Here is a 346,455-nt window from a genome sequence, read left to right as displayed (position 1 = left end):
TACTTTTAGCGTCAATTAAAAATGGGTGTATTACCCTACCATGCGCGTTTTATCGGCAGACAGCAAACGCGACAATTGTATTAACACTAAATCACCGTCGAGGTGGCCATAGTGGTCGTTGTAGGCCTTAAAATGGTCTATGTCCAGCAAGCCCAATGATAATTGTTGCCCTTCGGTGAGCTGAGTAAGCTTTTGCTGCAAGCGCTGCTCAAAGCTGCGACGGTTTAATAAACCGGTTAACTGGTCAGTTTCGGCTTTTTGTTGCTCCAGCCGTACTGCTTTAAATTGGCTGCGCAGTAAGGTGTCAAACTGTCTCTGCCAGGTCATGCACAACAATATGCTGATGCATAAGTAGAATATTACCCAACCGGTGTTGGTGTCAGTACAAAGTTTAATAAACAACAGACTGCTTAACAGCAGCAGCCACAGCAACAATTTTTGCTGCAAGTTAAAAATCGGTATCGCCGCTATAGCAAAGGCCACTACCATAGGGCCGCCTTCGCCCAGCCGGCCGTTGTATTGGCCAGAGCTATAAAAGCTAATGCTAAGCAGCGTAATTACTATGGCACAAAGCGCCAACCAGCCCTGTAGCCAGTGTTCGGCATTCAGTTTTAATGATAAGACGATATACGCCACTATACACACGACAGCGGTATAGCGGGCCAGGTTGGTGAGGCTACGCCAACTGTCGCCCAGTAGCACGTCGGTAACAGAAAACAGTAGCATTAATACAATGCAAACTACGGCAAAACGTTTGGTGCTGTTATGCGTGCGGTGGACCAAATAACGGCAAAATTCAGCTTCACTGCTGCGGTCCAGATAGCTGAATGCCGGAAAGTAACGGGTAAAAAGCTGCATAGTGGCCGCAAGTTATTACACTTAGGTTATAGCATAGCAGCTTAACGTCTTGTTACATCAACCCTTTTAAAAAGGCTACCACACTGCGGCCCAGCGCACTGAGTGCGTAGCCACCTTCCAATACGGCAACGATGCGCCCCTGGCAATGCGTATCGGCCAGTTGCTTCAGCTGCTGTGCTATCCAGTGGTAATCATTCTCTGTCAGCAGAAACTGCGCCATATCATCTTCGCGATGGCCGTCAAAACCGGCTGATACCAAAATAAGCTGCGGTTTAAAGGCGTTAATGTGCGGTAGCCAATGCTGAGTAATTTGCTCACGCCAGACAGCAGGTTTGCATAACGCAGGTAAGGGCAGGTTTTCAATATTATCGCCCGAGGGTACGTCGCCGGTATTAGGGTACAGCGGATATTGAAACGAAGAGCAAAACAGCACCCGCTCGTCACCGGCAAAAATATCCTCGGTGCCGTTACCGTGATGTACATCAAAATCGACAATGGCTATGCGCTCAAGGCCGTATTGCTTTAAAGCATGGCCGGCAGCGACGGCAATATTGTTAAAAATGCAAAAGCCCATAGCCTGGTCGCGGGTGGCATGATGGCCGGGCGGGCGTATATTGCAAAACGCCTGTTGGTTAATATCACTCATTACCAGGTCTACTGCATTAATGGCTGCACCGGCGGCATGCAACGCTGCGTTCAGACTGTGCGGCATCATCTGCGTATCGGGGTCCAGCCAGATATGGCCGTCTTTAGGGGCTTTGGCATAAATCTCATCGACATACAGTTTGCTGTGCACGGCGTATAGATCGGTTGCTGCGGCCGCGCCGGCGTCACGTTGCTGCACAACAAATTCCAGCCCGGAGCGGATCAGCTGGTCATTAACGGCGCTTAACCGGGCCGGTTGCTCGGGGTGTTCATCGCCGGCCAAATGTAAATAACAGCTGGGGTGACTGAATAACGTAATAGCCATTAACTGGTCTCTCCGCTGTGTGCTGAACGCGGCAGGTGTAGCTGCAGATAGACTTCGGCGGGGTCGTCGCCAGGCAAGCGGCTAAAGCCGGCTTTTTGGAATACCGCCAGCATGGCTTTATTCTCCGCGCGCACATAAGCCACCATACTGCTGAGACCGCGTAATTCGGCTATGTTAATTAACTCTTGCAGCAGGCGCTTGGCCATACCTTTACCCTGATATTTTTCCCGCGTTACAAAGGCCACTTCGCAGCCCTGATTGTCATTAAGTAAATAGTAGCGCCCCACGGCCTGAATTTGCACCGCAGAGCCTTTTTGTTTCACGATGCATAATGCCAAATCGCGTGATTGATCTACGCCAACCAGGGTACAGGACTTCTCGCGGCTCATTTGGGTGGGTACAGCGCTGTAACGCAGTTGCAGGGTTTCCTTGGTGTGGGAGTAAAAAAATTCCTGCAAGCGGCGCTCGTCGGACGGGTTTAGCGGGCGTAAATCAAATTCTTCACCGTCGATATGCAGCTCTTTAAAGCCAACGCTGCCCAGCTCCGGCACTTCAGTAGGGGTATGCAGCTGATAATGCGGTACCCAAAATTGCTGGCGGATTTGCTCCAGCAACTGTTGGCGAAATTTCGGGTGTGCTACGCGTATAAGCTCCAGCGCACGCTCGCGAATACTTTTACCGCGCAACGACGCCACACCAAATTCGGTTACCACATAATGCACATGGCCACGCGAGGTTACCACGCCGGCACCCTGGCTTAAATGGGCAACAATACGCGATATACTGCCGTTTTTTGCGGTGCTGGGCAGGGCAATAATCGGCTTACCGCCGTTGCTCATGGAGGCACCGCGGCTGAAGTCAACCTGGCCGCCAATACCGCTGTAAAACAGATGGCCGATAGAGTCAGACACAATCTGGCCGGTTAAATCGACTTCAATAGCGCTGTTTATCGATACCATATTGTCATTACGGGCAATATTGGCCGGCGAGTTTACGTATTCGCTGGGGTAAAAGCCCATATGCGGATTACAGTGCACAAAATCGTACAGCGCTTTGCTGCCCACGCAGAAACTGGCGACAGTTTTGCCGGGATGAAAGGTTTTTTTACGGTTGGTTACCACGCCTTTTTTCATCAGCTCCATCATCGAGTCGGTGATCATTTCACTGTGAATGCCCAGGTCTTTATGGTTGCCCAGATAGCGCAGCACCGCATCACACATTTTGCCAACACCTATCTGGATAGTGGCGCCGTCTTCTACCAGCAGTGATACATACTGGCCAACCCGCTCAGTGACCGGATCCGGTTTTAGTTGTGGCATTTGTGCTATCGGCTGGTCGGCATAGAAAAAGGCACTGATTTGGTCTTTGTGGATAAATGCCTGGCCGTAGGTGATGGGCATTGACGGGTTAACCTGAGCAATAACCTTTTTTGCCGCTTTGGCCGCGGCTGAGACAATATCTACCGACACACCCAGCGAGTGATAACCGTGCTCGTCGGCAGGGCTGACCATAATCAGCGCCGCGTCCAGCGGTAAAATGCCGTCACTGAATAACGACGGGATATCGGACATAAAACACGGCGTGTAATCGGCGCGGCCTTCAGCCACCGCACGGCGTACCTGGTCGCCACCGATAAAGAGCGCATTTACTTTAAACAGTTGCTGATGTTCCGGCTCTGCCCATTTATTGTCTGACAGCGAGTACACCTGCACAATCTCGATATCATGCAGTTGTTTGGCATTGGTAATCAGATCGTCGATTAACAATGTCGGCGTGGCGGCATGTGAGCCGATAAAAATACGGTCGCCCGATTTTAACAGTTGCTGCCAGTTCAGTTTGTCGCTGCTTTTGCTCATATGCTGCCGCGCTCATGGTGTTATATATGCAGTGTAAAACAAAAAGGCGACCGGTATGCAGTCGCCTTTAGTCTTAGCCTTGTCGAAACGTTGGCTTATAAGGTCCAGCGCAGGCCAATCATTGCCACATAGGGATCAATGTTCACATTTACACTTTGAACGGTGTTGCCGTTAACCTGCACACGGCCGCGGGTATCAATATCCATTTTGCTTAGCATAGCGTGAACACCCAAGCTGTCCGTCAGCTTAATATTTACCCCCGCCTGCAGCGCCAGGCCATAGGAGCTTTTCAGCTTCAGGCTTACTTTGTCAGCAGCAGCGGTGACATTTAATGCATCCAGCGCGCCTTCAAGCTGACCGTCAATTTTCTCGTCAAAAAACACGGTGTAGTTCAAACCCACGCCGAAAAAGGGGTCGAAAGTTTGATGTTGCGGCATAAAATGATACTGCGCCAGTAAAGTAGGTGGCAAATGCTTGGTTTTGCCTACTTTTAAGCCATCAATAGCCGAGCCTTTTACTTTTATATCATGGCTGAATGGTGTGGCAGCAATTAATTGTACCGCCCAGTTGGGGTTAATACGGTAGTCAAAAGTCAGGCCCAATTGGGTGTTAGTGTTTACACCAACCGCGGTGGAACCTGCCGGTAGCCCGGCGACTTGTTCTATCACATTCAGGTTAGAGCTGCTGTCGTCCGGGGCAACAGTAATGGCGCCAACGTTAATGGCAAAGTCGGCACTGGCCGGGGCTGCAGCCAGTAAAGCAGCCAGAGTAATTAAAGACAAAGTGGTTTTCATATTAAACTCCGCAGATAAGGTCTGCGGTAATTGTCCGCTTTAGCCGGTAAAAAATATTGGCCTGGATCAATAAAAAACGGGGCGGAATTAAATCCGGCCCCGTAGTTTGTTTTGTATCAATAAAGTGTTGTGTTGTTTAGTCGATTTGTCTGGGGCGCTCAGAGCGTTGCACCGTGGTAGTCCGTGCCGCTGGTTGGCGATATTCACGTGCCGGCTGAGCCTGCTGACGTTGTTGCACCGGCGTTGTCTGGCGTTGTTGTACCTGAGCCCGTTGCGGCTCTGGCTGACGGCGCTGTTGCACGGCAGGTTGTTGGTATTGCTTTGGCTGCGCTTCGCCTATGGTGTGGCGCTGGCGCAGTTGTTCGGTACTGGTTACCCGCTGCCGTTGCTGCACCACCGTATCACCTTGATGTTGCACAGCCGGCTGCTTAAGTTGCTGCTGCAACTGCTGGCGGCGCTCGTCACGGTTTACTTCAGTGCTGCGCAGCCGTTGCTCAGGCGCAATACTGCGTTGCTGGCGCAGCGCTTCGTTGTGCTGGCGCGGAGTTTTATCACTGAGTGGCCGCTCCCGGTTTGGCAGCCTGACTTGTTCAGCAGTTTTGCGTTGATACAGTTGTTTGCTCTCGCGCACTGATACATTACTGTCTACCCGGGTATGGCGCACCTGCTTACCCTGAGTCTCGCGGGTAGGCTGGCGGTAACCGTAGCCGGCATTGTAATCGCGGTTTAAGCGGTTATGCCGGTAATGTACGCCACGACGATGCGTTGTATCGTGCTGCCAGCGCCGCGCATCTGCGTAATGTTTATGGCGTTTCGGGTAGTAGCGTGGCGGCTTGTGATAGTAATGATGATGCACAATAACATGATGACGCTGCCAGTCAAAAATGCCAAAATAGAACCAGGGCCGCACATTGACACTTACTCCCCAATGGAAAGGGCTGTTACGGTAATATACCCCGGCAGTGTGCCAGTACACCGGCGGATGTGACGGCCACCACCAATCACCGTACACTACGCGGGTATTGTATACAGGTACATACACCACCTCGCGCCGCGCCGGCTCGATAACAATCACTTCGCGTTCACGTTCTACCACCACATGTTTATTGTCGTTTAACGAACCGTTGGCATAGGCTTTTTGCCGCAGGGTTTGAATACTGGCCAATACCTGCGTTTCGTCGGCTAAAAAGGCTTCGCCCAGCTGTTGCGTCCAATCCAGGTCAGTGCTCAGGCGCTGCAGTAATTGCGGAAAGGCCACCAGCGCTTTAACACTGGGGTCCCAGCCTTCATTCTCTGCGGCACGGACGGCATCCTCACCACTCAGCTTGGGATTATCTTCTACCCAGCGTGCAGCCTGTACTACCTCTAATGGATAGGTGGCCGCAATCAGTACGTGAGTAAGTACAGTATCCGGATACAGCGCGATCGGCGCCAGCATTTGGTCCAGCTCGGCTTCAGACCAGCTATCATCTTCTGCCTGCGCCGTCTGGCAAACCAACAGCACGCAGACGGCCAAGGCACGGCTTAGTTGCAGCATCAGGTTTTTCATTTTGCTATCCTCAGTTTAAGCCGCTGACATTACAACACAGACGACTTTTTATACAGTGTATAGCTTATAGGTGGATTAGGCTGAATTGAAACTGAACTTTACGGAACCTTTACACAGTGAAAACCGGCAAGCAAAGCTGCCGGTTTGTTGTAGCAGGGTAGCGTCAGGCGGCGTCTATATAGCGCGCTTTTTTGTTGGCTTTTAACATAGTCATATCCACCAGCACCAGGCCATCAACACAATTGGCGAAAGCCGGATCGGTGCCAAAGGCGAGAAACTTTGCCCCGCCCGGCTCACACAATTCGCTGTACTGCTTGTATAGCGTTGGTACGCATACGCCCATATTAGCCAGCAGGTGTTTTAGTTGGGTAAAATCACTCAGGTAGTCGTTGCCGTTAAAGTGCTGCTGCAATTCAGACAAGATAGCCTGTGGCAGCTGATAGGGTTGTTTTGATACTGCGGCGCAGGCACTGTCGCCAAAGTACAGGCTGTAAAAATACACCATCAGATCGCGTGCTGCCTGCGGGTAGCTGTTAGATAAGCTTACCCCGCCGAACAGATAGCGGATATCCGGATTGCGGCGTAAATAAGCGCCGATACCGTACCACAAGTATTCCAGGCTGCGCTTGCCCCAATATTTTGGCTGCACAAAGCTACGCCCCAGCTCCAACCCGGCATCGAGATATGGTTGCATCTTGGCATCAAACTGAAACAATGACGCCGTGTAAAGCCCCGCCTCGCCATGTTGTGCCAGGATATTACGGGTATTGGCAAAGCGGTAAGCGCCGACAATTTCCAGGTCGTCCTTGTCCCACAGGATCAGGTGCTCGTAGTGGCTGTCATAGCGGTCGATATCGCGGCGCTGGCCACTGCCTTCCCCCACAGCACGAAAGGCGAATTCACGTAGCCGGCCAATTTCGCGCAGTACCGGCGAGCTCTGCTGATGGCAATATAAGTAAATTTGTTTGCCATCGCTGGTTTGTCCCAACAGTTCGCAGCTTTCTACCGCCTTTTTCAGCGTAATACGGTCTTCAGGATGGGCAATGGCACTTTGGGTAATAAACAGTGGTGGCTTATTTTTTGCCAGCCGGTACAGGTGCTTTTTAAACAGTTTTACTTTGGCTGGTGTTTCCAATGCTAAGTTAGCAAAGGCTTCATAAGGTATTTGCTCGCCTATGCGCATTTCCAGCTTTTTACGTTGTTGGTTAAACATCTCCTGCACCAGCAGCATGGTGGCCAGGGGTTTGTACAGCATAGAGGCGCCGTAAAACAGCGCTGAATTGCGACCATCAATATAAATCGGCAATATCGGCGCTTTGGCATTGCCGGCAAAACGTAAGAAACCGCTGTGCCATTTGCCGTCACGAATACCTTCCGGCCGCAGGCGCGATACTTCGCCGGACGGAAACAGGATCAAAGCACCTTCAGCGGCTAAATGCTGCTGAATATTATCCAGTGCCCGGCGCTCGGTGCCGCCGCTCATATTGTTTACCGGCAGTAATAAGTTGTGCAGTGGCTGCAGTGCCATCAGCAGCTGATTAGCAACCACTTTTACGTCGGGGCGGATATCACTGACCAGCTTTAACAGCGCCAGGCCATCCAGCGAGCCGATAGGGTGGTTGGCAATAATGACTACGCGGCCACTGGCGGGAATGCGTTCCACTTCATTGTCGCGCACTGAGTAGCGGAAATTGAAATAATCCAGCACTTGTTCAACAAATTCAAGGCCCTGCAAGTGCGGGTAGCGTTCGGCAAAGTCGATAAAGTCTTGTTCATGCAACAGGCGGCGCAGTGCACCTTTTACCGGCCGGTACAGCCAGGGCTTGTTGGTTAACTGCGGAAGATTTTGGCTAAGTACCTGGTCGACACTGATCATATTAAGCTCCGGTAGCACTGCAGTAGGCTGGGCTCAGGCTAAAGTGCTTGTATGACAGTTCAGTGGCAGATTTATGGCAGTTTGCTGAAATTTCAGGCTGCCTTTTTGCCGCTGGCGCTAAGGGGCAGAGCGGCAATTTTTTCTGCCTGCTCTGTCCAGTGATACAGCGCCAGGCTGCCATCAAGTTGCTCTACCAGTGCGGTGCAACTGTCTATCCAATCGCCGTCATTGCAGTAAATAATGCCTTGTTCCAGCCGTATTTCCGGATGATGAATATGGCCGCATACCACGCCGTCAAAGCCACCGCGCTTTGCTTTGGCAATGGCGGCAGCACGATAACGTGCAATAGCTTTTTGCGCGCCGGGTACCTTACTTTTTATGTAAGCTGCCAGGCTGAAATAACTGCCGCCGGTAAGACGGCGCAGGCGGTTGTACCAACGGTTTAAAAACAGCAGCAAGTCGTACAGGTTGTCACCCAACCAGGCGTGGGTGCGGCCAAAGTTAACCTCTTTGTCAAATTCGTCGCCGTGCAATAACAGCAGTTTTTTACCCTGTGCCGTAGTGTGGCAGCCGCGCAGCGCAATGCGGATATTACCGAAGCTTTTACCGGCGTACAGCCGCATGGCTTCGTCGTGGTTGCCGGGAATGTACACCACTTCCACGCCTTGTTCGGCTTTATCCAGCAGGCAGCGTACTACCTTGTTTTGGTTCAGGTGCCAGTGCACTTGTTTGCGCATAGCCCATAAATCAATAATATCGCCCAGCAGATAAATAGTATCTGCCTGACTTTGTTGCAAAAAGCTCAGCAAATAATCGGCGCGGCAATCCTTGCAGCCAAGGTGAACGTCAGATAAAAAGATAGTGCGGCAGTGTAGCATCAGTCGGTACCATGTTATCTTTATGCGCTGCCAGCATTGACGCCGGCTGTGTCAGCGATATGACGAATTTTTGAAGCTTTGGTGACCTATGAGCATTGCCCTGATCATTCCTGATCGAAAACTTGATGATTTACAACAGCGGCTGGCGTTGGCATTAGCTGACACCCCGATAGAAATCTGGCCGGATATCCGTAAGCCGGATGAGGTCGAATTTGCTGTAGTGTGGAAGCAACCGCACGGTAGCCTGGCAGCGTTGCCAAACTTAAAGGCTGTGCAGTGCTTTGGTGCCGGTGTCGATGCGATTCTCAGCGACCCCACACTGCCGGCGCTGCCAATAGCGCGTATTGTAGATCCCGGCCTGACGCAAACCATGGTGCGCTATTTAGATGGTGTGGTAAGCCATTACCGGTTGCGGCTGGATTTATTCAGCAGCTGGCAGCAACAGGCATTGTGGCAGCCGAAAAGCCCGCGCCGTATCGCGCATATTTGCGTGTTGGGGTTGGGAGAATTAGGCGCTGCGGCGGCGGCGCATTTTGCCGGGCTGGGTTATAAGGTAACCGGCTGGGCCAGAACGGCGAAGCAGTTTGACAATATGCAATGCTACAGCGGTGCTGCAGGCTTAGTGGCAGCGGTAGCGCAGGCCGATATAGTGATTTGTTTATTGCCGTTAACCCCGGCAACAGAGTCGTTGCTGGACAGCGCGTTCTTTGGGCAGCTTAAGGCCGGCGCTATTTTTATCAATGTCGCCCGTGGCGCTATAGTTGATGACACGGCATTGCTGGCGGCTCTGGCCAGCGGCCAACTGCAGGCGGCGTGCCTTGATGTTTTCCGTCAGGAGCCCTTGCCGCCGGAGCACCCGTTTTGGCAGCATCCGGCGATATTAGTTACACCGCATGTATCGGCGGTGACCAATGTAGAAACGGTTGTTGAGCAAATTGCCGATAATTACCGCCGTAGTCAACGCGGTGCGCCGCTATGTAATCCGGTTGATTTGAGTCGGGGATATTAGCATGTTAAACACTGTTAACACTGAAGTGACTACCTGGTTTTTGCAGTTTGATGCGTTGCCGCCAACCCATATTGACTGGCCGCAGGGCGTGCAGTTAGTCGAGGCCGAAATTGCCAGCCCGGAGCTTAGTCAGTTTATGTTCAGAACCGTTGGCGGGCCATGGCGCTGGTTCAGCCGTTTAAGTTGGGATTATCAGCAGTGGCTGGATTATCTGACACAGCAGCAGGTTCGCAGCTGGTTACTTTGGGTAAAAGGAACGCCGGCCGGTTATATTGAGCTGCTGAAGCATGCTGATCAAAGCGTGGAAATTAAATTTTTTGGTTTAATGCCACAATTTATCGGTCAGGGCTTAGGTTTAAAACTGGCGCAGGCTGCCGTAATGCAGGCTGCAAGCTGGCAAGCCGGTAAAATTTGGTTACATACCTGCAGTGCCGATCATCCGTCGGCGTTGAAAAATTACCAACATGCCGGTTTTAGCATTACCCACACTGAAACTACGACAGAAGCTTTACCGCAGCTGAATGACAGCCGGTTATTAGCGGCAGATTTCGTTTATTCTGCCCTGGCGTATCACCGCAAAAATGCTGGTTAAATACACAGTTATTGTAACTTTGTTACAACTTAACTACACTCAGTGTCGGTTTGGGGAAACTTAGGCCAACTTGCTAAATAAAATAATAAAAAGCGTTACTGAGGTTAGTTATGCGTAAAGCGTCCAGTCGTGGTTTTGGCTTTACCGCAATCGCCGTTGTGGTGTGTTTAATGGCGTTATCGGCATTTTTGACCAAAGCCGAAGCTGTCTGCCTGTTGTGTGGTGGATAGCAGGAATCGAACAGAGTCAAACGGATTGACTAACCCTAACCCCCGGCTTGCCGGGGGTTAGTTATTTCTGCGCGCCACGTTTGCTGTGCAGCTCACGGTTTTCGCGCTTTTGTTCCGCATTTTTTTGCAGCAGGACATAAGTTGCTGAATAACCGCCATGTTGCTTCTGGGCTGTATTACACGCCAGCACAACAGGTATTTGCGGCAGCCACTTAAACACATAACTGCGCAGTATCGCCGGGTGCGGTTTGCTGTTACGGCCCATACCGTGGTTAATAAGCAGAGTACGAATGCCGCGTTTATGGCAGTCTTCAATAAAATAAAACAGTTCACGTCTGGCGTCGCTAAGGCTTTTACCCAGCAGGTTAAGCGTGGCATCCAGCTGATATTTACCTAAACGCAGGTTACGATAGACACCGTCTTGTACGCCATCTTTTTTATAAGTGAAAGGCTCTTCAGGTTTAACCAAATCAACATATTCCATGCTGAGGTAGTTCGGATCATATTCCATTTCCTGCTCTGCCGCTTTGCGCCGGGCTTGCTGCGCCAGGGTAGGATTAAAATCACCTTGCTCCGGTAATACAGCATCCTGCGACAGCGGCTTAACGCCGGACATCTCCTGCAGAAACAGTTCAGCTTCGTCGTTTTGCATTGCGGGTACTCCTGTGTTTCGGCCGGCAATTATAGCTCGCCGGCCGTTCAGACAAAAGTATTGCGGGGATTACTCTGCTTGTGCAGTCAGGCTTGCCGGTGCGGTTTGCCGGGCAGCTTGCTCCGCTTTACGCGCTTTGGCAAAGCGAATTAAATAATAAGCATTAATTAATAATACTAATAAGTTTGAGATAACGCCTTGTGGAATGGCAATGTGGCTGTAGTAAACAAACAGCAGGCTGCAGCCTATCAGGGTTGTCAGGCGTAACCAGAACACATCTTTAATAAAAAAGGCACCAATACAAATCGTTAGCCCAACCCAGCTGATTACGTCGAACACGATATTTTCCATGGCGCTTTCCTGCATACTACAGCGGTTAAAATTTGTGCGCATTATGCTGGCGGTAACTGTTTTACTCAACTGAGGAATTTTGCTGTTTTCAGATTAGTTAAATTGATGGATTGTGGTTGATTTTCGGGCGTGGCAAAAAACTTGTTCTACACTTATTGCAGGCTGAAGAAGCAGGAGCCTGCTATGGTACCGGATAAAATATATGAAGTTTTGCCTTATGTTTATGTTGTTACCGGCAGTGCAGTAATGCTGGCGACGAATGCTTGGTTAATTGCTATTTGTGGTTTTTTACTGGTGTTTGCCGGTGCAGTGATCTGGGTATTACGCTCGGATAACCGCCGTTCTGATATCAAAGGCGCGCGTAATAAATATGGTGGTGCGTTGCCGTTTTGGTGTTATGAATTGCTGCCGTTCAGTTATTTTATGCTGGCGTTGTTATTGTTTGCTCTGAGTAACAATATCTATATTTATCCGTCAGCGATGATACTGCTGGTCATAGGTATGCAGTTGTGGCTGTTGCGCGGTAGTTACCGCAAGCATCAACGGCCTATGCATGCCAGGCCGTTGCGCTCGCGCGTATAAATTGTTGAATATTAAAATCAGCGGCGTAAATCTACTTTGCTGTTTGCCACTTCGCGGGTGGTGATCAACCAGGCCTCAACATTTTGTCTCATGGCGGCAGGGTCTATTTTGTCCATGGTATCGTTTGGCGTGTGATGATAATCAAAGTAGTCTGTACCATCTTGTTGCAGGCTGACTACCGGCACTCCCTGTGCTTTTAACACTGAGACATCCGGGCCACCTGAGGCGGTATTGTCACCCGGCTCTACACCCAGCGGAGCCAGCTTCTGTTGTAAGGTGTTGCCAAAAGCCAATGCCTTTTCACCAAAGCCGGTGTCCAGTCGCCAGATACGGCCGGCGCCAAAGTCTGATTCAGAGGCAAATACATGGTTTTCCAGATTCGTGGCATGTTTAGCCGCATAGGCGCGGGCACCGACTAAGCCGCCTTCTTCATTGCCAAACAGTACCACCCGTACTGTGCGCTCAGGCCGGCCCTGTTGTTTCAGTAAAGCACCGGTAGCCATGACAATGCCGACACCTGCGCCGTCATCTAAGGCGCCGGTACCCTCATCCCATGAGTCGATATGCGCACTTATCAGCACTATTTCATCCGGTCGCTGGCTGCCGCTGATCTCTGCTATCACATTATGGCTTACTACTTCACCCGGTAATTTATTCTGCATTTGCAAATGCAGGCTCAGCTCCGGCTGACGGCTTAGCATTTTATCCAGCTGTATTGCATCCGGTACTGAAATGGCCGCAGCAGGAATGCGCGGAACATCTTCGCTGTAGCGCATAATGCCGGTGTGGGCAAAACGGTTAATGCTGGTGCCGACTGAGCGGATAATAATAGCTTTGGCGCCCAGTTTTGCCGCTTCAACAGCACCCTGAGCACGCGCGCCTACCACTGAGCCGTAAAAGGTGCCCAGTTTGTCTTTGCCCATGCTTTTATTAATAAATACGATTTTATCTTTTACTTGCGCCTGGGTTGCTTGTTTTAAGTCTTCCAGGCTTTCAAACATCACTACCTGTGCATTAATGCCGTCAAATGGTGTACCTATCGAACCGCCAAGCGCTGTTACCACTAAATTCTGATGAAAAGGCGCACTAACGGCCAGGCTGGCGCTGCCACGTTGCCAGTACTGCATAGTAAAAGGCTCGGTCCAGACTTTGTCGTAGCCCAGTTGTTTAAATTTCTGCTCTGCCCAGGTCACGGCTCTGGCGTCGGCTTCGCTACCGGCCAGACGTTGCCCCACCTCTACCGTTAGAGACTCAGTAAGCTGATAAGCCAGGTTGGTATCCAGGGTAAGTTCATTTGCTGCTGCATTCAGGCTTAATGCTGCTGTTATTGTTGTTAGCCACAATTTCATCTTTTCATTTTGTCCCGCTATTGTTAAAGTACTGCCGACTCTAACACCTTTTTGCTGCGCTCCACAGAGGGTGGGGATAAAAACGGCAGTTTGTCCGATGGAATGACAGCAAGTAGTAAGGATGCAAGGAATGCCTCAATCGCTTAGTGCGCTTATCGTAGATGATGTGGCTGCTGTACGCAGTTATATCAGTCAAATTTTGCAGCAGTTGGGCATTACGTCGGTTATCGAAGCCGCAGATGGCAACACTGCCACGCAGTTGTTCAGCCAACATCAGCCACAATTGGTTTTTCTGGATATTCAGCTACCGGATATTGATGGCCAGCAACTATTAAAATTGTTTAAACAACAGGATCAACATACCGTTGTTTTTATGGTGTCAGCATTTTCCAGCGTAGAAAACCTGAAGCAGGCCATAGAAAATGGTGCCAAAGCCTTTGTAGTCAAGCCGTTTACCGCCAGCAGAATTAACAGCCTGGTGCGGCCTCTGCTGCACTGAGTTACCCGCTGAGATATATTATTTTCAATAATCGTGATTCTTTGTTAAATAAGAATGATTAGATTGTCGCTCTATCCTTAAATCGGTAATATTAGTCCATCCGGACAGACAGACAGAGTGTAAGTGTAATGAATTTACAGGATATGTTGAAAAATTCCGCCAAAGCCGTGAAGCTGCTAAAAGCTGTATCGAATGAACGGCGGTTACTGATCCTTTGCCACTTGCTGGAAGGGGAATTGTCGGTCGGGGAGATGAACCAAAAGCTGGAGTTAAGCCAGTCTGCTTTGTCACAGCATTTGGCGTTGTTACGCCGGCATAAGTTGGTAAAAACACGCAAAGAAGCTCAAACCGTATTTTACAGCCTGAACAGTAAAGAGGCTGAGGCGATAATTGCGCTAATGCACAAATTGTATTGCTCTGATGATGCCTGATAAAGGCAGAGTAACAGCAACAAAAAAGCCGGCGTAAGCCGGCTTTTTTGTTGGAACTGTGTCTTAAGCGGCGCTTAATGCTTTTACATGTGCATTTAAACGAGCTTTATGACGTGCTGCTTTGTTCTTGTGGATCAGACCTTTAGCGGCCATACGATCAAGAACAGGCACCATTTTCTTGAATGCTTCAGTTGAAGCAGTTACGTCAGCAGTTAATACTGCCGCGTAGGTTTTCTTTATGAAAGTACGCATCATAGAACGTTGTGAAGCATTTTGCTGACGACGTTTTTCTGATTGAATTGCGCGCTTCTTAGCAGACTTAATGTTAGCCAAGGTAACACTCCTAAAAAACTAAACCGGACCCATCAAAGGCCGCATAATATGCCTATTTAATGGCCCGTTGTCAAATGCTTTAACGGTAAAGTCACAGATTTTAATCCTGTGGCCTACTGGTAATCCGCTACGGTAAAGGGGCAAAATAGCCGTTGACTAAAAGAAGGAAGCGTAAGTGTCGGCAAAGTTATTAAAATCAGGCCTTATTGTCAGCTTTATGACATTGATTTCCCGTGTGCTTGGGTTGGTGCGCGACGTGGTAGTGGCAAATTTCATCGGTGCCGGTGCGGCGGCAGATGTGTTCTTTTTTGCTAACCGTATTCCGAATTTTTTGCGGCGTTTATTTGCCGAAGGGGCTTTTTCGCAAGCCTTTGTGCCGGTACTGGCTGAGGTAAAAGCCAAACATGGCGATGATGCCGTGCGCGAATTACTGGCTAAGGTTACCGGTAGTTTAGGTGTAGTCGTTACGCTGGTAACTTTATTTGGCGTTATTGCTTCGCCGTTAGTCGCCATGTTGTTCGGTATGGGCTGGTTTGTTGAGTGGCTAAATGATGGCCCTGAAGCGCATAAGTTTGAGCTGGCCAGCCTGATGCTGAAAATTACCTTTCCGTATTTATGGTTTATCAGCCTGGTGGCCTTATCCGGTGCGGTGCTAAACACCTATAACCGTTTTGCTGTAGCGGCCTTTACGCCGGTCTTTTTAAATATCGCTATCATTGCCTGCGCGGTCTATATGGCTCCCGCTCTGGATGAGCCGGCGCTGGCTCTGGCTTGGGGCGTTTTTATCGGCGGTGTGGTGCAGTTGGTGTTTCAACTGCCGTTTTTGGCGAAAGCTGGTTTGTTGGTGTGGCCTAAATGGGGCTGGCGCGATGAAAACGTAACAAAAATTCGCAAACTGATGCTGCCTGCGCTGTTTGGTGTGTCAGTAAGCCAGATAAATTTACTGCTTGATACGGTAATAGCCTCTTTCTTACTTACCGGTGCGGTAAGTTGGTTGTATTACTCAGACCGGTTAATTGAATTTCCGCTGGGGTTATTTGGTATTGCTATTGCGACGGTCATTCTGCCAAATCTATCCCGCCATCATGCCGGCGCCAATACCGAACGTTTTAGCCAAACGCTGGATTGGTCATTGCGTTTTGTCGCCTTGTTCGGCATTCCTGCTATGGCAGGTTTAATGGTGTTATCACAACCGATTATCGCTTTGCTGTTTATGCGTGGCGAGTTCAGCCAAAACGATGTACTGATGGTGTCGTACAGCTTAATTGCCTACAGCACCGGTTTACTCAGTTATATGTTCATTAAAGTACTGGCGCCCGGGTTTTATGCGCGGCAGGACATTAAAACGCCGGTACGCATCGGTATTATTGCCATGGTAGCGAATATGGCGTTTAACCTGATGCTGGCACCGTTTTTAAGTTATGTTGGCCTGGCACTGGCTACGGCAATGTCAGCCAGTTTAAATGCTTTTTTACTGTACCGTGGTTTAAAACTGGCCGGGGTATACCAACTAAGTAAAAGCAGTATGCTGTTTTTACTGAAACTGGTAGTCGCCAGCCTGGTGATGGCCGCGTTGCTGTATTGGCAAACGCCAACTCTGGCAGCTTGGGTACAACTTAGCTTTAGTGCGCAGGTATGGCGCTTAAGCACATTGTGTGTGCTGGCTGTCGTGGGGTATTTTGCCCTGTTATGGTTGCTGGGTGTACGTTTGCGGCATTTTAAAGCCAATTCTGTTGCTGAAAGTAATTGATTAAGTGGTTATAATGCGCGGTTTATAATCAGTACTCAGAAACGGCAGGCATGGAGTTAATTCGCGGCTTACATAATATTCAGCCCCGGCATCGCGGTTGTGTGCTTACTATCGGTAACTTCGATGGCGTGCATTTGGGGCATCAAGCGGTGCTGCATAAAGTGGTGGCTATTGCGAAACAAATGCAACTGCCGTCCTGCGTGATGCTGTTTGAACCACAGCCGTTGGAGTTGTTCGCCGGCACTGCAGCACCGGCACGCTTAACGCGGTTCCGCGAGAAATACAACGCGCTGGCGCAACTGGGTATTGACCGTTTGCTCTGTGTTAATTTTACGCCCGCTTTTGCCGCGCAGGCGCCGCAGCAGTTTATTCAGCAGTTATTGCTAAAGCAGCTTGGCGTGGAGCATTTAATTGTCGGTGATGATTTTCGCTTTGGCAGCAACCGCAGTGGTAATTTTGAGTTATTGGCATTAGCGTCTGAGCAATATCAATTCAGCTTGTGCAGTACCTCAAGTTTAGTGTTGGGGCAGCAACGGATCAGCAGTACCTTGATCCGTCAGGCACTGGCTGACGACAATCTGACGTTGGCGGCAGATATGCTGGGCCGGCCTTTTGCGCTAACCGGCCGCGTGCGGCATGGGCGAAAATTAGGCCGCGACCTGGGTTTTCCTACCGCCAATGTGTTTTTATACCGGCGTAAGCTGCCGGTAGCCGGTGTTTACGCCATTACAGCGAATACGGTATTTGGCAGCTATTACGGCGTAGCAAATATTGGTAACCGGCCTACTGTGCAAGGCCAGCGGCAACAGCTTGAAGCACATTTATTTGATTTTAAAGGCGATTTATACGGCAGCCAAATAGAGGTGTTATTGCAGCATAAGTTGCGTAACGAGCAACGCTTCGATGGTTTAGCTGCACTACAACACCAAATTGCTGCTGATGTAACAGCAGCAAAAGCATTTTTTCAGCGTGCCGCTTTAACCCAAGCGCATGCCACTACTGATAAGACGGAACATAACGGATGAGCGACTACAAGCATACCCTGAATTTGCCGGAAACGGCTTTTGCGATGCGCGCCAATCTGGCGCAACGTGAGCCGCAAATGCTGGCGAAATGGACCGACGCCGATTTATACGGCAAAATTCGTGCGGCTAAAAAAGGCAAAAAAACCTTTATTCTGCATGACGGCCCTCCTTACGCTAACGGCAATATCCACATTGGGCATGCTGTAAACAAAATCCTGAAAGACATTATCGTTAAAGCTAAAACGCTGGACGATTTTGACGCGCCTTATGTACCGGGTTGGGACTGTCATGGCCTGCCGATTGAGCTGGTAGTAGAAAAGAAATACGGCAAGCCGGGGGTTAAATTGAACGCGGCCGAATTTCGCCAGAAATGCCGTGAGTATGCTGCTACACAAATTGATGCTCAGCGCACCGACTTTATCCGCTTGGGCGTGTTGGGAGACTGGCAAAACCCGTACCGCACCATGGACTACGGCTTTGAAGCTAATATTATCCGTTCACTGAGCAGAATAATCGCTAACGGCCATTTACAGCAGGGCTTTAAGCCGGTGCACTGGTGTACTGACTGTGGCTCGGCGCTGGCCGAAGCGGAAGTGGAATATCAGGATAAGATATCGCCGGCGATTGATGTACGTTTTGCCGTAACCGATGAAGCGGTGGTAGACCGTTTTGATCATCCTGACGGTAAGCGCGGCAGCGGCAAGGTGTCGGTGGTTATTTGGACCACTACGCCCTGGACCATCCCGGCCAACCGTGCTGTGGCATTAAATGCCAAACTGGATTACAGCCTGGTGCAGGTTGAGCAGGGCCCGCAGGGTGCTGAGCGCTTAATTATGGCGACTGACCTGGTAAAAGAGGTGATGGCCCGCGCCGGTATCGAACATTACCACGCACTGGGTTTTGCCAAAGGTGCTGCGCTGGAATTGGTGCCATTACAGCATCCGTTGTACGACTTTAGCGTGCCACTGATTATGGGTGAGCACGTTACTACCGACTCTGGTACCGGTTGTGTGCATACCGCGCCCGGCCATGGCCAGGAAGACTTTGTTGTCGGCAAGCAATATAACCTTGAAGTGGCCAACCCCGTGGGCGCCAATGGCGTTTACCTGCCTGATACGCCACTGTTTGCCGGCCAGCATGTGTTTAAGGCCAATGACAGCGTAGTTGAGGCACTCAAAGAAGCCGGCGCACTGTTGGTGCACAAAGCTTATAAGCACAGCTACCCGCATTGCTGGCGCCATAAAACGCCGATAATTTTCCGTGCCACACCGCAGTGGTTTATCAGCATGGAACAACAGGGCCTGCGTGCTACCTCACTTGCGCAAATAGAGCAAACGCGTTGGATCCCTGATTGGGGCCAGCAGCGGATTGAGAAAATGGTGGAAGGCCGGCCGGACTGGTGTATTTCACGCCAGCGTACCTGGGGTGTGCCTATCGCACTGTTTGTTGATAAAGATACCGGCGCATTGCACCCGAACACTCAGGCGTTAATGGAGCAGGTAGCAAAGCTGGTAGAGCAGGACGGCATTCAGGCCTGGTTTGATTTAAGCGCTGAAAGCCTGCTGGGCGAAGATGCACAGCAATACGTTAAGGTAACAGATACGCTGGACGTGTGGTTCGACTCCGGTGTTACCCATGCTTGCGTGGTGGAAGCAAGGCCGGAGTTTGGCGGCGCTGACCAGGCCGATTTATATCTGGAAGGTTCGGATCAGCACCGTGGCTGGTTTATGTCGTCATTGATGACCGGCGTTAGCATTAAACATAAAGCACCGTATAAGCAGGTGCTGACACACGGCTTTACCGTCGACGGTGATGGCCGCAAGATGTCAAAGTCGTTGGGCAATGTGGTCTCACCGCAGGACGTGATGAACAAACTGGGTGCTGACATTCTGCGCTTATGGGTAGCCACTACCGATTACACCTCAGAAATGACAGTGTCGGATGAAATACTAAACCGCGCTGCCGATAAATACCGCCGTATTCGTAACACTGCGCGTTTTTTACTGGCCAACTTAAACGGCTTTAACCCGGCGACCGATTTAGTACCGTTTGAGCAAATGGTTGAGCTTGACCTGTGGGTAGTGAACCGCGCCGCTAAACTGCAGCAAGAGATTGTTGATGCTTACGACAATTATCAGTTCCACCAGGTTAGTCAGAAATTGATGAACTTCTGTACCGTAGAGCTGGGCAGCTTCTATCTGGATGTAATTAAAGATCGCCAGTACACCGCACACAGTGATGGCCTGGCACGGCGTTCTTGTCAAACCGCGCTGTATCATATTGCCCAGGCGATGGTGCGCTGGATGGCGCCGGTAATGAGCTTTACCGCCCAGGAAATCTGGCAGGAACTGCCGGGCCAGCAGCAAGAGTTTGTGTTTACCGATGTCTGGTATACCGGTTTTAGCGGTGTAACCGGCGGTAAGTTTGACGATGCTTTCTGGCAGCAACTGCTGCAGGTGCGTGACGAAGTAAACAAAGTATTGGAAGCGGCACGGCGCGAAGAAAAAATCGGCGCTTCGCTGCAGGCGGAAGTTACTTTATATGCCTCAGCGGCACTGGCCGCCGATTTAGCCAAGCTGGGTGACGAGCTGCGTTTTGTGCTAATCACCTCTACGGCACAGGTAAGCACCGAAGCCGCACCGGCTGATGCGGTGCAAACCGAATTAGCCGGCTTAAGCGTGCAGGTAGTGGCATCAACAGCAGCAAAATGCGGCCGCTGCTGGCATCACCGCCATGATGTTGGTGCTGATGCTGCCCATGCTGAATTGTGTCTGCGTTGTGTTAGCAACGTAGAGGGTGAAGGCGAACAGCGGGCATTTGCATAATGGCATTATTTAAAGATACCGGCTGGCGCCTGTGGTGGTTAATGCTGCTGGTGCTGGTAGCCGATCAGGTTAGCAAGCAGGTGGTTATTGCCAATATGCAGCTGTTTGATTCTATTGAACTGCTGCCGTTTTTTAATTTTACCTATGTGCGTAACTATGGTGCGGCGTTCTCATTTTTAAGTGACGCCGGAGGCTGGCAGCGTTGGTTTTTTACCTTTATTGCTGTGGCCATCAGCTGTGTGTTAGCAGTATGGCTGGCGCGCAATAATAATACGCAGCTTAAGCTGAACCTGGCGTTGAGTTTAGTGCTGGCCGGGGCTGTCGGTAATCTGATTGATCGCAGTATCTATGGCTACGTAATAGACTTCTTCCATCTGTACTATCAGAACTGGCATTACCCGGCGTTTAATATTGCTGATTCCGCCATCTGTATTGGCGCCGCTTTATTAATTTGGGATAGCTTTAGCAATAACGGGGTGAAAAAGTGACAGACGCAGTAATAGGTGGCAGTAGCACAGTAATTTTTCACTTTGATATTAAGCTGTCCGACGGTAGTGCCGCCGAAAGCACCCGTGTGCATAATAAACCGGCAAAACTGCAGATGGGTGATGGCAGCATATCACCGGCATTTGAAGAGCAGCTTAGCGGCCTGAGTGCGGGGGACAAGAAAACCTTTACGCTGGCACCGGAAGATGCTTACGGCATGCCGAACCCGGATAATATTTACTATGTTGACCGCAGCAAGTTTTCTGCCGACGCGCCCGCTAAAGCCGGTATGATTATCGGTTTTACCATGCCGGACGGCTCTGAAATGCCGGGTTTGGTGCGTGACGTGGTGGGTGAGTCAGTTACCATAGATTTTAACCATCCGCTGGCAGGGCAGACGCTGACCTTCAGCGTTGAAATAATACAGGTAAGCTGAGTTATGGACATTTTATTAGCTAATCCACGTGGCTTTTGTGCCGGCGTAGACCGTGCCATCAGTATTGTCGAGCGGGCACTGGAGCTTTACGAGCCACCGATTTATGTGCGCCATGAAGTGGTGCACAATAAGTTTGTCGTAGACGGCTTGCGCCGTCGTGGTGCAGTGTTTGTCGATGAGCTGAATGAAGTGCCGGACGGCAATATTGTTATTTTCAGCGCTCACGGTGTCTCTCAAGCTGTGCGGGAAAATGCCAAACAGCGTGGCTTAAAAGTGTTTGATGCTACCTGTCCGTTGGTTACCAAGGTGCATATGGAAGTCACCCGCGCCAGCCGTAAAGGCATAGAGTGTATTCTGATTGGTCACGCCGGCCATCCGGAAGTTGAAGGCACCATGGGCCAGTATGATAACCCTGAAGGTGGCATTTATTTGGTCGAATCGGCCGAAGACGTGGCGACGCTTGCGGTGAAAAATCCGGCGCAGCTGTGTTTCAGTAGTCAAACGACTTTGTCTGTGGATGACACCGCTGATGTTATTGATGCCTTGCGTGCGCGTTTCCCGGATATTGAAGGCCCGCGCAAAGATGACATTTGCTATGCCACGCAGAACCGCCAAGATGCCGTGCGCGATTTAGCCGCTAAAGCCGATTTATTACTGGTGGTAGGTGCCAAAAACAGCAGTAATTCTAACCGCTTACGCGAACTGGCTGACAAAATGGGCTGTACCGCTTATTTAATTGATACCGCCAACGATATTCAGCAAGCCTGGCTGGACGGCATAAAAGCGGTAGGCGTAACCGCCGGTGCTTCAGCGCCGGAAGTACTGGTGCAGCAGGTAGTTAAGCAGCTGCAGCAATGGGGTGGTAAAACGGTAAGTGAAAACCCGGGCCGCGAAGAAAACGTGGTGTTTGCTATCCCGGCAGAGCTGCGATAAAGCTTATCAGGCTCGCTACATAGCAGGCCGCACTTAACTTTTCTGTAGCACTCAGTGTACTATGCCGGTTCATAAAACGGTTTGGATGCACTGATGCACTTGCAATGGGCTTTACCCGCCTTACAACTGCCTTACTTATGTAATACCCGCTTCTTGTTGCGCTGCGCGGTGTTGGCGCAGGCTGTTGCTGTAGTGTTGGCGTTTTCTCCCGGTATACACAACGAACCCTGGTTGCGGCTGGGGTTGATAAGCTTATTTGTGCATTGGGTGGCGCTGTTAACCACCGTAGTATTTTGTTTGCTGCGCCGCTATTTGAACCGTTTGGCTCCGCTTTACATCTTACTGTGCTGCAGCGGCATTCTGTTGCTGCTGACAACACTGGTCAGCTATTTGGCTTATGCCGCCCTTGCCCCGGGGCAAGGTGTATTTAATCAGTCATTGCCATCTTTTTTAGCAGGCAACCTGATGGTGGCGCTTATAGTAGCGGTTATTGCTATGCAATTTTTTATTATGCACAGCGAGCGCAATATCCAGCTCGAAGCGCAGATCAAAGCTGAACTTAATGCGTTGCAAGCCCGCATACAACCCCATTTTCTATTTAACAGCCTCAACACCGCAGCGGAATTAATTCATGTTGAACCTGATGCGGCCGAGCAGGCACTGTTGGATTTATCCGCCTTATTTCGTGCTGCGCTGCACGCCGGCGGTTCGGTATGGTTGGCGGATGAACTCACGCTGGCAAAGCAGTATTTATCTCTGGAACAATGGCGCTTGGGTAAGCGAATGCATGTACAGTGGTTGGTGCCGGAAAATTTGGTGCAACTTCAGATACCGGCATTAACCATTCAGCCTTTGTTGGAAAATGCAGTGCGTCATGGTATTGAAAGCTGCGTCGATACAGCAATGTTGCAATTAGAAGTTATCCAGAGCAATCAATCGGTCAGTATTGTTATTGTTAATCCGTTTCAACTTCGGTCGGGAAGCCGGCCCGGCAATGGTATTGCTTTAGATAATATTCGTCAGCGCCTGCAACTGTATTACGGTAGTAAAGCGCAATTATCACACAGCGCTGTTGATGGTCAGTTCCGGGTTAAGCTGGTTATTCCCAGGAATGGGAGTGGCACCTGATGCGGATCCTGATAGTCGATGATGAGCCGTTGGCAAGGTCAAGATTGCAGCGTTTGCTAGCGCAGCTGCCAGCTTATCAGTGTATTGCTGAAGCCGGAAACGCAGCGCAGGCACAACAACTTATTCAGGAACTACAGCCGGATTTAGTGTTGTTAGATATTGGCATGCCCGGACAAGATGGCATAAGTCTCGGCAGTGATATTTTAAGCCTGCCAATACCTCCGGCGGTGATCTTTATTACCGCGCATCCGCAGCATGCTCTCGACGCCTATCGGGCCAGTCCGGTGGACTATCTGCTAAAACCGGTGTCGCTTGACAGGTTACATCAAGCGTTACAAAAGGCAGGTTTGTCTACCAGGGCACATGCAGAACGCCAAGCCACAGATGCCACAATATGTTATCTGCAGGCTGGCATTAAACGGCAGCTTAGTCTGAAACAAATCTACTATTTTATCGCCGAAGATAAGTATGTGCGTATGGTGTTTGCGCAAGGCGAAGCGTTAATCGAGCAAAGCCTGGTGCAATTAGAGCAACAATTCCCGGAGCAACTGGTGCGGGTGCATCGCAGTACTCTGATCAATAAAGATTATCTTGGTCGTTATTATACTTCTCACGGCAAGCATTGGATTGAGCTGACGGTAAACGCTATAAAGTTAGAAGTAAGTCGCAGAGCTATTGCGGCGATTAAACATTGTTTGCTGCAATAGTTAATCTTTTACCTTTTATCAGGCGATTCTGCCGCTGGTCGGATCAAACTTGCATCAAGCTACCCGCTTTGTTTATCTTACCTTAGGAACATTTTTTAGCGACGTTGTTACCGGGGTCGTGAGCAAGTTAAGCGGTTTAATGTTACTGCAAGTCACGGAATAATTATGAGAACTAAAAATATACAGGGCTTTACGGTGCTGGAGCTAATGGTGTCAACCATAGTTCTGTTGATTGTACTGATGATTGCAGTGCCGGCTTTTACCGGGCTGGTACAGAATAACCGTCTGACAGGGCAAGTAAATCACCTGGTTGCAGGCTTGAATCTGGCGAAAGCTGAAGCAGTTAAACGCAATCAGGCAGTACTGTTTTGTCATAGTGCAGATGCTACTACATGTTCGGCACCCTCTGCTGATGGTTGGCAAGGTTGGTTGGTTGGTCAGGCGCAACCCAGACCTAATACCGGTATTGTTGCCGGTAGCGTCGTGACATCCGGAGTTCTGGAGTCTGAGCAGATTACGATATTGGCAGGTGCCGCCATCAATTTAGCAGCCGGTGAAATCAGGTTTTTACCTCAAGGTTTGATCCGCAACAACAATAATGCACCGTTAACATCGGCTATCAGGGTGTGCATGGCTAACGCTGAAGGTGATAACGTGCGGGATATAGGTATTAGTTCCGGTGGTCAGATAGACGTAACTTCGCGTGAGCTGAATGGTTGTCAGGTTCCTTAGGAGCATGTATGAGAATAATAAAGCACTTTAAAAATCAGCAGGGCGTTACCTTGCTTGAGGTAATGATCTCCGTACTGGTATTGGCCATCGGTATTCTCGGCGTGGCTGGCCTGCAATCGGTTAGTTTAAGAAGTACAAACACTGCGCATGAGCGTGCTATGGCGGTAGTGTTAACTGAGACCTTATTTGAGGTTATGCGGGTTAATGCCGATGCTGCGCGTGACGGATTGTTTGATATGACCTGTGAAAATCCTCTTGAGGGCACAGAAGACTGGTTTGATGATGTTAAACAAGCGACAGATGGAGAAACCTGTGCTGTGGTTGAGTGGAACAACGGTGTTTACACTGTCACTATAGATTGGTCGGATCAACGCTTGGATGCTAATTCCGTAGTGGTAATGGAGATACGGCCGTGAATATAAGATTCCGCAATGCCGGCTTTTCATTAACCGAAGTTATGATCGCAATGGCACTTGCCTTAGTGCTGTTGGGCGGCGTGATAGGGGTATTCATTTCTAACCAAAACACGGCCAGAACAACGACCGACCTGTCTAATCTGCAAAATAGTGTCAGGTTGACATTTCAGTTGATGTCTCAGGATATTCGCAGCGCCGGTTTTATCGGTTGTAACAACGCACCACGAGTAGTCAGTGTTATTGAAGTTGCAGGTGCAACCCCGGTGTGGGCAAATTGGCGCGGTGGTGTTGAGGGCTTTGCTGCTGATGCTGATGGTAATGAGTCTATCAGGCTAATGTATGGTACAGGTGTAAGTAGCACTGTTTCGGCGCATGCACCACCGGTATTTAATCTTAACAGTGCTCCGGGAGTTAATGCCGGAGATATCGCATTAATATGTGACGACACGCTAAGTGCAATATTTCAGGTTTCTGCTATCGGGGCTGCAACGTTAAATCATGCGGCTGCCGCAGCCGGAGTGTTAAATTGCTCCGCCGATTTAGGGCTGGGCTCACCTTTTGTTTGCAGCGATGTCAGACCCAAGGTGTTTCAGGCAGATTCTATGGTGATGCGTTTTGAGTCTGTACGTTGGTTTGTGGCACCGAGCTTACGAAACAATACTATGGATGCGTTGTTTCGGGAGTCGTTAGTAGGTGGTCAGGTTGTGGCTGAAGAAGTACTTGCCGGCGTGCAATCACTCAATTTTGCTTATCAGGAAGGTGATCGCCCCTTTGCACCGGTGGCATTCGGTGCCGGCGTTAACATGCTTAATGTAGTTGCCGTGAATGTGAGTATAGTGTTAGACCCGGCAGCGTTTCCAAATATTCAGCTGGGCCAACAACAACGCACTATAGAATTCCTGGCGTCAGTGCGCAACAGGTTGAGGTAGTTAGATGAAGATGAATAGTCAAAAGGGAGTGGCGCTGATAGTAAGCCTGTTATTGTTACTCGCTATTACGCTTTTAACCATATCCAGTATGCAAAGGTCGACGTTACAAGAGCGTATGACAGCGAACCTGTACGAGCGGCAGTTAGCTGTGCAACAAATTGAAGCTGCGCTGCGTGCCGCAGAGCAGGTGCTTACCGGGTTACTGCCCAACCCGGCTACTTCTGCCGGTACTATTACCGGTTTTTATGGTTTGCCGGTAGCCGGTAATGTCGATCGCTGGGCCAATGCGGCTACAGTCTGGGCAGATGCACCGGTTATTAACCAGGATATGGCAGCACCTGCACAATATATTATTGAATATATGGGTGATTGGCCCTCTCCGGCATCACCTGATTGTGCCAATTTCACTACTATAGAACCCGATTGTTTGTCACCGACGTTTCGTATTACTGCACGGGCTGTACCGGCGAATGACCGGCCTCAGGTTGTCATGCAATCTATTTGGCGTTTGTAAGCGCTCTGGAGTCACAACATGTTAAATGTTAAACGTAAGTTTTCCAGGTTGCTGGTAGCCTTGTCTGCTGTCAGTTTTGGTGTTGCGTCAGGTATGGCATCGGCAGATTTAACGATACCCCAGGTGCCGCTGCAAACCGGCAATGACGTGCCGTCCAACATCATGTTTTTAATCGATGACTCCGGCTCAATGAATTTTGAATTTATGCCGGATGCACTGCATTATGCATATGAGGCACCTGAAGTAAGGGACTGTGTACGTTTCAGGGCAAACGGAGAGTGCCGTGATTGGGGGGATTATTACCGCTCCGGTGAGCATGTTACCAATCGCTGGTACTACTCTTCTCATGTCAATAAGGCCTACTTTAACCCGTCAACGAAGTATGATCCGCCTTCTGTAGGTAACGGCACCAGTGATACTCTGGTTGCCCCGACATATATATCAGCATGGCAGGATGGTTTCAGCCAAACCAATGCGCGGAATTTATCGAACAACTTTCGGGTCGGTTATCATCGGCTGAACAATACATTTAGTTCAATCGTCGAAAGCGGCACTTTGTCATTTGACCGTGGTGCATTCTATTATAATTACCAGCCGTCAGAAGCAGATAAAGACTCCTGCGCTGCAGATGACAAGCAAAATAAGTGTTATGTTTATGTTTCTGTGAATAATCAAACAGCTGCAGAGAAACAAAGGTTTGCGAATTGGTATTCTTTTTATCGCAGTCGCTTATTGCTTTCCCGCTCGGGCATCGGAACTGCTTTTAACACCCTTGAAGATGATGTCCGTGTCGGATACGGCGCGTTAAATACCACAAATAAAATTGTTCGTGGCGTGCGCGGGTTTAGTGGTACCGACAGAAGTAATTTTTTTAACTGGTTGTACGGTAAAACGGCTTCCGGCGGAACACCGCTGCGTTTAACCTTAAAAGCAGCCGGTGATTATTTTAAAACAGACGAGCCTTATCGTATTAACCCGGCAATCGACGGTAACGAATTGGTCAGTTGCCGGCAAAATTTCTCTATTTTGATGACAGATGGTGCCTGGAACGGTGGTACACCTTCTGTAGGAGATTCAGATGGTGATGGTACTTCTGACACTTTGGCAGATGTTGCTCACTATTACTGGAAAACAGACTTACATCCCCTGAAAAATGACGTGCCCAAGCCTAAAGAGGGGCAACCGGATTGGCAACATATGGTCACTTTTGGTGTCGGGCTTGGCGTCGACGGTAAGTTAACGCCGGAACAGGTGAAAGGGTGGAAAATTAATGATATTCGCTGGGTGGACCCAACTGTAGACCCTGATTCTACCTTAAAGAAAATTGATGATTTAATGCATGCCAGTATTAATAGTGACGGTGGCTTTTTCAGTGCCAAAGATCCGACAACTTTTAGTAATCAACTTATTGAAGCACTAAACGCTATTATGGGCCGCGCAGCCTCGGCATCTAACCTGGCAGCGACTACCACTTCTTTGCTGGAAGATAACAGCGTGTTTCAGGCATCCTTTAACAGCGGCACCTGGAGTGGCGAATTGGTTAGCCGTGATGTTGCCACCTTGGCTGTACAATGGTCGGCTAACTTTCCTGCGTGGGGGGACCGGAATATATATACCAGCCGTGATAACGAAGCATTCGCATTTAATTGGAATAATTTAAATGCGAGTGAACAGACAGCACTGAAAAGCGAAGATATAGTGAATTATTTAAAAGGGGATAGCAGCAAAGAGAAGACGTTGGATCGCCCTGCCGGTGTATTCAGAGAAAGAAAAACCTTGTTGGGTGATATTGCGCACTCTTCGCCGGTCTATGTCGGCGCACCGCAAAATCGTAATTATCAACGCCATAGCTGGAGCGGTGCAAGCAGTTATGCTGCGTATATCAGTGCGGGTAGTAGCAGAGCACCAACGGTTTATGTCGGCGCCAACGATGGCATGTTGCATGGCTTTAATGCTGACGCCACAAGCGTAACAAAAGGACAGGAAACCTTCGCTTATATCCCGCAGCAATTGTTAACTGGTGATGCTAAATTGGCCAGTTTGTCTGACCTGAATTATCAACATAAGTTTTTTGTTGATGGTTCTCCTACAGTGCAGGACGTATATATTAACGGCTCCTGGCGATCGGTATTAGTCAGTACTTTAGGCCGGGGCGGTAACAGTGTATTTGCACTGGACGTCACTGATCCTGAAGATGTAAAACTGCTGTGGGATCTGACTATTCCTCAAGTGGGTGTAATGCTGGCAAAACCGGTTATTACCCGTTTGAATAACGACACTTGGTCTGCTGTATTACCTTATGGCTATAACAATGGTACCGGAAAAAACGGTATCTTGATTATTGATATCGAAAATGGCGCTACAGTTGCGCCGATAACCCTGGAAACGCCCGACACATCGGCGGGCATGGGGCAACTGGAAGGGTATGACCGAAACGGTAATGGCAACACTGATTGGATGTTTGCCGGTGATTTAAACGGTAATATCTGGAAGTTTGATCTTTCCGCCGGTAGTGCCGATTTTTGGGCCGTCGCCAATGGTGGCGAGCCGTTGTTTACCGCTAAAGACAAAGCCGGTAAGGCTCAACCTGTTACCGGTGGGGTAACATTGACGACTCATCCTGAAACCGGTCAGTTATGGGTGTTTTTTGGTACAGGTAAGTTTTTGGAAAGCGGTGACAGTGTTAATTCCGATACACAAAGCTGGTACGGCTTAATGGATGGCAGTCAGATCGGTTCCAGAGCGCAACTGGTAGAGCGGGTGATGAGCAATGTGGACTATACCAATCCGGATTCAGCCGAAGTACGGGAAGGTCGCAGTGTTCCGGTAGCCGCAGTAAATGATTTAGCCGGCAAACGCGGCTGGGTGATGGACTTGATTGACACTCGCGAGCGAATTACATCCAAGCCTCGTTTGGTGGGAACAAACCTGGTAATGAATACCATAATTCCGGATTCAGACTTATGTAATCCACAGGGGGATGGTTGGATTATGGCTGTCGACCCTTTTGCCGGTAGCCGGCTTAACTACAACTTTTTTGATTTATCACGTGATAGAAAATTCCAGGAAAAAGACGAATTGCCGGGTGGTATTGCAGCCAGTGGTGTGAAATTCCAGGGTATGCCGGGCGAGCCGCTGTTTGTTGGCGACGAAATGTTGTCAGGTAGTTCAAATGTGGGGCTAAATAAGGATCCTGCGAACTTGCAAATACGACGTGGACGTTTGTCCTGGCGCGAGGTAATAAATCAATGATATCTAATTTGAAGAAACAGGCAGGTTTCACTTTGGTTGAGTTAGTGATTGCAATAGCCATAATCGGCATTTTGTTATCCGTTGCTGTACCCGGCTATCGCGATTATGTGCATCAGTCAAACCGCGCTGCAGCAACCGGTTGTTTGCTGGAGTTATCACAGTTTATGGAGCGTAACTATACGCAGAACATGCGCTATAATCCGGATGGCTTTGCTCTGCCGCAGTTACAATGTGCTAATGAACTGGCGGCACGGTACCAGTTCAGCTCTGTTAATGCAGCTTTAGGCCAGCGCACCTATACTTTACAAGCCGTTCCTACCACGATTCAGCAAGACGGCTGCGGCACACTAACGCTGGATCAAGCTGGTCGTAAAGGTGCAAACGGCGGTGTTGCTATAGCTGATGTGCGGCGTTGTTGGTAATTAATATGAAATAAATTTGATCTTTTTTATTCATGATGTAACTTTAAGGTTAACTTCAACCTGCCGGGCATATGGATATGCGGTTACAATATGGCTTTAGTTTAGTAGAAGTTCTTGTTACTTTATTAGTGCTCAAAGTGGGCCTGTTGGGGGTGTTGGCGGCACAAACTCTTGCCTTGCGTCAGGTTAACGATGCCACGCAGCGTACTCATGCTGTCGCGTTTAGCCATGCGTTGTTAAGTCATGTACAGGCTAATTCTGCTCTTGCAGAGTTGGTTTCCGGTCAAATAACCTCTGCAACTGAAATCGCACCGGTGCCACCGTGTGGGCCAGAGCACCTTTGCTCTGCACAGCAATTGGCGCAGGGGCAATTAAACCAGTGGTGGCAAACCAAAAGTGGTTTATCAAAGCCGGTATTGTGCACTGAAGCGGAGGGGGCAGCATTGTTATTAGAGATAAGTTGGCAGCAGCGCTCTGCAGCAGATCCGGGCTTTGCCGAATGTTCTCCGGGTGTCGGCCGCAGTGGTTTCACGTTGCAAAGCCGCTGGAGATAACAATGACCAGGCTGCGCGGCTTTACTTTAAGTGAGCTACTGATCGCAATGTTGTTAACGTTGTTTTTAATGACAATAGCGCTTACGGCGTTTTCCGGTTTAAGCCGCTCTGTACGCCAAACTCAGCAGTTATCTGAGTTACAGCAAAACGCCCAATTTCTGATGAGTTTGATGCAAAATGAATTAGGTAATACGGCATTTTGGGGCGGTTTAACGTCTTTTGAGCAGCTGGCGACGGCAATCAGCCCGGCTGCGCCTGAGCCGGATTGTCTCCATGACAGCATTGATAGCGGCAGTTTTCCTCAACCCGGCATTGAGTTCATCAGCTTGTACGCACAAAAAATCACTGCCGGCAGACAATTAAACTGCATTCCGACAGCAATAGCAGATTCTGAATTGTTGCAACTGAAGCGGCTGATTGGCCGGCAGACGTCGGTGGCAGAGTTAAGACAAAATCGCTTTTACCTGGAAACGAGCTGGCAACACGGCCGCTTCGTTGACGTTGCCAGTGCAGGTTTAAGTGATGATCACTACTATTTTCCCTATCAGCATGTGGTTTTTTATCTGCAAAGTCAGCGAACAGATAACAGCAGCTTACCGGTACTGATGCGAAAACGTCTGACACGCAATGCCGCGGGGCGCGCAACAATCAGTACCGATGCTGTGCTGGATGGTGTTGAGCGGATGCATTTTGAATTCGGTTTTGACTCTGACCTTGATGGTCGTCTCGATTATCAACTGGCTACTGCGCGAGTTCCGTTGGCTTTATGGCAAGACAAAGGCAGCCGTATCGTCAGCTTGACCTATCACGTTTTACTGCGTAGTCGCTTAGCAGATCCTGAATATCAAAACGACAATGAATATCAGCTTGGAGACGAGCGTTTTGTTGCGCCGGGCGATCATTATCGGCGCATGTTAATAAGCAGCACTTTGTTTTTTCACAATGCGACGTTATAGGAGGCGGTGATGAGCAGGCAGCGCGGTATGGTAATGATTATCTCTTTGGTTTTTTTGCTGGTGATGAGTCTGTTAGTCGCCGCGATGCTATTGGTGACTCAGCTGAGTCACAAGACATCTGTGGCTGGGCAGCAACAGCTGGTATTGGGTCAGGCTGCATTACAACAGCATATGACAATGCTGCAAGCTGCCGCGGATACAGCAAATTTAAATGGGCAAGTTATGTCGGTTTGCCCTGCGCAATATGCGGCCTGGTCAGACGGAACACTTCAGTGTGAGTTGTTACAGCTTGATAGCGAGAGTTATTCTGCTAACCGGCATTTTTATGCTGCTTACAGCAGTTTATTGTTGAAACAGCAACTGCTGCCGGAATGAGGGACTTATGCTGTTAAGAATATTGCTAATCGCGTTGCTGGGTGTATGTAGCAGACTTGGCTTGGCTTGCGATCTAAACCACCCTTCACCGGTTAGCGGCTTGTTGCCGGGTATTGCAGAGGCACCGCCACGGCAGATACTGTTAATTAATAATGCTGCACTTGCACAGCCGCAGGCGGAGGGGGTATTGCAACTACACCGCGCTGATAATCAGGCTTTGTTGGCTGAGTTGAACGCCTGGCCTACAGCAAGCAGCCGTATCAGCCCGGTGCTGGCGCAACCTGTTTTTTTGGACAGCAATTATGACGGTATTGCTGATGCTGTGTATGTGGTTGATATAGCCGGTTTGGTTTGGTATGTACCTTTGACCGCTGCAGGGTTTGCGACACCACAGTTATTGGCTGACCTTAGCAGTATGCAAGGCGAGTTTCGCCAACCACTGCAAGTGGTGCAAACCATGTCTGTTTCCGGCGCTGGTCGCAGTTTGCACAGGGCTTTATTGTTGATTATCAGCCATCCCGGCGGTGGCGACAGCTTAATTATGTTGAAGCATAGATTGCAAAATACCTCAGTACTGCAGCCTGCAGAGCTATATCAGCGCACGGATTTAAGTATTGATGAACTGAATAACGGTATCAGCCAAGCGCTGTGGCAGCAAATGCAGTCAGGCCCAGGCTGGTATATTCGTTTAAGCGGGCAAATTACCGTTTTGCCTAAGGTGTACGGTGGAGTGGTATATATTACTGCAGCCGATACCGTTGCTGCGGATTGCACTGTACCGGCGGATGCCGAATTATCACTTTATGCTCTGCATTTACACCATGGTGGTGCCGTGTATACATGGCGGCGACAGTCTTTGCGTCCGTTACAGGGGCAACAGGTGTTGATACAGGCCACTGAAAACGGATTAGAGCTGGTTATACAGTCAGAGCAGGAGCAGCACACGCTGCTTAGTGAGTTAGTGCAGGTTGCCGAAGACTGCGGCAGTTGCATTAAGCCTCTTGACGCAGCTGAATTTCCGAAGCTTAAACGACTGGCAACCTATAGCGTTGAGCAGGAGGCACATTAAATGCGTACTGCATCACGCGGATTCAGTTTAATTGAGCTATTAGTTTCCATTGCAATAATCGGAATTTTGGCTGCGCTGTGTTATCCGTCATATCATCAGTATGTGCTGCGTAGTTATCGGGTTGAAGCCACGCAATCCTTGTTACAACTGGCGAATGCTCAAGAGCAATATTTGGCCGATTACGGCAGCTACAGCGCAGATTTAACAGTGCTTGGTCTGAATGAGTTTACAACGACACAACGCTACCGGTTGCAAGTGGAGCTTAGCGATGGCGCTCAGGCGTATACCGCAAAAGCCCGGGCACAACAGTTGCAGTTGGCTGATAATGATTGCCGGCTTTTTTCATTAAACCACTTGGGCCAACGAAATATTGACGAGCCGCAAAGCTTGATGTGTTGGCAGTAGTCAAACCGGACAAGGCTGGTCTATTTGCAATAAACGACCACGGCCAGCCTGATTAAGTGTCATGCGGTAGTGCCAGTGGTATCTGGCCTGAGGACAATAATAAAAAGTACCGTTTTCAAAGCCATTTAAACTGCCGTCACGCCGGAAGGTAACTGCGCTGCGGTTGTAGCTTAAGCTGTGTGCGGCGTAAACCGGCGCTATTTCGCGTAGTAACTTCTTTTCGCCGGGAGTCGGATAAAGTAAATTCAGTTGTAGCGGTAAACGCTGCCAGTCTGTTGTACATTCTCCTTCTTCATATGGACACAGCTGTACCGGCAAATTGCTGCTGGTAGCTGCAACACGGGCATAGGCCAGATGCTGGCTAAACTGACGCAGGTAAGCGCTGGCGCGTTGCCGGTCAATAAATTCTGCCAGCGCCGGCATAGCGGTGCTGATAAGTATAGTGAGTACAGCCAGGGTGACCAGCAATTCAATCAGGCTAAAGCCTTGCCGCGGTGGTTGTGGCATAACCGTCTCTTAGCAAAATAAGCAATGCTAAAAGTATAGTTATTGATGAAAAAATGTAAAATTAATGCGACATTAAATGCTTAATGCCGCATCCGTGTTAGTCGTAAATAGTAGGGATAGGCTGGCGTTTATGTTGGGTTTTTTGATAAATGGCAATTAATTTATCGCTGACATCTGTAGTAACTGTTTTACCTTCGAGGAAATCATCTATTTGCTCATAGGTTAGCCCCAGCGCTGCTTCATCTGCTTTTTGCGGTGCCATACATTCCAGATCTGCCGTAGGAGTTTTACCCACCAGTAAATCAGGTGCGCCCAGCGTTTTGCCGACTAACCGCACCTGGCGTTTGCTTAAGCCAAACAGCGGAGCTAAATCACAGGCGCCATCGCCCCATTTGGTGTAAAAACCGGTGATATTTTCGGCGGAATGATCTGTGCCCAACACTAAACCACCCAGCAAGGCCGCAATATGATACTGAATAACCATCCGTGTACGGGCTTTTACATTGCCTTTGGCGAAATCTGCCTGCACATCGGTGGCGCTGGCCAGCTCTTGTGCTGCCATCGCGCTCCAGGTGGCCTGATGAATGGCATCGGCACCGGGTTGTACATTGACAGATAAAGCCTTAGTTGGCTGAATAAAATCTACCGCCATTTGGGCTTCGGCTTCATCTTTTTGCGTGGCATAAGGTAGCCGTACCGCAATAAACTGATAACCACTGCCGCTTTGGTTAAGCTCGTCTACCGCCAGTTGGGCCAGGCGTCCGCAGGTGGTGGAGTCGATGCCGCCACTGATACCCAGCACCAGGGTTTTCATACCGGATGCGCTCAGGCGCTGCTTAATAAAGTCGACCCGGCGGCGGATCTCAAATTCCGCGTCTATTTGCGGGAGTACCCGCATTTCTTTGATTATTCCGGCTGCATTCATAGTAGGGTGGCCTCTGCTGAAAATATCATACTATCTTACCGCGCTTTACCCTTGGCAGATCAAGTGATTCTTATCGATTAACTGCTGAACAGCATACTGGCTTGTATTATACTGCCGGTAACACTGCTGCTTAACAGACGGAAACTACAATGAAAAAAATTGAAGCCATTATTAAACCTTTTAAGTTAGATGATGTACGTGAAGCGTTAGCGGATATCAGTATTACCGGCATGACCGTCACAGAAGTAAAAGGTTTTGGCCGGCAAAAGGGCCACACTGAGCTGTATCGTGGTGCCGAGTATATGGTGGATTTTTTACCTAAAGTTAAATTGGAAATTGTCGTACCGGATGAGCAGGTAGAGCGCTGTGTTGAGGCCATTATGAAAACGGCACAAACCGGCCGTATCGGTGATGGTAAGATTTTTGTGTTTGAAGTAGAGCGGGTGATCCGTATCCGTACCGGCGAAGAAGATGAGGAGGCAATTTAATCTTCCGATTTTGCTGTTTGTGTTGTCTTGTCTGCATTACAGTGCAATATCTAAAGCAGATGTCTTGAGCGATATTCAGCAGTTAAGTACGGCACAGATGCAAGGCCGTAAAACCGGTAGCGTCGGCGCAGAGCTGGCGAGGCAGTTTATTGCTGCACGTTTTGCTCAATTGCAATTAGCCGGCTTTGACTACGATACACGCAACATATATCAACAAGAGTTTACTTATTCCCGCTGGCCGGAAAAAACCGGTATCAATGTCCTGGGCTGGCGTCGGGGTTGCACGTATCCGGCGCAGTATATCGTGATAACGGCGCACTATGATCACCTGGGAAAACAGGGCCGGACAATATTCCATGGCGCGGATGATAACGCTTCCGGTGTCGCCGCCATGCTTGAACTGGCTGCCGGGTTAAACGTAGCCTGTCCTGCGTACTCCTATATTTTCCTGGCGACTGATGCTGAGGAAGACGGCTTGCACGGCAGCAAAGCTTTTATTGCTGCACCGCCGGTGCCACTGGAAAGCATCGTGCTGAATCTTAATTTAGATATGATTAGTCGCGCCGATCGGCGTGGACGCTTATACCTGACCGGTGCCAGACGCTATCCGGCGCTGATAGCGAAGTTAGAGGCAAACTTCAGCAAATTGCAGTTTTTACATCATCGCGGCCCCGGCCGTATGGCGCGTAACAACCCGCGCTATGAGTGGCCTAATGCCAGCGATCACGGTCCGTTTTATCGCGCCGGTATTCCGTATTTGTTTTTCGGTGGTCAGGAACATCCGCATTATCACACCCCGGATGACACCTGGCAGCGTATCGAACCGCAGTTTCTTGCTATGGCAATGCAGGCAATCCGGCAAACACTGCAGTGGCTGGAGCAGCAGCCACCACAAAATCTTCAGCCGGTTAAGCCCTGATCACCAGTTAAAGCTCAGCTGGTCACGATGTATAACTGCCTTTGCTGCCACCGGACGTTTACGGCTGGCATGGTGCACAAATACCGCTTGTTTCTGCAGCTGCCAGTGCAGTTTATCATGTTGTTTTAACCACAGGCTCAGCTTTGCTCTGGCCTGTTGTTGCGCCTGCTGCAAATCGACTATCGGCGCCGGATAATCGCGCTCCAGTATGCAACCGTAACGTTGTTGCAGCGCTGCCGGCATCAACCAGGGCGTATGCAGCCAGCTGTCGGGCACCTGGCGCAGCTCTGGCAACCATTGCCTGATAAACCGGCCGTCTGCATCTTTTTGCTGACTTTGCTTTACCGGGTTATACATGCGGTTGGGGTTTATGCCGGTGGTACCGGCTTGCATCTGAATTTGTGGATAGTGAATGCCGGGCTCATAGTCGACAAAACACTGTGCCAAATGCAACGCCAACGGCCGCCAATGCAGCCACAGATGGTAGCTGGCAAAGGCGATTAACATAGCGCGGGCGCGAAAATGCAGCCAGCCGGTGGCGAGTAAACTGCGCATAGCGGCGTCAATCAGCGGATAACCGGTATGGCCGCGTTGCCATGCCTGAAACAGCGCAGGGTTAAAATCATATTCGCGTAAGCCATCAAAACCGCGGTGCATATTAAAAAATTCGACTGCCGGCTCATCCTCCAGTTTTTGCATAAAGTGACAATGCCAGCGTAAGCGACTGAAAAATGCCTGTAAGCCCTGCTGTTTGTATGCCGGGGTGCTTTGCTTTTGCGCCAGAAATGTCTGTTGTTGCAACCGGCGCAGGCTAAGCTGCCCATAGCTGATATAAGGGCTGAGTCGCGAGCAACTGTGAACCGCTTTTGCCGGCAGTGAAATATGCCGGCGATAGTCAGTGCAGCGAACCTGCAAAAAGCTGTCGAAGGTTTGTTTAGCTTCGCAGGGGCTTTGCATTGTAGTACATAGCGGTAAGTCTGTTTTACGCTGTGGTGCAAGTTCAGATAACTGCCACCGGGCGGCGGCAATAAAAGGCAGCCGCGTAACAGGGGGCGCCGGGGCAGATTTCAGCCAGTTATCCGCCAGGTTAAACCAATTATCACGGTCGGCTAATTTGCGGAATATGGCAAACTGACGGTATTGCTGCCATGGGATATTCAGCTCATGCAGCAAGCGCTTAACGGCCAAATCGCGCTGATAGGTCCACAGGTTGCCGGTTTCCTCGTGGCTGTATACGGCGCAGATGGAAAATTGCCGGCACAGTTGGCGCAGCACCGCCGTGGCCGGGCCTTTTATCACCAGTAGCGGCTGGCCCAAAGCGGTGAGCTGCTGATTTAACTGCTCAAGGGCAGGAGCAATAAACTGCCAGTGGCGCAGTGATACATCGCTTTGCTGCCAGTAATCCGGCTCAATAATGTATAGCGGCAGCACGGCACCTGTTTTGGCAGCCTGCAGCAGCGGCATATGGTCGTCAATGCGCAAGTCGCGTTTAAACCACACTAATGCTGTCACGGCTGCGCAGCCTGCAGCATTCTTCGGCTAAAGGCACCGTCCGGGTCATAGTGTTGCGCCTGCTTTTGTACGTTAAACTGTCGCTCGCCACTGTTGCCGGTGCCGGCAATATAGGCCCAGTTTCCCCAGTTGCTGGCGCAGTCATAGTCCAGCAGGCGCTGTTCAAAATAAGCGGCACCTAAACGCCAATCTATGCCGAGATCATGGATTAAATAACTGGCGGCATTTTGCCGGCCGCGATTGCTCATTAAGCCGCTTTGGTTCAGCAAACGCATATTGGCATCAATAAACGCCACGCCGGTGTCGCCATGGCACCAGCGCTTAAAAGCAGCGTGCTGCGTGCAGTTCAAACGGGGCGCAGTAAAATCAACATCACCTTTAACAGCACCTTTGCTAAACCAGCGGGCGCCATGTTTTCGAAACTGCCAGCGGAAAAACTCCCGCCACAGTAATTCAAACTTAAGCCAGTAAGTAGACTCATTAGCAGCGACCTGAGTTTCAAAAGCGGCAATTTGCTGCCACAACCAACGCACCGATATGCTGCCTTTTGCAAGGTAAGCAGAGAAAAAGCTGGCATAGTCAGAGCCAAGCAGCTGATTGCGGGTGTCTTTGTAATGCAAAATATGCCGGCCCTGCCAGATAAAATACTCAAGCCTGGCCAATGCTGCCGACTCCCCGACCGGGGCGCTTTGTGGCAGCGGTTGATATTGCTGCAACAGAGCAGCAAATACCCTGTTGCAGGGTTCTGTCGCAGCGGGACTGAGCCAGTCAGCCGCGTTTAGTAAACTGGTTAGCGGTTCACTTACCGCCAGCAGCGGTTCGCGTTGTTTACGAAATGGCGTAAAGCTGTGCGGTAAGTCGTGCAGGTCCGGCCGCAATCTGTCGCCCAGCAATGAGTTGCAGTCAAGCTGTATAACCTTAAGTTGCCCGGCCAGTTGCTGTATGGCACGGCATTCATCGGCCGCTACCGGCTCCGCACAATATAATGCTGTTGCCTGTAGCTGCACGGTTAGTTGGCTGATGCAATCCACGGTGTTACCAAACAAGGTTATCAGGCCAATTTGTTGTGATGCCAATGCGGCTTTCAGCTCGTTGATCAGTGCCAGCTGTTGCTGTAATCGCTGCAGGTTTGCGCGTGCCAAACCATATTGGCGGCCGAAAAAAGCCGCTTTATTTAATATAACTACAGCAGCTTTGCGGCCGCTGGCGGCATGAAGTAACGGATTGTCATGCAGCCTCAGGGTATCATTTAACAAAATTAAACTGACACTCATAGCTGCTCCAGTTGCTGTAGTGTGTCGGCAGCTTTTGCCAATATAGCGGCTTTATCACTGTCGCTGCGCTTATACCAGTTAGCAAACGGCAATGCTAACCTGGGATTGGCCGCCAGTTGTTGTTGGTTACGGTTAAGGAAATCCCAATACAGTGCATTGAACGGGCAGGCATCCGCTTCGGTGGTATGTTTAACATTGTAAGCGCAGTTTTTGCAGTAGTTACTCATACGGTTAATATAAGCACCGCTGGCGGCGTAGGGTTTAGAGGCCAATACGCCGCCATCGGCAAACAGCGCCATGCCAAGGGTGTTAGGCAGCTCTACCCATTCATAGGCATCAGCATAAACCGCCAGATACCAATCTGTGACCTGCTCAACCGATAAACCGGCTAACAGCGCGAAATTGCCGGTGATCATTAAACGTTGAATATGATGCGAGTAAGCATGTTCTATGGTGTGTTGCACAGCTTGCTGCATGCAGCGCATTTGTGTTTTCCCGTGCCAGTAAAACCCCGGCAGCGCCCGTTTTGCCTGCAAGCTATTGCGTTGCTTGTAGTCCGGCATTAATAACCAATACAGGCCGCGGACATATTCGCGCCAACCGATAAGCTGACGGATAAAACCTTCAGCCGCGTTAAGCGGCACCAACCCCTGCTGATAAGCCTGCTGTACTTTGTTACACATCCAGCGCACGTCTAACAAGCCACAGTTTAAATACATGGAACATAAGCTGTGAAATAAAAACGGTTGGTTCAGCAGCATAGCGTCCTGATAGTCACCAAACACCGGCAACTGCTGTTGCACAAAGTGCAAAAAAGCCCGCCGCGCATCTTTGCCTGTTACCGCATAGCAAAAGTTATCGCCACTGCCCATGTTGTCAGGGAAATACTGTTCAACCAGGGTGATAACTTCAGCTGTTATGGCATCAGGCGCAAACTGCAGTGGCGGAATTTGCGCTAAATCAGCCGGGCAGGCTTTACGGTTCTCCGCGTCATAATTCCATTTGCCGCCTTCAGGTGTATCGCCTTGCATCAGTAAGCCGGTATAGCGGCGCATATCGCGGTAGAAGTACTCCATGCGCAACTGCTTTTTATCTTTCGCCCAGGCCGCAAAACGCGGCGTATCGCAAATAAACCGATCATCGTCCAAAATACTCAGCGGCAGAGAAAACTGTTGTTGCCAGCTGTTTATTTCTTGCTGCAAGCGGAATTCACCACAGTGGGTAACGGTAATGCCATCAAGTGTCGGATATTGCTGCAGTGCATAACTCACAGCATCTGTCATGGTCTCTATGCCAGAGTGTTCAGTAAAACGCAGGTAGCACACTTGCAAGCCCTGTTGCTGCAGTACTGCCGAAAAATGACGCATAGCACTGAAAATAAGTATAATTTTGTGTTTATGATGTGCTACATAGCTTGCCTCACGGCCAACCTCTGCCAGCAGGATCACATCGTCGGTGCTTGCCTGACGTAAGGCGGCAAGGGCAGGGCTGAGTTGATCGCCCAAAATAACAATAAGCTTAGCCATAGAAATCGTGATTTTTTCATAATATTGGCTTTACGCTGAGCAGTGCTGCGGCGATCAGACCGTAGCAGACAGAAACTGCTTTGTGTTATGTTGTCACATAAATAACAGGATGAAGGACTTTACACTATGAAGTTATCTTTATTGGCCTGCATGCTGATCGCTGCCGGCTTAAACACTGCTGTGGTGACAGCACAACAGGCAGAGCATGCGCAGGCGGCAGTTGAGCAGAAACATCAGCATGACCATGACCATGACCATCAGGATGAACATGATCACGACGATGATGATATGCCGGCGTTGGGTGCCCATGTGCACGGCCATGCGGTGTTAACTCTGGTGCTGGAAGGCAACGAAATGCAATTGGCGTTTCAATCAGCCGCACAAAGTATCGTCGGTTTTGAACACAAGCCCCGTACGCCGGAACAAAAGCAGGAGGTGGCGGCGGCAATAGAGGTGTTTAATCAGGCGCAGTGGTTTAGTTTTAACACCGACGCCAACTGTGAGTTGGTGATGGCAGAAGCCAGTACCGATCTCACTGAGCCGCAGGCCAATAAAGGTCATGCCGATTTTTATGCCAATTACCAACTGTTATGTCAACGACCGGCACGGTTGGATGAACTGCAGCTAAGTATCTTCAGCTTGGTGCCGGCACTTGAACACATGGATATTCAGTGGATTATAAATGGCCGGCAAGGTGCGTCCCAAGCGGCATTAAGCAGCAGTACCGTACGTTTTTAAACGGCTTGAAACGAACACGGCAGCCAGAGCTGCCGTGTAACTAATAGGTATATTCTTCGATTTTATCTACTTTCAGGCTGTATGCCGCCTGGCCTAAATCATGTGTCATCACATCGGTAGTTAAAGTGCCGCTGATCCAAAACGGTGAGTAAATCATATCGGCTTTCAGGCCTTTGGCACCGTTAACGAAGATCATTTGGTTAGGCGGCGGCGGCGGTACGTGAATACAAGCGCCGAAATAAGGTACTAAAAAGAAGCTGGTGACATTTTGCTCACTATCAAACTCCAGCGGTACAACAAAGCCCGGCACCCGCACCTTGGTATTATTATATTTTTCTACCACTTTGGCAGAGTTCATAATTTGCTGCCATTGCTGAGCTGCCGGATCATCGCCTTTATAGTCATCATCAAACGGCGATGGTTGGCTGTAATCGTGCTGCACCTCAGGCATCTGCTCAAGCAGTTTTAAATCTTCTTCCGGCATTAAGTCAGTCCATTCAATGGTCTTAACTTCACTTGCACTAAGCCCGGCAGCAAAACATGCGACCAGTGTCAGGTATAACGCAACAGATAACGTCCGTAGCATTGGAGCTCGCCTCCCTAAGTTGGCATAATGGCAAAAAACGCCGATATCATAACATGACACTGAGGGCGCCTGTGACAGACAAGCCGAAAATTCCTGCTATTGAGCTCAAACAGCTGCAATTTTTTTATCAACGCGGTGGCTGGCAATTAAACCTGCCTGAACTGACATTGCACTGTGGTCAGCATTTATTTGTCCGTGGTGCTTCAGGCAGCGGTAAAACGACGTTATTAAATTTACTTTGCGGTATCACCCGGCCGGTAAGTGGCGAGTTGTACATTAATGGTCAGCCGCTGCATAAGTTAAGCAGCAGCGCGCGCGATAGTTTGCGGGCAAAGCATATTGGTGTTGTGTTTCAACAGCTTAACCTTATTCCCTATTTGTCGGTATTGGACAACACCCTGCTTAGCAGCCATTTTGCCGGTCAAAATAAAGCTGCTGCGCTAAACCGCGCGAAAACTCTGCTACAGCGGCTGGGGCTAAATGCAGAGCTGTGGCATAAAGCCGCCAACCAGCTTAGCGTAGGGCAACAACAGCGGGTGGCGATTGCGCGTGCTTTGTTGCCTAAACCTGTTTTACTGATTGCCGATGAGCCAACCTCAGCGCTGGACAGTGACAACCGTGATGCTTTTATGCGGGTGATGTTGGCTGAGGCTGATGCTAATGGCTGCAGCGTTATTTTTGTCAGCCACGACCAAAGCCTGACACAGTATTTTCATACTCAGCTGGATATGCAGCAGTTAGCCAAAGGAGTACAGCCATGCTGATGAAACTGGCGCGATTAAGTTTATGGAACCGCCGCGGTACAGTGCTGATGACCTGGCTATCCTTAACCATTAGTATTGCGTTATTACTTGGCATAGATCACTTGCGTACTGAAGCCAAAAGCAGCTTTACCAGTACGGTGTCGGGTACCGATTTAATTGTCGGTGCCCGCTCAGGGCAATTGAACTTGCTGCTGTACTCAGTGTTTCGCATCGGTAATGCTACCGCTAATATCAGTTGGCCGACGTATCAACGCATTATTAAACATCCGCAAATAGACTGGGCTATTCCGATATCGCTGGGCGACTCGCACCGTGGTTATCGGGTAATGGGCACCAACAGTGACTATTTTAAGCACTACCGTTATGCCAATAGCCAACCCCTGGTGCTGGCACAAGGCGAACCATTTGCACAGGTATTTGATACGGTGTTAGGTGCTGAAGTTGCGCTTAAGCTGGGTTATAAATTGGGAGAGCAAATTGAGTTATCCCACGGTGTCGGCGCCGTCAGTTTTAGTCAGCACAAAGACAAACCTTTCACCGTGGTGGGTATTTTGGCCGCGACCGGTACGCCGGTAGATCAAACAGTTCATGTCAGTTTGGAAGCCATAGAAGCTATTCATCTCGATTGGCAGCAGGGGGCACCGATGCCCGGCCGGCAGCTTAGCAGCGAACAGGTACTGGCAATGGATTTAACGCCTAAATCCATTACGGCCTTTATGCTGGGGCTGAAATCCCGGATGGCAACCTTTACCCTGCAGCGACAAATTAACGAGTTTAAGAACGAACCGTTGTCGGCTATTTTACCCGGTGTGGCGTTGGCGGAGCTGTGGCAAATGCTCAGCATGGTCGAAAACCTGCTGTTACTGATTAGCTTACTGGTATTGCTGGCAGCATTGGTGGGCATGATCACGACGCTGCTGGCGTCGATGAAAGAACGGCAGCGTGAGATGGCCATTTTACGTGCCGCCGGGGCACATCCCTGGTACCTGTTTGTGTTAATTCAAGTTGAAGTCTTGTTGGTAACACTGTTGTCGATGTTATCGGCCGCTGCGTTATTACTGCTGAGTTTGTATTTGCTGCAAGACAGGTTGGCGGCAGATTTTGGTTTGTTTATCAGTCTGAACATTATTAAATTGAATACCTTATACTGGGCCGGCGGCATTCTATTATTATCGGCGTTGCTGGCTACACTACCGGGTATACTGGCGTATCGCAAAGCCCTGGCCGATGGTTTAACGGTCAGGTTGTAGTATCAATTGCCAGCGGGCAGTTTAAGGTGACAATGCAGCCTGTGTCAGTGTTACGCAGGCTAACTTCACCTTGCAGCAGGTGTGATACCAGATTAAACACCAGTGTTAACCCAAGGCCTTTGGCGCCCAGGTTACGCTGAGTGGTAAAGAACGGTTCGAAGGCACGGCTCAGTTCATCTTCCGTCATGCCTCTGCCGTTGTCAGCGACTTCTAACTGCCAGCTGTAAGCGTTCTTACTGGCGCGGATCTGTATCTGGCGCTTGCTCTGTGTATTAAAGGCATGCAAACAGGCATTCTCAATCAACCGTGTCAGGATAGTTGCCAACGGACTGGCGAAGCTGTGTATGGTAAATTTCGGTGGTAGTTGCAGTTGAACTTCAACCTGATGTTGTTTTAATAAGGATTCAACACTGGACAGCACCTTAGGCACAAACCGGTCAAGCTGCAGTGGCTCCGGGTGCTGGCCGGCGCCAGCTGCGGCGGTTTGTTTAAAGCTGTTTACCAGGTCAACAGCGCGCTGCAGGTTGGTGTTTACCATGGCAATGCTGCTTTTTATCGTCGCGCCGCTTTGGCTGAATTGTTGCCGGGTAAGCTGGCCGGCCTGAAACAGCTTTTCCAGGGCTAATAACGTGGTTTCAGCATGGCTGTTTGCCGTTACTGCGACACCCAGCGGGGTATTTATTTCATGCGCAATACCCGCCACCAAGCGCCCGAGGCTGGCCATTTTCTCTACTTCAATTAAGCGCCGTTGTGTGTGTTGCAGCTGTTCCAGCGATTGTGTCAGCTCCTGAGTACGCTGACTGATAATTTGTTCCAGACCGCTGTTCAGCTGCTCCAGTTCAGACTGATAACGCATACGCTCTGAAGCGCTGAGTGCGCGGCCATAAATGTCGGCAAGAAAGCCGGCAAATACTATCTCGTCGGTTTGCCATTGCTTTGGCTGGCGGTGCTCAATGCAGATAATACCCACCATCACACCATGATGACGGATAGGGGTATCGAGCATTGAACAGATTTTCAATGGGGTAAGATAAGGCGCAGAAAACTCGCTGGTTTGAGGGTGGGTGTGAGCATCGTGCGCGACGATATTACGCTGCTGATCCAACGCCGTGAAATAGTGCGGGAAATCTTGCCGTGACAAGCTGATATCCGGCTGTGCAAAATGTGTGTCGCAGTCGAGTAAATAAGCGCAATGCATATGTTGTTTGTCAGACGACATTAACCAAACACTGGCACGGTCAGTGTTAAGCCCACTGGTAATGCCTTGTAAAATAAGGCGGTTGCTGGCGGCCAGGTCGCCTTTGTCGATATCAGGGTTCAGACTGATTTGAGACAAAATATGCTGTAGTTTGGTATGCATAAGGGCAAACAACGCTCCGTATTAGCTCAGATTCAGTACAGATTCTCCTGGTGGCGTAACTGCAATGTATAGCATCTTTAGCGCTTATACGCTAAATTTAACGCAGCTTAATCATTAACTTGTGGTTAAAAATTGCAGATCTGCACTGCGCTGCCATTCAGGTAACGTGTCGGTAGTGGATAAATAATGTACTGAAAATAATGGCGCTGACATGACGATATCACCAGCAGACCTGCAACAACAGCTTGACACTTTGCGTCTGGCTTATCTTGAACGATTGCAGCAGGACTTACCGTTGTTGCTGCAACTGGCACAAGCATTGCCGGATACCCCCGCTGACAGCTGGCAGCACCAGGCTACCGAACTGGCGACCAAGCTACACACCCTGGCCGGTTCGGCCGGCACCTTTGGGTTTGCCCGGTTGGGCGAGAACGCCAAACTGGCAGAGCAGCAGCTTAAGCAGTGGCTGGATACTGATGCTAAGCCCGATGCCGACAGCTACAGTAGTTTTATTGCAACCATAACCCGGTTAACCCGTTTAGATGAAACCGATACAGCGGCTGCAGTGTCTGATGCCGCTATTGCGCCGGAACCGGCTGCGGCAATTATTTACTTATGTTGTGCCGACAAAGCGCTGCAAGAACAAATCAGTGTGATGTTGGATATTTTCGGTTATGCAAACCGCCAGTTTGCTGATTTTAATGCGCTGCGGGCAGCGATAGTTTTACAACGTCCGGCAGTTGTTATTGCCGACGCCGACCAGCCAGATGCGTTAGCGCAGCTGAAGATAATACAGAGCGAACAAGCGACTATTTTGCCTTTGTTGTTAGTTGGCGCCAACACTGATTTTAACAGTTACCTCAATGCAGTACGAATTGGCGCTATTGGTTACTACAGCCGGCCGCTAAATACCACTGAATTGGAAGCCGGGGTGCGTAAACAACTTTCAGTGGCAGAGCGTGAGCCTTTTCGTGTCATGCTGGTAGATGATGATCAGATGTTGGCGCAGCACTACGCGCTGGTGTTGCAGCAGGGCGGGTTGATGGTCGAGATTTTGCCGCAACCTGCGCATATTTTTGATGCATTAAACCGCTTCCACCCGGACGTGATCTTGCTGGACGTCAATATGCCGTTTTGTACCGGCCCTGAATTAGCACAACTGGTGCGCTTGCAACAAAGTTGGCTTGGTGTGCCGATAATTTATCTATCGTCTGAAACCGACAGCGAGCAACAACTGGCGGCACTGATTAAAGCCGGCGATGATTTTATTACCAAGCCCATTTCTGATACAGCGTTGTTAGTGGCAGTGTTTGCCAGAGCGCAACGTGCCAGGCAATTAGCCGAAATTATGACGCGGGACAGCCTGACCGGGTTATTACAGCACGCGCACATTAAAGAGCGGCTGGTACTGGAGATGCTGCGTGCCGGTCGGTCAGCGCAGCCTGTCAGTGTGGTTATGCTGGATATCGATCATTTTAAAAAGGTTAATGACAACTATGGCCACCTTGTAGGCGACCAGGTTATTGCCAGCTTAGCCAATCTGCTAAAACAACAACTGCGTAAAACCGATCTGGTCGGGCGCTATGGCGGTGAAGAGTTTTTACTGGTGCTACCGGACTGTACTTTGCAGCGGGCTTTTGAGGTAATTGAGCAAATACGTGAATTATTCGCCGGCTTGCCGTTTATTGCCAACGAGCAGCGTTTCTTTTGCAGCTTCAGTGCGGGCATCAGTGCAATAACCGGTTGTAACAACGCCGATGTAGTAATAGAAAAAGCCGATCAGGCGCTCTACAAGGCTAAAACCAGTGGCCGTAACCGCGTTACTTTAGCTCCGTCGGCGCTTTAGCCAACGGCAGTCTGATATAAAAACGGCAACCCCCGGCGACGTTTTCATAGTCTATATCGCCGCGCATTGCCTGCATCAGCTCTTTACATATTGCCAGCCCCAGCCCGGTGCCGCCTTTTGAGCGGGAGTCGGCTGCATCTGCCTGTGAGAATTTTTGAAATATTTTACCTTTAAAACTGTCGGCAATACCCGGCCCCTGGTCCAGTACCGCAATTTCGACAAGCTGCCGCTGTTGGCTGACACTGATCTCAACTCGGGAATTAGCCGGAGAAAACTTGGCGGCATTAGACAATAAATTAGTGAGTACCTGCTCCAGCCGGCGCTCATCTGCTGAGAGCCAGAGATCCGGCCCCGGCAACAACACCAATTGGCACAGATGTTTGTCGGCAAACGGCTGGTTTTGCTGCCGGCATTTTTCCAGCAACGTATGCACATGCAGCGCACTGGTGTTGAGCTGAATTTTGCCTGCCATCAGCTTTTCTATATCCAGCAGATCATTAATCAGATGAGTTAGGCGTTCGCAGTTATCACTGGCAATTTGCAGCATCTGCTTAGCGGTATCGGGCAAGTTACCAGCCACACCGCCAAGTACCAGGCCAAGTGAGCCGCTGATAGAGGTCAGCGGCGTGCGCAGTTCATGGCTTACGGTAGATACAAACTGGTTTTTCAGCTGCTCTACGGTTTTTTGTTCAGTAATATCCCAGATAAAGCCATCGAGGTATTGCAGTTGGCCGTCGGCGGTAAAAATACCGCGCCCCAGTTCCTGCAGCCATTTTACTTCGCCATTGCGGCTGGTGATACGGTATTGCACATCGTACCCTTGCTGTTTGGCCAGCGCTTGTTGCACGGTGTGGTATAAGCGCGGAATATCATCTTCAAACGTAAGTTGGGTAAAGGTTACTGAGCGATCGCTGACAAAGTTTTCTGCGCTAAAACCGGTAAGCTCTGCCACTTCATCACTGATAAACAACATATTCCAGTCGGTGTCGTTTTGGCAGCGATACACAATGCCCGGCAGATTTTCCAGCATAGAACGGTATCGCTGCTCACTTTGCAGCAACAGGGCGCTTTTCTGTTGGTTATCTAACGTCAGTTTACGGGCTTCGAGCAATTTACTGGCCTGGCGAGCCAGCAGTTGCAGGGCAGTAACCTGGGCACTGGTCAACGTTTTACATACCGTATCCACCACACACAGGGTGCCAAGCGCCAGACCTTTATCCAACACCAGCGGTACCCCGGCATAAAAACGTATGCCGCCCGGGGCCAATACCTGTGGATTATCAGCAAAACGGTAATCTTTAGTAGCATCAGGTACTTGCAATATCTGCTCTGGTTGTAAAATGGTATGAGCACAAAAAGCAATATCGCGGCTTGTCTGCACGTCGTCGATGCCTTGTCTGGATTTAAACCACTGGCGGTCTTTATCTATCAGTGAAATAACAGAGATGGGCACGCCACAGATCATGGCAGCCAGCTGTGTCAGGGCGTCAAAAGCGTCTTCCTGCGCGGTATCGAGGATCTCTAACTGGTATAAGTTATGCAGTCGTTGCTGTTCGTTATCCGGTAGCGCCGCTTTCATCGTGGTAATTCCATCAGGCCGACGTTGTTGAAATAGTGTTTTATTCAGCTAGCTTAGCAGCTTAACCTAACTGTTGCTGGAGGCAAAACACAGTTGTCGTTATACTGCGCCCTTTAACCAGGGAAGAAGAAAACCATGCAATTATTTTTAGTTTATATCGGCGGCACAGCGCCCGGCGCCAATATAGAGCTGCACGATGTGCGCTTTGTCGCCGCTGCGCGTATTGAAGACACCTATACGCAATTGTGTCAGCAATGGTTTGGTACGGTAAAAGGCTTGCATATCGACAGCTATATGGTGGTAAATAATATAGACGGTTATAAAGTTAGTCTGCAAAGTGAACCACAAGATGCTGATATTAAATTATATTTTGTTAATTTTGGTGGTTATTACGCCGATAAAATCGCCGAGCAACATGATTTTATGTTGTGTGTGGCCTGTTCGGCCGCTGAAGCCAAGGCTAAGGCGAAGCAGCGTTTATTAACCGATGCCGACAGTCCGCACAAAGATGATTTACTCGAACTGGACGACTGTATTGCGCTGGAACAGCTGCAAGGACACTATATCCACCTTACTGCTTCCGGCCAAAGCCAGGCTATGCGGCCGGACTGGTCCGGCTACAATATTATCGGCTGAGCTATCTATATACAGCGGCTTAATGACTGAGTTGCACTACCGTATAAGGCGACGGCAGCGGTGTGCCCCACATGCGCTGCCACAGCCAGGGTAAGGCAACAGCGCTGTCCCGGCGCATCGGCAGCTGAGTTACCGCAGTGCGGTTTAGCGGATCGACGACAAATTGAAAGGCATAACTGCCTTGTTGCCCCATTCGCAGGTCGGTAAGCAGCAGTTTATCTTCCTGCCTCTCCAGTGCGTAAAAGCCGCGGCTGAACCATTGCAGTTGTTGCACCGGTTTAAGTGTGGCGTACTGCTGCTTTAATGTGTTGTCTTGTTGTATCAAGCTGAAACTGATCTGCTGTGTTTCATCCAGCAAAGAGTAAAAGCCCTCGGCATAGCCTTGTTCTGTCATTATTACAATGCGCCAAAGCAGAGTATTTAATGGCGCCGGGGTTACCAGTATTCGCTGATAGTCGCCTAATTGCTGTTGTGCATTTTGCGCAGCAATATTACTGACATGCTGTTGTGCCAATACGCTCCACAGCATATAAGCAGACGATAACAGCAAGCCGGCTATATTTGCCCGGTAACCGCGGTTTAACCGGGATAACAAGAACCAGCTGACGCCGATAAGCAATGGTAGTGTATACAGCGGGTCGATAATAAAGATACTGCCCACTGCAAAAGGGGTATTGGTAAAGGGCAAGCCGAACTGCGTGCCATAAACGGTCATGGCATCAATACCGGTGTGGGTCAGCAGAATAAGCCAACTGGCCAGTAACCAGCGCAGGTAATATTGCTGCTGTTTGCAGCACAGCGCCGCCAGCCAGGCCAGCAGTGGCGACAACAGTGTTTGATAAAACAGGGCATGGCTTTCAGTGCGGTGCAGCACCATATTACTGACCACGTCACCGTAATCAATAATCACATCTAAATCAGGCAAAGTGCCCAGTACTGCGCCGGTTAATGCCACTCTGACTTTGCTGCCGGGCTGTTTACCCAGTGCGACAACGGCGACAGCGGCGCCCAGGGTGAGTTGTGTCAATGAATCCATATACGTCTTGGTAACCTTATTGATGGTAAGCTGAAATGCCGGTTCATGTCGTCGTTACCGCCTCAATAAACTGATCCCCCATCAAGCCGGCACCCAGATGCCCGACTTTAACGTAAATTAATGCGCCTTGCTCAAGGGTAAACGGAGTATGGGTGCTGTAACGCGGGCTACGTAGCCAGCTGTTTGCAGCATAACGGCCGTGCTCATCACAAAACAGACCCTCAAGCACCAGTATCTCTTCACCGCCAACATGAATATGACGGTTAAATAAGGTATCAGGTGCCCAACGCACCAGTGCAGTGCTGACACCGTTATGCTCGTGCAGCGGTAACACGGATAACCCGGGCACTAACCCCGGCTGCCACTGCGCTTTATTTGTATCAAGCACCAGTTGCTGATCATCATCAGCGGCAAACTGCCACAGTTTGACCAATAAGGTGCAACCATCGCGGGAAAAAGGCTGATGTGAGCTACCCGGTGGGTTACGCAAATAAGTGCCGGCCGGATAGTCGCCGTGTTCATCACTGAACACGCCATCCAACACCAGTATTTCTTCGCCACCGCCATGCGTATGGCTGCTATAGCCACTGCCGGCGGCATAACGCACTATGCTGGTGGCGCGGGCTACCTCTGCGCCTGCCCGGTCCAGCATCATTCTGCTGACACCGGCTAAAGGCGAATCAATAAAGTGGTATTGTTCCGGCAATACCACTACGCGACGGGAAAAATCGCTGTTTACCTGCATAGTGTGCTAAAACCTAACCAAAGTGACAAAAGCATAGTTTATTGCCATCAGCATCTTTGACATAGGCGCCGTAAAAGGTGTTTCCAATCCGCTGCCCCGGTGCACCATCGCAGCTGGCGCCTAAAGCGATGGCTTTTTGGTACAGCGCATCTACTTTTTCTTTTGAACCTGGTTGGAATGACACCATATTACCGTTGCCAGGGTTAGCGGCTTGCTTATTAAAAGGCTCACATACCGCCAGCATTGGCTGCGCCATGCTTTTACCAAAGAAAGCGATGCGGCCCATATCTAACAGGTTTTTACCGCCTAAATCGCCCAATAGTGCGCCGTAAAAAGCCTTGGCTGCGGTTAAATCGTTCACGCCCAGAGTGACATAGCTAATCATGGTTTTGCTCCATCAAATATAAGGAAATTTTAATATGGCAGCATTATACGATTACCGTGGCGTTTTAGAGCAGTGACGTATAGAAAAAATCTGGCAAAGCGAGAATTGGTTTGAGTGCGATGCCTTCAGCGGCTTAAGTATTAATAACCTTCTGCGCCTTCTTCGTAACAAATGCGCAGACCATTTTCTATGCCGCAGCGTACTTTGGGCTTGGGTTTAGCCGGTAAAATGGCGTTTTTAATCAGCTTTACGATAGCGATGTCAGCCTCCAGACCCTCGCTGGCAAAAGAAGGTTCCACTTTTGCTGGTACATGGCTGCCGGGCGGTACTATAGGGTTATCGTTTTTATCATCCACTTTATTATCAACAATGATACCCAGTACGGTGCAGCCATTTAATATCAACAAGGCACTGATCACCAGTGCAGCAGTTAAATGTTTCATCATGCCTCAAGGCTAAGCCGGAAATTAAAACAAGCTGTAAATATGGAGCAAAGATGTTACACAGAACCGGTTTTATGTTAAAGCGCTATTTGCCTGCTGAAAAGCAGAATAACCGGACAGCGTAAGCTGCCCGGTATGATGAGGTTAAGTCGCGGTGATGCTATGCCAGTGAATATGGCAAGCCGTCTTTGCAGGTAAACTGCTTATTGCCTTTGTGGGCGCAAGCTACCTGGCGGCCGGTTACCATGCTAAACCAAACGCAATCCGGCTCAGAGGTTTGCAGCTGAATATCGTCAATGCTGGCTTTATCCCGGCAACCGTTAATGCCGCTGCGGTTTAAGATAAGCTCGACATGGCGGCCATTATTGTTCAGTACAATAGAGCAGGGCGCTTCGCGATGGCCGCTTAAAGCCACAAACTGTGCCGGGTTTTGCAGGCCGCTGGTGCTGCCGTCGGCAAAAAACGCCAGCAGTTGCTGGTAGTACACCACATAGCTGCATACGTCTTTGTGCGAGCCTTGCTGCAGCGGAAAGGTTTTGTCTAAAAAGCCTTTTGAGTAATCCATTACCTGTTTGACATGGCGCTGGTTCAGCTCGTTAATCACGCTAAGCTCGGTCGCCATCCAGGCGGTATGGCTCTGTGATGGAGTGCTGTGTTGTTGGGCCAGTGTTGTCATGATGTCATCCTCGTCTTTTGTGATCTCTTGTTGCCGGTAATTGTGTATAGCTTTGGTCCGCAATTCCTGCTGTGCTCGCCACAGCAACTCGCTGCCGCTTACGCGTTCGCTCAGACACTCTGTGGCTGCGCTATCAGGATTCCGGACCGTCGCCTCTGCCGCGTCTGTCAGAACGCAGACCAGTTGCTATCGGTTAAAAACTAGTCTAGGCTAAAAATCAGAATAATTTCACAATAAAAATTTTACAGTGTGAATTTTACAAAATGAAAATAAACAAAAGCCTGCTCAGAAAGTCGCATTTTCTCGGAACCAAGATAAGAAACCTGAGAAAACGTAATAACTTAACCATGGAAGACCTATCCACCCGCTGCATTCGGGTTAACCCGGAGCAGGCGCCGTCGGTGTCATATTTGTCGATGATTGAGCGCGGTAAGCGTGTGCCCGGCATTGAAATGCTGGAGGTGATTGCCGAAGTATTTCAAAAAGACATCGACTGGTTTCTCGATGGTGAAGATGCCGGCGAAGACTTAACACCGCAAAAAGGCAGTAAAGGCGGCATCAGCGGTATGGCGCTGGAGCCGGGCTTTTTGTTTTCTAATGACATTTTACAAATCGCTATTCCGGAAATGTTGTCGCAAACCGGCACCAGCGGTAAGCAGTTTGCTCAGTTATTAATTCGTGCACATCAGGAGCACAACCAAAATCATTTTCCTGAACTGGAGCGGGCAGCGGAGGATGTCGGGCAAAAACGCATGCCGCTGAGTGTCGAAGACTTACTGGCAATTATTAAACAGCTGGGTTTAAGCATTAAGTGGTTTACCGAAGCACCAAAGGAGCTGCTGGACGAGCTGGGGGTTTTATCAAAAAACGTTTCTACCTCGTTTTTCACCCCGCCCAATACGTTGCATTTAAACAGCTTACTGCAGCAGTTCCCTACGCGGTTAAAGTATGAACTGGCGGTACATATCGGCCATGCTGTGCTGCACAATAAAGACGGTGTAAAAAGCAGTATGATGGTGGGTGGTGCGCGTGATGATGACTTGTCGGATTCCACTGCCGTGCAACCGCAGGATATTTTGCATGCCTGGCGTGATTTTGAATCGAGCTTTTTTGCCGGTGCGCTGCTGTGCCCTAAGCTGCCGTTTCGCCAGTTACTGGACCGTCACGGCTATGAGATCAGCACGCATCAGCAGGCCGGGGTGTCGGCATCGGTGGCGATGCGGCGCATGACGGCGGTATCGCCTTATACTCACTGGCATTATTTTGATGCTTATACGCCTGGTAAACTTAAAGCGGTGTATCGCGGTAATGGCATTCCGCTGCCGTGGGGCAATATGCGTCAGGTTGAAGACCCTTGTCAGCATTGGGCGGTGTTTCGGATGTTTGATGTTGAAGGTGTCAGCAGTTCGGCACAGTTATCATTGCTGGATGTGAACGGTGCGCCGCGTATTTACTGTTGCGAGTCGACTAAAGTCAGTGATCTGGCCGGCAATACCCATGTATTGTGCGCCGGTATCGACTTAAATCCGGCGCTGCTGGCACAGGGAGTTGATGCTGATACGATGGCGGCGCAGTTAAAACAGCTGTGTGTGGGTAGCAGTGGCGGTGCTAAAGTGCCGAAAACTATTCAAACGGCGCTGACCAGTGTGGCGAATATTTTGAATATTAACTGGGTGGCACGCAGCTTACAAAAACCGGTGCAGCTTATTTGCGCCCGCGGTAACAGTTGCCCGCGTAGTCCGGGCTGTTATCAGTGTGAACGTGCCGACGAATAATTTTAGTGAGAATCGGTTTGCCCTAAGCCAACCGTTGAAGCCCCGGACGGGCTGAGACGAGCCCCCAGGGATGGGTTTACGGCGTGTTGGCGTGGACAAACCGGTTCGACCTGCGCAGAGATAAGGGTTCAGCGGTTATTCTTTCCCAGTAACTGCAAATTTTCATCCAGCAAGCTTACCAGCAATGCTTTGCCTCCGGCATCTACCCGGAACTGACCATACGGTGCCTGTTCATATAGCGCGCCTGTGCCTTCAGCAAAAAAGAACGCATTAGGGCCAACGCTGAACATGCCGTCGCGCCGGCGCAGTAAAACTGCGACCAACTGCGGATCCTGCGGCAGGTTGTTACTCACGCTGTGTAAAGCGGCCCGTTGCTCAGCATCGACACTTAGCCAGGCATATTTATATTGCGCGGCATCTTCGGGCAATTCGCGGTCAATGGCATAGGCCAATGCCATATAATCGCCCTGCATAATTGAGCGCGGGTCCAGCGGTGCCAGCGCGATATTAACTATGCGGCCGGTTGTCAGCGTGTGCTCAAACTGCGCAATGGCGATACCGGACACGGCTAAAACAAGCAACACGGCGGCAGCAATGGCCGGTCTGTACAGCTTTAATATCATGCTAACCTCCGCTGGTAACGTTGCAATAACAGCCAGGTTGCCAGTATCAGCACGCCCGACAGTGCCAGCAAGCCGGATTTGTAGAGCAAACTAAGCTGTAAACTGTAATAAAACTGGCTGATGGCAATCAGCATGCTAAGTAAAGCCAGCGCACACCAGCGCCGGCTGCAGCCGTAAAAGCACGCCAGCATTAATGCACCGCTCACCAATAAACCCGAAGCCGGATACAGTAAAATACACAGCAAAGTGGTAGCAGTCAGCAAAGCCAGCCGGCTGGGTGCCGTTGCAAGGCGACTGAGCCAAAACACGGTGGCAATTAGCAGCACACTGCCAAGTGCACTGCACAAGGCACGGGCCAGCAGCAGCTGGCCGTCCAGCCAGTGGTTGCTGTCAACAACCAACAGGCATTGGCCGAATAAGCTCAGGCCAAATCCGGCCAGGGTGGCAACTTCCAGCAGGCTTTTTAGCCGGCCGGCAAAAGCTAAACCGCTCCACTGCTGCCGGCTGCACCACATCACAACTGCCAGCGCTGCCAGCAATGAGCTGATAACGGCTATTGCCGGCGCAGAGTCAATTAACGACAACAGACACAGCAAGGCGATGCTTAAGCTGGCACGCTGGTGCAGCCGGTTTAGCGGGCTGAACAGCAGTAATCCGCTGATTAGAGCGCAGGCATAGCGTGGTACATCGATAGAATGCGCAAACAGCTCATAGCTGCTGTACACCAGCAAGCCTTGACCTGCTAAAGCTACAGCGACCGACATATGTTGCAAAAACTCTTGCGGGCGCCGGGCTAACCAGATAGCACCGGCTAAAAGCAGCAGGCCGGCAATTGCATACACCACATTGTTACCGGCCAGCACCAGCAGCGGGCCAACAAAGGCACTGATAATAAATACCGACGCTATCCATGCCGCGATGCCCTGCATAATCTGCAGCCACCAGGGGCTGTCAGTTATAATTAGCTGTGCTGCGGTAGCCTGGTCAATAATGCCGGCCTGCTGTAATTGCGCGCTAAGTTCTGTATTCGGGTTCATGCTATGGTCTCTGTGGGAGCTTGCAGCAGTTTCTTCAGCCAGATCACTGCACCGGCGCTACTGCCGATAACAAACAGTGCTAACAAATTCAAGGCAACAAACTCATCAGCGTTCTCTAACACGCTTGCCAGCATTGAGGTTGCCACGGTAATGGCACTGAATACCAATAAGGCTAAAATCAGCACATCACGGCGTTGGCGCCAGTACCGGAATAGCAGCAGCGCTGTCAGCAGCAGATAGGCCAGTAAGTTTGGCCGGTAGTCGCTGTCCCAGGTGCCAATGGCGGCGCCATAAGTTAACGGGGCAATTAGCAGCAATGCCGCAAGCCAAACCAGCGCCTGGTTGGCTTTAACCCGAAGCCCGGGCAGAGCGAATTCGGCAAACAGCAGTATCAGCAGGTTTGCCAGGGCCAGATTCAGCATCATAGGTGGGCTTGCCAGCAACCAGAAAAACTCTGACTGAGTACTCAGATAGCGGCTTAGCGCCAGCTGCAACAGTAAGAACCACAGTAAATAGCAGGCACGACTGGCGGACAGCAACACCAGCGGCGTAATTAATAGCGCCCAGCTTGCGAACAGCTGCCAGATGTCAGCACCGGTTTGGTAGGTTTGGCCTATCAGCGCCAATAAGGCGCCGCTCATTAGTGCCGCAGCAAGCAGGGCAGCACGTTGTATCAGGCTTTGTACCTTACTGAAAAAGGCTATAGTACCAGCTGTCAGTAACGCAGCGCCTGCCAGAGCAAACTTGGCAAAGTAGTGCATTAACGGCCAGTTATGGGCGATGAAAAAAATCAGTGCACTGCTTAGCAGCACCACAGCGGCAAACAACAGCACGCGGTTGGCCAGTATAAGCCAGAGGTCTGTTGCCGGCTGCAGCGCATAGCGGCCGGCGGCCTGTTGCAGCTGATTACTATCGAGTTGCTGTTGCTCTGTCCACTGCAACAATTGATCGGCGCGGCGCAGTTGGTCCATATTATTCAGGCTTGTTGGTGTTAAGTAAGCAGCATCATAGCGTTTTTATAACTTGTTACAACTTTGTATTGTCAGCCGTTTGGCATCAGTGCTGCAACAGCGTAGTATTGAGCTGCGTAACATATGTAACCTAACCAGGATAATAACAATGAAAAAACTTACCTTAGCTGCCGCTTCTGTGGCGTTGGCACTTGGCCTTACGGCGTGTAACAAACAGGATCCTGCTCAAACACAAACTGCGGCTGCCGCTGAAGTTAAAGCGCCGTTGGTGTCTGGTATAGACCAGCAATACTTTGACCCGGCAGTAAAATTCAGTGAAGACTTCTTCCTGGCAGTAAACGGTAAATGGTTGGCCGAAACGCCAATTCCTGCCGATAAAGCCTCTTACGGCTCGTTCCACATTCTGAATGACAATTCACAGCAGGCCGTAAAAGCTATTATTGACGAAGTATCGGCCCGTAGCGATTTAAAAGCCGGCTCTGATGAACAGAAGCTGGGCAGCTTCTACAACAGCTTTATGGATGAAGCCACTATTGAAAAATTGGGCTTAAGCCCGCTGGCACCGCAGTTGGATGCTATTAAAGCCGTTACCGACAAAGCGCAACTGGCGCCGTTATTTGCCAGCCTGCAGCGCGATGGTGTGGCCATTCCGTTTGGCTGGTTTGTCAATAACGACGCAAAAAACTCATCTGAGTATGCCGTATATCTGGGCCAGGGCGGCTTAGGTTTGCCAGACCGTGATTACTACTTTAAAGACGATGAAGCCTCATTAAAGCTAATTGCCGATTACAAAGCCTATTTAGCTGACATGTTTAGCCTGGCCGGTAACACCGATGCCGCAGCTGCAGCAGAACGTGTTTATGCGCTGGAGAAAGCGCTGGCAGAGCACCACTGGACACGGGTAGAAAGCCGTAACGCCGACAAAACCTATAACAAAATTGCTGCGACAGAGCTCGATAGCCAAATGGGTAGCTTTGATTGGGCTGCTTTTGCCAATGGCGCAAAAATTGCCGGTGTAACTGACATTATTGTGCGTCAGCCGAGCTACTTCGAAGGTTTTGCCAAGGTGCTGGACAGCACGGACTTGCAAAGCTGGCAGGATTATTTAACCAGCAAAACCATTAACAGCTACGCCGATAAACTCAGCAGCAATTTTGCCGGGCGTCGTTTTGCTTTTTACGGCACCACCTTAAGCGGTATTGAGCAACAACAACCACGCTGGAAACGGGCGGTTGATGCCTCAGATCAAGTGCTGGGCGAGCTGACCGGTAAGTTGTATGTAGAGCGCCACTTTAAACCGGAAGCCAAAGCGCGTATGGAAGAGTTGGTTGCCAACCTGATTAAAGCCTACGAAATCTCGATTAAAGAGCTGGAGTGGATGACCGAAGAAACCAAAGTGGCGGCGCTGGAAAAACTCAGTACCTTTACGCCAAAAATTGGTTATCCGGACAAATGGAAAGATTACTCAGCACTGGAAATTAAAGCGGATGACTTAGTCGGTAACTTTGTCCGTGCCAGCCACTGGGCGTATGACGACATGATCAACAAGCTGGGTAAGCCAATCGACAAGAGCGAATGGTTTATGACGCCACAAACGGTAAATGCCTACTACAACCCGGTAAATAACGAAATTGTATTCCCGGCAGCTATTTTGCAACCACCATTCTTTAATATGGCAGCAGATGATGCGGTAAACTACGGTGGTATCGGTGGTGTTATCGGCCATGAAATCGGCCACGGTTTTGACGACCAGGGTGCCAAGTACGACGGCAACGGTAATCTGCGCAACTGGTGGACCGAGCAGGATAAAATGCAGTTCCAGGCACGCGGCGCCAAGCTGATAGGCCAGTACAATAAGTTTGAACCTCTGCCTGGCCTGAGCATCAACGGCGCCCTGGCGCTGGGAGAAAACATCGGCGACCTGGGCGGTATGACAGTTGCGCTGAAAGCCTATAATTTGTCACTGGAAGGCAAAGAAGCGCCGGTAATGGATGGCTTTACCGGCGAACAACGTTTCTTTTTAAGTTGGGCTCAAGTGTGGCGCTCGCAGTATCGTGAAGAAGCGTTAAAGCGTCAGTTAAGCACCGGACCACACTCACCGGCGCATTACCGCGTTATCGGTGTGCTGCCGAATATTCCGCAGTTTTACACTGCCTTTGATATTAAAGAAGGCGATGCGATGTATATTGCACCGGAGCAGCGCGTTAAGATCTGGTAATTACCCGTCGTCTAATATTTTTCTGCTACACTGCACAGGCTGAGTAGGTGACTACTCAGCCTTTTGTTTTTTATGATGTAGTGTTTGGCTTTAGCCCGCCGGTTGCAATTCCCGCTCCGGCTCGCCACAGCAACTCGCCCTACTGCCTGCGGCAGGGCTCAGACACTCTGTGGCGCCCGGCTCGGGATTCCAACCTCAGTCATAGATAGCGAGGTCAGACCACTATAACAAAGAATATATAACATCCGGTTTTATATTCACCGTATTTATACCCACTATAAGTAGGGTGGTTAACGGCCTGATGTCAATCTGGCCCGAATTTTCATATAATTACGCCCATTCATTCTAAGAATGACGCCGCAGTAGCAAGACTGCCGGCAACGACCAAGAGGATCATACTGTGCTACAACAATATCGCGAACATGTGGCCGAGCGCGCAGCGCAAGGTATACCGCCAAAACCGCTCAATGCAGAGCAGGTAGCCGCCTTAGTTGAACTGTTAAAAAATCCGCCAAAAGGCGAAGAAGACACCTTAGTAGATTTACTGGTAAACCGTGTACCACCTGGCGTGGACGAAGCGGCTTACGTTAAAGCCGGCTTTTTAGCCGCGCTGGCCAACGGCGAAGTGTCAAGCAGCCTGATCAGTGCCGAATATGCCACTGAGCTGTTGGGCACCATGATGGGTGGCTACAATATTCAGCCGTTAATCAGCCTGCTGGATAACGACAAGCTGGCACCTATTGCCGCCAAAGCGCTGTCGCACACCTTGCTGATTTTCGATGCCTTCCATGATGTGACCGAAAAAGCTGACGCCGGTAATAAGTATGCCAAACAGGTAGTACAAAGCTGGGCTGATGCCGAGTGGTTTGAAGCCAAGCCGGCCTTAGCAGAAAAAATTACTGTTACCGTATTCAAAGTGTCAGGCGAAACCAACACTGATGACTTATCACCGGCACCGGATGCCTGGTCACGACCTGATATTCCGCTACATGCCTTAGCCATGCTGAAAAATGCCCGTGAAGGCATTAACCCGGATCAGCCGGGTACTGTAGGCCCGATTAAGCAATTAGATGAGCTGAACAAAAAAGGCTTCCCGCTGGCTTATGTTGGTGACGTAGTCGGTACCGGTTCATCACGTAAATCAGCGACTAACTCCGTGCTGTGGTTTATGGGTGACGATATTCCTTACGTACCAAACAAGCGCGGCGGTGGCTTTGTACTGGGCGGCAAAATTGCACCTATCTTCTTCAATACTATGGAAGACTCTGGTGCACTGCCAATTGAAGTAGACGTGTCCAAGCTGGAAATGGGTGACGTGATCGACATTCTGCCGTTCGAAGGCAAAGTGGTTCGTCACGGTAGTGGTGAAGTGCTGGCAGATTTCAGTCTGGCAACTGACGTATTAATTGACGAAGTGCGTGCCGGTGGCCGTATTCCGCTGATTATCGGCCGTGGCTTAACGGACCGTGCGCGTGAATTTTTAGGCCTGGATCATTCAGATAAATTCCGTCGTCCGCAAGCTAAAGCTGATTCTGGCAAAGGCTTTACGCTGGCGCAGAAAATGGTGGGTAAAGCTTGCGGCGTAAAAGGTGTACGTCCGGGCACTTACTGTGAGCCACGTATGACGACAGTGGGCTCGCAGGATACTACCGGCCCGATGACGCGTGATGAGTTAAAAGACTTAGCCTGTTTGGGCTTCTCGGCCGATTTAACCATGCAGTCATTCTGTCACACTGCCGCTTATCCGAAGCCGGTTGACGTTGATACCCACCATACGCTGCCGGATTTCATTATGAACCGTGGCGGTGTATCACTGCGTCCTGGCGATGGTATTATCCACAGCTGGTTAAACCGTATGTTACTGCCGGATACCGTAGGTACCGGTGGCGACTCGCACACCCGTTTCCCGATTGGTATTTCCTTCCCGGCCGGTTCTGGTTTAGTGGCTTTTGCTGCCGCTACCGGTGTTATGCCACTGGATATGCCGGAATCAGTACTGGTGCGCTTTAAAGGCGAAATGCAACCTGGTATTACTCTGCGCGACTTAGTGCATGCTATTCCGTACGTTGCTATCCAAAAAGGTTTGTTAACCGTTGATAAGAAAGGCAAGAAGAACATCTTCTCCGGCCGTATTCTGGAAATCGAAGGTTTACCAAACTTAACAGTAGAGCAGGCGTTTGAGTTATCAGATGCCTCTGCTGAGCGCTCTGCTGCCGGTTGTACTATTAAGCTGTCAGATGCCTCTATTGCTGAATACTTAGAATCAAACATTGTTATGTTGAAATGGATGATTTCTGAAGGTTACGGCGATGTGCGCACTATTGAGCGTCGTATTAACGCGATGCAGGCTTGGCTGAAAGATCCGCAGCTGATGTCTGCTGATGCCGATGCTGAGTACAGTGAAATTATCGAAATTGACCTGGCTGATATTAAAGAGCCGGTACTGTGTGCACCGAACGATCCGGACGATGCGCGCTTACTGTCTGACGTAGCCGGCGACAAGATCGACGAAGTGTTTATCGGGTCTTGTATGACCAACATCGGCCACTTCCGCGCGGCCGGTAAGTTGCTGGATAAATACAAAGGCCAGTTGCCAACCCGTCTGTGGATTGCCCCACCAACTAAGATGGACCAGGCGCAGTTAACTGAAGAAGGCTACTACAGCATTTTCGGTAAAGTAGGTGCCCGCACTGAAATGCCGGGCTGTTCACTGTGTATGGGTAACCAGGCACGTGTAGCAGAAAACTCAACAGTAGTGTCTACCTCTACGCGTAACTTCCCCAACCGTTTAGGCCAGGGTGCTAACGTGTACTTAGCCTCAGCTGAGTTGGCGGCGGTAGCTTCTATCATCGGTAAGTTACCAACGGTAGCCGAGTATCTGGAATATGCGAAGCAAATCGATGCTACCGCAGCCGATACTTACCGTTACCTGAACTTCCACCGCATGGAGCAGTACACCAAAAAAGCGGATAACGTGATTATCCAGCAAGCGGTGTAATTACAGCTATGTTGCTAAAGGCCTGCATTTGCAGGCCTTTTTTCTGCTCGCTAATATACCGCTACCAGCTACAATTTTAGCAGCGACCGGCTGAAAGATTATTTGCGCGGGCGGAATTGCAACGCCCACCGGGCTCGACACAGTAACTCGCGCCCGCTGTGCGTTCGCTCAGACACCCTGTGTCGCCCCATTGGGGATGCAAACCCGCCAGGGAGAAGCTGCGCAAATAACCATCAGCCTATTTCTTCGTATGGATAACATGTATGGAATACGACTTTATTTATGACCGTAATACCTTGCAGTTCAGCATTCGCTTAGCGGCTGAGCATGAGGTACTCGGCCGGTTTTTGCTGGATGAGTTTGGCCAACACGCTGAAGCCTATGTGCCGCTGCTACAGCAGCTAAGTGCGCTAAAACCGCGCCAAAGCATGCAGTATCAGGGCAAGGAGTTTTTGCTGGAGGTAGAAAACGGTGAAGTGACCTTAAGCCACAACACGCTGTTTTATACCGGCACAGAACATTTGCCACAGCGGCAGCAAGATAAGCTGGCTGACGATGATTTACAGCTGGACGAGCAGGGTATGCAAACCCAATGCGGGCTGGAAGATTTACTGAAACTGCTGCGTGAATGGCAGCAGTTTTTGGCAGACTAACCGCTATAACCAGCGGTCCTGACGTTTGGCACCTGGCTTAAACACCGACGAAAATGCTTGCATGCGGGCTTTTAGCAAGTTGTCTCTGCCGCTATCACTGCGACAATAAATAAGGTCACCCGGGCCTACATATTTGCTCCAACAGCGATAAAAAATAGCGGCTTGCTCTTTGGTAACCGCCAACCGTTGTGGTACGGCATGATAGTCGTCACGCGCCATGCCCCAAAAACTGCCGGCCCGGATCACCAGGTATCTGGGGTTATCGATTGGCGCAAGAATTTCGTGCAAGCAATCAGCAAACAAGGAAGATTCATAAAAAGTACTGCCTTGCAGGGCAAGAAAGACATTGCCACATTCTAACTCAACAGTGCTTACCTTTAACCGTCTAAAGGGAGTACTGATATGGCCGGTTTGACATAGTGCCTCGGTCAACGCCATACCAATTTGCTTTAAGCTACCATCTATCGGTAAATGCCGCAGCAATATTTTAACGGTGCGCACCGTAGTAGGCAGCAAATACAGCATACCGCCGACAACGCAGAGCATAAAAGCGGCCAGCATAATTGACAGCCCAGCCCGCGCCATATGCAGAGATAACGCCGACCCCATAACAACCAATAGCATTAGTTGGGCCAGCAGATACTTAAAGGTTTTTGCGGTATGGAACCAGCGGATGGCTGGTATTTTTTCGCTACTTACGCCGGGGGCAACCTGGGCCTGATGATCCAAGGTTAGTGCCTGCTGCCAGCGCTGTTGCAGCTGAGAAAACTGTTGTAGCCTGCTGCGCATAGTTTGATTACTGGTACGGATCAGTTCTACCTGCCGCTTGCTGTCTGGCAGTTTCTCCAGCTCAGTGGCTTTGAGTCGGGCAAAACCGCTTTCTATGCTACTTTTACGCTCGGATAAGCCGACAAAGGTGTCAAAGCGGCGTGCCAGATCTTGCAAGTCCTGTAAGCCATAAAACGAGCGGGTATCGACAGCCAGCAGATGCCAGATACTACTGGCCTTGTCGGGCACATTGTTGTCCAGCCGGATCGCCCGGCCGCGCATTTGGTTTGTCAGCATAAAAGAGCCGACAGAGGTCGCCAGGATCAGTGAATTGACTACCGGTGCGTCCCAGCCCTCACCTAACAAAGCCCGGGTACCGACCAACAGCTGAATTTGGCCACGGTTTAACAACAGAGTAAATAAACTGGTCTGCTGGTTTAACGGCCCGCTGAGCTTGCTGTACTGCGCAGCGGCGGGAAAGGCGCTGGCAGTCAGTTTCAGCTGTTGAAGTTCAGCGGCGAGCTTTGTTACTAAAGCCGTGGGTAACAGGCTAAGCCGGCCTGTTAGTAACGCCATCGCTGGTACTGTTTCGGTTGCTTGAGACAGTGCCTGAAATACCGGCCAGGCGCCAAGCGAAGGTTCGCCGCTATCGGTACCGGTAGCTAGCTGCTCGTCCCGGATATAATCGGTTAAAATTACCTGACGCAAGCTAGACTGGCGCAGGCGATACTCCAGTTGGTGGATTTTTACGCAAGCGGTTATCTTGGCCGGGTTAAGTGCCAACGCCCGCTGCAATTGTGGGTTCGTCTGCAACAACAGCTCGCGCTTATACAGCAGTTGACTGGCACTAAGTTGGCGTCTTAACCCGGCTATATACTCTTGCTGTTGTTTGTCAGCGGCAAAATCAGCAGAAAACAGCACCGCTTGCAGCAGTATTTGCCAGTTTCGTCTGTCCAGTTTCAGGATGTCACGTGGTTGAAAATCCAGTATTTGCAGCAAACCCAGTGGCAGATGCTGCTGGCGGGCGGCTAAAAATGCCAGCAGGGCCGCCGCCAGCTCTGGTGCGGGTAAAATATCACGGGCGCTGATAGTGCTGTTCAGCCATTTGTGCTGCGCCAGTAAGCGGTTAAATTCAGCTTGCACAAACAGGCTGTCACACAGGGCGACAACCTTATCGTCATGCGCAGCAAACTGCTGTTGCTGGCTTTCGCTGATGGCTTCGGTCCAAACATAATCCTGATGAGGGCACAAGGTGCCGGCTTTAACCAGCTCAGGCACTGAAATCTCTTCGTCAACCGGGCCGCACAATTGCTCATAACGTTGCCAATTATGGCTTTGTGCATCATAAGGTGGTGTGGCGGTAAGTGACACTAACACCAACTCTGGCATCTCAGAGGATAACGCATCTAATACACGCCACCACTCATTCGTTAGGTGGTGTGCCTCATCCAGAATAAGCACGCCAATATGATGTTGTTGCAGTGCTGAGATCAAGCATTCAACTTCAGTGTTATCTAATGCTTGGGGTTCAGTTTCAGCTGCTTCAGTCTCGGAATCGGATTCGGATTCGGATTCGCTGCTGTCCTTTGATGCAGTGCCAGCCAGTTGCCAGTGCAGTGCCTGATAGGTCACAGATGTTAGTACGCCGGGAGCTCGTATATCAGTACTGACCCAGCAAGGCGGAAACTGGCTATTTTGCCCGGAAAAGTCTGACAGACGCAGTAGCCATTGATCCCGGATCACCCGGGTAGGAGACATCACCAGCGTGTTTTTCTGCAGCAGGCGGAATACCTCAAGCCCCAGGCTGGTTTTGCCGGCGCCTGGCGCCGCAACTATATGCAAACGCTTATCGGCTAAGTGGCTGTGTACGGCGTCCAGCACGCGTTGCTGGTAAGGCCGCCATGAGTAGCGAAATAACAGTTGGCTAAAAGGCAAAGTTGAGCATCCTGCAGAATTTCCGGCTGCAGATAGTACATAGTGTGGTTACGAAATTGCAACCTTGAGCCAGTGCTACAACTGCACTTGCACGGGGAAAAAACGCACCATTAAGGTGCGTTTTTTTTCGTCAATACCACGCGGTTTTATTTAAGTTGTTGATATTTATTGTTAAGTTAAAAGTGGCACAAGGTTTTCTTGTCTATTGTGCAATCGCACAAGAAAAGTAAAAGGAAAACGCTATGAAGCTTGTATGTGCCATCATCAAGCCGTTTAAACTGGACGATGTACGCGAAGCCATTGCTGACATTGGGGTAGAAGGTTTAACGGTAACAGAAGTAAAAGGTTTCGGCCGTCAGAAAGGACACACCGAGTTATATCGTGGTGCTGAGTATCAGGTTGATTTTCTGCCAAAGGTAAAACTGGAAATTGCCACGCTGGATGATCAGGTAGACCGCTTAATTGAGGCTATTCAGAAAGCGGCCCATACCGGTCGTATCGGCGACGGTAAAATTTTCGTTTATGACCTGGAACAAGCTGTGCGGATCCGCACCGGCGAATCTGACGCTGAAGCCATATAAGGAGCTGTTATCATGCAAGAGCAAATTTATCACTTACAATATGCCATGGACACCTTTTACTTCCTGATTTGCGGAGTATTAGTGATGTGGATGGCTGCCGGTTTTTCTATGTTGGAAGCTGGCCTGGTGCGGGCAAAAAATACCACCGAAATCTTAACTAAAAACGTCGCCCTGTATTCCATTGCTTGCATTATGTATTTGGTTTGCGGTTACGCTTTTATGTACGGTGGCGAGTTCTTCTTAAGTGGTATCAATGCGGTTGATGTTGATGCCACGCTAACCAGTTTCGCTGAGCGTGAAGACGGCTTCACCGGCGGTGCGGTGTATTCAACAGCCTCTGATTTCTTCTTCCAGGTAGTGTTTGTCGCTACGGCTATGTCGATTGTTTCCGGCGCGGTGGCAGAGCGCATGAAGCTGTGGGCGTTTTTAGCTTTTGCCGTAGTAATGACCGGCTTTATCTATCCGGTACATGGCTCATGGACCTGGGGCGCCAGTGGTATGTTTGGTATTAACCTGGATGATCAGTTTGGTTTCTCTGATTTTGCCGGCTCAGGCATAGTGCATATGGCCGGAGCTGCTGCGGCGCTTGCCGGGGTATTACTGCTGGGTGCGCGCAAAGGTAAGTACAGCAAAGAAGGTAAAGTGAATGCCATCCCGGGTGCCAATATGCCGCTTGCCACCATAGGCACACTGATTTTATGGATGGGTTGGTTTGGTTTTAACGGTGGCTCGGTATTAAAGCTGGGTGATATCAGCAACGCCAATGCTGTTGCAGTAGTATTTTTAAACACTAACGCTGCCGCAGCTGGTGGTGCTATCGCAGCGCTGGCGTTGTCTGTTGTTTTGTTCCGTAAAGCAGATTTAACCATGGCATTAAACGGTGCTTTGGCCGGCTTGGTAGCGATTACCGCTGAACCCTCTACACCGTCAGCACTACAGGCAACCTTATTCGGTGCTATTGGCGGCGTGTTAGTTGTAGCGTCTATTATTGGCCTGGACAAACTGAAAATTGACGATCCGGTGGGCGCTATTTCTGTGCACGGTGTCGTGGGCTTATTGGGTTTGTTATTGGTGCCGCTGACTAAAGAGGGTACCACCTTTGTGGGCCAACTGATTGGTGCCGCTGCTATTTTTGCCTGGGTTTTTATTACCAGCCTGGTGGTATGGTATGTGTTGAAACTGGTTATGGGCATTCGTGTTAGCGAAGAAGCCGAGTATGAAGGCGTGGATGCGTCAGAGTGTGGTATTGAAGCCTACCCTGAATTCGTCGCGTCGGTAAAGTAAGCAGCCCGGAAAGAGTTGGTGGAACTTTTCGGGAGCGGGCGAGCGAGGGTTTAGCAGCTGAAACTGCTACTTCCCCCGCAAGCTGAACGTCACCACCAAACTACGTCTATCCTTGTCCTTTGTCTTTTTATCTGACACCCCGTGCCGTTTGGCGCGGGGTTTTTTTATGCTTTTTACAGATTTTTGGAAATCGCTTTCTAATTAAAAATTCTTTTAAATCAATTTATTGCTTTTGCTTCCTTGTGTTTAAAGGAAAATAGTTTAGTAAACGTTTACCTTGTATGTTATAAATTCTGTCGCCATAAATGGTCAGGCACTTTCAGGTGATAAGTATTAAGCATGTCCGGGTGAGTCATGTTTAAACCTAAACTATCCCTGCAGCTGCCGGCAACCGGCGACAGATAAAACAATAACAAGTGATATCGACAGGGGTAGGAAATGACAACAAACTTCAAATTAACCGTTATGGCGCTGGCCATAGCGCAGTGCTTTGCTATACAAAATGTGCAGGCGCAAACTACAGCACAGCCTCAGGTAACTGAGCCTGCAGACGCTGCGGACCAGGTAGAAACTATCGTGGTAAGGGGCTTTGGCGCCACGTTAAGCAAGTCTTTACAGCAAAAGAAATTCGCGGAATCCAGCGTTGAAATTATCTCTACCGATGATCTTGGTCAATTGCCGGATGTAACCATCGCGGATGCGCTGGCGCGTTTACCCGGCGTGGCTGCGGAACGTGACCGCGGTAATGCCAGCAGTTTATCTATCCGTGGCCTTGGCCCCCGGTTGAATATCGCTACCATGAACGGGCGCGAAATTGTCAGCGCCGAACCCAGCCGTGATGTGCGCTACGAGCAGTTCCCGGCCGAGTTAATCAACTCGGTTGAAGTGTATAAAAGCCCGATGGCTAACAATGTTGAAGGTGGTATTGCCGGCCTGGTTAATATGAATTTTATCAGCCCGTTGTCGCGCGATACAAGGTTGATTAGCCTTAGCGGCAACCTGATGCAGTATGATTTGGGCGATGATTTAAGCGGTGCTGACAGCAACGGTAAAAAGGCGGCTTTTGCCTATGTGGATAAGTTAAGCGACAACTTTGGCGTAGTGTTTGGCGTGTCTTACCAGGATCAGCCGTCAGTACAGCGCGGTACCGAATTTTACTCGTACAATAACAACCCGGCCGAGCAGGGCGATATCAATGAAGATGGTATTACTGAAGCCGCGCCCTGGGGCGGTAAAAGCGGCACCAAAGTAGGCAATATTGAACGTCTTGGTATGCTGACCATTCTGGAATGGGAACCCACCGACCGGTTAAATCTGAAATATGATTTGTTCTACTCGCAGTTTGATATTGAAGAGCGCGAAGATCAGTTTTGGTTTGACGGCTGGGGTAACTGGCAGGGCTCAAACAACTGGGGCTATCAGAATTCAGCTTCGGCACCGACCATTATCAGTAAAGATGATGGTTCGCAGCAGCTCACCGGCGGCGGCATTTTATGGGGCGCGCATTCTGTTAATAATGCTACCTGGTTTCAGGAAAATGAGCTTATCAGCACCGGCTTAAAGAGTATATGGACCGGTGATGTTTGGACTGTTTCGGCCGATGTTGGTTACTCTGAAGCCAGCATTAAATCGCGTTGGGTAAATATTACTTCAGACTATACCGGCCCGACGCCGCTGGATGTTCGTTGGAATAACACCGGTGAGCAACTGCAAATTTGGGTGGACGACCATATCAGCCAGCCGGAAAACTATGTAATTTCCGGTATGAATGTTGACACTGACCGTGACCTCACTGATGAAATGGTCAGTTTAAAGCTGGATTTTGAGCGCAGCGTCGATTGGGGCGTGTTTGAAACCTTAGTGTTGGGCGGACGTGTTACCGATCGGGATAAAAACAACGATGTTATCAGTTGGTGGCAGCAACCTGTTGCTGATCACGGCCTGAGCAATTACGGCTACAGCTATGCCATTGGAGGCGATTTTGTCTCGCCTGACTTATACGGCTTTAACAACTGGAGTCAGGTTGCACAGCAGGGCTTTGGCGGTATTGATGATCGTAGTCAGTACGAAAAAGGGCCGCTGGATTTAGCCGGTAGCTGGCGGGTAGAAGAAACCAACAGTGCCGCTTATGCCATGCTGAAAATGGTTGGCGAAATAGGCAGCATTCCATACACCGGTAATGTTGGCCTGCGCTATGTGCATACCTCATCTACCTCTTCCGGTTATCAGTTAATGAATAGCACCGATTACTCGCCGGTAATTGATGAGCACAGCTACAGCGAAATTCTGCCGTCGCTGAATATGGTGTTCTCGTTGACAGAGGAAGCACAGCTGCGTCTGGGCTTGTCGCGCGCCATGTCACGTCCGCCGTTAATTGAGATGCGCTCAGGCTTTGAGCTCAATACGCAGCAAGATGGCGTAAATACAGGCTCTGGCGGTAATGCTAAGTTAAATCCTTTTGTCGCAGATCAGCTGGATTTAGGTCTGGAATACTACTGGAACGAAGATACTGCAGCTGCGGTATCGGTGTTCTTTAAAGATTTAAGCAGCCACATTGGTGTTAGCGTAGAAAAAGTTACCGTAGATGGCACTGAATACGACTTTACCCGGCCGGTAAATGGCGATGGTGGCCAGATCCGCGGTTTTGAACTGATGTACCAGCAGGCCTTTAAAATGCTGCCAGGCTGGCTGGATGGTTTAGGTGTCTATGCCAACTACTCGTTTACTGACACTAATATTACCGAGTTTACTCCGGTAGCCAACCCGTTCCCGCTGGGTGGTTTATCGCGCCATGTTGGCAGCGCTACGCTTTGGTATTACCGCGCAGGTTTCGATGCCAAAGTGTCGTACAACTACCGCAGCGCCAATACCTCAGTTGGCAGTTGGGGTACCACCGAAATGACGCGCACCCGCGCTGAAAACACCGTGGATGCCAGTATTTCTTACGAGTTTACCGAAAACTTTAAAGTGATGCTGCAGGGCCAGAACCTGACCAACGAGTTGTCGCTCAGTTACTTTGACAACGATCCAAGCCGCCCGGCGCATTACCGCGAATGGGGCCGTCGTTACCTGTTGGGCTTCCAGCTAACCATGTAAAACCACCGGCCCGCTGTGTCGTTGCAATGGGCCGTCTTCAGCGGATATTAGCATTATGGCTCAGCATATTTTAATTACCGGTGCCTCGTCCGGCATTGGCCGCGCTTTGGCCGTTAAGCTGGCAGCTGCGGGTTACCGGCTTAGCTTATGTGGCCGTAGCAGCGACAAACTGGCACAAACACAGGCTTTACTGGCACTGGATGCACCGGTATTTGCCCGTGCATTTTGCTTAAACAGCACGGACGCAGGCGCGCAGATAGCAGCCTTTTGTGCTGAGGCAGAGGCTGAACACGGCGCTGTGGATATGCTGATTAACTGTGCCGGAGCTAATACCGCACGCCATAGTGCTGAGCAACCGCACTGGCAGGAATTACAGCAGATGATGCAGTTAAATTTTTATGCACCGGTTAATTTTATCGCACAGTTGGTGCCGCAAATGCGCCTACGCGGCAGTGGTGTGGTGCTGAACGTGCTGTCAACGGTGTGCCTGTTTGCTAATGCCAACCTGGCGTCGTACAGCGCCAGCAAAGCCGCGCTGGACAGCTATAGCAAGGTGTTGCGCAAAGAGCTGCATAACAGCGGTGTTAAGGTGCTTTCGCTGTATCCGGGTGGGGTGAATACCGCGTTTCGCGCCAACGTTAACCCGGATTATTTATCGGCTGATGACGTGGCAGATGCTGCTATCAGTATGTTGCTGGCGCCGCCTCAGGTGCATTTACATGAGTTGGTGATTCGGCCGCAAAGCGAACAGAACTTTTGTTAAACCGGTGCTTTATCAGTTAATCAATTTCAGAAGGATACCAAGCGGGTGAAGTTTTCATTTTTCTTTTTATGTATCGCCTTAAGCTTGCTGCAAGGCTGCAGCAAAACCACAGAGCCACAGCAGCAGAGTACCAGGCCGCTGGTTAAAATTGAAGCAGACCAGCAAGCAGTCAGCCAGCGAATAACGTTAAATAAAGACTGGCTGTTTGCCAAAGCCTCTGGTGCCGACGCGATGCCACAAAGTGCAGACTGGCAACCTGTGTCGCTGCCGCACACGCCGCAAATAGAGCCTATGCTGGTAAATAACCAATGGCAGGGCATTGCCTGGTATCAGAAAACCCTGAGCTGGCAAGCCGATTGGCAGGACAAAGCAGTACTGTTACGCTTTGAAGCGGCAATGAACGTAGCGGAAGTATTTTTAAATGGCGAGCAAATTGGCCATCATCTGGGCGGCTATTTACCTTTTACGCTGGATTTAACCGAAAAGTTAGTCCCAGGCGGGGACAACCTGCTGCAGGTGAAACTGGATAACCGTGATAACCCGGTTACCGGGCCTAAGCCATTAGCCCAACTGGATTTTAACACCTACGGCGGCCTGTACCGTGATGTGAATTTGCTGGTAAAGGATGCACTGCATATCAGCGATGAAATGCTGGCCAATGAAACCGCCGGTGGCGGTATCTTTGTGACATATCCGCAAGTAAGCGCAGAGCAGGCGACGCTGAACATTCAAACCCATCTGGTTAACCGTTACAGTGAAAGCCAACAACCGGTGTTGCAGCAACAACTGTATTATCAGGACCAGTTGGTGGCAGAGGTGAGCAGCGACACGACTCATTTAACAGCCGGCAGCGCAGCGCATATACAGCAACAGCTTATTGTTCATGAGCCGAAACTGTGGCATCCGGCCAGCCCTCATCTGTATCAATTGCGCACCTCACTGTATCTGGATGGCAAATTACTGCAACAACAGCACACCCGTTTGGGTATTCGTAGCTTTGCTTTTAATGCTCAGCATCAATTGCTGATTAACGGCGAAGTTACCTTTTTGCGCGGCGTTAACCGGCACCAGGAATATCCGCACGTTGGTTATGCTACTTCTGCTGCAGCCGATTACCGCGATGCGGTAAAAATCAAATCTGCCGGCTTTGACTATGTGCGTCTGTCGCATTACCCGCATTCGCCGGCCTTTATGGCTGCAGCCGATGAGCTGGGACTGATGTTAATTGATGCTATTCCGGGCTGGCAATATTACTCGGCAGAGCCGGCGTTTGAGCAGCAGATTGTGCAAACCTGCCGCGATATGATCCGACGTGATCGCAACCATGCCAGTGTACTGGCGTGGGAATGCTCGCTGAATGAGTCAGATATGCCGGACAATTTTATTGCCACGCTGCACAATACGGTAAAGCAGGAATATCCTGGTGCCTATTCTGCCGGCTGGCAGCACGGCTTTGATATGTACCTGCAGGCACGTCAGCACCGGCAAATGCACTACGAAACACCAACTCAGCCTTATAATGTGTCTGAATACGGTGACTGGGAATACTACGCGCAAAATGCCGGGTTACAGCAAGATAGCTGGGCCGATTTAAAAGAAGAAGAACGTACCAGCCGTCAGTTACTGCGCCACGGTGAAGCGCGTTTACTGCAACAAGCGCTAAACCTGCAGGAAGCGCACAACGACAACCTGACTACACCCGCCTTTGCCGATGGCTACTGGGTAATGTTCGATTACAACCGTGGTTATGCCGATGATCTGGAAGCGTCCGGCATTATGAGCCTGTACCGCTTACCCAAATACAGCTATTACTTTTTCCAAAGCCAGCGCAGTGCTAAGCAAATATCCGACAACTATGCTTCAGGCCCTATGGTGCATATTGCCAGTGAGTGGCGCGAAGGCTCTTCAACTAAGGTGCGGGTATTCAGCAATGCTGATGAAGTAGAGCTGTGGCTAAACGATACAATGATTGCGCGGCAAAAACCGGCAACAGGCCCTTTTGCCACGCATTTGCCGCACCCGCCGTTTGAATTTGACGTAAAACAATTTACGCCAGGCACATTGAGCGCCAAAGCTTTTATTAATAACCAACCGGTAGCACAGCATAGCGTGACAACACCCGGTGACGTTGCAGCACTGCGGATAACGCTGGACAGCAGCGGTATGGCACCGCAAACCGGCGTTAACGATCTGGTGTTTGTTTATGCTGAGCTAACCGACAGCCGCGGTAACCTGGTGCCGTTAAACGATAAACTGATTAAATTCAGCCTGGCCGGTGATATTCATCTTGTTAACCCTGAACCGGTGCTGACAGAGCAGGGCAAAGCCGCGATATTGGTGCGCATTGGTGACTCGCTGCAAGGCGCGGCTATCAGTGCTTATAGTGATGATTTTAATATTGTCAGCAGCGAATTGGCTTTGGCAGCCAAAGCTGCAAGCGGAGAAACAAAATGAGCCAACGTATTTTAGTAACCGGCGGTGCCGGCTATATCGGCTCGCACACCTGCCTGGCGCTATTGCAAGCCGGTTTCAGTGTGGTTGTGGTAGATAACCTGAGCAACAGTAATCGCGAAGCGCTGCGCCGTGTAGAGCAGCTTAGCAGCAGAACCATCAGCTTTTATCAGGCCGATATACGCGATAAAAGCGCGCTGCAGGCTATTTTTGCCACCGAGCAACCGGATGCGGTAATCCACTTCGCCGGTGCCAAAGCGGTGGGCGAATCTGTAGCTAAGCCATTGTTTTACTACGACAACAATGTTAATGCCTCCGGCGTATTGCTGGCAGTAATGCAGCAGTTTAATGTTGGAACTATAGTATTCAGCTCATCAGCTACCGTATACGGCGACCCGGTGTCAGTACCTATCCGGGAAGATTTCACCTTGCAACCTACCAACCCTTATGGCCGCAGTAAGCTGATGGTTGAGCAAATGCTGGCAGATCTGGTGGTGGCTGCACCGCAATTCAGCGCTGTTATTTTGCGTTATTTTAACCCGGTAGGCGCGCATGAATCCGGCCGTATCGGTGAAGACCCCAACGGTATACCGAATAACCTGATGCCGTTTATCAGCCAGGTGGCGGTAGGGCGGCGCCCCGAGCTGGCGGTATTTGGTAATGATTACCCCACCACAGATGGTACCGGCGTGCGGGACTATATTCACGTTTGTGATTTAGCCGACGGCCATGTTAAAGCTCTGCAGCAGTTTTTTAACAGTGGTGGCTGTCATATTTTCAATTTAGGCACCGGCAGCGGCGTCTCTGTACTGCAAATGCTTAATGCCTTTGCTGCCGCCAGTGCTAAGCCCATTCCGTACCGTATTGCTCCACGCCGGCCGGGCGATATTGCCGCCTGCTATGCCGATGCCACCCTTGCTAATCAGCAGTTGCACTGGCGCGCTACGCGTGACCTTGAGGCTATGGTGCATGACAGCTGGCGCTGGCAGCAGCAGAATCCGCAGGGTTATACCGGCACCGATCAACAAGCTGATCTCCTTTAATAACACAGTAGCAGGAACGTCGTTATGTCTGAATTTAATGCTAAAGATCATCCGCACCGCCGTTATAACCCGTTAAGCGGCGACTGGGTATTGGTATCGCCGCACCGGGCTAAACGGCCATGGCAGGGCCAGATTGAAGAAGTCAGTAGCGAGGCGTTGCCTTCTTATGACAGCAGTTGCTTTTTGTGCCCGACCAATACGCGGATTAACGGTGAAGTAAACCCGGCCTATAACAAGCCTTATGTGTTTACCAACGACTTTGCTGCCCTGATGCAGGACACCCCGGATTACCGGCGCAGTGATGATGACTTGTTTGTACTGAAAGCTGAACGCGGCACCAGCCGGGTCATTTGTTATTCGGCAGATCACAGTAAAACCATGCCTGAGCTGAGTGTCAGTGAAATTGCTGACGTAGTGAGATGCTGGATCGCACAATACCGGGACTTGTCTCAGCACTATACGTGGGTGCAGGTATTTGAAAACAAGGGAGCTATTAATGGCTGCTCTAACCCGCATCCACACGGCCAGATTTGGGCCGCCAGCTCAGTACCTACGTTACCGGCGAAGGCAGACAGCGCGCAGCGCGACTATCTGGCCAAACATGGCAAAAACCTGCTGTTGCATTATGCCGGCCAGGAGTTGCAAAGCGGCGAGCGTACCGTGGTAGAAAACGAACACTTTCTGGTGGTGGTGCCGTTTTGGGCCAGTTGGCCGTTTGAAACTCTGCTGCTGCCCAAGCGGCATGTCGTGCGGATGGAGCAGCTTACTGACAGTGAGCAACTGGCACTGGCTGATATTCTGCAACAGTTGACCATCCGTTATGACAACCTGTTTCAGTGCTCCTTCCCGTACTCAATGGGCTGGCATGGCGCGCCATATAACGGTGACAGTAACGAACACTGGCAGCTTCATGCGCACTTTTATCCGCCACTGCTACGCTCGGCCAGTATTAAAAAGTTTATGGTGGGTTATGAAATGCTGTCGGAAACCCAGCGCGATATGACACCGGAACAAGCGGCAGAGCGGCTGCGGGCTTTAAGCAATCAACATTACAAACAACAGCAGAGAGGCTGAGATGAGTTTAGTTCAGCAGGTTCAACAGGCATTCGCCAGGCAGTTTCAGCACAGTGCCGCTTATGTGTTTCGGGCACCGGGCCGGGTAAATTTAATTGGTGAACACACCGACTACAACGACGGTTTTGTGCTGCCCTGCGCCATTAATTACGACACTGTCGTGGTAGCCAATAAACGTGATGACAAGCTGGTACGCGTGCTGGCGCTGGATTATGGCATGCAGTTGGACGAGTTCAGTTTAAATGCACCTATAGCCAAACATTCTCAGTGGCAGTGGGCTAATTATGTGCGCGGTGTAGCCAACAGTCTGCTGCAGCAAGGCTATGACTTACAGGGCTGCGATCTGGCCATCGGCGGCAATGTGCCGCAGGGCGTTGGTTTAAGCTCTTCTGCTTCACTTGAGGTAGCGTTGGGATTAACGTACTGCACTCTGGCGGGTATTGATATTTCGCCGCGCGATAACGCGCTGAACGGCCAGCACGCCGAGAACCATTTTGTTGGCTGTAACTGCGGCATTATGGACCAGCTGATCTCTGCCTGTGGCCGGCAAGGCCAGGCCTTGCTGATAGATTGCCGCAGCTTAACTGCACAGCCGGTGCCATTGCCAACAGGTATGGCGGTGATGATTATTAACTCTAATGTTAAACGTGGCCTGGTAGACAGCGAATACAACACCCGCCGCGCACAGTGCGAGCAGGCGGCCGCCGCCTTTGGCGTAAAAGCACTGCGCGATGTCAGCTGGCAGGCGTTTTTAGCCGGCCAAAGCAAGCTGGAGCCGCTGGTAGCCAAACGGGCGCGCCATGTAGTAAGCGAAAATGAGCGTACTGAGCAGGCTGCTGTGGCCCTGGCGCAGAATGACATTGCTACTTTAAGCCGCTTAATGGCGCAGTCGCATCAGTCAATGCGCGATGATTTCGAAATTACTGTACCAGCGATAGATGAGCTGGTGACGATGATCAACCACCTTGTCGGCACTAACGGCGGCGTGCGGATGACCGGCGGTGGCTTTGGCGGCTGCGTGGTAGCGCTGGTGCCGCAGGCGATGGTTGAGGCGGTAACAGCCACTGTAGCGGCAGAGTATCCGGCGAAAACCGGTTTGGTTGCCGATGTGTTTGTTTGTACGCCAAGCCAGGGTGCTGAGCAGGTATTGCTGTGACAGCGTCGGGCCAATATAACAGCCTGTCGCCACTGCACTTAACCGATGGCAAAGGCGTGGAGCTTGAATTGCTGCCGTTTGGCGCCACCATCAGCGCCATTCGGGTAGACGGGCATCAGGTAACCCTGGGCTATGCGGCACCAGAGCTGTTTTTGCACGACAGTTTTTATCTTGGCGCCAGCATCGGCCGTTTTGCCAACCGCATTGCTAATGGCCGTTGCCAGTTAAATGGCCAGCAGCTGACACTGAATGTGAATAACGCCAGCCATTGTTTGCACGGCGGCAGCATAGGGTTTAACCGTGCAGCCTGGCAAGTGCTGCAACTGGCAAAAAACAGTGCTGAGCTGTATTACTGCGCCGCCGACGGCGAGCAGGGCTTTCCCGGGCGGTTAGAGGTATGGCAAGAAATTACAGTACAAGATGGTGCTATCAGCATGCGTTTTCGCGCCCGGGCCGATAAAGACACGCTGATCAATCTGACTAACCATTGCTACTTTAACCTTAATACCGACGGCAGCAGCATTGAGAATCATCAGTTGCAGCTTAACGCCGGGCATTATTTACCTACCGACAGCAGCAGTATTCCCACCGGCCAGTTGCACGCCGTAACCGGCAGCGCCTTTGATTTTCTAAGTCCGCGCACTATCGCTGATGCTTTAGCGCAGGGTGATATACAGCTGCAGCAGGCATCGGGTTTTGACCATTGTTTTGTTACTGCGGCTCAGCCTTATAACGCGCTGCATCAGCAGGCGCAACTGCATTCAGGCCAAAGCGGCCTGACATTAACGGTACACAGCACTCAGCCCGGCATACAGCTTTACAGTGGCAATTTTCTGGCGGCGCCTTTTTCACCACGTCAGGGCTTGTGTCTGGAAGCGCAAAACTGGCCGGATGCACCGAACCAAAGTGGTTTCCCGTCGGCAGTGCTGGCGCAGGGCGACTGGTACGTGCAGGAAATTATTTACAGTTTTCAATAATATAAAAATATTCCGGCCCCATGGCTGGCTTTGACAGGATAGCAGGAAGAACCATTATGACATTAACCAACTTAGACCTGACCATACTGGTCTGTTATGTGCTTGGGCTGTTGTTAATAGCTTATGCCGTATCACGCGAGAAAGCCGGCCACAGTAAAGACACCAACGACTACTTTCTGGCCGGAAACAGCCTGCCCTGGTGGGCAATAGGTGCATCTCTAATTGCGGCTAATATTTCTGCCGAACAGATTATCGGGATGTCCGGTTCCGGCTACGCTATTGGTTTGGCCATCGCATCTTATGAATGGATGGGCGCTATTACGCTGATTATTGTCGGTAAATACTTTTTACCCATTTTCTTAAAACGCAAAATTTACACCATGCCGCAGTTTTTACAGCAGCGCTTTGATAACCGCGTGCGCACTACTATGGCACTGTTTTGGCTGGCGGTGTATGTGTTTGTAAACCTGACTGCTGTGCTATGGCTGGGGGCACTGGCGATTAACACGGTAACCGGTGTTAGCTTAACTAACAGCATGTTATTGCTGGCGGGTTTGTCGGTAGCGTACTCACTGTACGGCGGCTTAAAAGCAGTGGCCTTTACCGATATTATTCAGGTGGTGCTGTTGGTAGCCGGTGGCCTGTTTTTATCTTATATGTCGCTGCAGGCGCTGGGTGATGGCAACGGTATCTGGTCTGGTTTCAGCCGCTTAATGAGCGAAGCGCCGGACAAGTTCGATATGATTTTAACGCCGGACAACCCGCATTATATCAGCCTGCCCGGTATTTCTGTGCTGATTGGCGGCATGTGGGTAATGAACCTGAGTTACTGGGGCTTTAACCAATATATTATTCAGCGTACTCTGGCGGCGAAAGATCTGGCCGAAGCGCAAAAAGGCATCGCCTTTGCCGCGTTTTTAAAGCTGTTAATGCCGGTTATTGTGGTACTGCCGGGCATTGCCGCTACCTTATTACTGCCGGCGCTGGATAAACCGGATCAGGCCTATCCGCAGCTAATGAGTATGATGCCATCCGGCATTAAAGGGCTGATTTTTGCTGCGTTAGTGGCCGCTATTTTATCCAGCCTGGCGTCGATGACTAACAGCATTGCCACCATTTTTACCATGGACATTTATTCGCAGTTAAAACCGGCGAAAAGCCAAAAGCACTATGTATTTGTTGGCCGTGCCGTCAGCCTGCTGGCACTGGCTGTAGCCCTGATGACGGCTAAACCGCTGTTGGGCGAATTTGATCAGGCGTATCAGTATATTCAGGAATTTACCGGCTTCTTTACGCCGGGCATAGTGGTGCTGTTTATGCTGGGTATGTTCTGGCGCCGTACTACACCGCTGGCGGCCTTGCTGGCGGCTATCGGCAGTGCAGTGTTATCGCTGTTATTTAAATTGTTCTGGCCTGAGCTGCCGTTTATGGACAGGGTCGGGCTGGTGTTTATCAGCTGTCTGTTGCTGGCAATAGCGATATCGCTGTATCAAAACCAGGGCGAGCAGCCCAATGCGGTGCAGCTGGACGATATTCAGTTTAGTACCCGCAGCAGCTTTAACTTGTCGGCTGCTATTGTCAGCCTGATCCTGGTGGCGTTTTACGCTGCCTGGTGGTAACAACAGGAGCCATAACAATGAGAAAAATCAGTTTAATTACTACAGTACTGGCCGCGCTGTTACATAGCGCAGTTCAGGCGGATACCGTGGCGGTAACCGATGGCGTAATGCACTGGCAAAACGGCGCGAGGCAGGGAGAAGAGGTTGCTCTGTTCGGCGTAAATTACAGTGCGCCCTTTGCTTACGGTTATCGCGCATTGGCGCGCCTGGGTGTTGATCACAAACAGGCGATAGATATGGATGTGGCGCACATTGCCAGATTAGGTCTGGACGCCTATCGTATTCACCTGTGGGATCGCCAGTTAGCCGATGTTGACGGCAACCTGCTGCAAAACGAGCATCTGGCGTTGTTTGACTATCTGCTGTTTAAGCTCAGGCAGCATAATATTAAAGCCATTATTACGCCGATTGGCTGGTGGGGCAGCGGTTATCCTGAACCCGACCCGGACGAGCAAAGCTTTGCCACCCTGTTTACTAAGTCGCAAATGAACCAATCGACCAAAGCGATAGCGGCGCAGCAAAACTACCTGACTCAAGTTCTGACGCATATAAATCCCTACACCGGTGTCAGTTATGCCGATGATCCAACCGTTATCGCTTTCGAGCTGTTTAACGAGCCGAAACATGAGACACCGGCGGCACAAAGTGCAGCCTATATTGAAAAATTAATTGCCACCGTGCGCGCGGCCGGGGTAACCAAACCGCTGTTTTATAACACCAGCGAGCAGGGTAATGATCAAGCCTTTGCCACGGCGCTGTGCAACAGCAGTATAGATGGCGTAGCCTATCAGTGGTACCCGACCGGTTTGGTAAAAAACCATACTATTCTGGCCAATATGCTGCCGGCAGTAGCGCGCTATACCAACCCTTTTACTGCCATCAGTGCTTGTAGCAGCAAAGCAAAAATGGTGTATGAGTTTGACGCGGCAGACGTTGCCAGCACGGTAATGTACCCGGCTATGGCGCGTAGTTTCCGTGCGGCCGGATTTCAGTGGGCAACCCAGTTTGCTTATGATCCGGCAGCGATGGCGCATACCAATTCAGATTACAACACGCATTTTCTTAACCTGTTGTATACACCTGGCAAAGCCATCAGCTTAATGATAGCGGCTGAGGCCTTTCGGCGTTTGCCACGGGCGCAAGACAGCGGTGATTACCCCGCCAGCAATCAGTTTGGCGGTGTCAGTTTAGATTACGCTGCTAATCTTAGTCTGCTGAATACTGATGACAAGTTTATCTACAGCAACAGTAATCAAGCCAAGCCGGAAAACAGCAAAAAACTGCAGCAAATTGCTGGTGTCGGCAGCTCTGTAGTGGCGCAGTACAGTGGCAGCGGTGCTTACTTTTTAGACAAACGCGCCGATGGTTTATGGCAACTGGAGCTGTATCCGGATTTACAGCCACTGCAGGACCCGCATCAAAGTGCCAGCCTGCAGCGCGAAGTGGCCAGGTTGTATCACAATCAACAACAGTTAAGCCTGCAACTGGCCGATTTAGGTCAGCGTTTTTACGTTAAAGGCCTTAACGACGGTAACAACCTCAGTACTCAGGCCAAAAACGGCACGGTAAGCTTAACGCCGGGCATTTATTTGCTGGCTAAACAGCCATCACAGCTAAAGCAGGTTGATAGCAAGCTGAGCTATTTATTGCCAAAAACAGCGACCTCAGAGCTAAGTGTGTACCATCAGCCACAGCGCCAGGCCAGCCTGAGCGACGATATTCAGTTCAGCCTGCAGTTAGGTGCAAATGAAGCACCGGAAAAGGTCGAGCTGATGCTGCGCTATGTCGGCCACCGTAATTTTACTGCCTTGCCAATGCAAGCTGCTGCCGGTGGTATTTACCGGGTAGCCCTGCCGAAAACACCGGTCTGGCAACAAAGCGGCCTGCTGGAATACGCAGTAACGGTTACTACGCCACAGCAGCAGGTTACATTTCCCGGTAGCAGCCGGGGCTCTGCACAGCAATGGGACTTTGTACCGGCGATGCCGTACTGGAACCTGCAGCTGCAGCACCCTAATGCACCGGTAGCGCTGTTTGATGCCACGCTGGACCGACATAATAACCTGTACCCGAAAGACGAGAGGGTACGGCAGGATCTGGTTAGTGGCCAGCAAGGCAAAGGCCTGGCACTACGGCTGGCGATAGAAGATTTACAAGCCGGTGCGCCGGAACTGCTGCTGCGCACCACACCAGCGCCGGATAACAGCCTGCAACAGCGTGATTTAGCCGGGTACAACACCCTGGCAATAAAAATACGCGCAGTAAAGCAAAGCGAGCAAATTGAACTGGCGCTGCTGGATGCCGATGGCCTGGCCTTTGGTGCTGAGCTTAACGTAAGCACCGAGTGGCAATATTTGCTGCTGCCGCTAAGCACGTTACGTAGCACCGCAACGGCGATGCCGCAGGCGTTTCCGATGTTTATGCCGGCATTGTTACCTGCCGCACAAGCGGGGCAGGCCTGGCCGAAAAACAGCGATTTACGCCAGCTACAAGGAGTGCAATTGCGCTTTAACACCGGCGCTTATGGTGCTGGCGCACTTGGCGGCTGGCATGCGGTTGAATTGGCAGAAGTCAGTTTAATTAAGCGCTGAGCAAGCAGCGTTAAAATCTGCTTTTAGGGCGTTGTTGCTGTGATCCGGCAGCCGCCCTATAATTACCGCTTTGTTACCGACTGCATTAAGGAACTTTATGGCGCTGCAGCAACAATCGCCAATTGCTCAGCCTGCTGTAAAGTCGCAAAGGGTTAATATTGGTACCGGCCAGCGCCTTGCATTGGGAGCAGGCTTTTTTGCCATGTTTTTTGCCGCACAAAGCGTGAATGTGCTGGCGATACCGTTTTACCAAATGACACTGGGGGTTGACCCTTTTTTACTCGGCCTGGCATTGACCCTGCCGGTGCTGCTGGGTACAGTGCTTGGGCCCTGGGTTGGCCATTTATCTGATCACAGTCAAAGCCGCTTTGGCCGGCGCCGGCCTTTTATTTTTATCGCCTCCTGGCTCAGTTGTCTGTGTTTTGGTTTGATCTGGATGGTGCCTGCCCACTGGAGTGAAACGGCGCAACTGTCGTACTTTGTGCTTTGGTCGTTAGCTTTTTACATTGCCGCCACCTTTGTTGCGGTGCCAATGACCTGTCTGGCCTATGAAATGAGCCCTGATTATCATCAGCGCACCGAAATTATGGGTTTTACCACCTATTTTTTAAAGCTCGGCTCGCTGTTGTATCAGTGGTTGTTTCCGCTGGCGCAACTGGCGCTGTTCAGCAGTGTGTTTATCGGTATTCGCTATGTTGGCTGGGGCGTGGCAGTTTTTATTCTTGGCTTGCTTGGCTCTCTGGCTGCTATTTACAGTCGCGAGCGCGCACCACGGCCGGCTCCGTTGTTACCGCATGCAGGTTTGCGCCACAGCCTGACCACGCTGGGGGCGAACCGCTCACTGCGGGTGTTGTTGTTGCTGACATTATTGCAGTTAGGTGGCGGAGCCTACAGCGCCGGTATGGATTACTACTTGCTGGTGTATTTTATGTTTGACGGCAATATTGCTGAAGGTGCGATATGGAAGGGAGTCCTGTCGGTAGCTTACGCGGCGCTGGGTTTTGCTACCGTGCCCTGGCTGGTGCGCTTGTCGTCACGTTATGGCAAAGTGCGGGCGCTGGCATTAATTTACTGGTTAACAGTGTTCGGCGGCGGCTTAAAATGGTTTATTTTTACGCCGGGCAGCGGTTGGTGGTTGTTGTTGGACGCAGTGTTTTGCACAGCCATATGGACAGCCATGACTATGCTGCTGCCGTCTATGCTGGCCGATGTCTGTGATGAAGATGAATTACTGCACGGCGAGCGGCGCGAAGGGCTGTTTGTTGCGCTGCATAATTGGGTGAGCAGTATCAGTGTGGCACTGGCGCTGCTGTTGGCCGGGCTTAGCCTGAATCTGATTGGCTTTGACGCCGGGCTTGGCGGTGCACAACCGCCGCAGAGCATTTTTGCCATGCGGCTGATCTTGTGTTTCGGTACTGTGTTGTTTAGTTTACTGTCTCTGATTTGCTTACGCTATTACCGACTGACAACAGCCCGCAGCCAACAAATCAGCCGGCAGTTACTGTTACAACATAACCAACAATAACACTAATGATGTTTTACAGAGCAGAACGGTATTTATGGTAACCATTAAAGACGTAGCCAGAGTAGCAGGGGTGTCGATAGCAACGGTATCGCGGGTGATCCACGACGGCCATCAGGTTGGCGATGCATGCCGTGCGCGCGTTAAAAAAGTGATTGCCGAGTTAGGTTACCGGCCAAACAGCAATGCACGGGCGCTGGTCAGTAAAACCACCAACACGTTGGGGGTGGTAACGCCTAAACTGTCGATGCCGTTTTTTGGCAGTCTGGCCAGTGGAGTAGAAAAAGCTGCCCGTGAAAGCGACTACAAACTGCTGATGAGCAACTCCTTGTATGAAACCAAATCTGAGCTTGAAGCAATAGATTCGCTGCGCGATCACAATTGCCGTGCCATTATTTTGCACAGCGAATACTCAGACGAGAAAACCCTGCTGAAACTGGCGGCGGAAATTCCGGGCCTGGTGTTAATTAACCGCTATATTCCCAGCCTGGCGCATCGCTGCGTCTGGTTGGATAACGTTGCCGGCGCTTGCCAGGCAACAGATCATCTGCTGCAAAAAGGTCACCGCCAATTTGCAGTAGTGACCAGTATTTATCAAAACGGCGATCCGGAGTTTCGCCTACAGGGCATCCGTAAATCGTTAAAGCAGGCCGGTATAACACTGGCCGAACAGGCGGTGGAAGAATCGACCGCTAATATTGAAGGCGGCGAGCAGGCGGTGAATGCTTTGCTGGCCAAAGGCGTAAAGTTTACCGCACTGTTGGCTTATAACGACTTAATGGCTATCGGCGCTATTCATGCGCTGTATGCTGCCGGGCTGCAGGTGCCGCAAGACGTTTCAGTGATTGGTTTTGATGACTTAATTGTCAGCCGTGCCTGCCGGCCACGGTTAACCACCATGCATTACCCGGTGGAAGAAATGGCCGCTTATGCGACTAAACTGGCGATTGAACTGAGCGCCGAAAAAGACGATGCGCTGCACCGCACGCATTTGTTTATTCCTAACCTGGTTGAGCGTGATTCTGTTGCTGCCTGCATGACAGCACAAGAATAACGTTGCAGCTTCTACAGCTGCAGCTGCTTTGCGCCGGGCACATTAAGTTGCTGATGACTGACAATAAGCAGCAAGCCATTGCGCTGGCGTGCCAGCAAGGTATCAAGCAGATGCGCTGTGGTGGCTGGGTCTAAGCCGGCAAAAGGCTCGTCCAGCAGCAATACCGGCCGTTGTGTTAACAACAAGCGTGCCAGCGCAATGCGCCGGGCCTGGCCGCCGGACACCGCCGCACCGTATTCGCTTACCAGGGTATCAAGCTGCAGCGGCTGGCTTTTGGCCCAGTTGCTTAGCGCAACATCATCTAACACCTGCCACAGCTGGGCATCGGTTGCTGTTGGTGCGGCTAAACGCAGGTTTTGCGCCAGAGTTAAATCAAATAAATCTGCTTGTTGCGGCAAATAGCCCACAGTATTGCTGAGCTGCCATTCGCTGTACGGCAGGCCGTTCAGGCTGATCTCACCGCTAAAAGCCAGTTGGTTCGCCAGCGTCTGCAGTAAGGTGGTTTTGCCGCTGCCGGAAGCACCACTGATAAGCAGCACCTCACCACTTTGCAGTTTAAAGCTAAGCTGCGACGGGCCAACCAGCGCACCGCTTTGGCGTGCCGACAAGCGGTTTACATTCAGGCACAGCGGTGCTGCCGGTTCAGGTTTATTAAGCGGTGTTGCCGCACTGACATCTGTTAACCGGTTCAGCCGGTCGCGTGCGGCGCTGCTAAGCCCCAGCGCAATAAAGCTCTGGCATAGCGGCAGCAGCGCTTCATGCAAGGCCCACAATGCCAGCATGGCCGCCAACAACAACGGCACGCTAAGTAAGTTGTTTGCCACCAGCGCGCTACCCTGCCACAGCAGCAAAATCAGGCTTAATGCCAACAGGCTTTGCTGCAACAACGCAGTACGACTGATTAACAGCTGCTGGCGCAACTGCAAATTCAGGCAGATCTTATCCTGCCCGCTAAAGCGGTTGATATTATCCGGCCAGCGCTGCCACAGCAGCAAAGAGGTTAGCATTGATAGCGGTTCCAGCAACAGCGTACGCCGCTGCGTGCTGGCGTCGGTGTCCTGTTGTGCCAGCACTTTGGCGCGGCGCACGGTAAGCAGCGGCAACGCCAGCGCCAGCAGCAAGCAGGGGGCGGCATAGATCAGCAGGGTGGGTGCCAGCAAGTACCAGAACAGCAGCACCAGTGCGGTTAAACTGCAGGCCCAAAGCCAGGGGGCAATAACTTTTAACGGAAACTGATCGAGCAAATCGATGTCACCCACCAAATGTTGCAGCGTATCTGCCGAATGGCGGTTGCTGTGCCGCTGTTGTGCCAGGGCGGTAAAGCTGTGTACGCGTAAATCCTTTAACAGGCCAAGAGCAGCATAGTGCGAGGTTAAGCGCTCGGCGTAGCGCCCGGCCGTGCGGCCAATAGCACACAGGCGGATAATTGCTGCCGGGCGAAAGTAATCAAAACCATAGGCGCCCACACTGGCCAGCCCGGCCAATGCTGCGGCGCTGATAAACCAGCCGGATAATGCCAGCAAGGTCGCTGCTGCCAGTAAGGTAACCAGGCCCAGTAGCAAGGCCAGCAACCACGCTCTGCTGCGGCTATGCAGCAGGCTGCGTAAACGAATACTGCGTTCAGGCGTTGGCAGGCTCTCAGGCTTGAACATACTGCGCTCCGTCAATATGGCTAATGGCAGGGTTGTCCAGCCGAATTACCTGATCCAGCCAATCCAGACCATGTAGCTGGTGGCTAACAATAATCAGGGTTTTACCCTGGCTTAGCGTGCCAATCAGCTGGTGTAAACGATAGGCGGTCGCGCCGTCTAAATGTGCTGTGGGCTCATCCAGCAGCCAGACTTTGGCATTGCGTAACAACAGCTGTGCCAGCGCCAGCCGTTGCAACTGGCCGCCGGATAAACCGCGACCGCGCTCGCCCAGCACAGTGTTAAGGCCAAGCGGTAATTTTTGTATTAACGGCCACAGTTCTACTTGTTGCAGTGCAGCTATCAGTTGTTGTTCGCTGGCATCAGCGGCGGCCAGACGCAGATTGTCGGCAATGCTGGCGGCGGCAATGCTGCTATATTGCGCCATATAAGCCAACTGCTGTTGCCAGTGGTTGCGCTCAAGCCCGGTTAGCGGATGCTGATTGATCAGAATATCGCCCTGATACGGCACAAAGCCGAGCAATGCATGCAACAGGCTGGATTTACCACAGCCACTTGGCCCCTGCAGGGCAATGCGCCCGCCACTGTTTATGCTAAAGCTTACCGGTGCCAACCGCTGGCGCTGCTCTGCAGTGAGAATATGCAGTTGTTGCAGGCTAATGTGCGGCGCACTGTTTAGTGTGAGTAGCTGCGTGCCGGGGTGTTGCCACGCATGGCGCTGCAAAATAGGGCTTAGCTCATCCATTGCGGCTTCGGCCTGTGCTTTGGCGTGGTAATCGCTGCCAAGCTGGCGCAGCGGCGCATAAAACTCCGGTGCCAGTAGTAAAATAAACAACGCCCCCTGATACGGCACCGGAATAATCTCTTTGGCCCAGGGCAAAATACCCAGCAGGCCCAAGCCCAAATATAATGCCAGTAAGGCAATGGCCAGGGCAGAGAAAAACTCCAGCACGGCCGAAGATAAAAACGCCAGTTTCAGCACACTCATGCTGCTGTCGCGGTAACGCTCTGCGGCGTTGGCCACCGACTGCGCAGCGCGCTCAGTAGCCTGTAATTGCTGCAACGTTGCCATACCACGCACTAAATCAAGAAAACGACCGCTCATGCGGCTAAGTTGTTGCAACTGGCGTTGGCTGGCAGCGGCGGCGGCATTGCCAAGCAATATCATAAACAGCGGCACCAGCGGTGCTGTGACTAACAAAATAAGCGCCGCCAACGGGCTGTAAACAAAGATGGCGCAAACCAGCAGCAAGGGCGTGATCAGCACCAGATAACGCTGCACATAATAGCGGCTGATAAAACCATCCAGCGCATCAACCTGCTCCAGCAGTTTGCTGCTTAAACTGCCATCGTTGCCATATTGGTTTTTAGCCGGGCCGGCATCGGCCAGTTTTGCCAGCAACTGCACACGTAAGCTGCTGCGGATATGTTGGCTGGCAGCAAGGCTGAGGTGTTCACGGTAATATTGCAACACCGGCCGCCCTAACAGGCATAGCGCCAGCGAGGGCAGGGTGTTCAGTAGTTGCGCGCTGTTAACCGGTATGCCCTGCTGGCTGGCAATAAGCCAGCCGGCAAACAGGCCGGCCAGTAAATAACACTGCAAAATAAACAGCAAGCTGGCGGTTACGGCTAACAGCAGGGCGCTGTTAAGCCGTTTACGCTGGCTGTGCAGCAGCCTTGCCAACTGCTGCGCCGGTTGGCTTGGGCTAGTCAGCTTGGGTGTCCTCGCCTTCATAGCCTTTAAATTCCAGCCACATAGCATTGATAATGCCAAATGAGCAGGCCATTAATACGCCTAAAATCCAGGCAAAATACCACATAAGTCGCTCCTCTTTTTCAACCGGATATCAGTACAGTGAATGGCTGTTATCACGGATATGCTGCTCGTTTAAGCGCCCGCGCATCACAAAGTAACTCCAGCCGGTGTACGCCAGGATCAGCGGTACAAAGATGCAGGCCACTACAAACATAATCATCAGCGTGGTTTCACTGGCGGTAGCGTCCCACATGGTCAGGCTGTGTGCCGGTGTGCTGCTGGACGGCATCACAAAGGGGAACATGCTAACGCCTGCTGTCAGCACAACCATGGCAATAGCCAAAGATGAGCTGATAAAGGCGCTGATATGGCGCCGGGTTTTACTGGCCAGCGCACAGACTAAAAAGCCTGCTACACCAAGTGCCGGTGCTAACCACAACAGTGGCCATTTATCATAGTTAGTAAACCATGCTCCGGCGCTTATCAGCACGGTTTTTTCGGTAGTGCGGTTAGCGCCGTTAGTATCAATAAGGCTGGTAACGCTATAGCCATCGACCGCCAAAAACAGCCAGACACCGGCCAGCACAAAGATAGCGGCGCAAACCGGTGCCAGCAGGGCAGACAGTTTTTCGCTGCGCGCTTTTAGTTCGGCTTCTGTCTTCAGCTGCAGGTAAGTGGCGCCGTGATTTACTATCATTAACAGGCTTAATACGCCGGCCAGCAGGGCAAAGGGGTTAAGCAAAGCCCAAAAGCTGCCGGTATAGTGCAGGCGTAAAATGTCGTCAAAGTAAAAGGGCACGCCTTGCAGCAGGTTGCCAAACGCCACGCCAAAAATCAGTGCCGGTATGGCTGAACCTGCAGTAAGCGCCCAGTCCCAGCGGCTGCGCCATATTTCGCTGTCAATTTTGGCACGGTATTCAAAGCCAATCGGGCGTAAAAACAGCGCAAACAGGGTTAGCATTAAGGCGATATAAAAGCCACTGAACGAGGCTGCATACACTGTGGGCCAGGCGGCGAATAAAGCACCACCTGCTGTGATAAGCCACACCTGATTGCCATCCCAGTGCGGTGCTATAGCGTTAATCATTACGCGGCGCTCGTCATTGTTTTTGCCCAGTACTTTTAGCAAGGCGGCTACGCCCATATCAAAGCCGTCGGTAACGACAAAACCAATCAGTAGTACACCAATCAACAACCACCAGATAAATCTTAGTGCTTCGTAATCCATGTTATGCCTCCTTCACGGTTGCAGGGCTTTCTAAATCGTATTTACCGGTATGCAGGGCAGAGGGCCCAAGTCTGGCGTATTTAGTCATCAGCCACATTTCGATAATCACGAAGATGGTATACAGCACTACAATAGCACCAAGGCTGAACCAGATATCACTGACACTAAGTTGCGACACGGCTAAATGGGTTGGCAGTATTTCACCAATTGCCCAAGGTTGGCGGCCGTATTCTGCGACAAACCAGCCTGCTTCACAGGCTATCCACGGCAGTGGCAGGCTGAACAGGGCAAATTTAAGCAGCCAGCGCGGTTTATCGACCGTGCGTTTAGCGCTGTGCCAGAAAGCCGCGGCAAACAGCACCAGCATAGACACGCCGCACGCCACCATAATGCGAAAGCTCCAAAACAGCGGCCATACTTCAGGTACGGAGTCTTCCACTGCTTGCGCAATATGCTCAGCCGTGGCATTGGCAACATCGTCGGTGTAAGCCGTCAGCAACATGCCGTAGCCTAAATCGGCGCTGACTTCATTAAAGCGGTTAATCGTAGCGGGCGATTTATCACCGGCGCGATATTGCGTCATCAGCACATAAGCTTCCTGGCCGCGGATAATACGCTGCAGGTGTTTTTCTTTCAGCTCACTTAAACCAGCTACTTCCTCCGTTACCGAGCGGGTAGCAATAAGGCCAAGTACGGCCGGAATTTTCAGCGCATAGTCGGTAGTTTGTGTTTGCTCGTTGGGTATACCAAACACCGTAAAGGCAGCAGGTGCCGGGTGGGTATGCCATTCGGCTTCAACGGCCGCCAGTTTGACCTTTTGCACATCGCCAATTTCATAACCTGATTCATCCCCCAGTACTATTACCGACAGCGCACTGGCCAGGCCAAAGGCTGAAGCAATAGCAAAGCTGCGCCGGGCAAACGGTAAGTCGCGGCCTTTAAGCAGATACCAGCTGGAAATAGCCAGCACAAATACCGCACCGGTAACATAACCGGCCGATACGGTGTGAACAAATTTAACCTGAGCCACCGGGTTAAAAATTACCTCGCTGAAGCTGGTTAGTTCCATACGCATGGTATCGATATTAAACACCGAGCCTACCGGATGTTGCATCCAGCCGTTGGCCACTAAAATCCACAGTGCCGACAAATTGCTGGCTAACGCCATTAGCCAGGTTACCGCTAAATGTTTTTCTTTGCTTAACTTGTCCCAGCCAAAGAAAAATAAGCCGATTAGGGTAGATTCAAGAAAAAATGCCATCAGCGCTTCTATGGCCAGCGGCGCGCCAAAAATGTCGCCGACATAATGCGAATAGTACGACCAGTTAGTACCAAACTGGAATTCCATGGCAATACCGGTGGTAACGCCAAGCGCAAAGTTGATGCCAAATAATTTCCCCCAGAATTTGGTCATATCACGGTAAATGGTTTTACCGGTCATAACATAAACCGATTCCATTATGGCCAGTAAAAAGGCCAAACCAAGAGTAAGAGGAACAAACAAGAAGTGGATCATTGCCGTAAAGGCAAACTGAAGTCGTGACAGGTCTACGATATCCATCTGCATACTCCGCGTGCGCAGGTTAATGTGAGGCAGTACCCATAAAGTGATACTGCCAAAACACTATACAAGCGTAGGCGGCCAGCGCTTATGCGCTGGATCAAGCTTTTGTGTTTTTATATTAGAGGGTTTTAATTTATCAGCGTTTGCGGGCTAAAAACGTATCTACAGCCAGGTTGGAGGCGGCCAGCTTTTTACGGCCTTGCGGGCAGCTTTGGGTGAGCAGAATAAACAGCGTGTCAATCACCAGCTCCTGGGCATTGCGGGCTAATATTGACGATAACCGTGCTGAGCTTTCATCTGCCACGGTATAGAGTTTTACGCCGGCCAGCTTAGCCACGCTGTTATTGCCGTAAGCGGTAATACTGATAATTTGCACACCATTGCTGGCGGCTTGCTCGGTAATTTTTACGCTGTCGGCGGTTTCGCCGGATTCGCTTAGCACCACCAGTACGTCTTCAGCGGTATAGTTGGCAATGTTGGCTAACTGCACATGCGTGTCGGTTTCGGCTAAAGCTGCCATGCCTAACTTTTGCAGCTTGTAAGAAAGATCTTTTGCCACTAAAGCCGAACCACCCTTACCGCACAGCAGCACGCGTTTAGCATTAAGCAGCAGCGCTGTGGCTTGCTCGTAACTGGTTTGCGGGTTAACGGCATGGGTTTTTTGCAACACATTAATTTTACCGGCCAACAGCTTTTGGCTCATGATACTGAAATTGTCATCCAGCGAAATTTCACCGTGCAGTTTAGCGGCACTGTCATTCGGGGTGTGCAAATGCAAGGTGTCACTTAAGGCAAATTTAAAATCGGGGTAGCCTTTGTAGCCCAGCTTTTGGCTGAAGCGCACTACACTGGCCTGGCTGATACCAACCATCTGTGCCAGCAGTTGCGACGGCATATCGCGGATTTGCTGCGGATTGGCAAGAATATACTCTGCCAGTTGTTGTTCGGCGCGGGGGAACTTCTCGCGCAGCGCTTCAATTTTATCAAGTACAGACATCCGGTAGTCCTGTTTGCCGGCACAGAGCACAGCGTAATAATGCGGTTATAACCCGCAGCTTATTATGCCCGGAGCAAATTGAAAAGCCCGGCCTGCAATACAGGCCGGGAAACACCGTGTCCGGGATTAGAACGTGGGTGTGTAACGCAGTGAAACACCTAAAGTACGGCCGGTAACCGGGTAGTCGCTTACAGTGTTAAAGTGGTTGGCACCGGATAGCGGCAGTGGTGGCTCTTTATCCAGCAGGTTATCGATACCGGCAGTTAAGCTAAGTTCGTCAGTGGCCTGCCACGATGCAGCCAGGTCCAGGTAGTTTTGCGCGCTGATACTGACGGTACGATCGGCGGCATTTTCTACCTCACCAATGCGGCGCCAGCCTAACTGCATAGCCACAGTATCAAGGGTCCAGTCCAGCGTAACGCGGTGCTTGTAATCGGCCTGCAGCACGCTGGCAAAGTCGCCGGAGCATGCGCTGCCAAAGGTGCCTTTACAGTCAATCGCCGCTACGGTGGCGTTATTCTGCCGTGTTTGTTTGGTGATAATAGTGGCCTGATACGCCAGCTTTAAGCTGCCGCCCATTGCTGCCGGTGCGGTAAAGCGATAGTTAGCTGCCAGGTCAAAGCCATTTTGGCGTACTGCGGCCAGGTTAAAATCATTTACAATAGCCGTGCTGATAAGGCCGGTTTGCGGGTCGCGCAGTACAGCATCACACAGCGGATTGCCGGCTACCGGGTTATCGATATAACAGTTTTGCAGCGCTGCAGCCGGTTGGATTTGGCTTACTGCATCGGTAATTTTAATGCTGTAGTAATCCAGAGTGACATCAAAGCCACTGATATAAGCTGGTGTATACACCACACCCAAAGTGGACGATTCGGCCTGCTCCGGTTTTATTTGCGGGTTACCGCCAAAGGTATAGCTGGCGGTAGAGGCATCAAACGGCGTACCAGCCGGGGCTGCACCATAGCGGGCGCACTGTTCGACATTACCGGTACCCAGTAGGCATGGGTCACCGTTAAAGCGGCCGGCAAAGCGCGGTACAAATTGCTCGCTGGTTTGGTCAAATAACGCCAGCGACAGCGCCGTAATGGGGCTGGCAAACTCACCTAAGTTAGGTGCTCGAAATGCGGTCTGGCGGCTGCCGCGAATACGGATATCACTGTTGATAGCCCAGTTCAGCCCCAGTTTCCAGGTGTTTTCGGCATCAGTATTGGAATATTCTGAAATGCGGTAGGCACCTTCAAAGTCCAGTTGATCAAAAAACGGCTGATCAAATAACAGCGGTACCAACACTTCGGCGTACACTTCTTTGCTGTCAAAGCCGGCGTCCATATCAAATACACTTACTGCAGCAAAACTGGTGCCGTTACGAAAGGCATCGCCCGGCAGTTGCTTACCGGTTTCTTTGCGGTATTCATACCCCAGCGCATAACTTACGCTGCCGGCCGGTAATTCAAACAGTGGTGCCGAGTCGCCTGATAAAGTAGCCGCCATAACACTTTGCGTACGTTCACGGTTGGAATACAGCAGTGGTGCGCTGAACGAAGACAAATCCAGCAGCGGGTCAAAAATATCTACTGTGTTAGCCAGGGCGCCAAAACGGCTGGCACCGCTGTTGTTGTTTTTATAAGCATTGTTGGTAATGCTGGACGTTTCGTCGGTACGGCCATATTGCGCATAGATGTCGTAGCTTAAGCTGTCGGTAAGCACGCCCTTTATCCCCAGTTGGAATTGGCTGGACTCACGCACTGCTTCGGTAGTTTGTACGCCTAAGCCCAGGTTGCGTTCTACGTTTACCAGTGCATTGCCGTTGGCATCAAAACTGATTAAATCGCGGGCAGCAGCAGGAATGAACGGGTTATCTGCCGTTAAGGTAACTTGCTCATTAACGCTTACCGGGGTTTGCCCGCTGGCGCCGGCGCCGGTGACTTTTATCTTGGCGTACATGCCGCGGCCATACAGCTCGGCATAATCATTTAATTCTGCGCCGAAAAACAGCCCGGCTGATAAACGGTCCATGGGTTGGGTCAGGTAACGATCACCGGTAACATTTACCGTGTTACGCTCAGCTGTAACGCCGCCGTTGTCATCGATACCAAAGCTGTTACCGCTGGCTACGTCGGTGTAAAAACCACCGGTATTGATCATGCTGCCGCTGTTTTGCAATGCCCAGCTGCGTTCGCCGGCCAACAATGCTTTGCGTTCGGAATAGCCAATGTAGCCGGTAATGTGGCCGCGGCCGTTAGCTATATCACCACCAAACACGGCTTCGGTATTGAGTTTTTCACCACCGCCGTCGGCGGTTTCATAACCGGCCGACAGTTCAAGACCATCGAACTGGTCGTCCATAATAAAATTCACTACACCCGCTACGGCATCGGCGCCGTATACCGCGGCGGCACCACCGGTTAATACATCAACCCGTTTAATTAATCCGGCCGGAATAATGTTTACATCTACCGAGTTACGAAAGCTGAACGGTACCGCGCGGGTGCCGTTAATTAACACTAAGGTACGGTTTTGGCCCAGGCTGCGCAGGTCAATAGTAGAAGAGCCTAACGAATCACCCACCGTAGCGCCGGTGGCATTGGCACCGGCAGCAGCTTGCGGCAGTTTGGCGGTAATGTCTTCGACATTTACCGCGCGGTCGAGTTGAATTTGCACTTCGTCTACCGATGCAACCGGGCTGGACGCAACCAGTTCGGTGCGGGCAATACGTGAACCGGTAATGGTGATCACTTCAGTTTTTTCTGCACCGGCAGTGCTGTCGGCCTGCTGTGCCATGCTAAGTTGGCTGACTAAAGCCAGATTAATCGCCAGCGCCAGTTTAGAGGCACGGCGCAAGTTAAAGCTGTGGTTTTTTCTGCTGAGGTAAGATGTCATCTGTATATACTCCCTGTTGCCGGGTAAAATGTCGGGTTAGACTTTATGAATTTTTTATACATTTTAATTTGCGTTCCACCGAATATATAACTCAACATTACGATTTATGCAATTTTATTTAGTTGGTGTGCAGCTCTTGTCGGATAAATTATTCATGCTACAGTTGCTTTGTCAGCGCTAACGATTACAGGAACCTTTAATGCACAGTCATATTCAGCAGTTGTATGCTATTGCCGCTAAACCCAGCCGTAAGGTTATTGGCCTGATGAGCGGTACGTCACTTGATGGCCTGGATGTGGCCTTGTGTGAGCTGAGCGGCGAAGGCCTTAATACCACCATTAGGTTATTGCAGTTTTGCACGGTAGATTACGATACAGATTACAAGCGGCGCGTTAAGGCAGTGTTTTCCAAACGTGAAGTCGACTTGCAGGCGGTAACGTTGTTAAATCCGTGGATCGGGGTAGAGCACGGCCGCATGATTAACCATTGCTTGGCGCAGTGGCAGTTAAATGCTGCAGACATAGACGTTATCGCCAGCCACGGCCAAACCATTTTCCACTGCCCGAAACGCCAGCATAATCTGGCTGATTACAGCAATGCCACCTTGCAAATCGGTGATGGCGATCATCTGGCGGTAACCACCGGTATTACCACCATCAGTGATTTTCGCCAAAAGCATATCGCTGCCGGCGGAGAAGGGGCGCCACTGGCGGTATATGGCGATTATTTACTCTTTAGCAGTAAAGACGAAAACCGCATTATGCTGAATATCGGTGGTATCGCTAACTTTACCTGGCTGCCGCAAACGTTGGACGCCGAAGCGGTATTCAGCAGTGATATTGGCCCCGGCAATACTATGATGGATGCGTTTATTCAAAAGCATTATCCGGGTAAATATTTTGATGCAGACTCCAATTTAGCTAAAGCGGGTAAGGTAAGTAAGCCTTTACTTGTTGCTTTAAAGCAAGACGATTTCTTTGCCCTGCAATTTCCGAAAACCACCGGGCCGGAAGTGTTTAATCTGGCTTATCTGGCCCGTGCTCAGCAGCGCTCCGGCACAGAGCAGTTAAGCCATGCTGATATTATGGCCACGCTGAATTGCTTTAGCGCTGATATGATCATTACGGCGATACAGCAAACTACCGCAGCACTGGATAACTTTGTTATTTACGCCAGTGGCGGCGGTATCCATAACCCGCTGTTAATGGCCCAAATTCAGGCCGCTCTGCCGGATGTCGTGATCAAAACTACCGGCGACTTAGGCATCAACCCCGACGCTAAAGAAGCGGTGCTATTTGCCGTATTGGCCAATGAATGTTTGGTGGGTGGTAAGCAAAAATTCAGCAACGCCCGCGAGGGCATCCCGGGCGTAACTATGGGTAAGATCAGTTTTGCGGATTAGTGTATAGCGGCATATGTTGTTATTTTATATGCTTTTAAAGGGGCGATTAACCCTGCCCCTGCTATTGCAAAAAACGTTTAATACTGACGGTTTCGGCGGTTATCGCGCACCAACCACCAGATCAGGTAGCCGACAATAATAACCGGCAACAGCGTAACTACTAATGAGATACCCACGCCAAGAATAGCGCTAAAAACGCCGATCAAAATGGCGAAGATGGTTGCAATCGCCGCCAGTAAAGTAGGTAAGCAGTAAATACCTACCGCAACTAATAAGATAATAACCAGTGTTCTGTTCATATGCTGATCCTTTTAATGTTAAACATGCGGTGTTTTATCATTAAGCAATCAAGTGTTATGCCAGTATTTTTATTATTAAAAATTAGTCAGTTAGAGGTTTTTGGTTCAGCAGTTATAGATCAGAAACAAATGTTTTAGCCGTTTTCACCATTAGTTAGTAAGAATGCAAAGAAGTTATTTTTAATGAATCGTCATTTAGTTGAACTGCGAATAGAGGATCTCTCATCGCTATCTTCGTTCGCCTTTTTTAATTACCACTTGCTGTGCTTTCAAACTTTTTCTCTTTCGGTTACGACTAACTGGTTTTAACAGAGAGAATAATAATGAAAAATCGTCTGATAACCCTGAGCTTATATCTGTTCATCGCTGGCTTTTCTACTCTGCCCGCAGCGGCGCAGCAGCTGTTGCTGACAAACGGTACTTTGCTTGATCCCAGTGACCGCAGCAGCATCAAACAACATTTGTTGCTGGACCACACCGGCATTCTTGCCAGGTTGGATAGCATTCCGCCAGATTTTACCGGCCAGCAGCTGGATATCAGTGGCAAATTTGTTATCCCCGGGCTGATAGATATGCATACCCATGTTTTTGGCAATCGTGCACCCAATAGTCAAAGTGAAACTATGGGCCCGGCGGCAGCGGCTCAGGTGGTGTTGCAGGCCGGCGTAACCGGCTTTGTCGATTTATTTGGCAATGAAGAGCGGTTGTTTGAGCATCGCCGGTTGCAGCGCAGTGGTTTAATCGACGGTGCGGATATTTATACCAGCTTGTCTTGCTTAACGGCACCCGGCGGGCATTGTTCTCAGTTCGGTAAAACACGCACTATTGCCAATGCCCAAGAGGCGAAGCAGCACATTGGCGAGTTGGCGGCAAAACATGCCGATGTGATTAAGCTGGTTAGTACCATCGGTGGCAGATTACCGTCGCTTACGCCAGAGTTACTGAAAACCGCTGCAGAAGAAGCAGAGAAGCATGGTATCAGAACCATAGTGCATATCCATACCTTGGCCGATATCGACAGTGCTATCGCCGCCGGCGTGGATGCGATTACCCACTTGCCTGATGACGGCGTTATTAGCGCAGATTTAGCGCAACGGCTGGCGGCAAATAAGCTGGTGGTTATCCCAACGTTGGCCTGTGACACTGATGAATATGAATTTATGTTCTCTAACGTGCTGCAATCCGCGCTGGCACAAAAAGTCGCAGCAGAACGGATTCTTCAAGGCTATCAAAAGGCGGCCAGCGAGATGACGCCGCAGCAGAAAGAGCAGGCGAAACAACGCACGGAGAAATATTACCAATCGATCAAAAACCTGGTGGCAGCTGATGTGGTATTGCTTACGGGCACAGACGCCGGTAACTACGGCACCTTGCAAGGCTTCAGTGTACATCGTGAAATGGAAAAGTTTGTTGCAGCCGGGCTTGGTAATTGGCAGGCATTGGCCAGTGTCACCAGCGCTGCGCGGCAATTTCTGGCAAAGCCCACCGGCCTGCAACCCGGCGCTCAGGCCAGTTTAGTGATTTTGCATAGCTCGCCCATTGCTGATATCCGAAACAGCCAGCAGATTTTCGCTGTTGTGCATCAAGGCAAGCTGATCAATTAATATTGTTTGGCCGGGAAATTGATGCCGGAGTTGCAGAAGGGCAGGCGGTAACCTTGCCCGTTGATTTTAATACTCCCACCAACAGTCTTGCCACCAGTCTAAAAACTCGGCGAAGTCGATATAGCCGTTGTTGTTGGTGTCGATAAGCTTAAAGCCTTCTTCTACATGGCTGGCTTTGGTTTTCGGCGCCAGCGCCGTAAGCAGTTCGATAAATTCGGTTAAATCAATGCGGCCGTTGCCGTCACGGTCAAAAAAGTCGAAGTTGCTTTTTATTTCTGCAATTTGTTGTTCAGACAAATTTTCTTTGTTCACGCGTATAGCCTTGTTTGTTAATGCAATAGTGCTTCAGTGTACTTTGCTGTGAAATGGCTGTCTATGTTACTCGCTGAATGCTGTTATGCGACAAGCCATTTTCTCTGAATGGCCAGCTGGGCTCTACGCGGTGGAAACTGAAATTTGAGCAGTTGTTGCCTTTATATTGCAGGCTATCTGAAATATCGTTCTGTCTATATTTTAAACCGTTTTAAGGTTGAGAATACTGTGTTTTATCATTAATAAATAAAATGAAAATTCAATTAAAGTATTTGCTAAATAACAAATAAAGATATTGTATCCGCATTGCTAATTGCGTGATTTTTTAAATTTCCTTTCGTGATTGGTTATATTTTGATCATGTAAATTAGATAATTATATTTGAAATTTTTGACTATTGAACTGCTACTTGTGCGGTGTTATATTCACGCGATTTTTTAAAAAAGGAAAGTAGTAAATGTTTAAAGTATTATCAGTTGTTGCTTTAATGTTGTCATTGTCTGCCTGTTCAGTAAGATTGGGGCAGTTCACTGCTGCATCTACAAATAATGTCAGGGGTTTAGACTACTCAATCGAGAATAGTACTTCTGCCAAAACGGAAGGTGAGACCTGTATTCACACTGTTATCTTCTTCCCATTTGGCGATCATGGCGACCGAATCCAGCGTGCTATGGACAATGCGATAAAAAATGGCAGAGATTCAGGTATTGATGGCGATCTGCTGGTTAATGTTCGGATTGATATGAATAAATGGTACATCCCGTTAATATACGGTCAGGATTGTATGGTAGTTCAAGGTGATTTAGTTCACTTAGTCAAATAAAATTTAGTGCAGGCAAAACACTTTGCCTGCACTAAATAAAAATTCTCAGAAATCGCTGTTCAATTAATTTAATATTATTTTAACACTCCCATCAGCAGTCTTGCCACCAATCTAAGAATTCAGCAAAGTCGATATAGAGGTTATTGTTGGTGTCTACACGCTTAAAATCTTCTTCAATACTACCGACTTTGTTTTTGGTGCCAGCGTAGTAAGCAGATCCATAAACTCAGACAAATTAATACGGCCGTTACTGCCGGGGTAAAAAGCCGGAATGGTGCAGTTTTTTTAGCTTATGCCTGTGCTGATAAAAACGGATATGTGCACAGCTTATACAACAGTACTGCCGTTGCCGGTCATTTTTTCCACCAGGTAGTCGACAAATACACGGTTTCTTGCCGGGATATTGTTACCGCCGATAAAAACGGCGTGGATGGCTTCGCGGTCCTGAGGGTTATATTCTTCCAACAAGGGTACCAGCTGCCCGTTTGCCAAAGCCTGCTGTACGTGAAAGCGGCCCACCCGGGTAATACCAATACCCTGCTGCGCAAGTTCTACCAGGGTTTCGCCATTGTTGGCGATAACATTTCCGGTTATGGCCAACATAAAATCATGCCCGTTTTCCCGAAATGGCCAGCCGGGCTCTAACCGGCGGAAGCTGAAATCCAGGCAATTGTGCCGGGCCAAATCGGCCGGTGTTGTCGGCACGCCGGCTTTAGCCAGATATTCCGGCGAGGCCAGCACCACCCGACCTGTGTCACCCAAACGGCGGGCATGCAGGCCGCTATCAGGCAGTTGCCCAAACCGGATAGCAACATCGACATGGCCTGCAGCGACATCTCTGATCTGGTCTGATACGTCAATTTCGATAGTAATATCCGGATAGCGTTGCAAAAACTCTTTTAACAGCGGCACTATCGTTAGCCGGCTGTGCGCCGTGGCAGTTGTTACCTTTATATTGCCGCTGGGGCTGCCGCGGTTGGCAATGGTTAATTCGGTATCGTCTAAATCCTTCAGAATACGCCTGGCAGCTAATGCATAAGATTCACCTTCGCTGGTTAAACGCAGGCTGCGGGTGCTGCGCACTATCAGACGCACACCGAGGCGCTTTTCAAGCCTTGTCATTATCCGGCTGACCGCAGAAGGAGTTAGTGCCAGTTCGCGCGCTGCTGCGCTTAAACTGCCGGTACAGGCGACGCACAAAAAGGTTTCCATTTCGGCCGTTCTGTCTGTTTTTATCAGGCTCATTTGTGACTCCGGAGCAAAACTGAATGTATCGATTGCTACTTTTTCTCGGTTTATAAATTAATTATATTCTGCGCCATCACAAATTAACGAGACTTTGTATGAAAATCAATATTCCTTTGCTCGCGCTTGCCTTTGGTGCTTTTGGTATTGGCGTAACAGAGTTTGCTCCGATGGGCATGCTACCGATTATTGCCGGCGATCTGGGGGTATCTATTCCGACGGCCGGTATGCTGATCAGTGCCTATGCCTTTGGTGTACTGCTTGGCGCCCCGTTGATGACATTAGTATTTGCCAATATGGCAAGACGTAATCTGCTGCTGCTATCAATGGCGATTTTTACGCTGGGCAATCTGATCTCTGCGCTGGCAGACAGCTATAACGTGCTGTTGCTCGCACGGATTATTACCTCATTTAACCATGGCGCCTTTTTTGGTGTCGGCGCTATAGTGGCGATGAACGTGGTGCCGCCGGAAAAGCGGGCCGGTGCGGTGGCGGCGATGTTTTCCGGCCTGACCATTGCCACTATCGGCGGTGTGCCGCTGGCTGCGTATATAGGTGAAGTAATTGGCTGGCGTCCGGCATTTTTTGCCATGGCTGTTATCGGACTTATCACCATGGCGGCGCTGCGGTTGTCGTTGCCGGCAATGGTGAATAAACAAAAAGCCAATGTACGTAATGAGCTTAGGGTGCTGGGCAAAAAGCCGGTACTGGTGGCGTTGCTGTTAACTGTTGTCAGCTCCAGCGCTATGTTCACTGTATTTACTTACATAGTGCCTATTTTGCAGGATGAAACCCAAGCCTCTACTATGTTTGTCACTGCGATGCTGGTGCTATATGGCGTCGGCCTCGCGGCAGGCAATGTGCTTGGTGGCCGTTTTGCCGATCGCTCAATGGATTTAACGCTGATTGCGTCGTTAATTGCGGTGATGCTGTTGCTGGTAATGCTGGCGGTGGTGATATCGTCGCCGCTACTGGTGGCGCCGCTTATCTTGCTGTGGGGTATTGCCAGTTTTGCCCTGGTGCCTCCGTTGCAGGCGATGGTGGTGCAAGAGGCCGCAGAAGCACCAAGCCTGGCGTCGGCGATGAATATAGGCGCGTTTAACCTGGGCAATGCGTTAGGTGCTATGTTGGGGGCGCTGATGATTAGCGCCGGCTTTGGCCTGAACGCCGTGCCGCTGGCCGGTGCGGCCACTGCTGCGGTGGGGTTGACCATGGTGTTGTGGTTTCGCCGCAACCGCTCAGCAAACGCCAACACAGCAACGGCTAACGCCTGAGGTAAAGCCCGGTGCCAGCTTAAGCACCGGGCTTTGTATTACAGCGAGCCCAGAAAAGCCAGCAGGGCTTCGCGCTCTTCGGTGGGTAAATTAACAAAGCGGTTTTTAATCACTTCTGCTTCGCCGCCGTGCCATAAAATGGCTTCGGTTAATGTACGGGCGCGGCTGTCGTGCAAATATCCCACCGGTGTGCCGGCGGCCACGTATTTAGTGTAACCGATACCCCATAACGCCGCAGTGCGCCACATATTGCCGCCGGCTAAGCCTTCGGCAAAATTATCTGCCAGCTCTTCACCCATATCATGTAATAACAGGTCGGTGTAAGGCCGGATAGTTTGGTTGCGCACTTCATCAAAGGCTGAGCGGGCGCTGGTTTGCACTTCGCTGACATGACAGGCGTTACAGCGGATGGCTTTAAACACCTGCTCACCCTGCGCGATTTTGGCCGGCTCAACATCCAGATAGGCCATGGGCGACACGCCTTTAGGGTAACCGCTGACCAGACTGCGCTGCGCCGGTACGGCTAACAGGTGCAGATAGTTTGTCATTAACTCAAGCGCGTCATCCGGTAAGCCGGGCTCTGTACCGCTGGCGGCATCGCAGTGTGCTGCCCCGGCCAGACAGTCACGGTTCGGGTAAATGGATGACGTTACCGACATATCCAGTAATGCAGCGTTGGCTACCTGATGGCGCAGGCTGACTTTACCGGCTTTCCAGCCGTAACGGCCCAGCCGCACATCACCGGTTTCCGGGTCATAGACATAGTTGGCAGTACCCAGCACACCATCGGCATCGGGGGCGCTGCGTACCCGCGCTAAAATGGTGTCATCGGCAATGGCTTCCAGCAGCCCCATACCGATTAAAGGCTGGGCCGAGCGTACTGAATAAGCTTCAGGTACCGGGCCTTCAAAGGCAATTTCCGCTTTACGCAGTTCAACCACAGTACCATCGGCAAGTTGTACGTTCTTTGTGGTAAAACCGCTAACCACAGCAGCATTACCCCAGTTTTGCGCCGCGCCGGTAGTGTTCGATCGCGCATTCATTTGCAGTGCCTGGCCGTAAATCGGGTGCGGCAGATAGTTACCGTTGGTGTCGGTACCGGTAGCACCAACACGGATAGCCATGGTATCAAGCCGTTGGTTTTTGACCGAAGGGGCGACACTGCGGCCATTGCTGATATGACAGCCCAGACAGGAAGACTGATTAAAATGCTGGCCCTGCAACAACATGCCCGCGTCATTACGGTCATTACCGGCTTCGTTATGCTGGCCGGTCCATAAATTGGTATGCAACCAGCGGCGGCCTTCCATAAAGCGCTGGATATTTTGCATGCCGATATTGTTGTGCGGTTGCTGGAAGATAAAGCTGGCATTGTCAGCATAATCGTAAGACACCGAGCCCAACCCGCCCTGCAGAGTGCTGTCCGGTAAAGGCTGGTTCATTAAGCGCGGTTGCACGCCATACCAGGGGCGCAAACCCTGGCCCATAACGTAGGTCAGCTCGTTGGTGTAATAACGAAAAGCACCGTTATCGCCAATGGAGTCCATCACTTCACGGGTGGAAAAGAACGAGCCGGTAAACTCAATAATATCGCCTTTTTTCAGTGATCTTGCTGCCACGTTATTGCCGTTTGGCACCAACACGCCATCGGCATTAGCCGACAGCGCTCTGTGGCCAGGGTAAGTATCAAAAACCACGCTGCAGCCATCATTGGCACCAATAATGCCGTTGTAGCCACTGTCGGGGTTTAACAGCACGCCATTGGCTGGCTTTTGCATTACCGGACAGGGCGCACCGTCAGTCAGATAGGTAGAGTCATCCAGTAAATCGCCCGGGCTCATCCAGCCAAAGCCGGTAACATTGGGCTCATCAAAACGGCGCACAAACGAGTGGCCGCCGCCTTTTTGCGCCTGCTGATAATACTGGTTAACGATAATCTTCGGTGCAGTAACACCGGCAACATTACTGTTATCAATAAACTCAACGCCCCAGGTGCGGTTTTTAAAGTAGTTGGCAATAAAGTTTAAATGCGCGCCAGGGCCTTTGTCGGCAGGGTTGCCCTGTGCATCGACGGTTTCGTTCAGGCCATAACCCACTTCGTTCCATTCTTCACCGCGTTCGCGGGCATGACGCGAGCGGCCCACCATACCAAAGCGGGTTACCAAAGTACCGTCGGCCAGGGTAAAGCGCACGCTTTCAACCGGTTGGGCCGGCGCAGGCAGAGGCTGGCGGCCACTGCCGCTTAGCGGATAAGGCACATAGGACGTATCCAGCAGCGGCATAGAGTTGTCACTGCCCGGGGTTTTAAATTCTGCTTCAAATAATGAATAGCCATATTGGGTGTGGCGGCTGATACCTTGCAGGCGAACATAGCGGACATCGATATCAAGATTAAAAAATTCTTCGGTGCCACCTTTGGCACCGACGATATAGCGCAGTTGATACCAGTTTTCTGCATCGTCAGAGATATAAATGGCATATTCTTCAGCGTAGGCGTTTTCCCAGTGCAACTGCATATAGCCGATGGCAGTTTTGGCGCCAAAATCAAACTGTATCCAAGCGCTGTCAGCATCGGCATTATTGCTCCAGGCGCTTTCCCAACGACTGGTTAAATCGCCATCGGCTGCTTTATCTGCGCTGTTATTGGCATTTTCATCGCCGGATGAGCTTGCGGTAATACCGCCAATCGGTTGAGCCAAGCCGCTTTTATCATAAGCCAGGCTGAGTCTGAGCGCGGCCGGTGGTGCCGGCAGAGAGGGGCCGTCTGCTTTAGGCAGGGGAGATGTTTCGGCACCGGGGGCGGCTTCCAGCGCCGGTTCGGGTAGAGCGGCATCCGGATCCGGTGTTACAAGCGGTGGGTTGCCGGCTTGCGGATCTTCAGGCGCGGCAGTGCTGTCACTGCCACCGCCACAAGCCGTTAGGGCTAATGCCAGCAGCGGTACCAGCAACCAGGCCGGCGATGCCGGCTGCTTTGCGGCGGATTTATTCACAGAACTCAGGTTCATAGTAATTACCCCAAATAGATACTTATAACAGCTAATAGCCAGACTATTTTATTTAGTTAAGCGACGGCAAAAGGCATAACTATGAAGCAGTAGTATAATGTTTTGTGTAATTAATTGTTTATCGCACAACTGGTGTGACCTGGCGCCGCAGCTCCGGGTATTTAGTGACGGGCATGTAGTAATTAGTCATGCTGTACTGCTTTATTTTTGCTTTTATCTTATCTGTACTGCTTATTTTGCGCTGTACTGTGTATATTTTCTGTTGGCGCGGCGCGCTACTGTACTGCTTAATTTAAGCAAGCAGGAGTATGCATTATGAAACTGGCCGGCGCTTTAGTATTTTTTGCCTTTGCCACCAGCATTACGCCCGGGCCAAACAACATCATGATTATGTCGTCCGGTGTTAACTACGGCGTGCAAAAAAGCCTGGCACACCTGGCCGGTATTCAAACGGGCTTTTTGCTGATGTTACTGGCAGTGGGCCTGGGTGCCGGCGTGGTGTTACAGCAACAACCAATGCTGCATCAGTGGATCAAATTTATTGGCTCGGTTTATTTGCTATATCTGGCGTGGAAAATTGCGACGGCAGAGCCGGTACAGCTTGCTACCGGCAGCAGTAAGCCGCTGAGTTTTATTCAGGCGCTGTTGTTCCAGTGGGTTAATGCCAAAGCCTGGGTGATGATTACCGGTGCTATTGCCGCTTTTACCAGTTTGCACGGCGTGTATTGGCAGCAACTGGTACTGATTGCAGCGGTGTTTTTACTGGTAGGTTTACCCTGCACCGGCAGTTGGCTGTTGTTTGGTGCCGGTTTAAAACGGCTGTTAACGGCACCACGGCAACGCCGTTGGTTTAATTATGTAATGGGTACTTTGCTGGCGCTGTCGGTGCTGCCGCCACTATGGCAGGCGGTGCAGGCGTTCAGCAGCTGAACCCCGGGAGCGGCGGTGAGTTTTCGATATCAACAATTAGCCGGTGAGCTGCAGCAGCAGATAGAGCAGGGGCAATATGCCTGTGGTGAGCGCTTGCCCGGTGTGCGTGAGTTAGCCAAACGCCGCGCTCTTAGTGTCTCTACTGTGGTGGCCAGCTACCGTTTACTGGAGGCTGACGGCTATTTACAGGCCAATAACCGCAGCGGTTACGTGGTTACCGCGCGGCATCAACCACCGCCGCTTAGCGGCGCACCGCTGCAACACAGTGTGCTGCCCTCCAGCGTAAGCAGCCAGCAGATGGCGCTTACGCTATCTAAGGCTGCGGCTGATCCGGCTTATATGCGGTTGGGCGCGGCAGTACCGGCACCGCTGTATTTACCGCAACATGCGCTGCAAAAGGCACTGCAACAGGTAATTAAAGCCGCGCCGGCGCGGTTAATGTGCTACGAGGCCAGCCGCGGTGCGCCTGAGCTACGCCGCGAAATAGCCAGGCGCATGGCACTGCAAGGTGCTGTGGTTGCACCGCAGGACGTGATCATTACCAATGGTTGTCAGGAAGCCTTAATGCTGAGTTTAAAAGCGGTAACGCAGCCGGGCGACATAGTAGTGATAGAAGCACCGGCGTTTTACGGTTTGCTGCAGGCACTGGAAGCTGCCGGGTTAAAAGCGTTAGCCTTGCCTGCCGATCCGCAGACGGGGCTGGCTGCCGATGCGCTGCAACAGGCTTTGGCGCAGTGGCCGGTAAAGGCCTGCGTGTTAATTGCCAACTACAGTAATCCGCTGGGCAGCCTGATGCCGGATGCTGACAAAAAGCGCATAGCGCAGCTATTGGCAGAGCGCGGTATACCGCTTATTGAAGATGATACCTACGGTGATTTGGGTTTTGCCGGACCAAGGCCTGCCAGCTGTTTTGCGCTGGCGCCACAGGCGGATATTTTTTACTGCAGCACTTTTTCTAAAACGCTGTCGCCGGATTTACGCCTGGGGTGGGTTATTGCCCCTAAACATACGGCTAAGCTGGAATACCTGAAGTTTATCAGCAATATCAGCAGCGCAGCATTGCCGCAATTAGCGGTAGCCCGGTTGTTGCAAAGTGGCCGTTATGAGCGGCACTTACGCGAGGTGCGGCCGTTGTATCAGGCGGCGTTGCAGCGTATCAGCAGCAGTATTGGCCGGCTGTTTCCGGCCGGTACCCGCGTTAGCCAGCCGCAGGGGGGCTTTGTGCTCTGGGTAGAGTTACCACAGGGTGTTGATGGTTATCTGCTGGCGCAGCAAGCGCTGGGCGAGAACATCAGCATAGCGCCGGGCGCTATTTTTTCGCCGACGCCGGCCGGCAGTGCCTCAGTCTTTGGTAACTTTATCCGCTTAAACGGTGCGGTAGAGCAAGATGCCAGGTTGGAGCGGGCATTGCAAACGCTGGCACAACTGTGCCAGCGTCAGCTTGAGGCCGCAAAGCCGGCGTAATGCGGCTGCCGGCTAAGCCATGGCGCTGCGGGGGCGCCTAATGCCCGCCGCCAAGTGATTTAATCGCCTGAATCATTGATACCATCACTTTTTGCGCATCGCCGTATACCATCTGAGTGTTGTCGGCGTAAAACAGCGCGTTCTCGACGCCGGAATAACCTTTACCCTGACCACGTTTTACCACATACACTTGCTTGGCCATATCGACATTTAACACCGGCATGCCGTAAATCGGCGAGCTTTTGTTAGTGCGTGCCGCCGGGTTTACCGTGTCGTTGGCACCAATAACAATGGCGACGTCGGCTTCTTTAAACTCGCCGTTAATATCTTCCATATCAAAGATAATGTCGTACGGCACCCCGGCTTCGGCCAGCAGCACATTCATATGGCCCGGCATACGGCCGGCTACCGGATGAATAGCAAATTTCACCTCGACCCCGGCGTCTTGCAGCAGCTTTACCAGCTCGTACAATTTGTGCTGCGCCTGGGCCACGGCAAGACCATAGCCGGGCGCGATAATCACCTTGCCGGCGTAGCGCATATTAATACCGGCATCACCGGCATCAATGGGTTTCTGGCTGCCGGCAATATCGCCCTGCGCTTCATCTTCAGCGGCGCCAAAGTTGGAAAACAGTACATTGGCTACCGAGCGGTTCATCGCTTTGGCCATTAACAGCGTAAGCAAAGAGCCGGCCGAGCCGACCACCATGCCGGCAATCATCAGTGCCGGGTTATTAAGCACATAGCCTTCAAAACCAACGGCTAAGCCGGTAAAAGCGTTGTACAAGGAGATCACTACCGGCATATCGGCGCCGCCAATCGGCATCGTCATCATTACGCCGTAAATCAGCGCCAGTGCAAAAAACACCGCAAACACCGGCCAGGCAACGCTGCCGCCGTGCCAGATAATGTAAGCGCCGATGCCCAGCAGCACCAACAACAGGCTACCGTTTACTAACTGCAGCGCAGCAAAGCGCAGTGTGCCGTTAATGCGACCATCCAGCTTGGCCCAGGCGATAAGCGAACCGGACAAGGCGACTGCACCAATCAAACCACCCAGCACGGCCAAACTCAGTGAGATGCTGCCGTGGGTTTTATAGCCAATCAGTTCTATTGCTGCTATCGCCGCGGCGGCGCCGCCACCCATGCCGTTATACAGTGCCACCATTTGCGGCATTTCGGTCATGGCGACTTTTTTACCACTGCGCCAGGCCCAGCCAAGGCCCAGTGTCAGCGCAAGCAGCGCCAGCGTAAGGTTAGTGCTAAGGTGCGGTTTGGCGGCCTCGTTGACATCCAGCGTATAGAGAAAGCTGGCTAATACGGCCAGCACCATACCGATACCGGCCACCACTATGCCGGATCGGGCCGTTAGCGGCGACGACATGCGTTTTAAGCCATAGATAAACAAAAAGGCGGCAATAAAGTAACTGCTGTCGATGAGTAAAGCTGCGTTCATGCCTTACTCCTTAGGGGTTTTGGTTGAAGGTTTAAACATCTGCAGCATGCGCTCGGTAACCACATAGCCGCCGGCGGCATTACCGGCGCCTAACAGCACGCCGAGAAAGCCGATAATTTGCTCCGGCAGCGAAGATGCATTGAGCAGGGCCCACAACGCACCGACAACCACGATGCCATGGATAAAGTTAGAGCCGGACATTAACGGCGTGTGCAAAATGGCCGGCACGCGGCCGATAATTTCAAAACCGGTAAAGGCGGCCAGCATAAAAATATACAGCGCGACAAAGCCGGTTAAAACAGTGGTGGTGTAGTCCATAACTATCCCCAATAAATAATGTATTTACAGTGTATTAGTGTTTTGCCAGTGCGGTTTTTACCGCTTCGGGTTTTATTTCACCGTTATGTGTCAGCACGGTTTTCGCCAGTACTTCATCATCCCAATTAAGTGCGATGGCGCCGTCAATCACAAATAGCTGCAATAAATTCAGTAAATTTTTCGCATACAGCTCTGAGGCATGTTCGGCCAGCATTGACGGCACATTTAACGGCGCGGCTATGGTGATCAGGCCCTGAGTAACCGTTTCACCAGGCACGCTGTATTCGCAATTGCCACCGCCCTCGGCGGCCAAATCGATAATCACCGCGCCCGGTTTCATGCCATCGACCTGCGCTTTGCTAATCAGTTTGGGGGAGGGGCGGCCGGGAATGGCGGCAGTAGTGATAACAATATCGGCCTGTTGGATATGCCGCGTGACCACGCCGGCAATCTTGTCTTTCTCTTCCGGCGTCAGCTCGCGGGCATAACCGCCTTCGCCACGGGCATCCACACCGGTATCAACAAATTTCGCACCTAAGGACTCGGCCTGCTCTTTGGTTTCTGGCCGGACATCGTAGCCTTCGGTAATAGCACCTAAACGCCGCGCGGTGGCCAGTGCCTGTAAGCCGGCAACGCCTAAGCCCATTACCAGACAGCGTGCCGGGCGGATAGAGCCGACCGCGGTGGTCATCATCGGCAAAATACGCGACAGCGTAGTGGCGGCCATAAGTGCGGCGTAATAACCGGCCAACGCCGCCTGTGACGATAGTGCATCCATCGCCTGGGCGCGGCTGATGCGGGGAACTTGCTCCATGGCAAAGCAGGTGATGTTTTTTTCACACAGCAGCCGGGTTAATTCAGCTTCTTTATGCGGGTAGATAAAGCTGAGCAGAATGCTACCGGGTTTTAACAGCGCAACCTCAGCCAGTTTAGGCGGTTGTACCGCCAGCACGATATCGGCGTCTGCTAACAAATGCTGCTCAGTAGCGGCAATTTCAACGCTGTTGTAAGCGTTGTCGGGTAGTTTGCTATTCAGGCCGGCCCCACTGAGCATACTGATGTTGCAACCAAGTTTGCTGAGTTTATCGGCGACAGCAGGCACCAGCGCCACCCGCTTCTCGCCCGGCCGGCTTTCCATTAGCACGGCTATTTTTATTGGCATAACGCATTCTCCTTAAACTAACTGTTTGAGGAGTATAGTCTTTATTTAGTGGCTTTTTGGATTGTGGCGAATGATGGCTAACATTTCGCCAACTTATGCCGGCTTAAGCTGTTGCGTTGTCTGTAACGAGGTGCAGGGCTTGTTCTAAGGTTGTCAGAATTTCGCTGCTTTTACGCAGCACTCTCAGTTGGCTGAATAATTCGGCAGCCGGCGGATACTGCAGTTTTAAGTAGCTGAACCACTGTTTGATACGGTTGCTGTAGTATTGGCTTTTATCACCGCACATTTCAAATTCAGAATACTGCATCAGCAGTTCAAGCACCTGTGGCCATGGCATAGCGGGGCTATTATCGCGGATGCTTTGCGCCAGGTTTGGCATGGCCAGGGCACCGCGGCCGAGCATAATGTCTTTGCAGTCAGACTGCTGCCGGCACAGGGCGGCGTCAGTGGCATTCCAGATCTCACCATTGGCAATCAGGGGAATAGCTACCTGTTGTTTAATTTTGGCAATCCAGGGCCAGTAGGCCGGTGGTCGGTAACCGTCACTTTTAGTTCGGGCATGCACGGTAAGCATGCTGGCGCCGGCGGCGGCTATCGCTGCGGCATTATCCAGTGTCAGTGAGGTATCTTCATAACCGAGGCGGATTTTGGCGCTTACCGGAAACTGCGGCGGTACCGCATCGCGTACGGCTTTTACAATCTGATATAACTGGTTAGTTTCTTTTAACAGCACAGCGCCGCCGCGGCTTTTGTTAACCGTTTTGGCCGGACAGCCAAAATTGAGATCGACGCCGGGCGAGCCTAATTCAACCGCGCGTACCGCGTTTTCGGCCAGCCAGTGCGGGTCTTGCCCCAGTAATTGCACGCGTACCGGCGTACCGGCAAAGGTTTTGCCACCGTTGAGTAACTCCGGGCACAGGCGGGTGAATACACGCGGCGGCAGCTTTTGGTCTACCACGCGGATAAATTCGGTAATGCATAAATCGTAGCCGCCAATCCGCGTTAACATATCACGCATCAGGGCATCGACCACGCCTTCCATCGGCGCGAGTATTATTTTCATCGGTTTTCGTTTTTGTCAGATGTTTTGTTACGGCGGCAACGCTCAGAGCAATAAATTACAGTGTGCCAGTTAAGTTGCCATTTTTTGCGCCAGTTAAACATCAGCCCGCATACCGGACAGCGTTTTTGCGCCAGCAGTAGCTTTTTGTGTGGCATGTTCAGACAGAATAAACGGTACTGATATGCTGACGGTGCAGCAGCTCTGCCAGCTCCGGCAGTTGCAGCAATTCTATTTCCAGCACTTCCAGCATGGGGCTTTTAAATTGCTCCCACTCCGGGTCGAGATTAATATCGAATAACTGCCGGCTTTCGCCGCTAAAATGCTCAGCCAGTTTTAACAGCGCAAACAGCTGTTTCTCTAACTCGCTGTCAGACTCCAGCATTAACGCCGGGCTGTGATGGTAAGCAATAACATTACACAGTTGTGGCGTTAAGCCCCATGATTCGGCGATTAAGAACCCCAGCACTTCATGACAGGTATGAAAATGCTGCTCTTCAATTTCGCTGTAACCCTGCTGCGCCAGTAAGCCACGCTGCATAATCTGCTCATACTGGCTGGTTTGTTGGTGGATAAGTGCAATACCGGCGTTATGAAATAAGCCAAGGCTGTAGCAGTCGTCCTGGATGTCCTGGGCAAAGTTAAAATGCTTGGCCAGGGTCATGGCGATATTGGCTGTTTGCAGCGCACTGGACCACAGCTTCAAGCTGAATCTGTCGTCACGGCCCTCTGCCAGCGTAAAACGCAGCAGTACGCTGCGCACCAGTTTCAGCACACGGCTGACACCGAGAAACTTACAGGCATGTTCAACTGAGGTGATTTTTTGCCGCAGGCCGAAAAATGACGAATTCACCACTTTTAAAGTAAAACCGGCAATACCGATATCGAGATTAATCAGTGCGGCGATGCGTTTAATATTGGGTTCAGGCGCATCCAGCTGTTGTTGAATGTGCTGCAGAATTTCCGGTTGCGGCGGTATGGTAAAACCGTTTAACGCTTGTTCAATTGCCGACATATCAATGGCGTGCGCCATAACGCTTTCTCCGGGATAAACTGCTGACAGACCGGCTCATAGTAAAAGCCACGGCAGGGAAATGCAAAGCTGTTTTACATTGCCGCGCGGTTACGAATCCAGATAAGGCCGGCCCTGCATAAGCTGCTGCGCCAATTGTTGTTCAGTTTGCTGTTCGCTAAGCTGTAAATCATTGAACTGCACGTCAAACTGGATAAGCTCTTCGTCGTCTAAGTGCTGGGCAATTAAACGGTCCGGCACCTGGCCTACCTGGCGATACGCATTGATAGCGACCTGAGCGGCCTGTTCCATTAATAACAAAAAGTGCCCCAGCGGAAATTGTTGAAAAATTTCTGCATCCAGATGCGCCCAGCCCAGCAGATCGCCACTGATACTCTCATCGGCATGGTCGGTAAATAACATTGATACCGCCGGACACGACGGGTTTTCACCGGCTTGATACTGCTCTGCGTCCTGCTCGTTAAACAGCAACACATAGCCAAATCCCGGGCTGCCTTCAGCATCCATCTCGTCAAATGACGTATCGTACATCAGAAACAATCGATTATCGGTCATGACGCTATTCCTGCTGAAAAAACGGGCGCTAATTCTACCTGAAATAACGGCAATGCTAAAGGGTAGTGCGGAATTATCCGCAGCTTAACGGCCAGCGCCACAGCTTTAACGACTAATAGCCTGTATTGGCGGCATTAATTCTCCACATCGGCCTGCCAGGGTATTTCCAGCAGCAGCGCCAATGCCAGTAACAGGGCTTTTTCCTGTTGCACAATTAACTGATCGGCACGCACGCAGGCTTCTATGGCTTGCCACAGTTGTTGCTTAACCAGCGGCGAAGCCGCCAACAACAGTGGCAAATGCCGGCTTAGCGCGGCCAGATCAGCGGCCGGTTTGGCGGTGTCAGCGGCTAATGCTAACCGGGAGAGCGCTGCCTGCCAGGCTTGTTGCTGTTGGGCTTCGTTGCCGGCTGCATTGCTTATCAGCGCCAGTAGCGGTAGTACCTGCGCCTGCAACTGCGCCAGTGGTTTAGCCGAGGTTTTACGCACTATCTGTGTTTGATCGTATTGCACGGCGACGTTGTGTTCAACAAATTGGCTGATCAGCCAGGGCGTAAGCGAAGCGGTGGTGACGCTGGCCAACAGCGCTTGTAATAACTGGTTAAACTGTACAAAACCGGCTTCAGATAAACCTTTCAATGCCGGCACCAGCCGTTGCAGCAGTTGTATCTGTTGTACTTCGCTCAGACCGGCTACGGCATCGCACAATTGGTCAACTTGTTCTAATAAGGCTGCAGAGCCCATCTGTTTAATTAAATGCAGCTGTTTGCTGCGCACACTGTCGTCTTGTTGTAATAACAGGCAGCATACCAGAGCTGTAGCCGGCTGCGTTTGCCGGCTACTGTGCAATAACAACAACGGCAGGGCTTGCTGTAAACGCTCTGCATTGCCGGGTTTGGCCGGTGCTGCTGCGGTTTGTGGCTCTGCGGCTGTTTGCGCGCTGCGTGGCGTGGGAAACTTGCCGTTCCAATGTGGTTCCAGCCGTTTAATCCGGATTGCCAGTGGCGGGTGGGTCGCAAAAATGCTGGCCCAGCGGCTGATGGCTTCGCCAAAAAACAAATGGCTGTTTTCATCGGCATTGGCGTTGGCAATTTTGCTATGGCTGCTGTGGCTGCCAATGGCTTTTAATGCGCCGGCAATGCCACGCGGGTTGCGGGTAAACTGTACGGCAGAGGCATCGGCAAGGAATTCGCGCTGGCGGCTTACGGCCGCTTTAATCAGGTTGCCGAAAAAAGAACCTAAATAGCCGATAACCACTAAACCAAGCGCCAGTAATAACAAGCCGCCGCCATTGTTTTTGCTGTTGCCGGAACGACTGTTGCCGGCGCGGATGGTGCTGCTTCTGCCGCCGGCACGCAGCATGTAGTAGCCGATATGGCCCAAAAATAAGATACCGTTTAAGATGGCAATCAGGCGGATATTCATCCGCATATCACCGTTTAATATATGGCTGAATTCATGCGCGATAACGCCTTGGAGCTCGTCGCGGTTAAGTTGCGCCAGGCAGCCTTGGGTGACGCCTATTACGGCATCGGCCGGGCTGTAACCGGCCGCAAAGGCATTGATGCCTTGCTCAGGCAACAGATACACTGCCGGCACCGGGGTATTAGCCGCCAACGCCATTTCTTCGACTACGTTAAGTAAGCGCCGCTGCAGAGGATCCTTACTGTCAGGTGACAACCGCACGCCACCTAGCGATTCTGCCACGACTTTACCGCCGGCTTTTAACTGCTGCCATTTCAGCAGTACCGCGATGCCGACCGCAGCCAACACCACCGCGCTTACCCAACCGATGACATGCCAGGGCAGGTGTTGCCGGTACTGCGGGGTGTTAATCGCCGAAGGGTCAATAAAACCGAGGCTTATAAGTGCAACGACGTTAGTCAGTAGCAATAACAACAGCACGGCAAGGCTAAACAACACCACTAAAACGCGGGTGTTACGCCGCGCCAGGTCTTGTTGGGCAAAAAAGTTACTGCTCATATTTTGCCTTGTCAGTGCTTAAAAACTGACTTTGGGTGCAGCCTGAATAGCAGCGCTGTCGGCAAATTCCAACAACTTTGCATCAGCAGCATGACCAAAGCTGGCGGCAAAAATGACCGGCGGGAAGCTTTGTTTGTAGCTGTTGTAGTCGGTTACGCCATCATTAAACGCCTGACGGGCAAAGGCAACACGGTTTTCGGTGCTGGTTAACTCTTCAGATAACTGCATCATATTCTGGTTGGCTTTTAAATCCGGATAGGCTTCCATTACCACGTTAAGCCGGCTCATCGCGCTTTGCAATGCGCCCTCGGCACCGGCCAGGGCATTGATAGCACCGGCATCACCCGGGTTGTTAGCCGCCACTTTTAACCCGGCTAAAGCCGCATTACGGGCGTTAATCACCGCCTCTAACGTGTCGCGCTCATGTGCCATATAGGCTTTGGCGGTTTCGACGAGGTTAGGGATCAGGTCATAGCGACGCTTGAGCTGTACTTCAATCTGGGCAAAGGCGTTTTGAAAGCGGTTTTTCAGTTTTACCAGATTATTGAAAATGCTGATAACCCAGAACACTAACGCAACAAGAATCGCCAGAATAATCAGGCTGGTCATGCGAACTCCGGTAGTTGAGGGATAATTTTGGTTGCTATTGTTAACAATAGTTTAATCAGTGTCCAGCGTTTCTTGTCAAACTAACACTAAAGTACGGTGATTTGCCGTAGTCCGCCGGGGTGCTGTTAATTCTGTCGGGCTGCGGTATCATATTGCAGCTGACAATAAGGGGTAAGTATGAGCGATTTTCAACATATTTCAGTAACACAAACCGCAGAGTTGCTGGCTGACGGCAAAGTGGTTATCGCCGATATCCGCGATGAGCAAAGCTATGCTGCCGGCCATATTGCCGGAGCCTATCATTTAACCAACGGCAGTTTATCCGGTTTTATGCAGCAGTTTGAGTTTGACCAACCGGTCGTGGTGGTGTGCTATCACGGCAATTCCAGCCAGGGTGCTGCACAGTATTTGGCGCAACAGGGTTTTGAGCAGGTGTATAGCATGGATGGTGGCGTAGAAAGCTGGCGTCAGCAACAGCCGGTAGTGAGTGGTGACGGTGCATAAATTTGCCGAGTTAAATTCCGCGCAGGCGGCACAGTTGTTTGCCGGCTACTGTGTCGCGCTGGGCCTGGACGTTAGCGCGGTAGTGCTGCGCGCTGATCTGGCAGAGCTGTACGCGGCAGAACAGCAATTAGCGCAGGTTGAACAAGAGTTTGCGCAGTTTTTGCAACAGCCCGGTCATTCACGTTATCAGGCCGCTGCCTGGCAATTAAGCCAGCCGGTAAAGGCCGGCAGTGATACCGCCCTGGTGCAGTTTGATATGCGCCGTGTATGGCAGCAAGCCCCCCTGACCGTGCTGCTGTTTGTGTTGTGTTTACTGGTGTACGGCTGGCAGCAACTGGATTGGCGCAGCAGCAGTGGTTGGTTGCAACTGACTAACCCGGCAGAGCTGTGGCGCTGGTTTACGCCCATGTTGCTGCATTTTTCGCTAACCCATCTGGTGTTTAATCTGGCCTGGTGGTGTTATCTCGGCAGCCGGTTTGAACAGCGGCTGGGGGCAGGCTTGTTGCTTAACCTGACGTTGTCGGTAGCGCTGATTTCTAATGCGGCACAGTATTTTATGGTTAACCCGCATTTTGGCGGTTTATCCGGCGTGGTGTATGGCCTGTTCGGTTATTTCTGGATTGCCGGCCGGCTGAACCCGGCGCAGGGTCTGCACATCAGCTCCGGCTTAATTGGTTTTATGCTGCTGTGGTTAATGCTGGGCTTCTTTGATGTGTTGTGGGTTAGTATGGCCAATTGGGCGCATTTAGGCGGCTTGCTTGCCGGGATGGCGTGGGCCTGGTTACTACGCAACCGGCCCGGACATAAACCTAGAGAGATAAGTGCTACTGATACAGATACTTAGTAAATAACAGATCCTGGATCATCATTTCACCGGCTTCTTTTTTCATGCTTTGTTGTAACTGCTCCAGGATCGCCAGACGGATTTCTTCACGGCCGGTTAAAGACTTAATTTTGTCTTCCGGCTGCTTGCTGAAAATGCCGATAATGGTATCGAGGATCAAGGGCTCATGATGTTCTATCGCCGGTAAATAGCGTTTATCTTCAATCATCAATTCCACTGTGACGCGGATATAGCCTAAGCTGCGACGGTTGCCGGAAATATAATTGGTGACAATATCCGGGTCAAAACCATAGTAAACAATTTCTTTCGGTTGTTCTTGCGCCAATGCAGGCAGGCTGGCTAACAGCAGCAGACAAAAAATCAGGCTTTTAATCATAAGTATCACTTGTAGTTGATAAAAACAGGCTGGTAACGACACTAACCTTAGCGTTAAGCCCGGCATTTTACCAGCTAAGCTTGTTTGCAGTAAGCCGTTTTCTCTGCTTATTACGGCTGAAAAAACACGCCGGAGTTGCTATGATGCCGCCAGACTTATTCAGTTCAGAATGTGCTTTTGTGAATACACCCTTTATTTCTCTTGATGCGTCCTGGCGGGAAGCCAATGTACAAACCTTGCCGCCGCAACTGGCGCCGTGGATCTCAGAGCCTGCATCACTCACTGCGCGCTTAAAGCGGCATTGCCGGCAGTTTCGTGTGCAGCTGCTGAATGAGCAGCAAAGCGAACTGCCGGCTTTTTTACAGCATCTGTTGCCGGATACCGCTGCTGCTCAGCTGCGCGAAGTCATCTTATGGTGCAACGACATGCCCTGTGTCTATGCACAAAGCTGGTTGCCACAGCAAACTGTTACCGTGTTGCGGCCACTGGCTGATTTAGGCGAGCGCCCGCTGGGCGATTATATTTTTCAGCAGCCTGGCTTACATCGCGGCATTATTGAAACTACGCAATTAGATATCGCCTTGCCACAGTTATCAGTAGCGGCGCGTTGCCATGCCAGGCGCTCGGTATTCACGCTGGACGGCTTGCCGTTGCTGGTCGCTGAAGCGTTTTTACCGGCGATGGCGTTACTGGATGACACCCCGCTATGAGTCTTGCGTTAAGCTGGCATAACCGGCGGCACTACTTACAGCTGATGCGGCTGGAAAAACCCATTGGTACCTATTTACTGCTGTGGCCGACCTGGTGGGCACTGTGGTTAGCGGCAAAAGGCGTGCCGTCATTAGATTTGTTGTTGGTGTTTAGCCTGGGTGTAGTACTAATGCGCGCCGCCGGCTGCGTGATTAATGATTACGCTGACCGGCATTGGGACGGCGCTGTGGAGCGTACCAAGCAACGGCCCCTCGCCAGCGGTGCGGTAACAGCCACAGAGGCATTGCAGTTGTTTCTGTTATTGCTGCTGTTGTCTGCCAGTCTGTTAGTGTTTTTAAACTGGCAAACGGTGTTGTTATCGTTGGTGGCGGTGCTGCTGGCAGCGATATATCCGTTTATGAAGCGTTACACCCATTTACCGCAGGTAGTGTTGGGGGCGGCATTCAGCTGGGGCATGCCAATGGCATTTATGGCCACTCAGCTACAGTTGCCGCCGCTGTTGTGGTTGTTATATCTGGCCAACCTGCTGTGGACAGTAGCTTACGATACCTATTATGCGCTGGTCGACCGGCCGGATGATATTAACGTCGGTATTAAATCCACCGCTATTTTATTTGGCCGTTACGCTTTGCCGATTATTGCACTGTTGCAACTGTGCACCTTATTGCTGCTGGGGGGCGTGGGTTATTTGGCGCAGCTGCATTGGTTGTATTATTGCAGTCTGGTTGGCGCGGCCGGCTGTTTTATTTATCAGTACCGGCTTGCCCGCGCCAGCCGGCAGGGTTGTTTTAATGCATTTTTGCACAATCACTATGTTGGCATGCTGGTGTTTGCCGGTATTGCCCTAAGCTATCTAATTAACGAATTTTGATACAAGGATAAAGCCGCATGACACGATTTTTGGCAGCGCTGGCAATGATATTGCCGCTATTAGTTTGCGCTGTACCGGATGAGCCACGTGAAGTATTTAGCCTGGTGCCGCTGCAGGTGGGTGACGTGTTGATCGAGGTGCAGCTGGCAGATACAGCGGAAAAACGTGCACAGGGGCTGATGTTTCAGCAAAGTGCGGATCCCGGTATGTTGTTGCTATACCGCGAGCCCAGAGCGATAGCGCTGTGGATGGCCAATACCGCTATGGCACTGGATGTAGCCTATATTGGCCCGGACTGGCGCATAGCAGAACTGATAACGCTGGAGCCTTTCGATACCACAGCGGTGCCGTCTGCCAAGCCTGTAATCGCTGCACTGGAAATGCCGCGTGGCTGGTTTGCTAAACATGGCGTAGCGGTAGGGCAAAAGGTAGAGCTGCCGAAACACCAGAACTAACTCACCAGCTTCGTAGCACGAGATAGTTGCCGCTCTGCTCGCCACAGTGGGGTTACGGGCATCCTACCCTCCACCAAGCGGACCAGCTGCGCTGACCAAATTCGTTCCGGACGAATTTGTTATCCGCCTTCGCTAACGCGAAAATGTCTGTGGCTGCGCTATCGGCAACTAACTCTGCTGTGTGCCTGCTTAAGCATGGTTTGCCGGCAAAGTACGGCGCAGCAACAGAAAGTACAGTACCGGCATCAGCAGCATTGACACCAGTGGTGCGGCTATCATGCCACCCAGCATCGGGGCGGCAATGCGCTGCATCACTTCGTTGCCGGCGCCACTGCCGAGCATAATCGGCAGCAAGCTGACAATAATCGTCAGTACTGTCATCGCCTTTGGCCGCACCCGCTGGACAGCCCCTTGCATAATGGCCTGCCACAATTGTTGTTGGTTTTGCGGCTGAATGTCTTCTACCGCCCGCTTTAAATACAACAGCATAACCACGGCAAATTCGGCGGCGACACCGCTGAGTGCAATTAAGCCCACGGCCACGGCGACAGATAACTGATAATCGAGCAAATACAGCAACCACAAGCTACCACTGAGGGCAAACGGCAGCGTAACCAATACCAGTACCACATCACTAAAGCGGCGGAAGGTCAAATACAGCAGCACCACGATAAGCAGCAGCGTAAAGGGCACCAGTTGCTCCAGCCGCTGTGTTACGCGCAGCATATATTCATACTGGCCGCCAATGCTAACGCTGACTTGGGGCGGAAAACGCTGACTTGCCAACAAGCTTTGCAGCTGTGCTATATAACTGCCCAGCTGGGTTTGCGCCGGTAAGTCGATATAGACCCAACTGGTTAAGCGGGCGTTTTCGGCGCGGATCATCACCGGGCCATTTACCACTTCTACCTTTGCCACTTGCTCCAGCAGCACATAAGCGCCGTCGCGGCTTTGCAGCGGTAACCGGCGAATATCATCCGGGTGGCTGCGATAATCACGCGGGTAGCGCAGGCTGATATCGTAACGCTCGCGGCCCTGAATACTTTGCGCCACCGGCGCGCCGCCTATGGCAAAAGCGACGTATTGCTGCAGCTCGGTCAGGGTGATGCCGTAGCGGCCCAGCTGGGTTAAGTCCGGCGTAATGTGTAAGTAAAGGCCATCTTCGGCGCGCTCGGCAAACACTGAACGGCTGCCGGGTAATTGCTTAATCTCAGCTTCCAACTGCTGCGCCACCTGTGAAATAGTGCTCAGATCCGGCCCGCTAACGCGCACACCCACCGGGGTGCGGATGCCGGTGGAGAGCATATCAATGCGGGTTTTTATCGGCGGCAGCCAGGCGTTGGTCAGCCCGGGTACCTGCACCGCAGCGTCTAACTCAGCAATAATATCGTCCAGCGTAAAACCGTCACGCCACTGGCTTTGCGGCTTAAGTTTAATGCTGGTTTCCAGCATGGTCAGCGGAGCCGGGTCTGTAGCGGTGTTGGCGCGGCCGCTTTTGCCCAGCACGGTTGCTACCTCGGGTACGGTTTTAATTAAGCGGTCGGTTTGCTGCAGTAATTTGGCTGCTGTGGCCGGGCTTAAACCGGGCAGGGTAGTGGGCATATACAACAGGTCGCCCTCGGCAAAGGCCGGCATAAACTCACTGGATAAACGCTGCCACGGCAACAGGCTTGAGGCCAGTGCCAGCACACTGAGCAGCACTAAGGTGGTTGGAAAGCGCAGGCACAGTTTAAGCAGTGGCGTATACAGCGCAATTAAGCCGCGGCTGAGCGGGTTTTTCTGCTCTGACGGTATCTTGCCGCGTAAAAAATACAGCATTAACACCGGAATTAACGTAATTGCCAAAATAGCGGCAGAGGCCATAGCAAAGGTTTTGGTGTACGCCAGCGGGGCAAATAAACGGCCTTCCTGAGCTTCGAGCATAAACACCGGTAAAAAGCTGACGGTGATCACCAGCAAGGAGAAAAACAGCGCCGGGCCGACATCAAGGCAGGCGTCGATAATGGTCTGACGAAACTCCGCTGTAGTTAACTGGCGGCCGTTGGCGCGGGCCTGCTCCAGCTTTTTATGGCCGTGCTCTACCATTACAATGGCGGCATCAACCAGGGCGCCGATAGCAATGGCAATGCCGCCCAGGCTCATTACGTTAGCGTTAATACCCAGTTGCTGCATCAGTAAAATACTGGCCAGCAGCGCCAGCGGCAAACTGATGACGGCGATTAACGCCGAGCGCGCATGCAGTAAAAACACCAGACATACCAGTGCCACAACAGCCATTTCTTCCAGCAGCTTCTGGCTTAAATTGCTGACGGTCTTTTCAATCAGCTCAGCGCGGTCGTACACGGTTACCAGCGCTACGCCGTCGGGCAGGCCGTTGTTCAACTCCGCCAGTTTACGTTTTACCGCTGCTATAGTGCTAAGCGCGTTTTCACCATGGCGCATAACAATAATGCCACCGACCACTTCACCTTCGCCGTTCAGCTCGGCAATACCGCGCCGTGCGCCCGGCACAGTTTGTACGCTGCCGATATCGGCCAGAGTTAGCGGGTAGTCAGCGCTGTTACGCACACCCAGCGGCACCGCGGCTAAATCAGCCAGCGACTGAATATAATCACCGGCCTGCACCAGCAGCTCGGTTTCGGCCACTTCAATCACACTGCCGCCCTGTTGCTGGTTGTGGCTGTTTATTGCGGCAATAACCTGGGATAAGGTAACGTTAAAAGCGCGCATTAAGCGCGGCTCAAGCTGTAACTGATAGGTTTTGGCCATACCGCCAATGCTGGCCACTTCCGCCACGCCGGCGACGCTTTGCAGCTCCGGCGTCAGGTAAAATTGCTGCAGGCTGGTAAGCTGCTCTAATGATATATCGGTATTTTTTGCGGTTAACGCATATTGGAAAATCCAACCGACGCCGCTGGCATCAGGACCTAAGCTGGCTTTAGCGCCAGCAGGCAGGCTAACGGTTTGCAAATATTCCAATACCCGTGAGCGTGCCCAGTAAGGGTCGGTGGCGTCTTCAAAAATAACATACAGGTAGCTGTCGTTTGGCATCGAAAAGCTGCGTACGGCTTTGGCCTTGGGAACAGCCAGCAGTGCTGTCGACAGCGGATAACTGACTTGCTGCTCAATAGTTTCGGGGGTTTGGCCAGGATAACTGGTTTTAATAATCACCTGCACGTCGGATAAATCCGGCAGCGCATCCAGCTTCAGCTGCTGGCTGGCCTGATAACCAAATAATGCCAGCGCCAGTGTGGTTAATAATACCAGCAGCGGGTTTTGCACCGACCAGCGAATAATAGCCTTAATCATCGCGTTAGCTCCTAATGCTGGTGGCTGGCGCTGTTGCTTTGCGGCAACTGGCTTAGGCTGGCTTGTGCATCGAGTAAAAACTGGCCGGATACCACCACCAGCTCGCCGTCATGTAAGCCGGACAGTACTTCAACATAGCCCTGAGCACTGCTGCCGGTAGTGATAGTGCGCACGCTGAAGTTATCACCATTTTGCACCACCACCCGGCTGCTGTTGCCGTTTAGCAGCACGGCATCACGCGGCACGCTAAGCACATCACGCAACGGGCCACCATACAGCCTTACCGGTAACAGCATATTCGGTTTAAGCAGTTGCTTGCTGTTGTCCAGCGTCAGCCGTACTTTGCTGCTGCGGCTTTGTGCATCCAGCGCCGGGTAGATGTAATCCACCTTGGCATCAATGGCACTTACGTGCTGCGACGGAATATCCACTTCGGCGCTCATGCCGTTAAACAACCAGCTTTGTTGGGCTTCGGCCACATCGGCTACCAACCAGACACTGTTTAAACTGGTAATTTCAATTAAAGTATCGCCGGGCTTGATATACATACCATCGCGCACGTTCAGCATAGTAACCACGCCATCCTGATGGGCGTAAACCGTGATCTGATACTGGCTTTGCCGGCTTTGTTGCAGTTGGTTAATGTCTTTATCGCTCAGGCCAAGCAGCCGCAGGCGGGTTTCGGCGCGTTTAACTAAGCTGCTGCTACGCTCGCCGTTTTGTTTGCTAACCGATAATGCTTGCAGATAATCGTCCTGTGCCACCAGTAAATCGGGTGCATAGTAGCTAAACAACTTGTCGCCGGCCTTAACGCGTTGGCCCAAACTGCGCACAAACAGCTGTTCTATCCAGCCCTCAGCACGGATGTGGCTGTGGTGAATGGCATCTTCGGCGTACTGCACCGTGGCAAAGGTGTCGATAAAGCGCCATAAGGTGCGTGGGGCAGCTGCTTCAGTGCGGATAGCCAGTGCCTGTTGCATGGCACCGTTTACCTGCACCTGCGCCGTTTTTTGCTGACGCTGCAGCACTAAATCCATACCACAAATCGGGCAGTTTCCGGGTTCGCCCTGCTGAATATGCTGGTGCATTGGACAGACATATAAAGGGCTGGCTTCGGCTAACACACTTTGTGCTGCCGCGACCGGGCTGGCATGAGCATGCCCGCTGTGATCCTGTGCCTGCGCCGATAGTATCAGTAAGCCCTGCAATAACAGCAGCGCCAGAACATAAAACTTAAACATAGTATTTTCCTGAAACAAAACTTAAGCCGCGTGCTACAGCACGACATTAACTACAAAGCGGTTTCAGGCGTTTATCGGTGGCGGCGGATCTTCGGCAAATAACCACTGCGGCAGGCGCACGGTTTGCTGTGCAACAGCGTTATCGGGGCGGATATAGCGGAATAATTCAGTGGCCAGCAAGGCACCGCTGGTGGCGCAATGCTTAGCACAGCAATCGCCTTTACATTGGTGCTGAGGCTGGTCGCAGCAGTCGTGTTCAGTGTCTGCAACGGCAGCTTTTTTTGCGCTGTGGCATGGCATTTCATGCTCTGTGTCAGTAGTTTGCGGTTGAGTCGTTTTATGGCTAAGGGCATCGGCCAGGGTGTAAGCATGCGCAGCTTGCACCGATCCGGTCAGGCCGGATAGTGTCAACGTAAGCAATAGCAAATAACTGAATACGGTGCGCATGGCGGCTATCATAGACGCTTTAACTGGCCGGATCCAGCACGCCGTTAATGCTGGCATTTTTACGAAACCAGCCGGCAATGCTGTAGCGGGTATCGATGGCCGGTAGCACCTGATGCGGGAAACGCTCGCTTTCAAATAACACCAAGCTGCCGGCGGTGGGGAGAAATTTATCTATCAGCCGGTCGTGTTCATCATATAACGCCAGTTCGCCACCGGCGCTTACGCTATTTAAGTAGCTTACGGTGGTAAGTACGCGGTTAGAGCGGCCGCTAAAGGCATCAACATGTTTTTGGTAGTAATCACCCTTATTGTAACGGGCAAAGTGACATTCAAAATCGAACAAGCCTAAAAAGCAGCGGCGGTTAAATATCAGCTGCAGCTGTGCCATTAAGGTCAGATATTGCTGCTGGGCCGCGCTTTGGCCATCAAACCACTGCGTAGCATCACGACGGATTTGCTGATTTACCTGATGTGCGCTCTGCCTGCCGATGCCGGCCGGTGTCAGTTGCGCTTCATGCTGCGCCTCGTGCAACAAGGCGGCGTTAAGCTGCGGGCTTAGAAAGTTTGGCAGCCAGACCCAGCCATGCTGATAAAAGGCGTCAATAATGGCATCGAAATTCAGCGCATCGCTGGCTAACACAGAACCGGACATAGCAAGGCTCAGCAGAAAAAGTCCTGCTATTGTCGCTGAAAAGCTTACGCAGCCAAAGCAGATTTTGGTAGGCTGGCAGCACTTTGGTTAATCTTGCTGATAATAATGTCCGACAGTATCTATTTTTATGAACCGGCCAAAGGCCATGGCCTGGCGCACGACCCGTTTAATGCCTTAGTAGCACCGCGGCCAATTGGCTGGATTTCCTCCCAAGACAGTGCTGGCCAGCTGAACCTGGCGCCCTACAGTTTTTTTAATGCCTTTAATTACACACCGCCGATTATTGGCTTTGCCAGCACCAGTTACAAAGATACGGTGCGCAATATTGAGCAAACCGGCGAGTTTTGCTGGAACCTGGTAACTAAACCATTAGCACAAGCGATGAACCAGACCAGTGCCGCTGTGGCGCCGGAGGTGGATGAATTTGCCCTGGCCGGGTTAACCGCGAAGGCCTCCAGCATTATTAAGGTGCCGCATGTGGCCCAAAGCCCGGTAACCTTTGAATGCAGGCTAAGCCAGGTATTGCAGCTAACTGCGGCTGATGGCAGCAAGATCACCACCTGGATGGTGTTTGGCGAAGTGGTGGGAGTGCATATTGCGCGGCATTTGCTGGTAGACGGTATTTATGACACGGCAGCGGCACAGCCGGTGCTGCGCGGCGGTGGCCCGGCGGACTATTTTGTTGCGGATGCAACAACACGGTTTCAAATGCACCGGCCGAAGCTTTAGTGCATCAGACAGCTGTAATGCTGAGCAGCTGAGTGAGAATCGGCTTGCCCTAAGCCAACCGTTGAAGGCATGGATACTGACAAATTCGCCCGGAGCGAATTTGAACAGCTGCGCTGGTCCGAAGGATAAACTTCATGGATGAAGTTTATAGTCGAGCCCCCAGGGATGGGTTTACGGCGCGTTGGCGTGGGCAAACCGGTTCGTTAACTTTCACCGGCAGTATTGGTATCGGTTTTATGCTAGAACTGATAGCTGGTGGTTTTGGCCAGTAAATCTTTGGCTTTAATTTTCCCGGTCATGCATTGGTTAATATCGGCCTTTTTAACCACCCAGTAATAGCGCCCTTCGCTGCCGCGGTTATTCACCTGCAAGGTAACATATTCGTTATCCGGCATATCGCGCAGGCTGGCACCGTAATCACACAACACCTGGCTGAACTTCTCGCCAACGGTTTTTACCATCGCCGCCGTTTGTTGCTGTTGTTCAGCCAATTGCTTAGCCCGCTGCTCTTCCAGTTGTTTGCGGCTTAATCCGGCTTCTTTGGCCACCTCTGTCAGTTTTTCCTGCAGCAGTTTAGTTTTTTGCTGCAACTTTTGCAGCTCCTGCTGTTGCTCTTTGTCCAGTGTGGTCAGGCTTTTATTAAATTCAATATCACGTTTTTCACGCTCAGCATCCCTTAGCTCCCGCTCTATTACCCGCTGCTTTTCTGCAATGCGGTACGCCTGGCGGTGCTGGTCATGCATTTGCTCGGCCATTTGCTCCGCCGCTTCAGTTATTTGTTCAATATCACTGCTGTCAAATTCAAACTCAAACTCGCTGCCCGGCAGCGGTGGCAAGGGAGCAACCGGTGCTGCAGGAGCTGATTGCATAGTGATATTTCTGAACTCAAACCTGTGCCGGCTGCCGCTGCTGGCCTGAAACAGTATGCCCTGGCCGCTTAAATAACTGTATTGCAGTGACGACAGCCTGGCTTGCTCACTGTCTTTAAACGCGGTGTGCAAAATGGTCTGCAGGATATCGGCGTTTTTCTTCAGCGCCGGGCTGACGTCTGCAGCAAGCAGCGGGCTGTGGCCGATAATCGCAGCGCAAGCTGCAACAAGTAATGAGGTACGACGTAATGCAATCATGGTTTTACCACTCCGCTGTCTGTTGGGGTTAAATAGTAGCTGTCAGCAGGGCGATAGCCGGCCTGCATCGGTTGATAGTTTTCCTGCCAGTATTGCCAGTCAGACTGACGTTGCTGGTTCAGATATTCCACCAGTTGCAGCATATCGCTGCGCTGGTCGCGTTTCAGCTCATCCTGTAAATAGTCTTTTAACAGCACCAGCTGCGAGCTGGTATTTTGTTGCTGAAAATCCAGTTGCTGCGCCAGCCATTGTTGCTGCTGTTGCCGGTACGCGGTAAGTGCGCTGGTTACTGCTGCATCGACTTCGGCTTTGGGGTTATGCCAGCTTAACGTCAGGCTGCCATCCTGCAGACGAAACTGTGCCGGCGATAAGCTGATCAGCATTGCCGCACAGGACAGCGCCAGGCTGACTTGCGGCCACCAACTGCGTTTTGGCGCGGGGCGTTGCCACTGGCCGGCAAAAGCACTGCTGGCGTCAAACGCCGGTATAGCGGCAAACTCAGGTGTTTTAGCATCAGCATGCACTGCCAGAGCATTTTGCAGCCGGCCATACCATAGCGGGTCGTGTTGCAGTTGCTGCGCACAGTGCTCAGCGCTGATTTTACCTTCGAGCCATTGCTCAAAAATTTGCTGATTGTTCGACATGGTCGTCCTCCAACTGCAGGCGCAATTTATCCAGCGCGGCATAAAACCGCGATTTAACCGTATTAGCAGAAATGGCCAACTGGCCGGCAATTTCATCAAAGGTGAATTGCTGATAAAACTTCAGCTCCAGCACCAGCCGTTGCTCCGGCGGCAAGCTGCGTAACTGCTGCCGTACCTGCTGCTGTTGCTGTGCACCGGCCAGCTGTTGGCCTAACTCCGGCGTGTCGTCGGGCAGCTCTGAGAGCGCATCGTCATTGTCGCTGTACTTGCGTTTACGCAGCATGTCCATGGCGCGGTAATTGGCGATGCCAAATAACCAGCTTTTAAAGCTGCTGTCGCCGCGGTACTGGCCTAAATTACGACACAGCACCATCAGTACGTCCTGCAGTAAATCGCTGGCGTCTTCTTTTGAACCCAGCAAGCGCAGGCCAAAGTAAAACAGCGCGCTTTGATGGCGGTTTACCAGTTGTTGCCAGGCGTGCTGGTCGCCATTTAACGCTTTGGCAATTAAGCTCTCGTCACTGCGTTTAAACACGATATTATTATTCTCTGCTGGTTTTGCTTATAAGTCGGACCGGTAATCAATTTAGTTTGCCGCTGTGAAGGTTTTTTTGCATTTTTTTGAGCTACCCTGCGATATCAGCCGTAAGTGTGCTCAATTGTGGAGGCGTTATGCAAAAATTTTCGTTATTAGCCATTGCGGCGTTGTTGTCGGGGTGCAGTCAGTCGGTGTCGGAGTATAGCAATGAGACGCCACAGCTAAAGCTGGATCAGTTTTTTCAGGGCGAAAGCCGTGCCTGGGGGGTATTGCATGACTGGCAAGGTAAGCAAAGCGTGCGTTTTACGGCGGAATTGTGTGGCAGCTGGCAGGGCAATAACGGCAACTTATACGAGCTGTTTTACTTCAGTGATGGCCGCATTGAGCAGCGCCATTGGCAACTGCAGCAAAATGCAGATGGCAGCGTCAGCGGCAGTGCCGGCGATGTGGTCGGCCAGGCAACAGGCCAGTTAGCCGGTAACAGCTTGTACTGGGAGTATACCCTGCGCATCCCGTATGATGGCGACACGCTGGATGTAAAAGTAAAAGACTGGCTGTACTTAATTGATAACGAAAATCTGCTCAATCGTACGACCTTACATAAGTTCGGTGTAACGGTGGGTGAGCTGACGTTGTCTATTCAGCAGCAAAATAAAAACGCCGACTGTGCGGCGTTACAAGAAAAAATACGACAGCAAGTGCCGGGCACTGTGCTGTAATCTCAGCCCCGGTCAAAGTGCCGCAGGGTTATGACTGCGGCACGGCCTGACGGGTAGGGAACTGCTGAAAAATCAGCGTGATTACGTTGGCTATAGCCTGTTTCGGCTGTTCTAAATCTTTTCTTTTCAGTGTGCCCTCAGATACACCTTCCCAGATTAATTGCTTCTTCGCTGCATCGACAACGTCTATGTTAACTGTGCCCACTTTGTAATGCACTGTGTCAACGTCAGTAGTGTAAATCGGAAAGCCGGCATAAATGCCACGGCGGTAATGGTAGTAACCGTAATGGAAACTGGCCGATGGCATAGAGCGCACGTCGGTGCGGCTTTCTACATTGGAATTAAAGTTAACCAGTAAATCAGCATTAGTTTCACTGAATTGATAGCCCAGCGCGGTCATCTCACTGGTAATGGCATCTTTAAAGTGCTGCGTAACGAGGGTGGTATAACCGGCTTTGTCGGTTGCCGGCTCCGGCATAAAACCAAAGGTTTTATAACTGCTGAAATTAGTGTTTGCCGCAGCATCACTGCGCACTTTCGGGCCACTGGCGCAGCCTGCCAGCACCAGGCTGGTAACAAGGGTACTGGTAACAATAAGACGTTTCAGGGTTTGGCTTAGCATATATATCTTCCTATAGCTTAATCCGGATAGGCGTCGCGTATAGCGATAAAATCATCCAGATTGTTTAATAAAATATCTGCCAGCGCAGGATCAAATTGTTGACCTCTTTCACGGCGGATAAGTTCGATAATTTCTTCCAGCGGCCAGGCTTTTTTATAGCAGCGATCACTGCCCAGGGCGTCAAATACATCAGCCAAAGCGGTAATGCGGCCGGCAATATGAATGTTGTGTCCGCTTAAGCCTTGCGGATAACCTTTACCATTCCATTTTTCATGGTGCTGCTGCGCTATAATGGCACCCATCTGCAGGATCTCGTTAGTGGAATGTTGTAAAATCTGGTAACCCAATTCGGCATGCTGCAGCATAATAGCCCATTCGTCGGCGTCATGTTTGCCTGGTTTATTTAAGATATGATCCGGAATGGCTATTTTGCCTAAATCATGCAGTGGTGATGCCAGTTTGATGACCTCGGCATCATACTCAGATAAGCCGCCTTTAATAGCCAGCAGGTAGCTGTAATTGGCTACCCGTTTGACATGGCTGCCGGTTTCTTTTGAACGTTTCTCTACCGCTTCGCCCAAAATGTACGACAGTTCGCGCTGGCTGTCGCGCATCAGCTCGCGTAAGCGAATGTTTTCATAGGCAATGGCGATATTGTGCGAAAAGTAGCTTAACAACTGATGTTCAGTTTGCTCCAGCTTGGTGCCTTTGCTGACATAGAGAAAGTTTTCATTGCCCCTGTGGGTGGTAAAGTACCCAATAAAACAATCTTCACCACAATAGGCGGTTTTGTCTTGCTGCACTTGCATGATTTTAGCCAGCACTTCCTGGGGCAGCTGGCTGTTACTTGCTACATTGCTGGCAATAACATCCAACTGCAGAGTGTCGGCGGTTGCACTGTTAATAGCGGCGCAGCAATAGATTTGTTCCCGCTCCAGCCCGAGCAAAAACGCCACCTGTCCGAGGATCAGCGAGGCAAACTCTTTTAATGAACTGCATTGCAAAAAACTGGTGGTGCAGCCAATAATTTTTTCCAATCCGGCTTTGTGGTGTTCAATAATACAAATATCGCGGTACGAGCGCAGCCCGGCATACAGCAGTGTTTTCAGTTTTATGGCGGTAACTTCGGTTTTGTTTTTGTAGTCATTAATGTCGTAATCACGAATGACATGCTCTTCCGGCGCTTCGCCCGGTTGGCCGGTGCGTAATACCAGTCGCATACGGCGGTTGTTCAGCTGCTGCCGGATAGTTTTCACCAGTTCCAATCCGGCGTGCTGGGTTTCCATCACCACATCAATTATGGCCAGAGCGATATCCGGCTGCTGTTGAATAATAGCTTCTGCTTCGGCGGCACTGTGGGCATGCAACAGTTGCAACGGCCGCTGTTCAAACTCAAAGTTGTTTAACACCAGTGAGGTGATCTGATGAATACTGTTGTCATCGTCAACGACCAGTACCAGCCATGGCGTTGCTGTATTTACTGCTGCAGCTTCGCTGCTGTCAGCAACGTCTTCATTAAACAGAAAGTCGTCGTTGTTCATGTTGTCATCCGGTGCCGGTGTTAATCAGGGTTAGCCGTTTTGCAGTGATTCCAGTTCTATATTTATGGCATCACAAGAGATTTGGATCTCATATAAAGAATAGAGCAGACTGATTAATAAGCTAATCAGGCTAATCACGAACAGTAACTGCCCGGCAATTTGCCATAACATAAACAAACAAAACATCGCGGCGGTGCACAGTACAAAGCCAAGTACACCATAGGCTTGCATGGTTTTAATCAGTATGATGCGTTTACGCAAGTTAGAGATTTGCCGCTTTGCCAGCTCGCGTACATTGTCGCCTTCGCGTTGGTTAAGCTCACGGATCAGTTGTGCCAACACCAGAAAACGATTGGTATAGGCAAGTAACAGCAACGAAATAGCCGGAAATAACAGGGCAGGTGTAGTCAGGTCCATCATATTTAAGTTCCTGTAATGAGAAATTAAATGGCGGAATTTCAATAGCGTTAGCTATCAGTGGCAAGTCATATTACACTAATTAACGCCGTAGTATGTGCTGGCGTAAATACGTGATAATGTGTTGGCCGAACAAACTAATCTGTTGACGTTGTAGCGGTTGCAGCCCTTTGAGCGCAAGCGCTGCCGGAGTAAAGCGAGAGCTGATAATGAATGCAGTGAAAAAGAACAATAATAAAAACGAGCAGCAAGTTATTGCCGAATTAACCCAGGCGGCACAGCAGCAGCTGGAAGCCAGTCTGGTTGATTTTTCCGGCCAGCTGTTAAATACCCAACAGCAGCAGCTACAGCAGTTTGCTGCCCGGGTATTGGCCGATAGCCAGCAACAATGGCAGCAGCGCTTAATTGAGCAGGAACAAGCCTACCAAAAATTATTTAAAGACTGGCAGCAGGCCAAGCAGCAGTTGGATTTGGCTGTGCCGGTGGCCAGTGCTGATAACCAGGAGCTGGCAAAATTACGCCAGCAGCATCAGCTTATAACCGAAGAATTAGCAGCAACTACCGCGAAGCTCAGTGCGCAGCAACAAAACTACAATGCGATGCAGCAGCAATATGAATCGCAGCATAACCAAGTCGCTTTGTTACAGCAGCAATTGACGGAGTTGCAGCAAACAGGTTCGGATAATGGCGCCGCAGAGAAAAAATTGCAGCAAGCTGAACATCAAATCAGCCAATTGCAACAACAGCTGGATGCCGCTGAAGCGGACACGCAACAGGCCAAAGCCGCAGCACATGAGTTAAAGCTGGCGGTGCAACAAAGTAAAACTGAATTAAAGCTGGCAACCGAGCAGCAGCAAAAGCAGTTACAGCAGCTCAACGATTTGCAAGCTCAGTACGAACAACAACTGGAACAACTGCAGCAGCAGTTAGCGACGCAAGCTGATGATTTTGCCGCAGAGCGCGAGCGTCTGGCAGAGCTGGAGCATTCGCAGCAAGATAAACTACAAGCCATTGCACGGTTGCAGCAAGAGGTGCAGGACCGGAAAAAAACTCAGGAACTGCAACAGCAGAAAATCCAGCAATTACAGCAGGAAGCTGAGGAGCACAGCACGCAGCTTAGTGCGCAGCAACAGCAACTGCAGCAACAATTGGCCGAAGCACAGCAACAGGTAACTGAGTCGCAGCAGCAGCTGGCCGCTATACAGCAGCAAAGCGGTGATTTGGGTTCTGATTTAACTAAATTGCAGGCCGACTACGTTAATTTAACGGAGCAACACCAGCTTACGCTGCAAAAAAGCCAGAAGTTGGATGCCCAACTGGAGCATGCGCAAAACCGGCAGTTTGCCGCAGAACAAAAGCAGCAGCAGGAAGCCGACAGCAGCCGTGAACTGATCCGTACCCTGCGTAGTGAGTTGCAACAGCAAGAAGAAGCGCATCAGGCTCAGGTTCAGGCACTGGAAGAGCGGATGATGGAGTTCAAACTGAAGTTTGAGTACGCTCAAAAGCAACTGCAGGTCACCGGCTAACGTGGAGCTGCTGCACCCGGCTGATGTACAGCAGTGGCAGCGGCTATATCAGGCGGCAAACACCTTTGAAGCCGGCTTGGTGCAGGGTTTACTGCAACACGCTGCTGTGACGGTAAGGATCAGCGGCGAATACCTTGCCGGAGCTGCCGGTGAGCTGCCGCTAAATGATGTTGGCGTGCAACTTTGGGTTCCACAGCAGCAATTTACTACCGCACAGCGTATAATCAGCCGGTATTTACAACAACTACAACATGAACCGGCGCAGTGGCTATGTAGCTGCGGCGAGCTGAACTATCAAAGCTTCGATATGTGCTGGTCATGTCTTCAGGACAAAGATGAAACAAAAAGCCAATAATTTTCAAACGATGCGTGAGCTGAATTTTTATCAGCAAGCTGCGGTTGCCGCCACCTTGCTCGAACGTATGCTACCCAATTACCAGTTATTTGCTGAAGTGACCCAAACCGGTGATGCCGAATTGCCGCGGCATATTTTAACCCTGGTGTGGGAGTGGTTAACCGTTAAAAAAGCCAAAATTAACTTTGAAAAGTTATCGGAAGAGCTGGAGCTGATTACCCCGCAAATCAGTGATTTTGATATTTTTGGTGTTTACCCGGCAATAGATTGTGCCACCGCGCTGGATATGATGCTAAGCGGTATTGCTCAGCAAGATGCCGGTGAATTTATTAATGTGGCGAAAATTTCGCAGGCTACGGTGGCGCGTTTAATTGAGCATGACAGCATAGATGACGATATAACGACGGAAGCTGAGCTGAAAAAAATAGTGCGCGAGCATCCGTTAATGCAATACGAAATGGACTGTCTGGCGGAACTGATTGCGCTGGTGGCCGATATAAAATTGTTTGGTCGTGAAGAGCGACAACTGCTGCAAAACTGGGTAAAGCAGCAGGGGCTGACCAACCTGGGCATGGAACTGAACAGCGCGGAATAACCACGCAAAGGCTTTATCAGCTGCGCTGATAAAGCCGGTAGGCTAATTGGCCGGCAATGTTCTCTTTTAATAAACGCCAGTTGGCCGGCATGTCTGCAAGCACCACTTCTTTTTCTGTCTCCAGATAAATCAACGCCTCTTCAGTTAACCAGCCGTGTTGCTCCAGCGCCTGACAACATGGCACAGCGAGGTTTTTGCGAAACGGCGGGTCGATAAACACCAGGCTGTATTGCTGTGTGGCCTTAGCCGACACTAAGCTTAAGCAGTCCTGATTAATTACGCTGGCATTGTCACAACTGAGTTTTTGCAGGTTTTGCTTCAGATGCCGCGCCAAAGCCGCGTCGCGTTCAACCAGCACAGCCCGGCTGGCAAAGCGTGACAGCGCCTCTATGGCTAAACTGCCGCTGCCGGCAAAGCAATCCAATACGGTAGCACCGTTGATATCATGCATTAACCAGTTAAACAGGGTTTCTTTTACGCGATCTGTAGTGGGACGTAAACCATCTGCATTTAACACGGCCAGTTTGCGGCCACGCCATTTTCCACTGATTATCCGCACTTCGCCGGGCGCGCCGCTGACTGCCGGCAGCCGCTTATTTTGAACAGCAGGACGTTTTACATTGCTTTTTGCTTGTTTCATCTAATCCGTTTTGCCTTTAACACAAAGGTGTTAGTATAACCGCCAAGTTTACCTTAGTTTTTATCTGCATACACTTGGGCTTATGAGCAAAAAAAATAAACTGTTTTCCTGGCTCGGCTTTGGCAAAGATGACAATGCCGCCGACAACGCTGTGCAGCAGCCTGAGTCATCCGATGTAACGGATGCTACGTTGCCGGTTCAGCATAGCGCAGAAACGGATACCGCAGCGCCAACTGATACGCAAGCGGATCCTGTAACGCAAACTGATGCCACAACGCAAATTGATAGTGCGCCGCCGGCAGCAATTGCGCCGGTAGAACCTGCAGCAATAGTTAATGCGAATGCGGCGAAGAAGCCCGGCTTTTTTTCGCGTTTAAAGCAAGGCTTAGCGAAAACCAGCCAAAACTTAGGCTCTGGCCTGGCTGGCTTATTCAGTGGCCGTAAAATTGATGACGAGCTTTACGAAGAGCTGGAAACCCAGCTGTTACTGGCTGATGTTGGTGTAGATACCACGCAGAAGCTTATTCGTCAGTTGGAACAGCATGCTGATCGTAAGTCACTGAAAGACTCCGGCCTGTTGTTTGAAAAGCTGCAACAGGATATGGCAACGCTGCTCAAAGACGTTGAGCAACCTCTGCAACCGGTCAGCGCGAACGGCCCCTTCGTCATTTTGATGGTAGGCGTTAACGGCGTGGGCAAAACCACCACTATCGGCAAGATGGCGCAACAGTTTAAGCAGCAGGGCAAGTCAGTGATGCTGGCTGCCGGCGATACGTTCCGCGCAGCAGCGGTAGAGCAATTACAGGTATGGGGCGAGCGAAACCATATTCCGGTGATTGCCCAGCATACCGGAGCTGACAGCGCTTCGGTTATTTTTGATGCCTATCAGGCGGCCAAAGCGCGTAAAGCCGATGTGTTAATTGCCGATACTGCCGGCCGTTTACAAAACAAAGCTCACCTGATGGAAGAGCTGAAAAAAATTGTCCGCGTGCTGCAGAAGATTGACCCGACTGCGCCGCATGAAGTGATGCTGACGTTGGATGCCGGCACCGGCCAGAATGCGCTGAGCCAGGCTAAGGTGTTTAATGAAGCAGTTCAGCTAACCGGTATCAGTTTAACCAAGCTGGACGGCACAGCGAAAGGCGGGGTTATTTTTGCCATTGCCGACCAATTTAAAGTACCGCTGCGCTATATCGGTGTCGGTGAAGGTATTGACGATTTACGTGTGTTTAACAGTCAGGATTTTATCCGCGCACTGTTTAACCGGGAAAGTTAACCATGCTCGAGTTTGATCAGGTCAGTAAAAGTTATCCCGGCGGTTTTGTTGCACTGGACAGGGTAAGTTTTAAACTGGAAAAAGGTGAAATGGCCTTTTTAACCGGCCACTCCGGTGCCGGTAAAAGTACCTTACTAAAACTGATCAGCCTGATTGAACGGCCGAGTGTCGGCCGCGTGCTGATAAATGACGTCGATTTAAGCCGGATCCGGCGTAACCATATTCCTTATGTGCGCCGTGATGTCGGCATTATTTTTCAAAACCACCGTTTACTGATGAACCACACTGTATTTGACAACGTGGCGCTGCCGCTGGTGATTGAAGGCTTCAGCGGTAAAGATATGGTGAAACGGGTGCATGCCGCACTGGATAAAGTGGGCTTGCTGGACAAAGTACGTTGCCTGCCGCATACCTTATCCGGCGGTGAGCAGCAACGGGTGGGCATAGCGCGCGCTGTGGTGAATAAACCGCCGCTGTTGTTAGCGGATGAGCCCACCGGTAACCTCGACCCCGATTTATCCAAAGACATTATGCGGGTGTTTGAAGCCTTTAATCAGGTAGGGGTGTCGGTGCTGGTGGCGACGCACGATCTGGGCCTGGTGGCGCGTATGAAATACCGTACTTTGACGTTAAAGCAGGGCAAGATGATTAACGATGGCCTGCTGCAGTACCAGGAAGATCCGCTATGAGTATTTTGTTTTCCGGCCGGGTAAGCAGCGGTGCTTCAGCGCATAAAATCAGCCCGGCCCGTCGTTTCGTGATGTTTTGGGTTAACCATGTGCGTCAGGCTTTATTCAGTCTGGGCGAACTGTGGCGCACGCCTTCGGCATCAATTCTGACTATCGGTGTATTGGGCGTCAGTCTGACGCTGCCGGCTACGTTGCATTTACTGGTAAAAAATGTGCAGCAGGTGAGCGACAGCTTTACTCAGGCTGCAGAGATCAGCCTGTTTATTAAAGCCGACAGCAGTGCCACGCAAATCAGCAGTTTGCAGAAAATTCTGCAGGCCGACAATGCCATAGCGCGGGTAACCCACATCAGTAAGCAGCAAGCGTTGGAAGAATTTGGTCAGGTATCCGGTTTTGGTGCAGCCCTGAATTACTTAACGGACAATCCGTTGCCGGATGTGTTGCTGGTGTTGCCGAAAAACACCGCGGCCGAAAGCGCACGGCAGTTGCTTGAGCGGTTATCAAAAGAGCGCATCGTAGAGTTTGGCAAACTGGATATTGATTGGCTAACCCGTTTGGATGCCATTGTCAGCTTGCTGCGCCAGGCCGTGCTGGTAATAGCGCTGCTGCTACTGGGTGCTGTGCTGCTGATTATCGGCAATACGATCCGCTTGTCTATTATGAGCAAAAAAGACGAAATTGAAGTTATGAAGTTGGTAGGGGCCACCGATGCTTTTATTCAGCGGCCGTTTTTATACAGCGGGATCTGGTATGGCGTATTTGGTGGCTTGCTGGCGTTTTTGATTGTGGAAGCCATGTTGTGGTGGCTGCAGGGCGCCATTGTCAGTGTCACGTCACTATACGGCAGTGAGTTCCGCTTGATGGCGCTTAGCGTGCCGGAGTTTTTCAGTTTAATGTTGCTTGCGGTATTACTGGGCTTAAGCGGCTCTTACCTGTCTGTGCGGCGGCATATCAGTGCGATTGAACCAACCGGCCCTTAATAACGTTTAATTATGACTTCTCAGTTTTTAGAATAAGCAGATCTAAAAACTGCAGCAACTAAAATTAGCACTCTCTGTCAAAGAGTGCTAATATCGATGCACTTAGTTAAGCAAGGACACAGAAATGAGCGATACAGCAGAAATGATGTCATTACCGGTAGCCGCCAGCAGTAGCCTGGAAGCTTACACTCATGCTGTCAGTTCTATCGCCATGCTTAGCGCTGAACAAGAGCGCAGCCTGGCTGAACGCCTGCACCAGAACGGTGATTTAGAAGCCGCGCGGCAATTGATTATGTCGCACCTGCGTTTTGTGGTGCATATTGCCCGCAGTTATTCCGGTTACGGCTTGCCGGTCAGTGATTTAATTCAGGAAGGTAATATAGGCCTGATGAAAGCGGTAAAACGCTTCGACCCTAATGTAGGTGTGCGGCTGGTGTCGTTTGCGGTGCACTGGATCAAAGCTGAAATTCATGAATATGTACTGAAAAATTGGCGCATTGTAAAAATTGCTACCACCAAGGCACAGCGCAAATTGTTTTTTAATCTGCGTAAAGCGAAAAAACACTTAGGCTGGTTTAACCAGGAAGAAGTGAAAAACGTGGCTGAATCGCTGGGTGTTGCTGAACATGAAGTGCGTGAGATGGAGTCACGCATGAGTAATTACGACATGCCGTTTGATGCTCCGGAAGATGACGACGAAGCAGCCTATACTGCACCGGCGTACTATTTGCAGGACAAAGCCTCTGATTTGGCGCAGCGGGTGGAAGAAGACCAGTGGGACAACGCCGCGGTAGACAGATTACAGGCGGCTATGCGCACGCTGGATGATCGCAGCCAGGACATTGTCCGGGCCCGTTGGTTAGACCATAACAAGCTGACACTGCAGGAACTTGCCGATCGTTACAGTGTGTCTGCCGAGCGTGTGCGTCAGTTAGAAAAGAACGCGATGAAAAAGCTGCAGGCCGCCATGAGCTGAGCTGCAACTGTTTTCAACGCATAAAAAAACCGCCAAACGGCGGTTTTTTTGCATCTGTAACAATGCGTTATTCTTCGTCAGTGCTACTCTTCGTCACTGTCGGCTTCAATGATCACCGGAATAGGCTTGCCCATGCTGGTGAGGATCTGACGTACTTCTGCCGGAATTTGGTGTGGGTTGTCTTTGCGCAGGTCTTCATCGGCAGGCAGAGGCTGGCCGGTAAACGCATGCAAAAATGCTTCACACAATAATTCGCTGTTTGTTGCATGTCGCAGGTTATTCACCTGGCGTCGGGTGCGCTCGTCGGTCAACACCTTTAATACGTTCAGCGGAATAGATACGGTGATTTTTTTTACCAGTTCTGATTTTTTACCGTGTTCCGCGTACGGGTGAATATATTCCCCATTCCACTTAGCCATATGGTTACCTTGTATTAGTCATTATGTTGTATTGCTTGCGCAAGTGGCGAAATTCTATCGTGTTATGCCGCTCAGTCAAATAGTGTGCAACAAATAATCATTATAGACGGCTAAATGGTTTGACATCTGTTTTTCTATCATTATACTTTTAGACGTCTAAACATCTAAATGAGGTTTCACCATGTCAAAGCGTCATGTCGCAACTATCGCTGCCAGAGCGGGTATTGCCCAGGACACCGCTTTTTCAGCGGTTACCCCACCGCTGTATCTAACCTCAACCTATGAATTAGCCGCTTTTAAGCAACCGGGCCAGTATGATTACTCGCGCTCAAACAATCCTACACGTGACTTGCTGGGCGAAACATTAGCCGAGCTGGAAGGTGGCGTAAAGGCTATCGTTACCAGTACCGGTATGTCAGCCTGCCTGTTGGCACTGCAACTGCTTACGCCGGATGACACCTTAGTGATCCCGCATGACTGCTATGGCGGCAGCTACCGTTTATTTACCAACTTAGCTCAGCGTAAAAACGCCTTTAAGTTGTTAGTGGTGAATTTTCAGCAAGCCGGCTGGGCAGAGCAAATAAGTAAAGCTGCGCCGAAGATGATCTGGCTGGAAACGCCATCGAACCCGTTATTGCAAATTACCGATGTGCGCGCTGTATGTCAGTTAGCGAAGAAATTGCAGGCGCTGGTAGTGGTTGATAACACCTTTTTATCGCCGGTACTGCAACAACCGCTGGCACTGGGGGCCGACATTGTGGTGCATTCCACCACCAAATACATTAACGGCCACAGCGATATTGTCGGCGGTGTATTGGTGTGTAACAGCGTGCAACTGGGTGACGAGTTAAAGTGGTGGGCTAATTGCCTGGGCATTACCGGCGCACCGTTTGACAGCTATATGACACTGCGGGGTTTACGCACGCTGGAGCCGCGTATTCGTCTGCAGCAGGATAATGCTGCCCGGGTGGTCGATTTTCTGGCGAAACAACCACTGGTGGCCAAAGTATATTACCCGGGCTTGCCTCAACACCCCGGCCATGCCATTGCCAAAGCACAACAGAGTGGTTTTGGCGCCATGTGTAGCTTTGACTTAGCCGCCGATGCAGCCTTGTTACCGGTATTTTTCTCTGCGCTGCGTTTATTTACCCTGGCCCAGTCGCTTGGTGGTATTGAAAGTCTGATTTGCCACCCGGGTACTATGACGCATGCTTCGATGGATGCCAAAGCACAACAGACAGCAGGTATAGGCCCGACATTGATCCGTTTATCGGTGGGCATTGAGAACAGCGATGATTTACTGGCCGATTTGCTGCAGGCGTTTAATGCCGTGGCACAGGCCAGCCGACAGGCTGATAAAGCCGCCAATATCGGTACGGCCGTTAAACCAGACCATGAACAACAACAGCAGTTTCGGGTAAATCCGGCACTTAGCGCTTTTTGGTAATTGATTATGCAAGTTCAGCTAACAACACAACAGCATGCTACGGCACAGGTACATAAATTTGGCGGCAGCAGCTTAGCCAATGCGCAGCGTTTTGCTGCGGTGGCGGATATTTTACAACAACAAAACCATCAGCAAGCGCTGTGGGTAGTGGTGTCGGCGCCGGGTGATACCACTGATGCCTTACTGAATATTATTGCTGCCACAGAGACACAAGCCCGCGATGTTGCCCTGGCTGCACTGCAAGCCGAACTAACGGCGTTAGTGCAACAGACGCTGACGGCTGATGGCGCCGCACTTGTGATAGAGCAATTACAGCAATGGCTGGCGGCAGTGCCCGACGCGCTGGCAGAGCAGCAGCACAACGATGTGCTGGCAATTGGTGAGCGTTTATCGGCGCTGTTATTAAGCGAGGTGCTGAAACAGCGCGGCTTGAATACTGCAGCGCTGGATGCGCGCGATTTTCTGCGTTTAAAGCAGCATCAGCCGGACTGGACAGCGTCGGCTGCATTGTTAAGCGGCCTGACACAAGCTGAACGGGTACATGTTGTTACCGGTTATATTGCCCGCGATGACAAAGGCCGCAGTATTACGTTGGGCCGCAATGGCAGTGACTATTCCGCTACCTTGCTTGGCGCTTTGGTCAATGCCGCTGAAGTGACTATCTGGACCGACGTAAAAGCCATTTACAGCGCCGATCCGCGCAAGGTAAAAGCGGCGCTGCCGTACAGTCAGGTTAGCTGGCAGCAAGCCTGTCAGCTGGCACAGCTGGGTAATCCGGTATTACATGCCCGCACCTTGTCTCCGTTAACCGGCACTGCCACAGCGCTGCTGGTGCGCAGCAGCTATCAGCCGCAACATGCCGGTTGCAAGGTGGTGCAGCAAGACAATGCTGCACCAGAGCGTGCTTCGCAGGAAAAAGCGCCACAGCAAGTCGCACAGCAGGGCTTTATCACAGAACTGGATAACGTCACCTTATTGACCTTACACCGGGATAGCAGTATCAGCGCCGCACAACTGGCGCTGGAGTTGCAGCAGCCGGTGATTGCGCTGCCGCAACAAGGTGACAATCTGTGTTGGTTATTGCCGGCGGTATGCGCTGAGCAGGCACTGGATTATCTGGCCGGGTTAAATATTCACGCGGTATGGGATACGCAGCGTTATTACGCGCTGGCGTGGTTAAAAGCCGGCGCTGTCGCGCATACTGATACTGCAGAGCAATTATTGCAGCAGCAGGGCGTACTGCACCGCTATGAAAGCACTCAGCAGCTGATCTGGTTGTTGGCCAAGCCGCTGCCTGAGACCGCGCTTGAGCAATTGCACCGCTGTTTAATTCAACCGCAGCCGGTGCTGCAAGTAGTCGTGGCCGGTACCGGCAATGTTGGTGCAGAGTTTCTCGCTATGCTGGGGGCGCAGCAGCAACGTTTTGACGCTAAGCTTAAACTTAATTTGGCGGCGGTAATTAATTCACGCCATGCCGCACTGAGTGACAGCATTGCCGTGAGCAACTGGCAAGCAGCGTTGGCTGCAGGTGTTGCCTGGAATACAGAACAGCTGGCGGCTTACCTGCAGGCGTTACCGGCGCCGAAAGTGCTGGTGGATATTACTCCAAGCCGCGAGTTCGCCACATTATATCCGGCGGTTATCGCTGCCGGCTGCGATATTATCAGTGCCAATAAACAAGGCGTAACACTGCCGGGCGCAGAGTATCAGCAGATTAAACACGCCCTGGCACAGCATCAGCGGCAATGGCTGACTAATACCACCTGCGGTGCCGGTATACCGGTGCAGCGTACTTTGCAGGAGTTACTCAGCGCGGGTGACAGCATAGATGAAGTCAGCGGTATTTTCTCCGGCACGCTGTCGTGGTTATTGTGCCAATACGATGGCAGTAAGCCGTTTTCTGAGTTTGTGCTGCAAGCGCAGCAAGCCGGCTTAACTGAGCCGGACCCGCGCGATGATTTATCCGGTAAAGACGTTCAGCGCAAATTACTGGTGTTGGCGCGTGAGTTGGGGCTGACACTGGAGCTGGATGATATTGCCTTACAGCCGCTGTTACCCGCCGGACTGGAGCAGGGCAGTTGGCAGCAATTTTGGTCACAACGGGCAACATTAGATGAGGCTATGGCGCAGCTGTTTGCTACGGCAAAGGCGACAGGCAAGGTGCTGCGTTATGTTGCCAGCCTGACGTTAGCACAGGGTAAGGTGGGCGCCACTGTAGCCTTACAGCAAGTAAGCGTTGACCACGCACTGGCGGCGATAGCACCGTGCGACAACGTTTTTGTGATCCGCTCCGGCTGGTATTGCGATAATCCACTGGTGCTTAAAGGCCCTGGAGCAGGTCGGGTGGTAACAGCAGGTGGCCTGCATGCCGACCTGGCGCAATTAATTCATCAACTTATTGGTACGGCAACCTTGCCGGCCCCACTGACGTAGTAAAAGAGAGTCGTTATGGCATTTGCAAATGCACAATATTTAGAAGCAATAAACCGTAACCTGCAGGATGTGGAAGGCAAGGTTAACGTCAGTTTTGAGTTTTTTCCGCCAAAAACGCCGCAGATGGAACAAACGCTGTGGCAATCGATAGAACGGCTGGCGCCGCTGGCACCGTCTTTTGTCTCGGTAACCTACGGCGCTAATTCCGGCGAGCGTGATCGCACACATGACATTATCAAGTCGATTAAGCAGCGCACCGGCTTAATTGCCGCACCGCATTTAACCTGCGTTGATGCGACGAAAGACGATTTAATTGCTATTGCCAAAGACTATTGGCAAAACGGTATTCGCCATATCGTTGCACTGCGTGGCGATTTACCGCCCGGCAGCACGTCTAAGCCAGACTTGTATGCAGCAGATTTGGTGGAAATACTGCGTTCTGTCGCCGATTTTGACATCTCAGTAGCAGCCTATCCGGAAGTGCATCCGGAAGCGCCGAATGCGCAATTTGATTTGCTGAATTTAAAACGTAAGGCCGATGCCGGTGCGTCGCGGGCTATTACACAGTTTTTCTTTGATACGGAAAAATTTCTGCGCTACCGCGACCGTTGTGCTGCCATTGGCATTGATGTGGATATTATTCCGGGCATTTTGCCGGTCACCAATTTCCAGCAACTGAAAAAATTTGCCGGCCTGACCAATGTGGCTGTACCGCAGTGGATGCACAAAGCCTATGAAGGCCTGGATAACGACGCTACCACGCGCAACCTGGTGGCGGCCAATATCGCTATGGAGATGGTAAAAGTGCTCAGCCGGGAGGGCGTAGATCACTTCCATTTTTATACCCTTAACCGTAGCGAGCTTAGCTATGCTATTTGCCATCTGCTTGGCGTAAGGCCGCAAATCGCGGTGTAAGATAACGCCCGCTTGAAGCGGGCGTAATTATTCCCGCCTGGCGGTATTAAATGTCACACACTTTCGTTTATAGTCTGATTGGTTGTTGCCGTAAATTGCGGTAAGCTGCAAGAAAAAATTTGCATTAGCAAATGCTGAAGGATCAGGGGCGTGCTGAGATGTCAGAAGTAACCGCCGGGGCCGGGGTATTGGCCCGTATCAGTCATTTTATAGTTACACCTTACCTGCTGTTATTATTGTCGTGCGCTGTTTGCGGTTCCGTCTCTGCTGCTCCGGCACGGCTGACAGACTACTTTCAGGAAAGTTGGACTACCCGTGACGGTTTGCCGCACAACACCATCAACAGTATTAATCAAAGCGCTGATGGCTATCTATGGATAGCCACCTGGGAAGGTGCTGCCCGTTTTAACGGTCGTGAATTTGATGTGTTTGGTCGTGGCGATCTGACCGGCTTGCCGGACTCCGGCATCCGCACTTTAGCAAAAGACAATGCCGGTAACCTGCTGCTTGGCGGATCCCGCGGTGGTTTAAGCCGTCGCTCTGCCGACGGTTGGCACAGTTGGCCGGCATTTGATGTGCTGATTAATGCTGTTACGCAGGACAGCGCCGATAGTTTGTGGTTGGGCAGCGAAGGTCAGGGCTTGTTTCAGCAAACTGTTGAGGGCAGCCGCCGGCAATACCGGGTTGCCGATGGTTTAACCAGCGATGTGATCCACAGTTTACTGACGGACAGCAGCAACAACCGCTTATGGATTGGTTCGGGCAGCGGTTTAGCATGGTTGGACACCACAGCTGCAGAACCACAGTTCCGGCCGGTGAAAGGTTTACCGGCGGTACCGGTGTTTGTACTAAAACACTATGGCGATAGCATTTTAATCGGCACTGAACGCGGTTTATATCGTTGGCATGAGGGGACAGTAACATTATTTTCTGCTGATCTAGCCGGTAAGCCGGTATCAAGTTTGCTGATACAGGATAAGCAAATTTGGATTGGTACCACTGATCGCGGGTTATTACGTTACAGCGAATTAGGTCTGGAAACGTTGAGTATGGCCGGTGGCTTACCGAATAACCGTATTTTAGCGTTATATCTTGACCGGGAAAACAGTGTTTGGGTCGGTACTAACGGTGGCCTGTTCCGGCTGCGCGATGCGCCTTTTGTTACTTACACTGCTGAACATGGCCTGGCGGGAGACTATGTGCGCGCTGTTATGCCGCACTCTGACGGCTCAGTATGGATTGGCACCAGCCAGGGCATCAGCCGGTATTCTGCCGGCGGCATCGACAACATAGATTTGTCAGCAGCAAGTCGTGGTCAGTCGGTGCTAAGCCTGGCAGAGGCAGCAGATGGCTCTGTTTGGATTGGTACTTATTCCGATGGTGCCTTGCAATGGCGTGACGGCCACATCGTGCGCCAATACGACAGAGTCTCAGGCTTGCTGGCAAACGAAATTCGCGCCATTTTGCCCGATAGCGCCGGTGGCATATGGCTGGGTACCGGTCAGGGGCTTAATTATGTTGCGCAGCAGGGCACAATACAAAGCTTTGCCGGCGCCGAGGGTTTACCTGCCCCCTTTGTTATGGCGTTGTATCAGCATGACGACGGCCGGCTCTTTATCGGCACCGGTGGCGGCGTGGCAATAAGGCAAGCCAACGGTGATATTAGCAGGTTAGATCTATCCGCTTTGGATAACGCAGAGTATGCCTTTGGTTTTGCGCCGGATCCGCTGGCGGATGTGCTGTGGATGGCAACAGATCGTGGTTTGGTAGCCTATAACCTGGCAGACGGAAGTTTACAGATGCTGGGGCGCAGCGCCGGCTTACCCTTTGATAAAGTATTTCAGGCGGTAATTGATCAACAACACAACCTTTGGCTAAGCAGTAACCGCGGTATTTTGCGATTCGGGCGCCAACAGCTTAGCGAGATGCTGGCAGCAAAACGCCGTACACTGCACTATGAACTGTTTGGTGAAGGCGACGGTATGCAAAGTGCTCAGGCTAACGGTGGCTCTATGCCGGCGGCGGCGCTGGCTTCCGATGGCAGTTTATGGTTTGCCACGTCCAAGGGCGCCAGCACTGTGCAACCGGGTATGTTAAAGCGTTTTGCCGCCAATATACCGCCGGTGGTAATTGAAGCGGTACATGTTAACGGGCTGCCGGTAGCGTTGCAACCCGGGCTGCGGCTGGCTGCCGGCGTCAACCGGCTGGAGCTGCAGTTCGCCGGGCTGGGCTATATTATGCCGCAACGTATTCAGTACCGCACCAAACTGCATGGCTTTGACACGGATTGGGTAGAGCGGGGCAGTAACAATACGGCCGAATACACCAATTTGCCGCCCGGGGAGTATCAATTTAGTGTACGTGCGGCTTATCCACAGGGCGAATGGAGTACACAGCAAGCCGGCTTTAGTTTTGTTATCACGCCTTATTTGTGGCAGCGACCCGGTTTCTGGTTGCTGTTTGTCACTGCCATGTTATTTATCGCGGTTGCACTAATACGCTGGCGTCTCAACCATTTGCGCCGGCGTGAGCAGTGGTTGCGCTGGCAGGTCGCAGAAAAAACCGTCGAATTGCAGCAACAGGCAGATCATTTACGCACGGTGGATAAAGAACGCTCTGAACTGCTGGAACAAATTAAACGCCAGGCGCAGGAGTTTGCCCTGCAGGCGCGGCTGGATACGTTAACCGGTTTAGCCAACCGCAGGGCCTTTGATGAAGCATTGGCACAGCAATGTGCCAGAGCGCGGCGCACACAGCTGCCGTTGTGTTTAGTGTTGCTGGATATCGACCACTTTAAATTAGTTAACGATGCCTATAGTCACAGTATCGGTGATGAGGTGCTGAAGTTAGTGGCTGATATGATCCGTAGTCATTGCCGCGAAGAGGATACTGTTGCGCGCTGGGGCGGTGAAGAGTTTGCCCTGTTGTTACCGGACACCTCTGTGCAGACTGCAGCAGATATTTGTGAGCGGATCCGCCGGGCCATCATGCAGATTGATTGCACGGCGTTCGCCGGCGATTTGCATATTACTGTTAGTATGGGTATTGCCGGGTTTGCCGGTGAAACGCAGCACGATAAACTGTTATCACGTTCAGACAGTGCACTATATAGGGCAAAGCAGAATGGTCGTAATCGGGTTGATGTCGCGGTATAGCTGATAGCAGCCTGTTTGTTTGTGTATAAAAATTCACAAAAACAGAATAATAATTCTTGAAACTGCATGGCGGCCGTTCTACACTAGCGGCTGTTTCGTGCTATACCTATACGTTATTTATTGTTCGAGAGCCGTAACCGATGTTATCAACAGACAAATCTTCTTCTTTAGTGCGCAGCATTGTATTAGGTGCAGCCGGTTACAGCGGTGCTGAGCTGGCGGTAATTTTAGCGCGTAACCCTTATTTTGAGCTGGTTGGCGCTTATGCGTCGGCTGGCCGGGCGGCCGAGCCGTTCTCTTCACTTTACCCGCGTTATAAACAGCAACTGGACATCATGGTGCAACCGTGGACAGATGAGCTGGCTGCAGGTTTAAACGGTAAAGTTGATGTCGCCTTTTTAGCCCTGCCACATGAAGCCAGTGAAGCGGTAACACCGCTATTATTAGCGCAGGGTATCGATGTGGTGGATTTATCCGGCGCCTTCCGCTTAAAGCAGCCGCAGCTGTATCCGCAGTATTATGGTTATGAGCATCAGCACCCTGAATTGTTAGCGGAAGCGGTGTATTCCTTAATGGAATGGCAGAGCACGCCATTGCCGCGGTTAATTTCGGTACCTGGCTGTTATCCTACCGCTTGCACTTTAGCGCTGTTACCACTGCTTAAAGCCGGTTTAGTGGCAGATAACTGCATTCCGGTGATTAATGCCACCAGCGGCGTATCCGGTGCCGGCCGTAAAGCCGCGCTTAGCACCTCATTTTGTGAAGTCGGCTTAAATGCCTACGGCTTTTTTAAACACCGCCACCGGCCGGAAATAGAGCAAAACTTAGCCCGCAAAGTGGTGTTTACACCGCATTTAGGCAACTTTAAGCGCGGTATCCTGGCCACCAGCGTGGTGACGCTGAAAGCTGGCGTATCGGCAGAGCAGGTAAAACAGGCGTTCAATAGTGCTTATAACGGTAAACCGTTGGTGCGCTTAGTATCGCACTCGCCCAATGTCGCTGATGTCGCCGGTACGCCGTATTGCGATATTCACTGGCAACAGGATGGCGAGCAACTGGTAGTGGTGTCAGCGATTGATAACTTATTAAAAGGTGCGGCAGCGCAGGCGATGCAGGCGGCGAACGTGCGCTTTGGCAAGCCGGAAACCGCAGGCCTGTTTGCTGGGGTGAGCCATGAATAATACGCCTTTGGTACTGAAAATGGGTGGCCGCTTGTTGCAGGACGACAGTGCGCTGGATGCATTACTGGCTGTGTGTGCTGAGCTAAAACAGCAGTATCCGCTGGTGCTGGTGCACGGCGGTGGCGATCAGGTGGATCAGTGGCTGGCCAAATTTGGTTTTCACACCGAAAAACTCGACGGCCAGCGTATTTCACCGGCTGAGCAAATGCCGGTGATCGCCGGCGCCTTAGCCGGTGCGGTGAATTCGCACATGGTCGCGCGTGCCGCTTTGCAGGGCTTAAAACCGGTCGGTTTAACCTTATCTGCCGGCAATAGCTGCCGCTTTGAACTGAATAGTAAACTGGGTGCAGTGGGCGTGGCTAAACCACAAGATGGCACTTTATTGCAACATCTGCTGGCTGGCGGCTTTACGCCGGTGTTCAGCTCAGTTGGTCATGGTGAGCTGGGCCAGTTATTAAATGTCAATGCCGATTTAGCTGCCGCCGCTATTTGTCAACTGGTACAGGGGCAACTGGTGTTGCTGACCGATGTGCCGGGTATTTTAGATGGCGAAGGAAAATTGATAAGCGAGCTTAACGGTGCTGAAGCTGCAAAATTAGTGACACAAGGCGTAATTAAAGGCGGCATGAAAGTAAAACTGGATGCTGCACTGGATACCGCTCAGGCACTGCGACGAAGTATTACCGTCGCGGGCTGGCAACAGCCGCAAGATCTGTTAAATCTGATGCGACAGCAAGCAGTAGGCACGCGCATCGTCTGTTAGTCCCTTAAACAAGGATGCCGCGCTGGCGGCAGGTCAGTTGAACATGAGTAAACTAAACCAATTATTGAGTCTGGCTGAATTAAGCCCGGCAACGCTGAACGATTTGCTGAATTTAGCGCTTAATGTAAAACAGCAACCGCAGAAATACACCCAAGCGCTGGCGGGTAAAAGCATCGCGCTGATTTTTGAGAAACCCTCGCTGCGTACCCGTGTCAGTTTTGATGTCGGTATTTATAAGCTAGGTGGCCATAGCGTGTATCTGGATCAGCAAAATGGCGCTATGGGCAAACGCGAAACCGTCGCCGATTTTGGCCGCAATCTGGCTTGCTGGACCGATGCCATTGTCGCGCGGGTGTTCTCGCAGCAAACGCTGGAGCAACTGGCGCAGGCCAGCCATAAACCGGTGATTAACGCGCTGAGCGATTTGTATCATCCCTGCCAGGCATTGGCCGATTTACTGGCGTTAAAAGAGCGCTTTGGCGATTTAAGCAAAGTGCATCTGGCTTATGTTGGTGATGGCAATAATGTTTGTCATTCATTAATGATAGGCGCTGCGCTTAGCGGTATGAAGATGACCGTGGTTACGCCACAGGGGTTTTCACCCGATGCGCAGGTGCTGCTTAATGTGCAGAAAATTGCCGCCACTACCGGTGCAGTATTAGAGCTAAGCCCGCATTTATCCGCCGCCGCCGGCGCCGATGCTATCTATACTGATACCTGGTTGTCGATGGGTGATAAAGCCGATCCTGAACTTATCGAACGGGTGTTTAAACCCTATCAGATCAACACCGCTGTCATGCAGCGGCTGGCGGTAAAATACTTTATGCACTGTTTACCGGCGCACCGTGAGCACGAAGTTACCAGCGAGGTACTCGACAGCGAGGCGTCACTTGTTTTACTGCAGGCGGAAAACCGCATGCATGCCCAGAATGCCGTATTAATCAGTTTATTTGCGTGAGGACACTATGAGTATTAAAAAAGTCGTTTTAGCCTATTCCGGCGGTCTGGACACTTCGGCCATAGTGCCCTGGTTAAAAGATAACTATAACTGCGAAGTTATCGCTTTTGTTGCCAACGTTGGCCAGGGTGATGAAGAGCTGGCCGGTGTCGAGCAAAAAGCCATTAACTCCGGTGCCAGTAGCTGTCATGTTGTCGATTTACGCGAAGAGTTAGTCAAAGAAGTGATTTACCCGACGCTGAAAACCGGCGCCGTGTATGAAGGCCAGTATTTGCTGGGTACCTCTATGGCCCGGCCGGTGATTGCACGCGCTCAGGTAAAATTAGCGCTGGAGCTGGGCGCCGATGCCTTGTGTCACGGTTGTACCGGTAAAGGTAATGATCAGGTACGCTTTGAGGGTGCCTTTGCCGCGCTGGCACCGCAGTTAACCGTTATAGCACCGTGGCGCGAGTGGCAGTTTAATTCACGCCAGTCGCTGCTGGATTATTTAGCGGAGAAAAAAGTACCGACTACGGCGTCTGCCACCAAAATATACAGCCGCGATGCTAACTTATGGCATATCTCGCACGAAGGCGGCGAGCTGGAGAATCCCTGGTGTGAGCCGTCAGATCAGGTGTGGATGTGGACCAAGTCACCGGAGCAGGCGCCGGATCATGCAGCCTATGTTGAGCTGAGCTTTGATAATGGCGAGCTGAGCAAAATTAACGGCCATGCCGTTGCGCCGGTAGCAGCGATTGAATTGTTAAACGAAATCGGCTCTGAGCATGGTATTGGCAGGATTGATATCGTCGAGAACCGTTTAGTGGGTATGAAATCGCGCGGCTGTTATGAAACACCGGGCGGCACCATTTTAATGGCCGCGTTAAAAGGCTTAGAAGCACTGGTATATGACCGTACTTCACTGAAATACCGCGAAGAAGTCGGCCAGGAGTTTGCCCAACTGGTATACGACGGCCGCTGGTTTACCCCGCTTAAAGATGCGCTGTTGGCGGCTGCCACTTCGCTGGCTGAGCAATTAACCGGTGATGTGGTGATTAAGCTGTACAAAGGTAATGTTACCGTAGCCAAACGTCGCTCGCCCAACTCACTGTACTCTGAAGCTTTTGCCACCTTTGAGGGCGATGAAGTGTACAACCAGAAAGATGCTGCCGGCTTTATTCGTTTGTACAGCCTGGCCAGCCGTATTCGTGCGCTGCATCAGCAACAAAAGGGTTAATTATTATGGCAATGTGGGGCGGACGTTTTCAGGAAGCAACCCTGGCTGAGTTTCGCGAGTTTAACGACTCGCTAAGCTTTGATTATCTGCTGGCACAACAGGATATTCAGGCCTCGCGTGCCTGGGCACAGCAGTTAGCTCATGCCGGTATTATCAGTAGCGATGAAGCTGGGCAGCTGGATGCCGGCTTAGCCGATTTAGCGGTGGCAATTGAAGCCGATGCTAAGCTGCCGCTGCAAACCAGCGAGGAAGATATTCACAGCTGGGTAGAGGCGCAGTTAACGGCTAAATTGGGTGCGGTGGCGAAGAAGCTGCACACCGGCCGCAGCCGCAATGATTTAGTCGCTACGGACTTGCGCTTATGGAGCAAACTGAATGCACAAAGTGTGCGTCAGTCATTACTGGGTGCCATTGCCGCCTTGTTAACCTTTGCCGATAAAGCCGGAACCGCGGTAATGCCTGGTTTTACTCACTTGCAGCGGGCACAGCCGGTATTAGTCGCACATTGGGCGCTGGCTTATGTTGAGATGTTTAAGCGCGATGTCAGTCGCTTAGATGATGCTTTAGTGCGCTTAGATGTCTGCCCGCTCGGTTGTGGTGCCTTAGCCGGCACCGGGGTGGCGGTTGATCGTGAACAACTGGCGCAGCGTCTCGGTTTTGCCAGCGCCGCGCTGAATAGCCTGGATGCCGTGTCAGACCGGGACTACGTAGTGGAGCTATCTGCTGCGGCCAGCATCTGTATGACGCATTTATCGCGCTTATCTGAGGATGTTATTTTCTTTTGCTCCGGCGAAGCGGGCTTTTTCAAACTGGGCGATGCGATAAGTTCGGGCTCATCGCTAATGCCGCAAAAGAAAAACCCCGATGTATTCGAGTTGCTGCGCGGTAAAACCGGCCGTGTGCTGGGCCATCTGGTCGCTATTTTACACGTGTTAAAAGGCTTGCCGCTGGCGTACAACAAAGATATGCAGGAAGACAAACAGGGCTTTTTTGACCTGATGGCTACCTGGCAGCAATCTTTGCTGGTATTGGCCACGGTACTTCCGCACTTAAGTGTCAACGAGGCGCAGTGTCGTCTGGCGGCTGAGCTCGGCTACAGCAACGCCACTGACTTAGCCGATTACTTAGTTAGTAAAGGCATGCCGTTTCGTGATGCGCACGAGGTAGTAGGTGAGCTGGTGGTGCATGCGGCGAAGCAACAGTTGGCGCTGGAAGCGTTACCATTGGCTGAGTTACAGCAATTCAGTGAATTAATTGGCGACGATGTTTATCCGGCATTGCAACTGGAAGCCGGTTTGCAAAAGCGCACCGCGCTCGGTGGTACAGCACCACAGCAAGTGCAGGCAGCATTAGCGAGTGCTAAACAGTGGTTTGAGCAGGCGTAGCAGCACAATCTGGCTGACAATAAAGCCCGCGTCGCGGGCTTTTTTTAAAATAGCTCTATCTCTTCTTCATCTGTTTTCTTGTCACGGCTTTTATCGAAGCTTATCTGCTGGACATCTGTGCCGGCATATTGAGTTGGTTCGGTGCCCGGCTTGAAATACTCAAAATCACTGGTGTGATCATTACTTCGGCTTAACAAACCACTCTTTAAATCGATACGCACAGATGCCAGTCCTACCGGTGGTGGGGTTTGCTGCTCTGCCACATCTTGCAGGGCCGTTTGCATATAGCTTAACCAGGCCGGCAGTGCGGTGCGGGCGCCGGATTCTGCACCAGCGCTTTGTTGTTGCCCCATATTAGCATGCCACTGTGCTCTACCGAGGCTGCGGTTGGAGTCGTCAAAGCCAACCCAGACAGTAACAGCCAGATCAGGTGTAAAGCCGGAGAACCAGGTATCTTTGGAATCATTAGTTGTGCCTGTTTTAGCTGAGATATCACGCCGCTTCAGGCTCTGCACCCGCCATGCTGTACCGTTCCAACCGGTACCCCGTTGCCAGTCTCCTCCGCCCCAAACACTGCTTTTTAAGGCATCGGCAATCAGGAAGCTGTTTTGTTCTGAAATAACGTGCTCCGCGATGGGCGCAGCTGTGCTCTCTGTAACAATAGCGTTGTTCCGGTCAGCTGCGGCATCAGTTTCCAGGGTGTTAAACAAGTCGTTTAATAGGGCTTCATTATCGATTGCAGTTTCAGCCTTTGTTTCTGTTTCTGCCAGACAGTCGCGACAGGCTACAGCAGGTTGATGTTGATAAAGTTCTACCCCATCCTCATCCAGGATCTTATCGATAACATAAGGCGTGACCAGATAACCGCCGTTGGCAAAAGTAGCGTAGCCGGTAACCAGCTCCAGTGGTGTTAGGGATGCTGAACCCAGTGATAGGGTTTCATTACGCGGTAGATCTGACGCGGCAAAACCAAACTTTTGTAAATGGCGGATGGTATTATCGACACCGACACCGCGTAATAAGCGCACCGACACCACATTCTTAGATTTTGCCAGTGCTTCGCGAATACGGATCGGTCCGTCGTATACTGCCGGAGAGTTTTTTGGACGCCAGGCAATTCCGGCGTTGTCGTCCCACTGATGGATAGGAGCATCGTTCATTATCGATGCCAGCGTATAGCCATGTTCCAGTGCCGCTGAATATATAAATGGCTTAATATTAGAGCCGACCTGACGTTTAGCCTGGGTGGCACGGTTAAACTGGCTTTGGCTGAAACTGTAACCACCAATCAAAGAGCGTATTGCGCCATTATGTGGATCGATAGCAACAATAGCACTGCTGGGCAGGGGCACCTGACTTAAACGCCATTTTTCATCTGACTTTCGCACAAGTATATGCATGCCGGGCGCTAAAATACTGTAAGCCGTTTTCGGTGCCACTCCCTGACGTTCATCAGAGATAAAACTTCTTGCCCATTTCAGGCCATCCCACTCCAACGTGACTTGCTGACCGCCGGCCAACATAATATCAGCGCTTTGTGCACTAACGGCGGTAACGACGGCTGAGTGCAAGTCTTCTATGCCGGATTGTTGGTCCAGATAGGCCTGAATATCGGCCGGGCTCAAAGGATCTGTTTCTTGATACACCGCTTCAGCATCTGCTGCTTCGGTCAGTTCTGCCGGCCACAATTGGGCAACAGGCCCACGGTAGCCGTGGCGTTCGTCATAGTTATACAAATTTTGCTGCAGGGCGATTTTAGCTGCCGCCTGCTGTTTGCTTTGTATCGTGGTAAAAACCTGTAGCCCGGCGGAATAGGCGGTTTCTTCTCCAAAACGGGCGACCATCTCCTGACGCACCATTTCAGCTATATAAGGTGCTGATGCGGTGATCTGCGCGCCATGTAAACGGCTGGTAACTGGTGCGGCTATCGCTTGTTGGTAAGTTGCTTTATCAATAACGCCGGTGTCCAGCATCCGGCCAAGCACAACATTGCGTCGTGCTCTGGCATTGCTGGCAGAGCGCACTGGGTTCAGTGCTGACGGTGCTTTAGGCAAGCCGGCAATAATGGCTATTTCGTCTACTGTCAGCTCATGCACAGTTTTACCAAAGTACACCTGAGCGGCGGCGCCAACACCAAAAGACCGTTGTCCCAGTTCTATCTTGTTCAGATAAAGCTCTAAGATCTGATCTTTGCTTAACAGCTGCTCGATATGAAAGGCAAGAAATATCTCTTTGACTTTTCTGGCTATTTTCTTTTCACGGCTTAAGAAAAAATTACGTGCCAGTTGCTGCGTAATAGTACTGGCACCCTGACTGAAGTCACCGGAAGAGGCCACGACTGTGACAGCGCGAAAAATGCCGATAATATCTATACCCGGATGCTCGTAAAACCTTGTATCTTCAACTGCCAGAAATGCTTGTACTAACAAAGGAGGCATTTCTTCCAGTTTTAGCGGAATACGGCGCTTTTCTCCAAATTGCGAAATAAGTTCACCGTCAGCGGTAAACACCTGCATCGGAGTCTGCAACCTGACGTCTGACAAGGTAGTGACGTCAGGAAGATCGTCTTTGAGATAGAAATAGATCCCTGCGATCGTCATGATACCAAACAGGATCATGCTCAGACTGAGAATTAAAAGTTTTTTAACCCAAGACACTGAATAGCCCCAATTTTTACTCCCAATTCCGTTACAACGCTGCTAGTATATATTTATTAGCTTTAGATTAAACGCTTTTTCTTGCCAAAAATTAGCGACTGAGCTAACAATGAGACAATAATCATAACTATAAATTGGCCGCAGGAAGCTATGATAAATCGCCTGTTCAGTAAACAAACACCGATGATGGTGGGCATCGATGTCGGTGCGCACTCCGTCAAGGCTGTGTTGTTAAGTCAACACAACGGCGTGTGTAAAGTAGAAGCATTTGCCGTTGAGCCAATGATAAAAGGTGCTATGGCTGATCGAGAGATCCAGGATATAGAAGCCGTGGGGAATGTGTTGAGCAAGATCCGTAAAAAGATCCCGCGCTCAGTAAAATTTGCCGCCACTGCTGTATCCGGATCGACTGTTATCAGTAAAGTGATCTTTATGGATGTGTCCTTAACTGATGCTGAACTTGAAAGTCAGATAGAAGTTGAAGCCGATACCCTTATTCCTTATCCGTTAAATGAAGTCAGTCTTGATTTCGAGAAACTCGATGTTAACGAGTCAGACCCCTCCAAGGTTAACGTCCTGCTTAGCGCGGCACGCACCGAAAGTATCGAAGCCCGCGTAGCAGCTTTGGACAACGGAGGCTTTAATGCCAAAGTCGTCGATATAGAGAGCTATTCGCTTAGTCGTGCTGCTGAGCTGTGTTTGAAGCAATTGCCGGATGACGCTGCGAAAAAAGTTGTTGCGATGGTCGATATCGGTGCAACAATGACATTGCTCAGCATTATCGAGAATGGCAAAACGCTGTATACACGGGACCAGGTTTTTGGCGGTGATCAATACACCCGCAGTATTCTGTCTTATTACAATAAGAGTTATGAAGAAGCTGAGTTAGCCAAGGTAACGGGCGATTTGCCGCCTAACTATACTTTTGAGGTGTTGGCACCGTTTCAGACGATGCTATTGCAGCAAGTACGCCGTGGTATACAAATGTATCTAACCAGCAGTGGTAAAGATGCGGTTGACTACCTGATTATCTCTGGTGGTACTGCGTTAATTGACGGCATTGATAAGCTGTTGATTGATGAGCTGGGTATTCATACTGTGGTTGCAAATCCATTTAAGTCAATGGAAGTCGCTACGTCAGTTGACCGTGAGCAGTTAAACCGTCACGCGTCACAATTAATGGTTGCCAGCGGTTTGGCGTTAAGGAGCTTTTCGTCATGGCATATATAAACCTGTTGCCGTGGCGCGATGCAGCGCGAAAAGAACGGCAAAAACAATATCTTACTGTATTAACTGCTACTGCGATGTTTAGCTTTCTTCTCGTGTTTCTGATTAATATGGTTTATAGCGCCAGAATTGATGGCCAAACGCAGCGAAATCGTTTTTTAGAAAATGAAATCAAAGTGTTAGATCAGCGAATAGCTGAAATACGCAACCTGAACGATACCAAAAAAAGTTTACAACAGCGTATGTCATTGATCTCGCAGTTGCAGGGCAGTCGTAATTTAGGCACACAAATTATGGATGAAATTGCCAGTGCCGTGCCGGCTGGTGTTTATCTTACTCAGTTAGAAAAGAAAGGTACTTCGCTGTTGCTGATTGGCAAAAGCGAGTCGAATAACCGCTTATCCAACATGCTACGTGAAGCAGAAGACTCTGACTTGTTGTCGTCGCCTTATCTGGAATTTATCGAAGCCGGTAAGGACTCGGTCAGTTTGCTGAGCAATTTTAAAATGCATTTGACGGTAAAAGGCTATGAAGATGTGCAGAGCAGTAACACTCCGGCGACCGGCAAGCCTGGTAACGGAGGCGCTAAATGAGCCTGAATATTAACCTGTCCGAAATCGACATTAATGACCTCGATTTAGAAAATATGGGGTCGTGGCCTGTTGCTGCCAAATTCGTTTTTGCAGTAATTCTGGCGGTTTTGGTGTCGGTGCTAAGTTATTTCTTATTGGTTGACAGTAAGCTTGATGAGCTGGCTGCTGCGCAAAATAAAGAAGTCGAATTGCGTCAGATTTACCGAACCAAGTATGCTGCTGCAGTTAACCTCGACTTGTACAAACAGCAGATGCTTGAAATGGAACAAACCTTCTCTTTCTTGCTGAAACAGTTGCCTACCACGCATGAAACCCCCGGTTTGCTGGACGATATTACTTATGTGGGCACCACAAGCGGCTTAATCTTTATTCGTATTAACTGGGAGCCGGAGATTGAGAAAGAGTTCTACACCGAACTGCCGATTAAAATTGAGGTAATTGGTGATTATCATCAGTTTGGTAACTTTGTCAGTGAAGTCGCCAAATTACCACGTATTGTCAGTTTGCACGACTTCTCTATCCAAACAGAAAAAGATGAACGTCTGCGTTTTAATGTAGTGGCAAAAACCTACCGTTATAAGGAGGTTCAGCCATGATCAAGCGTTTATCAATAGTTGCCTTGACCTTGCTAATGACTGGTTGCTTTGATGACTTAAGCGAAGTGCAGAACCATATCGCTGAAGTTAAAGCCAATACCCGTGCCAGAGTAGAACCATTGCCGGAAGTGCAGGAGTTTGTGCATATAGCTTACCGGTCTCAGGATGCTCGCAGTCCTTTTTCTGCGCCAAGACCTGAAGCGATTCAGGATAAATTTCTGCAGGTACAGGACTGTTTGCATCCTGACCCGCGGCGCAGAAAAGAACCTTTGGAAAAGTATGCGCTGGATAATTTAAAGATGCGCGGTACTTTGGGCGATATAGGTAATATCTGGGCATTAATTGAGGCATCTGATAAAACCCTGCATAAAGTAACCCTGAGCAACCATGTAGGATTGTTTCATGGGCGCGTGATAAATGTTGAGCCGACTCATATAGAGTTGCTTGAGCTTATTCCCGATGGTGCCGGTTGCTGGAAAGAACGGACGACCATGTTGCAAATGGCTGATGCGTCAGCAGTAGCAAGTAATTGACAGGTATGCGAGTAAATCATGGATAAAATAATCAAAACAATGTCTGGCACAATCCAGCGCACTTTACTGTGCTTTGCAGCCTTTATGCTACTTTCATTGCCGGCGGCTGCTGTGCCGCTGTTATATGATGTACGGTATAACCCTCTGTTAACCGGTGAGACAGAAATCGAGTTTATCTTCGATGAAGAACTCTATGCTGACCCCAGCATCCAGGTGTTTAACGAACCGGCACGAATAGAGTTATTTTTCGACGAATCTGATTACGAAGAAAAACTGAAAGAAGTGCTGATAGATAAAGCAGGCGTGAAGCGCGTGACCTCTGAGTTTGTCGATGATGGTTTCAGAACAGTGATTTACCTGGATTATCTGAAAATATACCGTACGCGGGTAAAGGGTAATGTATTTTATATTCACATTTCAGATAACCCGACAGCTGATCAGATCGGTCAGGCTGCAGATGTTAAGCCAACCTACATCAACCGTGTTAATGCAATAGATTTCCGTCGAGGTGACAAAGGTGAAGGCCGGGTCCTGATTTTCCTGCGCGATAATACGGCTGCGGTAGATGTTGCAGAGCGCTTGGGTAAACTCGAAGTTGAGTTTCACAATACCGATATATTAGAAGAATTACTCTATCAACTGGATGTGGTTGATTTCGGCACCATCGTCAAAGGCATTGAAACCTTTAAAGATGGCTCATCAACCCGTTTGGTCATTGATACTACGGCAGAATTTACTTTCACTTATCAGCAAATCGATAATATTTTCACGCTGAATGTTGAACGTGATACCACTAACCGCAGTATTTTGGGCGGCGGTAAAGAATATAAAGGCCGTGCTATATCACTTAATTTCCAGGATATCGCCGTGCGCACAGTGTTGCAGATTATTGCCGACTATAACGGCTTTAACCTGGTGACCAGTGACTCTGTCACCGGTAATATTACTTTGCGTTTAGATGGCACGCCATGGGACCAGGCACTGGACATAGTGCTGCGTGTTAAAGGTTTGGATAAGCGCATGGAAGGTAATATTCTGATGGTTGCGCCGACAGATGAATTGGCAGCTCGCGAAGCCCGTGAGTTGGAAGCCAAACAAACTGTTGCAGACTTAGAGCCGTTGTATTCAGACTTTTTGTCAATTAACTATGCTAAGGCTGCCGATATCGCCGGCTTGCTAAGTAATAAAGACGCTACGTTGCTGTCTTCACGTGGCTCCGTTAACGTTGATGAGCGCACTAATACTATTTTGATAAAAGATACTGCAGTCAACATTGAAAGTGTGCGTAAGCTTGTTGAGCGTTTGGATATACCGGTACGTCAGGTCTTAATCGAATCACGTATGGTTACAGTACGCGATAGTGTTACTGATGAGTTGGGTATTCGTTGGGGTTTCAGTGACCAACAAAGCAGCAGCAGTTCTAATCAAGGTACCTCAGGCTCTGCCGGTGGCGCCAATACTATCGCCAACGGCAGCATTCCATCATTAGATGATCGCTGGAACGTTAATTTACCGGCCAGCAATCCGGCAGGTAGTATCGCTTTCCATATTGCGCGCTTAGCTGACGGTACCCTGTTAGATCTGGAGTTGTCTGCGCTGGAGCAGGAAAACAAAGGCGAAATCATTGCCAGCCCGCGCATTACTACAGCAAACCAGAAAGAAGCGCGTATCGAGCAAGGTGTAGAAATACCTTATGTGCAGGCTGCGTCCAGTGGCGCCACTACGGTAGAGTTTAAAAAGGCAGTGTTAAGCCTTACTGTTACACCGCAAATTACACCTGATAATAAGATTATTCTTGATCTGGTAATTACGCAAAACACCCGTGGTGAAACAGTACAAACGCCGACGGGTCCGGCAACAGCTATAGATACGCAGCAAATACAAACTCAGGTATTGGTTGATAATGGCGAAACCATTGTGTTAGGTGGTATTTATCAACAGCAAATCTTGTCTACTGTAAACAAAGTACCGTTATTTGGCGATATTCCTTATTTGGGCGTCTTGTTTAGATCAACCCGTGAGATAAACGAAAAGAACGAATTGCTGATTTTCGTTACACCGAAAATCATTACCGACGGTCTGTAATCTGTTTTTGTCAGCGCCGCAGACATTACTGCGGCGCTGATGCGTTTGAGAATTAGCTTGCCAACAAAAGGCTATTCCTGACATAATTCAGCGCTTCAAATTTTCGTGGGAGCCTTTTGGTCCTTGAATTCAACTTTTCACTGAGTTAGCTGATTAGTAATACGACTTATGGCAGAAAAACGTAATATCTTCCTCGTTGGCCCTATGGGTGCCGGAAAAAGCACAATTGGACGTCACTTAGCAGACATGCTTCATCTGGAATTCTACGATTCAGATCAGGAAATCGAACGCCGCACCGGTGCCGATATTGCCTGGGTATTTGATCTGGAAGGTGAAGAAGGCTTCCGTGTGCGTGAAGAAAATGTCATTCAGGACCTGACAGAGTTGCAGGGCATTGTGCTTGCGACAGGCGGCGGCTCAGTATTGAGCAAGGAAACCCGTAACCGGTTATCCGCTCGGGGCATAGTAGTTTACCTGGAAACGCCTATCGAAAAGCAGGTAGCCCGCACTCAGCGTGATAAACGCCGGCCGTTATTACAGACAGAAGAGGCGCCAAAAGAGGTGCTGGAAAGATTGGCTGAAGAACGTAATCCACTGTATGCTGAAATTGCTGACTTTACTGTACGTACAGATGAGCAAAGTGCACGCGCTGTTGCCAGCCAAATTATCGATAAATTGGGTTTCTAGTTTATAGCTATCGGGGAGCTGCTGATGCAAAAAGTTGAGGTGCAACTTGGCGAACGCAGCTACAGCATTTATATTTCAGACAATTTTAACGGACTTGATGCTGGCATAGCAGCTTGCAAGCAAGTCGTCATTGTATCCAATCCTACTGTGGCTGCGTTATATCTTTCGCAGGCTCAGGCGTTGTTCAGTGCTGCTAATGTGCAGCATTTTCTGTTACCCGACGGTGAAGCATTTAAAACGCTCAGCTCTTTTGAGCAAGTGCTGAGCTTTCTGCTGGAACAACGTATGTCGCGTGATGTGCTGTTAGTTGCATTAGGTGGCGGCGTTATCGGCGATTTGACCGGGTTTGTAGCAGCTTGTTACCAACGCGGTGTGAGTTTTTTGCAAATTCCTACCACTTTGTTATCTCAGGTCGATTCTTCAGTTGGCGGCAAAACTGCGGTAAATCACCCACTGGGTAAAAACATGATCGGCGCTTTTAAGCAACCGGTGCAGGTTTTAATCAATACAGCTGTACTGGCCAGTTTACCGTCGCGTGAATTTGCCGCAGGTATGGCTGAAGTGATTAAGTATGCGTTGATCAGTGATGCCGGGTTTTTTCGCTGGTTACAGCAACACCAGCAACTTATTCAACAACTTGACCCCGACACATTGGCACAAATGATCCAACATTGTTGCCGGATGAAAGCTGATATCGTCAGCCGTGATGAAACCGAGCAGGGCGAGCGGGCGCTATTAAACCTGGGTCATACGTTTGGCCACGCAATAGAGGCACACCTGGGCTATGGTGAATGGCTGCATGGAGAAGCCGTGGCTGCCGGCATGGTCATGGCATCTGAGTTAGCGGTATCCCGTGGCTGGCTTACAACCACAGAGCTTGAAGAGACCAAGGCATTACTGCGTGCTTTTAGTTTGCCTGTTACTGCGCCGGAAAACATGCGCATCACTGATTTTTTGCCTTATATGAAAACCGATAAAAAAGTTAAGCACGGCACTATGCGGTTTGTTCTGCCAACAGCATTTTGCCAATCAGCGGTAGTTGACGACGTAACTGAAACGGAACTGACAGAGGTGTTTGGCCATGGATACAACTGAGCTACAGACAAAACTGGCATCGCTTAACCACCTTACACCGTCGCAGCATGAGTGGCTGCAGCGCTTGCTATTTCAACTGGCATTTAACGACAGTACGCAAATCCATGCTACCGGAGCTGAAGGCAGTGGTAAGTCGACGCTGGCAATGGCTGTGGCAGAGTTGTTCTCCGGACAGTATAACGTCGCTATGCTAAACCCGCCGGCTGATGACGTTAAAGCACAGCAGCAGTTGATGCAACAATGGTTTGGTAACGTCTGGCAAGCAGATATGCCATTAGCTGCCCAAATTGGTGTGCAGTCGTCGTCACTGCCATTACTGCTTATTATTGATGACGCAGAGCGTTTTTCTGCCACGCTGTTGCAGCAAGTTGCTGCGTTGCCGTGCGTGCTGTTTTGTTTCTCTGCAAATAAAGTTGCTGATGAAGGGCTCGTGTTAACCTTAGGTCAAATAACCACGGCAGATGCCGAGTATCTGTTGCAGCAAGAAAACCTTAATAGTATAGAAATAGCGCAGCGCCTTGCTTCGGCTGACGGCAACCTGCACAAGCTAATGCACGCGCCGCTTGATATGGAAGCTGCTGATTCTACCGACAGCAAGCCGCAGCGATTTCGTGTATCCGCAAAGCAGTCAGTCGCTGCTGTTGCCGGATTACTGATTATTGCAATGTTGGCATTTATGTTATGGCCGCAGCCGCAGAAAAAAGCTGTAAGGATACCGGTTAGCAAGCCGGTTGAAACATTAGTGCAGCAAGCGGAGCTCCCGGTTGTCGCAGATATTAAAGCGGCTGAAGCAGAAAGTGTCGCACAAATAATGCAGCCAACATCAGAAGAGCTTATGGCAACGGATACTGTAGAGCCGGATAGTGTTTCTCCTGATCACAATGCCACTGACATAGCAGAGACTGAGATAGCTGAGGATATTCAGATTAGCACCCCTGCAGCCTACCCGGAGCTTGTAACAGAACCGGAGCCGGTAGCAGACTATCTGTTTGACGAACAGCAATTGCTGTTAATAGATAAACAACAGGTTGCCCTGCAATTGGCAGTGCTGTCCAGTGATGCTGCATTGCAGCGCTTTAAACTGGCTTATCCGCAGCTGCAGACATTAACTTACCAGCGCAGTTGGCAGGGAAAAATGCAATTAGTACTGCTGTTGGCGCCATTTAGCGACGCTGCAGCGGCTAAAGCTGAGCGGGATAAACTGCCCGAAGCATTGCGTGCTACCGGACCTTTTGTTAAAACCATACAGTCGATACAGGCGGAAGTGAAAGCTCAGCAACGCAGCCGGCAGAACGCCGGTACGGAATAGCGTCTGATGCAGCTATCGAAGCGGAAAAGCCGGGCATTCTTAAAGTGGGCCGGCGGCAAATACAATTTGGTTGATGCAATAAGCCGGCATTTACCTGACAGCGAGTTATTGATAGAGCCATTTGTTGGTGCCGGCTCGGTGTTCTTAAATACGGATTTTCCCCGTTACCAGCTAAATGACATAAATGCAGATTTAATCAGCTTGTATCAGCTGATTAAATCGCAGTCGGAACGCTTTATTGCCGATGCCCGCGATTTGTTTACGCCGCTAACCAATCAGCGTGACTGTTATCTGAATTTCCGTCAGCAGTTTAATCAAAGCAGCGATGCCTATGAGCGGGCACAGCTGTTTTTGTATTTAAATCGCCATGGCTACAATGGGCTGTGTCGCTATAATTTATCCGGCAAGTTTAACGTGCCTTTTGGCAGTTATAAAAAGCCGTATTTTCCGGAAGCCGAGCTGTATTTTTTTGCTGAGAAAGCACAGCGTGCTCTGTTTAGCTGTAGCGGATATCAGCAAGTTATACAAAATGCTGAAGCCGGAGCAGTGATCTATTGTGACCCGCCTTATGTGCCGTTAAGCAAAACTGCCAGCTTCACCGGTTATGCGCGCGAGGGGTTTACCCTGGACGATCAGGCGCAGTTGGCGAATTTAGCTGAGCAGGCGCAGCGGCGGGGTATTGCTGTGGTGATCAGTAATCACGATACAACCTGGACGCGGAAAATTTATCAACCGGCAGCATTACACAGCTTGCAAGTAGGCAGGTCGATTAGTCAGAAAGGCGCAAGCCGTGGCAAAGTGGCAGAATTGTTTGCAGTGTACTTGCCTAAGACAAGACCCATCTCACCACAAGTAATAGTATTACCACAAAAAGCAGGGTGAAGATGACACCGGCAATAATGTAAGGTAGCGGGCTGCCGGCCGAAAAATCCTGCTGACGTTGTTGTTCAGACTGCACACCGGCGAAAGCACCCAGCACCGCTTTAATAACCTGTAATATGCCAGGTTTTTGCGGCGTCGAAACTTTATTTTCGTTTTTACTGCCGGATGGCATCAGGGTTTTTGTGCCGGACTTAACCTGCTGAGTAACTCCAGCAAGTCAACGAAATGAAATTGTGTGGAACGGCTCTTGCCCTGGAACCAGCTTACCCAACTACGCTCCGTTGTTTTGTAACACTCTTCAATAGCGGAGGGGGTTGATAGCGACTGACATTGCGGATGGGAAGTAATTGAAGGCAGTACAATAGTAACAGCGCCGACAATGAGCGCAGCTGAAATAAACGCGGCTTTATAATAACTGGTAAATTTCATGTTAAATCCGTTTGCTCTTCAAAACGCTCTGATGATAAAACATTGGCGTTGCCGATACAAGTCGATTATTAATTAACCATACTTCAGCATGAAATTATATTTAGCTGCCGACACTATATAGCCATGTCGGCAGCTTGTTTTATATTAAAAGCTTTTTGAAATGGAGAAAACAACCCGGCTGTCTGCAAGGTAGGAACCATCAACGTCAGTATCAACATAAGCCAGGCTTAAACCTGCGCCCATTACTTCTGTGCTGACACCAACACTCCAGTCCAGATAGCTGGCACTGCTGTCATCATATTCATTTTGGCCTACATGCAAGTCCAGGCTCAGGTTTTCCATCAGTGCGTAGCTGTAATTGGCATAAAGATAAAAGAAATCGCCGCTGTTTAGGTAGTAATCATCGCTATAGGCTAAACCGAAAGTAAGGTCTTTATATGACAAAGAGCCATAGACTTCCCAGAAGTTTGAACCGGGGGTAGCGGTATTTGGATAGCCGTAGCGCATAATACCGACGTCAGTTGACCAATCGTCGTTAATGGCGCCGCTCCAGCCCAGCATCACGTCCAGCTCTAAAGTGCCTTCCGCCAAAAAGTCGACGTTTGAGCCCCAAACTGAAACATAAAAACCGGACTCGTCGGTAAGTGATAAGCCTCCTTGTAAGGCCGGAGCCTCTTCGGTTTGTGATATGCCGCGAAACGCATAGTCCGAAGCAAAGGTAATATCGCCGCTTAACTCTGCTGCTGAAGCTGTAATGCTGCTGACAGACAGACCCAATAAAACTATGCTTGATGCCAGTGTTGTCACTTTTGCTGCTTTTATCATTTTCGTCACCCTTTTTTATGTTCCCTCAACAGAAGGTTCCAATATATATGCCATGAAATTTTTTTTGATTATTTTCATGCATATAGCAATTTTTAGTTTTAATGAGATTAAGCGATTGTGCTGAAATGGTGCGCTATTGCTTTTTTTTTGTGCACCTTGACGCAGTCATCAGCAGGTGCAATTTTCAGGCAAATTCAGTACAGTTTGCGCACGAGAATTTAACGGAATAACAGTATGCAACCTTATCTGATTGCACCGTCCATTTTGTCTGCTGATTTTGCCCGGCTGGGTGATGACGTAGCAGCTGTACTGCAGGCAGGGGCTGATGTGGTGCACTTCGATGTGATGGATAACCATTATGTGCCTAATCTGACCATGGGGCCTATGGTGTGCAAAGCGCTGAGAAACTATGGCATTACCGCGCCGATAGATGTGCATTTAATGGTTGAACCGGTAGATAGCCTGATACCACAGTTTGCAGAGGCTGGTGCCAGCATTATTACGTTTCACCCCGAGGCGTCACGCCATATTGACCGAACCCTGCAATTAATTAAAAGCCATGGCTGTCAGGCCGGATTAGTGTTTAACCCCGGCACCCCGCTGAGTTACCTGGATTATGTATTAGATAAAGTGGATGTTGTGCTGCTGATGTCGGTAAATCCGGGCTTTGGCGGGCAAAAGTTTATTCCGGCTACGTTGAATAAGTTAGCAGCCGCACGCAAAATTATCGATAACAGCGGTTTGCCAATCCGGCTGGAAATTGATGGCGGCGTTAATGTGGATAATATCGCAGATATTGCGGCTGCCGGCGCCGATATGTTTGTCGCCGGGTCGGCAATATTTAATGCAGCAGATTACACGGATGCCATAAATAAGATGCGGCAACAGTTAGCAAAAGTGCCGCGTTAAGCGGCTTTTTTACTGTTGTGCCGCGCTGATATGGTTATAATGCAGCTCTTTGACCGGCAATGACCGGCAAGCCTTTATCAATAAGCTTTTAAGTGGATACCGTTATGAGCAATAAGCCAATTGTGCTAAGTGGTGCACAACCGTCCGGACAACTTACCATAGGTAACTATCTGGGGGCGCTGCGCCAGTGGGACAAAATGCAGGATGACTATGATTGCTTGTACTGTATTGTTGATTTACACGCCATAACGGTGCGTCAGGAACCCGCCGCGCTGCGGAGTGCCTCGTTGGACAGTTTGGCGCTGTATCTGGCCTGTGGCATCGATCCAAAGCGCTCTGCCGTGTTTATGCAGTCGCACGTGCCGGAACACAGCCAGCTGGCCTGGGTACTGAACTGCTACACCCAGTTTGGTGAGCTAAGCCGGATGACGCAGTTTAAAGATAAATCTGAGCGCCATACGCACAACGTTAACGCTGGCTTGTTTACTTACCCGGTATTGATGGCTGCGGATATTTTATTGTATCAGGCGAATCAAATTCCGGTGGGGCATGATCAAAAGCAGCATTTAGAATTGGCCCGTGATGTAGCAACACGCTTTAACGCGGTGCACGGCGACATTTTTACTGTACCGGAGCCGTTTATTCCGCCGGTAGCCGCACGGGTAATGAGTTTGCAAGACCCAACGAAGAAGATGTCTAAGTCGGATGAAAACCCATGGAATTTTGTCGGGTTGCTCGAAGATCCGAAAATGATTAGCAAGAAGTTTAAAAAGGCGATGACAGATTCAGAAGACCCGCCACGGGTGCGCTTTGATCTCGACGCTAAGCCTGGCGTAGCGAATCTGCTGAGTATTTTAAGCGGTGTAACCGGCAAGGGCATCGCTGCGTTAGAGGCGGAGTACGAAGGTAAAATGTACGGCCATTTAAAAGGCGATGTTGCTGATGCGGTCATTGCTTTGCTGGAGCCGGTACAGAAAACCTTTACCGAGTTGCGCGCTGATCAAACGACCTTAACCACAGTAATGCGTGCCGGAGCAGAAAAAGCCCGTTCGCGCGCCGCAGCGACACTGGCAAAAGTGAATGATGCTGTGGGTTTTGTGCTGCCATAATGTTGCTAAGGGGGCTTAGATTATGGGTTTTTCTGCATTAATAAGATAGGACATATATTATTGTAGTAGTATTGGCACAGTTAAGCGGTTACGGTTGATAGTACAGGTGTGAGCAAGGGGAAACTGAATGGCTGCAGGCAGAAATCGTCCGCAAAGTATCCATGGTTGGGTGGCCGAAGAGCTGGGAACCCGTATTGTTAGTGGGGTTTATACGCCGGGTGAATATATTCCGAACGAAGCTGCCATTGGTGCAGAACTGGATGTATCGCGCACCGCGCTGCGTGAAGCCTTTAAAATTCTCACTGCCAAAGGCTTAATTGAGGCGCGCCCCAAGCTGGGCACCCGCGTGCGGCCGCGGCAGTATTGGAATATGTTCGATACCGAAATACTCAGTTGGTGTTTTGAGTCTAAGCCTACGCCAAAGTTTTTTGTCTCCTTGTTTGAAGTACGGGAAATTTTTGAACCGGCCTCTGCAGAGCTGGCTGCGAAAAACAGCACTGCTGAGCAGATAAAATTGCTGGCTAAAGCTTATAAAGATATGGAAAAAGCTAAACTGGGCACTGATGAAGTATTCTCCAGCGATCTGAATTTCCACCTCTGTGTGCTGAATGCCACTAACAATGAATTTATGATTTCGCTGGGCATGACCATCCAAACGGCGTTGATGGGGTTATTCCGTCTGAGTAGTTCAATTGGTGATGAATATACCGAAGCGCTGCCGGCGCACAAAGCGGTGTATGAGGCAATAGCAGCAGGTGATGCGCAAGGCGCCAAACAAGCCATGTCGCGTTTACTCAGCCGATCAAAAGAAAACCTCGATTACGCCCTGACCAATTTTACCGGCAGCGGCGCATAAAACACTAAGCTATACGCTAAAAATAAGCAGTAAACCAACTGTTGTTAACTACACTTTTGGCTTACTGTTTTGCCATCTCTGCGCTACAGTTACAGCGCTTTAACCTGCACATTGGTATCACTATCGACAGCCAGCGTATTTTGCAGTGGCTGGCCAAATGGCGCTGCGCCAATTTCAAACACATCACCGGCCTGCGTTTCAAAGCCATCACCAAAGCTTAAAGTTGCGGTGCCAAAGAAATGCACATGGGCATCGCCCGGGCGGCAGAACTGGCGGTATTTAAAATGGTGCGCTTCAAGGTTGGCAATGCTGTGCGACATATTCTGCTCGCCGCTGACAAAAGGTTTTTGCCACACCGTTTCGCCGTTACGGATAATCCGTGAGTGGCCACGTATATCAGCCGGTAGCTCGCCTACCAGCAGCTCAGGACCAAAAGAGCACGGCCGCAGTTTCGAATGCGCCAGATACAGGTAGTTCTGCCGCTCGGTTTTATGATCAGAAAACTCATTACCAATAGCAAAGCCAAGCCGGTACGGTTGGCCATCTGGGCCAATCAGGTACAAACCGGCAATTTCCGGCTCTTCGCCGCCATCTAATGCAAACGCAGGGGAGGTTAACGCTGCCCCTGGTGCGACAACTATGCTGCCATCGCCTTTATAGAACCATTCCGGCTGCACGCCTTGCTGGCCAGCTACAGGCTTGCCGCCTTCGACTCCCAGCTTAAACATTCTCATGGTATCGGTCAGCTCAGAGTCGGCTTTGCCGGATGTTTGCGCATGCATAGTGGCGCGGGTGTCGGCGCTGCCTAAGTGGGTCAGGCCGGTGCCTGTTACCAGCATATGGGCGGCATCGTTCGGATGATCATAGGGTGGCAGCAAGCGTTGTTGCTGAATAATGTCGGTATAGCTAAACGTGGTGTCGCTTTTAAGAGCCAGACTTTGCTGTTGCAATGACAGTTGGTTAGTCAGCGCCAGCTGTGCCAACTGATAAACCGAACTAACGCTACTCAGCACTGTAACGCTGTCGGCTGAATTAACAATAGCTACAGCGCGCTGTTTGTCTGATGTATAAAACTGAATAAGACGCATGGTGTTCCTCTTATTACAAAAAATAGTACAGAAAAGCCGGCCGCGACATATTAGCCTGCGGCTGGCAAATAAGTTATTTCACCGCTTCGGTGATACCTTCGGATGTCATAATGATGCGTTTAATGCTGCCATCTTCGTTGTAGTACAGTGGGTCTATCGCCACCGCACGGCGAAATTCCCCGCCGTCAGGTTGCGATGCGCCGGTGTGGTAGATAAAGAACCATTTATCTTTAAACTCAATAATCGACTGATGGTTAGTTGGCGAGTTGCCCGCCACTTCGTTCAGAATGCCGCGATACTGCCAGGGGCCATGAATACTTTTGCTGGTGGCATAAGCAATTTTTTCCGGGAAGCCGGAAGCATAGGAAAGATAGTAAATGTCGCCACGTTTATGCATCCACAAGGCTTCAGTAAAATCGGGTATATCGATGGTGTTAATCGGGCCATCAAGCTCAATCATATTGTCTTTCAATTTGGCGTAGCGTGCTTTGGTGTTACCCCAAAACAGATAAAACTGGCCGTCATCGTCGGTAAACACGGCCGGGTCTATATCGTCCCAGTCAATCTCGGTGTCGGTGGTCATATCATTGGTAATAAGTGCCTTGCCTAGCGCATCTTTAAACGGCCCCAGTGGGTTGTCGGCTACTGCAACGCCAATAGCAAAGCCATTAATAGTGGCGTGGCGCACGGTAACAAACCAATAAAACTTGCCGCTTTTTTCAATCACATGTGAGGCCCAGGCATCGCCTTTGGCCCATTTAAAGTCTTTGGTGCTGAGTTTAGGGCCATGGCGCTGCCAGTTCAGCATATCGGTCGATGAAAACACCAGCCAGTCATGCATGACGAAAAAGCCTTTATTGTCTGGCGCTTCATCATGGCCGGTGTACAGGTATACGGTGTCGTTGTGCACTATCGCCGCAGGATCAGCGGTGCGTATGTCTTTAAAAATCGGGTTGGCGTTTACAGCCATTGCCCAGCTTAAGCCCAGTAGCAGTAGTAGTATTTTCATAAGTCCCCTGTCTATATTTGTAATTGCCATATTTGAATTATAGTATTACTAATTAGCTGCTTTGACAGCTGTTTTACCCCATTGGCACGCTGCCGATTTTGCTGCCGGAGAAAAAAATCACTTGTAACCTTTCCAAGGTTTTAGTATTAGTAATACAATAATATTAAATTAAGCTATTGCGAGATGCAACCATGGCAGATAACGACGACAAAAAGAGTGGCAACAAGACAGTATTACGCTCAGCAAGCTGGTTCGGCACTAATGACAAAAATGGTTTTATGTACCGTAGTTGGATGAAGAATCAGGGTATTCCGGATCACCACTTTCAGGGCAGGCCAGTTATCGGTGTGTGTAATACCTGGTCAGAGTTAACGCCGTGCAATGCCCATTTTCGTGAAATTGCCGAGCGGGTAAAAAATGGTATTCGTGAAGCAGGTGGTATTCCGGTTGAATTTCCGGTGTTTTCCAATGGCGAGTCGAATTTACGCCCTACTGCAATGTTAACCCGCAACCTGGCGGCGATGGATACTGAAGAGTCTATCCGCGGTAACCCGATAGACGGTGTAGTGCTGCTGGTGGGCTGTGATAAAACCACCCCGGCATTACTGATGGGGGCTGCCAGCTGTGATTTGCCCACTATTGTGGTTACCGGCGGCCCGATGTTAAATGGTAAACATAAAGGCCAGGATGTTGGCTCCGGCACTTTGGTGTGGCGCATGCACGAAGATTTAAAAGCCGGCAATATTGATATGAACGAGTTTTTAAGCGCCGAAGCCGGTATGTCGCGCTCTGCCGGTACCTGTAATACCATGGGTACTGCCTCTACCATGGCCTGTATGGCGGAATCGCTCGGTACCAGCCTGCCGCATAATGCGGCTATTCCGGCAGTGGATTCACGCCGCTACGTGCTGGCGCATTTGTCCGGTATGCGCATTGTTGAGATGGTGCATGAAGATTTGCGCCTGTCGAAAATTCTGACCAAAGAAGCGTTTTTAAATGCTATCCGCACCAATGCGGCTATCGGGGGGTCAACCAATGCCGTGATCCATTTAAAAGCTATCGCCGGGCGCATCGGCGTGGACTTAAGCCTGGATGACTGGGAGCATGGCCGCGGTGTGCCCACCATTGTGAATTTACAGCCATCCGGCAAATATCTGATGGAAGAGTTTTATTACGCCGGTGGCTTACCGGCCGTGCATCGCCGGCTGGGTGAGCTGGGCGTGCTGACCAAAGACGCGCTGACGGTAAACGGCAAAACTATCTGGGACAACGTTAAAGACGCGCAGTGTCATAACGATGATGTCATTCGCCCGCTGGATAACCCGCTGGTGGCTAACGGCGGCATTTGCATTTTGCGCGGTAATCTGGCGCCACGTGGCGCAGTATTAAAGCCTTCTGCTGCCAGCCCGCACCTGATGAAGCACCGGGGTAAAGCGGTAGTATTTGAAAATTTCGATCAATACAAAGCACGCATTAACGACCCTGAGCTGGATATCGACGAAAACAGCGTAATGGTATTGAAAAACTGTGGCCCCAAAGGCTACCCCGGCATGGCCGAAGTTGGCAATATGGGCCTGCCGCCAAAAGTGCTGAAAAAAGGCATTAAAGATATGGTGCGTATTTCCGATGCGCGAATGAGTGGTACTGCCTTTGGTACAGTAGTGCTGCATGTCACACCCGAAGCGATGGAACTGGGCCCGCTGGCCGCCGTGCAGGAAGGCGATTACATTCAGCTGGATGCCGAAAATGGCCTGCTGCAACTGGAAGTGTCGGACGCTGAACTGGCGGCACGGCTGGAAAAACTAAAATCCACCCAGGTCATTCTGCGAACCGGCGGTTATATGGAAATGTACCGCGAGCGCGTGCTGCAGGCCGATGAAGGCTGCGACTTTGACTTTCTGGTGGGCTGTCGCGGTGCAGCGGTGCCGGCACATTCGCATTAAACATAATAAAAACGGCGCCTGCTACAGCAGGCGGTTAAACAGGGTTAGCTATGAAGTTAAGTAACAATTATCCCAGCTTGCGGGATAAAACCGTATTTATCTCCGGTGGTGGTTCCGGCATTGGTGCTTGCCTGGTGGAGGCATTTTATCGCCAGGGCGCCAAAGTGGCGTTTGTCGATATCCTCGAAGCAGAATCCCAGGCGTTGGTTAGCCATTTACAGGCATTAGCGGATGAAAACCGCCAACATGGTGCAGTGCGCTTTTACCCTTGCGATCTGACTAATATCGAGCGCTTAAAGCAGATTATCGGCCAGACTGAGCAGGATTTAGGGGCTATTGCCGTACTTATTAATAATGCGGCTAGTGACACCCGGCATAACTTTTTGGATGTAACAGAGGAGTACTGGGATCAGCGCATGCAAATTAACCTGCGCCATCAGTTTTTTGCTATTCAGGCAGTGTATCCGCAGATGAAACAACTGGGCGGAGGTTCAATTATTAACCTTGGCTCGATGAGCTGGTATGAAAGCCAGGGCGGCATGCCCGGTTATACCAGTGCCAAAGCTGCCGTACTGGGGTTAACCCGGGGTTTAGCTCGGGATCTAGGCCCGGATAAAATCCGCGTTAATACGTTAACACCAGGCTGGGTAATGACCGAGCGCCAGTTAACCCACTGGGTGACACCGGAAACTGCTCTGGATATCGAGAAAAACCAGTGCTTGAAAGACAGCGTGATGCCGGAAGATGTCGCGGCTATGGCACTGTTTCTCGCCTCTGATGACAGCAAGCTTTGCACAGCTCAGAACTTTATTGTAGACGGCGGCTGGATTTAACCAGCTGCGCTAACTTAACAGGACCAAGATTATGCGTATTACCGGCAAACAACTGATTAACGGCCAATGGCTGGCAGGTGAAGCAGGGCAATATCAGGCCGTTAACCCGGCAACCGGCGAAAAAATCGCGCCGTTATTAAGCTATGCCAGCAAGGCGCAAGTGACGGCGGCTGTAGATGCCGCAGAAGCCGCGGCGCCGCTGTATGCCAACACCAGTGCGGCAGAGCGGGCCGGGTTTTTACAGCGCTGCGCGGAAGAAGTAATGGCGTTGGGGGACGAGCTAATTGAACGGGTAATGCAGGAAACCGGCTATCCGCGTGGCCGGGTTGAAGGTGAGCGTGGTCGTATTTGCCATCAGCTGCGCTTGTTTGCCAGCTCCATTCGCACTGGCGATTATCTTGATATCCGCATTGATACGGCACTACCGGAGCGTCAGCCATTACCACGGCCTGATATCCGCTTTATGAACCAGCCGCTGGGGCCGGTAGTGGTATTTGGTGCCAGTAATTTTCCGCTGGCGTTTTCTGTCGCCGGTGGCGATACCGCAGCTGCCCTGGCAGCAGGTTGCCCGGTGTTGGTAAAAGGCCATAATTCGCACCCTGGCAGCTGTGAGTTAGTAGCGCAGGCGCTGGATAACGCGGTAAAAGCCTGTGGTTTACCCGCTGGAGTATTCTCTTTATTAATGGGCTCGGGCCGGGAAATTGGCTCTGAGCTGGTAGTAGCTCCAGCCGTGAAGGCCGTCGGTTTTACCGGCTCACTGGCCGGCGGTATGGCGCTGTTCAAACTGGCCAATAACCGGCCGGAGCCGATACCGGTATTCGCCGAGATGGGCAGTGTCAACCCGGTGGTATTTCTGCCCCAGGCGCTACAGCAATCAGGCGCAGCATTAGCCCAAGGCTATGTGGCCTCGTTAACCCTGGGCTGCGGCCAGTTTTGTGTTAACCCCGGCGTAGCCGTGGCAATAGCGGGGCCAGAGCTGGACAGCTTTATGCAAAGCGCGGCTGAAGCACTAGCGAAAACACCGGCCGGCGTAATGTTGAATGACAATATTGCCGATGCCTACAATAAAGGTGTGGCTGAGCTGGCATCACAGCCAGGCGTGAGTATCGCCGGTAGTGGCGCAGCCGTTACTGCAGAGCAGGGCTTTTATACTCAGGCGCAGTTATTTAAAGTGGCTGCGACTACCTTTCTGGCGAACCCTCATTTACAGGAAGAAGTGTTTGGCCACACCTCGGTGGTAGTGGTCTGTGACGATAACGATCAGTTGCTCCAGGTAGTGAGTAGCCTTAAAGGCCAGCTAACCGGCACTATTCACTGCACAGAGCCGGAATTGGCCGGGCAAAGTAAACTGGTGCAGTTGCTGCGCAGCAAAGTTGGCCGGTTGGTGATTAATAACTTCCCGACCGGGGTGGAAGTGTGCGATGCAATGATGCATGGCGGACCTTTCCCGGCAGCGACCGATGCCCGTTTTACTTCGGTAGGTACAGCGTCAATTGCCCGTTTTATCCGGCCAATATGTTTCCAGAACTACCCACAGGCACTGTTACCGCAAGAGCTGCAAGATAGCAATCCGCTGCAAATCTCACGGCTAGTCAATGGTGAGCGCACTGTCGCTGCAGTAGAAACCGCGGTTGCGAGCGCCAGCTAATGGCAGCGGCAATGTTAGTCAGTAGCCGTGAGCTGGCGCATCCTGCGCTGGCACAACCGGTGCAGCTGATCACGCTGGATAATGGTAATGGCTTAACAGCTACGCTGTCGACTCTGGGGGCTGGCATCTGGTCAGTTACCCAGCTGGATGAAAGTGGTATAGCAGCCGAACTGGTGCTGAATTATCAGGACCCGGCACAGTGGGCAGTAAATCCGTACTATTTTGGCGTCACCATTGGCCGGGTGGCTAACCGAATTGCTGCTGCGGCGTTTGAGCTTGATGGCAAGCAGGTCAAGCTTGCCGCCAACGAGGGCGCCAACCAGCTGCATGGCGGGCCAGAAGGGCTTGGCAGTCGCTTCTGGCAATACCGTACTGAGCAAGAGGCCGACAGCGTGGCGGTGATCTTCAGCTGCCAAAGTGCCGATGGTGATCAGGGCTACCCCGGTAATGTGGCGCTGGAAGTTTGCTACCGGCTGAACCGCGATAACGAGCTTAGCATCGACTATTACGCCACTACCGATAAGCTTACGCCGCTATCGTTAACTAACCATTGTTACTGGAATCTGGCGGCGAAACCCGGTGCTGATGTGCTGGGGCATACGTTAGGGCTTAACGCCGGCTATACCTTACAGGTAGATGAGCAGTTAGTACCTAACGGTAACTTGCTGGCGGTGGCTGGTACGGCCTTTGATTTTCAGCAGGCCAAAACTATCGGCCGCGATATAGCGCAACTTACTAATGGCTATGATCATTTTTTTGTGCTGAACGATTTTGCGCAAAGCCATGCCAAGAGACAGCAGCCACAGCTGGCGGCGGTGCTATCTGATCCGGCCTCAGGCCGGGTGATGGACATTCTGACCACTGAGGCCGGTATGCAGTTTTACAGTGGCAATTTTCTCGATGGCAGCCTGAACGGCGCCGATGGGTTGCCGCTTACCAAATTTGCCGGGCTGTGCCTGGAAACACATGCTTACCCTAATGCCGTTAATCTGCCGCAGTTTCCATCGATTTTAATTACACCGGCGCAGCCCTACCGGCAGCGCACTATTCATCGTTTTTATACACAGAGGATAAGCTAAACCGCCAAGCGCGATAGCAACGGGGCACAGACCCCGCATCGCATAATTTATAAAACTGCCGGGGTAACCCGGTCAACGGGGACAAGGTATGAAAATTAAACGTCTGTTAGGCGCCACAGCTGTGCTGGTGCTGTCTTCTTCGCTGGCACTATCTTCTTTGGCTAGCGCCACCACCATTGGCTTTTCGCAGGTGGGTTCAGAAAGCGGCTGGCGCAGCAGTTTCAGTGAGTCGGTTAAGCAAGAAGCAGCCGCGCGTAAAATCGATTTAAAATTTGCTGATGCTCAGCAAAAACAGGAAAACCAGATCCGGGCTGTGCGCGGTTTTATTGCCCAGCGCGTCGATGCCATTATTATTGCGCCGGTGGTCGAAACCGGCTGGGCGCCGGTGCTGCGTGAGGCCAAACGGGCGCGTATTCCGGTGGTGATTGTCGATCGCAATGTGCAGTTAAATGACGACTCATTATTTTTAACCCGTATCGCCTCAGATTTTACCGAGGAAGGCCGTAAAGTTGCCCGCTGGCTGATGCAAAAAACTGACGGTAACTGCGCCATAGTTGAACTACAGGGCACCGTGGGCGCCACGGCCGCCATTGACCGCGCCAAAGGCTTTAACGAAGTGCTGGCAGAGTACCCCGCGTCGAAAATCATCCGCAGCCAGACCGCTGAATTTACCCGCAGCAAAGGCAAAGAAGTGATGGAAAGCTTTCTTAAAGCCGAACAGGGCGGGCGTAATATCTGTGCTTTATGGGCCCACAACGATGAAATGGCACTGGGGGCGATTCAGGCTATTAAAGAAGCAGGCTTAAAACCGGGCCAGGATATTTTGGTAGTGGCGGTGGACGGCGTACCGGACTACTTCAAAGCCATGGCCGACGGTGAAGCCAATGCCACCGTTGAGCTTGATCCGCATCTGGGCGGCCCGGCCTTTGATGTGATAGCGGCTTACTTAAGTGGCGATAAATCGATACCTAAATACATTAATAATACCGGCGAGCTATTCAGTCAAGATACGGCAGCAGCCGAATATCAGAAGCGTACCAATAAATAACTGACTGGCAGCACAGGTTTGGCCTTCGCTGCCGCAAAGTACAGGAGCCATTTATGACTACGCCATCTCTGGTATTAGAGCTGAAACAGGTCTGTAAACATTTTCCCGGCGTTAAGGCGCTGCAAGATGTCGATTTACGTTTATTTGCCGGTGAAGTGCATGCCTTGCTGGGCGAAAACGGTGCTGGTAAATCTACACTGGTTAAGGTAATGACCGGCGCGTTAGCCAAAAGCAGCGGTGACATTTACTTTAACGGCCAAAACTGCAGCTTTGCCAGCCCGGCTGCAGCACAACAAGCCGGTATTAGTACCGTGTATCAGGAGGTGAATTTATTGCCCAACCTGAGCGTGGCACAAAACCTGTTTTTGGGCCATGAACCGCGCCGCTTTGGCTTAATTCAGCACCAAAAAATGCAGCAGCAGGCGCAGCAGTTATTGCTGCGTTTTAAGCTTAATATCGATGTTAGCGCCCCGTTAGCGCAATATTCTGTCGCCGTGCAGCAACTGATTGCCATTGCCCGTGGCGTAGCAATGTCGGCTAAAGTGCTGGTGCTGGACGAACCTACTGCCAGCCTCGATAGCAGTGAAGTGCAGATGTTGTTTGATGTAATGCGCCAGCTGCGTGAGCAGGGTGTGGCGATAGTGTTTATTACCCACTTCCTTGATCAGGTGTATCAGATAAGTGATCGCATTACCGTGCTGCGTAACGGCAGCAAAGTAGGCGAATACCTGGCGGCTGATTTACCGCGTGCCCGGCTGATTGAAGCCATGCTCGGCAAAGAGTTGCAGCAGCTGACACATCAGGCTGCTACCACCACGCCAGCCGTAGCTGAGCCGCTGCTGGTGTTGAACAATATTGCAGTAAAGGGCTCAATTAGTGGTATTTCGCTAACGGTAGCACAAGGCCAGGCTGTCGGATTGGCCGGGTTGCTTGGCTCTGGCCGTACCGAAGTGTGTCGTGCTGTGTATGGTGTTGATGTTTTAAGCCAGGGCGAGATTCAGTTTGGCGGCAAAACTTTGCGGTTGCAGCAGCCTGCTGATGCGATAAAAGCCGGTATTGCGCTGTGTCCGGAAGAGCGCAAAACAGAGGGCATTATCGGCCCTTTATCCATTCGCGAAAATATTATGCTGGCACGGCAGGCTCGCCGTGGCTGGTGGCGCTATTTGCCGGTTAAACAACAGCAGCAATTGGCGGCGTTTTATATCGACAAGCTGCATATTGCCACACCGGATGCCGACAAACCTATTGAGCAACTAAGCGGTGGCAACCAGCAAAAGGTGATCCTGGCGCGCTGGCTGGCCATTAATCCGCAATTGCTTATTCTGGACGAACCCACCCGCGGCATTGATATTGGCGCCCACGCCGAAATTTTATTACTGATTAAAAGCCTGTGTCAGCAGGGTATGTCGCTGCTGGTCACCTCGTCTGAGCTGGAGGAGCTGGTCGCTTTTGCCGCTAAAGTCGTGGTGCTGCGCGACTGGCAAAAAGTGACGGAATTAAGCGGCGACACTATGACTGCCCCGCACATTATGCAGGCTATTGCAGAGGGATAAATGAAACAGACTCAATCTTGCGCCGACAGCTTACAGCAGGCGCGACTGGCACGTTACAGCCCCGGCAGTATTAAAACGTCGGCGCGTTATTTATGGCCACTGGCAGCGCTAATGTTGCTGCTGGCGGTAAACCTGGTGTTGGATGCCAGCTTTTTTCAGCTCAGTTTTCAGGATGGCCGTTTGTATGGCTCGTTAATTGATATTTTAAACCGCAGTGCGCCGGTAGCATTGCTGGCAATAGGTATGAGCCTGGTGATTGCTACCGGCGGTATTGATTTGTCAGTCGGGGCCGTGATGGCCATTGCCGGTGCAGTATGCGCGAATTTACTGTTGCAGACAGAGTTACCGTTGGTACTGGTGATTGCAGCCGGGCTGGCGACCGGTATTGCCGCCGGGCTGATCAATGGCATTCTGGTCAGCTATCTGAAAATTCAGCCGATTGTGGCGACCTTATTGCTGATGGTGGCCGGGCGCGGTGTCGCCCAGCTGATTAACCAGGGCCAGATTGTGACATTTCAGCGGCCCGATTTTGCCTGGCTTGGTACTGGCAGTTGGCTAGGGCTGCCGCTGCCAATCTGGCTGGTTATCGGCATGTTTGCTTTAAGCCAGCTGTTACTGCGCCGCACTGCGCTGGGCCTGTTTATTGAGGCGGTAGGCTGCAATGCTACCGCCAGCCGTTATTTAGGTATTAACGATAAAGCGATAAAGCTGTTTGTCTATGCCTTTGCCGGCTTTTGTGCGGCGCTGGCCGGTATGATCAGCGCCGCCGACATTCAGGGCTCGGATGCCAATAACGCCGGTTTATGGCTGGAACTGGATGCCATTCTGGCGGTGGTTATTGGTGGTGCGGTGCTTAGCGGCGGTCGTTTCTCATTGCTGTTGTCGGTTATCGGCGTGCTGATTATTCAAAGTTTAAGCACCACTATTATAGTCAGCGGTTTACCGGCCAAATTTAACTTATTGATTAAAGCCCTGGTGGTGCTGCTGGTGCTGTTGCTGCAGTCAGATAAGTTTCGCCGCCAGCTAAGCAGCTGGTTGCGGTTGCGGCCACAGGGAGCTGAGCTATGATGTCGGTGCGCTATTTACCCTTGTGGATCACTGCGGCGTTGCTGTGCCTGTTGTTTGGCATTGGTGGCTGGCAGTTTGACGGCTTTGCCTCACTGGCCGTGGTGAGCAATTTGTTTAGTGATAACGCTTTTTTGCTGATTGTTGCCCTGGGGATGACACTGGTGATTATCTCCGGTGGCATTGATTTGTCGGTCGGTGCGGTTATCGCCCTTAGTGGCGTGGCCGTCAGTTTATTGATCAGCCAGTACCAGTGGCACCCGCTACTGGCTTTTGCGCTGATCCTGCCGGTGGCGGCGTTATTTGGTGCGCTGATGGGCGTGCTGATCCACGTTTATAAACTACAGCCGTTTATTGTTACGCTGGCAGGGATGTTTCTGGCGCGCGGCCTGGCGACCACATTAAGTGAAGAATCGGTAGCCATCGACCACAGCTTTTACGATGCGATAGCTGAATTTGGCTTTGTGCTGCCCGGCGGCGGCTGGGTAGGTGCTTCAACCATGATCTTTATCGTGTTGCTGTTGCTGGTTATTGTGCTGATGCATTACAGCCGCTTTGGTACTTATGTTTATGCGCTGGGCGGTAATAGTCAGTCAGCCGAATTGATGGGCGTGCCGGTAGCGCGTACTACTATCGCCATCTACGTACTAAGTAGTGTGTTGGCGGCGCTGGCCGGTATCGTGTTTACCTTTTATACCTTCTCCGGCTATGCCCTGGCTGGCGTAGGCATGGAGCTGGATGCGATTGCTGCCGTAGTCATTGGCGGTACTTTGCTAACCGGCGGCAGCGGCTTTGTTATCGGTACCGTGCTGGGGGTGCTGCTGATGGGTGTGATCCAGACCTACATTATTTTTGATGGCAGTTTAAGCAGCTGGTGGACCAAAATTGTTATCGGCTTGCTGTTGTTCGGTTTTATTGTGCTGCAAAAAGTACTCAGCCGGCGCACTGCATTAACAACAGCGGCAGGGGGTACTGCTCATGGCTAACAGTGAAAACCTGCAACTATTAGCCAGTATCAACGTAAAAAACCGCCTGGGCGAAGGTATTTTCTGGCACGCGGCCAGCGGCAGTGTGTGGTGGACAGATATTCACGGCAAAGCCTTGTTTCAGCTGCGCTGGCCTGAGCAAACACTACGTCAATGGCCACTGCCTGAGCGTATCAGCTGTTTTACCTTGTTAAATGCTACCGATCCGATGGCAAGCCACTACCCCTTGCTGGTGGCTTTTGCCAGCGGGTTGGCACTGTATAACCCCGAAAGCGGCGCTACATTGTGGCTGGCAAAACCCCAGCAGCAATTAAGCGGCAACCGCTTTAACGATGGCCGCGTCGATCGGCAGGGCCGGTTCTGGGCCGGCACTATGGTAGAGCAGGCAACTGCAGATAACGCTGCCAGCGGCAGCCTGTACCGGCTGGACCAACAGGGTTGTCAGCAGATGTTAAGCGGCCTGCGTATTCCTAATGCGCTGTGCTGGAACCGAGACAGCAGCCTGATGTACCACGCCGATTCACCACTGCAGCAAATTAACCGCTACCGTTTTAACCCGCTAACGGGTGAGCTTGGCGCTGCCGAAAGCTTTGCCACAACGCCGGTTGGTACAGAGCCTGATGGCGCCATTATTGATGCCGATGATCACCTATTGTGTGCCATGTGGGGCGGCAGTGCACTGGCCCGCTATGCAGCCGATGGCAGCCTGGCGGCGCTTTACCCACTGCCGGTAACACAACCCACCTGTGTTGCGCTCGGTGGCGACAAGCTGGATATTTTATTTGTTACCACCGCAACCGAGGGCTTAAGTGCTGAGCAGCTTAACCAGCAACCACAAGCGGGGAATTTACTGGTTTATCAGTACCCGCACCAGGGCCTAACCGAGCCACAACTGGCGGTAATGCCGTGGCAGCAACTGGCACAGCGCTATCACGGAGGTGCTGAATGAGGGTTTTACCATTATTAGCAGGCATGATGCTGCTAACTGGCTGCCAGCTAGCCAAAACGGCGACTGACAACTTAGCTGCGGCGCAGCCAGTGGTGGTAAACAGCGAGGTTTCCGCGGCTTTTATTCCACGCCGGGCCGATCCCTGGGTGTATAAAGCCGACAATGGCTATTACTTTACCGCCTCGGTGCCGGAGTTTGACCGGATAGAGCTGCGTTTTAGCCCCGACATAGCCGGCCTGGCCAACGCGCAGGCGAAAGCCGTTTGGCGCAAAAAAGCCAGCGGGCCGATGAGCGCCAATATCTGGGCGCCAGAGCTGCACCGGATAGACGGCGTCTGGTATTTATATGTCGCTGCCGGCGAGGCTGAACGGCCATTTCAGATCAGAATGTATGTGCTGGCCAATAGCGCCGCCGATCCTATGCAGGGCCAATGGCAGGATCTGGGCCAGATGCAAAGCGCACTGGACAGTTTTTCACTCGATGCCACCGTATTTAGCCACCGCAGCCAGCATTATATGGTGTGGGCGCAGCAGGATGCCGCACGCAGCTATAACAGTGCTTTAGTGCTGGCAAAAATGGCCACGCCAACCCGGCTGGAGGCGCCTGAAGTGATTATCAGCCAACCGGAATTCAGTTGGGAGCAGCAGGGCTATAAAGTCAATGAAGGCGCCGCGGTGCTTAAGCGCCATGGCAAAATCTTTATCGCTTATTCAGCCAGTGCGACTGATCACCGCTATGCCATGGGGTTACTGTGGGCCGATGAAAATGCCGATTTGCTTGACCCGCAAAGCTGGCATAAAGCGCCTGAGCCGGTATTTCAGACCCGGCCGGAATTTAACCGCTATGGCCCCGGCCATAACAGCTTTGTGGTGGGTGATAACGGTGAAGATCTGATGTTTTACCACGCCCGCGACACCCGGCAACTGCAAGGCTCGCCGTTAACCGACGGCAACCGCCATACCCGCTGGCGGCAGCTGCAATGGTCGGCAGATGGCATGCCGTTATTTAACGATCATCTACCGGATTAATTAGCTGTTAGTAGTAAGACAATAGCCGCGCTGCAATCGCGGTTTAAGCGGGATTTTTCGCTTAAGTTAAAAAAGTAATACAATAATATTAGTAACCAAGAAAGGGTAATGTGCTACTGGCCGATGCCGCAAATTACGTTGTTTTAGCCGCACAGCATTGCCAATGCAGGGCAGCACAGCTTACCCGCCATAACAACACACGACACGGGTATAAGATGCAACAACGTAACCGCGGTATTTTTTCCTTCAGCATTTTAGCTACGGCACTGCTGCTCAGTGCCTGTAACGACGGCAATAACTCACCACCGGCGGCAGTGGCCTACCCACCGGTATCAGCAGCTCCGCCAATACCACCACCGTCACAGCAGGGCGGCCCAACGTTTACTAATGTTGGCGTGCACGACCCGTCAGTGATTAAAGTAGCCGACACCTACTATGTGTTTGGCTCGCATCTGGCGGCGGCAAAATCAACTGATCTGATGCACTGGCAGCAGGTAGCTGATGGGGTAAGCAGCAATAACCCGCTGTTTGCCAACGTACTGACTGAGCTGGCAGAAACCTTCGCCTGGGCGCAAACCGATACGCTATGGGCTACCGATGTGATTCAACTGGCTGATGGCAAATTTTATATGTATTACAACGCCTGTAAGGGCGACTCACCCCGTTCGGCGCTGGGGGTAGCGGTGGCCTGTTTATGCTGGAACTGGACCCTGCCAGCGGCTTAACGCTACCAGGGCAGGGCTATGGTAAGCACCTGATGGGCGGCAACCACAGCCGGATTGAAGGCGCTTATGTGCTGTACAGCCCAGATAGCGATTACTACTACCTGTTTAGCTCGTTTGGCGGCCTGGATGCCAACGGCGCTTACAGTATGCGGGTTGCCCGTGCCACCACCGCAGATGGGCCCTACTATGATGTGTTGGGTAATGATATGGCGGCAGTAAAATCAGACCCGGCGCTGCCACTGTTTGATGATGCTTCTATCGCGCCTTTTGACCAGAAAATTATGGGTAACCATTTGCTTGTCCGTAGTAGCAATGAGCCGGGCACGGGGGCGGGTAGCGGCTATGTATCGCCCGGACATAATTCAGCCTATTTTGACGCGGCCAGCGGCCAGTACTTTTTGCTGTTTCATACCCGCTTTCCGGGGCTGGGTGAGCAGCATCAGCTGAGGGTGCACCAGTTTTTTATTAATAAAGACGGCTGGCCGGTGGTGGCTCCGCATCGTTATGCACCGCTGAGTAGCGCATCAACTGAACTGAACGCGACCATTAGCGCAGATGAGGTCGCTGGCCAGTATAAATTTATAAATCATGGTAAAGATATCTCTGCCAGCATTAAAAACTCGCAGCTTATCACTCTAAGCGCGGATGGCACGGTAAGCAGTGCAGCGAGTCGCAACGATAGTATCAGTGGTAGCTGGCATTTTGGCACTGAGCAGCAGATCACGCTGAACCTCGGCGATACTGGCCTGTATGAAGGCGTATTATCACGCCAGTTGCATGAAACCCCGGCACAGTTTGTCGTGACCTTTAGCGCTCAGTCGACACAGGGTGTGTCGGTATGGGGCAGTAAACTGCCGTAGTAAGCAAAAGCCAGTCCGGCAACCGGACTGGCTTTTTCAGCTGAGTAATATTAATCAATCTGCATTAAACGCACTTCATAAATACCGCCAGCGATGGAGCCCGGAGCAGCAACAAATGTCAGTTCTATACTATCGCCCGTGTTTAACAGCCGCGCTGGGATCGGGTAATCGACATAGTAAAAGTTATCGCCCTGCTCACCGGTCAGGCTGACATTCGCCAGCAACTGGTTATTCAGCAAAATTTGAAAATGCCGCTTGCTGTCGGCGCCAAAATAGGTCAACCGCAGTTTCAGCGTCTGCTGGCCCTGGGTATTTAAGCGGTAACTAAACCAGCCTGTCGCATGGCGCCAATGCCGGCCCAGATGAACACCTGCTGAGGTTTTTTCGCCCGCGAACTGATGATCGGCTTCTGGCTGTTGCTCGCCGGGGCGGATCATATCGATGGTTTTAACTGCCAGCTGAGTGTCAAGTTGGCTTTGTTGGCGCAATACACTTTGTTGTTGCTGCCACTGGCCGGCGCTATTTTGCGGGAAATACAGCGTATAGCGGCTGTCATGCAGCCGGAAGAATGGTATCAGCTCTAGCGGGCCTTCAACACCGGCCAGCATTGCTTCACCGCTGGTAAAGGTCAGCGGCTTGCCGGCAACCGGTTTAATATGGCGAACAAAATCCGCGTTATCACTGATAAAGGTAGGCGTTTGATCGACCGGGCATTGCTCGCCACTGGCGATATGGCCCATCCGACTGCTATCGGCAATAAAACTAAGCTTGTCCTGCCATTGGCTGCGGGCAGCCAGCACAATAGGGCCATGCAAAATAGCATAGTGCTTGCTGTTATCCGGCAGTTGCTCCAGCGTGGTTTGCATCGGCAGGGCAATCGCCAGCTTATCGCCTTTACGCCAGTGGCGCTGCAGGCTTAAATAGCCTGGGGTGGTTGACGTGAACTTCACCGCTTTGCCGTTTAGTGTCAGTTGCACCTTAGCGGCTGCCCAGTGCGGATTACGGATATTCAGGCCGAATTTACCGCCTTGTTCTATCGTGATCAGGCTGCTGTCTTGATCCGGAAAAGCAGTTGTCTGGCGCAGTTTAACGGCCTGCTGGCTCCAGTTCAGGCTGGAATCGACAAACAAATTCACATACAGCTGATCGCCTTTATGGGCATAAATCATTTCGCCGTATTTGGCGTGGTTTTCAATGCCGGAGCCAACGCAGCACCACATGGTGTGCTCTGGCGACGAATAGACGCGGTAGTGGTTGGGCCGCATCGGCGTAAAATACACCAGGCCGCCATGCTCTGGGTGCTGCGACGATAAAATATGGTTATACAGCGCCCGTTCGTAATACGCCATATAGCGCGGTTCTGGCGTGCGCTGATATAGCAGCTTGGTTAGCTTTAACATATTGTAGGTGTTGCAGGTTTCCGGCCCTTCTACATCAGTTAGCATGCTGCTGAAGTCGTCTGACGGGTGAAAATGCTCACGCACACTGTTGCCCCCTATGGCGACACTGCGTTTATTCACTACTTGTTGCCAGAAAAAATCGGCTGCCTGGTACCAGCTGTTGTTGTCCGTTTGGCTGGCAAGCTGCGCCATGCCAATAATTTTCGGGATCTGGGTATTGGCGTGCAGGCCATCCAGTACGTCTTGTTGTTGCAACAGCGGCTGCATAATACGCAGTTCAGAAAAACGCAGCGCCAGCTGCAGGTATTTGTCGTCACCGCTAAGTTTGGCCACTTTGGCCAGAATATCGTTCATGCCGCCATATTCGGTGATCAGCATTTGCTGTAGTTGCTGATCGCTCAGCTGGCTGGTTAGCTTAAGCGCCCAGTCGCTCAGTTGCAGCAACATCTGCTTCGCCTGCTGATTACCGGCGTAAACATAAGCATCATGCAAACCGGCGAAGGTTTTATGCAGGTTATACCAGGGCACCCATTGCTTGTTTAACACAAATAGATCAGCGTCTATCTGGCCCTGGCTGATTTGCTGCCAAGTGGCTTTGCCACTTGGAATACCGCCGAGGTAGCCATCGCCATGTTTTTGCTGGTAACTGTGCAGCTCGTTAACCATGTAGTTCAGCCGCTCGAGCAGTTGCTGCTCGTCGCTGGCGCTGTACATCATGGCCAGTGCACTAAGATAGTGGCCGCCAATATGGCCATCCAGGCCAGAGCTTTCCCAGTTCGGATAAGGCTCGGCCAGTGGCGGCAGACCTGCTTCGCGCCGGTAGGGCGCCAGCAGACGGTCCGGGTTCATCGCCATCAGGTAGCCGATGTTGGTTTGCTGCGCCTGATAAAAAGGCCCATTGTGCAGCCGTACCTGATTAAGCGCAAAAGTGTCTACAGCGGCACTGACCGGCATTACCAGCAGTAACATACACAGGCTAAGCAAAGCTTTCATCTTGCGTCCTCACTCAGGGTTAAGCTTCAGGCCTCTGACGCTTTGCCAAATAGCGGCATGCCGTTATCATCCCAGCGTATGGCTTTAATATAAGTATGGCGGTTTGGGTCCCATAACGGGTCGCCGACTATTTCGGTGTAAGTGCGGGCGTGATACACCAGCATATCGTGCCGGCCATCTTCTGATACGGTAAAGCTGTTATGGCCCGGGCCATAAACACCATGTTCAAAGCAGCTTTGAAATACCGGCTGTGGTGATTTATGCCAACTGGCGGGGTTTAGCAGGTCGGCATTTTCATCGGCCCATAACAGGCCAATACAGTAGTTTTCATTGGTGGCACTGGCGGAGTAAGTTAAAAAGATTTTACCGTTACGCTTTAGCACTGCCGGGCCTTCATTAACCCAAAAGCCGCGCGTTTCCCACTCCAGCTCAGGTTTGCTCAGCATAACCGGCGTACCGTTTAATTTATCCGGCGTGTCCATCGTCGCAATATATAAATTGCTGTTGCCTTCGATGGCGTTATCCTTTTGTGCCCAGACATAGTACAGCTGGTCATGGTGGCTAAAAGTGGTGGCATCCAGGCAAAAGGAGTCGATGCCGCTGTCGAGCTGGCCGACAAACTGCCATTGGCCGCCAACCGGATTAGCGTCAGTACAGCGCAGCACATACATCCGGTGCTGAAACAGCTTATTTTTGATGTCGCGGCTGGGCGCAGCGGCAAAATAAATATACCAGGCGCCTTGGTTAAAATGGATCTCCGGTGCCCAGATCAGCTCAGAGTAAGGGCCGCTGTCGGGCTTATGCCATACCGCTACCGCCGGGGCGCCGGCCAGTTCATTTATTGTTCTGGCGCGGCGTAGTTCAATTAAGTCATAAGCCGGCACCGAGGCGGTAAAATAGTAAAAGCCGTCACTGTGTTTATAAATGCACGGATCGGCGCGCTGTTCAATTAATGGCTGCTGTAATCTCACAGTAAACTCCTCAGATAGTAGTGGGCTTAACGACACTGGTTTTCTCGACCAGTTGTTGGTAATAGTTATCGGTAATGCGGTAGCGGAACATCAGCAAGCCCATCAGCAGATGAAACACGCCCGGAATAACCGACAGCATTAAGGCGATGCCGGTTAGTGCCAGCGCACTTTGCGGTTGATCCGGCACATAGTCGAAACCGGCCAGCAGGCTGCCAACCATAAAACCAGCGATGCCCATACCGGCTTTCTGGCAAAAAGAGATACCGCCAAAAGCCAGGCCGGACACACGCTGGCCGGTTTTATCGGCACCATAATCAACGGCCTCCGGAATAGCCGACCAGAATACCGGGGCGTGCAAATCGACGACAAATGACAGCAGAAAATACAACACAAAGGCCAGCATCACATCACCGGGGTTTACCAGTACATAAAGCAGCACACTTAATATCGCCACTACAATCTGGCTGTAGCGGAACAGTTTTACTTTGCAGTAATGCTTGGTGATCCAGGTTGAGGCCACCATGGCTAATATGGCTGCAGCGACGCCGGTAGATAAAAACGCTGACAGCATAGCGGCGTCACCACCGAGATAGTATTTGGCGTAGTAAGCGGCGACAGAGCCACGCACCACATAGCCGATAGTGCCGGTAACGCACACCGCGCACAGCACCAGCCATTGATCATTTTTCAGCAGGTATTTTAGCTGCTGCAAAAACGGAAGCGTTTCTACGGTGTGCTGGATGCGTTCGGTAGTGGTGAAAAAACAGAATAAAAACAGCAGTGTTGCCATTAATGCCATCACTCCCATCGCCGACTGATAGCCACCGGCCAGGTTTTCTCCGCCCCAGTGCTTTGCCAGAATAGGCACAATAATAGTCACCAGAAAAGCTGCGATTTTGGCAAAAAACAACCGGTAGCCGTTGGCGGATAAGCGTTCTTTCGGGTTATCGGTTAGCACGCCAATAATAGAGATGTACGGAATGGTCACCGCGGTAAAAATAACCGTAACCAGAATATAGGTAGCATAGGCCCACACCAGTTTACTGTTGTAATCCCAGTCGGGGGTGCTGAAAGTAAGGTATACCGCAATACCAAAGGGTACGGCTAAAAACAGGAAGTAGGGCCGGTAGCGGCCCCAGCGGGTAGTAAAACGGTCGGTAATGATGCCCATTAGCGGATCGGTAACGGCATCAACCAGCCGCACCACTAAAAACAGCACCGCTAAGTCGGCTGGCTTTAAGCCAAAAATATCGGTGTAGAAAAACGTGATGATCAGCATCATAGATGACATCACCACGTTGACCGCCATATCGCCGGCACCAAAGCCGACTTTCTCCAGTACGGAAAGTTTGTGAGTTTGCATAAAGTTCCCTGTCGTTCCCGGTACTATGCGGCAGGTTCAAGCCTGTGATTATTCCTGCATAGCGCCGGTTTTTTATATTTTTTATTCGCAAAACTGCCACAGTTTGGCTGGTTGAGTTTTGCACTGCCGAATAATATATGATAAATAGTAATACAATACTACTAAAATGAAGGCAGATATCTACCCCTATAGAGGGTGGGATCTGTAGCCTTAAGGAGGCGTTGATGTTAAACGGGGTAACGACAACAAAATGGCTGGCCGGCGTGGGCAGAGTTTCAACGCTGGCCTTGCTATTGCTGGGGCAAACGGCCTGCGCAGATGAACAACAAGCACAGCCACAACTCAGTATCCATGATCCGGTGATGATTCAGCAAGACAAGCGGTTTTATTTATTCAGTACCGGGCCGGGCATTACATATTATCACTCCGACGATATGCTGCAGTGGCAACTGGCCGGCCGGGTATTTGCTGAAGAACCACAGTGGGCTAAACAGGTGGCGCCAAGCTTTGATGGCCATATCTGGGCGCCGGATATTTATCAGCACAACGGTAAGTTTTATTTGTATTACTCGGTGTCGGCCTTTGGCAAAAACACCTCGGCCATTGGTGTTACTGTTAATAATACGCTGGATAAAAGCAGCCCCGATTACAAGTGGCAGGACAAAGGTATAGTGCTGGAATCAGTGCCACAGCGCGATTTATGGAACGCGATAGATCCGAATATTATTGCCGATGACAACGGCGATATCTGGATGAGCTTTGGTTCATTCTGGGGTGGTTTAAAACTGGTAAAACTGGCAGATGACTTAGTATCGCTGGCACAGCCGCAGCAGTGGCATACCATTGCCAAAGCACAGCGGCCGGCCTTTATTGATGATGCCGAACCAGGCCCTGGCGAGCTGGAAGCGCCTTTTATCTTTAAACAGCATGGTTATTACTATCTGTTTGTCTCGTACGGCAAATGCTGTCGTGGCTCAGACAGTACCTACCACCTGGTTGTTGGCCGCGCAAAAAATGTTACCGGCCCCTATCTGGATAAAGACGGTAAGTCGCTAAACGAAGGCGGCGGCACTGTGCTACTTAAAGGCAACCGTGACTGGCCCGGCCTGGGCCATAACAGTGCCTACACCTTCAACGGTAAAGACTATCTGGTGTTTCATGCCTATGAAGCGGCCGATAATGGTCTGCAAAAACTAAAAATAGCCGAAATGACCTGGGATGACGCCAACTGGCCACTGCTAAGTGACAGCGTGCTGGATGACTATCGCAGCGTGTTACTGCCAGCAGAGCAAAAATGGCGCGGATAAAGCGACAAATAAAACGGGGATAGACAAGATGCACAAAATTAAACCGATGTTAAAGCCTGCATTGCTGGCCAGCGCCATAGTGCTGTCACTGAGCGGCTGCCAGCAGTCGCTGAATCAGGCAGCTGATGCTAATAATGCAGTCGTCAGTGATGCCTATGAAGGCCAGAGCTTTACCAACCCTCTTTATAATAACGGCGCCGATCCCTGGCTGGAATATTTTGACGGCAATTATTACCTGACCACCACCACCTGGACCTCGCAGTTAGTGATGCGCAAAGCACCCACGCTGGCCGGGCTGGCAGAGGCAACGCCGGTTTATTTATGGTCAGAAACCGATCCGGCCCGCTGTTGTAACTTCTGGGCTTATGAGTTTCACCGCCTCAAAGGGCCGGATGGTTATCGCTGGTACATGATGTTTACCTCCGGTAAGCAGGAAAACCTTGATGGCCAGCATTTATCGGTGCTGGAAAGTGCTGGTGATGATCCTATGGGGCCTTATCAGTTTAAAGGCTCACCAATGCCAGATAGCTGGAATATCGACGGTAACTATCTGCAGCACAACGGCAAATTATATCTGTTGTGGTCAGAATGGCAGGGCGATGAGCAACTGAACTGGATTGCTGAGATGGTTAACCCCTGGACCATTACCGGGCCCAGAGTAGTGTTGTCGCGGCCAGAGCTGCCGTGGGAAATTTCCGGCCGTAAAGTGAATGAAGGCGCTGAAGTGCTTAAACGTAATGGCCGCACCTTTGTGATGTATTCAGCCAGCTTTTGCGATACGCCGGATTACAAACTGGGTTTGCTGGAACTGACCGGTGACGACCCGCTTAACCCGGCAGACTGGACCAAGTACGACAAACCGGTGTTTGAACGCGCCAATGGCGTTTACGGGCCTGGCCATAATGGCTTTTTTAAATCGCCGGATAACAGCGAAGACTGGTTGGTTTACCACGGTAACAACAAAGAAACCGACGGCTGCAGCGCAACGCGCTCATTAAGGGCGCAACCTTTTAGCTGGCATGATGACGGTACGCCAAATTTTGGCCAGCCGGTACCGGAGGGCCAGGTAATAGCAGCACCGTCGGGTGAAAACGGCCCGATAACGGCAGTGCCGCAAGGCGCTGATTGGTTGTTACGTAACAATAAGGGCCAATGTCTGAGCATGGTTGATGGCGCACCGGCGGCTGTTAATTGCTCTGCAGATACAGCGTTAAAAGTAGATCCAACCATGGGCGAATACTATCGGCTGGTGACACAGCAGGGTCTGTATATCGGCCTTGGCCTTGACGGTGAGGCTGAGGCTGGCCCGTGGCGTAATAAAGTGCGCCAGCAGTGGCGTTTTGTGGCCACTGAGACAGCGGCATGGCAACTAATCAATAAAGCCAGTGATACCGCATTGCAAATACCGGGTTGTAACGCCGGGCAAGGGTGTAGCGACTGGCAGTTGCTGCCGGCGGCTAAGGTGGCTATCAGCAGCAGCCAAAGTGGTAAGGTGTTATCAGTTGCCGCCGGGCAGCCTGCTGGCGCGGCAAAAGTCAGCCAGACAGGCTGGCAAAACCGGCCGGATCAACACTGGCAGTTTAGCCAGACCGAGCAAGGCACCTTGCAACTGCGTAATGGCAGTGGCAATAATCTATGTCTGGCGGTAGAGGCTGAATCTCTGGCGGCAGGTGCGTCGGTGGTAATGGCTGCCTGCGATGCTAAAGCCAGCCACTGGTTGTTGCAACCCAATGCGTACGGCAGTATGCGGTTAGTGTCGGCGCATAGCAAAGCGGTGTTGGAAGTACCGGCTTGTGCCCTGGCAGATGATAGCGAATTAAAACAGGCGCCACTGGCAGCCGACAGCTTTTGTCAGCGCTTTCATATCCGAGCCATTGACTAACCCAACCAGCGGTACTGAAAAAGCAAAAGCCCCTGACTTGCAGGGGCTTTTGTATTAGTGCAGCTACATTACAGGCTGTAACGGAACCCCAGCGCAAAGGTTCTGCTAAACAGCGAAGAACCAAAGTTATGCGTTGACGGATACTCGTAGTAACTTTGGAAAATTTCGTTAGTCAGGTTGGTCGCATCAAACGTTACCATCAGGTTGTCGGTAACATTGTAACTTAACTGAAAATCGAGGCTTTTTTCCGGGTTACGGTATATACCCAGCGGGTTGGCAAATTGCGCTGCTTCATAGTTATTCAGGAAGTCTTCGCGCCATACATACGATAACCGCATATCGAAGCGTTCTTTCTCATAAGCCAGTACCACGCTGTAGGATGAATCCGATACGCCAAATAATGGTGTGGTATCGGTGCCAACTACTGTACCTTCACTGTTGGTGATCGGAATATCCTGCGAAGAGTCCAGTATGGTGTAACTGGCCTGCACGCCAATACCGTCCAGTAAATCCGGTAAGCCTTTCGGGAAGTACACCACGCCTAGTTCATAGCCATCCAGTTTACCGTTCGACGCGTTATCCGGCTGGTTCAGGATATAAGGATATTCGCCCTCACCATCATCGTGGATTACCCGGCGGCGAAAATCGACCACAAAGCCTTCAATCTCGCGCTTAAATGCAGTGGCATACAGGGTGCTGCCTTCAGCAAAATACCATTCCAGCGATAAATCGAAGTTTTTCGATTCAGTTGGTTCAAGCTCAGGGTTGCCACCGGTTGCCGTGCCATAACCAATATTGGTGACATCGCGCACATAGTTAATAGTGGGGTTTAGCTGGGCAAAGCCCGGACGGCGCAGCGTTTCGCCGTAGCTAAAGCGGGCCAGTAAATCGTCGGTCAGGTTGTAACGCAACATCAGACTGGGTAATACCTTGCTGGCGCCGGTTGAGGCAGTATTACCGGCAAACGCCATATCGGTATCCACATCAACATAGCGCAAGCCAAACTGGCCATCGAGCAAACGCCCGCCCAGTTCAGTTTCAAAATCTGCCTGCGCATACAGTGCGGTGGTCGTTTCGGTAACTGCGAAAGTTTGCGCTAATAGGCGCTGATCACCGATAGCCAGATTAGATCCGGTTTCAGCGTTATAAATGTTGCGGAACATATCGGCGTTGTCGCGAATGTAATAACCATTGGTAGATAACCACGAGGTGGGCACATCCGATTCGCCATCAAAGAAGCCATTATTTACGTTAAGCAATCCTTCATAGCTGGCTAACTGACAGGCGGCAGTGCCTGAGTTACACAAGCCGGTATCTTGCAGCAGCTGAGCTTCGGAGGCTTTGCGTTTGTCATAGCGGCCACCAAAGCTGATATTGGTAATAAAGCCTTTATTTAGCATGTAGTCAGCATCTAAGGTAAAGGTTAGAGCATCACCACCACGGCTATAGGCCTGATCATAAAGCTGGGCCATTGCCCACTGGTCTGGGGCGGTTAAATCTGTCGCCGGGCCAAAACTAAATGATGGAATACCGTTGCCACTGTTAAAATCAACAGTGATGCTGTCTGCCACCCGCTCAGTACGCATAGCAAAAAAGCTTTCGTCGTACTGGGTGTCCTGATACACCACTTCCGAGCGTAGCTGCAGGTTATCGCCAATCAGCCATTTTCCGCCCAGTGCATACACATAGCTGTCTGTTTTGCCGGTGCTTAAGTCACCACTGGTAAACATGTAGGGTGAGCCGACAGTACGGGACTTAATAATATTAGTGCCTTCGAACAGACTGATGTTGGGATCGTCTCCGACGTCGCCCCACCAGTCAACAAAGGAAAACAATAACGAGTTATAGGATTCGTTGCGAAAACCGTTATAAAACGCTTCAAAGATATATTCTGATGTATCGTTTGGCGCAAACTGAAAAGCCACATTTACCGCCGGGCGCTCGCGTTTACCGGTCAGGTCGCTGGCAAATACGGCATCGCGCGACAGTAAATATTCGGTAGGTACGCCATTCACATCAAAGGTAGAGCCTGGAGCAAAGGGTAAACCGGCTTCTAAGCCCGGTTGCCAAATTGGGTTTTCTGAGGCACGGCCATCGGTGCTGCGAATAATCTCGTAAGGTGCAAAGCCGGCCGGTGGATTATTGGTGGCAAACGGCATCATAGCACCGGCAGTAACGCTTTGATCGCGATAATGGGTTTCAGCATAAGACAGGTTAATCAGCGCGCCAAAGCGGCTATCGCCAATATCCCAGTTGTTGCTGAATAAGGCGCTGATATTCGGGTCAGTTTTATCGGCCTGTTCCGAATGAATGCCACGGCCTGCCACTACCAGCTTGCTGGTGTCAAAATCAAACGGGCGCTGGGTATGAATATCAATCTGGCCGGCGATGCCGGTTTCTATCAGACTGGCTGAGCGGGTTTTATACACATCTACCCGGTTTAGCAAGCTGGCGGGAATATCAGCCAGCGCCACTGAGCGGCCAGAGGCAGTAAAAATATTGCGGCCATTAACGGTGGTAGTAACGTCATTTAAGCCGCGGATAGACACGGTACTAACCTCACCGGCGCCACGGTCTGTTACCTGTACCCCGGACAATCGTTGTAAGGCTTCTACCACGTTGTTATCGGGAAATTTACCGATATCTTCCGAGATAATTGAATCGACGATTTGCATATTTTCCCGCTTCAGATCAACTGAACGGGCCAGGCTGCCACGAATGCCTTTTACCAGAATAACTTCAACCTCATCTGGCGATACTGTGGTGTCGTCACTGCTTTGCTGAGCGTATAACGGATGGGCAGACAATGTTATCGCCATGGCGACAGCACTGCTTAAAACCGAAGGTTTAAACATGAGCATAACTCCCCTTGTCACTTATGTTATTGCCTTCCTGGCCAGAAAAAACTGACAATGGAGGCGTTTTTTTATGTGTTTTTCTTATTCGTGCTATTGTACGAATAATTAATTATCCTATTGTATGATTAATAAGCTGTCAACGAACTGCTGTAAAAATATCCAAACCTGACCGTTGCTATTTAGCAGCACAGCAAAAAGCCGCTGTTTGTGGCAAAATAGCCGGCTAATAATAAAAGTCTTATAAAGCAGGTGCGGTCCAATGCTGCTGATGATCGATAATTACGACTCTTTTACTTACAATCTGATGCAGTATTTTGCTGCATTAGGCCAGCAGGTTATGGTGCGACGCAATGATGATATTACTGTGGCGCAGATAGCGGCAATGGCGCCGCAATACCTGGTTATCTCACCCGGGCCGAAAACTCCGGATGATGCCGGTGTATCATTGCATGCTATTGAGCAGTTCGCCGGAAAAATTCCGATTTTGGGTGTGTGCCTGGGGCATCAGGCTATTGCGCAGGTGTTTGGTGCCAGGGTCGTGCGTGCACGCAGGGTGATGCATGGTAAAAACTCCTTAGTAAAGCATCATAACAGCTCTGTTTTTCGTGGTCTGGCGGATCCGCTGGATGTGACCCGTTACCATTCGCTGGTCGTGCAGCGGGATACTTTGCCGACAGATCTGACAGAAACAGCCTGGACCTGTAACGATGCCGGTCACCCCGATGAAATTATGGGCTTAATGCACCGGAGTTTGGCCTTGCATGGTGTGCAATTTCATCCGGAAGCCATCTTAAGCCAGCAAGGGAAACAGTTACTGGCCAATTTTTTGCAGCTTAACGTTTAATCCGACTCGCGGCTTGACTCCGCCGGCACAGCGCTGCAGTATTGGTTGTTAGCAACTGCTAATGTAAATGGAATATCGCAATAGTGAGCAGCTCTCCAACTTCTGTGCCGCAAATTTTGGTGCAACGTTTTTTTGATCAGTTAGTCGGCGTTAATCCGGATGATAAACGGCTGGGGTACCAGATCCGTGCCGGAGTGCAAAATCCCGAACGTAAGTTGTTGGAAGTGGAGGCTAAAGCGCAAAAATTGCGTGCTGCCGGAGCTCAGGCTAAAGCCCAGTTTACTGAATTTGCTCAGGCTCATCTGCATGATGAGGTGGCCGACGAATTAGTGCGCCGGTTGCACAATATTGAACAGGTTATGGCCTCCGTGTTTGATGCCGGTGCGGGGTTTTACGCGTTGCTTGACCAACTTAGTGCAAAAGCCGTAACGGTAAATAAGCTTGACCCGCTGATTTCTAAGGTGCCTTGGCTGGCGAATGATTTATTGCGGCTGGTAAATCAACCACAGTACCGCAGCCGCAGCCCTTCCGGCGCTATGGTGAAAGATATCAAAACAGCGCTGCGTTTTATCGGTGTTGAGAGCTTGCAGCAAATTCTGCCGGTTTATGCCATGCGCCGCATGTTGCCGCATTCAACCGATCCGTTTACCGCGTTAAAAAACCGGTTATGGGAGTATTCACTGGCGGTGGCCATAGCGGCAAAATGTTTGGCACAACACAGCGCCGAGCACCCCTATAATGCTTTTTGTGTCGGCTTGTTCCATACTCTTGGTCATGCCGTCGTTACCCGCAATTATCTGCGTACTTACCAACAGGTAAGGCAAACCCAATTGCTGCAAGCAAGGGAAAGCCGCGACACGCAACTGACAGATGCGCTGGACAATTTAGAGCCGGACGCCAGCTTCTTATGTGAAAGCATGCATGAGTTTGCTGCAGTGCTTAGCGCCGATATTACCTCGCGCTGGCAATTACAGGTCTTACCATTGTGCCAAACGTTGGATCAACTGGCTGAGGGCGTTGGCTTTGCCGGTTGCAGCCCGTTGGCCAAATTGGTGCAACAAGCGCAAACCTATGTCCAGTGGCAAGAGTTGCAGCGTCGTCAACTGATTTCAGAAGCAGAGACAAAAGCCTGGTTTAGTGCGGTGCAACTGAATAGCGAAAGCATCAATTTGTTGGCAAATACCAATTTAAAACGCCTTGGTATCGAAAACTGAGAAAAAAATAGTGCCATAAACATGCAGTTTGTTATGTAGTGCTAATGTTTGTATCTGCTGCAGGCCATTGCTTGCGCTAGCGTCCGGTTAGAAAAACGCCGCCCGGTTGTAATTGATCCGCCTGCTGCGTACTTATTCATTTAGTCTGCAAATCTATCTGTAGCCCTTGTTTTTTATGGCTTTGCGCCGTGTTGGCATGCAAGACAACCGTGGTTAAATCTGCAATAATGCCACGGTGCTCACAAAATAACGGCCAGCTCCCGGTTATCTGCAAGAAGATACCGGGCTGCACCATAAATAATAAGAGGAACTGAATATGACTGCTCAGTCGCAGGTAAACCGCGCTCTGTTTGACGAAGTAATGGTACCTAACTACGCACCCGCCGGGATCATTCCTGTGCAGGGTAAGGGCTCACGCGTGTGGGATCAGCAGGGCAGGGAATATGTCGATTTTGCCGGTGGCATTGCCGTGAGCAGTCTGGGGCATTGTCATCCTGCGCTGGTAAACGCCGTAAAAACGCAGGCCGAAAAAATCTGGCATTTAAGCAATGTTATGACCAACGAGCCGGCATTGCGGTTGGCTAAAAAGCTGGTTGATGCCACCTTTGCCGACAAAGTGTACTTTGCCAACTCCGGTGCAGAAGCTAACGAAGCGGCTTTCAAATTGGCACGGCGCTGGGCGCTGGATAAATTCGGTGCGCAAAAAGATCAGATTATCTCGTTTGGCAAAAGCTTTCACGGCAGAACCTTTTTTACCGTAACAGTAGGTGGCCAGGCGGCATATTCCGATGGCTTCGGCCCGAAACCAGGTGCAGTATTGCACGCAGAATTTAATAATCTCGACAGTGTTAAGGCGCTGATTTCAGACAATACCTGCGCCGTGGTGCTGGAGCCAATTCAGGGCGAGGGCGGTATTATTCCTGTCAGCGCTGAGTTTTTGCAGGGTGTGCGGGATTTATGTAACAAGCACAATGCGCTGCTGATTATGGACGAAGTGCAAACCGGCGTTGGCCGCACCGGCCAGCTGTATGCTTACATGAACTATGGTGTAACACCGGATATTCTGACCACGGCGAAGTCGCTGGGCGGCGGTTTTCCTATTGGCGCTATGTTAACCACAGCTGATATAGCGGCGCATCTTAAGGTTGGCACGCACGGTAGCACATACGGCGGCAATCCGCTGGCATGTGCAGTAGCTGAGGCGGTATTGGATACGGTAAACCAGCCGGCAGTGATGCAGCAGGTGCTGAGTAACGAGCAACTGTTTCGGCGTGAGTTGGCTGCCATAAATGAGCAATATCATGTATTTAGTGAAGTGCGTGGCCAGGGCATGTTGTTGGGTGCTGTGTTGAATGAAAAGTACAAAAGCCGTTCGCGTGACTTTTTCTTAGCGGCGGCAGATCACGGCGTGATGGCGTTGGTCGCCGGACCGGATGTTGTGCGTTTTGCACCGTCCTTAGTGATTACGCCGGAAGATATTGTTGAAGGTATGCAGCGCTTTGCACTGGCGGTGAAGCAGGTAGTTAACGGCTGATACTGTAATTTAAGCAGCACCAAGACTGCAAAATATGAAGCTAAGGGGCCATGTGGCCCCGAAAACTATAAAGCAAAAGTGGAGTAAGCGACGATGATGGTAGTTCGCCCTATCCGTGCGGATGATTACCCGGCGCTGTATGATATCGCGGTGGAATCAGGTCATGGTTTTACCTCCTTGCCGGTCAATGATGAGCTGCTGATGCGGAAAATCAGCCGCTCAGAGCAATCTTTCAGCAAACCGGTTAACCAGCCTGGCGACGAAGGCTATTTGTTTGTGCTGGAAGACACGGCCACCGGTGAAGTATGCGGCACCAGTGCGCTTGAAGCGGCTGTTGGCCTGGATGATGCGTTTTATCATTACCATTTGGGCAAGGTAGTGCATAGTTCGCGCTCACTCGGTGTGTATAAAACCGTAGATATATTAACGCTGTGCAATGATTACACCGGCGTCAGCGAGTTGTGTACACTGTTTTTACGCGAAAGCCGGCGCGAAAAAAATAACGGCCGTTTACTGTCAAAAATGCGCTTTTTGTTTATGGCCGAATTTCCACAGCGTTTTGCCGAACGGGTGATTGCAGAGATGCGCGGCATTTCAAACGAGGATGGCAGTTCGCCATTCTGGCAATGGTTGCAGGAGCATTTCTTTTCGTTGGATTTTCCAACCGCGGATTATCTGACCGGCATCGGCCAAAAAGTATTTATTGCCGAGTTAATGCCTAAATACCCCATTTACGTCAGTTTACTCAGTAAGCAAGCCCAGGCCGTGATCGGTAAAGTGCATGATAAAACCAGGCCGGCACTGGCACTGTTGCAGTCAGAGGGCTTTTCAAACCGCGGCTATGTCGATATTTTTGATGCCGGGCCCACCGTTGAGGCGCGGGTAGAGCATATTCGCTCGGTACGGAACAGCCGGCGGTTACAGGTGGCCATCGGCAGCGTTAGCGGTGGTCAGCCGCATTTAATTTGTAACACTAAAGTGGTCGATTTCCGTGCCACCTGGCTGGCGCTGGACGTTAGCGAACATAGCGAACAATTAACCATACCGGCAGACGTTGCGGCTGCGCTGCAAGTCAGTGCCGGTGATTGGGTAAGAATTACCCGCATTTAATCAGGGGAACATAATGAAACACGCAGAACATTATATAAACGGCAGTTGGGTTGACGGCGCAGGTAAGCCGTTTCAATCGTTGGACCCTGCGAAGAATAAGCCGGTTTGGCAAGGCCGCGCAGCCACTGCTGAGCAAGTTGATGCAGCGGTGAAAAGTGCGCGTAAAGCGCAATACGACTGGGCCGGCTTCAGCTTTGAGCAGCGTGTTGAAGTAGTTAAAAAGTTTGCTGAATTATTAAGCAGCAATAAAGAAGCGTTGGCGCTGTCTATTGCAGAAGAAACCGGTAAAGCCCTGTGGGAAGCGCGCACTGAAGTAGCGGCGATGACCGGTAAAATTGACATTTCGGTACGGGCGTACCAGGAACGTACCGGCAGTAAAGAAAATCCGATGCCGCAGGGGCGTGCCTTTATCCGTCACAAACCGCATGGCGTAGTGGCGGTATTTGGCCCGTACAATTTCCCCGGCCATTTACCTAACGGCCACATAGTACCGGCATTATTGGCCGGTAATGCCGTAGTGTTTAAACCGTCTGAGCTGACACCTAAAGTGGCCGAGGATACGGTAAAACTGTGGCAACAGGCCGGCTTGCCGGCAGGGGTGCTGAGCTTATTACAAGGTGAAGTAGACACCGGTAAAGCCATTGCGGCGCACGACGGCATCGATGGCATCTTCTTTACCGGCAGTTCGCGTACCGGCCATTACCTGCACCAGCAGTTTGCCGGCCGGCCGGACAAAATTTTGGCGTTGGAAATGGGCGGCAATAACCCGCTTATCGTGCAGGATGTCAGTAATATCGATGCAACAGTGCATGATATTGTGCAATCGGCGTTTATTTCTGCCGGCCAGCGCTGTACCTGCGCGCGTAAGCTGTTCTTACCTACCGGTGCTCAGGGCGATGCGATACTGAAGCGTTTATTAGAAGTTAGCCGCAATATCAAAGTAGGCTTGTATGATGCTGCCGAGCAGCCGTTTATGGGCTCAATGATTTCTGTCGCCGCCGCTAAAGGTATGTTGGCAGTGCAGCAGCAGCTGGTCGACTTAGGTGGCGAAATACTGCTGGAAATGCGTCATCTTGACGAAAACACGGCATTGGTTACACCCGGCATAGTGGAGTGCACTAAGGTAGCCAACTTCCCCGATGACGAACATTTTGGCCCATTGCTAAAAGTGTTCCGTTTTACCGACTTTGATCAGGCGATAGACGCAGCTAATGCAACACAGTTTGGTTTATCAGCCGGTTTGCTCAGCGACAGCGCAGAGTTATATCAACACTTTTTCCGCCGTATTCGTGCCGGTATCGTTAACTGGAACCGGCCAATTACCGGTGCCAGTTCAGCAGCACCTTTCGGCGGCATAGGCTCAAGTGGTAACCACAGAGCAAGTGCTTACTACGCCGCTGATTACTGCGCTTATCCGGTGGCATCGGTAGAGCTGGAACAGGTGGTGATGCCGGAACAGTTGTCGCCGGGCTTGAGTTTCTGAGTGGTGAAAAAATAAATATTATCGGGGCTACGGCCCCGATTTGTTTTCTGCGGGGATTTTTGCTTAAATAACTCTAACTTATTGTAATCTCATTCCTCACAGTCAGGTGTAAAACAGCCCATGGTCACAGATAAACCCGGATACGAGCATTTGATCCAGTTTCTGACAGAGCATTTGTCGCTGTTTGAACAAACCGGAACCGGAGATGCGGATAAAACCATAGGTGAGCTGCTGGAAGAATCTATTGCAGAGCAAATCATCACGCTTTGTACCCAGCACACCGAACTCGAAGTTAACCACCGTAGTATGATTATTCGCGAAGTAGATGGCATTATGTATGACTTTCAGGAAGTGCTGTCCAGCGTGTTGAATAAAAAAGCCACCCGCCAACAAGCCGAACTTATTAACGAAATCTCACTGTTAATCAAAAACCTGTTCGATACAGCCGTAGCCGATCTGATGGATTAAGCCCCGGCAAGCTGCGAATTTGCTAGATACCTGCGCCGCTTTTACGTAGAATACCCGCCTTATTTTTCGGCGGGAGCCAGCTATGCAAGCCAGTGTTAAGTGGCATCACGATAATACCTTTGTCGGTATTTCCGGCAGTGGTCATGCTGTGGTATTTGACGGCAATAAAGATGGCAGCACAGCGCCAAGCCCGATGGAAATGGTATTGATGGCTGCCGGTGCCTGTTCGTCAGTTGATGTGGTCAGTATTTTAAAGAAAGCCCGTCAGCAAGTACTGGGCTGTGAAGTGAAGCTTAGTGGCGAGCGTGCTGACACCGTGCCAAAAGTCTTTACTAAACTGCATCTGCATTTTGAGGTGACCGGTATCAGCCTGAGTGAAAAACAGGTAGAGCGTGCTGTACAGCTGTCGGCTGATAAGTATTGTTCAGTGTCCATTATGTTATCCGGCAGTGTAGCCATAACTCACTCATTCAGTGTTAAACCGGCTGATATCAACATGCCGGCAGAATAACTGTAGTAATGAAGTCATAACCGGTAATCGGTTTTAAGCGGAGACAATCTTTAGTGGTTAAGCCTTTTGAAAAATTGAAACTACACGGGTTCAACAACCTGACGAAAAGTCTGAGTTTCAGCCTTTATGACATTTGCTATGCCAAAACTGAGCAGCACCGGCAGGAATATATCGAGTACATCGATGAGCAATATAATGCTGACCGTTTAACCGACATTCTGACCGAAGTAACCGATATTATCGGTGCCAATATTTTGAATGTGGCACGGCAGGATTACGATCCGCAAGGCGCCAGTGTCACCATTTTGGTGAGTGAAGAGCCTGTATTAGTTGACCCGGATAACTCGGAAAATCCGGGGCCGCGGCCGGATGCGGTTGTAGCACACCTGGATAAAAGCCATATCTGCGTACATACCTATCCGGAAATTCATCCGCATGATGGCATCTGTACTTTCCGTGCCGATATCGAGGTTTCTACCTGCGGTATTATATCGCCACTGAAAGCACTGAACTTCCTGATCCACAGTTTTGAATCTGACATTGTAACGGTGGACTACCGGGTTCGCGGTTTTACCCGTGATATCAGTGGTACCAAGCACTATATTGATCATCCTATTACGTCTATTCAGAACTTTATGGATGAAGAGACCAAACGGGCGTTTCAGATGATTGATGTTAACGTGTACCAGGAAAACCTGTTCCACACTAAAATGATGTTAAAAGAAGCCGATCTGAACAACTACCTGTTTGGTATGGGTACCGACTCGATGACGCCGGAAGAGCAAAAGGCCATCAGCAAGAAAGTGTTCCGCGAAATGCGTGAAGTTTTTTATGGCCGCAACCTGCCGGATATGAAGTAACTTTATGCGCAGTGCCGTGCTGAGCCAGCACCAATTTTCTGTTGCGCCGATGTTAGACTGGTCAGATAAGCATTGCCGTTATTTTCATCGTCTGTTGAGTCAACATGCGGTGCTGTACACGGAGATGGTTACTACCGGCGCTATTATTCACGGCACTGGTGATTATCTGGACTTCAACGCAGAAGAACACCCTGTGGTGTTGCAACTTGGTGGCTCTAACCCGGCTGATATGGCGCACTGTGCTAAGCTGGCACAGCAACGCGGCTACGATGCGGTTAATATTAATGTTGGTTGCCCGTCTGATCGGGTACAAAACGGTATGTTTGGCGCTTGTCTGATGGCGCAGCCACAGCTGGTGGCCGACTGTATCAAAGCCATGCAAGATGTGGTTGATATTCCGGTAACGGTAAAAACCCGCATTGGTATTGACGACTCAGACGACTATCAGTTCTTACAGGACTTCGTTGCCGCTGTGGCAGATGCCGGCTGTGAGCAACTGATTATTCATGCCCGAAAAGCCTGGCTAAAAGGCTTAAGCCCGAAAGAAAACCGTGAAGTGCCACCACTGAATTATGCGCGGGTATACCAGCTAAAACGTGAATTTTCGCAGCTTAATATCAGCATCAACGGTGGTATTAAAACGCTTTCGCAGGCTCGGGAGCAACTGCAGTATCTGGATGGGGTAATGGTCGGGCGCGAAGCTTATACCAACCCGATGTTACTCAGTGAAGTGGATGGCCTGATATACGGCAATACCGCAACGCCGCTTACACCGCAACAAGTGGTGCAGCAGATGCTGCCTTATATCGAACGGCAAATGCAGCAAGGCGCGCGGTTTTGGCATATAGCCCGGCATATGCTGGGTTTATTTCAGGGTATGCCGGGAGCCAGACAATGGCGGCGTTTATTGAGCGAGCGTGGCCATTTTGCCGATGCCAAACCTGAGCTATTGTTGCAAGCCCTGACTAAAGTTACCAGCTTAGCGGATTTAACCAGCTGAGTAGTTAATTTCACTATTTTTTAGTTTTCCATTGAAGGCGGCCAATAATTAAACTGGCCGCCTTTTTTATTATATGTTTAAAATCATTATCTTATATGTTTTTGCTGACTTGGCACAGCGCTTGAAACAACAGAGGTGTGTAGTACAGACTAACCACTTTCAAGGAAACGATAATGAACACGCTGACTGCCTTAACCCTAACTGCATGTTTTGCCGCAAGCCTGCACAGTGCTGCGGCTGGTGCTGACGAACTTACAGAACAAATACGAACTGAAGTGCAATTAACGCAAACAGAATTGCGTGCCGACACGGTGCTGCAGGCCCGCCGCGCACTGCATAAAACCGCGATTGAGCTGCTGGCACAACACACGGCACAGCAAGATGCGCAAACTGCACTGTTAGCGTATCAGGCGCAACACAGCGCACCGGTTGAGGCAGAGTAAGTTATGTTGTTATCACCCGGCTGGCTGTTCGTTATTTACCTGAGTCCGGTGCTGAGCATTATTCCGGTGATGTTGCTGTGGCATAGCTTGGCGCCGCTGGCGGCATTATGGCAAAAAGTACGTTTACTGTGTTGGCCGGAGGACATATGGATTGGGTAAGTATTGAACTACTGAGCTTTACAGTATTCAGCCTGTTAGGTTTGATTACAACACAGGCTGATAAATACAGATTAACCGCGGAAGGAGCAACAAATAATGGCAACATATGATACAGATCGTTGGTACTGCGCCAGAGCATATCGCAAAGTGGCGGGAGTGTGCGCCGGTTTTGCCGGTTATTATCAGCAGCCGCGCTGGTTAATCCGTTTGTTGGCGATCATTTTATTACTGATGTTCCCGGTCGCAACTATTATCGCTTATCTGGTTGCCGCGGCAGTGCTGCCGGATCGCTAAGCAAGGGTAGCTGCGCATTTTGCAGTAAGTTACCGGCTGATAACCACTGTAAAGTGGTGTAAGATAAGCCTGTGACTTACAAGGAGAAACAAAATGCGTTTGATCTATGCCGCTTTGTTGCTGTGCAGTATAAATGTATTGGCTGACAGTAGTTTGGCTGTCAGTGTAACTAACGGCGAAATCCGCCAACCTATGCCGGGACGCACTGTCACCGCAGGTTATCTGACCCTGCATAATCAATCAACACAGGCTATTATTCTTACGGGGGCAAGTAGCCCGGCATTTGCCCGCACAGAGCTGCATCAGCACAGCCATAAAGATGGCATGATGCGGATGGAAAAAGTAGAACAAATCACTGTCGATGCCGGTGGCAGCGTAGAGTTTGTACCCGGTGGTTTGCACCTGATGTTTTTTGAGCCTGCTGCTGCACTCGAGGTTGAGCAAACCGTGCCGTTATCTTTGCAATTTTCCAACGGGCAAGAATTAATGCTGACATTGCCGGTAGTGGCAATGCCCAAGCGCTGAGGAAAGATAATGTTTAATGCAAAAATTGTCAGCACTGCTGTGGCGGTGTTATTGGTCATTATGTACCTGACGGGTTGGTGGGTTAGCCGCGAGCCGGCACTGTTGGTCGATGAAATTCAGCAAAGCCATCAGCAACTGGGCGACAAAGCGATAGTAGGCTACAGCACTACAACCGCCCTTATCCGCGTCAGCGAGACGTTGCTGGATAAAAGCGGCGGTTACCTTGCCAATGACATTATGCCGCCTTTTGTCTTATTGGATAATATGCCGGCGTGGGAATTGGGGGTGCTGGAAATGTCCCGCGATCTCGCGCTGGCGCTGCGAAAAGATTTAAGCCGGTCACAGTCGCAGTCAACAGAAAATCAATTTCTTAAAGTGGCTCAGCCAATGTTTAACATTGATCACCGTAGCTGGGCTATACCTGCAGCGGAGTCTGAATACCGTAAAGCTATTGCACAATTATATTTGTACCGCGCTGAGCTGATGAACCCGGCAAAGCCGGATAGCCAGTTCTATGCGCGGGCAGATAATTTGCGCGATTGGTTAAAAGCGGTAGAGAAGCGGCTTGGCAGCTATTCCCAGCGTTTAAGCGCCAGTGTAGGCCAGGACAGGTTAAACACCGATTTGGCCGGTGAAAGCAGTGCCCGGCAGTCAACCGAAAGTCCCGGCCAAAAGATGGTGAAAACCAGTTGGTGGAAAATAGACGACGAGTTTTACGAAGCCCGGGGGGCCAGTTGGGCCTTGCTGCATTTTTTAAAAGCGGTAGAAACAGATTTTGCCGATGTATTGCAGCGTAAGAATGCGATGGTCAGCCTGCGGCAAATTATCCGCGAGTTGGAAGCAACCCAACAATCCATCTGGAGTCCTATGGTGCTTAATGGCAGTGGCTTCGGTTTAATGGCAAACCATAGTTTGGTGATGGCGAATTACATTTCCAGAGCAAATGCGGCGCTTATAGATTTATCAGAACTATTAACACAAGGGTAAAAGAAAGCATGAAGAAAACAGTATTAGTGCTGTCGCTTAGTGGCGCTTTGTTAGCGGGGACCGCACAGGCGGATACGTTGCTGGGTTTGTATTTGGGAGCCGATGGCTGGCGCACCTCAACTGACGGTAGTTTCGCCGGCAATGATCAAATGCAAAGCTTTAATTTCAATGACAAAACCCAGACGTCTTATTATGTCGCCCTGGAACATCCGCTGCCGTTGATACCGAATATCCGTCTGCAGCATAACCAAGTGGAATCTGCCGGTGTCAGCAATTTAACCGCCGATTTCAGCTTTGCAGGTGAGAGCTTCACTGCGGATACGCAACTGCAAAATCAGGTAGATCTGACTAACACCGATTACGTGTTGTACTACGAAATTCTTGATAATGATCTGGTAAGTATCGACCTTGGTATCAACGGTAAGCATATTAACGGCACCGTAGCCGTTGCTGAAACTGCTGCCGGTGGTATGGCCGCATCACAGCGTGTGTCGCAGGTTATTCCTATGGCATACGGCGCAGCTATTGTTGGTTTGCCGCTAACGGGATTAGATGTATTCGCGCAGGGCAGCATCATTTCTTATGACGGCAGCCGTATCTATGATATGCAAGCCGGCGTGGCCTATGCGCTGCTGGACAATCTGGCGGTTGATTTACGGGTCAAAGTCGGTTACCGCGCGGTTAATTTACGCCTGGACGACATTGATGATTTCTACGCCGACCTGAACTTTAAAGGTGTGTTTGCCGGGGTAGAGCTGCATTTCTGATCTAACACAGCGGTGCATTAAACTGCACCGCTGTCTGCTTTATTCCTTCTCTCTTCGCTTGTGACTGTTATCGAATCGTTTTATAGTTATTGCACATGTCACAAGCCGGACCCAAACTTTGGTAAATTATTTCAAACAGTTAACTTTACCATGGTTAATCGCTGTAGCAGCGATGGCATTAGCTACCGGCCTTTGGTACCACTTTGAGATGCAAGGGCAGCAGCGCATACAGATCCAGCAATTTTCTGCCACTTTGCAATTGAACTCCGCTGCTTTGCTCAATGATAAAGACCAGCAGTTGCTTAAAGCTCAGTTAAACCATATCCGCTACGCCAGCGCAATACCGCTGACTAGCGTTGCTTTATACCGTCAATCCGGAAAGTTACTTGCGGCAACAGATTTACCCCCTGCGCTGCAAAATGTTCGACCGGCCCTGCCGGTGCGCAATTTTTCGCTGCAGCAGGTTGAGCACCAATGGTTAGCGCTGCAACCGCTGACCCGCTATGCTGCGGCAACGGATGGTGTGCTGCGTCAACCCGAAGCTGACAATAATTACTATCTGTTGTTGCTGTTTACACCTGAGACGGAGCACAGTGTCTGGTTAATTCCGGTGTTTATTGTCGCTATGGTTGGCTGGGTAATGTTGCTGTTAATTCGCGGCACTTTGTCGCAGGCGGCCCAGCGGCAGCATACCGATATCAGTTTGTTGGCACACAAACTCAGCCAACTTAAACAAGGCCAATTAAATGCGCGGGTAGATGAAGAGTTGATGGCAGAGTTGCTGCCGTTAAAGCAAGCAATTAATGACCTGGCGGTGCATCAGGCCGGGCAGCATGACATTGCTCAACAACAGCTAAAGCAGCAACAGCAGCAGGTGGCACAAGTCCAGCTTCAGACAGAGCAATGGCAGCAGCAAAACAAAGCGCTACAGCTCAAAGTTGCGCAGCAAGGCCGTGCGCAGCAACAACGTTTCTTAAGCCTGCAGCAGTTACAGCAACAAGGAACGGCGCTAACCGAAGAAGAATTTAGCCGGGCGTTATCCGGCCAACTTACTTTGATGCAGCTTGAGCTAAATGGCGAAGCTGCATCGGCGGTACCGATACTGCTGACCGATTTTATTGCAACACATATTGTTGTTTGTCAGCAATTATTGCTACAGCGTGGTATTGAACTGCAACTGATAGAAGGAGCCGGTAATGCCGGCTGCCAGGTTAAATTACCGCAGCTTGCTTTGTCGGCAATGTTGCCTGAGATGGTGCAACTTGGTAGTCGCAGTGAGGGCTGCTCAGAGCTGACGTTGGAAGTACGTGTTGTGCAGCAGGCGTCGGGCACTGTATTGCAACTTAGCGTTACCACGGACGGCGAGGGCATGTCGGCCAGGGTAAGGCAGTTATTGAACAGTAATGATACCCAGGCATTGCAATGGCATGAAAGTGATATCGCTATTTTAATTGCAGTAAAACAGCAGCTGAAGGCGCAAATGTCAGTGCAGTCGTTAGACGGTTTAGGCAGCACGGTAGCAATCAGTATACCGTTACCGGAGCTGACAGCTGTTGGCCACAACAAGCTGCAACATATACTGCTGTTTGAACACAATGCTGCTATGCTAACCGAGCGGGTGCAGAGTTTGTCAGCTGTTGCGGCCCATGTTGCCGGTTGCAGCGACCTGGCCGAATTAAACCTGAAAAGTACGCAGTATGCTTATGATCGGGTTGTGTTGTTTTTGCCTGAGCCCGCCGAGCTTGCTGCATGGCAACAGTTAACAACTGCGCTCGCCGGCCGGAGCCAGTTGCTGTGCTATTCTGCCAATGCGCATATTGCTATCTGGCGCGCTGCGTTAACGGTGGCCGTAGAGACAACACCATTTTGTCTGGCACGGTTAAACAATATTGCCACGGCCCTGACATCGCGGCCGTATCCGCATTTGTTGGTGGTAGATGATAACCCTACTAATCTGGCTTATATCCGTGTGCTGATGAAGACACAGCCGGTGCAACTCAGTACCGTAAGTTGTGGCGCAGAAGCGTTAAAACTGTGTCGTAGTGAAAGATATGATGTGATATTGCTGGATATTCAGTTGCCGGATATTAAAGGTACCGAAGTTGCCATCCAGCTAAGGCAATTGGCCGGCTATGAGGATATTCCCATTTTGGCATTTACCGCACATGCTCTGGAAGATGAAGTAGCGGAGTATCTGCAAGCCGGTATGAATGACATTATTTTTAAACCGTTGGAGCCGGCCAAGCTGCAGCAGGTACTGAGTTGGTGCTCACTGGGTGAAACTGATGATCTCGGCTAACAAATGTTTTAGCGCCTGCAGATATTGTTGGTTGGGCTGGCTGGTTAACAGCGGCAGTAACTCGGCACCACTGGCCGTGTATTTGTAATACTGCAGTACCACATCTTTACTGCTGACAGTGCCGTTAATGCTGAGTTGTTGATATTGCCAGTTTAGCGTTTGTCCGGCGGGTAACTCGCCGCTTTCTATCTCAGAATTATGCAGTAAACCGATATCCATCAGACTGAGAATTTGCGGGTAAGACAGGCCGAATTGGTTCAGGTTCATTACCGCTTTGCTGCGTCCGGTTAGCAGGCGCCACAATGACGGCTTGCGGATATAACCGAAGTAAATCCGCGCGCTGGGATCCTGTCGGGTGCGGCAGCTTAAATTGGCGGCCTGCTGTAATGCCAGCGCTTCTTTATAGCTCATCCGTTGTAAGGTATGCAGTGTTTTAAGTGAAAACTTGCCGGGACTGGCTATCTCACCTGCGAGTATTTTCGCCCACAGTTGCTGCATACTCTTGTTAGAAATTTCCAGTACCAACTGACAAAACTGTTGAAACCAGTCCGGGTCCACATCCATGCCGGAAACCTGCTCGGGGCAATAGTCCAAAGCCAACGCCATAATGCTTTCAAGGTTGTGTTGCTGGCGTTCGCGCTGCATTTGCAAGCGCCGCTCGGCACGTTGCGCCAGGGTGAGGCCTGCATTGCCGGCAGCTGCGCCGGAGCGTGCTGCCAAATGCTGATGTTTATCGTTAAAATGGCCTTGCTCTTCAGCTGTGCTGCTTTGAACTGCCGGGTCTGTTACGTGTACGGCAGTACCCAACTGCGTTTTTGCCAGTTGGCGTAAACGTTGTTGGCCGCTAAGAGCATTAATTTTGGCCATTGATCTGTACTGTGAGTTAGTAAAATATTGCTTATCCTCGCATCTCGTTAATTCAGCAGCAAGCAGGGGGAGCTTTTTGCACGAAATAAAATCAGTGATAACTTACTCTTATACAAATTAACCATGTATATTTAAACGGAATCATTAAATAAGGCTGAATGATGGTATCGAAAGAAACAGATGAGGATTTTCTGTTTTTGGCAGAAGACGAACCTGAAATAGCAGGGCCGGAGCAGACACTGGGTGAGTGGCATTTATTAATCGTTGATGATGATGAAGAAATCCATACCGTGACCAAACTGGCGTTAAGTGATTTGACCGTAATGGGCAAACATCTGGTATTTCATCATGCTTATTCCGGTAAAGCTGCGGTGCAGTTTTTGCGTCAACATCCGCATACTGCCCTGGTGTTGCTGGATGTGGTTATGGAGTCTGACGATGCCGGATTAAAAGTGGTGCAGCAAATCCGTGAAGAGCTGGGCATGGATGAAATACGCATTGTATTACGTACCGGGCAACCGGGCTATGCACCTGAAGAAAGCGTGATTAAAGAATATGATATCAATGACTATAAAACCAAGACGGAATTAACCCGTAGCAAACTGGTTACTTCTATTATTGCTTCGCTGCGCTCATATCAGCAAATCCGGACTATTAATCAAAGCCGGCGCGGTTTACAGAAAATCATCAATGCCGGCGCCAACTTACTGGAGCAGCATTCGCTGCATGAGTTCTCTGAAGGTGTAGTTACACAAATTTCGTCTCTAATCGGCTTGCATGCTGAAGGGGTGCTGTGTGCGCAAATCGAAGATGACGGCAGCGCCAGTGACAATATCTATGTGCTTGGTGCGGCCGGGCATTATGCGCCTTACATTAAGTGTCAGCTCGACAGGTTGGACAACCCGCGCATTGTGGCTCAGATCACCAAGTGTCTGCGTACACGCCAGCATTTGTTTACCGATCTGGATACAGTATTGTACCTGGGTAATGATACTCACAGCGCCGCGGTATACATTGAAACGAACCGACCTATTGAAGAGCTGGATCGCCAGTTGATAGAAGTATTTCTGAGTAATATTTCTATCGGATATGAAAATGTCACTTTATTTCAACAGCTTAAGCATGCTGCTTATATAGATCCGTTAACTAAAACACCAAACCGCAACGAATTTATTCAAATTTTGCAGGATACCAGGCGCTATGAGGCTGCCGGTAATGTCGCTGTACTGATTGATATTGATCATTTTTCTGATGTAAATGACGGCTTGGGGCAAGATGTCGGCAATGAGCTGCTTATTGCCGTTACGTTCAGGCTGATTGAGCATTTTGGCGTAACCTGTCAGCTGGGCCGTATCGGCGCTGATGTGTTTGGTTTAGTCGGGCCGCAAACTGAGCTGACGCCGGAACGGTTGCAGGCAGCTTTTGCCGAGCCGTTTCATGCTTCGGAGCATGCGTTGCAAGTTAATGCGACCTTCGGTTTTTGCCGGCTGACAGATACGGCAGAGCAGGGGTTGACGATCCTTAAGCATGTGTACATCGCATTGAACAAAGCAAAAAAACATTTAGGGCAGAACTTTCAGTATTATCAGGCCGAGATGGAAGATGAAATGGCTGAACGCTTGGCCATGTTGCGGATGTTACGCCAGGATTTTGCTCAAGATAAATTGCAGCTGTGGTATCAACCTCAGGTATCGTTGAACGGTTTGCAGGTGGTTGGTATGGAGGCGTTACTGCGTTGGCCACAAGGACCCGGGCAGTTTGTTTCGCCGGCGGTGTTTATTCCACTGGCTGAATACTCCGGTTTAATAGTCGAGATTGGCGATTGGGTATTAGCACAAGCGTGTTTGCAAATTAAGCAGTTGGCTAAGCAGGGGTTTGATAATCTGCGTATTGCCGTTAACGTGTCAATGCCGCAGTTTCGTCATGCCGGTTTTGTCCAGTCGGTGATAGATTGCGTTAACTATTATCAAATTAATCCGCAATTACTTGAGCTGGAAATAACAGAATCGGTGGTGATGGACGAACCTAAAATAGTGATCGATGCGCTGCAGAAGCTGAAAAATTTCGGTATTAAAGTTGCGATTGATGATTTTGGTATCGGCTTTTCATCGTTAAGTTATTTACAACAACTGCCGTTGGATCGAATTAAAGTAGACCGTGCCTTTATCCGTGACATTGATAAGGCTGCCGGCGAAGTTCTTGCAGAAACTATCATCAGTTTGGGTAAGCGTTTAAACCTGTCAACCATTGCTGAAGGTGTTGAAACCAAGGCACAGGAGCAAGCGGTACTGGCGATGGGCTGTGATGAGGTGCAGGGGTTTATGTACGCCAAACCCATGCCTCCGGCAGAGCTGCTGCTGTTTTTGCAACAGCAGAAAAAGTAAATAAAAAAACTGCCGGGCGGCAGTTTTTTTATGCTGCCACGTTATTGTGGCGCTGAAACCGCCGGGGCGGTGTAGCCTGCAGCTACCACGTCATGATTTTGTGGCAACAATTGTGAGATCCCCACCAGTACTATGCCTTGTTGTTGCAGCTTCGGCAGTTGTTTACGTAAAAACCGGTATGTTTCCGGGTAAGGATGCGCGATGGCAATGGCACTTTGCCGTTTACGGGCAATACGCAGCAGTAAATCAAATTGCTTGGCGATGGCGGTTTCGGTTTGTTCGTTATCAAGAAATACTTGCCGGCTGAGATTTGTCACACCAAATTGGCGTGCATATTTACCTGCTGTGCTGCGTGACGTCGTTAAGCTGTCGATAAAAAACAGCTGCCGTTTGCTGAGGTATTCCATAGTCCAGGCCATCGGCAGCTCCTGCTCAGTGTAAAAACTGCCCATATGATTGTTAATACCTATGGCATAGGGAATATCAGCCAGCGCAGCTTGCAGGGTTTGCTGCACCTGCTGTTTGTTCATGTCTGCTGTTAGCGCGCCCGGGCCTAATGCTTTGCCGTTACTGGCCTCCATCGGCATATGTAACATCACATCTTTTTGCTGTTGAAAAGCTTGCCTGGCTGCGCGTTGGCCATAAGGAGTGTGTGGCAGTACCGCATAAGTAAGCGGGAACGGCAGATCTATCAGCTGTAAATCAGCTTTTTGGTAGCCGATATCGTCAATAATGATGGCGATACGGGCTTGCGGAGCCGCAGCATGCAGCCGGACGCTGAATATAAAAACTAACAAAATTAAGACTGGTCGCACGTTATTATTATTCTCTTTTGCGCAAGGTGCTTTGCACCTCAGCTTGGTAAAAAGTATAAGCGGATCTTTGTGGTATTACATTAAAATTCTTATGGCCGCGCCTGGCTTAACCATTGCAGCGGATTAACTGCTTCACCTTTATCGCGGATCTCAAAATACAAGCCGGCATCGGCCTGGCCACCGCTCATTCCTGCCAGCGCAATGGTTTCACCGGCGTTAATACGTGCGCCTGGTTGTTTTAATAAATTCTGGTTGTGGCCGTATAAACTCATAAATCCGTCGCCATGGTCAAGCACAATCACCCAACCATAACCTTTGAGCCAATCGGCATAGATCACCTGACCATCGGCTATCGCTTTTACCGCCTGGCCCTCATTAGTTTGGATCAAGATACCCCGGGAGGAAATGCCGCCCTGACGATTTTCGCCAAAGCGCTGCAATAAACTGCCGCGCAGTGGCCAGGTAAGTTGTCCTTTTTGCCGGCTTAGCCCCGCCAGTTCGCGAGCTTGTTCGGCTAACTTACGCAGTTCATCCAGCGTCGTTTGCAAGCTGGATTCATTTTGTCGCAGGTAATCCAGTTGCCGGCCTTGTTGTTGCAGCATGCTCTGTAAGCGGGCAACGGCTTGCTGCTGTGATGTTTTGGCTTGAGCCGATTTTTGCTGCTGTTGTTGCAGCGTAATCAGGCTGTCGGCTAATTGTTGTTGTTTTTCTGCCAGCTCAGTCTGCACTTGCTGCAACTGAATAATAATGCTGTTTAACTCCGCCAGTTGCTTTAATCTGGCGTCATTAAAATAACGATAGTAACTGAGAACCCGCTCCAGTTTGCCGGCATCTTGCTGGTTTAACAGCATCTTGCTGTAATCATGCTGGCCCAGGCTATAAGCACTTTTTAATTGTGTTGCCAGCAGTTTTTGTTGTTGCTGTAGTTTCTGTTGCAGTTCATCTTGTTGTTGCGACAGCTGCTGGCTGCGCTGTGCCAGTTGTTGCCGTTGTTGTTCTGTTTGCCGCAGCGCAGCAGAGGCTTCTGCCAGCGCGCGGTCAGATTGCTGCAGCTTTTCTTCGGCTTTATCCAATTGCTGTTGTTGCTGTTTTACCTGACGTTCAGTCAACTGAATTTGTTGTTTCAGTTCAGCCAGCTCTTGCTCCTGCTGCTGTTGTGCAACAGCCGGAGCAAGGCAAAGAACAAACAACCAGTAAGGTTGCAGCAATAACTGTTTTAGCCGCGTTAATGGCATTTATTTCGGCTGCATCAAAATTTTTCCGCTCATTTCTGCCGGCACCGGCATTCCCATCAGTGACAGCATAGTAGGGGCGATGTCGCTGAGAATACCACCTTCGGTGACATTTGCCGGCCGGCCAACGTAGATCAGCGGCACCGGCCCGCTGGTGTGGGCGGTATGGGCCTGACCGGAGTCGGTGTCCAGCATCATTTCTGCATTACCGTGATCAGCAGTGATAAGACACTCGCCGCCAACTTCACGCAGGGCTTCAACTACACGGCCAATACAGTGATCTACCGCTTCGACAGCTTTAATGGCGGCGGACAATACGCCGGTATGGCCTACCATGTCACCATTCGGGTAATTACAGATAATAACGTCAAACTCGCCGCCCTGGATGGCGGCTACCAGTTTGTCGGTTAATTCAGTTGAGCTCATTTCCGGTTGCAGGTCGTAAGTGGCCACTTTGGGAGAATCAACTAAAATTCGCTGTTCGCCTGTAAACAGTTCTTCTCTGCCACCGCTGAAGAAGAAGGTAACGTGAGCATATTTTTCCGTTTCAGAAATGCGCAACTGGGTTTTATCATGTTTTGCCAGCCACTCTCCCAGCACGTTATTCAGGCTCTCTGGCGGGTAGGCACAGGGGGCGTTAATATCTGCGGCATACTCAGTCAGCATAACAAAACTACTGAGTTTAGGCCGGTATGCGCGGTTAAAGCCGTCGAAGTCATCATTAATAAAAGCACGGCTGAATTGACGGGAGCGGTCTGCACGGAAATTCATAAAAATCAATGCATCGCCATCCTGCATTTTCACCGGTTGGCCTTGTGCGGTTAAAATCGCAGTGGCTTTTACAAACTCGTCGTTTTCATCTCTGTTATAAGCCTGTTCTAATGCCTGCAGAGCGTTGTCAGCCTGATAGACTGCTGTCCCGGCAGTAAGTAAATCGTAGGCTTGTTGTACGCGGTCCCAGCGTTTATCGCGGTCCATGGCGAAATAGCGGCCGATAACGGAGGCAATTTGCCCGCTGCCGGTCTTAGCAAAATGTGCCTGAATTTTTTCTAGCGAAGCTTTAGCACTGCGCGGTGGTGTATCCCTGCCATCTAAAAAAGCATGCAGGTAGATAGGGCCTGCACCTTGTTGCTCCGCCAGTTTAATCATTGCCAGCAGGTGATCTTCATGACTGTGAACGCCGCCGGCAGACAACAAGCCCATAATATGTACCGCTTTATTAAGCTGTTTGGCGGTTTTGACCGCATTTGTTAATACCGGATTAGTAAAAAAATCGCCATCGTTAATGGCCTTGGTAATGCGGGTAAAGTCCTGATACACCACACGGCCGGAGCCTAAATTAACATGGCCTACTTCAGAGTTACCCATTTGACCGTCGGGTAAGCCCACATCCAGGCCAGAGCCGGAAATCAACGTATGTGGACAGCTTTGCCATAGTTTATCCATCACCGGTGTATTGGCCTGAGCAATAGCATTATTGTTAACGTCTTCGCGATAGCCCCAGCCATCCAAAATTAATAATACCAAAGGTTTTTTACGCAAGGCCATAAGTACTCCGTTGTTAAGCAGGAAGCTAAAAAGACGAGTGGCTATATTACCGAAATTTGTACAATTCTCCAGCCCTGATATTAGTCTGGCGGGCCGACAGGGCTGCTTTCTGTTTGTAAACTGAGTATACTCAGCGCTGGTTATTTTTCCGTACAAGCAGAGAGAACATGCAGCAGTATATCGAATTTGTGACAAACCATCCGATCTTAAGTGCAGTGTGGGTGGTGCTATTTGTAATGTTGGTGGCCAGCTGGCTGAAATCACGTTTTTCTGCTGTAAAGCAGGTAACACCAACAGAGCTGACCTTGCAGGTAAACCGGCAGAATGCCATCGTAGTAGATATCCGCGCCGAGGCTGATTATAACAAGGGCCATATTACCGGCGCACGGCACTTACCGTTAGCGGATATTGAAAAACAGCAGTTGGCGGGGCTTGAAAAGCAAAAAGCGGAACCCATTATTCTGGTATGTCAGGCTGGCATGACGGCACAAAAAGCTGCTGCCAGTTTGTTAAAACAAGGCTTCAGTGCGGTTTCTGTATTACAGGGCGGCATGGGAAGTTGGACCGGCGCCAGTTTACCGCTGGTAAAATCTAAGAGGTAATGATGTCGCAAGTCACTATTTACACCAAAGCCTATTGTCCTTATTGTGTTCGCGCTAAGTACGTGTTGGACAATAAACAGGTAAGCTATCAGGAAATCCGTATTGACGAACAACCTGAACTGCGTCCCCAGATGATAGAGCTTGCCGGTGGCAGAACCACAGTACCGCAAATTTTTATTGCCGGACGCCATATCGGCGGCTGCGACGACATGCTGGCGCTGGATGCCAGCGGTCAGCTTGATACGTTATTAAACTCATAATTACAATACAGTAGGAATTATCATGGCCGAACAACAAGCAAACGGCGTTGCAACTGAGCAGCAGGGGTTACAGTTTTCTATTCAGCGTATTTTCGTAAAAGATATTTCTTTTGAAGCGCCAAATGCACCGGCAATTTTCCGCAAAGAATGGAAGCCGGAAGTAAAACTGGATCTGGACACCCGCAGTGAGAAACTGGAAGACAATGTGTATCAGGTGATCCTGTCACTAACGGTAACCACCACAGTTGAAGGTGAAACGGCATTTTTATGCGAAGTACAGCAAGCCGGTATTTTCGCAATCGGTCAATTGGAAGATGCGCAAATGGCGCATATGCTGGCGTCGTTCTGCCCGAATATGCTGTTCCCTTATGCCCGTGAAGCGGTATCTAACCTGGTAAACCGTGGTACTTTCCCGCAGTTAAACCTGGCACCGGTTAATTTTGATGCCTTGTTTGCTCAGTACCTGCAAAAGCGCCAGGCTGAAGCGCAAGACACCAGAGCAGACGCGTAAGCAATGCAAGCGTCTGCTATTGCTGTGATTGGGGCGGGGTCTTATGGCACCGCTCTGGCTATTTGTCTGGCACGTAACGGTAATCATATTACTTTGTGGGGCCGAAATAGTCAGGATATTACCCAAATGGCGCAGCAGCGCCTGAATCAGAAGTATCTGCCGGATATCCGCTTGCCGGATTCTTTGCATGTAACAGCCGAACTGGCTGAAGCTGCTGCCAGTAGCCGCGATATTTTGCTGGTGGTGCCAAGCCATGCTTTTGCGCAAACTTTGCAGCAAATTAAACCTTTTTTGCAAGCCAATGCCCGTGTGGCATGGGCAACCAAGGGCCTGGAACCGGAAACCGGGCGGTTGTTGCAAGATGTTGCACGCGACATTCTTGGTGAAAAAGTGTCACTGGCAGTATTTTCCGGGCCGACTTTTGCCAAAGAAATGGCGCTGGGTATGCCGACGGCCATTTCGTTATCTTCTACAGACGAAGAGTTTATTGCTGAGTTGTCAGACTTACTGCACTGCGCTAAAAGCTTTCGGGTATACACTAATCCGGATTTTATCGGTGTACAGTTAGGCGGTGCGGTGAAAAACGTTATCGCTATCGGCGCCGGTATGGCAGATGGTATTGGGTTTGGTGCCAATGCCCGCACTGCACTCATTACGCGTGGCTTAACCGAAATGTGTCGTTTGGGTTGTGCGTTGGGGGCCAAAAAAGACACCTTTATGGGCATGGCCGGTCTGGGAGATCTGGTGCTTACCTGTACCGATAATCAATCACGTAACCGGCGCTTTGGTTTGTTACTGGGCCAGGGAAAAGCGGTTGATGACGCGATGCAAAGTATAGGTCAGGTCGTTGAAGGCTATCGTAATGCGAAAGAGGTGTTTAACCTGGCGCAGCGCGTTGGCGTAGAAATGCCGATTACTGAGCAAATATTCCAGGTGTTGTATCAGGGCAAAGACGTTAAATTAGCGGCACTGGATTTATTGGGCCGGGAAAAGCGCGACGAAGTAAGTTAACCCCGCTTAACTTACTTCTTTGCGTACCAGCTTATTCTCTTTTGCCAGCAAAGCCGGTATCTCCGCTGCCGGTAATGCTTTACTGAACAAATGTCCCTGCAAAATATCGCACCCCATCACATGTAACAAATAAGCCTGCATTTCGTTTTCAATGCCGGTAGCAATCACATCCAAATGTAAATAAGACGCCAGCCTAATCAGGCTGGCAGTGATATTGCGCTGTTGTTCGTTGTGTTCCATATCTTTAATAAAACCCGGTGCAATTTTGATGCTGTGCAACGGGTATTGCCGTAACACTGACAATGAGGACACGCCCTGACCAAAATTGTCTAACGTTAAATGAAAGCCCAGGGTAGTCAACTGTGTCAGGGTGTTGTTAATGTTAGTGTCAGGCTGCAAAAAGATATCTTCATGCAGTTCCAGTTCAAACTGCTCTGCTGACAAACCGGTGAGCGATAACTGGTTGCTGAGCGCAGCGACAAAATCGGTTTGGCGAAAGCTCTGACTGGCAATGTTCAGCGAAATACGGCCGCGGTTAATGCCGGTTTGTTGCCAGTATTGCAATTGCTGACAGCACTTTTTGAACGTTAACCGATCCAGCGCTACCAGCAAGCCTGTCTCGTCGGCGACACTGAGGAAGGATGCCGGCGATAATACACCGCGTTTAGGGCTATGCCAGCGCAGCAAAGCCTCATAGCCGACGACACGGTTACTGCCTATGCTGAGCCTGGGTTGGTAATGCACATCGAATTCGCCCTGTAGCAGGGCTTTTTGTAATTCTGTTTCCAGGCTTTGATATTCAGGTGCACGTTGCTGGATCCTGGCGTTGGCAAATTGCAACGCATCGCTGCCTAACTTTGCCGCCGAGGTTATTGCCCGTTGTGCTTCAGCCAGTAATCCGGCCGGCGTTTGGCTGTCCAGTGGGTACAGGCTGATACCTATCCATGTTTGTAGCGATGCTTTTACGGCAGGATCATTTAAATCGGCAGTCAGGTTCAGTAACTTGTGTGCCAGGCGGTTCAGGCTGATATCGACTTCACCATCACATAATTGCGGTGGTAACAACACCGCCAATGTATCCTGGCTGTAACGGGCTGCCACACCGCCTTTAGGAATGTATTGCAGTAGTTTACTGCTGATTTTACTTAATACATGTTGCAGCAATACATGTTGCCGGTTATCTGCGGCCAATAGTTGGTTAAACTTTAGCAACAGCAAAGCGCATTGTGGTTGCTTGCTGCTGCAGCTGTTAAGCAGCGTTTGCAGATAGTCTTCCAGCAACAGTGGACTGAGCAAGCCGGTTTCAGCATCGTATACAACACGCCGTGTCAGTTGTTGTTGCTGTTGTTTCTGCCGGCTTATATCGCGGGCTACTAACAGATAACAGGCCGGCGGCTGTGTTGTGGCGGTGATGGACAACGACAATGCCAGTCTGGGGCGGTGTGCACCGGTATCGAGCCAGGCTTCGCCGGTCCAGTTTTTGTACTGGCTGATGTCTTGCAGTAGTAACTGCTCACCCTGTTCGCTTTGGTAAAGTGGTAGTGGTGCCGCCGGGGCAGCTCCGGGTTTGTCCGGTAGCAAAGCGTTAAAAGCAGGATTAAGATAGCCCGGACGGAAATCTTCGGTAAGAATAGCGACAAAATCATCAGACTGCTGCAAAAAGCCCTGTAGTACGCTGTGCTTATCCAGCATATCAGTGTGGCGTCGTCGCAGCTTGCTGTTATACAGCGTAAGTACCACTATCAGCAACAGTAGTACAGTTATGGCTATGCCACTTTGCCAGCCCGCAGCCGTTTGATTGGCATATGCCGGCATGGCCCAGAGCAGGGCAGACAAAAGCAGCCAACAATGCAGCGGCATAGTCCTAACATCCTTGTTATCAATATAAACGCCATTAAATATAGCTGTAGTATGTTTGGATATGCAAATGCAATAACGGGCTATTTATTGTCTGGCACCGGTATAACCAAGCTGACGCCATGATTCATAAACAAAAACGGCGACGGCGTTAGACAAGTTCATTGAGCGGCTGTTTGCTGTCATCGGGATGCGTAGCCAGTGTTCAACCGGCATTTGTTGCAATACCTCAGCCGGCAAACCACGGCTTTCCGGACCAAAAATCAGTGCATCGTTGGCCTGATACTGTGCTTCGCTGTGTTGGCGCTGGCCTTTAGTGGTGCAGGCAAACATCCGCGGCGGTGCCACGGTGCTGACAAAATGGGCAAAATCACGATGGCGCTGCACCTGTGCAAACTCATGGTAATCCAGCCCTGCACGTTTAATACGCTTGTCATCCCAGGCGAAGCCCAGTGGTTCGATCAAATGTAATTGATAGCCGGTGTTAGCACACAAGCGGATAATATTACCGGTATTAGGTGGAATTTCCGGCTCGAATAAAACAATGTGCAACATAATGAACTCCACAATAGCAGGGGGCGCAGTGTAGCAAATTCAGTGCTGTGGCGGCAGCGTTGCCAGAAAACTATTGATGGCGTTTAGCGCTTGTACGCGGATATCATCCGTTTCCATAAAAATTTCATGCCGGGCATGCGGCAATCTGACTAACTGATGTTGCAGCGTCGCCGGTAACTGCCGGTACCACAGGTTTTGCGCATGGTTGCTGACGACTTTATCGGCTTCTGCCTGCAACAGCAGCAGCGGTGTGCGCCAGTGGCCGGCGCTGAGTTGCAGCTGGCGCATGGCGCGAATAGCTGCGCTTACCCAGCGTGTGGTTACACCGCCCAGTTGTGCCTGCGGCTGCTCGCGATAACGCTGCAACAGCCATTCATACCGCGCGGCACAGCCGGTTAACGGGTTATTATTAAACGCTTTTTCCTTATAGTTGCTTTGGCCCGGGAAATACCACGGTTCTTGCGTAACCGCGCGGTTCAGCGCGCCAAATGCCAACGCAATCGATTCTGCCAGCCGTGCCGGCACCAGCCCGGTATAAATACCCAGCATAGGCGAGGCGAAAATGGCGGCAGAAAACGGATGACTGTACTGCTGCAGATAGCCGGCCAGAATGGCACAGCCCATAGAATGCCCAAGCGCAATGTAACGTTGATGGCCTGAGGGCATCACAACATGCCCGACAAATTGCGCTAAATCGGCTTGATACAGCTTAAAATCGGTAATGTAGCCTTTGTGCGGGTTGCTCAGTTCGCGCTGCGACAGGCCCTGGCCACGATGGTCCAGCAGGAATACGCTATAGCCGGCCTGCACCAGCTCAAAGCACAGTTCGGCGTACTTTACCGCCATTTCCATCCGGCCGCTGCTGATAAGCACCGCATTTTTGGCCCCGGGCACCAGATGGCAATAGTAACTCAATTGCACTTGATCGGGCGTAGTCAGTACCGCGCATGTCATCTGCTGCCAGAATGGTTGTAGCCGGCTTTGCCAGCGCTCAGCCAGATCTGCAGCGTTTCCCAGCGGCTGAACAGGTAAAAATTGCCCGCTATTGCTTACCAATGTTGAACTCCTGCGACGTTAGCCAAACCCGCAGTTTAACGGTAACGTCAGCCTGATACAAAGCCCGCCTTCACTTCTTGTTTCAGCGACCACAGTACCTCTGTGCTGGCGCACAATTTGCGCTACTATCGCCAAACCTAATCCGGTACCACCGGTGCTGGCTGTGCGGCTGTCAGACACGCGGTAAAACGGCTCAAATACGGCTTCAAGCTGCTCTGCAGCAATGCCCGGGCCCTGGTCACAAATGGTCAGTTGTAATTGCTGCTGTTGTTGCTGCAAGGTGCAGCTGATGTCACTGCGCGGCGGGCCATACTTAATGGCATTGCGCAGAATATTTTCTATTGCCCGTGCCAGTAAACGGCTGTCGGCGACAATTTCTGCCACGTTCGGAGCGGTTAGCTTAATAGTTTGCTGCTTGGCGTCGGCTTCTACTTTGTTAACATCGATGATATCGGCCAGCAGTTCGCTCAGGTCAAAGCGCTGCTGCTGCAATTGATATTGGCCGGCATCGAGTTTGCTGAAGGTCAGCAGCTCATCGAGCATCACATCCAGCCGGTCCAGCTCCTGCTTTAGTCGTGGCAGTTGCTCCATATTGTTTTGGCGCTCGGTCAGGCCCAATGCCAGCTGAGCTCTGGCCAGCGGCGAGCGTAACTCATGCGAAATATCACGTAATAAGCGTTGTTGGTTTGTCAGCAAAGCACTGATGCGTTCCGCCATAGTGTTAAAGCTGTGACCAAGCCGGCCCAGTTCGTCTTTGCGTTTGATTAAATTGCTGACCCGGCTGTCCAGTTTTCCGTCAGCAAAGGCCAGGTTGCGCTGCAGCAACTCACGTAATGGCCGCGAGATAGACAAAGCCAGAATCAAGCTGGCGACAGCAGAGATCAGCAGGGTAAACAGTAGCAACACATGCTGCGGTATTTCACTTAAACGCCACCACGGCTGGGGCGGGCGTTGGCGCTTTTGATACAGTGCCAGGTTCTCCTCGCCAAGTTGCAGCAAAAACGGCCCTGCCAGCGAGGTATTATGGTGTTTTAGCCAGCGTGGCCGCGACAGCTGAGATAATTCCGTTAACCAGTTCTGATCAAAGTCCCGCGGCAATAAGTCCGGGGTCAGTACACTGTTGCTGTCGGCGTTTACTACCAACCAGCGATCCGGCCGGTGTTGCTGTAACCTGGTTATCAGTTCAGCGCTGTCACGGCTGTCAGCAAAGGGCTGTAATTGTTGCTGCAGTTGCTGCGCGATATTGTGCGGTAGCCGGCGGATTTCGGTTTGTTCAACCAGGGCACGTGATAGCGCCAAAGTGCCGAACACGGCGGTTAGCAATACCAACCAGAACCAAAGGAAGATGCGCCCGGCCAGATAATGAAACGGATTCAGATACCCCAGCCAGTTCATACCTGCCCCTGTAAAAACAGATAGCCGCTGCCGCGCAGGGTTTGTATTTTCTCATCAGTGCTGAACTGGCCGACTTTTTTACGGATATTGCTGATATGCATATCCAGGCTGCGGTCGTACATTTGCAGGCGTTTACCCAGCACTTCTCGGCTGAGTTCATCTTTACTGACCACTTCACCGGCGTGGCGCATTAATACTTCCAGCAACTGAAATTCGGTAGCGGTTAAACTCACCATATTGTTATTACAACTGAGTTGGCGATTGTGCGGGTTTAGTTCCAGGCCATTAATATTCAATATGGCGTTGGGTGCCGGCTGTGGGGTTTTCGTCAGCTCTACGCGGCGCAAAATGGCTTTAATACGCGCGACCAGTTCACGTGGGTTAAAGGGTTTGGCCAGGTAGTCGTCCGCTCCCAGCTCCAGCCCGACAATACGGTCGACATCATCGCCGCGGGCTGTCAGCATCAGCACCGGGCAATATAGTCCGCTGCGCAGCGCCTTTAACACCGACAAACCATCCAGACCCGGCAACATCACATCCAGCAGGATCAGCTGATAATCTCCGCTTTGCGCCAATTCCAGCCCGCGGTTACCGTCGTGTGCCGCACTAAACTGATAGCCGTCCAGCGCCAGATATTCGGCAACCAACTCACATAAGCCGGTGTCGTCATCAATCATTAGAATTGCAGGCATAACTACTCCTTGGTTGTGTAGAGTTTACCCAATGTCAGCGGGCTGCAATATACCTTTACAGAATCTTTACCCGGTCTTTGCGCTGCTTTGCATCCGTCACTTTATGCTTAAGCTGTCTTATTACGGGAGTGTCTCAAATGAAAGTATCAAAATTAATTTTTGTCCTGGGTGTAATCACCGCCAGCGGTTTGTCGACAGTGGCTATTGCTGACGGACATAAAGCAGATGGCCGGCACGAAGAACGGCACATGCAGCAGATGCCGATGCAGCGCATGCTGGCAGGGTTAGAGTTGACTGACAGCCAACAAGCGCAAATTAAGCAACTGATGCAACAGCACCGCCAGGTGCGCCGAGCAACGGACGAAAAAGGCGAAACGCGCCGGCAAATGCGCGAATTGCTGGCGGCAGAGCAGTTTGATGAAACCGCCGCGCGCTTGCTGCTGGAGCAGCAACAGCAGCAGGTGTTAACTCAGCGTCTGGCCGGATTAAAGTTACAACATCAGATATTGCAGTTGCTGACTGAAGAGCAGCGGCAACAACTGGGTGAGAAACGGGCAAAGTGGCAACAGAAGAAATTGCGCCACAATTCCTGAACCGGCGAGGTTAGGCTATAAAATCAACACTGTTGGTTGACAGCAAAATGGCGGGCTATGCCCGCTACTCTATATCCAGTTCTTTTAGTTTGCGCGTCAGGGTGTTGCGGCCCCAGCCCAGTCGTTTGGCTGCTTCTTGCTTATGACCATGGGTAAACTGCAAGGCTTGTTGCAGTACGGTGCGTTCAAACTCGGGCCCTGCTTCAGCCAAAATGTTTTCTTCACCGGCATTCAGTTTATGGCTGATCCAGCCTGCCAGTAATTCCTGCCAACTGCCGCTGCTGCCGTTAACTGTTGTCACTGTAGCCCTGGTTGGGGTGGTGAGTTCAGGTGGCAAGTCGGCGACCACGATATGTTTGCCACTGGCCATTACAGTAAGCCAGCGGCAGGTATTTTCCAGTTGGCGCACGTTGCCGGGCCAATCCAGCTGGCTTAAGAATTGTTCTGCTTCTTTGGTCAGCGTTTTGGCTTCAACATTTAACTCTTTGGCCGCCTGCAACAAAAAATGCTGCGCCAGTTTGGCAATATCCTGTTTGCGTTCGCGCAATTGCGGCAAATGTACGCGGATCACATTCAGACGGTGAAATAAGTCTTCACGAAACTTGCCTTCGGTTACCAGCTGCTCCAGATTCTGGTGCGTAGCTGCGATAATACGCACATCGACACCAATAGCCTGGTGGCCGCCAACACGGTAAAACTGACCGTCGGCCAATACGCGCAGCAAACGTGTTTGCACATCCAGCGGCATATCGCCTATTTCATCGAGAAATAGGGTGCCACCGTCAGCTTGTTCAAAGCGGCCTTTGCGCAGGTTGTTGGCACCGGTAAAGGCGCCTTTCTCATGGCCGAACAGCTCAGACTCAATCAGATCTTTCGGAATTGCGGCCATATTCAGCGCGATAAATGGCTGCTCTGCACGCGGGCTGTGCTTATGTAAGGCACGGGCAACCAACTCTTTACCGGTACCGGATTGGCCATTAATTAATACACTGATGCTGGAGCGCGCCAGCCGGCCGATGGCGCGGAATACTTCCTGCATTGCCGGCGCTTCACCGATAATCTCCGGTGATAAGGTTGGCGCCACGGCTTTATGTTTCGGTTGACGCGCTTTGGCGTGCTCCAGCGCGCGGCTGATCAAGGCAACTGCATCGTTGACATCGAACGGTTTAGGTAAATATTCAAAAGCACCGCGTTTAAAGGCATTAACGGCACTGTCTAAATCAGAATGCGCGGTCATAATAATTACCGGCAGTTCCGGTGCCAGTTCTTGCAGGCGGCTTAACAGCGCCATGCCGTCGGTACCCGGCATACGGATATCCGATACGACTACTGCTGGTTGGTCATACTCCAGCCGCTGCAACATTAAATCGGCAGAGGCATAGCTTTCACATAAAATATCCGCCCGGGCGAGGGCTTTTTCCAGAACCCAGCGGATAGAATTGTCGTCATCGATAATCCACACAGTATGACTCATTAGTTCAATCCTCAGTGTCTGCAATTGGCAGGTATAGGGTAAATTCGGTATGGCCCGGCCAGCTGTCGCAATCAATCCAGCCGCCGTGTTGGTGGATCAGCGTTTGGCCGATTGATAACCCCAGTCCGGTACCGCCGGCTTTGCCACTTACCATCGGGTAAAACAGGGTGTCTTTAATGTCGTTCGGGATGCCGGGGCCATTGTCGATTACACGGATTAAGGCCACCAGTTTGTAGCGTTTGCCATGCAGGGTATGTTGGTGTAGTACGCGGCTTTGTAAGCAAATCGCCGGTTGTGCGGTATGTTCCAGTGCTTGCTGCGCGTTGCGGACTATATTCAACAGCGCTTGCTCGAGCAGTTCCGGGTCAAAGGCGAAATCGGGTATGCTGGGGTCGTAGTCCCGGCTGAACTTCACCTGGCCGGGATTATCCATCAGCGCTAACTGACGCACTTGCTCTATCATCTGATGCAAGTTGCTTTGCACCCGCTGCGCCGGGCGGTAGGGGCCCAGCAAGCGATCGACCAGGTTCCGTAACCTGTCGGCCTGGGCGATAATCAGTTGCGTATATTCTTTCAGCTCATCAGATAATGTTTCTTCCAACAATTGCGCTGCACCACGTAAACCGCCGAGCGGGTTTTTTATCTCGTGTGCCAGGCCGCGGATCAGCTCGCGGGCGGCCAGGTGCTGATGTTGTTGCAGGCTTTCTAGACTGATTTTCCGCTGTTGATCGACATGACGAATTTCCAGTAACAGATGATCCGGCGGGCTCTCACTGACGGTAACGCTGATATCCAGCAGCAAATGGCGGCCGTCGGCCAGTACGGCTTGCACATCGCTGACGCCAAAGCCCTGTTTCGAGCTTAGTGCACCGCAAAAATGCTGGCTGCTGATATCAATATGTTGGAACAATTCAGGAAAGTACTGGGCAGACAGGCGTTTTTCACCTAAACCCAACACAGCACAGCAGGCGGTATTAAAGTAACGAATGTTTAAATCTGCATCCAACAGCATAATGGCCGTGGTCAGTTGCTCAGTAATATGCGCGTATAGTTGCTCTGTCGGTATTGTTATATCAGTCACTGTTCCACCCTTTGCACCAAATTGGTGCGATGAGTTGACAGTGTAATTCAGTTCAGGCTGAATTGCATAGCATACGCACTAATTTGGTGATATTACCGAGGCTCTATGTAAATAGAAGGTCGTTACAGGACTTGTTGCAATAAGCTTGCCGTTTTGATCAAAAAGTTCCATCTGCAGTTTATGTTCGCCGCGTTCTACATCGCGCAGAATAAATACGGCGTTATTTTGCGGCTCTACTTTAGCCTGGCCGTCAATTAATAAGCGTACGCGAAGGCCACGCTGAAACATCGGACTGATCTTACCGGACACATATACTGAGCCGGTATTGTCGCGCACTGTACCCTGATCCTCAGGCTGTACAATCTCTACCGTAAAAGGCTCAGGTGCCGGGGCTTTGCGCGCCGGTAGGGTAGGGTCTGTTGCCTCCATGATATTGGCACGAGTGGATAAATTCAGTTCTTCAGCGCCGGGTTGCGGGCTGTCAGAGAATATCAATACACCGTTGGCATCACGGGTAACAAAGACCTTTTTGCTTTCCTGCGCCGTTATTGGCATTGCAGCAAACAATAATATGAAAATAAACAATACTTTATTCATTGATTTACTAAGTTCCATTTTATTTTTATTATTGTTGTTCCGTTGCGCTACTTTAGCTTGCTTTGTGCTATTTTTCTACAAAAAAAAAGCTCACCGGAGTGAGCTTTTTAATCATATGAGATTTTAAACGCTGTAGTACAGTTCAAATTCCAACGGGTGAACTGCAACGGCTACTTTACGGGCTTCTGCGCGTTTAATATCGATGTAGGCATCGATCATCGCATCAGACATTACGCCGCCTTTGGTAAAGACTGCGCGGTGCTTATCCAGCTCGTTCAGCGCTTCTTCCAGTGAGGTTGAAACCTGTGGAATATTGGCGGCTTCTTCTGCCGGTAAGTCGTATAAGTCTTTATCCATCGCATCGCCCGGGTGGATCTTATTCTGGATACCGTCCAGGCCTGCCATCAGTTGGGCAACAAAAGCCAAGTACGGGTTAGCTGCCGGATCCGGGAAGCGACACTCAATACGGCGTGCTTTAGCACTGGGTACCAGTGGAATACGAATTGAGGCAGAACGGTTACGGGCAGAATAAGCCAGCATTACCGGTGCTTCAAAGTGTGGTACTAAACGCTTGTACGAGTTAGTCGACGGGTTGGTAAAGGCGTTGATGGCCTTAGCATGTTTAATAATACCGCCGATGTAGTACAACGCTGTTTCAGACAGGCCGGCATATTTATCACCGGCAAACAGGTTTACACCGTCTTTTGCCAGCGATTGGTGACAATGCATGCCTGAACCGTTATCGCCTACTAATGGTTTTGGCATAAAGGTAACAGTTTTGCCATACAGGTGCGCTACGTTATGAATAACGTATTTAAGTTGCTGCACTTCATCAGCTTTTTTGGTCAGGCTGTTGAACTTAGTAGCAATTTCGTTCTGGCCGGCTGTGGCAACTTCATGGTGGTGCGCTTCAACGGTTTGACCCATTTCTTCCAGTACCATACACATGGCGCTACGGATATCATGGCCCGAATCTACCGGTGGTAACGGGAAGTAACCGCCTTTCACACCAGGACGGTGGCCTTTGTTGCCGTCTTCATAACTGGTGCCTGAGTTCCATGCGGCTTCAGTAGAGTTAATCTTGAAGAAGGAGCCTGACATCGTGGTTTCAAAGCGGATGTCGTCGAACATAAAGAATTCCGGCTCAGGGCCAAACAGCACAGTGTCGGCAATACCGGTAGACTTCAAGTACTCTTCAGCGCGCTTGGCGATAGAGCGTGGGTCACGGTCATAACCCTGCATGGTGCTGGGTTCGATAACGTCACAGGTAATGTTTAACGTGGTTTCTTCAAAAAACGGGTCTAATACCGCTGTAGAAGCGTCCGGCATCAGGATCATGTCTGAGTCGTTAATACCTTTCCAACCGGTAATAGAAGAGCCGTCAAACATCTTACCGTCTTCAAAGAAATCTGCAGTAATTTGGTTAACAGGAATAGTCACATGCTGCTCTTTACCTTTGGTGTCAGTAAAACGTAAATCTACAAACTTCACTTCATTTTCTCTAATTAAACTCAGTACAGATGATGCAGACATGCATTCCTCCAATTAATCTGTTTTGAACTGATTTAGCGGTGTTGCTCCATTAAATGCCAGATATATGCCAAACATTTAACGCCTTGAATTTGTTTGAGTATTTTTTAGCATGCGCACTTATCAATTGGCGCCATGCACCAATATGGTGCCATGTTGCTTTGTTGTGGTGCGCTTGTGCAAGGGCTAAGTGTAGCTGCGGATTGCCCTGTTGATAAAAAAAATTGCCGAAACCGCAGTTGCTGTTTTTCTTTCCTGGTAAAAACAGAGTAGAATATGCGCCCTTTAGTTTCAGTTAGTTTTGCCTGGTGGTCATTACGGTCATCTAGTGCCACAGAGGATATATTTACATGAGCGTTACCGCGACCTACTTAGAAAAGCTGCGCAATGTTGCCATTATTGCGCACGTTGACCATGGTAAAACCACATTGGTTGACAAACTGCTGCAGCAGTCTGGCACCTTCGACGCCCGCGCCAAATTACAGGAGCGCGTTATGGACTCGAATGCGCAGGAATCTGAGCGCGGTATAACTATTTTGGCGAAAAACACTTCAGTGCGCTGGAATGGTTACCATATCAATATTCTTGATACACCGGGCCACGCTGACTTCGGTGGTGAAGTAGAGCGCGTACTATCAATGGCAGACTCAGTACTGTTGTTGGTTGATGCCGTTGACGGCCCAATGCCGCAAACGCGCTTCGTAACGCAAAAAGCTTTCTCACACGGTTTAAAGCCTATTGTTGTTGTGAATAAAATTGACCGCCCGGGCGCACGTCCGGATTGGGTTATTGACCAGGTATTTGACCTGTTTGACAACTTAGGCGCCACTGACGAGCAATTGGACTTCCCGATTGTATATGCCTCAGCATTAAACGGCTGGGCAACATTAGATTACAACGAGCCAAAAACAGATATCACTGATTTGTTCGAAGCCATTGTGAAGCACGTAGCACCGCCGGCGGTAGAGCTGGACGGTGAAACACAACTGCAGGTGTCACAACTGGATTACTCCAGCTACCTTGGCATTATCGGTATCGGCCGTATCAAACGCGGTAGCTTAAAATCGAACCAGCAGGTAACGATTGTCGGTGCTGACGGCAGCAAACGTAATGGTAAAGTTGGCCAGGTATTTGGTTACTTAGGTTTAGAACGTGTTGAAACGCCGGAAGCTAACGCCGGTGACATCGTGGCCTTTACCGGTCTTGGTGAACTGAAAATATCTGACACTATCTGTGCCACTACTAAGGTAGAAGCCTTGCCGGCACTGCAGGTTGATGAACCTACTGTTACCATGACGTTCCAGGTAAACACCTCACCGTTCGCCGGTAAAGAAGGTAAGTTTGTTACCTCACGCCAGATCTTAGAGCGTTTAACTAACGAGCTGAAGCACAACGTAGCACTGCGGGTTGAAGAAACCGAAGACGGTGATAAATTCAAAGTATCCGGCCGTGGTGAATTGCACCTGGGCGTATTAATTGAAAATATGCGCCGTGAAGGTTTCGAATTAGCAGTATCACGCCCTGAAGTAATCATGAAAGTGGTTGATGGCGCGAAGATGGAACCAATGGAAAACGTCACCATTGACTGTGAAGAGCAGAACCAGGGTTCTATTATGGAGCGTATGGGTGAGCGTAAAGCTGAAATGACCAATATGCAACCGGATGGTAAAGGTCGGATCCGGATGGATTTCTTAATGCCAAGCCGCGGCTTAATTGGTTTCCGTACCGAATTTATGACTATTACCTCAGGTACCGGTTTGATGTATCACAGCTTTGATCACTATGGTGCGCACAAAGGCGGTACTATCGGTCAGCGCACCAATGGTGTAATGATCTCTAACGCCATGGGTAAAGCTGCCGGCTATGCTATTTTCTCCTTACAGGAACGTGGCCGTATGTTTATCAGCCACGCCGAAGAAGTGTACGAAGGCCAGGTTATCGGTATTCATAGCCGCAGCAACGACTTAACAGTTAACTGTTTGAAAGGTAAGCAGTTAACTAACGTTCGTGCGTCCGGTACTGACGAGGCTATCAACCTGGTGCCGCCAATCCGTTATACGCTGGAACAGGCACTGGAATTTATTGATGACGATGAATTGGTAGAAGTAACACCTAAGTCTATCCGGATCCGTAAGCGTCACCTGACAGAAAACGATCGTAAGCGCGCCAGCCGCGGTTAATTCCGCTTCGCGAGCTAAGCAAAGCCGGCGTTAATGCCGGCTTTTTGTTGCCTGATATTTAGTGATCAACAACTTACAGTTATCTGTGATGCTGGTTGAACGTTGGCTTTTCTTGTATCCTCGGGCTGTTACCCGGATAAATGGAGGCGGTATGAAAATTGACTGGCAGGGCTATGCTCAGACCGGCCTGCGCTTTATTAAACTTTATGCTCAGCGCTGTCAGCAGGATCAGATCACGGTAGTGGGCGGCTACCTGGCGTATATTTCTTTATTGTCGCTGGTGCCGTTAATCACGGTAATGTTTTCTATGTTACAGGCCTTTCCGATGTTTGCTGATTTTCGCGGCAATATTGAAGCTTTTGTGTTTGCCAATGTTGTGCCATCGCGCGGCGAGGAAATTCAGACCTATATCAATCAGTTTATCGGCAATACCGGCGGCATGACGGCGGTGGGTATTATGGTACTGGCCGGCGTTGCACTGTTGCTGATCCACAATATTGATAAAACGCTGAATAAAATCTGGCGGGTAACCAAAAGGCCAAGACCGGTTATTTCATTTTCTATTTACTGGATGATTCTGACTTTAGGACCTATTTTGTTTGGCTCGTCGATTGCCGTAACATCTTATCTGATCAGATTAAGCCGTTTTGCTGAAGATTATACGCCCGGCTTATCTACCTTGTTGCTCAGCACCGTGCCGTATCTGATGTCTTTACTGGCATTTTTTCTGCTTTATCTGGTGGTACCGAATATCAAAGTCCGCAGCCGGCATGCGTTTTTCGGTGCCTTGTTGGCGATGATATTATTTGAATTATCTAAACGTGGTTTTGCAGCGTACGTGACGCATTTCCCGGCATACGATACGATTTACGGTGCGCTGGCGCTGGTACCTATTATGTTTGTCTGGGTGTATTTGTGCTGGTTGGTGGTATTGCTGGGGGCCGAACTTACCGCCTTATTGCAGCAAATTGCGGCCGATACTGAAAAAGCCGACAGTGATGACCCGGACCAAAACAGCCCGGACGATGAAAACGGGGCTATTGCGGGATGAAGGCACTTATTCAACGTGTAAGCCAGGCTGCAGTAACGGTTGAGGGTGATATTATTGCGCAGATTGACCGCGGCTTATTAGTATTGCTGGGGGTGGAAACCGCTGATACAACTGCGGCGGCGCAGAAGCTGGCGCATAAGGTTTGCCACTACCGCGTGTTTTCAGATGCCGACGGCAAGATGAACTTAAATGTACAACAGGCAGGTGGCAGCTTGCTGGTGGTATCGCAGTTTACCCTGGCTGCAGATACCAACTCGGGTTTAAGGCCCAGCTTTACACCTGCAGCAGCGCCGGACAAGGCCTACCTGTATTACGAAGCTTTTGTGGCCTATTGTCGCTCACTGGGTATATCCGCGGCGACCGGCAAGTTTGCGGCTGACATGCAGGTTAGTTTGATTAATGACGGCCCCGTAACCTTTTTACTGCACAGCTGATTTTTCGGAACTGCAGAGCTGATTTTTCGGAGTAGTATAATGCGGCATTGGCAATTACGTTCACCTCAGACACCGACCGAGTGGCAACGGTATTATCAGCTGCGCTGGCAAGTGCTGCGAGCCCCGTGGCAGCAGCCACCGGGCTCAGAGCGCGATGAGCTGGAAGCACAGGCTTATCATCTGATGTTGATAACAGCGGAAGGCGAGGTGGCGGCAGTGGGTCGTCTGCACCGGCTTGAGCATGACGGTGCACAGGTTCGTTATATGGCGGTTGCGCCTGAGTATCAGGGAAAAGGTGCCGGCAGCAAAATATTAGCCGCACTGGAAATGCAGGCCGTGCAATGGGGCTGTGGTTATCTTCGTTTAAATGCCCGTGATACAGCACTGCCGTTTTATCAGCGCCACGGCTATCAGCAAGCGGGTATTGCGGCGCCATTGTATGGTATTGCTCATGTCGTCATGCAAAAACCGCTGCGGCTTGGCGGCACAGCAGAGCAACAGCAACAATGGTGTACACAGTTGGCAGAGACCTGGCAGCAAACTATACCGCTGAGCCAATATATGCAACTTGGTATCGACAGCTTTGATGGCAACGAACTGCGTTGTGGTGCACCTTTAGCGCCAAACATTAACCTGCACCAGACCATGTTTGCCGGCAGTATCTATGCGCTGGCGACGCTAACCGGCTGGGGAATGCTGTATTTGCAATTGCAGGCGCTGGGTTTACAGGGTGACCAGGTGCTGGCAGACGCCAGCATTAAATATCTGCGCCCGGTTGCAGCAGAGCCGCAGGCGCGCTGTGCTTTACAGGATTGCAGCGGTAGCTTGCAAGGGCTGAGTGAAGGACGAAAAGCAGTACAACTGATTAAGGTTCAGGTATTTTCTGCTGGTGAGCCGGTGGTGGAGTTCAATGGCCGCTACGCAGTACTGCCGAAAAAAAGAGCAACGGCATGAAAATGATTATTGTTGGTTGTGGCTGGTTAGGGCAGCAATTGGCAGCTGCGCTGTGCCGCAAAGGGTATCAGGTAACGGCTACCCGGCGCTCTGTCGCCGCCCTGGCAGATTTACCGGCAAGCGTTGCGGCAATAGCGCTGGATCTTAATGCGCCGCCGGTCAATGATGAGGCGTTAAACGCAATATTTAATAATGCGCTTGTGATTTGTGCTATCGCGCCCGGCCGTCAGCAACCGGGTAATAACTATGTAGAATCATTACAGCAATTAACGGCATTGATGCAAGGCGCCGGTAGCCGTGGCGTGATACATTTTAGCTCAAGCGGCATTTATCAGGGGCTGGATGGCGATACCGATGAAACGGCTGAACTACTGCTACAGCAGCCACGGGTACAGTTATCGGCCGCAGGTGAGCAAGCATTGCAACAGTTTACCCCCTGCATCACTTTGCGTTTGGCCGGCTTAATGGGGCCGGGTCGTCACCCCGGACGTTTTGTTGCCGGTAAAACCCTGCCGGAGCCACTGGCACCGGTCAATATGGTGCACTCTGCGGATATCATAGCGGCAGTGCAGTCGTTACTGGCGCTGCCGGCGTTAAGCTCTGCCGTGTATAACTTAAGCTGTCCGGCCCCGGTAAGCCGGCAGACATTCTATCAACAGGCCGCAGCTATGCTTGGTAGCAAGGTTGATTTTGATTTGCACACCAATATGCAACGGCGTGTTGACCCACAGCGGTTTATCAGACAATTGGGTTTTCACTATCGTTATCACTCCGCTTGTGACGCTTTAACAGACTGCGATTAATGACAAAATTCGCGGCCCATAGTTTTATAATGCATTTATCAGCTTCCTGTTAAGAAAAATTCCGGCACTGCGCTGATACTCAACACTCAACAAAAGGGCGTTGAGGTTGTTATGAAAAATAAATGGTTGCTTGTCTCTTCTGTCAGTACTGCGCTGGGTATTGTTGCCGGCACGGTATACCTGTTCTTCGCTGAGCATTCATTACTGCAAAGCAATAACAACTGGGTGCTGTCGGCGTTTTGGTCGGCGTTTATGTTGTGGAGCTTTGTGCTGATGTTTGTTGTTGCGCTGCTGTTTAATGTATTGGCTTTTTTTGAACTGGATGAACAACATAAGCTGTTTGGTCTGGCTCTGCCATTGCGGGCCTTTCTGTCGTCTGCGGATAAAAAACAACAGTTTTTACAAGATGCAGAACGTTTTTTGCTGCGTCTGGGAAAAATGTATCATTCGTCGAAAGTCAGTCCTGAGTACCGCTGTTTGCAGGCCGAGCAGGAAAAGCTGGTGTACCTGCAACAAGATGACCAGGCCGTCGATATCACTCAGATCAGAGCCCTGTTTCAGCAAATGTTAGCGGCAGATTTCAGCAGTGGCATTATTGTCAGTTATGCCGGGTTCAGCAGCCAGGCTTGGATTTTTGCCCGTGAAGCAAATATTGAATTGTTAGATGCAAGAAGTTTAAAGAAACAGCAAAAATTACAGCGTGAACAACAATTTGCATTGGTTTAATGCTGATATCATCTTTTCATCGGGTTTTTTGTTGCTACTTTGGCAATATGAATAGCGAAAGGAATCAATAAAAACACTGGGATGAGAAAATACTTCCTGCCTGGCTGGACTATGTCCAGCCTTTTTCTTGCGTTGGATTTAGTGACAAGTGACAAAAGCTGGCTCAGGATATTTTAAAGGCGCTGGCTGCTTGTGTCAGCCCGGCTGCCAAAGCAGATACACCATCACTGTGTTGTAAGGTGCGCTGTGCTTTTTCGCTGCTAACCTGAGCCACTTCAATCATCTGCTGCATATTGCCATTAATGTTTTCACCGAGCATTAACTGAGTTTCTGTCGCGGCACTCACCTTGCTGCTGATGTCCTGTGTTTGGGCTAAGGCTTGATTGATCAAACTTAATGACGCAACCAGATCCAGTGTTTGTGCCACACAGCTGTCGGCATCAGTTTTGCCGTTGCTGATTGCCGCGACAGCCTGCTTACTTTGCAGCTGCAGCGTTTCGATCATTTGGCGTATTTCATCAGTAGCCTGTTGTGTTCGCCCTGCCAGTGACCGCACTTCATCTGCCACTACAGCAAAACCGCGACCTTGCTCTCCGGCCCTGGCTGCTTCAATCGCTGCATTTAATGCCAGTAAGTTTGTTTGCTCGGCAATCCCGCGAATGGTAGCCAGAATACCGCCAATATTATTGGCTTCGTCATTTACCTTGCTCATCACTGCACTGGTTTCGGTTAGCTGTCCGGCTAAGCGGGTGATTAGCTGTTTGTTATTTTCGGCAATTTTGTCAATCTGTGAGCCTTGCTGCAAAGCGTGTTGCATAGCGGTGGTGCTTTGTGCTGATTGTGAGGCAATGTCGCGTGTGCTGTCGGCTAATTGCCGCGTAACGTCGTTGACGCTCTCTATTTGCTGTTGCTGGTGTTGCAGCGAGTCATTGATCTCGCCAACTTCGTAGGCAGATTGCCTTGCATTGCCGCTTAGTTCACTGGCGTTGTGTTGAATATTTACAATCAGTGCACTTAATGCATTGGTCAGACTGTTAACTTTGCCCGCCAAAGCACCGAACTCATCCTGATGGGTAATAGTCAATTTGCGGGTTAAATCTCCTTTAGCAATATCGCCCAGCACCCGGTTAATACCTGCCAGCGGGCGCAACATGGCATTAATCGTTAAGTACGCTGCGGCTACCGCCAATAATACCAGCACCAGCATCAAGCTAAGGGTACGGGTATTGCCGGAGCTTACTGCGTCAAAGACCTTTTGCTGTAAGGCGTTAAATTGGCTGTCGGCGGCTGCCAGCAATTGATCCAATGCTGCAATAACCTGCTCCACACTGCGTTCGGACAGGTTCAGCTGTTCACGGGCTTGCTGCTGGCTGGCCACCTGCTGAAGTTTCAGACTGGCCAGGTTGTCAGCAGCTTGTAATCGCGTGGTAAGTTGGGCTAATTGTGTCGTGACATCCTGCCATAACCCACCGGTGTTTTGCTTAGCTACCAGACTAGCCATGTAATCGATATTGACCTGCATATCGCTTAAAGCAAAACCGATATTTTCCTGCCCGTTTTGTGCAGCGCTTTGTTCTGCATAGGTTGTTACTTCTTTTAATGTATTTAACAGTCCGAGTAACTGACCGTCAATACGGTTAGCCGTGCCGGCGATCAGCTCCATTTGTTGCTCGCCGCCGGGTAATTCAAGATAGGAAATGTCCAGCAGATTGGCACCGATATTGTCGACAAGCTGCTCTAATGTGGAAAATTCAGTCTGTACCGTGTGTTGTAAGGCGTTGCTTTGCAGCCTGGCGTTAAACATGATGCTGACCGCTGCGGTATACTGTTGATAACGATTGTCTATCTCAGATAGTGCTTGGCTGAAAGAAGGGTTGCTGGCAGTAAGGCTGGCTAAAGTAGACAATTGCTGGCGTAAAGCCTGGCTGCCGCTATTAAATTGCTGCTGATAATGGCTGATGTCGTCGTCTGTTTCGGCGGTATAGCCAAGAGCTGACATTTTAGCCAGCTTGAGCAGCTGAATTTGTGCGGCATTACTTTGCTGCTGCACCGGCACGGCTGTTTGGTTTACCTGATGACCGGATTGGCTGATAGCTGAAAAACTGAGTAAAGCCGAACCACTGGACAGTAATAGTAAGACGGCAATAAAGCCAAAGCCAATAACGACTTTGTGCGCAACTTTTAATGTGATCACTAGCTAAACTCCGCACCGGCGCTAAGCATTAACCATAGACAGCAGCTGCTTGATAAACAAGCTGAAGTTAACAAAGAATGCCCGGCTGGTCCAGTCAGTAAAGAGGTACATGACCAAAAAGAGGGCGGCAGCACCATAGTGGTGCTGCCGGATAACTCAGAAGCTACACAGCAGATTAGCCGGCAACAAACTATTTAGCTGGCGTTGACGTAATAAAGCAGCACTTTGCTCGATGTCCGGCGCAAAGTAACGGTCTGCGCCATAGAAGCTGACGTCGTTGCGTAGCCATTGTTTTGCTTGCTCCAGCGCGTGGGTCGATTTTAGCGGAGCACGAAAATCTAAACCTTGTGCCGCGGCCAGATACTCAACGGCCAGCACACCGGTGGTGTTTTCTGCCATATCGGCTAAACGCCGTGCCGCAAAGGTAGCCATCGACACATGGTCTTCCTGGTTGGCGGAGGTAGGCAAGCTATCAACTGAGGCCGGGTGCGCCAGGCTTTTGTTTTCTGATGCCAACGCCGCAGCGGTTACCTGGGCTATCATAAAGCCGCTGTTTACGCCGCCATTGGGCACTAAAAACGCCGGTAATTTACTCAGGGTGGCGTCAATCAGCAGTGCCATACGTCGCTCTGACAAGGAGCCGATTTCGGCAATCGCCAGTGCCAGATTATCGGCCGCCATCGCCACCGGCTCAGCATGAAAGTTCCCTCCGGATAAAATATCGCCATCATCAGCAAAGACCAGCGGATTGTCGGTAACGCCGTTAGCTTCGGTGCCCAATACTTCTGCCGCCTGGCGAATTTGCGTTAAGCAGGCCCCCATGACTTGCGGCTGACAGCGCAGGCTGTAAGGATCTTGTACTTTTTCGCAGTTATGGTGTGCTTCGCCGATGTCTGATGTTGTGCCCAGCAGATGACGATAAATAACTGCTGCATCAATCTGACCGCGCTGACCACGGGCCTGATGAATACGGTCATCAAACGGCGCACGGCTACCCATTGCGGCTTCGACGCTCATGGCACCGATAACACAGCCGGCAGCAAATAAGTCTTCTGCTTTAAACAGGCCTTCTAACGCCAGCGCGGTAGAGGCCTGGGTGCCGTTAAGTAGTGCTAAGCCTTCTTTTGCTGCCAGCGTTACCGGCTCCAGCCCGGCAAAGCCCAGGCCTTCACGGGCATCGTAAATCTGGCCCCGGTAGCTTACTTCGCCTTCACCAATCAGCGGCAACACCATATGCGACAGCGGCGCTAAATCGCCCGAGGCGCCAACAGAGCCTTTTTTCGGAATGCAGGGGTAAACTTCAGCGTTTACCAGTTTAATCAGCGCTTCAATCACAGACAGGCGAATACCGGAAAAACCGCGTGCCAGCGAGTTAATTTTCAGCACCAGCATCAGCCGAACTGTGCTGTCATCCATAATTTCGCCAAAACCGGCGGCATGAGACAGCACAATAGAGCGCTGCAGCAGCTCCAGCTCTTCGTTTTTAATCCGTGTATTGGCCAATAAGCCAAAGCCGGTGTTAATGCCGTACACCACACGATTTTGTTTAATAATATCGGCAACACAGGTAGCCGATTTTTCTATTACCGCTATGGCAGAGCTGTCCAGGGTTAGCTGCACCGGACCTTGTTGTACCTGGCGTAATTGTGCCAGCGTTAACTTACCCGGTACTAAATTCAGTTGAAAACTCATGTTATTACTCCGTTACCATTGGTAAGTCTAAACCTTGTTCGGTGGCACAGTTGACGGCGATATCGTAACCGGCGTCGGCATGGCGCATTACGCCGGTACCCGGATCGTTCCACAGCACGCGGCCTAAGCGCGCCGCAGCTTGCTCTGTGCCATCGGCCACTATTACCACGCCGCTGTGCTGGCTGTAGCCCATGCCAACGCCACCGCCATGATGCAGTGATACCCAGGTAGCACCGCCGGCAGTATTAAGCAGGGCATTGAGCAATGGCCAGTCTGATACTGCATCTGAGCCATCCAGCATGGCTTCAGTTTCGCGGTTCGGGCTGGCAACTGAGCCTGAATCCAGGTGGTCACGGCCAATCACGACCGGTGCGCTCAGTTCGCCGTTTTTGACCATTTCATTAAATGCCAGTGCGATGCGGGCGCGATCTTTTAAGCCGATCCAGCAAATACGCGCCGGCAAGCCCTGAAACTGAATGCGCTCGCGCGCCATATCGAGCCAGTTATGCAGGTGTGGGTTGTCCGGAATAAGCTCTTTTACTTTGGCATCGGTTTTATAAATATCTTCGGCGTCGCCTGACAAGGCCACCCAACGAAACGGTCCTATACCTTCGCAGAATAGCGGCCGGATATAGGCCGGCACAAAGCCCGGAAAATCAAAGGCGTTGGTTACGCCTTCGTCTTTAGCCATCTGGCGGATATTGTTGCCGTAATCGGTGGCGACGGCACCACGTTGTTGCATGGTGAGGATGGCCTGTACCTGCACCGCCATCGATTGCTTGGCGGCCTTTACCACACCAGCTTCGTCAGTTTTTCGCAGCTTTGCAGCTTGTTCCATGCTCCAGCCTTGTGGCAGGTAACCGTTGAGCGGGTCATGGGCAGAGGTTTGGTCGGTGACCACATCCGGTGTAATACCGCGGGCGACCAGTTCAGCAAACACATCGGCCGCATTGGCCAGCAAGCCGATGGAGGTGGGTTTGCCTGCAGCTTTAGCCGCTTCGAGCATCGCCAGCGCTTCATCCAGTGAGCGGGCTTTTTTATCCAGGTAACGGGTTTTCAGCCGGAAATCGATGCGGCTTTCATCTACTTCACAGGCCAGCATATGAAAGCCTGCCATGGTGGCGGCCAGTGGCTGAGCGCCGCCCATACCGCCCAAACCGCCGGTTAATACCCACTTGCCGCTTGCCAGACCGTCAAAGTGTTGTTTGGCAATGGCGACAAAGGTTTCATAGGTGCCTTGTACTATGCCCTGGGTGCCGATGTAGATCCATGAGCCGGCTGTCATCTGGCCGTACATCATCAGGCCTTTGCGGTCCAGCTCATTAAAATGCTGCCAGTTGGCCCAGGCCGGTACCAGGTTGGAGTTGGCAATCAGTACCCGCGGGGCATCAGCGTGAGTCGGGAATACGCCCACCGGTTTACCGCTTTGTACCAGCAGGGTTTGGTTATCTTCCAGCCGGTTTAACACCTCGACAATTTTGTCGTAGCATTGCCAGTTGCGCGCGGCGCGGCCAATACCGCCATATACCACTAAAGCTTGCGGGTGCTCGGCTACTTCAGGGTCAAGGTTGTTCATTAACATGCGCTTGGCCGCTTCAGTCTGCCAGCTTTTAGCGGTAATGTTGCTGCCGCGGTCGGCGCGGATCACCCGGCTGTTATCAATACGTGAGTCTGTCATCAGATGCTCTCTCTGCTATTCGGTAAGGAAAAGTTCAGATGGCCGCCTAAACGGTAGCGGCTACCCGGTGAGGTTAAATACGCCAGGCTGACCGCGCCTTCACGGCTAAAGGTGCGGCGGGTCAGGCGCAGGCAGGGTTCGGCTTTTTTCAGCATTAAATGCTTACAGGTAAAATCATCCGGCCAGATGGCCTCTACTGTATGTTCGGCTTCAGTAAGCGGCGCAATAAAGCTCAGATACTGATGCGGTGTTTGCTGATTAAAATCTTGCTTAACATAATCCGGTACCAGTTTCGGGCTAACGTAACGGGCTTCCAGTTGCAGCGGTTGGTTGTTCTCTAAATGCACTATCAGAGAAAAATACACCGGTTGGTTGCGCTGCAGACCCAGTGCGCCGGCAATAACGCCGGGGCAGGGCAGTTCAGTTAATTGCAACAAACGCGCACTGTATATATGGCCGCGGCTATTGATCTCATCGGCAATATTACGGATTTCCAGCAACGACGATTGCGACTTCAGCGCGGCGACAAAACTGCCAACGCCCTGTGTGCGGTACAAAATGCCTTGTTCGGTAAGCTCCTGCAGCGCGCGGCGCGCTGTCATACGGCTAACACTGAACTGTTCGGCCAGCTCGTTTTCTGACGCTACCCGGCTATGCTCGGGCCAGGCGCCAATCTCTATCTGGCTGAGCATGTACTCTTTAATTTCGGCAAATTTGGCCACAGCCATAACATTTCTCCTGTTGCCGGACAAAAAATACCGCGGCTAAATAAAAAATACTGCAGTTTGGTTGTATATACAAGTTGTTGGTGTAAAATTATTTCAACGTGCACACAGGAGAGCCACCATGCAGCAGTTTGATGCCATCTGGATTAATGCCAATATCGCCACCATGACCGACAATGGCCATGCCTATGGCACCATAGAAAACGGCGTTTTGGCGATAAAAGACGGTGTTATTGCTTACGTGGGGCAGCGTAGCGGGTTGCCGGCATTTGATGCGCTGGCCACGCCGCTGTATGACGCTGCCGGGCAGTGGTTGCTGCCGGGTTTTATCGATTGCCATACTCACCTGGTGTACGCTGGCAATCGTGCTAACGAGTTTGAAATGCGCTTAAACGGTGCCAGCTATCAGGATATTGCCGCTACCGGTGGTGGCATTAAAGCCACTGTGGCGGCCACCCGTGCGGCCAGCCACGAAGAGTTATTTGTGCTGGCAAAGGACCGGCTTAATACCTTGTTAGCGCAGGGCGTGACCACAGTGGAAATTAAATCCGGTTACGGCCTGGATTTAGCCACTGAGCAAAAGATGCTGGAAGTAGCCGCCGAGCTGGACCGGCATCATCCGGTAACCATTCAAAAGACCTTTTTAGGTGCTCATGCCTTGCCGGTTGACTATGCTGACGACGCCGATGGCTATATCGACGCGGTTTGCCAGATGCTGGGGCAGTTGCAACAGCTCGGGTTAGTGGATGCGGTGGATGTATTTTGCGAAGGCATCGGCTTTAGCATCGCGCAAACGCGTAAGGTATTTGCCGCTGCATCTGCGCTGGGTTTGCCGGTAAAAGCCCATGCCGAGCAATTATCCAACCTTGGCGGCAGCGCTTTGGTTGCTGAGTTTGGCGGCTTATCTGCCGATCATATCGAGTTTCTTGATGAGGCCGGCGTGGCCGCGATGGCAAAGGCCGGCACCGTTGCCGTGTTGTTACCCGGCGCATTTTACTTTTTGCGTGAAACGCAATTGCCGCCCATTGGCCTGTTGCGGCAATACCAGGTGCCGATGGCGGTAGCAACCGATCTTAACCCCGGCACCTCGCCGCTGTGTTCCTTGCCGCTGATGTTAAATATGGCCTGTACGCTGTTTCGCTTAACGCCGGAAGAAGCCTTGCTGGGCGTAACCCGGCACGCTGCGCAGGCATTGGGGCTTAACGATCGCGGCAGCTTAGCGGCCGGGTTGCGGGCAGACTTTGCGCTTTATGCTATCAGCCAACCGGCGGAGTTGTGTTATCAGTTTGGTGTTAGTCAGCTTAAACAGCTGATTATCAATGGTAAAGAGGTTAGCAGCCGTCGTTAAGGTGCTTTACATCAGGGCATTTTAGATTAAGCTGTTAACATATATTCTGCAGGAGTGCTGCTGTGTCTGTTATTAGTTTGCTCAGTGGTTTGCTGGTGCTGGCCTTTATTTACCTGGTTAAATTGAAGTTTGATTTATACAAACTGGGTAAATCCAAACGCGGACAAAAAAACACCCAGCCGGGTTTTTACTCGCTGCATGATGATGTCAGCGGCTTTCCGAATAAGTTCTTTTTGCAGCAGCAGTCAGAGCAATTATTGCTGCGCGCACCTGAGCAGAGCTATTCGCTATTGCTGATTAAAATCAGCCGCTTTGCACAAATTAACCAGTTGCTGGGGCACAGCAACAGCAACCTGGTGTTAGCGCAAATAGCGCAGCGTATTAATGATCAGTTGGAAACCACTGAACAGGCACTAACCTTTGAGTTTCGCCAACAACATCCGATACGGCTGTGCCATTTAGGCGGGGTAGATTTTGCTGTCTGGCTCGACAGCAGCGACAAACCGCATTTGGCGGAGTACCTGGCCGATAATTTGGAGAAAAATGTACCTGAAGCCATGATAGTGCACGGCTGCACAGTAGATTACCGGCCGCAGTGCGGTATTGCTCATTACCCGGAGCACGGCAGCCAGTTAAATGAGCTGCTGGAGCGTGCGTACCTGGCACTACAACATCACAGCGGCTTGCAGGGGAAAAGCCAGGTATTTACTGCTGACATGCTGCATTACACCAGTGACAGGCTGGCGTTAATGGCGGCATTGCGCCAGGCCATTACTGATGGCCAACTGGTGTTGTACGTGCAGCCGCAAATTGATATGCAAAGCCGGCAGGTATTAGCCGGTGAAGTATTTGTGCGTTGGCGTCATCCCACCAAAGGCCTGCTTGCACCGGCAGAGTTTTTGCAGCTGGCAGAAGAAATGGGCGTTATTTACCCGCTAACTCAGTGGGTGTTGAACGAAGCCGTCAGTATGATGGCCACGTTGAAGCAGGCTAAACTTGACTGCAAAATTGCGGTGAATATTTCCAGTAAGGATTTACTGCATGACGAGTTAATTGACAGTCTGGAGCAACTGTTTGACAAATATCAGGTAAAGCCACAACAAATGATGCTGGAGTTGCAGGAAAGCGCTTTACTGGCCAATCCGCCAAAAGCAATGAGCATGTTGCAACGTTTACACCGGCTCGGGGTGGAGTTGGCGCTGGATGATTTTGGTACCGGGTTTTCGTCTTTGGCATATTTGCGGCAATTACCTGTGCAGCATGTCAAAGTAGACTGCTCGTTTATCAATGAATTGCATAAATCCGATATGCACTCTGCTATTACCGGTGCCATTATCGACATGGCGCGTAATCTTAGCCTAGGCGTTATTGCCGAAGGTGTTGAAGAGGTTGAGGTAGAGCAAAAGCTGCTGCGTATGGGCTGCAGCCGTGGTCAGGGCTTCTTGTATTCACGGCCATTTGAGCTTGGTGGTTTTGCGGTGTGGTTGAAGCAGTGGCAACAAAACGAAACTAAATCGCCGTAGCCTGATGTTTTTTGCCTTGTATAAAGGCGTACACCAGTGCTGCCAATACCTGGCCTGCTTCATTGTTACCGGCGGCCATGCCGGCCGGATGCTGCGCCGGTGCTGCCTCCGCCAAATGCAGATAACGGCTGCGCGGTAATTTGGCTAACTGATAAACAAACTGCTCTGCACTTTGCACGCTGATACCGCAATTGGTAAAGGCACTGACCGGCATCAGGCTGATACTGTCGGTGTCTACTTCAATACCAATGTCACCCTGGCCCTGCACCACAAAGTCGATACATTGCTCTAAGGCTTGTTGGTAACTCAGCTCCCCGCGCACAAAAATACGCTGATAACTGCAATAATCGGCGCCGGCTTGCTGAAGCTGCGCCAAGGTTGCGGCTGAATTTTTCAGCTCATGTAAACCTAATACAAAATAGTGTTGCAGGTAACCTGCGTGATGCGCATAGCTAAAGCCATTGCCGCTGTGGCGACCTTCCAGCGGGCGAAAGTCTGAATGCGGGTCCAGATTAGCGCTGTTGGCGCGTTGTCCGCTTGCGGTTGCCAGCGCTTTAAGTAGCGGGTAACTGTTATTGTGGCCGCCGCCTATTATCAGCGGTAATAAACCGGCGCTAAAAATGGCTTGTGCTACTGCAGCCAGCCGCCCATCAAGTTCGGCAACCAGCTCTTTGAGTAAATGAATATCCGCGTTTTGTGCGTGTTGCTGTAAATCGTCGCAGGCGATAGCGCCCAGCAGCAGAATATCCGCTGCGGCGATAAAGTCATTACTTTGCAGATTAAGGAATTTGGATAAAAAGGCCTGCCAGCCGCCATCTGCGCCGGGTTGGCCCAGGTTGGCTCTGGGGCCGATATCTTCCGGCACACCCAGTAACACAAACCGGCAACCGGCAGCTTTGGCGTGCACTAATTGCTCAGTTAAATTAAGTTGCAGTTTGGGCAGCTGTATTGCTGCGCCAACGCGTGTCTCACCGCTACGCGTGGCGCAATAACGCTCAAGTTGCTGTTGGCTAATAAGATTAAGCATAAAACTATGCGCTTTATTCGATATCCAATGCATCCGGCGACATAATAATACCGGTGCTGTCGGCGTATAAATGATCGCCCGGCAAAAACGTAACGCCGGCAAAATTTACCGGTACTTCGGTTTCGCCAAAGCCTTTATCGTCGGCGCCCACCGGAATGGCATTAACCGCGTGAATACCGATATCAAAGTCTTCCAACAAATCCAGATCCCGTACGCTGCCATAGCAAACAATGCCTTCCCAGCCGTTAGCAGCCGCAACAGAGGCCAGCTCTGCATCTATAATGGCGCGACGGGCAGAACCACCGGCGTCAATCAGCAATACTTTGCCAACACCAGGGTCCGCCAACATTTGCCGCACTAAGCCATTGTCTTCAAAGCATTTCACGGTATGAATTTGGCCGCCGAAAGAACGCCGGCCACCGTAGCTGGCAAACAGCGGCTCAACCACATCGACTAAATCGGCGTATAAATCACATAACTCAGATGTGTTGTATTCCATGGTGTGCTCCGGCATGCAAGGGTATTAGCCTGTCAGTATAGCGCTGACTGAGTTAAGCTCAAACACTTATTATTATTGGCTTTTCCGATGATTGTGCCGGCTACTGTATTGTCGGCATATCAGATTATTTGTTAAGGTGTAGTCAGGTATCTTAACCGGTAATAACAGTGGCCCCTGAAATCTTTGCCAGGCTTGCAATTTATCTGACCCAGTTGGGTGTGGCACTGCTGCTGAGCTATTTGTTGTGGAACTTCAGTCGTATTTATCAACAAAGCTATATCCGGTCCTGGTTTCTGGCATTACTTGCTTTTGCTGTTTATCAGCTCAGTGCGGTAATCCAGGGACTGTTGCCGGACGTTACCGGTTTGATGAATGCACTGTTGTATTTTTCAGTGGTCGGCAGTAGCTATATGTTCGCCGTTTTTTTGTTGCGCGGTATGTTGCAAACCCGCGATAACAGCAAGCATCTGTTATTGCAGTTATCCGGCGTACAGTTATTGTGGATGTTAGTCGCGCTGGCACTGATTACGGTACTGCCCTTTGCCCTGACAGATGCCTTTGGCGATTGGCAGCAGTATTTTCGTGTGTCGGTACGTTTGCTGCTAATGGGGATAGTGTTGTTGGCAGCGGCGGTAGGGCTATTGCCGCGTATCGAACGCTCATTAGGGCAAAAATTGGCCGTTGTCAGTCTGACGTTGTGGGGCCTGTTGTATATCATTTCTGCGCTTTGGCAACTGCTGACAGAGCAGCAACTGACTGATTTAAATTGGATATTGGTCTACAAGTGCGCAGAGCTGTTTTTGCTGTGTTGTTTGGGGTTGGCACTGCTTATTTGGTTACAGGAGCATGAGCGTAATACCAATGTACAGCTAACCGAAAAGACCCGCTATCTGAACCATTATGACCAGCTAACCGGAGCATTAAACCGCGATGCGCTGCTGCTGAGGCTGGAAGATACGTTGAAACAACATTCCGGACCGGTTTACGTGTTGATGTTGGGGCTGGACAAGTTCAAAACCATTAATGAATCTGTAGGGTTAAAACAAGGCGATTTAATGCTGCGCCAGCTTAACCAGCGTTTTGATAACAGCATTTTAAAGCCGGCGCTGATTGCCCGAACCGGTGGAGATATTTTTGCCCTGGTGCTGACCGATATCAGCAATGACACCCAATTGCAGTTTGCCCTGCGGCATTTGCAGCAATTGGTCGAAAAGCCCTTTGTTGTGGAAAGCGGACAGCTCAAACTCACCGGAACTATTGGCTTTGCCTGCTCGCCACAGGACGGGCAAACGGCAGACAGCCTGTTGCAAAAAGCCAACATTGCTTTTCACCAGGCTAAACGTATTCAGCATAAATGTTTAGCGTATCAAACCGGTATGGAAGATGAGTCGGCACGTTTAATCAGTTGGGAAAGCGAATTGCTGGCTGGCATGCAAAATGATGAATTTGTTTTGTATTTTCAGCCACAACTAAATGTGCGTGATAACCGCTTAGATGCGTTTGAAGTGCTGGTACGGTGGCAACACCCTAAGCGTGGTTTTCTGATGCCGGGGCAATTTTTACCCTTTGTCGAGCAATTAGGTTTAAGCCGGCAGCTGGATTTTTGGATCCTGCATAAAGCGGTGGCAACGCTCAGCCAGTGGAAGCAGCACCAGTTGCATATTCCGTTTGCGGTAAATATGTCGTCACTACATTTTCAACAAGATGGCTTAAAGCAAAAAATCCGCCAGTTACTGCAACAGTATCAGGTATCGCCGGAGCTACTGGAGTTAGAAATCACCGAAAACACTGCCATGCATGATATGGAGAAAGGCTCAAACCATGTAATGGAGTTACAGCAGATGGGGATTCGGGTGTCTATTGATGATTTTGGTACCGGTTATTCATCGTTGGCATATTTACGCCGTATGCCAATCGACAAGATAAAAATTGATCGCAGTTTTGTGATGGATATGGCCGGCAATGACTCCGACATGATGATCGTAAAAACCATGATTAAGCTGGCGCATGGCTTGGGTAAACGTATTTTAGCCGAGGGTGTGGAAACCGCAGTGCAGCTGCAGTTGCTGAAAAATATGTCCTGCGATGCAGTGCAGGGGTATTACATTGCCAGACCGCTATCTGAGGCAGACGCGCTGGCGTTTTGTTCCCGTCAATTGTCATTGTAGCGTCATAAAGCAAGGTTAGGCTGTGCTTAGTCAGAGCAGATGACGAGGCACGACCATGCTACTGAAACGGCTGGAACAATGGGACCACAGCTTTTTTTGCCGGCTGTTTAGTCGTAGTACGTCGCGGCAGATGTTTATCAGCAGTTACTGGTTATCAAAAACCGCTGATGGCCCGCTCTATCTGGTGCTGGCTGTGCTGTTGGTGTGCTTCGAAGTGCTTGCTGCCACCGATTTCAGCTTGTTGCTGCTGGCAGCCTTCGCGATTGAGCTACCACTGTATCTGACGCTGAAAAACAGTATTAAACGCGCCCGCCCTGCAGATACGTTAACTGCGTTTATTTGCGCGCACATTACGCCGTCTGATCGCTTTAGTTTACCTTCCGGCCATACAGCAGGGGCTTTTGTCGTCGCCACTGCAGTGGCATTGTATTTTCCGCTGTTTCTACCATTGGCACTTTTGTGGGCTGTAAGTATCGGCATGTCGCGCATAATGTTAGGCGTGCATTTCCCGCTGGATGTCATAGCTGGCGCGGTCTTGGGCACAAGTAGCTGTCTGGTTGCCCATTCCTTGTTCAACTGAACGCTATTCTTCGAAAAACAGCAGCTTTTTCTTATTAACAGGCTATTCTCAAAGAAACTGTTAACAATTGCCGGTGGTAGAAAAATGAGCCAATTACGACGATTATCAATAAAACAGCGTTTGTTTATTAATGGTGGCGCCCTGGTGGTGGCTATGGCCATTATGTTGTTTATCCTGTTTTATCAGGGGGGCCAACTTACCAGCCTGGCCCGCACTCAGCAGTTGGTTGAACAAATCAGTACTGATGTACTGATGTTTCGCCGCCATGAAAAAGACTTTGTTATGCGCACCGAACTGCGCTACCAGCAGCGCTTAAATGATCACTATCAACAGATGCAGCAACGCGCGACAGAACTTGATGGCTTATTACAGCAACATGGTATTGATCGTAAACCACTGCAAACCTTTGCGGAGCTGACAGCTGGCTATCAACAAACGTTTAATCAGTTGGTTAGCGCACAGCAGCGGCTGGGGTTAACGCCCGACACAGGCATTACCGGAGAGCTGCGGCAAACCGTGCAACAGCTGGAAGATCGTTTTGAGCAACTGGACCGTGACGATCTGATGGTATTGGTACTGCAGCTACGCCGCGCTGAGAAAGATTTTTTACTGCGTAAAGACATGGTATACAGCGAGCGTTTTGCCGGTACCTTTGCGCAATTGTCTCAACAACTGGCGGCAGATCCGGCCAGTAAAACCCTGGCTGATAACTACAACCAACGCTTTAACGCGCTGGTCCTGGCGACGCAGCAAATTGGTTTGACCGAGTCAGAAGGCGTAACCGGTGAGATGCGCAGCGCAATACAGAGCACTGAGGCCAGTTTAAAACAGCTGTCAGAACAAACCGGCGAGGCGATAATCGCTGCGGTAACGGCAACAGAGCGGTTGGCGATAGGCATCTTTATTGCGGTACTGGCAGTAGTTTTGTTATTAGTGGCATTAACCAGTCGCAGTATTTTACGCCCGGTAATGGAAGTGTGTGAGGCTATCGGTCTTATTCGTGCCAACAATGATTTTCGTATGCGGGTGGCGGTAGACGGTAAAGATGAAATGACTACTCTCGCCACAGATTTCAACGCCATGTTGGGTGATTTTCAGGACTTAATAAAAACCGTAAATCAAGCGTTGGAAATGCTGGATACTGCTACTAACGAGCTGGCGCGCTCTACTGCAGACACCAGCCGTGGTATGCAGCAGCAACAAAATGAAACCGATATGGTTGCCACAGCAGTAACCGAAATGGGCGCAACCATTAACGAAATTGCCGGCAATACAGAGACAACGGCAGCCAAAGCCGAGGCCACTAACCAAAATGCACAAAGTGGCCGCGCCGAAGTGCAGCAAACTGTGCAGCGTATCAATGCGCTGTCAGAAAGATTGCAAAATGCCACCAATGTTGTTTCTGAACTGGAAAAAGACAGCAAAACTATCGGTTCGGTGCTGGATGTTATTCGTGGCATTGCCGAACAAACTAATTTACTGGCGCTAAATGCGGCCATCGAGGCGGCACGGGCCGGTGAGCAGGGGCGCGGTTTTGCAGTGGTGGCCGATGAAGTGCGTAATCTGGCGATGCGTACCCAGGAGTCGACGCGGCAAATAGAGAGTATTGTTAATGGCTTACAGGGCCGCACCACGGAAATAGTGCAGGTGATTCAGGGGTGTCGTCAGCAGGGCGCAGAAAGCGCAGAGCAAGCCAATGTGGCTATGCAACTGTTGACGGAGATCACTCAAGATGTCACCAATATTATGGATATGACCACGCAAATTGCGGCTGCCATTGAAGAGCAAAGCCATGTTGCGGCTGAAGTGAACAAAAATGTGGTGATTATTCGTGATTTGTCAGATGAAACTTATGGCCACGCCAAACATAATGCGGCAATAAGTGAAGAGGTAGCGCAGCAAGCTGCGCGGTTACATCAGTCAGTCGACCGTTTTCAGGCGTAAGCACAACACGGTTTCAGCGGCGCAGACTAACAGGGATTAACGCATCCCGGTTAGCGTTGGCCTGTGCCAGTTGCTGTAAATAGTCTTGCCACAAACTGTCTTGCTGCTGCGCCAGTTGGTGTAAGTATAGCCAGCTGTAAATTCCGCTGTCATGGCCATCGTCAAACAGCAGCTTTACCGCGTAATGGCCAACCGGTTGCAGTTTGCTGATGCCAACCTGCTTTTTATTGCTTACCAGCTTGGGCTTACCGTGGCCACGCACCTCGGCTGAGGGTGAGAGCACCCGCAAGAACTCTGCACTAAAACTCACCACAGTACCATCGCTGAACGTCACGTCCAGCTTCCGGCTTTGGCGGTGGTAATGCAGTTGGCTCACCTGCGGCTGAATGGTTTGCGAATCGGACATTTTTACAGAATAAACCGGCTTAAGTCGTCATCTTTAACCAGGGCACCAAGGTGTTTTTCTACATAGGCAGCGTTAACCTCAATATGTTCACCGGCGTGATCGGCCGCATCGTAGGAAATCTCTTCCAACAGACGTTCCATCACGGTATACAAGCGACGTGCGCCGATGTTTTCGGTGGTTTCGTTCACCTGCCATGCCGCAGCAGCCAGGCTTTTAATGCCGTCGGCAGCAAAACTCAGCTTAACGCCTTCGGTCGCCAGCATGGCAATAGACTGCTCGGTAAGTGAAGCTTTGGGCTCGGTTAAAATACGTTCGAAGTCGGCAGCGCTTAGCGCTTCAAGCTCAACACGAATAGGTAAACGGCCTTGTAATTCCGGTACTAAATCGGACGGTTTGCTCATTTGAAACGCGCCGGAGGCGATAAACAAAATATGGTCGGTTTTTACCATGCCATGCTTGGTGTTTACTGTGCAGCCTTCGATTAGCGGCAGCAAATCACGTTGTACACCTTCGCGTGATACATCGGGGCCGCTGGTTTCACCGCGCTTACAAATTTTGTCTATTTCATCCAGAAAAACAATACCGTTTTGCTCCACCGCGTCTAATGCCTGTGCTTTCAGCTCTTCCGGGTTTACCAGTTTGGCGGCTTCTTCCTCTATCAGTTGTTTCAGTGCGTCTTTGATCTTCAGCTTACGCTTTTTCTTTTTCTCACTGCCCAGACTCTGGAACATGCTTTGCAGCTGTGACGTCATCTCTTCCATACCCGGCGGTGCCATAATTTCGACACCGATATTTGGCTGGGCTAAATCCAGTTCAATGTCTTTGTCATCCAATTGGCCTTCGCGCAGCTTTTTCCGGAACACCTGGCGGGTGCTGCTGTCAGTGGCCGGCTTGTTGTCTGTCTCGCCCCAGGCTTCTTTCGCCGGAGGCAGCAACACATCCAGAATACGCTCTTCGGCGGCTTCTTCGGCGCGAAAACGGTTTTTTTCAATCGCCTGCTCGCGGAACATTTTTACCGCACTGTCGGTAAGGTCACGGATAATGCTTTCGACTTCTTTGCCGACATAACCCACTTCAGTAAATTTAGTCGCTTCTACCTTGATAAAGGGCGCATTGGCCAATTTAGCCAGACGGCGGGCAATTTCGGTTTTACCCACCCCGGTCGGGCCTATCATCAGAATATTTTTCGGCGTAACTTCCTGGCGTAATGACGGTTCCAGCTGCATACGGCGCCAGCGGTTACGCAGCGCTATGGCTACCGCGCGTTTAGCTTTGTTCTGGCCGATAATATGCCGGTCCAGCTCGTGCACAATTTCTCTTGGGGTCATGTCAGACATAGGATACCTGCTTATAATTCTTCAATGGTCTGATGGTGATTGGTGTAGACACAAATATCACCGGCGATGGTCAGACTTTTCTCCACGATGTCGCGGGCACTCAGTTCAGTATTGTGCAGCAAAGCAGTAGCGGCGGCTTGCGCGTAAGGGCCGCCGCTGCCAATGGCGATTAAGTCGTGCTCAGGTTGCACCACATCACCGTTACCGGTAATGATTAATGAGGTATTGGCATCTGCAACAGCCAGCAAGGCTTCAAGTTTGCGCAGCATACGGTCGGTGCGCCAATCTTTGGCTAATTCAACGGCGGCGCGCATCAAATGGCCCTGGTGTAATTCCAGTTTGGCTTCAAAGCGTTCAAATAAGGTGAAGGCGTCGGCGGTGCCGCCGGCAAAACCGGCGATCACTTTGTTGTTGTACAAGCGGCGCACTTTGCGGGCATTGCCCTTCATTACGGTATTGCCAAGTGAGACCTGGCCATCTCCGCCGATGGCAACGTGGCCATCGCGGCGAACAGAAACTATAGTGGTCATAAATTGCCCTGTGGCGTAATTAACACAGGGCTTAAGTGTGGTTGGTGCGGGGTTATTTCAAGACCAATTCCAGATTTGGCAGGTATTAATATTTTGTTGCCGTAAGCGATTGCGATCAGCAGTAGCCTGGCGTTTCGACTCGTAAGGCCCCAGTACCACACGGTACCAGACACCACGCTCACCATCGGTACGGCGTACTTCAGAGGTAAAACCGGCAAAGGCAATTTGCGCTTTCATGGTTTCAGCCTGCTGTTGTTCACGAAATGAGCCGCATTGCATCTGATAAGGACCACTGCTTTGTTGTTGCTCTGTAACGTCTACCTTAACCTCTTTATTTTCCAGCTCTTTAATATACTGATACGGCTCTTCAGTAGGTTTGGCCGGTAGTTCGTCTTTTTTAACGGTTTTCGCCGGCGGTTTTACTGTTGGCGCAGTGGTCGCCGGTTGTTGGTTTAAGAACCATAAAAAATACACAAAGCCGCTGATCAGCACAAAGGTGACAATTAACAACAGCCAGGGTTTAGCCGGCGCCTGAGCGGCTGCTTTGGCATTGCTGCGGGCAGGACGCCGGTTTGCGGCATTGGTTTTGGGCCTGGCGGCTTTAACATAGTCTTTTTGTGGCATAAGGTTGTGGTTACTCTTACTACGCGGTGTGGCGCTATTCTACCAGGTTAGGCAGAAAAAGAAACATAACCGCGGTGTTACCGCTCAGGTAAGGTCGGTTGGGTCGACATCCAGTTGCCATTTTACTTTGCGGCTCAGCGGCCACTGCGTAATAAGGTGCAACACCTTATCCAATGCCTGATGCAGCGCCGGGCGCGCCGGGCTGTACAGTTGCAACTGCCAGCGGTACTTGCCGGCACGCCGCTCCAGCGGCGCAGGTATGGGGCCCAACAGTTGGATAGCAGCAAATTGTCTGACTGAATCAGCCAGTTGTTGCAGCCACTGATGACACAGCTCAGACTGATGCGCTTCGACGCTGAACAGTGCCAGATGCTGAAACGGCGGCAGCCGTGTTTGCTCACGCTCCTGCAATGCGCTGCGGGCAAAAGACGCGTAGCCGTTTTGGATAATATCCTGCAGTAACGCATGCTCAGGGTAGTGGGTTTGCAGCAACACCGTACCACCACTGCTACCCCGACCGGCACGGCCGGCTACCTGAGTCAGTAACTGTGCTAACTGCTCCGGCGCACGAAAGTCACTGCTGTACAAAGCGCCATCCACGTCGACAATCACCACCAGGCTAACATTTGGAAAATGATGGCCCTTTGCCAGCATTTGCGTGCCAACGATTAAGCGCGCACCATGTTGATGAATATCGTCCAGCGCCTGATGCAATGCACCTTTACGGCGGGTACTGTCGCGATCTAACCGTGTAATGGCGATATCAGGAAAAAGCTGCTGCAGGTTCTCTTCTAACTGTTCGGTACCCTGGCCCAGCGGTTTTAACTGTGTGCTGCCACAGCCGCCGCATTGGCGCGGCACTGCTTTACTGGCACCGCAATGGTGACATACCAACTGACGGCTTTGTTTATGATAGGTGGTAAAAGCACTGCAGCGATGGCATTCTGTTAGCCAGCCACATTCCTGGCAACTGAGTGCGGGGGCAAAACCGCGGCGGTTTAAAAACAGCATGACCTGCAGCCCCAGCGCCAGTTGTTGTTTTATTTTGGCTAATGTCTGGCTGGCGAGGCCAAATTGCAGTACCTGCTGCTTTAAATCGACCAGTTCAAATTTGGGTAGCGCCTGACCGGCGGCCCGATCCGGCAGCGGCAGATGAATAAAGCGCCTGTTCAGTGCGTTGTGCAGGCTTTCAAGGCTGGGTGTAGCCGAGCCGAGTAAAATAGGGCAGTGCTGTAAGGCGGCGCGTTTAATGGCCAAATCGCGGGCGTGGTAACGAAAGCCGTCCTGTTGTTTTAGTGACTGGTCATGTTCTTCGTCAATAATAATCAGGCCAAGGCGCCAAAACGGCAGAAACAGGGCTGAGCGGGTGCCGATAATAATAGCAGCAGCACCTGTGCCCGCCTGCAACCAGCAATGTAAGCGCTCGCTATCGCTAAGCGCTGAGTGCCAACAGAGTACCGGTACATCAAAGCGGGTTTGGAATCGTTCCAGTGTTTGCGGCGTTAAGCCAATTTCCGGCACAATCAACAGTACCTGCTGTTGGGTCTGGAGCAGCTTGGCAATACTTTGCAGGTACACTTCAGTTTTACCCGAGCCGGTAACACCTTCAAGTAATAAGCGCTCAAAACGGCCACAGGCTTGATCCACGGCGGTAACAGCCAGCGCCTGAGCTTGAGTGAGTTTTAAACCCTCAGCTGTTTTAGTTGGCGCAGCATAGGGGGTTGGCGGTACGATAATTTCTTCGGCCAGTTGTTTATCCAATAACTGCTTCAACGTTGCGCGGCTATGTTGCTGCAGCAGCACCGACTCGGTCAGTTGATGAGCCTGCAACGTTTGCCACAAGGCCTGTTGTTTGGCGGAGCGTTTTAAGGTTTTTGCTTCCAACTGCCGGCCGGCATCGGTCAGGCGATAGGCTTTGGGTTGGTAATCCGTTAGCTCACGGCCTTCGCGCAGCAATGCCGGCAGGGCGCTGATTAACACCTCGCCCAATGGATGGTGGTAATATTCAGCGGCAAAGCTTAGTAGCTGGCACAGTAAAGGTGGCAGTACCGGGGTGCTGTCCAGCAGTTTCAGCACGGTCTTTAACTTGCTGCTGTCGAATTGATCATCCGGTGCAACCTGCCAGATAACACCCACCAGTTTGCGGCTGCCAAAAGGCACCAGCACACGACAACCCACCTGTGGTTGTGGCTCGGTGGCAATAAGGTAGTCAAAATGTTGTCTTAGCGGCACCGGCAGGGCCACACGCACTACAATCACAGCAAGTTCCCGTTATAACGCAGTGTTCAAGTGTAAGGATCGGTTGCTGAAATGCCAAGCAAAACAAAATTTATGCTGTGCGGCTACGAAGCTGTTGCAACTTTGCCGGCTATCTATTAAGCTACGCGCCCTTAATTAACTGTAATTACGTATGGTGTCCGGCAACAATTTGACCGGATAGCGATACGGCCCTAACGAGGTAACCCATGAAGCCAGGCATTCACCCGGAATACAAAGAAATTACTGCTACCTGTACTTGCGGTAATTCATTCAAAACAAAATCTGCACTGTGTAAAGACATCCACCTGGACGTTTGCTCAGCTTGCCACCCGTTTTATACCGGTAAGCAAAAAGTGTTAGACGTAGGCGGCCGTGTAGATCGCTTCAAAAAACGTTTCTCTGTACTGGGCAACCGTTAATCGGTATTGCGACAGCGAAACTGAAAAAAGCACCTGCGGGTGCTTTTTTTCTGCCTGACGTTGGGCTGTTTTTTACGCAAATAATCAGTATTAATCAAAAAAATATTTTTATGTTGTGGCTTTTGCCTGCAACAGCGATGAATTATCTGTCTCTCTTCGTTAAGTATTCTCTTCTTTTCATAGTGTTACCAAAAGCTCGTTGGGTAATTGCTTGTTGCGCGAAGGTGCTGTCGTGATAGCGCGGCGGCATGATTATGCGCTCACAACAACATCTGTATGCAGTGCTGTGTCATATCTGGAATTTAGATGGCCGGACGTCTCTTGGCGTGGAGGGGTTTTATTGTTATAACAGCTGCAGTTACGACTAAAGTGGTATGGCTTCTACTGTGCTTTTACGCTGGTACGATCAGACTAATTCCGGTTCTCTTCTTTTGAGCAGCTCCGTAGAATATGCCACCTTCAAGCCTAACCGCATAACAATAACATTACGCCCGTCCCTACAACACAAACGGCAGGATAATACAGATGTCAGATTTCAGAGAACAAGCGCTGCGTTACCACGCAGAACCCAAGCCCGGCAAAATCAGTATTGAAATAAGCAAGCCGGCCGAAACCGTCACTGACCTGGCGTTAGCTTACAGCCCGGGCGTCGCCGAGCCGGTGCGCGAAATAGCTGCTGATGTTGATAATGTCTATAAATACACAGCGAAAGGTAACTTAGTCGCAGTGATCACCAATGGTACCGCTATTTTGGGCTTAGGTAATCTGGGCCCTATGGCGTCTAAGCCGGTAATGGAAGGCAAGGCGCTGTTATTTAAGCGCTTTGCTAACCTGGACTCGATTGATATTGAAGTATCGCATCGCACCACAGAAGAGTTTATTACTACCGTGGCCAATATTGCCGATACCTTTGGCGGCATTAACCTGGAAGATATTAAAGCGCCGGAGTGTTTTGAGATAGAAAAAGAGCTGATTAAGCGCTGTAAAATACCGGTGTTTCATGACGATCAACACGGCACGGCCATTGTCACGGCAGCCGGTATGCTCAATGCGCTGGAAATTCAGGGCAAAGATATTAAGAGTGCCATTATCGTTTGTATGGGCGCCGGCGCGGCAGCTATTGCCTGTATGGAACTGTTGATTAAATGCGGTGCCCAGCGCGAGCATATCTACATGCTGGACACTAAAGGCGTTATCCACACGCGACGCAATGATTTAAACCAATACAAACTGTTGTTTGCCAATAACACCGATAAACGTACCCTGGAAGATGCTTTAAGTGGCGCCGATGTGTTTGTTGGCGTATCCGGCCCTGACGTATTGCCGCCGGAAGCATTAAAGCTGATGGCTGCTAAGCCGGTGATTTTTGCTTGCTCAAACCCGGACCCGGAAATAAAGCCGGCGCTGGCGCATGCAGTGCGCGACGATATTATTATGGCCACCGGTCGTTCAGATTACCCCAATCAGGTAAATAACGTATTGTGTTTCCCGTTTATTTTCCGCGGTGCGCTGGATGTACGTGCCAGTGTCATTAACGATGAGATGAAGCTGGCGGCAGTAAACGCGATACGCAGTATTGCAAAAGAGCCGGTACCGCAGGAAGTGTTAACGGCGGCCAAGGTTGATGAGCTCAGCTTTGGCAAAACTTATATTATCCCTAAGCCAATGGATCCACGCTTATTACCGCGGGTAGCCAAAGCGGTAGCCGAAGCAGCTGTAGCATCCGGTGTAGCGCGCTTGGAGTTGCCGGATAATTATTACTGTTAAACACAACAGGTTATCTTAAAACATAAAAAGCCGGTTTGTACTAAACCGGCTTTTTTATTGCTAACGGCAATAACTCTGTATTGCTGCCCGGCTTGTCTCAGACGCGGAACAAGCGGGTAATGTTTTCCAGATTATGTGCTAATGAGGCCAGCTCACTGCTGGCTTTAGCAATATTACCGGCACTTTCAGAGCTATGTTCGGTGTTGGTAAATATTTCATCGACATGCTGTACAATATTGCTGGCCATTGTTTGCTGTTCGTCAGTAGCATCAGCAATTTGTTGGTTCATCAGGCGTATTTGCGCAATGCTCTTGGTAATTAGCTGCAGTGCATCGCCGGCCTGATTGGCCGACTGTACGCTGTTGTCGGCCTGGGCAGTACTTTGCTGCATTTTCTGCACGGCAGAGCGGGCTGCAGCCTGCAGTTGTTCAATGGTGCGTTGAATTTCTTCAGTCGATTTTTGTGTACGTGAGGCCAAAGTGCGTACTTCGTCGGCTACTACCGCAAAACCGCGACCCTGCTCACCGGCGCGGGCAGCTTCAATGGCGGCATTGAGTGCCAGCAGGTTGGTTTGCTCGGCAATACCTTTAATAACGGTTAGTACAGTACCGACCTGGTTGGCGTCTTTTTCCAGTTGGGTTATTACGGCAGAGGCTTCTTGCACATTGCCGGCTAACTGCTGAATATTTTGCACGGTGGATATTACCGTTTGCTGGCCTTGTCCGGCGGCATCACCGGACTGGTTAGCTGCTGTTGCGGCATTATTGGCGCTCTGTACTTCGGCTTCAACACTGGCATTCATATCGGCCACGGCATTTTTTGCCTGATTAGCGGCCTGACGTTGCACCGCGATAGTTTTATTGGTGTCGTCGGTTAGCTCATGTAAGTCTTTCGCCAGTGCTGACAATGGGATAGCGGTATTAACGATGTCTTTCACCACATGCTGCAGCTTTTGCATAAAGGTATTAAACCAGTAGGCAAGGTCGCCTAATTCATCTTTGCTGTTAGTGTTAATACGTGCGGTTAAGTCGCCGTCTTCTTTGGCCAGGTCCTGCAGTGAGCGGATCATGCTGCCAAGGTTGTTCTGAATGCCGCGGGCGACCGGGTAGGCGGTACCAAACAGCACTAAGGTGGTGATTAAGCCCATAATAATGCCGATAGTGATTGAGGTGCCGGCTTGTTCGCTGGCGTCGTCTATGGCGCTGGTAAAGGCTTTTAGCCGGGTGTCGCGAAACTGGCCCAGCAAGCGGGCGGTATTATCGTAATCTGCATTCATTTTTTCTGAACGTTGCGCCAGAGTGCTGAAATCGGCAGTGTTATTGATCATTTCCTGCGACATTTTATACGCTACCTGATAGTAAGCGTTATAGCTTTGCAGGATGCTTTGCACGTCTGAAACATAGTCGCGGTTTAATCGACTGATGTTATCTAAATCTTGCTTCAATTGCGTGCTGAATGCCGCTGCGCCGCCAAGCGCTTCTTCATCGCCGGTAGTGACAGCGCTGGCCAGCGAGTCTTTTATCCGTTCCAGCAGCACCAGTGAGCTTTGTGCTGATTGCAGAACCGGGAATTGTACATCGCGGGTTTGCTCCAGCGTATTAACATTGTTCAGTGCCGTGTTACTGGCCAGGGCGAGGTAGATGATAAAACTGATAGTGCCGATAAGCGGAATGAGGTAAATTTTTTTTGCAATAGAAAGACGTCTTAATACATCCATATCGCTGGCCCCTGTGCTCTGAAGTGTCTGGTAATATTAGAATTGGTTTATGCGCAGTATAGAGGCTTATTTAGGCAAATGCTTGTTGTTGTTTGATTTGGCGCATAAGCGGCAAATAAAAAAGCCCGAACAGTGTCGGGCTTCACGAATCAAACGGACGTTATTTTTTCGCCCGTTCAAACGAGGTCATAATTTCTGCTTTAGCGGCGGCGGCATCGCCCCAACCATTTACTTTTACCCATTTACCGGCTTCTAATTCTTTGTAGCGCTCGAAGAAGTGCTGGATTTGCTTTTTCAGCAGCTCATCTACGTCGTTGATGTCCTGAATATGGTCATACAGCTTGGTCAGTTTGCTTACCGGTACCGCAATTACCTTGGCATCTTCACCGGCTTCGTCCGACATAAACAGCACACCAACCGGACGGCATTTAATCACCGCGCCCGGCACCAGTGGGTAAGGGGTAGGTACTAATACGTCTACCGGATCACCGTCCAGTGATAAAGTCTGGTTTACAAAACCGTAGTTGCACGGGTAAAACATCGGTGTAGACATAAAGCGGTCTACCCAGACAGTGCCGGTGTCTTTATCTACTTCGTATTTGATTGGGTCGGCATTGGCCGGAATTTCAATAATTACGTTAATTTCTTCCGGCAGGTTTTTACCTGCTGCAACATCGCTTAAGCTCATGGCCTGTTCCTTTAGTTCATTAAAACGGTTCAAAAAAAGTGGCGCTTATTATAGCGCCACAATTAAAAATGGCTATCGCTGATGATAGGCAACACAGCTTTCTACTTCGTGTTTCGAGCCGAGTATCACCGCCACACGTTGGTGAATATCGCTGGGTACTATGTCCATAATGCGTTCATAGCCGGTAGAGCTGACACCGCCAGCCTGTTCTACCAGAAAACTCATCGGGTTGGCTTCATACATTAGTCGCAGTTTATCTGGCTTGCTGGCGTCTTTAGTGTCGCGCGGGTAAGCAAAAATACCGCCGCGGCACAATACGCGGTGCACATCACCGACCATCGCCGCTATCCAGCGCATATTGTAGTTTTTACCGCGCGGGCCTTCTTTGCCTTTAAGTAAATCATCGATATAGGCTTGCATCGCCGGTTGCCAGTAACGCTGGTTCGACATATTAATAGCAAATTCGGCGGTATATTTCGGAATAGCTGCTTGCTCTTCCGTCAGTAAAAAACCGCCGTAGGTTTTATCCAGGGTGTAAATTCGTGTGCCTTTGCCGGTGGTTAACGCCAGCATAGTGGAGGGGCCATACAAGACGTAACCTGCGGCTAATTGAGCGCTGCCGGGTTGTAAAAACTGCGCGGCATCTTCTGCTGCTAAGTCTGGCTTGGCCGGTAAAATGGAGAAAATGGTGCCGATTAAGCTGTTAATATCGGTGTTAGATGAGCCATCCAGCGGGTCGAAAGTAACTAAATATTTGCCATTGGGGTTGCCGGCAACGGTGTCGTCTTCTTCTTCTGAACTGATGGCTTTTACCACGCCGGTTTCTAAAATGACTTCTTTAAGCAGCTCATTGGCAATAATATCGAGTTTTTTCTGCGTTTCCCCTTGAATATTCTCCGCCAGGGTAGAACCTAATACTCCGGCTAATTCGCCCTGGCTTACGCGAAAAGAAATTTCCCGGCAGGCAGCCAATATGGTTTTAAGCAGTGAAATAAGGTCGCTGTCGACTCCGTCCTGTTGCAGTACTGGCGAGATACGGCGCATGCTGGTGGTTCCTTCTCAGTAATTATTTTTGCTAATGCGGTAGAGGCTGGCGTATTTTAAAGAATTTCTGCGCAAATTGCAGGTGTTACTGCGCGCAATTCTGTTTGCGCGGGTGTATTTGCTACAATGGCGGCGATTAATTTTCAGGATAACTTATGCATATTCATATTCTCGGTATCTGCGGCACCTTTATGGGCGGCATTGCTGCTATCGCAAAATCGTTGGGCCACAAGGTTACCGGTGCCGATGCCAACGTGTATCCGCCGATGAGCACGCAACTTGAACAGCTGGGTATTGAGCTGACGCAGGGCTGGGATCCGGCGCAACTGGAGCCGGCTCCGGATTTAGTGATTATCGGCAATGCCTTATCACGCGGTAATCCGGCAGTGGAATATGTATTAGATACCAATTTGCGTTATACATCCGGCCCACAGTGGCTGGCCGAGCAGGTATTGTTTGACCGTTGGGTACTGGCAGTGTCGGGCACGCATGGCAAAACCACCACCAGCACGATGTTGGCGTGGATTTTAGATTACGCCGGCTTAAAGCCGGGCTTTTTAATCGGCGGTATTCCGCAGAACTTTGACTGCTCGGCCCGCTTAGGCGAATCACCGTTTTTCGTGATTGAAGCCGACGAGTACGATACCGCTTTTTTTGATAAGCGTTCTAAATTTGTGCATTACCGGCCGCGCACCCTGGTGCTGAATAACCTGGAATATGATCATGCGGATATTTTCCCCGATTTAGCGGCTATTCAGCGGCAGTTTCATCATTTGCTGCGCATGGTGCCGGCCAATGGTCTGGTATTGTCACCGGAAGATACGCCGGCGGTGAAACAAACGCTGGAAATGGGCTGCTGGAGTGAGCGCCAAAGTTACGGCGGCGATTGGCGCGCCGAACTACTTACAGCCGATGGTAGCCGGTTTGCCTTGTACTATCAGGATAAACTCCTTGGTGAGCTGAACTGGCAGCTTAGCGGCCAGCATAATGTTGATAATGCCGTGATGGCTATTGCTGCCGCCCGCCATGCCGGCGTGCCGGTAACGGTGGCGCTGGAGGCACTGGCACGCTTTATTGCACCGAAACGGCGGATGGAGCTAAAAGCAGATATTGCCGGTATTAAGGTGTATGACGATTTTGCCCATCACCCAACTGCTATCAGCACCACCTTGCAGGGCATTCGCAATAAAGTAGGCCATAACCGGGTGTTGGCCGTACTGGAGCCACGCTCTAATACCATGCGTATGGGCGTGCATCAGGCCACATTACCACTTTCGCTGGCGCTGGCTGATAAGGTGTTTTTATACGAGCCGGCCAATGCCAACTGGTCACTGGACGCACTCAGTCGCGCCTTAGCGCCCAAGGCAAGCTTGTCACAGGATATTGATGCGCTGGTGAGTTTGCTAACTGAGCAGGCAGAGCCGGGTGACAGTATTGTTATTATGAGTAACGGCGGCTTTGGTGGCATTCATGACAAGCTGATAAGCGCGCTAAAACGTAAACGGGAGCATTAATGAGTGCAGCAAAAGAGATAACGCTGGCCTTTAGCGGTGCCTCAGGCGCGCCTTATGGCTGGCGCTTGCTGGAACTGCTGCTGGCGCAGGGGGTTAAGGTGCACTTGCTGGTATCCAGCGCCGCAAGGGTGGTATTTGCCACCGAGCATGACGTTAAATTGCCGGCCTCGCCGGACAAATGTACTGAAATGCTGCTGGCACATTTTGGCTGCGATGCCGCTTTACTTAAAGTATACGGCAAAGACGACTGGTTCTCGCCGGTGGCGTCCGGCTCGGCGGCACCACGGCAAATGGTTATTTGCCCTTGTTCAACCGGCACGGTGTCGGCTATTGCGACCGGCGCCAGTGATAATTTAATTGAGCGCGCGGCTGATGTGGTGATTAAAGAAGGCGGCCAGCTGATTTTAGTGCCGCGCGAAAGCCCGCTTAGTGCCATTCATCTGGAAAATTTACTTAAGCTGGCCAGGCTCGGTGTCACCATTATGCCGGCAGCGCCCGGTTTTTATCATCAGCCGAAACAAATAAGCGACTTAGTTGATTTTATGGTGGCGCGTATTTTAGATCATCTTAAGTTGCCGCATCAGTTACTTAATCGCTGGGGCTACAGTGGTGACGCAGTAAAAGCAGGAGAACAACATTGAGTTTAGCGTTAGATATTAAAGGCCTGCATAAGGTGTATAAAAGCGGTACCGTGGCATTAAGCGGTATCGACCTGCAGGTAAAGCAAGGCGATTTCTTTGCCCTGCTGGGGCCTAATGGCGCCGGCAAAAGTACCACCATCGGCATTATCAGCTCACTGGTAAATAAATCCGGTGGTAGCGTTAAGGTATTTGGCTACGATATTGATACCGACCTGGAAGCCGCTAAAAGTCAGCTGGGTTTAGTGCCGCAGGAATTTAACTTTAACCAGTTTGAAACCGTGTTGCAGATAGTGGTTAATCAGGCCGGCTACTATGGTGTGCCAAAAAAACTGGCACTTGAGCGCGCAGAAAAATACCTTAGTCAGCTGGGCTTGTGGGACAAGCGCCATGCCCGTTCGCGCGAGTTATCCGGCGGCATGAAGCGGCGCTTAATGATAGCCCGCGCCCTAATGCATGAACCCAAATTGCTAATATTGGATGAACCGACCGCCGGGGTGGATATAGAGCTGCGTCGCTCGATGTGGGAGTTTCTGCGCAAAATCAATCAGCAGGGCGTGACCATTATTCTTACTACGCATTATCTGGAAGAAGCAGAAAGCTTGTGTCGCAATATCGCCATTATCGACAAAGGCCTGATTATTGAAAACACCAGTATGAAGGCATTGTTGTCAAAGCTAACCCGCGAAACCTTTGTACTGGATTTAGCCTCCGACCCAACTGCTGTCAGCTTAGAGGGCATCAACTGGCGGGCGCTGGATAGCCACAGTATTGAAGTCGACGTAGAAAAAGCCCAGGGCTTAAATGGCATTTTTGCGCAGCTGAGCGCGCAGGATATTAAGGTGTTATCAATGCGTAATAAAGCGAACCGGCTGGAGGAGCTGTTTGTCTCCTTGGTGGAAAATGGCCGCGGAGGTGCAAAATGAGTAAAGCCAATTATCTGGTGGCGTTAAAAAGTATTTGGGATAAAGAAACCAACCGCTTTTTGCGTATCTGGGTGCAAACCTTAGTGCCGCCTGCCATTACCATGACACTGTATTTTGTCATTTTTGGTAGCTTAATTGGCTCACGTATCGGCGATATGGGCGGCTTCACGTACATGGAATTTATTGTGCCCGGGCTGATTATGATGTCGGTGATCACTAACTCTTACGCTAATGTAGCCTCGTCATTTTTCAGCGCCAAGTTTCAGCGCAATGTAGAGGAGCTGCTGGTGGCACCGGTGCCGAACTACATTATTGTGCTGGGTTTTGTCAGTGGCGGTATGGCGCGTGGTATGCTGGTTGGCCTTATTGTGACTATTTTGTCGCTGTTTTTCGTCACGATTCAAATTCATAACCTGGCGGTAATTATCCTTACTGTAACGCTAACGTCGATGCTGTTTTCGTTGGGCGGGTTAATTAACGCTGTGTATGCGAAAACCTTTGACGATATCAGCATTATTCCTACCTTTGTGCTAACGCCGCTAACCTATTTGGGCGGGGTGTTTTACTCATTAACCTTACTGCCGGGCTTTTGGCAGCATGTAGCAGCGCTTAACCCGGTAGTGTATATGGTTAACGCGTTTCGTTATGGCTTTTTGGGCGTAACCGACGTTAGCCTGTGGCTGGCGTTAGCCGTGGTGCTGGGCTTTATCGTGGTACTGTTTAGTTATGCGATGTACCTGATTAACCGTGGCATTGGCCTGCGTAGCTGAAATTGGCAATTTGCTTACCATAGTCGGACCGGATTACCCACACCAACGCGCCGTAAACCCGGTCCCCGGGGGCTCGGCTCCGGCATCCATGCCGTCAACGGTTGGCTTAGGGTAAACCGATCCTCAGCCTGTGTTTGCAGTGATTTTTTTGCAGACATTTTTCGGCGCTTGCAGTAAAGTGAGCGCCATTTTCCGGCCGTTTTAGTAACCGCTGAAACCGTATGCAGAGTAGCAAGCGCATGACAGAATCCAGTAAACGCCAGGCAACCGCTTCAGAGGAAGCATTATGGCGCATTTTCACGGTGCCGGAAGCGCCCGACTCAACACTGAGTATTATTGAGCAGAATCTGTCGCAGAATCTGGCCGGTTTTTTGCGTGAAAGCATCGTGGCGGTAGAAAAACCGCTGTGGCAAATCGAGCGCGATTTTCAGGCGCATCATATTCCGCAAATGCCGAATTTTGTTTCAGATTACGCCGAAAGCCTGATGCAAAAGCTGGTGGCGCATTCGGTGCATACCGCGGCGCCGAGTTTTATCGGCCATATGACATCTGCTTTGCCGTATTTTGTGTTGTCACTGTCAAAAATGATGGTGGGGCTAAACCAAAACCTGGTAAAAATTGAAACCTCCAAAGCCTTTACGCCGATGGAGCGTCAGGTGCTGGGCATGATGCACCATCTGGTGTACGGCGAGGGTGACGGCTTTTATAAAAAGTGGATGCACAGTGCCAACCATTCGTTGGGCGCGTTTTGCTCCGGCGGCACCATTGCCAATATCACTGCGCTGTGGATAGCACGTAACCGCCTGTTAAAAGCCGATGGCGACTTTAAAGGCATCGCCCGCGAAGGCCTGTTTAAGGCGATGAAACACTACGGCTACGACGGCCTGGCTATTCTGGTATCCGAGCGCGGCCATTACTCCTTGGGTAAAGCCGCCGATGTGCTGGGCATTGGCCGCGAGTCATTGATCTCGATTAAAACCGACGCCAATAATAAAATTGATACCGCTGCGTTGGCAGAAAAAATGGCTGAACTACAAGCTGCCAACATCCGCGTGTTAGCTATTGTGGGTGTGGCCGGTACTACCGAAACCGGTAATGTTGACCCCTTGCATCAGTTGGCCGATTTAGCGGAGCAGTATCAGTGCCATTTTCATGTCGATGCCGCCTGGGGCGGTGCGACCTTGCTATCGAATAAGTACCGCCATCTGTTGGCCGGTATTGAGCGCGCCGACTCCGTCACCATAGATGCGCACAAGCAAATGTATGTGCCGATGGGCGCCGGCATGGTAGTGTTTAAGCACCCTTCTGCCGCGCATGCGATTGAGCACCACGCCGAGTATATCCTGCGTAAAGGTTCAAAAGATTTAGGCAGCCAGACGCTGGAGGGCTCGCGCCCGGGCATGGCGATGCTGGTGCATGCGTGTTTGCAGGTAATTGGCCGTGACGGTTATGAGATTCTCATTAACCGCAGTCTGGAAAAAGCGCGTTATTTTGCCACCTTAATTTCGCACAATATTGATTTCGAGCTGATAACCGAACCGGAACTGTGTCTGTTAACCTACCGCTATGTACCGGCGCAGGTGCAAAAAGCCATGGCCAGCGCTACCCCGGAACAACTGCAGCGCTTTAACGAGTTACTAAACGGCTTAACTAAGTTCATTCAGAAACGTCAGCGTGAAGAGGGTAAATCTTTCGTGTCACGCACGCGGTTAACCCCGGCGAGATATCAGCGCCAGGAAACTATCGTGTTTCGCGTAGTATTGGCTAACCCGCTTACCACCGAGCAAATTTTGCACGATGTATTGGTAGAGCAGGATCAGCTGGCGCAGTTGGATAAAGAGTTTTATCCCAAGCTATTACAACTGGCAAAAGAGCTGTCTGCCTGATATCTCCGGTTTGTTCTAAGTTGCATGACAAGCTATTATCAGGCATTACCTTTACGGCAACGGACTGATTTTATGCGTTATGTTTTGCTTATACTGCCTTTGTTACTCAGTGTTACGGCTTGCCAAAGTGCCTATTACTCTGCCATGGAAAAAGTCGGCGTGCATAAACGCGATATTCTGGTCGACAGGGTAGAGGAAGCGCAGCAGTCGCAACAACAAGCACAGCAGCAGTTTAAGTCGGCATTGGAGCAATTTAGCAGTCTGATTAAATTTGACGGTGGCGATTTACAGCGTATGTATGAAACCACCGACAGCGAGTATCAGGCCTGCAGTGCCGCCGCTGAAGATGTCAGTAAGCGCATTAACAGTATTGAAACGGTTGCCGAAGCGCTGTTTGATGAATGGCAGGACGAGCTGGAGCAGTACAGCAATGCCAAATTAAAGCAAGACAGTGCCCGCAAACTTGCAAATACCCGTAAGCAATACACCAGCCTGCTAAAAACCATGCGCCGCGCTGAGCAAAGTATGCAGCCTGTATTGGCATCACTTAAAGACAATACCTTGTATTTAAAGCATAACTTAAATGCGAAGGCTATCGGCGCTTTGCAGGGCGAGTTCAACTCAGTACAAAAAGATATTAACCGGCTTATTGCCGATATGAATAGCGCCATTGCTCAGTCTGAGCAATTTGTCGCAACGTTAAAACAATAACCGAAATCAGTCACAGAGGGCCAATGTATGTCAGGTCAGGGTTCCGGCGGGAATGTTATCGCCGCGCTATGTAATGTATTTATTCCCGGTTTAGGCCAGTTGGTGCAGGGGCGGATTTTAGCTGCGCTATTATTTTTCGTAATATGTGTTGCCGGTTATGCCACCTGGTGGCTGATTGTGCCGGGTATTATTGCCGCTATCGCCCACTTATGGGCTATTATCGATGCCGCTAAGTTCCGTTCCGGTTTTTAGCATACGGCTGGCTTGCCAGCCGTCTTTTTACGGGAATGCAGCACAGTAATAACAATTGCTTCCCGTTCTTCCCGCGTTTTGCTTTGTAAAACTGTCACTCCCCCCACTATACATATTTGCTACAGAGTATCGCTATCAGTGCTGTTATAACTTGATCTACGGCATTTTTTCTGTCTTGATGTTGTAAATTATTAATCAATGATTGTGGCCGGTAGCACTTAGCTGCAGAGAGTTTAATCAACCCGCGGAATGCATTATGACGACGGCGCAAAGCATTATTATTTTGATTTTATTGGTCACTATCGGCATGTTTTTATGGGGCCGTTGGCGTCATGATATGGTGGCGCTGGCCGCTTTGCTGGCGTGTGTACTTGGCGGTGTTATCGAGCCGGCTATCGCTTTCAATGGCTTTGGTCATCCGGCCGTTATTACCGTGGCATGTGTGCTGGTGTTAAGTGCGGGCTTACAAAGCTCCGGCGCGGTAGATGTGCTTGCCCGCCATGCCATGCCGAAAAATGCCGGATTAATTGTGAGTATGGCGGCTTTGGTGGGCATGGGGGCGCTGCTGTCGGGCTTTATGAACAACGTGGGTGCGCTGGCATTGCTAATGCCTGTGGCGCTGCAGGTTGCCAACCGCTTGGATGTGCCACCCGGGCAAGTACTGATGCCGCTGGCGTTCGGGACTATTTTGGGCGGTATGACAACCATGATTGGTACACCTCCCAATTTAATTGTCTCCGGATTTCGGGCACAGCAGGGTGGCTCTGGTTTTGGTATGTTCGATTTTACGCCGGTAGGTCTTGCCGTCGCATTGACAGGCTGCGTGTTTGTAGTGCTGGCCTGGCGTTTAGTGCCGGCGCGTAAGCAAGCCGATACTGAGGGCTTTGAAACCGGCGCTTATTTGACGGAGGCGCGGGTAACAGAAAAAAGCAAAATTGCCGATAAACGTTTATACGACATAGAAAATGAGTTTGATGATAGTGGCGCACAAATTGTTGGTCTTATCCGCAACAATGTAAAAATTAATGCACCCAGTGGTGGCCGTGTGATCCGCGCCGGCGATATTCTGGTGTTGGAAGCTGAGGTTGATTCGTTAGGAACAGTGTTGTCTGCGCTGGGTTTGGAGTTGGAAGAGTCTGTAACAGTGGAAAAAGTGGCCAAAAGTGAGCAGGACGATGCTGAAAACTTGCCCACTGATCAGGAGGAAAATAGCCAGACAGGCGCTTCCGGCGAAAAGGCAACGCCGGACAAGACGCAGGATACTAAGTCAGCAAGCGGCGAAGATATTGTGTTTATGGAGCTGGTAGTGCGGCCGGAATCAAACTTACAGGGGCGTTCTGCCACCAACATCATGCTGCGCTCGCGCTATAGTTTGAACTTGCTGGCGGTGTCGCGGGATGGTAACCGGTCGAAATCGCGCTTACGCAACTTCAGGATGCAAGCGGGCGACTTATTATTACTGCAGGGCACCAGTGAAAGCGTGCTGGAATTTGCCAGTGACTATGGCTGTGTACCGCTGGCAAAAAGAGAGTTAAAAATTCCTGATAAGCGCCAGGCAACACTGGCCGGCATAATTATGTTGGCTGCGGTGGCTGGCGCTGCTTTTGGCCTGTTACCGGCCGCGATTTCTTTTGCCATGGGTGTACTGGCATCAATGGTGTTTAAAACGGTGCCGCCGCGCTCAGTGTACGCTGCGATAGACTGGCCGGTAATAGTACTGCTGGCCGCCTTGATTCCGGTTGCCGGGGCCATGGAAGCTACTGGCACTGCAGCGCTGATTGCCGGTGTATTGATGGAATATGTTGCCAGGGGGGATGCAGTTGTTGCACTGGCCATGGTGCTTATTATTACTATGTTTCTGTCCGATTTAATGAACAATGCAGCAACGGCAGCCGTGATGTGCCCGATCGCTATTGGCGCGGCTATGTCGCTGAATGTTAATGCCGATTCCTTTCTGATGGCGGTAGCCATAGGCGCGTCGTGCGCATTTTTGACACCGATAGGCCATCAGAACAATACCTTAATACTGGGGCCGGGCGGCTTTAAATTCGGAGATTATTGGCGGCTGGGTTTACCACTCGAGCTGTTGGTTGTTGTTGTCGCCATGCCCTTACTGCTGGTGTTCTGGCCGTTATGACACTGGAAATTGCCCTGGTATTATTAATACTGGCTGCGGCATTGCTGCTGTTTGTTACCGGCTGGCTGCGGATGGATGTTGTCGCCTTACTGGTGTTATGTGTGCTGGCTTTGTTGGGGCTGGTGTCGCCGGCAGAAGCGGTCAGTGGTTTTAGCAACCCGGCGGTGATCACGGTTTGGGCCATGTTTATTATGAGTGAGGGCTTAACCCGCGCCGGCATTGCCGATGGTATTGGCCGCAGGGTTATTCGTTTGTCCGGTAACAGCGAAACACAGATGATCGTGGTTATTATGCTGGTCGCCGGCGTGTTATCCGCGTTTATGAGTAATATCGGCGTGGTGGCATTATTGCTGCCGGTAACGGTAGAGGCCGCCAGGCGCTGCGGTATATCACCGGCCAAAGTATTAATGCCAATGGCATTTGGCGCCATGCTGGGTGGCTTAATTACCTTGATTGGTACGCCGCCTAATTTATTGGTCAGCATTGCACTGGAAAAAACCGGTCAGCAAGGCTTTAACTTGTTTGATTTTGCCCTGATTGGCTTGCCGGTACTATTGGCCGGCACCTTGTTTGTTGCCTTTATCGGCCGGCATTTATTACCTGATACCGACCCCGGCCGCGCCGGCCTGGCCGGCAGTAAAAACCTCAGTGAGCAATATGGCCTGCAAGAGCGCATCTTCGCTCTGCGTTTGCCAACGCCGTCTTTACTGGCCGGGCACACGCTGGAAGAGTCGGGCCTGATTAGCACTGCCGGCCTGATGGTTATTGCCCTGACCAGGGGCAATGAAACCTTTACCCTGCCATCACGCCATACGGTACTTAAAGCCGGCGATATTGTGCTGGCTCAGGGCAAGTTCAGCCGCTTTGAACGGCTGCGTAGCTGGAACTCGTTAACCATAGAGCGCGAAGCACCGTTACTACACGAAAAGCTATTGGCGGCCAGTGCCGTGGCTGAGCTGGATGTTGCTGCCGACAGCAATCTGGTAGGTGAAGTACTGCAGCATTACCGCTTTCGCGAGCGTTATCAGCTGAACGTGTTGGCGATAAAGCGTGCCGGCCAAACATTGCGCACCCGGCTGACTGATTTATCGCTGGAGGCCGGTGATAAAATTCTGGTGCAGGGCAGCCACAGTGCCGTGGAGCAGATAAGCAAGCACAGCGAGTTTAGTAACGTACAGTTATTGGGTGCTGATGAGGTAAAACAGCAGTATAAGCTGGAAGAGCGCTTGTTTGTGTTGGGCCTGCCCGCCGACAGCCCGCTGGTAGACAGCAGTTTTGCCGATAACCGGCTGGGGGACGCTTTTGACTTTCGGCTGCTGGGTTTATTCCGTCAGGGTGAGGTTATGCAGCAGTTTCACTCGGACGATAAACTGCAGGCCGGTGATTTACTGTTGATCCAGGGCCGCGAAGAAGACCTCGATATTCTGCGCGGCTTTAAAGAATTGCAGCGGCTGGACGATATGTCGCCTTATCTGGATTTACTCGCCAAAGGTAAGCTGGAACTGTTAGAGGCCACGCTGCACCCGCGTAGCAAATACATTGGCCAGAGCGTGAATGCACTGCAACTGGACAAACGATACAAAGTTGAGGTGTCTGCTATTTGGCGACAGGGGCGCGCTTATCGCTCTGCGCTGGGCAGTATGATACTGCAAGCCGGTGATGCGCTGTTAATTGTCGGCCCGCGGCCGCGGCTGGCAATGCTGACCGACAGCGAACATCTTATCGTGATGAACCCGGTGCAGGTAAAACCGGTTAATGTCAGTAAGGCCCCACTGGCCGCAGGCCTGATAGCATTGATGGTATTGCTCACCGTAACCGGCGTGTTGCCGGTTTATTTGGCGGCGGTGCTGGCGGCAACCTTAATGGTGGCCAGCCGTTGCTTAACCATGGAGCAGGCCTATGCGGCCATCGACTGGCGCTCAATTTTCCTCATCGCCGGTATGTTGCCGCTGGGATTGGCAATGCAGCACTCCGGTACCGCAGCCTGGTTAGCCGATGGGGTACAGGCAGGGTTAGGCCAATTCGGCCCGTTGGCGGTAATGGCGGGTTTGTATCTGGTTACAGCACTTGGCACCCTGGTGGTACCCACCGTGGCGCTGGTGCTGATTATGGCGCCAATTGGTCTGCTGTTAAGTACGGCACTTGGCGTCAGTGGTCACAGTGCCATGATGGTGGTGGCGGTAGCGGCGACCAGTTTAGCCAGCCCGGTGTCACACGCCGCCAATACATTGGTAATGGGGCCGGGCGGCTATCGTTTTGTCGATTATTTAAAAGTCGGCGGGCTGTTAAGCCTGCTGCTGTTTATTATTACCATGGCCTTATTGCCGCTATTTTGGCCGCTAACGGCGCCTTAGCGGCTACAACATACTTTTTAATACGTTGTCTTTGCGAATAAAATGGTGGTGCAGCGCAGCGCCGACATGCAGTGCTATCATGCCTGCTAGTGCTATGGCCAGCCAGCCATGCAGTTCACGAAACAGCGCGTAATAGTAAATATCAACCTGCAATGCGGCCGGTAGACGAAACCAGCCAAACACCTCTATTGGTCTGGCGGCAAAATATTGCATTAAGTAGCCGGAAACGGGCATAGCGAACAGCAAGCTATACAACAGCCAATGTGACGCCGTGGCCGCTTTTTTTTGTAACGCGGATAAATCATCAGGTAATGCCGGTAGCTGATGTCGCAGGCGATTAAGCAGCCTAACCGTCACCAACACTACAGCAATTACTCCGAATGCCTTGTGTAGCGTGATGATGGTCAGTTGCCAGGGCTCAAGTGAGCGGATCATTAACAGGCCGGCGGCCAGCATTGACAAAACCAGCGCCGCCATACCCCAGTGTAATATCCGCATGGACAATGAAAACTGTGCCGGCTTACTCATTGCTACTCTCCTGTAATGCACCTTGTAGCTGCTCTTTTGCCCGGCGTCGGTAGGATTCTGCATAGGCTGCAGAACGCGCCCGCAGAATAGGGTCGGCGGTTGCTGTAATACCGGTAGGCAATACCAGCGGGTCAAAATTTATGGCATGGCAGTCGCCGTCAAGCTGAGCTGTGCTGCCGGTAAGTACTATTTGTCCGGCAGTGATCTGTTGGCGGCTTGCAGGCCATGCTTTGGTTGAATTAGTTTCATCATCTGCAGCATCTGCCAGGGTAAACACCCAATCGAATACTACCTGATCAGCCGCAATCCGGGCGGCTATTTCCTGTTGCAGGGCATCATTGCCCAGCAGGTTGCCGGAAGCCACTGATACGGTTGGCTGCATTGCCCAGCGCACAGCTTGCTGCTCGCCGTTGGCATTTAGCAAATAAAAGGCGTTAATACTGTGATAGGTTTCAGCGGCGAAGCTGCCCGTTGGCTGATACTGCGCGGCCCAGGTTAAAAAACCGTTGCTTTCGGGGTGGGCCGCAAAAAATTGTTTTATGGCGTCCGGGCCGGCCTGAATGGCCTGTATTTGCTGATAAAAGCTATGTGGGTCAGCAACTGCCATTACCGGCGGTGTATTCATTGCCAGCCGCCATTGTTCAGTGCGGCTGAGGCTGAAACTTAATGCCAGGCTGCGCACCGGCGCTTTTAAATCAGGGGCTGTAGGGTTATTGCCGGCGATGGATAAACGGCCAACAAAGGGCGTAACGCCCGGCTGAAATAAGCTGGCTTTACTGTAACTTTGCAGATTACCGTTTGACCTGAACTCACCACTGACGCAGAGGCCTTTGGCATGGGCGCGGCGAAAGCCTGCAAAAGCTGTGTTGCCTTGTTGCAAGTCGACAAACTGCTGCGCCGAAACCCGCGCAGGGGGTTGCGCACTTAAGCCAATGGCCGGCAATAGTAATAGCGCTAAATACAGATGTTTCATCAGAAAATACTCGTTATAGGTTTTGTCTTCAGCTGAAGACAGGCCGGAAAAACACTACCAGCCCACAAGGACCGGTGGTGTGAGTATTATCTTTCAACAACTAAAACTTATAGCTCCAGATTGTCAATCAAGCGGGTGGTGCCCAATCTGGCGGCGGCCAGGATCACTTTGGGCTCGCTGGCATCAAGCGCCGGCACCAGGCTGTGTTGATTGCTGATATTAACGTAATCAGGCACAAAGCCCGCTGCGCTGAGCAGCTGTTTAGCCTGTTGCTCCAGTGCCCGGTAGTCATGGTTGCCGGCGTCAATGCCGGCTTTAAGCTGTTGCAATATCTTATACAGCGCCGGTGCTTTGGCCCGCTCTGTTGCAGTTAAATAGCCATTGCGTGAACTTAGCGCCAGGCCATCAGCTGCGCGCTCGGTCGGTACGCCGATAATCTCAATTGGCAGGGATAAATCAGTTACCATCTGGCGGATAATCGCCAGTTGCTGATAATCCTTCTGGCCAAAACAGGCAATATCCGGTTGCACCAGATTAAACAGCTTACATACTATGGTAGACACGCCACGGAAATGGCCGGCACGGCTGGCACCGCAGTGTAAATCGCCCAGCAACGGCACTTCAACAAAGCTTTGTACGTCCAGGCCTCGCGGGTACATCAGCTCCGGCGTTGGCGTAAATACCGCATCGGCGCCGTGGGCGGTTAAACCGGCGCAATCGGCCTCCAGCGTACGGGGATAGCTGTCGAGATCTTCGTTTTTGCCAAACTGCATCGGGTTAACAAAGATGCTGACAATAACGCGATCGGCACGGCTTTTGGCGACATCAACCAGTTTTAAGTGGCCGTTGTGTAGGTTGCCCATGGTTGGCACAAAGGCAATGCGTTCGCCGTTTTGGCGCCAGCCACTTATTTGCGCCCGCAGGGCCGGAACAGAATTAATGATTTTCATCGGGCTTAAAAACTGTGCTCGTTGGCAGGGAAGGTCTGGCTTTTCACTTCGCTGACATAAGCGGCGATAGCGCTTCTTATCTCACCGGTTTGCGCCAGATAGTTTTTGGAAAATTTCGGAATATAGCCGCTACTAATGCCGAGTAAGTCGTGCATTACCAGCACCTGACCGTCGGTCACATTACCGGCACCAATACCAATCACCGGAATGGTTAACGCAGCAGTGACGCGTTTAGCTAACGCGGTAGGTATGCATTCCAGTACCAGCAATTGTGCACCAGCGTCTTGCAGCGCTTTAGCCTGCGCCAGCATCGCATCGGCGGCGGCGTCGGTTTTGCCCTGCACTTTATAGCCGCCTAAAATATGCACCGACTGCGGTGTTAACCCCAGGTGGCCGCATACCGGTACGCCGCGCTCAGTTAGCGCTTTTACCGTAGGCAGTAAAAAGTCGCCGCCTTCAAGTTTTACCATATTGGCACCGGCCTGCATCAGCGGTACTACACTTTGCAGTGTTTGTTCTAAAGTACCGTAGCTCATAAACGGCATATCGGCGATAACAAAGGCATCCGGAGCGCCGGCGCGCACTGCTCGGGTATGGTAGGCAATATCACTGATAGTGACCGGCAGGGTATCGCCGTGGCCTTGCAGCACCATCCCTAAGGAGTCGCCAATCAACAGCACGTCGACGCCTTGTTCGGCAAATAACTTGGCAAAGCTGGCATCATAGGCCGTCAGCATGGTGATCTTGTCACTTTGCTGCTTCATTTTCTGTAGTACGGCAGTGGTGATCTTAGCCATAATCTTCTCATCCGACCATTAACGCAGGACGCGCAAGATCGCACAAAGTGCGACTAGCTGCAACTGCTGTTGAGTTTTTGCAGGCCGTTAAGCGGTACCTGCGCCAGTAAAGAGGATAATACAGTACCGTCCGGCAGGCTAAGCTGTGGGGCAATATCAAACAGTGGATACAGCACAAATTCGCGTACGCGCAGGCCATAATGCGGCACTGTTAAGCGCTCAGTGGCAATAACCTGATTACCGTACAGCAGAATATCCAAATCCAGCGTACGCGCGCCCCAGCGCTCTGCTTTGCGCGTGCGGCCTTGTTGTTGTTCTATCTGCTGCAATGCATCGAGCAATTGCTCCGGGCTAAGTGCTGTGTCTATTGCCGCTACGGCGTTAACGTAATCCGGCTGGTCTTGCGGCCCCATTGGTTTAGAGCCGTAAAAGCCGGACACCGCCACCAGCGAGCTGTGCGGCATCTGCTTAAGCGCAGCCACCGCCTGCTGCAACTGCGCTAATGGCTGCTCCAGGTTGGCACCTAAACCGATATAACAGCGTTGCGGTGTCATTGTCCTGCCGTTGGCTTGCGTTTATAAGTGCGCCGGCGCCGCGGGCCTTTGTCTATGCCGTCTTTACCCAGTTGATTAATCAGCTGTAACCGGTCTGGTTCGTCAGCAAACTGGAACCTTTCCCACCATTGCGCCAGTTCAATTAAGCTGCCGCCTTCGGCTTCAGCACGCAGTTGCAGAAAGTCAAAGGCACCGCGAAATTTAGGCTGTTCCAGCAATTTAAAGGCGCGTCGGCCGGCACGCTTGGTTAAGCGGCTTTGCAGTGCCCAGATATCGCGCATGGCCAGGGTAAAACGTTTAGGAATAGCAATAGTACGCTGGATATCGTCCAGCACTTCGGTCATAGCGATATTCATTGCATCAATTTCGCTTAAGCCGTCAGTCACCAGTGTTTGGCTGCGCAGCTCTACCGGGTACCATAACAGGGCGGCGAAAATAAAGGCCGGCGTGACCGGTTTATCGGCGTCAACCCTGGCATCAGTGTTTTGCAGCGCCTTGGTGGCTAACTGAAATGCTTTGCCTTCCGGCTCTTGCTTTAACAGTTTATCCAGTTGCGGCAACAGTTGTTTCAGCACCCTGGTGTCGCGCATCAACATAAAATTGTCGAATGCTTTGCCGGCCAGCAACAGTTTTACCAGCTCGTCAAATAAGCGCGGTGGCGGAATATTTTTCAGCATTACTGCCAGCTGCGGGATAGGTGCTGCAGTAGCCGGAGCAATATGCATATTTAACTTGGTGGCAAAACGGATGGCGCGCAAAATGCGCACAGGATCTTCCCGATAACGTGTTTCCGGGTCGCCAATCAGCTCAATTTTACGCTCTGCTATAGCGGGAATACCGTTGGCAAAGTCGTAGACCGAAAAGTCATTCACCGAGTAATACAGCGCGTTAATGGTAAAGTCGCGCCGCTCGGCATCTTCTTCAATAGTGCCGTAAACGTTATCGCGCAGAATTTGGCCATGATCGCTTAAACTGGCGGTTTTCAGCTTAGGTGCGGTATCGTCTTCATCTTCGCTGCCACTGTGGTGGCCGCGAAAAGTAGCCACTTCAATGACCTCACGGCCAAATACCACGTGCGCTAAGCGAAAGCGCCGGCCGATTAAGCGGCAGTTACGGAATACCTGCTTTACCTGCTCCGGTTTTGCATTGGTTACCACATCGAAATCTTTTGGCTTGATACCCAGCAGTAAGTCGCGGATACAGCCACCAACCAGATAGGCATCAAAACCGGCATCCTTTAAGCGATACAACACCTTAAGCGCATTCGGGCTGATGTCTTTACGCGAAATAGCATGCTGGTCACGGCTTAACCGCTGTACTTGCGGCAACAGGCTGGCACCGGCAGCAGGGCGTGGCGTCTGCGTTACTTTACCGGCAGCTTTGCTTTTAGGGTGGCCTGCCTTGGTAGCTTTGGTCTTAGTGCCAAAGGTGCGGCGGCAAAAATCTAACACTCGCGAAATAATGATAATTCTCCTGACAAATACAACCCTGAGCGACATTCTGCAACAGCGCGGGGCTACATTTTGAAACAGCCCTGAGCTGCATTTAAAAAAACGGCTAATAATACCGCAGCCGCAGCAAAAAAAGAATTAAACCGGACCGGCTTAACGAAATTCTGTACTGCATATTTCCATTTGCAGCGGTACTTTAGCAAGTTGCCACTGGCTGATAGCCAGGTTTAACTGCTCTGCCACCGGCGCCTGCTTTAATTCTGCCGGCGGCGGGTGGCCAAGAAAACACAGTACTTTATACATCACTTCTACAGCCGGCCATTGGCTGATGGCCGCAGCATGGTTTTGTTTACTCAGTTTAAAACCGGGTTGCAGCACGGCCAGCGGCAAGTGGCCATAGCGCGGCTGCGGCGCACCAAGCAGGCTGCATAATGCTTGCTGGCGCGGTGTCATCTCCAGTAAATCCGCACCGCGGATCACTTCCGTTACGCCCTGGTCGATATCATCGACCACTACCACCAACTGATAAGCAAATAAGCCATCGCGGCGTTTAATAATATAATCTTCCTGTGCCAGTTTTGGCGTTATGTGCTGCGCGCCAAACAGCGCATCGTTAAATTGCGTGCTAACGTTGTGGCTGCGCAGGCGCCAAGCCAGGTTATCAGCGGCTAAATGCTGCGAAGCACAGCGGTTGTCGTAAATACCACCCATCGCCGTTATTTGTTTGCGGCTGCATTGGCAAGCATAAATCAGTTGTTGCTGCTGTAACTGATTGAACACTTCGCGGTAGCGGGCCTGGCGCTGGCTTTGGTACAGCACTGCATCATCCCACTCTAAGCCGAATTGTTCCAGCGTGCGCAGAATATCGCTGTCGCAACCTTGCACCATGCGCGGAGTGTCAATGTCCTCCATCCGCACCAGCCAGCGGCCATGCTGACTTTTTGCCTGCAGATAACTGCCAACAGCGGCGATAAGAGAACCGAAATGAAGCGGGCCGGAAGGCGAGGGCGCAAACCGGCCGATATAAGCGGGAGTATAACCTGGCATCTGAGCGGGCATCTTAGCCGCCCAGTTGCTTTTCCTTGATCTCTGCTAAGGTTTTGCAATCGATACACATGTCAGCCGTAGGACGGGCTTCAAGGCGTTTAATACCAATTTCAATACCGCAGGTATCGCAGTAACCAAAGTCTTCATCTTCGATTTTTTGCAGGGTTTTCTCAATTTTCTTCAGCAGCTTACGCTCACGATCCCGCGCGCGCAGTTCTAAACTGAATTCTTCTTCCTGGGCGGCACGATCTACCGGATCCGGGAAATTAGCGGCTTCGTCCGCCATATGGTTCTTGGTGCGGTCAACTTCTTCGCGCAACTGTTGACGCCAGGCGTCAAGAATGCGGCGGAAATGTTCCAGTTGCTTCGGGTTCATATACTCTTCCCCGACCGCTTCCTGGTATGGCGCTACACCTGCAAGGGCCAGTAAGCCCAGCGTTTTTGTAGTCTTACCCTCTGGCATAATCATCTCCTGTATAATGCCTGGCAAAAAATATGGCGGCTATAGATAGCAGAATATTGCCGGCATCGCAATCAGATTTAAAAAGACGCGGAAGTATACAGACTGCACAGCAAGCCGTCATCTTATTTCATCCGGCAGTTTCAGCGGTGCAGTTTAGCGTGGCAAAATGACAAAATAACGCGCTCTCCTGCTGCGCGCAACGCCTTGTGGTACACTTCTTATCATCATATACCGCATGGATAACAAGGGTGACACATGGCAGATGTTGTGCAAATTCAGCTTCAAACAGAAAGCGCCGCTAATAAATGGGGCAAAGCGACGCTTACGCCAACCGGCAGCGGTTTTCAAATTCATCTTAACGCGGCTGACGCATTGCGCAGTGTACAAAAAGCCGGCCGTAGTTTAGATGGCCTGGGTTTGACACAGGTACAGTTAAGTGGTGATAACTGGACATTAGAGCTGCAATGGGCGTTTTATCAGGGCTTTTGCAGCGCCAAAAAACAAGGTGGCGTGCAGTTCTGTGGTGATAGCGCGCTAACCACACAGTTGGCACAACTGGCGCAATGTTTTGACTGGGCCAAGCAGCTCATTAATCAAACTCCTGATGAGTTGTACCCGGAGCAACTGGCAAAGCAAGCCACTGCTTTTATTACAGATATTGCGGCAAAAGGTACAGTTAACAGCCATATTTTGCTGGATCAACAACTATTGCAACAGGGCTGGAACGGCCTGCATGCGGTGGGCCGCGGTAGTGCGCGTAAGCCGGCAATGCTGGTGCTGGACTATAACCCCACCGGCAATGCAGCGGCACCGGTGAGTGCTGCGTTGGTGGGTAAGGGCATCACCTTTGACAGCGGCGGCTATTCTATTAAAGCCACCGAAAGCATGCTGGCGATGAAATGTGATATGGGCGGTGCCGCTACGGTAACAGCGGCGCTGGCGTTGGCAATTTTGCAGGGGTTAGATAAACGCGTACAGCTTATTTTATGTTGCGCGGAAAACCTGATCAGCAGCAATGCCTATAAGCTGGGCGATATTATTACCTACAAAAACGGCACCACGGTTGAAATTGTTAATACCGATGCTGAAGGCCGGCTGGTATTGGCCGATGGCCTGATGTGCGCGGCAGAGAGTGGCGCCGGGTTGATTATTGATGCGGCCACCTTAACCGGTGCGGCTATGACGGCGGTGGGCGGCGAATACAACGCGCTGTTTGCACTGGACAAAACACTGGCGCAAAAGGCACTGGCTTACGCAGAGCAAGTACAGGAACCGACCTGGCAGTTGCCACTGGAGCTTTGGCATCAGCAGCAATGCCCGTCAGCATATGCTGATACAGCCAACAGCCGGCCGGTAAAAGGCGGCGGTGCCGGCGGTGCCAGTAATGCCGCCGGCTTTTTAAGCCGCTTTGTGCCAAACGCAGGTAAAGGTTGGTTGCATTTTGATTTGGCCGCAGCATTTAACAACAGCAACAATGCTTATTGGGCCGCCGGTGCTACCGGCCAGGGTATTCGCACTATCAGCGCCGCCCTGCTGGGCGAAGCTTAAGCCGCAAACAAGGTTGGGGCGGCAACCGGAAACAAGGTAAACTGCCGCTCATTAACTGTTATTGTTGGTTTACGTAGTGTTACCTGTCGCAGATATTTTTCCGCAGTTGCTGGCATTGTTACAGCAACACAATAAAGTGATTTTGTCGGCGCCACCCGGTGCCGGCAAATCGACTTATCTACCGCTGTACTTATTACAACATGCCGATTTTGCCGGTAAAAGACTGCTAATGCTGGAGCCGCGCCGTTTGGCGGCGAAAAGTATAGCGGCGTATCTGGCCGCACAACTGGGTGAGGCCGTGGGTGACACCGTCGGTTATCAAATCCGGCAGGAGCAAAAGCACAGCAGCAAGACGCGTTTGCTTATCGTTACCGAAGGCGTACTCACCCGCAAGCTGCAACAAGACCCCGAACTTAACAGTGTTGACTTACTGTTATTTGATGAATTTCATGAGCGCTCGCTGCATGCTGATTTAGCGCTGGCACTGTGCCTGGAAGTACAGCAGTTACGGCCAGAGTTACAGCTGCTGATTATGTCCGCCACCCTGGATATGGCCCATCTGGCCGATAAACTTGCGGCGCCGGTGGTCAGCAGCGAAGGGCGTAGTTACCCGGTAACGGTGGAATATGCCTTGCCCGGCAGCCAGCCATTAGCAGTGCAAGTGGCCGCCCTGGTACAGCAAGCCCTGAGCAGGCATCAGGGTAATATTCTGGTGTTTTTACCCGGCCAGGCGGAAATTAACCAAACCGCACAGCTACTGCAGCAACAAGGTGTAGCGCCTGATGTGCAACTGCACCGCTTGCTCGGCAGCCTGACACTGGCGCAGCAGCAAGCAGCTATTGCGCCACCGCCTGCAGGCCTGCGTAAAGTGGTCTTGTCGACCAATCTGGCTGAAACCAGCTTAACCATAGACGGCATTAGTGTGGTGATAGACAGTGGCCTGTGCCGGCAAAGCCGGTTTAACCCGCGTCAGGGGTTAAGCGTGCTGGAGACTGCTGCCATAAGTCAGGCATCGGCTATTCAACGCGCCGGTCGTGCCGGACGTTTGTCGCCGGGCCATTGCTACCGGCTGGATACTGCAGAGAAATGGCAGCGCCGTGCCCGGTTTGAAGCGCCGGAGATTGAAATCAGCGACTTAACCGCGCTACGGTTTGAAGTTGCCGCCTGGGGTTGTCAGGTGGATGACTTAAACTGGCTTACACCGCCACCGGCTGCGTCTTTAGCGGTAGCAGAGCAGTTACTACAGCAACTGGGTTTTATTGACAGTAAAGGTGTTATTACCAAAGCCGGCCGCCAGGCGCATAAGCTGGGCACTGAACCGCGCTTGGCGGCTATGTTGCTGCATGCGCAAACATTGGAACAGCAAGGCAACCGGCATGCGCAGGCACTGGCATGTGTGTTGGCAGCACTGCTGGAGGATACAAGGGTACTACAGGGCGATATTTACTCCCTGTTGGGTCGTGTAAAGCAGGCGCTGCCACAGCAGTGGCAGCAGGCGCAAAGCTTTGCGCGTATGCTGGGCTGTCAGCTCACGGAGCAGTTGCCGTTGCAACTGACGGCAATACTGGCACTGCGGGCGTTTCCCGATCGTTTGGCCAAACGCCGTGGCCAGGGCTATCAATTAGCTAACGGTATCGGCGCAGTGCTGCAAGATAACCACAGTTTAACCGGGCAAGACTGGTTGGTGGTGTTGCATATGCAGCAATTTGGCCGTGAAAACCGTATTTACCATGCGCTGAGTATTGCTACGGACGGCCTGACTGCCGACTGGCAAGCTGAATTAAGCTGGCAAACGCACACTATTTGGGATGAGAAAAACGGTCGTTTTTATACCGAACAGCAACTTAACTTCGGCCAATGTCTGCTGCAGGCTAAACCGGCGGCATTGCAGCTTACGGCTGAGCAGAAGCAACAGGCGTGGCAAAGCTATATCCGTAGTAAAGGTTTAAGTTGCCTTAACTGGAGCGACGCAGCTTTGCAGTTACGCGCCAGAGTGGCGCTGTTACAGCAGCATCAACCTGAAGTGGCCTGGCCGGACTTTTCTGAGGATGGCTTGTTGAACAACCTGCCGCAGTGGTTGGGTGCTTACCTGGCACCGCTGAGCAAAAGTGCAGCCTTGGCGCAATTGCCGCTGTATGATGCGTTGCTGGCATGTTTAAGTTATCAACAGCAACAGCTGTTAAATCAGCTGTTACCGACACACTGGCAAGCACCTACCGGTTCACGGCCCGGTATTGATTACCTGGCCGAAGGCGGTCCGGCACTTTCAGTGCGGGTTCAGGAAATGTATGGTCAGATGAGCTCGCCAACTTTACTGCATGGCAAGATCAATATCACCATAGCGTTGTTGTCACCATCACGACAGCCGCTGCAGGTCACACAAAATTTAGCCAGTTTCTGGCAAAATGCCTGGCAAGAGGTAAGAAAAGAAATGCGCGGGCGCTATCCGAAACATTATTGGCCGGAAGATCCGGCGCAAGCGATGCCAACAACAAAAACGAAAAAGGCGATGCTGAAATGACGACAAAAAAAGCCGCGAAGGGCAAGCGGGCTAAACCGGCAGCTGCTGAACGTCAGCCCTTCAGCGCCCATCTGAAACGCAGCGCAGTGTTTGTCGCCAAGTTGGCATTTTTGCTGTTGTTATTGCTGACGTTTTACCTGATTTACCTCGATAGTAAAATAAGCAAAAAATTCAGCGGTCAGAAATGGCAGGTACCGGCGCAAATATACGCCCGCAGCCTGGAGTTAGTGCCGGGCAAAGTGCTGACACAGCCCCAACTTATTGCGCAACTGGACGCATTGCAGTATCAGCGCAACCCCGCCCTGAGTGCGCCGGGCCAGTACAGTGTGTCGCGTAACCATGTCAGTATTTATCGCCGCGCTTTTACCTATATCGACGGTTATGAAGCAGCGCAGTTGTTCAGTGTCGAATTTAACCGCAGCGGCATTAACCGCATTATGCAGCGCCAGCAACAGGATGCCGTTAACTTTGCCAGATTAGAGCCGCAATTGATTGAGCACCTGGTGGCTGCGCAGCAGGAAGACCGTGAGCTGGTGCGGTTAGAACAGGTACCGGAGCTGTTTAAAGACACCTTGCTGTTGGTAGAAGACCGTGAGTTTTATCATCACCATGGCGTGTCGCCCTTGTCGGTGCTGCGTGCGCTATGGGTTAACATTACGGCCGGCCGTACCGTACAGGGCGGCTCTACGCTAACCCAGCAGTTGGCAAAGAATATGTATCTCAGCAGCGACCGTACATTGTGGCGTAAAGCGAATGAGGCGCTGATAGCCCTGGTGCTGGATTATCGTTTTAATAAAGATCAAATTCTGGAAGCCTATATTAATGAGGTGTTTGTCGGGCAAAACTATGCTAACGCCGTGCATGGCTTTGGCCTTGGCAGCCGGTTTTACTTTGGTAAACCGCTGAGTGAGTTGCAGCCGGCAGAATATGCATTAATGATTGGTTTGTTAAAAGGCCCGTCGTATTTTGATCCGCGGCGCAACCCGCAACGGGCACAGCAGCGGCGTGACGTTGTGCTGCGGTTAATGTTTGAGCAGCATTTATTGAACCGGCAACAATATGAACAGGCCGTACAACAACCGGTAGCAGTTGTACCCCGCGGCCAGTACCTTAATTCTGGCTATGCCGCCTATCTGGATGCGGTAAAAAAGGAGCTGCGCCAGCTCAGTATCAGCCCGGAATATCGTGACCAGGGCATCAAAGTGTTTACCTATCTGGATACTCAAGCGCAGCGCGCAGCAGAACAAGCGTTGCAAATGCAGTTAGCGCCGCTGGACCCGGATTTGCAGGCTGCGATGGTGGTAGTGAACTATCAGCAGGCAGAAATTATTGCCATGGTGGGTAGCAAAGACGGTGTGCAGGGCGGCTTTAACCGCGCTGTTGATGCGCGGCGGCAAATCGGCAGCATTATTAAACCGGTAATTTATCTTGAGGCTCTTGCGCAGCGTGGCCGTTATACCCTCGGTAGTCGGCTGGAAGATAACCCGATACGGCTGCGCAGCAACGACCAGGACTGGCAACCACAGAATTTCGACAAGCAATACCGTGGCAATGTCAGTTTAATTGACGCGCTGGCCAATTCGCTGAATATTCCTACAGTACGTTTAGGCCTGCAGTTAGGCTTGCCGGCGGTGAGCGACGGCTTACGTAAGTTGGGTTTAAACCGCAAGGTAAAACTACATCCGGCGGCATTACTCGGAGCAATAGAGTTAAGCCCGCTTGAAGTCAGTCAGTTATATCAAACTCTGGCCAATAACGGCAGGCATCAACAGATAACGACTTTGTATGCAGTAACAGACAGCAATGGTCACGTGCTGCATATGCGTGACCACCAACTGACCCAGCGTTACAACGATGCTGAGATCTATTTATTGCAGTATGCCTTAATGCAGGCAGCAAAAACCGGCACGGCCAAAGTGTTAAACCGTCAGTTTCCCGGCGTGACCCTGGCAGGTAAAACCGGTACCTCAAGTGATTACCGCGACAGCTGGTTTAGTGGTTTTGATCAGGAAACCCTGACAACGATATGGTTAGGCCGTGATGACAACAAAACTATCGGCCTTACCGGAGCAACCGGGGCCCTGGGCGTATTTAGTCGTTACCATAGCCTGCAGCCGCCGGATCCGTTGGTCCGGGCCATGCCTGAACAGGTAAGTTTACAGGCATTTTCTGTCAACAGTGGTTATGCACAAGCACAAAATTGCCTTAACATATTGTTATTACCTGCGATTTCAGTTGAAATGCCTGTAATGACCCAATGCACAGAAGAATAACCGCGATTGTCTGACGTTATGGCGATAAAACCCGACAGCCCGTTACAGGTTGGAGAATGGCAATACTTACCCGAGCAGGACAAGCTGGTGCAGTTTGGCCCTGACGGCAAAGTTATTGCCACAGCTGACCTGGATAATTTGTCACAAAAGGTGGCCAATTACTTTATCGTGCATGCAGGAAAGCTGGTAACCAAAGACGAGCTGCTGTTGGATGTGTGGGGCATTCGCGATGTGTCGGATGGCCGCGTTACCCGGGTTATCCGCGTATTACGTGTAGCCCTGGGTGATGACACCCGAGAACCGCGTTATATCGAAACCATCCCCAAACGCGGCTATCGCTTTATTGCGCCGGTGTCGGCTATATCGCCGCCGGTTCAGCCGAATAACATTGCCCAGCCGTTAATCCCGGCAACAACGGACATAAAAAAAACAAATCGCCAATCAATAGTGTTTGGTGCTTCAGTTATGGCATTGCTGGTGATGTTATTAAGCTGGTTGTTCTGGCCGGCAGATGAAGTGGTATCGGAGGATAATACTTCATCAATACCGATGTGGCGATATAAGCCTGTAACTGCGATGGATGGATTGGAGTTTTATCATAATGTTTCGCCAGATGAACGTTATTTGGTATTCAGCCACGCCTCACCTGAGGCGGAAAATGTAACAGTGCTGCAGTTACAAGACTTGCATGAGCATAAAAGGGTGCAGTTGACTGACCCATCGTATAGTAGTTTTGGTGCAGTGTTTAGCCCGGCTGAGAATAAGATAGCTTATCATCGGATGTATTCCGGAGGAGGATGTCATATTCGGTTGTTGGAGTTTTCCCCGCAGGATTTATCAGTTGTGTCAGATACTTTACTTGTTGAATGCGGGAAAAGGACGGTGTCTGGCCGTATTACCTGGTCACCGGATGGACGCTATCTGGTATATCCCAGTATGGATGATGGGCAAAAACAAATGGTACTGCAATTATTGGCGCTCGACAGCAGAGTGCCTGAGCAGCTTACGGTGCCTCCTTCCAGTAGTTTCGGTGATTTTTCTGCGCGCTTTTCCCGACGCGGCGATAAGTTAGTGTTTCTGCGCGATGCTGCAGGTTCTGCGCAAATATGGTTGATGAATCTTTCCAATCGTTCCACACAATTATTAACACAAGTGCAGGATACTTATCCGGGGAATGTCGATTGGAACCTCGATGATACGGCAATCATTTACCCCTCAGGCCCCACTTCTATTGGTAGGATAGATATTAATACTTCCTCTTCCGGTTTGTTAGCGTACACGGATAACTATGCCAATGAGATTCAAGTGACTAAATCCGGCAAAATCGTGGCTTCAGTGGGTAGTTTTTCGAAAATGAATATCAAGAAGGTCGCGAACCGCATTCATAACTCAAGTGACTATAATCAACCGGTTTTCAGTTCAAACCGGAATGAGTCTTTTATCGAGGCTAGTCCTGTAGCAGGCGGCCCTTCTGCAGTGGTGTCACGACGCTCTGGCTTACCTCAGGTATGGCTGTTTTATGAGGATGGTAGGCAAGAGCAGGTTACATTTTTCCAAAAAAATGAACGTTTCAGGAATTTATCGTTTTCCCCTGATGGCACTAATTTGTTGGTTCAGCTGACCAATGAAATCTGGTTAATAAGGAAGGAAGCTGAGCCACTGCAAGTTGCAGGGGGGCAGGGCACTGTAGTAGGAGTACCGAGCTGGTCAGCAAACGGTGAGCAGATTTTTTATGCGGAGTCTAATCAGGGCCGGTGGCAGGTCGTTGCTATACCGCTGAATAATTTGGCATCTTCAACGGTATTCAGTACCGAGAAAGAGCTCTACCTGGAATGCCGTGAAGCTGAATATGTTCTGTGGCGAGACAGCAATACTAAGAAATTTTTTGTGCGTCATGCAGATGATTCTGTGGAAGAGCTTGATATCAAGCTGCCGGATGAGCAAATTATGTTGAAGCTCGAGCTTCGAAAACAAGGCATATATTACTCATCTCTGACTTCTGAAATGGAATATCAGCTGAAATATTATGATTTCGTTAAACGACAGAGTGACGTAGCTGTACCAACAATGCAGTTAGGCCGTTTTAGTATAAGTGCTGATGAACGTTATGCTTTTATTCTTGAGTACGAATTTGGCGACATTGATATTCAAGAGTTAGAGCCGGGGATCGACGCTTTGTAAGAAATTTATCTAATATTCATCGAGTTATCTTGGTAATACCTTTTTATGGTTAAAGCGTCACTTAACCGAAGGGAATAACCATGAAAGCATCAATTTTAGTATCTGCATTTATTATCGTTGGCGTAACGACTTTCAGTGCCGGTGAGAATAATCATGCTACAAAGCAGCTTAATTTGGATAATTTGTATGCATGTGGCTGGTTTCCTCTTTGCACTGACCCTGATAACTATTCGCCGGTTACCATTCTTGTAGACAAAAATGATAATAGTTCAAAAGCTGACGAGAACAGTTTGTTACAAGTTGCCTGATGTTAGTAAATTCGGCAACACTAAACATTTCTTATAGTTAGGGTATAATCCGACCCGACAGTCAATTGTCGGGCGGACCTTAATGTCACATCTGGACCCTGTGGTACAAATTGGAGATTGGTATTATCAGGTGATCTACGGTCAGCTGTGGCCGGTTGATGCTGCTGCACAGGCCGAATCCATGATCCGGCTGGAACCCCGGCTGCACAGCCTGCTGAATTATTTTTTGCAGCATCCCAATATTCTACTGGCAAAAGATACCCTGATTGAAAAAGTCTGGCCGGCCGATGAAGGCACAGATGCTGCAGTAATGCGCGCTGTGGGGGCACTGCGCAAGGTTTTGGGCGATGATGTGCGCGCACCGGTGTATATTGAGACAGCGTCAAAAAAAGGCTACCGCTGGTTAGCAGCTATTGTACCGGCGACTTTGCAGGATATCAGCTTAGCTGCCGATAACACCGATGTTGTGCCTGAGCTTACCGATGCCTGTGCTGTTAGTTTTGCCGGTAAAGTACGAAAAACCTGGCGCTTTATTGCTGTTACGGCTGCGGTACTAATTCTCGGTGGTGCCAGCCTGGCGTATGTGTTGGCAACTTATACCGCAGCGCCACTGATAAAACTGCCGGATACCATTACGCCCATCAGTGCGTTAAGCGGTCAGGAATATTGGCCGGTGTTGTATCCCGACGGCTCTCATGTGTTGTATCAACATAAACCGATAGACAGCAACAGGCTGAATTGGATTGTGCAGAATCTGACTGATCTGCGCATAGAGCATTTAGCACAAAAGTACCGTAACTTGTCACAAGCGTTGTGGCTGGACGCACACCATATTGTGTTCCGGGCTGACAGCAGCGCAAACAACTGCTATTTCTACCGTCAGCGGCTGCTGCCTGCTATTGGGCTGCCTGAGCCGCTGTGGCCTTGTCAGCAGGTTGTTTCTCAGGGCGCAGTGCTGTGGCACGATAGTGTATTGTGGCTTGACAGAGACCCGCAAACACAACAGTTACAATTGATGCAAGGCCGCCAGGGGCAATCCGCAGAGCGGTTGTTAGCATTGCCCGGTAATTGGCGCGATATATCACAGCTGTTGCTGCGTGACGACACGCTATATTTACTGGCCAAAGAAACCGTGAACCATTCTGCTTTGCTGCAATTACAGCTACCTGATGGCCGGATGGACGTGCTGGCGCGCTTCCCTTATGTTGTTAAGCAATTCAGTTGGTGGGATAGCAAGCATTTATTGCTGTCTGCCGCGCAGCAAGAGCTGCTGATTTTTGAGCTGAAATCACATAATACGCAAAGTTTAGGCCGGCTAACACGCGATCTTACACAGGCGTCGCGCTACCCCGGTCAGGTATTGGCGACCCAGTTTTTGGATTACACCACAGATATTTTGCACATAACTGATAACGCAGACAGCAGCCGTAGCCGGCTGTTGCCCTGGCATATGAGTAACCGTAATGAGCGTTTGCCGGCTTTAAGTGAGAGTGGTCAGGCAGCTTATGTGTCTGAGCGGGCAGGACACGGCCAGGTTTGGTTAACTGAGGGACGCGACAGCCGGCAACTTACCCGGCTGACGGAATGGCAGCACATACAACAATTGTTTTGGCATCAGCAGCAGTTATTAGTGCTGCTTAATACGGAACTGTACCGCATTGAGCTCGATTCCGGCCAGTTAATACCTTATCTGCCTATGCCGGACACCGCGATAGGGCGTTATGCCAGCTGCAATAATGTGTTGTACTGGACCACCCTGACAGACAGCGGCTGGCAGTTAATGGCCGAAAACCACAGTGCAGCGCTGGCCGATAACGTAACGGATGTGCGTTGCGGACCGCAGCAAGCACTGGTGCTGCAGTTTGCTGACTCAACAGCATTAGCGTTAATGACAGCGGACCACCGGTTGCATGCTTTACCGGTGTATATTGATTGGCGTAGCACAGATGCTGAGCAATGGTTTAGTGATAGCAGCGGTATCTATTGGCTGGGTGATAACAATACCATTTACCGCTTTGACTGGTTATCGCAGCAAACCTCGCCGTTGTTAAATACAGGGCAGGAAGTGCCGGCGGCTATATACAGTAATGGTAGCGGGCCGGGTTATATCGTACGGCAACGGCCGTACGATACCGATATTGTCTGGTTGCAAAATCGCCGTTAGAGCTGTTTAAAGCTCAGCTCTGCCGCGGCGATAGTTTGCGCCAGGTCATCGTTGGTGTGAGCCAGTGACAGGAAGCCGGCCTCATACGCAGATGGTGCCAGATAAATACCTTGCTGTAACATCAGATGGAAAAAGCGCTTAAAAGCGTCGACGTTGCATTGTGTGGCCTGAGCAAAGTTTGTCACTGTGGCTTCGCCGGTAAAGAAGAAACCAAACATACCGCCTACCTGGTTAGTAGCCAGTGGCACACCGTGTTTATCGGCAACCGCTTTTAAATTGCTGATGAGAAACGTTGTTTTTTCAGTAAGTGCCTGGTAAACGCCGGGTTTACTGATTTCTGTTAATGCCGCTAAACCGGCTGCCATAGCAATAGGGTTACCCGACAAGGTACCGGCCTGATATACCGGCCCCAGCGGGGCAATATGCTGCATAATTTCACGTTTGCCGCCAAAGGCGCCTACCGGCATACCGCCACCGATGATTTTACCTAAGGTGGTTAAATCCGGCTTAACGTTATAAACCGCCTGTGCGCCACCCAGCGCAACCCGAAAGCCGGTCATGACTTCATCGAAAATCAGCACTGCGCCGTATTGATCACACAGTTGGCGTAAGCCTTGTAAAAAGCCTTCTGCAGGCGGGATACAGTTCATATTGCCGGCTACGGGCTCAACAATAATACAGGCGATATCGTCGCCATGTTGTGCAAACAGCTGCTCTAACTGTGGCAGGTTATTAAATTCGCTGGTTAGGGTGTATTTGGCAAAGTCGGCAGGTACGCCGGGCGAGTTTGGCACACCCAGCGTTAACGCGCCGGAGCCGGCTTTTACCAGCAAAGAGTCGGCATGGCCATGGTAGCAGCCTTCAAACTTAACAATGGTATTGCGTCCGGTATAGCCGCGCGCCAGACGAATAGCGCTCATGGTGGCTTCGGTGCCTGAGCTGACCATGCGCACCATCTCCATGCTCGGCACTAACTTGCTTACCAATTCGGCCATTGTAACTTCAGCCGGGCAAGGTGCGCCGAAGCTTAGACCTTTAGCCGCTGCCTCTATTACGGCATTGCGGATGGCCGGGTGATTGTGGCCAAGCAACATTGGGCCCCAGGAGCCGATATAATCGATATAACGTTTGCCATCAACGTCAAACAAATAGGCGCCGTCGGCGCGGTCAATAAACACCGGGATACCACCGACGCTTTTAAATGCCCGCACCGGCGAATTTACACCGCCGGGAATGGTGTGCTGGGCACGTTGAAATAATTCTGCAGATAAAGACATAAATCAGTTTCCGATAAGTAAGAAGAAACGGCTGCGAGCCGCATTAACCACTGTGCTTATTGCTGTACCAGGGCACAGCGCATTCGTAGTTGGTAATAATGTTTTCGACCCCCAGAGTCAGCGCAAACAGCGCCATACGTACCAGAATGCCGTTATCGGCCTGGCGGAAAATGGCTAAATTAGGGTTCAGGTTTAAATCGTTATCCAGCTCGTTAGCTTCAACCCGTGAATCACGCGGCAACGGGTGCATAATCACGGTATTGGATTTACAGTAACGGGTATAGATTTCCTGATTTAAGCGAAACTTGCCGCGGTATAAATTGGCCTCGGCTTTCGATGGAAAGCGCTCTTCCTGAATTCTGGTTTGGTAGACAATATCGGCATTAAGATTGCCTTCCAGTACATCGGTAATAGTGACCTGATGGCCGGCATCTTCTATTGCACTGACAATCTCGTCCGGCATCGCCAGCTCTTTGGGTGCAATCAGGGTAAAACGCAGATTTTTGTATAGTTTTAATAGCTTGGATAACGAATGCACAGTACGACCAAACTTTAAGTCACCTACCATGGCGATATGCATACCATCGATGCTCTGGCCGGACGCGGCCAATTCGCGCTGTATGGTAAACAAGTCCAGCAAGGCTTGCGTCGGGTGCTCGTTGGCGCCATCGCCGCCATTTAATACCGGCACGCGGCTGCCTTCGGCAAATTCCGCTACTGAGCCGGCCTGCGGATGGCGCATGGCAATAACATCGCTGTAGCTGCTGATCACCCGGGCAGTATCAAACAGTGATTCGCCCTTAGACAGCGCCGACGATTCCATGCCGGTGGTTTCGCGTACTTCACCGCCCAGTAAATTAAACGCACAACCAAAGCTGACGCGGGTGCGGGTGCTGGGCTCAAAAAACAGGTTACCTAAAATAGCGCCTTCGAGCACCTTAGTACGTTTTTGCCGGCTGGCGTAGGGGTGCATATTGCGGGCAATATCGAAAACATGTTGAATGGTGTCGCGATCAAACTGGCTTACCGAGAGGATGTGTTCGCCTTTAAAGCTCATAGTCAGTGCTCTTTTCGCTGAGGATTAACCCGGGCCGGAACTGGCCCGGCGCCGGCAATTAGACGGCGTCATTATACGCGAAACACATCGGCAAAAGCGAATAAGCAGCTATATCGGTTTCAAATATGCCAGCAAGATAATGCTGAGCAAAACCAGCACAGGCACTTCGTTAAAAATGCGATAAAACCGCGGGCTGCGCCGGTTACGGTTATATTTAAAGTCGGCTAACAATTTAAAGCAGTAGCCGTGGTAAACAAACAGGGCTGTGACTAACACTAACTTATAATGCAGCCAGCTACTGACACGGAACCAAGCCAGGCCATAGCTGTAAATCAGCAATACTCCGAATAGCAATGTTAACACTGCAAAGGGCGTAACAAAGTACAGCAGTCGACGTTCCATCACTTTAAATTCGGCATCACAGTCTGCGCTTTGGGTGGCGGCATGGTAGACAAATAAACGTGGCAGATAAAAAATTCCGGCAAACCATGCCACCATAAAAAACACATGTAAGGCTTTATATACAAGAATGCTTGTCATAATAAGTTGTTCTGTTTCACTAATAAACTCCGTACCTGGTCCCAGCGGATAATGCCAATCAGCTGCACCGGCTCTTCCTCGCGGTAAATATACACTGCACCTTCGCGTTTATCTTCCAAAATGGCGAATACTTCTGCCATGGTGGCCTGATGCGTAAGCCCTTGCAGCGGCAGATATTGTACTGCGCTGGCGCCGGTCATCGACAGTTGTACGTCGTAATTTGTCAGCAAATATTCGCTGCTACCGTCATTGTTGTGACGCTGTATCAGCAGTTGTTGCGGCGGCTCCAGTTTATCCAGTGCCTGCAGCACTTGCTGCTCGTCCGGATTGTCCAGCAGCTGATATTGATTATCCAGCAAGGCCAGCACGCCTACCTTTTGCAGTACATCATCAGCAGGTGACAGCTTGTACGGCATTTGCAGAAAGTCGAGTTGCAGCAGGAAAATAGATTTATTATTAAAAAACTGCACACCGGTAATATAGGCGGTGGTGATCACCAACATAGCCGGCACAATAATACCGGGGTTATGCGCCAGCTCCATCACTGCCACCAGCGCGGCCAGCGGCGCATGCATGGTTGCCGCCATTAATCCGGCCATGCCTAACACAGCGTAAGTGCCGGCAATGCTGTTATCGCCGATAATGGCCGATGGTATTATGGCCATTAAAGTACCCAGTACTATACCAATACCAAATACCGGGCCTATCACCCCGCCGGGCACTCCTAACCCCAGCGCGAACAATGTCAGTAACATTTTGCCGATAAAAATCGTTAACAGCAGGGCTACATCGTTTGGTGCATTCACGGCGTAAAAAATAGCGCCGGTTTCAGCGCCCATCGCATGCGGAATCAGATAACCGACAGCTGCAGTAACAACCCCGGCCAGGCTTAAGCGTAATAGCAGGGGCCAGTTTTTAAACAAGGTAATTAAGCGCATCATATTTTTGTTGAACACAAAAGCAATGGCGCCAAACACTATGCCACACAGCACCAGATAAGGCAGATGCCAGCCACTGATGCTAACAATATTCAGCAATGCCAGCTCTTTATCGCTGCCAAACACGCTTTGTGTTACCAAAGCGCCGACGACAGATGACAGCATAATAGGAATAAACACATGTACACGGTACTCCCGCAGCACCACTTCCATTACAAAAATAACAGCTGCTAACGGCGTATTAAATGACGCCGAAATGCCGGCTGCAATGCCACAACCTGCCAGAATACGGATGCTGTTATAGGGCAGTTTCAGATACTTACCCAGGGTGCTGGCGCCATAAGCGCCTAAATGCACTGAAGGGCCTTCACGGCCAACAGAAAAACCACTGGCCAGCGCCAGAATGCCGCCAAAAAATTGGTTAATGGTGTTGCGGGTGGGCATCATGCCGTACTTCAGCTTAATGCGGTGGATAACAAAAGGGATGCCCAGCCGGTAGTGTTTATAGCCGGTGATCCAGGCAATAAAGCCGATTAACATGGCGCCGCCCAGTGGTAACATCCAGCGAATATCGGCGCTAACAGTAGAGAAATCGTCGCTGCGAACCAAGAAAATACTTTGGATACCAACGATAGCGAGGCGGAATAAGATGATTAGAATTGCCGCGGCAAGGCCACCAAGCATACCTAAAATGCATAACTGCAATGACGTTTGTGGCAGCGCCAAACGGCGTTGCAAAGACGGTAGCCAGATCTTCCAGCGCTGCATAAGCCATAGTACCTGTGTTAAGTAACTAAGAGTTTAACATAAGTTGCTGACTAATCAGCTTAATTGTAATAAGTAACAACTATTGGGCGACAACGGCGCCTAATACTTGAATAAAACAGTCAGGTATTAGATAATTTGCGCCTTAGTTAAACCTGCGGAGTTAATATGTCTGAACCAGCTGCACCAATTGAATTTACTGAAGCCGCAGCAAAAAAAGTGGCGTTACTGGTCACGGAAGAAGAAAACCCTGAATTGAAACTGCGGGTTTATATTACCGGTGGTGGCTGCTCCGGTTTTCAGTATGGCTTTACCTTCGATGAAAAAGTGAATGACGGTGATTTTGTGGTGGAAAAGCAAGGTGTGTCGATGGTAGTAGACCCGATGAGCCTGCAATACCTGATGGGCGGTGTGGTCGATTACACTGAAGGCCTTGAGGGTAGCCGTTTTATCGTACAAAACCCGAATGCCACAACAACTTGTGGTTGCGGTTCATCATTTTCCGTTTAAATTCATGTGCTTTTTGTAAATAAAAAAATACATGAAAGGCTTGTAAGTTTGCGCCCATCCGGCTGCTGAGCTCTGCTTATCGCTGAGTCAGCAGCATAATTCCCCATAGACTCAGCGCAATAGCGGCATTGAAACCAATAATATAAGCAAAACCTTTACGGCCTTGTTTCACGCTCCAGCCATGCTGTTGTAAGTACCAATACCAGGCTGCACACATTACTAAAGGGGCTAAGAACAGTAATTTAATCATTTTTTCTCTCATCGGTTTGGCATCTGCTGCCGTACTGGTATTACCTGTAAATTATATTGCCGGGCTGGCAGTTAAAATCAACTGTAAAGTCTGATTACAGATTTTAACGCTTGTAGCTGTACGCTCGTCGCATCCTGTGGTTTAATTAACCGTTTTTTATTGCTTATTGCGCTGGCAATAAGGTTTGGATTCTTTTGCAGGAAGTATTTTTACATAATAAAAGCGTAACACGCTGGGAGAAGAAAAAAACATGAAAGGTACAAAAAGCGTTATTTCTGATGAAAATAAGCGTCTGTGTGTCTGGCTGAAGCGTCAACGTCAGGAAAAAGGGCATACCATGCGAAGTCTGTCAGAAATTTTAGGGACACCGCATTCGTTTATTGGCAAAGTTGAAAACCAGGAGCGCCGGCTGGACGTGATTGAATACGTTCGCTATTGCCAGGCGCTGGATGTCGACCCCACGGAAGGGTTAAAACAGGTTTTATCAGCCTGATGCATGACAAAACGCCGCTATGCAGCGGCGTTTTGTTTTATCGGTTTATGTCTTGCTAACACCATAATCAGCAGCAACGCCGGTATTCCCATCAGCGCGGTCATAACAAAAAACGCACCATATCCCATCTGCTCTACCCACTGACCGGAAAAGCCACCGGTAAATTTGGGCAATAACAGCATTAGCGAACTGAACATAGCATACTGTGTGGCGGTAAAGGCCAGATTAACTAAGGACGCTAAATAAGCAAGAAAAGCACTGGTCGCAATGCCTGCGCTTAAGTTGTCTGCCGAGATCACTAAGGTTAACCACATCAAATCATAGCCGATATGACTCAATGCAGAGAACAGCAGATTAGTTACCGCACTTAGCAGTGCGCCTAAAAACAGGATTTTAATTACACCAAACTGGTTAATCAGCACTCCGCCAAGTGCTGCGCCGATCAGCGTCATAATAACACCATAGATCTTGGAAACGCTTGCGACCTCTTCTTTGCTATAACCCATATCAACATAAAACGCATTTGCCATAACACCCATTACAACGTCGCTCAGGCGGTAACACGCAATCAACGCCAGGATCAGTAGGGCATGCCATTTATAACGGCCAAAAAAGTCAATAAAGGGCGCAACCACTGCTTGTTTCAGCCAGGAAAGAGTGCGTTGCAACAACGAGCCGGCGGTATATTGGTGTTGCTGCAGGCCACAGACAGGTTCTTTGCTGAATAATGTGGTGATGATCCCCGGCAGCATACAGAGTGCCATAACCAAATATGCCTGCTGCCAACCGTCCAGATCGTAATTACTGCCTTGAGAGAATATAGCGGCCAACCACAATGTACCTGCTGAAGCCATAATCATTGCCAGTCTGTAGCCGGCAAGATAGGCTGCCGCCAGCGCTGCCTGCAGCTTTTCAGGCGCGCTTTCAATGCGAAAGGCGTCAACATTAATATCTTGTGTCGCTGACGCAAAAGCCAGCACGACAGCAAAAGCGGCCATCGTGGCTAAATCCTGCTGAGGATCGGTTAATGCCATGCAACAAATTGCAACTATTACGCTAAGCTGAGAAATCAGCAGCCAGCTGCGGCGCCTGCCCAGCTTGTGATGTAAATATGGAATTTGCAAATGATCTGCCAGCGGAGACCATAACCACTTAACAGCATACGCCAACGCGACCCAGCTAAAATAACCAATGTCAGCGCGTGATACGCCGGCCTCGCGCAGCCAAAATGACAGTACGCCAAATACCAACATCAACGGCAAACCGCTGGAAAAGCCAAGCACGAAAATAGCCAGCACCCGGCGTTGGCAATATATATTCAGGCTTTTCAGCCAGGTAAAGTAATGGGGCAAAACAACACCTGAAAACAGCGGCAAGTAGTAGTAGCTTACCTGTCAGTGGGTTGGGGTCAAGTATTTATGGTCGTACACCAACACAGTTTGGCGGCGCAATGCCATGGCCTTTAAGGTAGCAGATACAATCCTGAATGCTTCTGCGCAACTGCCTGTCTTCACGCAATATGCTGTCAGGCCAATATTCCAGTTGATGAAGTAAATGCCAGAACACCCGTTCACGGGTGCTGTAGGGCAATTGTAGCCCGCTGTTAAGTTGTGCCCACTCCTCAAGCGTGTCCCAGACAAACAGGTGCAACTCACTGTGCGGCAAGCGACCACGAAAATAGCGTGAAATATAAAAAACCAGCTGCTGCGATTTTTGCTCGATAAATTTATCTGCCATAACCTGACTTAACAGCACCTTCGGGTTAACACTGTTAAGCCAAGTATAGCCGGTTTTACTGCTCTGGCAGCAGTAGCACGGTTTTTATCAGCACTGGCTCTACCGGCACATTGGGCCAACCCAGTTCAGCGGAAGTATCTGTTTGAATTGCGCGAATTTTTTCAATAACATCTTCGCCGGCGCTAATACGGCCAAACACCGTATAGCCCCAACGCCGGCCCGGGTCCAGGCTGGGGTTGTCCTGTAAATTAAAATAAAACTGGCTGGTGGCGCTGTGTGGTTCAGCCAGGCGTGCCATAGCGATAGTACCAAATTGATTTTTTAAGCCGTTACCGGACTCGTTAAACACCGGCTTTAATTCTTCTATCGGTTTATAGCTGGCATCGTAGCCACCGCCCTGCAACACAAACTCCGGCTCCAAACGGTGAAACACGGTATTGTTATAGCGCTTGTGTTTAACATAGCTGAGAAAGTTATTTACCGTAAGCGGGGCTCTGCTGCGGTCGAGTTCAACATCAATATCGCCATGCGAGGTAATAATACGTACTTTAGGAAACAGATTGTTGGCTTGCAAAAACTGCCCGGCTTGCACCCATGTACTTGCCAGTAGCAGTATTAATGCCGATAAACCATAACGCATGTTACCTCCTCAACGCTTGCTGCCAGCTGCTGTCCTGCAGCATTTGTGTGATGACTTGCTCAGTTAGTACTCTTAACTCGCGTTCTACCGCAGCAATATCCATTTTGAAGGGTGCAGTAAAACTACTGTCGCCGGAATAAGTTTTGCTGAAACTGCCTTGCGGGTGTTGTACCTGTACGGTTAACGCCACCTGATTGGTGACTGAATGCTCCAGCGTGCGCTGATCAACCAGCGCTTGTAGCTGAGCAATTTTGACTGTCAGTTGCACGTCGCTGCCGGCATCCTGTATCGCGCCTTGTTCCTGTAACGCCTGAACCAGGCTTTGTTGCAACTGGCCGGTCAGATTGTTACTGGTGGCAATTTGTTCAACTTTATCGCCACTTTGAATTCGCAGCGTGTAAGGCAGGCCACGCTCATCGACGACAGCGAAGGCAAACCTGGTTTGCTGCAATTGGTTACTTTGTGGTGCAAATACCTGCGGCGCCAGAATAAATCCCGGCCTTGTACTGCTGCACCCTGCAATGGCGAGCAATGCCAACATAACTAAGTAGCGCATGATTAACTCCTTTTTATAGCTTCTAAAATCACAAATTTGGGATCGGCAGCCAGTTGGCGGCAGTTACCAAACAGGCGTTGTAAGGTGTCTGCATAACCCAGATGATGGTTAGCGACAATACGCAGATGACCGCCTTGTTTTAATACCCGTTTAGCGTCACTGAACATCTGGCCGGCGATATGGCCGGTTACCGCTTGCTGCTGATGAAACGGCGGGTTGCACAGCACATAGTCAGCACTTTTGTCCGGCTGTTGGCTCAGGCAATCATCAACCGTAAAGCGACATAGCGCCGTTTTGTCCGGCAGGTTTTCGCTGATGGTTTGTCTGGCAGATTCAACTGCCATATAAGACTCATCACAAAACAGCATATTTATAGCGTCGTGCCGGCTGAGTAAGGCTAATCCCAGTACGCCATTACCGCAGCCCAGATCAATCACTGTTTGGCCTTCAGCCACTGCCGGTAAATGTTGCAGGAAAAAACGCGCGCCCTGGTCCAGTTTTTCTCGTGAAAACACATTGGCATGGTTTACTACGTTGTAGATGCTGTGTTCAAGCGGCCAGCGCAGCGGAAAATTGATCGTTGCCGGTTGCTGTAGTGCCGCATTATACCGGCAACTTATCAGGCGGCATTTTTTCACTGCCAGTGAGGCACTGGTCGGGCCTAATGTGTGCTCAAACATCGCCAACACATTACGGTTAATGTCTTTGGCTTTAGCGCTGGCCAAAATAATGCTGTCCGGGGTAAGTACCCCGGACAGTTGCTGCAAAATATAGTGCAGATAACTGTGATTGTTCGGCAATTTCAGCAGTACAATGTCCGGCGCCTGCGGGTAGGGGCTCAGGCTGGATTGCTGTTGTAATGTCGTTACCGCCAGACCATTTTGCTGACGGTTATACACCGTGCCTTGTTGTGCTAACAACGAATCGTTAACCTGCACCTGAGTATATTGTGCCAATGCGCAAGACAGCGCGCCAAAACTGTCATTAATAAGCAGCAACGCAGGCTCACGCTTATGTTGCCGGCTAAACTGTGTAGCGCTTTCCAGCGTATGATGGATAAGCAATTCGTCAGCGGCATCCCAAGCTTGTAAACTGTTGTTGGGTTGATGAAGCGGCCAGCGGGATAACTGTAAGCTGCCATTGGCAAAGGTAAAAGTGGTATTCATAATGGCACGGGTAGTGGAATAAGGTGAGCATTTTGACACGACAGTCGCATAGCGACAACCGGCAAAGCGGTGCGCAGCACTTTAGCCTGCCGGATGCCAGCTTAACATTGTGGCCAAATTGGCTGGAGCTGCAACAAAGCAGCACCTTACAGCAGCAGTTGCTGCAACAACTGCAATGGTCACAAGACAGTATTGTGATGTTCGGTAAAGCGGTTAAAATTCCGCGCTATCAGGTATGGATGGGCGACAGCCACTGCAGCTATCGTTATTCCGGTACTACCTTTTCGCCGCAGCCCTGGCACACACAAGTACAACAGCTGGCGCAGCAAATCAGCGCTTTTTTACAATTACCGTTTAACTGTGTTTTGCTTAACTGGTACCGGGATGGCGGGCAACACATGGGCTGGCATGCAGACAACGAACCTGAACTTGGCGACAACCCTTACATAGCATCACTGAGTATCGGCGCTACCCGGCGGTTTGAGCTGAAACACCGTCAGCAGCCGTGGCAACTGGCGCTGGATTTAACTCCCGGTAGCTTGCTGCTGATGGCGGGAGAATGTCAGCAGCACTGGTTGCATCGTTTACCCAAACAAAGCAAGGTGACAGACAGCCGGATAAATTTGACGTTTCGTTATATTAAGAGCAGCGGTTAGACAAAATTATTTTTTGTAAGCCGCCCAGCCCGTTAGCCGGTGTTATTTTTCTTGACACAAAAAGCAGCTGGCAACTTTAACGGCGGCAACTAGAGTTAACTAAAGGAATAAATAAGGATAAAGGCTATGTTGATTCATACCGCTATTGAACAGAAGTTACTTAGTGCATTTGATCCTGTGTTCCTTGATGTGGTAAACGAAAGCCACCTGCACAATGTGCCGCAAGGCTCTGAGTCGCACTTTAAAGTCGTTATCGTGACACCGCAGTTTGACGGCATGCGCTTGTTGCAACGACACCGCGCAGTTAATGCTGTAGTGGCAGAGGAACTGGCAGAAAAAATTCATGCCCTGGCCTTGCATACTTATACACCGTCAGAGTGGTACGAGTATTACGCAGAAAAACCGCCGGCATCGCCACGCTGCTATGGCGGCAGTAAAACTGAAAAAGCGTCTGTATGACGCTTTTTTTCTGTTTGTCGCTGTTAAATAAACAAAAACGGCTGATCAGACCTGTTTTCTGCGGTAAAGTTTTACACTAGCGTCAATTTTGTCGAGACAACAGCAGGAGCTGTCATGGTTATTCAACCGAAAATTCGTGGTTTTATCTGTACTAACGCTCACCCTGTCGGCTGTGCCGAGCATGTAAAAGAACAAATTGCTTATGTAAAACAAGCAGGCCCTGTCGCAAACGGGCCGAAAAATGTATTAGTAATTGGTGCATCTACCGGTTACGGCCTGGCGTCACGCATTACTGCGGCGTTTGGCTCGGGTGCCAACACCCTGGGTATTTTCTTTGAAAAAGAACCGACAGAAAGTAAAACCGCATCGGCTGGTTGGTATAACACCGCTGCGTTTGAACAGGCAGCCAATGCGGCAGGCTTGTGGAACAAGCATATCAACGGCGATGCCTTTACCGATGAGCTAAAAGCACAAGCCATTGATATTATCCGCAGTGAAATGGGTAAAATTGATTTAGTGGTGTACAGCCTGGCGGCGCCACGGCGCAAAGACCCGGTAAGCGGCGAAATATTCAGTTCAGTATTAAAACCTATCGGCCAGTCTTACACTGCCAGAACGCTGAACACCAGCAAGCGTGAAATTGAAGAAGTGTCGGTTGAACCGGCCAACGACGATGAAATTCACCAAACGGTAAAAGTGATGGGCGGCGAAGATTGGGAGCGTTGGTTAGATCAGTTAAACGCTGCCGGTGTGCTGGCCGACAATTGCCAGACAGTGGCATACACTTATATAGGCAAAGAGTTAACCTGGCCTATTTACGGTAAAGCTACTATCGGCAAAGCCAAAGAAGATTTAGACCGCGCTGCGGCGGCTATTACCAAGCAACTGGCGTCGAAAAAAGGCAAGGCTTATGTCGCGTCATTAAAAGCGCTGGTTACGCAGGCCAGTTCAGCCATTCCTATTATGCCGCTGTATATTTCGTTGTTGTACCGTGTCATGAAAGCAGAAGGCAGCCATGAGGGTTGTATTGAGCAGATTAACGGCTTATTCCGTCAGGGGCTGTACAGTGATGCGCCTGTTATGGACGACGCCGGCCGTCTGCGTATGGATGGAAAAGAGCTGAGTCCGCATATTCAACAAGCCGTGAAAGATTTGTGGGGCCAGGTAACCACAGAGACTATCGATACGTTGACAGACTATAAGGGTTACCATAACGAGTTTTTACGCCTGTTTGGTTTTGGTTATACACATGTAGATTACGATGCAGATGTATCGCCGCTGGTGCCTTTAGCTAATATTGCACCATAAAAATAGCAAAACAGCCTTTAAAGCCGCCATTTGGCGGCTTTTGCTTAAGCTGCATTCGCAAATTGACTAAAGTTGACTAAAATTTGCAGCAATATGCCAAAGGTGTCGCTTAGTTAACGCATACGCCAAAGCGTGGTTTTCGTCGGCTGGTTTGCCGGAAAATTTATCTAATAGCATAGATAGGCGGCTGCATTAATGTTAGAATCCGCGACTTTAATATGGGTATCCGGTGAAAAAAATAAGCAGTAATTGTGCTGAAAATAACCGCCTGATGCGCTGCTCATCCTGCAGCTGAAAACCAGGCCCTGTTTCTTCCCAAAATAGTAGTGCAAGTACGTATGATAAAACTCAAAAAAGGCTTGGACATTCCCCTCGCGGGCAGTCCTAAACAAGAGATCAGTGCGGGCAATACCATTAACACTGTCGCTGTATTAGGCGAAGAGTTTATTGGCATGCGTCCGACTATGTCCGTTGAAGTTGGCGATACGGTAAAAAAAGGTCAGGTACTTTTCGAAGATAAGAAAACGCCGGGCGTGAAATTTACTGCACCAGTGGCCGGAACCGTCAAAGAAATTAACCGTGGCGCCAAGCGCGTATTGCAATCTGTTGTAATTGAAGCAGCAGGAAACGATGCGGTGCAGTTTGGTAAATATGCTGCTGACCAGCTTGCGGGGTTAAGCCGCGAGCAGGTAACGCAGAATTTGGTAGATTCCGGTTTATGGGTTGCCCTGCGCACCCGGCCGTATAGCCAAACGCCTGCTATCGACAGCACACCACGCGCTATTTTTGTCAACGCCATGGATACCAATCCATTAGCGGCAGACCCTGCGGTAGTAATAGCTGCAGATAGTGATGCCTTTACTCAGGGGCTAACAGTATTAGCGACGTTGACTGAAGGTAAACTGTACCTGAGTAAAAAAGCCGGTGTTTCGGTACCGGCTATCGGCAAAGCAGAAGTGGCCGAGTTTGATGGCCCGCATCCTGCAGGCCTGGTGGGGACCCATATTCATCTGCTTGACCCCGTCAGCGCGAAAAAAGTGGTATGGCATATCGGTTATCAGGATGTTATAGCCATTGGTAAGTTGTTCACCACCGGTGAGTTGCACAGCGAGCGCGTAGTTGCGCTGGGCGGCCCGGCAGTGAAAACGCCACGTTTGGTAAAAACTGTACTGGGTGCGTCAACTGCTGAATTAACGGCGGGTGAACTGACTGAAGGTAAAAACCGTACTATTTCAGGTTCGGTATTGTCCGGTTCTACTGCGCACGGCGTGCATGGTTACATCGGCCGTTTCCATACTCAGGTGTCTGTGCTGGCTGAAGGCTATGACAAAGAGTTTTTAGGTTGGATTGCCCCCGGCAGTACCAAGTTTTCGGTAACCCGGGCTTATTTATCACATCTGAACCCGAAACGTCTGTTCAACATGACCACTACCACCAACGGCTCTGCCCGTGCCATGGTACCTATCGGCAATTACGAGCGCGTAATGCCGTTGGATATTCTGCCTACGCTACTGCTGCGTGACATAGTGTCCGGCGATACAGACGGTGCTGTGTCTTTAGGGTGTCTGGAATTGGATGAAGAAGATCTGGCGCTGTGTACCTTTGTTTGTCCCGGCAAATACGACTACGGCACCATTTTGCGTAACTGCCTGACGACCATTCAGAAGGAAGGCTAATCATGAGTTTAAAGCATTTTTTAGAGCGCATTGAGCCGTCATTTGAAAAAGGCGGTAAGTATGAGAAGTGGTATGCGTTGTATGAAGCTGTTGCCACTGTGCTGTATACGCCAGGTCTTGTAACTAAAAATGGTACGCACGTACGTGACAGTATCGATTTAAAGCGGATCATGATTTTCGTCTGGTTGGCGTTATTTCCGGCGTTATTTTTTGGTATGTACAATATTGGCCATCAGGCCGTTGTTGCACTGCAAGCTGGTTTTGGTACGCCAGATACCTGGCAAGTCGCCATTTATCAGTTGCTCGGCGGTGAGTTGACAGCAGAGTCCGGTTGGGGCAGTAAGATGTGGTATGGCGCAGTATGGTTTCTGCCTATCTACGCTGTAACCTTTATCGTTGGTGGCTTTTGGGAAGTGTTGTTTGCGTCAGTGCGTAAGCACGAAGTAAATGAAGGTTTCTTCGTCAGCTCTATCCTGTTTGCCTTGATTCTGCCGGCAACTATTCCACTGTGGCAGGTAGCCTTAGGTATTACGTTCGGCGTGGTGATTGCCAAAGAAGTGTTTGGTGGCACCGGCCGTAACTTCTTAAACCCGGCGCTTGCTGGCCGTGCTTTTCTGTTCTTCGCTTATCCGGCGCAAATATCCGGTGATGCAGTATGGACAGTCGCTGACGGATACTCAGGTGCAACCTGGCTAAGTAAAGCGGCATCAGGCGAGTTGGATTACAGTGCAAATATGGATTTGTGGTGGAACGCTTTCTACGGTTTTATTCCGGGGTCAGTAGGTGAAACTTCTGTGTTGGCGCTGTTAATTGGTGGTTTGGCGCTGATCTACTTCCGTATCGCTTCCTGGCGTATTGTGCTGGGCGTCATGGTGGGTATGATCTTGTCTTCTTACCTGTTCAACGCTATTGGTTCTGAATCTAACGCTATGTTTGCTATGCCCTGGCATTGGCACCTGGTATTGGGTGGTTTTGCTATCGGTATGTTCTTTATGGCAACGGACCCGGTTTCAGCTTCGTTTACTGACAAAGGTAAATGGGCATACGGTATTCTGATTGGCTTTATGGTGGTGATGATCCGCGTTGTTAACCCGGCATACCCTGAAGGTATGATGTTAGCAATACTGTTTGCGAACCTGTTCGCACCACTATTTGATTTCTTCGTGGCTCAGGCCAATATCAAGCGGAGGCTGGCACGTAATGTCTAGTAATAACGATAGCATCAGCAAAACGCTGATCGTAGTCATCTCTTTATGTTTAGTTTGTGCCGTTATCGTGTCGACTGCAGCAGTGCAGTTACGGCCACAACAAACAGCCAATAAACTTTTGGATTCGCAAAAAAACGTGTTGGCGGTAACAGGGTTATTGTCCGGCAGTGATGTTCAGCAGCTGTACAACAAGCATATTGAAGAGCGCTTTGTCGATCTGGATACCGGCAGCTTTGTAGAAAAGCCGGCTAACTATGATTACCGTAAATTTATGAAAGACCCTGCACAAAGCGTGCGCTTATCCGGTGATGAAGACTTAGCTTCAATAAAAAGCCGCGCCAATATTGCACCTGTCTATTTAGCCTACAATAACGGGGTAGAGTCCGGTGAGTTGTCGGCGATAGTACTGCCAATTCATGGTTATGGTTTATGGTCAACCATGCATGCGTTTTTGGCATTGGGTGCTGACGGTACAACAATACAAGGCCTGAACTACTATGAGCAGGGTGAAACAGCCGGTTTGGGTGGCGAAGTACAAAATCCGAAATGGGTAGCTCAGTTCGAAGGGAAGAAATTGTTGGACCAATCCGGAGCTCCAGCCATTAAGGTGGTTAAACCGGGCAATGCCAGCGCTGATTCCGCTTTTGAGGTAGATGGCCTGTCGGGTGCTACGTTAACCAGCAACGGCGTACAACATACTTTCGATTTCTGGGCTGGTGCTAAGGGTTTTGCCCCATTTTTGGCTAAAGTTCGCGACGGAGCATTAAACAATGGCTAACGCAAAAGAAATTAAAACGGTTCTGTTTGGTCCTGTATTTGCCAACAACCCTATTGCTTTGCAGGTACTGGGTATTTGTTCTGCACTGGCAGTAACCACCAAGATGGATAAAGCTCTGGTTATGTGTATTGCACTAACCTTAGTAACAGCTTTTTCTAACTTTTTTATCTCATTGATCCGTAATCACATTCCATCCAGTGTGCGTATCATCGTACAAATGACGATTATTGCTTCGTTGGTAATCGTAGTTGATCAGTTGCTGAAAGCCTTTGCCTATGACGTAGCAAAAGAGTTGTCAGTATTCGTTGGTCTGATTATTACCAACTGTATTGTAATGGGTCGTGCTGAAGCATTTGCGATGAAAAGCGCGCCAGGCATCAGCTTCCTGGACGGTATTGGTAATGGCTTGGGTTATAGCGCGGTGTTAATGACTGTGGCTTTCATCCGTGAGTTGGGTGGTTCAGGTACCTTATTTGGTGTTGAAGTTATGCCACTGGTTAAAGACGGCGGCTGGTATCAACCTATGGGTCTGCTGTTAATGCCGCCAAGTGCCTTTATCATCATTGCAGGCCTGATTTGGTTACTGCGTACTTACCGTACTGAACAGGTTGAAAAGGCATAAGGAGCTGTAGATGGAACATTATATAAGCTTGTTTGTCCGTGCCGTGTTTATTGAGAACCTTGCGCTGACGTTCTTCCTCGGTATGTGTACTTTTATTGCCGTATCGAAAAAAATCACCACCGCTTTTGGCCTGGGTGTAGCAGTAACGGTTGTACTGGGTATTTCAGTACCGGTAAATAACCTGGTGTATCAAAACCTGCTGGCGCCCGGCGCACTGGACTGGGCTGGTTTCCCTGAAGCCGATTTAAGCTTCCTGGGCTTTTTAACCTACATTGGTGTTATTGCGGCACTGGTACAAATTTTGGAAATGATTTTAGATAAATTCTTCCCGGCTTTGTACAACGCCTTAGGTATCTTTCTGCCGCTAATCACGGTGAACTGCGCCATTTTCGGTGCGGTAGCCTTTATGGTTGAACGTGATTACAACTTTGGTGAGAGTGTGGTGTTCGGTCTGGGCAGTGGTATTGGCTGGATGCTGGCAATCACTTTGCTGGCAGGTATTCGCGAGAAGCTGAAATACGCAGATATTCCACACGGTCTACGTGGTCTGGGTATTACCTTCTTAATGGTTGGTTTAATGGGGTTAGGCTTTATGTCTTTCTCCGGTGTTTCACTGTAAGGGGTAAGGGAACGCAATATGGAAAATGTAGACATATTTCTTGGCGTTGGCATGTTTACCCTGGTGGTGCTGGCGTTAGTGGTTATTATTTTGGCGGCCAAGTCTAAGCTGGTAGCGTCAGGTGACATTACCATCAGCATTAACGGCGATCCGGAAAAAGCCATTAAAACCAAAGCCGGCGGTAAATTGCTGGGTGCATTAGCGGATAAAGGCATCTTCTTGTCGTCTGCCTGTGGCGGTGGTGGTTCTTGTGGTCAGTGCCGCGTGCACGTGAAATCAGGTGGCGGCGAAATATTGCCAACTGAGCTGGGCCATATTACCAAGGGTGAAGCGCGCGAAGGTTGCCGTTTGTCTTGTCAGGTAAACGTAAAATCTGACATGGAAATTGAAGTTGAAGAAGAAATCTTCGGCATCAAAAAATGGGACTGTACTGTTATTTCTAATGATAACAAAGCGACTTTTATTAAAGAGCTGAAACTGCAGATCCCTGATGGCGAGTCTGTGCCGTTTCGTGCCGGTGGTTATATCCAGATAGAAGCGCCTGCACACCATGTGAAATACAAGGACTTTGACGTCCCTGAACAGTTCCGCGGTGATTGGGAGCGCTTTAAGTTCTTCACGTTAGAGTCTAAAGTAGACGAAGAAACTATTCGTGCTTACTCTATGGCGAACTACCCGTCAGAAGAAGGCATTATTATGCTTAACGTGCGTATCGCTACGCCGCCACCAAATAATCTGATGCTGCCTTGCGGTAAAATGTCATCGTATATCTGGAGCTTGAAAGAAGGCGACAAGGTAACTATTTCCGGTCCGTTTGGTGAGTTTTTCGCCAAAGAAACCGAAGCGGAAATGGTGTTTATCGGTGGTGGTGCCGGTATGGCTCCTATGCGCTCACACATTTTTGACCAGCTGCGCCGGTTAAAGTCGAAGCGTAAAATTACCTTCTGGTACGGTGCCCGGTCTAAGCGCGAAATGTTCTACGTTGAAGATTTCGATATGCTGGCGGCCGAGAATGAAAACTTCGAGTGGCATGTTGCTTTATCAGATCCGCAGCCGGAAGATAACTGGAGTGGTTACACAGGGTTTATTCATAACGTCATTTATGAAAATTACCTGAAAAACCATAAAGCACCGGAAGACTGCGAGTTTTATATGTGCGGTCCACCGATGATGAACAAAGCGGTAATTAATATGCTCAAAGATTTGGGTGTAGAAGATGACAATATTTTGTTAGACGACTTCGGCGGCTAATAAAAACAGTAATCCGGAGGGGCACCGTAACAGGTTGCCCCTTCTGCTATCAGGAACTCTTATGTCTCGTGTTTCTATGCTGAAAAACTGGCTGGCTCTTATCGGGCTGGCCATTTTAGTTTCATGCAGCCCTGCCAAACCGTTAACTGAGCAATATCAGTTAAATGGTGACACTATGGGTACGTACTATGTAGTTAAATTTTACAGCGACAAGGCGATAGACAGTAATGCGCTGCAGCAGCAAATTGACACCGAGCTGGAGTTGGTCAACGATCTTATGTCGACTTACCGGCCGCAATCAGAGCTGATGCGTTTTAACCGCCACAGCGATGGCAGTGTTTTTCCGCTATCGCCACAAACTCATACTGTCGTGGCGGAAGCACTGCGCATTGCCGGGCAAACGCAGGGGGTGCTGGATGTTACAGTTGGCCCGCTGGTAGAGTTATGGGGCTTTGGTGCCCATGGCCGCATAGAACATGCTCCAGACGATGCATTAATTGAACAAACCCGCGCAGTGGTGGGCTATAACAAGCTTACACTAAATGAAGCAGGTTTAAGCAAAGCAGAACCTGCGCTAGCAGTAGACTTATCAACGATTGCTAAAGGCTTTGGTGTCGACCAGGTTGCGGCGTTGCTGGAGCAAAACGGCATTAGTGATTATCTGGTAGAAATTGGCGGCGAAATGCGTTTAAAAGGTAGCAAGCCTGAGCAACAGCCATGGAAAATTGCTATCGAAAAACCGGTAACAACGGAACGTGCTGTGCAGCGTATTTTAGTACCGGGTGATATGGGCGTGGCTACCTCAGGTGATTATCGCAACTATTTTGAAGAAGACGGAGTGCGTTACTCGCATTTACTGGACCCGCGTACCGGCAAGCCGATAAATAACCGCACGGTGTCAGTAACGGTGTTGCATCCGTCTTGTATGACGGCAGATGGCTATGCTACTGCATTAAACGTAATGAGCGAGCAAGAGGCACTGGCCTTTGCTGAACAGCACGGTATAGCGGTGTTGCTGGTGGTTAAAACAGATGATGGCTTTGTAGAGTTGACATCGTCAGCCTTTAAACCATACCTGGCCGGATAACGGAGTGTATATGACGGTTTTTTTATTTACTTTCGGTTTGTTTTTACTGGTGGTTGTGGCAATGGCGGTTGGCTATCTGGTGCAACGTAAAACTATTGCCGGTAGCTGTGGTGGCTTAGGCGAAATTGGTATTGAAAAAGCCTGCGATTGTGACAAGCCCTGTGAAAAACGGCAAAAACGGCTGGATAAAGAGAAGTTCTGGCAGCAGAATAAAATTATCTGACCGTTACACGTTGAGCATAATACCTGAAGCCGGCTGATGCCGGCTTTTTACTTTGACAGGAGCACCTTATCTTGCTGGATACACTCTTTGCCCTGCGCGCACGCGGCACCACTGTATGGCGCGAGGTTGTCGCCGGTTTTACCACCTTTATGGCCATGTCCTATGTGTTGTTTGTAAACCCCGCTATGCTGGCGCAAGCCGGTATGGATCATGGCGCGGTATTCGTTGCCACTTGTCTGGCGGCAGCCTTAGGTTGCCTGCTTATGGGCCTGCTCGCCAATTTGCCGGTAGCGCTTGCGCCTGGTATGGGGCTGAATGCCTTTTTCACCTACGTTATAGTGATAGAGCAGGGGCACAGTTGGCAAACTGCACTGGCTTGTGTGTTTTTCTCCGGCTGTTTATTTTTACTGCTGAGCATTTTTAAAATTCGCGAATGGATTATTAACAGCATACCGCTGCCGCTGAAAATGGGTATCGCCGCCGGTATTGGTATGTTTTTGGCACTTATTGCCTTGAAAACTGCCAACATTATCGTTGCCAGCCCGGCTACCCTCGTTACATTGGGCGATCTGCACAGCCCGCAAGTACTGTTAGCATTAGCAGGCTTTTTTATTATTTTTGCCCTGGCGCATCGCGGCTGGCATGCGGCGGTATTAATAAGCATTTTGTCTGTCACTGCAGCTGCCTGGTGGCTGGGCGATACACAGTTTAAGGCTGTAGTATCAATACCACCTGCTGTGAGCGCAACCTTTATGCAGCTTGATTTTGCCGCCGCGCTTAGTTTAAGTATGTTACCTGTTATTTTAAGCTTACTGTTTTTGGATTTGTTTGATACTTCCGGCACCCTGGTGGCGGTAACGCATAAAGCTGGCTTAATGCAAAAGGACGGCACTGTACCGGATCTGAGCAAAGCGCTTATCGCTGACAGCAGTGCCACTATTGCCGGCGCTATGCTGGGTACTTCGACAACAACCAGTTATGTAGAAAGCAGTAGTGGTGTTGCTGCCGGCGGCCGCACAGGGTTGATGGCGGTGGTTACCGGGTTATTGTTTCTGCTGGCATTGTGGTTTTCGCCGCTGGCCGCCATGGTGCCATCCTATGCGACAGCCGGTGCTTTATTGTATGTCGCTACGCTAATGCTCAGCAGCTTAAAGCACGTAGAGTGGGACGATGTGATCCAGGCCGTACCGGTATGCGTTGTGTTAATTATGATGCCACTGACGTTTTCTATCGCAGACGGCATTGGTATGGGGTTTATCAGTTATGCTGTGCTATGTTTGCTGACAGGTAAGCTGCAACACACCACCATCAGTGTCTGGTTACTGACATTGGTATTTTTGGCCAAATTTATCTGGGGATAAAATCTGATGCAACCTGGTTTAAAACTTAGCTTAACTACAGCCCTGTTATTGCTGCTGGCAGCAGCACCGCTGCAGGCCGACCGCTTTAAAGACGTGCAGGTAGAAGAAACTAAACTGGCAGATAATTTGTATATGTTATCAGGTGCCGGTGGCAATATGGCTACTTTAATTGCTGCCGATAAGCTGTTGCTTGTCGATGCGCAGTACGCCGAAATGGCAGATAAAATTAAAGCCAAGTTAAAACAATTAAGTGGCCAGCGCAGTTTAACCACACTGATTAACACCCATGTGCATGGCGATCATGTCGGCGGAAACAGTGCCTTAGCTGCAGACGTCGATATTATTGCACACAGCAAGGTGTTAAGCCGGTTATCACAAGACACCGAATTCCCGCGCAGCGGCTTGCCGAAAACCACCTTCAATGAGCAATTAACCTTACACCTGAACAATCAAACAGTGCGTCTCGATGCGATGCCGGCCGGTCATACTGACGGCGACATCGTGGTGTGGTTTGAACAGGCGAACGTGGTGCATTTTGGTGATTTGTTGTTTGAAGGCCGTTTTCCGTTTATCGATACCGGTAGAGGCGGCTCGGTAAAAGGCTATATCGACAATACCCGGTCCTTGATTGGTATGCTGAATGACCAGACTAAAGTGATACCGGGCCATGGCCAATTAACCGATAAAGCCGGCGTGCAACGTTCACTGGATATGATGCTGGCGACTTTGGCTATAGTGCAGGGCTACAAAGCGGCCGGCATGACAGAGCAGCAAGCTGTCGGGCAAGGTTTGGGGGAACAATGGCAAAGCTGGCATTGGAATTTTATTACTGAAGAGCGCTGGATTAAGACGCTGTACCATGCAGACATAAACTAGTTCTTGTCGCCCGTCAGGATGCTGGTTATGCTGTAGTAATGAAAAATATACAGCGCCGGCAGGGCGTTACTCCGGAGTCGGGGCAAGGATGAGGTTACGTGAAACCCTGGTGGCCTATATGTTGCCATTGCTGGTATTACCGGTGATGGCATTTGGCTATCTGGCCTATGAGTTCAGCAAACAGCATCTGCAAAAGAAAGCCTATTATGAAGTTGAGCAAGCGCTATACCAACAGCAGCTGCAGCTGACAACCTATTTGCAACAGCAGCAAACCAGATTGGCGATGCTGGTACAAAGTCCGTTGCTACAGCAACATATTCAACAGCCCGAACCTGAGCTACTTAGTGCGCTGCAGCTGCAGTTCAGCCGCTTTATGCAGGCGGATGATAATATCCGCAGCTTAAAGCTGGTGACACTAAATGGCGATTACGAGATGCAACTACCGCCGGTTGCTGATTATTCCGGCGTGCCTAACCGCTTTCGCAATGAATATTTCTCCTCGTTACAAGCTCAGGTAGATGAAGCCGGCTATTTCCTCGCCGAAGACACCGCCAGCAGCAGTTTACAGCTGTTTTTTGCGCATAAGCTGTATACCAATTCAGTAACAGAATCACGCCGGTTATGGGGCTACCTGGTCGTAATGGTTAATCCGGATTTGTTTGCGCAGGTCGTCAGTTATCGCCATACGCCAAACAGTGTCACGTTGCTGATCAGCAAGGCGGCCACGGTAACCTATGCCGATAATATGGCGTTAATCGGCAGTGCTTTTGCGCCAACCAATTTCCGCGCTATTCAGCAGAGCATTGATGCGCAAAGCTTCTCGTCAGAGCTGTTATTGGGACAACATCGTTTGCTGTTGGGAAAAAGTTTGCCCGGAGCTTATCAGTTGCTGTATGGCATAGATGAGACAGAGTTACTTCGCCAACAACGTCTGTTATCTCTGGTATTGGTGCTGTTAACGTTACTGGTTTGCTTGATCCTGCCTCTGCTGGTGTATTGGTTGCTGATTCGAAATGTATTTGAACCTATCAAACAACTAACCGCAGCTAAAACAGCCGTTGGTCGCGGTGATTTATCGACCTTACTGGAAGTAAAAAAGCAGGATGAACTGGGTGACATGTTTGCCGCTTTTAATGTCATGGTGCGCCAGCTTCGGGTATACCGTGAGCGCGAGCGGGCTTATAAGCAACAATTAGAGGACAAGGTACTGCGCCGCACCCAGGATTTAGCCCGCGCTAATGACGATTTAGCGGCTGCAAACCAGGAGTTGATCTTGGCACGGGAAGCCGCCGAGCAAGCCAACCGCTTAAAAAGTGTTTTTCTGGCTAATATGAGCCATGAGATCCGCACGCCGCTGACGGCTATCATCGGTTTTTCGGAGCAAGCCAAAAGTGAGCAGGATAATGACAAACTGCAGAATTACTTACAGCGGGTATTAAAAAGCGGTGACCATTTATTGGGCTTAATCAATGACATTCTTGATCTGTCGAAGATAGAGGCAGAGAAGCTCGAGCTGAATTATGAAGCCTTTAATTGTCTGGCGTTAATTGACGATGTGTTTCAGTTAACCCGCAGTCAGGCTGAAGCAAAGGGGCTGCAATGCACGCTGGAACTGCAATTCCCGCTGCCGGTATATTTATACAATGATGCGCTGCGCTTTCGTCAGGTGCTGCTGAACCTGACCAGTAACTCAGTAAAGTTTACCAAGAAAGGTAAGATCGTACTTAGCGTAGCCTATGACGTATTGCGTCAGCGTTTGACGATTAAGGTAAAAGACAGCGGTATCGGCATGACGCCGGAAGAGTTAAGCCGGATTTTCCAGCCTTTTGTGCAGGCTGATGCTACTGTTACACGGCATTTTGGCGGCACGGGTCTTGGGTTGTGTATATCGAAGAAACTGATGCAGCAAATGGATGGGGATATCCAGGTAGAAAGCGTAAAGGGTATAGGCAGTTGCTTTGAATTGCATTTTAACTGCAGTGCCCAACAACCGGAATTGGTCGACAGCTTTACCAAAGAGTTGGGCGTAGCATGCGCAGACAGTAATGTTAAGCCGGTGCCGCAGTTGCATATTTTAGTGGCGGAAGACAATCCGGATAACCAATTACTGCTGAAACTAATGCTGGCAAAAGCCAATGCCAGCTGTGTGTTGGTTGATAACGGCCATAAAGCCGTTGAGCGGGCACTGGCAGAAGACTTCGACCTGATTTTTATGGATATGCAAATGCCGCTGATGGGGGGGGGAGGAAGCCACACGCTTAATCCGCCATGCCGGTATAGAGACACCGGTTATCGCGGTTACTGCCAATGTGATGACAGAAGATCTGGAGCGTTATAAGGCCGCCGGCTGTCAGAGCTTATTGCCAAAACCGGTAATGCAGAGCGATTTACTTAATATTCTCGGTAAATTTGGCGCTAAGACATCTTTAACAGCGGTTGAGTTATTAGAGCAGCAATTAGCACAGGATCCGCAGATGCAGGCATTGAAGCAACAATTCAGTATGCAGTTGCCACAGTTGTGCAGCGAGTTACAAGGCTATTGTGATGCCGGCCAATGGCGCGAGCTGGCTTTTGCTGCGCATAGTCTGAAAGGCAGCGCCGGCAGTATGGGCTATCCTGAACTGACTACGCTGGCAGGTGAATTGGAACGCTGCGCGAACAATGAACGAGCCGGCTGCACTGAGTTGCTGGTTAAAATACAGTCTGTGGTGCAGCGCAGTGCTGATGCGTCAGCACGCGTTTAATGATTAGCAGTGTAAAAGGGGGCTTATGTCTGTCCAGCAACAGTTAATTCAACTACTTGAGCAGAAAATACAGCAAGACAAATTGCTGTTGCCAACCCTGCCTGATGTCGCATTAAAAGTACGCCAACGTTCTGCCGAGGCAGATATCAGCCTGTTGGATATGGCCGATGTAATAGCACAGGATCCTGCTTTGGCTGCCAGAATGATCAAAGTCGCCAACAGCGCTTTTATGGGACGCTCGATAAAAGTGAATACCCTGAATCAGGCGGTAACCCGCATCGGGTTGAGCCAAATTCGCAATATAGCTATAGCGATGGCACTGGAGCAGGTGTTTGTGTCAAAACATAAGCAAGTGCAGCAGCAGTTAGATGCGTTGTGGCAAAGCAGTGTGCAGGTGGCCAGTGTAGCGGCATCTTGCCTGGCGTATTATAACAGCCGTGAAGCCCGTAGCGGCCTGAATAAAGACGTTATGACGTTGGTCGCGCTGGTGCACAATATCGGCGCTTTGCCGGTGGTTGCGGAAGCTGAACGGGAGCAAGCCTTGCTGGGCGACCCGCGCTTTTTATTGCAAATGGCAACCAGACTATCAACCGAAGTCAGTATGCGGATTTTGTATGCCTGGGGTTTTGCGGATGAGTTTTATCAAGCGGCGTTGCAATGGAAGAAACTGCAACCGGATAAACCCGGCCCGGGTTATACCGATTTTATCCGGCTGGCAATTATCGCCAGAGACGGCTACGCCGACAAAGAATTACAACAACGTTTGCTGCAGTATTATGTTGCGATGCAAATGGTGCCGCAGGAAGATTTTATGCAGCATCCTGAAATACAAACGGTATATCAGGATGTGCGGGCGGTGTTCAGTTAAACCGGTTTGGCTGCAGCGTGTTAGTCTGCTGTGGCCAGCTGCTGGCTGATACTCAGCAGCGCCAGGTTCAGGGCAGATGCCATCAGCAGTAAATCAGCATCCAGTCTGGCAGTTAAATCTTCCCAGCCCAATTCATCATTTTGCCCGGTTAACAGATCATGGAATTTCAGTCGTTTCAGTGCGCCGTCATCGGTAATTTGCAGTGACAAGCCTTCTGCTTGCTCCAGAGCGATACTGGTAACCAGTTTATCCTGCAGGTGGCTTTGCACTTCATCGGCAGTCAATAAATGATTACTGAATTTCACTTTAGCGCCTTCTTCATCCGGTGCTTTGAGCTCGGCATCACTGCCTTGCACAAAACCTTGCGGCAGGGCTTTGTTTTGCAACCAAAGTTGCAAGTTGGCATTCAGTTTGTGGTTATCCAGCCACGGCAGTGCAGGTAAGGAACCCAAGGCTTTACGCAGTAACGCCAGTACGTCTTCGGCTTTGCCGGCACTGCCGCTGTTAATCACCAACCACTGATTTTCCGGATCATAGTAGCCCTGGGTTAACGAAGAGCGGCTGAAAGCTCTGGGCAATAAACTCAGCTGCAGTTCTTCTTTAATACTCTGTTTTTCTTTGCGGCTTAACGGCCGGCCTTTTTCCAGTTCCATTGCCTCAACTTTGGGCTGCATTTCTTCATTGATCACGGCCGCCGGCAGAATTTTCTCCTGGCGTTTAACAGCAAAAAACTGCAAATGACCGCAGGCATGGCAATACTGTTTAATACTGGGATGCAGCGGAAAGCTGAAGCCGGTTTTTACTGCTTCCTGGGCGCTTAGCGGGGTAAATTTGAATTCTGCCAGGGCTTGCTCCCAAGCCCCGACATCAGTGCTCAGAGGGGCGCTGAGCTTATAAACGCGAACATTTTTAAACCACATAATTCACTCAAATCAAAAAAATCCGACCGGCAGTATAACGTGTATCAAGTCGGAATTTTCAGATTTTTTGGAAAAGCGATATGGTAATGCAAGCCTTTGCCGGGCTCGCTGCTGACAGTAATACTGCCGCCCAGCGTCTGGCGCACCAGATTATAAGTAATATGCGTACCCAGGCCACTGCCACCCTGATCGCGTTTAGTGGTAAAAAACGGGTGGAACAGTTTTTCTAATTGTTCCGGAGTCAGCCCTTTGCCGTTATCGCTGTATTTGATGTCAACATTTTCGTCTTCATCTAATACAGTAATACGGATCTGGCCTTCATTAGTGTCTTCAAAGGCATGAATTAACGAGTTCATCAGCAGGTTGGTAAATATCTGTGATATCGCTCCGGCCGGACAGTTCAGCATAATGTTATCCGGGCAATTTACTTCAATTTGGTGGCGGGTTTTCTTAAAGTTGGGTTGCAATGAGCGGATCACTTCGTGCAGGTAATCTGCCAGATTAATAGTGCGCACTGCTTCACTGGTTTGGTCAACTGCAATTTGCTTAAAGCTGGCAATAAGCTCTGATGCGCGCATTAAATTAGACTGCAGCAACTCTGCGCCTTGGGTTGCCTCTTCAATAAAATGTTCCAGGTTCTTCGGTGACAGCGTCTTATCTTTATAGGCTTGCGCCAGGGTACTGATTTTTTCTGCCAGAAAGCTGGTGGCCGTTACGCCGATACCAACAGGCGTATTTACTTCATGCGTAATACCGGCAACCAGACCACCAAGCGCTGCCATTTTCTCCGACTGCACCAACCGGTCCTGAGCCTGCTTTAAATCATCAACAATTTTTTCCAGCTCGGTTTGCTTGCTGCGTAAGGCATCTTCAGTATGACGGCGGCGTTCTATTTCTTCGCGCAAGCTTTGCTGTTTAACTTCCAATTCCTGCTTCTGTTGCTGCAAGTCCATCATCGCCTGGCTTAAACCGGAGGTTTTGCGCGCGACCTCCTGTTCCAGCATCAGGTTTTGCTGGTCCAGCTTTTCATTTGACAGCATCAGTTGCTTTTGCGTGGTTTCCAGCTGGGTTTTGTAGTCTTGTACGCGGCTGATTAAGCGATTAAACGCATCCGCCATCACGCTCAGTTCTGAGGTGTCATCATGCTGAATTTCGACTTTGGCGCCGTCGAGCTGATCCAGCTCCAGATCCTCAATTTGTTGCGTTAACTCTGTCAGCGGCAGGGTAAGTTGTCTACGAAACGCCAGCAAAAACAGAATGATAAGAAAAGTAGTTTTTAACATGGCATTACCGACAAGGAAGTAAATGCCTACTTTTATCCGGTCTATGACTACGGCACGACTGGAAAACAGCGTGACATCACCCACCTGGGTAGCGCGGCCGGAAAATTCGAAAATCAGCGGGAAGGTATAACCAAAAATACCGGATTGCTGTTCTGTCAGGCGCACGCCCTCGCGCACCAGCTGGGTGCTGAAACGCTCCTGAATGTTAAGATAACGGCCCAGTTGGGTAATAACAGCGCCGCTGTCATCGCGTACAATAATGCCCTCAATGGCCGGTATTGCCAATAAACCGTCGGCAATGATCAAGGCTTGTTGGGTGTTCAGCTCCCATATTGCCCGTGTCAGGCTGCCGGAAAAGGTTTGCTGCAGCGTCTCCAACTCGCCATTGATATGGTTTTTGGTATTAAAGTATTCCGCAACAATTTGCCCCAGCGTCACCACGAAGGTCAGGATAAAATAAACTGACAAGACTTTGGTTAACAGCTTACGGGATAAGCTTTTGTGCTGCATGAAGTAACCTTGTGTGGCGATATCGTTTTTGCTTATCACACTACCATAACCAATAACCGGCAGTTTGCAAATAGCCTGAGTGGATCTGAGCTATTTATAGTGCAGATATTGCTTTATAGTGATGCTCTGTATATATTTTTTAACCAAACAGTGTCGCAAAACACCACAATACAGGCTGTAGTACATGGCGTTCACCGCGTTAATTTGTGATGACTCTCTGCTGGCGCGTAATCAGTTGAAAAAATCCCTGCCGGTTAACTTTGATGCAGAAATTGTTACTGCTGCCAACGGTGTTGAGGCAATATCATTGTTGCGTGCCAGGGATATTGGCGTGGTCTTTCTAGACCTGACCATGCCGGAACTGGACGGCATAGGTGTACTGGAAGCGATAAAAGCAGAGGCAATAGATTGTTTTGTTATTGTAGTGTCGGCAGATATTCAACCGGAAATGCAAAAACGGGTAACGGAACTGGGGGCGCTGGCTTTTATAGCTAAGCCGGCTTCTGCTGATAAGCTGGCTGCTGTGATGAACAAGTATGGTTTAATTTAATCTCTGCCATTAAATTAGCCGTTGACAGACGTCTATAAGTCTGTGCATAGTGACAACCATGAAAATAAAAACGACAGTACTCACCACCATTATTATTACCACCAACCCTTCGGGGTAGGAGGTCGGCGGTGTGTTGTCTGTAAAAAGACCCGTGACCTCAAATGTCACGGGTCTTTTTTTTGGCGCTGATGTGCAGCGCCGGCAAAATACAAATCAAGTGTCGCGATAACTGACCATTTCAGTAATTAATGCGCAAGGAGTTTAATATGAGGGTGCTCAAATTTGGCGGTTCGTCGCTGGCGTCAGTTGACCGTTTTGCCGAAGTTGCAAATATAGTGCAACAACTGACAACCACAGATCGTATTTGTTTGGTGTTATCGGCCCCACAGGGGGTAACCAATACGCTGGTGGAGCTGACCGATTTGGCATATTTGGGCTCAGACTTCACTGGTTTGTTACAGCAGCTTGCTCAGCGTTATCAGACATTGGCAGCAGAGGCCGCCAGGCTGTTTGCAACGGCGAAGCTGGATGAGTTACAGCAGGTAGCACAAGCACAACTGGCACAACTACAGGCACAGCTTACCGGTATTCAGCTGTTGCGGCATTGTCCGGACCATATTAAGGCGCAGATCCTTGGCCTGGGGGAGCAGTTCAGCGTGGCGTTGATGACAGCACTGTTAAATGCCAAACCAGTGCATGCTGTGGCACTTAACGCGGTAAGCCTGGTAAAAAGCAGTGGTGATTATTTAAACGCCACAGCCGATATTGCCGCTTCCGAACAAACGTTACAGCAGGCGATTGCCGGCCAAAGTGCTCAGGTCTATGTTATTGCCGGCTTTGTATCCAGCAATGCGCAGGGCGAAACCTGCTTGCTGGGCCGCAATGGCTCGGATTATTCCGGCGCTATTGTCGCGGCCAGTATCCGTGCGGTAGCCTGCGAAATCTGGACCGATGTAGATGGTGTGTACAGCGCCGATCCACGGCAGGTAAAAAATGCCAAACTGATTGACCGCTTATCTTATGATGAAGCGATGGAGTTGTCGTATTTTGGTGCCAAGGTACTGCACCCGAAAACCATAGGCCCGTTAGCGCGTTTCAATATTCCCTGTTACATCAAAAATACCTTAAACCCCGCCGCGCCCGGCACCTGTATCGACAACAACGGCGAAGGTGATTCTTTGGTGAAGGGCATCTCCAGCCTGGAGCACCTGGCATTGGTGACGGTATCCGGTCCTGGCTTAAAAGGTGTGGTGGGGATGGCCAGCCGCGTGTTTGCGTCTATGGCACGGGCACAGATTTCGGTCAGTTTGATCACGCAGTCGTCTTCTGAATTCAGTATCAGCTTTTGTGTACCGCAATTGCATTTAGCCGCAGCAAAACATGCTTTACAGCAGGAGTTTGAACTGGAGCTGCAAACCGGTTTATTACGCGAGCTGAGTATTTTACCCGACATGGCCATTGTCAGCCTGGTGGGCGATGGCATGCGGCAGCATCGCGGCGTGGCGGCGAAGTTTTTTGCTTCATTGGCACAGGCACGGGTTAACGTGGTAGCGATTGCACAGGACAGTAGCGAGCGCTCTATCTCTGCTGTTATTGAGCAATCTGCCTGTAAAAATGCCGTGAAGGTTTGCCACGAGAACTTCTTCAGCCATGTGCCCAGTATCGATGTGTTTTTGGTCGGCTGTGGCGTGGTGGGCAGTGAGTTGCTGGCCCAAATTCAGCGTCAGCAGGCGTTTTTGCACAGCCGCCAGGTAAAGGTTACGGTATATGGCATTGCTAACAGTAAAGCCACTTTGTTACACAGCGATGGTGTTGATTTGTCACAGTGGCAGCCGCAGCTGGCCGCAGCGAAAACGGTGTTTTCGGTAGCGAACTTAACCCGCTTTGCCCAGCAGCAGCACCTGACCAATCCGGTGCTGGTGGATTGTACCAGCTCTGAGCAGGTGGCCGCGCAGTATGCTGATTTTCTTGCTGCCGGTTTCCATGTGGTTACGCCGAACAAAAAAGCCAATACCGCGTCTTTTGCTTATTACCAGCAACTGCGCCAGTTGGCACAGCAAAACCGGCGCCGGTTTTTGTATGAAACTACGGTAGGAGCCGGTTTGCCGGTAATTGATACCTTGCAGGGGCTGCTAAATGCCGGTGATGAATTGCTGGCCTTTGAAGGGATTTTATCCGGTTCGTTATCTTATATGTTCGGCGAGCTGGAGCAGGGTGTTGCCTTATCGGATGTGACGAAAAAAGCCAAAGCACTGGGCTTTACCGAGCCGGATCCGCGCGATGACTTATCCGGTATGGACGTGGCCCGTAAGTTGTTAATTCTGGCCCGTGAAGCCGGTATGACACTGGAACTGAGCGACGTGGAGGTAGAATCGGTGCTACCGGCCGATTTTGCAGCAGGAGCCACAGTAGATGAATTTATCGCGCAGCTGCCGCAGTTAGATGCTGCTTTTGCCAAACGCGTTGCCGCGGCGAAAGCCGAAGGTAAGGTGCTGAGGTATATCGGTGGCATTGTGGATGGTAAATGCAGGGTAGCGATAAAGGCGTTGGATGCAGAGCATCCGTTGGCCAAGGTGAAAGACGGTGAAAACGCACTGGCTATTCATACCCGTTATTATCAGCCGATCCCGTTTGTGCTGCGCGGTTATGGTGCCGGTGCTGCGGTAACGTCTGCCGGGGTATTCAGCGATATTATGCGCACCCTTGGCTGGCAACAACAGGTGTAATAACTATGCAGCATTATTCTGACGTTACATCTGCTAATTACCTGAAGCGTTATTATGCGCCGGCCTCTACCGGCAATTTTTCAGTTGGCTTTGATTTACTCGGTGCCGCCTTCGAGCCACTAAGTGGCGAGCTGTTTGGCGATGTGCTGGATATTATCGGCGAACAAGCTGAGCTTAGCCTGGATATTGTTGGCCGCTATGTGCATCAGTTACCGCAGCACACAGATGACAATCTGGTGCTGAGCTGCTTTTACGCCTTTGAACAAAAGGTTGGCCGCACGCTACCGCGCTTAGCTCTGCGACTGCATAAAAACCTGCCGGTGGGCAGCGGCCTGGGCTCCAGTGCTTGTTCTATCGTGGTGGCCTGTTATGCCTTTAATGATTATTTCGGTCAGCCGTTATCGCCCTCTGAACTGCTGCAGCTGATGGCGGTGGCTGAAGGTGGGGTAAGCGGCAGTGTGCATTATGATAATGTTGCGCCGTCTTATTTGGGCGGCCTGCAACTGATGTTGCCGCAAAGTACTGCTGTGTGCCGCAGCCTGCCGTGGTTTGAGCATTGGCGAGTAGTGTTAAGCTATCCGGGCACAGTGCTGTCAACTAAAGCCGCCCGCGCAGTATTGCCGCAGCAACTGAGCCTGGCACACAGCATTGCTTTTGCCGGCATGCTCAGCCGTTTTGTCAGCGCCATGTATGCCAAAGATGAAGCCGATGCTTATTGCGCCTTGCAGGATTTGCTGGCCGAACCGGCGCGGACACCGTTGCTGCCGGAATTACCGGCGCTGCGCAGCGCTTTGATGGCGCAGGGCATACTGCATCTGGGTATTTCAGGCGCTGGTCCAACGTTATTTGCTTTGTGTCGTGATGATGCACAGGCACAGCTTGCTGCGGATTATTTATCACGGCATTATGAAAAGAATCAGGACGCGACCACACAAATTTGTCGCTTGTCATTAGCCGGCGCCAGGGCGCTGTAGGAATAAACTATGTTGTTAACCAATATTAAAGTACCTGCCGAACAGGTCAGTTTTTTACAAGCCGTGCGCCAGGGCCTGGGCAAAGAGCAGGGTTTATTCTTCCCCACCAGTTGGCCAAAACCCGATATCGCCGCGCTGTTAAACATGTCGCTGGTGGAGCGCAGCAGTGCTATTTTACAGGCCTTGATTGGCGATGAGCTAAGCAGTGACGACGTCAGCACTATGTTGAGCAATGCTTTTACCTTTCCTGCGCCGTTAGTGCCGGTATCGGATGATGTCAGCTGTCTTGAGCTGTTTCATGGCCCGACACTGGCCTTTAAAGACTTTGGCGGCCGTTTTATGGCGCAGGCATTGGCCAAAGCGCAAGCCGGGAAAAAAACCACTATTGTTACGGCAACCTCGGGGGACACCGGCGCTGCAGTGGCGCATGCGTTTTATCGCCAACCCGGCGTGCAAGTGGTGATCTTGTTCCCGAAAGGTAAAATCAGCCCGCTGCAGGAAAAGCTGTTTACCACCTTGGGGGAAAATATCACCACCCTGGCAGTAGACGGTGATTTTGACCAGTGTCAGGCGCTGGTAAAGCAGGTGTTTGATCATCAAGCCCTGGTGGAAAAGCTCAGTATTAACTCAGCAAACTCAATTAATATCAGCCGGCTGTTTGCGCAAATCTGTTATTACTTTGAAGCGGTAGCACAAGTGCCGGCCGACAAACGTGACCAGGTCGTTATTGCTGTGCCCAGCGGTAACTTTGGTAATTTAACCGCCGGTTTAATTGCCAAAGCACTGGGTTTACCCATTAAGCGTATGGTTGCAGCCACTAACGCCAACGATACCGTACCGCGCTATTGGCGCAGCGGTGATTGGCAGCCGAAAACTACCGTCGCTACTTTATCCAATGCGATGGATGTTGCAGCACCGAATAACTGGCCGCGGGTTGAAGCATTACTGGCGCAAGGTGTTATCAGCCGTGACGACATTGAAGCGGTAATGGTAGATGAGGATGACACTGTGATTGGCGTGCGTCAGTTGTCGCAACTGGGTTATTTAAGTGAGCCGCATGCCGCGGTGGCATTTAAAGCACTGAAACGCAGCCTGCAACCGGGCGAGTTTGGTATTTTCCTCGGTACGGCGCACCCGGCCAAATTTAAAGAGCAGGTAGAGAACATTCTGGGTACGCCTATCGCGTTACCGGAAGCTTTGGCACGTTGCGCAGCAGAGCAGGGGCTAAGTAAAGACATTCCGGCCGATTTTGCCGTGTTGCAACAGGTGCTGTTGCAACTGGAGCTCGCCTGATGTCTTGGCAGCAATTGCTGGGGGAAGAAAAACAGCAGCCGTACTTTGTTGCGGCGCTGGAGCAGGTAAAACAGGCGCGACTGGCCGGGCAAGTAATATATCCGCCGGAAGCCGATGTGTTTAATGCTTTTAAGCTAACCAGCCCAGATAACCTTAAAGTCGTCATTCTGGGGCAAGACCCTTACCACGGGCCAAATCAGGCGCATGGTTTGGCGTTTTCTGTGCGCCATGGCGTGCGCACGCCGCCGTCACTGCAAAATATGTACAAAGAGCTGGCGCTGGAAGACCCTGAATTTCGCATTCCTGAGCATGGTTGTCTGGAAGCCTGGGCGAAGCAGGGCGTGTTGTTGCTTAATACAGTGTTGACGGTGGTGGCAACCCAACCTAATTCGCACCGCAAGTTAGGCTGGGAGCAGTTTACCGATAAGGTGATCGCACAAATAGATGCACAGTGTCGGGGCATCATATTTTTACTCTGGGGCTCGCACGCCCAGAAAAAAGGCCGCCTGATCGACCGGCAACGGCATTATGTGCTGGAAGCACCGCATCCGTCACCGTTATCAGCACATCGCGGTTTTCTCGGTTGTGGCCATTTTAAACAAGCCAACGAGCTGCTGGTTAAACAGGGTAAAACCCCGGTTAACTGGCAGCTGTAACTGAGCCTGAAAACAAAAAACGCCCGCTGATGTCAGCGGGCGTTTTGTTACAATTCGATATCAGCCAGTTCCGGTTCAATGGTCCAGTCGATGTCGCTCAGCTCTCGTTTTAAGCGCTGGCGCTCTTTCAACTGTTCTATTTCGCGCCATTTACGCTTTACCGCACGGGGTTTGGCGGCAGGGCGTTCCAACATATTCAGTAAGTCTTCGAAGCTTTCCATAATTTGGCCTCTCTGATAGTTGTTTTTCTATTAGTTGTTGTTATTTTCAACAAAGGATTTACCACACTTTGCCTGAAAATAAAACAACTAAGTGACAACACTATGACAGGTCGGAGCTTTTTTACTGATTTTTTTGCTGCAAAAACGCCTTAATTAATGCCTGCGTAGAACTGTCCAATAAGCTGGCATCGCCGCCTGCTAACGCCTGATAAATCGGCCCGGACAGTTGTTTACCCAGCTCAACCCCCCACTGATCGAACGAGTTCAAGCCCCACAGTACACCCTGACAAAATACTTTGTGCTCGTATAACGCAATTAACGCCCCAACATAATAGGGTGATAACTCCGGTAACAGCAGTGTATTGCTGGGTTTATTGCCGGGCGATACTTTATGTGGTGCCAGTGCCGCTGCCTGCTCTGCTGTCATGCCGGCTGCCAGGCATTCTGCTGTGGCTTCCTGCAATGTTTTGCCCTGCATCAGTGCCTGTGTCTGGGCGAAACAGTGTGCCGCTAAACGTTGATGGTGGTCGGTTAACGGGTGGGCCGGTGTCAGTGGCAGAATAAAATCTGCCGGTACCGCCAGTGCACTTTGGTGCAACAACTGATGATACGCATGCTGGCCATTGGTGCCGGCGTCGCCCCAAATTACCGGTGCGGTGGCATCGGTTAACGGCTGGCCGTTAATATCAACGCTTTTACCGTTGGATTCCATATCCAGTTGCTGCACATAAGAGGGCAATAAACGCAGATAGTGGCTGTACGGCAGCAATGCCTGGGCCTGACAGCCAAAACCGTTAATGTACCAGATACCAAGCAATGCCAGTGTGAGTGGCATGTTCTCCGCTTGCGGCGCATGTATAAAATGCTGATCCATCGCCTCAGCACCTTTTAGCAACTGCGCAAAATTGTCGTTACCAATCATCAGTGCTACCGGCAGGCCAATAGCTGACCACAGCGAATAACGTCCGCCAACCCAATCCCACATCGGCAGAATATTTTGCTCTACGATACCAAATTCGGCGGCCGCTTTAATATTGGACGAGGTGGCCCAGAAATGACGTGCTATGGCGTCAGCATCTGCACCGTGGTCTTTAAACCATTGCCGCAGTGCCAGCGCATTTTGTTTGGTTTCTTCGGTGCCAAAGGATTTAGAAGCGACAAACACCAGAGTAGTGGCTGGGTCGAGCTGTTTTACCACATCTGATACCACAGCGCCGTCGATATTGCCGGCAAAATGCAGTTTTACCGGGCTGCAATGGTAAGGTGTTAACGCTTCAACGGCCATTTGCGGGCCCAACAGCGAGCCGCCGATACCTACCCAGATCACGTCAGTAATGGCTTTACCGCTGTAGCCGGTATATTCGCCCTGATGCAAGCGGCTGACCAGCGCTGTCATTCTTTGCCGGCAATCGGCAATGGCGGCACCGATATCGTCGCCGTCCAGTGCCAGGCCGCTAACATCGGTCTTGCGCAACATCATATGCCAAACGGCGCGTTGCTCGGTATTGTTCACCTTATTGCCGGCCAGCATGGCCTGTAACACCGGCTGAATTTTGCTGGCGCCAGCCAGCTGTTGCAGTGCCTGCCAGCTGCTGTCGTCAATCAGGTTTTTCGAGTAGTCCAGGCTGATACCGCATGCTGTGGTGCGAAAGCGGTTGGCCCTGGCCGGATCGGCAGCAAAGGCCTGACGTAACGAACCTTGTTGTGCAGCCAGCGCTTTCAGCGCCGGCCATGGTGAAGCTGACATACTCTACTCCCCTGTAAAATAGTAATTAAAATGCTTGTTGGATCCGTTGTTCCAGCTTGCGCTGGTCAATGGCAAATTTGCGGATACCTTCCGCCAGTTTCTCGGTGGCCATGGCATCTTCATTTAAGGCCCAGCGGAACTGACTTTGGCTCAGCTGCGCCGGTGCTGCACTGCTGGCGCCATTATCTTTTAAATGCACGGTCAGCTCGCCCTGCATCTGGTCAAGCTCGGCTAACAATGCCGGGCTGATGGTTAAACGGTCGCAGCCGGCCAGCGCTAATACCTCACCGGTATTACGGAAACTGGCGCCCATCACCACAGTTTTAAAGCCGTGTTGTTTGTAAAAGCGGTAGATTTCACGCACCGACACTACGCCCGGATCAGTTTCGCTGCTGTAATCTTGTCCGGTGCTGGCTTTGTACCAATCCAGAATGCGGCCAACAAAGGGCGATATTAAATACACACCGGCTTCTGCACAGGCACGGGCCTGAGCCATATGGAATAACAGCGTAAGATTGCACTGAATACCTTGCTGCTCTAACTGCCGTGCCGCCTGAATACCTTCCCAGGTCGAGGCAATTTTTATCAGAATACGCTCTGTGCTTACGCCGTTTTCCTGATACAGCGCGACTAATTGCAGTGCTTTGGCGACAGTGGCGGCCGTATCAAAGGATAAGCGGGCATCCACTTCTGTTGACACACGGCCGGGCACCAGCTTGCTGATGGCTGTACCCACATCAACGGCAAATTTATCACAAGCCAGCTCAAGTTGTGCCGCTGTAGTGGTCGCTTTAGCTTTAGCATAGCTAACGGCCGCCTTTAACATAGGTTTGGCAAAATCGAGTTGGCTGGCATTGAGCAGTAAGCTGGGGTTAGTCGTGGCATCGACCGGACGGAATTGTTCGATGGCGGTTAAATCGCCGCTGTCTACCACAACGGTAGTAACGGCTTTAAGTTGGCTTAATAAGTTGCTCATATAGTTTTATTACCGTATTTTTGATCACATTCTAGTGATGCAGTGAATAATTAGCAATTAATGTAGGAATATTACAACATAATCTGTGTGTCGTTAGTAAAAAACAACAATAGCGTTGCATGGCACAAAGTAAGTTACTATATTGCCTGTTTTTGTCAGGTTGTTAAGACCTGTAATTTGTTATCAGTGTAATTAGCACAGGATCTCGATGATCTTCCAAGCCAGCTTTTATAAAAGTAAGAAACTTCTGTTGATCGAAGACTGCGAACCGGTAAGGGCGTCGATCAAGGGTATGCTACAGCAGATAGGTTTCGTTGATATTACTGCTGTCGCCGACGCGGTTCAAGCGCTGTCGCCGGCTAAAAGGCATGCTTACGACTTTATTTTGGCCGATTTCAATTTGGGCGACGGTAAAGACGCGCTGCAATTGTTTGCTGAGCTGTCGGCACAGGACGCCATTAAACCCGGTTGCTGCTTTGTAGTTATCAGTGCCGAGCCGCAACGTTTGCCGGTAATGGGCTTGCTGCAAGGCACACCGGACCACTTCGTGTTAAAACCGTTCTCCTATATGGAATTGGAAAAACGCCTGGCCAAAGCGTGGCAAAGCCGTGTGGCACTGAGAAAAGTGTATCAGGCTATGCCGGCCGGCGATTTGGTGGCGGTGCATACCGAGCTGGATGAAGTCATCAAGAATGCCCCGGCTTATACGCTGTTGGCGCTGCGGTTAAAAGGCGAAGTGCTGCTGGCACAGCGTGAATATAATGCTGCGATGCAGTTGTATAAAAAAATTCAGCAACAGCGTGATTTTAGCTGGACGCGGCTGGGTGCGGCTATCGCTATGGTGAAATTGCAGCAATGGCCGGAAGCAGAGCAACTCTTGCTCAGTTTAACAGAGGCGGATGATGTTCGCCCTGAAGCGCTGGATTGGTTAAGCCGGCTGTATTTGTTGCAGGGGGCTCTGCCTCAGGCGCTGGAACAGCTAACTGAACTGGTAAAATTACAGCCCACCAATATCGACGCCCAAACAGCCATTGCCAGCGTAATGCTGCTTAGCGGGCAAGACGATGACGCCCTGCGTTACCGGCAGAAGCTGATCCAACAATTTCGCTTTTCCGGCTTTGACCGCGCAGACTACTATTTGGAACTGACCCGGTTACTGTTGGCACAGGCCAGCCAAACTGAGCTGGCAGGCTTTAATGCCGCGCTGAAAAAGTGCAGTGAAGCCCTGGCCAGTATGCCGCAAAAGTTACTCACCGATGAAACAGAACCTGAGGTGTTGGCACTGCGCGCCAGGATCAGTTTGTTGCAGGGTCATATTGCTGATGCCAAACAGCTGACAGATGAGCTGCAGATTAAAGAAGATGCGGCCGTGGGCAGTGTCGGTTGCCTGGTGGATAAGATCCGGCTGATGTTTGCGCTGGGTGAATTAAAACAGGCCGAGCGTTATTTAACGCAACTTAAAGCATTGCCGACTGAACAAGATGATCTGCACAGCTGCTGCCAACGTTTATCAGCTGCCAGAGCGTTGCAACAAGACAGCAAGCTGCGCTCAGATATCCGTGATTGGAATCAGGCCGGTATGGCTGCAGCGCAAAGCGGTAATGTTAAAGCGGCGCTGTTGCAGTTACGGTTGGCATTTTTGTCTATGCCGTGTAATGCCGGTTTAGCGCTGAATTTACTGCAAACCTTAACGCAACTGCCGGCACACCGTGGTTTGCAGGCGCTGGCTAAAGCAGTATTGGCAGCATTGGAACAAAGTAATTTAACCAGTGCTAATCAACAACGGCTGGAGCAGCTGCTGACACAACTGCCACCGCTATATACGGAATAGCAGAAGGTACACCGAATAACCCGGGGTATACCGAATAGCCCTGATGTTGTAGTAGTCTGATTAACAGAGTGAATTATATTATGTTGTTGCTTGTTTCCCCGGCCAAAGATCTCGATTATCAACCGTTACAGCGCAATATTACGCCGACCCAGCCGGCTATGCTGTCACAGAGCCGTCAGCTGGCTGACATTTGTAAAACACTGACGCCGGCAGATCTGTCCTCGTTAATGCATATCAGCGACAAGCTGGCCGGGCTTAATGCCGCCAGATTCGCGCAGTGGCAGTTACCCTTTACTGAACAAAACGCCAAAGCGGCATTGTTTGCTTTTAACGGTGACGTGTATCAGGGGCTGGATGCGGCCAGTTTAACGGACGACGATATCGTCTTTGCCCAGCAGCATTTACGTATTTTAAGCGGTTTGTATGGTGTGCTCAGGCCACTGGATTTAATGCAGCCTTACCGGCTGGAAATGGGCACTAAGCTGGCCAATGCAAAGGGTAAAGACTTATATGCCTTTTGGCAGGACAGTATTACAGCAACGTTAAACCAACAGCTGGATGAATTACGCGGTGATGTGGTGGTTAACCTGGCGTCGCAGGAATACTTTAAAGCGGTAAAACCCAAGCTGTTGCAAGGGCACTTAATTACCCCGGTGTTTAAAGACTTTAAGAACGGCCAATATAAGATTATCAGCTTCTTTGCCAAAAAGGCGCGTGGCTTGATGGCGCGTTATATTATTCAGCAGCGTTTAACGAACGCAGAGCAGCTGAAAAGCTTTGATTTGGCAGGTTATGCCTACAGCGCTGAGCACTCAACGGCAAACGCACCGGTGTTTTTACGCCATAGCGCAGAATAGTTTTTATCTTATGAACCGGCAGAACCGGCTTGTCCACGTCAACACGCCGGTTCTGCTGATGGATTCAACATTACGTTCAGCCGTTTTTTTGTTACAATGCCGCTCTTTTTGCCGGTAGCGGCTTGAACCTGGTGTAACAGATGAAATTTCCCGGCCTGCGTAAAATTAAACATTATTTCCCGGTATCCCAACCCAAGCCTCAGTTGCCCAGCTTTGAAGTGCGGCCCGAGTTGGATACTTATATCGTTGGTCTGGATCAAACCATTGTTGATGTGGTCGCCAGCGTCAGCGATGAGTTTTTGCAAAAGTACAATATCCGCAAAGGCTTATCTAACCTGGTAGAGCATGGCAAAGCCAATTTAATTTATCAGGAACTGGTGGCGCAACAGGCCATTTCAGATCATTTCGCCGGTGGCACTATCGGCAATACTATTCACAACTATTCTGTGTTGGCCGATGATAAATCGGTGCTGCTGGGCGTAATGTCAGCCAATATCGCGCTGGGTTCACCGGCGTATCACTATGTTTGCCATACCAGTTCAAAAGTGGATATGAACCACTTACAGGGTGTGGCCGGTGATATTGGTCGTGGTATTACCATGATAACGCCGGACGGCGAGCGCACCTTTGTTATCGATCCCAGCGATATGGATGAGCTGAGCCCGGACTATATTCCTACCGATATTATTGCCGGCGCCTCGGCTTTTGTGGTTAGCGCTTACCCGCTGCGCGCCACCGGCCAGCCTATTCAGCTGGCAATGCTCAAAGCCCTGCAGGATGCTAAAGCACATAATGTGCCGGTGGTAATGAGCCTTGGCACACGGCATTTGGTAGAAGAAAACCGTGAGCAAATTCTCAGCACCATTAAAGAGTACGTTAACGTTTTGGCGATGAACGAGCTGGAAGCTGAAGCCTTAACCGGCTTTGCCGATCCGCTTAAAGCTGCCGAGGCGATACTGGATCATACCGACATGGTGTTGATCACCGCCGGGCCGGAAGGCTTGTATTTGTGTGGCCATACCGATGACACTGCAAAGCGTGAAAGTTCTAACCCGATAAAGTCGGCCAGTCTGCCTGACTTTAACCAGTTTGAGTTTAGCCGGCCTATGTTGCGTGCCTGTTGTCAGCAGCCGCTGAAAGTGTATTCGCATATCGACCCTTATTTAGGCGGGCCGGAGCGGATTAAAAACACCAATGGCGCCGGTGATGGCGCGCTGTCGGCTATTTTGCATGATATGGCGGCGAATCATTTTCATAAGCAGGTGCAGCCGTTATCCGGTAAGCACGAGCAGCCGTATTTAGCCTATTCGTCGTTTGCGCAGATTTGTAAGTATGCCAACCGGGTAAGTTACGAGATCCTGGTGCAAAACGCCCCGCGTTTATCCAAGGGCTTACCCGAGCGGGAAGATAGCCTGGAAGAGGCTTACTGGGAGAGATAATAGCCGGGCTGACGCTGCGCAACGCGCTAAGCTGGTGTCCCGATAGCGCAGCCACAGAGTGTCTGAGCAAGCCATGGATGGCTTGCGAGTTGCTGTGGCGAGCATAGCGGGATTTCCAGCTTAGAAGTTCAGTAGTAAGAGTATCCGCATTAACTCTGAAACACGCTTTCCAGCAACCGGAATGTACCGGCATCGGCATCCAACTCTACGCGGCCACCTACCGGCACAATAAACTGCTGTTTAATATGGCCAATCATGGCGCCGCGATAGGCAGGAATATTCAGCGGTTTAATATGGTCGTCAAAAATCTGATCCATGGTTAACCAACCATAGCCGCCGCCCGGACTGCACGCTGTGCATTCGCCAAAAATAAAGCCGGCAATTTTATCCAGCGCACCCATCAGCTTTAACGTGCTTAGCATGCGGTCGATGCGGTAGGGGGCTTCTTCCACGTCTTCCAAAAACAAAATTTTACCGCTGAAATCCGGTAAATATGGTGAGCCGGCTAAAGCAGTAAACACTGTTAAGTTACCGCCAATCAGCTCGCCCTGTACTTTACCGCCGGTAATGGTTACGGTGCGGTTTTGCCGTGCTACCAGCTCGTCTTTGGCGTCCAGCACATTTTGGTACTGCATTAATTCACGATCGAAAAACAGCCGTTGAAACTGATCGGCATTGAAACTGTTCCAACTGCCGGTGCCGTTGGGGCCGTGGAAACTTATCATGCCGGTTTGGGCATGAATGGCATTATGCAGCGCCGTAATGTCGGAATAGCCCAGCAGTACTTTAGGGTTGTTGCGGATCAGCTTGTAATCTAAAAGTGGCAGCAGGCGTGCAGCGCCGGAGCCTCCACGCAGGCAAATAATGGCTTTAACGTCTTTATCGGCGAACATGGCATTAATGTCGCCGGCGCGCTCAAGGTCGGTGCCAGCCAAATGGCCGCGACGTGCCGCCAGATGTTTACCGGTTTTTACCTTAAAGCCCAGTGCCTGCATCACTTCTTGTGCTATTTGCAAGTCCAGCAGATCGTCGGTGGCTTTAGACGGGCTTACCAGCGCGACCGTGTCGCCTTTGTTCAAAGGTAACGGCAGCAAACGTTTAGTGCTGCCCGCCGGAGCCGCCATTACGCTGCTGCAGCCGGCCAGAGGTAACAAGGCCGCGCCCAGGGCACAGCTTTTTATAAATTGTCGTTTATCCATAGCACAGTCCGCCGTAATAAATAATTTATTCAGCATATCAATAGCAGCTTTACTAAAAAATTCCAACAGGGCAGGGCAGAAATGCGATAACCGCCAACTTTTTATCGCCGGCGGTTCGGGGAGATGAGCTTACTTTTTAATCTTTTTGGCGGCTTTTTTCGCTGCAGCTTTGGTCGGCTTTTTCTTCTTCACCGGCACTTTGGCTTCTTTGTTTTTCGGCCGCAGCGCTTCTACCACGCGCCGTTTCAGTTTTTGTTCTACGTAGCGCTCAACTTTGGCCAGAATGCCCATATCGTGCGCTTCAATTAACGAAATCGCGGTGCCTTTTTTACCGGCACGGCCGGTACGGCCAATGCGGTGCAGGTAAACGTCGGCACTGCGCGGCATATCAAAGTTAATCACATGGCTGATATCGTCAATATCCAAACCGCGGGCGGCAATGTCGGTGGCCAGTAAAATATTGACGCGGCCACTGCTGAAACGCTCTACCGCTTGCATGCGTTTGTCCTGCGGCATTTCACCTTGTAACCAGCCACAGCGCAGGCCGGCGGTTTCTAACTGACCGGTTAAGCTGGCAAGGCGTTCACGGGTTTTAATAAATACGATGCTTTTGGTCACATCCGGCTGTTTCAGCAAATGGATCAGCAGTGCCAGCTTGTGCTGGGCGTCGTCGGCCAAATGCACCCACTGCAAAATTTTGGCATTTTCTTTGCGCGATGGTATGGCTTCTACCCGTTCCGGCTCTTTTAAAGCGCGCGCAGCAAAGCGTTCTAAATTAGCGCCTTCAAGCGTGGCCGAGAACAAAAAGGTTTGCCGGCGGCGACGTGCTTCCAGCACTATGCGGTTCATTTCACCAACAAAACCCATGTCCAGCATGCGGTCGGCTTCGTCCAGGATCAGCAGTTCTACTTCGTCGGCCTGAAAGCTTTCTTCATCCAGGTATTCGGTTAACCGGCCCGGGGTGGCAACTAAAATGTCATTGTTTTTTTCCAGCGTGTCTTTGTGGCTGCCGTAATTAATGCCGCCGGTGATCACGCCGACGTTTAAGCCGGTGTATTGAGTAAAGTGTTTAAACTCGTCATACACCTGATAGGCTAATTCACGGGTGGGTGTCATTACCAGTACCCTGGCAAAGCCCGGGTCTTTACGGCCAAAGTCGAGCAGGTACTGAATAGCAGGCAACACAAAGGCCAGGGTTTTACCGGTGCCGGTTGGCGCGCTGGCCAACAGGTCTTTGCCTTCCAGCGCCAATGGGATCGCCATTTCCTGGATCAGTGTTGGCAGCTCGAAACCGCGGTCACTGATGGCACGGTTAAGGTCATCGTCCAGTTGAAAATCTGCGAATGTTGTCATGTTGTCCTCAGCATAATTGCCTGCCCGGTGACAGCGCGCCTGCTTCGCCGTAAACTGGCGGCCGGAGGTGCTGATGTCAGCCGGTTTTCAATGTAAAAAATTCTATGTTGCTCATGATCACTGCGCGATGAAAGTCGGCACTGACGGTTTATTACTTGGCGCTTTTGCACTGCTGCCGCCACCGCATAGCGATATTCTTGATATTGGCGCCGGCTCGGGCCTGATAAGCCTGATGTTAGCTCAGCGCACCGCGGGTGCCAATCTGATAGACGCGATAGAGCTGGACCCTGCTGCGGCAGAACAAGCTGCTACGAATGTGGCAAACAGTCTGTGGCCAAACGCGATACGGCTGATAAAGGGCGACATTCTAACCTATAGCAGTAGCAAACGTTACCGCTTAATTGTATCTAACCCACCGTTTTTTCAACAATCGCTGCTGCCGATAGACAAAAAGCGTAGCCAGGCCCGCCACACCGATAGCCTGCCGTTGGCTGCACTGTTACGTAAAGCCGCTGACTTACTGCACGAGCAGGGCGTGTTCAGTGTGATTTTACCGCTGCCGCAAGCAGAATATATGCTGCAATTGGCAATGACTGAGGGCTGGTATCTGGCACAATGCTGTGAGGTACGCAGCAAAGCAGAAAAGCCGGTACAGCGGCTATTGTTTAGCTTAAGCCTGACAGCAGAAATAACCCGGCACAGCACGTTAATCATCCATCAAGCTGACGGGGATTACAGTGCTGATTACAAAGCGTTGCTGCGGGATTTCTATCTGAAGTTTTAGTGCATCAGAGCGTTTTGCCGGTTACTGGAGGCCTGATTATGTTTAGCTGATTTTGGTGCGCTCTACAGCATCCGTTTAATTGCTGACTCTAATGGGGTTAACTGCAATAGGGTTTCAGCTGCCAGTTGACGGAAATCTGCACTGAATTGAGCGTTGCTGCTGATTTGTTGCCAGTACTCTAATGCAACCGGGTAGGCTTGACGCCAATACTTGCCCTCTACCTCTGGCCGTAATTGAGGCGCGTAACCCGTTTGCAGCATAGTGCCAGCACGGGTTGGTGCAAACGCCATTGGCAGTACATCGTAAGCAGGGGTTAGCTTGAAGCGGGGAGTGGTTTTTAGATCAAAAACAGCATCATAATAAAATGACAAATTGCCGTTATGAGTATCAGTGTTACCTATTAATAAACAAAAACACCACAGCAGTTTGATCTTTGCCAGATCTGCATCTTGCAGCAGCGCTTGAGCATGCATTTGTTGAGCTATGGCTGGCCAGGGCAAACCAGCCTGACCGACAAATTCTGCATCTATTGCTTCAAGTGAAGCAACGCCATAGCGTCCGAATAAACCTTGCCGGTCGAATCGCTTAGACAGCAAAAACACTCTTGCATCAGACTGGTAGATGCGGGTTTCGGCGGCCGCAATATTGAGTTGTGTCAGCATGTTTAGCGCCAGGGCTTCCGCTTTAAGCAAGTCTGCCCAACGTTGGCTTACCGCATTATTGACTGCCGCGCTGAATTTCACCAGGTAATGTGTTTTGTCTATCGTACAAAGGAATTTAGGCTGCTCACCAGCGGCGGAGGAGCCTGTTGTTTCACCTTGTTCTGCCAGGGCAGCTTGTTGCGGCAGATCCTGTAATGAGATCTCTTTGGGCGCTTGTGAAAGCCAGGAATAATAACTTTGTTCGCCTATCAACAGATCGCCAACAGAATCATGAGGTATCAGCGTCAATGCAGTCAGCACATCTTCAGCATGCCAGTCTTTGGGATCTGCTGAGCAAAGCCCTGCTCGTTGCCACCATTGCTTCGCCAAAGCACGGCCAATAAAGCCCCGCGGTTTAATATCCTGGATAAACCATGGCAGATCGTCATAGAGGATAAAGTCCGCAGCTACGTCTTGGAAGCAGTAATAATTAGGATACAAAGAGATTAAATGGCCTACTAATGCCGGTTCACCTGCAGCAGACACTTGATACAGCGGCCAGTTAATCTTGTTGTCTGTTTTACGCACTGCGTAGTATTTGGTGTTGCGTGCCTGCCCCAGTTGCAATATCTGCTCGCCCAATTGCTGAATTCGGCGTGACAAAGTAGGTTGGCTTATTTGCAACCTATCCAGTAGTTGACGCGCTGTCATCGGCTGGCGTTGCAACATTTGTAAGATGTGCTGTGCGCTGGTTTTGGTATCCATTTCTACGTTGCTGAATTGATTTCCCTATCAAGTTAGCACATATAACTTATTGATGTATAGCTATACTAAGTGTTTTATGAATAGATTTTTGAATTGATTTGTTGGTAAATTGGCGACTTTAATTTAATTAAAGCCGCTCAGCTATTTCCTGCAAAATCTGGCTAACCCAGTCATTTAACCGCGCATCGGTCAGGTCGTACTGGTTTTCATCATCCAGTGCCAGGCCGTAAAACAGCCCGCCATCGTCAGTCAAGGCTTTAGAGGCGATAAAGTCGTAGCCGGCGGTGGGCCAGAAGCCAATGCGGGTAGGATTTTGTGGTGCTATAGCGTCGTGCAGCATGCCCACGGCATCAATAAACCACTCGGCGTAACCCAGTTGATCGCCCATGCCGTAAATGGCCACAATTTTGCCGGCCAGGTTTACAGTGCTGATGTCGTCCCAGTGGGCTTCCCAGTCTTCCTGAATTTCACCGAAATCCCAGGTGGACAGCCCCAGAATAAGAATATCGTATTCAGCCATCCGGCTTAGCGGTACCTGCTTGATATTATGCAGCTCTACGGTATCAGCGCCGATCAGCGCCTGAATTTTCTCAGCCACCATTTCGGTATAACAGGTGGTGGAACCATAAAATAAGCCTATTTTCATGCCGGTCTCACAACATCAGTGGTGCAATAATGGAGGCGCAGTGTAGCAGAATAGCGTCTGCAGCAAAATGCCGGCTTTGCGGCTGCGTGGCCTTGCGCTACCATAGCCGGAGGTTTTTGAGCAGACGACGATGACATTAGCGGTGGCAGCAGCGACAGTACAACCCGATAGCACAGAGCTGAAACTGATTAGCCAGTTTCTGGATCAGCTGTGGCTGGATAAAGGTGTAAGTGAGCATACACTCAGCGCCTACGGCACAGATTTAAAGCAGTTTGCCGTTTTTGCTGTGGCGCAAGGCACGGGGTTGCTCAGTGCCGACAGCCAGTTGCTAAACCGCTATCTGGCACAGCGGGTTGATAAACAATACAGCCCGCGCAGCACGTCACGTGCGCTTAGCAGCTTGCGACGGTTTTATGCTTATCTGCATCAGGGCGGTAAAATAGCCGATAACCCGTTGGCGCAATTACTCAACCCGAAAATCGGCCGCAGCTTGCCAAAAAGCTTGTCGGAGCAGGATGTCGACGCCTTGCTTAATGCACCGGATCTGCACGATGTTATCCAGTTTCGTGACAAAGCCATGTTAGAACTGCTGTATGCCAGTGGTTTGCGGGTATCGGAATTAGTTGGCTTGTCGATGCAACAACTTAACCTGCAGCACGGTCTGGTAAGAGTCACAGGTAAAGGTGGCAAAGAGCGGTTGGTGCCGATGGGCGAGGAAGCGGCGCACTGGTTACTGCGCTATTTGCGCGAAGCGCGGGTGCAGTTGCTGGGCGGGCAGATGCTCGACGTGGTGTTTCCCAGCAGCCGGGCGCAGCAAATGACACGGCAAACCTTCTGGCACCGCATTAAGTTTTATGCCAAAGTAGCGCACATTCAGGCAGAGCTGTCGCCGCATACATTACGGCATGCTTTTGCCACCCATTTACTGAACCATGGCGCCGATTTACGGGTAGTACAAATGTTACTGGGCCACAGTGATTTGTCTACCACGCAAATTTATACCCATGTCGCGCAGGCGCGTTTACAAAGCCTGCACCAGCAACATCATCCGCGCCCTTAGGCGCCGTAACAGGAAACGGTATGAACAAGTTTTTATTTGCTTTATGTAGCCTTGGATTGATCGCCTCTGCCCATGCACAGTTAAAGGCGCCGGATGCCGACTACGCTAAGGTGCGTCAGCAGTTTGGCCAGCTTAATTTAACGGTAAATGCGGTGGCAGAGTCACCGATGGACGGTTTGTTGCAGGTATTTACCAATAAAGGTCTGTTTTTTACCTCAAAAGATGGTCAGTATTTTATTGAAGGTAATATTTACGACTTAACCAACAAGGTGCTGGTGAATGACGAGCAAATGCGGCCCTATATTCAGCAGCAAGTCGAGGCGCAAAAAAGTGGCGTCATTGAATATAAAGCGGCCGATGAAAAATACGTGATTAATGTCTTTACCGACCCAACCTGCGGCTACTGCCGCAAATTACACAATGAAATGAAAGACTACAATAATGCCGGTATTACTGTACGTTATATGGCATTCCCGCGTGGTGGTTTAGGCTCGGAAACCTATCTGCAAATGCAGCATATCTGGTGCAGCAAAGACAGCCGTGGCGCAATGGATAAAGCCAAAGACGGTGACAATGTTAAACCGGCGATGTGCACTAACCCGGTAAAAGCGCAATATGAACTGGGGCAATCTTTTGGTGTCAGTGGTACCCCTGCCATTATTTTACCCAGTGGCCGTTTAATTCCGGGTTATCAGCCGGCCAAAGCTTTACTGTCGCAGTTGCAGGCAGGGTCTTAAGCTTTTATGTCTGCTATCAGCCGTTTTATTCAGCGCCGGGCTTTGCCCGGCGTTTTACCGTCGTTACCCGCTGAAATGCACCCGGTATTACAACGCTTGTATGCCAGCCGTGGTATTACACAAGCCACAGAGCTTGAGCGCGGCGCCGCCGGCTTGTTGCCCTTTAGTGCGTTAAAAGGGATAGAGCAAGCTGTCAGTTTATTAACCGAAGCACTGCAACAGCAGCAGCATTTGGTCATCGTTGGCGATTTTGATGCCGATGGCGCCACCAGCACCGCAGTATTGATGAGTGGCTTGCGGGCTTTGGGTTTCAAGTTTGTCGATTATCTGGTGCCAAATCGTTTTGAGTACGGTTATGGTTTAACGCCGGAAATGGCTGAGCTTGCAGTGGCGCAGGGTGCTGAACTTATCGTCACCGTGGACAATGGTATCTCGGCAATTGACGGTGTGGCGCTGGCAAAAAAAGCCGGTGTAAAAGTGCTGGTTACCGATCACCACTTGGCCGGTAATGAATTGCCAGCCGCCGATGCCATAGTTAACCCAAACCAACCTGGCTGTAACTTCCCCAGCAAAGCACTGGCCGGGGTGGGCGTGGCGTTTTATTTATTGCTGGCCCTGCGCGCCGCCCTGCGCGAACAACAGTACTTTACACAGCGGCAACTGGCCGAACCTAACTTAGCTGAACTGCTGGATTTAGTCGCGCTGGGCACAGTTGCGGATGTGGTGCCGCTGGACAGTAACAACCGTATTTTAGTGCACCAGGGCTTAATGCGTATTCGCAGCGGCAAGTGTCGGCCGGGTATTCAGGCGCTGATTGACGTCGCTAACCGCAGCGCCGCTAAACTGACCGCCGGCGATTTTGGCTTTTCTCTGGCACCGCGTTTAAACGCGGCCGGCCGGTTGGATGATATGTCGCTGGGTATAAGTTGCCTGTTAGCGAATGATTTAGGCCTGGCACGGCAATATGCCGCTGAGCTGGATAGCTTAAATGTCGAGCGCCGTGCCATAGAGCAAAGCATGCAGGTTGAAGCGCAGGCGTTTTTAAGCCAGTTATCCTTTGATGGCAGCGAACTGCCGGAATGTTTGTGTTTGTATCGCCACGACTGGCATCAGGGCGTTATCGGTATTTTGGCCGGGCGGATCAAAGAGCAGTTTCACCGGCCGACCATAGTATTTGCTCAGGGTGATGACGGCGAACTTAAAGGCTCGGCCCGTTCGATAAGCGGCCTGCATATTCGTGATTTGTTGGAAGAAATTTCTACGCAGTATCCGGGCTTAATTAAAAAATTCGGCGGCCATGCCATGGCAGCCGGTTTAACCATCAGCGCCGAGCGGCTGGATACCTTTAAGCTGGCGCTGAGCTTAACGGCGAAAAAACATTTAACAGCAGAACAGCTTACAGCGGTGATTTACACTGACGGCGAATTACCACAGGACTGCTTTGATATCGGTTTTGCCCAATTGCTGCAAAGTGCCGGCCCCTGGGGGCAGGCGTTTCCCGAGCCGGTGTTTGATGGTGAGTTCAGTTTAATCAGCCAAAAAATGCTGGCCGATCGCCACTTAAAAATGATGCTGCAAACGCCGGACGGCAAGTTAGTTGATGCTATTTGGTTTAATGCCGACAATAAAACGTGGCCGGATGTTAACGTACAAAAGGTACAGTTAGCCTATCAGCTGGATATTAATGAGTACCGCGACAAACAAAGCCTGCAGCTGATTGTAAGACATATGGCGGCATTGTAAAAAAGGGGGCCGATACTCTGGCTCCTGTCTTTTTCGTACCTGTAATTGTCATGCCTGATGGCCCCTGTGCTGTTTTTTAACATTAGATGGCTGCACTGCTGCCGATAAATTTGCTACAATCGCCGCCTGTTTTTTCTCCCGTTATTCAAGGTTACCGAGCACAGCATGTTTGAAGTCAATCCGGTGTACAACAGCATTAAAGATCTTACTGAACGCACCAACGTGCTTCGGGGGTATCTTTGACTACGATGGCAAAAAAGAACGCTTAGAAGAAGTCTCGCGCGAACTGGAAGATTCTGCCATTTGGAATACGCCCGATAAAGCCCAGGCGCTGGGTAAAGAGCGCTCGGCACTGGAGCAGGTGGTTGGCACTATCGACAAGCTGGACCGCGGCCTGGAAGACGTAGATGGCTTGCTGGAGCTGGCGATAGAAGCCGAAGATGAAGACACCTTCGAAGAAGCCAAAGCTGAATTAGCCGACTTAGACAAACAATTAAGTCTGCTGGAATTTCGCCGTATGTTCTCCGGTAAAAATGACCAGAACCATTGCTACCTGGATATTCAATCCGGCTCGGGCGGTACCGAAGCGCAAGACTGGGCCAGCATTTTAATGCGCATGTACCTGCGCTGGGGTGAAGACAAAGGCTTTAAGCCGGAACTGTACGAAGTAACCGACGGCGATGTGGCCGGTATTAAAGGCTGTACCATTAAATTTAGCGGCGAATATGCCTACGGCTGGTTGCGCACCGAAACCGGTGTACACCGCCTGGTACGTAAAAGCCCGTTCGACAGTGGTAACCGCCGCCATACCTCGTTTGCCTCGGTGTTTGTCTCGCCGGAAATTGACGACGATATCGAAATTGATATCAACCCGGCCGATTTACGTATCGACACCTACCGCGCCTCGGGTGCCGGTGGTCAGCACGTTAACCGGACCGATTCTGCTGTGCGTATTACTCACTTACCCACTAACATCGTGGTGCAGTGTCAGAACGACCGCTCGCAGCATAAAAACCGTGACAACGCCTACAAGCAATTGCGCGCCAAATTATACGAATTTGAGCTGCAAAAGCAAAATGCCGAGAAGCAAGCGCTGGAAGATACCAAGTCGGATATCGGTTGGGGCAGCCAAATTCGCTCTTACGTGCTGGATGACTCGCGCATTAAAGATTTACGTACCGGTATCGAAACCCGGAACACTCAGGCAGTGTTAGACGGCGATCTGGACAAATTTATTGAAGCCAGCTTAAAAGCCGGGCTGTAATTGTTAATGTTTAATATTTAAGCGTGAATCGGTNTTACGTACCGGTATCGAAACCCGGAACACTCAGGCAGTGTTAGACGGCGATCTGGACAAATTTATTGAAGCCAGCTTAAAAGCCGGGCTGTAATTGTTAATGTTTAATATTTAAGCGTGAATCGGTTTACCCTAAGCTAACCGTTGAAGGCATGGATGCTGACAAATTCGCCGGGAGCGAATTTGAACAGCTGTGCTGATCCGCAAGGATAAACTTCATGGATGAAGTTTATAATCGAGCCTACATGGATGTATTGACGGCGTGTTGGCGTGGGTAAACCGGTTCGTTAGCGCGGCTAATTGACAGGCCTTAGCCTGTAATTGTTACTTAACTAAAACTTCGACCTCAATCAGGAAACGCACTATGTCTGACCAACAGCAACCACAAGAAGAAATTCAGGACGTAAATAAACTGATTGCTGAGCGAAAACAGAAACTTGCTGGTCTGCGTGCAGACGGCTTTATGTTCCCGAACGATTTTCGCCGTGACAGCATCTCCAGCGACGTGATTGCCAAATATGATCACTTAAGCAAAGAAGAGCTGGAAGCGCAAAAAATTACCGTAAGCTTAGGCGGCCGTATTATGACGCGCCGTATTATGGGTAAAGCCAGCTTTGTGACTATCTCGGATATGGGCGGCAAAATTCAGCTGTATGTCGCACGCGACAGCCTGGCCGAAGGCGTATACAACGACCAGTTTAAAAAGTGGGACTTGGGCGATATTATCGGCGCCACCGGCCATTTGTTTAAAACCCAAACCGGTGAGTTAACAGTATGGCTAAGCGATATTCGCTTGCTAACCAAAGCCCTGCGCCCGCTGCCGGATAAATTCCACGGCTTAACCGATAACGAAGCGCGCTACCGCCAGCGTTACCTCGACCTTATCTCTAACGAGCAATCGCGTCACACCTTTTTAGTGCGCAGCAAAACCGTGGCTTACATTCGCCGCTTTTTTAACGACGAAGGCTTCTTAGAAGTAGAAACGCCAATGCTGCAGGCGATACCGGGCGGTGCCTCAGCGCGGCCGTTTGAAACCCACCACAATGCGCTGGATATGCAGATGTTTTTGCGTATCGCCCCTGAGTTGTATTTAAAGCGCTTAGTGGTTGGCGGCTTTGAAAAAGTGTTCGAGCTTAACCGTAACTTCCGCAACGAAGGCGTATCAACCCGCCACAACCCGGAATTTACCATGCTGGAGTTCTACTGGGCCTACGCCGATTACAACGACCTGATGGACTTAACCGAAAAGTTATTCCGCGGTTTGGCACAGCACGTACTGGGCAGCACTGAAGTGCCGTATCAGGGCGAAGTGTTCGACTTTGGTAAGCCGTTTGCGCGCATGTCGGTTACTGAGTCTATATTGCACTACAACCCGGATGTGACCAAAGCGCAGCTGGAAACGCGTGAAGCGGTAGCAGAGCTTGCCAAATCACTGGGCATTCAGGTTAAAGATAACTACGGCCACGGCCGTATTCTAATGGAAGTGTTTGACGAGCTGGTAGAAACCAAGCTGCGCCACCCGACCTTTATTACTGAATACCCGGCAGAAGTGTCACCACTGGCACGCCGTAACGACCATAACCCGGAAATTACCGACCGCTTTGAGTTTTTTATCGGCGGCCGCGAGCTGGGTAACGGCTTTAGCGAGTTAAACGATGCTGAAGATCAGGCCGAGCGTTTCCATCATCAGGTTGCGCAAAAAGACGCCGGTGATGACGAAGCTATGTTCTACGATGAAGACTTCGTTACCGCATTAGAACACGGTTTACCGCCAACAGCAGGTCAGGGTATCGGTATCGACCGCTTGGTAATGCTACTGGCCGACGCCGCTTCTATCCGCGACGTTATCCTGTTCCCGCATATGCGCTTGCACCACGAGAAGTAAGCAGCTTACTGATGTGAAAAGCCAGACCTTGTGTCTGGCTTTTTTGTTTTGAGTGCTCAGCCCATCAGTGTAAATGTTGTATGGGCAAAACTGCCTCTGCTGGCGCAAATTTTAATTGAGCAAATATACAGTAATTGAGTCTGAGTTTTTTATCTGCAACTTGCGGGCATAGCGCCTGCTTTTAGATAAAGTGTTTAACAGTAGTAAAGAAAAAGTTGTTGATAGCACGGTTGTTTCGGGGTAATTTTCAGAAATTAGAAATTTTGGAAAGGCAACTTGCTGGCGCGACTCGCGGGCAGAGAACCTTCTATTAAATTGTTAGGTGCTAATGCGAAAAATAAAACACATGCGCTATAAATACCCGCTGTTAATTTTGGGTTTATTTTGTTTTTTACTTGTTTTTTTCGTACTGATTTTTCAATATTCCGTCGTTACTGGTACAAAGGTTGGAACAATAGAAGGTAAAGTGTATTCCATTTCACAGAAGCCATTCGGCGGACATGGTATAAGAATACGTAAAGCTAGTTTCGCAAGAGTAAAACTGGCTACCGGAGAGTTTATTCAAGTACGATGTGCAGAATACTGTCGGTTAGGTCAAGATCTTGTTATTACAGTGTACAAACCGTTTTTCAGTGAACAACTTAGGTATGTTTATGATCGCACCTAACAAGCGCCATCAAAACGCCGCTTCGCGGCTCGACTCGCAACACGTTGCTCGCGTTTGTGGCGGGCGTTATAAACCACAAGGAGAGTTCAGTTGAATATTAATGCTACGTTACTCGGCCAAGTCATTTTCATATTCGCTCTAGTCATGGGTGCAGTTTGCTATTACCTTGGTCGTCGCAAAACGCAAACGCCCGTATTGGCCGGGTTGTTGGGTATAGTGCTTTCAATCATTCCGCCATTTGGTCTGGTTTATCTGGTGGTGTTGGTACTTAAAAAAGATGTAAGTTCGGCATCAGCGGCAGTTAGTGGGTAAAGTGCTTTATAACAAAGCCAGTCACGGCGACGCCTTTTCCGCTGCGGCTTCGCCTTCACTACAAAGCCGCGCATGCTGGCGGCGTTATGTGTTCAAAGGAGATTGAAGCGTTGGCATGGATAGATGATGCTCGAAAAACAATAAACAAAAGTTTGTTAACTACTGTGCCTATTATATTGACTGCCATAGCTGTTCCCTTGGTGGCCATGTTTTGTAGTGCACTCTTGCCTTCAAGCGAAACGGTGGCAACATGGTTTCAGCGGAGCGGATCTATTGTTGTTGCATTAGCGGTATGGATTGAACTTAAAAATAATTCAATCAGTGGGTACATTTACCCCAGCGGGTTGAGTACAAGTGATTTCACAATTTTAAAAAATGAATATAGATGGCTATACCTTGCGGTACGTTGGTCAGGTTTTTTTCTAGCTATTAGCGGTACATTAATCTGGGGGTATGGTGATATACCACTCAATAACACATAACAAGGCGGTGTTGTCGCCTTCGGCTGGGACTGCCATTCCGCTCGCGCTCCATGGCAGCCCCAAACCGCGGCGTTAGCCTCCATGGAGACTTATGAGTAAGCCTTTAATTTACATCGATCAGAATATCATCGGACTGCAGTTGCAGGGCATTATCAGCCTAGCTAAGCGGGATGATGTAACTTGGGTTTACTCAAAGGAACACTTTGCGGAGATTAGACGTTCTGATGAACCCGCGAAATATTTAGATGTACTCGATGTTATAGATGCAAAATTATTGGATCTTGTTCTCGACGAGAACTGGAAGATTACTGGTGAAGCCCGGTTAAATGAGAGCGGAACCCCTCATCAGCATTATGATGCCTATATTGAGGCAAACAGAGATATGGATTTCGACGATACCCTTTTTGACCCATTTCAGGTTTGGGTTAACGGTGGCGGAGACGAAGGGCCATTAAAGGATCTATCCGAAAAATTCGCACACCAAATTCTCAGTCTAACTTCTGAGTTGCCTTTTGATACTACCGAAATGATCGGCAAAGTTAAGTCTATAAAGCCCAAACTTGATTCCATGATCGATGAAATGATCTTGAATGGAAATGATATAGAGAAAACTAGGGCGGCTTTTTGTAGTGGTCAACTAATTCCGGACAGTAAATTAGATA

Annotated in this window: 313 protein-coding genes; 188 read left to right on the top strand and 125 right to left on the bottom strand. The window is 50.5% G+C overall.

The annotated features are described in order from the left end of the window. Nucleotides 1-30 precede the first annotated feature (30 nt). The 7 genes from HRH59_RS01555 to HRH59_RS01525 form a co-directional block, all read right to left on the bottom strand. Entirely contained in the window at nt 31-858 is an 828-nt protein-coding gene (locus HRH59_RS01555) for a GGDEF domain-containing protein (RefSeq protein WP_173499505.1), read from the bottom strand. A gap of 52 nt (nt 859-910) precedes the next feature. Further along, entirely contained in the window at nt 911-1,828 is a 918-nt protein-coding gene (locus tag HRH59_RS01550; RefSeq protein WP_173499504.1) for a histone deacetylase family protein, read from the bottom strand. Next, the gene (locus HRH59_RS01545; protein ID WP_173499503.1) at nt 1,828-3,684 is read right to left on the bottom strand and encodes a bifunctional acetyl-CoA hydrolase/transferase family protein/GNAT family N-acetyltransferase; all 1,857 of its coding nucleotides are present in this window, start codon (nt 3,682-3,684) and stop codon (nt 1,828-1,830) included. Before HRH59_RS01545 ends, HRH59_RS01550 begins: the two co-directional genes overlap by 1 nt. Nucleotides 3,685-3,779: 95 nt before the next feature. Then, a complete protein-coding gene (locus HRH59_RS01540) occupies nt 3,780-4,478 on the bottom strand; it encodes an OmpW/AlkL family protein (protein ID WP_173499502.1) in 699 nt (232 codons plus the stop codon). A gap of 136 nt (nt 4,479-4,614) precedes the next feature. Then, nucleotides 4,615-6,027, bottom strand: coding sequence for a DUF3300 domain-containing protein (locus HRH59_RS01535; protein WP_173499501.1), 1,413 nt, complete (start codon nt 6,025-6,027; stop codon nt 4,615-4,617). Between the two features lie 163 nt (nt 6,028-6,190). Next, nucleotides 6,191-7,903 carry a GNAT family N-acyltransferase gene (locus tag HRH59_RS01530; protein WP_173499500.1) on the bottom strand — a complete coding sequence of 571 codons (1,713 nt, stop codon included), beginning with the start codon at nt 7,901-7,903 and terminating at the stop codon, nt 6,191-6,193. A 92-nt stretch (nt 7,904-7,995) separates the two neighbouring features. Then, complete coding sequence (locus tag HRH59_RS01525; protein WP_173499499.1) at nt 7,996-8,781, bottom strand: UDP-2,3-diacylglucosamine diphosphatase; 786 nt, start codon at nt 8,779-8,781, stop codon at nt 7,996-7,998. An 88-nt stretch (nt 8,782-8,869) separates the two neighbouring features. Here HRH59_RS01525 and HRH59_RS01520 point away from each other — a divergent pair, with 88 nt between their 5' ends. Both HRH59_RS01520 and HRH59_RS01515 read left to right on the top strand, forming a co-directional pair. Continuing rightward, on the top strand, nt 8,870-9,790 hold the full coding sequence (locus HRH59_RS01520; RefSeq protein ID WP_173499498.1) for a 2-hydroxyacid dehydrogenase: 921 nt from the start codon (nt 8,870-8,872) through the stop codon (nt 9,788-9,790). Between the two features lies 1 nt (nt 9,791). After that, the gene (locus HRH59_RS01515; RefSeq protein ID WP_173499497.1) at nt 9,792-10,382 is read left to right on the top strand and encodes a GNAT family N-acetyltransferase; all 591 of its coding nucleotides are present in this window, start codon (nt 9,792-9,794) and stop codon (nt 10,380-10,382) included. A gap of 291 nt (nt 10,383-10,673) precedes the next feature. Here HRH59_RS01515 and smrA read toward each other — a convergent pair whose 3' ends face one another. Both smrA and HRH59_RS01505 read right to left on the bottom strand, forming a co-directional pair. Next, nucleotides 10,674-11,264 carry a DNA endonuclease SmrA gene (smrA, locus tag HRH59_RS01510; protein ID WP_173499496.1) on the bottom strand — a complete coding sequence of 197 codons (591 nt, stop codon included), beginning with the start codon at nt 11,262-11,264 and terminating at the stop codon, nt 10,674-10,676. A 69-nt stretch (nt 11,265-11,333) separates the two neighbouring features. Continuing rightward, the gene (locus HRH59_RS01505) at nt 11,334-11,615 is read right to left on the bottom strand and encodes a hypothetical protein (protein WP_173499495.1); all 282 of its coding nucleotides are present in this window, start codon (nt 11,613-11,615) and stop codon (nt 11,334-11,336) included. A 183-nt stretch (nt 11,616-11,798) separates the two neighbouring features. Between HRH59_RS01505 and HRH59_RS01500 the strand changes: the two genes are divergently transcribed. Next, nucleotides 11,799-12,197 (top strand): hypothetical protein, encoded by a 399-nt coding sequence (locus HRH59_RS01500; RefSeq protein WP_173499494.1) that lies wholly within the window; start codon nt 11,799-11,801, stop codon nt 12,195-12,197. Between the two features lie 17 nt (nt 12,198-12,214). On the opposite strand, the gene HRH59_RS01495 is transcribed toward HRH59_RS01500, so the two are convergent. Further along, entirely contained in the window at nt 12,215-13,546 is a 1,332-nt protein-coding gene (locus tag HRH59_RS01495) for a M20/M25/M40 family metallo-hydrolase (RefSeq protein WP_173499493.1), read from the bottom strand. A 130-nt stretch (nt 13,547-13,676) separates the two neighbouring features. On the opposite strand from HRH59_RS01495, the gene HRH59_RS01490 reads away from it, so the two are divergent. Continuing rightward, complete coding sequence (locus tag HRH59_RS01490; RefSeq protein WP_173499492.1) at nt 13,677-14,045, top strand: response regulator transcription factor; 369 nt, start codon at nt 13,677-13,679, stop codon at nt 14,043-14,045. 143 nt (nt 14,046-14,188) lie between these two features. After that, nucleotides 14,189-14,476, top strand: coding sequence for an ArsR/SmtB family transcription factor (locus tag HRH59_RS01485; protein ID WP_231702362.1), 288 nt, complete (start codon nt 14,189-14,191; stop codon nt 14,474-14,476). A 63-nt stretch (nt 14,477-14,539) separates the two neighbouring features. Here HRH59_RS01485 and rpsT read toward each other — a convergent pair whose 3' ends face one another. Beyond that, on the bottom strand, nt 14,540-14,809 hold the full coding sequence (gene rpsT / locus HRH59_RS01480) for a 30S ribosomal protein S20 (RefSeq protein ID WP_040551604.1): 270 nt from the start codon (nt 14,807-14,809) through the stop codon (nt 14,540-14,542). A gap of 175 nt (nt 14,810-14,984) precedes the next feature. Here rpsT and murJ point away from each other — a divergent pair, with 175 nt between their 5' ends. The 19 genes from murJ to HRH59_RS01385 all read left to right on the top strand — a co-directional run bounded on the left by murJ (nt 14,985) and on the right by HRH59_RS01385 (nt 33,723). Beyond that, entirely contained in the window at nt 14,985-16,559 is a 1,575-nt protein-coding gene (gene murJ, locus HRH59_RS01475; protein ID WP_173499490.1) for a murein biosynthesis integral membrane protein MurJ, read from the top strand. Nucleotides 16,560-16,609: 50 nt separating this feature from the next. Continuing rightward, nucleotides 16,610-17,584 (top strand): bifunctional riboflavin kinase/FAD synthetase, encoded by a 975-nt coding sequence (gene ribF / locus HRH59_RS01470; RefSeq protein ID WP_173499489.1) that lies wholly within the window; start codon nt 16,610-16,612, stop codon nt 17,582-17,584. Further along, complete coding sequence (gene ileS, locus HRH59_RS01465) at nt 17,581-20,409, top strand: isoleucine--tRNA ligase (RefSeq protein ID WP_173499488.1); 2,829 nt, start codon at nt 17,581-17,583, stop codon at nt 20,407-20,409. Before ribF ends, ileS begins: the two co-directional genes overlap by 4 nt. Continuing rightward, a complete protein-coding gene (gene lspA, locus HRH59_RS01460) occupies nt 20,409-20,897 on the top strand; it encodes a signal peptidase II (RefSeq protein ID WP_178089441.1) in 489 nt (162 codons plus the stop codon). Before ileS ends, lspA begins: the two co-directional genes overlap by 1 nt. Further along, complete coding sequence (fkpB, locus tag HRH59_RS01455; RefSeq protein WP_173499487.1) at nt 20,894-21,331, top strand: FKBP-type peptidyl-prolyl cis-trans isomerase; 438 nt, start codon at nt 20,894-20,896, stop codon at nt 21,329-21,331. The genes lspA and fkpB overlap by 4 nt, the downstream gene beginning before the upstream one ends. 3 nt (nt 21,332-21,334) lie before the next feature. After that, a complete protein-coding gene (gene ispH / locus HRH59_RS01450; RefSeq protein ID WP_173499486.1) occupies nt 21,335-22,264 on the top strand; it encodes a 4-hydroxy-3-methylbut-2-enyl diphosphate reductase in 930 nt (309 codons plus the stop codon). Nucleotides 22,265-22,357: 93 nt separating this feature from the next. Then, on the top strand, nt 22,358-23,392 hold the full coding sequence (locus HRH59_RS01445) for a sensor histidine kinase (RefSeq protein ID WP_173499485.1): 1,035 nt from the start codon (nt 22,358-22,360) through the stop codon (nt 23,390-23,392). Then, nucleotides 23,392-24,099, top strand: a complete 708-nt coding sequence (locus HRH59_RS01440; RefSeq protein ID WP_173499484.1) for a LytR/AlgR family response regulator transcription factor — start codon at nt 23,392-23,394, stop codon at nt 24,097-24,099. Before HRH59_RS01445 ends, HRH59_RS01440 begins: the two co-directional genes overlap by 1 nt. Before the next feature lie 165 nt (nt 24,100-24,264). Beyond that, a complete protein-coding gene (locus tag HRH59_RS01435) occupies nt 24,265-24,831 on the top strand; it encodes a GspH/FimT family pseudopilin (RefSeq protein ID WP_173499483.1) in 567 nt (188 codons plus the stop codon). An 8-nt stretch (nt 24,832-24,839) separates the two neighbouring features. Further along, nucleotides 24,840-25,247 carry a type IV pilus modification protein PilV gene (pilV, locus tag HRH59_RS01430; protein WP_173499482.1) on the top strand — a complete coding sequence of 136 codons (408 nt, stop codon included), beginning with the start codon at nt 24,840-24,842 and terminating at the stop codon, nt 25,245-25,247. Further along, a complete protein-coding gene (locus HRH59_RS01425) occupies nt 25,244-26,176 on the top strand; it encodes a PilW family protein (RefSeq protein ID WP_173499481.1) in 933 nt (310 codons plus the stop codon). The genes pilV (HRH59_RS01430) and HRH59_RS01425 overlap by 4 nt, the downstream gene beginning before the upstream one ends. Nucleotides 26,177-26,180: 4 nt before the next feature. Next, nucleotides 26,181-26,690: a pilus assembly PilX family protein gene (locus HRH59_RS01420; protein ID WP_173499480.1), complete on the top strand. Its 510-nt coding sequence runs from the start codon at nt 26,181-26,183 to the stop codon at nt 26,688-26,690. A gap of 18 nt (nt 26,691-26,708) precedes the next feature. Then, nucleotides 26,709-29,942, top strand: coding sequence for a pilus assembly protein (locus HRH59_RS01415; protein WP_173499479.1), 3,234 nt, complete (start codon nt 26,709-26,711; stop codon nt 29,940-29,942). After that, entirely contained in the window at nt 29,939-30,364 is a 426-nt protein-coding gene (locus tag HRH59_RS01410) for a type IV pilin protein (RefSeq protein ID WP_173499478.1), read from the top strand. Before HRH59_RS01415 ends, HRH59_RS01410 begins: the two co-directional genes overlap by 4 nt. A gap of 77 nt (nt 30,365-30,441) precedes the next feature. Beyond that, nucleotides 30,442-30,918 (top strand): type IV pilus modification protein PilV, encoded by a 477-nt coding sequence (gene pilV, locus HRH59_RS01405; RefSeq protein WP_173499477.1) that lies wholly within the window; start codon nt 30,442-30,444, stop codon nt 30,916-30,918. Nucleotides 30,919-30,920: 2 nt separating this feature from the next. Beyond that, a complete protein-coding gene (locus tag HRH59_RS01400) occupies nt 30,921-31,874 on the top strand; it encodes a PilW family protein (RefSeq protein ID WP_173499476.1) in 954 nt (317 codons plus the stop codon). A gap of 9 nt (nt 31,875-31,883) precedes the next feature. Further along, entirely contained in the window at nt 31,884-32,249 is a 366-nt protein-coding gene (locus HRH59_RS01395; RefSeq protein ID WP_173499475.1) for a type II secretion system protein, read from the top strand. Nucleotides 32,250-32,256: 7 nt separating this feature from the next. Then, nucleotides 32,257-33,318: a pilus assembly protein gene (locus tag HRH59_RS01390; protein ID WP_173499474.1), complete on the top strand. Its 1,062-nt coding sequence runs from the start codon at nt 32,257-32,259 to the stop codon at nt 33,316-33,318. Next, entirely contained in the window at nt 33,319-33,723 is a 405-nt protein-coding gene (locus HRH59_RS01385; protein WP_173499473.1) for a type IV pilin protein, read from the top strand. It abuts the gene before it with no gap. On the opposite strand, the gene HRH59_RS01380 is transcribed toward HRH59_RS01385, so the two are convergent. Next, complete coding sequence (locus tag HRH59_RS01380; protein WP_173499472.1) at nt 33,724-34,230, bottom strand: GspH/FimT family pseudopilin; 507 nt, start codon at nt 34,228-34,230, stop codon at nt 33,724-33,726. A gap of 97 nt (nt 34,231-34,327) precedes the next feature. Further along, the gene (gene nadE / locus HRH59_RS01375) at nt 34,328-35,155 is read right to left on the bottom strand and encodes an ammonia-dependent NAD(+) synthetase (protein ID WP_173499471.1); all 828 of its coding nucleotides are present in this window, start codon (nt 35,153-35,155) and stop codon (nt 34,328-34,330) included. A gap of 149 nt (nt 35,156-35,304) precedes the next feature. On the opposite strand from nadE, the gene glnB reads away from it, so the two are divergent. Beyond that, nucleotides 35,305-35,643: a nitrogen regulatory protein P-II gene (gene glnB / locus HRH59_RS01370; protein WP_173499470.1), complete on the top strand. Its 339-nt coding sequence runs from the start codon at nt 35,305-35,307 to the stop codon at nt 35,641-35,643. Beyond that, entirely contained in the window at nt 35,627-36,562 is a 936-nt protein-coding gene (locus tag HRH59_RS01365; protein WP_173499469.1) for a M28 family peptidase, read from the top strand. Before glnB ends, HRH59_RS01365 begins: the two co-directional genes overlap by 17 nt. On the opposite strand, the gene HRH59_RS19520 is transcribed toward HRH59_RS01365, so the two are convergent. The 3 genes from HRH59_RS19520 to HRH59_RS01350 are packed head-to-tail and all read right to left on the bottom strand — an operon-like array spanning nt 36,563 to nt 40,874. Next, nucleotides 36,563-38,074, bottom strand: a complete 1,512-nt coding sequence (locus HRH59_RS19520; RefSeq protein WP_173499468.1) for an FAD-binding domain-containing protein — start codon at nt 38,072-38,074, stop codon at nt 36,563-36,565. After that, complete coding sequence (locus HRH59_RS01355; protein ID WP_173499467.1) at nt 38,071-39,348, bottom strand: DASH family cryptochrome; 1,278 nt, start codon at nt 39,346-39,348, stop codon at nt 38,071-38,073. The genes HRH59_RS19520 and HRH59_RS01355 overlap by 4 nt, the downstream gene beginning before the upstream one ends. Further along, nucleotides 39,345-40,874 (bottom strand): cryptochrome/photolyase family protein, encoded by a 1,530-nt coding sequence (locus tag HRH59_RS01350; protein WP_173499466.1) that lies wholly within the window; start codon nt 40,872-40,874, stop codon nt 39,345-39,347. The genes HRH59_RS01355 and HRH59_RS01350 overlap by 4 nt, the downstream gene beginning before the upstream one ends. Before the next feature lie 126 nt (nt 40,875-41,000). Between HRH59_RS01350 and HRH59_RS01345 the strand changes: the two genes are divergently transcribed. Next, a complete protein-coding gene (locus tag HRH59_RS01345) occupies nt 41,001-41,612 on the top strand; it encodes a ZrgA family zinc uptake protein (RefSeq protein ID WP_173499465.1) in 612 nt (203 codons plus the stop codon). Between the two features lie 40 nt (nt 41,613-41,652). Here the strand turns inward: HRH59_RS01345 and HRH59_RS01340 are convergent, their stop codons facing one another. Further along, entirely contained in the window at nt 41,653-42,198 is a 546-nt protein-coding gene (locus HRH59_RS01340; protein ID WP_173499464.1) for a DUF3299 domain-containing protein, read from the bottom strand. Nucleotides 42,199-42,269: 71 nt separating this feature from the next. On the opposite strand from HRH59_RS01340, the gene HRH59_RS01335 reads away from it, so the two are divergent. Next, the gene (locus HRH59_RS01335) at nt 42,270-42,962 is read left to right on the top strand and encodes an ABC transporter ATP-binding protein (protein WP_173499463.1); all 693 of its coding nucleotides are present in this window, start codon (nt 42,270-42,272) and stop codon (nt 42,960-42,962) included. Then, nucleotides 42,956-44,212 carry an ABC transporter permease gene (locus HRH59_RS01330; protein ID WP_173499462.1) on the top strand — a complete coding sequence of 419 codons (1,257 nt, stop codon included), beginning with the start codon at nt 42,956-42,958 and terminating at the stop codon, nt 44,210-44,212. The genes HRH59_RS01335 and HRH59_RS01330 overlap by 7 nt, the downstream gene beginning before the upstream one ends. On the opposite strand, the gene HRH59_RS01325 is transcribed toward HRH59_RS01330, so the two are convergent. Next, complete coding sequence (locus HRH59_RS01325) at nt 44,202-45,572, bottom strand: GAF domain-containing sensor histidine kinase (protein ID WP_173499461.1); 1,371 nt, start codon at nt 45,570-45,572, stop codon at nt 44,202-44,204. The genes HRH59_RS01330 and HRH59_RS01325 overlap by 11 nt on opposite strands. 211 nt (nt 45,573-45,783) lie before the next feature. Between HRH59_RS01325 and HRH59_RS01320 the strand changes: the two genes are divergently transcribed. After that, nucleotides 45,784-47,418: a GGDEF domain-containing protein gene (locus HRH59_RS01320; RefSeq protein WP_173499460.1), complete on the top strand. Its 1,635-nt coding sequence runs from the start codon at nt 45,784-45,786 to the stop codon at nt 47,416-47,418. On the opposite strand, the gene HRH59_RS01315 is transcribed toward HRH59_RS01320, so the two are convergent. Continuing rightward, nucleotides 47,393-48,997, bottom strand: a complete 1,605-nt coding sequence (locus tag HRH59_RS01315; protein ID WP_173499459.1) for a GAF domain-containing sensor histidine kinase — start codon at nt 48,995-48,997, stop codon at nt 47,393-47,395. The genes HRH59_RS01320 and HRH59_RS01315 overlap by 26 nt on opposite strands. A 135-nt stretch (nt 48,998-49,132) precedes the next feature. Between HRH59_RS01315 and HRH59_RS01310 the strand changes: the two genes are divergently transcribed. After that, nucleotides 49,133-49,633 (top strand): DUF1543 domain-containing protein, encoded by a 501-nt coding sequence (locus HRH59_RS01310; RefSeq protein WP_173499458.1) that lies wholly within the window; start codon nt 49,133-49,135, stop codon nt 49,631-49,633. A gap of 19 nt (nt 49,634-49,652) precedes the next feature. Here HRH59_RS01310 and HRH59_RS01305 read toward each other — a convergent pair whose 3' ends face one another. The 5 genes from HRH59_RS01305 to HRH59_RS01285 all read right to left on the bottom strand — a co-directional run bounded on the left by HRH59_RS01305 (nt 49,653) and on the right by HRH59_RS01285 (nt 52,918). Then, nucleotides 49,653-50,669: a metal-dependent hydrolase gene (locus HRH59_RS01305; RefSeq protein WP_173499457.1), complete on the bottom strand. Its 1,017-nt coding sequence runs from the start codon at nt 50,667-50,669 to the stop codon at nt 49,653-49,655. Nucleotides 50,670-50,712: 43 nt separating this feature from the next. Further along, a complete protein-coding gene (locus HRH59_RS01300; protein ID WP_173499456.1) occupies nt 50,713-51,414 on the bottom strand; it encodes a cupin domain-containing protein in 702 nt (233 codons plus the stop codon). A gap of 13 nt (nt 51,415-51,427) precedes the next feature. After that, nucleotides 51,428-51,799, bottom strand: a complete 372-nt coding sequence (locus HRH59_RS01295) for a VOC family protein (RefSeq protein ID WP_173499455.1) — start codon at nt 51,797-51,799, stop codon at nt 51,428-51,430. Nucleotides 51,800-51,939: 140 nt separating this feature from the next. Beyond that, complete coding sequence (locus HRH59_RS01290) at nt 51,940-52,245, bottom strand: hypothetical protein (RefSeq protein WP_173499454.1); 306 nt, start codon at nt 52,243-52,245, stop codon at nt 51,940-51,942. Between the two features lie 157 nt (nt 52,246-52,402). Beyond that, complete coding sequence (locus tag HRH59_RS01285) at nt 52,403-52,918, bottom strand: aldolase/citrate lyase/malate synthase family protein (RefSeq protein WP_173499453.1); 516 nt, start codon at nt 52,916-52,918, stop codon at nt 52,403-52,405. Nucleotides 52,919-53,181: 263 nt separating this feature from the next. On the opposite strand from HRH59_RS01285, the gene HRH59_RS01280 reads away from it, so the two are divergent. After that, complete coding sequence (locus tag HRH59_RS01280; RefSeq protein ID WP_173499452.1) at nt 53,182-54,693, top strand: DUF3612 domain-containing protein; 1,512 nt, start codon at nt 53,182-53,184, stop codon at nt 54,691-54,693. Between the two features lie 128 nt (nt 54,694-54,821). On the opposite strand, the gene HRH59_RS01275 is transcribed toward HRH59_RS01280, so the two are convergent. The 3 genes from HRH59_RS01275 to HRH59_RS01265 are packed head-to-tail and all read right to left on the bottom strand — an operon-like array spanning nt 54,822 to nt 57,324. Next, nucleotides 54,822-55,316, bottom strand: coding sequence for a GDYXXLXY domain-containing protein (locus HRH59_RS01275; RefSeq protein WP_173499451.1), 495 nt, complete (start codon nt 55,314-55,316; stop codon nt 54,822-54,824). Continuing rightward, complete coding sequence (locus HRH59_RS01270) at nt 55,313-56,353, bottom strand: DUF4401 domain-containing protein (protein WP_173499450.1); 1,041 nt, start codon at nt 56,351-56,353, stop codon at nt 55,313-55,315. The genes HRH59_RS01275 and HRH59_RS01270 overlap by 4 nt, the downstream gene beginning before the upstream one ends. After that, nucleotides 56,350-57,324, bottom strand: coding sequence for a DUF2157 domain-containing protein (locus tag HRH59_RS01265; protein ID WP_173499449.1), 975 nt, complete (start codon nt 57,322-57,324; stop codon nt 56,350-56,352). Before HRH59_RS01265 ends, HRH59_RS01270 begins: the two co-directional genes overlap by 4 nt. Before the next feature lie 148 nt (nt 57,325-57,472). Here HRH59_RS01265 and HRH59_RS01260 point away from each other — a divergent pair, with 148 nt between their 5' ends. The 3 genes from HRH59_RS01260 to HRH59_RS01250 all read left to right on the top strand — a co-directional run bounded on the left by HRH59_RS01260 (nt 57,473) and on the right by HRH59_RS01250 (nt 63,193). Continuing rightward, nucleotides 57,473-59,542, top strand: a complete 2,070-nt coding sequence (locus HRH59_RS01260; RefSeq protein ID WP_173499448.1) for a M13 family metallopeptidase — start codon at nt 57,473-57,475, stop codon at nt 59,540-59,542. Nucleotides 59,543-59,942: 400 nt separating this feature from the next. After that, nucleotides 59,943-62,540, top strand: a complete 2,598-nt coding sequence (gene acnB / locus HRH59_RS01255; protein ID WP_173499447.1) for a bifunctional aconitate hydratase 2/2-methylisocitrate dehydratase — start codon at nt 59,943-59,945, stop codon at nt 62,538-62,540. Nucleotides 62,541-62,803: 263 nt separating this feature from the next. Next, nucleotides 62,804-63,193 (top strand): YacL family protein, encoded by a 390-nt coding sequence (locus HRH59_RS01250; RefSeq protein ID WP_173499446.1) that lies wholly within the window; start codon nt 62,804-62,806, stop codon nt 63,191-63,193. Nucleotides 63,194-63,196: 3 nt separating this feature from the next. On the opposite strand, the gene HRH59_RS01245 is transcribed toward HRH59_RS01250, so the two are convergent. After that, nucleotides 63,197-65,896 carry a DEAD/DEAH box helicase family protein gene (locus HRH59_RS01245; protein WP_173499445.1) on the bottom strand — a complete coding sequence of 900 codons (2,700 nt, stop codon included), beginning with the start codon at nt 65,894-65,896 and terminating at the stop codon, nt 63,197-63,199. A 242-nt stretch (nt 65,897-66,138) separates the two neighbouring features. On the opposite strand from HRH59_RS01245, the gene glnK reads away from it, so the two are divergent. The 13 genes from glnK (at nt 66,139) to HRH59_RS01180 (ending at nt 85,107) form a co-directional block, all read left to right on the top strand. Beyond that, nucleotides 66,139-66,477, top strand: coding sequence for a P-II family nitrogen regulator (gene glnK, locus HRH59_RS01240; protein ID WP_008217600.1), 339 nt, complete (start codon nt 66,139-66,141; stop codon nt 66,475-66,477). Nucleotides 66,478-66,489: 12 nt separating this feature from the next. Continuing rightward, entirely contained in the window at nt 66,490-67,761 is a 1,272-nt protein-coding gene (locus HRH59_RS01235) for an ammonium transporter (protein ID WP_173499444.1), read from the top strand. Nucleotides 67,762-68,199: 438 nt separating this feature from the next. Continuing rightward, a complete protein-coding gene (locus tag HRH59_RS01230; RefSeq protein ID WP_173499443.1) occupies nt 68,200-70,857 on the top strand; it encodes a TonB-dependent receptor in 2,658 nt (885 codons plus the stop codon). Nucleotides 70,858-70,912: 55 nt separating this feature from the next. Further along, nucleotides 70,913-71,620, top strand: a complete 708-nt coding sequence (locus HRH59_RS01225) for an SDR family NAD(P)-dependent oxidoreductase (RefSeq protein WP_173499442.1) — start codon at nt 70,913-70,915, stop codon at nt 71,618-71,620. Between the two features lie 45 nt (nt 71,621-71,665). Continuing rightward, nucleotides 71,666-74,074, top strand: a complete 2,409-nt coding sequence (locus HRH59_RS01220; protein WP_331460140.1) for a glycoside hydrolase family 2 TIM barrel-domain containing protein — start codon at nt 71,666-71,668, stop codon at nt 74,072-74,074. Next, on the top strand, nt 74,071-75,114 hold the full coding sequence (gene galE / locus HRH59_RS01215; RefSeq protein ID WP_173499441.1) for a UDP-glucose 4-epimerase GalE: 1,044 nt from the start codon (nt 74,071-74,073) through the stop codon (nt 75,112-75,114). Before HRH59_RS01220 ends, galE begins: the two co-directional genes overlap by 4 nt. Before the next feature lie 24 nt (nt 75,115-75,138). After that, nucleotides 75,139-76,188 (top strand): UDP-glucose--hexose-1-phosphate uridylyltransferase, encoded by a 1,050-nt coding sequence (locus HRH59_RS01210; RefSeq protein WP_173499440.1) that lies wholly within the window; start codon nt 75,139-75,141, stop codon nt 76,186-76,188. Nucleotide 76,189: 1 nt separating this feature from the next. Continuing rightward, complete coding sequence (galK, locus tag HRH59_RS01205; protein WP_173499439.1) at nt 76,190-77,344, top strand: galactokinase; 1,155 nt, start codon at nt 76,190-76,192, stop codon at nt 77,342-77,344. Further along, nucleotides 77,341-78,321 carry an aldose epimerase family protein gene (locus HRH59_RS01200; RefSeq protein ID WP_173499438.1) on the top strand — a complete coding sequence of 327 codons (981 nt, stop codon included), beginning with the start codon at nt 77,341-77,343 and terminating at the stop codon, nt 78,319-78,321. Before galK ends, HRH59_RS01200 begins: the two co-directional genes overlap by 4 nt. Before the next feature lie 56 nt (nt 78,322-78,377). After that, a complete protein-coding gene (locus HRH59_RS01195) occupies nt 78,378-79,940 on the top strand; it encodes a sodium/sugar symporter (RefSeq protein WP_173499437.1) in 1,563 nt (520 codons plus the stop codon). A gap of 17 nt (nt 79,941-79,957) precedes the next feature. Then, the gene (locus tag HRH59_RS01190) at nt 79,958-82,531 is read left to right on the top strand and encodes a glycoside hydrolase 5 family protein (RefSeq protein ID WP_173499436.1); all 2,574 of its coding nucleotides are present in this window, start codon (nt 79,958-79,960) and stop codon (nt 82,529-82,531) included. 97 nt (nt 82,532-82,628) lie between these two features. Next, entirely contained in the window at nt 82,629-84,056 is a 1,428-nt protein-coding gene (locus HRH59_RS01185) for an MFS transporter (RefSeq protein ID WP_173499435.1), read from the top strand. 34 nt (nt 84,057-84,090) lie between these two features. Further along, nucleotides 84,091-85,107: a LacI family DNA-binding transcriptional regulator gene (locus HRH59_RS01180; RefSeq protein WP_173499434.1), complete on the top strand. Its 1,017-nt coding sequence runs from the start codon at nt 84,091-84,093 to the stop codon at nt 85,105-85,107. An 11-nt stretch (nt 85,108-85,118) separates the two neighbouring features. Here the strand turns inward: HRH59_RS01180 and HRH59_RS01175 are convergent, their stop codons facing one another. From HRH59_RS01175 to HRH59_RS01145, 7 genes are all read right to left on the bottom strand, one after another. After that, nucleotides 85,119-86,759 (bottom strand): amino acid ABC transporter ATP-binding/permease protein, encoded by a 1,641-nt coding sequence (locus tag HRH59_RS01175; RefSeq protein WP_173499433.1) that lies wholly within the window; start codon nt 86,757-86,759, stop codon nt 85,119-85,121. Beyond that, entirely contained in the window at nt 86,746-88,491 is a 1,746-nt protein-coding gene (gene cydD, locus HRH59_RS01170; protein ID WP_173499432.1) for a thiol reductant ABC exporter subunit CydD, read from the bottom strand. Before cydD ends, HRH59_RS01175 begins: the two co-directional genes overlap by 14 nt. Then, the gene (cydX, locus tag HRH59_RS01165) at nt 88,463-88,576 is read right to left on the bottom strand and encodes a cytochrome bd-I oxidase subunit CydX (RefSeq protein ID WP_092792645.1); all 114 of its coding nucleotides are present in this window, start codon (nt 88,574-88,576) and stop codon (nt 88,463-88,465) included. Before cydX ends, cydD begins: the two co-directional genes overlap by 29 nt. Before the next feature lie 27 nt (nt 88,577-88,603). Beyond that, on the bottom strand, nt 88,604-89,740 hold the full coding sequence (gene cydB, locus HRH59_RS01160) for a cytochrome d ubiquinol oxidase subunit II (protein ID WP_173499431.1): 1,137 nt from the start codon (nt 89,738-89,740) through the stop codon (nt 88,604-88,606). Between the two features lies 1 nt (nt 89,741). Continuing rightward, nucleotides 89,742-91,301 carry a cytochrome ubiquinol oxidase subunit I gene (locus HRH59_RS01155; RefSeq protein ID WP_173499430.1) on the bottom strand — a complete coding sequence of 520 codons (1,560 nt, stop codon included), beginning with the start codon at nt 91,299-91,301 and terminating at the stop codon, nt 89,742-89,744. Nucleotides 91,302-91,440: 139 nt separating this feature from the next. After that, nucleotides 91,441-92,301, bottom strand: coding sequence for a MurR/RpiR family transcriptional regulator (locus tag HRH59_RS01150; RefSeq protein ID WP_173499429.1), 861 nt, complete (start codon nt 92,299-92,301; stop codon nt 91,441-91,443). Between the two features lie 126 nt (nt 92,302-92,427). Next, nucleotides 92,428-95,184, bottom strand: a complete 2,757-nt coding sequence (locus HRH59_RS01145; RefSeq protein ID WP_173499428.1) for a TonB-dependent receptor domain-containing protein — start codon at nt 95,182-95,184, stop codon at nt 92,428-92,430. A 199-nt stretch (nt 95,185-95,383) separates the two neighbouring features. On the opposite strand from HRH59_RS01145, the gene HRH59_RS01140 reads away from it, so the two are divergent. Then, on the top strand, nt 95,384-96,586 hold the full coding sequence (locus HRH59_RS01140) for an anhydro-N-acetylmuramic acid kinase (RefSeq protein ID WP_173499427.1): 1,203 nt from the start codon (nt 95,384-95,386) through the stop codon (nt 96,584-96,586). Between the two features lie 77 nt (nt 96,587-96,663). Here HRH59_RS01140 and HRH59_RS01135 read toward each other — a convergent pair whose 3' ends face one another. Then, nucleotides 96,664-96,885: a hypothetical protein gene (locus tag HRH59_RS01135; RefSeq protein WP_173499426.1), complete on the bottom strand. Its 222-nt coding sequence runs from the start codon at nt 96,883-96,885 to the stop codon at nt 96,664-96,666. A 323-nt stretch (nt 96,886-97,208) separates the two neighbouring features. On the opposite strand from HRH59_RS01135, the gene HRH59_RS01130 reads away from it, so the two are divergent. Next, nucleotides 97,209-98,489 (top strand): amidohydrolase family protein, encoded by a 1,281-nt coding sequence (locus tag HRH59_RS01130; protein WP_173499425.1) that lies wholly within the window; start codon nt 97,209-97,211, stop codon nt 98,487-98,489. A gap of 66 nt (nt 98,490-98,555) precedes the next feature. Here the strand turns inward: HRH59_RS01130 and HRH59_RS01125 are convergent, their stop codons facing one another. Further along, complete coding sequence (locus HRH59_RS01125) at nt 98,556-98,801, bottom strand: EF-hand domain-containing protein (RefSeq protein WP_173499424.1); 246 nt, start codon at nt 98,799-98,801, stop codon at nt 98,556-98,558. 457 nt (nt 98,802-99,258) lie between these two features. Between HRH59_RS01125 and HRH59_RS01120 the strand changes: the two genes are divergently transcribed. Further along, nucleotides 99,259-99,624, top strand: coding sequence for a hypothetical protein (locus tag HRH59_RS01120; RefSeq protein ID WP_173499423.1), 366 nt, complete (start codon nt 99,259-99,261; stop codon nt 99,622-99,624). A 327-nt stretch (nt 99,625-99,951) separates the two neighbouring features. Here HRH59_RS01120 and HRH59_RS01115 read toward each other — a convergent pair whose 3' ends face one another. Beyond that, nucleotides 99,952-100,869: a LysR family transcriptional regulator gene (locus tag HRH59_RS01115; RefSeq protein WP_173499422.1), complete on the bottom strand. Its 918-nt coding sequence runs from the start codon at nt 100,867-100,869 to the stop codon at nt 99,952-99,954. A 98-nt stretch (nt 100,870-100,967) separates the two neighbouring features. Here HRH59_RS01115 and HRH59_RS01110 point away from each other — a divergent pair, with 98 nt between their 5' ends. Further along, nucleotides 100,968-102,143, top strand: a complete 1,176-nt coding sequence (locus tag HRH59_RS01110; RefSeq protein ID WP_173499421.1) for an MFS transporter — start codon at nt 100,968-100,970, stop codon at nt 102,141-102,143. A gap of 38 nt (nt 102,144-102,181) precedes the next feature. Here the strand turns inward: HRH59_RS01110 and HRH59_RS01105 are convergent, their stop codons facing one another. Further along, nucleotides 102,182-105,148: a di-heme oxidoredictase family protein gene (locus HRH59_RS01105; protein WP_173499420.1), complete on the bottom strand. Its 2,967-nt coding sequence runs from the start codon at nt 105,146-105,148 to the stop codon at nt 102,182-102,184. Nucleotides 105,149-105,463: 315 nt separating this feature from the next. Between HRH59_RS01105 and HRH59_RS01100 the strand changes: the two genes are divergently transcribed. Both HRH59_RS01100 and HRH59_RS01095 read left to right on the top strand, forming a co-directional pair. After that, nucleotides 105,464-106,078, top strand: coding sequence for a LysE family translocator (locus HRH59_RS01100; RefSeq protein ID WP_173499419.1), 615 nt, complete (start codon nt 105,464-105,466; stop codon nt 106,076-106,078). A 15-nt stretch (nt 106,079-106,093) separates the two neighbouring features. Continuing rightward, a complete protein-coding gene (locus tag HRH59_RS01095) occupies nt 106,094-107,542 on the top strand; it encodes an aminotransferase-like domain-containing protein (protein WP_173499418.1) in 1,449 nt (482 codons plus the stop codon). Nucleotides 107,543-107,579: 37 nt separating this feature from the next. On the opposite strand, the gene HRH59_RS01090 is transcribed toward HRH59_RS01095, so the two are convergent. The 9 genes from HRH59_RS01090 to HRH59_RS01050 all read right to left on the bottom strand — a co-directional run bounded on the left by HRH59_RS01090 (nt 107,580) and on the right by HRH59_RS01050 (nt 115,717). Beyond that, entirely contained in the window at nt 107,580-108,998 is a 1,419-nt protein-coding gene (locus HRH59_RS01090; RefSeq protein WP_173499417.1) for an NAD(P)(+) transhydrogenase (Re/Si-specific) subunit beta, read from the bottom strand. Between the two features lie 3 nt (nt 108,999-109,001). Beyond that, nucleotides 109,002-109,316, bottom strand: coding sequence for an NAD(P) transhydrogenase subunit alpha (locus HRH59_RS01085; protein ID WP_173499416.1), 315 nt, complete (start codon nt 109,314-109,316; stop codon nt 109,002-109,004). A 34-nt stretch (nt 109,317-109,350) separates the two neighbouring features. Continuing rightward, on the bottom strand, nt 109,351-110,478 hold the full coding sequence (locus HRH59_RS01080; protein WP_173499415.1) for an NAD(P) transhydrogenase subunit alpha: 1,128 nt from the start codon (nt 110,476-110,478) through the stop codon (nt 109,351-109,353). A 103-nt stretch (nt 110,479-110,581) separates the two neighbouring features. Further along, on the bottom strand, nt 110,582-111,541 hold the full coding sequence (locus HRH59_RS01075; RefSeq protein WP_173499414.1) for a tRNA-dihydrouridine synthase: 960 nt from the start codon (nt 111,539-111,541) through the stop codon (nt 110,582-110,584). Beyond that, nucleotides 111,538-111,696 (bottom strand): DUF2256 domain-containing protein, encoded by a 159-nt coding sequence (locus tag HRH59_RS01070; RefSeq protein WP_173499413.1) that lies wholly within the window; start codon nt 111,694-111,696, stop codon nt 111,538-111,540. Before HRH59_RS01070 ends, HRH59_RS01075 begins: the two co-directional genes overlap by 4 nt. A 2-nt stretch (nt 111,697-111,698) precedes the next feature. Next, the gene (locus tag HRH59_RS01065) at nt 111,699-112,571 is read right to left on the bottom strand and encodes an HDOD domain-containing protein (RefSeq protein ID WP_173499412.1); all 873 of its coding nucleotides are present in this window, start codon (nt 112,569-112,571) and stop codon (nt 111,699-111,701) included. Between the two features lie 90 nt (nt 112,572-112,661). Then, nucleotides 112,662-113,126, bottom strand: coding sequence for a hypothetical protein (locus HRH59_RS01060; RefSeq protein ID WP_173499411.1), 465 nt, complete (start codon nt 113,124-113,126; stop codon nt 112,662-112,664). Nucleotides 113,127-113,260: 134 nt separating this feature from the next. Further along, a complete protein-coding gene (locus tag HRH59_RS01055) occupies nt 113,261-115,108 on the bottom strand; it encodes a M48 family metallopeptidase (RefSeq protein ID WP_173499410.1) in 1,848 nt (615 codons plus the stop codon). A gap of 18 nt (nt 115,109-115,126) precedes the next feature. Then, the gene (locus HRH59_RS01050) at nt 115,127-115,717 is read right to left on the bottom strand and encodes a LemA family protein (protein WP_173499409.1); all 591 of its coding nucleotides are present in this window, start codon (nt 115,715-115,717) and stop codon (nt 115,127-115,129) included. 177 nt (nt 115,718-115,894) lie between these two features. On the opposite strand from HRH59_RS01050, the gene glpE reads away from it, so the two are divergent. Then, a complete protein-coding gene (glpE, locus tag HRH59_RS01045; RefSeq protein WP_173499408.1) occupies nt 115,895-116,221 on the top strand; it encodes a thiosulfate sulfurtransferase GlpE in 327 nt (108 codons plus the stop codon). Then, the gene (gene glpG / locus HRH59_RS01040; protein ID WP_331460139.1) at nt 116,208-117,065 is read left to right on the top strand and encodes a rhomboid family intramembrane serine protease GlpG; all 858 of its coding nucleotides are present in this window, start codon (nt 116,208-116,210) and stop codon (nt 117,063-117,065) included. The genes glpE and glpG overlap by 14 nt, the downstream gene beginning before the upstream one ends. On the opposite strand, the gene HRH59_RS01035 is transcribed toward glpG, so the two are convergent. Further along, nucleotides 117,046-117,441 carry a flagellar basal body-associated protein FliL gene (locus HRH59_RS01035; protein WP_173499407.1) on the bottom strand — a complete coding sequence of 132 codons (396 nt, stop codon included), beginning with the start codon at nt 117,439-117,441 and terminating at the stop codon, nt 117,046-117,048. The two genes, glpG and HRH59_RS01035, sit on opposite strands and share 20 nt — an antisense overlap. 140 nt (nt 117,442-117,581) lie before the next feature. Between HRH59_RS01035 and HRH59_RS01030 the strand changes: the two genes are divergently transcribed. The 3 genes from HRH59_RS01030 to HRH59_RS01020 are packed head-to-tail and all read left to right on the top strand — an operon-like array spanning nt 117,582 to nt 119,478. Next, a complete protein-coding gene (locus HRH59_RS01030) occupies nt 117,582-118,151 on the top strand; it encodes a chorismate--pyruvate lyase family protein (protein WP_231702360.1) in 570 nt (189 codons plus the stop codon). Then, nucleotides 118,148-119,023 carry a 4-hydroxybenzoate octaprenyltransferase gene (gene ubiA / locus HRH59_RS01025; protein ID WP_173499406.1) on the top strand — a complete coding sequence of 292 codons (876 nt, stop codon included), beginning with the start codon at nt 118,148-118,150 and terminating at the stop codon, nt 119,021-119,023. Before HRH59_RS01030 ends, ubiA begins: the two co-directional genes overlap by 4 nt. A 17-nt stretch (nt 119,024-119,040) precedes the next feature. Further along, nucleotides 119,041-119,478 carry a DUF192 domain-containing protein gene (locus HRH59_RS01020; RefSeq protein ID WP_173499405.1) on the top strand — a complete coding sequence of 146 codons (438 nt, stop codon included), beginning with the start codon at nt 119,041-119,043 and terminating at the stop codon, nt 119,476-119,478. Between the two features lie 189 nt (nt 119,479-119,667). On the opposite strand, the gene HRH59_RS01015 is transcribed toward HRH59_RS01020, so the two are convergent. From HRH59_RS01015 to HRH59_RS01000, 4 genes are all read right to left on the bottom strand, one after another. After that, complete coding sequence (locus HRH59_RS01015) at nt 119,668-122,787, bottom strand: efflux RND transporter permease subunit (protein ID WP_173499404.1); 3,120 nt, start codon at nt 122,785-122,787, stop codon at nt 119,668-119,670. Nucleotides 122,788-122,798: 11 nt separating this feature from the next. Next, nucleotides 122,799-124,028 carry an efflux RND transporter periplasmic adaptor subunit gene (locus HRH59_RS01010; protein WP_173499403.1) on the bottom strand — a complete coding sequence of 410 codons (1,230 nt, stop codon included), beginning with the start codon at nt 124,026-124,028 and terminating at the stop codon, nt 122,799-122,801. Between the two features lie 63 nt (nt 124,029-124,091). After that, entirely contained in the window at nt 124,092-124,475 is a 384-nt protein-coding gene (locus HRH59_RS01005) for a hypothetical protein (RefSeq protein WP_173499402.1), read from the bottom strand. A gap of 19 nt (nt 124,476-124,494) precedes the next feature. Beyond that, the gene (locus HRH59_RS01000; protein ID WP_173499401.1) at nt 124,495-125,127 is read right to left on the bottom strand and encodes a 2OG-Fe(II) oxygenase; all 633 of its coding nucleotides are present in this window, start codon (nt 125,125-125,127) and stop codon (nt 124,495-124,497) included. Between the two features lie 105 nt (nt 125,128-125,232). Between HRH59_RS01000 and HRH59_RS00995 the strand changes: the two genes are divergently transcribed. Then, nucleotides 125,233-125,856 (top strand): flavin reductase family protein, encoded by a 624-nt coding sequence (locus HRH59_RS00995; protein ID WP_173499400.1) that lies wholly within the window; start codon nt 125,233-125,235, stop codon nt 125,854-125,856. 239 nt (nt 125,857-126,095) lie between these two features. On the opposite strand, the gene HRH59_RS00990 is transcribed toward HRH59_RS00995, so the two are convergent. Genes HRH59_RS00990 through HRH59_RS00980 form a run of 3 tightly spaced genes read right to left on the bottom strand, consistent with a single transcriptional unit; the run spans nt 126,096 to nt 128,162 of the window. Beyond that, entirely contained in the window at nt 126,096-126,983 is an 888-nt protein-coding gene (locus tag HRH59_RS00990) for a hypothetical protein (protein ID WP_173499399.1), read from the bottom strand. Next, on the bottom strand, nt 126,980-127,627 hold the full coding sequence (locus tag HRH59_RS00985) for a hypothetical protein (RefSeq protein WP_173499398.1): 648 nt from the start codon (nt 127,625-127,627) through the stop codon (nt 126,980-126,982). The genes HRH59_RS00990 and HRH59_RS00985 overlap by 4 nt, the downstream gene beginning before the upstream one ends. Further along, nucleotides 127,602-128,162 (bottom strand): RNA polymerase sigma factor, encoded by a 561-nt coding sequence (locus HRH59_RS00980; RefSeq protein ID WP_173499397.1) that lies wholly within the window; start codon nt 128,160-128,162, stop codon nt 127,602-127,604. Before HRH59_RS00980 ends, HRH59_RS00985 begins: the two co-directional genes overlap by 26 nt. A gap of 137 nt (nt 128,163-128,299) precedes the next feature. On the opposite strand from HRH59_RS00980, the gene HRH59_RS00975 reads away from it, so the two are divergent. Next, entirely contained in the window at nt 128,300-128,884 is a 585-nt protein-coding gene (locus tag HRH59_RS00975) for a DUF3833 domain-containing protein (protein ID WP_173499396.1), read from the top strand. 28 nt (nt 128,885-128,912) lie between these two features. Here the strand turns inward: HRH59_RS00975 and HRH59_RS00970 are convergent, their stop codons facing one another. Genes HRH59_RS00970 through HRH59_RS00960 form a run of 3 tightly spaced genes read right to left on the bottom strand, consistent with a single transcriptional unit; the run spans nt 128,913 to nt 131,467 of the window. Beyond that, nucleotides 128,913-129,506, bottom strand: a complete 594-nt coding sequence (locus HRH59_RS00970) for a DUF4136 domain-containing protein (protein WP_173499395.1) — start codon at nt 129,504-129,506, stop codon at nt 128,913-128,915. A gap of 17 nt (nt 129,507-129,523) precedes the next feature. Then, nucleotides 129,524-131,047, bottom strand: a complete 1,524-nt coding sequence (locus HRH59_RS00965) for a response regulator (protein WP_173499394.1) — start codon at nt 131,045-131,047, stop codon at nt 129,524-129,526. 30 nt (nt 131,048-131,077) lie between these two features. Next, nucleotides 131,078-131,467 (bottom strand): DUF2721 domain-containing protein, encoded by a 390-nt coding sequence (locus HRH59_RS00960; RefSeq protein WP_231702359.1) that lies wholly within the window; start codon nt 131,465-131,467, stop codon nt 131,078-131,080. Nucleotides 131,468-131,673: 206 nt separating this feature from the next. Between HRH59_RS00960 and HRH59_RS00955 the strand changes: the two genes are divergently transcribed. Genes HRH59_RS00955 through HRH59_RS00945 form a run of 3 tightly spaced genes read left to right on the top strand, consistent with a single transcriptional unit; the run spans nt 131,674 to nt 133,940 of the window. Beyond that, nucleotides 131,674-132,990 (top strand): coiled-coil domain-containing protein, encoded by a 1,317-nt coding sequence (locus HRH59_RS00955; RefSeq protein WP_173499393.1) that lies wholly within the window; start codon nt 131,674-131,676, stop codon nt 132,988-132,990. A 1-nt stretch (nt 132,991) separates the two neighbouring features. Next, nucleotides 132,992-133,345 carry a putative signal transducing protein gene (locus tag HRH59_RS00950; protein WP_173499392.1) on the top strand — a complete coding sequence of 118 codons (354 nt, stop codon included), beginning with the start codon at nt 132,992-132,994 and terminating at the stop codon, nt 133,343-133,345. Then, nucleotides 133,326-133,940, top strand: coding sequence for a YjaG family protein (locus HRH59_RS00945; RefSeq protein WP_173499391.1), 615 nt, complete (start codon nt 133,326-133,328; stop codon nt 133,938-133,940). The genes HRH59_RS00950 and HRH59_RS00945 overlap by 20 nt, the downstream gene beginning before the upstream one ends. A 16-nt stretch (nt 133,941-133,956) precedes the next feature. Here the strand turns inward: HRH59_RS00945 and rsmD are convergent, their stop codons facing one another. Further along, nucleotides 133,957-134,580: a 16S rRNA (guanine(966)-N(2))-methyltransferase RsmD gene (gene rsmD, locus HRH59_RS00940; RefSeq protein WP_173499390.1), complete on the bottom strand. Its 624-nt coding sequence runs from the start codon at nt 134,578-134,580 to the stop codon at nt 133,957-133,959. Between the two features lie 82 nt (nt 134,581-134,662). On the opposite strand from rsmD, the gene ftsY reads away from it, so the two are divergent. The 4 genes from ftsY (at nt 134,663) to rpoH (ending at nt 138,501) form a co-directional block, all read left to right on the top strand. After that, entirely contained in the window at nt 134,663-135,856 is a 1,194-nt protein-coding gene (gene ftsY, locus HRH59_RS00935; protein ID WP_173499389.1) for a signal recognition particle-docking protein FtsY, read from the top strand. Nucleotides 135,857-135,858: 2 nt separating this feature from the next. Next, nucleotides 135,859-136,545: a cell division ATP-binding protein FtsE gene (gene ftsE / locus HRH59_RS00930; protein ID WP_173499388.1), complete on the top strand. Its 687-nt coding sequence runs from the start codon at nt 135,859-135,861 to the stop codon at nt 136,543-136,545. Next, on the top strand, nt 136,542-137,525 hold the full coding sequence (gene ftsX / locus HRH59_RS00925; protein ID WP_173499387.1) for a permease-like cell division protein FtsX: 984 nt from the start codon (nt 136,542-136,544) through the stop codon (nt 137,523-137,525). The genes ftsE and ftsX overlap by 4 nt, the downstream gene beginning before the upstream one ends. Nucleotides 137,526-137,649: 124 nt before the next feature. Beyond that, complete coding sequence (rpoH, locus tag HRH59_RS00920) at nt 137,650-138,501, top strand: RNA polymerase sigma factor RpoH (RefSeq protein WP_173499386.1); 852 nt, start codon at nt 137,650-137,652, stop codon at nt 138,499-138,501. A gap of 83 nt (nt 138,502-138,584) precedes the next feature. On the opposite strand, the gene metJ is transcribed toward rpoH, so the two are convergent. Further along, nucleotides 138,585-138,920, bottom strand: coding sequence for a met regulon transcriptional regulator MetJ (gene metJ / locus HRH59_RS00915; protein ID WP_008217699.1), 336 nt, complete (start codon nt 138,918-138,920; stop codon nt 138,585-138,587). 181 nt (nt 138,921-139,101) lie between these two features. On the opposite strand from metJ, the gene metB reads away from it, so the two are divergent. The 9 genes from metB (at nt 139,102) to argH (ending at nt 152,373) form a co-directional block, all read left to right on the top strand. After that, on the top strand, nt 139,102-140,367 hold the full coding sequence (gene metB / locus HRH59_RS00910) for a cystathionine gamma-synthase (protein WP_173499385.1): 1,266 nt from the start codon (nt 139,102-139,104) through the stop codon (nt 140,365-140,367). A gap of 6 nt (nt 140,368-140,373) precedes the next feature. Next, a complete protein-coding gene (metL, locus tag HRH59_RS00905; RefSeq protein WP_173499384.1) occupies nt 140,374-142,800 on the top strand; it encodes a bifunctional aspartate kinase/homoserine dehydrogenase II in 2,427 nt (808 codons plus the stop codon). A 15-nt stretch (nt 142,801-142,815) separates the two neighbouring features. Continuing rightward, nucleotides 142,816-143,715, top strand: a complete 900-nt coding sequence (gene metF / locus HRH59_RS00900) for a methylenetetrahydrofolate reductase (protein ID WP_173499383.1) — start codon at nt 142,816-142,818, stop codon at nt 143,713-143,715. 158 nt (nt 143,716-143,873) lie between these two features. Further along, the gene (locus tag HRH59_RS00895; RefSeq protein ID WP_173499382.1) at nt 143,874-146,870 is read left to right on the top strand and encodes a ligand-binding sensor domain-containing diguanylate cyclase; all 2,997 of its coding nucleotides are present in this window, start codon (nt 143,874-143,876) and stop codon (nt 146,868-146,870) included. 140 nt (nt 146,871-147,010) lie between these two features. Continuing rightward, complete coding sequence (gene argC / locus HRH59_RS00890) at nt 147,011-148,051, top strand: N-acetyl-gamma-glutamyl-phosphate reductase (protein ID WP_173499381.1); 1,041 nt, start codon at nt 147,011-147,013, stop codon at nt 148,049-148,051. Continuing rightward, entirely contained in the window at nt 148,044-148,814 is a 771-nt protein-coding gene (argB, locus tag HRH59_RS00885) for an acetylglutamate kinase (RefSeq protein ID WP_173499380.1), read from the top strand. Before argC ends, argB begins: the two co-directional genes overlap by 8 nt. Nucleotides 148,815-148,857: 43 nt before the next feature. Further along, nucleotides 148,858-149,772, top strand: coding sequence for an ornithine carbamoyltransferase (locus tag HRH59_RS00880; RefSeq protein WP_173499379.1), 915 nt, complete (start codon nt 148,858-148,860; stop codon nt 149,770-149,772). Between the two features lie 7 nt (nt 149,773-149,779). Beyond that, on the top strand, nt 149,780-150,988 hold the full coding sequence (locus HRH59_RS00875) for an argininosuccinate synthase (protein WP_173499378.1): 1,209 nt from the start codon (nt 149,780-149,782) through the stop codon (nt 150,986-150,988). A gap of 5 nt (nt 150,989-150,993) precedes the next feature. Continuing rightward, nucleotides 150,994-152,373, top strand: a complete 1,380-nt coding sequence (gene argH / locus HRH59_RS00870; RefSeq protein ID WP_173499377.1) for an argininosuccinate lyase — start codon at nt 150,994-150,996, stop codon at nt 152,371-152,373. A 44-nt stretch (nt 152,374-152,417) separates the two neighbouring features. On the opposite strand, the gene HRH59_RS00865 is transcribed toward argH, so the two are convergent. Continuing rightward, a complete protein-coding gene (locus tag HRH59_RS00865) occupies nt 152,418-154,973 on the bottom strand; it encodes a penicillin-binding protein 1A (RefSeq protein WP_231702358.1) in 2,556 nt (851 codons plus the stop codon). 207 nt (nt 154,974-155,180) lie between these two features. Here HRH59_RS00865 and HRH59_RS00860 point away from each other — a divergent pair, with 207 nt between their 5' ends. The 9 genes from HRH59_RS00860 (at nt 155,181) to HRH59_RS00820 (ending at nt 164,037) form a co-directional block, all read left to right on the top strand. Continuing rightward, on the top strand, nt 155,181-156,260 hold the full coding sequence (locus HRH59_RS00860) for a pilus assembly protein PilM (protein ID WP_173499376.1): 1,080 nt from the start codon (nt 155,181-155,183) through the stop codon (nt 156,258-156,260). Further along, nucleotides 156,248-156,850, top strand: a complete 603-nt coding sequence (locus HRH59_RS00855) for a PilN domain-containing protein (protein ID WP_173499375.1) — start codon at nt 156,248-156,250, stop codon at nt 156,848-156,850. The genes HRH59_RS00860 and HRH59_RS00855 overlap by 13 nt, the downstream gene beginning before the upstream one ends. Continuing rightward, on the top strand, nt 156,847-157,446 hold the full coding sequence (locus tag HRH59_RS00850; protein ID WP_173499374.1) for a type IV pilus inner membrane component PilO: 600 nt from the start codon (nt 156,847-156,849) through the stop codon (nt 157,444-157,446). Before HRH59_RS00855 ends, HRH59_RS00850 begins: the two co-directional genes overlap by 4 nt. Then, on the top strand, nt 157,443-157,979 hold the full coding sequence (locus tag HRH59_RS00845) for a pilus assembly protein PilP (RefSeq protein WP_173499373.1): 537 nt from the start codon (nt 157,443-157,445) through the stop codon (nt 157,977-157,979). Before HRH59_RS00850 ends, HRH59_RS00845 begins: the two co-directional genes overlap by 4 nt. A gap of 84 nt (nt 157,980-158,063) precedes the next feature. Further along, a complete protein-coding gene (locus HRH59_RS00840; protein ID WP_231702357.1) occupies nt 158,064-160,064 on the top strand; it encodes a type IV pilus secretin PilQ in 2,001 nt (666 codons plus the stop codon). Between the two features lie 168 nt (nt 160,065-160,232). Then, nucleotides 160,233-160,751: a shikimate kinase AroK gene (aroK, locus tag HRH59_RS00835; protein ID WP_173499371.1), complete on the top strand. Its 519-nt coding sequence runs from the start codon at nt 160,233-160,235 to the stop codon at nt 160,749-160,751. A gap of 24 nt (nt 160,752-160,775) precedes the next feature. Beyond that, nucleotides 160,776-161,846, top strand: a complete 1,071-nt coding sequence (aroB, locus tag HRH59_RS00830; RefSeq protein ID WP_173499370.1) for a 3-dehydroquinate synthase — start codon at nt 160,776-160,778, stop codon at nt 161,844-161,846. Continuing rightward, a complete protein-coding gene (locus HRH59_RS00825) occupies nt 161,833-163,155 on the top strand; it encodes a hypothetical protein (protein WP_173499369.1) in 1,323 nt (440 codons plus the stop codon). Before aroB ends, HRH59_RS00825 begins: the two co-directional genes overlap by 14 nt. A gap of 6 nt (nt 163,156-163,161) precedes the next feature. After that, a complete protein-coding gene (locus HRH59_RS00820) occupies nt 163,162-164,037 on the top strand; it encodes a Dam family site-specific DNA-(adenine-N6)-methyltransferase (protein WP_173499368.1) in 876 nt (291 codons plus the stop codon). On the opposite strand, the gene HRH59_RS00815 is transcribed toward HRH59_RS00820, so the two are convergent. The 3 genes from HRH59_RS00815 to HRH59_RS00805 all read right to left on the bottom strand — a co-directional run bounded on the left by HRH59_RS00815 (nt 163,982) and on the right by HRH59_RS00805 (nt 165,291). Beyond that, entirely contained in the window at nt 163,982-164,209 is a 228-nt protein-coding gene (locus tag HRH59_RS00815) for a DUF2970 domain-containing protein (protein ID WP_173499367.1), read from the bottom strand. The two genes, HRH59_RS00820 and HRH59_RS00815, sit on opposite strands and share 56 nt — an antisense overlap. Continuing rightward, entirely contained in the window at nt 164,209-164,466 is a 258-nt protein-coding gene (locus HRH59_RS00810) for a hypothetical protein (protein ID WP_218573433.1), read from the bottom strand. Before HRH59_RS00810 ends, HRH59_RS00815 begins: the two co-directional genes overlap by 1 nt. Nucleotides 164,467-164,610: 144 nt before the next feature. Beyond that, the gene (locus HRH59_RS00805) at nt 164,611-165,291 is read right to left on the bottom strand and encodes a TorF family putative porin (protein ID WP_173499366.1); all 681 of its coding nucleotides are present in this window, start codon (nt 165,289-165,291) and stop codon (nt 164,611-164,613) included. A 234-nt stretch (nt 165,292-165,525) separates the two neighbouring features. Between HRH59_RS00805 and rpe the strand changes: the two genes are divergently transcribed. The 3 genes from rpe (at nt 165,526) to HRH59_RS00790 (ending at nt 168,165) form a co-directional block, all read left to right on the top strand. Then, nucleotides 165,526-166,200: a ribulose-phosphate 3-epimerase gene (gene rpe, locus HRH59_RS00800; protein ID WP_173499365.1), complete on the top strand. Its 675-nt coding sequence runs from the start codon at nt 165,526-165,528 to the stop codon at nt 166,198-166,200. 104 nt (nt 166,201-166,304) lie between these two features. Further along, entirely contained in the window at nt 166,305-167,309 is a 1,005-nt protein-coding gene (gene trpS / locus HRH59_RS00795) for a tryptophan--tRNA ligase (RefSeq protein WP_173499364.1), read from the top strand. A 127-nt stretch (nt 167,310-167,436) separates the two neighbouring features. After that, nucleotides 167,437-168,165, top strand: coding sequence for a FadR/GntR family transcriptional regulator (locus HRH59_RS00790; protein ID WP_068232836.1), 729 nt, complete (start codon nt 167,437-167,439; stop codon nt 168,163-168,165). An 89-nt stretch (nt 168,166-168,254) separates the two neighbouring features. Here the strand turns inward: HRH59_RS00790 and araD1 are convergent, their stop codons facing one another. Together araD1 and HRH59_RS00780 are read right to left on the bottom strand one after the other, a co-directional pair. After that, nucleotides 168,255-169,253 carry an AraD1 family protein gene (araD1, locus tag HRH59_RS00785; RefSeq protein WP_173499363.1) on the bottom strand — a complete coding sequence of 333 codons (999 nt, stop codon included), beginning with the start codon at nt 169,251-169,253 and terminating at the stop codon, nt 168,255-168,257. A 73-nt stretch (nt 169,254-169,326) separates the two neighbouring features. Further along, nucleotides 169,327-170,262: a glycoside hydrolase family 43 protein gene (locus HRH59_RS00780; RefSeq protein ID WP_173499362.1), complete on the bottom strand. Its 936-nt coding sequence runs from the start codon at nt 170,260-170,262 to the stop codon at nt 169,327-169,329. A 191-nt stretch (nt 170,263-170,453) separates the two neighbouring features. Between HRH59_RS00780 and HRH59_RS00775 the strand changes: the two genes are divergently transcribed. From HRH59_RS00775 to HRH59_RS00725, 12 genes are all read left to right on the top strand, one after another. Beyond that, nucleotides 170,454-172,205: an IlvD/Edd family dehydratase gene (locus HRH59_RS00775; protein WP_173499361.1), complete on the top strand. Its 1,752-nt coding sequence runs from the start codon at nt 170,454-170,456 to the stop codon at nt 172,203-172,205. Nucleotides 172,206-172,255: 50 nt separating this feature from the next. Further along, nucleotides 172,256-173,038, top strand: coding sequence for an SDR family NAD(P)-dependent oxidoreductase (locus tag HRH59_RS00770; protein ID WP_173499360.1), 783 nt, complete (start codon nt 172,256-172,258; stop codon nt 173,036-173,038). A gap of 31 nt (nt 173,039-173,069) precedes the next feature. Further along, nucleotides 173,070-174,686 (top strand): aldehyde dehydrogenase (NADP(+)), encoded by a 1,617-nt coding sequence (locus HRH59_RS00765; protein ID WP_173499359.1) that lies wholly within the window; start codon nt 173,070-173,072, stop codon nt 174,684-174,686. Continuing rightward, nucleotides 174,686-175,765 carry an aldose epimerase family protein gene (locus tag HRH59_RS00760; protein ID WP_173499358.1) on the top strand — a complete coding sequence of 360 codons (1,080 nt, stop codon included), beginning with the start codon at nt 174,686-174,688 and terminating at the stop codon, nt 175,763-175,765. The genes HRH59_RS00765 and HRH59_RS00760 overlap by 1 nt, the downstream gene beginning before the upstream one ends. 88 nt (nt 175,766-175,853) lie before the next feature. Continuing rightward, the gene (locus tag HRH59_RS00755) at nt 175,854-176,813 is read left to right on the top strand and encodes an ABC transporter substrate-binding protein (protein ID WP_173499357.1); all 960 of its coding nucleotides are present in this window, start codon (nt 175,854-175,856) and stop codon (nt 176,811-176,813) included. Between the two features lie 53 nt (nt 176,814-176,866). Further along, a complete protein-coding gene (locus tag HRH59_RS00750) occupies nt 176,867-178,366 on the top strand; it encodes a sugar ABC transporter ATP-binding protein (RefSeq protein ID WP_173499356.1) in 1,500 nt (499 codons plus the stop codon). Next, the gene (locus HRH59_RS00745) at nt 178,367-179,434 is read left to right on the top strand and encodes an ABC transporter permease (RefSeq protein ID WP_173499355.1); all 1,068 of its coding nucleotides are present in this window, start codon (nt 178,367-178,369) and stop codon (nt 179,432-179,434) included. It abuts the gene before it with no gap. Beyond that, nucleotides 179,431-180,417 (top strand): galactofuranose ABC transporter, permease protein YjfF, encoded by a 987-nt coding sequence (gene yjfF / locus HRH59_RS00740; RefSeq protein ID WP_173499354.1) that lies wholly within the window; start codon nt 179,431-179,433, stop codon nt 180,415-180,417. Before HRH59_RS00745 ends, yjfF begins: the two co-directional genes overlap by 4 nt. Next, entirely contained in the window at nt 180,410-181,366 is a 957-nt protein-coding gene (locus HRH59_RS00735) for an SMP-30/gluconolactonase/LRE family protein (protein WP_173499353.1), read from the top strand. The genes yjfF and HRH59_RS00735 overlap by 8 nt, the downstream gene beginning before the upstream one ends. Beyond that, nucleotides 181,363-182,394 carry a glycoside hydrolase family 43 protein gene (locus tag HRH59_RS00730; protein ID WP_173499352.1) on the top strand — a complete coding sequence of 344 codons (1,032 nt, stop codon included), beginning with the start codon at nt 181,363-181,365 and terminating at the stop codon, nt 182,392-182,394. Before HRH59_RS00735 ends, HRH59_RS00730 begins: the two co-directional genes overlap by 4 nt. Before the next feature lie 215 nt (nt 182,395-182,609). Next, entirely contained in the window at nt 182,610-183,119 is a 510-nt protein-coding gene (locus tag HRH59_RS19160) for a family 43 glycosylhydrolase (RefSeq protein ID WP_218573432.1), read from the top strand. Beyond that, nucleotides 183,089-183,979 (top strand): glycoside hydrolase family 43 protein, encoded by an 891-nt coding sequence (locus HRH59_RS00725; RefSeq protein ID WP_218573431.1) that lies wholly within the window; start codon nt 183,089-183,091, stop codon nt 183,977-183,979. Before HRH59_RS19160 ends, HRH59_RS00725 begins: the two co-directional genes overlap by 31 nt. Nucleotides 183,980-184,029: 50 nt before the next feature. Here the strand turns inward: HRH59_RS00725 and HRH59_RS00720 are convergent, their stop codons facing one another. Genes HRH59_RS00720 through HRH59_RS00710 form a run of 3 tightly spaced genes read right to left on the bottom strand, consistent with a single transcriptional unit; the run spans nt 184,030 to nt 188,706 of the window. Next, on the bottom strand, nt 184,030-186,372 hold the full coding sequence (locus HRH59_RS00720; RefSeq protein ID WP_173499351.1) for a glycoside hydrolase family 127 protein: 2,343 nt from the start codon (nt 186,370-186,372) through the stop codon (nt 184,030-184,032). 26 nt (nt 186,373-186,398) lie between these two features. Beyond that, entirely contained in the window at nt 186,399-187,343 is a 945-nt protein-coding gene (locus HRH59_RS00715) for a glycoside hydrolase family 43 protein (RefSeq protein ID WP_173499350.1), read from the bottom strand. 10 nt (nt 187,344-187,353) lie between these two features. Next, a complete protein-coding gene (locus HRH59_RS00710) occupies nt 187,354-188,706 on the bottom strand; it encodes an MFS transporter (RefSeq protein ID WP_173499349.1) in 1,353 nt (450 codons plus the stop codon). Between the two features lie 224 nt (nt 188,707-188,930). Here HRH59_RS00710 and HRH59_RS00705 point away from each other — a divergent pair, with 224 nt between their 5' ends. Together HRH59_RS00705 and HRH59_RS00700 are read left to right on the top strand one after the other, a co-directional pair. After that, the gene (locus tag HRH59_RS00705; protein ID WP_173499348.1) at nt 188,931-190,013 is read left to right on the top strand and encodes an arabinan endo-1,5-alpha-L-arabinosidase; all 1,083 of its coding nucleotides are present in this window, start codon (nt 188,931-188,933) and stop codon (nt 190,011-190,013) included. Between the two features lie 28 nt (nt 190,014-190,041). Beyond that, a complete protein-coding gene (locus tag HRH59_RS00700; protein ID WP_173499347.1) occupies nt 190,042-191,895 on the top strand; it encodes a family 43 glycosylhydrolase in 1,854 nt (617 codons plus the stop codon). Between the two features lie 68 nt (nt 191,896-191,963). On the opposite strand, the gene HRH59_RS00695 is transcribed toward HRH59_RS00700, so the two are convergent. Next, nucleotides 191,964-194,750: a TonB-dependent receptor gene (locus tag HRH59_RS00695; protein ID WP_173499346.1), complete on the bottom strand. Its 2,787-nt coding sequence runs from the start codon at nt 194,748-194,750 to the stop codon at nt 191,964-191,966. Between the two features lie 262 nt (nt 194,751-195,012). Here HRH59_RS00695 and HRH59_RS00690 point away from each other — a divergent pair, with 262 nt between their 5' ends. The 16 genes from HRH59_RS00690 to HRH59_RS00615 all read left to right on the top strand — a co-directional run bounded on the left by HRH59_RS00690 (nt 195,013) and on the right by HRH59_RS00615 (nt 209,251). After that, a complete protein-coding gene (locus tag HRH59_RS00690; RefSeq protein ID WP_173499345.1) occupies nt 195,013-195,597 on the top strand; it encodes an anthranilate synthase component II in 585 nt (194 codons plus the stop codon). Between the two features lie 83 nt (nt 195,598-195,680). Further along, the gene (locus HRH59_RS00685; RefSeq protein ID WP_331460138.1) at nt 195,681-196,811 is read left to right on the top strand and encodes an HDOD domain-containing protein; all 1,131 of its coding nucleotides are present in this window, start codon (nt 195,681-195,683) and stop codon (nt 196,809-196,811) included. A 316-nt stretch (nt 196,812-197,127) separates the two neighbouring features. Then, complete coding sequence (locus HRH59_RS00680) at nt 197,128-198,345, top strand: aspartate aminotransferase family protein (protein WP_173499344.1); 1,218 nt, start codon at nt 197,128-197,130, stop codon at nt 198,343-198,345. A gap of 93 nt (nt 198,346-198,438) precedes the next feature. Beyond that, nucleotides 198,439-199,455, top strand: a complete 1,017-nt coding sequence (gene astA / locus HRH59_RS00675; RefSeq protein ID WP_173499343.1) for an arginine N-succinyltransferase — start codon at nt 198,439-198,441, stop codon at nt 199,453-199,455. Between the two features lie 13 nt (nt 199,456-199,468). Continuing rightward, entirely contained in the window at nt 199,469-200,938 is a 1,470-nt protein-coding gene (gene astD, locus HRH59_RS00670; protein WP_173499342.1) for a succinylglutamate-semialdehyde dehydrogenase, read from the top strand. A gap of 120 nt (nt 200,939-201,058) precedes the next feature. Beyond that, nucleotides 201,059-201,406 (top strand): DUF3802 family protein, encoded by a 348-nt coding sequence (locus tag HRH59_RS00665; protein WP_173499341.1) that lies wholly within the window; start codon nt 201,059-201,061, stop codon nt 201,404-201,406. A gap of 82 nt (nt 201,407-201,488) precedes the next feature. Then, a complete protein-coding gene (locus HRH59_RS00660; protein ID WP_173499340.1) occupies nt 201,489-201,917 on the top strand; it encodes an OsmC family protein in 429 nt (142 codons plus the stop codon). A 53-nt stretch (nt 201,918-201,970) separates the two neighbouring features. Continuing rightward, entirely contained in the window at nt 201,971-202,777 is an 807-nt protein-coding gene (gene speD / locus HRH59_RS00655) for an adenosylmethionine decarboxylase (protein ID WP_173499339.1), read from the top strand. A gap of 4 nt (nt 202,778-202,781) precedes the next feature. Continuing rightward, nucleotides 202,782-203,777: a tRNA dihydrouridine(20/20a) synthase DusA gene (gene dusA, locus HRH59_RS00650; RefSeq protein ID WP_173499338.1), complete on the top strand. Its 996-nt coding sequence runs from the start codon at nt 202,782-202,784 to the stop codon at nt 203,775-203,777. A gap of 173 nt (nt 203,778-203,950) precedes the next feature. Next, on the top strand, nt 203,951-204,220 hold the full coding sequence (locus HRH59_RS00645) for a hypothetical protein (protein ID WP_173499337.1): 270 nt from the start codon (nt 203,951-203,953) through the stop codon (nt 204,218-204,220). Between the two features lie 3 nt (nt 204,221-204,223). Next, entirely contained in the window at nt 204,224-204,379 is a 156-nt protein-coding gene (locus HRH59_RS00640; RefSeq protein ID WP_173499336.1) for a hypothetical protein, read from the top strand. Between the two features lie 96 nt (nt 204,380-204,475). Beyond that, complete coding sequence (locus HRH59_RS00635) at nt 204,476-204,673, top strand: PspC domain-containing protein (protein ID WP_173499335.1); 198 nt, start codon at nt 204,476-204,478, stop codon at nt 204,671-204,673. A 93-nt stretch (nt 204,674-204,766) separates the two neighbouring features. Further along, entirely contained in the window at nt 204,767-205,198 is a 432-nt protein-coding gene (locus tag HRH59_RS00630; protein ID WP_173499334.1) for a copper chaperone PCu(A)C, read from the top strand. 9 nt (nt 205,199-205,207) lie between these two features. Beyond that, nucleotides 205,208-206,185, top strand: a complete 978-nt coding sequence (locus HRH59_RS00625) for a DUF2333 family protein (protein WP_173499333.1) — start codon at nt 205,208-205,210, stop codon at nt 206,183-206,185. 8 nt (nt 206,186-206,193) lie between these two features. Beyond that, nucleotides 206,194-206,952 (top strand): TIGR04219 family outer membrane beta-barrel protein, encoded by a 759-nt coding sequence (locus HRH59_RS00620; RefSeq protein WP_173499332.1) that lies wholly within the window; start codon nt 206,194-206,196, stop codon nt 206,950-206,952. A gap of 118 nt (nt 206,953-207,070) precedes the next feature. Beyond that, entirely contained in the window at nt 207,071-209,251 is a 2,181-nt protein-coding gene (locus HRH59_RS00615; RefSeq protein ID WP_173499331.1) for a response regulator, read from the top strand. Here HRH59_RS00615 and HRH59_RS00610 read toward each other — a convergent pair. After that, complete coding sequence (locus tag HRH59_RS00610) at nt 209,222-210,118, bottom strand: TIGR03899 family protein (RefSeq protein ID WP_173499330.1); 897 nt, start codon at nt 210,116-210,118, stop codon at nt 209,222-209,224. The genes HRH59_RS00615 and HRH59_RS00610 overlap by 30 nt on opposite strands. Before the next feature lie 158 nt (nt 210,119-210,276). On the opposite strand from HRH59_RS00610, the gene HRH59_RS00605 reads away from it, so the two are divergent. After that, nucleotides 210,277-212,502 (top strand): two-component system response regulator, encoded by a 2,226-nt coding sequence (locus tag HRH59_RS00605; protein ID WP_231702356.1) that lies wholly within the window; start codon nt 210,277-210,279, stop codon nt 212,500-212,502. A gap of 41 nt (nt 212,503-212,543) precedes the next feature. Here the strand turns inward: HRH59_RS00605 and HRH59_RS00600 are convergent, their stop codons facing one another. The 3 genes from HRH59_RS00600 to gpmM all read right to left on the bottom strand — a co-directional run bounded on the left by HRH59_RS00600 (nt 212,544) and on the right by gpmM (nt 216,097). Further along, complete coding sequence (locus tag HRH59_RS00600; protein WP_178089439.1) at nt 212,544-213,299, bottom strand: divergent polysaccharide deacetylase family protein; 756 nt, start codon at nt 213,297-213,299, stop codon at nt 212,544-212,546. Nucleotides 213,300-213,406: 107 nt separating this feature from the next. Then, nucleotides 213,407-214,552, bottom strand: a complete 1,146-nt coding sequence (locus HRH59_RS00595; RefSeq protein WP_173499328.1) for a murein hydrolase activator EnvC family protein — start codon at nt 214,550-214,552, stop codon at nt 213,407-213,409. Continuing rightward, entirely contained in the window at nt 214,553-216,097 is a 1,545-nt protein-coding gene (gpmM, locus tag HRH59_RS00590; RefSeq protein ID WP_173499327.1) for a 2,3-bisphosphoglycerate-independent phosphoglycerate mutase, read from the bottom strand. A gap of 167 nt (nt 216,098-216,264) precedes the next feature. On the opposite strand from gpmM, the gene HRH59_RS00585 reads away from it, so the two are divergent. Genes HRH59_RS00585 through gpsA form a run of 4 tightly spaced genes read left to right on the top strand, consistent with a single transcriptional unit; the run spans nt 216,265 to nt 218,481 of the window. Beyond that, the gene (locus HRH59_RS00585; RefSeq protein WP_173499326.1) at nt 216,265-216,699 is read left to right on the top strand and encodes a rhodanese-like domain-containing protein; all 435 of its coding nucleotides are present in this window, start codon (nt 216,265-216,267) and stop codon (nt 216,697-216,699) included. Beyond that, nucleotides 216,699-216,959, top strand: a complete 261-nt coding sequence (grxC, locus tag HRH59_RS00580; protein ID WP_444785342.1) for a glutaredoxin 3 — start codon at nt 216,699-216,701, stop codon at nt 216,957-216,959. Before HRH59_RS00585 ends, grxC begins: the two co-directional genes overlap by 1 nt. A 22-nt stretch (nt 216,960-216,981) precedes the next feature. Then, entirely contained in the window at nt 216,982-217,470 is a 489-nt protein-coding gene (gene secB, locus HRH59_RS00575; RefSeq protein ID WP_173499325.1) for a protein-export chaperone SecB, read from the top strand. Between the two features lie 3 nt (nt 217,471-217,473). After that, nucleotides 217,474-218,481: an NAD(P)H-dependent glycerol-3-phosphate dehydrogenase gene (gene gpsA, locus HRH59_RS00570; protein ID WP_173499324.1), complete on the top strand. Its 1,008-nt coding sequence runs from the start codon at nt 217,474-217,476 to the stop codon at nt 218,479-218,481. A 6-nt stretch (nt 218,482-218,487) separates the two neighbouring features. Here gpsA and HRH59_RS00565 read toward each other — a convergent pair whose 3' ends face one another. The 5 genes from HRH59_RS00565 to HRH59_RS00545 all read right to left on the bottom strand — a co-directional run bounded on the left by HRH59_RS00565 (nt 218,488) and on the right by HRH59_RS00545 (nt 224,036). Then, nucleotides 218,488-220,341 (bottom strand): putative bifunctional diguanylate cyclase/phosphodiesterase, encoded by a 1,854-nt coding sequence (locus tag HRH59_RS00565; RefSeq protein WP_173499323.1) that lies wholly within the window; start codon nt 220,339-220,341, stop codon nt 218,488-218,490. A gap of 84 nt (nt 220,342-220,425) precedes the next feature. Next, a complete protein-coding gene (gene trmL, locus HRH59_RS00560) occupies nt 220,426-220,893 on the bottom strand; it encodes a tRNA (uridine(34)/cytosine(34)/5-carboxymethylaminomethyluridine(34)-2'-O)-methyltransferase TrmL (RefSeq protein ID WP_173499322.1) in 468 nt (155 codons plus the stop codon). A 39-nt stretch (nt 220,894-220,932) separates the two neighbouring features. Next, entirely contained in the window at nt 220,933-221,949 is a 1,017-nt protein-coding gene (locus HRH59_RS00555) for an alpha/beta fold hydrolase (RefSeq protein ID WP_218573430.1), read from the bottom strand. An 18-nt stretch (nt 221,950-221,967) separates the two neighbouring features. After that, a complete protein-coding gene (locus HRH59_RS00550) occupies nt 221,968-223,344 on the bottom strand; it encodes an ATP-binding protein (RefSeq protein WP_173499321.1) in 1,377 nt (458 codons plus the stop codon). Next, complete coding sequence (locus HRH59_RS00545) at nt 223,341-224,036, bottom strand: response regulator transcription factor (RefSeq protein WP_173499320.1); 696 nt, start codon at nt 224,034-224,036, stop codon at nt 223,341-223,343. Before HRH59_RS00545 ends, HRH59_RS00550 begins: the two co-directional genes overlap by 4 nt. Nucleotides 224,037-224,173: 137 nt before the next feature. Between HRH59_RS00545 and HRH59_RS00540 the strand changes: the two genes are divergently transcribed. After that, nucleotides 224,174-224,629, top strand: coding sequence for a Spy/CpxP family protein refolding chaperone (locus HRH59_RS00540; RefSeq protein ID WP_173499319.1), 456 nt, complete (start codon nt 224,174-224,176; stop codon nt 224,627-224,629). A 64-nt stretch (nt 224,630-224,693) separates the two neighbouring features. Here the strand turns inward: HRH59_RS00540 and glnG are convergent, their stop codons facing one another. The 4 genes from glnG to glnA form a co-directional block, all read right to left on the bottom strand. Next, entirely contained in the window at nt 224,694-226,103 is a 1,410-nt protein-coding gene (gene glnG, locus HRH59_RS00535) for a nitrogen regulation protein NR(I) (protein WP_173499318.1), read from the bottom strand. Between the two features lie 4 nt (nt 226,104-226,107). Next, complete coding sequence (gene glnL / locus HRH59_RS00530; protein WP_331460137.1) at nt 226,108-227,184, bottom strand: nitrogen regulation protein NR(II); 1,077 nt, start codon at nt 227,182-227,184, stop codon at nt 226,108-226,110. A 78-nt stretch (nt 227,185-227,262) separates the two neighbouring features. Beyond that, nucleotides 227,263-227,781 (bottom strand): DUF4124 domain-containing protein, encoded by a 519-nt coding sequence (locus HRH59_RS00525; RefSeq protein ID WP_173499317.1) that lies wholly within the window; start codon nt 227,779-227,781, stop codon nt 227,263-227,265. A 123-nt stretch (nt 227,782-227,904) separates the two neighbouring features. After that, nucleotides 227,905-229,314 (bottom strand): glutamate--ammonia ligase, encoded by a 1,410-nt coding sequence (gene glnA / locus HRH59_RS00520; protein ID WP_173499316.1) that lies wholly within the window; start codon nt 229,312-229,314, stop codon nt 227,905-227,907. Nucleotides 229,315-229,661: 347 nt separating this feature from the next. Between glnA and typA the strand changes: the two genes are divergently transcribed. The 6 genes from typA to HRH59_RS00490 all read left to right on the top strand — a co-directional run bounded on the left by typA (nt 229,662) and on the right by HRH59_RS00490 (nt 235,459). Next, the gene (gene typA / locus HRH59_RS00515) at nt 229,662-231,491 is read left to right on the top strand and encodes a translational GTPase TypA (RefSeq protein WP_173499315.1); all 1,830 of its coding nucleotides are present in this window, start codon (nt 229,662-229,664) and stop codon (nt 231,489-231,491) included. Nucleotides 231,492-231,642: 151 nt separating this feature from the next. Further along, nucleotides 231,643-232,542 (top strand): virulence factor BrkB family protein, encoded by a 900-nt coding sequence (locus tag HRH59_RS00510; protein WP_173499314.1) that lies wholly within the window; start codon nt 231,643-231,645, stop codon nt 232,540-232,542. Next, a complete protein-coding gene (dtd, locus tag HRH59_RS00505; RefSeq protein ID WP_173499313.1) occupies nt 232,539-232,976 on the top strand; it encodes a D-aminoacyl-tRNA deacylase in 438 nt (145 codons plus the stop codon). The genes HRH59_RS00510 and dtd overlap by 4 nt, the downstream gene beginning before the upstream one ends. Nucleotides 232,977-233,015: 39 nt before the next feature. Continuing rightward, on the top strand, nt 233,016-233,930 hold the full coding sequence (locus HRH59_RS00500; protein WP_173499312.1) for a bifunctional GNAT family N-acetyltransferase/hotdog fold thioesterase: 915 nt from the start codon (nt 233,016-233,018) through the stop codon (nt 233,928-233,930). Further along, the gene (locus HRH59_RS00495; RefSeq protein ID WP_173499311.1) at nt 233,927-234,733 is read left to right on the top strand and encodes an NAD(P)H-binding protein; all 807 of its coding nucleotides are present in this window, start codon (nt 233,927-233,929) and stop codon (nt 234,731-234,733) included. The genes HRH59_RS00500 and HRH59_RS00495 overlap by 4 nt, the downstream gene beginning before the upstream one ends. A gap of 111 nt (nt 234,734-234,844) precedes the next feature. After that, nucleotides 234,845-235,459, top strand: a complete 615-nt coding sequence (locus HRH59_RS00490) for a restriction endonuclease (RefSeq protein ID WP_173499310.1) — start codon at nt 234,845-234,847, stop codon at nt 235,457-235,459. 163 nt (nt 235,460-235,622) lie between these two features. Here the strand turns inward: HRH59_RS00490 and HRH59_RS19515 are convergent, their stop codons facing one another. The 4 genes from HRH59_RS19515 to hutC all read right to left on the bottom strand — a co-directional run bounded on the left by HRH59_RS19515 (nt 235,623) and on the right by hutC (nt 241,751). After that, nucleotides 235,623-237,653 (bottom strand): methyl-accepting chemotaxis protein, encoded by a 2,031-nt coding sequence (locus HRH59_RS19515; RefSeq protein WP_331460136.1) that lies wholly within the window; start codon nt 237,651-237,653, stop codon nt 235,623-235,625. Between the two features lie 156 nt (nt 237,654-237,809). Next, nucleotides 237,810-239,345 (bottom strand): histidine ammonia-lyase, encoded by a 1,536-nt coding sequence (hutH, locus tag HRH59_RS00480; RefSeq protein WP_173499309.1) that lies wholly within the window; start codon nt 239,343-239,345, stop codon nt 237,810-237,812. Between the two features lie 4 nt (nt 239,346-239,349). Then, nucleotides 239,350-241,023, bottom strand: coding sequence for a urocanate hydratase (gene hutU / locus HRH59_RS00475; RefSeq protein WP_173499308.1), 1,674 nt, complete (start codon nt 241,021-241,023; stop codon nt 239,350-239,352). Then, entirely contained in the window at nt 241,023-241,751 is a 729-nt protein-coding gene (gene hutC / locus HRH59_RS00470; protein ID WP_173499307.1) for a histidine utilization repressor, read from the bottom strand. The genes hutU and hutC overlap by 1 nt, the downstream gene beginning before the upstream one ends. Nucleotides 241,752-241,869: 118 nt before the next feature. Between hutC and hutI the strand changes: the two genes are divergently transcribed. Both hutI and HRH59_RS00460 read left to right on the top strand, forming a co-directional pair. Beyond that, nucleotides 241,870-243,096 (top strand): imidazolonepropionase, encoded by a 1,227-nt coding sequence (hutI, locus tag HRH59_RS00465; protein WP_173499306.1) that lies wholly within the window; start codon nt 241,870-241,872, stop codon nt 243,094-243,096. A 62-nt stretch (nt 243,097-243,158) separates the two neighbouring features. Continuing rightward, nucleotides 243,159-244,619 (top strand): putative bifunctional diguanylate cyclase/phosphodiesterase, encoded by a 1,461-nt coding sequence (locus HRH59_RS00460; protein ID WP_331460135.1) that lies wholly within the window; start codon nt 243,159-243,161, stop codon nt 244,617-244,619. Here the strand turns inward: HRH59_RS00460 and HRH59_RS00455 are convergent. Then, nucleotides 244,606-245,646, bottom strand: coding sequence for a formimidoylglutamase (locus tag HRH59_RS00455; protein WP_173499305.1), 1,041 nt, complete (start codon nt 245,644-245,646; stop codon nt 244,606-244,608). The two genes, HRH59_RS00460 and HRH59_RS00455, sit on opposite strands and share 14 nt — an antisense overlap. A 13-nt stretch (nt 245,647-245,659) precedes the next feature. Then, entirely contained in the window at nt 245,660-246,145 is a 486-nt protein-coding gene (gene rraA / locus HRH59_RS00450) for a ribonuclease E activity regulator RraA (protein ID WP_173499304.1), read from the bottom strand. Between the two features lie 167 nt (nt 246,146-246,312). Between rraA and HRH59_RS00445 the strand changes: the two genes are divergently transcribed. From HRH59_RS00445 to HRH59_RS00435, 3 genes are all read left to right on the top strand, one after another. Beyond that, the gene (locus HRH59_RS00445; RefSeq protein ID WP_173499303.1) at nt 246,313-248,313 is read left to right on the top strand and encodes a putative bifunctional diguanylate cyclase/phosphodiesterase; all 2,001 of its coding nucleotides are present in this window, start codon (nt 246,313-246,315) and stop codon (nt 248,311-248,313) included. A gap of 55 nt (nt 248,314-248,368) precedes the next feature. Further along, nucleotides 248,369-248,893 (top strand): phosphatase PAP2 family protein, encoded by a 525-nt coding sequence (locus HRH59_RS00440; RefSeq protein WP_173499302.1) that lies wholly within the window; start codon nt 248,369-248,371, stop codon nt 248,891-248,893. An 84-nt stretch (nt 248,894-248,977) separates the two neighbouring features. Further along, nucleotides 248,978-250,837, top strand: coding sequence for a methyl-accepting chemotaxis protein (locus HRH59_RS00435; RefSeq protein ID WP_173499301.1), 1,860 nt, complete (start codon nt 248,978-248,980; stop codon nt 250,835-250,837). A gap of 13 nt (nt 250,838-250,850) precedes the next feature. Here HRH59_RS00435 and HRH59_RS00430 read toward each other — a convergent pair whose 3' ends face one another. The 5 genes from HRH59_RS00430 to priA form a co-directional block, all read right to left on the bottom strand. After that, nucleotides 250,851-251,243, bottom strand: a complete 393-nt coding sequence (locus HRH59_RS00430; RefSeq protein WP_173499300.1) for a gamma-butyrobetaine hydroxylase-like domain-containing protein — start codon at nt 251,241-251,243, stop codon at nt 250,851-250,853. Nucleotides 251,244-251,245: 2 nt separating this feature from the next. Next, the gene (hslU, locus tag HRH59_RS00425; RefSeq protein WP_173499299.1) at nt 251,246-252,580 is read right to left on the bottom strand and encodes an HslU--HslV peptidase ATPase subunit; all 1,335 of its coding nucleotides are present in this window, start codon (nt 252,578-252,580) and stop codon (nt 251,246-251,248) included. Between the two features lie 11 nt (nt 252,581-252,591). Further along, nucleotides 252,592-253,110 carry an ATP-dependent protease subunit HslV gene (gene hslV, locus HRH59_RS00420; RefSeq protein WP_173499298.1) on the bottom strand — a complete coding sequence of 173 codons (519 nt, stop codon included), beginning with the start codon at nt 253,108-253,110 and terminating at the stop codon, nt 252,592-252,594. 57 nt (nt 253,111-253,167) lie between these two features. Beyond that, the gene (locus HRH59_RS00415) at nt 253,168-253,734 is read right to left on the bottom strand and encodes an SPOR domain-containing protein (RefSeq protein ID WP_173499297.1); all 567 of its coding nucleotides are present in this window, start codon (nt 253,732-253,734) and stop codon (nt 253,168-253,170) included. A gap of 84 nt (nt 253,735-253,818) precedes the next feature. Then, a complete protein-coding gene (priA, locus tag HRH59_RS00410; protein WP_331460134.1) occupies nt 253,819-255,993 on the bottom strand; it encodes a primosomal protein N' in 2,175 nt (724 codons plus the stop codon). A 206-nt stretch (nt 255,994-256,199) separates the two neighbouring features. On the opposite strand from priA, the gene rpmE reads away from it, so the two are divergent. Both rpmE and HRH59_RS00400 read left to right on the top strand, forming a co-directional pair. Next, nucleotides 256,200-256,412, top strand: a complete 213-nt coding sequence (gene rpmE, locus HRH59_RS00405) for a 50S ribosomal protein L31 (protein WP_092792296.1) — start codon at nt 256,200-256,202, stop codon at nt 256,410-256,412. 525 nt (nt 256,413-256,937) lie between these two features. Continuing rightward, nucleotides 256,938-258,179: a malic enzyme-like NAD(P)-binding protein gene (locus HRH59_RS00400; RefSeq protein ID WP_173499296.1), complete on the top strand. Its 1,242-nt coding sequence runs from the start codon at nt 256,938-256,940 to the stop codon at nt 258,177-258,179. Between the two features lie 97 nt (nt 258,180-258,276). Here the strand turns inward: HRH59_RS00400 and HRH59_RS00395 are convergent, their stop codons facing one another. From HRH59_RS00395 to HRH59_RS00385, 3 genes are all read right to left on the bottom strand, one after another. Beyond that, nucleotides 258,277-259,896, bottom strand: coding sequence for a methyl-accepting chemotaxis protein (locus HRH59_RS00395; RefSeq protein ID WP_173499295.1), 1,620 nt, complete (start codon nt 259,894-259,896; stop codon nt 258,277-258,279). Nucleotides 259,897-260,056: 160 nt separating this feature from the next. After that, entirely contained in the window at nt 260,057-260,584 is a 528-nt protein-coding gene (ppa, locus tag HRH59_RS00390; RefSeq protein ID WP_173499294.1) for an inorganic diphosphatase, read from the bottom strand. A gap of 72 nt (nt 260,585-260,656) precedes the next feature. Continuing rightward, nucleotides 260,657-261,628, bottom strand: coding sequence for a class 1 fructose-bisphosphatase (locus tag HRH59_RS00385; protein WP_173499293.1), 972 nt, complete (start codon nt 261,626-261,628; stop codon nt 260,657-260,659). 155 nt (nt 261,629-261,783) lie between these two features. Here HRH59_RS00385 and mpl point away from each other — a divergent pair, with 155 nt between their 5' ends. The 9 genes from mpl (at nt 261,784) to HRH59_RS00340 (ending at nt 272,816) form a co-directional block, all read left to right on the top strand. Continuing rightward, nucleotides 261,784-263,142, top strand: a complete 1,359-nt coding sequence (mpl, locus tag HRH59_RS00380; protein ID WP_173499292.1) for a UDP-N-acetylmuramate:L-alanyl-gamma-D-glutamyl-meso-diaminopimelate ligase — start codon at nt 261,784-261,786, stop codon at nt 263,140-263,142. Then, a complete protein-coding gene (locus HRH59_RS00375) occupies nt 263,142-263,783 on the top strand; it encodes a flavin prenyltransferase UbiX (RefSeq protein WP_173499291.1) in 642 nt (213 codons plus the stop codon). Before mpl ends, HRH59_RS00375 begins: the two co-directional genes overlap by 1 nt. Continuing rightward, nucleotides 263,780-264,706: an ABC transporter ATP-binding protein gene (locus HRH59_RS00370; protein ID WP_173499290.1), complete on the top strand. Its 927-nt coding sequence runs from the start codon at nt 263,780-263,782 to the stop codon at nt 264,704-264,706. The genes HRH59_RS00375 and HRH59_RS00370 overlap by 4 nt, the downstream gene beginning before the upstream one ends. Further along, entirely contained in the window at nt 264,703-265,476 is a 774-nt protein-coding gene (locus HRH59_RS00365; RefSeq protein WP_173499289.1) for an ABC transporter permease, read from the top strand. Before HRH59_RS00370 ends, HRH59_RS00365 begins: the two co-directional genes overlap by 4 nt. Nucleotides 265,477-265,715: 239 nt before the next feature. Continuing rightward, entirely contained in the window at nt 265,716-267,362 is a 1,647-nt protein-coding gene (panP, locus tag HRH59_RS00360; RefSeq protein WP_173499288.1) for a pyridoxal-dependent aspartate 1-decarboxylase PanP, read from the top strand. A 72-nt stretch (nt 267,363-267,434) separates the two neighbouring features. Beyond that, nucleotides 267,435-268,073, top strand: coding sequence for a DUF2959 domain-containing protein (locus HRH59_RS00355; protein ID WP_173499287.1), 639 nt, complete (start codon nt 267,435-267,437; stop codon nt 268,071-268,073). A 27-nt stretch (nt 268,074-268,100) separates the two neighbouring features. Next, nucleotides 268,101-268,325, top strand: a complete 225-nt coding sequence (locus HRH59_RS00350; RefSeq protein ID WP_173499286.1) for a hypothetical protein — start codon at nt 268,101-268,103, stop codon at nt 268,323-268,325. 256 nt (nt 268,326-268,581) lie between these two features. Further along, on the top strand, nt 268,582-270,462 hold the full coding sequence (locus tag HRH59_RS00345; protein WP_173499285.1) for an SLC13 family permease: 1,881 nt from the start codon (nt 268,582-268,584) through the stop codon (nt 270,460-270,462). Continuing rightward, on the top strand, nt 270,459-272,816 hold the full coding sequence (locus HRH59_RS00340) for an SLC13 family permease (protein WP_173499284.1): 2,358 nt from the start codon (nt 270,459-270,461) through the stop codon (nt 272,814-272,816). Before HRH59_RS00345 ends, HRH59_RS00340 begins: the two co-directional genes overlap by 4 nt. 3 nt (nt 272,817-272,819) lie before the next feature. On the opposite strand, the gene HRH59_RS00335 is transcribed toward HRH59_RS00340, so the two are convergent. The 8 genes from HRH59_RS00335 to dksA all read right to left on the bottom strand — a co-directional run bounded on the left by HRH59_RS00335 (nt 272,820) and on the right by dksA (nt 279,579). Next, nucleotides 272,820-273,344 carry a cytochrome b gene (locus tag HRH59_RS00335; protein ID WP_173499283.1) on the bottom strand — a complete coding sequence of 175 codons (525 nt, stop codon included), beginning with the start codon at nt 273,342-273,344 and terminating at the stop codon, nt 272,820-272,822. Then, a complete protein-coding gene (locus HRH59_RS00330) occupies nt 273,337-274,317 on the bottom strand; it encodes a catalase family peroxidase (RefSeq protein ID WP_173499282.1) in 981 nt (326 codons plus the stop codon). Before HRH59_RS00330 ends, HRH59_RS00335 begins: the two co-directional genes overlap by 8 nt. A gap of 107 nt (nt 274,318-274,424) precedes the next feature. After that, entirely contained in the window at nt 274,425-275,267 is an 843-nt protein-coding gene (gene panC / locus HRH59_RS00325; RefSeq protein WP_173499281.1) for a pantoate--beta-alanine ligase, read from the bottom strand. A 5-nt stretch (nt 275,268-275,272) separates the two neighbouring features. After that, the gene (gene panB, locus HRH59_RS00320; RefSeq protein ID WP_173499280.1) at nt 275,273-276,064 is read right to left on the bottom strand and encodes a 3-methyl-2-oxobutanoate hydroxymethyltransferase; all 792 of its coding nucleotides are present in this window, start codon (nt 276,062-276,064) and stop codon (nt 275,273-275,275) included. Between the two features lie 53 nt (nt 276,065-276,117). Next, nucleotides 276,118-276,618: a 2-amino-4-hydroxy-6-hydroxymethyldihydropteridine diphosphokinase gene (gene folK, locus HRH59_RS00315; RefSeq protein WP_173499279.1), complete on the bottom strand. Its 501-nt coding sequence runs from the start codon at nt 276,616-276,618 to the stop codon at nt 276,118-276,120. Beyond that, complete coding sequence (gene pcnB, locus HRH59_RS00310; protein WP_331460133.1) at nt 276,615-278,069, bottom strand: polynucleotide adenylyltransferase PcnB; 1,455 nt, start codon at nt 278,067-278,069, stop codon at nt 276,615-276,617. Before pcnB ends, folK begins: the two co-directional genes overlap by 4 nt. Before the next feature lie 153 nt (nt 278,070-278,222). Next, nucleotides 278,223-279,116 (bottom strand): tRNA glutamyl-Q(34) synthetase GluQRS, encoded by an 894-nt coding sequence (gene gluQRS, locus HRH59_RS00305; RefSeq protein ID WP_173499277.1) that lies wholly within the window; start codon nt 279,114-279,116, stop codon nt 278,223-278,225. 13 nt (nt 279,117-279,129) lie between these two features. After that, entirely contained in the window at nt 279,130-279,579 is a 450-nt protein-coding gene (dksA, locus tag HRH59_RS00300) for an RNA polymerase-binding protein DksA (protein ID WP_173499276.1), read from the bottom strand. 255 nt (nt 279,580-279,834) lie between these two features. Between dksA and pepB the strand changes: the two genes are divergently transcribed. The 6 genes from pepB (at nt 279,835) to HRH59_RS00270 (ending at nt 290,574) form a co-directional block, all read left to right on the top strand. Continuing rightward, entirely contained in the window at nt 279,835-281,127 is a 1,293-nt protein-coding gene (gene pepB, locus HRH59_RS00295; protein ID WP_173499275.1) for an aminopeptidase PepB, read from the top strand. 76 nt (nt 281,128-281,203) lie between these two features. Beyond that, nucleotides 281,204-283,648 carry an ATP-dependent helicase HrpB gene (gene hrpB / locus HRH59_RS00290; RefSeq protein WP_173499274.1) on the top strand — a complete coding sequence of 815 codons (2,445 nt, stop codon included), beginning with the start codon at nt 281,204-281,206 and terminating at the stop codon, nt 283,646-283,648. Further along, entirely contained in the window at nt 283,645-285,921 is a 2,277-nt protein-coding gene (gene mrcB, locus HRH59_RS00285; RefSeq protein ID WP_173499273.1) for a penicillin-binding protein 1B, read from the top strand. Before hrpB ends, mrcB begins: the two co-directional genes overlap by 4 nt. A gap of 18 nt (nt 285,922-285,939) precedes the next feature. After that, on the top strand, nt 285,940-288,102 hold the full coding sequence (locus tag HRH59_RS00280; RefSeq protein ID WP_173499272.1) for a winged helix-turn-helix domain-containing protein: 2,163 nt from the start codon (nt 285,940-285,942) through the stop codon (nt 288,100-288,102). 80 nt (nt 288,103-288,182) lie between these two features. Next, on the top strand, nt 288,183-288,410 hold the full coding sequence (locus HRH59_RS00275; protein WP_173499271.1) for a hypothetical protein: 228 nt from the start codon (nt 288,183-288,185) through the stop codon (nt 288,408-288,410). An 82-nt stretch (nt 288,411-288,492) separates the two neighbouring features. After that, complete coding sequence (locus tag HRH59_RS00270; RefSeq protein WP_173499270.1) at nt 288,493-290,574, top strand: winged helix-turn-helix domain-containing protein; 2,082 nt, start codon at nt 288,493-288,495, stop codon at nt 290,572-290,574. Here the strand turns inward: HRH59_RS00270 and hemL are convergent. From hemL to HRH59_RS00250, 4 genes are all read right to left on the bottom strand, one after another. Further along, nucleotides 290,571-291,851 (bottom strand): glutamate-1-semialdehyde 2,1-aminomutase, encoded by a 1,281-nt coding sequence (gene hemL / locus HRH59_RS00265; RefSeq protein WP_173499269.1) that lies wholly within the window; start codon nt 291,849-291,851, stop codon nt 290,571-290,573. The two genes, HRH59_RS00270 and hemL, sit on opposite strands and share 4 nt — an antisense overlap. Nucleotides 291,852-291,894: 43 nt before the next feature. Beyond that, on the bottom strand, nt 291,895-292,908 hold the full coding sequence (locus HRH59_RS00260) for an aspartate carbamoyltransferase (RefSeq protein WP_173499268.1): 1,014 nt from the start codon (nt 292,906-292,908) through the stop codon (nt 291,895-291,897). A gap of 108 nt (nt 292,909-293,016) precedes the next feature. Beyond that, entirely contained in the window at nt 293,017-293,448 is a 432-nt protein-coding gene (locus tag HRH59_RS00255) for a CopD family protein (RefSeq protein WP_173499267.1), read from the bottom strand. Then, nucleotides 293,445-295,154, bottom strand: a complete 1,710-nt coding sequence (locus HRH59_RS00250) for a chloride channel protein (RefSeq protein WP_173499266.1) — start codon at nt 295,152-295,154, stop codon at nt 293,445-293,447. The genes HRH59_RS00255 and HRH59_RS00250 overlap by 4 nt, the downstream gene beginning before the upstream one ends. 165 nt (nt 295,155-295,319) lie before the next feature. Between HRH59_RS00250 and erpA the strand changes: the two genes are divergently transcribed. Continuing rightward, nucleotides 295,320-295,661: an iron-sulfur cluster insertion protein ErpA gene (erpA, locus tag HRH59_RS00245; protein WP_173499265.1), complete on the top strand. Its 342-nt coding sequence runs from the start codon at nt 295,320-295,322 to the stop codon at nt 295,659-295,661. 76 nt (nt 295,662-295,737) lie between these two features. Here erpA and HRH59_RS00240 read toward each other — a convergent pair whose 3' ends face one another. Continuing rightward, the gene (locus HRH59_RS00240; RefSeq protein WP_173499264.1) at nt 295,738-295,911 is read right to left on the bottom strand and encodes a hypothetical protein; all 174 of its coding nucleotides are present in this window, start codon (nt 295,909-295,911) and stop codon (nt 295,738-295,740) included. Between the two features lie 250 nt (nt 295,912-296,161). On the opposite strand from HRH59_RS00240, the gene HRH59_RS00235 reads away from it, so the two are divergent. Then, the gene (locus HRH59_RS00235; protein WP_068232674.1) at nt 296,162-296,404 is read left to right on the top strand and encodes a helix-turn-helix domain-containing protein; all 243 of its coding nucleotides are present in this window, start codon (nt 296,162-296,164) and stop codon (nt 296,402-296,404) included. A 17-nt stretch (nt 296,405-296,421) separates the two neighbouring features. On the opposite strand, the gene HRH59_RS00230 is transcribed toward HRH59_RS00235, so the two are convergent. The 5 genes from HRH59_RS00230 to HRH59_RS00210 form a co-directional block, all read right to left on the bottom strand. Further along, on the bottom strand, nt 296,422-297,756 hold the full coding sequence (locus HRH59_RS00230) for an AmpG family muropeptide MFS transporter (protein WP_173499263.1): 1,335 nt from the start codon (nt 297,754-297,756) through the stop codon (nt 296,422-296,424). 64 nt (nt 297,757-297,820) lie between these two features. Further along, on the bottom strand, nt 297,821-298,141 hold the full coding sequence (locus HRH59_RS00225) for a hypothetical protein (protein WP_173499262.1): 321 nt from the start codon (nt 298,139-298,141) through the stop codon (nt 297,821-297,823). A 55-nt stretch (nt 298,142-298,196) separates the two neighbouring features. Continuing rightward, a complete protein-coding gene (locus tag HRH59_RS00220) occupies nt 298,197-298,781 on the bottom strand; it encodes a peptidylprolyl isomerase (protein WP_173499261.1) in 585 nt (194 codons plus the stop codon). 1 nt (nt 298,782) lies between these two features. Continuing rightward, the gene (locus HRH59_RS00215; RefSeq protein ID WP_173499260.1) at nt 298,783-299,337 is read right to left on the bottom strand and encodes a YajG family lipoprotein; all 555 of its coding nucleotides are present in this window, start codon (nt 299,335-299,337) and stop codon (nt 298,783-298,785) included. A 2-nt stretch (nt 299,338-299,339) separates the two neighbouring features. Beyond that, the gene (locus tag HRH59_RS00210) at nt 299,340-300,503 is read right to left on the bottom strand and encodes a methyltransferase (RefSeq protein ID WP_173499259.1); all 1,164 of its coding nucleotides are present in this window, start codon (nt 300,501-300,503) and stop codon (nt 299,340-299,342) included. Nucleotides 300,504-300,526: 23 nt separating this feature from the next. Between HRH59_RS00210 and HRH59_RS00205 the strand changes: the two genes are divergently transcribed. The 16 genes from HRH59_RS00205 (at nt 300,527) to HRH59_RS00135 (ending at nt 316,239) form a co-directional block, all read left to right on the top strand. After that, the gene (locus HRH59_RS00205) at nt 300,527-301,159 is read left to right on the top strand and encodes an alpha-ketoglutarate-dependent dioxygenase AlkB family protein (protein ID WP_331460132.1); all 633 of its coding nucleotides are present in this window, start codon (nt 300,527-300,529) and stop codon (nt 301,157-301,159) included. Between the two features lie 126 nt (nt 301,160-301,285). Continuing rightward, nucleotides 301,286-301,618, top strand: coding sequence for a BolA family protein (locus HRH59_RS00200; protein WP_173499257.1), 333 nt, complete (start codon nt 301,286-301,288; stop codon nt 301,616-301,618). Nucleotides 301,619-301,732: 114 nt separating this feature from the next. Further along, entirely contained in the window at nt 301,733-302,926 is a 1,194-nt protein-coding gene (gene fabV / locus HRH59_RS00195; protein ID WP_173499256.1) for an enoyl-ACP reductase FabV, read from the top strand. A 338-nt stretch (nt 302,927-303,264) separates the two neighbouring features. Next, nucleotides 303,265-304,602, top strand: coding sequence for a Na(+)-translocating NADH-quinone reductase subunit A (locus HRH59_RS00190; protein ID WP_173499255.1), 1,338 nt, complete (start codon nt 303,265-303,267; stop codon nt 304,600-304,602). Between the two features lie 2 nt (nt 304,603-304,604). Beyond that, nucleotides 304,605-305,810 carry an NADH:ubiquinone reductase (Na(+)-transporting) subunit B gene (locus HRH59_RS00185; RefSeq protein WP_173499254.1) on the top strand — a complete coding sequence of 402 codons (1,206 nt, stop codon included), beginning with the start codon at nt 304,605-304,607 and terminating at the stop codon, nt 305,808-305,810. Then, entirely contained in the window at nt 305,803-306,588 is a 786-nt protein-coding gene (locus tag HRH59_RS00180; protein WP_173499253.1) for a Na(+)-translocating NADH-quinone reductase subunit C, read from the top strand. Before HRH59_RS00185 ends, HRH59_RS00180 begins: the two co-directional genes overlap by 8 nt. Then, the gene (locus HRH59_RS00175) at nt 306,581-307,210 is read left to right on the top strand and encodes an NADH:ubiquinone reductase (Na(+)-transporting) subunit D (RefSeq protein ID WP_173499252.1); all 630 of its coding nucleotides are present in this window, start codon (nt 306,581-306,583) and stop codon (nt 307,208-307,210) included. Before HRH59_RS00180 ends, HRH59_RS00175 begins: the two co-directional genes overlap by 8 nt. Nucleotides 307,211-307,220: 10 nt before the next feature. Further along, nucleotides 307,221-307,829, top strand: coding sequence for an NADH:ubiquinone reductase (Na(+)-transporting) subunit E (gene nqrE, locus HRH59_RS00170; RefSeq protein ID WP_173499251.1), 609 nt, complete (start codon nt 307,221-307,223; stop codon nt 307,827-307,829). A gap of 18 nt (nt 307,830-307,847) precedes the next feature. Further along, nucleotides 307,848-309,080 (top strand): NADH:ubiquinone reductase (Na(+)-transporting) subunit F, encoded by a 1,233-nt coding sequence (gene nqrF, locus HRH59_RS00165; RefSeq protein WP_173499250.1) that lies wholly within the window; start codon nt 307,848-307,850, stop codon nt 309,078-309,080. A 61-nt stretch (nt 309,081-309,141) separates the two neighbouring features. Continuing rightward, entirely contained in the window at nt 309,142-310,167 is a 1,026-nt protein-coding gene (locus HRH59_RS00160; RefSeq protein ID WP_218573429.1) for an FAD:protein FMN transferase, read from the top strand. A 10-nt stretch (nt 310,168-310,177) separates the two neighbouring features. Next, a complete protein-coding gene (nqrM, locus tag HRH59_RS00155) occupies nt 310,178-310,390 on the top strand; it encodes a (Na+)-NQR maturation NqrM (protein ID WP_173499249.1) in 213 nt (70 codons plus the stop codon). A 71-nt stretch (nt 310,391-310,461) separates the two neighbouring features. Next, nucleotides 310,462-311,751: an NCS2 family permease gene (locus HRH59_RS00150; RefSeq protein ID WP_173499248.1), complete on the top strand. Its 1,290-nt coding sequence runs from the start codon at nt 310,462-310,464 to the stop codon at nt 311,749-311,751. A gap of 6 nt (nt 311,752-311,757) precedes the next feature. Then, nucleotides 311,758-312,627, top strand: coding sequence for an MBL fold metallo-hydrolase (locus tag HRH59_RS00145; protein ID WP_173499247.1), 870 nt, complete (start codon nt 311,758-311,760; stop codon nt 312,625-312,627). 88 nt (nt 312,628-312,715) lie between these two features. After that, a complete protein-coding gene (locus HRH59_RS00140) occupies nt 312,716-314,965 on the top strand; it encodes an ATP-binding protein (RefSeq protein WP_231702355.1) in 2,250 nt (749 codons plus the stop codon). Beyond that, on the top strand, nt 314,940-315,371 hold the full coding sequence (locus HRH59_RS19225) for an Hpt domain-containing protein (protein ID WP_231702354.1): 432 nt from the start codon (nt 314,940-314,942) through the stop codon (nt 315,369-315,371). Before HRH59_RS00140 ends, HRH59_RS19225 begins: the two co-directional genes overlap by 26 nt. A 25-nt stretch (nt 315,372-315,396) precedes the next feature. Next, a complete protein-coding gene (locus HRH59_RS00135; RefSeq protein WP_173499246.1) occupies nt 315,397-316,239 on the top strand; it encodes an HDOD domain-containing protein in 843 nt (280 codons plus the stop codon). 20 nt (nt 316,240-316,259) lie between these two features. On the opposite strand, the gene HRH59_RS00130 is transcribed toward HRH59_RS00135, so the two are convergent. Continuing rightward, nucleotides 316,260-317,159: a recombination-associated protein RdgC gene (locus tag HRH59_RS00130; RefSeq protein WP_173499245.1), complete on the bottom strand. Its 900-nt coding sequence runs from the start codon at nt 317,157-317,159 to the stop codon at nt 316,260-316,262. Nucleotides 317,160-317,203: 44 nt separating this feature from the next. Then, on the bottom strand, nt 317,204-318,952 hold the full coding sequence (locus tag HRH59_RS00125) for a sensor histidine kinase (RefSeq protein WP_173499244.1): 1,749 nt from the start codon (nt 318,950-318,952) through the stop codon (nt 317,204-317,206). 184 nt (nt 318,953-319,136) lie between these two features. On the opposite strand from HRH59_RS00125, the gene HRH59_RS00120 reads away from it, so the two are divergent. The 5 genes from HRH59_RS00120 to ung all read left to right on the top strand — a co-directional run bounded on the left by HRH59_RS00120 (nt 319,137) and on the right by ung (nt 325,151). Further along, nucleotides 319,137-319,502: a response regulator gene (locus HRH59_RS00120; protein WP_173499243.1), complete on the top strand. Its 366-nt coding sequence runs from the start codon at nt 319,137-319,139 to the stop codon at nt 319,500-319,502. A gap of 266 nt (nt 319,503-319,768) precedes the next feature. Continuing rightward, nucleotides 319,769-322,228, top strand: a complete 2,460-nt coding sequence (gene thrA, locus HRH59_RS00115) for a bifunctional aspartate kinase/homoserine dehydrogenase I (RefSeq protein WP_173499242.1) — start codon at nt 319,769-319,771, stop codon at nt 322,226-322,228. 5 nt (nt 322,229-322,233) lie between these two features. After that, entirely contained in the window at nt 322,234-323,202 is a 969-nt protein-coding gene (thrB, locus tag HRH59_RS00110) for a homoserine kinase (protein WP_173499241.1), read from the top strand. Between the two features lie 9 nt (nt 323,203-323,211). Next, complete coding sequence (thrC, locus tag HRH59_RS00105) at nt 323,212-324,495, top strand: threonine synthase (protein ID WP_173499240.1); 1,284 nt, start codon at nt 323,212-323,214, stop codon at nt 324,493-324,495. Beyond that, on the top strand, nt 324,495-325,151 hold the full coding sequence (gene ung, locus HRH59_RS00100) for a uracil-DNA glycosylase (RefSeq protein ID WP_173499239.1): 657 nt from the start codon (nt 324,495-324,497) through the stop codon (nt 325,149-325,151). The genes thrC and ung overlap by 1 nt, the downstream gene beginning before the upstream one ends. Before the next feature lie 47 nt (nt 325,152-325,198). Here the strand turns inward: ung and HRH59_RS00095 are convergent, their stop codons facing one another. The 3 genes from HRH59_RS00095 to tal all read right to left on the bottom strand — a co-directional run bounded on the left by HRH59_RS00095 (nt 325,199) and on the right by tal (nt 328,095). Further along, nucleotides 325,199-325,372, bottom strand: coding sequence for a DUF3545 family protein (locus HRH59_RS00095; RefSeq protein ID WP_082694730.1), 174 nt, complete (start codon nt 325,370-325,372; stop codon nt 325,199-325,201). A gap of 121 nt (nt 325,373-325,493) precedes the next feature. Continuing rightward, nucleotides 325,494-327,119, bottom strand: coding sequence for a glucose-6-phosphate isomerase (gene pgi / locus HRH59_RS00090; RefSeq protein ID WP_173499238.1), 1,626 nt, complete (start codon nt 327,117-327,119; stop codon nt 325,494-325,496). A 25-nt stretch (nt 327,120-327,144) separates the two neighbouring features. Continuing rightward, complete coding sequence (gene tal / locus HRH59_RS00085; protein ID WP_173499237.1) at nt 327,145-328,095, bottom strand: transaldolase; 951 nt, start codon at nt 328,093-328,095, stop codon at nt 327,145-327,147. A 208-nt stretch (nt 328,096-328,303) separates the two neighbouring features. Between tal and HRH59_RS00080 the strand changes: the two genes are divergently transcribed. The 3 genes from HRH59_RS00080 (at nt 328,304) to HRH59_RS00070 (ending at nt 332,222) form a co-directional block, all read left to right on the top strand. Next, the gene (locus HRH59_RS00080; protein WP_173499236.1) at nt 328,304-329,926 is read left to right on the top strand and encodes a tetratricopeptide repeat protein; all 1,623 of its coding nucleotides are present in this window, start codon (nt 328,304-328,306) and stop codon (nt 329,924-329,926) included. An 80-nt stretch (nt 329,927-330,006) separates the two neighbouring features. After that, a complete protein-coding gene (gene yaaA, locus HRH59_RS00075) occupies nt 330,007-330,783 on the top strand; it encodes a peroxide stress protein YaaA (protein WP_173499235.1) in 777 nt (258 codons plus the stop codon). Nucleotides 330,784-330,923: 140 nt separating this feature from the next. After that, complete coding sequence (locus tag HRH59_RS00070) at nt 330,924-332,222, top strand: inosine/guanosine kinase (protein ID WP_173499234.1); 1,299 nt, start codon at nt 330,924-330,926, stop codon at nt 332,220-332,222. A 149-nt stretch (nt 332,223-332,371) separates the two neighbouring features. Here the strand turns inward: HRH59_RS00070 and HRH59_RS00065 are convergent, their stop codons facing one another. Further along, complete coding sequence (locus tag HRH59_RS00065; protein WP_173499233.1) at nt 332,372-333,421, bottom strand: S66 peptidase family protein; 1,050 nt, start codon at nt 333,419-333,421, stop codon at nt 332,372-332,374. A gap of 129 nt (nt 333,422-333,550) precedes the next feature. Further along, the gene (gene srmB / locus HRH59_RS00060; RefSeq protein ID WP_173499232.1) at nt 333,551-334,774 is read right to left on the bottom strand and encodes an ATP-dependent RNA helicase SrmB; all 1,224 of its coding nucleotides are present in this window, start codon (nt 334,772-334,774) and stop codon (nt 333,551-333,553) included. Between the two features lie 73 nt (nt 334,775-334,847). Between srmB and HRH59_RS00055 the strand changes: the two genes are divergently transcribed. Further along, on the top strand, nt 334,848-335,558 hold the full coding sequence (locus HRH59_RS00055) for a tRNA1(Val) (adenine(37)-N6)-methyltransferase (RefSeq protein WP_173499231.1): 711 nt from the start codon (nt 334,848-334,850) through the stop codon (nt 335,556-335,558). A gap of 62 nt (nt 335,559-335,620) precedes the next feature. Here HRH59_RS00055 and yjjJ read toward each other — a convergent pair whose 3' ends face one another. Then, on the bottom strand, nt 335,621-336,964 hold the full coding sequence (yjjJ, locus tag HRH59_RS00050; protein ID WP_173499230.1) for a type II toxin-antitoxin system HipA family toxin YjjJ: 1,344 nt from the start codon (nt 336,962-336,964) through the stop codon (nt 335,621-335,623). A 127-nt stretch (nt 336,965-337,091) separates the two neighbouring features. Next, the gene (gene fldB, locus HRH59_RS00045) at nt 337,092-337,610 is read right to left on the bottom strand and encodes a flavodoxin FldB (RefSeq protein ID WP_173499229.1); all 519 of its coding nucleotides are present in this window, start codon (nt 337,608-337,610) and stop codon (nt 337,092-337,094) included. A 142-nt stretch (nt 337,611-337,752) separates the two neighbouring features. Between fldB and xerD the strand changes: the two genes are divergently transcribed. The 8 genes from xerD to HRH59_RS00005 all read left to right on the top strand — a co-directional run. Then, nucleotides 337,753-338,670, top strand: coding sequence for a site-specific tyrosine recombinase XerD (gene xerD, locus HRH59_RS00040; RefSeq protein ID WP_456239042.1), 918 nt, complete (start codon nt 337,753-337,755; stop codon nt 338,668-338,670). A gap of 20 nt (nt 338,671-338,690) precedes the next feature. Further along, complete coding sequence (dsbC, locus tag HRH59_RS00035; protein ID WP_173499227.1) at nt 338,691-339,407, top strand: bifunctional protein-disulfide isomerase/oxidoreductase DsbC; 717 nt, start codon at nt 338,691-338,693, stop codon at nt 339,405-339,407. Nucleotides 339,408-339,413: 6 nt separating this feature from the next. Beyond that, the gene (recJ, locus tag HRH59_RS00030; protein ID WP_173499226.1) at nt 339,414-341,150 is read left to right on the top strand and encodes a single-stranded-DNA-specific exonuclease RecJ; all 1,737 of its coding nucleotides are present in this window, start codon (nt 339,414-339,416) and stop codon (nt 341,148-341,150) included. A 165-nt stretch (nt 341,151-341,315) separates the two neighbouring features. Then, nucleotides 341,316-342,414 (top strand): peptide chain release factor 2 gene (prfB, locus tag HRH59_RS00025; protein WP_173499225.1). Its coding sequence is split into 2 segments (ribosomal slippage): nt 341,316-341,390 and nt 341,392-342,414, totalling 1,098 coding nucleotides; the frame shifts between segments, so codons are not numbered across the junction. A gap of 397 nt (nt 342,415-342,811) precedes the next feature. Beyond that, a complete protein-coding gene (gene lysS, locus HRH59_RS00020; protein ID WP_173499224.1) occupies nt 342,812-344,332 on the top strand; it encodes a lysine--tRNA ligase in 1,521 nt (506 codons plus the stop codon). 757 nt (nt 344,333-345,089) lie between these two features. Continuing rightward, nucleotides 345,090-345,311, top strand: a complete 222-nt coding sequence (locus HRH59_RS00015) for a hypothetical protein (protein WP_173499223.1) — start codon at nt 345,090-345,092, stop codon at nt 345,309-345,311. An 86-nt stretch (nt 345,312-345,397) separates the two neighbouring features. Then, complete coding sequence (locus tag HRH59_RS00010) at nt 345,398-345,793, top strand: hypothetical protein (RefSeq protein WP_173499222.1); 396 nt, start codon at nt 345,398-345,400, stop codon at nt 345,791-345,793. A gap of 91 nt (nt 345,794-345,884) precedes the next feature. Then, nucleotides 345,885-346,455 (top strand): hypothetical protein (locus HRH59_RS00005; protein ID WP_218573428.1); only part of this gene is annotated, 571 nt, incomplete at its 3' end.

The sequence above is a fragment of the Rheinheimera lutimaris genome (genome assembly GCF_013283795.1).
GTDB classification, from domain to species: Bacteria; Pseudomonadota; Gammaproteobacteria; order Enterobacterales; family Alteromonadaceae; genus Alishewanella; species Alishewanella lutimaris.
This window is presented reverse-complemented; position numbering and strand designations above follow the sequence as displayed.

Excerpts from the sequence above, each read along its gene's own strand:
- panB (WP_173499280.1), bottom strand. The coding sequence starts at position 276,064 with ATGGCTAAGATCACCACTGCCGTACTACAGAAAATGAAGCAGCAAAGT.
- HRH59_RS01230 (WP_173499443.1), top strand. The coding sequence starts at position 68,200 with ATGACAACAAACTTCAAATTAACCGTTATGGCGCTGGCCATAGCGCAG.
- HRH59_RS00400 (WP_173499296.1), top strand. The coding sequence starts at position 256,938 with ATGTCAGATTTCAGAGAACAAGCGCTGCGTTACCACGCAGAACCCAAG.
- hutI (WP_173499306.1), top strand. The coding sequence starts at position 241,870 with ATGCAGCAGTTTGATGCCATCTGGATTAATGCCAATATCGCCACCATG.
- lysS (WP_173499224.1), top strand. The coding sequence starts at position 342,812 with ATGTCTGACCAACAGCAACCACAAGAAGAAATTCAGGACGTAAATAAA.
- HRH59_RS00185 (WP_173499254.1), top strand. The coding sequence starts at position 304,605 with ATGAGTTTAAAGCATTTTTTAGAGCGCATTGAGCCGTCATTTGAAAAA.
- glnA (WP_173499316.1), bottom strand. The coding sequence starts at position 229,314 with ATGTCTGCATCATCTGTACTGAGTTTAATTAGAGAAAATGAAGTGAAG.
- HRH59_RS01355 (WP_173499467.1), bottom strand. The coding sequence starts at position 39,348 with ATGAGTGTCAGTTTAATTTTGTTAAATGATACCCTGAGGCTGCATGAC.
- HRH59_RS00125 (WP_173499244.1), bottom strand. The coding sequence starts at position 318,952 with ATGCAGCACAAAAGCTTATCCCGTAAGCTGTTAACCAAAGTCTTGTCA.
- fabV (WP_173499256.1), top strand. The coding sequence starts at position 301,733 with ATGGTTATTCAACCGAAAATTCGTGGTTTTATCTGTACTAACGCTCAC.
- HRH59_RS01535 (WP_173499501.1), bottom strand. The coding sequence starts at position 6,027 with ATGAAAAACCTGATGCTGCAACTAAGCCGTGCCTTGGCCGTCTGCGTG.
- cydB (WP_173499431.1), bottom strand. The coding sequence starts at position 89,740 with ATGGATTACGAAGCACTAAGATTTATCTGGTGGTTGTTGATTGGTGTA.
- HRH59_RS00340 (WP_173499284.1), top strand. The coding sequence starts at position 270,459 with ATGACACTGGAAATTGCCCTGGTATTATTAATACTGGCTGCGGCATTG.
- glnK (WP_008217600.1), top strand. The coding sequence starts at position 66,139 with ATGAAGCTTGTATGTGCCATCATCAAGCCGTTTAAACTGGACGATGTA.
- HRH59_RS01035 (WP_173499407.1), bottom strand. The coding sequence starts at position 117,441 with ATGATTAAAAGCCTGATTTTTTGTCTGCTGCTGTTAGCCAGCCTGCCT.
- HRH59_RS00725 (WP_218573431.1), top strand. The coding sequence starts at position 183,089 with ATGCTGGAACTGGACCCTGCCAGCGGCTTAACGCTACCAGGGCAGGGC.
- metB (WP_173499385.1), top strand. The coding sequence starts at position 139,102 with ATGTCAAAGCGTCATGTCGCAACTATCGCTGCCAGAGCGGGTATTGCC.
- HRH59_RS00540 (WP_173499319.1), top strand. The coding sequence starts at position 224,174 with ATGAAAGTATCAAAATTAATTTTTGTCCTGGGTGTAATCACCGCCAGC.
- HRH59_RS00525 (WP_173499317.1), bottom strand. The coding sequence starts at position 227,781 with ATGAATAAAGTATTGTTTATTTTCATATTATTGTTTGCTGCAATGCCA.
- HRH59_RS00700 (WP_173499347.1), top strand. The coding sequence starts at position 190,042 with ATGCACAAAATTAAACCGATGTTAAAGCCTGCATTGCTGGCCAGCGCC.
- HRH59_RS01145 (WP_173499428.1), bottom strand. The coding sequence starts at position 95,184 with ATGACATCTTACCTCAGCAGAAAAAACCACAGCTTTAACTTGCGCCGT.
- HRH59_RS00345 (WP_173499285.1), top strand. The coding sequence starts at position 268,582 with ATGACGACGGCGCAAAGCATTATTATTTTGATTTTATTGGTCACTATC.
- hslU (WP_173499299.1), bottom strand. The coding sequence starts at position 252,580 with ATGTCTGACATGACCCCAAGAGAAATTGTGCACGAGCTGGACCGGCAT.
- HRH59_RS01175 (WP_173499433.1), bottom strand. The coding sequence starts at position 86,759 with ATGTTCAAGCCTGAGAGCCTGCCAACGCCTGAACGCAGTATTCGTTTA.
- HRH59_RS00350 (WP_173499286.1), top strand. The coding sequence starts at position 268,101 with ATGTCAGGTCAGGGTTCCGGCGGGAATGTTATCGCCGCGCTATGTAAT.
- HRH59_RS00765 (WP_173499359.1), top strand. The coding sequence starts at position 173,070 with ATGCGTATTACCGGCAAACAACTGATTAACGGCCAATGGCTGGCAGGT.
- ung (WP_173499239.1), top strand. The coding sequence starts at position 324,495 with ATGTCTTGGCAGCAATTGCTGGGGGAAGAAAAACAGCAGCCGTACTTT.
- aroB (WP_173499370.1), top strand. The coding sequence starts at position 160,776 with ATGCAAAAAGTTGAGGTGCAACTTGGCGAACGCAGCTACAGCATTTAT.
- HRH59_RS00065 (WP_173499233.1), bottom strand. The coding sequence starts at position 333,421 with ATGGATAAACGACAATTTATAAAAAGCTGTGCCCTGGGCGCGGCCTTG.
- HRH59_RS01065 (WP_173499412.1), bottom strand. The coding sequence starts at position 112,571 with ATGGCGCACGCCATTGATATGTCGGCAATTGAACAAGCGTTAAACGGT.
- HRH59_RS01550 (WP_173499504.1), bottom strand. The coding sequence starts at position 1,828 with ATGGCTATTACGTTATTCAGTCACCCCAGCTGTTATTTACATTTGGCC.
- folK (WP_173499279.1), bottom strand. The coding sequence starts at position 276,618 with ATGACACCGCAACGCTGTTATATCGGTTTAGGTGCCAACCTGGAGCAG.
- HRH59_RS00625 (WP_173499333.1), top strand. The coding sequence starts at position 205,208 with ATGTTTAATGCAAAAATTGTCAGCACTGCTGTGGCGGTGTTATTGGTC.
- HRH59_RS00500 (WP_173499312.1), top strand. The coding sequence starts at position 233,016 with ATGCGGCATTGGCAATTACGTTCACCTCAGACACCGACCGAGTGGCAA.
- pgi (WP_173499238.1), bottom strand. The coding sequence starts at position 327,119 with ATGTCAGCTTCACCATGGCCGGCGCTGAAAGCGCTGGCTGCACAACAA.
- HRH59_RS00335 (WP_173499283.1), bottom strand. The coding sequence starts at position 273,344 with ATGAGTAAGCCGGCACAGTTTTCATTGTCCATGCGGATATTACACTGG.
- HRH59_RS00120 (WP_173499243.1), top strand. The coding sequence starts at position 319,137 with ATGGCGTTCACCGCGTTAATTTGTGATGACTCTCTGCTGGCGCGTAAT.
- HRH59_RS01495 (WP_173499493.1), bottom strand. The coding sequence starts at position 13,546 with ATGAAATTGTGGCTAACAACAATAACAGCAGCATTAAGCCTGAATGCA.
- HRH59_RS00240 (WP_173499264.1), bottom strand. The coding sequence starts at position 295,911 with ATGATTAAATTACTGTTCTTAGCCCCTTTAGTAATGTGTGCAGCCTGG.
- HRH59_RS00385 (WP_173499293.1), bottom strand. The coding sequence starts at position 261,628 with ATGCGCCGTATCTCGCCAGTACTGCAACAGGACGGAGTCGACAGCGAC.
- aroK (WP_173499371.1), top strand. The coding sequence starts at position 160,233 with ATGGCAGAAAAACGTAATATCTTCCTCGTTGGCCCTATGGGTGCCGGA.
- argC (WP_173499381.1), top strand. The coding sequence starts at position 147,011 with ATGTTATCAACAGACAAATCTTCTTCTTTAGTGCGCAGCATTGTATTA.
- HRH59_RS01525 (WP_173499499.1), bottom strand. The coding sequence starts at position 8,781 with ATGCTACACTGCCGCACTATCTTTTTATCTGACGTTCACCTTGGCTGC.
- HRH59_RS00455 (WP_173499305.1), bottom strand. The coding sequence starts at position 245,646 with ATGCTTAATCTTATTAGCCAACAGCAACTTGAGCGTTATTGCGCCACG.
- HRH59_RS00810 (WP_218573433.1), bottom strand. The coding sequence starts at position 164,466 with ATGAAATTTACCAGTTATTATAAAGCCGCGTTTATTTCAGCTGCGCTC.
- HRH59_RS01155 (WP_173499430.1), bottom strand. The coding sequence starts at position 91,301 with ATGGATATCGTAGACCTGTCACGACTTCAGTTTGCCTTTACGGCAATG.
- typA (WP_173499315.1), top strand. The coding sequence starts at position 229,662 with ATGAGCGTTACCGCGACCTACTTAGAAAAGCTGCGCAATGTTGCCATT.
- HRH59_RS01515 (WP_173499497.1), top strand. The coding sequence starts at position 9,792 with ATGTTAAACACTGTTAACACTGAAGTGACTACCTGGTTTTTGCAGTTT.
- HRH59_RS00095 (WP_082694730.1), bottom strand. The coding sequence starts at position 325,372 with ATGGAAAGCTTCGAAGACTTACTGAATATGTTGGAACGCCCTGCCGCC.
- HRH59_RS00435 (WP_173499301.1), top strand. The coding sequence starts at position 248,978 with ATGAGCCAATTACGACGATTATCAATAAAACAGCGTTTGTTTATTAAT.
- HRH59_RS00215 (WP_173499260.1), bottom strand. The coding sequence starts at position 299,337 with ATGCGCTACTTAGTTATGTTGGCATTGCTCGCCATTGCAGGGTGCAGC.
- HRH59_RS00375 (WP_173499291.1), top strand. The coding sequence starts at position 263,142 with ATGAGTGCAGCAAAAGAGATAACGCTGGCCTTTAGCGGTGCCTCAGGC.
- panP (WP_173499288.1), top strand. The coding sequence starts at position 265,716 with ATGACAGAATCCAGTAAACGCCAGGCAACCGCTTCAGAGGAAGCATTA.
- HRH59_RS01325 (WP_173499461.1), bottom strand. The coding sequence starts at position 45,572 with ATGCATACCAAACTACAGCATATTTTGTCTCAAATCAGTCTGAACCCT.
- cydX (WP_092792645.1), bottom strand. The coding sequence starts at position 88,576 with ATGTGGTATTTTGCCTGGATTTTAGGCGTATTAATGGCCTGCTCATTT.
- HRH59_RS01100 (WP_173499419.1), top strand. The coding sequence starts at position 105,464 with ATGAAACTGGCCGGCGCTTTAGTATTTTTTGCCTTTGCCACCAGCATT.
- nadE (WP_173499471.1), bottom strand. The coding sequence starts at position 35,155 with ATGAATGCAGCCGGAATAATCAAAGAAATGCGGGTACTCCCGCAAATA.
- HRH59_RS01275 (WP_173499451.1), bottom strand. The coding sequence starts at position 55,316 with ATGATATTAAAGCTGTACAGACCGGCCATTGCTGCCGCCGTGTTGCTT.
- metL (WP_173499384.1), top strand. The coding sequence starts at position 140,374 with ATGCAAGTTCAGCTAACAACACAACAGCATGCTACGGCACAGGTACAT.
- HRH59_RS01350 (WP_173499466.1), bottom strand. The coding sequence starts at position 40,874 with ATGGCTAAGCTTATTGTTATTTTGGGCGATCAACTCAGCCCTGCCCTT.
- HRH59_RS00945 (WP_173499391.1), top strand. The coding sequence starts at position 133,326 with ATGAAACAAAAAGCCAATAATTTTCAAACGATGCGTGAGCTGAATTTT.
- HRH59_RS01150 (WP_173499429.1), bottom strand. The coding sequence starts at position 92,301 with ATGTCTGTACTTGATAAAATTGAAGCGCTGCGCGAGAAGTTCCCCCGC.
- HRH59_RS00080 (WP_173499236.1), top strand. The coding sequence starts at position 328,304 with ATGATCTTCCAAGCCAGCTTTTATAAAAGTAAGAAACTTCTGTTGATC.
- yaaA (WP_173499235.1), top strand. The coding sequence starts at position 330,007 with ATGTTGTTGCTTGTTTCCCCGGCCAAAGATCTCGATTATCAACCGTTA.
- lspA (WP_178089441.1), top strand. The coding sequence starts at position 20,409 with ATGGCATTATTTAAAGATACCGGCTGGCGCCTGTGGTGGTTAATGCTG.
- HRH59_RS00430 (WP_173499300.1), bottom strand. The coding sequence starts at position 251,243 with ATGTCCGATTCGCAAACCATTCAGCCGCAGGTGAGCCAACTGCATTAC.
- HRH59_RS01140 (WP_173499427.1), top strand. The coding sequence starts at position 95,384 with ATGCACAGTCATATTCAGCAGTTGTATGCTATTGCCGCTAAACCCAGC.
- HRH59_RS01265 (WP_173499449.1), bottom strand. The coding sequence starts at position 57,324 with ATGGACCAACTGCGCCGCGCCGATCAATTGTTGCAGTGGACAGAGCAA.
- HRH59_RS01085 (WP_173499416.1), bottom strand. The coding sequence starts at position 109,316 with ATGGACTACACCACCACTGTTTTAACCGGCTTTGTCGCGCTGTATATT.
- HRH59_RS01505 (WP_173499495.1), bottom strand. The coding sequence starts at position 11,615 with ATGGAAAATATCGTGTTCGACGTAATCAGCTGGGTTGGGCTAACGATT.
- HRH59_RS01185 (WP_173499435.1), top strand. The coding sequence starts at position 82,629 with ATGGCGCTGCAGCAACAATCGCCAATTGCTCAGCCTGCTGTAAAGTCG.
- rraA (WP_173499304.1), bottom strand. The coding sequence starts at position 246,145 with ATGGAATACAACACATCTGAGTTATGTGATTTATACGCCGATTTAGTC.
- HRH59_RS01365 (WP_173499469.1), top strand. The coding sequence starts at position 35,627 with ATGAGGAGGCAATTTAATCTTCCGATTTTGCTGTTTGTGTTGTCTTGT.
- HRH59_RS00880 (WP_173499379.1), top strand. The coding sequence starts at position 148,858 with ATGAGTAAACTAAACCAATTATTGAGTCTGGCTGAATTAAGCCCGGCA.
- HRH59_RS01555 (WP_173499505.1), bottom strand. The coding sequence starts at position 858 with ATGCAGCTTTTTACCCGTTACTTTCCGGCATTCAGCTATCTGGACCGC.
- hslV (WP_173499298.1), bottom strand. The coding sequence starts at position 253,110 with ATGACCACTATAGTTTCTGTTCGCCGCGATGGCCACGTTGCCATCGGC.
- thrB (WP_173499241.1), top strand. The coding sequence starts at position 322,234 with ATGCAGCATTATTCTGACGTTACATCTGCTAATTACCTGAAGCGTTAT.
- HRH59_RS00620 (WP_173499332.1), top strand. The coding sequence starts at position 206,194 with ATGAAGAAAACAGTATTAGTGCTGTCGCTTAGTGGCGCTTTGTTAGCG.
- HRH59_RS00775 (WP_173499361.1), top strand. The coding sequence starts at position 170,454 with ATGGCAGATAACGACGACAAAAAGAGTGGCAACAAGACAGTATTACGC.
- HRH59_RS00130 (WP_173499245.1), bottom strand. The coding sequence starts at position 317,159 with ATGTGGTTTAAAAATGTTCGCGTTTATAAGCTCAGCGCCCCTCTGAGC.
- HRH59_RS01500 (WP_173499494.1), top strand. The coding sequence starts at position 11,799 with ATGGTACCGGATAAAATATATGAAGTTTTGCCTTATGTTTATGTTGTT.
- HRH59_RS00825 (WP_173499369.1), top strand. The coding sequence starts at position 161,833 with ATGGATACAACTGAGCTACAGACAAAACTGGCATCGCTTAACCACCTT.
- HRH59_RS01415 (WP_173499479.1), top strand. The coding sequence starts at position 26,709 with ATGTTAAATGTTAAACGTAAGTTTTCCAGGTTGCTGGTAGCCTTGTCT.
- HRH59_RS00780 (WP_173499362.1), bottom strand. The coding sequence starts at position 170,262 with ATGAAAATACTACTACTGCTACTGGGCTTAAGCTGGGCAATGGCTGTA.
- HRH59_RS01440 (WP_173499484.1), top strand. The coding sequence starts at position 23,392 with ATGCGGATCCTGATAGTCGATGATGAGCCGTTGGCAAGGTCAAGATTG.
- HRH59_RS00760 (WP_173499358.1), top strand. The coding sequence starts at position 174,686 with ATGGCAGCGGCAATGTTAGTCAGTAGCCGTGAGCTGGCGCATCCTGCG.
- rpmE (WP_092792296.1), top strand. The coding sequence starts at position 256,200 with ATGAAGCCAGGCATTCACCCGGAATACAAAGAAATTACTGCTACCTGT.
- yjjJ (WP_173499230.1), bottom strand. The coding sequence starts at position 336,964 with ATGGATACCAAAACCAGCGCACAGCACATCTTACAAATGTTGCAACGC.
- metF (WP_173499383.1), top strand. The coding sequence starts at position 142,816 with ATGGCATTTGCAAATGCACAATATTTAGAAGCAATAAACCGTAACCTG.
- HRH59_RS01060 (WP_173499411.1), bottom strand. The coding sequence starts at position 113,126 with ATGACCGATAATCGATTGTTTCTGATGTACGATACGTCATTTGACGAG.
- HRH59_RS00790 (WP_068232836.1), top strand. The coding sequence starts at position 167,437 with ATGGCTGCAGGCAGAAATCGTCCGCAAAGTATCCATGGTTGGGTGGCC.
- HRH59_RS00585 (WP_173499326.1), top strand. The coding sequence starts at position 216,265 with ATGCAGCAGTATATCGAATTTGTGACAAACCATCCGATCTTAAGTGCA.
- HRH59_RS00175 (WP_173499252.1), top strand. The coding sequence starts at position 306,581 with ATGGCTAACGCAAAAGAAATTAAAACGGTTCTGTTTGGTCCTGTATTT.
- HRH59_RS01090 (WP_173499417.1), bottom strand. The coding sequence starts at position 108,998 with ATGAACGCAGCTTTACTCATCGACAGCAGTTACTTTATTGCCGCCTTT.
- HRH59_RS00055 (WP_173499231.1), top strand. The coding sequence starts at position 334,848 with ATGTCAGCCGGTTTTCAATGTAAAAAATTCTATGTTGCTCATGATCAC.
- HRH59_RS00820 (WP_173499368.1), top strand. The coding sequence starts at position 163,162 with ATGCAGCTATCGAAGCGGAAAAGCCGGGCATTCTTAAAGTGGGCCGGC.
- ispH (WP_173499486.1), top strand. The coding sequence starts at position 21,335 with ATGGACATTTTATTAGCTAATCCACGTGGCTTTTGTGCCGGCGTAGAC.
- ftsX (WP_173499387.1), top strand. The coding sequence starts at position 136,542 with ATGAGTATTTTGTTTTCCGGCCGGGTAAGCAGCGGTGCTTCAGCGCAT.
- HRH59_RS01530 (WP_173499500.1), bottom strand. The coding sequence starts at position 7,903 with ATGATCAGTGTCGACCAGGTACTTAGCCAAAATCTTCCGCAGTTAACC.
- HRH59_RS00490 (WP_173499310.1), top strand. The coding sequence starts at position 234,845 with ATGAAAAATAAATGGTTGCTTGTCTCTTCTGTCAGTACTGCGCTGGGT.
- dusA (WP_173499338.1), top strand. The coding sequence starts at position 202,782 with ATGCGCAGTGCCGTGCTGAGCCAGCACCAATTTTCTGTTGCGCCGATG.
- HRH59_RS00690 (WP_173499345.1), top strand. The coding sequence starts at position 195,013 with ATGCTGCTGATGATCGATAATTACGACTCTTTTACTTACAATCTGATG.
- HRH59_RS00855 (WP_173499375.1), top strand. The coding sequence starts at position 156,248 with ATGGCATATATAAACCTGTTGCCGTGGCGCGATGCAGCGCGAAAAGAA.
- rpoH (WP_173499386.1), top strand. The coding sequence starts at position 137,650 with ATGAGCGATACAGCAGAAATGATGTCATTACCGGTAGCCGCCAGCAGT.
- metJ (WP_008217699.1), bottom strand. The coding sequence starts at position 138,920 with ATGGCTAAGTGGAATGGGGAATATATTCACCCGTACGCGGAACACGGT.
- HRH59_RS00440 (WP_173499302.1), top strand. The coding sequence starts at position 248,369 with ATGCTACTGAAACGGCTGGAACAATGGGACCACAGCTTTTTTTGCCGG.
- HRH59_RS00695 (WP_173499346.1), bottom strand. The coding sequence starts at position 194,750 with ATGTTTAAACCTTCGGTTTTAAGCAGTGCTGTCGCCATGGCGATAACA.
- HRH59_RS01270 (WP_173499450.1), bottom strand. The coding sequence starts at position 56,353 with ATGAACCCGAATACAGAACTTAGCGCGCAATTACAGCAGGCCGGCATT.
- HRH59_RS01320 (WP_173499460.1), top strand. The coding sequence starts at position 45,784 with ATGACGATATCACCAGCAGACCTGCAACAACAGCTTGACACTTTGCGT.
- HRH59_RS01285 (WP_173499453.1), bottom strand. The coding sequence starts at position 52,918 with ATGACAACACTGGCCCAACAACACAGCACTCCATCACAGAGCCATACC.
- HRH59_RS01295 (WP_173499455.1), bottom strand. The coding sequence starts at position 51,799 with ATGATTAGCTATGTCACTCTGGGCGTGAACGATTTAACCGCAGCCAAG.
- gpmM (WP_173499327.1), bottom strand. The coding sequence starts at position 216,097 with ATGGCCTTGCGTAAAAAACCTTTGGTATTATTAATTTTGGATGGCTGG.
- trmL (WP_173499322.1), bottom strand. The coding sequence starts at position 220,893 with ATGTTGCACATTGTTTTATTCGAGCCGGAAATTCCACCTAATACCGGT.
- HRH59_RS00355 (WP_173499287.1), top strand. The coding sequence starts at position 267,435 with ATGCGTTATGTTTTGCTTATACTGCCTTTGTTACTCAGTGTTACGGCT.
- fldB (WP_173499229.1), bottom strand. The coding sequence starts at position 337,610 with ATGAAAATAGGCTTATTTTATGGTTCCACCACCTGTTATACCGAAATG.
- HRH59_RS00070 (WP_173499234.1), top strand. The coding sequence starts at position 330,924 with ATGAAATTTCCCGGCCTGCGTAAAATTAAACATTATTTCCCGGTATCC.
- argH (WP_173499377.1), top strand. The coding sequence starts at position 150,994 with ATGGCAATGTGGGGCGGACGTTTTCAGGAAGCAACCCTGGCTGAGTTT.
- secB (WP_173499325.1), top strand. The coding sequence starts at position 216,982 with ATGGCCGAACAACAAGCAAACGGCGTTGCAACTGAGCAGCAGGGGTTA.
- HRH59_RS00750 (WP_173499356.1), top strand. The coding sequence starts at position 176,867 with ATGACTACGCCATCTCTGGTATTAGAGCTGAAACAGGTCTGTAAACAT.
- HRH59_RS01250 (WP_173499446.1), top strand. The coding sequence starts at position 62,804 with ATGGAATACGACTTTATTTATGACCGTAATACCTTGCAGTTCAGCATT.
- HRH59_RS00255 (WP_173499267.1), bottom strand. The coding sequence starts at position 293,448 with ATGACAAGCATTCTTGTATATAAAGCCTTACATGTGTTTTTTATGGTG.
- HRH59_RS01300 (WP_173499456.1), bottom strand. The coding sequence starts at position 51,414 with ATGCAGGTAAACAGCGATTTTTCCCGTCGCGTAGTGGTATTGCCGGAA.
- HRH59_RS01385 (WP_173499473.1), top strand. The coding sequence starts at position 33,319 with ATGCGTACTGCATCACGCGGATTCAGTTTAATTGAGCTATTAGTTTCC.
- smrA (WP_173499496.1), bottom strand. The coding sequence starts at position 11,264 with ATGCAAAACGACGAAGCTGAACTGTTTCTGCAGGAGATGTCCGGCGTT.
- HRH59_RS00745 (WP_173499355.1), top strand. The coding sequence starts at position 178,367 with ATGAAACAGACTCAATCTTGCGCCGACAGCTTACAGCAGGCGCGACTG.
- HRH59_RS00605 (WP_231702356.1), top strand. The coding sequence starts at position 210,277 with ATGATGGTATCGAAAGAAACAGATGAGGATTTTCTGTTTTTGGCAGAA.
- HRH59_RS00180 (WP_173499253.1), top strand. The coding sequence starts at position 305,803 with ATGTCTAGTAATAACGATAGCATCAGCAAAACGCTGATCGTAGTCATC.
- HRH59_RS00860 (WP_173499376.1), top strand. The coding sequence starts at position 155,181 with ATGATAAATCGCCTGTTCAGTAAACAAACACCGATGATGGTGGGCATC.
- HRH59_RS00510 (WP_173499314.1), top strand. The coding sequence starts at position 231,643 with ATGAAAATTGACTGGCAGGGCTATGCTCAGACCGGCCTGCGCTTTATT.
- HRH59_RS00720 (WP_173499351.1), bottom strand. The coding sequence starts at position 186,372 with ATGAAAGCTTTGCTTAGCCTGTGTATGTTACTGCTGGTAATGCCGGTC.
- HRH59_RS00610 (WP_173499330.1), bottom strand. The coding sequence starts at position 210,118 with ATGGCCAAAATTAATGCTCTTAGCGGCCAACAACGTTTACGCCAACTG.
- thrA (WP_173499242.1), top strand. The coding sequence starts at position 319,769 with ATGAGGGTGCTCAAATTTGGCGGTTCGTCGCTGGCGTCAGTTGACCGT.
- HRH59_RS00565 (WP_173499323.1), bottom strand. The coding sequence starts at position 220,341 with ATGCCGCTGCATTGTTGGCTGCTTTTGTCTGCCCTGCTCTGGGCCATG.
- HRH59_RS00965 (WP_173499394.1), bottom strand. The coding sequence starts at position 131,047 with ATGAACAACGACGACTTTCTGTTTAATGAAGACGTTGCTGACAGCAGC.
- HRH59_RS01120 (WP_173499423.1), top strand. The coding sequence starts at position 99,259 with ATGTTTAAAGTATTATCAGTTGTTGCTTTAATGTTGTCATTGTCTGCC.
- HRH59_RS01420 (WP_173499480.1), top strand. The coding sequence starts at position 26,181 with ATGAAGATGAATAGTCAAAAGGGAGTGGCGCTGATAGTAAGCCTGTTA.
- HRH59_RS00840 (WP_231702357.1), top strand. The coding sequence starts at position 158,064 with ATGCTACTTTCATTGCCGGCGGCTGCTGTGCCGCTGTTATATGATGTA.
- HRH59_RS00200 (WP_173499257.1), top strand. The coding sequence starts at position 301,286 with ATGTTGATTCATACCGCTATTGAACAGAAGTTACTTAGTGCATTTGAT.
- araD1 (WP_173499363.1), bottom strand. The coding sequence starts at position 169,253 with ATGCGTCTTATTCAGTTTTATACATCAGACAAACAGCGCGCTGTAGCT.
- srmB (WP_173499232.1), bottom strand. The coding sequence starts at position 334,774 with ATGACAACATTCGCAGATTTTCAACTGGACGATGACCTTAACCGTGCC.
- dsbC (WP_173499227.1), top strand. The coding sequence starts at position 338,691 with ATGAACAAGTTTTTATTTGCTTTATGTAGCCTTGGATTGATCGCCTCT.
- HRH59_RS00875 (WP_173499378.1), top strand. The coding sequence starts at position 149,780 with ATGAGTATTAAAAAAGTCGTTTTAGCCTATTCCGGCGGTCTGGACACT.
- dksA (WP_173499276.1), bottom strand. The coding sequence starts at position 279,579 with ATGCCAGAGGGTAAGACTACAAAAACGCTGGGCTTACTGGCCCTTGCA.
- HRH59_RS00705 (WP_173499348.1), top strand. The coding sequence starts at position 188,931 with ATGTTAAACGGGGTAACGACAACAAAATGGCTGGCCGGCGTGGGCAGA.
- HRH59_RS00270 (WP_173499270.1), top strand. The coding sequence starts at position 288,493 with ATGTCACATCTGGACCCTGTGGTACAAATTGGAGATTGGTATTATCAG.
- HRH59_RS00145 (WP_173499247.1), top strand. The coding sequence starts at position 311,758 with ATGCAACCTGGTTTAAAACTTAGCTTAACTACAGCCCTGTTATTGCTG.
- HRH59_RS00225 (WP_173499262.1), bottom strand. The coding sequence starts at position 298,141 with ATGGCAGATAAATTTATCGAGCAAAAATCGCAGCAGCTGGTTTTTTAT.
- HRH59_RS01305 (WP_173499457.1), bottom strand. The coding sequence starts at position 50,669 with ATGGATTCATTGACACAACTCACCCTGGGCGCCGCTGTCGCCGTTGTC.
- pilV (WP_173499477.1), top strand. The coding sequence starts at position 30,442 with ATGCGGTTACAATATGGCTTTAGTTTAGTAGAAGTTCTTGTTACTTTA.
- HRH59_RS01030 (WP_231702360.1), top strand. The coding sequence starts at position 117,582 with ATGATGCCGCCAGACTTATTCAGTTCAGAATGTGCTTTTGTGAATACA.
- HRH59_RS01130 (WP_173499425.1), top strand. The coding sequence starts at position 97,209 with ATGAAAAATCGTCTGATAACCCTGAGCTTATATCTGTTCATCGCTGGC.
- HRH59_RS01390 (WP_173499474.1), top strand. The coding sequence starts at position 32,257 with ATGCTGTTAAGAATATTGCTAATCGCGTTGCTGGGTGTATGTAGCAGA.
- pepB (WP_173499275.1), top strand. The coding sequence starts at position 279,835 with ATGGCAGATGTTGTGCAAATTCAGCTTCAAACAGAAAGCGCCGCTAAT.
- HRH59_RS01260 (WP_173499448.1), top strand. The coding sequence starts at position 57,473 with ATGAAAAAACTTACCTTAGCTGCCGCTTCTGTGGCGTTGGCACTTGGC.
- nqrM (WP_173499249.1), top strand. The coding sequence starts at position 310,178 with ATGACGGTTTTTTTATTTACTTTCGGTTTGTTTTTACTGGTGGTTGTG.
- HRH59_RS00730 (WP_173499352.1), top strand. The coding sequence starts at position 181,363 with ATGAGGGTTTTACCATTATTAGCAGGCATGATGCTGCTAACTGGCTGC.
- HRH59_RS00330 (WP_173499282.1), bottom strand. The coding sequence starts at position 274,317 with ATGAAACATCTGTATTTAGCGCTATTACTATTGCCGGCCATTGGCTTA.
- hutU (WP_173499308.1), bottom strand. The coding sequence starts at position 241,023 with ATGACAGACTCACGTATTGATAACAGCCGGGTGATCCGCGCCGACCGC.
- rsmD (WP_173499390.1), bottom strand. The coding sequence starts at position 134,580 with ATGAAACAAGCAAAAAGCAATGTAAAACGTCCTGCTGTTCAAAATAAG.
- HRH59_RS00210 (WP_173499259.1), bottom strand. The coding sequence starts at position 300,503 with ATGAATACCACTTTTACCTTTGCCAATGGCAGCTTACAGTTATCCCGC.
- HRH59_RS01080 (WP_173499415.1), bottom strand. The coding sequence starts at position 110,478 with ATGCCAATAAAAATAGCCGTGCTAATGGAAAGCCGGCCGGGCGAGAAG.
- HRH59_RS01105 (WP_173499420.1), bottom strand. The coding sequence starts at position 105,148 with ATGAACCTGAGTTCTGTGAATAAATCCGCCGCAAAGCAGCCGGCATCG.
- HRH59_RS01020 (WP_173499405.1), top strand. The coding sequence starts at position 119,041 with ATGACACGATTTTTGGCAGCGCTGGCAATGATATTGCCGCTATTAGTT.
- HRH59_RS00970 (WP_173499395.1), bottom strand. The coding sequence starts at position 129,506 with ATGCTAAGCCAAACCCTGAAACGTCTTATTGTTACCAGTACCCTTGTT.
- HRH59_RS01435 (WP_173499483.1), top strand. The coding sequence starts at position 24,265 with ATGAGAACTAAAAATATACAGGGCTTTACGGTGCTGGAGCTAATGGTG.
- HRH59_RS00660 (WP_173499340.1), top strand. The coding sequence starts at position 201,489 with ATGCAAGCCAGTGTTAAGTGGCATCACGATAATACCTTTGTCGGTATT.
- HRH59_RS01310 (WP_173499458.1), top strand. The coding sequence starts at position 49,133 with ATGCAATTATTTTTAGTTTATATCGGCGGCACAGCGCCCGGCGCCAAT.
- thrC (WP_173499240.1), top strand. The coding sequence starts at position 323,212 with ATGTTGTTAACCAATATTAAAGTACCTGCCGAACAGGTCAGTTTTTTA.
- HRH59_RS01340 (WP_173499464.1), bottom strand. The coding sequence starts at position 42,198 with ATGCTACGGACGTTATCTGTTGCGTTATACCTGACACTGGTCGCATGT.
- HRH59_RS00640 (WP_173499336.1), top strand. The coding sequence starts at position 204,224 with ATGTTGTTATCACCCGGCTGGCTGTTCGTTATTTACCTGAGTCCGGTG.
- panC (WP_173499281.1), bottom strand. The coding sequence starts at position 275,267 with ATGAAAATCATTAATTCTGTTCCGGCCCTGCGGGCGCAAATAAGTGGC.
- HRH59_RS01210 (WP_173499440.1), top strand. The coding sequence starts at position 75,139 with ATGTCTGAATTTAATGCTAAAGATCATCCGCACCGCCGTTATAACCCG.
- HRH59_RS00220 (WP_173499261.1), bottom strand. The coding sequence starts at position 298,781 with ATGCGTTATGGTTTATCGGCATTAATACTGCTACTGGCAAGTACATGG.
- HRH59_RS00495 (WP_173499311.1), top strand. The coding sequence starts at position 233,927 with ATGAAAATGATTATTGTTGGTTGTGGCTGGTTAGGGCAGCAATTGGCA.
- HRH59_RS01015 (WP_173499404.1), bottom strand. The coding sequence starts at position 122,787 with ATGATTAAGGCTATTATTCGCTGGTCGGTGCAAAACCCGCTGCTGGTA.
- HRH59_RS00735 (WP_173499353.1), top strand. The coding sequence starts at position 180,410 with ATGGCTAACAGTGAAAACCTGCAACTATTAGCCAGTATCAACGTAAAA.
- HRH59_RS00190 (WP_173499255.1), top strand. The coding sequence starts at position 303,265 with ATGATAAAACTCAAAAAAGGCTTGGACATTCCCCTCGCGGGCAGTCCT.
- HRH59_RS01010 (WP_173499403.1), bottom strand. The coding sequence starts at position 124,028 with ATGTTTAAGTTTTATGTTCTGGCGCTGCTGTTATTGCAGGGCTTACTG.
- galK (WP_173499439.1), top strand. The coding sequence starts at position 76,190 with ATGAGTTTAGTTCAGCAGGTTCAACAGGCATTCGCCAGGCAGTTTCAG.
- HRH59_RS00630 (WP_173499334.1), top strand. The coding sequence starts at position 204,767 with ATGCGTTTGATCTATGCCGCTTTGTTGCTGTGCAGTATAAATGTATTG.
- HRH59_RS01280 (WP_173499452.1), top strand. The coding sequence starts at position 53,182 with ATGAAAATAAACAAAAGCCTGCTCAGAAAGTCGCATTTTCTCGGAACC.
- HRH59_RS01195 (WP_173499437.1), top strand. The coding sequence starts at position 78,378 with ATGACATTAACCAACTTAGACCTGACCATACTGGTCTGTTATGTGCTT.
- HRH59_RS00710 (WP_173499349.1), bottom strand. The coding sequence starts at position 188,706 with ATGCAAACTCACAAACTTTCCGTACTGGAGAAAGTCGGCTTTGGTGCC.
- ftsE (WP_173499388.1), top strand. The coding sequence starts at position 135,859 with ATGCTCGAGTTTGATCAGGTCAGTAAAAGTTATCCCGGCGGTTTTGTT.
- glpE (WP_173499408.1), top strand. The coding sequence starts at position 115,895 with ATGAGCGATTTTCAACATATTTCAGTAACACAAACCGCAGAGTTGCTG.
- ribF (WP_173499489.1), top strand. The coding sequence starts at position 16,610 with ATGGAGTTAATTCGCGGCTTACATAATATTCAGCCCCGGCATCGCGGT.
- HRH59_RS00250 (WP_173499266.1), bottom strand. The coding sequence starts at position 295,154 with ATGCAGCGCTGGAAGATCTGGCTACCGTCTTTGCAACGCCGTTTGGCG.
- HRH59_RS00235 (WP_068232674.1), top strand. The coding sequence starts at position 296,162 with ATGAAAGGTACAAAAAGCGTTATTTCTGATGAAAATAAGCGTCTGTGT.
- ubiA (WP_173499406.1), top strand. The coding sequence starts at position 118,148 with ATGAGTCTTGCGTTAAGCTGGCATAACCGGCGGCACTACTTACAGCTG.
- HRH59_RS00135 (WP_173499246.1), top strand. The coding sequence starts at position 315,397 with ATGTCTGTCCAGCAACAGTTAATTCAACTACTTGAGCAGAAAATACAG.
- hutH (WP_173499309.1), bottom strand. The coding sequence starts at position 239,345 with ATGAGTTTTCAACTGAATTTAGTACCGGGTAAGTTAACGCTGGCACAA.
- HRH59_RS00770 (WP_173499360.1), top strand. The coding sequence starts at position 172,256 with ATGAAGTTAAGTAACAATTATCCCAGCTTGCGGGATAAAACCGTATTT.
- HRH59_RS00995 (WP_173499400.1), top strand. The coding sequence starts at position 125,233 with ATGTCCGACAGTATCTATTTTTATGAACCGGCCAAAGGCCATGGCCTG.
- tal (WP_173499237.1), bottom strand. The coding sequence starts at position 328,095 with ATGAGCAACTTATTAAGCCAACTTAAAGCCGTTACTACCGTTGTGGTA.
- mrcB (WP_173499273.1), top strand. The coding sequence starts at position 283,645 with ATGACGACAAAAAAAGCCGCGAAGGGCAAGCGGGCTAAACCGGCAGCT.
- HRH59_RS00895 (WP_173499382.1), top strand. The coding sequence starts at position 143,874 with ATGTCAGAAGTAACCGCCGGGGCCGGGGTATTGGCCCGTATCAGTCAT.
- trpS (WP_173499364.1), top strand. The coding sequence starts at position 166,305 with ATGAGCAATAAGCCAATTGTGCTAAGTGGTGCACAACCGTCCGGACAA.
- grxC (WP_444785342.1), top strand. The coding sequence starts at position 216,699 with ATGATGTCGCAAGTCACTATTTACACCAAAGCCTATTGTCCTTATTGT.
- HRH59_RS01490 (WP_173499492.1), top strand. The coding sequence starts at position 13,677 with ATGCCTCAATCGCTTAGTGCGCTTATCGTAGATGATGTGGCTGCTGTA.
- HRH59_RS00975 (WP_173499396.1), top strand. The coding sequence starts at position 128,300 with ATGCAAAAATTTTCGTTATTAGCCATTGCGGCGTTGTTGTCGGGGTGC.
- HRH59_RS01290 (WP_173499454.1), bottom strand. The coding sequence starts at position 52,245 with ATGATGAAACATTTAACTGCTGCACTGGTGATCAGTGCCTTGTTGATA.
- HRH59_RS01115 (WP_173499422.1), bottom strand. The coding sequence starts at position 100,869 with ATGAGCCTGATAAAAACAGACAGAACGGCCGAAATGGAAACCTTTTTG.
- galE (WP_173499441.1), top strand. The coding sequence starts at position 74,071 with ATGAGCCAACGTATTTTAGTAACCGGCGGTGCCGGCTATATCGGCTCG.
- hutC (WP_173499307.1), bottom strand. The coding sequence starts at position 241,751 with ATGGCTGTGGCCAAATTTGCCGAAATTAAAGAGTACATGCTCAGCCAG.
- HRH59_RS01315 (WP_173499459.1), bottom strand. The coding sequence starts at position 48,997 with ATGAAAGCGGCGCTACCGGATAACGAACAGCAACGACTGCATAACTTA.
- HRH59_RS00260 (WP_173499268.1), bottom strand. The coding sequence starts at position 292,908 with ATGAGCTTTAAAGGCGAACACATCCTCTCGGTAAGCCAGTTTGATCGC.
- gpsA (WP_173499324.1), top strand. The coding sequence starts at position 217,474 with ATGCAAGCGTCTGCTATTGCTGTGATTGGGGCGGGGTCTTATGGCACC.
- erpA (WP_173499265.1), top strand. The coding sequence starts at position 295,320 with ATGTCTGAACCAGCTGCACCAATTGAATTTACTGAAGCCGCAGCAAAA.
- HRH59_RS01330 (WP_173499462.1), top strand. The coding sequence starts at position 42,956 with ATGCTGATGAAACTGGCGCGATTAAGTTTATGGAACCGCCGCGGTACA.
- astA (WP_173499343.1), top strand. The coding sequence starts at position 198,439 with ATGATGGTAGTTCGCCCTATCCGTGCGGATGATTACCCGGCGCTGTAT.
- HRH59_RS00635 (WP_173499335.1), top strand. The coding sequence starts at position 204,476 with ATGGCAACATATGATACAGATCGTTGGTACTGCGCCAGAGCATATCGC.
- HRH59_RS01380 (WP_173499472.1), bottom strand. The coding sequence starts at position 34,230 with ATGCCACAACCACCGCGGCAAGGCTTTAGCCTGATTGAATTGCTGGTC.
- HRH59_RS01135 (WP_173499426.1), bottom strand. The coding sequence starts at position 96,885 with ATGAACAGAACACTGGTTATTATCTTATTAGTTGCGGTAGGTATTTAC.
- HRH59_RS00845 (WP_173499373.1), top strand. The coding sequence starts at position 157,443 with ATGATCAAGCGTTTATCAATAGTTGCCTTGACCTTGCTAATGACTGGT.
- gluQRS (WP_173499277.1), bottom strand. The coding sequence starts at position 279,116 with ATGCCAGGTTATACTCCCGCTTATATCGGCCGGTTTGCGCCCTCGCCT.
- astD (WP_173499342.1), top strand. The coding sequence starts at position 199,469 with ATGAAACACGCAGAACATTATATAAACGGCAGTTGGGTTGACGGCGCA.
- HRH59_RS00160 (WP_218573429.1), top strand. The coding sequence starts at position 309,142 with ATGTCTCGTGTTTCTATGCTGAAAAACTGGCTGGCTCTTATCGGGCTG.
- HRH59_RS00680 (WP_173499344.1), top strand. The coding sequence starts at position 197,128 with ATGACTGCTCAGTCGCAGGTAAACCGCGCTCTGTTTGACGAAGTAATG.
- HRH59_RS01225 (WP_173499442.1), top strand. The coding sequence starts at position 70,913 with ATGGCTCAGCATATTTTAATTACCGGTGCCTCGTCCGGCATTGGCCGC.
- HRH59_RS01410 (WP_173499478.1), top strand. The coding sequence starts at position 29,939 with ATGATATCTAATTTGAAGAAACAGGCAGGTTTCACTTTGGTTGAGTTA.
- HRH59_RS01075 (WP_173499414.1), bottom strand. The coding sequence starts at position 111,541 with ATGAAAATAATACTCGCGCCGATGGAAGGCGTGGTCGATGCCCTGATG.
- HRH59_RS00595 (WP_173499328.1), bottom strand. The coding sequence starts at position 214,552 with ATGCCATTAACGCGGCTAAAACAGTTATTGCTGCAACCTTACTGGTTG.
- HRH59_RS01445 (WP_173499485.1), top strand. The coding sequence starts at position 22,358 with ATGCACTTGCAATGGGCTTTACCCGCCTTACAACTGCCTTACTTATGT.
- HRH59_RS00280 (WP_173499272.1), top strand. The coding sequence starts at position 285,940 with ATGGCGATAAAACCCGACAGCCCGTTACAGGTTGGAGAATGGCAATAC.
- HRH59_RS01395 (WP_173499475.1), top strand. The coding sequence starts at position 31,884 with ATGAGCAGGCAGCGCGGTATGGTAATGATTATCTCTTTGGTTTTTTTG.
- HRH59_RS00365 (WP_173499289.1), top strand. The coding sequence starts at position 264,703 with ATGAGTAAAGCCAATTATCTGGTGGCGTTAAAAAGTATTTGGGATAAA.
- HRH59_RS00850 (WP_173499374.1), top strand. The coding sequence starts at position 156,847 with ATGAGCCTGAATATTAACCTGTCCGAAATCGACATTAATGACCTCGAT.
- HRH59_RS00140 (WP_231702355.1), top strand. The coding sequence starts at position 312,716 with ATGAGGTTACGTGAAACCCTGGTGGCCTATATGTTGCCATTGCTGGTA.
- HRH59_RS00805 (WP_173499366.1), bottom strand. The coding sequence starts at position 165,291 with ATGATAAAAGCAGCAAAAGTGACAACACTGGCATCAAGCATAGTTTTA.
- HRH59_RS01345 (WP_173499465.1), top strand. The coding sequence starts at position 41,001 with ATGAAGTTATCTTTATTGGCCTGCATGCTGATCGCTGCCGGCTTAAAC.
- yjfF (WP_173499354.1), top strand. The coding sequence starts at position 179,431 with ATGATGTCGGTGCGCTATTTACCCTTGTGGATCACTGCGGCGTTGCTG.
- glnB (WP_173499470.1), top strand. The coding sequence starts at position 35,305 with ATGAAAAAAATTGAAGCCATTATTAAACCTTTTAAGTTAGATGATGTA.
- HRH59_RS00985 (WP_173499398.1), bottom strand. The coding sequence starts at position 127,627 with ATGTCGAACAATCAGCAAATTTTTGAGCAATGGCTCGAAGGTAAAATC.
- HRH59_RS01190 (WP_173499436.1), top strand. The coding sequence starts at position 79,958 with ATGAGAAAAATCAGTTTAATTACTACAGTACTGGCCGCGCTGTTACAT.
- HRH59_RS19225 (WP_231702354.1), top strand. The coding sequence starts at position 314,940 with ATGACAGAAGATCTGGAGCGTTATAAGGCCGCCGGCTGTCAGAGCTTA.
- hemL (WP_173499269.1), bottom strand. The coding sequence starts at position 291,851 with ATGTCTTTATCTGCAGAATTATTTCAACGTGCCCAGCACACCATTCCC.
- HRH59_RS00275 (WP_173499271.1), top strand. The coding sequence starts at position 288,183 with ATGAAAGCATCAATTTTAGTATCTGCATTTATTATCGTTGGCGTAACG.
- HRH59_RS01540 (WP_173499502.1), bottom strand. The coding sequence starts at position 4,478 with ATGAAAACCACTTTGTCTTTAATTACTCTGGCTGCTTTACTGGCTGCA.
- HRH59_RS00415 (WP_173499297.1), bottom strand. The coding sequence starts at position 253,734 with ATGCCACAAAAAGACTATGTTAAAGCCGCCAGGCCCAAAACCAATGCC.
- HRH59_RS01050 (WP_173499409.1), bottom strand. The coding sequence starts at position 115,717 with ATGACCAGCCTGATTATTCTGGCGATTCTTGTTGCGTTAGTGTTCTGG.
- HRH59_RS00645 (WP_173499337.1), top strand. The coding sequence starts at position 203,951 with ATGAACACGCTGACTGCCTTAACCCTAACTGCATGTTTTGCCGCAAGC.
- HRH59_RS01180 (WP_173499434.1), top strand. The coding sequence starts at position 84,091 with ATGGTAACCATTAAAGACGTAGCCAGAGTAGCAGGGGTGTCGATAGCA.
- HRH59_RS00990 (WP_173499399.1), bottom strand. The coding sequence starts at position 126,983 with ATGATTGCATTACGTCGTACCTCATTACTTGTTGCAGCTTGCGCTGCG.
- HRH59_RS00010 (WP_173499222.1), top strand. The coding sequence starts at position 345,398 with ATGTGTTCAAAGGAGATTGAAGCGTTGGCATGGATAGATGATGCTCGA.
- HRH59_RS01485 (WP_231702362.1), top strand. The coding sequence starts at position 14,189 with ATGTTGAAAAATTCCGCCAAAGCCGTGAAGCTGCTAAAAGCTGTATCG.
- HRH59_RS01235 (WP_173499444.1), top strand. The coding sequence starts at position 66,490 with ATGCAAGAGCAAATTTATCACTTACAATATGCCATGGACACCTTTTAC.
- HRH59_RS00545 (WP_173499320.1), bottom strand. The coding sequence starts at position 224,036 with ATGCCTGCAATTCTAATGATTGATGACGACACCGGCTTATGTGAGTTG.
- nqrE (WP_173499251.1), top strand. The coding sequence starts at position 307,221 with ATGGAACATTATATAAGCTTGTTTGTCCGTGCCGTGTTTATTGAGAAC.
- HRH59_RS00815 (WP_173499367.1), bottom strand. The coding sequence starts at position 164,209 with ATGCCATCCGGCAGTAAAAACGAAAATAAAGTTTCGACGCCGCAAAAA.
- HRH59_RS00755 (WP_173499357.1), top strand. The coding sequence starts at position 175,854 with ATGAAAATTAAACGTCTGTTAGGCGCCACAGCTGTGCTGGTGCTGTCT.
- pilV (WP_173499482.1), top strand. The coding sequence starts at position 24,840 with ATGAGAATAATAAAGCACTTTAAAAATCAGCAGGGCGTTACCTTGCTT.
- HRH59_RS01520 (WP_173499498.1), top strand. The coding sequence starts at position 8,870 with ATGAGCATTGCCCTGATCATTCCTGATCGAAAACTTGATGATTTACAA.
- HRH59_RS01400 (WP_173499476.1), top strand. The coding sequence starts at position 30,921 with ATGACCAGGCTGCGCGGCTTTACTTTAAGTGAGCTACTGATCGCAATG.
- HRH59_RS19160 (WP_218573432.1), top strand. The coding sequence starts at position 182,610 with ATGCAACAACGTAACCGCGGTATTTTTTCCTTCAGCATTTTAGCTACG.
- nqrF (WP_173499250.1), top strand. The coding sequence starts at position 307,848 with ATGGAAAATGTAGACATATTTCTTGGCGTTGGCATGTTTACCCTGGTG.
- HRH59_RS00865 (WP_231702358.1), bottom strand. The coding sequence starts at position 154,973 with ATGACGATCGCAGGGATCTATTTCTATCTCAAAGACGATCTTCCTGAC.
- HRH59_RS01070 (WP_173499413.1), bottom strand. The coding sequence starts at position 111,696 with ATGCCACACAAAAAGCTACTGCTGGCGCAAAAACGCTGTCCGGTATGC.
- rpe (WP_173499365.1), top strand. The coding sequence starts at position 165,526 with ATGCAACCTTATCTGATTGCACCGTCCATTTTGTCTGCTGATTTTGCC.
- argB (WP_173499380.1), top strand. The coding sequence starts at position 148,044 with ATGAATAATACGCCTTTGGTACTGAAAATGGGTGGCCGCTTGTTGCAG.
- HRH59_RS00550 (WP_173499321.1), bottom strand. The coding sequence starts at position 223,344 with ATGAACTGGCTGGGGTATCTGAATCCGTTTCATTATCTGGCCGGGCGC.
- ileS (WP_173499488.1), top strand. The coding sequence starts at position 17,581 with ATGAGCGACTACAAGCATACCCTGAATTTGCCGGAAACGGCTTTTGCG.
- HRH59_RS00955 (WP_173499393.1), top strand. The coding sequence starts at position 131,674 with ATGAATGCAGTGAAAAAGAACAATAATAAAAACGAGCAGCAAGTTATT.
- HRH59_RS01110 (WP_173499421.1), top strand. The coding sequence starts at position 100,968 with ATGAAAATCAATATTCCTTTGCTCGCGCTTGCCTTTGGTGCTTTTGGT.
- ppa (WP_173499294.1), bottom strand. The coding sequence starts at position 260,584 with ATGAGCTTAAGCGATGTTGCAGCAGGTAAAAACCTGCCGGAAGAAATT.
- HRH59_RS01005 (WP_173499402.1), bottom strand. The coding sequence starts at position 124,475 with ATGCGCACCGTATTCAGTTATTTGCTATTGCTTACGTTGACACTATCC.
- cydD (WP_173499432.1), bottom strand. The coding sequence starts at position 88,491 with ATGAAGGCGAGGACACCCAAGCTGACTAGCCCAAGCCAACCGGCGCAG.
- glnG (WP_173499318.1), bottom strand. The coding sequence starts at position 226,103 with ATGAGTCATACTGTGTGGATTATCGATGACGACAATTCTATCCGCTGG.
- dtd (WP_173499313.1), top strand. The coding sequence starts at position 232,539 with ATGAAGGCACTTATTCAACGTGTAAGCCAGGCTGCAGTAACGGTTGAG.
- HRH59_RS01000 (WP_173499401.1), bottom strand. The coding sequence starts at position 125,127 with ATGTCCGGTTCTGTGTTAGCCAGCGATGCGCTGAATTTCGATGCCATT.
- recJ (WP_173499226.1), top strand. The coding sequence starts at position 339,414 with ATGTCTGCTATCAGCCGTTTTATTCAGCGCCGGGCTTTGCCCGGCGTT.
- HRH59_RS00960 (WP_231702359.1), bottom strand. The coding sequence starts at position 131,467 with ATGATGGACCTGACTACACCTGCCCTGTTATTTCCGGCTATTTCGTTG.
- ftsY (WP_173499389.1), top strand. The coding sequence starts at position 134,663 with ATGAGCAAAAAAAATAAACTGTTTTCCTGGCTCGGCTTTGGCAAAGAT.
- HRH59_RS00395 (WP_173499295.1), bottom strand. The coding sequence starts at position 259,896 with ATGGATGTATTAAGACGTCTTTCTATTGCAAAAAAAATTTACCTCATT.
- HRH59_RS01545 (WP_173499503.1), bottom strand. The coding sequence starts at position 3,684 with ATGAGCAAAAGCAGCGACAAACTGAACTGGCAGCAACTGTTAAAATCG.
- HRH59_RS00665 (WP_173499341.1), top strand. The coding sequence starts at position 201,059 with ATGGTCACAGATAAACCCGGATACGAGCATTTGATCCAGTTTCTGACA.
- mpl (WP_173499292.1), top strand. The coding sequence starts at position 261,784 with ATGCATATTCATATTCTCGGTATCTGCGGCACCTTTATGGGCGGCATT.
- HRH59_RS01055 (WP_173499410.1), bottom strand. The coding sequence starts at position 115,108 with ATGAGCAGTAACTTTTTTGCCCAACAAGACCTGGCGCGGCGTAACACC.